Consider the following 432,217-nt stretch of genomic DNA (forward strand, 5'->3'; position numbering starts at 1 on the left):
TGTATTACTACTTCCAGACCAAGGAAAACCTCTACGGCAAAGTACTGCTGGGTTTTGTCGAACCGCTGCTGGAAGCCTCAGCGGCGCTGCGTGAAAGCGATGATCCGCTGACGGGGCTGCGCGCCTACATTGCCGCGCGGATTCGGATTGCCCGCGAGCATCCGGCGATTGCCAAGGTGTTCAGCGGCGAATTGCTGCTGGGCGGTCGACAGTTGCCCGACGAGTGCCGAGATCTGTTGCAGGCCGAAGCGCGGCGCAATGTTGAATGCCTGCGCAGCTGGATCGAGCGCGGTTTGTTGGCACCGGTGGATCCGGAACATTTGATGCTGTTCATTTGGTCGGCGACGCGCACGTACACCAACATCGGCTGGCAGATGGGCCGGATCACGGGGCGCGAAGTGCCGCAGGATGAGGACTATCAAACGGCGGCGCAGACGATCACGCGGATGGTGCTGGAGGGCGTGGTCGTAGCGCCGCGAGTCGGCGAGATTCGTGGGGTTTTGTTTGCGACTTGAGGGAGGGCTGCTGCGCAGATCAGGGCATGAAGTCTACGGGGAGTTCCAGATGATCTTTCATGCGCTCGTTCCAGTCGTGCAAGGCGTTGGGTAGACGTTTTTTCCATTTCGCAGCGTTGGTGTAATAGCGCAGACGCGAGTGGCCGGTACTGTCGTAGGTCATCAGCAGCACCCAGAAATGGCCAGCGGTTGACCGCATCACGACGCCGGTACCGCCGAGGCCGCGCATCCACATCTCCCAGACCTGACTGCCCGGCACATCAGCGGAAGGCTCAGCGGTCATCAGGGAGCCGGACTTTTCCACCAGTGTCTGATAATCACCTTTGAGCAAGGTGTGCAGTGCCTGGGTCTCTTCCGGTGTTTGCGCCAGGCCCAGGCTGAGCATGTCGTAATCCAGCATCAGCGGTTGCTGCGAGGCGACAAAACGACCGGTGTAGTAGACGCCCAATCCGGCACTGCAATAGCCGCCTGCGCCCACGAGCGAAATATCCAGCACACCGTTGATGGGAGTGAACGACAGGGTGCACTCGTCTTCCGAGTAAACGGCCTTACCGTCCTTGAGTGTGGCGATGCCATCCAGATCACCGGAGTTGGCGCCCTCAGCTGCCGTAATGTCGATGCTGATGTGCGTAGCATCGCGGCGCTGGGTTATCACCGTCGCCGAGGTTGAAGTCCCCGGCGGAACAAGCTGCCAGGTCGCGTCCCAACTGAAGGGCTGGGTGGCGTGTTCAAGTTCGGTCAGGCGCATCAGGTACTGGCGGCGCAAACAGGCCGTCTGCTCACCACAGGCGTTGCGATTTTTCAGCCACTGCCGCTGGTCCGTCTTGAGAGCTTGGGCATCGGGGACATTAGCCAATGTCGAATGCCACAGCTTGCCCAGCGTCTCGTCGAGCAGCGAAATCTGCGGGTCACCACAAATGGCTTTTTCAGTTTTGCTGTTGGCCGTGGCGCAATCGAAACTGCTGGCTTGGGTAACAGAGGCAAACGCAACGGACATCAGCACCAAGGCATGACGCAGGGAGATGGCGAACATCGAGAGATTCCATTCTTCGGACGGCGCGCAGTATGCCAGTGCTGCTGCCGGAAATCCCCACTGTAGGAGTGAGCCTGCTCGCGATAGCGTTCTGTCAGACGATGCTGCGCCAACTGACACACTGCTATCGCGAGCAGGCTCACTCCTACAGGTTTTGTGTGGGTTGTCAGAACGTGATGTCGGCTGCGGGTATGACGTCGATCCGCGCCACGGAGCCGGTCAGGTGCGCCAGATCCTTGTTGTGTTCGGCGATGATGTCTTCGGCGCTCATGTTGCCGTTGTCGACCGTGGAATGCGCGTCGGCCACAAGCACCACGTCATAACCCAGTTGATGGGCCTGACGCACGGTGGCGTTGATGCAGTAATCGGTTTGCAGACCACAGATGACCAGTTTTTCGAAATCTTCGCTCGGCAGCAGTTTGCGCAAGTCTGTCTGGTAGAACGAATCCGGCGTGGTCTTGCGTACGCGCAAGTCCTCAGGCGATGTCTCAAGCCCTTCGGCCAGTTGCCAGCCTTCGGCGCCAAGGGCCAACGGGCTGTCCTTTTCTTCATGCTGGATCAGCACCACTGGCACACCTGACTTGCGCGCCCGGGTGCTGAGACCGTTGATGGTGTCGATCACCCGGTGAATGTCATGGCACTGATATTCGCCCGAGCAGAGGGCGCGCTGGACGTCGATGATCAGTAATGCGGTGGTCATGATGAGCCTTCCTTGATCAGTCCTTGAGACAGGGGCGGACGTGAGCCCGCCCCCTTTTTACGCCCCTCAGTAACCCAGTGACAAGCCGGTGTTGCGGCGCGGATCATTGGCGCCGTAGAAACGGTTTTTGCCAACGGGCTTACCGCCCAGCGAAGGTGCCCCCACCAGAATCGCGGCGATGTGGTTGGCGTCCTGCGGGCCGGCGAACTTGTGGCCCCAGCTCTCGAGAATCTTGCGCGTATCGGGGCTGGCGGCGAAGTCCTCGAGGTTGGTTTCCTCCGGCATCCACTGCTGATGGAAGCGTGGCGCATCGACCGCTTCCTGAAGGCCCATGCCGTAGTCGATGACGTTGAGCATGGTCAGCAAAGTCGCCGTGATAATGCGGCTGCCACCCGGTGTGCCAACCACCATCACCACTTTGCCGTCCTTGGTGACGATGGTCGGGCTCATCGATGACAGCGGTGCCTTGCCCGGCGCTATCGCATTGGCTTCGCCCTGCACCAGACCGTACATGTTCGGCACGCCGACCTTGGAGGTGAAGTCGTCCATTTCATCGTTGAGGATTACCCCGGTCTTGCTCGCCATCACGCCCGCGCCGAACCAGTCGTTGAGGGTGTAAGTCACCGACACGGCATTGCCCCACTTGTCGACGATCGAATAGTGGGTGGTGTTGCTGCCTTCATGGGGCGCTACGCCGGGCTTGAGTTCAGCCGACACGCCGGCCTTGTTCGGTTGGATAGCGTCGCGCAGTTTGGTCGCGTAGTTCTTGTCCAGCAGGTGCTCGATCGGGTTTTTGACGAAATCCGGATCGCCGAGGTAGCTGTTGCGATCGACATAGGCGTGGCGCATCGCTTCAATCTGATAGTGCATACCCTGAGCCGAATGGAAGCCCAGATCCTTCATCGGATAGCCTTCGAGGATGTTCATGATCTGGCAGATCACCACGCCGCCGGAGCTTGGCGGTGGCGCCGAGACCACATGATAACCACGGTAGTCACACTCCACCGGCGCCAGTTCGCGGGTCTTGTATTTGTCGAGGTCGGCCTGGGTGATGATGCCTTTGTTGGCCTGACTGGAGGTCACGATGGCATCGGCGACCCAGCCTTTATAGAAGCCGTCGGCGCCTTTATCGGAAATGCTCCGCAGGGTTTTGCCGAGGTCCTTCTGCACCAGTTTCTGCCCGACCTGCATCGGCTCGCCGTTGTGCAGGAAGATCGCGCCGGAATCGCGCATGTCCTTCTTGAACACGTCGGTGGCGTACTCCAGCAACTCGACGTCACCCTGCTCCAGCGCAAAGCCGTCTTCCGCCAGTTTGATCGCCGGGGCAATCATCTCCTTGCGCGGCTTGGTCCCGTATTTGCTCAGCGCCAGTTCCATGCCAGAGACCGTGCCGGGCACACCCACCGCCAAATGGCCACGGGTGCTCAAGTCGGGAATGACGTTGCCTTCCTTGTCGAGGTACATGTTGGCCGTCGCCGCCAACGGGGCCTTTTCGCGGAAATCGAGGAAGGTCTTGCGCCCGTCCGCCAATTGAATGGTCATGAAGCCGCCACCGCCGAGGTTGCCTGCTGCGGGATACACCACCGCCAGCGCGTAACCCACGGCGACTGCCGCATCGACGGCATTACCGCCACTTTTCAGTACGTCGATACCCACATGGGTGGCCAGATGTTGCGCGGTGACCACCATGCCGTTTTCGGCGGCAACCGGTGCGACTGACGCCGCGTGAGCCATGAGACAGCTGAGTGCCAGTGAGGTCGCTATCAGCGATTTGGCCAAAGGTTCGTACTTCATGAGTCGATCTCTTTTTTTGTTTTCAGGGTCTGTGCAAAACAGAGCGGGGAACGCTTCAAGAGCACCAAGCAGTATGGTCGGCTTTGCGTATTGCGCCTCCCCGATCAGGCAGTATGCTGGGCACTGTTGCTGTCCTGATCCGGAGTCTGCCGTCATGCCCTATACGTTCATCACCCTGCCCTCGCCCGTCGGTGAGCTGAAGCTGGTCGCGAACGGCTCACGACTGGCGGCCATCCTCTGGGAAAACGACAAACCGAACCGCGTGCGCCTCGGACCGATGAGCGAGGCACGCGACAATCCGATCCTGATTCGAACGGCTCGACAACTTGAAGAATATTTTTCCGGGACGCGTGACTGTTTTGATCTGGAACTGGATTTCGCTGGCACCGACTTTCAGAAAAAGGTCTGGGCGGCGCTGCTGACCATTCCATTTGGCGAGACGCGGACCTACAGCCAGATTGCCGAACAGATCGGCAACCCCAGCGCCGTGCGGGCAGTGGGAGCCGCCAACGGACGCAACCCGATTTCCATCGTCGCGCCGTGTCATCGGGTGATCGGCGCCTCGGGGAAGCTGACCGGGTTTGCCGGTGGGCTGGAGGCGAAAGAGCGCTTGCTGACCCTTGAAGGTGGCGACTGGTTGCAGATTGGCAAAACCGGGGATTTGTTTTAGTCAGTTAATACGAATCAAGAGATCGCAGCCTTCGGCAGCTCCTACCTTGGAATGCGTTTTCCTGTAGGAGCTGCCGAAGGCTGCGATCTTTTGATTTATCAGTTAAACAAGTTATTCATCGCCGCATACTGCAACAGCATGATGGTCTTGGCGTCGCAGATCTCACCGCGCTGAAACGCTGCCAACGCTTCGTCGAAGCTCCACTCCAGCACTTCCAGTTCTTCGGTTTCTTCTTCCAGACCGCCACCGTCGCTGACCTTCGATGCAGCGTCGTATTCGGCAATGAAAAAATGCAGCTTCTCGGTCACCGAACCGGGACTCATGTAGGCCTCGAACACCTTCTTCACATCGTGCACGCGATAACCGGTTTCCTCCTCAGCTTCATCGCGAATCCGTTGCTCCGGCGCCGCGCCTTCGAGCAACCCGGCCGCCACCTCAATCAGCAAACCATCATGACCATTGACGAACACCGGTAAACGGAACTGCCGGGTCAGCACCACCGTGCGCTGCTCGCGGTTGAACAACAGAATCGCAGCGCCATTGCCGCGGTCGTAAACCTCACGGGTCTGACGCTGCCACTCGCCATTGTTGCGGTGATAGTCGAAGGTGATTTTCTTCAGCAGATACCAGTCATGGGACAACACCTGAGTGTCGACGATGTTGACCCGCTCGGCTGTGTTGGACATGACGCTTGATCCTGTTTCCTGAGTAAGCCGCCATGGTCGAATAATTGCGCGAACAAAAAAAGCCCGGCAGCGCTACCGGGCTTCTTTATTTGCAACTAACGAGCGATGAGCGATTGCATGTCATCGACATCCTGCCCAACGGGACGAACGCCCTGAATCAACGGCCCATAACGCCTGCTGAACTCCCAGCTGTACGGCACACGATCCTTGCTGGTGCCGTTGTCCCAGTTCACCGACCAGGTCATCAAACCTTTAATCGACAGCCCCTTGATCGCCAGACGCTTGAGGACATTCCCGACCACGGTTTTGTCGATCACATAACCGGTGGCCGCCGCATCGTTGTTGGCCGGCAGGCCGATGACGAACTTGTCCGCCGGGATCCGCGTGAAGCCGCGAGTGCCGGTCACCAGACTTTCGGTCAGGTAGTAAAGGAAATCCTCCTTCAGCGCATCGTTGTTCTGCGCAATCCAAGCACCCGCGCCATTGTTGGCTTCGGGCACCCAGACCCCGTCACCGCCCTGATTGTAGAACTGCGGGGCGATAAAGTCGTAGTAGCCTTCCAGTGCCTGCAGGTAGCTCACGTAGTTGCCGGTACTGGTCAGATACGGGAACTCCGGGGCCATGCTGATGATGAAGTGTTTGCCCTGGCCTGCGTAGTGATCCTTGACCCGTTTCAGCGCGGCCGGCAGGACGGTCTTGTTGGCAGCGAAATCAATCGCGCTCTGTTCAAGATCGATGTCCAGTCCATCGAAGCCATAGGTTTCCACCAGGCGGATGATTTCGTTGGCCAGCGGCTCTTCCTGACCGCTGCGCAATTCGATGTGCGCATCGGCACCGCCGAGGGAGATCAGCACGGCCCGACCCTGACTGTTGAGCACGCCGACCTGGCGGCGGAACTCGGCATCGGACACGTTGAACGGCTTGAAGGTCGGAATGCCGCTGCCCTTCATGAAGGCCACTGCAACGACGTTGTACTCCTTGGGCACTTCCTCCAGCGAGAGACTGGCAAAGCGGCCCTGGCGATAACCATCGCTCGCCCCCGCTGGCCAGTTGTGCCAGAAGCCCATGAGGATCTTTTTGCCGGCAATGCTCGGCATCAGCGAAGCGGCATCGCTCGCCGGGTTTTGCATTAAAGAAAAGTCGATATTTGACATGTTCTAATCCTTCAGAACGTGTGGGTTTGACGACGCAGCGCCGTTATTTGAAGTCGACGTCGAAGGCCTGATAGAAGGCGTTACCGGTGTTGGCAACGATCCACATCAGCACGATCACGTGATGGCCCCTCTTGTTGGCTGGCAGTTTCACCGCGTGATTGACCTTGGCCTTCAGCTCATTCGGATAGCTGTAATAAGGCACCTGAGTGTAGAAGTCCTCGAAAAACGGTTGCGCCTCCAGTTGCGCGCGGCTGATGCGTTGTTTCGGGTCCCAGCCATCCTTGGTGATCAGCCAGCGGTAGCCCCGGGTGGTGTGCGGCGCGGTGTATTCCCACTTGATTTCGAGGGTCTGCCCCGGCGTGACATTGAGCAGCGGCCAGGTAAACGGGCGAGCGAGTTTCTTGCTCATCTCTTCATTGGTGAAGTTCACGCAATCGCGGGCATCGTTCTTGCCGCCGCTGAGAATGTAGCCGTCGGCCGGTGGCGTGACACTGTCCGAGTCGCTCTGGTAAGGGGCCGGAAACGGCCCCGCTGCCAGTGCCGGGAAATTCTTCCCGCCTTCCATTTCGTTGACCTGCCAGGCGCCGAGCAATCCTTGCTCGATCGCCACCGCACCGCGGCTTGCAGGGGAGATGACACGACCGTGTCGCAGTTGGGTTTGTGCTTGTGGTTGATTCATGTTTTTCACTCCGTTGATTTAAGAACTCTCCTTTCCGAGGAGAGGCCTTCAAGCTAACGGAGACGAATTTTTTGTCCATCGGCGGTTTTGTCGCAGTCGACGGCCTCAAGACGTAAAAACACTGAAAATACTGGATGTATATACAGTCAATTACGATAACGCCCACCCGAGATGACGCCAAAAGATTACACGCCAATGCTGCAAAAACTGCCATTCAGTACTCACGGTAACTGTGCCTTGAACTCCTTTTCGTACTGCCCGGCAAGCTGTTCTTTCTGTTTCTCGTTGAGCAATTTTCCGGCCATCTGGAAGAACTTCTGCTCTTCTTCCTTTAAATGATGATGAACCTTGTCCGACAGCTTCTTCGCGGTTGCCAACCACGCCGGACTGGACATCTCGGTCTCGTCGAGTTCTTCCATCATCTCGTCCATTTCATGGTGTTCAGCGATGGCATGGCGACTCAGATCGACACCGTCATCAAGCTCCATCAGCGGAATGTAGAAATGGCGCTCTTCAGCAGTTTCATGAGCCTGGAGTTCTGCCTTGAGCTGTTTGTAAGCTTCGACCCGTTCCGGCGTATCGCCGCTGGTTTCGATCAGGGTTTTGGCGTAGCTACGCTGGCGGTCATGGCTTTCGCGAAGGGCTTCGAAAATATTCATGGGGGATCCTCATCAACCGCGTGCTGGAATGACGCTGTAAAGGCTAGACCCCGACGCGAGAGCGGCAGTTCCACCGGGTTGCGGCAGGGCTTGGAAGACAGGCGCCGGGCAGGATAGGCTGCGGGTTCAAACTACAAGGAAGTCACGTATGAATTTGCGCATCGAGCTGTCACAAAACCCGAGCGAAGAAGAACGCACAGCCATCCTCGCGCCGCTGCGTGCGCACAACGTTGCCAAAGCCGGACCGTCGACCTTCGAGCCGATCGCTCTGTTAGTGCGTGATGAACACGACGCGATCCTCGGAGGTTTGTATGCCCACACGTTCTATCGTTGGCTGTTCATTGAGTTATTGGCCGTGCCGGAACAGGGTCGCGGCAAAGGTATCGGCTCGCAGTTGATGCAGAGGGCGGAAGATCTGGCACGGGAAAAAGACTGCGTTGGCATCTGGCTCGACACCTTCTCCTTCCAGGCTCCGGAGTTTTACAAGAAGCTTGGATTCAGCGAATGCGGAGAGATTCTGGATTACCCCTTGGGGCATAAGCGGCATTTCTTCCAGAAGCGACTGATTGGTTGAATGTTGCGGCCCCTTCGCGAGCAGGCTCGCTCCCACATTGGAACGCATTGCAAAATGTGGGAGCGAGCCTGCTCCGGGCGGCGTTCCGACGAAGGTGGCAGCCGCTTCAGCGCATGATCAGAGGCAGGTCGCTAAAGCCGCCAACCGGCGCTTGGCGACAAAGTCATCCTTCTGCGCGTAGTAATTCAGCGTCGTGCCCGAAGCTTCAGTGATCACGTCGACAAACGACTCCGCCGAACGGGTATACACCGTCGTACCGCCCGATTTGCGCGGTTCCAGATACGCCGCCGCATCGACGCCGAATACCGCCTCGTCCTGCCAGCCGAACTGCACACACTGCGCCACGACTTTTTCGGCTTTGTCCGAAGTCAGTACTTTATAGGGGGTTTTGGTGCGAGCATCGTCCATCACCGAGCCCGCGCAACCGGCCAGCAGTGTCGCCGCCAGCGCTACCATCAGAATTCGCATTGCGTTCGCTCATTCAGAAAAAAGCGGACTGTATCACCGCAGCAGCAGAAATCGTTCTGCTTTACTGCATTTATAGCGCGACACGCGCAGGCCGCTGCGGCAACCTAAGGTCATCAGCCTCACAAGGAAAACACATGGCGCCTACCGACCAGCGACATGAACATGCCCTGAAAGTGTTTCTCGACGCGCGTCCCGAACTGCGCGAAACCCTCGACCACCTCAACCCGTTGCTGGCCCAGGCCAAAGGCGAAACGCAGGCGCAGTATCGTGAAGAACGACTGCATGAAGCGTTTGAGGCCGAGGCGGAAAGTCTCGGTCTGTTCGCCTGGGAGTTGACCTTGCAACTGACCGCTGATTCGCCTGAGGAGTATCAGGCGCAGCGTCTGGAAGTTCACCGTGAAGTCGCAGAAATGGCCGGTATGGATTGGCTGGAATATTGCGATCTGTATGGCATAGAACCGTAACCACCGCGAAAGGACACCGCCACTCATGCTGCCATCCGCCTCGACTCACCGCGCCAGCCCCGGCCATCTGCACACGCAGAAGTGGCGCGGGCGGGTGGGTCTGGCACTGGTGGCCAGCCTCTCGGTACTGGCCGGAATGACCGACGCCATCGGCTTTATGGCCAGCGGCGACTTCGTCTCGTTCATGAGCGGCAACACCACTCGACTCGCTGTGGCGATCAGTGATGGCGATGTCGGGCTGACCGCACGTCTGGTGATTCTCGTCGCAACTTTCGTTGTCGGTAATGCTTTGGGTGTTGTAGTTGCGCGCTTGGGTGGGCGCCGGGCGCTGCCGCTGCTGCTGTGTATCGCTACCCTGCTGTGCGCGGCGGCGGTCTGGCCATTCGACACGCAACTGCCGGCGCTGATGGCGGCAATTATTGCGATGGGCATGCTCAATGCGGCGGTCGAAGAGGTAAACGGCTTGCCGGTCGGGCTCACTTACGTGACTGGCGCATTGTCGCGATTCGGCCGTGGATTGGGTCGCTGGATGCTTGGCGAACGGCGCAGCGGCTGGCGGGTGCAACTGGTGCCATGGAGCGGGATGTTTATCGGCGCGATTCTGGGGGCGGTGCTGGAACATCATCTGGGGCTCAAAGCGATGTTCGTCAGCGGGTTGCTGGCCGCGATGATCGGGCTGCTCTCCCTGAAAATCCCGCGGCGCTGGCAGTTGGGTTACATGCCTCGCTAATCAACGCCTTCCCCGGTTTCCCTGTAGGAGCTGTCGAGTGAAACGAGGCTGCGATCTGTTGATCTTGTTTTTCAGAATCAAGATCAACAGATCGCAGCGTGCCGCAGCTCCTACAGAGATCGTGCTTCCCTGTAAGCGCTGCGATCCTTTGCGGTCTGCAATGCTTTATCATGGCCGCAGTTTTGCTGATCGAGTCCGTCATGAAGTTCGCCATTGCGCTGTTTTCCGCCGCCCATGCGCCCTCCTCGCGCCGCGCCCTGCTGTTTGCGCAGGCCGCGCTGGCCGGTGGGCATGAGATTGTCCGGCTGTTTTTCTATCAGGACGGCGTCTATAACGCTTCCGATGCGGTGGTCACCCCGCAGGACGAACTGGACCTGCCCAAACAATGGCGCACGTTCATCAGCGAGCAGAAGCTGGATGGCGTGGTGTGTATCGCCGCCGCCCTGCGCCGTGGCGTGTTGAACGCTGAAGAGGCCAATCGTTATCAACGTGAAGCGATTTCGGTCAGCGCGCCGTGGGAATTGTCCGGCCTCGGTCAGTTGCATGACGCAGTGCAAGATGCTGACCGCTTGATCTGCTTCGGAGGTGCGTGAGATGGCCAAGTCCCTGTTGATCATCAGCCGCCAATCGCCATGGTCAGGCCCCGGTGCCCGCGAAGCGCTGGACATCGTGCTGGCCGGCGGCGCCTTTGATCTACCGATCGGTTTGCTGTTTCTCGATGACGGCGTGCTGCAACTCAGCGCCGGGCAAAACGCCAAGGCCCTGCAGCAGAAAGACCTCAGCGCCAACCTGCAGGCGCTGCCGATGTTTGGTGTAGAAGAGCTGTTCTATTGCGCTGAGAGCGCCATCACTCGCGGTCTCGACAACTTGTCGCTGGACGAAGCACAGCCGCTGGCCGCCGAGCAAATCACCGCCCTTATTGACCGTTACGACCAGGTGATCACCCTCTGATGTCGACTTTGCATGTGTTGTCTCATTCCCCTTTTGGCGACGATCGTCTGACCAGTTGCCTGCGCCTGATCGGCAGTACTGATGCTCTGTTGCTGTCCGGCGACGCGGTCTATGCGTTGCAAGCGGGCACTGCGCCGTTTAGCGCACTGCAAAGCCGCCAGATCAAATTGTTCGTTCTGGCCGAGGATGCACAGGCGCGCGCCATCGAAGTGCCGGACTGGGCCGAAGCCATCGATTACCCGGCCTTCGTCGAGCTGTCGATCCACCACGACAAGGTCAACAGCTGGTTATGAAGGCCATGACCGTCGGCGCCCGCGCCATCGAAATGGACAAGGACGGCTTCCTCGTCGACCTGAGTGACTGGTCGGCTGATGTCGCCAGTGCGCTCGCCGCCGCCGAAGACATCGAGTTGACGCCCGAGCACTGGGAAGTCCTCGAACTGCTGCGCAGCTTCTACGAAGAATTCCAGCTGTCCCCGGCCACCCGGCCGCTGATCAAGTACACCGCGTTGAAACTCGGCCCGGACAAAGGCAACAGCCTGCACCTGAACCGACTGTTCAAAGGCACCCCTGCCAAACTCGCCGCGAAACTGGCGGGCCTGCCCAAACCGACGAATTGCTTATGACCGACTTTCCAGCGCTGACTCTCGAAACGCCCACCGAGCATCCCTTCGCCCAGTTCGTGCGCATCCTCGGCAAAGGCAAACGTGGCGCTCGCGACCTGACGCGCGAAGAAGCCCGGGAAGCCATGGGCATGGTGCTCGACGACAAGGTTGAGGACACCCAGCTCGGCGCGTTCCTGATGTTGCTACGACACAAGGAAGAAAGCGCCGAGGAAATGGCCGGCTTCACCGAAGCCTTGCGCGCACGTTTGCAGGCACCCACGTTGAACGTCGATCTGGACTGGCCGACTTACGCCGGCAAGAAGCGCCATCTGCCGTGGTATCTGCTGGCGGCGAAGTGTCTGGCACAGAACGGTGTGCGCATCTTTATGCACGGCGGCGGCGCTCATACCGCCGGGCGTCTGTACAGCGAGCAGCTGCTCGGTGAGTTGAACATCCCGTTGTGCCGCACCTGGCAGCAGGTCGGCACAGCACTGGACAACGGCGGACTGGCATTCATGCCGCTGGTGGACTGGGCGCCGCAGTTGCAGAACATGATCGACCTGCGCAACACCTTGGGCCTGCGTTCGCCGATTCATTCCCTGGCGCGGATTCTCAATCCGCTGGGCGCACGCTGCGGCCTGCAAAGCATCTTCCACCCCGGCTATCAGGCGGTGCATCGCGATGCCAGCGGTCTGCTCGGCGACACGGCGATAGTGGTCAAGGGCGATGGCGGCGAAATCGAAATCAACCCGGATGCCGACAGCCACCTCTACGGCACCACCGGCGGCGAAAGGTGGGACGAGGAATGGCCACAATTGTCGGCGCAACGCCACGTCAAACCGGCGACCCTGGACGTTGAACATCTGAAAGCCGTGTGGCGTGGTGAGGTGGTCGACAGTTACCCGCAAATGGCCCTGATTGCGACCATGGCCCTGGCCTTGCGCGGCCTCGGCCAACCCCGCGAACAAGCCTTCGCCACCGCCGAGCAATACTGGACTGCGCGGAACAAATCGATTTAACCGATCATTCGCGCCCGATCTTTGCGCTTTTTGTTCGAACTCATCGGAATAGACTCGGCTCCAACGAATATTGGTTTACGGAGTCTTGATCATGGGTTTACTCGTCGATGGCCGCTGGCAGGACAAGTGGTACGAAAGCAGCAAGGACGGCGCGTTTCAGCGCGAACAGGCCAAACGCCGTAACTGGGTCACCGCCGATGGCCAGCCCGGCCCGAGCGGCGAAGGCGGTTTTGCCGCTGAAGCCGGGCGCTACCACCTCTACGTTTCGCTAGCCTGTCCGTGGGCGCACCGCACGCTGATCCTGCGCAAGCTCAAAGGTCTGGAAAGTCTGATCGACGTTTCGGTGGTCAGTTGGCTGATGCTGGAAAACGGCTGGACCTTCGACACGGCGCTCGGCTCAACCGGCGACAAGCTCGACGGCTTCGACTTCATGCACCAGCGCTATACCGCCGACACGGCCGATTACACCGGCCGCGTTACTGTGCCGGTGCTGTGGGACAAAAAACTGAAGCGCATCGTCAGCAATGAATCAGCGGAAATCATCCGCATGTTCAACAGCGCGTTCGATAATCTGACCGGCAACGATCTGGATTTCTACCCGGCGCCCTTACGCGCTGAAATCGACGCGTTGAACGATCGAATCTATCCGGCCGTGAACAACGGCGTGTACCGCGCTGGTTTCGCTACGTCGCAACAGGCTTACGAAGAAGCGTTCGATGAGGTGTTTGCCGAGCTGGATCATCTGGAGCGGGTGCTGGGCGCCAATCGCTACTTGTCGGGTGAGTACCTGACCGAAGCCGATATCCGCTTGTTCACTACAATGATTCGGTTTGACGCGGTGTATCACGGGCACTTCAAGTGCAACCTGCGGCGAATTGCCGATTACCCGAATCTGTCGAACTGGCTTCGTGAGGTGTATCAGTTGCCGGGGATTGCCGAGACGGTGGATTTCCAGCACATCAAGAATCACTACTACGGCAGTCACAAGACGATCAATCCGACGGGGGTTGTGCCGAAGGGGCCGGAGCAGGATTTCACAGCGGCCCATGATCGGGCGCGGTTGAGCGGCAAAGGGGTTTGGCGCCGGGGCTGAGATCTGCATCGTTTTTGAAGACCTCTTCGCGAGCAGGCTCGCTCCCACAGGGGATTTGTGCACGACACAGATCCAATGTGGGAGCGAGCCTGCTCGCGAATGGGGCGACTCGGTTTTCAGACTTGCGCCTGAGCCCCTTCGAACCAAGCCAGCTTCTCGCGCAGTTGCACCACTTCACCAACGATCACCAGTGTCGGCGCATGCACTTCATGCTCCGCCACCAATCGTGGCAGATCGGCCAGCGTGCCGGTAAAGACCCGCTGATTGACCGTCGTACCCTGCTGAATCAACGCCGCCGGGGTATCCGCTGAACGACCATGTTTGATCAGTTGTTCGCAAATGACCGGCAAGCCGACCAGACCCATATAGAACACCAGCGTCTGCGCCGGGGCGACAAGGTCGGCCCATGGCAGATCGGTGGAACCGTCCTTCAAATGCCCGGTGACAAAACGCACCGACTGCGCGTAATCACGATGGGTCAACGGAATCCCGGCATACGCCGCACAACCGCTGGCCGCTGTGATACCTGGCACGACCTGAAAGGGAATGCCATGAGCGGCCAGCTCTTCGATTTCTTCGCCGCCACGGCCGAAGATGAACGGATCGCCGCCCTTCAACCGCACCACGCGCTTGCCGGCCTTGGCCAGATCGACCAGTTGCTGGTTGATCTGATCCTGCGGCACGGCGTGATCAGACCGACGCTTGCCAACGTAGACCCGCTCGGCATCACGACGACACAGCTCAAGAATCGCAGGTGCAACCAAACGGTCGTAGAGCACCACGTCGGCTTGCTGCATCAAGCGCAAAGCCTTGAAGGTCAGCAGATCCGGATCGCCCGGACCGGCGCCAACCAGATACACCTCGCCAGTCGTGACCATGGCTTCGCCATCGATCTTGGCTTGCAGCAGACGCTCGGCCTCGGCGCCCTGTCCGGCCAGTTGGCGATCGGCAATCGGCCCCTGAAACACGTCTTCCCAGAAACCACGACGCTGCTGCACATCCGGAAACAGGCTTTTCACCTGATTGCGGAAACGCGCGGCGAGTCCGGCCAACTGACCGTAAGTCGACGGAATCCAGGTTTCGATCTTGGCGCGAATCAACCGCGCCAGCACCGGCGCATCGCCGCCGCTGGACACGGCAATGATCAGCGGCGAGCGATCGACGATCGCCGGGAAGATCACGCTGCACAAGGCAGGCGCATCGACCACGTTGACCGGCACGCAGCGCTTGTGAGCATCGGTGGAAACTTGTGCGTTCAGCGTCTCATCGTCGGTGGCGGCAATGATCAGCCCGCAACCGTCCAGATCCGCCTCAACGTAACCGCGCAACAGGCATTCACCGCCAGAGGCAGTAACCAGTTCACGCAGTTGCGTTTCGATTTCAGGTGCGACCACCCGCAGTAGCGCACCGGCATCGGCCAGCAGGCGGGATTTGCGCAAGGCAATTTCCCCCCCACCGACGACCAACACACGACTGCCGCGCAGGTTGTGAAACAGCGGCAGATATTTCATTTAGCCGATGACCTCAAGGCCACCCATGTACGGCTTCAGCACGTCCGGCACACGGATCGAACCGTCGGCCTGCTGGTAGTTTTCCAGCACGGCCACCAGAGTACGGCCAACCGCCAGACCGGAACCGTTCAAGGTGTGCACCAACTCAGGCTTGCCGGTTTCCGGGTTGCGGAAACGCGCTTGCATACGACGGGCCTGGAAGTCGCCGCAGTTCGAGCACGACGAGATTTCGCGGTACTTGTCCTGGCTCGGGATCCACACTTCGAGGTCATAAGTCTTGACTGCGCTGAAGCCCATGTCGCCGGTGCACAGCGCCAGCGTGCGGTAAGGCAGGCCGAGCAGTTGCAGGACTTTTTCGGCGTTGGCGGTCAGGCCTTCCAGCGCTTCCATCGAGCTCGACGGCTCAACGATCTGCACCATTTCAACCTTGTCGAACTGGTGCTGACGAATCATGCCGCGAGTGTCACGACCCGATGCGCCGGCTTCACTGCGGAAGCACGGAGTATGGGCAACGAACTTGATCGGCAGCAGTTTCGAGTCGACGATTTCGCCGGCAACGATGTTGGTCAGCGACACTTCGGCAGTCGGGATCAAGTACAGATCGGCTTCGCCTTCGCGAGCGATCTTGAACAGGTCTTCTTCGAACTTCGGCAGTTGACCGGTGCCTTGCAGCGCCGGGGCCTGAACCAGATAAGGCGTGTAGGCCTCTTCGTAGCCGTGCTCGTTGACGTGCAGGTTGATCATGAACTGTGCCAGTGCGCGATGCAGACGGGCGATCGGGCCACGCAACAGGGCGAAACGCGCGCCGGACAGTTTGGCGGCGGTTTCAAAGTCCAGCCAGCCGAACTTCTCGCCCAGCGCCACGTGGTCTTTCACTTCGAAATCGAATGCAGTCGGCGTGCCCCAACGGCGCACTTCGACGTTGTCGTCTTCGTCTTTGCCGACCGGCACGGATTCGTGTGGCAGGTTCGGGATGCCGAGCAGGATCGAATCCAGTTCGGTCTGGATTGCGTCCAGTTCGACTTTACCGGCGCTCAGTTCGCCCGCCATGCGCTCGACGTCCGCCATCAACGGCGCGATGTCTTCGCCGCGCTGCTTGGCCTGACCGATGGATTTGGAACGCGCGTTACGCTCAGCCTGCAGTGCTTCGGTGCGGGTCTGGACGGTCTTGCGCTGTTCTTCCAGCGCTTCGATGCGCGCGGTATCCAGGGCAAAGCCACGGGAAGCCAGGCGGTCCGCTACGTCCTGAAGGTTGCTACGTAACAGTTTGGAATCGAGCATGTCGGTTTCTCGTTATCAAAGTTTGGTCAAAGACAGGCCAGCCCACGTCGCGAGCAGCCCGCCGAATACGCTGAGTGCCGCATAGCCCAGGGCCAGCGGCACTTGCCCGCTTTCCAGCAGGCGCACCGTATCCAGTGAAAAGGATGAAAAAGTCGTCAGCCCCCCGAGGAAGCCGACCATCAACCCGGCACGCACCTCGATCGGCACCTCCGGGCGTATCAAAAACAGGCCGTACAACACGCCAATCAACAGACAGCCCACGATATTAACGGCCAGCGTCGCGGTATAGAAGTGCCGCGGCCAATTGGCGTTGACCCAATTACCGGTGGCGAAGCGCAACAACGTGCCGGCGACACCGCCGACGGAGACCGCAACAATCAATGGAAGCACTATTTTCTCCGCTGCCGAGGGCTTAAACGGTCGAGTTGGGCGAGGTGGTTGAGCTTCTCGCCGATCTTCAATTCCAGGCCGCGCGGCACCGGTTGGTAGAACGGAATCGGTTCGAGCTCTTCCGGGAAATAGTCTTCGCCGGCGGCGTAAGCGTCCGGCTCATCATGGGCGTAGCGGTATTCGTCACCGTAGCCCAATTGTTTCATCAGTTTGGTCGGTGCGTTGCGCAAGTGCAGCGGCACTTCCAGCGAGCCGTTTTCAGCAGCGGCACGCAGAGCGGTTTTGAAGCCCATGTACACCGCATTGCTTTTCGGCGCGCAGGCAAGATAAGTAATGGCCTGGGCCACGGCCAACTCGCCTTCCGGACTGCCGAGGCGTTCCTGCACCTCCCACGCCGCGAGGCACAGGCTGAGGGCGCGCGGGTCGGCGTTGCCGATGTCTTCACTGGCCATGCGCACCACACGGCGGGCCAGGTACAGCGGATCGCAACCACCGTCGATCATCCGCGCAAACCAATACAGCGCGCCGTCGGGGTTGGAGCCGCGTACCGACTTGTGCAGCGCCGAGATCTGGTCGTAGAACGCTTCGCCACCCTTGTCGAAACGTCGACGAGTATCGCCGAGCAGGCTTTGCAGCAGCTCGGTGCCGATTTCGCTGTTGTCTTCAGCAAGATCCGAGGCGTTTTCCAGCAGATTGAGCAGACGTCGGCCATCGCCATCGGCGGCGGACAGCAGCATTTGGAAGCCTTCGTCGTTAAGCGTCAGGTTGCGCTTGCCCAGCCCACGCTCTTCAGTGAGTGCGCGATGCACCAGTTTGCGCAGCGCCGCTTCGTCGAGGCTTTTCAGCACGTAGACGCGGGCCCGCGACAACAGAGCGTTGTTGAGCTCGAACGAAGGGTTTTCGGTGGTGGCGCCGATGAAGATCAGCGTGCCGTCTTCAACGTACGGCAGGAACGCGTCCTGCTGGGATTTGTTGAAACGGTGCACTTCATCGACGAACAGAATCGTGCGCTTGCCGTACTGGCCGGCCTGCTGCTTGGCGATTTCAACGGCCTGACGGATCTCCTTGACCCCGGCGAGCACCGCCGAGACCGTTTCGAAGTGCGCATCGGAGACTTCCGCGAGCAATCGTGCAAGGGTGGTTTTACCCACGCCCGGCGGGCCCCAGAAGATCATCGAATGCAGGGCACCCTGCTCCAGCGCCTCACGCAGAGGCTTGCCGCGAGCGAGCACGTGCTCCTGACCGACGTACTCATCCAGATTGGTCGCACGCAAACGCGCGGCCAGTGGCTGGGCAATCGGTGCACTGCGAAACAGATCCTTCACGTAGCGTTGAAACCTCTATTTGAATCGGTTGCCGATCATGCTTTTGATTTTGTAGGAGTGAGCCTGCTCGCGATTCGATTTGTCAGTCACAACTGCATCGTCTGACCCACCGCTATCGCGAGCAGGCTCACTCCTACAAGGTTTCGTGTTTATTCCTGGATCACGTCAGCACCCTTGGGGATGTCGAACTTGAACTTGGACGGCGACACCGGCTCGTTGGCCTTGACCCCGGTAAACAGGATGTTGGTGCGCTGGCCGACGCTGTCGATCAGTTGCATATCGTTAAGCAGACCGTTGCGGAACGACAGACGCAGGTTGTCGAACAGGGTGTCCTTGGTTTTCGGCTTGAGGGTGAAGTCGATCACGCCGCCCGCCTCTTTCGCGCTGATGTCGAAGCTCTGGCTGATCTTTGACACATCACCGGACAGCAGCAGCGCCGGGGTCTGGGTCAGACGCTCGTCGAGTTTCTTGATGGTCGCCTGTTCCAGATCCGGGTCCCACAGGGTGACTTTCTTGCCGTCGGAGACCATGGTCTGCTCGGCCGGCGCATTGGTGTGCCAGTAAAACAGGCCCGGACGCTGCAGGGTCATGTTGCCGGTGGTTTCCTGCAACTGCGTGCCGCTGCCGTCGAGGGTCAGCTGCGAGAAGTTTGCGCTCAGGGTCTTGGATGTTTCCAGCAATTGGGTCAGACGCGCCACGTCCTTGTCATCGGCGTGGGCCGTGAGAGTGGTCAGCGCCAGTACTGGCAGCAGCATGCGGATAAGACGCATGGGAGTCCTCTTGAATACTCGTTGGGAGAGCGGCGGCACATCATTGTCCCGCCTCTTGCGTTTGCAATCAGTCGCGTACCGGGCCCGGGGCCAGGACTTCACGAGAACCGTTGGTGTTCATCGAGGTGACGACCCCGGCCATTTCCATGGCTTCGATCATCCGTGCGGCACGGTTGTAGCCGATCTTCAGCTTGCGCTGTACAGCTGAAATCGAGGCACGACGGCTTTCCAGCACGAACTGTACAGCTTCGTCGTACAGCGCGTCGGCTTCCGGATCATCGCCATCGCCGCCACCGCTGCTGCCTTCAAAACCGCTGCCGGCTTCTTCGACACCATTGAGAATGTCGTCGTTGTATTCCGGTGCGCCGCGCAGTTTCCACGCTTCGACCACCCGGTGTACTTCATCGTCGGATACGAATGCACCGTGAACCCGAATCGGCAGGCTGGTGCCCGGCGGCATGTAGAGCATGTCACCGTGGCCGAGCAGTTGTTCAGCACCACCCTGATCGATGATGGTGCGGGAGTCGATCTTGCTCGACACCTGGAACGCCATACGCGTCGGAATGTTGGCCTTGATCAGACCGGTGATCACGTCCACCGAAGGCCGCTGGGTCGCGAGGATCAAGTGAATACCGGCAGCACGGGCCTTCTGGGCGATACGGGCGATCAGTTCTTCAACCTTCTTGCCGACAATCATCATCATGTCAGCGAATTCGTCGACCACTACAACGATGGTCGGCAGCTTTTGCAGCAATGGTGCTTCGTCGTGAATGCTTTCACGCTTGTACAGCGGATCGCTCAACGGCTCGCCGGCGTCCTGGGCCTCCTTGACCTTGGCGTTGAAGCCGGACAGGTTACGCACGCCCATCTTCGCCATCAGCTTGTAACGGCGCTCCATCTCGGCAACGCTCCAGCGCAGGGCGTTGGCAGCGTCCTTCATGTCGGTCACAACCGGGCACAGCAAATGCGGAATGCCTTCGTAGATCGACAGTTCCAGCATTTTCGGGTCGATCATGATCAGCTTGGCGTCTTCCGGGCCGGACTTGAACAGGATCGACAGGATCATCGCGTTCACACCCACCGACTTACCGGAACCGGTCGTACCGGCCACCAGCAAGTGCGGCATCTTCGCCAGGTCAGTGATTACCGGTTTACCACCGATATCGTGACCGAGTGCCAGGGTGACCGGCGATTTGAAGTTGTCGTACTCAGGCGTCGACAGCACTTCGGAGAAGCGCACGATCTGCCGGTCTTCGTTGGGAATCTCGATACCGACGGTGGTCTTGCCCGGAATCACCTCGACCACACGTACGCTGGTCACGGCCAGCGAACGCGCAAGGTCTTTCGCCAGGTTGGCGATGCGGCTGACTTTGACGCCGGCGGCAGGCTGGATTTCGTAACGGGTAATCACCGGGCCAGGATGGATCGAATCCACCGTGACTTCGACGCCGAACTCCTTGAGCTTGATCTCGAGCAAATGGCCGACTGCCGCCAGGGATTCCGGTGAGTAATTGAGTTGTTTCTTTTCCGCAGGATCGAGAATCGAGATCGGCGGCAACGTGCCTTCCACGGCGCTGTCGACGAATAACGGCACCTGTTTCTCTTTCTGCACGCGTTTGCTTGGCTCAGGCGCTTTGGCTGGAGCTGGCGCAATGACCGGCGGAACTTGTTTCTCGCGATCGGACATGTGCTTGCTCAGGGCTTGCTCACGTTCGATCAGGCGTTCTTTGACTTTGGCCTGCTCACGCTTGTCGGTGACCGTCGGCGCGACCACGTCATGCACGCGATCATCGACTTCACGCAGTTGCGCAACCAGTTGTTTGCGTTCGGTACGTGCCGACCACCAGCGATTGAGCGCGCCCTGGAACAGCTCGAACAGGTCGAGAGTGATCTTGCCGGTGATGTCCATCACCTTGAACCACGACAGGTCAGTGAACACCGTCAGGCCGAACAGGAACAACGCAATGAACAGCAGCGTGCTGCCCTGAATGTTCAGCGCGTTTTTCGCCAGATTGCCGAGGCTTTCGCCCAACGCGCCACCGGCCCCCGCTGGCAGACCCGACGCTGCATGGAAATGCAGATGTGCCAGCGCCGCGCCGGACAGCACCAGAAACACCAAACCGATCAGGCGCCAGGAAAACAGCCAGCCGCTCCACTGCCACGGCTCGTGGCGCTGGCGAAAGATCTGGTAGGCCTTGATCGCCAGCAGCAACGGGAAGATATAAGCGAAATAACCCAGCACCATGAACAGAATGTCAGCGCTGTAGGAGCCCGCCGGGCCGCCGAAATTCTGTACATCGTCGATCTTGCTGTTGTGGCTCCAGCCCGGATCGTCCTTGCCGTAGGTCAGCAAAGCCATCATCAGGAACAGGCACAAGGCGCCAATGGCGATCAATGCACCTTCCTTGAGCCGGTAGTGCAATTGTTGGCGCCAGAGCGGAACGACTGTTTTTGGTGCTTCGGTGGATTTCTTCAAAACGCTTCTTTTCCTGCGCCCGAGGCGCGTCCATCTATTGAATGACGATAAAAAACTGCCCAATCCAGGCAGGTAAAAAAGTGAACGAGCGCAACTGAGACTACTTTTAACACTGTGCTGCCGGTTTTATAAACACAGCCATGAATACAGCGCACCGCGAATATTCTGTAACAGCCCGGCATTGTACGGGTTTGTGCGTCCGATGCCATGCTTCAAACCCCAGGATCAAGCATAGTCAAGCACACAAGACCTGTGAGCCAATTTGAGCATGCATTACCTTTTGTGACAAAGGCTTATGAGGGGTATTTGATGAACGTAGCGAAGCATTCACGCCTGATCATCCTCGGCTCCGGCCCGGCCGGTTACAGCGCTGCCGTGTATGCCGCCCGCGCCAACCTCAAACCCGTGGTGATTACCGGCCTGCAGGCCGGTGGCCAGCTCACCACCACCGTCGAGGTCGACAACTGGCCCGGCGACGTCGAAGGCCTCACTGGCCCGGTGTTGATGGAGCGCATGCAGAAGCACGCCGAACGCTTTGCCACAGAGATCGTTTACGACCACATCCACACCGCCAAGTTGCAGCAGCGCCCGTTCGAGCTTGTCGGTGACAGCGGCACTTACACCTGCGATGCGCTGATCATCGCCACCGGCGCCTCGGCGCAATACCTGGGGCTGCCTTCGGAAGAAGCCTTCGCCGGCAAAGGGGTTTCTGCCTGCGCGACCTGTGACGGCTTTTTCTATCGCAATCAGGTGGTCGCCGTGGTCGGCGGCGGCAATACGGCGGTTGAGGAAGCACTGTACCTGTCGAACATCGCCAAGGAGGTGCACCTGATCCATCGCCGCGACAAACTGCGTTCGGAGAAAATCCTCCAGGACAAACTGTTCGAGAAAGCCGCCAACGGCAACGTGCGCCTGCACTGGAATCAGAATCTCGACGAAGTGCTGGGCGATGCCAGCGGCGTCACCGGTGCGCGACTGCGCGACAGCCACACCGGCGAAACCCGCGAACTGGCACTGGCCGGCGTCTTCATCGCCATTGGCCACAAACCCAACACCGACCTGTTTCAAGGCCAGTTGTCGATGCGCGACGGCTATTTGCAGGTCAAGGGCGGCAGTGACGGCGACGCGACCTCCACCGGGATTCCCGGGGTGTTTGCCGCCGGCGACGTGGCCGACCACGTTTATCGTCAGGCGGTGACGTCGGCAGGCGCCGGCTGCATGGCCGCGCTCGATGCCGAGAAGTATCTGGACGACATTCCTGTCATTTAACGGCACACTTTATTGCGGGCCGAACAGCCCGCACCACCCTCCCCTTCTGCAAGCCTGGATGCCATGCTGACTTGGTTACAACGTAATTCACTGACTTTTCCACCGCTGGAAAAGGCCATGCGCGACCCCAACGGATTGCTCGCCGCTGGTGGCGATCTGTCGGCCGACCGGCTGATTCAAGCGTATCGCCATGGCTGCTTTCCGTGGTTTTCCGAGGGCCAGCCAATTCTCTGGTGGTCGCCGGATCCGCGCACGGTGTTGTTTCCCGACGAACTGCATGTTTCGCGCAGCCTCGGCAAATTACTGCGCCAGGAACGCTATCAAGTGACCTTCGATCAGGACTTCGTTGCGGTAATCCGCGCCTGCGCCGCACCACGGGATTATGCCGACGGCACCTGGATCACCGAGGCGATGCAGGACGCCTATGTCGAACTGCATCGTCGCGGCTTCGCCCATTCGGTGGAGGTCTGGGACCAGGGAGAGCTGGTCGGCGGCCTGTATGGCCTGGCGATGGGCCAACTGTTTTTCGGCGAATCGATGTTCAGCCGCGCCGACAACGCCTCCAAATTCGGCTTTGCCACCCTGGTGCGCCATCTGCAAGACTCGGGATTCGTGCTGATCGATTGCCAGATGCCGACCGATCATCTGCACAGCCTCGGCGCCCGGGCGATTCCTCGTCAGCAATTCGCCGACTTTCTGGCAAATCACCTGGATCAACCCAATCGTGCCACCTGGGTTTGCTGAGCGACTTTTGCGCGCGTGGCTTACACTTAATTCACCAGCTTATCCCGAGGGTTGATCATGACCGAGTTGGCGCGTTTGAAGTTCTATGCCACTCAGCCTCACTCTTGCAGTTATCTGCCCGAGGAGCAGGCCACGACCCTGTTTCTCGATCCGAGTCAGCCCATGGATGTGCATGTCTACGCAGACCTGTCGGAAATGGGCTTTCGTCGCAGCGGCGATCATCTGTACCGCCCGCATTGCCAGAACTGCAATGCGTGCGTGCCTGCGCGCATCCCGGTAGCGCAGTTCACACCCAATCGCCAGCAGAAGCGGATCTTCAAACGCAATACGGATTTGCAGGTGCGCCCGGCCAAACCGCAATTCAGTGAAGAATATTTCGATCTGTACCAGCGCTACATCGAACAACGCCACGCTGACGGCGACATGTACCCGCCAAGCCGTGATCAATTCTCGACTTTTCTGGTACGTGATCTGCCCTTCTCGCGCTTTTACGAGTTCCGACTCGACGGACGGTTGCTCGCCGTGGCGGTGACCGATTTACTGCCGAACGGTTTGTCGGCGGTATACACCTTCTACGAACCCGACGAAGAGCGCCGTAGTCTTGGCCGATTTGCCATTCTCTGGCAAATCGCCGAGGCACAGCGCCTCGGGCTTGAGGCGGTGTACCTCGGGTACTGGATCAAGAACTGCAAAAAGATGAACTACAAGACGCAATACCGACCCATCGAATTGCTGATTAATCAGCGCTGGGTCATCCTCAACTAAACCCAAGCCGTAAACCCCTTGGCGTAAACACCATTTTTCGGGCACAATGCACGCCGCTTTTGCCTGGCGCAGTTGCACCGGGCCATTCATTGGATACCGAGGGCTTTACTGCATGTCGAAAGAAGACAGCTTCGAAATGGAAGGCACTGTCGTCGACACCCTGCCCAACACCATGTTTCGTGTGGAGTTGGAAAATGGGCACGTCGTAACCGCGCATATTTCCGGCAAGATGCGCAAGAACTACATTCGTATTCTTACCGGTGACAAAGTGCGCGTCGAGCTGACGCCCTATGACTTGAGCAAAGGGCGCATTACTTACCGCGCCCGTTAATCAAGTCAATACAGAACGCCCGGTTTATGCCGGGCGTTTTTGTGTCTGCGCTTTGTTGGTTTTGTGTGTATATCCGTTTCTGCGGGTGTTGCCGCTGGCGGTTTCGCTCTTACAGCGACTCACTTTTCCAGACGCCGAAAAGTAAGCAAAAGGCTTTGCCCCTGGCGTACGGCACTTCGCTTAGGCTCAGTGTTCCCTCGCTACGGTGTCCATCCGGGGGCATCGCCTACGGTTTGCTTCGCTGCACCTCCTCTCGATGTATGCGGCTTCGCCGCACGGCGCTACGCGCCTACCCCCGGATGAACACCTACGCTCGGCCTGCCGATGGGGCAAAAGATCAAAAGCCAAAGCAAGATCAAGTGCCAGATCAAGAGCCCCTCACCCTAGCCCTCTCCCGGAGGGAGAGGGGACTGACGGTGGTGTTTGGGAGAGCTACGCCGACGTGCGATACCGAGTTGAACTCAGACTTTGAAAAGCTCACAAATCAGCTCCCTCTCCCTCGGGAGAGGGCTGGGGTGAGGGGAAGCACCACCACAAATCCAAAGCCGACCACGCCCCGCTCTTCACCACTCAATAGGCCGAGTGTCAGCTCGCCTGCTCTTGATCTTGATCCACGGGCGACGTCGGAAGGCTGAGTGGAGGGATTGATCCGGGCGTGGGAGCGCAGCGACCGTTTGGCGCAGCCAAACACAGCGAGAGGAGGTGCAGCGAAGCAAACCGTAGGCGCTGCGCCCGGATCGATCCCGGAGCGAAGGAACCCCGAGCCCCAGCGAGCGGGCCGCACGCAGGAGCAAGCGTTTTTTGCTTACTTTTTTTGGCGCTTGAAAAAACGTGAGTCGCCGTAAGGGCGAAACCGTAATAAGCCATCACCGCAGCAACGGATATTCACCCAAAAACCCCAAACGACAAATAACAAAAAGGCGCCCGAAGGCGCCCTCTTGATCCAAGGCCGTCAGGCCATTTCTGCGGTAGTCTCGAAGTCAAACGTCAACTCACCATCCTTGATGTCGATGTGAACCACACCGCCATGCTCGGCCAGCTCGCCAAACAGAATCTCCTCCGCCAACGGACGCTTGATCTTGTCCTGGATCAGACGCGCCATCGGACGTGCCCCCATCGCCGAGTCATAACCACCCGCCGCCAGCCAACTACGCGCCGCATCAGTGACCTCAAGCAGCACACGCTTGTCTTCCAGCTGCGCCTGAAGCTCCGTAAGGAACTTGTCCACCACACTTTTGATAACCTCATGACTGAGGCGACCAAACTGGATAATGGTGTCCAGACGGTTACGGAACTCCGGCGTGAAGCTCTTCTTGATCACTTCCATCGCATCAGACGAGTGATCCTGATGGGTGAAACCGATCGAAGCGCGAGCAGCCGTCTCGGCACCAGCGTTGGTGGTCATGATCACGATCACGTTGCGGAAGTCCGCCTTGCGCCCGTTGTTGTCGGTCAGCGTGCCGTGATCCATCACCTGCAGCAGCAGGTTGAAGACTTCCGGATGCGCCTTCTCGATTTCATCGAGGAGCAATACGCAGTGCGGCTGCTTGGTGATCGCTTCGGTCAACAGACCGCCCTGATCAAAGCCGACATACCCCGGAGGCGCACCGATCAGACGCGATACGGTGTGACGCTCCATGTATTCGGACATGTCGAAGCGAACCAGCTCAATCCCCAACGCCTTGGCCAGTTGCCGCGCAGCCTCGGTTTTACCAACACCGGTCGGGCCTGCGAACAGGAACGAACCGACGGGCTTGTCAGGCGACTTCAGGCCGGCACGCGATAGTTTGATCGCAGTCGACAGCGAATCGATGGCCGCGTCCTGACCAAACACCGTGAGTTTCAGGTCACGCTCCAGGTTACGCAGCAGCTCCTTGTCGGAACTGGTGACGTGCTTAGGCGGAATCCGCGCGATTTTCGCGACGATGTCTTCAACCTGTGGCACTTCGATGCGCTTCACACGTTTTTCTACCGGTTGCAGACGCTGGTAGGCGCCCGCCTCGTCGATCACGTCGATGGCCTTGTCCGGCATATGCCGATCATTGATGTAGCGCGAAGCCAGTTCAGCAGCGGCGCGCAACGACTCATCGCTGTATTCGATGTTGTGGTGCTGCTCGAAACGCCCTTTCAGGCCGCGCAGAATACCGATGGTGTCTTCCACCGACGGTTCGACAACATCAACCTTCTGGAATCGACGTGCCAAGGCACGATCTTTCTCGAAGATGCCGCGGAATTCCTGGAACGTGGTCGAGCCGATGCAGCGAATGTCGCCAGACGACAGCAGCGGTTTGAGCAGGTTCGAGGCATCCATTACGCCACCGGACGCAGCGCCGGCACCGATGATGGTGTGGATCTCGTCAATGAACAGGATCGCCTGCGGACGTTTTTTCAGTTCATTGAGCAGCGCCTTGAAGCGCTTCTCGAAATCACCGCGATACTTGGTGCCCGCGAGCAGAGCACCGAGGTCGAGGGAGTAAACAACGCTGTTGGCCAACAGATCCGGAACCTGGTTGTCGACAATGCGCTTGGCCAGGCCTTCGGCAATCGCGGTTTTACCCACGCCTGCTTCACCGACCAGCAGCGGATTGTTTTTGCGCCGACGCGCGAGAATCTGCGCGACACGCTCGACTTCCGACTCACGGCCGACCAGCGGATCTATTCGACCCTGACGCGCGAGTTCGTTGAGGTTGCTGGCATAAGCATCCAGAGGATTGCCTGAAGAAGAAGACTCACCGCCCTCGTCGTCCTGCATATCTTGTTCACCTTCAGAGTGATCGCCATGCCCCGGCACTTTGGAAATGCCGTGCGCGATGTAATTGACGACATCGATGCGCGCAACGCTCTGCTGTTTCAGCAGGAACACCGCCTGACTCTCTTGCTCACTGAAGATGGCAACCAGCACGTTGGCGCCGGTTACTTCGCGCTTGCCCGAGCTCTGTACGTGGAAAACAGCACGTTGCAGTACACGCTGGAAGCCCAGGGTTGGCTGGGTTTCGCGATCTTCGTCATGAACGGGGATCAATGGCGTGGTGGAGTCGATGAACTCCTGCAGGTCATGCTTGAGTTTGTCGAGGTTTGCGCCGCAGGCACGCAAAACGGTGGCGGCAGCCTCATTGTCCAATAGGGCCAGCAAAAGGTGTTCGACGGTCATGAATTCATGACGTTTCGAACGAGCCTCCTTGAAGGCTAGATTGAGGGTGACTTCGAGCTCGCGGTTTAACATAGCTTCACCTCATACCCAAGTGGTCGGCGATTAACCGTCCTTCTCGATTTCACAGAGTAGCGGATGCTGGCTTTCCCTGGCGTACTGGTTGACCTGCATGGCCTTTGTCTCGGCGATGTCGCGGGTAAACACTCCACATACTGCCCGTCCTTCTGTGTGGACGGCCAGCATGACCTTGGTCGCCAGCTCGCGATTCAGGTTAAAAAACACCTCGAGCACTTCGACGACGAAATCCATCGGTGTGTAGTCATCGTTGAACAAAACCACCTTGTACATCGGCGGCGCCTGTAACGCAGGCTTTGCTTCCTGAACAGCAACGCCTGCCGAATCGTCGTCGTGCTCCTCTGGAAGATCCTTTTGGAGAAGCGGGCGATCCTGATTGAATGTTAGTCGAATCTGGCTGATTGCATGCATGGAAAGAAAGGTTCGTCAGTTGTGCAAATACAGTGGTGGGGGCGGTTGTCCACGTTTTCAACTCCGACTGCCCGGTCACCTTGACTATCGGGAAAACGGTGTTACAACCAATAGAGCCCACAGTGGGTAAAAAAGATCCGCGGAGTCAATCCTTTTAACGGATTAGATTGCGGATGAATTGGATGATACTCCAGCGATGGAGTCTGTTGCAGAGGGATTTGAGCATGGCTGTCGGCAAGGTGAAATGGTTCAACAATGCCAAGGGATTCGGCTTTATCAATACCGATGCCCGCGAAGGCCGCGATGAGGATGGCAAAGATATTGATTTCTTTGCGCACTACTCCGCCATTGAGATGGACGGGTATAAAACCCTCAAGGCCGGACAGGCCGTCAGCTTCGACATCGTTCAAGGCCCCAAAGGCCTGCACGCCGTGAAGATCAAAGATGCGACGACTGCCAGCGAGCCGGTCGTGCATACGCCCCATACCGAAAGGGTGTCGAGCTGACGTTACCGGCCACTCAGCCATGAAAAAACCGCCCGAAGGCGGTTTTTTTGTACCCGTACTGCTTACATATGCGAAATCAGCGCATCGCCGAAGCCAGAAGACGAAACCAGCTTGGCCCCCTCCATCAGACGCTCGAAGTCATAGGTCACGGTCTTGGCCGAAATAGCGCCGTTGGTACCCTTGATGATCAGATCCGCGGCTTCAGTCCAGCCCATGTGGCGCAGCATCATCTCGGCCGAGAGAATCAGCGAACCCGGGTTGACCTGATCCTTGCCGGCATACTTCGGCGCAGTACCGTGAGTCGCTTCAAACATCGCCACGGTGTCGGACAGGTTGGCGCCCGGAGCAATACCGATGCCACCCACTTCCGCCGCCAAAGCGTCGGAGAGGTAGTCGCCGTTCAGGTTGAGGGTCGCGATCACATCGTATTCGGCCGGGCGCAGCAGGATCTGCTGAAGCATGGCGTCAGCGATGGCGTCTTTGACCACAACATTCTTGCCGGTTTTCGGGTTTTTGAACTGCATCCACGGGCCGCCGTCGAGCAGGGTCGCGCCGAATTCTTCAGCCGCCACTTCGTAGGCCCACTCTTTGAAGGCACCTTCGGTGAACTTCATGATGTTGCCTTTGTGCACGATGGTCAGCGAATCGCGATCGTTATCGACTACATATTGCAGAGCCTTGCGCGCCAGGCGCTTGGTGCCTTCCAGCGAAACCGGCTTGACGCCGATGCCGCAGTTTTCGTCGAAACGGATCTTGGTGACGCCCATTTCTTCTTTAAGGAATTTGATGACTTTGGTGGCTTCCGGCGAACCGGCCTTCCACTCAATGCCCGCATAGATGTCTTCGGAGTTCTCGCGGAAAATGGTCATGTCGACATCGCCAGGCTTTTTCACCGGGCTTGGCACGCCTTCGAACCAGCGCACCGGGCGCAGGCAGACGTACAGGTCGAGTTGCTGACGCAGGGCCACATTCAGCGAGCGGATGCCACCACCGACCGGGGTGGTCAGCGGGCCTTTGATGGAAACCACGTAATCCTTGACTGCATCGAGGGTTTCCTGAGGCAGCCAGGTGTCCTGATCGTAAACCTGAGTGGCTTTTTCCCCGGCGTAGACTTCCATCCAGGAAATCTTGCGCTTACCGCCGTATGCCTTTTGAACTGCAGCATCGACAACCTTGATCATCACCGGACTGATGTCGACACCAATGCCGTCACCTTCGATGAAGGGGATGATCGGGTTATCAGGAACATTGAGAGAATGGTCTGCATTGACGGTGATTTTGTCGCCGACGGCTGGAACCTGAATCTTCTTGTAACCCATGCTGAACTCCATTGTTTGGATTGAACATCTGGCTTGGTTCGAGCGTAACCCAGTTAAATCAACACGCAAACCCTCTGTTCGTGGCGCGGCTACATCTCGTTTCGTACAAGCCTGAAAGCAAAGGGAAAAGCGCCAAACTCAAGCATTCGCGACGACTCTACGCCCGACCCCGCCCTGCGACCTTTAGACCAATGGACGAGAATCGTTGCATATGAACCATCGGCAGATTGCCAGCTACCTATGTATAATGCCGCCCGCTGACCACAGGGTCACGACGGCTGGCCTCTCTAGCACGAGACTTTCCGCCTGATTGGTCGGGTTGTTACCGCAGCCTGACTGCTTGACGCTCTACTGATGCACCCAACATCACCGCGAAGAATCTCGACATTCGGTTCATGGATGACTTTGAACGAACGCGCTTACCCGGCGCCCCTCGAGTTTCTGCGCACGCTTTAGCAAAGAAGAGAGAGTTAATCCGAATATGCCCACCCGCTCGAAGATCATCTATACCTTCACCGACGAAGCTCCAGCCCTCGCCACCTATTCCCTGCTGCCGATCATCGAGGCGTACACCGCTTCGGCCGATATCGCCGTGGAAACCCGCGATATCTCTCTTGCAGCGCGCATTCTGGCCAGCTTCCCCGAGCAACTGGGCGACAAAGCCGTAGCCGACCACCTCGCCGAACTGGGCGACCTGGCCGTTACGCCTGAAGCCAACATCATCAAGCTGCCGAACATCAGCGCTTCGGTGCCACAGCTGCAAGCCGCGATCAAAGAGCTGCAAGCTCAGGGTTACAACCTGCCGGACTACCCGGAAACCGTGACCAGCGACGCTGACAAAGACGCCAAGGCGCGTTACGACAAGGTCAAGGGCAGCGCCGTGAACCCGGTTCTGCGTGAAGGCAACTCCGATCGCCGCGCACCGCTGTCGGTGAAGAACTACGCTCGCAAGCACCCGCACAAAATGGGCGCCTGGGCCAAAGACTCCAAGTCCCACGTCGCTCACATGAGCACCGGCGATTTCTACGGCAGCGAAAAAGCTGCCCTGATCGACGCCGCTGACGCCGTGAAGATCGAGCTGATCGCCAAGGACGGTACCGCGACCGTCCTGAAAGAAAAAACCACCGTTCAGGCCGGCGAGATCCTCGACTGCGCCGTGATGAGCAAAAACGCCCTGCGCGCGTTCATCGCTGCTGAAATCGAAAGCGCCAAGGCGCAAGGCGTGCTGCTCTCGGTGCACCTGAAAGCGACCATGATGAAGGTCTCCGACCCGATCATGTTCGGCCAGATCGTTGCCGAGTTCTATAAAGACGCCCTGACCAAGCACGCTGACGTGCTGGCCGAAATCGGCTTCAACCTGAACAACGGCATCGGCGATCTGTACGCGCGCATCAAGGCCCTGCCGGCTGAGCAGCAAGCTCAGATCGAAGCTGACATGGCCGCGGTCTACGCTGCTCGCCCATCGCTGGCGATGGTCAACTCCGACAAAGGCATCACCAACCTGCACGTGCCGAGCGACGTGATCGTCGACGCCTCGATGCCAGCGATGATCCGTGACTCCGGCAAAATGTGGGGCACCGACGGTCAGCTGCACGACACCAAGGCGGTCATCCCGGATCGTTGCTACGCGACCATCTACCAGGCTGTGATCGAAGATTGCAAAGCCAATGGCGCTTTCGACCCGACCACCATGGGCAGCGTGCCAAACGTTGGCCTGATGGCAAAGAAAGCCGAAGAGTACGGCTCGCACGACAAAACCTTCCAGATCAAGGCTGACGGCGTTGTTCGCGTCACCGACAGCAAGGGCAACCTGCTGATGGAACAGGCTGTTGAAGCCGGCGACATCTTCCGCATGTGCCAGACCAAAGACGCGCCGATCCAGGACTGGGTCAAACTGGCCGTCAACCGCGCTCGCGCCAGCAGCACCCCAGCGATCTTCTGGCTGGACCCGATGCGCGCTCACGATGGCGTAGTGATCGAGAAGGTTCAGGCTTACCTGAAGGATCACGACACGGCCGGTCTGGACATCCAGATCATGGCACCGGTCGACGCGATGAAGTACACCCTGCAGCGCACCCGCGAAGGCAAGGACACCATTTCGGTGACCGGCAACGTACTGCGCGACTACCTGACCGACCTGTTCCCGATCATGGAACTGGGCACCAGCGCGAAGATGCTGTCGATCGTGCCGCTGATGAACGGCGGTGGCCTGTTCGAAACCGGCGCCGGCGGTTCGGCTCCGAAGCACGTGCAGCAACTGGTTGAAGAGAACTTCCTGCGCTGGGATTCGCTGGGCGAGTTCCTCGCACTGGCAGCGTCCCTTGAGCATCTGGGTGTGAACTACAACAACCCGAAAGCACTGGTACTGTCGAAAACCCTGGATCAGGCCACTGGCCAGTTCCTCGACAACAACAAGTCGCCATCGCGCAAAGTCGGCAACATCGACAACCGCGGCAGCCACTTCTACTTGGCGATGTACTGGGCTCAGGCTCTGGCCGCCCAGACTGAAGACGCTGCACTGCAAGCGCAATTCGCCACTCTGGCAAAAACCCTGACCGAGAACGAAGCAACCATCGTTGCCGAGCTCAACGCCGTTCAGGGCAAGCCAGTCGACATCGGCGGTTACTACCACGCCAATGCCGAGCTGATCAGCAAGGCCATGCGCCCAAGCGCAACCCTCAACGCGGCGATTGCTGCGCTGGTTTAAGGTTGTAATGGGAACATCACAAACCCCGGCCTTGTGCCGGGGTTTGTGTTTCCAGGGTTCACACATTCCCCTGTGGGAGCGAGCCTGCTCGCGAAAGCGGTTTATCATTCAGCATCTGCATTGACTGACACACCGCTTTCGCGAGCAGGCTCGCTCCCACAGGGGGATTGGGTTTCAATTCTATATTTGAGGACATCCTATGGATTGGCTCCCCCACATCACAGTCGCCACCATCGTCGAGGACAACGGTCGCTTCCTGATGGTCGAAGAACACAAGGCCGGGCGTAATGTGCTCAACCAGCCCGCCGGCCATCTCGACCCGGACGAAACCCTGATCGACGCCGCCGTGCGCGAAACCCTCGAAGAAACCGGTTGGGACGTCGAACCCACCGGCGTCATCGGCATTTACCTGTACACCGCGCCGAGCAACGGCGTGACTTACCAGCGCGTGTGCTTCAGCGCCAAAGCCGTCAAACACCACCCGGATTATCAACTCGACGACGGCATCGTCGGCGCCAAGTGGCTGACCCGCGACGAATTAATCGCCCAACGCGACAACTGGCGCAGTGAGCTGATCATCCGTTGCATCGACGATTATCTGGCCGGCCATCACTTCAGCCTCGAACTGATCCGCCCTTCTCTTTAGCCTTGAGGCCGCGAGCCTGCTAGAATCGCGTCCTTTTTCAAGACACTCATTGAATCCCTATGCGTGATCCAGCCCCTTCTGACACATCCAAGAAGCGCGTCATTGTCGGCATGTCCGGCGGCGTGGACTCTTCCGTTTCCGCTCTCCTGCTGATCGAGCAGGGTTACGAGGTGGAAGGCCTGTTCATGAAGAACTGGGAAGAAGACGACGGAACGGAATACTGCACCGCCATGGACGACCTGGCGGATGCTCAGGCTGTCTGCGACAAGATTGGCATCAAGCTGCACACCGCCAACTTCGCCGCCGAGTACTGGGACAACGTGTTCGAGCACTTTTTGGCCGAGTACAAGGCCGGACGCACGCCGAACCCGGACATCCTCTGCAACCGCGAGATCAAGTTCAAGGCGTTCCTCGACTACGCCATGATGCTCGGCGCCGACCTGATCGCCACCGGCCACTACGTGCGCCGCCGTGACATCGATGGCCGCACCGAACTGCTCAAAGGCCTCGATCCGAACAAGGATCAGAGCTACTTCCTGCACGCCGTCGGCGGTGAACAGATCGCCAAGACCCTGTTCCCGGTCGGCGAACTGGAAAAGCCGGAAGTGCGCGCAATTGCCGAGAAATACGAGCTGGCGACCGCCAAGAAGAAGGATTCCACCGGGATCTGCTTTATCGGCGAGCGTCGCTTCAGCGATTTCCTCAAGCAATACCTGCCCGCGCAACCGGGCGAGATCAAGACCACCGAAGGCGAAGTCATCGGCCGTCATCACGGTTTGATGTACCACACCATCGGTCAGCGCCAGGGCCTCGGTATCGGCGGTTTGAAAGACGCCGGCGACGAGCCTTGGTACGTGCTGCGCAAGGATCTCGACACCAACGAGCTGATCGTCGGCCAGGGCAACAACCATCCGTGGCTGTTCTCCGGCGCCCTGCTCGCTTCGGAAATCTATTGGGTCAACCCGATCGACCTGAGCCAACCGCTGCGCCTGACCGCCAAAGTGCGTTATCGCCAGAGCGATCAGGCCTGCACCCTGGAAAAAACCGCCAGCGGTTACCGCGCCGTGTTCGACGAACCGCAACGCGCGGTCACGCCGGGCCAATCGGTGGTTTTCTATGACGGTGAAATCTGCCTCGGTGGCGGCGTGATCGAAGTCGCCGAGCCGTGGAGCGACCAGGCATGAACCCGACTCAGGAACAACTGACGGCGCTGGGCGGTGTGTTTCTCGCCGCCGTGCTGGTCGACCGGATCGCCAAGACCGGCCAGACCAGCGAAGCTGGCCTTAGTTGCATGCTCGGCAGCCTGCTGGTGCGCGACCCGAAGGACACGCTGGACGTGTACGGTGGCGATGACCTCAATCTGCGCGAAGGCTATCGAGCGCTGATCGGTGCACTGGAACGCGACCCGAGCACGTTGCAACGCGAGCCACTGCGCTACGCCCTGTCGATGCTCGGCCTGGAGCGTCAACTGGCCAAGCGCAACGACATGCTCGACATCATCGGCAAGCGTTTGCCGCAGATCCAGTCGCAGGTCGAGCATTTCGGCCCGGCCCACGAAAACGTGGTCGCGGCTTGCGGCGCGCTGTATCAGGACACCCTGAGCACCCTGCGCCAACGCATTCAGGTGCACGGCGACATGCGCAACCTGCAGCAACCGAGCAACGCCTCGAAGATCCGCGCCCTGCTGCTTGCCGGCATCCGTTCAGCGCGCCTGTGGCGGCAGCTCGGCGGCCATCGCTGGCAGTTGGTGATCAGCCGGCGCAAGCTGCTCAAAGAGCTGTATCCGTTGATGCGCAGCGAGTAATTCGCCCTGCAATAAAAGCTTTGTAGTCTGTAACGCGTAATACGCCGGTCAGTTGGCAACGGACCGGCGGATTTTTTCATGTATGATACGCGCCCCATTTCGTTGCCCGACTGTCCGAGAACACCCCATGCAGCTTTCTTCGCTCACTGCGGTTTCCCCTGTTGACGGCCGCTACGCCGGCAAAACCCAGGCCCTGCGCCCGATTTTCAGCGAGTACGGTCTGATCCGTGCCCGTGTTCTGGTTGAAGTGCGCTGGCTCCAGCGCCTGGCCGCCCACGCGGGCATCCCTGAAGTGCCAGCCTTCTCCGCCGAGGCCAACGCCGTTCTCAATGAACTGGCTGAAAACTTCTCGCTGGAGCACGCCGAGCGCGTCAAAGAGATCGAGCGCACCACCAACCACGACGTCAAAGCGATCGAATACCTGCTCAAAGAGCAGGCGGCCAAGCTGCCGGAGCTGGCCAAGGTCAGCGAGTTCATCCACTTTGCCTGCACCAGCGAAGACATCAACAACCTGTCCCACGCCCTGATGCTGCGCGAAGGCCGTGATGACGTGATGCTGCCGCTGATGCGCCAGACTGCCAACGCCATCCGCGAACTGGCCATCCGTTTCGCTGACGTGCCAATGCTGTCGCGTACCCACGGTCAACCAGCTTCGCCAACCACTCTGGGTAAAGAGCTGGCGAACGTGGTTTACCGTCTCGAGCGTCAGATCGCTCAAGTCGCTGCCGTGCCGCTGCTGGGCAAGATCAACGGCGCTGTCGGCAACTACAACGCGCACCTGTCGGCCTACCCGCAGATCGACTGGGAAGCCAACGCCCGCGCCTTCATCGAAGACGAACTGGGCCTGGGCTTCAACCCGTACACCACGCAGATCGAACCGCACGACTACATCGCCGAGCTGTTCGACGCAATTGCGCGCTTCAATACCATCCTGATCGACTTCGACCGTGACATCTGGGGCTACATCTCCCTGGGTTATTTCAAGCAGCGCACCATCGCTGGCGAAATCGGTTCGTCGACCATGCCGCACAAGGTCAACCCGATCGACTTCGAAAACTCCGAAGGCAACCTGGGCATCGCCAACGCATTGTTCCAGCACCTGGCGAGCAAACTGCCGATTTCCCGCTGGCAGCGCGACCTGACCGACTCCACCGTACTGCGCAACCTCGGTGTCGGCTTCGCCCACAGCGTGATCGCCTACGAAGCCAGCCTCAAAGGCATCAGCAAACTGGAGCTCAACGAGCAGAAGATTGCCGCTGACCTCGACGCTTGCTGGGAAGTATTGGCTGAGCCGATCCAGACCGTGATGCGCCGCTACAACATCGAAAACCCGTACGAGAAGCTGAAAGAACTGACGCGCGGCAAGGGCATCAGCCCTGAAGCGTTGCAGACTTTCATCGACGGCCTGGACATGCCAGCGCAAGCGAAAGCCGAGCTCAAGCAACTGACTCCGGCCAACTACATCGGCAACGCTGTAGCGCAAGCCAAACGCATCTGATCGACCGCTTGATCCGTTTGAGACGCCCGGCCGCGCCGGGCGTTTTTATTCCCGTCTGAAAAGTGCTTTTTTTCAATAGGTTACATATGAATCCCGATATTCCTCTTCAACTTCTGGGCGGCATCACGGCACGCGAGTTCCTGCGTGACTACTGGCAGAAAAAGCCATTGCTGATCCGCCAGGCGATTCCTGATTTCGAAAGCCCGATCGACGCCGACGAACTGGCCGGCCTGGCCCTGGAAGAAGAAGTCGAATCGCGCCTGGTGATCGAGCACGGCGAGCGCCCTTGGGAACTGCGTCGCGGCCCGTTCGCTGAAGACGAGTTCAGCAAATTGCCGGAAAAAGAGTGGACCCTGCTGGTTCAGGCCGTCGACCAATTCGTGCCGGAAGTCAGCGAGCTGCTGGAAAACTTCCGCTTCCTGCCGAGCTGGCGCGTTGACGACGTGATGATCAGCTTCGCCGCCCCGGGTGGCAGCGTTGGTCCGCACTTCGACAACTACGACGTGTTCCTGCTGCAAGGCCACGGCAAGCGCAACTGGAAAATCGGCCAGATGTGCGATTCCGAGAGCCCACTGCTGCAACACGCGGATCTGCGCATCCTCGCCGAATTCCACGAGACCGAAGAGTGGGTGCTGGAACCGGGCGACATGCTCTACCTGCCGCCGCGTCTGGCTCATTGCGGTGTCGCGGTCGACAACTGCATGACCTACTCGGTCGGTTTCCGCGCACCAAGCGCTTCCGAAGTGCTGACTCACTTCACCGACTTCCTCAGCCAGTTCCTGACTGACGAAGAGCGCTACACCGACGCCGACGCACAGCCTGCAGCCGACCCGCATCAGATTCAGCACGATGCACTGGATCGCCTGAAAGCCCTGCTCGCCGAGCACATGAGCGACGAACGCCTGCTGCTGACCTGGTTCGGCCAGTACATGACCGAGCCACGCTATCCGGAACTGGTGGCCGGCCCGGAAGAAATCGAAGAAGAAGACTTCCTCGCCGCCCTGCAGGATGGCGCCATTCTGATCCGCAACCCGAGTGCGCGCCTGGCCTGGTCGGAAGTCGATGACGACCTGCTGCTGTTCGCCAGCGGCCAGAGCCGTTACCTGCCGGGCAAGCTGCGCGAACTTTTGAAGCTGATCTGCGCCGCTGACGCCCTGCACACTGACAACCTCGGTGAGTGGCTGAACGACGAAGACGCTTGCGGCCTGCTGTGCCAGTTGGTCAAGCAAGGGAGCCTGGGGTTCGCCGATGAATAAGATTCGCGTACGTGTCGCAGACTGGCAGAAGGACATCGCCGAGATCCGGCGCATTCGTGAAACGGTGTTCATCGCCGAACAATCGGTGCCACCTGAGCTGGAATGGGACGCGGATGACGCGACCGCCGTACATTTTCTGGCGTTTGAAGGCGACTTTCCGATTGGCACTGCGCGGTTGTTGCCTGATGGGCACATTGGCCGGGTTTCGGTGCTGAAAGACTGGCGCGGCATGAAAGTCGGTGATGCGCTGATGCAAGCGGTCATTGCTGAAGCTGAAGAACGCGGATTGAAGCAGCAAATGCTCAGCGCGCAGGTTCAGGCCACCGCGTTCTATGAGCGTTTGGGCTTCAGCCTGGTCAGCGAGGAATTCCTCGAAGCCGGGATTCCGCATGTCGACATGGTTCGCCATTCGGCCTGAGACCCGCCCTGATCGTTCCCACGCTCTGCGTGGGAATGCCTCTCGGGACGCTCCGCGTCCCTTGCGGCATGTGACGCAGAGCGTCACTGGCTGCATTCCCACGCAGAGCGTGGGAACGATCACGCCCCGACATCAACCGATGCCGGGGCGTTTTGCTGTCTACGATTCAACTTGCCCCACCCCAGGCCGACAAACTGGCAATATCAAGCCTTTCGAAAGCGGAGATAACGGACATGTCCCTACGCACCCTGCTCACCACCCTGCTGCTCGGTTGCAGTTTTTCGGTGATGGCAGCCACAGAAATCGTGCCTCTCAATTACCGCACCAGCACCGACATGCTGCCGATGGCGCAAGACTTCCTCGGCAAGGACGGTCAGGTCAGCGCCTACGGCAACCAGCTGATCATCAAGGCCGAGCCGGACAAGATTCAGGAACTCAAGGCGCTGATCACCCAACTGGACACTGCGCCCAAGCGCTTGCTGATCACCGTCGACACCAATGAAAACGATGGCCGTGGCGACGAAGGCTATTCGGTCAACGGCGCTCAGCCGAATCAGACCCGTATCATCAGCCGCAGCACCACCAGCCGCGAAGGCGGCGTGCAGCAGGTTCAGGCCACCGATGGCATGCCGGCGCTGATTCAAGTCGGCCAAAGCGTGCCGCTCACCAATGTTCAGAGCGATTCCTACGGCGGTTACAACAGCCAGACGCAATACCGCAACGTCACCCAGGGTTTCTATGTCACCGCCAGCGTCACCGGCGACATCGTTCACCTGGCGATCAGTACCAACCGTGACCGCATGAGCCAGGAACGTCCCGATGTAGTGAACGTGCAAAGCACCGACACAACTGTCAGCGGGCGCCTCGGTGAATGGATCACCCTAGCCGGCGTCAATCGCCAGACTCAGGCCGACAAACAAGGCCTGACCCGCAGCTACTCGACTCAAGGCCGGGATGACATGACCTTGCGGGTGAAAGTCGACGCTCTGGACTAAAGCACCAAAAACTGACTGATTAGTCGTATTAGACGAAAGATGTAGTGCTTGAAAAAAAGCACTACAAAACGTTTGACGGGGTAAAAAAGCGAAGGCATGATGGCCTCGCTCCCGCTAATCAGAGGCCCTGGCAAGGGCCTTCGAAGCGATGTTCGCACCTACCCCGCGAACCGCTTCGTGTCTGTACCGCCCACAAGGTGTGTTTGACGAGGTTGCCGACTGGAACGAAGTTGTCCCGAGGGACGGAAGCGTAATTAGGTAACCCGGCTTCACACTGTAGACCGTATAAAGGCCCACGACGCCCGAATGCGCCCGCAGTCCGCCACTACCTGCTCACTTCCCCTCGAGCCCATCGTTCATCCCGTCGCCTACCCCGCCGAATCCGTCTTGACCACCTAAGCTTCTGGTCAGCGAGCGCAGGAATTTTCCACCGCAGAACAACTTTTCATAAAAGACGCGACGAGGTTTATCTCCATGGCACTGACACGCGAACAGCAAATTGCAGCCCTCGAAAAAGACTGGGCTGAAAACCCGCGCTGGAAAGGCGTGACACGCACTTACTCCGCTGCTGACGTCGTCCGTCTGCGTGGCTCGGTTCAACCTGAGCACACCTTTGCAAAAATGGGCGCCGACAAGCTGTGGAACCTGGTCACCCAGGGTGCCAAGCCGTCCTTCCGTCCTGAGAAAGATTTCGTCAACTGCATGGGCGCCCTGACCGGCGGCCAGGCTGTTCAGCAGGTCAAAGCCGGTATCCAGGCGATCTACCTGTCGGGCTGGCAAGTGGCTGCGGACAACAACTCCGCAGAATCCATGTACCCGGACCAGTCGCTGTACCCGGTGGACTCGGTGCCAACCGTGGTCAAGCGCATCAACAACTCGTTCCGTCGTGCTGACCAGATCCAGTGGAAAGCCGGCAAGAACCCGGGCGACGACGGCTACATCGACTACTTCGCGCCGATCGTGGCTGACGCTGAAGCCGGTTTCGGCGGCGTACTGAACGCCTATGAGCTGATGAAGAGCATGATCGAAGCAGGCGCCGCCGGCGTTCACTTCGAAGACCAACTGGCTTCCGTGAAAAAATGCGGTCACATGGGCGGCAAAGTACTGGTTCCTACTCAGGAAGCCGTACAGAAGCTGACCGCTGCGCGTCTGGCGGCTGACGTTGCCGGTACCCCGACCATCATTCTGGCCCGTACCGATGCTAACGCTGCTGACCTGCTGACCTCCGATTGCGACCCGTACGACCAGCCGTTCGTGACTGGCGAGCGCACTCAGGAAGGTTTCTACAAGGTTCGCGCCGGCCTCGATCAAGCCATCGCCCGTGGTCTGGCTTACGCGCCATACGCCGACCTGATCTGGTGCGAAACCGCCAAGCCGGATCTGGACGAGGCTCGTCGCTTCGCCGAAGCGATCAAAAAGGAATACCCGGACCAACTGCTGTCGTACAACTGCTCGCCTTCCTTCAACTGGAAGAAAAACCTGGACGACGCGACCATCGCCAAGTTCCAGCGCGAACTGTCCGCCATGGGTTACAAGCACCAGTTCATCACCCTGGCCGGCATTCACAACATGTGGCACAGCATGTTCAACCTGGCGCACGACTACGCCCGCAACGACATGACTGCCTACGTGAAGCTGCAGGAGCAGGAATTCGCTGACGCCGCCAAGGGTTACACCTTCGTGGCTCACCAGCAGGAAGTCGGCACCGGCTACTTCGACGACATGACCACTGTGATTCAAGGTGGCTCGTCGTCGGTCACCGCACTGACCGGTTCGACTGAAGAAGAACAGTTCCACTGATTCGGCTTCGCTGAGCAACCGGCCTTTGCGGATCGTATAGAAAGCTAACCGCAGAGCCGCAAAACTGACGCCCCGACTGGTTCGGGGCGTTTTTTTGCTCGAGATAATCTCCCAGACACCATCAATCCCCTGTGGGAGCGAGCCTGCTCGCGAATGCGTTGTGCCAGCTTGCACATGCGGCGACTGACCCACCGCATTCGCGAGCAGGCTCGCTCCCACAGGTTTTCTCTTCAGCCCGCGAGACAAAACATTGATCCAGCGCGGTACATCCGTCAGAAAAATCCGCTAAAACGGGCGCCGTCGCTACTTGCAGTAACGTGCAAGTAAGACAACTTCCCAACTGACATCCCGTTAAACAGTTACAAAACACCCTCAAACGATATTAATTATCATTTAGCCACAACTATGTTCGTTACATTCCCTACAAAACATTATTTGCATAAACCCGCCTAATGCCCGCACCGCATGGGCTGCAGGGCATTGGAGATGCGCTATGTCCTTATTCCAATAAATAATTTCGCTATAGGAATTTTACTTGCAGGGTGTTTAGCCATAAAATCAGCGCGATTGATTGCTGCGACATATCGTCACTGCCTATTTCTTTATCAAGCTCAGAGACCTTTGCTCTCTGTTAAGGATTACCAGCATGCCCGAAGCGACAGGACTCATGGCCCACAACTGGGGCTTTGCCATTTTCCTTCTGGGTGTCGTCGGCCTGTGTGCCTTCATGCTTGGCGTCTCCAGCCTCCTTGGGTCAAAAGCCTGGGGTCGCAGCAAAAACGAACCGTTCGAGTCCGGCATGCTACCTACCGGTGGCGCCCGCTTGCGGCTCTCAGCCAAATTCTATCTGGTCGCGATGCTCTTCGTGATCTTCGATATCGAAGCCCTATTTCTCTTTGCATGGTCTGTGTCCGTCCGCGAAAGCGGCTGGACCGGATTCGTCGAAGCTCTCGTTTTCATAGCAATTCTGTTGGCAGGTCTTGTCTACCTGTTCCGAGTGGGCGCCCTTGACTGGGCTCCGGAAGCTCGTCGCAAGCGGCAGGCGAAGCTGAAACAATGAGGCTTTGGCAATGCAATACAATCTCACCAGGATCGACCCCGATGCTCCTAACGAGCAATATCCGATTGGCGAACGGGAAACCGTTTCCGATCCGTTAGAAGATCAAGTCCACAAAAACATTTTCATGGGCAAGCTGGAAGACGTGCTGAGTGGCGCGGTCAACTGGGGACGTAAGAACTCCCTGTGGCCGTACAACTTCGGCCTGTCGTGCTGCTACGTGGAAATGACCACCGCCTTCACGGCGCCCCACGACATCGCGCGCTTTGGCGCCGAAGTTATCCGGGCATCGCCGCGTCAGGCCGACTTCATGGTTATCGCCGGGACCTGCTTCATCAAGATGGCGCCGATCATCCAGCGTCTCTACGAGCAGATGCTCGAACCGAAGTGGGTTATCTCCATGGGTTCTTGCGCTAACTCCGGTGGCATGTACGACATCTACTCTGTGGTTCAAGGGGTGGACAAGTTCCTGCCCGTGGACGTCTACGTACCTGGCTGCCCTCCCCGTCCGGAAGCATTTCTGCAAGGCTTGATGCTGTTGCAGGAATCGATCGGCAAGGAGCGTCGTCCGCTTTCCTGGGTCGTTGGCGATCAAGGCGTTTATCGCGCCGACATGCCTTCGCAAAAGGAAGAGCGCCGCGAACAGCGAATCGCAGTCACCAACCTGCGCAGCCCTGACGAAGTCTGATCCAGATCTGTTCTGACAAAGAAACGAGAAGCTGGCTTCATTCTTTACGTTGACCGAAAGCGAAAAAATAACCATGACTACAGGCAGTGCTCTGTACATCCCGCCTTATAAGGCAGACGACCAGGATGTGGTCGTTGAATTGAACAACCGTTTTGGCGCCGAAGCGTTCACCGCTCAGTCGACCCGTACCGGCATGCCGGTACTCTGGGTCGCGCGCGCCAGGCTCGTTGAAGTCCTGACTTTCCTGCGCAACCTGCCCAAGCCGTACGTCATGCTCTATGACCTGCACGGCGTGGACGAGCGTCTGCGCACCAAGCGCCAAGGGCTGCCGAGCGACGCCGAGTTCACCGTGTTCTATCACCTCATGTCGCTGGAGCGTAATAGTGACGTGATGATCAAGGTCGCCTTGTCCGAGAGCGACCTCAGCTTGCCGACCGTCACCAGCATCTGGCCGAACGCCAACTGGTACGAGCGTGAAGTCTGGGACATGTTCGGTATCGACTTCAAAGGTCACCCGCACCTGTCGCGCATCATGATGCCGCCGACCTGGGAAGGTCACCCGCTGCGCAAGGACTTCCCGGCGCGCGCCACCGAATTCGATCCGTTCAGCCTGAACCTGGCCAAGCAACAACTTGAGGAAGAAGCCGCGCGTTTCCGTCCTGAAGACTGGGGCATGAAGCGTTCCGGCCCGAACGAGGACTACATGTTCCTCAACCTCGGCCCGAACCACCCTTCGGCGCACGGTGCGTTCCGCATCATTCTGCAACTGGACGGCGAAGAAATCGTCGACTGCGTGCCGGACATCGGTTACCACCACCGTGGTGCCGAGAAGATGGCCGAGCGTCAGTCGTGGCACAGTTTCATCCCGTACACCGACCGTATCGACTACCTCGGCGGCGTGATGAACAACCTGCCGTACGTGCTCTCGGTCGAGAAGCTGGCCGGCATCAAGGTGCCTGAGAAGGTCGACGTCATCCGCATCATGATGGCCGAGTTCTTCCGGATCACCAGCCACCTGCTGTTCCTCGGGACTTACATCCAGGACGTCGGCGCCATGACTCCGGTGTTCTTCACTTTCACCGACCGCCAGAAGGCGTACACGGTGATTGAAGCCATCACCGGTTTCCGTCTGCACCCGGCCTGGTATCGCATCGGTGGTGTCGCCCACGACCTGCCACGCGGCTGGGAAAAACTGGTGAAAGACTTCGTTGAATGGCTGCCAAAACGCCTCGACGAATACACCAAGGCTGCCCTGCAGAACAGCATCCTCAAGGGTCGTACCATCGGCGTCGCCCAGTACAACACCAAAGAAGCCCTAGAATGGGGTGTCACCGGTGCTGGCCTGCGTTCGACCGGTTGCGATTTCGACCTGCGTAAAGCGCGTCCGTACTCCGGCTACGAGAACTTCGAGTTCGAAGTGCCGCTGGCCGCCAATGGCGATGCCTATGATCGCTGCATGGTTCGCGTCGAAGAAATGCGCCAGAGCATCAAGATCATCGACCAGTGCATGCGCAACATGCCGGAAGGCCCGTACAAGGCGGATCACCCGCTGACCACGCCGCCGCCGAAAGAGCGCACGCTGCAGCACATCGAAACCTTGATCACGCACTTCCTGCAAGTTTCGTGGGGCCCGGTGATGCCGGCCAACGAATCCTTCCAGATGATCGAAGCGACCAAGGGCATCAACAGTTATTACCTGACGAGCGACGGCGGCACCATGAGCTACCGTACCCGGATCCGCACTCCAAGCTTCCCGCATCTGCAACAGATCCCTTCGGTGATCAAAGGCAGCATGGTCGCGGACATGATTGCGTACCTGGGTAGTATCGATTTCGTTATGGCCGACGTGGACCGCTAAGCATGAACAGCACGCTTATCCAGACAGACCGTTTCACCCTCAGTGAAACCGAGCGCTCGGCCATCGAGCACGAGCTGCATCACTACGAAGATCCGCGCGCGGCGTCGATCGAAGCCCTGAAGATCGTTCAGAAGGAACGCGGCTGGGTGCCGGATGGCGCCTTGTACGCGATCGGCGAGATCCTCGGCATCCCGGCCAGCGACGTTGAAGGTGTGGCGACGTTCTATAGCCAGATTTTCCGTCAGCCGGTTGGCCGTCACATCATTCGCGTCTGCGACAGCATGGTCTGCTACATCGGCGGCCACGAGTCGGTGGTCAGCGAAATCCAGAACAATCTGGGCATCGGCCTGGGTCAGACCACCACCGACGGTCGTTTCACCCTGCTGCCGGTCTGCTGCCTCGGCAACTGCGACAAGGCACCGGCGCTGATGATCGACGACGACACCTTTGGTGATGTGCAGCCTGCTGGCGTCGCCAAACTGCTCGAGGGCTACGTATGACCCTGACATCTTTCGGTCCTGCCAACCGCATTCAGCGTTCGGCCGAGACTCACCCGCTGACCTGGCGTCTGCGTGACGACGGCGAAGCCGTGTGGCTCGACGAGTACCAGGCCAAGAACGGTTACGCCGCTGCGCGCAAAGCCTTCGCCGATATGGATCAGGACGCTATCGTCCAGACCGTGAAAGACGCAGGCTTGAAAGGGCGCGGCGGTGCAGGCTTCCCCACTGGCGTGAAGTGGGGCCTGATGCCCAAAGACGAATCCATCAACATCCGCTACCTGCTGTGCAACGCGGATGAAATGGAGCCGAACACCTGGAAAGACCGCATGCTGATGGAGCAACTGCCCCATCTGCTGATCGAAGGCATGCTGATCAGTGCTCGCGCGCTGAAAACCTACCGTGGCTACATCTTCCTGCGCGGCGAATACACCACCGCCGCCAAGCACCTCAACCGTGCCGTGGAAGAAGCCAAGGCAGCGGGCCTGCTGGGCAAGAACATTCTGGGCAGCGGCTTCGATTTCGAGCTGTTCGTCCACACAGGCGCCGGGCGTTACATCTGCGGTGAAGAAACCGCGCTGATCAACTCCCTCGAAGGCCGCCGCGCCAACCCGCGCTCCAAGCCGCCCTTCCCTGCCGCCGTCGGCGTGTGGGGCAAGCCGACTTGCGTGAACAACGTGGAAACCCTGTGCAACGTGCCGGCGATCATTGCCGACGGCGTGGACTGGTACAAATCGTTGGCCCGCGAAGGCAGCGAAGACATGGGCACCAAGCTCATGGGCTTCTCCGGCAAAGTGAAAAACCCGGGCCTGTGGGAACTGCCATTCGGCGTCACCGGTCGCGAGTTGTTCGAAGACTACGCCGGCGGTATGCGCGACGGCTTCAAGCTCAAGGCCTGGCAGCCAGGCGGCGCCGGTACCGGTTTCCTTCTGCCAGAACACCTCGACGCGCAAATGTATGCCGGCGGCATCGCCAAAGTGGGCACCCGTATGGGTACCGGCCTGGCCATGGCGGTGGATGACAGCGTCAACATGGTCTCCTTGCTGCGCAACATGGAGCAGTTCTTCGCTCGCGAGTCGTGCGGTTTCTGCACCCCGTGCCGCGATGGTTTGCCATGGAGCGTCAAGCTCTTGATGGCCATCGAACAAGGTCGCGGTCAGCCAGGCGACATCGAGACCCTGCTGGGTCTGGTCAACTTCCTCGGCCCGGGCAAGACCTTCTGTGCTCACGCACCGGGTGCCGTGGAACCGTTGGGCAGTGCCATCAAATACTTCCGTCCAGAGTTCGAAGCCGGTATCGCGCCAGTCAGCGCCGCCGTCCCGCCTCTGGCAAGGCCGATCGTAATCGGCGCGTAAACGCTTAACAGGTGAAGGGCCTGGGCCCTTCTCCTCCTGCGATGACGCCTTTCGAGGCTGGTTTGATTCGCACGGATAACAAGATTCCATTAGCCACGCCCGCTGACACCGGGCCAACGAAGACCTTTGAACCATGGCCACTATCCACGTAGACGGCAAAGCGCTCGAAGTCGACGGGGCAGACAACCTGTTACAGGCATGTCTGTCGCTGGGCCTCGACATCCCTTATTTCTGCTGGCACCCCGCGCTTGGTAGCGTCGGGGCTTGCCGCCAGTGCGCGGTCAAGCAGTACACCGACGAGAACGACACCCGTGGTCGCATCGTCATGTCCTGCATGACCCCGGCCACCGACAACACCTGGATCTCCATCGAAGATGAAGAATCCAAGGCGTTCCGCGCCAGTGTTGTTGAATGGCTGATGACCAACCACCCGCACGACTGCCCTGTGTGCGAAGAAGGCGGTCACTGCCACCTGCAAGACATGACCGTGATGACCGGCCACAACGAGCGCCGTTATCGCTTCACCAAACGCACCCACCAGAACCAGCAACTGGGCCCGTTCATTTCCCACGAAATGAACCGCTGCATCGCTTGCTACCGCTGCGTGCGTTTCTACAAGGATTACGCTGGCGGCACCGATCTCGGTGTGTTCGGCGCCCACGACAACGTGTACTTCGGTCGCGTTGAAGACGGCGTGCTCGAAAGCGAGTTCTCCGGCAACCTCACCGAGGTCTGCCCGACCGGTGTGTTCACCGACAAGACTCACTCCGAGCGCTACAACCGCAAGTGGGACATGCAATTCGCGCCGAGCATCTGCCATGGCTGCTCGAGCGGTTGCAACATCTCCCCGGGCGAGCGTTACGGCGAACTGCGTCGCATCGAAAACCGTTTCAACGGTTCGGTGAACCAGTACTTCCTGTGCGACCGTGGCCGTTTCGGTTATGGCTACGTCAACCGCACCGACCGTCCACGTCAGCCGCTGCTGGCCGACGGCACCAAGCTCGGTCTGGATGCTGCACTGGATAAAGCGGCTGATCTGCTGCGCGGTCGCAACATCGTTGGTATCGGTTCGCCGCGTGCCAGCCTTGAAAGCAACTACGCGTTGCGTGAACTGGTGGGCGCCGAGCACTTCTACTCGGGTATCGAAGCGTCCGAACTGGAGCGCATCCGTCTGGTCCTGCAAGTGCTGAAAGACAGCCCGCTGCCAGTGCCGAACATGCGCGACATCGAAGACCACGACGCGATCTTCGTCCTCGGCGAAGACCTGACCCAGACCGCCGCCCGTGTGGCGCTGTCGCTGCGTCAATCGGTCAAAGGCAAGGCTGAAGACATGGCCGAAGCCATGCGTGTTCAGCCTTGGCTCGACGCCGCCGTGAAGAATATCGGTCAGCACGCGCTGAACCCGCTGTTCATCGCCAGCCTGGCGGAAACCAAGCTCGACGACATCGCTGAAGAATGCGTACACGCCGCTCCTGACGACCTGGCGCGCATCGGCTTCGCCGTGGCTCACGCGCTGGACGCCAGCGCCCCGGCCGTTGAAGGTCTGGACGCCGAAGCACTGCAACTGGCTCAGCGCATCGCTGACGCCCTGCTCACTGCAAAACGTCCGCTGATCATCGCCGGTACTTCGCTGGGCTCCAAAGCCTTGATCGAAGCCGCCGCGAACATCGCCAAGGCACTGAAGCTGCGCGAGAAAAACGGTTCGATCAGCCTGATCGTGCCGGAAGCCAACAGCCTCGGTCTGGCCATGCTCGGTGGCGAGTCGGTGGATGCTGCGCTGCAAGCTGTCATCGACGGTAAAGCCGACGCGATCGTTGTGCTGGAAAACGATCTGTACACCCGCACTGCCAAAGAAAAAGTCGATGCCGCACTGAACGCTGCGCAAGTAGTGATCGTTGCTGACCATCAGAAAACCGCTACCAGCGACCGCGCGCACCTGGTTCTGCCAGCCGCGAGCTTCGCTGAAGGCGACGGTACTTTGGTCAGCCAGGAAGGTCGCGCCCAGCGCTTCTTCCAGGTTTTCGACCCGCAATACATGGACGCGAGCATTCTGGTTCACGAAGGCTGGCGCTGGCTGCACGCCCTGCGCGCGACCCTGCTGAACCAGCCGATCGACTGGACGCAACTCGACCACGTCACCGCTGCCGTTGCTTCGAGCACCGAGCAACTGGCGCGCATCGTCGACGCTGCACCGTCCGCCGCGTTCCGCATCAAGGGTCTGAAACTGGCGCGTGAGCCGCTGCGTTATTCCGGTCGCACCGCAATGCGCGCCGACATCAGCGTTCACGAACCGCGCACCCCGCAAGACAAAGACACCGCGTTCGCCTTCTCCATGGAAGGTTACTCGGGCTCTGCCGAACCGCGTCAGCAGGTTCCATTCGCATGGTCGCCGGGCTGGAACTCGCCACAAGCGTGGAACAAGTTCCAGGACGAAGTCGGCGGTCACATCCGTGCTGGCGACCCGGGCACCCGCCTGATCGAAAGCACTGGCGACTCGCTGAACTGGTTCGCTGCCGCACCGCGCGCATTCAACCCGGCGCCGGGTACCTGGCAAGCCGTGCCGTTCTTCCACCTGTTCGGCAGCGAAGAGAACTCTTCGAAAGCCGCACCGGTTCAAGAGCGCATTCCGGCTCCATACGTGGCTCTGGCCAAGTCGGAAGCGGATCGTCTGGGCGTCAACGACGGTGCCCTGCTGAGCCTGAACGTGGCCGGTCAGACCCTGCGTCTGCCGCTGCGCATCAATGAAGAACTGGGCGCCGGTCTGGTGGCATTGCCTGCGGGCATCGCCGGCATTCCACCGGCATTCGCCGGCGTATCCGTCGACGGTCTGCAGGAGGCAGCGCAATGACCTGGTTCACCCCTGAAGTGATCGATGTGATCCTCTCGGTCGTCAAAGCCATCGTGATTCTGCTGGCCGTTGTGGTTGCAGGCGCGTTGCTCAGCTTTGTCGAACGTCGCCTGCTGGGCTGGTGGCAGGACCGTTACGGTCCGAACCGCGTTGGCCCGTTCGGCATGTTCCAGATCGCCGCCGACATGCTGAAGATGTTCTTCAAGGAAGACTGGACTCCGCCGTTTGCCGACAAGGTGATCTTCACTTTGGCACCGGTGGTGGCGATGTCGGCCCTGCTGATCGCCTTCGTGATCATCCCGATCACCCCGACCTGGGGCGTCGCGGATCTGAACATCGGCCTGCTGTTCTTCTTCGCCATGGCCGGTCTGTCGGTCTACGCGGTGCTGTTCGCCGGCTGGTCGAGTAACAACAAGTTCGCCCTGCTCGGCAGCTTGCGTGCGTCGGCGCAGACCGTGTCCTACGAAGTGTTCATGGGCCTGGCCCTGATGGGCATCGTGGTTCAGGTCGGCTCGTTCAACATGCGCGACATCGTCGAGTACCAGGCGCAGAACCTGTGGTTCATCATTCCGCAGTTCTTCGGCTTCTGTACCTTCTTCATCGCTGGCGTCGCCGTGACTCACCGTCACCCGTTCGACCAGCCGGAAGCGGAACAGGAACTGGCCGACGGTTACCACATTGAATACGCCGGTATGAAATGGGGCATGTTCTTCGTCGGTGAATACATCGGCATCATCCTGATCTCGGCGCTGCTGGTCACCCTGTTCTTCGGTGGCTGGCACGGTCCGTTCGGCATCTTGCCGCAACTGGCGTTCGTCTGGTTCGCACTGAAGACCGCGTTCTTCATCATGCTGTTCATCCTGCTGCGCGCTTCCATTCCGCGTCCGCGTTATGACCAGGTGATGGATTTCAGCTGGAAATTCTGCCTGCCACTGACCCTGATCAATTTGCTGGTGACCGCTGCGGTCGTGTTGTGGAACACGCGTGCAGTCGCGGTTCAGTGAGGATTTGACCCATGTTCAAATATATTGGCGACATCGTTAAGGGTACTGGTACCCAGTTGCGCAGCCTGGTCATGGTCTTCGGCCATGGCTTTCGCAAGCGCGACACCCTGCAATACCCGGAAGAAGCGGTCTACCTGCCACCACGCTACCGTGGTCGCATCGTCCTGACCCGTGACCCCGATGGCGAAGAGCGCTGCGTAGCCTGCAACCTCTGCGCCGTGGCTTGCCCGGTGGGTTGCATCTCGCTGCAGAAAGCTGAAACCGAAGACGGTCGCTGGTACCCGGACTTCTTCCGTATCAACTTCTCGCGCTGCATTTTCTGCGGTCTCTGCGAGGAAGCCTGTCCGACCACCGCAATCCAGCTGACACCGGATTTCGAGATGGCCGAGTTCAAACGTCAGGACCTGGTGTACGAGAAAGAAGATCTGTTGATCTCCGGCCCCGGCAAAAACCCTGATTACAACTTCTATCGTGTTGCAGGTATGGCAATCGCTGGCAAGCCGAAAGGCTCCGCGCAGAACGAAGCCGAACCGATCAACGTGAAGAGCTTGCTGCCTTAAGGAAGAACGATGGAATTCGCTTTCTATTTCGCATCGGGTATCGCTGTTGTGTCCACGCTTCGCGTAGTCACCAACACCAACCCTGTGCACGCCCTGCTCTACCTGATCATCTCGTTGATCGCCGTGGCCATGACCTTCTTCGCACTCGGCGCACCGTTCGCCGGCGTGCTGGAAGTGATCGCTTACGCCGGCGCCATCATGGTGCTGTTCGTGTTCGTGGTGATGATGCTCAACCTCGGCCCGGCCTCGGTTCAGCAAGAACGCGTCTGGCTCAAGCCCGGTATCTGGGCCGGTCCGGTGATTCTCGCCGCGCTGCTGCTGGCCGAACTGCTGTATGTGCTGTTCGCTCACCAGAGCGGCCAGGCCATCGGCCACACCACCGTAGACGCGAAAGCCGTGGGCATCAGCCTGTTCGGCCCGTACCTGCTGGTGGTCGAACTCGCCTCGATGCTGCTGCTCGCCGCAGCCGTCACGGCGTTCCATTTGGGCCGTAACGAGGCGAAGGAGTAAGACATGCCTGCTATCCCTCTCGAACATGGTCTGGCGGTTGCCGGCATCCTGTTCTGCCTTGGTCTGGTCGGCCTGATGGTCCGCCGCAACATTTTGTTCGTGTTGATGAGTCTGGAAGTGATGATGAACGCCTCTGCATTGGCGTTCATTGTTGCAGGCGCCCGTTGGGGCCAGCCGGATGGACAGATCATGTTCATCCTGGTGATCAGCCTTGCAGCCGCCGAGGCCAGTATTGGTCTGGCGATCCTGCTGCAACTGTATCGCCGCTTCCACACGCTCGATATCGACGCTGCCAGTGAGATGCGCGGATGAATCTTATCTTTCTGACTTTCGTATTCCCTCTGATCGGTTTCCTGCTCCTGTCGTTCTCACGTGGACGCTGGTCGGAAAACCTCTCGGCGCTGATCGGCGTGGGTTCCATTGGCTTGTCGGCGATTGTCGCCGCCTACGTCATCTGGCAATTCAACGTCGCACCACCCGAAGGCGGTCACTACACGCTGGTACTGTGGAAGTGGATGGCGGTCGAAGGCTTCAAGCCTGACTTCGCCCTCTACGTCGACGGCCTGTCGATCACCATGCTCGGCGTGGTGGTGGGCGTGGGTTTCCTGATCCACCTGTTCGCGTCCTGGTACATGCGCGGCGAAGCGGGTTACTCGCGCTTCTTCTCGTACACCAACCTGTTTATCGCCAGCATGCTGTTCCTGGTGCTCGGCGATAACCTGTTGTTCCTGTACTTCGGCTGGGAAGGTGTGGGCTTGTGCTCGTACCTGTTGATCGGTTTCTACTACAGCAACCGCAACAACGGTAACGCCGCACTCAAGGCCTTCATCGTGACCCGGATCGGCGACGTGTTCATGGCCATCGGCCTGTTCATCCTGTTCCAGCAAGTGGGCACGTTGAACATCCAGGAACTGCTGGTGCTGGCACCGCAGAAATTCCAGGTCGGCGACTTCTGGATCACCCTGGCGACTCTGATGCTGCTGGGTGGTGCGGTCGGTAAATCGGCACAACTGCCGCTGCAAACCTGGCTCGCGGATGCGATGGCTGGCCCGACTCCGGTGTCGGCACTGATCCACGCCGCGACGATGGTTACTGCCGGTGTCTACCTGATCGCCCGTACCCACGGTCTGTTCACCCTGGCGCCGGAAATCCTCCACCTGGTCGGCATCGTTGGTGGTGTGACCCTGGTACTGGCCGGTTTCGCCGCACTGGTACAAACCGACATCAAACGTATCCTCGCCTACTCGACCATGAGCCAGATCGGCTACATGTTCCTGGCGCTGGGCGTTGGTGCATGGGATGGCGCGATTTTCCACCTGATGACCCACGCCTTCTTCAAGGCCCTGCTGTTCCTTGCTTCCGGTGCGGTGATTGTTGCCTGCCACCACGAGCAGAACATCTTCAAGATGGGCGGTCTGTGGAAAAAACTGCCACTGGCCTATGCCAGCTTCATCGTTGGTGGTGCTGCCCTCGCCGCTCTGCCACTGGTCACCGCCGGCTTCTACTCCAAGGACGAAATCCTTTGGGAAGCGTTCGCCAGCGGCAACCACGGTCTGCTCTACGCAGGTCTGGTCGGCGCGTTCATGACGTCGCTGTACACCTTCCGCCTGATCTTCATCACGTTCCACGGTGAAGCCAAGACTGAAGCCCACGCCGGTCACGGCATCGCTCACTGGCTGCCATTGTCGGTGCTGATCGTATTGTCCACCGCCATCGGCGCGATGATCGTTCCGCCACTGCACGGCGTACTGCCAGAAAGCGTTGGCCATGCTGGCGGCGAAGCCAAGCACAGTCTGGAAATCGCGTCGGGCGCCATCGCCCTGGCCGGTATCCTGCTGGCAGCGCTGCTGTTCCTCGGCAAGCGTCGTTTCGTCACGGCGATCGCCAACAGCGGCATCGGCCGTTTCCTTTCGGCCTGGTGGTTCGCTGCCTGGGGCTTCGACTGGATCTACGACAAACTGTTCGTCAAGCCTTACCTTGCGATCAGCCACGTACTGCGCAAAGACCCGCTCGACCAGACCATCGGTCTGATCCCGCGTATGGCCAAGGGGGGTCACACCGCCCTGAGCCGCACCGAGACCGGTCAACTGCGTTGGTACGCTGCTTCGATGGCTGCTGGTGCCGTGCTGGTGATCGGCGCCATCGTGCTGGTAGCGGTCTGATATGAACCTTGCGAATTTGCGAAAGGAAACGAGCCCGTCATGATTCTGCCTTGGCTAATCCTGATCCCCTTCATCGGCGGCCTGCTGTGCTGGATGGGTGAGCGCTTCGGCGCTACCCTCCCGCGCTGGATTGCGCTGTTGACCATGACCCTGGAACTCGCCCTCGGCCTCTGGCTGTGGGCCCACGGTGACTATTCATTTGCGCCGGCGCCTGGCGCCGATCCGACCTGGGCGCTTGAGTTCAAGCATGTCTGGATCCAGCGCTTCGGCATCAACGTGCACCTGGCCCTCGACGGTCTGTCGCTGTTGATGATCCTGCTGACCGGTCTGCTGGGTATCCTCTCGGTACTCTGCTCGTGGAAAGAGATTCAACGTCACGTTGGCTTCTTCCACCTGAACCTGATGTGGATCCTGGGCGGCGTTGTCGGCGTGTTCCTCGCCCTCGACCTGTTCATGTTCTTCTTCTTCTGGGAAATGATGCTGGTGCCGATGTACTTCCTCATCGCGCTCTGGGGTCACAGTTCTTCGGACGGCAAGAAAACCCGGATCTACGCGGCAACCAAGTTCTTCATCTTCACTCAGGCTTCCGGCCTGATCATGCTGGTGGCGATCCTCGGTCTGGTGCTGGTCAACTTCAACAACACTGGCGTGATTACTTTCAACTACGCCGACCTGTTGAAAACCAAGATGTCGATGACCACCGAGTACATCCTGATGCTCGGCTTCTTCATCGCCTTCGCGGTCAAGCTGCCGGTCGTACCGTTCCACTCGTGGTTGCCTGATGCCCACGCCCAGGCGCCGACCGCCGGTTCCGTCGACCTCGCCGGTATCTTGCTGAAAACCGCTGCCTACGGTCTGCTGCGTTTCGCTCTGCCGCTGTTCCCGAATGCTTCGGCCGAGTTTGCGCCGATCGCCATGACCCTCGGTCTGATCGGGATCTTCTACGGCGCGTTCCTCGCTTTCGCACAAACCGACATCAAGCGTCTGATTGCCTTCTCGTCCGTTTCCCACATGGGTTTCGTGTTGATCGGCATCTATTCCGGCAGCCAACTGGCGCTGCAAGGTGCAGTGATCCAGATGTTGGCGCACGGTGTGTCGGCGGCGGCACTGTTTATCCTCAGCGGTCAGTTGTACGAGCGTCTGCACACTCGTGACATGCGTGAGATGGGCGGTCTGTGGTCGCGTATCGCTTACCTGCCGGCGATCAGCCTGTTCTTTGCAGCCGCGTCCTTGGGTCTGCCGGGTACCGGTAACTTTGTCGGTGAGTTCCTGATCCTGATCGGCTCCTTCGCAAGCTGGCCGTGGATCACTGCGATTGCCACCTCCGGTCTGGTGTTCGGTTCGGTCTACTCGCTGATCATGATCCACCGTGCCTACTTCGGTCCGTCGAAATCGGATTCGATCCTGCACGGTATGGACGCTCGCGAACTGATCATGGTGCTGGGCCTTGCGGTGCTGCTGGTTTACCTCGGCGTCTACCCGCAACCGTTCCTCGACACGTCTGCCGCCACGATGCATGGCGTGCAGCAGTGGCTCGGCACCGCCTTCACTCAACTCGCTTCGGCCCGGTAAGAGCGCTATGGAATTCACGATTCAACACTTTATTGCGCTTGCGCCACTGTTGATCACCAGCCTCACCATTATCGTGGTGATGCTGGCAATCGCCTGGCGCCGCAACCACTCGCAGACCTTCCTGATCTCGGTCGCCGGTCTGAACCTGGCCTTGCTGTCGATCCTCCCAGCCCTGAAAGTCGCGCCTCTGGCCGTGACTCCACTGCTGCAAATCGACACGTTCGCTTGCCTGTACATGGCGCTGATCCTGGTCGCCACCCTCGCCTGCGTCACCCTCGCCCACGCCTATCTGGGTGATGGCGGCTCGGGCTACCCGGGCAACCGTGAAGAACTCTACCTGCTGATCCTGATGGCCGCCGCCGGTGGTCTGGTTCTGGTCAGCGCGCAGCACCTGGCCGGTTTGTTCATCGGTCTGGAACTGCTCTCGGTACCGGTCTACGGTCTGGTGGCTTACGCCTTCTTCAACAAGCGTTCGCTGGAAGCCGGCATCAAGTACATGGTGCTGTCGGCCGCCGGTTCCGCGTTCCTGTTGTTCGGTATGGCGCTGCTCTACGCCGACTCGGGTTCGCTGAGCTTCGTCGGTATCGGTCAGGCACTGGCTGCAACCGGCCTGCCTAGCTCTCTGGCACAACTGGGCCTGGGCATGATGCTGATCGGTCTGGCGTTCAAGCTGTCGCTGGTACCGTTCCACCTGTGGACGCCGGACGTTTACGAAGGTGCTCCGGCACCGGTGGCGGCGTTCCTTGCGACCGCTTCGAAGGTTGCGGTGTTTGCGGTGATGGTGCGTCTGTTCCAGATCTCCCCTGCTGCGAGCAGTGGCGTGCTGAGCGACGTGCTGACCGTCATCGCCATCGCCTCGATCCTGTTCGGCAACCTGCTGGCCCTGACCCAGAGCAACCTCAAGCGTCTGCTCGGTTACTCGTCCATCGCGCACTTCGGCTACCTGCTGATCGCCCTGGTGGCAAGCAAGGGTCTGGCGGTGGAAGCCATCGGCGTGTACCTGGTCACCTACGTGATCACCAGCCTTGGCGCCTTCGGCGTGATCACTCTGATGTCCTCGCCGTACAACGGCCGTGACGCGGATGCCCTGTACGAATACCGCGGCCTGTTCTGGCGTCGTCCGTACCTGACCGCCGTGCTGACCGTGATGATGCTGTCGCTGGCGGGTATCCCGCTGACTGCGGGCTTCATCGGCAAGTTCTACATCATCGCTACCGGTGTCGAATCGCACCAATGGTGGCTGGTCGGCTCGCTGGTGCTGGGTAGCGCCATCGGCGTCTTCTACTACCTGCGCGTAATGGTCACCCTGTACCTGATCGAGCCAAACCTGCGTCGCCACGACGCCCAGCTGCACTGGGAACAGAAGGCAGGCGGCGTAATGCTGCTGGCCATCGCCCTGGTCGCGTTCTTCCTGGGTGTGTACCCGCAGCCATTGCTGACACTGGTTCAGCAGGCGGGTCTGGCGGGCTGATAGTTCGGCTGGCTAGAAATGAAAACGGCACCTTCGGGTGCCGTTTTTGTTTTTGCGGGATTTAACGTCTCGAGCGCTTGCGCTGGCCTCATCGCAGGCGCGCCCGCCTCCCCAGGTTTGTGCGTCGCTCACAAACTCCGGGCACACGCAAAAACCATTGTGGGAGCGAGCCTGCTCGCGATGGCGTAGGCACTTTCAACATCTTGATTGGCTGACACTCCGCTTTCGCGAGCAGGCTCGCTCCCACAGATTTGTGTGGCGCTCACTCAATCCATATAACCACATGACGAAATTGTAATTCCCTCATCACCTTGGCGTTATCCGCAGCTTGCAACGATGTCACCCGGCGACCAATGCCGGCGGGCCCTGCCCCGTCGAACAATAAAACCCACGCCGAAGCACGTTCCCGTTCTGCCGAACCCAAGGAGTGTTTGATGCTTAACCCTACAAAAATATCCATGGCCGCTTTAGCGGTGGTGGTCGGCGCCGGGCCGTCCACGGTGTTTGCTGAAGACAAGCCTGAAGGCTTTGTCGAAGGCAGCAGCCTGACAGTGCTCAACCGCAACTTCTACTTCAATCGTGATCATCGCAACGGCCAGTCCAGCCCAACCGGCAACGGTTACTCCGAGGCTTGGGCGCATGCCGTGATCAGCAAGTTCGAATCCGGTTTCACCCAAGGCACCGTCGGGGTCGGTGTCGATGCGTTTGCGATGATCGGGCTGAAACTCGATACCGGTGACGGCCGCAACGGTGGGCGCAGTTCGTTTGATGTGTTGCCGGTCAACAGCGACGGCGAGGCGCGGGACGAATACACCAAGGTCGGCGGCGCTGCGAAAATCAGGGCGTTCGATACGGTGGTCAAGGTCGGTGATGTGTTCCCGGCCAACCCGGTGGTCGCGGCGGGCGACTCGCGCTTGTTGCCGGAAAGCTTTCGCGGGGTGACGGCGACCAACACCAGCATCGAAGGTCTGTCGGTGCAGGGTGGCCGGTTGCACGCGATGAGCCAACCGGTGTCCAGCGACATGCGCGAGAACTTCGCGACGTTCTACGCAGGCCCGGTCAACTCGCCGTGGATCGCTTATGGGGGCGGCGATTACGTGCTGAACAAAAATCTCAGTTTCAGCCTGTATTCCAGCCGTCTCAAGGATGCGTGGAATCAGTACTACGCAGGCACCGCCTGGACCTATCCGCTGTCCGAAGACCTGTCGCTGTTCGGTGGTTTGAACTATTACAAAGCCGTCGATGAGGGCAAACAACTGCTCGGCGAGTTCGACAACAACATCTGGAGCGGCCGCGTTGGCGTCAAGCTTGGTGCCCACTCCGTCGCCCTCTCCCACCAGCGCAACAACGGTAATGACGACTTCGATTACCTGCGCCAGTCCGACTCGATCTTCCTCGACAACTCCATCCAGTACAGCGACTTCAACTCGCCGAAAGAACGTTCGTGGATGGTGCGTTATGACCTCGACATGAGCACTTATGGCGTGCCGGGTTTGTCGTTCATGACCCGTTACGCGCGCGGCACCGACGCCGATTATTCCAACGCCAACGCCGTGTACATGCGCCGCGATGCCGAGGGTAATCCGCTGACCGATCAGAAGCGCTGGGAGCGCGATGTGGAAGTCAAATACGTGGTGCAGAGCGGTTCGATGAAAGACCTCTCGCTGCGCCTGCGCCAGGCCACCACCCGCGCCACGGCGTTCGAGTCGGACCTGGAGGAAGTGCGAGTGATTGTCGAGTACCCACTGACCATTCTCTGACTGCATGGTCGATGCAAATTCACCTTTAGAAGCTCCTTGCTCCTTTGGTAAGAGGTGAATCTTTTGGCGTCCTTCGGGGCGCTTTTTTTTGCTCTGCACAAAGCCATCGTTGGCTTGACCGCAGCGCCGGCCACCTGCCATCTTCACCTGCGCTGAACAACAAGAATAACGAGGGACCGATGAGTAGCCGCAAGAACCTGGAAATCGAGTACCTGCGAGGCGCGGCCGTCGGCCTGACCTTTTTCAGCCATGTCACCATGATGCTGCCGTTCCATACCGACACGCTGCTGAGGATGTTCTCGATTTTCATGCCGTGGACCGGGGTGGACCTGTTCTTCTGCATTTCCGGTTTCGTGGTGAGCAAGGCTTATCTGGACTACTTCGACAAGCACCGCGCGCAGGGTCAGTTTGGTCTGGCCGCCGCGTGTTTCTGGTTGCGGCGCGCCTACCGTCTCTTGCCCACAGCCTGGCTGTGGATGCTCATACCGCTGTGCTTCTCTCTCGTTTTCAACCAGTCGAACGCCTTCGGTTCATGGTTCGACAACCTGCGCAGCTTCACCGCTGTTGCGACCTTCAGCGCAAACCTGGCACATGGTTACGGCTCACTATTGGCTTCCAGCCCGCACTACTGGAGTCTGGCGCTTGAGGAGCAGTTCTACTTCGTCTTGCCGTTTTTTCTGTTGTTTATCACGGCGCCGCGCTGGCGGGTCATTGCCCTGTTCGCGCTGATTGCCTTGCAGTTCGGTCTGGACCGTAACCCGTTCGGTACCCCGGCCAGCACCATGCTCACCAACTTCCGCCTCGACGCCATGCTCTGGGGAATTCTCCTGTGCCTGTTCACACGTAGCCGCCTCTATCAGCAGATAGAACCGCTCGGATTGGCTCAGGGGCCATTCAAGCCGCTGCTGTGCACGCTGTTTCTGCTCTACATGCTCGGCGCCGTGGCCATACAACTGATTGCTCTGCCGATTGCCGTGGGCATGGTCGCGATCATCGCGGTCGTGATTGTCTGGCTGGCGAGTTATCAGAAAGGCTACATCTATTGCCCGCTGTTCATGCGCGGTTTCATGCAGTGGCTCGGCTCGCGGTCGTATGGCCTGTACGTGATCCACGTGTTTACCAATCACCTGAGCACCGAAATCTGGACGCGCGTAGCCGCCAGTCAGGGCGTGCCGCTGGATGGGCGTTTTACCCTTGAGCTGATCGTCACGTCGGTGGTTGTGCTGGTGATCTTGAGTGAACTCAATTACCGCTTTATCGAAACGCCGCTGCGTCTGCGCGGCGCAGAGATTGCCCGACGCAAACTGAACCATAAGGCCGCGTCAGTGCCGGCCGTTGCGGTTGATGCAAATTCACCTTTAGAAGCGCCTTGCTCCTTTGGTAAGAGATGAATCTATTGGCGTCCTTCGGGCGCCTTTTTTTGCTCGGCGTTGTGCAGTGGTTATGTTTTCCAGGTTCAGGCCCGGCCCTCACCCTAGCCCTCTCCCAGAGGTAGAGGGGACTGACCGAGTTGGTTGTCGAAGATACATCGACCCGAAAAACCTAGGCGTACTCTGATTTTGAAGGGCTTGAAGATCTGCTCCCTTTCCCCCTCGCCCCCCTCGGGGGAGAGGGCTGGGGTGAGGGGGCAGGATTTTGAGGTCAACGCAAAAACAACGGCTAAAAACTGGCCATTGATAACTACGCGTTTGGATCTACGTTATCCAGTGCTTTGTTAACCGCCAGTTCGCCGAGCATGACGACCTGCGCGATACCCAGCAGGGTCTTGCGATGGGTGCCTTCCAGCATCGCCGCGAAGTCACCGAGCATCACTGTGGCAGAAGACAGCGATTCGCTGGCGTTGGCCAGTAATGATTCGGTATCGGCTTTGGGATTGACCAGGAACATCTGGTTGGGGATGTACGGTGCGGACATGATGGCGGCTGAGGGTTTGAGGTAGTAATCGAGGGCGCGGTCTGCGGCTTCGTGGAGTTTTCTAGTCTCAACGGAGGCGTAGGGGGATGTTGAGTTGGCGTCGGGGATGGCGTCTGCTTCGGGGGGATTGGGTGTTGGCTTTTTCATGATATTTCTCCTTCATAACGTTGAAGCTGATCCATTCGGTTCCACGCGAAGGGGTGGCAGCTGTACGCAGGTTGGAACCCGGGGAACGGAGAAACCCGGCAGACTCGAAGTCTCCCGCGCACAGCCGCCATAACAGACTGCACACCATGAAGGTGAGCAAGCATACGTCATGAAAGACGCTTTGGCGCTGACACGTTCTCCGGGGTTCCAATCCCGATCGCTGAATTGGCAGCGACCCGTACAGGCTAGAGAGCTGACGTCCGACGGACAACCTGAAAACATTGTGGGAAGGTTCCGCACTTCCCACACAACCTTTAAACATCACGAATTGAAATACGAATCGTGATACTGCAGCTCCTACAGGGGACCGCGATTAGACGTTACAGATTCAGCTGCCGCCGTTCCGACACACGCCCATCACGTTGTACTTGATGGTGTTGAGCTGACCTTTGGAATCCTCGTAGGTCATCGCGGTGGGCACGACATTGCACGCAGCTTGTGGCTTCACCACGCTCACCACTTTGACCACGTCCAGCTTCATGCCATACGCGTAATCCTTCACCACCGGCGGCGCTTTGCCCTGGTTGGCGGCGTACTGTTCCATGGCTTTGCTGTTGGCGCTGAGCGCGCGTTCAAAGGTCCGGTCACCGCCACCTTCAGCCAGCACATTCACAGACATCGCCATGACAGCGGCGAATGCGATCAACTTGAGTACTTTCATATCCATTTCCTTCCCGTCCGGGCTTGAAAAAAAGCCCGGCATCGATGCGCGATAACGGGCTTGTTCAGATGCAGCAGGCTTACAGATCGCGGGTCTTGTCATCTTTCTTGTCGTTGACGACCACCGGGTTGCCGGCGGCTTTTTCCTTGGCGACGAAGAGCTCCATGGAACGGTCGTTGTTGGTCATCATCCGCTCGAATGTGCGGTCGCCACCGCCTTCGGCCAAGGCCACGGAAGAGATCGCCAACGCCACAACAAAAGTACCCATCTGTACGATTTTCATCTTTGATTCCTCGTTTAAGTAACTGACGGGATCAAGGTAACAATCCGAACCTATCGTCACGGTGGCGGGGAAATTACATATCCGTTATCTCCCGGACACACTTCTGAGGTCGAACACAAAACCTGTAGGAGTGAGCCTGCTCGCGATAGCGGTGGGTCAGTCAATGTAGATCTGACTGATAGACCGCTATCGCGAGCAGGCTCACTCCTACAGAGGGGATTACCTATTTAGCTGGAACCGCGTCTTCATCCCGGCGATGGGCGAGTTGGTAGAGCGCCGGCAAGATCAGCAGCGTGAGGATCGTCGAGGACAGAATCCCGCCGATCACCACGGTCGCCAGTGGCCGCTGCACCTCCGCGCCTGTACCGGTCGCAAGCGCCATGGGAATGAAACCCAGAGACGCCACCAACGCGGTCATCAACACCGGCCGCAGACGCGTCAGAGCGCCTTCGTTAATCGCATCGGACAGCGACCGCCCCTCCTCACGCAAATTACGAATAAACGCAATCATCACCAAGCCGTTCAACACCGCCACCCCGGACAACGCGATAAACCCGACACCAGCGGAAATCGACAGCGGAATATCGCGCAGCCACAGCGCCATGACCCCACCGGTCAACGCAAACGGAATCCCGGTAAACACCAGCAAGCCATCCTTGAGATTGTTGAACATCATGAACAACAAGCCGAACACCAGCAGCAGCGCCACCGGCACCACGATCTGCAAGCGCTTGGCCGCCGATTGCAGTTGCTCGAACTGGCCGCCCCAACTGGTCCAGTAACCGGCCGGAACCTGCACGTCACGTTCGATCACTTCGCCGGCCTCGCTGACGAACGAGCCGATATCACGCCCGCGCACGTTGGCGCTGACGATCACCAGACGCTTGCCGTTCTCGCGGCTGACCTGATTCGGCCCGAGCACCAGATCCAGACTGGCGACTTCTTGCAGCGCAATGAAACCGATCTGATTCGCCGAACCATTCACCGCAGGCACCGGAATCAGCAACGCCGACAGCCCATCGATGTCCTTGCGCATGGCATCGGACAAACGCACAACCATGTCGAAACGCCGATCGCCCTCATACAACGTCCCGGCCTGCCGCCCGCCCACCGCGACCGCGATGGTGTCCTGCACATCACCGACGTTCAGCCCATAACGCGCCGCTTTGTCGCGATCAATGTTGATGGTCAGAACCGGCAACCCGGTAGTCTGCTCAACCTTGACCTCGGATGCGCCTTTGACCTTCTGCATCGCCGCAGCAATCTTCGCCGCCGTGGCATTGAGCACGTCCATGTCATCACCGAACACCTTCACCGCGACATCACTGCGCACCCCGGAGATCAGTTCGTTGAAGCGCAGTTGAATCGGCTGCGACAGTTCATAGTTGCTGCCCGGCAACGTCGCGGCGGCGGCTTGCAGTTCCGCCATCAGGGTTTCGCGGGACTTGCCCGGGTCTGGCCACTGATCTTTCGGTTTGAGCATCACGTAACTGTCGGAGATATTCGGCGGCATCGGATCGGACGCGATTTCAGCGGTGCCGGTACGGGCAAAGACGCGCTCGACTTCCGGCACCTTCGCCAGAATCAATGTCTCCAGGCGCTGCTGCATGTCCACCGATTGCGTCAGGCTGGTGCCCGGCACGCGCAGCGCCTGCAAGGCAAAATCGCCTTCGCTGAGGCTCGGCACAAATTCGCTGCCCATGCGGCTGGTGAGCACACCGCTGAGCACAATCACACCCAAAGCAGCGCCCACCGCGACAGTACGATGACTCATCACCCAGGCCAGCGCCGGCGCATAAACGCGACGTGCGCCGCGCATCACCGCGCCCTCTTCTTCCTTGACCTTGCCGGTTACGAACAACGCAATCGCCGCCGGCACAAAGGTCACGGAAAGCAACATCGCGCCAAGCAAAGCGATGACCACCGTGAACGCCATCGGGTGGAACATTTTCCCTTCGACGCCGCTGAGCGCGAAAATCGGCAGATAGACGACCATGATGATCAACTGCCCAAAAATCAGCGGTCGCCGCGCTTCCTTCGCCGCCGCGAACACCTCCTTGAAACGCTCGGCACGGGTCAACAAACGCCCGTGATGCTGCTGCGCATGAGCCAAGCGACGCAGGGTGTTTTCGACGATGACCACCGCGCCGTCGACGATGATGCCGAAGTCCAGCGCACCGAGGCTCATAAGGTTGGCGCTGACCTTGTTGCTGAACATCCCGGTGAAAGTGAACAGCATCGACAGCGGAATCACCATCGCGGTAATCAGTGCCGCGCGAATGTTGCCGAGGAACAGGAACAGAATCGCGATGACCAGAATCGCGCCTTCGATGAGGTTCTTTTTCACCGTGGCGATGGCTTTGTCGACCAGGTGCGTGCGGTCGTACACCGGCACGGCGATCACGCCTTGGGGCAAAGACTTGTTGATCTGTTCCAGCTTGCTGGCCACCGCTTGCGAGACGGTGCGGCTGTTCTCGCCGATCAGCATGAACACGGTGCCGAGCACCACTTCACGACCGTTTTCCGTGGCCGCACCGCTGCGCAACTCGCGACCGATTTCCACGGTGGCGACGTTTTTCACCCGAATCGGCGTGCCATCGACATTGGCCATGACGATGTTGGCGATGTCCTCGGTGCTCGCCACCTGGCCCGGCGCTCGGATCAGCAATTGCTCGCCGCTGCGCTCGATGTAACCGGCGCCGACGTTGGCGTTGTTACGCTCGAGCGCGGTGACCAGATCGGTCAGCGTCAGCTTGTACGCGGCCAGCCGTTTCGGGTCCGGCGCGATCTGATATTCCTTGGCGAAACCGCCGATGGTGTTGATCTCGGCGACACCCGGCACGTTGCGTAATTGCGGCTTGATGATCCAGTCCTGAATCACCCGCAGATCGGTCGGCGTGTAGGCTGTGCCGTCGTCCTTCAGCGCGCCTTCCTTGGCTTCCACGGTCCATAAAAAGATCTCGCCGAGGCCGGTGGAAATCGGCCCCATCAGCGCTTCCGCGCCCTCGGGCAATTGCTCCTTGGCGATCTGCAGACGCTCGTTGACCAATTGGCGGGCGAAGAACAGGTCGGTGCCGTCCTTGAAAATCACCGTGACCTGCGACAGGCCGGAGCGCGACAGCGAACGTGTCTGTTCAAGTGCCGGCAAACCGGCCATCGCGGTTTCAATCGGAAAGGTGATGCGCTGCTCGGTTTCCAGTGGCGAGAACCCGGCGGCGCCGGTGTTGATCTGCACCTGGACGTTGGTGATGTCGGGCACGGCGTCGATCGGCAGCTTTTGATAACTGGCGATGCCGAGGCCGGCCATGAGCAGAACGGCGAGCAGCACGATGATGCGCTGCTCGATGGCAAACTGGATCAGGCGTTCGAACATGGGAGTCTTCCAGATCAGTGGCTGTGCTCGGCTGAGGCTTTGCCCAGCTCCGACTTGAGGACGAAGCTGCCAGCGCTGGCGACTTGCGCGCCCGTTTCCAGGCCTTGGGTGATTTCCACGTGGCCGGCGGCGCGACTGCCCAGCTCAACCGCGCGGGCTTCGAAGCCATCGTCGGTACGCACGAAAACCGTGGGTTTGTCCTCGACGGTCTGGATCGCGGATTCCGGCACGGCGACTCTCGCTTCGCGGCTGTCGGTAGCCACCAGCGCGGTGACGAACAGACCGGGGCGCCATGCGCCTTGCGGGTTTTCCAGCGTCACGCGTACGGTTGCGGTGCGCGTCTGTTCGCCGAGCAAGCTGCCAACGTAAGCCACGCTACCGGTGACTTCCGCGTTCAATTCCGGGGCGCTGACGGTGACCGCTTTGCCTACTTGAACCTTGTTCAGATCCTTCGGTGAAACGCCGAACGTGACCCACACTCGCGACAGATCCGAGAGCGTGAATGCCGCGGTGGTTTCATCGACCACCTCGCCCGGCGTCAGGTGTTTTTCCACCACCACGCCGTCGAACGGTGCGCGCAATTCGTAGCGATTGCCGCCGGTGGCGACCACGCTGCCGCTGAGTACGCTGATCTTTTGCCGCGCATTGCTCACGGCAATTTCAGCCTCCTGCAGTGCCTGGCGCGCCTGGAGGAAATCCTGCTCGGCGGAGATTTTGTCCTGCCAGAGTTTTTTCTCGCGTTCATAAGTGGTGCGCGCCAACGTCAGGCGACGCTGCGCAGCAGCCTGCTCGCTGCGTTGATCAGAGATCTGCTGACTGGCGATCACCGCCAGCAACTGGCCCTTTTTCACCGTTTGCCCGAGGTTGACCGCTACCGCCTCGACCACGCCCGGCACGCGCGGCACGACGTGGGCGGTGCGGTCTTCGTCGAAGCGCACTTCGCCGGGGAATGGCAGGCCGCGGCTGATGTTTTGCGGCTTTGCTTCGGCCAGTTGAATGCCGGCGGCAGTGATTTGCTCGGCACTCAATTCGATGTGCCCTTCTTCGCCATGTTCGCCGTCCGCGGCTGCGCCTTCTTCAGCGTGATCGGCATGTTCGGCAGCCTCATCGGCGTGGGCATCGATGCTTGCATTGCCCGGCCACATCGAACCGATACCAATGCCCAGTGCCAATGTCGCCACCGCGACCACCATCAGTTTTTTATCCATGGAAACTCCTCTGCGCCGTGCCTGCGCGCAGTTGTCTGAAAAGTGAAATTCAAGGGCGGACGCTGAGGTCGCCGAAGATCCGTTCGATGCGTACGCGGGCGTCGGTCGCTTCGCTGACGGCCTGGATGTACTGGCTGCGGGCGCTGATCAACGTGCGTTGCGCATCGAGCACATCAAGGAAGCCGAACTTGCCCATTTCGAACCCGCGCGTGGCGCTGTCGACCGCACTTTGCGCGGCGGGCAGGATGGTCTGGTTGAACGCGGTGACTTCGCCGTTGGCGGTCTGCCATTGCTCGAGGCTGGTCTGGACTTCGGTGCGCAAACGCAGCTCGGTGGCGTTGCGCAGATCCCGCGCCTGATCGGTTCGGCGAGCGGCGGCGAGCACGTTGCCCTGATTGCGGTTGAACAACGGAATCGGCATCGACAGCCCGACCACGTTGACCCGCTCGCGCTCGGTTTCGCTGTACTGGCTGCCGATGCTCACGGTGAGATCAGGAATGCGCTGGGACTTTTCCAGGCCCAATGACGCTTCGCGCTGATCGATCTGCAACTTGGCCAGACGCAGCTCGGCGGTCTCGTTCAGACGCTCGAGCAATCTTGTCGGTGGAGGAACGGCCGGCATGCTTTGCGTGGGTGCCTGCACCTTGGTCGATGTCGGCAACGGTGTGCCCATGACTTGCGCCAACTGCTGATATGCATTGGCCTGATCGCGTTCGGCGCGGCTCAGCTCCAGGCGCACTTCCGAGAGCTGCACTTGCGCCCGCGTGCCTTCGACCGGCGACGATTTACCCGCCTCGATCCGTCCTTGCGCCACCCGCAAACCGTGCTCGGCCAATTGCAGCGACTGCCGGGATAGCTGCAAGCGTTGCTGCGCAGTCTGCGCGCTGTTGAACGCCTGAATCACATCGGCACGCAAGGCATTGCGCTTGCGCGCAAGCTCGATGCCGGCAGCGTCCTGCGCACGGCTGGCGACGTCAATGCGCGCGCCGCGTTTGCCGCCCAGTTCGATCGGCTGACTGAGCATTACCGTGGTCGTGCGCGAATCGCGGCGAGTGTCTTCGGCTTCCCACGATACTTCGGGGTTGGGGATCAGACCGGCCTGTTGGCGGTCGCCCTCGGCGATGCCGATTTCCCATTGCGCAGCGGCCAGCTCCGGGTTGCCGGCGAAGGCACTTTGCAGGGCTTGATCGAGGGTCAGGGTCGAGGCACTGGCCAGGCTCGCACTGGCCAACAAGAGCATGCCGCTGACGGCTTTTTGCAGGCGTGATCGCGCCGTCCGTTCAATTAAACCGGGCACTGGAAGACTTCCTTTATTGAAGAATCTTTGATGCCGCCACGGTAGGGTTTTGAACTTATCGACAAGGTGACTGAAACATTACAAATCCGTTATCCACGGTTTGCAGAAGTTGTTTTGCTCTAGGATGCGAAATGCAAAGGGCATTGCCGTAATACATCGAAACAAATACACCGTAGTTATCCGCTGAACAGCACTTGCCGGAATCAAAGCCACGCAGGTTTTGGCTTTTCTGCTGCAACAGACTGTCGCGAGTGGCCGATTTAACGCCATCACGCGTTGACTCTGTAGCCACTTCAGCCTTTACCGTGCACGCCTGCGCAGTGAGAAATCCCTGTAGGACATTACTTGCACGACAGACAACGCCATCCGGAAGCCCCTACAAAAACAATAACTTTCCCGGCCACCTTAATTAAATATCCATTAAATAAAAGTGGTGAAAGATCATGCGAATCCTTGTCGTCGAGGACGAGCTTAAAGCTGCCGAATACTTGCATCAGGGTTTGACCGAAAGTGGTTATGTCGTTGACCACGCCGCCACCGGCGCCGATGGTTTGCACCTGGCGCAACAGCAGGCCTATGACCTGATCATTCTCGACGTGAACCTGCCGGAACTCGACGGCTGGGGTGTGCTGGAACAGTTGCGTCGCACCCATTCGACGCGGGTGATGATGCTCACCGCGCGCGGGCGTCTGGCCGACAAGATTCGTGGCCTTGATCTGGGCGCCGATGATTATCTGGTCAAGCCGTTCGAGTTTCCCGAACTGCTGGCGCGGGTGCGCACATTGATGCGCCGTAGCGAAAACATCCCGGTGCCGCAGGTGTTGAAAGTGGCCGATCTGGAACTCGATCCGGGCCGCCATCGCGCGTTTCGCGGGCAACAGCGTATCGACCTGACCACCAAGGAATTCGCCCTGCTGCACCTGCTGATGCGCCAGTCCGGCGAAGTGCTGACGCGCACACAAATTATCTCGCTGGTGTGGGACATGAATTTCGACTGCGACACTAATGTGGTCGAGGTGTCGATCCGCCGTTTGCGGGCGAAGATCGACGACCCGTTCGACAGCAAACTGATTCACACCCTGCGCGGTGTCGGCTATGTGCTGGAGGCGCGGGAATGAAGCCCGCCAGCCTGTCGATGCGCCTCGGTTTGACGGTGAGTATTCTCGGCGCGCTGCTGGTGGTGTTTCTGGCGATCCTCGCCTACTTCGCTCTGACCCATGAACTGAATGCGCTATCTCGAGACAGCCTGGAAAAGAAGATGGCGCAGGTGGAGCACAGCCTGTCGCTGTACATCGATGCCAATGAAATCAGCGGTAAACCGCACATCCTGCTCGATCAGGTCATGGGCCATGACAACCTGACTTTGACGATTTATGACCGTTTGAACCTGCGCTCGCCGCTGCTCAAATCGGGTAGCGGTCTGACTGATCCACGGGTTGAATTGAAAGCAGTGCGCGCGACCACTGATCAACTGGCGTATTCCGACAGCCTGGATGCTGAAGGCGCGAAATTCCTCACCGCTTCGAAGCTGATTCGTCTCAAGGACGGCAGCAGCGTGCCGGTGCTGCTGTCGATGGACAACGCCCACGATCAGGCTTTGCTCAGCGCCTACCTGCGCTCGACGCTGATTGCCTTGCCGTTGCTGCTGGTATTCATCGGCCTGACGGCCTGGGGCGCGGTGCAGCGTGGGTTGGCACCGCTGCGCGAATTTCGCAAAGTGGCGGCGATGGTCTCGACCCAGGACCTGGAACATCGGCTATCGGTGGTGAACATGCCGCAGGAACTGAGCGAACTGGCGCAAGGCATCAACTTCATGCTGCATCGGCTGGATGCCGGGGTGCAGCAGTTGTCGCAGTTTTCCGATGATCTGGCGCATGAACTGCGCACACCGATCAACAATCTGATGGGCAAGGCGCAGGTCACGCTGTCGCGCGAGCGCTCGGTGGAGGAATACAAGGATGTGCTGGTGTCGTGCACCGAGGAGCTGGAGCGCGTGGCGCGGATTGTCTCGGACATGTTGTTTCTCGCGCAGGTGAGTCATCCGTCAGCGCTGGCGCCGTTTGAAGCGGTGGCGCTGGAGGTTGAAGTGGCGAAGGTCGCGGAGATGTTTTCGTTGTCGGCGCAGGACAAGGATATTCATTTGAATGTGCTTGGCAGTGCCTCGGTGCTGGGCGACCGGTTGATGATTCAGCGAGCGATTTCCAATCTGCTGTCCAACGCGTTGCGTCATTGCCCGAACGGGAAAACCGTGACGTTGCTGATTGAGCAGAGCGCAGCGCAGGCATCCCTGCTGGTCAGCAACCCCGGCGCCGGGATTGAGGCGCAGCATCTGCCGTATCTGTTCGACCGCTTCTACCGCGTCGACAGCAGCCGCTCCAGGTCGCAGGGCAGCACCGGGTTGGGCTTGGCAATCGTACGCTCGATCATGAGCCTGCATCAGGGTGTGGCGGAGGTAAAGAGCTTGCCGGGTGCGATGACCGTGTTCCGGCTGGGCTTCCCCACCCCCGAATCATCCGTGTAGGAGCTGCCGCAGGCTGCGATCTTTTGCTCTTGTTTTTAAATCAAGATCAAAAGATCGCAGCCTACGGCAGCTCCTACATAGATTTTCGGACATCGTGTCGGTCGATATTTTTGTACGATTTTTTACCGATTTGCTCCCGTCCCCACACAAACGCCGAAAGCTCTCGCCGCAACCTCCGTTTTGTCCTACAGCCAGTTTTGAGTAGATAGCTCTATGGTGGAGGCCTTGGCAGATGGAATACCGACGAGAGGCTAAAAATGAACAGGGATATCGTTTGCGAATGGGCTGAGGAAGTCTATGGTTTGGCAGCGTTGAAATATTCTGGCTATATTTGTCCAGAATACAGGGGTGAGCTGATGATCATCGTTCCGCTGGCTGAAGCCAAAAACAATTTATCCAAACTCGTCGATGATGCCGCTGCTGGCCAAGTCATCACGATTGCCAAGCATGGGCGGGCGATGGCTCGCCTCGTTCCCGTAGGAAAACCCAGCGCTCAGCGTATTGGCGCAATGAAAGGCAAACTGGTGTTGCCCGACGATTTCGACTCACCATTGCCCGATGACATGCTTGATACATTTGAGGGCACTCAAGCATGAGGCTTCTGCTCGACACGCATATTTTGCTCTGGACGCTCAGTGATGACGCCAGATTGTCCGGCAAAGCCAGAAAATTGATTGAGAACGCCGCCGAAATCTACATCAGCGCCGCCACTTTCTGGGAAATGGCAATCAAGGTCGGGCTCGGCAAGCTGAATGTTGATCTGGAAGAAGTCCGCCAATATTGTCTCGACAGTGGCTTTATCGAACTGCCAGTGACTGCAGAGCACGCCATCGCCGTGAAGGATCTTGAGCACCATCATCGCGATCCGTTTGACCGCATTATCATCGCCACAGCAATGACCGAGCCGATGAAGTTGCTCACGGCTGATGCTTTGGTTGCTCGTTACACAGATCTGGCTGTTCTGGTGTGATCAAGACACATCCAGTACCGGTACACATCAATGCTGGCGGCGGGTCAGTCGATATCTTTTTCGTCTGACACACCGCTATCGCGAGCAGGCTCACTCCTACAGGTTTTTGTGTCGTTCACAAGCGATGCGTACGCCTCAATCCCCTGTAGGAGTGAGCCTGCTCGCGATTGCGGTAGATCAGACGCCAAAAAAAACGGCACCTTGCGGTGCCGTTCGCCTTTCACATTTCAGCTGTTACTTACGCGCATCCGCCCATGATTTCAGCAGTTCGTTGTAGCTCACGGTCTCGCCCTTCGGTTTCTCGTTAGCCAGTTTCGGTTTCGGTGCGCCCGGTTGATCGAACCAGTACTGCGCGTCGCGCTCCGGATTCATCTTCGGTGCGCAAACGGCCTGGGCTTTGGAGCGTTCGAGGCGCGTCATGATCGCGTCCTGATCCTTGGCCAAACCATCCAGCGCCTGTTGCGGGGTCTTCTCGCCGCTCGCTGCTTCGGCGATGTGGCTCCACCACAGTTGCGCCAGACGCGGGTAGTCCGGCACGTTGGTCCCGGTCGGGGTCCATTGCACGCGGGCCGGGCTGCGGTAGAACTCGACCAGACCACCGAGTTTCGGCGCCAGATCGGTCATCGCCTGCGAGTTGATGTCCGACTCGCGAATCGGCGTCAGGCCGACGATGGTTTTCTTCAGCGACACGGTTTTCGAGGTCACAAACTGCGCGTACAGCCAAGCCGCGAGTTTCTGCTTTTCAGGCGTGGATTTCATGAACGTCCACGAACCCACGTCCTGATAACCGAGCTTCATGCCCTCCTCCCAATACGGCCCGCGCGGCGACGGCGCCATGCGCCATTTCGGCGTGCCGTCGGCGTTGACCACCGGCAGGCCCGGTTTGGTCATGTCGGCGGTGAACGCGGTGTACCAGAAGATCTGCTGAGCAATGTTGCCCTGCGACGGCACCGGCCCGGACTCGGAGAAGGTCATGCCCGCCGCTTCCGGTGGCGCGTACTTCTTCAACCAGTCGACATACTTGGTGGTGGCGAACACCGCCGCCGGGCCATTGGTGTCGCCGCCGCGAGTCACACTCGAGCCGACCGGGTGGCAGTCCTCGACGCGAATCCCCCACTCGTCCACCGGCAAACCATTCGGGATGCCCTTGTCACCACCACCAGCCATGGAGAACCAGGCATCGGTGAAGCGCCAGCCCAGCGACGGGTCTTTCTTGCCGTAATCCATGTGCCCGTAAACGCGTTTGCCGTCGATTTCCTTGACGTCTTCGCTGAAGAATTTGGCGATGTCTTCATAGGCTGACCAGTTCACCGGCACGCCCAATTCGTAGCCGTACTTTTCCTTGAACTTGGCTTTCAGATCGGCGCGCTCGAACCAGTCGGCGCGGAACCAGTAGAGGTTGGCGAATTGCTGGTCGGGCAATTGATAGATCTTGCCGTCCGGAGCGGTGGTGAATGAGATGCCGATGAAGTCCTTGATATCGAGCGTCGGCGAAGTGAAGTTCTTGCCTTCGTTGGCCATCAGGTCGGTGATCGATTCGGTCTTGCCGTAGCGAAAGTGCGTACCGATCAGGTCCGAGTCGTTGACCCAGCCGTCATAGATGTTCTTGTCGGACTGCATCACCGTCTGCATTTTCTCGACCACGTCGCCTTCTTGCAGCAGGTCGTGGGTGAGTTTGATCCCGGTGATTTCGCTGAAGGCCTTGGCCAGCACTTTCGACTCGTATTCGTGGGTGGTCAGGGTCTCGGAAACGACCTTGATGTCCATGCCGCGAAACGGCTCGGCGGCCTTGATGAACCACTTCAGTTCTTCGAGTTGCTGCTCGGCCGTCAGGGTCGACGGTTTGAATTCACTGCCGATCCATTTTTTCGCCGCGTCCTCGTAGGCATCGGCCCAGGCGGATGCGCTCAAACCGCTGAGTGCCAGCATGGCTGCCAATGAAATGCTATGTCGCAGCTTATTGTTTTTGTCGAACATAGAGACCTCCTGTTTAAGTTGTGGAGCCGCGTTGCCGAACGACTCGACTAGCCCCAACGCATCACAGCCAACAGCCACACCAGGGACAACGCGGACGCCACCCAGATGCTCCAGTCGGTGGCGCCGATCACCAGCAAATGCAGGTAGGCGCTGCCGAGAAGACCGATAAACAAACGATCACCACGGGTGGTGGCAATCGGCAGAAAACCTCGCCGCAGGATGCTCGGCGAACGCAATTCCCACGTGGTCATGCCGACCAGAATCAGGCCGATGACGATGAAGAATGCGGCTGTCGGGGTGGTCCAACTCATCCATTCCATCATCAGCTCCTCAGACCCGACCGAGGGCAAAGCCCTTGGCCACGTGGTTGCGAACAAACCAGATCACCAGCATGCCCGGCAGAATGGTCAACACCCCCGCCGCCGCCAGCACGCCCCAATCGATACCCGACGCCGACACCGTGCGCGTCATCACGGCGGCGATCGGCTTGGCGTTCACCGAGGTCAACGTGCGCGCGAGCAGCAGCTCGACCCAGGAAAACATGAAGCAGAAAAACGCCGTGACGCCGATGCCCGAGCCAATCAGCGGGATGAAAATCTTCACGAAGAACTTGGGGAAACTGTAGCCGTCGATGTAGGCGGTTTCGTCGATTTCTTTCGGCACGCCGGACATGAAGCCTTCGAGAATCCACACAGCCAATGGCACGTTAAACAGGCAATGCGCCAACGCCACGGCGATGTGCGTGTCGAACAGGCCAATCGACGAATACAACTGGAAGAACGGCAGCAGAAACACCGCCGGCGGCGCCATGCGATTGGTCAGCAGCCAGAAGAACAAGTGCTTGTCGCCGAGAAAACGATAGCGGGAAAACGCATAGGCCGCCGGCAGCGCCACGCTCAGCGAGATCACCGTGTTCAAACTCACGTAATACAGCGAGTTCAGATAACCGGTGTACCAGCTCGGATCGGTGAAGATCACCTTGTAGTTCGCCAGCGTGAACGCCTGTGGGAAAAGCGTCAGGCCGCCGAGGATTTCGGTGTTGCTCTTGAAGGACATGTTCAGCAGCCAGTAGATCGGCACCAGCAGGAACAGGATGTACACCAGCAACGGAATAAGCTTTCTCTTGCTCATGGCCGGGCCTCAGCGGTTGGCGTCGGAGTGCGTCATGGCGGTGTAGAACAGCCAGGACACCAACAGGATGATCAGAAAGTACACCAGCGAAAACGCCGCTGCCGGACCGAGGTCGAATTGCCCTACGGCCATCTGGGTCAACGTCTGACTCAGGAAGGTCGTGGCGTTACCCGGCCCGCCGCCGGTGAGCACGAACGGCTCGGTGTAGATCATGAAACTGTCCATGAAGCGCAGCATCACCGCGATCAGCAGCACGCTCTTCAGCTTGGGCAACTGAATGTGCCTGAACACCGCCCAGGCCGAGGCGCGATCGATGCGCGCGGCCTGGTAATACACGTCGGGAATTGCGCGCAATCCGGAGAAACACAGCAGCGCCACCAATGAAGTCCAGTGCCAGACGTCCATCACCAGCACCGTCACCCAGGCGTCCATGGTGTTGGCCGCGTAGTTGTAACTGATGCCCATGGCGTTGAGGCTCGACCCCAGCAAACCAATGTCCGCGCGGCCGAAAATCTGCCAGATCGTACCGACCACGTTCCACGGAATCAGCAGCGGAATCGCCAGAATGATCAGCACCACCGACGACCAACGGCCCTTGGTCGGCATGGTCAGCGCAACGGCAATGCCCAGCGGAATTTCGATCAGCAACACACACGCCGAATAGATGAACTGACGCAGCAGCGAGTCGTGCAAACGCGGATCGAGCAGCACTTGTTTGTACCAGTCGGCGCCGACGAAGTAGCGGCTGGACTGGTCGAAGATGTCCTGCACCGAATAGTTGACCACGGTCATCATCGGGATCACCGCACTGAATGCCACCAGCAGGAACACCGGCAACACCAGCCACCAGGCCTTGTTGTTCTGCACCTTGTTCATGGCTGCACCTCGTCGTCGGCTTCAAGCAGAAACTCATCGGCATACACCATCAGCCACTGCGCCGGAAAACTGATATACGCCGTGCCTTCTGGCACCGGTTTGTCTTCGGCCAGCCGCACTTTCAGCGGTGCGCCGTCGAGGTCGAGGGTCATGATTTTGTAGGTGCCGAGGTCTTCGACGTGTACGACCCTGGCCTGCATTGCGTCATCAAACGGCTCATCCCAGACGTGAATAAACTCCGGACGGATGCCGACCTTCAGATTTTTCCACTGGCCGTGTTCGATATGGCGCTGCATGGCGTCGGACAACGGCAGGTGCGTCGAGGCGAAACCGACGCCACCGGGCTGTGGCTGCACGTCGATCAGGTTCATCCCGGGGCTGCCGATGAAATAGCCGACAAAGGTGTGGCTCGGCCGCTCGAACAATTCCCGTGGCGTGCCGAACTGGACGATCTGGCCGCCGTACATCACCGCGATCTTGTCGGCGAAGGTCGAGGCCTCGAGTTGATCGTGGGTGACGTAGACCATGGTGATGTTGAACTGCTCGTGGATCTGCTTGAGCTTGCGCCGCAGTTTCCACTTCAGGTGCGGGTCGATCACCGTCAGCGGCTCGTCGAAGAGGATTGCGGAAACGTCGTCACGCACTAGGCCACGGCCCATCGAGACTTTCTGTTTTTCGTCGGCGGTGAGGTTGCGCGCCTTTTTGCTCAGCAGGTTTTGCAGGTCGAGCACTTCGGCAATTTCCTGCACCTTGCTGTGCACTTTCGCCTCGGCCATGCCCTGATTGCGCAGGGGGAAAGCCAGGTTGTCGAACACGGTCATGGTGTCGTAGACCACCGGAAACTGGAAAACCTGAGCGATGTTGCGCTTCTCCGGCGTCAGGTCGTTGACCGCTTTGCCGTCGAACAACACATGGCCCTGCGAAGGGCTGAGCAGACCGGAAATGATGTTGAGCAGGGTTGATTTGCCGCAACCCGACGGCCCGAGCAAGGCATAGGCGCCGCCCTGCTCCCAGACATGATCCATCTCGCGGATCGCGTAATCCTCGGCGCCGCTCGGGGTTTTGCTGTAGCTGTGGGCGAGGTGCTGCAAACGGATTTCGGCCATCAGGCAACCCTCGCGACACGCCGGCCTGGTGCTTGCACCAGACGGCCCTGCGCATCGAAAACGAACAGTTTGTGGGTCGGGATGTAAATGCGGATCGGCGCATCGACGTCGTATTCGTGAACGCCGGGCAAGTGCAGCACCAGCAGGAAATGCTCGTTGCGCACGTGGAGGAAGGTTTCCGAACCGCTGATTTCGGCGACTTCGACGGTGACTGCCAGTTCGAGGTCATCATCGTTGCTTGGCACCAGCGAGATGTGGCTGGGGCGTACGCCGAAACGGAATTCGCCCTCGCCCACCGGGCGCAGATCGACGTTCAACGGGAAGTGCACAAAGTTGGCGAAGCTGACTTCATTGCCGGCGATGCGTCCGGGCATCAGGTTGATCGGCGGTTCGGAGAACAATTCGGCGGCGAGCACGGTTTGCGGCTGGTGATACACCGAAGTCGACGGGCCGCTCTGAATCACCCGGCCTTCGTGAAGAATCGTCGTGGTGCCGCCGAGTGCCAGCGCTTCGTTGGGTTCGGTGGTGGCGTAGATGGCGATGGTGTGGCGCGCCTTGAACAGCTCGCGCATTTCCTGGCGCAGCTCTTCGCGCAGTTTGTAATCGAGGTTGACCAGCGGTTCATCGAACAGGATCAGCTCAGCATCCTTGACCAGTGCGCGGGCCATGGCGGTGCGTTGCTGCTGGCCGCCGGACAGTTCCAGCGGATAGCGCTGCAGAAACTTCTCGATGCGCAGCATCTTTGCGGTTTCCTGCACTTTGCTGTGGATGATCTCTTTCGAGACACCGGCCTGACGCAGCGGCGAGGCGATGTTCTCGAACACGGTCATGGTCGGGTAGTTGATGAACTGCTGATAGACCATCGATACGTTGCGCAGACGCACCGGGCGTTGGGTGACGTCGACGCCGTTCATCAGGATGCGGCCGCTGTCAGGTTTGTCCAGACCGGCCATTAAACGCATGAGGCTGGTTTTGCCGGACAGGGTGCGGCCGAGCAAAACGTTGAACGAACCGGGTTCGAATTTCAGACACGCATCGTCGATCCAGGTCTGGCCCTCGACGGTACGGCTGACGTGCTCCAGGGTGAGTGACATGGCTCGGCCTTTTTATTATTGGAGTCAAGCGACCTGTGCACGGGAGCGAGTTCCGTGCCAGAAATGGCAAGTGGTTGATTTGTCGTGAAAATCGTTGAAAGCGTGGGCAACGGGCGTTCATTGCTGAACACATTTGAACAGTTGGGCGATTGACAATGAACAATAGTGAACAACACTCTATAAGCGCTTTTTGCCCGATCTTGAATGCGATAGAGATCCCCTGTGGGAGCGAGCCTGCTCGCGAAAGCGGTGTATCAGTCGATGCAATTCTGTCTGATAGACCGCTTTCGCGAGCAGGCTCGCTCCCACATGGGGATCTGTGTTTTGTTCACGATTCGGGTTCATAACAACAATAAAAATCGCTGCATCAGAGGCCCACTGCCATGGCCGCACCTGCCCCGCCGCTGTCCCACGACGCGATCGTCCAGACTTCCTGGCAACGTTGCCGTGCGTTCGGTCTTGACCACCAAAGCACGCCGGCCTTCGATCAACTGCCCGCCGCCGGCATTGCGCAGTTGCTCGACAGCCATCACTCGCTGGTGCAGACCACTCACCAGGAAGTCCTGCCTTATTACGAAAACATCCTCAGCAATTCCAACTGCCTGATCATGCTCGCCGATAATCAGGGCCAGGTGCTGACCTCGTGGGGTACGCAGCGCTTTATCGAGCCGAATCTGGCCCGGGGTTTTCAGGCTGGTGCAAGTTGGGTCGAGCGCACCAGCGGCACCAATGCGATCGGCACCGCACTGGCGTGTGAACAAGCGGTGCATATCGAACACGATGAACACTTTCTGAAAGCCAACCGCTTCATGACCGGTTCCGCCGCGCCGATTTTCGACGCCGAGCGCAAAGTCATCGCGGTGCTTGATGTGTCCAGCGACAGCTACCTGCCGCCCTCGCACACGCTGGGCATGGTCAAGATGATGAGCCAGACCGTGGAGAACCGGCTGATTCTCAACCTGTTCCATGGCCAGCATTTTCAACTGACCTTCAACACCGGGTTGAACAACCTCGACAGTCAGTGGGCGGGGTTGTTGATCTTTGATGAGAGCGGTCAAGTGCTGTCGGCCAATCGTCGGGCCGACAATCTGCTCGGCGTACGTTTGTCGCGGGTCAGCGTTGAGAGCCTGTTCAAAGTGTCGTTATTGGAGTTGATCAATCAGCCGGACGGCTTGCCGTTTGCCTTGCAGACCTCCGGGCGTAACCGTTTTCAATGTTTGTTGAAGCGGCCGAAACAGGCGTCGATTCAGCCGCGCGTTTTTGCTGCTGAACCCAAGACCGCCGCGCCCACCGCCATCAGCCTCAACACCCTGCACTTCGGCGACAGCCGCGTGGAAAAAGCCGTGCGTCAGGCTGAGCGTTTGCTGGAGAAAGACATTCCGTTGCTGATCCATGGCGAAACCGGGGTCGGCAAAGAGGTCTTCGTCAAAGCCCTGCACCAGGCCAGTTCACGCAGCAAACAGGCGTTCATTGCCGTCAACTGCGCGGCGATCCCCGCCGAACTGGTCGAGTCGGAATTGTTCGGATACGAGAAAGGCGCGTTCACTGGTGCCAATCAGAAAGGCAGTATCGGGCTGATTCGCAAGGCTGATAAAGGCACGCTTTTTCTTGATGAAATCGGCGACATGCCGCTGCCGACTCAGGCGCGGTTGCTGCGGGTATTGCAGGAGCGCTGTGTGCAGCCGGTGGGCAGCAGCGAGTTGTTTGCGGTGGATCTGCGGATTATCTCGGCGACTAACCGCTCGCTGCGTGAACAAGTGCAACTGGGGCGGTTTCGTGAGGATTTGTATTACCGCATTGGTGGCTTGACCCTGGAACTGCCGCCGCTGCGGGAGCGCAGTGATAAAGAGGCGTTGTTTAAACGACTGTGGGAGCAGCATCGTGAGCCGACGCAGTGGGCGGGGTTGAGTCAGGAGGTGTTGGAGCTGTTCAGTCGTCATCCGTGGCCGGGGAATTTGCGTCAGGTCAGTAGCGTGATGCAGGTGGCGCTGGCGATGGCTGAGGAGCAACCGGTCAGGCCTGAACATTTGCCGGATGATTTTTTTGTGGATCTGGAGATGGAGCCGGTTGAGAGCGCGGCGCCGTTGGGGCTGGATCTGAATGATGTTGAAGCGTTGAACCGGGAGCTGAAGGCTTCCGGGGGCAATATTTCGCACTTGGCCCGACGCTTGGGTGTTAGCCGCAATACGCTCTACAAGCGGTTGCGGCAGATTGAAGGTTGAGTGAACCCCATGCCCCTCACCCCAGCCCGCTCCCCCAGGAGAGGGAGCCGACCGAGGTGTCTGGCGTTGTACATCGACCTGAAAAAACCAGTCGATTATGGATTCAAAGCATCCCGTTCAGGTCGCTGTATCTCGTGAACATCCCCCAATCAGTCCCCTCTCCTGGGGGAGAGGGCTAGGGTGAGGGCGAAAATTCCGGCTCAACATGCGCAACCGAAGCCGCCTCCAATGTGCGCAACCCGACCAGCACAACCACCACCATCATGATCCCTGCACCAATGGCCACGCCGAACCCTGCCCGCGCGCCCCAGGCATCAATGACCAGCCCCGCCAGCATGCCGCCCAGCGCGACGCCGATGCTGATGCCCGTGGTCATCCACGTCAGCCCTTCGGTGATCCGCGACGGCGGGATGATGATTGTCCCCAGCTTCATTACGATGACCATCGTTGGCGCAAACGAGATCCCGGCGATGAACAGCGTCGCTGACAGGACATACACGTCGGCTGCAAAAATCGGCAACACCCCGGTCAACGCCGTGACCAGGATCCCGATCAGGAACTGTTTTTCTATCGCCAGCGAAACCCTCATTGCACCGAACGTCAAACCCGCCACCAGTGAACCGAACGCATAGGCGGCGAGGATAAAGGTTGCCGACGCTGGCCAGCCCTGCGCATTGGCGAACGCGACGACGGCGACATCGATTGCTCCGCCAATGACACCCATCGCCAACAGCGCCAGCACAATGGTGCGTACACCGGGAATCAGCAGGGTTGAGCCGCCATGACTGGCGTGGCCCACGACAACTTTAGGTTCAGTCTGGCGTTGCAGGAGGAACGCCGTTACCCCGACGGCCAGCAATCCGACCGCGACCAGTGGCCCGGCTTCAGCGAAAAAACTCACGCTCAAACCGATCGCCAGCGGCGGACCAACGATGTAGGCCATTTCGGTGAGGACCGTGTCCAGCGAAAACGCCGTGTGCAGTTGCGGCTTGCCCCGGAACAACTGCGTCCATCGCGCGCGAATCATCGACGGCATGCTCGGCATCGTTCCCGCCAGTGCCGCCAGCACAAACAGCAATGCGGCTGGAGCGCGCAAGTAGACGGCGATGATCAGCGCCAGCAACATGACAATGCTGAACGCTGTGACGACGGGCAGCACGCGGCTCTGGCCATGTTGATCGACCAGTTTTGAGATGTGCGGGCCGAGCAGCGCATTGGCCAGGGTGAACGTCCCGGCGACGGCGCCGGCCAGCCAGTACACACCGGTTTGCTGGACCAGCATGGTGATGATGCCGATGCCGATCATTGCCTGCGGCAAGCGGGCGATAGAACTCGCGAGCACTAGCCCGGTGGCACCGGGGGTCGTTAGCAGTTCGCGGTAGTGATTGGCCATGGTGTTTCCCTTACATGATCGTCACCGCTCAGCATCCGGCTGAACGCGTTGCCGACATCAAGACCTACGCGAACGCCAAAAGCAACCCTCACCCCAGCCCTCTCCCAGGGGGAGAGGGAGCTGACCGAGGTGTCTGACGTGATGCATCGACCTGAAAGAACCAGTCGATTATGGATTCGGTGCAGCACCTTCAAGTCGGCGTATTACTTGAATATCCCCCAATCAGTCCCCTCTCCCTCTGGGAGAGGGCTAGGGTGAGGGGCTTTTCTCGCGGCCAAACAAAAACCCGCACAAGGCGGGTTTTGTTGATCGTTCCCACGCTCCGCGTGGGAATGCAGCCCGGGACGCTCTGCGTCCCTGCAAAACCGAACGCGGAGCGTCCGAGGAGGCGTTCCCACGCAGAGCGTGGGAACGATCATCACGCCGAGCAGGTTCGGTCAGTCAGCCAAACGCCAGGTAGTCCCACCCTTACCGTCTTCCAACACAACGCCCATCGCCGTCAGCTGATCACGGATACGATCGGACTCAGCCCAATCCTTACCCGCACGTGCCGCCAGACGCGCCGCAATCAGCGCATCAACCTCTGCCGCATCGACACGCCCTTCAGCGCCCGCCTGCAGGAAGTCATCCGCCTCCAACTGCAACACACCCAACACACTCGCCAGCTCTTTCAGACGCGCCGCCAGACCCGCCGCCGCATCAAGATCGCTCTCACGCAGGCGGTTGATCTCACGCACCATCTCAAACAGCACCGCGCACGCTTCCGGGGTACCGAAGTCGTCGTTCATCACGGTAGTGAAGCGTTCAACAAACGCTTCGCCGCCCGCCGGTGCCACGGTCGGCAGGCCTTTGAGAGCGTGGTAGAAACGCTCGAGTGCGCCTTTGGCGTCCTTGAGGTTGTCTTCCGAGTAGTTGATCGCGCTGCGGTAGTGGCTCGACACCAGCAGGTAACGCACGACTTCCGGGTGGTACTTTTCCAGCACGTCGCGAATGGTGAAGAAGTTGTTCAAGGACTTGGACATCTTCTCGCCATTGATGCGAATCATGCCGCAATGCATCCACGCGTTGGCGTAGGTCTTGCCGGTGGCCGCTTCGCTCTGGGCGATTTCGTTTTCGTGGTGCGGGAACTCGAGGTCGCTGCCGCCGCCATGAATGTCGAAGGTCTCGCCGAGGCAGCAGGTGGACATCACCGAGCATTCGATGTGCCAGCCCGGACGCCCGGCGCCCCATGGCGATTCCCAGCTTGGCTCGCCCGGTTTGGCGGCTTTCCACAGCACGAAGTCCAGCGGGTCCTGTTTCGACTCGTCGACTTCGATGCGCGCGCCGATGCGCAGGTCTTCGATTTTCTTGCGCGACAGCTTGCCGTAGCCCATGAATTTAGCGACGCGGTAGTACACGTCGCCATTGCCCGGGGCGTAGGCGTAACCCTTGTCGATCAAGGTCTGGATCATCGCGTGCATGCCCGGAATGTGATCCGTGGCGCGCGGTTCCATGTCCGGCTTCTTGATGTTCAGGCACGCTTCGTCTTCGTGCATCGCGGCGATCATGCGCTCGGTCAACGCTTCGAACGATTCACCGTTCTCGTTGGCGCGGTTGATGATCTTGTCGTCGATGTCGGTGATGTTGCGCACGTAGGTCAGGTCGTAACCGCTGAACCGCAACCAGCGGGTCACCAGGTCGAACGCGACCATGCTGCGGCCGTGGCCGAGGTGGCAGTAGTCGTACACGGTCATCCCGCAGACGTACATGCGCACCTTGTTGCCATCCAGCGGCTTGAAGACTTCTTTGCTCTTGGTGAGCGTGTTGTAGATCGTTAGCACGTTAAATCCCTTGAATCACTGGCCCCACGAATCACGCAGGGTCACGGTACGGTTGAATACCGGCTGACCTGGTTTCGAGTCCTTCAAATCGGCAACGAAGTAGCCTTCGCGCTCGAACTGGAAACGGTCTTCCGGCTGTGCATTGCCAAGCGATGGCTCAGCACGACAACCGGTGAGTACCTGCAGCGAATCAGGGTTGATGTTGTCGAGGAAACTCGCGCTGTCTTCGGCCTTCTCTGGGTTGGCCGAACGGAACAGACGATCGTACAGACGCACTTCGCACTCGACGCTGGCCGCGGCCGGCACCCAGTGGATCACGCCTTTTACCTTGCGGCCTTCCGGGTTCTTGCCGAGGGTTTCCGGGTCGTACGAGCAACGCAGTTCAACGATGTTGCCATCGGCGTCCTTGATCGCTTCGTCGGCACGGATCACGTAGCTGCCGCGCAGACGCACTTCACCGGCCGGCTCCAGGCGCTTGTAACCCTTCGGCGGCTCTTCCATGAAGTCGTCACGGTCGATGTAGATTTCCCGAGCGAATGGCAGCGCGCGTACGCCCATGTCTTCTTTCGGGTGGCGCGGCAGTTCGAGGTTCTCGACCTGGCCTTCCGGGTAGTTGGTGATGACCACTTTCAGCGGACGCAGTACGCACATGGCGCGCGGTGCGGTCTGGTCGAGGTCGTCACGGATGCTGAATTCGAGCATGCCGAAGTCGACCACGCCGTCGGAACGGTTGGTGCCGATCATTTCGCAGAAATTGCGGATCGATTTCGGCGTGTAGCCACGGCGGCGGAAGCCCGACAGCGTGGACATGCGCGGATCGTCCCAGCCGTTGACGTGCTTTTCATCGACCAGTTGCTTGAGCTTGCGCTTGCTGGTGATGGTGTAGTTGAGGTTCAGACGGCTGAACTCGTACTGACGCGGGTGCGCCGGCACTGGCAACGCGTCGAGGAACCACTCATACAGCGGACGATGGCTTTCGAACTCAAGGGTGCAGATCGAGTGGGTGATGCCTTCGATGGCGTCCGACTGACCGTGGGTGAAGTCGTAGTTCGGGTAGATGCACCACTTGTCGCCGGTCTGATGGTGATGGGCGTGACGGATGCGATACATGATCGGGTCGCGCAGGTTCATGTTCGGCGAGGCCATGTCGATCTTCGCGCGCAGCACACGGGCGCCGTCCGCGAACTCACCGGCACGCATGCGGGCGAACCAGTCGAGGTTCTCTTCAACCGAACGGTCGCGGAACGGGCTGTTCTTGCCCGGCTCGGTCAGGCTGCCACGGTATTCCTTGGCCTGCTCCGGGGTCAGGTCGTCGACGTAGGCTTTGCCGGCCTTGATCAGCTCGACGGCCCAGTCGTGCAACTGGTCGAAATACTGCGAGGCGTAGCGCACTTCGCCGGACCACTCGAAGCCCAACCATTTGACGTCGCTTTCGATCGCGTCGATGTATTCCTGGTCTTCCTTGGCCGGGTTGGTGTCGTCGAAACGCAAGTGCGTGACGCCGCCGAACTCCTGGGCCAGGCCGAAGTTCACGCAGATCGACTTGGCGTGGCCGATGTGCAGGTAGCCGTTGGGCTCAGGCGGGAAACGGGTAACGATCTGGGTGTGCTTGCCCGAGTCCAGGTCTGCCTGGATGATCGGCCGCAGGAAATTGACCGGCACGGCAGGGCCGGACTTGGCATTCGAGGTAGGGTCGACAGTGGGCTTGCTCATAGGATCCTTGACTTACATGTGCGCGGCCGCAGAGGGGGCCAGACAAAACAAAGCCGCTATCATAGCCGATGCTGTCAAGGGGCTGACAGAGCACGGCCTATAAAGGAGCGCATTTAATCGCAGTGATTTGGAAAAACAGCCTCGAAATTCGCGCCTGTCACGCTAAACTGCGCACCTTGGCCCACGGGCTGAACCGGTAACGGGCGCAAATGTCCCATTGCCCACGAATTCCTTATAAAACGCTTCATTGAAAAAGAGCACCGATCATGACTCAAGTTAAATTGACCACCAATCATGGCGACATCGTCATCGAACTGAACGCTGAAAAGGCGCCGATCACCGTCGCCAACTTCATCGAATACGTCAACGCCGGTCACTACGAAAACACCGTTTTCCACCGCGTCATCGGTAACTTCATGATCCAGGGCGGCGGTTTCGAGCCAGGCATGAAAGAAAAGAAAGACAAGCGTCCAAGCATCCAGAACGAAGCTGACAACGGTCTTTCCAACGAGAAATACACCGTTGCCATGGCCCGCACCATGGAGCCGCATTCGGCATCCGCGCAATTCTTCATCAACGTTGCCGACAACACCTTCCTCAACCACAGCGGCAAGAACGTGCAGGGCTGGGGCTACGCGGTATTCGGTAAAGTGACCGCCGGCACCGACGTTGTCGACAAGATCAAAGGTGTTTCGACCACTTCCAAGGCCGGCCACCAGGACGTACCAGCAGACGACGTGATCATCGAGAAAGCCGAGATCATCGAAGCGTGATATTGCTGATTTCAGACTTGCATCTGGAAGAGGAGCGCCCGGACATTACCCGGGCGTTTCTGGATTTGCTCGCCGGACGCGCCCGCTCGGCGAGTGCGTTGTACATTCTCGGCGACTTCTTCGAAGCGTGGATTGGCGACGACGCCATGACGCCCTTCCAGCGTTCCATCTGCCAGGCCCTGCGCGAACTCAGCGACAGCGGCACGGCGATTTTTCTGATGCACGGCAATCGCGACTTCATGCTCGGCAAGGCCTTCTGCAAGCAGGCCGGCTGTACGTTGTTGAAGGACCCGAGTGTCGTGCAGTTCTATGGCGAGCCGGTGCTGTTGATGCACGGCGACAGCCTCTGCACCCGCGACGTCGGCTATATGAAGCTGCGTCGTTACCTGCGTAATCCGATCACGCTGTTTGTCCTGCGCAATCTGCCTTTGAGCAGCCGCCATAAACTGGCGCGCAAACTGCGCAGCGAAAGCAAGGCACAAACGCGGATGAAGGCCAATGACATTGTCGATGTCACGCCGGAGGAGATTCCGCGGATCATGCAGGAATATGGGGTGAAAACCCTGATTCACGGGCACACTCATCGCCCGGCGATCCATAAGCTGCAGCTCGGTGAGCAAGCGGCGAAGCGCATTGTGCTCGGGGATTGGGATCGGCAGGGTTGGGCGTTGCAGGTGGATGAGAGCGGGTATGCCTTGGCGCCGTTCGACTTCGCCCCGCCACTGGCTTTGCCGCACGGCTGAAGATCGCTACCCCCTCACCCCAGCCCTCTCCCCCAGGGGGGCGAGGGGGAAAGGGAGCCGATCTGTATGCTTTTCAAAACCTGAGTTCGACTGAAGTCAGACAGTCCCCACTCCCCAACGGGGCTAAGGGGAAAGGGAGCTGACCGCATGCAGTTCAAAACCTGAGTTCAACTCGGTATCGCAAGTCGGTGTACCTCGAACAATCAACTCGGTCAGTCCCCTCTCCCTCTGGGAGAGGGTTAGGGTGAGGGGCTCTTGACCTAGTGCCCTGAAGCCGCTGGCCCTGCCTTGGCAGCAAACGGCGGCTTCGCCAGCCACACAATCAGAATCAACCCCATAAACCCCCAACCCAGCAACGTGAAGTAATCCACGGTGGAAAGCATGTACGCCTGGCTGGTGAGAATCTGATCCATCTGCGCATACGCCGACTGGCTCGCCCCACCCAAAGAATGCAAGGTCTCGCGAGTCGCCGGCTCGAAGGTACTGATGCTTTCGCTCATATACGCATGATGCTGATCCGCCCGACGAATCCAGATCCACGTGGTCAGCGATGCAGCAAAACTACCGCCCAGCGTCCGCAGGAAAGTCGCCAGACCCGCGCCGTCGGCAATCTGGCTAGGCGGCAAGTCCGACATCAGAATGCTCAAGGTCGGCATAAAGAACAGCGCCACACCAATGCCCATGAACAACTGCACCAGCGCAATGTGCTGGAAATCCACTTCATTGGTGAATCCAGCTCGCATAAAGCAGCTCAAGCCAATCGCCAGAAACGCCAGCCCGGCCAGTAAACGCAGGTCGAACTTGTTCGCGTACTTGCCGACAAACGGCGACAGCAGCACTGGCAGAATGCCGATCGGCGCGACGGCCAGACCGGCCCAGGTCGCGGTGTAGCCCATTTGCGTCTGCAACCACTGCGGCAGGATCAGGTTGATGCCGAAGAACCCGGCGTAACCCAGCACCAACACCAACGTGCCGATGCGGAAGTTACGGTGCGCAAACAATCGCAGGTTGACCACCGGATGCTGGTCGGTCATTTCCCAGATGACAAACACCGCCAGCGCGATCACCGAAATCGCCGCGCCGATGATGATGAAGTTCGACTCGAACCAATCCAGATCATTGCCCTTGTCGAGGATCACCTGCAACGCGCCGACACCAATGATCAGCGTGATCAGTCCGACGTAATCCATCGGCTGACGGCTGGTTTCCACCGGACGTTTGGCCAGTTGCGAACGCACCACCATCACCGCAAAGATGCCGATCGGCACGTTGATGAAGAAGATCCACGGCCAGCTGTAGCTGTCAGTAATCCAGCCACCAAGAATCGGCCCGGCAATCGGCGCGACCACCGTGACCATCGCCAGTAACGCCAGGGCCATGCCGCGCCTGGCGGGCGGATAGACCGCGATCAGCAGTGTTTGCGTCATCGGATACAACGGCCCGGCCACCAGACCTTGCAGGACGCGGAAGCCGATCAGTTCCGGCATCGACGTCGAGATACCGCAGAGAAACGAGGCCAGCACGAACAGAATCGTGGCCCAGAGAAACAGCTTCACCTCGCCGAACCGACGGCTAAGCCAACCGGTCAGTGGCAGCGCAATCGCGTTGCTCACGGCGAACGAAGTGATCACCCAGGTGCCCTGCTCCGAACTCACCCCGAGGTTGCCGGAAATCGTCGGCAGCGCCACGTTGGCAATGGTCGTGTCGAGCACTTGCATGAACGTCGCCAGCGACAGGCCGATGGTGCTGAGCAACAGGCTGGGCGGCGTGAAAGAGGCGTTATTGCTCATTGTGAATCCTATGAAACCTGATTAGCGCCGGGCCCTTTGTGGGAGCGAGCCTGCTCGCGAAGGCGGCCTTTCAGACAAATAAATGCTGAATGACACACCGCTTTCGCGAGCAGGCTCGCTCCCACAGGGTGAGGGATCAGCGTTGTGCGGTTTTGCTGACCGCAGCGCTGTTGTCGTGGATCAGCTGCGCAATCATCGCGTCGGCTTCGGCCAGTTGACGGTCGTAGACGTTGGTGCTGAACGAGGCTTTTTGCGGCGGCTGCTGCGCCAGCACCGGACCGCTCTGGTCGTGCAGGTTCACTTCAACATTGGTCGACAGACCGACGCGCAGCGGGTGCTTGGCCAGTTCTTCGGCGTTGATGTGAATCCGCACCGGTACACGCTGCACAATCTTGATCCAGTTACCGGTAGCGTTCTGCGCAGGCAGCAGAGCAAACGCGCTGCCGGTACCGGCGCCGAGGCTGTCGACGGTGCCGCTGTACTTCACATCGCTGCCGTAGATATCGGATTCGATGTCGACCGGCTGACCGATGCGCATGTCACGCAACTGGGTTTCCTTGAAGTTGGCGTCGATCCACAGCTGATCCAGCGGAATCACTGCCATCAACGCCGTGCCCGGCTGCACGCGCTGACCGAGCTGCACGGTGCGTTTGGCCACGTAACCGGTGACCGGCGCGATCAAGGTGCTGCGGGCATTGGTCAGGTAAGCCTGACGCAGGTCGGCGGCGGCGGACATCACATCCGGATGCGACGACACCACGGTGTCATCGACCAGCGCGCTGGTGGTTTTCAACTGCTGTTTGGCGTTGGCCAGGGCGTTTTGCGCCGAGGTCAGGTCGTCGCGAGCGTGGGACAGTTCTTCCTGGGAAATCGCCCCGCCCTGCGCCAGGTTTTTCCGGCGGTTGTAGTTGTCCTGGGCTTTCTGCACTTCGGCCTGTTGCGCGTTGACCTGGGCTTTCATGCCATCAACATTGCTGTACAAGCCGCGCACCTGACGCACAGTGCGCGCCAGTTTCGCCTGCGCACTTTGCAGGCCGACTTCAGCGTCGTTCGGGTCGAAGTTGATCAGCACCTGACCTTCGTGAACCAGATCGCCATCGTCCGCACCGATGCTGACCACGGTGCCGGTCACCAGTGGGGTGATTTCCACGACGTTACCGTTGACGTAGGCGTCGTCGGTGCTTTCGTTAAAGCGCCCGATGAATTCGTGATACGCCCAGACGCCGGCGCAGGCGAGTGCAACCACAACGGCCAGCACCAGCAGCATGACTTTGCGCTTGCGCGGGTTGCCGGTGTCCGGGGTGTTGCCTTGAGCTTGGGTGTTTTCGGCAGTGGCCATGACAATTACCTTGAATTAGTTGTGCGGCGTGGCTGGGCTGGCGTTGGCTGCGGTCAGGGTTTGCCCCTGGAAGCCGCCGCCCAGCGCTTGCATCAGTTGAATCGACAGGTCGATCTGCTCGGCATTGAGGGTGGCCAATTGACGCTGGGCCTGCAGCAATTGCTGCTCGATGCTGAGCACGTCCAGGTAGTTGCCGATGCCGGAACCGTAACGCTGGACGACGGTGTTGTAAGAATCCTGAGCGATGTCGGTGGCGTGTTGCTGCGCACCGATCTGCCGGCCGATGTCACGCAACTGGTTGATCGTGTCGCTGACATCGCCCAGTGCTTTCACCAGACTTTTGTTGTACTGCGCCACCGCCAGGTCGTAATCGGCGTCGCGCGCATCGAGGTTGGCGCGCAGGCGTCCACCGTCGAAGATCGGCACCGAAATGGTCGGGGCAATGTTGAAGAAGCGACTGGCCGAACCGAACATCGCGTCACCCAACAAGGACTCGGCGCCGGCCGAGGCCGACAGGTTCAAGTTGGGATAGAAGCGGGTTTTCGCCGAATCGATGTCCTTGCTCGCCGCTTCGACTCGCCAACGGGCGGCAACCAGATCCGGGCGCCGACCGAGCAGTTCCGCCGGCAATACCGACGGCACGGCGACAGCGCTGGCTTGCAGGACTTTCGGTCGGGCGATTTCGTTGCCGCGATCCGGGCCTTTGCCGAGCAGCACGGCCAAAGCGATCTTGGCGCTGTTCAGGCGTTTTTCCGCATCGATCAGGCTGGCTTCGGAACTGGCTTCCAGACTTTGCGTTTGCTGGAACTGGTACTGGCTGTCGATCCCGGAGCTCAGGCGACGCTGGCTCAGGTCGAGCATTTGCTTGGTGCGTTTGAGGTCTTCGTTCGCCAGGTCATAAACGATGTGCGCCTGACCGAGATCGCTGTAAGCGCGAGCGACGTCGGCGGCGAGGGTCAACTGTGCAGCCTGACGGTCGACTTCAGCGGCGCGGGCCTGACCGAGTGCGGCTTCCCAGGCATCACGCTGGCCGCCCCAGAGGTCGAAGTTGTAATCGAACCCGGCGCTGACATTGCGCACGGTGGCGTAGGCATCGCCCTGCCCCAGCGGATCCTGATCCTTGGCCAGGCGCGAACGGCTGATGCCGGCGCTGGCGTCGAGGGTCGGATAGCGCTCGGCGTCGGCGGCATACGCGGCGGCGCTGGCCTGATGCGCGCGAGCTTCGGCGATCTGCATGTCCGGGCTGTCGTGCAGGGCTTCGCGGATCAAGCCGTCGAGTTGCGGATCGCCGAGGCTGGTCCACCAATCGCTTTTCGGCCACGCGGCTGGCGACAGGGTCACGCCGTTGAGGGATTGGCTGGCGTTGAGGCTTTTCGCATCAAGGCTTTTGCCTTGAGTGTCGAGGCCACTGTAGTTGGCGCAACCGGCGAGGATCATCGCCGACAGCACCAGAGTCAGGCTGCTGCGCAAGGTTTTACCGCTCATTGTGTTCACCTAAGCGCTGGATGGTGATCGGGTCACCGGCTGCCAGCAGGATTTTCTTGAGGATGTATTCCAGGGTTTTCAACTCGTCCGGGGTGACGGCGCCGGCGAGTTCATTCATCGCGTCGGCGCCGATGTGCGGCAGGCGATCGGCCAGTTGCTGGCCTTGTTCGGTCAGCTTGAGCTGCACCTGACGGCGATCGCCTTCGCTGCGCTGGCGAGCCAGAAAGCCTTTCTGCTCCAGACGATCGAGCATGCGCGTCATCGAACCGCTGTCGAGCGACAGATGCCGGCACAGCTCGGCCGGGGTATCGACGCCGAACTGGGCCATGATGATCAACACCTTGAACTGCGCGGCGGTGATGCCGTGGGGCTCCATGTGGGTGTCGATGATCCGGTCCTTGAGCAGCGCGGCACGGCCAAGCAACAGGCCGAGATGGCAATGTTTGAATTCGTCCGGGGTGAAATGCTTCATTTGCTCACCTAATAACTGCCTAGGCAGTGAATGTATGTCGAGATGTTACTGCCTAGGCAGCGAATGTCAACGCAATAGTTAGGAGGCTTGGTAGTTAGTTGACCAGTGGAGTGGGTTTTTGTGTTGCATGGGCGACCGCATTCTAGGAATCGCCTGATGTCCAGGCTCGAGTGCCGTGGCTAACGTACGCCGCTCATCGGCCGACACGTAAAGCCCTACTAATGAAGCGTTTCAAACTCCACCGCCCGCTCCTGCTCTCTATCGCAGTCACTCTGTTTGCCTGCGCTTCGAACGCGATGGCCGGCAGTTGTGTGGTAGTCGACTCAAAACTCGACACGCTCAACTTCGGCGCCAGCCTGGCCAGTTCAACCCTGACCATTCCTGCCGACACACCCAATGGCACCGTGGTTTATCAGGACACCGTGCAGTCGACCGCTCACATCTGGAGCTGCTCAAAGACGTCCATGTTCGGCATTCTGATGAATCCGAAGTTAGGCACCGCCAGCGGTACGGAAACTCTTTTTCCGTTAGGCAAAAGCGGGCTTTCCTACCGGGTCTGGTTTGCCGCGCTAGACCGCTACCAATCAGCGCCGCAGGCCATCGCGCCCAACACCAGCTATGGCTTCGGTGCAAACTCGGTGCGCCTGGAAATCGTCAAGACCGGCGAGCTGGCGTCGAAAGTCAACATCGATGCGGGGTATCTGGGCAGCCTGCAGGACGATGATCTGATCCTGAAAAAACTCAACCTGATGAACCCCATCGTACTGAACGCCGCCTCCTGCGAGACACCTTCCGTCCCGGTGGCCATGGGCGACGATTATCAACTTCATGAATTTCGCGAAGCCGGCGCCAAGCCGCGCACGGTGCGCTTCGATATCGCCCTGAACCAATGCCAGACCGGCATCAAGAAAGTCACCTATTCGCTCAAGGCCAACACGCCAGTGATCGACGCGACCAAGGGCATCGTCGCACTGAATGCCGGGTCCACCGCCAAAGGCATCGGCCTGCAAGTGATGAATGAAGCGGGCCAGCCGATCGCTTTCGACACGACCTACCCGTTCGATGCTTTCAACACCACCGGGCTCAACTTCAAGATCCCGTTGTCAGCCGCTTATTACCGCCTGGGCAATGAAGAACTCAGCGCGGGCAGCGCCAATACCGAAGTGACTTTCATCGTCAATTACTTGTGAAGTCTTTAAGAATCGTCTGATTTTCGCCGCCCCCGGCCACCCCTACTGTGCCGGCATGCGATTGAAGAATTACCTCCACCAGATCAGCCCGGTCCTGTCCACGCCCCATGCTGCGCGACGTTTGTTGCGCATTTTTGCGTGGGTGTTGCTGGTGGGCATCCTCGGTGGCGTGTACAGCTTTCTGCTGTTCACCTTCAACAATGAGATCTCCCAGCGGCGCAGCTACATGAGCAGCGCCATTGCCGAGGCGCATACGTTTTTCACTACGCGCGAGGCGCTGCTGGAAAGCCTGAGTTTGTCGGCGACTCGGCAGACTGCGTTAAGCGCGCCGCTGTCCGAAGAGGAAATTCGACTGTTGCTCGGACAACCCCCGGGCAAGCAATGGAGCATCTGGCTGACCCAGCGCATGCGCGACTACCTGCAGGCGCGCAAACTGAACCTGCTCTACGTCAGCAGCGGCGCCAAGGTGCAGGTCTGGCGTCTGTACAACACGACGCCCATGGCCGGCGATTTTCCGCGTGCGATGCTTGATCGCCTGGAAACCCTCAAGCGTGACAACACCAGCGCCCTCAAAGAAATCTGGCTGACCCACAATTCGCAAGGGCACTCGCAGCTGTACATTTTTATTCGTCTGGATGATCGCGACCTCGATTCCGGCTGGCTCGGTCTGGAAATGGACGACCGCGAAGTCTCCAGCGCATTGAGCGACCATAGCGCCGGCGAGTTCACCATGTTCAACTCGCAAGGCATGCCACTCTTCAGCAACAGCCACAAGCCGCCGCCCGGGCAGGATCTGCCGCTGTTGCGCCAACAGGATTTCTTCGGCTTCGTCGGAGACGGCTGGCTGCCCGAGCAATTGGTGTTGCGCAAACAGCTGAAATCGTCGGACTGGCAGTTGACCTATTCCATCGACTTGCTCGCAGTGTTGTGGGCGTTGTGGCCACAGATGCTTGGCGCGCTGGCCTTCTGCGTGGCCAGTATCAGCTTGGTCTGGCTGCTGATCCGGCGTCTGGAACATCGCTTCATCATGCCGACCCTGCAACGCATTCAAGCGTTGGTCGAAAGTGAGCTGTTCAGCCGCGACGTGATCCAGACCGCGCCAGTGGCGCTCTGCGTATTACGCCGCAGCGATGCTCAAGTGGTGCTGGAAAATACCCTCGCGCAGCAATGGCTGGGCGCCTGCAGCGAACAACTCGGCCCCGGCTGGATCCGGGCTGCATTCGCGGAAAACGCGCCATGCCTGACCGACTACTTCGAGACCGCCGACGGTCGCCACCTGTACCTGAGCTGCGCGCCGACCCGCTACAAGGGCGAAGACGTGTTGCTTTGCGCCTTCAGCGACATCAGCGCACGCCGACAGATCGAAGCGGCGCTGGAGCAGGCGCGCCAGTCGGCCGATGCCGCCAACGAAGCGAAAACCCTGTTTCTGGCGACCATGAGCCACGAAATCCGCACGCCGCTGTATGGCGTGCTCGGCACTCTGGAGTTGCTCGCTCGGACCCGGCTCGACGCTCAGCAGAAAGGTTACTTGCGAGCGATCGAAGGATCGTCGGCGACCCTGCTGCAATTGATCTGCGACGTGCTCGATGTGTCGAAAATCGAGGCCGGGCAATTGGCGCTGGAACTGAGTGATTTTTCCGTCGTGGCGCTCGCCCAAGAAGCCGTTCAAGGATACGCGGCGGCGGCACAGAGCAAAGGCTTGCAGCTGTACGCCTGCTTTGACCCGCAATTGCCCGACAGCTTGATCGGCGATGTCAGTCGCTTACGGCAGATCCTCAATAATCTGTTGAGTAACGCGGTCAAATTCACCGATTCCGGGCGCGTGGTGTTGCGGGTCAAAGTGCTGACCCGCGAAGGCGAACGCGTTTGCGTGCAATGGCAGGTCTCGGACACCGGGCGCGGGATTGCCCACGCGGATCAGGCCTTCATCTTCGAACCGTTCTACCAGACCCAAGGCAACAGCCATGAGGTTGCCGGTACCGGGCTGGGCCTGCCGATTTGCCTGCGCCTGACCCATCTGATGGATGGCACCCTGCGCATGGTCAGCGAGCCGGGGCTGGGCAGCAGTTTTTCCCTGACCTTGCCGCTGGAGCAGCGCTCGGGTAATGCGCAGCCTGAGGGCAAGGCGAAGCTCGCGGCCGATACCGTTTACGTGGTGTCGCCAGTGCGCGAGCTGGCCGAAAGCCTCGCTGGCTGGTTGCGCCGCTGGGGCGCTCTGCCGCATATCGGCGCACCGGCCAGCCACGACGGTGCCGACGATGGCGTGTTGCTTGAGTTGTGGCCTGCGCCGATGGAACAGCGCCGAGAACTGCGCTGGGCAGGGCCACGTATTCTGGCGAGCGGCGATGGCGCGTGGGAGTCGCTGAGCAAAGGCGACGGCTGGCTCGTCAACCTGAACGATCTGGCCGCGATCCGCCAGGCGGTGTGCCAAGCGCAGGGCGGTCCCGTCATCGAGCATCAACACCCCGCTCAAACCCAGGTGCTGGCGGCGTTACACCTGCACATCCTCGTCGCCGAAGACAATGCGATCAACCAACTGATCCTGCGTGACCAATTGCAGGAACTGGGCTGCACGGTGACGTTGGCCAGCGATGGCGAAGAAGCCTTGTCACTCTGGCAGGACGACAGCTTCGATGTCGTCCTGACTGACGTGAACATGCCACATCTCAACGGCTACGAACTGGCCAAGGCCCTGCGACACCTGGGCTGCACCACGCCGATCATCGGCGCCACCGCCAACGCCCTGCGCGGTGAAGAGGCGTTGTGCCTGGCCGCCGGCATGAATCACTGCCTGATCAAACCTTTCACGTTGCGAGCCTTGTCGACCGCACTGGCTCCCTACCAACGAGTCGCCGATGAAGTCCTCTAGCCTACTGATTGTCGAAGATCACCCATTTCAGCATCTGTACTTGCAGAACCTGTTCAATGCGCTGGGCGTGTTCGATCTGGAATTTGCCCGGGACGGCGAAGAAGCCCTGCACCGCCTGCAAAATCGCGAATTCGATCTGGTGCTTACCGATCTGTTGATGCCGGGCATGGACGGCGTGCAGTTCATTCAGGGCCTCGCGATGCAGAAATCGCGCCCGGCACTGGCGATCATGAGCGCCGCCTCGCGGCGCATGCTGATGGGTGCGAGCCTGGTGGCGAGCAATCTGCAGGTGAAGGTCATCGGGCTGATTTCCAAACCGGTCAACAGCGCGGCATTGCACTGCCTGATCGAGCAGTTGCAGGCGTTGCGTCAGGACGCGCCTGTTGCCGCGCATACCGGTATTGATCGGCAGAGCATTTTGCGCGCGCTGGACAACGGTGAGCTGCAAGCCTGGTTTCAACCCAAGAAGGCGCTGGACAATGGCCGCATCGTCGCCGCCGAAGCACTGGTGCGCTGGGTGCACCCCGAACATGGCATGTTGTTACCGGGGTTATTTCTGCCGGTGCTGATCGCCCACGACCTTGAAGAACATCTGCTCTGGCGCATGCTGGAACAGGCGATTGCCGCCCAGGCAATATGGCGCCAGCAAGGCTATGACATTCCGGTGTCGATCAATCTGCCCACGCACTTGCTCAACAGCCACGACCTGCCCGATCGCATCCTCGCCTTTGTCCTGCAACACAACGGTCTGCCGGCGCGGATCTGTTTCGAGCTGATGGAATGCTCGGTGCCCGACGACATCAGCAATTTCTACGCCGGAGCCTGTCGCTTGCGGATCAAGGGTTTCGGCTTGTCTCAGGATGATTTCGGCAAAGGCTACAGCGCCTACATGAACCTGGTGTCGGCGCCGTTTACCGAGCTGAAAATCGACCGTGCACTGGTCCAGGGTTGCAACAGCAACGCCGAACTGGCGCAAGCGCTGACCAGCATCGTCACCCTGGGTCGGCAACTGGGCCTGACGGTGGTGGCCGAAGGCGTGGAAACCGCGCAAGAACTTGCTCTGTTGCGTAAGATCGACTGCACTCAGGTTCAGGGTTTCCTGATTTCCCACGCAGTGTCTTCGGAGCAGTTCCAGCAGTTGCTCAGCCACGACGGCCCGGCGAATGTCTGGTGACCGGCACAATGCAGTGGACAATCACCACTTGCCATCGAGGCCATCCATGTTCACTCGCGTAATCACTTTCTTTGACCGGGCGTGTTGATGCCGCATCCCAATGCCTTGCTGGAAAAACTCGCCAGCAGTTCACTGCGCCTGAACAAGGGCTTGCTGATCCTCGGCGCGCTGGTTTTGCTGTTGCTGGGCATCAGCTATCTCGGCGTGCAGCGCATGGTCGAAGAACAGCGCGATACCATGCAGTTCCACTTCGCCCGGCTGATGGAAAACATTCGCGAGCAGGAAGCGTTTCTCGGCGATATCTCACGGGCCAGCGACAAGGGCGAGTACTTCCCGGAAACCGTGGCGCCGCCGGTGGTGCAAAAGCGTTTGCCCGAAGAAGGGCCGAACATTTATGAAGGCCGTGGGCTGCCGTTCTCGCTGCCATTCAGCGTCAAGATCGATCCCGAGCGAATCGCTCCCAGCCAACACCCCAAGGTGTTTGCCCTCGGCAGCTATCTGGCAGCGTATTACAGCGCCTTCTGGGCGGCCTCGCATTACCAGTCGCCGCAGGTGATCCTGCTCAACGGCCCGGACAATTTCGATATCGCCGTGCCCGCCGCCGGTCGTCTGCGAGGTGCGGGGCCAACGCAAATCAGCACCTTCGTCGAGATCATGACCCAGAAGAATCTGCAACGGCGCGCGCAGACTTCAGCGCAAGTGCAGTGGGCGCCCTACCCGTTCGCTGCGGACGACAACGTGACGCCGAGCCTGCTCGCTTATGTACGGATCAACCTGAGCAAACCGACGCTGACCATTGAAGGGGCGAATTCCTGGGTAGTGCTCGGCTCGCTGCTGAAGCTCTCGCAAGTCAACAATATCGAGCGTTTGATGAAATGGTCGATCTACGATGACTTCACCCTGATCACGCCCAGCGGCACAGTGTTGATCGGCGAACTCAAGCCTGATCGGGTGCTCAATGAAGGCGCAAACCTGACCCGCGACGGTCTGGTGTTCAAGCTGAGCAGCCCCGGTGAACGGCACTGGACGGCGATCTATGTGATCAGCGTGCAGAGTTTTCTCGATTACGCATTATGGCCATTGCTGTGTCTGCTGGGCTTGGTGCTGGTAGTGCTCGGCAGTGGCCGAGCGCTGAATCGCTGGTACGCGCAACGGGTGATTTTGCCCGCACAAAGTGCCCACGCAAGCATCGCCGAAAGTGAAGCGTTCAGCCGTGCGGTCATCGATACCGCACCGACCGGCCTGTGCGTGATCAGCCGTCGTGATCATCAGGTCTTGCTGGAAAACCAGCGCGCCCAGCAATGGCACGACACCCAGGAATTGATCAGCCTGCTCGAACAACAAGGCGCGACCGGCCATGGCCACGCGGAGCTTGAGATCGACGGCCGGCATTTGCACGTGGCCTTCATCGCCACCCGTTATCAGGGCCAGGACGCGTGGCTGTGTGCGCTGCACGATGTCACCCGCCATGTCGAAGATGCAGCGGCACTGGAAGTCGCCCGTCAGGCGGCCGATTCGGCCAATCAGGCAAAAAGCCGTTTTCTGGCAACCATGAGCCATGAAATCCGCACGCCGCTGTATGGCGTGCTCGGCACCCTGGAACTGCTTGGCCTGACCGATCTCGCGCCGCGTCAGCAGGCCTATCTGGAAACCATTCAGCGCTCGTCCGCCAGCCTGTTCAAACTGATCAGCGACGTGCTGGATGTGTCGAAAATCGAGGCCGGGCAGATGAACCTTGAGCTTCAGCCGTTCTGCCCGCTGGAGCTGACCGAAGACGTGGTGCGCAGCTACGGCGCGTTTGCCCGAGGCAAAGGTCTGCAACTGTACGCCTGCATTGATGCGGCATTGCCGGATCAACTGCTCGGTGATGCGCAACGCATTCGCCAGATCCTCAACAACCTGCTGAGCAACGCGATCAAGTTCACCGATAACGGGCGCGTTGTGGTGCGCGTTGTGGTGCTGCAAAGCACTGGCGGCCGCGCCGAGGTGCAGTGGCAGGTCAGCGATTCCGGCGTGGGTATTTCCCAGGCACAGCAAGAGCAATTGTTCGACCCTTTCTATCAAGTCAATGAAGCCGATAGTCATGCCGGTGCGGGTCTCGGTCTGGCCATTTGCAAATGGCTGTGCGAGTTGATGCATGGCGAGTTGAATGTGGTCAGCGAACCGGGCCTGGGCAGTCGCTTCAACCTGCAACTGGCGCTGGATTGCGCGCCGGGCAGGCTCGCCGATTGCCCGGCCTTCGAGGCCGGCAGCGCCGCCGTTTACGTGCGCGCACCGGTCGCCGAACTGGCGCAGCATCTGCTCGGCTGGCTGCACCGCTTTGGTCTGGATTGCCGTCTGGTGACGCACGAGTTGCCGTCGTCTTCCGCGCTGCTGGTGGATCTTGCGCCGCTGACCCACGCCACGGTTTTCGATGGCCAGCGAATCGTCGCAATACCGGGCGGCCCCAACCCGGCACAGATCAGCGGCAGCGGCTGGCAGGTCGATGCCGACGATGTGCGCGCGATTGGCTGGGCGATCGCGCTGGCAAGGCACGACGCCCATCAGCGGCGCGTACCCGAGCAGCAGGAAAATACCCGAGCACTGAACCTGCGCGTGCTGGTGGCCGAGGATAATGTGATCAACGCAGCGGTCATCCAGGAACAACTGGAGGCACTAGGCTGCTCGGTGGTTGTCACTACCAACGGCGAACAGGCGCTGGAGCGATGGGCGCCGGGGCGCTTCGATATGCTGCTGACCGACGTCAACATGCCGATCATGAACGGCTATGAGCTGACCACAGCCTTGCGCGAACAGGATGCAACGCTGCCGATCATCGGTGTTACCGCCAACGCCTTGCGCGAAGAAGGCGAACGCTGCGCCGCTGTGGGTATGAACGCATGGTTGGTCAAACCGCTGAACCTGGCGACGCTGCGCGCGCAACTGCAAAGCCACTGCCAGATTCCGATCGCGCAGGTCGCTGACATCCCGCCAGCGCTATCGCCGAAGATGCGCGAGCTGTTTGTCTCGACACTGCACAAGGATATTCAGACCACCCTCAGCGCGCTGGATGCCGCCGACGCCAACAGCGTCGCGCAGCAACTGCACAGCATGGCCGGTGCGTTGGGTGCGGTGCAGGTCGAGGCGCTGGCCCAAGCTTTCGTTGCACTGGAATGCCGCCTGACCGGCATGTCGGTGACTCCCGCGCTGGCCGTAGAGGTTCGTCAACAACTGGCGCGCCTGACTGACCTGCTCGACGCCCTTGAATAATTTCACTCTGGATAAAGCACTCATGGAAACCTTCAACGTTGTCATCGCCGATGATCATCCCATCGTCCTGCTGGGGGTGCGGGAACTGGTCGAGCGCGACCGGCGCTTCAGCGTAGTCGGCGAGGCCGTGTGTTCCGATGGTTTGATCAAGCTGCTGAGGTCACAACCGGTGGATCTGCTGATCACCGACTTCAACATGCCCGGTGACTCGCCCTACGGTGATGGCCTGAAACTGGTGGAGTACGTGACCCGACACTTTCCCGCAGTGCGGGTGCTGGTGCTGACCATGATTTCCAACCCGTTGATCCTGACCCGCCTGCAAGAACTCGGCGTACTTGCAGTCATTCAGAAAAGCCAGTTGCACGTTGAAATAGAAGTGGCGCTCAAAGCCATCGCCAAGGGCAAGCGCATAAGCGGCCATCGAACGACGCCGACTTCGGTGCTGGACGATGGCGCCGATCTCGATGAACGTTTCTCCCGTCTATCGCCCAAGGAACATGAAATCCTGCGCTTGTTTGTTCAGGGGCAAGGCGTCAATGAAATCGCCCGAGGTCTGAATCGAAGTGCAAAGACAATCAGCACGCAGAAGATTTCGGCCATGCGCAAACTGGATGTCAGCAGTGATCAGGAGCTGCTGACTTACTGCATCGAACGCAACTTGTTCAATTGACAGACTGTTGCCCCTCGCAACTTGCTGGTTTCTAGGGATTGTCTGATGTTGCAGCGCCCAACCGGGTTTTATCGTGTTGTCTTTACCCCACCAATGGAAAAGCAACATGAAAAAGCTGTCTCGCACGCTTCTCGCCCTGTCGATCTTCGCTGCCGCTAATGTCCTGGCGGCCGATCCGGTTGTGCCTACCAAGGCTGGCAGCGGCACCATCAACTTCACCGGCACCATCAACAACGATGCCTGCTCGGTCGAAGGCGCCGGCAAGGACAAGACCATTTCGGTGAACATGGGCGAAGTGTCGATCAAGGACATGGGCACCGCCACCGCGCCAAAAGGCAACGGCACGCTGAGCGTCGAGAACTTCGACATGAAGATCAACTGCAACGCTGGCACCAAAGTGGCAATGATCTTCGAACCAACCAAGGGCGCAGGCTCGGGTATCGAAACCGGCACCAAGGTCTTGAAACTGATCGACGGCCTGGGCTCGGCAAAAGGTATCGGTATCGCCTTGCTTGATGCCAACGGTGCAGTAATCGACCTGACTTCGCCGACTACCGCGCGCATCGAAAACACCCTGCAGGACAGCAACACCACGCTGAAATTCTCGGCCGCCTACGTGACCACCGTCGATCCGAAACTGGCCGTTGCCGGCCGTGGCGACGCGACCCTGCCGTTCACCCTGCAATACGAATAAATCGCGCGATTCATCGAGCACTGTGCGGGGCCGAACGGTCCCGCACTTTCTTTCACTCTGCGCGGTAATTCTTCATGTTTTTACGTCCTTCCCTGTCCCTTTGCGTCGGCCTTCTGGGCCTGCTCGCCGTCAATCAGGCCATGGCTGGCATTTCCCTGAGCAGCACTCGACTGATATTCGACGGCAAGCACAAAGAAGCCGGCATCACCGTGCGCAACAGCGGTGCAGACGTGTTGATTCAGTCCTGGGTCGATACCGACAGCGACGAAGCCTCTGTGCCCTTTGCCGTCACTCCACCGCTGGTGCGCGTCAGCGACGGAGAACAACAGATTCTGCGGGTCATCTACGAAGGCACCGGTATGCCCAAAGACCGCGAGTCGGTGGTGTGGTTGAACGTGCAGGAGATCCCGCAGTCGGCGAAAACCGCGAACACCCTGCAACTGGCGGTGCGCCAACGGATCAAGGTGTTCTTCCGCCCTGGCGGCCTGAACAACAACGCTTATCAGGCCCCGACCGAGCTGACCTGGCGACTGACCGAGCGCGCCGGCAAGAGCGTACTGGTGGTGAGTAATCCCGGGGTTTATCACGTCTCGATTGCCGACATCACTGTGCAATCCGGCGCCACACGCGAGCATCCGTTCGACTCGATGATGATCGCCCCTGGCGAAGAAAAAGAGTTTGTTCTCAAACAACTTCACACGGCAGGTTCCCCGCGCCTGTTGTTCAGCAGCATCAACGACTACGGCGCCAGAGACCGTTATGTCGCGCAACTTTCCGGCAGCGCCGCAGTAAGCGCCAGCCTGGATAAAGAATCGCCATGACTCGCGTGCTGCTTTAACAGCCGCACTTTCACTGTATTTCTCTTCGCTCCGTTAGTTCGTATCGGAGGTGATATAGGGTTCCTGCATGTTTTTATTCAAGCGCGATGGCCTGGCACCGTTTTCGGTTGCTCTGGTCTTCAGCACAACCTGTCTGGCTGACGCCGAAGAGCAATTCAATACCTCGTTTCTGCAAGGCGCGACGTCTGCCATCGACCTGCAATCGCTGCTCGCCGGCAGCCGCGTGCTCCCCGGCACTTACCGGGTCGATCTGTATGGCAACGATATGCTGGTGGGCCGCCGCGATATCGCCTTTCGGCGTCTCCCCGACAGTCACAAGGTCCAAGCCTGTCTGACTCTGGACATGCTCAAGCAACTGGGCGTGGATATTGGCAAGCTGCAAGCCAGCGGCAAACTCGACGTCGCCGATGCGGATGCCTGCCTCGACCTGCCCGCGCTGATCGATCATGCCACCGTGCGCTATGACGTGCCGCGCCTGCGTTTGCTGGTCAGCGTGCCGCAAAGTGCCATGGAGCGTGGCCGCCGTGGTTATGTCGATCCGGCGCTTTGGGACGAAGGCGTACCCGCAGCGTTCATCAATTATCAGGTGAGCAGCAACCGCAACAGCACCGATGCCCAGACCACGATTGCCAATAACGTCGGCCTGCGCAACGGCATAAACCTTGGCGGCTGGCGCCTGCGTAACGAGTCGAACTTCAACAGCAGCACCGGCCAGCCAAGTACGTTCAAGAGCAACCGCAGCTACCTGCAACATGACGTCACCGCGCTGAAGGGCCAGTTCAGTGCCGGGGATATTTTCTCCGACGCCGACCTGTTCGACAGCGTGCGTTATCGCGGCCTGAAACTGGCCTCCGACGACGGCATGCGCGCCGACAGTGAGCGCGGCTATGCGCCGGTGATTCGCGGCATTGCGCAATCCAGCGCCACGGTAGAGATTCGCCAGAACAATTACATTCTGTACACCGCCAACGTACCGCCCGGGCCGTTCGAGATCAGCGACATTTACCCCAGCGGCTCCAACGGCGATCTGGAAATCACCGTAATCGAAGCCGATGGCCGGCGCCGGGTCACGGTGCAGGCTTTTTCAAGCCTGCCGATCATGGTGCGCGAAGGCCAGTTGAAGTACAGCGTTTCGGCGGGCCGCTACAACAGCAACAGCGATGACCAGCAAACGCCGGAATTTATCAGCAGCACCGTGGCTTATGGCGTCAGCAGTAACCTGTCGGCGATTGTCGGCACTCAGGCCACCGAGGATTTTCAGGCACTGTCGATCGGCGCCGGTCGCAACACTGCCATCGGGGCGATCTCGCTCGATCTGACCCACTCCAGCAGTCGCACCTTCGGCCAGACGCTCAAGGGCAACAGCCTGCGCGCGTTGTACGCCAAGACCTTTACCGGTACTGACACCAACTTCACCCTCGCCGCTTATCGCTATTCGACCGAGGGCTATCGCACCTTGAGCGAACACGTCGAAGAGCTAAGCCGTGAGGGTGAGCAGCGTAGCGGCAACTCGAAAACCCGCACCGACCTCACTGTCAACCAGAGCCTGGGGCGCAATCAGCAGTTCGGCAGCATCTACCTCAACGCCAGTGATCAGCGCTATTGGGGCCGCGGCGGTTCGCAGAGCCTGTCGGCCGGTTACAGCAATTATTGGGCTGACGTCAGCTACAACCTCAGCGCGACTTACACCAAGGATGTCGGCAACTACGGCCCGGCGAACAACGACACTTTGTTCAATCTCTCAGTGTCGTTTCCGCTGGGCTCAAAGCCCCGCGCGCCGCGAGCGTTCGTTTCGGCCAGCACGCAGAAAGATGACAGCAGCACCCAGGTCGGCATCAACGGTTACCTGTCCGAAGACAGCGACACCTATTACTCAGTGCAGGGAGGCAACAGTCGCACCGGCGGCAGTACGGGGTCGGCCAACCTCAGCACGCGAACCCCAGTGATGGACATCAGCGCCGGCTACAGTCAGGGCCGTGGCTACAACTCGCAGAGTCTCAACGTGGCCGGATCGATTGTCGGCCACGCGGGCGGGATCAACCTGGGGCAGACCGTCGGTGAGACTTTTGCGCTGGCGCAGGTCGACGGTGTCAAAGACGTGAAGATTGCCAGTTTCTCGGGCGCGAAAACCGCCGGTAATGGATTCGCTGTGGTGTCCAATGCGCAGCCGTATCGGGTCAACTGGATCAGCCTCGACACCCGCGACCTGGGCGGCGACTTTGAAATTGAAAACGCCACCCAGCAAGTGGTACCGCGCCGTGGTGCCGTGGTGCTAGCGCGCTACGCGAGCAAAACCGGACGCCGGGTGCAGTTTTCTCTGTTCGACGCGCACCACCAGCCGATTCCCTTCGGCGCGTCGCTTGAAGATGGCGCGGGTAAGCAACTGGCAATCTCCGACCCGAGCGGCAAGGCACTGGCGCTGGTGGAAAACGACACCGGGACGCTCACGATCAATTGGCAAGGCCAGCGTTGTGAAGCACCGTACGCGTTACCTGAACGTGACAAGGCGTTGAATTACGAGCGCGCATCCTTGGTATGTCGCCCGGATCAAAACTAGCAGCGAGATTGCTCGCGAAGAGCTGTCAGCCGCACCCTCTCTGTTGGCTGGAAAGCCGCCTTCGCGAGCAGGCTCGCTCCCACATTTGATCTGCGGCAGGCACACATTCATGTCAGCCGGAGATCCCTGTGGGAGCGAGCCTGCTCGCGAAGGCCGCGCCTCGGTTCAAATAACCAGTTACGGTCTAGAAATCGCGCTTGTAGAAGATATCCAGCGAACTCGCGACGCCACTGGCCGCCTCGACATAGACCTTCTTGCTCAGCTTGTAGCGCAGCGCGATGGTGCTGGCCGGTTCAAACACGCCAACGCCATAACGCAAACTGAGCTTCTCGGTAATATTGCCGCTGGCCACAACACTGGTGGCATCGCCGCTGCCTGCCGTGTCGAGCTGGAAGTCCTGAATCCCCAGATCCTTGGCCAGACTGCTGGTGACCCCGGAACTGCCCATCAAGCCCAGACCCAACGCTGCTTGCGCGAGCATGTTGTTGTCTTCGCCATTGGTGCTCAGCGGTCGACCGAGGACCAGATAGGACAACGCCTGTTCCTGACTCATCGCCGGTTCCGAGAAGATCTGCGTGGTCGGCTGCTCGGCGCTGCCGCTCAGGCGAATACCGGCGATCACGTCGTCGGTCTGGCGAATCGCTTCGATGTCCAGATACGGCTGATCGAGGGGGCCGGCGAACAACAGACGCGCACGGCGCACTTGCAGGCGCTGGCCGTAGGCACTGTAGCGGCCGTCGTTGAGCCACAGTTCGCCACGGGTGTCCATGTTGTCGCCGATGTGCACATGGCCTTTCACGTTGGCGGTCAGGCCGAAACCGGCGAAAGCCAGTTTGTCTTCGCCGACCACCATGTCGATGTCCATTTTCATCGCCATCGGCGGTTTGCCCTCTTCGGTCTGCGCGCCGACGATGATAGTGTCATCGGAGACTTTCACCGTTGATGGCGGCAATTCGCGCACGGTGATTTCGCCTTTGGGCACCTGCACTTTGCCAGCGATTTTCAGCTCGTCGCCGGCCATGGAAATCTTCAGGTCCGGCGCCACTTCGAGCTTGGCATAGGGCTCGACGGTGACCGGCAATTGCGTGCCCTTCAACGCCAGATCGACCACCAGCGCCTGCCCCCAGGCGACGTTGCCGTTGAGGCTGCCCTGCCCGTTCTTGCCACTTTTCCAGCCGCCGTCGAGGCGTACCGATTCGCCGGCAATCAGCGCGGTGAGTTGCAGGTTCTGCAGTTCCATCGGCAACTCGGCGCCGGACACTTCACCGTCGCTGAGTTGCACGGTGCCGTTGACCAGCGGCGCGAGCAATCCACCGGAAATCGTGCCGCTGCCATTCAGGCGCCCGGTGAGTTTTTCAACCATCGGCACAAACGGCCGCGCCACCGACAGATCCAGCCCGCTGAGGCGGAACGAGCCGCTCAACGGCTTGTTTTTCGGCAGTGGATTGAGCTGCGCCTGCACCATCAGTTCGCCGAGTTTGCCGCCGACGAAATTCAGTTCGGTGTCGACGCGCTTGGGCGTGAGTTTGCTGGTGAGTTTCAGCGTCTGGTAGGGGAAATCCAGCCACTGATCCTTTTCCTTCATGCGCAAGGTGCCGCCGCTGGCGTCCACACTGACCACACCATTGGGGCCGCTGGCCGGCAGATCCAGTTGCAGATCGGCGTTGAGCTTGCCCTTCCAGGCAAAGTCTTTCGGCAGCCATTGCGCCAGACTTTCGATCGGAAATTGCTTGAGGTGGTAGCGCAGTTTCGGCTCCGGCATCAGCCGTTGATCTTCACCGCACAGGCTGGCATTGCCGGACATCCAGCAATGCGCGCCAAAGTTGATTTTGCCGTCAGCCAGACGTTCGAGCTTGGCCGGGCTTTGCAGTTTCCAGTCCTGACCACCGGCCTGAATATCGCCGCTGGCCAAGCGTCCGCGCCAGTTGCCTTTGTCGAGATTGCCGTCCAGACCGAGGGCCAGTTTCAGCTTCGGCCCAATCAGGTCGAGGTTGAGTTTCTGGCTCTTGATGTCGCCCTGAGCGCTGGCGGTCAACACGCCCAGGTTGGTGTCACCGGCCTGAATGCCAGCGCCTTTCAGATCGATCTTCGCCCGTTGCGCGCTGTCGAGTGTGGCGTCGAGGTTGAGGCTTTGCAGGCGATTGTCCTGAAACGCCAATTGCGAACCTTGCAGGCCGAGTTTGCCCTGAGGCGCTTGCAGCGTACCGGCCACATTGACCTGACCGGTGACCTGCCCGCGCAGTTGCGGCCAGAGCTGGGCCAGACGCGACAGCTTGATGTCGATCTGCCCGGTGAGTTTCTGTTGCAGGCTGCCCTTGCCGCTGATGCTGTTGTCGCCGAGGCGGATTTGCAGGGCGTTGAGATTCCACTGCTCGCCAGCGCCGTCAGCCTTGGCCTGGAGGATTGCCGGTTGCCCGCGCAGTTTGCCTTTCAAGTCGAGGTCGGCGGTGAGGCTCAGGCGCTCGTTCTTCATTTCGCCTTGGCTTTTCAGCGGTCCAGCTAACGTGCCCGGCAACTCGGCGACCCAGTACGCCGGGTTCAGTGCCGACAGCTCCATCGCCGTGTCCCAGGCGATGCCATCGGCGAACTGCACATTGACGTGACCTTCCGCCTTGCCCTGCCCGGCTTCCATTTTCAATTGCGGCAAAGCGATCTGTTTAAGGCTGCCGCTGAACGGACTGCTCAGGGTAAACGCACCCGCCGGGCCATCCATTGCGGCGGCGAAGTTGCCGAGGTATTGGCCGTCGGTGTAGGAGACTTCGCCAGTAAACGTACGCAAGGCGACTTGTGGCTCGTCGATTTCGTTATAGAGCCGATGCCACGGGAAATCCTGCCAGTTGATATTGGCTTGCGCGGTGAGGCCTTTGCTCCAATCGACACTGCCAGTGAGTTTCAGGCTTTGCTTGTCGTTGGCTGTTAGATCAAGGCCGGCGATCTGCGCGCCGCTGGCGTCGACTTTACCTTTGAGCAACAGCGCTACCGGGCCTTTGTCGGCGGGCAGCGTGGCGTTGCCGTTGAGCTGGTAGCCGTTTTTCAGGTCGCCTTCGCCGGTCAACACCAGTTGATTGAGTTGCAGGGTGTCCGGTAAATCAGCGCTCGGTTTGAACGCCTCGGAGGTGATGCGCACTTTCGCCGGCAGGTTTTCCGCCAGCGGTTGCAGTTCGCCGCTCAACTGGCCGTCAAGGTAACCCCGGCTGTCGGCGTGCAGGTTGAGGGTTTTCAACAGGTCGCCGTCGATCTTCAACGCCAGTGTCCACGGCCCCGTTCCCGGCGATGGCAACGTCAGGTCACCGGCAATGTTCAGCGGCCAGTTGCCGGTCGGCGTGAGTGTGCCAGACAGGTTCAGGCTGAGGTCGTCGCGCTGCAATTTCACGCTGTCGATCTGCATGCCCTGAGCGGTCCAGTGCGCCGCCAGTTGCAAGCCCTTGAGTTGTTCGCTGCCGTTGAACAGCAGACTGCCAACCTGCACGTCGCCCAGTTCGATGGCCACCGGCAATTGCAGATCCGGCAGTTTGATCGGGCCGCTCTCGGTGGTTTCTTCGCTCGGCGGGAATTGCAAAATGACCTGATCAGCCTTGAGCTGTTCGATGCACAAGGTCATGCGTGTCAGGCACAGCGGTGACCAGGCGAAGATTGCCTTGTTCAGCTCGACGCGACTGCTGTCCTGCTGCCACAGCAGATGATCGGCACTCCATTGCCCGCCGAGACGGCCCTGAAAATTTTCCACCGTCAGCCCCGGCACAAGGCCCAGTACCCAACGGCTGCCAGCCGCCGTGCCGAGTACGGCGGTGACGCTCAATACAATCAACAACACCAGCGCCAGCAGCGTCAGCGCCGTAATTTTCAAACCACGCTTCACAGCTCAGGCCCCATGGAAAAGTGCAGCCGGATGCCGCCATCGTCGTCGAGTGCGTGGGCCAGGTCGAGGCGGATCGGCCCCACCGGCGAGACCCAGCGCACACCAATGCCGACCCCGGTCTTGAGGTTCGGCAGTTCGAGTTTATTGAAGGAGTTGCCCTGGTCGACGAAGGTCGCCACGCGCCATTTTTCGGCGATCGAGTATTGATACTCGACGCTGCCAGCGACCATGTAACGGCCGCCGATTCGGTCGCCATCGGAGTTTTTCGGCGACAGACTCTGATAGTCGTAACCGCGCACGCTCTGATCGCCACCGGCAAAGAAGCGCAGCGACGGCGGCACCGAGTTGTAGCCGTTGGTGGCGCTACCGCCGACCTGCACGCGACCGAGGAAGCGGTGTTTGTCGAACACCGTGGTCAGGCCTTTGACCAGCGCGGTGCCATATAAAAGGTTGTTGTCGGAGCCGAGGCCTTCCTTCGCCACTTTGCTTTCGAAGCTCAGGCGATAGCCGTTGTGCGGGTCGATGCGGTTGTCGCTTTTCAGGTACGAGTAACTGATGCCGGGCATCAGCAAGGTACTCAGGCCGGAGTCATCGCCGAGTTCATATTCTTCACGCTGCCATTTCAGCGAGATCACCCGCTGCCAGCCGCTCGGTAATTTGCTGTGCCATTCCGGGCCGAAGGTCAGCAGCTTGCTGAGCGTGTCGGAACCGTCGATGTCTTCGAACTGATAACCGCCGGCCCAACGCAGTTTGTCGGTCAGTGGTGGGTCGAGCGGGATGTCGTAGAACAGCCCGACGTTTTGTCGGGGCGCCGAGAGTTCGGCTTCCCAGCCATAGCTGTCGCCTTGCGGGTTGACCCAGTGGCGGGTCCAGTTGGCTTTGATGCGCGGGCCGACGTCGGTCGAATAACCGAGGCCCAGACCCATGGTGCGCGGCTTGCGCGTGTCGAGTTTGACGTCCACCGGGATCACGTCGTTCTTCGCGGTGGTCGGTGCGGCATCGACGCGTATGCCTTCGAAATAACCGCTCGATTGCAGATCGCGATTGAGCTCGGCGATCAGCTCGGAGTCATACGGTTCGCCTTCCTTGAACGGCACCATGCGTTGCAGCAGGTCTTCGTCGAACGGCGTGTCGCCTTCGAATTTGACTCTGCCCAGCGCATAACGCGGGCCGCTTTCGTAGATCAGTTCGACGTCGGCGACACCGGCGCGCGGGTCGACCAGGAGTTTCTGACTGGTGAAATGGCCACTGAAGAAACCGAAGCGCGAGGCCTGATTCTGAATAAGTCTTTTGGCGTCTTCGTAACGCCCATGATTGAGCACCGCGCCGGACTTGAGCACGTCACTTTTCGGTACACGAAAGGATTTGAGGGAGGCAGCCGGGCCGTCGACACGAATGGTGACGTTGCGCAGGCGAATCGGCTCGCCGGGATCGATGTTCAGCACCAGACGCGGTTTTTTGCCGCCCTTGACGTCACTTTCGATCTGCGGCTGGTAGTAGCCCAACGCCTGAGCCGCTTTGCGCGCCTGCTCTTCGGCACCGCGACTGAAGCGCTGCAGGGCTTCTTCGTCACGATCGCCGAGGCTGCCGATATAGCCTTCTATATTGGCCTTGAGTTCATCGTTGGACGGTTTGATCCGCACATCCAATTCACTTTGCGCCAGCGCCGCGCAGCTGGTTAACAGCAGGAGCACGCCACTGGTAAATCTTCCTGGAAACTTCATAGGCGCGGATGCTATCACGGGCTTGGGAGCGTGATAGAACAGGAAATTTCCCAAGAAGTTCGATTGTCATGCTGTTGCAGTTTGTAACACCTGCGGATTGGCGTGGAAAAACACATGTTCGCGCACCGGCCCGACGGCAACCTCGCCGATCTCCTCGTAACCCTGCCGTTTATAGAATTCCAGATAGCGTGGGTTGCCGGTGTCGAGCACCACGCCTTGCGAGGTTTCGTCGACGGCGCACCAGTTGTGTACGGCTGTGAGCAATTGCTCGCCGAAATGCTTGCCCTGAAACTGAGGATGAATGCCCAGCAGCGGCAGCATGTGTACCGAATCACTGGGCACACACGCGGCGACGGCGTCGTGGTAATCGAGATAGCGGCGGGTGCAGCGGAAACCGGTGCTGAGCACCATGCGCAAACGCCACGCCCAACTTTCGGTGATGCCCAAACGGCGTTGTGGCGGCGCGATCAGGGCGATGCCGATCAGGCGATCGTTGACCAGCAGGCCGATGGCCGGCAGATCCTGCAGAAAGTGTTGCTTGACCAGTTCGCGCACCGTCGCCCGCACACGTTGCTCGTAACCGGGGCGTTCGGCTTCAAACAGGTAGCCGAAGGTCGGCTCGTGGCGATATGCCTGATAAAGCAGCGAGCGGGCTTCGCGGGAATAGCCGCGGTCGAGCATATGAATGTCGGCGATGGCGGTCTGGGTTTCAGGCATGACGGTAATTCTCCCCGGGGCGCGTTCAAATGGCGGCGCTCTTGGTGGTACGAACCTTTTGCGGGTGGCGTGGTTCCCCACAGGTATAGACCAAGTCGGGATCTTCATCGATTTTGCTGGCCTCTTCGCGAGCAGGCTCGCTCCCACATTTTGGAATGCGTTCCCCCTGTAGGAGTGAGCCTGCTCGCGATGGCGCCATTGCTGACAACACAAATCCCACAGACAAAATTGATTTCTCCCACCCCACACTGGCCCCCATCCCACATGTCAGCTAGCATCGCCCTTTTGCCAGGACTGCCGACCATGAAGATCGTTTCCTTCAACATCAACGGACTGCGCGCCCGTCCGCATCAGCTGGCAGCGCTGATCGAAAAACACCAGCCGGACGTCATCGGCCTGCAGGAAACCAAAGTCCACGACGACCAGTTCCCGCTCGAAGAAGTCCGCGCCCTCGGTTACCACGTGTATTTCCACGGCCAGAAAGGTCACTACGGCGTAGCGATGCTTTCGCGTCAGGAACCGATTGCGATCCACAAAGGTTTCGCCACCGATGAAGAAGACGCCCAGCGCCGCTTTATCTGGGGCACGTTCGCCGACGCCAATGGCGTGCCGGTGACGATCATGAACGGCTACTTCCCACAGGGCGAAAGCCGCGACCACCCAACCAAATTCCCCGCCAAGCAGCGTTTCTACAGCGATCTGCAAGCGCTGCTGGAAAGCCAGTTCCACAATGAACAGCCCGTAGTGGTGATGGGCGATGTGAATATTTCCCCGGAAGACTGCGACATCGGCATCGGCCCGGACAACATGAAGCGCTGGTTGAAAACCGGTAAATGCAGCTTCCTGCCGGAAGAGCGCGAGTGGATGGCACGCCTGAAGAACTGGGGCCTGACCGACAGCTATCGCCACTTGAACCCGGACGTGACCGACATGTTCAGCTGGTTCGACTACCGCAGCCGTGGTTTTGAAGATGAACCGAAGCGCGGGCTGCGCATCGATGTGATTCTGGCGTCGCATGGTTTGTTGCCGCGGGTGAAGGCTGCGGGTGTCGACTATGAATTGCGCGGGATGGAAAAACCGTCCGATCATGCGCCGATCTGGCTTGAACTGGCCTGATCTTCGAATCGCCTGAAATCCCCCCTGTGGGAGCGAGCCTGCTCGCGAAAGCGGTGTATCAGAAACATTCTTGTAACTGACACACCGCTTTCGCGAGAAGGCTCGCTCCCACATTTAGATCGCTGTCATCTCCAAGTAACTTTTCTGACTTAATCTCCCCGGCAATCCCCTTGGCTTGATTCGGTGCCGGCATGACCCTGCGTGTTCTGTGCGTTTTTCTCTTGAGTGCGTGGCTGTCGGTTTCTGCCACCGCCCTGCCCCTCCCTGAAAACGGCCCGGCGCTGCGCATTCAAGGCTCCAACACCATCGGCGCCGAACTCGGCCCGGCACTGGTCGAAGGCCTGTTGCAAGAACAGGGTCTGCTGAAAATCCACCGCGAAACCCCGGACACCGCCAACGAACTGCGCATCGTCGGCCAGACCGCTCAAGGCAAACGCGTGGTCGTCGAAGTCGCCGCCCACGGTTCCAGCACCGGTTTCACTGCGTTGAAAAACGCCAGCGCCGATCTGGCCGCGTCTTCCCGCGAGATCAAGGACAGCGAGCTGCAGACCTTGCAATCACTGGGCGATCTGAAAAGTCCTGCCGCCGAACAAGTCATCGCTATCGATGGCCTGGCGATCATCCTTCATCCCGATAATCCCCTCCAGCAACTGGACACCGAGCAACTGGCGCGGATCTTCAGTGGCGAAGTGAAAACCTGGGAAGACCTCGGCGGGCGTGGCGGTGCGATTCATTTATATGCACGCGATGATCAGTCCGGCACGTTCGACACGTTTAAGGAGTTGGTCCTCAGTCGTCGTGGGAAAAGTCTGAGCAGCAACGCGAAAAGGTTTGAGTCCAGCGAGCAATTGTCCGACGCAGTCAGTACGGATCCTCAGGGCATCGGCTTCATCGGTTTGCCTTACGTGCGTCAGGCCAAAGCGGTGGCCATTGCCGATGGTGCGTCGCAATCGATGTTGCCGCTGAACAGCCTGATTGCCACAGAAGACTATCCGCTGTCGCGGCGTTTGTTCTTCTATCTGCCACCCGACAGCAAGAATCCATGGGCGCAGGCCTTGGTGACGTTTGCGCAAAGTCGTCAGGGCCAGGCAATTGTCGCCGCCAATGGGTTCATCAGTCAGACCGTGCACGCCATGAGCGTCGCGCCGAATGCGCTGATGCCCGAGGGTTATCAATCCCTCAGCCGCCACGCCCAGCGTCTGACGGTGAACTTCCGTTTTGAAGAAGGCAGCGCGAACCTCGACAACAAGGCGCGTCAGGATCTGGCGCGAGTGTTCGACTATATAAAGCGCCACGACAAGACCGAGCGCGCGGTGACATTGGTTGGGTTTGGTGATGCCAAGGATGACCCGGCGCGGGCGGATCTGCTGTCGAAGCTGCGGGCGATGGCGGTGCGGCGTGAGTTGGTGAAGAACGGCGTGGTGTTGCGCGAGGTTCGCGGCTTTGGTGCGTTGATGCCGGTGGCGGCGAACAATGCGGATGAGGGCAGGATCAAGAATCGGCGGGTTGAGGTTTGGGTGTATTAGCCCTACCCGATCGTTCCCACGCTCTGCGTGGTAACGCCGCCATGGACGCTCCGCGTCCACTGTGACGCAGAGCGTCACGGGATGCATTCCCACGCAGAGCGTGGGAACGATCAGGTGGATCAGCGTTCGCTACGCAGCATCTCCTTCGGCACATACTTGCCGATCTCGAACTTGCCGATCGCCGCGCGGTGCACTTCGTCCGGGCCGTCGGCCAGGCGCAAAGTACGTTGCATGGCGTACATGTAGGCCAGCGGGAAATCGTTCGACACACCGGCCCCACCATGCATCTGGATCGCCCGGTCGATCACCCGCAATGCGACGTTCGGTGCGACGACTTTGATCTGCGCAATTTCGCTCTTCGCCACTTTATTGCCGACGGTGTCCATCATGTACGCGGCTTTCAACGTCAGCAGGCGCGCCATGTCGATCTCCATCCGCGAGTCGGCAATCTTGTCGATGTTACCGCCCAGACGCGCCAGCGGTTTACCGAAGGCAGTGCGGCTCACCGCGCGTTTGCACATCAATTCCAATGCACGCTCGGCCATGCCGATCGAGCGCATGCAGTGGTGAATCCGGCCTGGGCCAAGACGACCCTGAGCGATTTCGAAACCGCGGCCTTCACCGAGCAGAACGTTTTCGTACGGCACGCGCACATTGTCGAAGAGCACCTCGGCGTGGCCGTGTGGCGCGTCGTCGTAACCGAATACCGGCAACGGACGGACGATCTTCACGCCGGGAGTGTCGACCGGCACGAGGATCATCGAGTGCTGGGCATGGCGTGGTGCATCGGGGTTGCTCAGGCCCATGAAGATCAGGATCTTGCAGCGCGGATCGCAGGCGCCGGAGGTCCACCATTTTTTGCCGTTGATCACCCACTCGTCGCCATCACGCACGGCGCGGGCCGCCATGTTGGTAGCGTCGGAGGAAGCCACATCCGGTTCGGTCATGGCGAACGCCGAGCGGATCTCGCCTCGTAGCAACGGTTCGAGCCAGCGTTGTTTCTGTTCTTCGTTGGCGTAGCGCACCAGCACTTCCATGTTGCCGGTGTCTGGCGCCGAGCAGTTGAACGGCTCCGGCCCGAGCAGCGAGCGGCCCATGATTTCCGCCAGTGGCGCGTATTCGAGGTTGGTCAGACCGGCACCGAGCTCCGATTCCGGCAAAAACAGATTCCACAGGCCTTCGGCCTTGGCCTTGGCTTTGAGCTCTTCCATGATCGCCGTCGGCTGCCAGCGATCGCCTTCGGAGACCTGGCGCTCGAACACGGCCTCGGCCGGGTAAACGTAAGTGTCCATGAACGCGGTCACGCGCTCACGCAGTTCTTGCACCTTGGGCGAATAAGCGAAATCCATGATCAATTACCTTCTTGGGCAGAGGTTGTTTAAGTCATGCAATCGATGCTAGAACAGCGCTGATAATTTACCTAGCCTATTCTCGGCGTGTATAAACATTCATCACCGATATATGATCCAGTGATCGCCAGCCCTTAAAAACAAGAGAAGCCGCGTTATGAATCTGAGCAAGGTCGACCTCAACCTTTTCATCGTCTTCGACGCGATCTACACCGAAGCCAACCTGACCCGCGCCGGGCAGATTGTCGGCATCACTCAGCCGGCGGTATCCAACGCATTGGCACGGTTGCGCGAGACCTTTAACGATCCGCTGTTCGTGCGCACCGCGCAGGGCATGGTGCCGACGCCGATGGCGCAGAACATCATCGGCCCGGTGCGCAACGCCCTGTCGCTGCTGCGCGTGTCGGTTCAGGAAAGCCGCATTTTCAACCCGGCACAAGCAGTCAAGACTTACCGCATCAGCATGACCGACCTCACCGAGGCGGTGATTCTGCCGCCGCTGTTCCAGCGCCTGCGCCGCCTGGCGCCGACGGTGATCATCGAAAGTTTTCTGTCCAAACGCCGGGAAACCACCAAGGAACTGGCCGCCGGGCGTCTGGATTTTGCCGTCGATGCGCCGCTTAACACCGACCCGCAGGTGCGCCACGTCAAGCTGATGGAAGACCGTTACGTCTGCGCGATGCGCAAGGGTCATCCGATGGCGGGCAAAGAAAAGCTATCGCTGGATGACTATCTGTCGCTGACGCATATCCACATTTCCAGCCGCCGCAGTGGTTTGGGTTATGTTGATCTGGCGCTGGGCAAAATGGGCATTCAGCGCAAGATCGCCCTGCGTTCGCAGCATTATTTGATGGCCTCGCAAGTGATGCAGCAGACCGACATGGTCATGACCGTGCCGGAGCGCTTTGCCCGTCGGCATGAACTGCAGGCGTTTAATCTGCCGGTCAATGATGTGCCGCCGGTGGAGACGCATCTGTATTGGCATGAGAGTACTGACCAGGACCCGGCGAATCGCTGGATGCGTGAGCAGATGATCGAGTTGTGCCAGCAGGTGACGGCGCAGGAGAAGAAGCTCGATAAGGTGTAAGACTTCTTACCGCGTCTTCGTTCTTCGCGAGCAGGCTCGCTCCCACATTCGACCGCGTTTCTCCAGCTGAAATGCGATTCAATGTGGGAGCGAGCCTGCTCGCGAAGGGGCCATCAAATACAACAAAAATCATCCCGCTTGACGTAAACGTCAACCTGCCATTAGCTTAGCGCCAAGACCTTTTTCCGAGCGCTTCCATGAGCAGCCAGACTTACAGCATCTCCGACCTCGCCCGCGAGCTGGACATCACCACCCGGGCGATCCGCTTTTATGAAGAGCAAGGCCTGCTCAGTCCTGAGCGCCGAGGCCAGGAACGCATCTATTCGCCGCGCGACAAAGTCAGCCTGAAGCTGATCCTGCGCGGCAAGCGCATCGGTTTTTCGCTGGCCGAATGCCGCGAACTGATCGAGCTTTACGACCCCTCCAGCGGTAACACCAAACAGCTCAACAGCATGCTGGCGAAAATCACTGAGCGCCGCGAGCAGCTGGAGCAGCAGTTGCTGGACATTGAGCAGATGAAGCTCGAGCTGGATACCGCCGAGGAGCGCTGCGTACAGGCGCTGGAGCAGACGCTCAAGAGCCAGCAGGCCATTTAGCCAACAACACAAATCCCCTTGTAGGAGTGAGCCTGCTCGCGATAGCGGTGTGTCAGTCGAAATAAATGCTGACTGACACTGCGCTATCGCGAGCAGGCTCACTCCTACAGGGGTTCTCCACGAATTCAAAAGAGCAGGTCAACCGCCATGTCCCTCCCCTCCCAAGTACGCCTGATCGAAGTCGGCCCGCGCGATGGCCTGCAGAACGAAGCCCAACCGATCAGCGTCGCCGACAAGGTGCAACTGGTCGATGCTCTCAGCGCCGCCGGCCTCGGCTATATAGAAGTCGGCAGTTTCGTTTCGCCCAAATGGGTACCGCAGATGGCCGGTTCTGCCGAGGTGTTCGCGCAGATCCAGCGCAAACCCGGCGTGACCTACGGTGCACTGGCGCCGAACCTGCGCGGCTTCGAAGACGCCATAGCTGCCGGGGTCAAGGAAGTCGCGGTGTTCGCCGCGGCCTCCGAAGCCTTCTCGCAACGCAACATCAACTGCTCGATCAGCGAAAGCCTGGCGCGGTTTGCGCCGATCATGGAAGCCGCGCAGCAGCACGGCGTTACCGTGCGCGGTTACGTGTCCTGCGTGCTCGGTTGCCCATATGAAGGCACGGTCGCGCCGGAACAAGTGGCGATGGTCGCGCGCGAGTTGTATGCGATGGGCTGCTATGAGGTTTCGCTGGGCGACACCATAGGCACTGGCACCGCTGGCGCAACTCGCCGCTTGTTCGAAGTGGTTTCAGCGCAAGTGCCACGAGAAAAACTGGCCGGGCATTTCCACGACACCTACGGTCAGGCCATGGCCAACATCTACGCCAGCCTGCTCGAAGGCATTTCGGTATTCGACAGCTCTATCGCGGGACTCGGCGGCTGCCCGTACGCCAAAGGCGCGAGCGGTAACGTTGCCACCGAAGACGTGGTGTACCTGCTCAATGGCTTGGGTATCAAGACCGGAATCGACCTGGACGCCTTGATTGCCGCGGGTCAGCAGATCAGCGCGGTGCTCGGCCGCCCGAGCGGTTCGCGCGTGGCCAAGGCTCGTAGCGCACAGTGAAGGGGAAAGGTGTTACCGCTGAGTCTGGAATGTGGGGCTCAAGCGAGTAACACGGAAACAAATTGTCTGGTTTCGCTGGAGTGAAAATTTGCTGAAATTCTCAAATCATTGATTTATAAGGATTTTTAAAAGTTGGCACGGCTTCTGCTATCTCTATGGCATAACAAGAATAAAAAGCAGCAAACCAATAAAAACAAGACGTACCGACTCTGACATAACAAAAACAACACGGCAGAGACGCAGCTAACAGATTTTTTTGGAGAAGGTGTGCTTTTCAGGGTGCTCTCAGGAGTGACCCGCAACCGGGCAGAGAACAATAAAACTACCTTCAGGTAGCTCCCGAATCGGTTGGATCGTTTAACGAGAAAGCAGATCAGCGCTCAAAAAAATACGTTTGCTCTTGACCCCGGATGGGGGTCGCCAAAAACAGCGGTAAAGGGCCACGGTTGCCAAAAACAACAACAGACCGACCCTCAATAATAAAAAAGAGCACGCGACGACAAAATTAAAGGGGAGCTTCGGCTCCCCTTTGTGCTTTCTGTGATTTGTGTTTTCACTGCGTATCCCCTGTGGGAGCGAGCCTGCTCGCGAAAGCGTTGTATCAGACACATCTGCCCTGAATGACACACTGCATTCGCGAGCAGGCTCGCTCCCACATTGAATCCTCGTCAGGCGTGCTTTTCGCGTAGCTCTTCGATGCTTATTTCCCGCATGCGGAATTTCTGAATCTTGCCCGTGACCGTCATCGGAAACTCTTCAACGAACTTGAAGTGCCGTGGCGTCTTGAAGTGCGCGATGCGCTCCTTGCACCAGGTTTGCAGTTCAAGTTCGGAAGCGTTGTGGCCGGGGTGGAACTTGATCCAGGCAACAATCTCCTCGCCGTAACGCGAGCACGGAATGCCGATCACCTGCACGTCCGCCACTGCCGGATGGGTGAAGAAAAACTCTTCCAGCTCACGCGGATAAACGTTCTCGCCACCGCGGATGATCATGTCTTTGTTACGCCCGGCGATGTTGACGTAACCCTCCTCGTTCATGCTCGCCAGGTCGCCGGTGTGCATCCAGCCCGCCTCATCGATGGCTTCGGCGGTGGCCTGCGGATTGTTCCAGTAGCCGAGCATCACGCTGTAACCACGGGTGCAGAGTTCGCCGATGGTGCCGCGCGACACGAGGTTGCCGACCTCGTCGATGATCTTGCTTTCCAGTTGTGGCTGGGTGCGGCCAACGGTGGTCACGCGCAATTCCAGTTCATCGTTCGGCCCGGTTTGCAGCGACACCGGGCTGGTTTCGGTCATGCCATACGCAATCTGCACTTCGCTCATGTGCATCTCGCTGATGACCCGGCGCATCACTTCGATCGGGCAGGTCGCGCCGGCCATGATCCCGGTGCGCAGGCTCGACAGATCGAATTCGCCGCGTTGCGGCTGGTCGAGCATGGCGATGAACATGGTCGGTACGCCGTAGAGGCCGGTGGCCTTTTCTTCGGCGACGGTTTGCAGGGTCAGCAATGGATCGAAGGCATCGTTGGGGTAAATCATCGTGCTGCCGTGGGTGATGCAGCCGAGGTTGCCCATGACCATGCCGAAGCAGTGATACAGCGGCACCGGGATCACCAGGCGATCGCGCGGAGTCAGGCCGATGCTTTCGCCGACCATGTAACCGTTGTTGAGGATGTTGTAGTGACTGAGGGTCGCGCCCTTGGGGAAACCGGTGGTGCCGGAGGTGTACTGAATGTTGACCGCTTGATCGAAGTGCAGGCTGTCACTGCGTTCTTGTCGTTGTTCTTCAGAGACACTGGTTGCCATGTCGGACAATTGCGACCACGGCAGGAAACCTGACGGTGGCTGCGCGTCGAGGCTGATCACCCCGCGCAACTCTGGCAACCGCTCGCTGCGCAATTGGCCGATGGATTGTTCGGCCAGTTCCGGCACCAGGCCTTGCAACATGCCGTGGTAGTTCGAGGACTTGAATGCCCCGGCGCAGACCAGCCATTGGCAGCCGGATTGCTTGAGCACGTATTCGAGTTCGGAACTGCGATAGGCCGGGTTGATGTTGACCAGGATCACGCCGATTTTCGCCGTAGCGAATTGGCTGATGCACCATTGCGCGCAATTCGGTGCCCAGATACCGAGGCGGTCACCGGCCTGCAAACCCAAAGCGAGCAACGCTCTGGCATGCAGGTCTACCGCATCGGCCAGTTGCCGCCATGAGTAGCGCAACTGCTGATGGCGCACCACCAGCGCTTCACCGTCCGGGTATTGCGCAACAGTCTGATCGAACTTTTGCCCGATGGTCATCGCCAGCAAGGCTTTGTCCTGAGAACCACGGGTGTAGCTGCGCTGCGGGTTTGCACTGGGTTGATCCATGACGACCCCTATTGTCTTTATTTATGGGTTGCCGACGATCACTTGTAGGAGTGAGCCTGCTCGCGATCTCGATCCATCAGTCAACATTTACGTCGACTGACACAACGCGATCGCGAGCAGGCTCACTCCTACAAAAACCAATCAGCTTTCAATCTTGAACTGCCCCTACTCTCGCTCAAGTTGACGTTAACGTAAAGGGTGATTGACAGCCATCCGTCACAGGCTTACGTTAACGTAAAGGTGAGAGCCGAGTGACCGCCCTCCCCACCCTACAAAAAAGCCAAAAGGTGACCCATGAGCTATCCATCCCTGAACTTCGCCCTCGGTGAAACCATCGACATGCTGCGCGATCAGGTTCAGTCCTTTGTCGCCAAGGAGATCGCCCCGCGCGCGGCGCAGATCGACAGCGACAACCTGTTCCCCGCCGACATGTGGCGCAAGTTCGGTGACATGGGCCTGCTCGGTATCACTGTGCCGGAAGAGTACGGCGGCGCTGGGCTGGGTTACCTGGCACACGTGGTGGCGATGGAGGAAATCAGCCGCGGTTCGGCCTCTGTAGCGCTGTCCTACGGTGCGCACTCCAACCTCTGCGTCAACCAGATCAACCGCAACGGCAACCATGAACAAAAAACCAAATACCTGCCGAAACTGATCAGCGGCGAACACGTCGGCGCGCTGGCGATGAGCGAGCCAAACGCCGGCTCCGACGTGGTCTCGATGAAACTGCGCGCCGACAAACGCGGCGACCGCTTCGTCCTCAACGGCAGCAAAACCTGGATCACCAACGGCCCTGACGCCAACACTTACGTGATCTACGCCAAGACCGACCTGGAAAAAGGCCCGCACGGCATCACCGCCTTCATCGTCGAGCGCGACTGGGAAGGCTTCAGCCGCAGCAACAAATTCGACAAGCTCGGCATGCGCGGCTCCAACACCTGCGAACTGTTCTTCGATGACGTCGAAGTGCCGGAAGAAAACATCCTCGGCGTCCTCAACGGCGGCGTGAAAGTGCTGATGAGCGGCCTCGATTATGAGCGCGTGGTTCTCTCAGGCGGCCCGACAGGGATCATGCAGTCGTGCATGGATCTGATCGTGCCGTACATCCACGACCGCAAACAGTTCGGCCAGAGCATCGGCGAATTCCAGCTGATCCAGGGCAAAGTCGCCGACATGTACACCCAACTCAACGCCAGCCGCGCCTACCTCTATGCAGTCGCCCAGGCCTGCGAGCGCGGCGAAACCACCCGTAAGGACGCCGCCGGCGTGATCCTCTACACCGCCGAACGCGCCACACAAATGGCCCTCGACGCGATCCAGATTCTCGGCGGTAACGGTTACATCAACGAATTCCCGGCGGGTCGTCTGCTGCGCGACGCCAAGCTGTACGAAATCGGCGCCGGCACCAGTGAGATCCGGCGCATGCTGATCGGTCGCGAACTGTTCAACGAAACCCGCTAAACGGAGCTGGCCATGGCTACCCTGCACACTCAGCTCAATCCTCGTTCGGCGGAATTCGCCGCCAACAGCGCGGCGATGCTCAAACAGGTCGACGCGCTGCACACCCTGCTCGCCCAAGTGGCGCAAGGCGGCGGCGCGAAAGCTCAGGAGCGCCACACCTCGCGCGGCAAATTGCTGCCGCGGGAGCGCATCAACCGCTTGCTTGATCCGGGTTCGCCGTTTCTGGAAATCAGTCAATTGGCCGCCCACGCGGTTTACGGCGAAGACGTACCCGCCGCTGGTGTGATCGCCGGGATCGGTCGTGTCGAAGGCGTCGAGTGCATGATCGTCGCCAACGACGCAACGGTTAAGGGCGGTTCGTACTACCCGCTGACCGTGAAAAAACACCTGCGCGCGCAGACCATCGCGCAGCAGAATCGCCTGCCGTGCATCTATCTGGTGGACTCCGGTGGCGCCAACCTGCCGCGTCAGGACGAAGTGTTCCCGGACCGCGAGCACTTCGGGCGGATCTTCTTCAACCAGGCCAACATGAGCGCGATGGGCATTCCGCAAATCGCTGTGGTCATGGGCTCCTGCACTGCTGGCGGCGCCTATGTGCCGGCGATGGCTGACGAAGCGATCATGGTGCGCAATCAGGCGACGATTTTCCTCGCCGGGCCGCCGCTGGTGAAGGCCGCGACCGGTGAAGTGGTCAGCGCCGAAGACTTGGGCGGTGCCGATGTGCACTGCAAGATTTCCGGGGTCGCCGACCATTACGCCGAGAGCGACGAACATGCCCTCGCTCTCGCCCGCCGCAGTGTTGCCAATCTCAACTGGCGCAAGCTCGGCGAAGTGCAACAGCGCGCACCGATTGCGCCGCTGTACGCTGGCGACGAGTTATACGGTGTGGTTTCGGCTGATGCCAAGCAACCGTTCGACGTGCGCGAAGTGATTGCGCGACTGGTCGACGGTTCGGTGTTCGATGAATTCAAAGCGCTGTTCGGCACCACGCTGGTCTGCGGTTTCGCGCATCTGCACGGTTACCCGATCGCGATTCTGGCCAACAACGGCATCCTCTTCGCCGAAGCCGCGCAGAAAGGCGCGCACTTCATCGAACTGGCTTGCCAGCGCGGCATTCCGCTGCTGTTTTTGCAGAACATCACCGGTTTCATGGTCGGCCAGAAATACGAGGCCGGCGGCATCGCCAAGCACGGCGCAAAACTGGTAACCGCCGTTGCTTGCGCAAAAGTGCCGAAATTCACCGTGATCATCGGCGGCAGCTTTGGCGCCGGCAACTACGGCATGTGCGGGCGCGCCTATGATCCACGCTTCCTGTGGATGTGGCCGAACGCGCGGATCGGCGTGATGGGTGCCGAACAGGCCGCTGGCGTGTTGGTGCAGGTCAAGCGCGAACAGGCTGAGCGCAGCGGTCAGGCGTTCAGTGCCGAGCAGGAAGCCGAGATCAAGCAACCGATTCTCGACCAGTACGAAGAGCAGGGTCACCCCTACTATTCCAGCGCACGGCTGTGGGACGACGGCGTCATCGACCCGGCGCAGACCCGCGATGTGCTGGCCCTGGCCTTGTCCGCGTCGTTGAACGCGCCAATCGAACCGAGCCGCTTCGGCGTGTTCCGGATGTGATCGGGAGAATCTCATGAGCGACTTCAATACCCTCGAACTGCAAACCGACCCACGGGGTTTCGCGACGCTGTGGCTTAACCGCGCCGAAAAGAACAACGCGTTCAACGCCGAAATGATCCGCGAGTTGATCCTTGCCCTCGACAAAGTCGCCAGCGACGCCAGCCTGCGTTTCTTGCTGGTGCGTGGCCGTGGCAAGCATTTCAGCGCCGGCGCCGATCTGGCGTGGATGCAGCAATCGGCCGAGCTCGATTACCACACCAACCTCGACGACGCCCGCGAACTCGCGGAGCTGATGTACAACCTCGCCAAGCTGAAAATTCCCACAGTCGCCGTGGTCCAAGGCGCGGCGTTCGGTGGTGCACTGGGGTTGATCAGTTGCTGCGACATGGCGATTGGCGCCGATGATGCGCAATTCTGCCTGTCGGAAGTGCGCATTGGTCTGGCCCCTGCGGTAATCAGCCCGTTCGTGGTGCAGGCCATCGGCGAACGTGCTGCGCGGCGCTATGCGCTGACCGCCGAACGTTTCGGCGGCCAACGCGCTCGGGAAATCGGCTTGTTGTCCGACAGCTATCCAGCCGCTGAACTGGAACAACAAGTCGAACAGTGGATCAACAACCTGCTGCTCAACAGCCCCGCCGCGATGCGTGCCAGCAAGGATTTGCTGCGTGAAGTCGGCAACGGCGCGCTGACCCCGGCACTGCGCCGTTATACCGAAAACGCCATCGCCCGTATCCGCGTCAGTCCCGAAGGCCAGGAAGGTCTGCGCGCTTTTCTGCAAAAACGTCCGCCGAGCTGGCAAGCCGCAACCACCACCAAGGAGCCGCGTTGATGAGCGCACCTGTTCTCACCACCCTGCTGGTGGCCAACCGTGGCGAAATTGCCTGTCGCGTAATGCGCACCGCCAAAGCGCTGGGCCTGACCACGGTCGCCGTGCACAGCGCCACCGACCGTGAAGCGCGGCACAGCCGTGAAGCCGACATTCGCGTCGATCTCGGTGGCAGCAAAGCCGCCGACAGTTATCTGCAAATCGACAAACTGATCGCGGCGGCCAAGGCCAGCGGCGCGCAGGCGATTCATCCGGGTTACGGGTTTCTCTCGGAAAACGCCGGTTTCGCCCGAGCTATCGAAGCGGCCGGTTTGATTTTCCTCGGCCCGCCCGCTTCGGCCATCGATGCCATGGGCAGCAAATCCGCCGCCAAAGCGCTGATGGAAACCGCTGGCGTGCCACTGGTGCCGGGTTATCACGGTGAAGCGCAGGATCTCGAGACCTTCCGCGATGCTTGCGAGCGTATCGGTTATCCGGTGCTGCTCAAGGCCACGGCCGGCGGTGGCGGCAAAGGCATGAAAGTGGTCGAGGACGTCAGCCAACTCGCCGAAGCCCTCGCCTCGGCACAGCGTGAAGCGCAGTCATCGTTTGGCGATTCGCGGATGCTGGTGGAAAAATATCTGCTCAAGCCGCGTCACGTGGAAATCCAGGTGTTCGCCGATCAACATGGCAACTGCCTGTACCTCAACGAGCGTGATTGCTCGATTCAACGGCGCCATCAGAAAGTCGTCGAAGAAGCTCCGGCCCCGGGCTTGTCCCCGGAACTGCGTCGGGCGATGGGCGAGGCGGCTGTGCGCTCGGCGCAGGCGATCGGATATGTCGGCGCCGGTACTGTGGAATTTTTGCTGGATGCGCGCGGTGAGTTCTTCTTTATGGAGATGAATACGCGCCTGCAAGTAGAGCATCCAGTGACCGAGGCCATCACCGGTCTGGACCTGGTCGCGTGGCAGATCCGCGTAGCCCGTGGTGAAGCGCTGCCGATCACCCAAGCGCAGGTGCCGTTGAACGGTCATGCGATTGAAGTGCGCTTGTACGCTGAAGACCCTGCGAATGACTTCCTGCCGGCGACCGGGCGTCTGGCGTTGTATCGCGAATCAGCTGAAGGGCCTGGGCGCCGGGTCGATAGCGGAGTTGAAGAAGGCGATGAAATTTCGCCGTTCTACGACCCGATGCTCGGCAAACTGATTGCCTGGGGCGAGGATCGTGAGCAGGCGCGCCTGCGTCTGTTGAGCATGCTCGACGAATTCGCGATTGGCGGATTGAAGACCAACATCAACTTTTTGCGGCGGATCATCGCCCATCCCGCGTTTGCGGCGGCGGAGCTGGATACCGGGTTTATTCCGCGCTATCAGGAGCAATTGCTGCCTGCCCCCGGCACGTTGAGCGATGAATTCTGGAAAGCGGCGGCTCAAGCGGTGGCGCAAAGCCTGCCCCAGCTTGTGCGTCAGGATGACCCTGCTTCGCCGTGGTCATTCAATAGTGGTTTACGTGCAGGTCTGCCACTGGAAATCACCCTGCATTTGAGTTGCGAGGGCCAGGATCGCGCCTTGACGCTGAATGCCGCTGATCACGCCAGACTGTCGGGTGAAACACTCATCGTCGAGCACGACGGAGTCCGTCGTACGTTGCGCGCCATTCGCCAGGGCGATGCGCTCTATCTGCAATGGGAAGGCGAGTTGCGGCGCATCGAGACGTACGACCCGATCAGTGCCGTCGAAGCCAGCCACAGCCATCAGGGCGGACTGACCGCGCCAATGAACGGCAGCATTGTCCGTGTGCTGGTCGAGGCTGGGCAATCGGTAGAGGCCGGTGCGCAACTGGTGGTGCTGGAAGCGATGAAGATGGAACACAGCATCCGTGCGCCGCATGCCGGGGTGATCAAAGCGCTGTATTGCCAGGAAGGTGAAATGGTCGGCGAAGGCAGCGCTTTGGTTGAACTGGAAGCAGTGTGAATATGAGGATCGATCCTACGCCTGGCGAGGATCGATCTGACTAGTAACGCGCCGTTGCCTGAACCACAACGCCGATGATTCGACACTCATCGGTCAGCAGGGCTTTCGGCCACGTCGGATTGAGCGGCACCAGGTAACGCTGGCCGCCCTCTTCGTCGAGCTTGCGAAAAATCGCTTCAGGGCTGTCGGGCCATTGTGCGATTACCAGTTTGCCGGGCACCGCCTCGGCCGCCGGATCAACCAGAATCAGCATGCCTTCGGCAATGCTCTGGCCACTGGGGGCGGTCATTGAATCCCCCGTCACCGTCAACCAGAACGCCGGACCACGCGCGTGGTAATCCGTCAGTTCGAAGCGCTGTTTGCCTGAAGGCTTGGCATAGGACGTGGCGTCGCTCTCGCGCACCTCGCACGTCGTCTGCCAATCGCTGACCGGGTAACGGAAATACGGGTTGTACTTCTGCGCCAGCGGCATGTCGTCGTCAGGTGTTATTTGCGGTTCCCGGATCACCAGCACCACTTCCAGAAAATCCATGCCCAGCGCTTGCAGCACGCGATTCATTTGCGTGATGCCGGGTTCGCGACGCTTGTTCAGCCAATGGCCGATCCCGCCCTGGGACATGCCGACGCGCTCTCCGAGCTCTGTTTGAGTGATTTTGAGTTCACTCATCTTGGCCTTGACCAACTCAATCCATTTATCCATGTGCAGCACCTTACGTCGACGCCTTCGGCCAGCAAAACACATATTGTAGTATTTAAATTCTGGTCACAACTACACAGAGTACTATTCTGAAGGCACGGATTTTCAATCGACCAAGGAGTGCCTCTTCATCATGAATATCAGCAGCAAAGACTTGCCCGATCTGCAAATGGACACCACCTTCACCTCGCCTCAGGGCAATGCAGCGGCGCAGCGAGCGTTGGACTATTACTTGAAACCAGCTGTGTCAGAACCCGAGGTCGACGAACGTTTTTTCGATGTCAGGCGCCATCTGAGCGGCGAAGAAGCCCTGGTGCACGCCTCGGATCTGTTGCGCTGTGCCGCAGCCACGGCGTTCAAGGCAGCCGAAAACCTGCAAGGCGCGAGTCGCGATCTGGCGTTTTCAGTGGTGCACATGGTGGATATGGCGCGGGCAATGGTCGACCATTCGCTCGATGGCGATGAAGCTTGAGCAACGGGACACCGGACGGACAGGAAAGAATTTTCCAATCGCGCAGATAAAAACATTTGACTTGCAAATGATAATGATTATTATTGCATGCAGCTGGTCGCGAGATCAGTCGATGGACCAGAGACCTTAGGTCGGTCTTCTGGACTATCTCCTCATCAGGCTAATCACGGTTTTTGACCCGGCTTTTTGCCGGGTCTTTTTTTTGCCCGTTTTTCGGGCTTGTGGCTTCAGGCTAATGAAGTCTTTAGGTGTTGCGAATTCGATGGCGCGGATAATATCAAAAGAATATCGCTTGGCAAGCCGAGCCCGGCCACATTGGGGCAAACTAATGACAATTAGCACTTGAGAATCAATCGCACAGTCTCTAAGCTGCATCCGCGTCATGGAGGACGCCCCCCGCCACACCCCGCAATTCCCCTCGGTTTCAGACCTGCCTGCGTGTAAAGTAACGGCCATAAAAATCATATTCAGGAATCGATTATGACCGTGGCCAAATCCTCGTTCGACATCAGTGCCAACTTCGACAGCGGCAACATCCAAGTCATCGACATCAGCAATCCGCTCAATCCGGTTCTGGCCATTCGCCCGGATACCCGCAGCGCCCATTTTCAGTGGTTCCACTTCAAGGCCAGCGGCCTGCATGTTCATCAGGAACACTGGTTTCGCCTGGTCAACGCCAGCCAGTCCTCCTATAACAAAGCCTGGACCGGCTATCAGGCAGTCGCCTCCTACGACCACGTCAACTGGTTCCGCATTCCAACCAGTTTTGAAGGTGACAGCCTGCGTTTTTGCCTTGAGGCGGAGCAAACCCATGCATGGTTTGCGTATTTCGAACCCTACAGCCGTGGCCGTCACGACTGGCTGATCGACCAGGCCCTGAGCAAGGCCGGCACCGAACTGCTGGCCACCGGCAAGAGCGTCGAAGGTCGCGATATTCAACTGCTGCGCAAAGGCACCGGCGCCGAAGGCCAGCGCAAAATCTGGATCATTGCTCAACAGCATCCGGGTGAGCACATGGCCGAGTGGTTCATGGAAGGCGTCATCGAACGCCTGGAAAGACACGACGATCCCGTGCTGAACAAACTGCTGGCCAGCGCTGATTTGTACCTGGTGCCGAACATGAATCCGGACGGTGCCTTCCACGGTCACCTGCGCACCAATGCGATGGGCCAGGACTTGAACCGCGCTTGGCAGAACGCCAGTCAGGACGTCAGCCCCGAGGTACTTTTCGTACAGCAGCAAATGGAAAAGTATGGCGTCGATCTGTTCCTCGACGTACATGGCGACGAAGAAATTCCCCACGTATTCACTGCCGGTTGCGAAGGCAATCCGGGCTTCACGCCGCGCATCGAGAAGCTCGAAGAACACTTCCGCAGCCACCTGAAACACACCACCAAAGACTTCCAGACCAAGTACGGCTACACCCGCGACGAACCGGGCCAGGCCAACATGACCCTGGCGTGCAACAGCGTCGGACAGAAATACGACTGCCTGTCACTGACCCTGGAAATGCCGTTCAAGGATCACGACGACCATCCCGACAAGGTAACCGGCTGGTCGGGCAAACGCTCCAAACAGTTGGGCAAAGACGTGCTGACCACCATCGCCGACATGGTTGATACCTTGCGCTGATCCCCTCCTCCGTCCCTCAAAAGATCGCAGCTTGTCTGCGATCTTTTGCTTTCTGCCATTCGTACTTTCGCGCAAACAGGTTGCAAAATAAAACCTGAATCAATACCGTGACCAAGGTTTTATTTTGAAACCTAAAAGGATGCGGGATATGAAACCTCTCAACAGCAGCGCCGTTTTGCTTTTCTCTGTGGCCTGCGGTCTGGCCGTGGGCAACGTGTATTACGCCCAGCCATTGCTGGACGCCATGGCTGAAGCGTTTGCGATGTCGCCGGCGACTATCGGCATCGTCATCACCCTGACGCAAATCGGTTACGGCATCGGCCTGGTGTTACTGGTGCCCCTCGGCGATCTGCTCAATCGACGCCGATTGATCGTCACTCAAACCCTGCTGTCGGCAGCGGCGTTGTTGATGATCGCGCTGGCGCCCAGCAGTGTTTGGCTGCTGCTCGGCATGACGTTGACGGGGCTGCTCGCCGTGGTGACGCAGGTGCTGGTGGCTTACGCCGCCACACTGGCGATCCCTACACAACGCGGGCGCGTGGTCGGTGTGGTCACCAGCGGTATCGTCGTCGGCATCTTGCTGGCACGCACGGTCGCCGGCGGCATGGCCGATCTGGCCGGCTGGCGTGCAATCTACTTTCTGTCGGCAGGGCTGACCCTGTTGATGGCGTTGCTGCTGTTTCGCGTTCTGCCCAAGCATGAATCCCCGCAGCCCGCGACTAGCTACATCGCACTGATCGCTTCGGTATTCAGCCTGTTCAAAGAAGAACCGGTACTGCGCCAACGCGCGATCCTCGCCCTGCTGACCTTCGCCAGCGCAATGGTGCTGTGGACGCCGATGGTGTTGCCACTGGCTGCGCCGCCACTGTCCTTGTCGCACAGTGAAATCGGACTGTTCGGGCTGGCCGGTGCCGCCGGTGCGCTGGCCGCCGCACGGGCCGGACACTTGGCGGATCGCGGCCTCGGCCAATGGGTCAGCGGACTTTCGCTGTTACTGATGCTCGCCTCCTGGCTGCCGATCGCCCTCACCCAATCCTCGTTGTGGGCATTACTGCTGGGTGTGATCACCCTCGATTTGGCTCTGCAAGCCGTGCATGTCACCAGCCAAAGCATGATTTACGCTGTGCGCCCCGAAGCGCAAAGCCGCCTCACTGCCGGTTACATGTTGCTCTACTCGATCGGCAGCGCGCTCGGTTCCATCGGCTCGACCGCGATGTACGCGTGGGCCGGCTGGATCGGCGTGTGCCTGCTCGGCGCCGGCATCAACGCCGTGGCGCTGGCTTACTGGTGGTTGACCCTGAAAAGCGGCGCACCGGCACGATGCGCCACTCCGACGAGTTAACTGCGATCGCGACCACGCAACATGCTGTCGAGCACTTCGTCACGGCGCACCCAGCCATGGAACAACGCCGCCGCCAGATGCAGCAGCACCGTCAGGAACAGCAAATAGGCCAGATAGCCATGAGCCTTGCGCAAAAACGCGAACAACTGCGCATCGGCCGGGACGATCGATGGCAACTGCAACGTTGTGCTGAGCATGACCGGCTCACCCGAGGCGCTGATCATCGCCCAGCCCAGCAACGGCAACACCAGCATCAACGCGTACAACAACAGATGTGAAGCCTTGGCCGCCAGCACTTGCCAGCCTGGCAGATCCGCGGGCAACGGTGGCTGGCGCGTGGTGAGCCGCACCAGCAAACGCACAATCACCAACGCCAGAATCGCGATGCCCAGCGGTTTGTGCAGATGGATCAGCCATTCATGCCGCTCGGAAACCGAGGTGACCATACCCGCACCGATAAACAGCATGGCAATGATCATCAGCGCCATCAGCCAATGCAGCAGTCGCGCCAACAGGGCGAAATGCGTCGGTTGAGTTCTCATGGACGAGCCTCCTGTTTAGCGGCGGGCAACTGACTGACTTCGCTGGTGCGACGCAGGTAGGAATTGGCGTAACCGGCGGAACGGGCCGCGAGCAACGGGTCGTCGGAACCTTGAATCCCGGCCGGCAACACCAGCGGGTCGTAGTTGATATCACGGCATTCGCCGCTCAGTTGTGGCTGGGTCTTTTCCAGCACCAGCGTGCCGGCATTCAACACCTTTCGTCCTTCGGGCCAGGTCTTGCTGGCATCGCTCACCGGATCCTCAGGATTGGCCAGGGTGATGTTCAACTGAAAGCGCAGCGGCGCTGAGGCCAAACGTTGCACCAGATCCTTCTCGAGAAAATCGCCCCCCTCAGGCGCAGTGGCGCCCGCAGCGTCCCGTGCCAACGGTGTCATGCTCCAGCGTACGGCCTGCTTTTTACCGCTGGCGTCGACCAGATAAAACGCGTTGACGCTGTTGTAAGTTTCGGTGGCATAACTGGCCGACGGCTTGGCGGTTTTCACCCAAGTCAGAAACGGCACGGCTTCCGGGTGCGAGGCAAAGAATGCCGGGACCTTGCTCGGATCAGGTTTACCCGTGGCTGGATCCGGCGACTGTGCCTGCTGCAATTGATAAAACGCCTCAGGCGTACCGACCGGGAACACCGGCATGCTGTTCATCCCGGTGCGCCACTGCTGCCCGTTGGCCTGGGTGAACCGCAGCGCCAGACTGCGAATCGGCACGCTGCTGTCCGGTGCGTACGGATTGCCCGCCGGCAGCGCGAATCGCCCAACCACCGGAGTCTGCGGCTCGTTGAACACTTGCGCAGTGGAAAACACCCGCGCCTCGCCACTGCTCTCGAAATGCCCGATCACGCACACGCCTTTGGCATGGTTACGGCGAAACCCGGGGTGTACGCCGTTGTTCTTCTCCAGCACATCGACCAGCGCTTTTGGCGTCAGGCGTTGTGGGTCGAAGTTACCGTGAACGTAGGCAAACGCCCCGGCCACTGCAGCGACTACCACGGCAATGCCGCCCAGACGCAGAACCAGGCTCGCCGCACTCAGTGGCGGGCGCTGTGGGTCGCCGGGCGGTGCAGAATCGGGTGATGAACGATCAACCATGAAAGACTCCAGGGCCATCGGCCACAAGTAGGAAGAATCAGCAAGACGCACCTCGTGTGGATTTATTCCCCGCCTCGGTATTTATTTTTCCGAACGTGGAATAACCTCCAACGACGGACGTCTCCCTAGTCCACAGCGTAGTGACTAGCAGAATTTCATGAGCGAATTCGACGAACAGTTGAGAGAAATCATTCCCAGATTGCGCCGCTTTGCCGTGTCACTGACACGCAACAGCAGCAGCGCCGACGATCTGGTGCAGGCGTGCCTTGAGCGGGCGCTGTCGAGTTGGGGCGACAAACGCGCTGAAGGTGACTTGCGTGCCTGGCTGTTTGCGATCCTCTATCGGCAGTTTCTCGATGCCCATCGCCGCTCGCGACGCTACGCGCGGATGCTCGAGTTCTTTACCGGTCGCGACGATGCCGAACCCTCGGCGGAGCGCACAGTCATCGCCCAATCGACCCTGCAAGCCTTCGACCGTCTACCCACCGAACAGCGCGCCCTGCTGCTGATGGTCTCGGTGGAAGGCCTTTCCTATAAAGAGGTCGCCGAGATTCTCGACGCCCCGATCGGCACCGTGATGTCGCGCCTGTCCCGCGCCCGCCAGGCATTACGCCAGCTCAGCGACGGCGAAATCAGCAGCCCTTCTTTGCGGATACTCAAATGATCAGCCTGCCTCCCAACGAGCGTGACTTGCACGCCTATGTCGACCACCAGCTCAGCGACGCCGACCGGCGCGTGCTGGAGACCTGGCTGGCCAACCATCCGGACGAAGCGGCGCAGGTTCGCGCCTGGCAACAGGATGCCCAACAATTGCGCGCGGCACTCAGCGGTGCGTTGCAGCAACCGGCCAATCCGGCCCTTGACCCTGCCATGATCCGTCAGCGCCGCCAGCGTCAGTCACGGCGTCATCTGGCCAGCGCCGCGGTGTTGCTGATCGCAGTGAGCATCGGAGGCTTCAGTGGCTGGCAGGCTCGCGAAATGACTCTCGTGCGCCCATCCATGTTACCGATGACCGACGCCTTGCAAGCCTATCGCTTGATCGCCCAGCAAGGGATGCTGCCGGCCGATTACAAGGTCGACAATGACGGCGACATGCAACGCTGGCTCGATCGTTATTTCAACCGGGCCAGTCGTTTACCGGACCTGAAGGCGGCCGGGTTCGAACCGGTCAGCGGACGCTTGCTCAGCACTGACGAAGGCCCGGCGGCGATGGTCATGTATGAGGATGGTAGCGGGCATAAGGTGAGTTTCTACGTGCGCCCGCCGGGACCGAAGAACACCTTTTTGCCCCGTGGCAGCCGCAGTGACGGAGACTTGCAGGCGCAGTACTGGTCGGGCGACGGGTACAACTATGCGATGGTCAGCCCGGTTGATACGCCGGCGGCGCAACAGCTCAAGCAATCACTGCAATTCTGAATCCAGTGAGGACTCCAATGTGGGAGCGAGCCTGCTCGCGAATGCGGTGGATCAGCAACACTGTTGTCGACTGACATCCCCATTCGCGAGCAGGCTCGCTCCCACAAGGGTTCAGCGTCAGGCTCAGAAACCTACGTCGAGCACCACATTGTCCAGATAGGTTCCCGCCGGCGGTGTGGTCTGGTCGGTGTAGATCTTCGCGTTGTAGTTGAAGATCTGGCTGCCCGTGCCCAACCCGTTACCCGGATTGACCTCGGCATCGGTACTCGCCCGCCGCGCCGCGCCGACACTGCCCCAGCGCGTAGTGCCGGCGCTTTTGAAAATGTCATAGGCCAGATAATTGCTCCCGGAAATCATCCGTCGCCGGCCGCCGACACTCACCGCGTTCTGCCCGTCGCTCAATCCCACTGTATAAGCACTGCCCTTGGTGCAGGCCAGATTGATGGTCTGTCCGGTCACCGGCGTGAACGCGCTGACCACCGGCGCGCTGCCGAACGCGATGTTCGGCGCAGTAATCGTGCAGTCATTGGACACCGTCAGATTCACCGTCAGCGAAGTCGTGCCGTTGGCGATATCGCGCCCGAGACAGATAGCGCCAATGCCGATCCCAGAGCAGTAATTCCAGTTCCAGAAAATGCTCAGCGTCTCGGTATACACTCCGGCGGCAACGTTGCTGCCAATGGTTGTACCGAGGTAGAGCGGCACCGTTTTCGGCGTCGTACCATTGAGCAGGCCCAGGGCATCGATGATGCCGTTGCGCGCAAAGTCATAGGCCGTGCCGCGCGTCAGCGGGTAGCTAGTGCTGTTGTTGGCGTAGATCGTGTAGCTGATGACATCGCCGGTCGGCCCGACCAGCCCCCCTTGAGTCGAAGACACAGTGCCCCAGAAGTGGTCGTTACTGGTCAGCAGGGACAGTAGCGAACCGGTGCAACTCAAACCCGCATTCAGTGTGGAACTGGGCTGCGAAGTCGTGCGCACGGCAATCGAACTGAGCGTACCGAACGCCGCCGGTGTGGTGCTGACCACCGAGCACGCGGCCTGTACCGCCCCCGGCAGCATCAGCGCCAGCATCAATAGCCATCGCCTGAACATCATTGACACACCAACGGCCCGAGCAATGGCACCTGATCCTGCTTCAGGTCGACGCTGAACTGTGCCCGACAGGTCTTGCCGTCGCCCAGCGTGACCAGCAGCGAATTCTGCGCCTGCAGGTTTTCCAGATAAACCAGACCATCCCAACCGACCACCGTCCGCGTGCCGCTCTGCTCATGCAGCACGCCCGCGCCCAGCGGCAGCTCGCGCTGCTGCGCATCGACCAGCACGATGCTCGCGGCGATCACCCGGCTCAGCGGAAACTCCAGCAGATAACCGCTGCCTCGGCGCACGGCAATGCGCTGTTCGACGTTGGGGCTGCGCACGTTGGCCGGCAGATTCAGTGGATCGATTTCATACTTGCCGCGGTAATACGCGCTGCTCCACGGCACCAGCAAATGACCGTTCTTGTCGGTCTGACCGACCTGCTGGTTTTCGTAGCGCACCGGAATGTCGGCGAAACCCTCGGTGCTGACCACCACAAACGCATCGTCGATGCGGTTGGCGGCGAACACCTGGCGATCCATCCACACCAGCGAACCACTGGCGTCGGCCCAACGGGTTTCGGCGTCGGAAGTGCCATAGACCCCGGCCTGTAATTGCACCGACTGCAGGCGCCAGGTCACGTCAGCCTGACGATAATCGGCACCATCACTCTTGGCGTAACCCAGATTGAAACCTACGCCACCCTCAGTCGGCACCGCACGACTGTAGTTGACCCGCTGCTGGCTCTGCCCGGTTTTACTGCGCTCGGTGCTGATCGCCAGACTGCCGCGCAGATCGAACGGGACCACCAGTTGCGCCTGCACAGCCCAGTTGCTGTCGCCGATCTCGCGGTTGGCCGAGAGGTAGAAACTGCTGTTGCGCCACAGCGGTTTGCTCCAGCTCAGGTTGAGCAGACGCGTGCGTGAATCGTCCGCCGCACGCACATCGAAATAGCCGGCGCCGAGGCTGCCCCAGCGGTCGAGATTGAGGCTCAAGGTCGCCTGTTCGCTGCGCCGGCTCAGGCTGATATAAGGGCTGTCGACCACGGTCAGGTCGGCGTATTGATCATGCCGTTGCAGGCGCTGATAAGAAAAACTGAAACGCTGGTTGCTGTACTGATAGCCCAAACTGATTTGCTGACCGCCCTCACCGTCGAAACGGCTCTGGCTCAACGCACTGTTAAGCACGCCAAAATTGCCCAGTTGCAGGTTGCCACCGAGGCCACCGAGGGTCAGCGAGTCGGCTGCTTCGGCATGGCTTTCCAGAGTAAAACTGTCGCTGACGCCATAACGCAGGCTGCCGGACGTGACACCCGGGCCATAGTTGAAATCCTTCAAGCCGTAGTCGCGGCGCAACGTACCGGCGGCCACGGAAAAATCGCTCAAGCCCTTTTGCAGCAAGGTGCTGGTGACATAGAACGGCACCGTGGTCGACACCTGCCGGCCCAATGCATCGGTGGTCACCACCACCGCTTCGCCCGCGCCGTTGATGAACGGAATGTTGGTCAGCGTGTAGGGCCCAGGCTGTAAATCTGCGCTGCTGGACTTGTAGCCATTGATGAACAGATCCACCGAGGACGGCACTGCTGCTTCACCGGCAAATTGCGGCAGCGGATAGGTCACCAGATCCGGGCGCACCGCAAAATCCCGAGAGAACTGCACGCCGCCCAAACGCACCGAACTGCTCCACGGCAACGCACCGCTGATCACGTCACCGGCCTCGTAGGTGAGCATTCGCTCGTCATCGGAGTAACGCCAGGTGGTGTCGTAACGCAGGTAGCCATTGTTCAGCGTGTTGAGTGAATCACCGGACAAGGTGCGCCGGTATTGCCCGGTATTGGACAACGTGCCCCAACTGTCGAACAGCCGCACTTCGTTCCACGCCGCCAGATAAGTGCCGGCATCGTCGGTGTCGTTGAGGTACAAGTCATAGTTGAACAGCGCGCCGAAACTGCTCAATGCCGGAGTGCGCGGGTAAGCCTGGCGATTACCGATGAACTGTTCCGGCAGCCAGTCCGGCGGCACGTCCAGCAGCAGGCGCTGACCGACACTGTCATAGTCGCTGTGCAGCCCCGACAGGCTGTCGAGATCGACCTCGACGGCGAGGTTGTCGGGCAGTTTCATGCCGGTTTCGCGCAACGCCGTCGCCGGTACAAACAAGCGCCCGTCGCGCTGCTGCACCGCCACGACGCGTCCGGTATTCATCTGGTTGACCACCAGTTCCAGAAACAACTGTGCATCACTCACGGCCTCCATGCCGCTGGGCGGCGGCGGCAGATCGCCGGCCCCGGATGGTTGAACGAACATCAGGCAACACGCGCCGGTGATGAACCACAACGGACGCTGAATACGGCGAGCCAATCCCGGGCTCATACACGTTTTACGTCCGTCAATGGACTGAATCCTCCTGATACCGCTTTAGCCGCCGCCAGATGTTGGCGCGACGACTCACTCACTTGGCCGGCGTAATGCTCTGCACCTGCGCCGCACCATTGACCCGCACCTGCAACGCCGACTCATTCGACAGCGCCGCCGGTGCCGGCCAGCGCATCACTGCGCCCGGCAGCACGTAGCCCAACAGCCCTTCGGCCAACGGTTTGCTCTGCCCGGCCTGTTTGATGGCCACGTCGGTCAGTCGCGCATGCACCGCGCCCTGATTGCGCACCTCGACATAAGGCTTGCCGTCCACGGCCACCGTGCGCCAGCTCAACTGCGGCAGGCCCACGCCTTTGGGATCTCGTGCGCGAGTGCTGTCTTCTTTGCTCCACAGCCCGGCGCCATAGGCAAACAGCGGCACCGAGTAACGCATCTGGAAACGGATCGCCGCAGCGGTTTTGCCACCGTCAGCGCTCGCTGGTTGTGCGGAAGGAATTTCATCGATGATGATCCGGTAGGCCAGTTCCTGCCCCGGCGGCACCTCTTTGGTCCGGGTCAGACGCACCAATTGTTTCTGCCCCGGTTCGATCTTCGCCACTGGCGGGCTGCCGATCACGTCGCGCTGATTCTGGTACTGCTCCGCGAAACCGCTCTGGCTCCAGCCGAATACGCGGATCTGCAGATTGGCGGTTTCGCTGCCGCGGTTTTCCAGCCACAGCGCACTGGCCTGTTGATCGGCCTCCAGCACCGGATCGATCGGCCAGATCAGCACCGAACTTGCAGCGTTTACAGAATTCATCCCCAGCATGAGCAAGGCCGCTATCGCGCAAACCCTGAGCGAACGCCCTGACGTGTAACACTGCATAAACCTGCTCCTTGTCGGCAATCCTGACTTCGCCTCACCACGACAGTTGCACCTGCAACACATCGCTGTACGTCCCCCCAGGCTGATTGCCCGGCAACTGCACCTGACCGTAGATTGGCAGGCTGATATTGTTCGCATCGCTGTAAGCCACCGCCACACTCTGGCCAATGCCCAGGCTCTGGCTGTAGGCCGCATCGCGAAACAGCGCATACGCCACCCGCGCACTGCCGCTGTTGACCTGCATGTGCCGGCCGCTGTTGTTGTACTGGCCGCCATCGACGCTCATGTTCAAGGTCACGCCCGGCGTACATTGCAATTGCACGCCCCCCGTCAGCGCGACCTGCACCGTGCCGGTGGCCAACGCTGAACGTGAACCGAAATTCAGCCCGCCGTAGTTCGACACCCCGCCCACCACCAGACATCCCGCGGTGACCGTGGCGCTGACCTGAAAGCTCTGGCTGGTCGCGGCGGTCAGCGGCAGCGGCGCACTCCCCGCACAGAGCAGGAGCAGCGCGGCACAGCCATGACGACGCATGGCATCAGAACGTCAGTTCAACAGCGACGGTGTCGGTGTAAGTCCCCGCTGGCAAACCGGCCTTGCCCACCGCCTGACCGTAGATGTTCACCGTCTGTGCAACGCCGGTGCTGGCGGCGAGGTTGATCGTCCCGTCAATCGCCAGCAGTTGCGAGTGCCCGGCGTCGGTGTACAAGTCGTACGGCACGTAGTTGGCTACCCCGTCATACAACGCTCGTGTGCCCCCCGGCGACATGCCGTCATGGGAACCCGCGCGCACCTTGACCGTCGGCGTGGTGCCACTGGAACAGAGAATCGACAGCGCCCCGCCACCGCCGCCCAGCACTTGCCCGGTGGCGGTGGTGAACAGGCTGTTGGCGGTGCCGAAGTTCAACGCACCGAAGTTCAGCCCGGTGGAACCGCCGGCACCGTTAACCTGACAACTGCTGATCAGAATCAGACTGGAGGTGATCTGGCCGGTGACCGTGGTGGCGGCGTTGACACTGGAAACCAGCGCCAGGCCGAACAGTGACAAACCTATCCTTGATGCAAACGTACGCATGGTGTCCGTCCTCTACGGGGTTACCAGTCGAGCGTCACCGTCAGGGTGTCGGTATAGACCCCTGCCGGCACCGCGCGGGTATTCGCCACCACCGAGCCAAATACCGGAATGGGTATCTGCGCAGCGCTGGTGACAGCGAAATTGTGTTGCTGGCCGATGCTGTAGCTCCGGGCGCCGGAGGGATCGACGAACAGCTGATAGGGAATGGTCTGGCGGCCGTTGCTCAGGCGCCGGGTGTTGCCGTCACCGTGGGTGCCGCCATCGATGGTGACGGTGAAACCGGTGACCGACGGATTGCAGGCGACGTTGAGCTTGCCGCTGCTGTCGCCATCGAGGCTGGCCTTGATCGGCGCGTTCCAGGTGGGCCCCTGCAGGCCGAAATCGAGGGTACCAAGGTTGCTGACCGGGCTGGCGGGACTGCTGTTGTTGGTGACTTCGCAACCGGCAATCAGGATCAGCCGCGCATTGATCTGCCCGCTCATCGCCGCTTGCGCGTCGTCGGCGAGCAATACCAGCGTCCCTGCTACGACCACCATCCAAAGCTTGCCTGTCATTGCGTCCGTCCCTGCTCCTTGATGGTGACTCATCCACCGCGCTCGTCATCGAACGCCTTCCTTGCACGCCCGCGTCCACCGGGTGCCTGTTGAAACCGTGATCACCAGGTGACCGTCACCTTGACCAGATCCGAGTAACGGCTGATCTGTGGCACTTCGGCCAGCGGCTCGATCCGCGCGTACAACGGTAATTCCACGGTGCCGCTGTCCGGCACCCGCCCGCTGACCGGTACATTCACCACCAGCGGCACCCGCCTGGCCGCGTCCTGATACAAGCGGTACGGAATCGGCTTGCTGCCCGTCGAACCAGCCATGTAGCGGACTTCACCGACCCCGCCATGCAAACCACCGTCGACGCGCATCTGGTACGGCGTGTCCGGGTTGCACTCCAGCCGTGGCAGGCGCTGATTGGTCAACGCCGCGCCCAATGGCCCGGCCGGGTCGTCAAGGCGCGAGGTGCTGCCGAAGTCGAGCACACCCAGTTGCTCGATGCCGGCGCCACGCTGCTGGCCGATCAACTGGCAGCCACGCTGCACGTCAACGCGCACTTCGACCTGAAGATCCGCCGCATAGACGGGCGCAACGAGCACACCCAGCAATCCCATGACCACCTGTACTTTCACTGCGCCGTTCCTTGTCAGCGATCGCTTGCGACGTCGTTTCTGTGATTGAGGTTAGCAACGGTCGACGATTCCGCCAGTCGATTGGATCCATGGATCGCCCGGGATATGTTTCGAAAGGTTGGCAAGTGGTCGGGCCAACTCGCTAAAAATAGCTGTACGCACCAGACAAAATCGTCCAATAACCGCCCACTCTCTATTCGTCGCGGTGGCTGGCGAACTCGGCGTCTGGTTACACTACGTCGCCGCGCTTCCGGGAGCCGGTTCTACGAATACGGAGACGCCCACAGTGCCTGCCCAACCGCCGAAACGATCGCGACTGACCCAGCGCTGGCCGGCGTTGCGCCGCTGGTTCGGCAAGGGTTTACCAGCCAGCGCCGGGCATGACGCCAGTGCCCAGTCGATCCGCGATTACTTCCGGCACAAAGCCAGCGCTCAGGGCTACACCCTCAGCCACAGCCAGCAGCACGTCATCGATTGCATGGCGCAACAGGCCAGTCTGCTGTTTGGCGCCAGTAGCCGAACCGCGCCGAGCCTGTATCTGTTCGGTGCCGTCGGACGTGGCAAGAGCTGGCTGCTCGACGGTTTTTTTCATGCCTTGCCGATCACCCAGAAACGACGCCTGCATTTCCATCAGTTCTTCGCGCAATTGCATCAAGGCATGTTCAGCCATCGCGCGCAGGACGATGCCCTCGAAGTGACCCTCGACGAACTGCTGCAGGATTGTCGGGTGCTGTGTTTTGACGAGTTTCATGTGCATGACATCGGCGATGCCATGCTCATCACCCGGCTGTTCAAGGCATTGTTCAAACGGCGGATTCTGCTGCTGGTGACCTCCAACTATGCGCCCGAGGGCCTGCTACCCAATCCGCTCTATCACGCCCGTTTCAAACCGGTGATCGAGCTGATCAACGCGCACATGCAAGTGATGGAAGTCGGCGGCCCGCATGATTACCGCAGTCACACACGCCACTCTGCGCAGCAGATATTCACTCAGGGGCATTACGTGTGGCCGGCCACGCCAGCGCAACGCACCGCTCTGGAGCTGCCGCCGGCTGATACGCCAGCCATTCAGTTATCCGTCGGCACCCGGCAGTTTCAGGCTCGATTGTGTGAAGAGCGGCGTGTTGGTTTTACCTTCAACGATCTGTGTGAACAGCCAACGGCGGTCATGGATTATCTGGAGCTTTGCCGACGTTTCGACCGCTGGATCATTGATGATCTTCCGGAACTGGGAGAATGCTCGATCGCTGCGCAACAACGCTTCATCAACCTGATCGACGTGCTGTACGACCAGGACAAACACCTGACGCTGCTCGGTCGACTGCCGTTGCGTGAAAGCCTCGACGGCCATGCCATTGACCTGGCGCGCACACGCAGCCGGTTGGGGCAATTGCAAGAAATACACGATAACGACTGACCACACCGGCCCTGTGGGAGCAAACTCTCTCCCACAGGGTTTGTGGCGTTTTCAACATGCAACTCAGGCCCAGAACCTGCTTTGCCGTTATCATGTCGCCCATCCTCAGCGCCCCAGCGTCGCTCCACTGATCAATAGCGAACACCAACATGCACACCCTTGCTCAATTACGCGCCGGCGAGTTGTCGGGCATCACGCGACTGGACCTGTCTTGTGGCCTGACCGAATTCCCGCGCGAGATTTTCGACCTGGCCGACACGCTGGAAATCCTCAACCTCAGCGGCAACGCTCTGAGCAGTCTGCCGGATGACTTGCACCGTCTGACGCGCCTGCGCGTGCTGTTCTGTTCCGACAACCCGTTCACTGAACTGCCGGCCTGCCTCGGCCAATGCGCGGCGTTGACGATGATCGGTTTCAGGGCCAATCGCATCGTCAACGTACCCGGTGCTGCCTTGCCGCCACAGCTGCGCTGGCTGATCCTGACCGACAACTGCATCGAACACCTGCCGAACGAACTGGGTGAACGTCCTGCCCTGCAGAAACTCATGCTGTCCGGCAACCGTCTGCAAACGCTGCCATCCTCCCTGAGCAACAGCCATAGGCTGGAGCTGCTGCGCATTTCCGCCAACCGCCTGACCGAACTGCCGCAGTGGCTGCTCGCGCTGCCGAGCCTGAGCTGGCTGGCATACGCCGGTAACCCGCTGGAAACCGAGGCGGACGCCGCCGCGCTGCAGGCGACGGCGCAAATCCCCTGGTCGGCGCTACGTCTGGAGCAACGCTTGGGTGAAGGCGCCTCGGGGGTGATTTCCCGGGCGAGCTGGCAGCGCGACGATGGCTCAGTGACGCCGGTCGCGGTGAAACTGTACAAGGGTGAAATGACCAGCGACGGCTCGCCGCTGCACGAAATGAATGCCTGCATCACCGCAGGTCTTCATCCCAATCTGATCCGCATCGAAGGGCGCATCAGTGACCATCCCCAGGGCCAGCAGGGATTGGTGATGCAACTGATCGATCCGTCGTTCAGCAACCTCGCCGATCTGCCAAGCCTGGCATCCTGCTCGCGAGATGTGTATGCCGATGATTGCCGATTCGGCGCCGATGTTGCGCTGAACATTGCCAAAGGCATCGCTTCGGCAGCCGATCACTTGCACCAGCAAGGCATCACCCATGGCGACCTCTACGGGCACAACATTCTGCTGAACGAGCGCGGCGATTGCCTGCTTGGGGATTTTGGCGGGGCGTCGTTCCATGCAGTCGCCGACACAGTAGAAACGCGCGCGTTGCAACGCATCGAAGTGCGTGCGTTCGGGATTTTGCTCGGTGAATTGCTGGCGCGCATCGACTCGGGGTTGAGTGATGAGCGGCGTCGGGCTCTTGAGGAACTGGAGCGACGTTGCTGTCAGGCGGATGTGCTGGCGCGGCCGGGGTTTGCTGAGGTCATGAAGCAACTTGAAGATCTGTGACCGCTGCGCGGTCAATCGCTGGCAGGCTAGCTCCCACACTGGATCTGTGGCGTTCACAGATCCCCTGTGGGAGCTAGCCTCCTAGCGATGAGGCCATCACTGAAGAAACAGATCAGCCCGCCAGGCCGACAAACATGTCCTGCACGTCATCATGGTTGTCGAGGCCTTCGAGGAACGCTTCAACTTCAGCCATCTGCTCATCGCTCAAACCGCTGACCGGGTTCTTCGGCTGGTAACCCAGCTTGGCCGACAGCACGGTGAAACCTTGCTCTGGCAGCGCCTTCTGCACCGAATCCAGATCGGTAGGATCGGTCAGAAACAGCGTCGCGCCGTCTTCGCCCGGCTCGAAATCCTGAGCACCGGCTTCGATGGCGGCCATTTCCGGATCGGCGTCCGGGGTGTCCGGCGAAGCTTCGATCATGCCGACGTGGTTGAAGTCCCAGGCCACGGAGCCGGAAGCCCCCAGTTGGCCTTTACGGAACGCTACGCGGATTTCGGCGACGGTACGGTTGATGTTGTCGGTCACGCACTCGACGATCAGCGGCACCTGGTGCGGGGCGAACCCTTCGTAGGTGACGCGATGGTATTGCACGGTTTCACCCAGCAGACCGGCGCCTTTCTTGATCGCGCGATCCAGGGTTTCTTTTGGCATCGAGGCTTTCTTGGCCTGTTCGACCACCAGACGCAGGTGTGCGTTGGTGGTGGTATCGGCACCGTTGCGGGCAGCGATGGTGATTTCCTTCACCAGTTTGCCGAAGATCTTGCCCTTGGCGTTAGCTGCCGCTTCTTTGTGTTTAACCTTCCACTGTGCGCCCATTACTCACTCTCTTGATCTGTGGCGCCGAGACATCTATTGGCCGACGCGTGGCGCCAAGTTTATACGGCCTAAAGTCGGCAATCGACCAAAAAAATGCAATGCAGAATCGACATATTCACTAGAGCTTGTAGGGGGATTCTGAAAAACGGCTTTGACATGACCATTCAGCCCTGTGGTTTCGTACCCTCTCAGGCCCGTATTGCCTGACAGAGCCTGTTCGAATGCTCAATGACAAGGAAAGTCCTTTTACCCTGACCCTGACCGATAGCGGCCTGAGCCTGCCGGTGCTGCGTTTTCAAGGCGAAGAAGCGCTCAACCAGCCTTACCGTTTCGACATCGAACTGATCGGCCTCGCGCCCGCCATGGCGCCGGGTACATTCCTGCACCAACCGGCCTTTTTGCGTCTGGACGATCATCATGGGGTTCACGGCATGATCGACAGCGCCAGTTGCGAACATCGCGGCACGCACCGGATCGGCTATCGACTGACCTTGGTGCCACGTCTGCAAAGGCTCGCCCAACCGGGCAAGCGGCGGGTGTTTGTGCAACTGAGCGTACCGCAGATTCTCCAGCAATTGCTCACGGAAAATGCCCTGCCCATTAATGGTTACCGGATTGAAATGACCGTCGGTCAATACCCGGCCCGGCCGTTTTGCATCCAGTACGAAGAAAGCGATCTGGCGCTGCTGGACAGGCTTTGTGAAGAAGAAGGCATTCACTATCACTTCGAACACCGGGTCGACGGTCACGTTGTCGTGTTTGCCGATGACAGCCTGAGCCTGCCGCAAATGCCGGCGCTGCTGCCGTTCAAAGTGTGCGAGCAAACACCGTCACCCTGCGTCAGTGCGCTGTTTCAGCACCATCACGCCGCGCCCATCGCCACGCTGCATACCGTGCGCAATCGAGGGCAGCAGACAAGCCGTGACGATGCCGCCAACCACGGCACGGCGACCGCCCTGCCGCCAATACCCTCCCTCGAACAACGTCACCACGAACAACGCAGCCGTCGACATCTGGAGAGGCAACGCGGTCAGCATCGGACGATCAACGGCCGCAGTGACCGGGTCGGTTTGCTCAGTGGGCACCTGCTACAAGTGTCGGCGCATCCGGTCAGCCACTTCAATGAACAATGGCGGCTCACCGCCCTGCGCCATCACGGGCAGCATCCGTCGATTCTTGACCCTGGCCCAAACGTCCATCGTTACCACAACGACTTCAGCGCCCAGCCCTGGTCATCCGACTTTCGCCCGGCGCTCAGACAACCCCGGCCCAGCGTCGCCGGCTATCACCTGGCCCGGGTGCTCGGGCCTGCCGGGCAACCGGCGCAACTCGATGACCAGGGCCGAGTCGCCGTGCGCCTGTGGCCGTCGGATACCGAGCACACGCTTGATCACCACGCGATCTGGCTGCCCATTGCCATGACCCGGACCCATCGCCGAATCGCACAGGACGAATTGCCCTGCACCGGCAGCGAAGTGTGGGTGAGTTTCCTCGACAGCGATCCAGACCGACCGATTCTGTGCCTGGGCAACTCACGCAACCCTACGCCTCGCGAGCCACCGCCCGCGCGCGACAACAGCTTATTGCTGGACTGGCTGTTCAATAGCGACGCCCGCTGATCCAGCCAGCGGCAGCTCCTGCATCAGTCAGCAGTGCTTCAGGCTTTGTCAGCCTTGCCCGCCGCCGCGGCGAATTTCGCCAGACGCACATCCAGGTGCCGAGGTCGCCGCCCATGATCCTCGGCGCGCTCCTTGCGGCGGATGGCGTTGCGCACCATCAACGAGCCGAGGTAGCGGATCGGCTCCGGCGGGAAATACCCCAGCGGCCCGTTGACCAGCGGCGAGCGCGTCCACGGGTTGTCGAGACCTTGCACCAGGGCGGCAAGAATCTGCCCGCCCATGTGGCACGGGCCGACGCCGCTGCCCGAATAACCGAAACCGTAAAACACATTGCCCGCGCTGCTCATCTGGCCGAAGAACGGTAATCCGGTGACTGAGCGATCCGACGGGCCATTCCAGGTGGCATCGACTTTCACATCGGCAAAGGCCGGGAAGAAGTCCGCCAGGCTGCTTTTGAGCAGGCCGGCGTACGGCGACGGCTGATCGAACACCGGCAGCATGCGCCCACCAAACGCGAAGGTATTGCCGCCCTTGCCGAGCATGATCCGACCGTCCGGGGTGTTGTGGTAGTAGTGCACGAAAATCCGCGAATCGAGCACCGTCACGCCGCTGGTCAGGCCGATTTCCTGCAACAGATCCGGGCGCGGCTCGGTGATCAGCATGTCGCTGGAAACGATTGCCACGCTGCGTTCGAACTGCGGGAAGGCACGGGCCATCCACGCATTCATCGCCAGCACTACTCGATCGGCAACGATGCTGCCGTTCGGCGTCTGCAGGCGCGCAGGACGGCCCTCCTCCAGCCCGGTCATCGCGGTGCTTTCGTGAATCTTCACGCCCAATTGCAGCGCCACCCGACGCAAGCCGCGCACCAGTTTGCCGGGTTGCACACTGGCCGCTGCCGGCGAAAACCAGCCCTCCAGATGCTTGCCTGAACCGGCCATGCGCTGCACATCGGCGAGCGGACGCTGGGTGAACGAGTTGATGCCATTGCGTTCCAGTGCGGCGATGACGGCGTCGGTCGAGCCGACCTGCGCGCGATTGGTCGCGGTGTACAGCGTGCCATCGAGCCGGTAATCGGCATCGACGCCATACTGCTCACAGAACTCGCCGATCGCGTGAATGCTGCGTTCCGATTCCTTGACCAGACGCACCGCCTCCTCAACACCAAACAAGCGCTCAAGGGTGAAATATTTCGCCGACCATGACAGCGCACAACCGCCATTACGCCCACTGGCGCCGGCGCCGCAGATGTCCGCTTCGATCAACAACACATCGAGTTCGGGGTTCTGCTGCTTGAGCATGATTGCCGTCCACAACCCGGTATAGCCGCCGCCGACAATGCACACATCGGTGCGGACCTCGCCCTGCAACGGCGGGCAGGGTTCAGACGTATCGGCCTGCAAGGCCTGCTCCAGCCAAAACGGTCTCATGGGGTTTCTCCAGTCAGTTGGCCACGGCACAGCTTGCCGCGAGCGTCGCAGCAAGCCGCGAGGCACAGGGTTTCAGGAACGCAGGGGTTTGATCGTCAGCGGGCAATTGGGGATTGAGGCACGCGGTTCCATCACGCCGACCGGGCGGCTGTTCCAGTGCGGAATCAGCACCAGCGCCGAGAACAGCGCACAACCGGCGAAGACGATGAACACTGTCACCGAGTCGAAGTAACCCGGCAGCAAACCACCGAGTACCGCACCCACCGATCCACAGCCGTTGACGAAACCGGCAGCGGTGGCCCCAGCCTTGGCCTTGCCGAAGTCGATCGCAGCAGCGCCGCTGATCATCGAATCCGGGCCGTACAGGGTCAGGCCCATGACAAACAACAATGCGACCACCAGCAACACACTGCCGGTCTGCAACGCAGCCATGAACAGCGCCAACGTCACGGTCAGCGCCAGCAGGCTCAACACACAGGCCGGCATACGGCGGGCGCCGAACAGTTTGTCCGAGGCCAGCCCGATCAGGATCGGCCCGAGCAACCCGGCCAGTTCGAACGAAGTGGGAATGATCGCCGCGCCGACCTTGCCGACACTGGGCATCTGTTCAAAGACAATCACCGGGCCCCACAACAGAATCGCGTAACGCGCCGGTTTCAACATGAAATACGCTAGGCCCAGTACCAGCACCGTGCGGTTTCGCAGGATTTCCTTCAACGGCTCCCAGACACTGAGCTTGCTATTGGCTTCAGTTTCTTCCGCCGTCAGTTCCGGTTCCGGCTCGACTGCCGACAAACCGACGTCTTCCGGCTTGTTGCGCTGAAAGATAAAGAACAACACCGCCACCACGGCGACCACCACCGCACTGGAAATGAACGCCGCGTGCCAGGTGCCCATCAAGGTGTACGCCCACCAGCCGGCGAACGGCGACGCCACCAGACCACCAAAGGCGTAGCAGGAACTCCATAACCCGAGCACTCGCCCGCGTTGTTGGGAGGGGAAAAAACTACCGAGGTTTTTGCACAATCCCGACCATCCGGTGGACTGCGCCAAGCCCTGAATCAACATACAGGTAGCGAAGATCGGCAACGTGGCGTAACTGCCCATCACCAGCGCCGCTGCGGCGGAAATCAGCAAACCACCGAGCACCACGACCCGCGGGCCAAAGCGGTCGGCGAGCATGCCCCAGGTGAACTGGCCGAGGGCATAAGCCGCCAGATAAATGGCATCGAGGTTGGCCATGGCCATCTTGTCGAGCATGAAGGTCGGGTCTTCGGCGATGCCCAGTTTGGCCACCGAAAACGCTTTGCGGGTGAAATAGAAAGCGGCGTACGCCAGCCAGGTAATCGCGAAAATCTGCACGCGCCAACGCGCAATGGTGCCGATGTGCTTGTTCATGGTGGTTCTGACCTCAGGGTGTGAGTGTGCCGGCAGAATCGTTAAGAAAAACGCCTGTGTTTTTATTGTTGAGCACTGCGATATCACCCCGTCCCTACGGCGATATCGGTCAGATGAGTCCTGCTGTTGCACGCACAGGCTCATGGCCACCGTGCTGCCCGAGCGGGCAGTCAGCGATGGCGTGAGCCGATCAAAGCAATTACTGTTTAATAAATAAAATCGATTTATCGTATTTCACACATAAGCTCAGCTTGTTACTGACTTAACGATCAGGTGACTTCATGTCGGTGTCCCACGCCCAACTCAAAGCCTTCCACGCCGTGGCCGTGCATGGAAGCTTCACCAAAGCCGCCGAGCGCCTTTTTCTCACGCAACCGGCGATATCCGACCAAGTGCGCAAACTCGAAGAGCGTTTCGGCGTTTTGCTGTTCCACCGCAATAAACGTTCCGTGCGCCTGACTGATCTGGGCGAGCGCCTGCTGGCGATCACCCAGCGCCTGTTCGTAATTGAAGCCGAAGCGCAGGAGTTGCTGCAGGAATCTCAGGCCTTGCAGACCGGCAGCCTGATTCTGGCGGTGGATGCGCCGGTGCACGTGCTGCCGCAGATCGCGCGGTTCTGTGAGCGTTATCCGGGGATCAGCGTGAAGATCGAGACCGGCAATACCGACGAATCGCTGTTTCGCCTGTTCAACTATCAGGCCGATCTGGCGTTGCTCGGGCGCGATGTCAGCGATGAGCGCTTGCTGTGCGTGCCGCTGCGCAATGATCCGATGGTGGCGTTCGTTTCGCGCAATCACCCGTGGGCCGAGCGTGAATCGATCTGCCTGCAAGATCTGGATGACACGCCGCTGGTGCTGCGTGAACACGGTTCGGTGACGCGGCAGACGCTGGAAGAGGAAATGGCCCGGGCCGGGTTTCGCATTCGCCCGGCGATTCAGGTCGAAGGACGGGAAGCGGCGCGCGAGGCGGTGGTGGTCGGGATTGGTGTCGGCGTGGTTTCGGCAGCAGAGTTTGGCGCGGATTCGCGGGTGTGTGCGTTGCCGATTATCGACTGCACGCGACGGCTGACGGAAACGCTGGTGTGTTTGCGTGAGCAGAGCAATCGACGGGTGGTGTCGACCTTCCTCGATATGGTTCGCGACAGTCTCGTGTGAACCATGATGGCCCCTTCGCGATCAGGCTCGCTCCCACATTTGGAATGCATATCCCTGTGGGAGCGAGCCTGCTCGCGAAGGGAGCACCACGGTTTATCAGGTTGGCGCGAGGCCAAAGAACGCCTGAATCAGGCGCAATTCCCGTCGCCGTTCCATGCAGCCGATCATGTGCCGATTCACCAGCCCAGCCCCGACAATCGGAATCGCCACCACCCGCGGGTCATGACTAACCTCAACCGATGACACCACGCCAACGCCCAACTCAGCCGCGACGGCTTCGGTCACCGCCTCACGGCTATCGAGCTCCAGCAACACCCGTGGATGGATCGACGCCTGCGCGCACGCCTGATCAAACGTACGCCGGGTGATCGAACTCGGCTCGCGCAGCACCATGATCACCTGATCCAGTTCCTTGAGCTTCACTTCACCGACCCGCATCGCCCATGGGTGCCCCGCCGGCACCAGCGCGCAAATCCGCGATTCGCTCAACGCTTGCAAATGCAGGCCTTTGCGCGGTTCGACTTCGGTCAACACCGCCACATCGGCGTGTTCCGACAACAACGCCGCGAGGGTTTCCTGGGCATTGCCCAAGCGCAGATTCACCGTGATCCCCGGATACCGCGCGCGCAGGCTGGCGAGCATCGGCATGACCATGTGCGGCCCGTCCGCCGCCACTTCCAGCCGTCCGGTCAACAGCTGCCGGTTGGCCTCGAGCATCGTCTGCGCCTCTTCCGCGAGGCCAAACATCGCGCGGGTGATCGCCGCGAGTTTGGTGCCTTCCTCGGTCAGTTCCACCCGTCGCGCGGTGCGCCGCAGCAGGGTGATCTGATAGTGCTCTTCCAGCGCCTTGATGTGCCCGGTGACCGCCGGCTGACTGATAAACAAGCGCGCGGCGGCCCGGGTGAAACTGCCTTCACGGGCCACGGCGTCGAACGCGCGAAGCTGGAACAGGTTCATGAATAACTCTCGCTGATGGCTGGCATAACAACAAACAATTTGATTGATGCAACGGCGAATTGCAACGTATGCCCCGTAGCTTCATCCCACAGCGCAATCCGAGGACACACGAATGAGTATCGCCGAACCCATCCTGCTCACTCCCGGCCCGTTGACCACTTCGGCCCGCACCCGCCAGGCGATGATGGTCGACTGGGGGTCATGGGATGACCGTTTCAATCAACTGACCGCCAGCCTTTGCGAACAATTGCTGGCGATCCTCAACGGCGCCGCCACTCACCACTGCGTGCCATTGCAGGGCAGCGGCACCTTCGCCGTTGAAGCGGCGATCGGCACCTTGGTGCCACGTGACGGCAAAGTGCTGGTGCTGATCAACGGCGCCTACGGCAAGCGTCTGGCGAAGATCTGCGAAGTACTCGGCCGCTCGTTCAGCACCTTCGAAACCGCTGAAGACGAACCGACCACCGCCGCCGACGTCGACCGTCTGCTGCGCGCCGACAGCGACATCACTCACGTCGCGCTGATCCATTGCGAAACCAGCACCGGGATCCTCAATCCGCTGCCGGAGATTGCCCAGGTCGTCGCGCAACACGGTAAACGCCTGATCATCGATGCCATGAGCTCCTTCGGCGCACTGCCGGTGGATGCGCAACAAGTGCCGTTCGACGCACTGATCGCCGCGTCCGGTAAATGCCTGGAAGGCGTACCGGGGATGGGTTTTGTCTTCGCACGTAAAGAGGCGCTGGCCGCTGCCGCTGGCAATTCGCATTCGCTGGCGATGGACCTGTACGACCAGCACGCCTACATGATGAAAACCGGCCAATGGCGCTTCACCCCGCCGACCCACGTGGTCGCGGCGCTGCACGAAGCGCTGCTGCAATACAACGAAGAAGGTGGCTTGCCGGCGCGGCATGCGCGTTACGCGGCCAACTGTCAGGCGTTGATGGAAGAGATGGGCAAACTCGGTTTGCGCAGTTTCCTGCCGGCGGCGATTCAGGCGCCGATCATTGCCACGTTCCATGCGCCGCAAGATCCGCGTTATCAGTTCAAGGATTTCTACGAGCGGGTCAAGGCCAAGGGTTACATCCTCTATCCGGGCAAACTGACCCAGGTCGAAACCTTCCGCGTCGGTTGCATCGGCCATGTCAGCCCGGACGAAATGCGCCAGGCCGTCGCGGCGGTCGGCGAAGTGCTGCGCGAGATGGAAGTCCTCGAAATCTGAATCACCACGATCCCTGTGGGAGCGAGCCTGCTCGCGAAAGCGGTCGCACATACAACATAGATGTCGACTGACACCACGCCTTCGCGAGCAGGCTCGCTCCCACATTTTTGAATTGCATTGCCATTACAGGAATTTGATTGCCATGAACTACGAAAACCCAAACAAGCTGCAAGCCGCGATCCTCGACTGGGCCGGCACCGTGGTCGATTTCGGCTCGTTCGCGCCAACGCAAATCTTCGTCGAAGCCTTCGCCGAGTTCGACGTGCAGGTCTCCATCGAAGAAGCCCGTGGCCCGATGGGCATGGGCAAGTGGGATCACATCCGCACGCTCTGCGATCAGCCGCAAGTGGCCGAGCGTTATCGCAAGGCGTTCGGCCGCACGCCGACCGATGACGACGTCACCGCGATCTACAACCGCTTCATGCCGCTGCAGATCGAAAAGATCGCCGAGCATTCGGCGCTGATTCCCGGCGCGCTGGAAACCATCGCCAACCTGCGCCAGCAAGGCATCAAGATCGGCTCCTGCTCCGGCTACCCGAAGCAAGTGATGGACAAGGTCGTCGAACTGGCCGCCAGCAACGGCTACGTCGCTGACCACGTGGTTGCCACTGACGAAGTACCGAACGGCCGCCCGTGGCCGGCTCAGGCGCTGGCCAACGTGATCGCGCTGGGCATCGACGATGTCGCGGCGTGCGTGAAGATCGACGACACCGTGCCGGGCATCCTTGAAGGCCGCCGCGCCGGGATGTGGACGGTTGCGCTGATTTGCTCGGGCAATGCGCTGGGTCTGGATTACGCCGGTTTCCGTGCTTTGGGCAGCGATGAGCTGGCCAGCGAACGCAAGCGTATTCACGCGCTGTTCGAAGGCTCGCGCCCGCACTACATGATCGACACCATCACCGATTTGCCAGAAGTGATTGCTGACATCAACAAGCGCCTGGCCAACGGCGAGATGCCGCAAAACGCTTGAGGCAGAAAACGAAAACACCGCTGATGCATGACAATCAGCGGTGTTTTTTTTGCGCTGTATAAACCCAGGACAACGCTCGGCAATTAATTACTCCGAAACAAGATTGCCCTCTGCATCGTACGCCAGGCCATCGGGATGTTTAATACTTCCATCCGGCAACTGTTCAGTTCCATCTTCCCAAACAATACGTCCATCCGGATATTCAACGGTATTATCCGGCCAAATGATTCGCCCGTCCGGATACTCTACCCGGCCATCTTCATATTGAATGATGCCATCGGGACGCTTGATTGAAGTTCTATCGGCGTCAATCACACTACCGTCAGGCAGTGTGGTCGAACTATCGACATTGACTGTCGCACCGAGTGTCTGGATTAGCGCTATCAATGCCACCGGATCGACGTTGACGTTAATGGTCGGCCATGGCATTGGCGGGCGCTTGGCCTCGGTCGGCGTGGCAGGACTGGTCGGACGCACTGGCTTGGTCGGTGCCACCGGTTTGGTCGGTGCCACTGGCTTGGTCGGCGCAACTGGCTTGGTCGGTACCACCGGTTTGGTCGGCGCTACCGGTTTGGTCGGCGCTACCGGTTTGGTCGGCGCTACCGGTTTGGTCGGCGCAACTGGCTTGGTCGGTGGCACCGGTTTAGTCGGTGCTACCGGTTTGGTCGGCACAACCGGCCTGGTTGGAACTACTGGCTTTGGCACTGTAGTAGAAGGGCGAGGTTTCGAAATCGGTTTTTTCATATTAATACTCAACTTTAAAAATATATTTTTAATCTTTAACAACCCAATAAAGATCCGACCTGACAATAACCACTTAAAACAAACCACTCAAACCAAAAGTAAACACAAGATATAAACAACACAACGTCACACCTGCCAAAACCACATACAAAACTTAACTTCAAGTAACAAGCAAATCAAAACCGGGCATTGAATACTTTTCTTTCTTGTAAAAAACATCACGAGCTCCGGGCAAAAACATCCTGGCAGGTTTACAGTGAAATAAGTGCCGTGACGACGGCCTGATTGCACTCTGATCCCGAGGAATTTCTTATGCCGTGGACAAGCTCAGAATCGCGTTACAGCACCGTATCGGTCCTGTTGCACTGGCTGATGCTGGTGTTGTTGGTGCTGGTGTACGCCAGCATGGAGTTACGCGGCCTGTTCCCCAAAGGCAGCGGCGGGCGCACGCTGATCCGCGAAGTGCACTACATGCTTGGCCTGACCGTGTTCGTGCTGGTGTGGTTTCGCCTGCTCGCACGTAGCATTGGCCCGGCGCCGAAAATCTTTCCCGCGTCGGCGCAATGGCAAACCGTGCTGGCGCGGCTGATGCACTGGGCGTTGTACCTGTTCATGATCAGCATGCCGATTCTCGGCTGGCTGATTACCAGCGCCGAAGGGCATCAGGTGATGTTCTATGGTTTTGATCTGCCGCTGCTGGTCGCGGAGAACAAGGATTTCGCCAAACAGGTCGAGTACTGGCATGTGCTCATTGCCACGATTGGCTACTGGCTGATCGGGCTACATGCCCTGGCGGGGATCTATCACCATTATGTGGTGCGCGATAACACCCTGCTGCGGATGATGCCCAAGCGCGGTTGAATTTCAGGGGTTGCCGATAAAACCGCGCCGCCCCTGCAAACCACCGGTATGAATGAAGATCAGCCGCGTGCCAGCTGCGAATCTGCCCGCCTCGACTTGCTGCTTGAGCGCCAGCAATGCCTTGCCGGTGTACAGCGGCTCCAGAGGAACGCCGCTGGCCTGCTCGGTTTGTTCGATGAACTCAAGCAACGCCGGATCAACCCTGGCGAAACCGCCACAGCTGGCGTCGATCAGTTCATAGCTCCCGTTGCCCTGCCCTGCGGCTTGCAGGATCGACTCGACTTGCGGCGCCACGCCGTGATCGTCCGGCACAGCCAGCGCACCATAGACCGGGTGCGCCCCTGCTTCGGCGAGCACCAATCCCGCCAATGTTGTGCCGGTGCCGCAGGCCAGCCACCAAGCGTGATAATCACTCCAGCCCAGTGTGTGCAATTGCGCCTGCGCCTGCTGTTTGATGGCCGCACAACCAAGCGCCCCCGTTAAGCCGCCACCGCCCTCGGGCACGGCATACAACTGCGGATACTGCGCGTGCCAAGGCGCCCAGAATCCCGGTTCATTGCGCGCGCGATAGCCGCCGTAACCCAACCAATGCAGTTGCATGCCGAAGGCTTGCAGATCCTGCACGGTCGGCGTTTCCTGCGCATGCCCGCGCAGCAGCCCCACGGTTTGGAAGCCCAGCCGTTTCCCCGCCGCCGCCAACGCGTGCAGATGATTGGAGTGAGCACCACCGAGACTGATGATGCCTTCGGCACCCGCACGATCCGCGGCTTTGAGGTGCTCGACGAGTTTGAACCATTTGTTGCCGCTGATCAGCGGGTCGATCTGGTCGAGGCGCAGGATGGCGACTTCAATGCCGGCAGCGTTCAGCCAGTCCAGATGAAAGTGTTCGAGGGGGGCTTGGGGTAGCCAATCGGAGGGAGGCAAAAGCATAGGCGGCGATTCGATCTGGACAGAGCCGGCATTCTAGTCGCTCACAAGCCGCCATCGCGAGCAGGCTCACTCCTACATTTGAAATGCGTTCCCTGTAGGAGTGAGCCTGCTCGCGATGGCCATTGGCACGCTAGACCTGCTAAATCAGAGCTCCGCGGCCAGGCGCGAACCCTGGTTGATCGCACGCTTGGCATCCAGCTCCGCCGCAACATCGGCACCACCGATCAGGTGCACGTTCTGCCCCGCTTCAACCAAGCCATCGTGCAGTTCGCGCAACGGATCCTGCCCCGCGCAAATCACAATGTTGTCCACCGCCAGCACTTGCGGCTCGCCGGTTTCGCCAATACGAATGTGCAGGCCTTGGTCATCAATGCTCAGGTATTCGACGCTGTTGAGCATCTGCACCTGCTTGTTCTTCAGACCGGTACGGTGAATCCAGCCGGTGGTTTTGCCCAAGCCATCGCCGACCTTGGTTTTCTTGCGCTGCAACAGGAACACTTCGCGGGCCGGCGCATGCGGTGCGGCTTTGATCCCGGCCACGCCACCACGAGCCTCCAGTTGCGTATCGATGCCCCACTCTTTCCAGAACGCGGCACGATCCTGACTGGTCGCTACGCCTTCGTGAACAAGGAACTCCGAGACGTCGAAACCGATGCCGCCGGCGCCGATCACCGCCACGCGTTTGCCAACCGGTTTGCGCTCGAGGATCACGTCCAGATAGCTCAGCACCTTGGCATTGTCGACACCCGGAATCGCCGGCAGACGCGGCGCAATGCCGGTGGCGAGGATGATTTCGTCGTAACCGCCTTCAACCAGTTTCGCCACATCGACGCGGGTGTTCAGGCATACCTCAACATGCGTGGTCTGCAACTTGCGTTTGAAGTAACGCAAGGTTTCGAAGAACTCTTCCTTGCCCGGCACGCGTTTGGCGATGTTGAACTGGCCGCCGATTTCGCTGGCCGAATCGAACAAGGTCACCTGATGACCACGCTCGGCCGCCACGGTTGCGGCAGACAGACCCGCAGGGCCAGCGCCCACCACGGCAATCTTCTTGATCTGTTGCACCGGCAAGTAGTTGAGTTCGGTTTCGTGGCAGGCACGCGGGTTGACCAGGCAACTCGTGAGCTTGCCGCCAAAGGTGTGGTCGAGGCACGCCTGGTTGCAACCGATGCAAGTGTTGATCTCGTCTGCGCGACCTTCAGCAGCCTTGTTGACGAAATCCGGATCGGCGAGGAACGGCCGCGCCATCGAAACCATGTCGGCATCGCCTTCGGCGAGAATCTGCTCGGCGATTTCCGGGGTGTTGATGCGGTTGGTGGTGATCAACGGGATCTTCACCGAGCCACGCAACTTGGCCGTGACCTTGCTGAACGCCGCGCGCGGCACTTTGGTGGCGATGGTCGGAATCCGCGCTTCGTGCCAGCCGATACCGGTGTTGATGATGGTCGCGCCGGCCTGCTCGATGGCCTTGGCCAGGGTGACGATCTCGTCCCAGGTGCTGCCGCCCTCGACCAGATCGAGCATCGACAGACGGAAAATGATGATGAAGTTCGGGCCAACGGCTTCGCGTACTCGGCGAACGATTTCCACCGGCAGGCGCATGCGGTTTTCGTAACTGCCACCCCAACGGTCGGTGCGGTGGTTGGTGTGCGCGGCGAGGAACTGGTTAATGAAATAACCTTCCGAACCCATGATTTCGACGCCGTCATATTCGGCGGTTTGCGCCAGCACCGAACAGGTGACGAAATCGCTGATCTGCTTCTCGATGCCTTCCTCGTCCAGCTCTTTCGGTTTGAACGGGTTGATCGGCGCCTGAATCGCACTCGGTGCGACCTGCTTCGGGCTGTAGGCATAACGGCCAGCGTGGAGAATCTGCATGCAAATCTTGCCGCCCGCCTCATGCACCGCGCGGGTGACGATGCGGTGCTTGAGCGCTTCTTCCTCGGTGGTCAGTTTGGCCGCGCCGGAGTAAACCCCGCCCTCGTCGTTCGGGCCAATGCCGCCGGTGACCATCAGGCCGACACCGCCGCGCGCACGTTCAGCGAAGTACGCCGCCATGCGCTCGAAACCACCCGGTTTCTCTTCCAGGCCGGTGTGCATCGAGCCCATCAGGGTGCGGTTGCGCAGCGTGGTGAATCCCAGGTCCAGCGGGGCCAACAGGTGCGGGTAATGAGCGGCGGTCATCGGTAACTCCACAACGAGCGATCACGGAAAAAGTTGCGGGCGCTCTGCGGCCCCCGTCAGTCATGTGCCACAGACTAAGAGTCGCATCGCTGTCACTCAATGACCGTAACTGACAACTTATTGATCCAAATGCGCAGCGCCCCTTGGCAACCGGAGCCATGGGCCCTACCCTAGTCGCCACACCCTGTACCCGGTTGTTGTTGGTTTTCATGCGCAAACTTTTGTACCTGACGTTTTCCATGGCCCTGGTGGCTGTCCTTACTACCTACGCCATGTGGGCGGCGGACCGGCCGGCGGGGCATTACCTGTCGGACCTGCGCATAAAAGTGGCGGTTGATCAGGGCACGCCCGGCGACCGTGGCAATCTGCTGGGCATCCAGCCCGAACTGTTTCCCACTGACTATCAAAGCCCCGAACGCTTGCACCGCAAACTCGCGGCGTATTTGCAGCAAGCCCAAGACCAAGGCCTGCTGAACGATAAAACCGTGGTGGTGTTGCCAGAGAACGTCGGCACCTGGTTGCTGCTCAGCGGCGAGAAAGACGAGCTGTATCAGGCGCCGTCCCTCGCCGAGGCGATGAACTGGCTGGCGGCGAGCAATCCGTTGTTGTTCGCCCGCGCCTGGCTCAGCGCCAACGGCAGCGACCGCCTCAACGACGCGTACCTGCGCATGAAATCCAAAGCGATGGCCAAGGATTACCAAGCCCTGTTCGGCGGCCTGGCCAAGGAGTTTCACGTGACACTGGTGGCCGGTTCGATCGTGCTGCCGGAACCGAGCATCCGTGACGGCCGGCTGAAACCCGGCAGCGGCGCCTTGTTCAACAGCAGCGTGGTGTTCGGCCGCGACGGCGTGCCGCTTGGCCAGCCACAGCGGCAGATGCACCCGGTGTTCGATCAGCGTGAAGTGATCGAAGGCGCAGGCAAACACCAGATCAACGTGGTCGACACCCCGGCCGGACGCCTCGGCGTGCTGATTGGCAGCGACAGTTGGTATCCCGACAACTACCGCACACTCGACGAGCAAGGCGCGCAATTGGTCGCGGTGCCGGCGCAAGTATTCGGCCAGGGTGCGTGGAATCAACCCTGGCGCGGCTACAAAGGTTCAAGTACACCGGGATCGGTCAGTCTCAAGCCCGGTGAAGTCACCGAAGGACAGGCCTGGCATCGTCTGACGCTGACCGCACAACCGCCGAGCAGTCGGGCGATTGCCGGCATCAGCGTGTTCCTGCGCGGGCAGTTCTGGGACAAAGCCAGTGCCGGTCAGAGTTTCCTCAGCAGCAACGGCCAGCAGTTCGCCGATGGCGAGGCCCGTGGCGCGCGTTTGTTGAACATCTGGTTGTAAGCCATGAAGCTCCTGCCGATGCGCCTCGGGGATCTGTCGGTGGGCTTCGTGCACAGCCTTGCCGACGCGGTGCGCAGTCATGCCGCCGACCCGCAGCCGCTGCTGGAACAATATGGCCTCGACGCCGCGCGACTGGCCGAGGCCGGGGCGCGCTTGTCGATTCCGCGTTACATGCGCCTGGGCCACGCGGCGATTCAGTTAACCGGTGACCCGGCGCTGGGCTTGCGCATGGGTCAGCTCAGTCGCCTGAGCCAGGCCGGGCTGGCCGGCGTCACCGCTGCACAAGCGCCAACCGTGCGTGAAGCCGCGCGCTGTCTGATCCGCTTCGAGGCGCTGTACGGTTCCAACTACCGTGGTCAGTCCAGTTTTCACGAAGATGCCAATGGCGCGTGGCTGCGTTTCTATTCGATCAGCCCGTACAACGCCTATAACCGTTTTGTCGTGGATTCGATCATCGCCGGATGGCTGCACCAGCTCTCCAGTGTCAGCCGCGAACCGCTGCGCGCTGAACGCATCGACATCGAATTCGAAGCGCCGGATTATCGCGAGGCTTACAGCGTACTGGGGGATTGCCCGATCCAGTTCGGTGCCGAGCGCAATCAACTGCGCCTGAACCTCAACAGCCTCGCACTGCGAAACCCCGAGCATTGCCCGAGTACCTGGCGGCATCTGCTGCAGTTGTGTGAGCGGGAACTGGAGCAATTGACCCGAACCCGCAGCCTGCGCGAACGCATCACGCAATTGCTCGGGCCGTTGCTCAATGGTGGCCGGGAACCCGACCTGGAAGAAGTGGCGGCACGTCTGAAGCTGCCGACCTGGACGTTGCGGCGCAAACTGGCCGAGGAAGGCACACAGTTTCGCGCGATCCTCAACGACACGCGCCGGGATCTGGCGATGACGTATATCCGCGACACTGAACTGGCCTTCGGCGAAATCGCCTACTTGCTGGGTTTTGCTTCAGCCGAAGCGTTCCAGCGAGCCTTCAAACGCTGGAGCGGCCAGACGCCCGGCGAATTCCGCCGCAGCCATCGCAAAACGGCTTAAAAGCAGCTACAAGCTTCAAGCTGCAAGTCAAAGCTCGGTGGCGTCTTCAGCGGGTTCCAGAGGATCCAGTTCAAAGGCCTGGTATTCGAGCAGCTCTTCTTGATATTCATCCATCGTGTAATCCCCCTGCTGCTCTCTTGAATGGGCCTGGGCAAATGCCCAGTGCCTCGAGCTTAACGTGCTCGTGTGAAGGAAAAGTGAAACCCGGCCTTCATGAATAAAACGTAGCAGACGGTCAGGAATTTATCGCGGGACTTTTGTCCGGGGAATGTAACGAAATTTAAGGCGACCCAAAAACCACTGTGGGAGCGAGCCTGCTCGCGAAGGCGTCGGACCCTTCAGCACACAGGTGACTGAAAGTCCGTCTTCGCGAGCAGGCTCGCTCCCACGGGGATTTAGGTTCAGGCTGGTTATTGGCCGGACGCAGGCATCGCCGGAATCGGCTCGGATGGCGGCGGGATGTCCGGGTTGGCCGGTGGCGTGATGGTTTCGGTGGCCGGTGCCGGCTCAGCGCTTGGTGCCGGAGTGATCGGCGCCGCCTCTGCGGGTGGTGCGACCGGTTCCGACGTCACTGGAGCGACCTCAGCAGGCGCCGGAGCCGGCTCGGCAGCAGGTGCAGGCGTTGCGGCGGGCGCAGGTGCTGGCGTCGGTGTTGGCGCCAGCGCTGCCGGAGCAGCCTTCACCTCAGGGACACCCAGATCAGCCTTCGGCTTCTCTTCGATATGCGCCGCTTTCTTCGCATCCGCCGGCAGGAACAATTCCACCAACGTGAAGAAGCGCTCATAGAACTTCTGCGACGTCACCGTCTCGCTGGCAACCTTGACCATCGAATCGTCGGACGAGCCGATCGGCATCGACACCGAGCCCAGCACACCCACGCCGAGACTGGCCGAGTTGTTGGTCTTCTTCAGTGCGTAACGATCCTGCAAGGCGTTGGCGAACATCGTCGCATGGTGCCCGGCGCTGCCGTCATCGGCGCAGACCACGTTGAAGCTGATCTCCATGTGGGTGTCGCCGGTTTGCTGAAAACTCTTGTGGCCGCTGACCAGTTTCGGGTCGCTGCTGGTAATGATGTAGCCTTGGCTGAGCAACGCACGACGGGCCGCTTCGCAACTGACCGAGTCGGTCACCGGGTAATTGCGCGAAAACGTACCGGAGTCATCGAAGTTCTCATGCTCATACATCGGCTTGTCTTTCGAACAGCCGGCTACAGCGGTCAACAACAGCGCCAACCCGACTACACGCATGGGAGTGGAAATCAACATTGAACATCCTGAGAGAAAACAGTCCGGGGCGTATTGTGCAACAGATCGCTGCCGCGCTGCGCATGGATTAGTGTCTTAAAGCAGTTACAACTCTATCGACCCTCGGTTGCGGGAAAAAGTCGCAACGCCAGATGATCGATAAACACGCGCAACTTCGCCGTGGCGTGGCGACTCGATGGCCATAGCACCCAGAACTGCCCGGTGTGCTCCAGATGCGCGTCGAGCACCCGATGCAAGCGGCCTTGCGCCTCGGCCTCACGCGTCATGAAATCAGGCAGACAGGCAATGCCCATGCCGGCCAGCGCCGCATGACTCACCGCTTCGATCGACGTGCTGACCAAGCGGGTCGGCAACGTCGGCTCAACGGCGCCCTCCTCGCGGATCAATGGCCAGGTTTCCAGTTTGCCGGTGGCATGAAACGTATGCCGAAGGCACGCGTGAGCCGCCAGATCGGCGGGCGTCTGCGGCACACCGCGTTGCGCCAGATACGCCGGGCTGGCCACCAGCACCATGTGAAACTCGCCCAACGGTCGCGCCATCAGTCGTGAATCCCGCGGCTTGCCGGTGCGGATCACGGCGTCGAAACCTTCTTCAACCACATCGACCATGCGATCGGTCAAATCCAGATCCAGCTCGATCTGCGGGTACAAGGCCAGAAACTCAGTCATGACCGGCATCACCAAACCATGCACCTGCGGCAGGCTGATGCGCAATTTGCCGTGGGGTTTGGCAGCGGCATCGCACAGTTCGAACTCCGCCGCCTCGACTTCCGCGAGGATCTTGCGACAGCGTTCGAGAAAAAGCGCCCCTTCACTGGTCAGCGTGACACTGCGCGTGGTGCGCTGAAACAAACGCACGCCCAGTCGCGCTTCCAGCCGCGCAATGCTTTTGCCCACCGCCGACGATGACACCCCTTGCAGCCGGCCGGCCTCAGTGAAACTGCGCGTCTCGGCGACCTGAACAAACACCGAAATACTGCCCAGGCTATCCATACCACCCTCCCATTGCTGACATCCGTGTCCGATATGTTCGGAACCTTAACCCGTTTTTCGCCGATGTGCAGCGCCCTACCCTGTGCTCCTCGTCAACACTGCACAAGGATGCCGGCTCATGAACGATGCCCAACTCGGTTGCCCCGCACTTGAACAACCCGCAGATCGCCGTGAGCGATTACCCCTCGCCGCGCTCCTCGCACTGGCCACCGCCGGATTCATTACGGTCATGACCGAAGCCATGCCCGCCGGCCTGTTACCACAGATGAGCAGCGGACTGAATGTTTCCCAGGCGCTGATCGGGCAATTGGTCACGCTGTACGCGATCGGCTCGATCCTGGCAGCGATACCGCTGACGATCGCCACCCGCGGCTGGCGAAGAAAACCTCTACTGCTGGCCGCCATCGCAGGCTTTGCCATCGCTAACAGCATCACAACCCTGTCGGAATGGTACTGGCTGACGCTGATTGCACGGCTTATTGCCGGCGTATTTGCCGGATTGCTGTGGGCGCTGCTGGCGGGTTACGCGAGCCGCATGGTCGCCCCGCACTTGCAAGGCCGCGCCATAACGGTAGCGATGCTCGGCGCGCCACTGGCGCTGTCGCTGGGAATACCCGCAGGCACCCTGCTCGGCACCTTGGTCGGCTGGCGCCTGAGCTTCGCTATCATGAGCGGACTGACCGTTGTGCTGGTGATCTGGGTGCACTGGCAAGTACCGGACTTCGCCGGCGAACGCGCGGGAAGCCGCCTGCCACTGCGTCAGGTATTTACCCTGCCCGGCGTGCGACCCGTCCTGTTTGTCACGCTCACCTACGTCGTTGCGCACAACCTGCTGTACACCTACATCGCCCCCTTCCTGCAACCGTCCGGGCTGGACGCCAATGTCGACCGCGTATTGCTGGTATTCGGCCTCGCCTCGGTGCTGAGCCTATGGATCGTCGGCAGCCTGATTGACCGCTGGCTGCGCGAACTGGTGTTGACCAGTGCCGGGTTGTTCATGCTGTCCGCGATAGCGCTGGGCCTGTGGCGCGAATCGCCGAGCGCGGTGTACATCGCCACTGCTGTTTGGGGACTGGCGTTTGGGGCAATGCCATCGCTGCTGCAAACCGCCTCGGCGAAAACCGCAAAGGAGGCTGCCGATACGGCGCAATCGATGTTGGTTACGCTGTGGAATGTCGGGATTGCGGGGGGTGGTTTGGTCGGAGGCTTGTTGCTGGGGAACCTTGGGGTGGGGGCATTCCCGTGGATTGTTGCAGGATTGCTGGTACTGACCCTGTCAGTAGCGATCAAAGCTCGGAGCCACGGTTTTCCAACAGCCGAATGAGACCGAATGAGTTGTTGGATTGAGGCCAGACAGGTGAAAACCGGTCGATTGACAGGCAGCCATCGCGAGCAGGCTCGCTCCCACAATTGGATTGAGTACATTTGACAGAAGATTGGCCGGCTGGAAGGCCGTCTTCGCGAGCAGGCTCGCTCCCACAATTGGATTGAGTACAGCAGACAGAAAATTGGCCGGCTGTCAGGCCGCCATCGCGAGCAGGCTTGCTCCCACAATTGGATTGAGTACAGCAGACAGAAGATTGGCCGGCTGTCAGGCCGCCTTCGCGAGCAGGCTCACTCCTACAATGGGATTGAGTACATCTGACAGAAGATTGGCCGGCTGTCAGGCCGTCTTCGCGAGCAGGCTCGCTCCCACAATTGGATTGAGTACAGCAGACAGAAGATTGGCCGGCTGGAAGGCCGTCTTCGCGAGCAAGCTCGCTCCCACAATTGGATTGAGTACAGCAGACAGAAGATTGGCCGGCTGTCAGGCCGCCATCGCGAGCAGGCTCGCTCCCACAGGTTTAATTCGTGTGCGGCCCACGCGGCAAAGCCGCCCCACTCAACAGGATGAGCGTTAGCTCGGCTGCAGCTCTTGATCTTGATCTGAAGGCCCGTCGGCAGGCTGAGTGGAGGGATTGATCCGGGGTGGGAGCGCAGCGACCGTTCGACGAAGTCGAACACATCGAGAGGAGGTGCAGCGAAGCAAACCGTAGGCGATGCCCCCGGATCGATCCCGGAGCGAAGGAACCCCGAGCCCCAGCGAGCGGGCCGAACGTCAGGGCACAGACCTTTGGTTACTTTGGGGCGTTTGCCAAAGTGACCCGCCGTAAGGGCGGAACCGCCAGCGGCAACACCCACAGCAACGGATATCCCCCCAAAACCCCAAGAACATGGTCGGCCCAAAGGCCGCCACTACGCAACGCCCAAAAAAAAGCCCCGACCTACACAGGCCGGGGCTTCCACATTACAACTCAATCAACCATCAAAACCGCTTGATCTCAGCCTGAGCTTCCAACTGCTTGCGATACGCCGCAAAGTCCTGCTGCCCCTCACGCGAAGCAAGGAAGCGACGGTACTGAACCTTCTCTTCATCCGTCGGCGCAGCCGCTTCGTTAACGCCGTTCAGACGCACGATCATCAAACTACCGTCCGGCAGGGTCACGCTGGTGAACGTCGGCTTGTCCTTGGCAGCCGGCTTCGGCATACGGAACAACGCTTGCAGCACCGCCGGATCAACACCTTCCTGACCACGAGTGGCCGCTTCGGTAGCTTTCCAGCTCTGCCCGTCAACCGCCTTGTCCAGAGGAGCCTTGCCGTCACGCAGATCAGCAATCAGCTTCTCGGCCTTGGTCTTGGCGGCAGCACTGGCATGCTCTTTGGTCAACTGAGTGCGGATCGCCGCATTCACGCTTTCCAATGGCAGTTGCGCAGGCTTCAGGTGCTCCTTGGAACGCAGCACGATCACGGTTTCCGGATCCAGCTCGATGGCGGTGCTGTTGGCACCTTCGTCGATCACTTCGGTGCTGAATGCCGCGGTGACCACAGCACGGTTGGCTGCAACACCTTCGCCACCTTCACGGCCGAACGGCTTGGAGGTGTGCACGGTCAGCTTCAGATCCGCCGCTGGCTGAGCCAGGTCAGACGCTTCAAACGCCGAGTCTTCCAGTTGCTTGGTCGCCTCGACAAAACGCTGCTCGACCTGCGCGGCTTTCAGCTCGCGGGTCAGCTTGTCTTTCAGGCTGGCCAGGGTTGGCACTTCCGGCGCTTCCACACCCAACAGCTTGATCAGGTGGTAACCGAAGTCGGTACGAATCGGCTCGGACACCTGGTCTTTCGACAGCGAGTACAGGGCTTTTTCGAACGCTGGATCATAAACGCCAGGACCTGCGTAACCGAGGTCACCGCCATTGTTGGCCGAACCCGGATCCTGCGAGAACTCTTTAGCCAGCGCTTCGAACTTCTCGCCCTTGGCCAGACGCGCCTGGACGTCGTCAATCTTCGCCTTGGCCTGAGCTTCAGTGGTCTTGTCGTTCACTTCGATCAGAATGTGCGCGGCACGACGCTGTTCCGACAGGTTGGCAATCTCTTTCTGATACGCCGCCTGCAGGTCTTCGTCCTTGACCGCGACCTGATCGAAGAACGAAGACTTCTTCAGTTCCACGTAATCGATGATCACTTGATCCGGAGTCATGAACTCCTTGGCGTGCTCGTCGTAGTAGGCCTTGACCTCGTCGTCGGTCAGCTTGACCGCAGCCGGGTCAGCCTTGACGTTCAGGGTGGCGAAATCGCGGGTCTGTTTTTCCAGACGGGCAAATGCCAGCACTTCGGCGTCGGTGACGAAACCGCTGCCCGCCACACCGGCGCGCAGTTGGCCGATCAGCATTTCCTGAGCCAGCATCTGGCGGAATTGCATACGGCTGTAACCCAGTTGACGGATTACCTGGTCGAAACGCTCGGAGCTGAACTTGCCGTCCACCTGAAACTCAGGGGTCTGCAGGATCACTTGATCCAGTGCGCCTTCGGAGAACGCGAACTTCGCCTGTTCGGCACCTTGCAGCAGCAACTTGCGATCGATCAGACCTTTGAGGGCCGATTCGCGCAGCATTTTTTCGTCGAGCAAAGAAGCATCGAAGTCTTTGCCCAGCTGTTGCATCAACTGACGGCGTTGCATATCAACGGCCTGGCTCAGCTCGTTTTGGCTGATTTCTTCACCGTTGACCTTGGCCGCCTCATTCTTGTGAGTCGTGGCCTGGAAAATGGCGTCGAAACCGGTCAGAGCCATCAGTGCAACGATGACCCCGATAATGGTCTTGGCAATCCAGCCTTGTGAATTGTCCCTGATATTCTGCAGCATGCGTCCCCCAGAAACGGTTGAACTTCAAAATTAGGCAACCGTGGAGCGTGGGTAGAATCCGGATAGAAGAAAGGCGCATCCGAGGATGCGCCTTCTCGTAACTGGCGGAGCGGACAGGGCTCGAACCCTCGATCCCGGCGTTACAGGCCACTGTTTCAGCGACCTGCTCTACCGCTCCGCTGCCAAGTCAGGCATGACCCCGACCCGGATGGGTAAAAACCTGAAAACTTAGTTAACAGCTTCTTTCAGTGCTTTACCGGCTTTGAAACCTGGCTTCTTGGCAGCCGGGATTTCCAGAGTCTTGCCGGTCTGAGGGTTACGACCGGTACGAGCCGGACGGTCCGTCACGGAGAAAGTACCGAAACCAACCAGAACAACGGAGTCGCCAGCCTTGAGAGCGCCAGTGACGGATTCGATTACAGCGTCCAGCGCACGGCCAGCAGCAGCTTTCGGGATATCAGCGGATGCAGCGATAGCATCAATCAGTTCCGACTTGTTCACTCTAAGTCCCCTTATATCTATTTTGAGATGATTCTAAGTTTTTTGGTGAAAGCAAAAACGAGTGCTGAATGGCCTACAGACACTTAAGAGCCGCTTTATAACAAGGGCTCTAAAAAACTGTCAAGGAAGCCCCCCAGGCAAAAGCATATTAATGCGTGCTAATTCTTTCCTTAGAGTCAGACTCACGTTTTTCGTCCTTGGCAACTATCTCCGGAGCCACATCCGGCAAGGGCTCCGGCGCGTATTGCAGCGCAATTTGCAGGACCTCGTCAATCCATTTAACCGGTTTAATCTGCAGATCCTGCTTGATATTGTCAGGAATCTCCTTCAGATCACGCACGTTCTCTTCCGGAATAATCACGATCTTGATTCCGCCGCGGTGAGCCGCCAGCAGTTTTTCCTTCAGACCACCAATCGCCAGCACTTGACCACGCAGCGTAATCTCGCCCGTCATGGCGACATCAGCGCGCACCGGAATGCCGGTCAATGCCGACACCAGCGCCGTGCACATGCCTACACCGGCGCTAGGGCCGTCTTTCGGCGTCGCCCCTTCCGGCATGTGGATGTGCGTGTCGCGCTTCTCGTGGAAGTCCAGAGGAATGCCCAGGCTCTTGGCGCGGCTGCGCACCACGGTGAGCGCGGCAGTGATCGATTCGACCATCACGTCGCCCAGCGAACCGGTCTTGATCAACTGACCTTTACCCGGCACAACAGCGGCTTCGATAGTCAGCAATTCGCCGCCCACCTGAGTCCAGGCAAGGCCGGTCACCTGACCGATCTGATCCTGTTGCTCGGCCAGACCGTAACGGAATTTGCGCACACCGAGGAAATGTTCCAGCAGGTCAGCTGTCACTTTCACCGAGAAGCGTTTTTCCATCGCGTGCTCTTTGACCGCTTTGCGGCAGACCTTGGCGATCTGACGCTCGAGGCCACGCACACCCGCTTCACGGGTGTAATAACGGATGATGTCGCGGATCGCTTCTGCATCGAATTCCAGCTCGCCTTTCTTCAGACCATTGGCAGCGATCTGTTTTGGCGAGAGGTATTTGACGGCAATGTTGATCTTCTCGTCTTCGGTGTAGCCCGGCAGACGGATAACTTCCATGCGGTCGAGCAGCGCCGGCGGGATGTTCATCGAGTTGGAGGTGCACAGGAACATCACATCGGAGAGGTCGTAATCGACTTCCAGATAGTGGTCGTTGAAGTTGTGGTTTTGCTCTGGATCGAGCACTTCCAGCAACGCCGACGCCGGATCGCCACGCATGTCGCTGCCCATTTTGTCGATTTCATCGAGCAGGAACAGCGGGTTGCGCACACCCACCTTTGTCATCTTTTGAATCAATCTTCCCGGCATCGAACCGATGTAAGTCCGGCGGTGACCACGAATTTCCGCTTCATCACGCACGCCACCGAGGGCCATGCGCACGAATTTACGGTTGGTCGCGTGGGCGATCGACTCGGCCAGCGAGGTTTTACCCACGCCTGGAGGACCGACCAGGCACAACACCGGACCTCGGATTTTCTTCACGCGTTTTTGCACGGCGAGGTATTCAAGGATACGTTCCTTGACCTCTTCGAGACCGTAGTGATCGGCATCGAGAATGTCTTCTGCACGCGCCAGGTCCAGGCGTACCTTGCTCTGAGCCTTCCACGGCACCTGCACCAGCCAGTCGATGTACGAGCGCACCACGGTGGCCTCAGCGGACATCGGCGACATTTGCTTGAGCTTGTTCAGCTCGGCAGTGGCTTTGGCCAACGCGTCTTTCGGCAGACCGGCAGCGTCGATACGCTTTTTCAGGTCTTCGATTTCGTTGTGGCCTTCGTCGCTGTCACCGAGTTCTTTCTGAATGGCCTTCATCTGCTCATTCAGGTAGTACTCGCGCTGACTGCGCTCCATTTGCTTTTTGACGCGGCCACGAATGCGTTTTTCGACTTGCAGCAGATCGATCTCGGCATCCAGCAGCGCCAGAACGTGCTCGACCCGGGCCGACAAATCGATGATTTCGAGGATTTCCTGCTTCTGCTCGATTTTCAGCGCCATGTGCGCGGCCATGGTGTCGACCAGACGACCCGGCTCATCAATGCTGTTGAGCGACGACAGGACTTCAGCCGGGACTTTCTTGCCCAACTGTACATATTGTTCGAACTGCGACAGCAGTGTGCGCACGAACACTTCGGATTCGCGCTCGGCGGCGTCGACTTCTTCGATCAACGAGACTTCGGCACGGCAGTGGCCGTCAATTTCGCTGAACCGCTCGACAGTGCCGCGCTGCTCACCCTCAACCAGCACCTTGACGGTGCCGTCAGGCAGCTTGAGCAGTTGCAGAACGGTAGCGATGGTACCTACGCGATAGAGAGCGTCTTCACCGGGATCGTCGTCCGCCGGGTTTCTCTGGGCCAGCAACAGGATCTGCTTGTCGCCCGTCATCGCAGCCTCGAGGGCTTCGATGGATTTCTCGCGCCCCACGAACAGCGGGATAACCATGTGCGGATAAACCACGACATCACGCAATGGCAGGAGAGGCAATTCGATGGTTGTCTTCATGATTTCGCCTCTACGGCGGCCATATGGCCGTAATCAGATGGAATTGAGCTTGAAACCAAGATGGGGGCTGCCTTGAAAAAAAACAAGCGCAAAGCGGATGTAAAAAACGACATAAAAAAAAAGAGGCCCGAAGGCCCCTTCTTTATTCCAGCAGACTGGACGCTTACGCGTCCGGCGCTGCCTTGGCCGTCGGCTCACTGTTTTCGTAGATATACAGTGGCTTGGACTTGCCTTCGATCACGCTTTCATCGATCACGACTTTGCTCACCTCGGACTGCGAGGGGATTTCATACATCGTATCGAGCAGTACACCTTCGAGAATCGAACGCAGGCCACGGGCACCGGTTTTACGCTCCAGGGCACGCTTGGCGACCGATTTCAGCGCGTCTGTGCGGAACTCCAGATCCACGCCTTCCATCTCGAACAGCTTGGCATACTGTTTGGTCAAAGCATTTTTCGGCTCGGTGAGGATCTGCATCAACGCAGCCTCGTCGAGTTCGTCCAGCGTGGCGAGGACCGGCAGACGACCGACGAATTCCGGGATCAGACCGAACTTGACCAGATCGTCAGGCTCGACTTCACGCAGGGATTCACCGACTTTCTTGCCTTCTTCCTTGCTGCGCACTTCTGCGTTGAAGCCGATGCCGCCCTTGGTGGAACGGTTTTGAATAACCTTTTCCAGACCGGAGAACGCACCACCACAGATGAACAGGATGTTACGGGTGTCGACCTGCAGGAATTCCTGCTGCGGATGCTTGCGGCCACCTTGCGGCGGTACGGAAGCGACCGTGCCTTCGATCAACTTGAGCAAGGCCTGCTGCACGCCTTCACCGGAAACGTCCCGGGTGATCGACGGGTTGTCGGACTTGCGGGAAATCTTGTCGATTTCATCGATGTAGACAATACCCATCTGGGCCTTTTCTACGTCGTAATCGCACTTCTGCAGCAGCTTCTGAATGATGTTCTCGACATCTTCACCTACATAACCCGCCTCGGTGAGGGTGGTTGCGTCGGCGATGGTGAACGGAACGTTCAGCAAGCGGGCCAGTGTTTCGGCCAGCAGGGTTTTACCGGAGCCTGTCGGGCCGATCAGCAGGATGTTGCTCTTGCCGAGTTCGACGTCGTCAGCCTTTTTGTCACGCTGGTTCAGGCGCTTGTAGTGGTTGTACACCGCTACGGCCAAAACCTTTTTCGCACGCTCCTGACCAATGACGTACTGGTCAAGGATGCCGCTGATTTCTTTAGGCGAAGGCAATTTATGCGCGCTGCTTTCGGCCTGGGCTTCCTGCACCTCCTCACGGATGATGTCATTGCACAGGTCGACGCACTCGTCGCAGATAAAGACCGAGGGGCCGGCAATCAATTTGCGCACTTCATGCTGGCTTTTGCCACAGAAGGAGCAATAGAGCAGCTTGCCGTTGTCCTCGCCGTTGCGGGTGTCAGTCATTCGTTCGATCCAAATCCGATAGGCTTGCAACACAAGATGAAGGCTATTGCGGGCTTTTTCAAGCCCGCCGCTGATCAGACAAGCCGACCAAGCCTATTTTGAGCTGCTTATTTTAAGCTGGGCGCTGGTTGATCACTTCGTCGATCAGGCCATATTCCTTCGCAGCTTCTGCACTCATGAAGTTGTCGCGATTGGTATCGCGCTCGATTTCTTCCAGAGTACGCCCGCTGTGCTTGGCCATCAGCGTGTTCAGACGCTCGCGAATGAAGAGGATTTCCTTGGCGTGGATTTCGATGTCCGACGCCTGGCCCTGGAAACCGCCCAGTGGCTGGTGAATCATCACGCGCGAGTTCGGCAGGCAGAAACGCTTGCCCGGGGCACCTGCAGTCAGCAGGAACGCGCCCATGCTGCAAGCCTGACCGATGCAGGTGGTCGATACGTTCGGCTTGATGAACTGCATGGTGTCGTAGATCGACATGCCCGCTGTCACCGAACCGCCCGGAGAGTTGATGTAGAGATGGATGTCCTTGTCCGGGTTTTCCGCTTCAAGGAACAGCAGTTGCGCGCAGATCAGGTTGGCCATGTAGTCCTCTACCGGACCAACCAGAAAGATCACTCGCTCCTTGAGCAGGCGCGAATAGATGTCATAGGCGCGTTCGCCACGAGCAGATTGCTCGACAACCATCGGGACCAGGCCGCCGGCGGCCTGGATATCAGAGTTCTGCTGAATATAAGAATTACGGAACATGCTCTGCAGTCGCTCCCAAATAGTTATGTCTTGAATACGCATAAGCCAGCTCGAGAGCTGGCTTATGGTGTGTACTTCTTAACGCGGAATCAATCAGTCGGCTTTTGGAGCTTCTACCGGCTTGACTGCTTCTTCGTAAGAGACCGCTTTGTCGGTCACACTAGCTTTCTGCAGAACAGTATCCACAACTTGTTCTTCCAGCACAACCGAACGCACTTCGTTCAGTTGCTGCTCGTTCTTGTAGTACCACGACACAACCTGCTCAGGCTCCTGGTAAGCCGAAGCCATTTCCTGAATCATTTCGCGAACGCGAGCTTCGTCAGGCTTCAGGTCGAACTGCTTGACCACTTCAGCAACGATCAGACCCAGCACGACGCGGCGCTTGGCTTGCTCTTCGAACAGCTCGGCCGGCAGCTGATCAGGCTTGATGTTGCCGCCGAACTGCTGAACAGCCTGCACGCGCAGACGGTCAACTTCGTTGGACAGCAGAGCCTTAGGCACTTCGATCGGGTTGGTGGCCAGCAGACCGTCCATTACCTGATTCTTGACCTTGGATTTGATCGCCTGACGCAGTTCACGCTCCATGTTCTTGCGAACTTCGGTGCGGAAACCGTCGATGCCGCTTTCCTTGATGCCGAATTGAGCGAAGAACTCTTCGTTCAGCTCTGGCAGCTTAGGCTCGGACACAGTGTTGACGGTCACGGTGAACTCGGCGGTTTTGCCAGCCAGGTCCAGGTTCTGATAGTCCTCAGGGAAGGTCAGGTTCAGAACGCGCTCTTCGCCGGCTTTGGCGCCAACCAGGCCTTCTTCGAAGCCCGGGATCATGCGGCCGGAACCCAGTACCAGCTGAGTGCCTTTGGCGGAGCCGCCAGCGAAGACTTCGCCGTCAACCTTGCCCACGAAATCGATGTTCAGCTGGTCTTCGTTCTGGGCAGCGCGATCGGCCACTTCAAAACGAGTGTTCTGCTTGCGCAGGATGTCGAGCATTTTGTCCAGGTCAGCGTCAGCCACGTCAGCGCTCAGGCGCTCAACGGTGATGCCTTCGAAACCGGCAACGGTGAACTCAGGGAACACTTCGAATACAGCAACGTATTCCAGATCCTTGCCAGCTTCGAGCGACTTAGGCTCGATCGATGGCGAACCAGCAGGGTTCAGCTTCTGCTCAACCACAGCTTCGTAGAAGGAGGACTGGATCACGTCGCCTACAGCTTCCTGGCGAGCATCAGCACCGAAACGGCGCTTGATTTCGCTCATTGGCACTTTGCCTGGACGGAAGCCAGCAATCTTGGCCTTTTGGGCAGTCTGCTGCAGACGCTTGTTGACCTGAGTCTCGATGCGCTCAGCCGGCACGGTGACGCTCATGCGGCGCTCGAGAGCAGTAGTATTTTCAACAGAAACTTGCATGGATATTCCTCGTTGCACAGACGTTAGCCGGCCGTTTCCGACCCCAGAATCAAGGGCATGCATTCTAGTGGGTCAAACTCAAGAAGTCACCCTACTGAAAACGGGTAAAAAAACAGCAGGCATTTTATCGGGACCGCCACACTAGTGCAGCGCGCCCCACAGGCGAATACAACCAATCTCGCCAGGGCTCTGCGCCAACCGCTTCTATATATAGAAGAGACTGCCAATCACTCCCTGACGGCCGTTCTTGCAAGCAAGCCCGGCGAGCAGCGCTGCATCATCGAGCAACATAAATACGACGAAGCGCCCTGCCCTTGCGCCTGGAAACCGACAATCGCCGGTTTTCAGAACCGCTAAAACAAAAAAGGCGCCAGACTGTTAAATCTGGCGCCTTTCGAAATATGGGGTGGACGATGGGGATCGAACCCACGACAACGGGAGTCACAATCCCGTGCTCTACCAACTGAGCTACGCCCACCATATTGCGTAACAAAAAAGCCAAACAACTTCTTTGTTGAAACCTCACCAGCCCGAAGACATGAATGAAGCTTTAATTGGTGCGGATGAAGAGACTCGAACTCTTACGCCTCGCGGCGCTGGAACCTAAATCCAGTGTGTCTACCAATTCCACCACATCCGCAGGTGAAGCTTTAAAGCAAAGGCGCCAGACTGTTACATCTGGCGCCTTTCGAAATATGGGGTGGACGATGGGGATCGAACCCACGACAACGGGAGTCACAATCCCGTGCTCTACCAACTGAGCTACGCCCACCATATCGCGTTACTTGTGCCAAAGCTGCCTAATGGCGCACCCGGCAGGACTCGAACCTGCGACCATCCGCTTAGAAGGCGGATGCTCTATCCAGCTGAGCTACGGGCGCCTTATTAATCTGTACTCTTAAAGGACTACAAACTAAGTGCTTTCCAGTGTCGCAGAACCTTGATTCCGCTTCACCTTCTTAACCAGTGCTAGGCTGTGCCCGACAAGTGCGACGAATAGTATAGAGCGCTCCGAAGGTCGTCAAATCCTTTTTGAAAAAAATTCATTTAATTAAAGGAGTTAGAGGAATTTGCTGACCAAGCGCCTTTGCCCTCACCGCTCGACATGCGAGAATGCGTTCTCATTTTTTCCCCTCTCGATGGTTAATCACGCGCAATGACTGCACAACTAATCGACGGCAAATCGATCGCCGCCAGCCTGCGCCAGCAGATCGCCCAACGAGTTGCCGAGCGTCGCCAGCAAGGCCTGCGCACTCCCGGCCTCGCGGTGATCCTGGTCGGCAGCGATCCTGCCTCTCAGGTTTATGTCTCGCACAAGCGTAAAGACTGTGAAGAGGTTGGCTTCCTCTCTCAAGCCTACGACCTGCCCTCCGACACCACGCAAGACGCTCTGACCGATCTGATCGATCGCCTCAATGACGACCCTGCAATCGACGGCATCCTGCTTCAGTTGCCGCTGCCCGAGCACCTGGACGCCTCCAAACTGCTGGAGCGTATCCGCCCGGACAAAGACGTCGACGGCTTCCATCCTTATAACGTCGGCCGCTTGGCCCAGCGCATTCCGCTGCTGCGTCCATGCACACCTAAAGGCATCATGACGCTGCTGGAAAGCACCGGTGCTGATCTTTATGGCATGGACGCAGTGGTTGTCGGCGCTTCCAACATCGTCGGCCGCCCGATGGCGATGGAATTGCTGCTGGCCGGCTGCACCGTGACCGTGACTCACCGCTTCACCAAGGATCTGGCCGGCCACGTCGGTCGTGCCGATCTGGTGGTAGTGGCCGCCGGCAAGCCGGGCCTGGTCAAAGGCGAGTGGATCAAGGAAGGCGCGATCGTGATCGACGTCGGCATCAACCGTCAGGACGACGGCAAACTGGTCGGTGACGTTGTTTACGAAACCGCCCTGCCCCGCGCTGGCTGGATCACTCCGGTGCCGGGCGGCGTCGGTCCGATGACCCGTGCCTGCCTGCTGGAAAACACCCTTTATGCGGCGGAAACCCTGCACGCCTGATCGGTACTTTCAGCAATAAGAAAAACCCGCCTTGCGCGGGTTTTTTCATGCCTGAGAAAAAACTGTAACCGTTCGCCGGAAACCCCTCTTTTTACAGGCCTTTTCACGAGATTTTCAGGTCACTCAAACAACCATCGACAGATCTTCAGCCATACTCCTAGAATGCGACGCTTTGAAGAAATAACCCGTTACAAACTAACGGAATATCCAACCTTTGTGAGTTCGCCCGCGTGAAAATTCGTCTCTCGATTCTGAGCCTGTTTTTTGCAGTTTCAGGCACTTTCATCACGCCAACGATCAACGCTGCGGAAACCACCGCTGCCCCACGTGACGCTTCGACCCTGAAGATCGCCTCCGGCAGCGCACTGCTCATGGATATGCAGACCAATAAAGTCATCTACTCCAGCAACCCTGACGTGATCGTGCCGATCGCCTCTGTCAGCAAGTTGATGACCGGACTGGTTGTGGTTGAAGCCCGGCAGAACATGGACGAATGGATCAATGTCGATATCAGCAACACACCGGAAATGAGGGGTGTATTCTCCCGAGTCAAACTCAAGAGTGAACTGCCGCGTCGCGAGATGTTGCTGATCGCCTTGATGTCTTCGGAGAACCGCGCGGCTGCCAGCCTTGCGCACCACTATCCGGGCGGTTACGCCGCCTTTATCGCGGCGATGAATGCCAAGGCCAAGGCACTGGGCATGACCAGTACGCACTTCGTCGAGCCGACAGGCCTGTCGGAGCGTAACGTTTCCACCGCCCGCGACCTGAGCAAGCTGCTGGTGGCCGCGCATAAGTACCCGCTACTCAGCGAACTCAGCACTACCAAGGAAAAGACCGTGTCGTTCCGCAAACCCAATTACACCCTGGGTTTCCGCAATACCGATCACTTGGTCAATAAAGCCGACTGGGACATCAAGATCACCAAAACCGGCTTCACCAACCCCGCCGGTCATTGCCTGGTGCTGGTGACGAAAATGGGCAATCGCCCGGTCGCGTTGGTAATTCTCGACGCGTTCGGCAAGTACACCCACTTTGCCGATGCCAGCCGCATCCGCAGCTGGGTGGAAACCGGCCGAAGCGCCAACGTTCCTGCGGTGGCTCAACAATACAAGGCCGAGAAGAACCTCAAGTCGCGCCAGAGCGGCGTGGTTGAAGCCTCCAAGTAACCCGCCACCCAAGAAAAAGCCCCGAATCATCGGGGCTTTTTTTCACCTGTAAATCAGTCATTGGGCAGCGGCATCTTGTCGTCATCGGGAATGCCATCGCCTGCACTCGGATCCCGTGCAGGCTCGGGTGTCAGCACATTAGGCCGAGCCATCGGGTCACGCATCGGGCTGTCCGGGTCCAGCACCGGATCAATCTCTGGCTCCGGCGTCGTAGGTACGCTGTCCGGTTTTTGGTCATCGAAGCTTGAATCGGTACTCATACGCACCTCACATCAAGGTTTCAGATTGGCTAACGGGTCATAAGGTTTGGCCGGTTTCTTGTCGTCCTCACCAGGCTTCACGTCTTTCGGCGCTTTGGCTGGGCCCACCGGGTCGACTTGCGGATCGTCAACATCCGGCGAATCCGGGTCAAAGCCCAGATCATGACCCGAAGAATGTTCGGTCGAATGCGGCCCTTTCGGGGATGGGGAATCTGCCATGTTCGCCTCCTGATTCACCCGCAAACAACGGGCTCTATAGATAGGAGGCGTGCCGGGCGCCGTGGTGCCCGGCAGATGACGAACGGGAACTCAGTGCGCCGTCAGGGCCTTGCGCGCCTGCGCGGCTTCATTTTCCTGACCAGCCTGAGCCAGCTCGTCGGCCGCTTTGAGCCAGCGCTGACGGTCGACGGCGGCCGGGATCTGCGACGGTTTTTGAATCAGGATCGCCCAGCCACCGGACTTTTCCAGCGCCGACTCAAAGGAGCTGAAACTCATCAGCTCGCGGCGGTTCATGCCAGCGCGCAGCAGGACCTTCTGTTTATTGCGATCGTAGCCGGACAGGATCGCGTAACGCGGCTCGGCCCAGAATGCCGAGCCCTCGCTGAAGCGCACCATCACCGGATAACCCGCCGCCACTTGCGTCAACAGCGCAGGAAGATTGCTGTCCAGGGGATAAACCACCATGCCGTAGTCGCGGGCAAGGTTCTGGATATTCTGCTGCAGTTTGTCTTCGGCGCCCGGCAGGTGCAGTGGTTTTTCCAGCAAGCCCGGGGTGATCACGATGCCTTGCTGCGACAGGAGACTGGCCAGCACTTGCGGCCCGCTCTGATTGGCTTCGCCGCGATAGAACGTACCGCTCAGTTCAACTCGCTCCGGCAGACGCTTGACCTCGGGCGCCACACTGCCTGCACATCCGGCCAACACCGCCGCGCAACCGGCCACCAGCAGCGCCGCACGAATTCGAGAAAATACCTGCACCATCGTCACTCTCTGTTCAGACGCCGGTCATCGTGTTCCGGCAACGCCTGCGATCATAGGGCCGCGCCAGGCTGCGGTATAGCCTTAAGCGGCAGACACTTCGATTGCATAGAGCAAACTGATTGGTCACCACCGACCTTTGGTCAATAGCCTGAAACACCCCATTGTCTAGACTGTCATTGAAACAGAGCGAATTGAAAAAAGTGTGCGCCCGATGCAGGGCGAAGAGGAGGCACTGATGAGCCTGACCATGACTATTGTGATGTTGATTGCCGGCTGGCTGGCCGTGGCTGCCGCCATGTTGTGGGGGGTGCTACGGATTTCGCGGCGCCATCATCACCATCCGGTTCAGCCTGCTGCGGCTGAGAAAGCCGAGGAACACCGCGTGAGGCATGCTACTGCGCACTGAGGTTCAACATCAAAAGCGAAAAGCCCCTCACCCTAGCCCTCTCCCCGAGGGAGAGGGGACTGACCGAGTCGCTATTGAGAAGTACATCGACCTGAGATATCGAGCCGAACTCAGGTTTAAAAACCACGCAGATCGGCTCCCTCTCCCTCGGGAGAGGGCTGGGGTGAGGGGCTGGTTCTATTCGACACGGCAAATCTCGAATCAAAAAAAACCGCCTGATCCCTAAGAGTTCAGGCGGTTTTTGTACTTTCAGCAGTTACACCTGCTCAGCCAACTTCTTCTGCCTAGCCCTGCGAGACATCATGTTCAGCACTTCAATCGAAGCCGAGAATGCCATCGCTGCATACACATAACCTTTCGGTACATGGGCGCCAAAGCCTTCGGCGATCAGGGTCATACCGATCATGATCAGGAAGCCCAGAGCCAGCATCACCACCGTCGGGTTGTCGTTGATGAACTTGGCCAGCGGTTCAGCGGCAAACAGCATCACCAGCACCGACACCACCACCGCGATGATCATGATCGGCAAGTGTTCGGTCATGCCGACCGCAGTAATGATGCTGTCGATCGAGAACACCATGTCTAGCATCAGGATCTGGCCAATAGCGGCAGCGAACCCCAGGGTAACCGTCGAGGTCGCCGACTTCGGATCTTCCGGTGCCGGGTCCATGCTGTGATGGATCTCGGTCGTGGCTTTCCAGACCAGGAACAAACCACCGGCGATCAGGATCATGTCTTTCCAGGAGAAGGCCTGGCCAAGAATCTCGATCACCGGCGCGGTCAACTGCACGATGAAGGCGATGGTGCTCAACAACGCCAGACGCAGGATCAACGCCATGCCGATACCGATGCGGCGCGCCTTCTGCTGGTACTGCTTGGGCAATTTGTTGGTCAGGATCGAGATAAAGATCAGGTTATCGATGCCGAGCACGATTTCCATCACCACCAATGTGGCCAAAGCAACCCAAGCGGTGGGGCTGGCGGCGAGCTGTAACAGATATTCCATGGGTCAGTCCTGACTCTGTGTAAGACGAATTAGATGGTCTTGGAGGAAGATTCGGAGTTTTCCGCGTCTTTTTCCGGTGTTTCTTTCTTCTCGATCAACCCGCCGGTGGCATCACTCAGGGCTTGTTCGGCGGCCTTGTGCGTGTCGTCGATCGCTTGCTTGGCGCTTTCGGCGGCTTTGCCCATCAATTGCTGGGCGCTTTTCTCGGCCTGGTCACAACCGGCCAGAAGCAGTAAAGACGTAAACATCAATGCTGGGATTGTGTATTTCATAAAGTTTCCTTCGAATGAACAGACAGGCTCACAGACCGGCCGTCGATGGCTGGGCATTCTAGGGAGACAAACACTTCAGGAAAATTCGTATTTTTAGCGGCTATACTTCGATTTTCACGAACTGTAGACCGTCATGCTCAACTACCGACAACTGCATTACTTCTGGGTCGTGGCCAAGACCGGCAGCATCGTGCGCGCCTGCGAGCAACTGAACCTGACACCACAGACCATCAGCGGGCAGATTTCCCTGCTCGAACAGACTTATGGCATCGAGTTATTCAGACGCGTAGGCCGGCAACTGGAGTTGACCGAAGCCGGGCGACAAGCCCTGCCCTACGCCGAGCAGATGTTCCAGCTCGGCGGCGAACTGGAACTGATGCTGCGCGCCCAGCCCAACGAACAGCAGATTCTGTTCCGCGTTGGCGTGGCAGATGTGGTGCCGAAATCCATCGTCTACCGCCTGATTGCGCCGACCATGGAGCTGAACGAGCCGCTGCGCATCACCTGCCGCGAAGACAAACTCGAACGCTTGCTGGCCGATCTGGCCATTCAGCGTCTGGACCTGGTGATTTCCGACAGCCCGATGCCCTCGCACCTCGATATCAAGGGCTACAGCCAGAAGCTCGGCGAGTGCGGGATCAGTTTCTTCGCCACCCCGGAACTGGCAGCCAGATACGGTCAGGACTTTCCGCGCAGCCTGCATGGCGCGCCGCTGTTGATTCCCGGACCGGAAACCGTGGTGCGCAGCCGCTTGCAGCGCTGGTTTGCCGAGCAGCAGATCCAGCCGCAAATCGTCGGCGAGTTTGATGACAGTGCCTTGATGCAGGCGTTCGGCCAATCCGGCAGCGGGATTTTTATCGGCCCGAGCGTGATTGCCGATGAAGTGAAGCGCCAGTACGGCGTCGAGCTGATTGGCCAGACCGACGCGGTGACCGAGTCGTTCTATGCCATTTCGGTGGAGCGCAAGGTCAAGCACCCCGGCATCGTTGCGATTACCGAAGGTGCCCGACGCGAGCTGTTTACTGCGTTATGAGGCCTCGGCGCACATTTCGCGCGGCTTGAGCGTCATCAACACCATGGCGAGGAACACCGACAGCAGAATGAAGCCGGCGGCGGCAAAGCCGAGGAAGCCCAGACCCGCACTGTCGATGACCCGGCCACCGACAATGGCGCCCAGACCGATCCCCAGATTGGCCCCGGCGATGTTCAGCGAAGCAGCAAAGGCCGGCGCTTCCGGCGCGGCTTTCATCAGGCGCACATGGCTGACCAGGAACAACGCGGCCTGGGTGATACCCCAGATCCCCATCGCCACCGCCAGCCCCAGCGGCGAATGAATGTTCGGCACCAGCGAGACCATGCCGGCAATCATGAACGCACAGAACAACACCGATGCCCCCAACGGATGGCGGTCGACCGCACGACCACCCAGCGAGTTGCCGATCAACCCGACCGCGCCGAAGGCCATCAGGCACCAACCGACCACGGTGCCGTTGAAGCCGGCGAGGCGCTCAAGAATGTCGGCCAGATACGTGTAAGCAGTAAACATGCCGCTGAACACCAGAATCGACAGCAGGATATGGCCGATCATCAACGGGCTGCGCAGGATCTTGAACTGCGAGCGGAAGCTGACCTGATGCTGGTGCAGGCTGGTTTTCGGCAAGTAGACAAACAGCAACAAAGCCTTGGCAAAGGCGATCACCGCCAGAATGCCGAAGGCACTGCGCCAGCCGAAGGCGTCAGAAATCAGCGTGCCGACCGGGATGCCGAACACCGTGGCACAGACAATGCCGAAACCGATTTTGGCGATCGCACGACCGGCGAAATCCGGGCCGACGATGTCCACTGCCGTCTCACTGGCCAAGGCCCAAAACACCGGCAGACCGAGCGCCGGAATCAATCGGGCAATCGCCATTACCCAGATATTCGGTGCCAGTGCGGCCACGGTATTGGCCAGGCCAAACATGATCAGGATGCTGATAAACAGTTTGCGCCGCTCGAAGCGGGCGAAATATGCGGTCAGGAAAGGCCCGAACATCGCCACGGTAAAAGCGAACAGCGTCACCAGCAGCCCGGCCTGCGGGATGGTGACTGCGAGGTCTCGGGCAATCGCCGGCAACAGGCCGACGATGACGAATTCCGTGGTCAGCACCGTGAACCCGGCGGCGGACAACAGAAGAATGGGCAACAGCATGCGCAACTCCAGCAAAACGACGACACCAGCGTTGACCCGGAGGCCCGCTGGCAGAGTTTGAAAATAAGGATGCGCAATCTTAACAGAGTGTGTCCGGGCTGACTTGCACAAACCTGTCGACTTTGTTGCCTGATCCGGTGGCAGATCGTCACAGGCCTGAAGGATAAGGCCCACGCTGTGATAAAGTCCGCGCCCTGAAAAACGTACAGCTTATTCAACGACCGGTTTATTGGCGTTGATCTCGCGTCAGCCCTTTCGGTGCGTGACGGTGGTCTGCCCCCGATGTCCACCGCCCTCACGCCACCTTGCACCCTATAAAAAATCAGAGATGCCGTTATGACTGCTTCGTCCCCTTCTCTATTGCAGCGCCTGAAGAACCTGAGCCTGGTCGCCCAGATCCTGATCGGCCTGATTGCCGGTATCGCTCTGGCGATGTTCGCCCCGCAAGTGGCAAAAGACACCGCGTTCATCGGAAAAGTGTTCGTGTCGGCGTTGAAAGCCGTCGCGCCGATTCTGGTGTTCGTGCTGGTAATGGCCTCTATTGCCAACCACAAGCACGGCCAGGAAACCCACATCCGCCCGATTCTGTTCCTCTATCTACTGGGTACCTTCGCCGCAGCAGTGGTCGCTGTCATCGCCAGCATGGCATTCCCGTCGCACCTGGTGCTGTCCACCGAGAACGTTGCGGTCACTGCGCCCGGCGGCATTGGTGAAGTGTTGCAAAGTCTGTTGCTGAGCGTGGTCGACAATCCGGTGAAGGCGCTGATCGAAGCCAACTTCATCGGCATTCTGGCCTGGGCGATCGGCATGGGCGTCGCGATTCGCCATGCCGGCGACACCACTCGCGAAGTGCTGGGCGATCTGTCCAACGGCGTGACCTTGATCGTGCGTGTGGTGATTCGCTTTGCACCGCTGGGCATTTTCGGTCTGGTCGCTTCGACACTGGCCACCTCCGGTTTCGGCGCTCTGATCGGTTATGCGCACCTGCTGGCCGTGCTGCTCGGTTGCATGCTGTTCGTGGCGCTGGTGATGAACCCGCTGATCGTGTTCTGGAAGCTGCGTCGCAACCCGTACCCGCTGACCCTCAAATGCCTGCGTGAAAGTGGCATCACCGCGTTCTTCACCCGCAGCTCGGCGGCGAACATTCCGGTGAATCTGGAATTGAGCAAGCGCCTTGGCCTGCATGAAGACACCTACTCGGTGTCGATTCCGCTGGGCGCGACCATCAACATGGCCGGCGCGGCGATCACGATTACCGTACTGACCCTGGCGGCCGTGCATACATTGGGTATTGCCGTGGATATTCCTACGGCGATTTTGCTCAGCGTTGTCGCCGCCATTTGCGCCTGTGGCGCGTCGGGTGTGGCGGGTGGATCGCTGTTGCTGATTCCGTTGGCGTGCAGCTTGTTCGGGATTCCGAGCGAGATTGCCATGCAGGTGGTGGCGGTCGGTTTCATTATTGGCGTGTTGCAGGATTCGGCAGAGACCGCGCTGAACTCGTCGACTGATGTGCTGTTTACCGCTGCGGCTTGCCTGGGTGAAGAAGCGAAAGCCCAACGCACGGCTTGATATTCGCTGTAATCAAAAGCCCGCCATGGTGTGAACCTTGGCGGGCTTTTTTGTGACTGAGATCTTTTCCCCCTCACCCCAACCCTCTCCCCCAAGGGGGCGAGGGGGAAAGGGGGCAGACCGAGTGCTGTTCAAAACCTGAGTTCGACTTGATATTTCAGGTCGGCGTATCCCGAACAAACAACGCGATCAGTCCCCTCTCCCTCCGGGAGAGGGTTAGGGTGAGGGGCTCTTGAAAAATCAGAACGCGCCCATGTAATCACGCTTGCCCACTTCAACACCGTTATGACGCAGCAACGCATAAGTGGTGGTGACGTGGAAGAAGAACTGCGGCAAGCCATAAGTCAGCAAGTACGACTGGCCACTGAAGCGCTTCTCTTTCGGCGTGCCCGGACGAGTAACGATTTCGATGCCTTCCTTGCCGTCGATCTGCTCTGGCTTGATCTCACCGATGTAGGCCAGCACCTTGGCGATCAAGGCTTGCAGCTCGGCGAAGGTGGTTTCGGTATCGTCGTACTTCGGCACTTCGACTTCAGCCAGACGTGAGGAAACGCCCTTGGCGAAGTCGACAGCGATCTGCACCTGGCGGGTCAGCGGGAACATGTCCGGGTACAGACGTGCCTGCAGGAAGGCGTTCGGGTCGATGTTTTTCTCGGTGGCGTGGGCTTCAGCCTTTTTCAGTACATCGCTCAGGGCGTTGAGCATCTGTTGAAAAACCGGGACGGATGCGGCGTACAGGGAAATGGTCATGGCAGTCTCGAGTAGTGGCTGGGTGGAACAAGGAGGCGATTATAGCCATGCTTGATGACCACACGGCTTGCCTTTTGTTTGGCAAGGATTAGGCTAGGCGCCTTCGACTGCAAAGGGAACGCGCGATGACCACTGAACCAGAATCCACCTTCGACGAGCCACGGCTCAATGCCACGGAAATCCGCATCCTCGGCTCGTTGATCGAGAAACAGGCAACCAGTCCGGAAACCTATCCGCTGACCCTTAATGCGCTGGTCACGGCGTGCAATCAGAAAACCAGCCGCGAACCGGTGATGAACCTGACTCAGGGTCAGGTCGGGCAGAGCTTGCGCGCACTGGAAGGTCGCGGTTTCGCCAAACTGGTGATGGGCAGTCGCGCCGACCGCTGGGAGCACAAGGTCGACAAGGCACTGGAACTGGTGCCGGCGCAGGTGATTCTCAGCGGTTTGATGTTTTTGCGTGGCCCGCAGACCGTCAATGAGCTGCTGACCCGCAGTGGCCGCATGCATGAATTTGAAGACACCGAGCAAGTGGTGCATCAGCTTGAGCGCTTGATTGCGCGCGGGTTGGCCGTGTTGATTCCGCGCCAGGCCGGGCAACGTGAAGATCGTTACACCCATGCGCTGGGTGATCCGGCGGATATCGAGGCGATCATGGCGGCACGGCAGAATCCGTCGGATCGCGGTGCGAGCAGTGGTGTTTCGGTTGAGCGTATTGAAGAACTGGAAGCGCGGATCGCAGCGCTGGAAGAGCGCCTGGCCCGCCTCGAATAACCACCACCGTTTTATTGTGGGAGCGAGCCTGCTCGCGAAGAGGTTCTGTCAGCTACATCATTTTTGAATGACACACCGCATTCGCGAGCAGGCTCGCTCCCACAGGGGATCTACAGCGAGCACACAATCTGTGTATGACAAAAATTCAACTGTGGGAGCGAGCCTGCTCGCGAAGAGGCCCGCCCAGCCACCACAACCCATCAGCTCCGGGCAAACTCCACCGCCGCCGCAAACTGAGCTTCATTCGGGCGCACGCCGGTGTACAGGACAAACTGCTCCAGCGCCTGAATCGCTATCACCTCAAGCCCGGTAATCACCTTTTTGCCTTCGGCCCGAGCACGCACGATCAGCGGCGTCTCCGACGGAATCGCGACCACATCAAATACCGTCTCAGCCGCAGCAATAACTTGAGGCTCGAACGCCAACTGCCCCGCCTCCGGCCCGCCATCCATGCCCACTGGCGTCACATTGATCAGCATCTGTGGACGCTCCTCGCCCAGTTCCGCCTGCCAGCGATAACCCAGCGAATCCGCCAATGCACGCCCGGCACGCTCGTTGCGGGCGACAATCAAACCGTTTTTGTAACCGCCATCGCGCAAGGCGCTGGCCACCGCTTTGGCCATCCCGCCGCTGCCACGCAGGGCGAAGGTCGAATCCTTGGGCACCGCGTGGGTTTCCAGCAACTGGGCGACGGCAATGTAATCGGTGTTGTAAGCCTTCAGATGGCCGTCGGTATTGACGATGGTATTGATCGACTGGATCGCTGCCGCCGACGCATCCAGCTCATCGACCAGCGCAATGCACGCTTCCTTGAACGGCATCGACACGCCGCAACCGCGAATGCCCAAAGCGCGAATGCCGCCCACGGCACCCGTCAAATCCTGACTGCTGAACGCCTTGTAATAGAAATTCAGGCCCAACTGCTCATACAAATGGTTATGAAAACGCAGACCGAAATTGCCTGGGCGCCCTGACAGGGACATGCACAGCTGAGTGTCTTTGTTCGGGTTCATCTGCATGAAACTTCTCCTTCAAACGCACTTTCGGATAGACGGGATTAGCCAGCCCATCGGGTTCTGAACGATCATTGAGGCCTGTTTTAAAGGTGTCTTTTGGCCCTTGCCTGGCCCGGTAAAGAAGCCGGTACAGACCTTACACAAAATTTACCCAGCGGCTGTGCTGATTTTCAGAATTTCGCTGTCTTAGAAGTATCCCCGCGACAACTGTGGGCCTGGTGCAGGCCCTGCCGCCGGGTCGAAGAACCGAGGACTTATCATGATTCGTAAACTCCCCATTCTGGCCTTGTTGATTGGCGCACTCGCTGTCACAGGTCAGGCAGAAGCCGGTGGTGGCCACGGCTGGCAAGGCCCTGCGGTGTTTGGCGCGATCGTCGGCTCGGCCATCATCGGCTCGGCACTGATCAACCAGGATCGGCCGGTGTATGTGCAACAACAGCCGGTTTATGTTCAGCCGCAACCGGTCTACGTGCAGCAGCCGCCACCACCGGTCTACTACCAGCCGGCACCGGTGTATGTGCAGCAACCGGTGTACATTCAACAGGCCCCCGTCTACTACGGTCCGCCTCGCGGTTATTACGGTCGGCCACATGGCTACTACGGCGGTCCGCGCTGGTAACCGAAACACAAGGCCCCGCTTTTATAGCGGGGCTTTTTTATGACCGTTGGTCGGCGAGCGTCTGAAAAAATCTCGCCAAGGTCGCTGTGAGGACAGTTTCACCGGCTAAAGTCGGCATGATTGAATGACCGCTATGTAGATTTCCACAAAACGGTCACTTTTTTGTCATGACGGAGCTGCAATCTGAATCCGTCCGTAAACAACAGGTTGATAACAACAAGGACGACTGTATGCCAACACAAAACCCGCACCGCATCGTCGGCCTGTGCACCTCCAGCAAGGTGTACAGCGCGCTGACAGAACTCAAGCACCTGGAAGGCCATCGCTGCGCGAAATTTCTCTCGCTGCTGGCGGAAAACCTGGTGCACAAGGGTTTGCTCAATGAGCGCGAAGTCATGCACATGCTTGATCAAGTGGTCGACTGAGCCAGCCCTCAACGGCGTCAATGACCACTATCGAAAGCGTTGATTGTCCGTAGAACCGGCGAATCTCTAAGGTAGCTCCATTGATAGATGGAGGTACTCGTCATGGCTCAGGTTCAAATCATGTCCGTTATCGGCAGCGCCGTTCCCGCTTCGCTCAGGGCCTCGGGCTTGCTCGCCTGCTGGTATCTGATGCGCGACGGCGAAGCGATCAGCGGCCCGCTCACTTCGCTGCCCGCCGCGCAGGCACTGTCACAAAAAATCGTCAGCGAGCTGTTCCACGCTTAAGGCAGTTGCACCTTGGGCTTGGTCTCGGCGAACAACGCCCAGCTCGACATGAACAACGCCGCGATCAGCGGCCCAATCACAAAACCGTTGAGGCCGAACACTGCCAGACCGCCAAGGGTCGAGATCAGAATCAGGTAATCGGGCATTTTGGTGTCCTTGCCGACCAGAATCGGTCGCAGCACGTTGTCCACCAGACCGATCACGAAAACCCCGAACAAGCCCAGCACCACGCCCTGCCAGATCATCCCGCTGAGCAGGAAATACACCGCCACCGGCGCCCAGACAATCCCCGCGCCGACTGCTGGCAGCAACGACAAAAACCCCATCAACACCGCCCACAGCAATGCGCTGGGGATGTCGAGAAACCAGAAAATCGCTCCGCCCAGCGCGCCTTGAGTCACCGCGACTACGAGATTGCCCTTCACCGTCGCCCGTACCACGCGGTTGAACTTCAACTGCAAGCGCCGCTTGTGGCCTTCCTCCAGTGGCACGGCGGTCCGCACCTTGCGCGCCAGTTCGGCGCCGTCACGCAGAAAGAAAAACAGCAGATACAGCATGATGAAAAAACTCACCACGAACTCGAACGTACCCTGACCAAAACTGAACGCTTGAGTGGCCAGGACCTGACTGCCCTGCATCGCCGATTTGACGATTTTCTCGCGCAGGCCATTGAGTTCGCCCATGCCGAAACGGTCGAGCAAGTGCTGAAAGTATGGCGGCAAGCTGTGCTTGAACTGCGCCAGATACGCGGCAATGTCCAGCTCACCGCTTTCGATATTCTTGTAAACCGTCGCCCCCTCCTGCACCAGCAACACGCTGACGATGATCACCGGCAAAATCGCGATGACCAGACAGATGCTCAATGTGCACAGCGATGTCAGGTTACGTTGCCAGCCGAATTTCGCCTGCAATTTGCGTTGCATCGGCGCAAACAGAATGCCGAGGATGACCGCCCAGAACACCGCACCGTAGAACGGCAACAGAATCCAGATGAAGGCCACCGTGACCAGCACCAGCAGCACGGTCAGGGATTTGAATTGAAGGCTTTTTTCGTTCATGTCCGGTCCATGTCAGTCAGGCGTCATGCACGCCCCGCTCCTTAGTCAGCCGCGGCGCGCACGAGTGCCATCTTTATTCATGGAGCATAGATCCAGATCAACAAACCCTCACCGCATCTGACTTACCCTGCCGCGCTTTTGCGACCGACACCGCCATGACCCCGATCCTCGCCACTCCCGAACTGCTCGCCCCCGCCGGCACCCTGAAAAACATGCGTTACGCCTTCGCCTACGGCGCCGATGCGGTCTATGCCGGCCAGCCGCGCTACAGCCTGCGGGTGCGCAACAACGAGTTCGACCACGCCAACCTGGCGCTGGGTATCCGCGAAGCGCAGGCGCAGGGCAAGCGCTTCTACGTGGTGGTCAACATCGCGCCGCACAATGCCAAGCTGAAGACTTTCCTCAAGGATCTGGCTCCGGTGATCGAGATAGCGCCGGATGCACTGATCATGTCCGACCCGGGGCTGATCATGCTGGTGCGCCAGCATTTCCCGCAGATGCCGATTCACCTGTCGGTGCAGGCCAACACGGTGAATTGGGCGAGCGTCGAGTTCTGGCAGCAACAGGGCTTGAGCCGGATCATTCTGTCGCGGGAATTGTCGCTGGAGGAAATCGGCGAAATCCGCGAACAGGTGCCGGGCATGGAGCTGGAAGTATTCGTCCACGGCGCACTGTGCATGGCCTATTCCGGGCGCTGCCTGCTCTCCGGCTACATGAACAAGCGCGATGCCAATCAGGGCACCTGCACCAACGCCTGTCGCTGGAAATACTCGGCGCAAGAGGCCACGGAAAACCAGCTCGGCGACATCGTCCAGACCTTCCAGCCCGAGCCGACCCTGGGCCTCGGCGCGCCCACCGATCAGGTGTTCCTGCTGCAGGAAGCCAACCGCCCCGACGAGTTGATGCCGGCGTTCGAGGACGAGCACGGCACTTACATCATGAACGCCAAGGACCTGCGCGCGGTGCAGCATGTCGAGCGTCTGACGCGCATGGGCGTGCATTCTCTGAAGATCGAGGGCCGGACCAAATCGCACTTCTATTGCGCGCGCACTACCCAGGTTTATCGCCGGGCGATTGATGACGCGGTGGCCGGGCGCGAATTTGATCGCAGCCTGATGACCGATCTGGAGTCACTGGCGCAACGTGGCTACACCGAAGGTTTTCTGCGCCGGCATGTGCATGACGAGTACCAGAATTATCAGCACGGCAGTTCGGTGTCGGAGCGTCAGCAGTTTGTGGGTGAGTTGACCGGCGAGCGGCGTGAGGGGCTGGCCGAGGTCAAGGTGAAGAATCGTTTTGGTCTTGGTGATCATCTGGAGTTGATGACGCCCACGGGTAATTTTCATTTTGATTTGCATGAGTTGCAGAGTGTTAAGGGAGAGGCGATCGACTTGGCACCGGGGGATGGGCACACGGTTTATGTGCCGATTCCGGAGGGGGTGGATTTGCGGTTTGGGTTGTTGATGCGGGATATCGGTAGTGTTTGAAAAGCCCCTCACCCTAGCCCTCTCCCAGAGGGAGAGGGGACTGATTGGGGGATATTTGAGAGGTTCACCGACCTGAAAATTCGTCGGTGAATCCACAATCGACTCTTCTGATCAAGAAAATCAGACTTGGCCGAATCCATAATCGACTCGATTGTTCAGGTCGGCGTTTAACCCGAGACACCTCGGTCGGCCCCCTCTCCCTCCGGGAGAGGGCTGGGGTGAGGGAAAGCTTTTCCTACGCAACAAACTCCTCCCGCAACATCGCCACAAACGCCTCCCGCGCCGGATGCACCCCGGCGTTTTCATGCCAGTAGAACAAGTTGTCGACGGCCGTCAGTTCAGCGAACTCATACCCCACACACCCAGCTCCTTTCGCGTACTGCTCAAACACGCCTTTGGGCACCAACGCCACCCCCGCCCCGGCACTCACACAACCGACAATCGCCCCATAACTGGCGAGACTGACGATCGGCAGCGACAACCCCTGACGCAACAGCCAATGCTCCAGCGCCGCCCGATACGGGCAACCTTGCGGCCACATGAACACGGTTTTGTCCTGCAGATCATCAATGCCGCGCACCGGCCCGAACGAGGTAGATGCGATCAACAACAACTCTTCGCGATACATCGGCGTGCGCTTGAGCTGCGAACGCTCGACATCCACCGCAACAATCGCCCCATCGAGGCGATGGCTGACAGTGTCGTCGAGCAACTGCGCCCAAGTGCCCGTGGTGAGTTCCAGCGCCACCTGCGGATAGCGCTGGTGAAACTTTGCCAGCAAGCGCGGCAAGCGCCCGGTCGCCGAAGATTCGATCGCGCCAATGCGCAACGGCCCGGACGGTTCGGACGAAGGATCAACCGCGCGTTTGGCCTCGGCGGTCAGTGCCAGAATCTTTTCGGCATAGGCGAGAAACGTCTGCCCTGCCGGGCTGATGCGCAACCCGCGGCCCTCACGCAGAAACAGCGCAACACCCAACTCTGCCTCCAGCGCCTTGATCCGCGCGGTGATGTTCGACGGCACACAGCAGAGCTTTTCTGCCGCCCGCGCGATGCTGCCGAGCTCGGCCACGGTCTTGAACATACGGATTTGCGCCAGCTCCATATCCATCACTCTGAGTGAACATTACGCACAGTATAAGTCAGTTGTGGCGAATGATTGGCGACCCGGATACTCGGCGCATCGACAGCAACGAGCGCCTGATCATGCCGCACCCTTCCCCGTTGAAAATCCTCTTGGCGACGGCCTTCGTCGTTGCTTGCTGGGCGTATTCGCCGACCGGCATTCACATCGGACTGCAAGCCTACGAGCCCGGGCATCTGGCGTTGCTGCGGTTTCTGTTGGCGTCGTTGTTCATGGCATTGATCGCCGCGTTCAAGGGCATTTGCCTGCCGCATTGGCGCGATGTGCCGCTCTTGTTTGCCTTGGGTTTTTTCGCCGTCAGCCTGCACCACGTCGCACTGAACATCGGCCAGCAAAGCGTCAGTGCCGGGGCTTCCAGCGTGCTGGCGCAATCGAGCCCGTTGTTCAGCACCTTGCTGGCGCGGTTTGTGTTCAAGGATCAGGTCAGCGCCTGGCGCTGGAGTTGTGTGTTGCTCGGGTTTGTCGGCGTGGTGATCGTGGTCAGCGGCGATAAGGGCTTGGGCAATATCGATGCGCACGCACTGTTGATCCTGTTGGCGGCGGTTTCATGGAGTGTTTACTTCGCCCTGCAAAAACACCATGCGCGGCGTTACGACGGTTTCAGTCTGGCGTGTTACGCGGTGTGGTCGGGGACGTTGATGCTGCTGATTTATCTGCCGGGGCTGGGTCAAGCTGTGCTGAATGCGCCGTTGCGGGTGCAGTGGGCGGTGTTGGCCTTGGGCGTTTTTCCCAGTGCACTGGCCTATCTGGCGTGGGGCTTTGTGCTCAAGCATGTGGATTTGAGCCGGGCGACGATGACGTTGTATTTGATACCGCCGACAGCGATGGGGATTGCTTCGTTTGGTTTGGGCGAGCGGCCGACGTTGCTGGTGCTGGCGGGGTCGGTGGTGGTGTTGATCAGTGTGTTGGCGTTGAATCTGGAGCGGCAGATTGGTCTGGTCAGGACAGCCCGGATCTGATCTGAAATCTGTTTTGAAGCGTATGCCGTCTTCGCGAGCAGGTCGAGTCGTCGCACCGTCGCTCCCACAGGGAAATGCGTTCCAATGTGGGAGCGAGCCTGCTCGCGAAGGGGCCAGCACAGACAACGCATTAATCAAATGCCAATCACCGATCAGCGCCGATCATCCGACAACGGCGTCGGCTCATCCGCGGGCGGCACATCCTCATCATCAGCCGGCGGATCCTGCCAATCCTCCGGCCGATCAGCATCGCTCAACGGATCACGCCCCGGGTTCATCCCCGGCGGTGCATCATGATCAGCCAGGGTCGGTTCATCGGTACCAGGCATCGGCCGGGTTGGATCGGTCGGCAGCACACCGCCCTGAAACAGCAAATCGTTAGCCATGACGCACCTCACTCAGGAGGTCCGGAATACCCGGGCCGTACAACTTGGAATCAGCCCTGTGTACGGCGTGCTATCGAACAGACCAACGGCGTTCAACCCTGCGCGGAAAAGCGGTCGCGGCTGTTGGTCAGGTGCAGCCACATGGCCGCCCGCGCGGCATCCGCATCCTGACGCTTGATCGCGTTCAAGATCGCCTCGTGCTCCAGATGAGCCAGTTGCCCGAGCTTGCTCAGATCCGCCGCACCACGTTCAGCAGCATTGAGCCGGTTACGCGGAATCATCGCACTGCCCAGGTGCTGCATGATTTCACTGAAGCAGACGTTGCCGGTGGCCTCGGCGATGAGCAGATGAAAACGTCGATCGGCTTCGACGCAACTGTCGTTGTTGTCCAGTAACCGCTGGTAGTCATCCAGCGCCTGACGCATTTGCAGCAATTGCTGCTCGCTCCGCCGCTGTGCCGCCAGTGCCGCTGCCTGGGTTTCCAGGCCCAGGCGCAGTTCAAGAATGCTGCGCACCCCGAGCGCTGTGTCGACATTCAGGCGCAAGCCCTGCTCAGGCGCGCGCTCGATGACGAACGTACCGATGCCGTGGCGCGTCTCCACCAGTCCCGAAGCCTGCAACTTGGAAATCGCCTCGCGCACCACGGTGCGGCTGACGCCGTGTTCCTGAACGATGGAATTCTCCGACGGCAGCTTGTCGCCGGGCGACAACTGGCCGAGCAGGATGCTCTGGGTGAGCTTCTCGACCAGGTCATGGGCGAGGTTGTGCGCACGTTTGCGAGCAGGAGCGTCGAGGTCTTCTTGCATGGTCGGTTCCGGTGATCGGGGCTTGCGGATCGTAGCACTGTGCGAGAGCGGACGAGATTGATTCTAGCACCACAACTTGTATGACAACATTCAAATTAGAGCACGATAGCTTCATACCTTTCTGGCGATCTGAACCGGTATACCGTAAAAACAAATCACGCATCGCCAGCCACAAACCCTAGCAAATACTGGATAAGAATACGAAAAAGCATAAAAACACGACCTCTCAGAGAAAATTAATCACTCCTCCCCACTTGTAGGACAAAAATTCTAAGTTGTATGATGTCTAGCAACAACGCAGCACCTGCCCTACCCCGCATAAAAATAATCAGTGGGAGAAAACCAAGTGAAAACCTCCGTCTCCGGGATGAACGAGGGCGTCGATTCGACACTCGCGTCCGCCATCTCGAAAGTGAAACGCCACGTCCTGCCGCTTTTCGTGATCATGTTCATCGTCAATTACATTGACCGGGTGAACATCGGTTTCGTCCGCACTCACATGGAACATGACCTCGGTATTGGTGCCGCCGCTTATGGCTTCGGCGCCGGGCTGTTCTTCATCGGTTACGCGCTGTTCGAAGTCCCGTCCAACATGCTCCTGCAGAAAGTCGGCGCACGCATCTGGCTGACCCGCATCATGTTTACCTGGGGACTGTTCGCCGCCGGCATGGCGTTCATCCAGAACGAAACCCACTTCTACGTGTTGCGCTTTTTGCTCGGCGTGGCCGAGGCCGGGTTCTTTCCCGGGGTGATCTACTACTTCACCCGTTGGCTGCCCGGCGCCGAACGCGGCAAGGCGATTGCGATCTTCCTCAGCGGCTCCGCCGTGGCTTCGTTGATCTCCGGACCGTTGTCCGGCCTGCTCCTGCAAATCAACGGGCTGGGCATGCACGGCTGGCAATGGATGTACTTCATTGAAGGGATGTTCTCGGTGTGCCTTTGCGTATTTGTCTGGTTCTGGCTCGACGCCAAACCTCACGACGCGAAATGGCTGAGCCGCGCCGAACAGGACGCACTGGTCAACGCCATCGACGCGGAACAGAAGGCCCGCGAAGCCGCGACACCGATCCGGCCATCGATGGGCAAATTGCTCAAGGATCGCCAGATCATCCTGTTCTGTCTGATCTACTTCTTCATTCAATTGACGATCTACGCGGCAACCTTCTGGCTGCCGAGCATCATCAAGAAAATGGGCGAGATGAGCGACTTCCAGGTCGGCCTGTTCAACTCGATTCCGTGGTTGCTGTCGATCATCGGCATGTACGCCTTCGCTTCGTTCTCGGCCAAGTGGAAACACCAGCAGGCGTGGGTCGCCACCGCCCTGTTGATCGCTGCTGCGGGGATGTTCATGTCCACCACCGGCGGGCCGATCTTCGCTTTCGTTGCGATCTGTTTTGCCGCGCTGGGCTTCAAGTCCGCTTCGTCACTGTTCTGGCCGATCCCGCAGGCGTATCTGGATGCCCGCATCGCGGCGGCGGTGATCGCGCTGATCAACTCGGTGGGCAACCTTGGCGGCTTCGTCGCGCCGACCACTTTCGGCCTGCTCGAAGAACACACCGGCTCGATTCAGGGCGGCCTCTATGGCCTGGCCGCGACCTCGATCATTGCCGCGATCATTGTCTTCTTCGCACGCACCACCCCGAAACCTGCTGCTGACATAGCCGTGGCCGATGCCGCGCCAAAGCACGCCTGACGTCCATTTTTAAAGATTGCGTATCAAAAGGATAAGAACATGACCGCACACGACACCGCCAAAGCCCCGATCATCACCGACATGCAAGTCATCCCGGTGGCCGGCCACGATGGCATGCTGCTCAATCTGAGCGGCGCCCACGGGCCGTTTTTCACCCGCAACATCGTCATCCTCAAGGACAACGCCGGCCACACCGGCGTCGGCGAGGTGCCCGGTGGCGAGCGCATTCGCCAGACCCTCGAAGATGCACGCAGTCTGGTAGTCGGCAGCCCGATCGGCACCTGGCAGAAGATTCTCAATCAAGTGCGCCAGACCTTCGCCGACCGCGATGCCGGCGGTCGTGGACTGCAGACGTTTGACCTGCGCATCACCATCCACGCAGTGACTGGCCTCGAAGCCGCGCTGCTCGATCTGCTCGGTCAGCATCTCGATGTACCGGTGGCGGCGCTGCTCGGCGAAGGTCAGCAACGCGATGAAGTAAAGATGCTCGGTTATCTGTTCTACGTTGGTGATCAGCGCGAAACCGATCTCGCCTATCGCAGCGAACCGGATGCCGACAATGATTGGTTCCGCGTGCGTCACGAGAAGGCCATGACCGCCGAAGCCGTGGTTCGCCTCGCCGAAGCGGCCCATGCGAAATACGGTTTCAAGGACTTCAAGCTCAAGGGCGGCGTGCTCAGCGGCGATGCGGAAATCGAAGCCGTCACAGCGTTGGCCGAACGCTTTCCCGACGCGCGCATCACCCTCGATCCGAACGGTGCGTGGTCACTGAAAGAAGCCATTCGCTTGTGCCGCGATCAGCATCAGGTGCTCGCCTATGCCGAAGACCCGTGCGGTGCGGAAAACGGTTATTCCGGCCGCGAAGTGATGGCCGAATTCCGTCGTGCCACCGGACTGAAAACCGCCACCAACATGATCGCCACTGACTGGCGCGAGATGGGCCATGCGATCCAGTTGCAGTCGGTGGACATTCCACTGGCCGACCCGCACTTCTGGACCATGCAGGGTTCGGTGCGCGTGGCGCAGATGTGCCATGAGTGGGGCCTGACCTGGGGTTCGCACTCCAACAACCACTTCGACATCTCGCTGGCGATGTTCACCCATGTCGCCGCTGCTGCGCCGGGCGAGATCACCGCGATCGACACCCATTGGATCTGGCAGGATGGCCAGCGTTTGACCAAGGCCCCGCTGCAAATTGTCGATGGTCTGGTGCAGGTGCCGAAGAAGCCGGGGCTTGGCGTGGAACTGGACATGGACCAGGTGGCCAAGGCTCATGAACTGTATAAAGGCATGGGCCTCGGCGCGCGGGATGACAGCGTGGCGATGCAGTTTCTGATTCCGGGGTGGAAGTTCGATAACAAGCGGCCGTGTCTGGTGCGCTGAACCTGATCTCCAATCCACCACGGTCCCTGTAGGAGTGAGCCTGCTCGCGATAGCGGTGTGTCAATTGATGTAAATGTTGACTGACACACCGCTATCGCGAGCAGGCTCACTCCTACAAGGGTTTTGCATTAACCAGAGATTTGCAGCAGCCAGGTTTTGAACGCTGTCATCGCCGCTGTTTCAGGGCGCGACTGCAACCGCGTCAACCAGTAACTCCCCGTCGTAATCTCGATCGCAAACGGCTGACAAATCGCCTCCGCCGCCAGTTGCCGGGCGAACATCAGCGGCGGCGCCAATGCCACCCCACCGCCCTGCAAAGCCGCCTCCATCATCGCCAGCGACGAGTCGAAAACGATGCTTTGCGGCGGTGCCGCTTGAGTCGCCAACCCGGCAGCCTGAAACCACTCCGGCCATTCATCCGTACGATAGGAACGCAGCAGCGTCTGCTGCAGCAAGTCCCCCGGCGAATGCAATTGCCGAGCAATTTCCGGCACGCACAACACCGACAGCGGTGCCTCAAGCAACCGCGTCGCTTCGATACCATGCCACGCCCCGGCGCCAAAGCGGATCGCGTAATCCAGCCCTTCTGCCGCCACATCCACGCGATTGTTGTTCGTCGACAGCCGCAAATCTATGAGCGGATGTTTCGCGCGGAAGTCCGCCAGCCGCGGCAACAGCCAACCCACGGCAAACGTACCGACCGCGCCGACGGTCAGCATTTCGCGGTACTGTCCACCGGCGAGGCGTTCGAGAATCTGCGCGATGTGATCGAACGAGGTGCTCAACACCGGTAGCAAGGTTTCGCCTTCACTGGTCAGCATTAGCCCACGGGGCAGGCGTTTGAACAGCGTGACGTTGAGTTGCGCTTCCAGGCTTTTGACCTGGTGGCTGACCGCAGCCTGGGTGACGCACAGTTCCACGGCAGCGCGGGTGAAGCTCAAATGACGCGCGGACGCTTCAAAGGCGCGCAGTGCGTTGAGCGGCAATTGCGGTCGAATCATGCCCAGTCCCAAATTTTTCTAATGGCTCGTGCGAGTTTTCGTCGTTTGTCGGTTGGCACCGCGCTGACTAAATTGGCGGCGCTGATCAGTCGCCCAACACAGAAATCGCCCGCAGTGTAGCGGGATAACGCTAGCAACACTCATGGAGAGTGGTTCATTCATGTCATCCATTCAATCGAGCAAACTCATTTCCTGCGCCGCATTCAGCCTGTTTTTCGGTGCCTCGTCCTGCATGGCCGCCGCGCCAACCGACGCGCAGTTACAGGCGCTGGTCAACGACGCTGTGACGCCAGTAATGCAACAACAGAACATTCCCGGCCTGACCGTAGCGCTGACCATTAATGGCCAACCGCATTACTTTAACTACGGGGTTGCCGCGAAAGACACCGGACAGACAGTCAGCGAAAACACCTTGTTCGAAATCGGCTCGGTGAGCAAAACCTTCACCGCCGCCCTCGCCGGTTACGCCCAAGCGACTGGCAAACTGGACCTGTCGACCAAGGCCAGTCAGCTCTGGCCTGAATTGAAAGGCAGCGCCTTCGACAACATCAGTGTGCTGCAACTGGGCACCTACAGTGCCGGCGGTTTGCCGCTGCAATTCCCGGACAACGCGGATTCGTCTGACAAGATGCTCGGCTATTTCCAGCAGTGGAAACCGGTGTATCCGGTAGGCAGCCATCGCCAGTACTCCAACCCGAGTCTGGGCCTGTTCGGTTATCTGGCCGCAAAAAGCCTCGGCCAGCCGTTTGATCAGGCGATGACGCAAACCTTGCTGCCGAAACTCGGTTTGCAGCACACCTACCTCAGTGTGCCTGCCGCGCAAATGGGCCTTTATGCGCAGGGTTATGACAAGAACGACAAACCGGTGCGCGTCACCCCCGGTGCGCTGGACTCGCAGGCCTACGGCGTGAAAACCAGTGCCGTGGACATGCTGCGTTACGTTCAGGCCAACCTGAAACCTGAAACGCTGGAAGCCTCCCTGCAAAAAACCATCGCCAACACCCACACCGGTTACTACACGGTCGGCGATATGACTCAGGGTTTGGGTTGGGAAATGTACCGCTACCCGATCAGCCTTGATCGCTTGCTGGCGGGCAACTCGACGGAAATGGCCATGCATGCGCACAAGGTGCAGTGGCTGAATCCGCCGCAACCTCAACCGCATGACGTGCTGATCAACAAGACCGGCTCGACGGGTGGCTTCGGGACTTACGTAGCGTTTGTGCCGAGCAAGGACGTGGGCATCGTGATCATGGCCAACAAGAACTTCCCGATTCCAGAGCGGGTGAAAATCGCCCACAAAATCCTCAGCGCTGTCGCTGACTGAAAATCAAAAGATCGCAGCCTGCGGCAGCTCCTACAAGATCGGGTTTTCACTCGGTCAATGTAGGAGCTGCCGCAGGCTGCGATCTTTTGTCTTTAAAGCTGCGCCTGCAACTTCCAGCCGATGACATCCATCAAGTCGCAACTGTCACGCAACGGGATCGCCATCACCCGGGCGAAATCCTGCAGCAGCAAGGCGTCGTGCCCTTTGCCCTCACCCAGCGCCAGAGTCTCCATCAATTGCGTGACACAGCGCAAACGGTAAGCCGCCGTGCCATGCAGCACATCCACCGGTGCTTCGCGGTCGATCAGCAGGCAGGGGATGGTGCAGTCGATGCCGGTTATGGGTATGTATCGAGCCATGTTTGAACCTCCCTGTTCAATGTTGCGTCGCCGCCGGTGGATCGAGATTGTCCAGCGCACGGTTGACCAGCAACTCGCCGAGGATTGCCAACTGCTGAATCGACAAGGCGAGACTGCGCGGTGAACCCTGCAGTTCAGTGGCCAGGTCAGTGGTCAGGACGTTGAGTGAGGCGAGGGTTTCGCAAGCGTGGCAGAGCAGCGTGGGCGTATCGATATCGGGGAAGATGGTGAAGACGTGGCTGATGGGATCGGGGTGATGCGGGTTGCGTAAGCGGGGGTTGTGGGCGTCGAAGGATCCTGAATCCATGGGGGACTCTGGAGGGTTTGGAGTATGTTTTTTCATTAGTAAAGACCTCTAAACATGGAAGAAAAAACTGCCAAACTCACTTCCACGAGAGGGTGGCAGCTTTGCGCAGGGGTGGAAGTCCGGGGAGGTCGAGAGACCCGGTGCACTCGAGAGTGCTCCTGCGCATAGCTGCCATAAGCAAACAATGTTGGCATAAAAACCGCCAACATGTGTTCACAGGCGCACATGCGCTCACGACCAACACCGGACTTCCACACCCGACCACTGTGTTTTGCAGCGGCCAAAGAAGACTATCCCTCCTCTCCCAACCCCACCAGTTCACCACTGCCGCCGCGACTTGCAGGAAAAATCCGCGGGGGTTGAAGGGGATTTGTGTCAGACGTTTCGGCCGGCACATGCTGCAACGACTTTGGGTGACCGAATGAATTCGTTGTATCTACACTGCATCGAATCAATCTTTGGACGAGGATGGCGTCGGGCAAAGAAACAGTCATCCGAAGGGCACAATGATGGAAATCAAAAGTTTGAAGCTTACGGATGTCGGACACTTTGGAGACATGGATATTCAGTTTGCCCCTACCCCGACACACCGCTCGAACATCACGGTGCTGGCGGGAAACAACGGCAGCGGAAAAACCACCATTCTTAAATCCCTGAATATTTGTCTGAGCTGGCTGATAGCAAAAATTCGCTCCAATAGAGGCAATGGCAAATACCTTGTCGATGAAGACATTCGCAACGGCGCCTCAGGAGCCGTCCTTTCGATTGGCATCACAGACGTTTCGCACCCGCGCGCAACTGACAGTGATGCGGGTTCCGAAAGCGAATTGTTCGTATGGGGCGCTGCCCGAAGTCGCCAAGAAGGTGCAGTCTCGGGCCGTGGATATTTAAACGAAGTCAGACTGCTTGCAGACCACTACCGCACTCAACTCACCGCCGACGATAGCGCCTCGCTCCCGCTGATCGCTTATTACCCAGCCGAACGTTGCGTTCTCGACATCCCGCTTGAAATCACCAGCAAACAAGCCTCTGATCAACTCGACGGCTATGACACCAGCTTCAACGGTGGCGCCGACTTTCGCGGTTTTTTCGAATGGTTTCGTGAACGTGAGGACAGCGAAAACGAGGACGGGATTTCCGATACCGCACTGGCCGAAGTCGCGGAAAAATTCGGTACTGACAGCGACGTTTATAAAACGCTCGCCAACTTGAAAGCCTCCTCCCGCGACCGCCAGTTGACTGCCGTGCGTTCGGCCATCGCCGTGTTCATGCCGGATTTCTCCAACCTGCGTGTGCAACGCAAACCACATCTGCATATGGCAGTCGACAAACATGGCGCGACATTCAATGTCACTCAGCTCTCGCTTGGCGAAAAGTCGATGATTGCGTTGGTGGGTGACATGGCCAGGCGTCTGGCGATGATGAACCCGTCGATGGACAACCCACTGCACGGCGACGGCATTGTTCTGATCGACGAGGTGGAATTGCGCATGGATCCGCAATGGCCGCTCGGTCTGATTGCACAATTAAGTGCGACCTTTCCCAATTGCCAGTTCGTGCTGACCACGCATTCTCCATTGGTCATAGGTGATACCAAAGGTGTGCTGGTTTACCTGCTTGATGAGGGCGATAGCCGTGGGTAGACAAGTTGCGGTGAGGGCGTCGGTGTCCGCAAATATGCGGGTAACGGAATAAACATTGTAGGAGTGAGCCTGCTCGCGATAGCGGTGTATCAGTCAACGCTGATGGTGACTGATACACCGCTATCGCGAGCAGGCTCACTCCTACAGGGGACGCGTTTTATTCAGTGACTGCGCGATCAGTCATCCGGCATTTCCGGTGGCTTGCTCGGTTTCGCAGGCTTGGTCGGCTTGGCATTCTTGGCACCTTTCGCCGGTTCCGGCGTAGCAGCAACCGGCGCCTGAGCCGCGGCGGCCGCTTCCTTCTCGGCCATTGGCATGGCGTCGATGGTGTCGAAGATTTTCTTCAGGTCCAGCGCTTTCGCCTCATCCCCCGAAGCCGAGAGTTTGGTCTCGCCGTCCTTGCCCACCAGGAACACTTTCGGATACGCCCCGGCACCCAGCTTCAGCGAACGCAACAGCGCCATGGTGTCTTGCTGGCCCATGTCCTTGCCGTCGAGCTGGCCGGCCATGTTGAGGATGGTGTAGACCTTGATGTTGCGGTCGGCGACGCCCTTTTTGTTGGCGGGATCCTCCAACGACTTCTTGAGGGCTACCCAGACGGGGTCGACGGTGCTTTGTGCGATCACGATCAGCGGTCGGGCGCGGCCCATATCCCCGGCGATGGGCGAATCGTTGTCAGCGGCGAACAAGGGGCCGGCAATCGCCAGCAAGAGTGTCAGGGTCAATGACCTGATGAGCATGCGCATCTCCTTTTGATATCCACGCTCTAATGATTGCGCATCGTGGCGATTGTTCCGGGACAACCCGGCAAATATCTTCCGCCTAGTCAGAAGCTTAGGACAGGCGCGACATTGCGCAACATATCCGAGGTGATCGCAACGCGGATTTGATTACCTTTTATGACCGCATTAGGGTGGTGGTTCTGCCCATGAAATGGAGTTCACCCGCATGCACATCGATTACCTGTGCGATCACCCCGAATTGATCGAAGAACTGGCCACGCTCAACTTCGAGGAGTGGGGCGAGTTTCGTCCCGGGCAAACCGTCGAGGACCGTATCGAACACATGCGCGAATCCTGCGGCAAAGGTGCAGTGCCGAGTGTCGTGGTAGCGCTGGAGGGTTCGCGACTGCTGGGCGGCGCGCTGCTGATCGAAAGTGATCTGAAGCTGCGCCCGAATCTGACGCCATGGCTGGCCGGGGTTTATGTGAAGGCTGAAGAACGCGGTCGCGGGATCGCTTCGCAACTGGTCAATCGCGTGGTTGCAGAAGCGGCGGCGCTGGGTGTGCCTGAGTTGTATCTGTACACCGACACATCGCAGTCGCTGTATGCACGGCTGGGTTGGGAAGTGGTTGAAGAACTGGTCTACGACGATTTGCCGGTGACAGTGATGAAATACGTCATTCAGCGCTAACCCGTGGTGAGGCGGCGCGCCGCAAGCTGTGCCGCCTCAGTCCAGCGCTGAATCGAGTGCCGAAAGCAATTGCGAAGGGTCGACAGGATGTCCCCCGAGTTTGAGTTCACCGCTGTCGAGTTCAACGCTCAACCTCACCGACGCCCGATCGCCCGGGTACTTGCGCAGCACCAACTCGATGTCATTGGCCGTCTCATCAGCGGTACCGAGCAAATCCCACAGGCTCTCGCTCAGATCCAGCAGCACTTTTTGCTGCTGCAGATCGACTACCCGTGGCGCATACAGCCAATGGCTCATGCGCATTTCACGCGGTTCGACGGTGATAGCGAGATGGCCATCGCAATGGACAGTGGTTTCAGACATGGCCGGATCAGAACGCCAGTTTGTAACCGATCAGCACCAGCATCGTCGCCAGGCACGGGCGCAGCACTTCATCAGAGATGCGTCCGGTCAGGTGGCTGCCGAGCCAGATGCCTGGCAGCGAGCCAACCAGCAAGAAGCCCAGCACACCCCAATCCATATTGCCCATGCTCGCGTGGCCCAGGCCTGCGACCAGAGTCAGCGGCACGGCGTGAGCGATTTCAGTGCCGACCAGGCGACGGGTCGGCAGCAACGGATAGAGGATGAACAGCGCAACTGTGCCAAGGGCGCCTGCACCGATCGAGGTCAGGGCAACCATGGTGCCGAGAACCAGACCGGTGATCACGGTCATCACGTTCAGGCGCGAACCGCTCGGGTTATAGTTGCCGCCGGCGCGTTTGTGGGCAAACTCAAGCAAGCGTTTCTTGAAGAAGATCGCCAGTGCCGTGGCGAACAGGACGAAGCCCAGCGCCTGTTTGATGATGGCGTTCATCGCGTCCGGCGCAGTGTGCAGGGTGCTGAGGAACCACAGGGTCATGGCCACCGCCGGCACGCTGCCGAGGGTCAGCCAGCCAGTGATGGCCCAGTCGATGTTCTTGTTTTTGCGATGAACGAGGACACCACTGGATTTGGTAATGGCGGCGTACAGCAGGTCTGTGCCCACCGCCGTTGCCGGGTTGATGCCGAACCACAACAGGATCGGCGTCATCAACGAACCACCGCCGACACCGGTCATGCCGACAATAAAACCCACCACCAGCCCGGCAATCACCAGGCCGAAATTCACCAATTCCATTAACACGTCCAGAAAAACGACAGGAAAAATCTGGCCCGCAGCATAGCGATTTTTCTTATAACCACATATATCGATGCGGTCTATCGTTATGCCATATCGAACTCAATACCCTTTCCCCCATGTGGGAGCGAGCCTGCTCGCGAATGCGGTGGGTCATCCGACATATTTATCGACTGACACAACGTCTTCGCGAGCAGGCTCGCTCCCACAGGTGTTATGGGGTGGCTGATGGATCAGTGCACCCGCCGTCCCGGTTTGAAGCTGTGGTTTTTGTTGATCCACACCGTGGCCAGCGCGATCAGCGACAGAATCAGCAGCGCCCACGGAAACGACATCGCCCCTGCCCGATCCAGCAGCAAGCCGCCGAACAAGCCGCCACCGGCGATCGCCACGTTCCACGAAGTGGTGAGCATCGCCTGCACCACGTCGACGTGATCACCGGCCGAGTCCGCCGCCGAGGTCAGCAGCAACGTGGCCGAGCCGCCAAACGACAATCCCCACACCGCCATGCAGGCGTAAATGACCAGCGGTGACGGCGCCGCCAATGCCAGTACCAGCGCCGTCAGCGCAAACACCGCGAGGCTGATCAGCGTCAGCCAGCGCAGCCAGCGATCCACCAGCATGCCAATAATCCAGATCCCCACCAGCGAGCACAGGCCAAACACCAGCAACACCAGATCGACCCGGTCAGCCAGCCCGGCCTGCATCAGAAATGGCGCGATGTAGGTATAGAGAATGTTGTGCCCGAGCATCCACGTCAGCACCACGAACAGCACCGGCCGCACGCCGGGCAGACGCAGCGATTCGAGCAACGGCAGACGCTCCTCGCTGGTTTGCCCCGGACGATCCGGCACCGCAATGACAATCCACGCCGCCAACACCAGCGCCAGTGCCGACATGATCCCGAACGACGCGCGCCAGCCGATCAGATTGCCCAGCCACGTCCCCGCCGGCGTGCCCAACGACAACGCCACAGGCGTGCCGAGCATGGCAATCGCCAGCGCCCGCCCCTGTTGATGCACCGGCACGATGCCGCGCGCATAACCGGCCATGATCCCCCACGACAATCCCGCCGCCATCCCGGCGAGAAAGCGCGAAGCCAGGGTCAGGCCGTAATGGCTGGAGAAGGTGGTGACAGTGTTGAACAGCAGAAACCCGCCGACCGTCATCAATAAAACCCGGCGCCGAGGCCAGCCCCGCGTGGCGACGGTCAGCGGAATCGCCGCGACAATCGAACCCAACGCGTAGAGCGTTACCAGTTGCCCGGCAAGCACTTCACTGACGTTGAGCCCGGCGCCGATTTGCGGCAGCAGCCCGGCGGGCAGGGTTTCGGTGAGGATGGCGATGAAGCCGGTCATGGCGAACGCCAGCAACGCGGCATAGGGCAGTTTGTCCGCACGGGCGGTGCGGTCGACGCGGCTGAAATCGGCGCTGGCGGGGTCGGTCATGACGGGTGCGGCTCCATTTTGATCAATAGCGGTGACGGATTGTATACAAAAACAACCTTCACTATTCGATCAATGTGGGAGCGAGCCTGCTCGCGAATGCGCTAGTTCAGTCAACACTTCAGCGCCTGAAGGACCGCATTCGCGAGCAGGCTCGCTCCCACATTGGATCTCTGCACACCACAAACCCTTGTGGAAGCTGCATAGATCGTCATCACCGCCCCACCAAACTCACTGCACCGGCAAGAAATTCAGGAACAGCAAACTCTGCGCGTAGTTAAGGCCGATCCGCCGGTAACGCTCGTCAAGCATCTGCGTGAGCAGATCCAGGCGCGCAACGATCTTGCTGAACTCGGTGGCAAAGCTCAGATTGGTGCCCTCCTCCGAGATCTCATTGGAAAACAGCAGCGGCTGACCTTCCTTGTTCTGTCGCTGGGACAAAATCCACGTGGCTTTTTCGATATTGCGTGCAGCGTTGTGAACGAATGTCGGGTTGATCGCGTCCGTCATGTAGAACTCGGTGCGATTGCCGTGGGCGGTGACCAGCATGCTGCCGATCGCATAGATGAAAGCGCCGACGCGGTCACCGAGAAACTCAGGGCTCATCGCATAGCTCAGCGCTGCCAGATCCTTGCGCCCGCCCAGCACCGGCAGCGGTTGTTGCTGCTCAATGGCCTGGCGCACCTGTTTCACGGCCGCATGGATATTGAGAAAGCCTGACTTGCGCAGCTCGTCCGGGTTGCGCAAGTACAGCTTGCTCTGCAAGCGATAGAGGCTGCTGAGGTTGTCGCGCATCGCCAGTGTGGCCATGCGGTCGACGCTGGTCTGCAAGAACTCCTGCGGCTTCCCCTCACGCATCTGGTTGAAGAAACCGTTGCCGTCCTGGTGACTGCAACCGCTGAACAGCAGCGACGACAGACAGGCCAGCAACAGGCACGGGCGGCGGAAAAAAGCAGCGATCGGGGCAAAAACTCTCGGCATGAAATCTCGAACAGGCACATTCCTGTGCGGCGGGAGTCACCGCATCCTGGCCATGGATAGAGCCGCCGATTGCGAAAAAGTGCAGTGCGCCGAATGCCCGGTCGTCCTTCGACCAACCCCGACCTGCAATTTAGTCTGTCTTTATTGTTGAAATAAACGACTAATCAGCTATAAATTTTCACTTGCTGAGCATTTAGTATGACTACTTTGTTTTTTCGGTGATTAACATACCGATAGAACGCCGCTTTCAAAAACAACAACAAAAAGGAAGGTCAACCATGCTTCAATCCCGTCACCTGCTCTCCGGCCTCGGACTGTCCCTGATGATCGCCACCCTTTCCGCCAACGCGGCCGGCCTCAGCGCCGAACACAAAGCCTTCGGCAAGACCAATGACGGCACGCCCGTCGAGCAATACATCCTGCGCAACAGCCACGGCATGCAGGCCACCGTCATCACCTACGGCGCGACCCTGCAATCGCTGAAAGTGGCGGACAAGCACGGCAAGTTCGACGACGTCGTGCTCGGCTTCGATGATGTACAGGGTTACCAGAAAGGCACCGCCTACTTCGGCGCGACCATCGGCCGCTTCGGCAATCGCCTCGCCGAAGGTGCGTTCGAACTCGACGGCAAGCGCTATCAAGTGCCGCAAAACGACAAGACCAACGCGCTGCACGGCGGCACGCTGGGCTTCGACAAGAAAGTCTGGAGGGCCCAGGAAACCAAGGACAAGGACTCAGTCGGCGTGACCCTGACCTATCTGTCGGCGGACGGCGAAATGGGCTTCCCCGGCAACCTCACCACCGAAGTGACCTATCGCCTCACCGACAACAACGAACTGCGCATCGACTACAAGGCCAGCACCGACAAACCGACCGTGCTCAACCTGACCAACCACAGCTACTTCAACCTCGCCGGCGCCGGCAATGGCGACATCCTCAAACAGGTCGCCACCCTGCACGCCAGCCATTACACCCCGGTCACCGCCAAGCTGATCCCGACCGGCGAACTGGCACCCGTGGCCGGCACACCGATGGATTTCAGCAAGCCAACCGCGATCGGCACGCACATCAAGGCTGATCATCCGCAGTTGAAATTTGCCGAGCCGAAACAGGGTGGGTTTGATTTCAACTGGGCGCTGGATACCAGGGGTGACATCGGTAAAGTTGCCACCGAGGTGAGCGATCCGCAATCCGGTCGCGTGCTGCAGTTGTTCACCACGGAACCGGGTGTGCAGTTCTATACCAGCAACTTCCTCGACGGTACGGTCAAGGGCAAGGGTGGCAAGGTGTATCCGCACTGGGGCGCGTTTACCCTGGAGACTCAGCATTATCCGGATTCACCGAATCAGCCGGACTTCCCGAGCACTCGGCTTGATCCGGGGCAGACTTACAGCCACAGCGTGGTGTTGAAGTTCTCCGCCAAGTAAAAACGAAGATCAAAAGATCGCAGCGTGCCGCAGCTCCTACAGTTAAGCGTTTTCCTGTAGGAGCTGCGGCACGCTGCGATCTTTTTGCTTTTTGAACCCCTGAGCTATCCTGCTGCCCACTAAAAGGTATCGACACATTCAGCAAGGAGGTTTGCATGCGTACCCTCGAACTGGCCGGCGTGCAGGTGCCGGTGATTGGCCAAGGCACCTGGCGCATGGGCGAAGACCGCTCGGCGCACAAGCGTGAAGTGGCAGCACTGCGCAGCGGTATCGAGCTGGGTATGAGCTTGATCGACACGGCGGAAATGTACGCCGAGGGCGGTGCCGAATCAGTCGTTGGCGAAGCCATTGCCGGCCTGCGCGATCAGGTGTTTCTGGTGAGCAAGGTCTACCCGCACAACGCCAGCCGCAAGGGCATCCCGCAAGCTTGCGAGCGCAGCCTGCGGCGGCTCGACACCGACTACATCGACCTCTATCTGTTGCATTGGCGCGGCCAGTATCCGCTGGAAGAAACCGTCGAAGCCTTCGAACGCCTGCGCGAAGACGGCAAGATCGGCCGTTGGGGCGTGTCGAATTTCGATGTCGATGATCTCGAAGAACTCTCCAGTTCGGTCTGCGCGACCAATCAGGTGCTCTACAACCTCGAAGAGCGCGGCATCGAATTCGATTTGCTGCCGTGGTGCCAACATCAACGCATGCCGCTGATGGCTTACTGCCCGATCGGCCAGGGCGGTGCCATGCTCGCTGAGCCGGTGTTGAAAGACATTGCCGCTCGTCACGGCGTAACCCCCGCACAGGTTTCGCTGGCGTGGATTCTGCGTCAGGATGGGGTGATTGCGATTCCCAAGGCTGTGCGGCCGGAACACGTGCAACTCAATGCACAAGCCGCGCAACTGCAACTGGAGGCCGGGGATCTGGCGGCGCTGGACCAGGTGTTTCAAGCGCCACAACGCAAGCAGCGGCTGGCCATGGTCTGAGCCAGCGGCTGGCGAGGGCTTCGCGATGAGAAGCACTGATCAGTACGACCCGTTCAACCTGCAACGTTTTGTCCAGGCCCAGGATTCGGTATTCGAGCGCGTGCAACGCGAACTCGATGAGGGCCGCAAGCGCAGCCACTGGATGTGGTTTGTCTTTCCGCAGTTCGCCGGTCTGGGCGGCAGTGAAATGTCCCGGCGCTTCGCCATCGGTTCGGCCGAGGAGGTCCGGGCTTATCTGGCTCATGAACTGCTCGGCGCACGCCTGCGGACTTGCACGCAGTTAGTGCTGAAGGTGCAACAGCGTTCGATTGCGGAGATTTTCGGCCATCCCGATGACCTGAAATTTCATTCCTCGATGACGCTGTTCGCCCAGTTTGCCGCTGAAGACAGCGTGTTCAATCAGGCGCTGGAACGCTACTTCCACGGCATTCTCGACGAATGGACGCTGCAACTGCTCGACTCAAAACAGGCCCAGTTGCCCCCCGATCAGGGTTGAGAAATCGTCGTCGACAAACGGCAGAATCGCGTCCGCCACCGGTTGCAGTTGCCGGGTGATGTAGTGGTCGTAGTCGATCGCGGCGCGGCGCACTTCCAGCGGTTCGGGACCTGCCAGGGTGATGACGTAGCTGATCCAGCCGCCATTCTGGTACTGCCGCGGGCGCCCGTGCTGGGCGTTGTAGTCATCGGCCAGCCGCGCCGCGCGCACGTGGGGCGGCACGTTGCGCTCGTAATCGTCGAGAGTGCGGCGCAGGCGCTTGCGGTAGACCAGTCGATCGTCGAATTCGCCAGCGAGGGTTTTACGCACATAGTCGCGCACGTAATCCTGATAGGGCTTGCGCTGGAAGATCCGCTCGTAGAGTTCCTGCTGAAATTGCCGGGCCAGCAGCGACCAGTCGGTGCGCACGGTCTCCAGGCCTTTGTAGACCATTTCATCGCTGCCGTCGGCGCGGGTGACGAGGCCGGCGTAGCGCTTCTTGCTGCCCTCCTCCGCACCGCGAATGGTCGGCATCAGAAAGCGTTTGTAGTGAATTTCGAATTGCAGTTCGAGGGCGCTTTCCAGTCCGTATTCATCACGCACATGCGCGCGCCACCAGTCGTTGACGTGCTTGACCAGCGCATGACCGATGCTCGCCGCCTCTTCCTGTCCGTGCGGGCGACGCAGCCAGACGAAGGTCGAGTCGGTGTCGCCGTAGATCACCGCGTGGCCCTGCTCTTCGATCAGCTTGCGCGTGCGCAGCATGATTTCGTGGCCGCGCAGGGTGATCGATGAGGCCAGCCGCGTATCGAAGAAGCGGCAACCACTGGAACCGAGTACGCCGTAGAAGGCGTTCATGATGATTTTCAGTGCCTGCGACAGCGGTGCGTTGTGCTCGCGCTTGGCGGTCTCGCGGCCCTCGGCAACGCGCGAGACAATCGACGGCAGGCAGTGACGGGTGCGCGAGAAACGCGCACCACGAAAACCCGGCACCGAATCGGTATCGTCCGGGTGCTGCAAACCTTCGATCAACCCGACCGGGTCGATCAGAAAGGTACGAATAATCGACGGGTAGAGACTCTTGTAATCGAGCACCAGCACCGATTCGTAAAGCCCCGGTTGCGAGTCCATAACGAAACCGCCGGGGCTGGCCTGCGGCGGATTGGTGCCGAGGTTCGGCGCGACAAAACCCTGTCGGTGCATCAACGGCATGTACAAATGGGTGAACGCGGCGACCGAGCCGCCGCTTCTGTCCGCCGGCAGTCCGGTGACACTGGCGCGCTCGAGCAGGAAGGTCAGCAGCTCGGTCTTGGCAAAGATCCGCGTGACCAGTTCGCAGTCCTTGAGGTTGTACTTGGCCAGCGCCGGTTTGTCCTCGGCGAACATGCGGTTGATTTCGTCCATGCGCTGGTACGGGTTGTCGATGGACTTGCCTTCACCGAGCAGGGTCTGCGCGACGTTTTCCAGACTGAACGAGGGGAAACTCCAGGTCGCCGAGCGTAGGGACTCGATACCATCGATGATCAGCCGCCCCGCTGCCGAGGCGAAGTAGTGATTGCGGCTGCCGTGTTCGCGCCATTGCATCTCTTCGCCGCCCCGACCGATCTTCAGCGGCACGCCAAGGCGTCGCGCGTGTTCGTGGAGAATGCGTAGATCGAACTGCACGACGTTCCAGCCGATGATTGCGTCTGGGTCGTGGCGGGCGAACCAGTCATTGAGCTTCTTCAGGATGACCGTGCGCGAGTCGCAGTACTCGAGGTCGAAGTCGACGATGCTGTCATCGCCGTTCGGCGCGCCAAGCATGTACACCTGACGTTCGCCGCAACCTTCGAGGGCGATCGAATACAACTCGCCGGTTTCGGTGGTTTCGATGTCGAGCGAGACCAGCCGTAGCGTCGGTCGGTAATCGAGGTCAGGTTTGAGCTGGGCGTTGAGCAATACGCCGTCGGCATCGGGCGTACCGCTGAACCGCACCGGCGCGGTGATAAAGCGCTCCATCAGATAGCGCTCCGGCGGGCGAACGTCGGCTTCGAAGACGTCGACACTGTTGCGGTTGAGCGCGGTTTCCAGGCGCATCAACTGGACGTGTTGCTGGCAATACAGACCAAGCACCGGGCGATGTTCGAAATCCTGCAGGGCCAGCGGGCGCAGTTCTACATTCTTTTCATCGTGCAGCAGGCGTTCGGCCGCTGCGCGCTGCTCGGCGGGGATAAACGCCACCGACGGCTGATGCGGCAGGCGCACACGGCGCGGCCCGGCGTCGGTCGCCAGCCAGAACTCGACTTCGGTGCCGGCCGGGGTATCGCGCCAATGCCGGGTCAGGACGAAGCCCTGCGGTAAATCCACCACTGCAACCTCAGGAATTGAATCAGAGAGGCATTCTACGCGGCATTGCCTGGGATGACTCTGGCGATAAATAGCCACCCGCCACGGAAAAACCCGGCAAATGACGTTTTTTGCGTGTTATCTGCCGCTTTGCCACCTTGCCCTGCGCGCTTGCGTCTACGATGCTTGGATAACAACGACAACACCTGAGTAACCGCCATGAAGACCGTCGCCCAACTGCTCAAGCTCAAAGATCAGAAAAATCAGGAAGTGCACCAGATCAAGCCTGATCACATGGTGCTCGAAGCGCTGATGAAGATGGCCGAGAAAAACGTCGGCGCCTTGCTGGTGGTCGAAGACGAAAAAGTGGTCGGCATCATCAGCGAACGGGACTACGCGCGCAAACTGGTGCTGCATGGCCGCTCATCCGTAGGCACGCCGGTGCGCGACATCATGGTGGCGAACGTGATCACCGTGGACACCCATCAAACCGTCGATACTTGCCTGGGCATCATGTCGGACAAACGCCTGCGCCACTTGCCGGTGGTCGAGAACGGCAAGCTGATCGGCTTGCTGTCGATCGGTGACCTGGTCAAGGAAGCGATTGCCGAACAGGCAGAGCTGATCAAGCAGCTGGAGCAGTACATTCGCGGGGAATAAAGCCCGTCCTCCTCATGATCGTTCCCACGCGCAGCAAAGGAATGCCTCCTGTGACGCTCTGCGTCACGCTTTGGGACGCAGAGCGTCCCGGGCTGCGTTACCACGCAGAGCGTGGGAACGATCACCTCTGTCAGGACGGCCAATGCCGGGCAAAGACCGGTGCCAGCACCGGGTGCCGGTCAATCCGCTGCAACCACGCATAAAACCCCGGTCGCGTCTGACGCAAATGCTCGCGGCTGCCCGCCCAGCGCGTCACCACTGCCGCCAGCACATCCAGTGCCCCCGGCGTTTCGTCATCCAGATACAGCTCGGCAGAAAACTGGTCGGCAAACACCTCCCAACTCCAATGCAATCGCTCACGCGCTCCGGTCACCAGATTCTGCCGCGAGGCTTCGTCAGGCATCAGCAGCCAGCGCTCCGGATAATCGATGACGCCGATCGCCGCATAACAGTTGCTGACGATGTAGACCAGACCGCGAATCGCCTGATCACGGTCATCCGCCTTGGTCGGCAGCAGGCCGGACTTGGGAAACGTCAGGCCCAGATGAATCAGGATCGCCGCGCTCTCGGTGATGGCGCTGCCATCGGGCAGTTGCAAGGTCGGTATCTGTTTGAGTGGATTGAGCTGGGCCAACGCCTCGGCGGCTTCGGTGCTGGCCTCGATATCAATGAAACGGTAAGCGATCTGGCACAGCTCCAGCGCCGCTTCGATGGCGGCTGCGCCCGAATTTCTGTGCCCATAGAGCTGGTACATATCCAATCCCCCCGAAAAGACCATTGCCACAGGGTAGATGGCTGTAGCGTGGATGTAGAAAAATTCTGCCTGTGTATCGGTTTTGGCACGGTTTTCCCATGCACTCGCGACTTGCGAATTCAAACCTCGCAAAACAGCGCTGGCGGTGCTCATCCCGCACCAAGAGCAATCATCGAACGCTATCCGCGTTCTTGTAAGGTGCGATACCGAACCAAAAGTTCGCGTATCCGAGCTGGCAACAAGGAGTTCACCGCGTGAATCTTCAAACGCTCTGCCGTACGCCCCTCTCTTTGCTTCTTCGTGCACAACGCCGAGTTCATCTGAACAGTCCCGGCGGCCAACGCACTTACTTTATTACCTGACGCAGCCACCAAGCACTGTATTCGGCGATGACGTATTCGCCGACAGCAGCGTGCTATTTATTTTTTAAATATGACTCGAAAGATTATTGCCCAGCCTCTGTATTAAACGATCAAAAAGAGGATTGTCGAACAATAACTTCCAATGACTTTACAAATGCACCAAAACCGCTCCAGCGACTTCAACTATCAAGCATTGCAGACATTGATTCCATTTAAACAAGAACAAGGAACATGCCCCGTGACCCGCTAAAACATTGACCCGCACCAAATCGGTCCGCCGCGCACCAGCAAGTGCCCAGGCCGCAAGCCACGCAGCCGCTCTATCCCGCCAATCAGCCGGATACCGCGTACAGCCTGACTCGCCTCTGAAAAAGCTCCGTTAACCGGAGTAACGGGAATCCGTGTGCCAGAGAAAAACCACGGCGATGGCAAAACTTATATAAATGCGACATGGGTAACACTGATGAAATAACCGCTCTACATTTCGGCAATATCTGGCACAGCCGTTGCAAAACAGAATTCGAGTAATCAATTGCAGGAGCTGCCGAAGGCTCGGGCCGCGATCGGACGATCTTTTGATCTTGATCTTTAAAGGCAGAATCAAAAGATCGCAGCCTTCGGCAGCTCCTACATAGAACAACACCAGGGAATGGCTAATGAATGTAGAAAGTCGATGGCGCTAAGCCCGTAAGTTTGCACAAGCCTTGTTAACCGGATAGTTCAACTAACTATCGGCTTCTGCTCACCTTGAAGAAAGTTGCACCCACCCACTCGAACATCCCCCGGATGTTCGGACGGCACCTTATTGCCCTTCATCCACCCGAGGGAGCTTTAATGAACGATGCGGTAAAGCACAGAACCCTGCCGGGGCCGTTGCGGGAAGCTCCAGTTCCGCCGCCACCGGGCAGGCTGGCGTTTAAAGCCAACACGTCGCAACCCGGCGGTCTGAATAAACAGCAGATGGTGTTGCTGGTGGCTGTGTCGGCGCTGATACATGGCGGCGCCTGGTGGTTTCTCCAGCAATCCAAAACAGAGCCACTGCCAACGCCGCCGCAGATTCCGGAAATGACCGTCGAGCTGACCAGCCCGACGCCACCGGCACCACCCACCCCGGAACCGCCGCCGCCTCCTCCGCCACCACCGCCGGAACCTGAACAACCGGTGGAAGACGAGGACGCGGTCAAGCCACCGCCAAAACCGGTGGAGAAGCCCAAGCCGATCGAAAAACCGAAACCGGTCGAGAAGCCGAAACCGGTGAAAAAGGTCGAGCCGCCGAAAGCTCCACCGGCCCCGGCCGCACCCGCTGCACCCGCTGCCCCGGCCACCCCGAGCGCACCGCCGGCACCTGCCGCTGCACCGGGTCCGGTCAAGGAATCGGCGGCGATTTCCGGCCTCGCCAGTCTCGGCAACCCGCCACCGGAATACCCGTCGCTGGCGCTGCGGCGCAACTGGGAAGGCAGCGTGGTGCTGCGCATTCAAGTGCTGGCCAACGGTCGCGCAGGATCAGTGACGGTGACCAAATCCAGCGGTAAACCGCAACTGGATGACGCGGCTGTTGCCGCCGTGAAGAACTGGAAATTCATTCCGGCCAAACGCGGTGACACGCCGATCGACGGCTTTGCCACCCAGACCATCGATTTCAAATTGCCGCAATAACCGAATGCTCAATCAACGCACAACCGAATAACGCAAGCGAGGTATCACCATGAACGATTTGTCTTCGATGATTGTCCCCGGCGTGCTCTGGGGTCTGGTGCTGTTTTCCGTGGTCAGCTGGGCGATCCTGCTGGTCAAGTCGGCGCAGTACCTGCGGCAGAAAGCGCAGAACAAACAGTTCACCAAAGCCTTCTGGGGCGCGCCGGATCTGCTCACTGCCGCCGAACACGCCAGCCAGTATCCGGGCTCGCTGGCGCGCATCGCCAGCAGCGGTTTCGAAGCGCTGCTGGTGGAGGATTCGCCGCGCACCACGCAGCAACTGGCGCACACCATCAACCGTTCGGATCGCCTGGAACGCAACCTGCGCCAGCAGATCCAGAAGGAACGCCGCTCGCTGGAAAACGGCCAGGCGATCCTCGCCAGTATCGGCAGCACCGCGCCGTTCATTGGTTTGTTCGGCACCGTGTGGGGCATCATGGAAGCGCTGAAAAGCATCGGCGAAACCGGCTCCGCCAGCCTTGAAGCAGTGGCCGGGCCGATCGGTCACGCGCTCATCGCCACCGGTGTCGGTATCGCCGTCGCCGTACCGGCGGTGCTGATTTACAACTTCTTTCTGCGCCGACTGAAACTGGCCTCGGCGGACATGGATGACTTCGCCCACGACTTCGACGCCCTCGCCTCGCGCAGCGCGTTTTCCATCAGCCGTCAGGCCATCGCCAGCAAAACCACTGCCGCCGTGCGGGAGGCCAGCTGATGTCTTTTTCTACCCAAGACAGCGATGAAGTGCTCAGCGAAATGAACGTCACGCCACTGGTCGACGTGATGCTCGTGCTGCTGGTGGTGTTCATCGTCACCGCGCCGCTGATGACCAACGCGATCAAAGTCAACCTGCCGAAAACCGATGCCGTCGCCCCCGCCGAAAAGAAAGACCCGGTGGTGGTCAGCGTCGATCAGGACGGCAAGTTCTATCTGGCCAAGACCGAGCTGGCGCCGGAATCGCTGGAAGCCAGCCTCAAAGAGGTCAAGGCCAAGGACGCCGAAGTCCGCGTGCAGCTGCAGGCCGACTCCGCCGTCAATTACGGCCAGGTGGCCAAGGCCATGGCGTCTATCGAACGCTCGGGTATTACCAAAATATCGGTGATGACCACCCACTGAGTGCGGTGGCGGGCGCGCCTTGAGAGACGCGTCCGCTACCGCTCGCTGAATCCTGTCGCAATCGGCCGACCGAAAAAACGCCACGCGTCTTCGGAGGGGATCGGCTTGCTTGAAGAAAGTGGTTTTCCGCACGCGGTATCACCGATAGCGGAGCAATGAGGGGCTCACAAGGCCAATTCGATAACGTCTAAAAAGTCGGAAATAACCATGCTGATGAACACTCCACGCTTCACGCTCAAACCCTTGGTGGCAACGATTTCTCGCCACCGTTTTGTTCCGTTGTATCTGGTGGCCATGGGGATGGGCGCCGGGACTGCGCAGGCGGCCGAGAACGACAACACCAGCGTCCCGGCGGCTGCGGCGGTGGTGGCGCCGACCACGCAACTGCAACGGGTCGAAGTGACGGGCTCGGCGATTCGCCGGGTCGATGCGGAAACGGCGGTGCCGATCACCATTCTCAAGGCCGAAGAACTGCGCAAACAGGGCGTGACCACCACCGCCGAACTGGTGCAGCGCATCACCGGCAGCCAGTCGATCAACAACAGCGCAGGCTCCGTGGGCGCAGCCACTGGCGGCGCCTCGTTCGCCGATATGCGCGGCATCGGCGCGAACAAGACGCTGGTGCTGCTCAACGGTCGACGCCTGGCCAACAACGCCTTGTCCGGCACCAACTCGGCCGGCGGCGCGGTGGATCTGAACATGATCCCGTTTGCCGCCATCGAGCGCGTCGAAGTGCTGCGTGACGGCGCCTCGGCCCTGTACGGCACCGACGCCATCGGCGGCGTGATCAACTTCATCACCAAGAAATCCCTGACCGACGGCCAGTTGACCCTCGGCGGCGAAACCCCGACCCACAGCGGTGGCGGCGCGACCAAAGACATGAGCGCCAGCTGGGGCTACGGCGACCTGGAGGAAGACCGCTTCAACGTGCTCGGCGTGTTCAATTACAACAAGCAGCAGAACCTCGACGCCAACGACCGCTCTTTTGCAACTGACTACGCGCCCGGTCGCGGTCTCGATCAGACCTCGGGCACCGCGTTCCCCGGCAACTACAGCCAGAACGGCAACGCGACCAACCCGTTGGCCAACAGCAATTGCAACGGCCCCAACCTCATAGCCCGCGACGGCTTGTGCCGCTTCAGCACCCGTGAATTTATCGATCTGGTGCCGCAGACCGAGAAGACCTCGTTCTTCGGCAAGACCACCGGCAAGCTTGGCGACGATCACAACGTCAACCTCGAATACTTCTGGTCGCGCAACAACAACGCGACGGCGGTCGGCCCTGCCCCGTTGACCGGTCTGAGCCTCGACGGTTCGTCGCCCTACTACCCCGGCAATGGCATCACCCCGGCGCCCACCGATTTCGCCCTCGACCCGACCCAACCGGTCGATGTGAACTGGCGCGAAACCGCTGCCGGCCCGCGTGAATCGAAAGACCAGAACACCAGCCAGCGCTTCCTGCTCAGTTTCGATGGTCTGGTTGGCGGCTGGGATTACAACGTCGGCGCCTCGTACAACCAGAACAAAATCGTCTCCAGCGTCACCAGTGGCTATGTCAGCGATCAGGCGATGATCGCCGGTCTGGCCAGCGGTCTGCTCAACCCGTTCGGCCCACAATCTGCCGCCGGTCAGCAATACATCGATAACGCGGCGTATCACGGCGCCTATTCCACTGCTGTGGGCCGTGTAGCCGGTTTCGATGGTCGTATCAGTCGTGAAATCGGCGACTGGTTCGGCGCCGGCCCGTCCGGTCTGGCCTTGGGCGGCGAGTACCGCAAAGAGAAATTCCACCAGGACTTCGAGTCGTTCGCTGGCGACATCCAGAGCCTCGGCATCGACCCGGCCGGCAGCGTCGAGGGCGACCGCAGCGTCAAAGCTGCGTATGCGGAAATCAACGTGCCGGTGCTCGACAGCCTCGAACTGTCCGCCGCCGTGCGTCACGACAAATACAGCGACTTCGGCAGCACCACCAACCCGAAATATTCGTTCCGTTACCAGCCGTTGAAAGAGCTTGTGGTGCGTGGCGCTTACAGTGAAGGCTTCCGTGCGCCGTCGCTGTACGAGCTGTATTCACCGCGCAGCATCACCTTCACCCAGGGCTACTACAACGACCCGGTGCTGTGTACCGGCGGTGTGGTGCAACCGGGTGGCAACGGCGGCCGCGATTGCGGTCAGCAGTTCCTCAACCAGATTGGCGGCAACGAAGATCTGGCCCCGGAGAAGGCGCGCAACGTGACCCTCGGCTTCGTCTATCAGCCGATCAACAACCTCTCGGTAGGTCTGGATTTCTGGTGGATTCACATCTCCAACCAGATCCAGCCGTTCCCGGAATCCACCGTGTTTGATCAGGCCGGCTCCTACCCGGATCGCTTCGTGCGCAACGCCGACGGCACGCTCAACTACATCGTCACTGGCAACGCCAACCTCGGCATCGTCGAAACCAACGGTGTCGATGTGTCGCTGGATTATCGCTTCCCGAACACGCCGTACGGCCAGTTCGGTCTGGGCCTGCAAGGCACCTATGTTGACGAGTACGACTTCCAGAGCACCATCAAAGGCCCGTTCACTGACAAGGTCGGCGACTTTCAGGGTGACGGCGTGATCGCGCGCTGGAAACACAACCTCACCGGCAGCTGGACCTTCGGCGCGGCGCGGGCGGCGCTGACCAACCGCTTCACCACGGGTTACAACGACTACGACCGCGACACCCACGCGCGCGTGGCGTCGTATTCGGTGTGGGATCTGTCGGCCGGCTACACCTTCAACAAGGTGCTGGATGTCGATGCCGGGATGAAGAACGTGTTCGACCGCAACCCGCCGTTCTCCAACCAGGCCTACAACTTCCAGAGCGGCTATGACCCGCGCTACACCGACCCGCTGGGCCGCACGTTGTTTGCGCGCATGACGTACCACTTCTAACCGGAAACAGAACACATCGCCCTGTGGGAGCGAGCCTGCTCGCGAAAGCGGTGGATCAGCAAGAGAGATGTCGGCTGACTAGACGCCTTCGCGAGCAGGCTCGCTCCCACATTGGGTCCGTGGACTTTCAGGGATTTTCAGGAGTGACTTCATGAGTTTTTTGCGCAATATGGCTGGCCTGCTGCTCGGCAGTGCGCTGCTGTGCACCGGCACCTTGGCGCTGGCCGCTGGCAGTTATGCGCTGACGGTGTACGGCGAGGCGCCGAAGTATCCGGCGAACTTCCAGCACTTTGATTTCGTCGAGCCCAAGGCGCCCAAGGGTGGTTCACTCAGTCGCGCGTCGATGGAGATCGGCCAGTACAACTACATCAGCCCGTATGCCGATCAGGGCATTTCCGTGGTGCAGGTCAATGACTGGGTGTATTCGCCGCTGGCGTTCCGTTCACTCGACGAGCCGTACACCGTTTACGCACTGGTCGCGCAGCAGATCGAGCGCGACCCCGAAGGCTTGTGGGTGCGTTTCACCCTCAATCCAAAAGCACGTTTCGCCGACGGCACGCCGATCACTGCCGAAGACGTGCGCTACACCTTCAACCTGCTGATGACCAAGGGCAGCCTGAGTTATCGCCAGCAATACGCCGACGTCCAGGACGTGTTGATCGAAGGCCCGCGGCAGGTGCGTTTTACCTTCAAGAACAACCTCAACCGCACCTTGGCGCTGGACCTGGCGACGATGCGCATCGTCCCCGAGCATTGGTGGAAAACCCGCGACTTCGCCAATGGCGGCGGTTTCGAGCCACCGCTGGGCAGCGGTCCGTACCGGGTGAGCAAGGTCGACGCCGGGCGCAGCATCAGTTTTCAACGCGATCCGGACTGGTGGGGCAAAGACCTGCCGGTCAGTCGCGGCATGTACAACTTCGACACACTCACGGTGAACTTCTACGGCGACACCGACGTCGCCCGGCAACTGCTGCAGGCCGGCGCATTCGACTACAACCGCGAGTTCTCCTCGTCCGGTTACGTGGTCGGCTACGACAGCCCGGCACTGCGTGACGGTCGCTTGCAGCAGTCGATCCTCGCCCCGGACAAACCCACTGCCGCTCAGGGCTTCGTGTTCAACCTGCAGAACCCGTTCTTCAAGGATCGCCGGGTGCGTCAGGCGATCAGCCTGCTGTGGGATTTCGAGTGGACCAACAAACAGATGATGCGCGGCTTCTACGTGCGCCAGAACAGCTTCTGGCCAAAGAGCGAAATGGCCGCCACCGCCCTGCCCGACGCTGAAGAATTGAAGATCCTCGAACCGCTGCGAGGGCAGGTTCCCGACGAGGTTTTCACCACGGTGTATGAGGCACCGAAAACCGATGGCAGTGGCTACATCCGCGACAAACAATTGCAAGCGCTGAAGCTGCTCGCCGAAGCCGGCTGGACGCCGCAACACAATCGTCTGGTCAACGCTGCTGGCGAACCGCTGGAGTTCACCTTTCTCGACGGTCAGGGCGGCTTCGACCGCATGTTGCTGCCGTTCAAACGCACCCTCGCGCAGATCGGCATCACGCTGAATTTGCGGCGCATCGATTCGGCGCAATACATCAACCGCCTCAACGCCCGCGACTACGACATGATCGTCGTCGCTTTCCCGCGCAGCGGCGATCCGATCGTCTCTCCCGGCCGCGAGTTGTACAGCCTGTACGCCTCGCAAAGCGCCACGCAAGTCGGCAGTTCCAACTCAATGGTGCTGGCCAATCCGGCGGTCGATCAACTGATTGACGGACTGGTCCAGGCCAACAGCCGCGAAGCCATGGTGCATTACGCCCGCGCCCTCGACCGGGTGCTGCAATGGGGTTACTACATGATTCCCAACTACTACTCCAAAGGCACGCCGACGGTGTATCAGAACCGCTTCGGCATGCCGCCCGTGCAACCGGCCTACGACGAAGGCCTCAACACCTGGTGGGAGGTATCGGCCAAGGCGTTGACCACCCAGCAGATGCACAGCCAGCTCGCGGGGGGCCAGTGACATGCTGCGTTATCTGAGTCGACGTTTGCTGCTGATCATCCCGACGCTGTTGTGCATTCTGGTGGTGAATTTTCTCATCGTGCAGGCCGCGCCGGGTGGGCCGGTGGAGCAAGCCATCGCTCGTTTGCAAGGTTTCGGCGGTCACAGCATGGGCGGCGGTGGCGAGGTTGCTGCGGTTGGCGGCGCGGGTCGCAGCAGCCGTGGCCTCGACCCGGCGCTGATCGAGGAGATCAAACACCACTACGGCTTCGACAAGCCGATGCACGAACGCCTGTGGCTGATGCTGAAAAACTACGCGCAGCTGGATCTGGGCAGCAGTTTCTTTCGCGGCGCCAAGGTCACTGATCTGATCGTGCAGAAATTGCCGGTATCACTGTCGCTGGGTTTGTGGGCGACGTTGATCACTTACCTGATTTCCATTCCGCTGGGCATCCGCAAAGCGATCAGGAACGGCAGCGCGTTTGATGTCTGGAGCAGCACGGCGATCATCATCGGCTATGCGATGCCGGCGTTCCTGTTCGCGATTCTGCTGATCGTGGTGTTCGCCGGTGGCAGCTACGTCAACTGGTTCCCGGTGCAGGGGCTGGTCTCGGACAACTTCGACAGCCTGAGCACGCTGGGCAAGGTCGGCGACTACCTCTGGCACCTGGTGCTGCCGGTGACGGCGCTGGTGATCGGCGGTTTCGCCACATTGACGATCCTGACAAAGAACAGCTTCCTCAACGAGATCAGCCGCCAGTACGTGATCACCGCGCGGGCCAAGGGGCTGACTGAGAGGCGCGTGCTCTACGGCCACGTGTTTCGCAACGCCATGCTGTTAGTGGTGGCCGGTGTGCCGTCGGCACTGATCGAGGTGTTTTTCGCCGGTTCCTTGCTGATCGAAACCATCTTCAACCTCGACGGCCTCGGGCGCATGAGTTACGAGGCAGCACTGTCGCGGGATTACCCGGTGGTGTTCGGTGCGTTGTTCCTGTTCACCCTGTTCGGCCTGTTGATCAAGCTGATCGGCGACCTTTGCTACACCCTGCTCGACCCGCGCATCGACTTCTCGGCGAGGACTGCCTGATGTTCACTCTTTCTCCCCTTGGTCAACGTCGCGTTGCGCAGTTCAAGGCCAATCGGCGCGGGCGCTGGTCGCTGTGGCTGTTTATCGGTCTGTGCCTGATTTGTCTGGGCGGTGAGTTGATCGCCAACGACAAGCCGTTGGTGATCCGTTACCACGACGCCTTTTACTTCCCGATCCTCAGCGATTACCTGGAAACCGATTTCGGTGGCGAGCTGCCGTTTCAGCCGGATTACGCCAGCAGCTATGTTCACAAGCTGATTGAGGATCAGGGCGGCTGGATGTTGTTTCCGCCGATCCCGTTCAGCTATGACACGGTCAATTACGACCTCAGCGAACCGGCGCCGAGTCCGCCGTCATCGAGCAATTGGCTGGGCACCGATGATCAGGCGCGCGATGTGTTGGCGCGGGTGATTTTCGGCACACGGATTTCGATTCTGTTTGCGCTGATTCTCACGGGTATCAGTGCGTTGATCGGCATCGTTGCCGGGGCGTTGCAGGGTTATTACGGCGGTTGGGTCGACTTGCTCGGGCAACGGGTGCTGGAGATCTGGTCGGGGTTGCCGGTGCTGTACCTGCTGATCATTTTGTCCGGGTTTGTCTCGCCGAGTTTCTGGTGGCTGCTGGGGATCATGGCGCTGTTTTCCTGGCTGGCGCTGGTCGATGTGGTGCGCGCCGAGTTTCTGCGTGGACGCAATCTGGAATACGTCAAAGCCGCGCGAGCGCTGGGCCTGACCGACAACGAGCTGATGTGCCGGCACATCCTGCCCAACGCGATGACCTCCACCCTCACCTACCTGCCGTTCATTCTGACTGGCGCGATTGCGACGCTGACTGCGCTGGATTTTCTTGGCTTCGGCATGCCGGCCGGTACTGCTTCGCTGGGCGAATTGATCGGTCAGGCCAAGCGCAATCTGCAAGCGCCGTGGCTGGGGCTGACGGCGTTTTTTGCCCTGGCGCTGATTTTGTCGTTGTTGGTTTTCATCGGTGAAGCTTGCCGTGATGCATTTGATCCCCGGAGCTGACATGAACGACAACCTGATTGAAATTCGCGATCTGCGTGTCGCATTCGCCGGACAGGAAGTGGTGCACGGATTGAACCTGGATATTCGCCGTGGCGAATGCCTGGCACTGGTCGGAGAGTCCGGCTCGGGCAAGTCGGTGACCGCGCATTCGATTCTGCGTTTGTTGCCGGGCAAGAACGTCAGCAGCAGCGGCGCGATCCGCTATAACGGCGTGGATTTATTGCACGCCAGCGAGCAGCAGATGCGCGGCTTGCGCGGCAACCGCATTGCGATGATTTTTCAGGAACCGATGACTTCGCTCAATCCGTTGCACACGGTGGAAAAGCAGGTCAGCGAAGTGCTGGAGATTCACAAAGGTTTGAAGGGGCGCGCGGCACGTGAGCGGACGTTGGAGCTGCTGGAGCTGGTGGGCATCCGCCAGCCGTTGCAGCGCTTGAAAGCCTATCCACATCAACTCTCCGGCGGTCAGCGGCAACGGGTGATGATTGCCATGGCGCTGGCCAACGAGCCGGAACTGTTGATCGCCGATGAGCCGACCACGGCGCTGGATGTCACGGTGCAGCAGAAGATTCTTGAGCTGCTGATCGAGTTGCAGCAACGCCTTGGCATGTCGCTGTTGCTGATCAGCCATGACCTCAATCTGGTGCGGCGCATTGCGCAACGGGTGTGCGTGATGCGCCATGGCGAGATCGTCGAGCAGGCCGATTGCGAAACGTTGTTTGGTGCGCCGCAGCATCCTTACAGTCGCTTGTTGATCGAGGCGGAACCCAGCGGCGCTCCGGTGCCCAGTGAGTACGAGCACAACTTGCTTGAAGTCGATGATTTGAAGGTGTGGTTTCCACTGCCCAAGGCGTTGTTCAGCCGCCAGCAGGATTACATCAAAGCGGTGGACGGCGTGAGTTTCACCCTGCAACGGGGCAAGACCTTGGGCATTGTTGGCGAGTCGGGTTCAGGCAAGTCGACGCTGGGTCAGGCGATCCTGCGACTGGTCGAATCGGAGGGCAATATACGATTCGGCAACAAGCAATTGAGCCTGCTCAATCAGCGCTTGATGCGACCGTTGCGCCGGCAGATACAGGTGGTGTTCCAGGACCCGTTCGGCAGCCTCAGCCCACGGATGTCGGTGCAGCAGATCATTGCCGAGGGGTTGCTGACCCATGGCATCGGCACTGAAGCCGAGCGTGAGGCGGCGGTGATTCGCGTATTGGAGGAAGTCGGCCTCGACCCACAGAGCCGCCATCGCTATCCCCACGAATTTTCCGGTGGCCAGCGCCAGCGCATTTCCATCGCCCGTGCGCTGGTGCTGGAACCGGCGCTGATTCTGCTCGATGAGCCGACCTCGGCGCTGGATCGCACGGTGCAGAAGCAGGTGGTGGAGTTGTTGCGGCAATTGCAGATCAGGCATGGACTGACCTATTTGTTCATCAGCCATGATCTGGCGGTGGTGCATGCGTTGGCGCATGACTTGATGGTGATCAAGGATGGCAAGGTGGTTGAGCAGGGTTCGTCGCGCGAGATTTTCGCCGCGCCGCAACATCCCTACACCCAGGAACTCCTGAACGCCTCCGGCCTCAAGCCCGACACAAAACCCTGTAGGAGTGAGCCTGCTCGCGAAAGCGGTATCCCAGTGACATGAGTGCTGCCTGACACACCGCCATCGCGAGCAGGCTCACTCCTACAGGGATGGTGGTGAGTCATTGAAATTTATTTTCCGGGCACTGCATCCAAACGCCTCCGTCACGGGTAGTCCTTGTAACAGCCCTCTTCGGCTGTCAGCGGTCTACCCTTTTCGGAGATAACACTGATGAACATCACCCAGCTGATTGGCCTCACCGGTTTGCTCGCCCTGTCCTCGACAACCTTCGCCCAAGGCAGTTACCCCGACGCGATCAAAGTCCCGGACGGCCACAAGATCGCGATGGAAACCACCGGGGTCGGCGAGATCACCTACGAATGCCGTGACAAAGCCAATACCCCCGGACAGACCGAGTGGACGTTTGTCGGCCCGAAAGCGGTGCTCAATGATCGCAGTGGCAAGCAGGTTGGAACCTACTTTGGCCCGCCCGCCACCTGGCAAGCCAAGGACGGTTCGAAAGTCACCGGCACGCAATTGGCCGTGGCGCCATCAAGCCCGGGCAACCTGCCCTATCAACTGGTCAAGGCCAATCCCGCAGAAGGCAAAGGCGCGATGAGTGGCGTGAGTTACATCCAGCGTGTCGCACTCAAGGGCGGCGTGGCGCCGGGCAGCGAATGCACAGCGGCGAACAAGGGCAAGCAGGAAGTGGTGAAATATCAGGCCGATTACATTTTCTGGGCGGCGAACTGATCTCCGGACTTACCGAGATCCAAAGTGGGAGCGAGCCTGCTCGCGAAGGCGGTGGGTCAGAGAAGGATGTATCGGCTGACACGCCGCCTTCGCGAGCAGGCTCGCTCCCACAGGGTGGAACTGGATTGTGTGGATGTTTGCGGAATGTAAGCTAGATTGCACGACATGCCTTTAGCCGAATCCACATTCGATTACGAAGCCCGCCTCGCAGCCTGTGCCCGAGGCGAGCGCGCGGCCCTGCGCGATTTGTATGTGCAGGAAGGCTCGCGTCTGCTCGGCGTGGCCAAACGGCTGGTGCGCGATACGGCGCTGGCGGAGGACATCGTTCATGAGGCGTTCATCAAGATCTGGAACGGCGCGGCGGGTTTCGACCCGGCGCGCGGTTCGGCGCGTGGCTGGATGTTCAGTGTGACCCGGCATCTGGCGCTGAATCTGCTGCGAGATCAGGGTCGTGAAACGTCGCTCGGGGTTGAGCACGAAACAGTCGGGGATGCTGACGACTTCGATGCCCATGCGCATTCGGCACGCATTCATCGTTGCCTCGAACAACTCGAGCCACAACGCCGCCACTGCATCCTGCATGCCTATGTCGACGGCTACAGCCACGCGCAGATTGCCGCGCGTTTAGACACGCCGCTGGGCACGGTCAAAGCGTGGATCAAACGCAGCCTCAACGCATTGCGGGAGTGCATGGGATGACCAGCGAATCAGCGCAAGACCGCGATGAATTGGCCGGCGAATATGTGCTCGGCACGCTTTCTTTTGAACAGCGGATCGAGGTGCAACGACGCTTGCCGAATGATCCTGAATTGCGTGCAGCGGTGGATGCCTGGGAACGGCGTCTGCTGGAGCTGACCGAGCTGGCGCCCGTGCAACAACCCTCGGCGCTGTTGTGGCCACGGATCGAACGCAGCCTTGAACGATTCGCGCCAAAAACGTCATCGACCTCATGGTGGAATCTGCTGCCACTCTGGCGCGGGTTGAGTGCGGCCGGACTGGCCGCCACATTGACTTTGGGCTCGGTCCTGCTGACTCAGACCACGCCGAGACCGAGTTATCTAGTGGTGTTGGTGGCGCCGCAAGACAAAGCCCCGGGCTGGGTGATTCAGGCGAGCAATTCGCACGAGATTCAGCTGATTCCGCTCGGTGTGGTCGAAGTGCCAGCCGACAAGGCGCTGGAATTCTGGACCAAGGCTGACGGCTGGCAGGGGCCGGTGTCGCTGGGGCTGGTCAAGCCAGGCGAAGCTTTATCGGTGCCGCTGGACAAGCTGCCGCCGCTGCAACCCAATCAGCTGTTCGAGCTGACACTTGAGGGCGCCAATGGCTCGCCGATCGGCAAACCGACCGGGCCGATTCAGGCGATCGGGCGCGCGGTGAAGGTGCTGTAAGGCTCTGCTCTGCGGCTCCTGGCTACCATCATCGGCATCGATGTTCACCATCACGGCAATGAAGTTCTCATAAAAAATCCCGGGCGTAACATCTGTTCCATACCAACCAACAACACCCCGGAGCACACAATCATGAAACGCCAGACTCTTCTCGGTATCGCTTTCTCGGTCTTCGCTATCAACGCTTTCGCCGCTACCCCGGCCCACACCCTGATCGCCGAAGGCGGCTCGGACAAACTGATCGAAAGCCGTGTGGCTGAAGGTGGCTCGGATCGTCTGATCGAACGTCGCGTTGCCGAAGGTGGTTCGGATCGTCTGATCGAACGTCGCGTTGCCGAAGGCGGCTCGGATCGTCTGATCGAACGTCGCGTTGCCGAAGGCGGCTCGGATCGTCTGATCGAACGTCGCGTTGCCGAAGGTGGTTCGGATCGTCTGATCGAACGTCGCGTTGCCGAAGGTGGTTCGGATCGTCTGATCGAACGTCGCGTTGCTGAAGGTGGTTCGGATCGTCTGATCGAACGTCGCGTTGCCGAAGGTGGTTCGGATCGTCTGATCGAACGTCGCGTTGCCGAAGGTGGTTCGGATCGTCTGATCGAACGTCGCGTTGCCTGATGATTGGCTGTAAGCGCAACACCTCAGAAAAACCCGGCTGCCCTGGCCGGGTTTTTTATGTCTGTGTGTTTTATCTCGCCTTGGCCATGCAGCGCTTGTAGCGCTCGTCCACGCGCTTGGCGAACCAGGCTGTGGTGAGTTTTCGGGTGATCTTCGGGCTCTGCAGCACGATTCCCGGCAACACCGCACGCGGCAGCTTTTTCCCCTCCGCTTGCTCCGCCAGTTCAAACACCCGTTGATAGAGTCTGGTCTCTTCGAATTCCAGGGTTTTGCCCTTCTCCAGTTGATCGCGAATGGTCGGGTTGCGCATGCCCAATGACTTGCCGAGGGTGCGCACCGCCAGTTCCGTGCCGCCGGGCATGATCGAGTCGTAGCGGATCAGGTCGCCATCGAGTGCCAGCGGGATACCAGAAGCACGGCTGACCGCATTCTGGAAAGCGGCATTACGGCTGGCGTACCAGCCGGCATTGAAATCAGCAAACCGATACAGCGGCTCGCGATAGCTCACCGGATAACCGAGCAAATGCGCGATGCCGAAGTACATGCCACCACGGCGGCTGAACACTTCGCGGCGAATCGTACCGTCTACCGGGTATGGATAGTCTTTGGCGTGCTGTTCGGCAAATTCGATGCTGACCTGCATCGGCCCGCCCGTGTGCACCGGGTTGAAGCCGCCGAACAGTGTGCGGCCCATCGGAACACGACCGATGAAGTCGTCGAAGATCGCGCTGAGTTCTTTTTCACTGCGCGCCGCATTCAGGCGCTCGCTGTAGGTCTTGCCGTTGGTTGAGCGCACTTGTAGAGCACCGCTGACCAACAGGCTGGGGATGTGCACTTTCGCGGCGCGGCGGTCAATTTCGTCTCGAGCGATTTTGCCCAGGCCGGGCACCGTGGGGTCGGCCTGGAAGGTGGATTCCTGCTCGGCCACGGCCAGCACCGAGCAGAGGTTTTGCGTGGTCGGGCTGATGTTCTGCGCGGCAAATGCGGCGTAGATGTCGGTGGCCCAGCCTTGCCGATCGGCCGTCTTGGCCGGCATCAGCCGCACGATCTCAGCCTTCACTTCGGCAGGCGCCCGCGGCACCGGTTCCTGACTGCGCTGCCCCGCGCAACCGGCGAGCGCCAGCAGTGCGGCGAGCGTGATCGGTAATTGAAAGTTATGCATGGAACTTCATCCAGTCTGTTAAGCCCGAACCACGATACACAATCCGTGTAGGAGCTGCCGAAGGCTCGGGCCGCGATCGGACGATCTTTTGACTTTGATTTTAAAAACAAGATCAAAAGATCGCAGCCTGCGGCAGCTCCTACACAGGAATGCGGGTTTTGAAGGGGTGATGACAAACTGATTGCAAACCGTTACTGAGAAAATCTATCATTTGCACCTGGAGTCGCATTTGCGCAAGGAGTTCCCGCGCCGCCCTTATTTTTCTCACCGGCCGTGCGCCTCCAGGTATCTACATGCCCGCTCCAGCTCGACTCGCCGTCCCGTTTCGCCCGACGCTTCTCGCCCTGCTGTGCTCCCTGACTGTCACCGCTCACGCCGCCGAAGGCGATAACAAGGCGCTGGTGCTGGACGACGTCAACGTCAATGCCCAGGCCCCGACGCCCAACGCCCTGCCCCCGGTTTACGCGGGTGGCCAAGTAGCCCGCGGTGGGCAACTCGGCGTGCTCGGCAATCAGGACATGATGGACGTGCCGTTCAGCGCCGCCTCCTACACTGAGCAATTGATTCAGGACCAGCAGGCCGAAAACGTCGCCGACGTGCTGCTCAACGATTCGTCGGTGCGTCAGGCCTCGGGTTTCTCCAACCAGGCGCAAGTCTTCATGATCCGTGGCCTGCCGCTGAACGGCGATGACATTTCCTATAACGGCCTGTACGGCGTGCTGCCACGGCAGATCATTTCCACCGACGCCCTGGAGCGCGTGGAAGTGTTCAAAGGCCCCAATGCCTTTATCAACGGCGTGACCCCGACCGGTTCCGGCATCGGCGGTGGCGTCAACCTGCAACCGAAACGCGCCGGCGACGTGCCGCTGCGGCGTTACACCACCGATATCAACAGCGAAGGCCGTATCGGTCATCACTTCGACATCGGCCAGCGTTTCGGTGAAGACAACCGCTTTGGCGCCCGGATCAACCTGTCTCAGCGCGAAGGCGACACCGGTATCGATCACGAGAACCAGCGCTCGAAACTGTTCGCCATCGGCCTCGACTATCGCGGCGATGCCCTGCGCATTTCCGGCGACTTCGCCTATCAGAAAGAGCGCGTCAACGGTGGCCGCAGCTCGGTCAACCTCGGCACTGCCACGCATATTCCGGACGCGCCGTCAGCCGACACCAACTACGCGCCGAAGTGGGGCTACACCGACATCGAAGACACCTTCGGCATGCTCCGCGCCGAGTACGACCTGAACGACAACTGGACCGCTTATGCGGCCGGCGGCGCCAAGCACACCCGCGAAGTCGGGCGCTACAACTCGACCACTTTGGTTGGCAACAGCGGTGCGTCGTTTACCACGGGTTCGTTCGTCCCCCACGATGAAGACAACACCAGCGTGATGGCCGGACTCAACGGCAAATTCAACACCGGCCCGGTCAGCCATAAGCTCAATTTCGGTTTGACCGGCATCTGGGCCGAACAGCGCAGCGCCTACGATTTCGACCTGACCCAGTACGCCAACAACATCTATCACCCGGTGCAAACGCCGTCGCCGGTCGGCAACTTTGCCGGCGGCGACTTGAATGATCCGGGGATCGTCGGCAAGACCTTCAACCGCAGCATCGCGATTTCCGACACCCTCGGTTTCTTCGATGATCGCCTGCTGGTCACCGCCGGCCTGCGCCGTCAGCAACTGGTGGTCCAAGGTTACAGCTACGCCAGTTATGGCAGCGGCCCGCGCTCCTCGAGCTACGACGAGTCGATCACTACGCCGGTGTACGGCGTGGTGTTCAAGCCATGGGAACATGTGTCGTTCTACGCCAACCACATCGAAGGCCTGGCACAGGGTCCGACCTCGCCGACCAGCTCCGGTGGTTTCCGTGTGACCAACGGCAACGAGGTTTACGCACCGGCCCGCTCCAAGCAAACCGAGGCCGGGGTGAAAGTCGACATGGGCACTTACGGCGCGAGCCTGGGTGTCTATCGCATCGAACAGCCAAGCGATGGTTACTGCGAAATCGACAGCGCCACCACCTGCACCTACGTACGTGAAGGCGAGCAGGTCAACAAAGGCGTAGAAATGAACGTGTTCGGCGAGCCGATCCAGGGCCTGCGCCTGATCAGCGGCCTTACCCTGATGGACACCGAACTGAAGAACACCCTCAACGGCGCCAACGACGGCAATCGTGCGATCGGTGTGCCGACCTTCCAGTTCAACGCTGGCGCGGATTGGGACGTGCCGGGTCTGCAAGGTGTAGCGCTGAATGCGCGGATGCTGCGCACTGGTGGTCAATACGCGGATGCGGCGAACAACCTCAGCCTGCCGACCTGGAACCGCTTCGATGCCGGTGCGCGTTATGCGTTCAAGGTGTCGGAGAAGGACGTGACCGTGCGTCTGGGCGTGGAGAATCTGGCGAACAAGAAGTACTGGGAATCGGCTCAGGGTGGGTATCTGACTCAGGGTGAGCCGCGGGTTGCCAAGTTGTCCGGCACCATTGATTTTTAAAGCTGAAAAGCCCCTCACCCTAGCCCTCTCCCAGAGGGAGAGGGGACTGACCGTGGTGTTCTTGCAAGTTACACCGACCTGAAATATCGAGTCGAACTCAGGTCTTAAAAAACACACAAATCGGCTCCCTCTCCCTCGGGAGAGGGCTGGGGTGAGGGGCCCGGATCTACGCCACGCAAAAGCCCCCCAGCCGAACACCCGAAAAAGGCCCCACAGCCTCACCGCTGCGGGGCCTTTTCCGTCTGGCCGATCAACTGGCCACCCTCTCCTTCTGATCCATACTTGCTGCACAGCAAAAGGAGGACAGGCCCATGAACCGCAGCGACGTTCTGATCATCGGCGCCGGCCCGACCGGACTGGCACTGGCCCTGTGGCTGAGCAAACTCGGCGTGCGCGTGCGCATCATCGATAAAACCTCCGCGCCCGGCACCACTTCGCGAGCGCTGGCGGTGCAGGCACGCACCCTCGAGTTGTACCGCCAACTGGACCTCGCCGACACCGTGGTGCGCAACGGTCATCGGGTGGCCGCGGCGAATTTCTGGGTCAACGGCAAACCGGTCGCGCAATTACCGCTGAACCGCATCGGCGAAGGCCTGACACCCTACGCGTTCGTCGAAATCTTCCCTCAGGATCAGCACGAACGGCTGCTGATCGAGCGCCTCGAAGACTACGGCGTCACTGTTGAGCGCGATACGACACTGGAAAGTTTCGAGGAAACCGGCGACGGCCTCACCGCGCATTTGCGCCTGCCCGATGGCGAGCAGGAAATCTGCCAGGCCTGTTATCTGGCCGGCTGTGACGGCGCCCGCTCAATCGTGCGCAAAACCCTCGACAGCGGTTTCCCCGGCGGCACTTATCAGCAGATTTTCTACGTGGCCGACGTCAAGGCCAGCGGCCCGGCGATGAACGGCGAGTTGCACCTGGATCTGGATGAGGCGGACTTTCTCGCCGTGTTTCCTCTCGCCGGCGAAGGCCGCGCAAGGCTGATCGGCACCGTGCGTGACGAACGTGCGGATCGCGCCGAAACCCTGGAATTTTCCGATGTCAGCAGCCGCGCCATCGAACATCTCAAGGTGCACATCGAAGACGTGCACTGGTTCTCGACCTACCGCGTGCATCACCGCGTGGCCGAGCATTTTCGCAGTGGCCGCGCGTTTCTGCTCGGCGACGCGGCGCATGTGCACAGCCCCGCCGGCGGTCAGGGCATGAACACCGGCATTGGCGATGCGATCAATCTGGCGTGGAAACTCGCCGCCGTGCTCAGCGGCGCAGCCGAACCACGCCTGCTCGACAGCTACGAAACCGAACGCATTGCCTTCGCTCGTCGACTGGTGTCGACCACCGACAAGGTCTTCAGTTTCGTCACCGCCGAAGGGCGTATGGCTGATCTGCTGCGCATGCGTGTGGCACCGTTTCTGATCCCGAAAATGGCCTCGTTCGAGGCCAGTCGCGAGTTCCTTTTTCGCACCGTTTCGCAGGTCACCCTCAACTATCGCGGCATGCCGTTGAGCCAGGGCGCGGCCGGCCACGTCCACGGCGGCGACCGCTTGCCGTGGGCGCATGATGGTGAGGGAGACAATTACGAACCGCTCAGACAGCCATGCTGGCAGGTGCATGTGTACGGTGACACCAGCGACGAAATGATCGCCTGGTGCCAGGAACATCATTTGCCGCTGCATGTGTTCGACTGGCGCCCGGCGTTTGAAACGGCAGGATTGGGGCGTAATGGCTTTTATCTGCTGCGCCCGGATACGTATGTGGCGATTGCCGAGAACAGCGCGGATCCGAAGGTGATTGAACGCTACTTCCGCGATCACGGCATCCGGACCTACTTCAACTGCCCCTGACCCACCACAAATCAAATGTGGGAGCGAGCCTGCTCGCGAAAGCGTCGTGTCAGTCAACACTAATGTCAGCTGACAAACCGCTTTCGCGAGCAGGCTCGCTCCCACAGGGGTAACGCGTTGGTCGTCAGATCCCGGCCAATGCCAGATCCATCGCAAAGTAAGTGAAGATCAAATCAGCACCCGCACGCTTGATCGCGCCCAGGCTTTCACGCACCACGCGATCCTCATCGATGGCCCCTGCCTGTGCGCCGAACTTGATCATCGCGTACTCACCGCTGACCTGATACGCCGCCAGCGGCAGGTTCGAGGCTTCGCGGATGTCGCGGATGATGTCGAGGTACGCACCGGCCGGTTTGACCATCAGCGCATCGGCGCCTTCCTGCTCGTCGAGCAGCGATTCGCGCAGGGCTTCGCGGCGGTTCATCGGGTTCATCTGATAGCTTTTGCGATCGCCTTTCAGCGCGCTGCCACCGGCCTCGCGGAACGGGCCGTACAGAGCGGAAGCGAATTTGGTCGAATAGGCCATGATCGGAATCTGAGTAAATCCGGCCGCATCCAGCGCCTGCCGAATCGCCCGCACCTGACCGTCCATCGCCGCCGACGGCGCGATCACATCAGCACCGGCACGCGCCGCCGCCACGGCTTGCTTGCCGAGGTTGATCAGGGTCTGGTCGTTGTCGACTTCATGGTTGTGCATCACGCCGCAGTGGCCGTGATCGGTGTATTCGCAGAAGCACGTGTCGGACATCACGATCATCTCCGGCACTGCGTCTTTGGCAATGCGCGACATGCGCGAAACCAGGCCTTCTTCGCGCCAGGTGTCACTGCCGTTGCTGTCCAGATGGTGGGACACGCCGAAGGTCATCACCGACTTGATGCCAGCACGGGCATAACGCTCGATTTCGCTGGCCAGTTTGCGCTCGGGAATGCGCATCACACCGGGCATGCTTTTGATCGGGACGAAGTCGTCGATTTCTTCCTCGACGAAAATCGGCAGCACCAGATCATTCAGACTGAACTCGGTTTCCTGGAACAGGCTGCGCAGGCTCGCATTGCGGCGCAGACGGCGGGGACGTGCTTCGGGGAACTGACTGGACATGGGGCCTTTCCTGAAAACGGCAGATGAGACGAAAGTCGTAGGGGGCGAAGCTTATGCCTTGCGGGGGCTGGCGTACAAACCTGGATCAATCAAGAGTGCATTACCGGGGGTGTAATAATCCCTCGGACTTTGCACATTCCCTTGTAGGAGTGAGCCTGCTCGCGATAGCGATGTGTCATTCGACATCAATGTTGACTGACACATCGCTATCGCGAGCAGGCTCACTCCTACATGGGGTTTGTGTTTAGTCAGGAAGGAATGGTCAGGCCTCGAACCACGGCCGGACGCGCGAGGAAACGCTCAAGCACACGGGTGACATTCGGGAAGTTGCTGATGCCAACCAGATCACCCGCCTCATAGAAGCCAATCAAATTACGCACCCACGGGAACGTGGCGATATCGGCAATGGTGTAGCGCTCACCCATGATCCAGTCACGGCCTTCCAGCCGACCGTCGAGCACTTTGAGCAGACGTTTGCTTTCGTCGACATAACGATCACGCGGACGTTTGTCTTCGTAGTCCTTGCCGGCGAACTTGTTGAAGAAACCGAGCTGGCCGAACATCGGGCCGATGCCGCCCATCTGGAACATCAGCCACTGAATCGTTTCGTAGCGCAGCACGCCTTCCTGCGCCAGCAACTGACCGCTTTTGTCGGCCAGATAAATCAGGATCGCCCCCGACTCGAACAGCGGCAGTGGCTGGTCCCCGGGGCCGTGCGGATCGAGGATCGCCGGGATCTTGTTGTTCGGGTTCAGCGAGAGAAACTCAGCGGACAACTGATCCCGGTTATCGAAAGCAACCTTGTGCGGCTCGTACGGCAGGCCGATTTCTTCGAGCATGATCGAGACTTTCACGCCGTTGGGCGTCGGCAAGGAATAGAGCTGAATCCAGTCTGGGTACTGCGCCGGCCATTTCTGGGTGATCGGGAACGCGGACAGATCGGTCATGGGAAGCATCCAGTCACAAATTAAAGGCTGATCATAATGTAGGCGCCGCGCAGGCCGCGATCTTTTGATCTTGAGCCTTTGCAGCCTGCAAAAAATCGCAGCCTGCGCCAGCGCCTCCATGAACCGTAACATCCTGTCGTTAACCTGCCACCAGGCCGCTGAACATAGCCGTTAGAGTGCTGCGCACTCTGACGATCGAACCAAACGGCCCTCAGGGGACTCTGAGCTATGCCTTTATTGCAAAGGAAGCCGTTCACGACAGGGAAAACACCCGGTGCTGGGAGCCCGTGGTGTAAAGGTTTGTCAGCCTTAATTGAATCAGCTGAAGAACTTTCTATTTCATGACGAACCTTATGCGTTTCGCCAAACGCTTCAAACATCGCGCGTATGTGGCCCTGCCTTCCCTGCTGGCTGTCAGTGCGCTGTTCCTGTCGCTTGAGTCCAGCGAAAGCCGTGCGCAACCGGTGGACGGCACCCAGACGCTGGTGTTCCTGCGCCACGCAGAGAAACCCGAGGGCGGTCTTGGTCAGCTCAACTGTCAGGGCCTGAACCGCGCCATCGACCTGTCGACCCTGCTGCCGGAAAAATTCGGCAAGGCCGATTACGTGTTTGCCGCCAATCCGACGCGCAATGTCGAGGAAGGTGAGCTGGACAACTCCTACAGCTACATCCGCCCACTGATGACCATCAGCCCCGCCGCAATCAAGCTCGGCCTGCCGGTGAACATCGAGTTTTCGGCCAACGACACCAGCGATCTGGCCCGCGAACTGCTGGAAGACAAGTATCACAACTCGACGATCTACACCGCCTGGTCGCACGGCTATCTGCCAGAGTTGATCAACAAGGTGGCGGGCAAAGCGGTCGGCGAGAAGCAGAACATCACCGAGGACTGGGCGGGCAACGACTTTGACTCGCTGTATGTACTGACCCTGACCTGGCACAACGGCAAGGCCAGTCTGCAAAGCCACAGCTACAAGCAGGGGCTGGATAACGGCAAAGATACCTGTCCGACCTGAGTTTTGTGTGGCCTGGCCCGGCCCTTTCGCGAGCAGGCTCGCTCCCACAGGGGATTTGTATTTCACGCAGATCCAATGTGGGAGCGAGCCTGCTCGCGAAGGGGCCCGCCGCTACAACCTCAAAGCGTCTGATTCACCCGCTCACGCAAATACTCAAGCACCGCCTCACGCTCCCCGGCAAACTCGATCCGCCCGCCCTTCTTCTCACGCTGAAACACATACATCGGGTCGTAATAGTCGCGCAGCAATACACCGATCCACTCACGGAAGAGCTCGACCGAACCGTTGCGCGCCTGTTCGGACAGCGCCGCTTCCATCTGCAAATACATGCGTTGATAGCGCTCGCCACCCAGTCGTCGCTGAATATTGTTCAGGCTGGAAATCAATCGCTCCGCATACAAAGCAAAACCGAGCTCGCCATGCACAGCGACGAACTCTGCATGCAGGTCGATTACATAATCCTGCAGGATCCGCTCGACCCGATTGTCGAGGCTGTCTTCTAGCCAGACCAGAGGCGCCGCTTGCATGCCCCGATAAAGTGACAATGGCAAAGCACAGCTACCGACCACCCGACTCTCGTCTTCCAGGACAAATTGCCTGATCCCGCCGGCACGTTTTTTCAGCACATCAACGGCCAAGCGATTTTCGAAATCGATGTTCGTCGGTTGCCCGGTGGCGCGCTTGCCAAAACTCGAGCCTCGGTGATTGGCATGGCCTTCCAGATCGAGACTATTGCTCAGCTGCACCAGCGCCTCAGTCTTGCCCGTGCCAGTCATACCACCGAGCAAGACCAAGTCGCATTCGGCCACAGCCTGATCGACCGTCTCCAGAAGGAACGTGCGCATTGCCTTGTAGCCACCGCCGACACGCGGGTAATCGATGCCACCCTCATCCTTGATCCATTGCTGGACGATCTGCGAACGCAGGCCGCCGCGAAAACAATACAGATAACCATCGGGATTGTTACGGGCAAACTCGACCCAGCCTTGAATGCGTTGCTCCCGTATCTCGGCGGACACCAGCCGCTCACCCAAGGCTATCGCGGCTTGCTGCCCATGCTGTTTGTAACAGGTGCCAACCTGTTCGCGTTCACGGTCGTTCATCAGCGGCAGATTGACTACCCCGGGGAACGCACCGTGGGAGAACTCGATCGGCGCGCGGGCATCCATCAGCGGCCGGTCGTTGAGGAAAATGTCTCGGTAGTCAGTGCAGTCGCGGAGCATCAAATCACCTCGACTGCGTTCGTCTGTCGCTCAACCAGTTCGCCGATTGGCGCAAGGTTCAGGCCCAGTTCGGCGGCGATAGCAAGGAATTCTTCATTGCCTTCAGGCGTCACGGCGATTAGCAGACCACCACTGGTTTGCGGGTCGCAGAGCACGCGTTTATGCAGCTCCTGCACACGGCCGACCTTGCTCGCGTAGCTGTCGAAATTGCGCAGCGTACCGCCGGGCACGCAGCCCTGATCGAGGTAATACTCGACGCTGTCCAGACGCGGCACCCGGTCATAGGCGATGCGTGCGGTGAGCTTGCTGCCGTCCGCCATTTCCACCAGATGCCCGAGCAGGCCAAAACCGGTGACGTCGGTCATTGCCGTGACACCGGCGAGTTTGCCGAAGCGGCTGCCGGGTTTGTTCAGGGTGCACATCCAGTCGCGGGCTACGCCGACATCGGCGGCACGCAATTTGCCCTTCTTCTCGGCGGTGGTGAGGATGCCGATGCCCAACGGTTTGGTCAGGTACAACAGGCAACCGGCGGTGGCGGTGTCGTTGCGCTTCATGTGGCGCTTTTCCACCAGTCCGGTGACGGCGAGGCCGAAGATCGGCTCCGGCGCATCGATCGAGTGCCCGCCCGCCAGCGCAATGCCCGCCGCGTCGCAAACGGCACGGCCGCCGCGAATCACTTCACGCGCCACTTCCGGCGCCAGCACATTGACTGGCCAGCCGAGAATCGCGATGGCCATCAGCGGATCACCGCCCATTGCATAGATGTCGCTGATCGCGTTGGTCGCGGCAATGCGGCCGAAATCGAACGGGTCATCGACGATCGGCATGAAAAAGTCCGTGGTCGACACCACGCCGCGCTCGGCATCGATCTCGTACACCGCCGCGTCATCGCGCGAGGCATTGCCGACCCACAGTTTCGGATCAAGGTTCTGGGCACCGCTGCCGGCCAGAATCACTTCCAGCACCTGCGGGGAAATCTTGCAGCCGCAACCGGCGCCGTGGCTGTATTGGGTCAGACGAATCGGCTCGCTCATGGGGAAGTCTCAGGCTGTTGATGGGGCCGATTCTAGCAGAGGTCCAAATCAGCTCGGCGGTGTCAATCCCTCTTAAGATAACTGAAGGCATATTGACATCACCCTTCAACCAGGGAGAATCGCGCAACGCTTCATTCAAAGTCAGGGACTACTATGAAACAACGCGCCTCCAAACCAACCGAAACTGGCTCCTTTATCGATTCTTGGCGACGCGAACCCGAGCCCTTTTGTCCAGAAAGTTTCAACACGACATTTATTTTCTCCTCTATCACCGGCGCGGTCGGCCGCGCATTCGATGCGACCCGCGAGACCGTTGCAGAAGCCGCTGACATCGTTGGAGACAAAGTCGGCGATCTGTATGGCGCCACCGTCGAAACGATTTCCGATGCCGCCGATGCGGTGACTGACGTCGTGACTGAAGCAGCCGAAAAGGTTGGCGATGCCGTATCCGATGCCTACAACTCCACTGTCGAAACCGCCTCCAACGCCGCCGACGTTGTGGCAGACGTTTACACCGCGGCCGTTGAATCCGTTGTGGACGCTGCTGACAAAGTGGGCGATGTCCTGAGTGATGCTTACGATTTCACCCGCGAAACCATCACCAGCGGTTACGACAGTTCCCGGGACTATGTAGCCGACTTCGGAACCTCGATGGCAACCTATTGGAATGCCAAAAAAGAACTGGAAGAGCGCAAGGAAAAAAATGCTGAAACTCGCGGCGAGAACCGCGAAAAGGCGAAGAGTGAGGTCAGGGAAAGGCGCTTCTGCGAGGCGCTCGCAAAAGCCAAGGCATGCATTGACAGCCATGAAGCCTATTTCCGCATGCTGATTGCCATGCAAGCCGTTGCACAGGCGAGCGCCGCGTGCAATGGCGGCGCCAGTGAAGAGGATAAGCAGCAAATCAATGAGTTCCTGCTGGGCATGGGTAGCGACTTCCTGCCCGCCAAAGTTCAAGCAGCGATGAATCTGCTCGCTAGCAATCCTCCGACGCTCAAGGAGGCTTTCATCCGAGCGCGAAAAACCGGAATTGAGGCGCAAGCGTTGTTCGATGAAATCATCGATTTCGTCACGACGCTGAACGGTGAAATGAGTGAGCCGCAGAAAGCGTTTCGCTCGGGATGGGCGCAGTTGTCTGCCGCTGCTTGAAAGGAGAACTGCCATGACGGATCGAATCGAACGTTTCAAAGCCCGGCAACGCCAGCAAGCAACGGTTGCCAGTGCGACCCGCCTCGTCGGGTTGCCCGAGGCTGACCTTGCTCGACAATTGCTTGAGGAGCCCCTGAGCCCTCTGCTGTTGGAGGGCGATTTTCTTGCCGCTGATTTTTCGGTGGAGCTTGACGTCACGGATGATGAAGCCCAGGAAGCGCTCAAAGGCTACTCGCAAGCGTTCAATCAGGAACGTTTCGAGCAACTCATCGGGGACAGTAGACGCGAGGTGTTGCAGGCTATTGCGGTACCTTTCGGGTTGGGTCGAGTGCTCGCGGTTTACGATAAAAAAGGCGGCAACGTCGACACCATCAATAACGCGAGGAATGAGGTGTACGCCAGCGATGCTGCTGCCAGGAAGTACACCGACTTGCCTGCTTATGATTCGGACAAATTTCACAAGGACAAGGCTTACACCGACAAAAACGCCAAAGACACGCTGGCTCAGCAATCGGGCACCCTCAAGGACGCCTACACAAACGAGACCTTCGGCCAGAACAAGAAGCAGGATCCGCGCAACCTCGACCACACCATTTCAGCCAATGAAATTTATACCGATCCGGGACGAGTGCTGGCCGATCTCGATGCACCGAAACTGGCAAATGTCGACTCCAATCTGAATCCGACGAAGAAAGCGCTTAACCAGTCAAAAGGTAAATTGAGTGCCACCGAACTTGTTGAAAAGCTGCAGACGCAGTCGGTCAGTCGTCGGGAGGAAATGCAGCGGCTGTCGGAGAAAACCGAACTGACGCCTAAAGAAGAAAATCGCCTCAATCTGCTCAAACAGCATGAAGCCATCGCGCAGAACCCTGATCTGCTGCTGGCGAAGGACAAGGCAGCACGTGCCGAGTATGAAAAGAAACTCAACGACGCCTATTACAAAAGCGACAAGTTCAAAGCGGACCTTGCCAGGACCAGCCTCAAGGAAGGCGGCAAAATGGCGTTTCAGCAAGCCTTCGGCGTCATGCTGATCGAGTTTTTCAGCGCAACGTTCGACGAACTGATGGACCTGTACCGCCATGGCCGAAGCCACGAATCGTTGGTCCCGGAGCTACGCGCGCGCCTCGGGCGCGTTGCCAAACGAGTCGGCAATCAATGGCAAACAGCGCTGGCTGCCGGTGGCGCAGGCTTCGTGGCCGGCGTACTGGCCAACCTGGTCACCACCCTGATCAACGTCTTTGTCACCACGGGCAAACGTGCTGTGCGCATGTTCCGTGAAGGATTCCTGTCGTTGCTCAAGGCACTGAAGACACTGTTGCTGCCTCCTGAGGGACTCACCCTGCGTCAGGCAGCACACGAGGCGATCAAGATCACTTGCGCCGGAGGTGTGATCATTGCCGGTGTCGCACTTGAAGAAGTCATCGAAAAACAAATGCTGCTGATTCCCGGGCTCGGCACTGTGGGGGCGATTTTGTCTGCGGTCATCGTCGGCGCACTGACAGGGCTGGCCAGCACTTTTGTTGTTTACCTGGTGGACAGGCTTGATCCTCTAGGCGTGAACCGCGACCGCGAAATCATCGAGGTGGGTGAAAGGCTTGACCGGAGTCTGGCGCAGGCGATGGAAGAAAATGACCGGTTGCTGCTTGAGTTGGAAAGCAGTCTGGCGACTTGATCCAAGACGTAGCTAACGCCTTCTTTTAAAGAGTGGTGAAGTACACCATCCACCACAAGGTAGTTGTAACCATCCAACCACCTTATAAATATATCCAGGGATATACGTGTCCGACCTAATTGAGAATCTCGCAAAAGCCGGTTCGTTTTCAGTCAAGCTCATCATCGCACTTGGAATTTTCATTACATGGGGATATTGCGCTTTTCTTATCAACTTCTTCCCTACCGGACTTAATCTTGCCGACAGTCTTGTCTTTATCTTTATTGCTTTAGGATTTGGCTTCTTGTATTCCTACTGGCTAGGAGCAAGCTTTCTGGCTTTTAATTTTGCCTATTCAGCAATAAAAGAAAAAAACGGATTCGAAAAAATATTCGCTGCAATCTTCAGCTTCATATTTTTTGCCGCACTGGGACTCGTTGCCTATCTTCTCGCTGACTGGACGGCACTCGCAGCATCCGCTGCAAGCGGCTTTATGCTGCACATTTCTATCAATTTGTGGAAATCCGACTTACCAGGTGAAGACGCGGCTACCAAGCGAAAAAGAACATGGCAAAGAGTGCTTGTGTTTTTCCTGGCGTTCATCATACCTGCAGCATTGGTGCCTCCTCTTCTGGGAAAATTCATTGATGGCACTTTTGGCTTCATTGGTGTGCAGCAAAAAAATGTTTCCCTCGTGCTAAGTGAAGACAATCAGAAAATTGTAAGCGATGTAGCAAAAGAGCTTAATCTTTCAGTGTATGGCTGTACGAAAGACGGCAACCAAACCAACATTGTTCATCATTTCAATGTTCTTTGGCATGGATTGGGAGAACGCAGCTTGGTCCAGTTGCTTACCTACAATAAGGAAAGCCAAAAATGGGATAAAAAAGTTGCAAAAATCGAGCTTGATCGCAGCGGCGTGAAGGTATTGACGCAAGAAAACAAGAACGACAGTTTCAATACCTGCGTGACACTCAATACCGATACTCTTTTTGACATTTATGTAGACAAAATCAGCGACGATGGAAAAGCCCGGCTGGGTGAATTCGCTACGGATACAAGAAACAAGCTTGAAACCGATCATCTGAGAATACTGTCGGCCACCATTACTGGTCACACCGACAGGCTACCAGTGCTAAAGGAAAACGATTCCAATGTCGCTCTCTCCCTGCGTCGCGCTAACAGCGTGTATATGGAAATCAAAGATCTGTTTAACGCAGACAAAAATGTTCACGTGAAAATGTTGGGTCAAGGTTCTTTGCAACCCAAGTCAGAATGTCCGCGAAATATAAGTATTCCCGAACAGAAGGAATGTCTGGCAGTGGACCGTCGCGTTGAAATCGAACTGAAAGTGCAAATGAAAGAAAAAGATCCAGTGCCCGCCGAGAATGACGCATTGAGCAAGGCTAAGGCGGCTGACCACTCGGATACGAAGACGCAAGCGTGCACTGACGAAAAAATTTCTGCCGACGCGTCTCCTGCCGCTGCCAAGCAGAACCCCACGAACTGCGGACCGGCACCCGTCACGCCATAGCAAACCATGCGATGTTTTGAACCCCAAAAAAAACCGCCCTTACGGGCGGCTAAAAGTGCTTCGACCCTAAATCAGAAGCCAAGGCTGAAGCTGATGGTCATCGCATGGTCGTTGCTGTCGTTCGACAGTTGTCCGGAATAGCCGACCCCGAGTTTGCCGGTCGGGCTGATCTGGAAGTCGACTCCCGCTTCAACGATGGCGCTGTCCTTGGCGATCGGCACACCTTGGGTGCTGAACGAGGCGCCGCCGTCGATGAAGGTCAGATCAGCATCAGGCTTGGTGTCGCCGAAGGCATGGCGCCAGCCGATGGCCGCGCGCGGGGTGAACTGCCCGCCGTTGGCCAGGGTGATGACTTTGCCGGCGCGCACACCGAGGGTCGAGAAGGTGATGTCTTGATCAGCATCGGCTTCCAGGCGCCCTGCTCCGCCTTTCTCCTTGGCCTTGTCGGTGTCGTAGTTGACGTAGGCGAGCCCTGCGAACGGCTCGAGGGCAATGCCGCCGGCTTCAATGGTGTAACCGACTTCACCGAACACCTGCGCGCTGCGTGCGTCGTAGTTGGCTTTCAAGCGATCGTTGTAGCTGCCGACGCTGACGTTGCGTTTGGTCTCGATGTCGTGCCAGCTGTAAGCCGCGCCGAGGCGCACCGCCAGGGCATCGAACTGCGAGTTGAGGTACGCCGCCAGGTGGTAGCTTTCGACGGTGGCATCCGAGCGACGGTCATGGGCATCGAGGTCGCTGCGGGTGTAACCGGCGGCCATGCCCACGCGCCACTGGTCATCGAGTTGCTTGTCGGTGCCGAGCATGAAGCCGCTGAGGTTGCGGTCGAGCTTCGCCGCGTTGCTGTCGCCATCCGACTCGCCCCATGCGCCGAGTGCCCGCGCCCAGCCGACCATCTCGCCGTGGCAACCGTTGCTGCTCAGTTGATTGCCACTTGGCGCCAGGGCGCGGCGTGGATCATCCGCCGCGCTGCATGACGGTTGACGCATGCGATCGTTGACCGCGTCACGCACATAGCGCGAATCCTCAAGGATGGCGCTGGCGGTGCTGGCGTGGATCTCACCGGACAGACTGTCGAAGGCGTTACGCGCACCGGCGACACTGAGGTTGACGATCTCGTTCTGCAACGTCGCGCCGGCCGGGCCGTTGTTCGACAGCGCGGTGGCGGTTCTGAACTGGTTGTCAGTGGCGGCGACATCGGCAAAGGAATTGCCGTTGCGGCTGACCACCAGGTTCACTGCGTTGGCGTCATACACCAGTGCGGTATTGAGGAACGCGTATTGCGGCAGATCCGCAGCGCTGAAGGTGCCATTCACGCCACCGCCCGCGGTGATCAGCGAGTACGTGGTGTTGCCGGTGAACGGTGCCAGCGAGTTCACTTGCAAGGCGCCGCCCAGATTTGCCGTGCCGCCGATTGCCAGTGGCGTCGCGGTTGGCGAACTGACCGTCAGCGCCAGCACACCGTCGCTAGCGTTGGTCAGGTTACCGGCCACGCTCAGGGTGCCCGCTTCGGAGCCCGAGGCGACAACGCCATGGTTGACCACCGAGCCGACACTGCCGTTGCCGCTCAGACCGGCGCCGTTGGCCACGGTGACTTGCCCACCCAACGAAGCGCGCGCCGCAAGGCTGCCGACTTGCAACACACCTTGATCGACCGCGACCGTGCCGCTGAACGGATTATCACCGGTCAACAGCAAGGTGCCGGTACCGCGTTTAAGCATCGCGCCAAGTCCGCGCAGCGATCCATTGAACTGACCATTGAAGTTCTGCAAGAAGAGCAGCGATGCGTTGTTGAGGATATTGCCCTGCAGGCTGGTGGTGTTACCGACCAGCGTACCGCCGCTGACCGTGGTGCCACCGCTGTAGGTATTGGCGCCACTGAGCACCAGCGTGCCGGAGTCGAGTTTCTCGATCCCGCCAGTGCCCACCAGCGGCGCGGAGATTTCCGCACTCGCGCCGGCGTTGACCCGCACCGGTGCTAGGCTGCCGTCCGTACCGTTGACCGGGGTCAGCGTACCGCCAGCCCCCGGGACCAGGCTGTAGCCGCCGGCGAGGAATTGCAGGCCGGTGAAGTTCTGATTGCCCTGCACGGTCACCGTACCTGCCTGACCGCCGAACACCGCGAACTGCCCATTTGAAGCCAGGGCCTGAGTACCGCTCGGATCGGTCCAGTTGGTGTCCGGTCCCCACACACCGCTGCCGCCACCGATGCTGCCGTCTGGATTGGTGGTGCCACCGTTCCAGAACTGCACCTCACCCGGGGTGCCTTGCACCAGCAGGTTGATCTGATTGGCAATCGCAGTTTGCAGGGTCAGATTGGCCGCCGACACCGGCAGGCTGCCATACACCAGACCGTTGTCGGTCAGACTGCCGCCGTAGCTGAACAGTTGATAAACCCCGGTGCCGAAGCCGCCGGCGTTGCTGATGTTCAGCGTACCGTCGAGGGTCAGATTGCCGGCGACATTGACCACGGTGGTCGAACTGGCCGCCGAGCCGAGGCTGAAGTCCAGATTGGTCCCCGAGGACAGTGCCAGCGAACCGACCGACAACGGCGTCGCGGTGCCGCCACCGGCCAGCGTCGCACCGTCGGCCAGTTGCACAGCGCCACCGAGCTGACCGCCACCGCCGATGCTCGCGCCGCTGGCGACACTGACGTTGGCGCTGTTGAGCACACCATTGACGATCAGGTTGCCGGCCTGCACCGACGTGTTGCCGGTAAAGCTGTTGTTGCCAGCCAGCAGCAACTCACCCGTACCGGTTTTGTTCAGCGTGCCGGTACCGGTGAGGTTACCGGTGTAGCTGCCGTCGGCGTTTTGTTCGAAGGTCAGCGTTGCGTTGTTGACGATCGCACCTTGCAGGCTGCTGGTGTCACCGCGCGTAGTGCCGGCATTCAACGTGGTACCGCCGCTGTAGGTGTTGGCGCCGCTGAGCACGAGATCGCCGGCACCGTTTTTCACCAGACTGCCGGTGCCGGTCAGAGCACCGATCAGCGAGGTGTTCTGATTGCCGGCCAGGGTCAGTTGCGCGCCAAGGTTGACGGCGTTGGCCAGTTGCAGCGCCGAGGTGCTGTCGAGCGTGCCGTCACCGGTCACGTTAAGTGCACCGCTGCTGATCGCACTGTTGTTGCCAAGAACCAGCGTGCCGCCAGCGAGCTGAGTGCCGCCGCTGTAAGTGTTGCTGCCGTTGAGGGTCAGGCTCGATGCGCCGGCCTTGATCAGGCTGCCGCTGCCGCTGACCACGCCGTCGAGGGTCAAGGCATTGGAGCCGGCAACGGTCAAACCACCGTTGACGACCACGTCGTTGCTCAGACTGACGGCCGCGTTGCTGTCCAGCGCTGTGCCGTCGGCAGCAGTCAACACGCCAGTGCCGAGCGCCGCGTTGTTGCCGACCACAATCTTGCCGCCATTGAGCGCCGTGCCGCCGGTGTAGCCGTTGGCCGCGTTGAGCACCAGCGTACCGCTGTCGTATTTGCCCAGCGTGCCGCTGCCGTTGAGCGCAACACCGATGGTTGCCGTGGCGTTCGGGTCAACCCGCACCGTGGCATTGCCCAGCGAACCGTTGACCAGATTCAGCGAGCCCGCCGTGCCATTCACCAAGCTGTAGCCGTCAGTGACGAACTGCATGCCAGTGATGGTTTGTGCGCCGTTGACAGTGACCGTGCCGGCCGCGCCCTGGAACACCGCGAAGCTGTTGGTCCAGGCTTGGTTGGTGGTGCCGTTGACGTCGGTCCAGTTGGTGGTGCCGGTGCCCCAGGTGCCACTGCCGCCCTCCACCGAACCGTTGGCCACCAGTTGATTGCCGTCCCAGAACTGCACGGTGACGCCCGGTGCAGTCACCAGCAGGTTGATCTGATTGGCCAGTGCGGTTTGCAGTTGCAGATCGCCCGGGCTGACGCTACCCGGCAACGTGCCGAAGAGCATGCCGTTGTCGGTCAGGCCGCCGGTGTAGTCGATCAGGCGATAGACGCCGCTGCCAAAACCACCGATGTCGCTGACATTGAGGGTGCCGTCGAGGGTCAGGTTGCCGCCGACATTGACCAGCGCATTGCCGCCACCGGACACCGGTGTGCCGAGGCCGACGTCGAAGTTGGAATTGCCGTTGAACAGCAGCGAACTGACGCTCAGCGTACTGCCGGTGACGCCTGCCAGATGACCGCCATCGGCCACCGTCACGGCACCGGTCAACGTGCCGCTGCCACCGAGATTGCCGCCGCTGTTGACCAGCACGTTGCCACTGGCCAGTGAGCCGTTGACCTGCAAGGTGCCGGCGTTGACGTTGGTGTCACCGGTCAGGTCGCTGATGCCGCTGAGGGTCAGGGTGCCGCTGCCGAGTTTGCTCAGGCTGCCGTCGCCGCTGAGGATGCCGGCGAAGGTGCTGCTGACATTGTTGCCGCCGAGGCTCAGCGTATTGCCCGTGCCGATCAGCGCCGTGCCGCTGCCGGTGAGGCTGGCGAGGCTGCCCGATACACCGAGATTCAACGCCGCGCCGCCCGCGAGATTGACCGTGGCGTTGTTGCCCAGCGCCGCGCCACTCAGTGTGGTCAGGCTGCCGGACGCCACATCGAAGGTGCCGCTGAACGTGTTGCTGCCGCTCAACGTCACGTCGGACAGACCGTTCTTGGTCAACGTGCCGGCGCCGGCAATCACGCCACCGAGGGTCAGGTTGTTGTTACCGGCCAGGGCCAGATTCGCGTTGACGTTGAGGTTGTTGGCCAGCACCAGTGGCGCGGAGTTGTCGAGGGTCGAAGCGCCGGCCACCGTCAGCGCGCCGCTGCCCAGAGCGCCGCCAGTGCCAAGGGTCAGCGTACCGGCATTCAGTGTGGTGCCGCCGGAGTAAGTATTGATGCCATTGAGCGTCAGGTTCGACGCGCCGTCCTTGATCAGCCCGCCCGCGCCGCTGACGACACCTGCGAGGGTCAGGTTGTTGCTGCCGGTGTTGCTCAGATTGGCGTTGAGCACGACGTTGTTGCCCAGGCTCAGCGCGCTGTTGCTGTCCAGCGCCGAGGCGCCCGCCACGGTCAGGTTGCCCAGGCCCAGCGCCGAGTTGCTGCCGGCGGTCAGGGTGCCGGCGTTGAGGGTGGTGCCGCCGAGGAAGTTGTTGTTGCCGCTGAGGGTCAGGTTGGCTGCGCCGTTTTTGCTCAGGCTGCCGGCGCCGTTGACCGTACCGGCCAGGGTCATATCCGCCGTGCCGCCGATGCCGAGATTGCCGGCCAGGTTGACCGCGTTGTTTACCGAAACCGCAGTGCTCGCATCCAGCGTGGTGCCGCCCGCCGCGTTCAACGTGCCGGAGCCGAGTGCCGAGTTCGACGCCAGAATCAGTCCGCCGGCGTTCAAGGCAACCGGGCCAAGAAAGGCATTGTTACCGCCGAGGGTCAGGTTGGCCGTGCCGGTTTTGATCAGACCACCGGTGCCGCCAATCACGCCGTTGAGGGTCAGTGCATTGCTGCCGACCACGGTGAGGTTGCCGTTCAGCGTCGCGGCGTTGGCCAGTGTCACCGCTGCATTGCTGTCCAGTTGCGTGCCGGCATTCGCCGTCAACGTACCGGTGCCGAGCGCGGTGTTGCTGCCGACGATAATCTTGCCGCCGTCCAGTTGCGTGCCGCCGGTATAGGTGTTGGCACCACCGAGCACCAGCGTGCCGGCGTCGAGTTTATTGAGGATGCCGCTGCCATCGATATTGGCATTGATGGTCGCCGTCACGCCCGGATCGACGCGCAACGAAGTGGTGCCGCCAGTGCCGTTGACCGCTGTGAGTTGCCCCGCTGCACCGTTGACCAGGTTGTAACCGTCGGTGAGGAATTGCATGCCGGTGAACGCTTGCGTGCCGCTCACCGTTACCGTGCCGGCGGTGCCTTGGAACACCGCGAAATCACCGGCCCACGGCTGATTGACCAAACCATTGGCATCGGTCCAGTTGGTGCCGACCGCATTCCACGTACCGCTGCCGCCATCGACCACACCGTTGGCAATGGTCTGGCTGCCGTCCCAGTAACGGATGTTGCTGTTCGGCGCGGAGACTTGAATGTTGATCTGATTGGCCACGCCGGTTTGCACCAGCAGATCGCCGAGACCATAACCGACCGGCACGCTGGCCACGTCCAGACCGAGGTTGGTCAGGGCGCCGGTGTAGTTGAACAGGCGATACACGCCGACGCCGAAACCGCCGGCATCGCTGACATTAAGATTGCCGTCGAGGGTGAGGTTGCCACCGACATTCATCAGCGACGCGGTCGACGGTGTGCCCAGTGCCACATCAACGTTGCTGCCGGCGCCAAGCGTCAGAGCACTCGCCGACAAGGTGTTGCCCGACGACAACGCCAGATGCCCACCGCTGTTGATGTTGACCGCGCCGAGCGCCGAGCCGGTACCGGTCAGCGTGCCACCGGTATTGACGTTGACTTGCGCACTGCCCAGCGAACCACTGAGGTTCACGATACCGCCATCGATCGCGGTGTTGCCGGTGATGCCGTTGATCCCGGTGAGGTTCAAGGTGCCGGTGCCGACTTTGACCAGGCCGCCGCTGCCGCTGAGATCACCATCAAACGTACTGGTGACGTTGCCGCTGCCGACGGTCAGGGTATTGCTGCCGGTCAGTTGCACACTACCGCTGCCGGTCAGCGCGCCGAGGCTGGCATCGCTGCCCAGATTCAGCCCGGCGCCGGCGCTGATGTTGACCCCGGAAGTGCTGCCCAGCGCATTGCTGTTGAGCGTGGTGACGCTACCGGACACGATATTCAGCGCACCGGTAAAGGTGTTGCTGCCAGCGAGGGTCAGATCCGACAGACCATTTTTGGTCAGGCTGCCAGCGCCGTCGATGATGCCGTTCAAACTCAAATCGTTGTTGCCGGCAACGGTCAGGCCAGCGTTGAGCGTGATCGCATTACCGATGCCGAACGAGGCGCTGTTATCCAGAGTCGCCGCACCGCCGACGATCAATGCGCCGCTGCCCAGACCGTTGGCATTGCCAAGGGTCAGCGTGCCGGCGTTGAGCGTGGTGCCGCCGCTGAAAGTGTTGTTGCCGTTGAGGGTCAGGTTGGCCGCGCCGTCCTTGATCAACTGGCCGGTGCCGCTGGTGACGCCGCCGAGGGCGAGATTCTGCGTGCCACCCACGGTCAGCGCGGCATTCAATGCGACCGCGTTGTTGAGGCTGACCAGCGGCGAGTTGCTGTCCAGTGTCGCGGCGCCAGCGACGGTCAATGCACCGGAACCCAGCGCCGAACTGTTGCCGACGGTCAGGGTGCCGGCGTTCAGCGTGGTGCCGCCGAGGTAATTGTTGGCGGCGTTGAGAATCAGATTGGCCGCGCCGTCCTTCACCAGACTACCGGCGCCGCTGACCAGACCGGTCAGGGTCATATTCGCCGTGCCACCGATGTTCAAGGCGCCGGCAAGTGCCACGGCATTGTTCAGGCTGACCGCCGTGTTGGCGTCCAGCGTGGTGTTGGCCGCCGCGTTCAACGTACCGGAACCCAGCGCGGTGTTGCTGCCGACGGTCAGTTTGCCGGTGTTCAACGCGGTGTTGCCAAAATAAGTGTTGGCGCCATTGAGGGTCAGGTCGGCAGCGCCGTTCTTGGTCAGTCCACCGATACCGGCGACCACGCCGCCGAGGGTCAGCGCATTGGTCCCGCCCACAGTCAAGGTGCCGGCGAGGTTGACGTTATTGGCCAGGGTGGCGGCGGTGCTGGCATCGAGAGTGGTGCCGTTCGAGGCGTTGAGTGTGCCGGTGCCGAGGGCGGTGCTGGAACCGACAATCAGTGAACCGGCATTCAGCGCCGTGGTGCCGGTGTAGGTGTTGTTGCCGTTGAGGGTCAGGCTCGATGCGCCGGTCTTGATCAAACCGTTGCCGCCACTGATCACCCCACCGAGGGTCAGCGCATTGGCGCCGCCAGCGGTGAGGTTGGCGTTGAGAATCACGTTGTTGTTCAGGGTCACGGCCGAACTGCTGTTGAGCGTGCCCGCACCTTCCACCGACAAGGCGCCGGTGCCCAGTGCCGCGCCGTTGCCGACCGTCAGGCTGCCGGCATTCAGCGTGGTGCCGCCGCTGTAGGTGTTAGTGCCGTTGAGCGTGAGATTGGCCGCGCCGTTTTTCACCAGTTGGCTGGCGCCGCTGATCACCCCGCCGAGGGTCAGCGCGTTGCTGCCGCCAATGCCCAGGCTGTTGTTGAGAATGACCGCGTTATTCAGCGTCACCGCCGCATTGCTGTCGAGGCTGGCGACGCCGCCAACGGTGATGTTGCCGCTGCCGAGCGCCGCGTTGGCGCCCGCGGTGATCGTACCGGCGTTCAACGCGACGGCACCGAGGAAGGTGTTGGTGCCGTTGAGAATCAGGTTGGCCGCGCCGTTTTTGGTCAGCCCGCCGCTGCCGCTGACAATCCCGCCGAGGGTCAGGTTAGCGCTGCCACCGACGTTGAGGTTGCCGCCGAGTGAGACCGCGTTGGTCAGCGCCACCGCCGTGCTGGCATCCAGCGTAGTGCCTGCCGCCGTGGTCAAGGCGCCAGTGCCTAGCGCGGTGTTGGAGCCGACAGTCAGCGTGCCGGCATTCAGCGCAGTACCGCCAGAGAAGGTGTTGTTGCCACTGAGGCTGAGGTTCGCGGTGCCGTTTTTGATCAGATTGCCGGCGCCGCTGACGACGCCACTCAGGCCCAATGCCTGCGTGCCGCCAAGGGTCAGATCGCCTGCCAGCGCGACGGCGTTGGCGAGGGTCACCGCCGTGGTCGCATCCAGTGTGGTGCCAGCCGCCGCATTCAGCGCGCCGGTCCCCAGCGCGGTGTTGCTGCCAACGAACAGGCTGCCGGCATTGAGCAGCGTGTTGCCGCTGTTGGTGTTGTTGCCGGTCAACGTCAGGCTGGCACTGCCGGATTTGGTAATCGCGCCGGTGCCGGACAACACGCCACCGAGGGTCAGGGCATTGCTGCCGAGCACGTTGAGCGCGCCGGTCATCGCGATGTTGTTGGCCAGAGTGACGTTGGCGGTGCTGTCGAGACTGGTGCCGGCGGCGGTGTTCAGTGCACCGCTGCCCAGCGAGTTGTTGTTGGTCACCAGCAGACTGCCGGCGCTGAGGGTGGTGGTGCCGGTGAAACCGCTGTTGGCGCCGCTGACGGTCAGGCTGCCAGTACCGGTTTTGGTCAGGCCGCTGCTGCCGCTGATCAAACCGCCGAGGGTCAGTGCGCCAGTGCCGCCAGCGGTCAAGCTGCCGCCGAGGCTGATGGCGTTGGCCAGGCTGATGGTGCCCGGTGCGCTCAGGGTCGTTGCGCCGGTGACGTTGAGGGTGCCAGTGCTGAACGCCTGATTGTTGCCCAACTGCACGGTGCCGCCATTGAGCGTGGTATTGCCCAGATAGGTGTTGGCGGCGCTGAGATTAAGCTGGCCGGTACCGGCCTTGGTGAAACCGCCGCTGCCGGAAATCACCCCACTCAGGGTGGTCGCGTTGCTGCCTTGCACGGTGACGCCGCCGGCGCCGAGGGAGATCAGATTGCTGATGTTCAACCCGGCATTGCTGGCCTGCAGAGTCCCGCCGTTGGAGGTGATTACGCCGCTGCCGAAGGTGGCGTTGTTGTTGAAATTCGCGATACCGCCGTTGAGCGTGGTCGCGCCGCTGACCAATGGCCCCTGCAAGGTCCAGGTGCCGCTGTTGAGGGTCAGGTTGTTGAAGTTGATGTAGGTGGCGCTCGATGCCGTGCCAGTCCCGGTGATACCGCCGCCGACGCCAGCCGGGTTTTGCAGGATCAGGCTGTTGGTGCCGCCCGCACCGCCATCCACCGTACCGGTCGGGGCGAAGGTCAAGTTGATGCCGATTAAACCGCCGAGGCCGACGCTGATCTGTACACCGTCACCGACGTTGACGCTGGAGCCGGTCACCGCAGTGAAGGTGTTGGTGCTCGCCGCGCCCATCGACACACCGCCGGTAATCGCACCGGCGTTGGTGAAGGTGTTGCCCGCCGCCGAGGTTTCGAACGCGATCCGGCCGTTGATCACACCGGTGCTGCTGTTGGTCATGTTGACCTGCGAGCCACCGTAAACGCCGATCACCGGGGTATCCGCCAACGTGATGCCGCCGATCGAGAGTCCGGTCGAGGTGATGGTGCCGTTGTTGGTGATGCTGGTGGTGCCGGTTGCCGCGTTGTTAACCGAAAGGGCCAAGCCGTCGATGCTGGTCAGGTTGAGCCCGAGCAGCATGCCCGTACCACGGATGATTCCGCTGGCGTTGTTGAGCACACTGACCGTGCTTGTTGCGCCAGTGCCGATGAATGCACCGCCACTCAATACCGAAACCAGACCCAGCAGCGCCGGGTCAATCGTCCCGGAGTTGTTCAGCGAGATATTCACCCCGGTCAGGTCCATCACGTGGCCGCCGAGGGTCGCGTTCATCTGCGCCCCGCTGTTGACGTTGACCGTCAGGCCACTGGTGGCACTGGAGAAGTTGTTGAGAAACAGCGGCAGACTCGGCACGCCGGTACAGGTCACCGTCGAACCCGCCGTGGAGCACGTGGCCAGCGCAGGTGCGCTGACCCCGCCGAACAGCAGCCCGGCGACGCTCAAGTGCACAGCAAGGGAAAGAGGGGAAAAGCGCGAAACGAGGGCGACACCAAACCTTGCTTCCACGGGCTACTCCTTGTCGTGGCCAATTTCTTCCTTGAGGGCGCGCAGAACCGTGCTTATTCCACACGCGAATCAAGACTGCGACGGTCATCACAAAACCGCGTTATTGGGGACAACGCTAGTAGACGCCCGGCAATGGGGCACGGATTAAATGGTGTTAATACTTTAATACTAGAGGGGTCTGGAATCGGTGTTTCAGCCAGCCAGCACTGGTCTTGAGGGCGATACAAAACCTGTGGGAGCGAGCCTGCTCGCGAAAGCGGTGGGTCAGCTGAGAGCTACTTTTCTGATATTCAGCCTTCGCGAGCAGGCTCGCTCCCACAGGGGGCTTGGGGTGCGCAAAACCGTACCTGACCGCCCCATCAGCAAATGCTGCGAAACCTTCGAAATTTCAGAGCATTGAGAAAACTGGTACGCCTTGTGCAAACGTTTGCGTAACGTCAATACCAACGTTTTCGTAACAAAACCGTACAAGCCCACGGAACACGGGCCTCGATCCGCAAAAAAAGGACTTTGAATGCCCATCGCATGCCCTTTTCGCGCACCGTTTGCGCGCACGCTTGCTGTTTCCCTGCTACTGACTGGCGTTACCGGACTTCTCAGCCACAGCGCTGTGGCGCAACCGGCAGCCAAAGAAGAATCCGCCCAGGGCGAAGCCCTCAGCCCCGAAGCCAGTCCGCCGAAAAAAGGTGCCTATCTGTCGGACTGGTATAACCAGGACCTGATGCTGATTGGCAGCAAGGACATCAGCTTCGGCCCGCAACCGGCCGACGATATCTATCTGGAATACGAGTACTTCGGCCGCAAAGGTCCATTCGAACTGTACGGCTATGTCGACATTCCGAAGATCTTCAACATCGGCAACAGCCACGACAAAGGTGTGTGGGATCACGGCTCACCAGTGTTCATGGAGCACGAACCGCGTATCTCCATTGATTACCTCGCCGGCCGCAGCCTGGCCATCGGTCCGTTCAAGGAATGGTACGTCGCGTTCGACTGGATCTACGACCACGGCAGCCGCAAGGAGAACCGCGCCAACACCCTCTACAGCGGTTTCGGCACCGACATCGACACCCACTCGCGGGTCAATCTGTCGGCCAACCTTTACGGTCGCTATCAGTGGGAAAACTACGGTGCCAGCAACGAATATTCGTGGGACGGCTACCGCGCGCAGCTCAAGTACATCGTGCCGATCGACAAATTCAGCAACGGCGCTTCGCTGACCTACATCGGTTTCACCAACTTCGATTTCGGCTCGGACATCCATAAAGACAACCCGGCACGCACGGCCAATGCGACGGTGGCGACCAACGTCCTGCTCTACTCGTTCACCCACTTGCGCTTCACCCTGGTTGGCCGTTATTTCCACAACGGCGGCAACTGGGAGGACGGCAGCGAGCTGAATTTTGGCGATGGCAATTTCCGTGCGCGTTCAAACGGCTGGGGTTACTACGCCGGCGTCGGTTATCAATTCTGAATCAAGGAGTTTTTCATGCAAGCAATGATGCGTTTGACCTTGGCCGGCGCGGCCCTACTCTCCTCCACCGCATGGGCGGCCGAGGCACCGATTCAACCGAAAGTCATGCTGATCACCATGTTCGCCCCCGAGGCACAAAACTGGATTGATCGCCTGGAATTGAAGCAGGAAATCCGCGTGCCGGGCCTGTCCGCCGAGTACCCGAGCATCCGCTGCAACACGCAGCAGGTGTGCCTGCTGACCACTGGCATGGGCCAGACCAACGCGGCCGCCTCGACATTAGCGTTGGCCTTGTCGCCGAAATTCGACCTGCGCAAAAGTTACTTCCTGATCGCTGGCATTGCCGGGATCAGCCCGAAACACGGAACCATCGGCACCGCTGCATGGGCGCACTATCTGGTGGAATTCGGCACGCAATGGGAGATCGATTCGCGCGATGCGCCATCGAGCTGGCCGACCGGGTATCTGGGCATCAACACCAAGGGTCCGAACGAAAAACCGCCGCTGGACTACAAGACCGAAGTCTTCGAACTCAACCCGAAATTGCAGGCCAAGGCCTTCGCCCTGAGCCACAAGGTCGAGCTGAGCGAAAGCAAAGAGTCCGCCGCGTGGCGTCTGAAATACCCGGCGGCCCCGGCCAACCAGCCGCCGGTGGTGACGCGCTGCGACACACTGGCGGGCAACACCTGGTTTTCCGGCACGCGCCTGAGCGAACGGGCCGAGGTCTGGACCAAACTGCTGACCGACAACAAGGGCGAATACTGCACGACGCAGCAGGAAGACAACTCGACCTATGAGGCCCTGCTGCGTGCCAGTCGTGAAGGTCTGGTCGATGTGCAACGCCTCGCCGTGGTGCGTGCCGGCTCCGACTTTGACCGCCCGGAGCCGGGTGGCAGTGAAGTGGACAACCTGCTCAAGTACGCCGATCAGGGCGGTTTTGTGCCGGCGCTGGAGAACCTCTATCGCGCGGGTAATCCGCTGGTGCAGGACATCCTGAAAAACTGGTCGGCGTGGGAAAACGGCGTACCGCAATCCTGAGCTACACACAGTAAAAATGTGGGAGCGAGCCTGCTCGCGAAGAGGTTGTGTCAGTCGATCAAGATGTTGGCTGACAGACCGCTTTCGCGAGCAGGCTCGCTCCCACAGGTTTTTTTGGGGTATGTCAGGGGATAAGGATGACCTTGTCGCCACTGCCTTGATTGACGTCGGCGTAGCGCGCCAGGCCATCAGCCAACGGCGCCTCGACCAACCCTTGCGGCAACGGCAACAACCCTTCATCAAAGAACCGCCCGAACTGCTCCAGCATCGCCGCACAGGCTTCTACGCCATACAGCAGCGAATTGATCCCGACCACCGAACCGCCCTTGCGATACAGCGCCAGTGCCGGCAGCTGCACATGCCCATCGACCGGAGCGGCGATGATCGCGATCCGTCCGAAGGTGGCCAATGCCGCCACCGACGCCGGCAACCAGAAACCGGTGGTGTCGAAGATCACATCGGCGCCGCCGCGATACACCGCATTGACTTGCGCACCGAGGTCTTCCGGCTTATCCAGCTGAATCGTCTGATAACCCTGTGCCTGCAAATCCGCGATCTGCTCCGGGCGCCGCGCCGCCGCCAGCAACTGCGCGCCACGCACTTTTGCCAGCGCCAATGCCGCCGTGGCCACCGCACCGCCGCCGATCACCAGCAAACGTGTTTCAGCCGTTACCAGACTGCGTTCCAGCGCATCCCACGCCGTGGTGTACGGCACGCCGAGGCTGGCAGCCTGGGTGAAGCTCAGGTGCGAAGGTTTGTGCGCCACGCCATTGGCCGGCAGTTTGACGAACTCTGCGTGGGAGCCATCGGCAAAAAAGCCCAGTTCACGCCCGGTGCCCCAGACTTCCCGACCGATCAACGCCTGCGGGCCTTCGACGACGACACCGGCGAAATCCCGACCGGGAATCCGTGGCAGCGTGGTGTAGGGAAAACGCCCGAGCACGTTCTTTACGTCGCTGGGATTCAGGCCGGCAGCCTTGATCTGCACGAGTACTTCGTTCGCGCCAGGAACGGGGGTCGGCACCTCGACGCAGCGCAAGGAAGACAGGTCGCCGGTTTTATCGAATTGCAAAGCTTTCATGGACACATCCACCGAAGGAGAAAAAGGGAATTCAGGACAACCAGCCCGCGACCAGTTGCCGGCCCATCGGCCACAGCTGCTCACCGGCCAACATGCCGAGTAAACCGACCAACGCGATGGCCGGTGGCGCCGGAGAACGAAAATCCAGCGCGCCGTACAACAGGCCGACGCCCAGACCAATGGCCAGCGAAATCAGGTAGTTCATGGGGGGTAACTCCGCCCGTTGAAAGGAATGGGCAAAGTTTAGGGAACCGGCCGGGATGGCATCGGCCAAGGACTTCTGAATTTCGGACAAGTATCGGATGCACACCACAGAACCCTGTGGGAGCGAGCTTGCTCGCGAAAGCGGTGTGTCAGTGAAGAATGAGTCAGCTGATCCACCGCATTCGCGAGCAGGCTCGCTCCCACATTGGATCTGCGCTGGTTTGATTAATCCTGTTCCACTATGAATTGCGAGGGGGCGACACCCAATTCGCGGCGGAACATGTCGCTGAAGCTACTGGGTGAATAGCCGAGCTCCCGGGCAATGACACTCACCGCCACACCCTGAATCAACTCCGCCACCGCTGTCGCCAGTTGCACCTGCCGCCGCCATTCGGCGAAACCCATGCCGAGGCTGTCCTTGAACAACCGCGCCAGGGTGCGCACGCTGGCACCGGCATTTTGCGCATGCTGCTCGAACGGGATCTCCAGCGACGGCGCCGCCATCACCGCCTGGCACAGGTTAATCAAACGTCGGTCGGAATCATCCGGCATCGGGATCTTCAACTGCGAACGCCTTGCGCGTTTCAGCTCCAGTAACGCCAACCCGACCAACGCCTCGTAATACGCCGGATCACCGCTATCACCCTGCTCCACCAGCCCGACAATCAACTCACGCAGCAACCCACCGACTTCAATCACCTGCACCGTCGTGTCCAGTGTCGCCGCCAACGCCGGGCGCAGGTAGATATTGCGCATCTGCAGATCCGACACCACCCGAATCCCGTGCGGCACGCCGGGCGGCAACCACACCGCCCGCTGTGGCGGCACCACCAACGCTTCGTGCGGCGTCTCGACCCACATCACCCCGCTCATCGCATACAGCAACTGGCCCCAGACATGCTCATGCGGCTCGATAAACAAGCCACGCGGATAGGTACGCGCCACACGTTGCACGGGCACATCGGTATCACTGAGATCGGGCGGTGCGGCAAGGGCCATGGCGAGCATTCATTGGGGTTGGCGGGAACGCCATGGTAACCAGTGCGCCACGGCGTCGCCAACGATAGAGACCGTCGGACAATCCGAATGAATTTTCCCGGTGCGCCGCGATCCCTCTATTACCACAGGGAGGAATACGGGCTTTATGAACAACGCAAAACTCTATGTCATCGAATACACCCTTCACGGCACGCCCAAGTCGTTCATTATCCGCTCGGACAAGATGGACAACGCTGAGGCGTGGCACTGGGCGAGCTGCGACGCCGGCGTCGGTCGCATCCCGCGTTTTGGCCGTGAAAAAGTACAGAAAACCAGCAAACCGATGGCGGAAAAATTCGGCGTCGAAAACGTGGTCTGGCGAACCACCAGCTAAGCTCTGCCCAGCGATCGGCATCATTCGGGGGAATGCACCATGACCAACATCATCAGCCCGGCGCATCTGGACTACGGCCTCGATACGCTGTTCGGGCGTATTACCAAAAGCGTGGATTGCCGCGTCGGGCTGGAGGCGGTCGAAGGTGACCCGTTTCGCTTTGCCTTGCGAGTGCCGGCGCCGCTGCCTGAAGATCTGGACCAGGCGAAAACCGTCGTGGTCAGGGTTGAAGGGCGACGGCTGCAAGGCACCGTGAGGCATACAGAGCGGCTGGATGATGAAAGTATGAAACTGGAAGTGGAGCCTGATTAGGCTCCACTTTTTTATGCGTCGTTCGTCATCCGTGGGCGCATTTACAGCCCTTGGTTGAACATTCTTCGCCACTCTTGTGGTGGTGAGCACAGGCCTCACAGCAATAGTGTTTGCCGTGAACTGCGTAGGAATGATCGCCTTCCTTGATGGTGCATTTGCACTTGGGACAATCGCATTTTCTATCGGGCATGGGACAGACTCCTTGGGTGGGGGTTGTCTGGGGCTTGAAGGGCAAGCCGTGATAACCAGTGTAGAAGCTGCCGGAGATTTGGGGGGTGGGGGCATATCCGTTGCTGCGGGTGCTGCCGCTGGCGGTTTCGCTCTTACAGCGACTCACTTTTCCAGACGCCGAAAAGTAAGCAAAAGGCTTTGCCCCGGCGTACGGCACTTCGCTGAGGCTCAGTGTTCCCTCGCTACGGTGTCCATCCGGGGGCATCGCCTACGGTTTGCTTCGCTGCACCTCCTCTCGATGTATGCGGCTTCGCCGCACGGCGCTACGCGCCTACCCCCCGGATGAACACCTACGCTCGGCCTGCCGATGGGGCAAAAGATCAAAAGCCAAAACCAGATCAAGAGCCCCTCACCCTAGCCCTCTCCCGGAGGGAGAGGGGACTGACCGAGGTGTTTGGGAGAGTTACGCCGACGTGCGATACCGAGTCGAACTCAGACTTTGAAAAGCCCAAAAATCGGCTCCCTCTCCCTCGGGAGAGGGCTGGGGTGAGGGGCAAATCCACCACAAATCCAAAGCCGACCACGCCCCGCTCTTCACCACTCAATAGGCCGAGTGTCAGCTCGCCTGCTCTTGATCTTGATCTGTAAGGCGACGTCGGAAGGCTGAGTGGAGGGATTGATCCGGGCGTGGGAGCGCAGCGACCGTTTGGCGCAGCCAAACACAGCGAGAGGAGGTGCAGCGAAGCAAACCGTAGGCGCTGCGCCCGGATCGATCCCGCAGCGAAGGAACCCCGAGCCCCAGCGAGCGGGCCGCACGCAGGAGCAAGCGTTTTTTTGCTTACTTTTTTTAGGCGTTTGTAAAAAAAGTGAGTCGCCGTAAGGGCGAAACCCTAAGCAGCCGTTACCGCAGCAACGGATATGCACTCAACCCAGATCAACCCAGGTCACCCAGCCTGACGCGAACTCCTATACATAAACACCAAAGCCACCCCCAAACACACCATCGCCAAAATCCGCGAACCAGACAGCTCAATCGCCGGATTCCCCAACCAGCCAAAATTATCAATCAACATCCCCATCCCCAACTGCCCGACAATCACCGCCACCGTCGCCACAGCCGTCCCCACCACCGGCACCGCGCCCACCATCACCATCATGTAGACCACGCCAAACAACGCCCCGGTCAACTGCCACTTCGGCACATCCAACAGACTCACCGCATGCGCCGGCTCAAAAAACAGAATCAACAACCCCGTCGAAACAGCACCAACGACGAATGTCAGCAAACTACTGCGCAACACCCCGACGCTCTCGCCCAGACGCCCATTGATCGCCGCCTGCACACTCAACACCGCACCCGCCAACACCACCACCGCCAACAAAATAATCAGACTCATCACTCACCCCCGCGCAATCAAAACCAAAGCCACCACAATCAACCCCAACGCTAGCCACCGCTCGGCATTGACCTTCTTGCGAGTCGCCCCGAACCAACCGAAATGGTCGATCAACACACTCTTGCCAACCTGCCCGGACAAGATCGCAATCATCGTCATCGCAATGCCGATATGCGGTGTTGCCAGGGTCAGCACCACCACATACATCGGCCCCAGAAACCCGCCGATCAACTGCCAGCGCGGCAGATCAGTCAGGGCCGGGCCTTTTTGCGGGCCAGCGAACAACAGCAGCAAAAACAGAATCGCCGAGCCAACCCCGAAGATGCTCAATGTCGCCCACAGATGCCCGACCTGCACACCCAACGGCCCGAGCAACCCCGCCTCCACCGATAACCCCATGCCCGCCAGAATCACCAGCGGCAGTAACAACAGGCGCAGCCCCGCCTTCTTCACCGGCGCCGCAACGGCGACCTCATCCAACGTCTGCATAAACAACCTTCCACTCAAGTAAACGATGGCGCGGATTATCGGCTGGCGAAGCTGTGCGATAAATGGGAGCATCCGGACAACACTTTTGCGCAACTCGCACAGCAGGACGAACGATGCACGGGCTAAACGAACTCGGATTCAAGGCACTCAGGCTGTTTGTCGCGGTACTCGACCACGGCAGTTTTTCCGAAGTCGCCCGTCGCGAAGGCGTGGCGCCCTCGTCGATTTCCCGGCAGATCCAGTTGATGGAGCAAGCGCTGAACCAGCAACTGCTCTACCGCCACACCCGCGCCGTCACGCCGACCGAAGCCGGGCGCATGCTCGGCCATCATGCGCGGCTGGTGCTGGTGCAACTGGAAGAAGCCGAACAGGCGTTGCAGGAACAGCAAAGCGAACCCACCGGTCTGGTGCGCATCAATGCCCCAGTGGTGTTCGGCCAGCGGCATCTGACGCCATGGCTGGGCAAGTTGTGTGCGCGTTATCCGAAGCTGCAACTGGATATCCAGCAGACCGACCACTACGTCGATCCATTGCAGGAAGGCGCCGACCTGCTGTTCCGCATCGGCCCGTTGCACGACTCGAGCATGCAGGCGCGGATTCTCGCGCCGCATCGCTTTCAGGTCGCGGCCAGCCCGGCGTATCTCAAGCGCCACGGTACGCCGCAAAAACCCGAAGATCTGGCGCAACATCAATGCCTGGCTTACAAAGGCGCGACCGGCCAGCAACGCTGGTTTTTCCGCCGTGATGGCGAAGACTGGACGCCGTACTCGGTGAAAGGCCCGATCACCGGCAACCACGCCGACACCCTCACCCAAGCTGCTGAACAGGGTTTGGGGCTGGTGATGTTTCCGTCGTGGCTGATTGGTGAAGCGGTGCGCGACGGCACGCTGGTGCCGGTGTTGGGGGAATATCAGGTGTCGAACAGTCTGGAGCCGCAGCAGATTGCGGTGTTGTGGCCGGGGAGCCGGAGGTTGTCGGTGAAGGTGCGGACGGTGATTGATTTCTTTGTCGAATGCTTTGGTGAAGTGCCCTATTGGGATCGACCTTGAGGGGCTGAAGATCAAGAGCCCCTCACCCTAGCCCTCTCCCGGAGGGAGAGGGAACTGATTGGGGGATGCTGTGGAACTACGCCGAGCTGAAACAGCTTTACCGAATCCATAATCGACTGAATCTTTCAGGTCGATGTATGACGCAACACACCTCGGTCAGTCCCCTCTCCCTCTGGGAGAGGGTTAGGGTGAGGGGCTTTTCAAGCTGTCAGATCCGGAACTGACCCACGAGTTTACCAAGGCGCTGCCCCAACTCCGCCAGACTGCGCGAAGTCTGCGCACCCAACTGCGTTTCATCGGCCACGCTGTCCACCGCCACCGCAATCTGATGCACGCTGCGGTTGATCTCTTCGGCCACCGCCGTTTGCTCTTCCGCCGCACTGGCAATCTGCGCGTTCATCGAGTTGATCGTCGCAATCAACGATGCCATCGCATCCAGCGACGCCCCGGCCTGATTGGCCTGTTGCGAAGTACCGTCACCCGCCTCGCTGGAACGGCGCATCGCCTCGACCGCCGACTGCGTGCCCGCCTGCAAGCGATCGATCATCCCCTGAATTTCCTGGGTGCTGATCTGCGTGCGGCTGGCCAATGCCCGCACCTCATCCGCCACCACGGCAAAGCCGCGCCCGGCTTCACCGGCGCGCGCCGCTTCAATCGCGGCGTTCAGCGCCAGCAGGTTGGTCTGTTCGGCGATCGAACGAATCACCCCGAGCACACCAACAATCGAGGTCACGTCCTGCTGCAAGCTATCGAGCGACACGCCGCTGCTGCGAATGTCATCGACCAAGGCATGAATCTGTTTGATGCTGCCAGCCACCACACGCTTGGCGCTCTGGCCTTCTTCGTCAGTCTGCTGGGCGGCGACAGCGGCGTTCTGTGCGCTCTTTGCCACTTCTTGTGCGGCGGCAGACATCTCGTTAATTGCCGTGGCGACCTGATCGGTCTCATGGCGCTGACGCTCCATCGCCTGATCGGAACGCTGGGCCTGATCGGACACTTGCGTCACCAGCCCGGTCAGTTGCGTGGTCATCTCGGTGATCTGTCGCACCAGGCCATGGATCTTGTCGACGAAGCGATTGAACGAGCCGGCCAGTTCGCCGAGTTCATCCTGGCTGGTGATATTCAGTCGACGGGTCAGATCGCCCTCGCCTGCCGCGATGTCATCGAGGTTGGCTTTCATCAGGGTCAACGGACGCAAAATGGTATTGGCCAGCAGCATTCCCGCCGCCGCGATCACCAACAGCACCACCACGGCCACGCCGACGATGCTCAGCACCACGCCTTGCATGCGTTCCTGCACTTGGGCTTCGACCTGTGCGACTTGCGCTTCAATGCCGTCGAGGTTGACCGACGTACCGACCGCCATGTCCCATTTCGCCAGATATTCGGTGTAGCCGAGTTTCGGCACCAGCACCTTGGCATTGCCAGGCAGTGGCGAGCTGTACTGCAGATAGTGCGTGCCGTCCTTCGCCACTTTCACCAGACCGAGATTGACGTAGACGCCGTTCGGGTCGCGGTTGTCCTTGAAGCTTTTGCCCACGCCTTCGGGGTCATTTGCCTTGAACAGGCGCACGGTCTCGGAGTCGTAGCCGAAGAAGTAGCCGTCCTTGCCGTAGCGAATACCCGAAAGCAACTTGATCGCCTGCGCCCGCGCCTCGTTGTCACCCGGCGCGGCCGCGTCGTACAGCGGTTTGATCGTGGTCATGGCCACGGCGACGTAACTTTGCAGGGTGGCTTTGGCATCGCCGAGCAGGCGCTCGCGGGTCTGTTCGACCTCTTTGTGCGCTTGTTCCTGGAGGATGAACAGCGTGGTCAGGCTGATGACCAGCGCAAAGAGCAACACCGGGAGAACGGCGAGGGACAGGACTTTAGCCTTGAGGCTCAGGCGCATTTTTGGGGCTCACTCTTTTGGTTTTATTGGCGTGGTTAAAGGCTTTAACGGCACGCCAGATCAAAAGTTGAGCTTCGATATGAGGATCGTTCCCACGCTCTGCGTGGGAATGCAGCCCCGGACGCTCCGCGTCCAACAACGTGACGCAGAGCGTCACAAGAGGCATTCCCACGCAGAGCGTGGGAACGATCACCGGCGGGGTTCAGAGGACCATCGCGGCCACCCAGCCGAACGCCAGCAGCGGCAGGTTGTAGTGCAGGAACGTCGGCACCACGGTGTCCCAGATGTGGTGATGCTGGCCGTCGATGTTCAGACCGGAGGTCGGACCGAGAGTCGAATCCGAGGCTGGCGAACCGGCATCGCCCAGCGCGCCGGCGGTACCAACGATGCACACAATAGCGATCGGGCTGAAGCCCAGTTGCACGCACAGCGGCACGAAAATCACCGCCAGAATCGGTACGGTCGAGAAGGATGAGCCAATGCCCATGGTCACCAGCAACCCCACCAGCAACATCATCAAGGCACCGATGCCCTTGCTGTGATCGATCCACGCCGCCGACGTTTGCACCAGCGTCTGCACTTCGCCGGTAGCCTTGATCACTTCGCCGAAACCGGAAGACGCGATCATGATGAAGCCGATCATCGCCATCATCTTCATGCCTTCGGTGAACAGATCGTCGGTCTCACGCCACTTGACGATGCCGGACGCCGAGAAGATCAGGAAGCCAGCCAGCGCCCCGATAATCATCGAGTCCAGCAACAACTGAATAATGAACGCGGCGGCAATCGCCACACCGGCAATCATCAGGCTGAGCGGGTTGTACTGCACCGCGACCTGTTCAACCTGCTCGATCTTCGCCAGGTCGTAAACGCGTTTTTTGCGATAACTGATAAACGCAATGCCCAGGCCCACCAACATGCCCAGCGCCGGAATGCCCATGGCGTGGGTGACATTGATGCCGCTGATGTCTACGCCGCTGCGCGCAACATTCGCCAACAAAATCTCATTGAGAAAAATGTTACCGAAACCTACCGGGAGGAACATGTACGGGGTGATCAGACCGAAGGTCATGACGCAGGCGATCAGGCGGCGGTCGAGTTGTAACTTGGTCAATACATAGAGAAGTGGCGGCACCAGCAGCGGAATGAACGCGATGTGGATCGGCAGGATGTTCTGCGAAGCGATCGCCACGACCCACAGCAAGCCGATCAGCAGCCATTTGACGCTGCCACCGCCGGTCGCATGCTGGCGATCAACCATCGCCAGCGCCTTGTCAGCCAGAGCGTGGGCCAGGCCCGACTTGGCAATCGCCACGGCGAAAGCGCCGAGCAACGCGTAGGACAACGCCACCGTCGCCCCGCCGCCCAGGCCGCTGTTGAACGCCTTGAGCGTGGCATCGATGCCCAGACCACCGGTCAGGCCGCCGACCAGCGCGCCAACGATCAAGGCGATCACTACGTGCACGCGGGACAGGCTGAGAATCAGCATGACGCCGACTGCCGCTATGACTGCATTCATTTCACTTCCTCGAAAAACACTGCGGTGGAAAACCGACCGCCAGACAGAATGAGTCCGCCAGCGTTTGATTGGCGGATTTGCAAAGAGGGTCTTATTAGAAGGGCGCGCACTGTGCCGCAGCGAACTTCCCTTGTCAAAGCCGACACCGCCTCCAGTGATCGTTCCCACGCTCTGCGTGGTAACGCCTCAATCGACGCTCTGCGTCCGCTTTGGGACGCGGAGCGTCTCGGGCTGCATTCCTTTGCTGCGCGTGGGAACGATCAAGAACAGGGTTTCCAGCCCCCGGATGCGGCAATTGGTCATATTGTGTTTCAAGGATAAAGAATGCCGAAACGCGGCCGTTACAGTGCAAAGTCTCAGATATTTATCGAATAAGGACGTCTCCATGTCGCTCAGACAACTTTCCATCCAATGGAAAATCACCCTGCTCGCCGGCCTCTGCCTGGCCGGTATCGTGACCCTGTTGGTCGGTCTTTCGCTGTATCGCATGGAGCACAGTTCTGCACTGGTGAAAGCTTCGAGCATGGAAATGCTCACCGAGTCGGCGCAAGCGCGCATCGAGTCGCAAGGCGAAGTGCAGGCTGCCGGCATCCGCCAGCAGTTCATGGACGCCTATCAGTACGGCCACGGTTTCTCGCGCCAGGTTTTGTTCCTGCGCGAGCAGGCCGAGAAGCGTTTTCTCGATGCTTTCGATCTGCGTGAAGACATGACCCGTCAGGTCAAATCGGCGTTGCAAGCCAACCCGGAGCTGCTCGGCCTGTCGCTGGTGTTCGAAGCCAACGCACTGGACGGCAAGGATGAACTGTTCGCAGGTCAGGCTGAACTGGGCAGCAACGACAAGGGCCGCTTCGCCCTGTACTGGTCGCAACCGACCCCAGGCAAAGTCACCTCGATGGCCCTGCCGGAAAGCGACATGGCCGACACCAGCACCGGCCCCAGCGGTCAGGCGGCCAACGCCTGGTTCACCTGCCCACGCGCCACGCTCAAGCCGTGCGTGATCGAACCGTACTTCTATGTGATCGACGGGCAGAAGGTGCTGATGACCAGCATCGTCTTCCCGCTGATGGTCAACGGTAAAGTCATCGCCTCGCTGTCGGTCGACATCAACCTCAACAGCCTGCAAGCGATCAGTCAAGGCGCGAGCAAGAAGCTCTATGACGGCCAGACCGCCGTGAGCATTATCAGCCCCGCCGGCCTGCTCGCCGGTTACAGCCCGGATGCCGGCAAACTCAGCCAGCGTCTGGATGCCGTGGACACGATCAGCGGCGCCGAACTGCTGAGCAAACTCGCGTCCACTTCCAGCGTGAGCAGCCTGCACAGCAAAGGTCAGTTGAAAGTGCTGTCGCCGTTCCCGCCGATTCCCGGCGGCCCGGCGTGGGGCGTCTTGCTCGATGTGCCAGAGAAAGTGCTGGTCAGCCGTGCCGAAGCGCTCAAGCAACAACTGGATGCCAGCAACACTTCCGGCACGCTGATCGAATTGAGCCTGGGCGTATTGGCCGCGTTGATCGGCCTGCTACTGGTGTGGCTGATGGCACGCAGCGTGACCAAGCCGATCCTCGGCGTGGCGCACATGCTCGAAGACATCGCCAGCGGCGAAGGTGATCTGACCCGTCGCTTGGCCTACGACAAAAAGGACGAACTCGGTCAGCTGGCCGGCTGGTTCAACAAGTTCCTCGACAAGTTGCAGCCGATCATCGCCGAAGTGAAACGCTCGGTGCAGGACGCGCGCAACACCGCCGACCAATCCTCGGCCATTGCCACCCAGACCAGCGCCGGTATGGAACAGCAATACCGTCAGGTCGATCAGGTCGCCACCGCCTCCCACGAAATGAGCGCCACCGCGCAAGACGTCGCCCGCAGCGCCGCACAGGCTGCCGAAGCGGCCAAGGATGCTGATCGCGCTACCCGTCAGGGCCTGACCGTGATCGACCGCACTACTGCCAGCATCGACACCCTCGCCGCCGACATGAGCGCGGCGATGGTGCAAGTCGAAGGTCTGGCGGCCAACAGCGAGAAAATCGGCGCCGTGCTGGAAACCATCCGCGCCATTGCTGAACAAACCAATTTGCTGGCGCTCAACGCCGCGATCGAAGCGGCCCGTGCCGGTGAGGCCGGCCGTGGTTTTGCCGTGGTCGCTGATGAGGTACGCAACCTCGCCCGCCGCACACAGGAATCGGTGGAAGAGACCCGTCAGGTCATCGAGCAGTTGCAGAGCGGTACGCAGGATGTGGTCGGGTCGATGGGCAACAGCCATCGTCAGGCTCAGGGCAGTGTCGAACAGGTTGGCCAAGCGGTGACCGCGCTGCGCCAGATCGGCGATGCGGTGACGGTGATCAGCGACATGAACCTGCAGATTGCCAGCGCCGCTGAGGAGCAGAGTGCGGTGGCCGAGGAGATCAACAACAACGTGGCGACGATTCGCGATGTCACCGAGTCGCTGTCCGGGCAGGCGAATGAGTCGGCGCGGGTGAGTCAGTCGCTCAATAGCCTGGCGAATCAGCAGCAGAGTTTGATGGATCAGTTTCGGGTGTGATTCGAAGGTTGTGGGGTGTCAGTTGGATTCCCCCCTCACCCCAGCCCTCTCCCCCCAAGGGGGGCGAGGGGGAAAGGGAGCCGATCTCCATGTCATTCAAAACCTGAGTTCGACTCCATATTTCAGATCACGAGGATGCTTTCAAATTCTGAGTTCGGCTCGGTATTTCAGATCACGAGGATGCTTTCAAACCCTGAGCTCGACTCGGTATCTCACGTCGGCGTACCTCTCCCAAACAACGCGGTCAGTCCCCTCTCCCTCCGGGAGAGGGCTAGGGTGAGGGGCTTCTAAAAGGCTCACCGCCGAGGCAACTCGATCACCACCTTCAACCCGCCCCACTCACTCTCGCCCAACACCAGCAACCCGCCCCAAGTGTCGACGATGTCGCGCACAATCCCCAATCCCAAGCCATGCCCGTGGGTCTGTTCATCCAGCCGCGTGCCACGACTGAATACCTGAGCGCGCTGTTCTTCGGGAATCCCCGGGCCGTCATCTTCCACGCTCAAGGCAAAGCCATCCGTACGTTCGATCACACTCAGACGCACCTCGGCATCCGCCCATTTGCAGGCGTTGTCCAAAAGATTGCCGAGCAATTCGAGCAAATCCTCTCGATCCCACGGCAACTGCAACCCCGCCGGCGCGACATAACTCAACGCCAGATGCTCGCCGTGAATCATGTTCAACGTAGCGAGCAACCCCGGCAGTTCCGCGTCGCAATCAAACAGCGCGCCCGGCAACGCATCCCCGGACAGCCGCGCACGGTTCAACTCTCGATTGAGCCGTTGCTGCACCTGCTCCAACTGTTCCTTAAGCACCTTGCGCAACTCAGGATGAGCATCGAGTTTTTCACTGGACGCCAGGCTCAACAACACCGCCAGCGGCGTTTTCAAGGCGTGCCCGAGATTGCCCAAGGCATTGCGCGAGCGCTTGAGGCTGTCTTCGGTGTGCGCCAGCAAATGGTTGATCTGCGCCACCAGCGGTTCCAGCTCCACCGGCACCTGATCATCGAGTTGCGAACGCTGGCCTTGCTGCAATTGCGCGATCTGTTCGCGAGCCCTTTCCAGCGGTTTCAACGCGCGGCGCACGGTCAAGCGCTGCAAGAACAGAATCAACAGCAACGCCGCCAGCCCAAGGCCGAGGCCGATCTGACGCATGCGCTGAAAGCTCTCGCGCACCGGCGTGTAATCCTGCGCGACGCTGATCGAAATCGACTGGCCCAAGCGTCGATAATCCGAGCGCAGCACCAGCAACTGCTGACCGTCCGGGCCCAGTTGCAGATTGCTGTGCAGCCCGGGATGGTCGAGCAACGGCAGATCCTGATCCCACAACGAACGCGAGCGCCAATGGCTGTCGGCAAAATCGATACGGAAATAATGCCCGGAAAACGGTCGCTGATAGGCCGGCGACAGATGCCGCTCATCCAGTTGCAAGCCTTGCGGTCCGCGCACCAATGCCACCAGCAGACTTTCGCTGTCGTTGCGCAGACCCGCTTCGAGATAGCGCTGCAAACCCACTTCGAACAACCACAGACTGGTTTGCGCCAGCACCACGCCGACGATCACCATCACACTGATCAACCCCAGGCTCAAGCGGCGCTGGATCGACCTCACGAAGCTTGCCCGCCGAACAGGTAACCCTGGCCGCGACGGGTTTCGATCACGCTTTTGCCGAGCTTGCGGCGCAGGTGATTGACGTGCACTTCGAGGACGTTGGAGTCACGTTCGGTTTCACCGTCGTAGAGGTGTTCGGCGAGGTGGCTTTTGGAGAGGATCTGTTCCGGGTGCAGCATGAAATAGCGCAGCAGGCGGAATTCCGCAGCGGTCAGTTGAATGTCGGCGCCATCGCGCACCACGCACTGACGGCCTTCATCCAGATGCAGCCCCGCAGCCTGCAAGGTCGGTTGATTGGACTGGCCCTTGGAGCGGCGCAACAGCGATTGAATGCGCAACTGCAACTCTTCGGGGTGAAACGGTTTGGTCAGGTAATCATCGGCACCGGCCTTCAGGCCTTCGATGCGCTCGGCCCAGGAATCGCGCGCTGTGAGAATCAGCACCGGAATCGCCAGGCCGCCGGCACGCCACTGCGCCAGCACCTCAAGCCCCGGCACACCGGGCAGGCCGAGGTCGAGAATGATCAGGTCATACGGCTCGCTGCTGCCCTGATACAACGCATCACGACCGTCCGCCAGCCAATCCACCGCGTAACCCTGGCGTTGCAGGCCGACGAGCAGTTCGTCGGCCAGCGGTACGTGGTCTTCCACCAATAGCAAACGCATCGATCAATCTTCCTTGTCTTTCACAAGTTCGCCGGTATCGGCCTTCAAGTGCAGCTCACGGGCGACACCTTCGACGGTCAGCAGCTCGACTTCATAAATGTAGACGTCGTGTTTTTCTTCCAGCTCGACTTCCAGCAGTTTTGCGCCGGGATAGCGATCCATCGCCTGCTGCAGCACTTGCTCCAGCGGCAGGATCACGCCCTGCTTGCGCAGATTCAAGGCTTCATCCGGACCGAGGTCGCGGGCCATGGCCGTCGAGCAAAACAGCACCAGCGCCAACACCGAGCGGCGGGTGGTGCGAACATTAACCTTCATTACGTATCCTGATGATCCTTGAGAACCTGCCCAGTCACCGCGTCTAATTCCAGATCCCACTCCAGCCCCTGCGGATCACGCATTTCGATCTGGTAGATGTACTTGCCGTACTGCTCTTCCAGCTCGGTGTCGGTGATCGTCGAACCCGGATGTTTGGCCAGCGCGGCGGCGTTGAGCTTCTCGAAGGAGACGATAGTACCAGCGTCGCGCAGACGCAGGGCTTCGTCAGGACCGAGATCGCGGGCGTGGGCGAGGCTGGCAGTGAAGCCGATGATCGAAGCAATGGACAGGGCAGTCAGGGTTTTCATGGGGTCTCCGTATTTTTATGTGTTGCTTACGGTGGGCACCTTAGCGGGATGAACTTAACTGAAACTGAATTGCCATCATTGCTCCAGCTCAACACATGCCCCCGTGTAGGAGCTGCCGCAGGCTGCGATCTTTTGATCTTGTCTTTTAAAAACAAAATCAAAAGATCGCAGCCTGCGGCAGCTCCTACAGGATTTTGCAACATGTGCTTATAATTGTTCGCTTGCTAACGATCGAGACCGGTATGACCGCCATCCACATCAAATTCCCCGCCCTCACCCTCAAGGCCGGCCCGCGCGCCATGGCGCGTATTCGTGCGCAAGGCCTGAACGCTGCCGACGTCGGCACCCTGCCCGGTGCTGCCGGTGGGCCGAAGGCGTTGGGGATTCAGGGGCTGGATCTGGCGTTGTTCGGCGAATGGCTGCCGAGCGCACCGCGTGAGCGCTCGCTGATCGGCGCCTCGGTCGGTTCCTGGCGCTTCGCCAGCGCGTGTCTGCCGGACGCCGCCGAAGGCATCCGGCGCCTCGGTCAGTTGTACGCCGAGCAGAACTTCAACAAAGGCGTGACCATGGCCGAGATCAGTCAGAGCTCGCAGCGCATGCTCAACGACCTGCTCGACGGCCACGACGCGAGCATCCTCGACAACGCGCATTACCGCTTGAACATCATGGTGGTGAAAAGTCAGGGACGTCTGGCCGATGACCATCGCGGGCGCCTCGGTCTGGCACTGGGCTCGGTGATTGCCGACAACCTGCGCGGTCGCGCGCGGCTGTCGCGGCACTTCGAACGGCTGATCATCCACGACCCGCGCCTCGCCCCGCCGGTCAATGCGCTGAACGATTTCCCGTCGCGCTTCGTCGCGCTGAATGCCGGTAATCTGCGCCAAGCGCTGCTGGCTTCGGGTTCGATCCCGATGGTCATGGAAGGCGTGCGCGACTTGCCGGGTGCTGGCGCCGGCACTTTCCGCGATGGCGGTCTGCTCGATTATCACCTCGACCTGCCGTACAGCGGCGACGGCATCGTGCTCTATCCGCACTTCACCGATCGGGTGATTCCGGGCTGGTTCGACAAGACCCTGCCATGGCGCAAGGCCTCAGTGGAACGCTTGCAGGACGTGCTGTTGCTCGCGCCATCCAAGGAATATCTGGCGCGCCTGCCCTACGGCAAACTGCCCGACCGGAATGACTTCAAACGCTTCATGGGCGATGCGCCGGGCCGGCAGAAATACTGGCACGCGGCGATGGACGAGAGCCGTCGCCTTGGCGATGAATTCCTTGAACTGACTGCCAATGGTCGCCTCGCCGAGCGCTTGCTGACCCTTTAGTCAGCACGGCCAAACACAAGCTGGTAAACTCGCCGCCTGCCCGAATCGCTGCGGCGAACGCCATCTGAACAGAGCCAAAAATACCGTGGAAATCTTCAAAGAGTTTACCTTCGAATCCGCCCACCGCCTGCCGCACGTCCCGGACGGCCACAAGTGCGGGCGTCTGCACGGTCACTCGTTCAAAGTGGCGCTTCACCTCAGCGGCGACCTCGATCCGCACACCGGCTGGATCCGTGATTTCTCCGAAATCAAAGCGATCTTCAAGCCGCTGTACGAGCGTCTCGATCACAACTACCTGAACGACATTCCCGGTCTGGAAAACCCGACCAGCGAAGTACTCGCCAAATTCATCTGGAATGAAATGAAGCCGTTGCTGCCGGAACTGAGCGCGATCCGTATTCACGAGACCTGCACCAGCGGTTGCATCTATCGCGGTGAGTAATCCGATCCAGAAATCACTGCATAACCCTGTGGGAGCGAGCTTGCTCGCGAATGCGGTTTGCCAGTGAAATAAATATTGACTGACACAATGCCTTCGCGAGCAAGCTCGCTCCCACAGGGATAAGCGGCGTGTCAGTGAATGAATAAACAGCCTTCACGGCTGTTTTTTTACGCCTATGCTTTTTGGCTCCCACCCGCCAAGAGGACAGGCCCATGACGGACTGGCTGCTGGATCAGGTCTTTGACTTCAACGGGCACCATATTCGTTACGCCGTGCGCGGCGATGGCCCGCCGCTGGTGTTCGTGCATGGCACGCCGTTTTCGTCATACGTGTGGCATCGGATCGCGCCGCACTTTTTCGCCACGCATCGCGTGCATTACTTCGACCTGCTGGGTTATGGACGCTCCGAACAACCCGACGCCGACGTCTCTCTCGGTGTGCAGAACCAACTGTTGGCCCAACTGCTCGATCACTGGAATCTGCAACGCCCGGACGTGGTGGCCCACGACTTCGGCGGCGCCACCGTGCTGCGCGCGCATCTGCTCAACGGCAAGGATTACCGCAGCCTGACCCTGATCGACCCGGTGGCGCTGACGCCGTGGGGTTCGCCATTCGTGCAGCATGTGCGTCAGCATGAAGCGGCCTTCAGCGGCCTGCCCGACTACATCCAGCGCGCCATCGTGCCGACCTATATTCGCGGGGCGATTCACCGCGATATCCCCGACGACGAACTCGCACCCTACGTGCAGCCATGGCTCGGCGATCCCGGGCAAGCGGCGTTCTATCGGCAGATTGCGCAGATGGACGAGCGCTATACCCGTGAGGCCGAAAGTTTGTACCCGACGATCCGCTGTCCGGTACAGATTCTCTGGGGCGAAGAGGATCAGTGGATTCCCATCGAACGTGGCCGAGCGTTACATCAAATGATCCCGGGATCACAATTCCACCCGATTGCCAACGCCGGCCACCTCGTCCAGGAAGACGCCCCCGAAGCCATCGTCGCTGCCCTGCTGCGATTTCTCTCACCTTGATCGTTCCCACGCTCTGCGTGGGAATGCCTCAACGGACGCTCCGCGTTCGGCTTTGGAGTGGGACGCGGAGCGTCCCGGGCTGCATTCCCACGCAGAGCGTGGGAACGATCTACCAGAACGCCTTCGCGAGCAGGCTCGCTCCCACATTGGGCTTGGGTGTATTCAGGTGCACCGCTTTCGCGCCAATCCGCGCGACTCGTCTATACATAACCCGCGCCACCCGGCATTTGGCACGACCGCTGCAACCCTCCCCCGCGTCTCCTCTATTCCAGCAAGGACCGCCCCATGACGCAGAACGATCCCGGCAACGATTACCCCCTCAGCGAAGTCCCCATGCATGCGCGCAAAGGCCTGGCCTCCACGGCGATGGTGTTACTAGGCTTCACGTTTTTCACCGCGACCATGTTTGCCGGCGGCAAGCTCGGTGTGGCGTTCAGCTTCGGCGAGATGATGGCGGTGATCATCGTCGGCAATCTGTTGCTGGGTCTGTATGCGGCGGGCCTGGGTTACATCGCTTTCAAGAGCGGCCTCAACTCGGTGTTGATGGGGCGTTTCTGCTTCGGCGAAGTCGGCAGCAAGCTCAGCGACCTGATCCTCGGTTTCACCCAGATCGGCTGGTACGCCTGGGGCACCGCGACTGCAGCGGTGGTGCTCGGCAAATACTTCGATCTCGACGAAGGCACGGTGCTCGGGCTGATGGTGTTGTTCGGTCTGGTGTTCTGCGCCACGGCCTATGTCGGCTATCGCGGACTGGAGATTCTGTCGTACATCGCTGTGCCGGCGATGATGTTGCTGCTGATGCTGTCGATGTGGGTGGCAACGGTAAAAGTCGGCGGCTTCGAAGGTTTGCTCAGCGTGGTGCCGAGCGGTTCGCTGGACTGGTCGACCGCAATCACCCTGGTGTTCGGCACCTTCGTCAGCGGCGCCACGCAGGCGACCAACTGGACACGTTTCTCGCGTTCGGCGCGGGTCGCGGTGCTGGCCAGCCTGATCGGATTTTTCATCGGCAACGGTCTGATGGTGTTGATCGGCGCGTACGGCGCCATCGTCTATCAGCAACCGGACGTGGTTGAAGTGCTGCTGTTGCAAGGATTCGCCATGGCGGCGATGGCCATGCTGTTGCTGAACATCTGGAGCACTCAGGACAACACCATCTACAACTTCGCCGTCGCTGGTTGCAACCTGCTGCGCACCGGCCGACGCAAAACCGTGACCCTCGCCGGTGCGGTGATCGGCACTCTGCTCGCGCTGCTGGGCATGTACGACATGCTGGTGCCCTATCTGATTCTGCTCGGCACGGTGATTCCACCGATTGGCGGGGTGATCATGGCGGACTTTTTCTACCGCTGGCGCGGGCACTATCCGCGTCTGGCCGACGCACGGTTGCCGGCGTTCAACTGGCCGGGGCTCGGGGCCTATGCGGTCGGCACTGTCGCCGCGTTCAGCTCGCCGTGGGTCGCGCCGCTGGTAGGGATCGCCGCTGCCGCGCTAACGTATGTCATCGTCACCGGCGTGCTCGGCGCTCGCAGCGCGAGCGCGCCACTACAAGACTTATAAAAAAGGATTCGCCTGATGCACATCATCAACGCCCGTTTGCGCAACCAGGAAGGTTTGCACGAATTGCACCTTGAAGACGGCCTGATCCGCAGCATCGCCCGGCAGACCGAAGCGCCCACCCTCGGCCCGGATGACCTCGACGCCGGCGGCAACCTGGTGGTGCCGCCCTTCGTCGAACCGCACATTCACCTCGACGCCACCCTCACCGCCGGCGAGCCGCGCTGGAACATGAGCGGCACGCTGTTCGAAGGCATCGAATGCTGGGGCGAGCGCAAGGTCACCATCACCGAAGAAGACACCAAGACCCGCGCCAAGAAAACCATTCAGACGCTGGCAGCGCACGGCATTCAGCACGTGCGCACCCACGTCGATGTCACCGACCCGCAACTCACCGCACTCAAAGCCATGCTTGAGGTGCGCGAGGAAAGCCGTCACCTGATCGATCTGCAAATCGTCGCGTTCCCGCAAGAAGGCATCGAGTCGTTCCGCAACGGCCGCGAGTTGATGGAGGAAGCGATCCGCATGGGCGCGGACGTCGTCGGCGGGATTCCGCATTTCGAGTACACCCGCGATCAGGGTGTCAGTTCGGTGAAGTTTCTGATGGACCTGGCCGAGCGCACCGGTTGCCTGGTCGACGTGCATTGCGACGAGACCGACGACCCGCATTCGCGCTTCCTCGAAGTGCTCGCCGAAGAGGCGCGCAGCCGCGACATGGGCGCTCTCGTCACCGCCAGCCACACCACGGCTATGGGCTCCTACGACAACGCCTACTGCGCGAAACTGTTTCGTCTGCTCGGCCATTCCGGGATCAGTTTTGTCTCCTGCCCGACCGAAAGCATTCACTTGCAAGGGCGCTTCGACAACTTCCCGAAACGCCGGGGCGTGACCCGCGTGAATGAATTGCTCGAAGCCGGGATGAACGTGTGTTTCGGTCAGGATTCCATTGTCGATCCGTGGTATCCGCTGGGCAACGGCAACATCCTCCGCGTGCTCGAAGCCGGACTGCACATCTGCCACATGCTCGGTTACCGTAACCTGCAAAGTGCACTGGATCTGGTCACGGATAACAGCGCCAAAGCCATGCACCTGGGTGAGCGATATGGCCTGGAACAGGGGCGTCCGGCGAATCTGTTGATTCTGTCGGCGGACAGCGATTACGAGGTGATCCGCAGTCAGGGCTTGCCGTTGTATTCGATTCGCGGCGGCAAGGTGTTGATGAAGCGGCAGATGCCGGTGGTGGAATTCAGTGGTGAGCTGAGCTGAGAGGCGCCCCGTAAATCCAATGTGGGAGCGAGCCTGCTCGCGAAGAGGTTGGCAGATCCGGCATCACCGCCTCAGACATAGCGCTTTCGCGAGCAGGCTCGCTCCCACTGGGTTCGGTGTTTGAACATGATATTTGTATTCAACACAAAACCCTGTGGGAGCCGGGCTTGCCAGCGATGGCGTGTTTGAATTCAGCCCATCAACCGCGCCGTACCGAACAATCTGACCCTCAGCAATTCACCGTCTGCTGCTTCGAGCAAAATCGGCGCCGTACCGCCGGGCATGACCACCTGCACTTCTCCGGCCACAACCCAACCCACCCGCCACGCCGCCGATGCCACGGCACTGGCGCTGGTGCCGGATGAGGCCGTCGGCCCTTCGCCACGCTCGAACACCCGGGCGAGGACCCTCTGCGGTGACTCCAGCACGGCCCATTGCAGATTGACGCCTGCCGGGCATGGATCACCGGCACCGACGGGTGTGGCGTAGGCAATTTGGGTCAGGCCTTCGTTCAGTGGCGATTCACGCATCTGTTCATTGCTTGGCAACGCCGCTGCATCACCGAGCAGCGTGACGCAATGCGGATTGCCAATGCGTACGAATTGGCTGTGCGCCCAGTCGGGATCAAGTTGTGCCAAGGGGTGGACGTGGCTCACGTCTCGAGTGTTGAACTCAATGCCCTGAACCGTCTGCGCAGCGACGGCATCCGGCCCGAAACCGGGTTGGCCGAGATCGAGCCAGAAGCCTTGAACGCCTTCGACAACAGCCGGTTTTACTGAGGTTTCCACCGCGTTGCCCCTGTCATGATGCACGCGTAACAAGGCGCCCTCCTCCGGCATCAATCCTTGCTCGGTCAGTGCCTGCGAGAAAATCGTCAGGCCATTGCCACTGCGCTCGGCGAGCGTGCCGTCGGTGTTGACGATCAATACGTCGAACGGCGCGGACGTCTGGAACGGGCCGATCAGCAGGCCATCGCTGCGGTGGGATTTGCTGTTCGCCGGACGTTGGCCTTCGGGCCAGTCGCAGCAGAGTTTGATTGCCGCTGCGCTCCAGGACTGACGCGACGAGGCGCATTCGGTGGCGCTGGCGGGCAAGGCAATGCCCTCTGAGCGCAGCGCTTGCGGAGAAACCACGCCATAAATATTGCCGCGTGCATCGTAGAATTGCGTCATCCGTGTTTGCCCCTGTCACCGAAGAAGGCCACTGTAAAACGCAATCCCTTGTGGGAGCGAGCCTCCTCGCGAATGCAGTGTGTCAGTCGATATATTTTTCAGCTGACACTCCGCCTTCGCGAGCAGGCTCGCTCCCACAGGGGGATGTGCATGACCGCTTATTGGTGAGTCTCTGTTCCCACAGGTTAGGATGTCGTCTGCACATCCCCGAACACCCGCGATCGAACCTCATCGCTGAATCACTGTCCTTCGGGGGACGCGAAGTTTTTTGCCAAGGATCGATATGACCAGCCTCAACCCTCAAGACACCTTCGTCCCCGGACGCCTGCAACAGATGTCCACGCGCATCGCCTTTTTCATCGCCGGACTCGGCATCGCCGCGTGGGCGCCCTTGGTGCCGTACGCCAAGGCCCGCGCCGGACTCGATGAAGGCACGTTGGGGTTGCTGCTGTTGTGCCTCGGCGTCGGTTCGATTCTGGCGATGCCGCTGGCGGGGATTCTGGCCACGCGCTTCGGCTGCCGGCGCGTCGCCACCGGTGGCACCTTGTTGATCTGCGCGGCGCTGCCGTTACTGGCGACGGTGTCGTCGATACCGGCGTTGATCGCCACACTGTTCATGTTCGGCGCCGGCCTGGGCACGGTGGATTCGACGGTGAACCTGCAAGCAGTGATCGTCGAACGCGCCAGCGGCAAGAACATGATGTCGGGTTTCCACGGTTTGTTCAGTCTGGGCGGGATTGTCGGCGCGGCGGGTGTCAGTGCCTTGCTCGGCCTGGGTTTGACGCCTCTGACCGCCATGCTGGTAGTGGTCGTCGTGCTGATCGCGGCATTGTTCAAGTGCGTGCCGCACATGTTGCCTTACGGCAGTGAAAGCTCCGGCCCGGCGTTCGCCATCCCTCACGGGATCGTGCTGTTTATCGGCGGGATGTGCTTCATCGTGTTCCTGACCGAAGGCGCGGCGCTGGACTGGAGCGCAGTGTTTCTGGCGCAGGAACGCGGGATCGACACGGCGTATGCGGGGTTGGGTTATGCAGCGTTTGCACTGACCATGACGGCTGGGCGTTTGATGGGTGACCGGATTGTGCGGATCGTCGGTGCAACGCGGATTATTCTGTTTGGTGGTCTGTTGGCAGCGGCCGGTTTGTTTCTGGCGACATTTGCGCCGAGCTGGGAAGCGGCGCTGTTCGGTTATGCGCTGGTCGGTGCGGGTTGTTCGAACATCGTGCCGGTGCTGTACACGGCGGTGGGCAAGCAGACGGTGATGCCGGAGAGCATCGCCGTACCGGCCATTACCACGCTGGGTTATGCAGGGATTCTGGCAGGGCCGGCGGTGATCGGCTTTGTGGCGCATGCCAGCAGTCTGAGTTTTGCCTTTGGCTTGATGGCGGTGTTGTTGGTGGCGGTGGCCATTGGCGGCAAAGTCCTTAAAGTCTAAAAGCTTCGCGAGCAGGCTCGCTCCCACAGGATTTCAGTGATCCATGTGGGAGCGAGCCTGCTCGCGAAGAAGGCGCCGCGGTTTATCAAAAACCGACGCTAGCCTGCACAAAGAACGTACGCGGCGCGCCCACATACATCCCCGAGTTGTTGTCGCTGGAGCGGGTGAAGTACTGCTTGTCGAAGACGTTTTTCACCCCGGCGCCCAGCTTCAGGTTCGACACCTGCGGCCCGAAGTCATAACCCCCACGCACGTTCCAGGTCACGTAACCCGGAATGTCGCCGTACTGCCCGTCCGCCGTGCCTTCGGTGATGTAGTTGCCGTTGAAACTGCCATCGGCATTCACACCGGTACCCGGCGAGCGCTGTTTCGACTGGGCGAAACCGTCGAGGTTGTAGGTCCAGCGGTTGATGTCGTAACGCAAACCGACGGTCGCCACCTGCCGCGAATAGAACGGCAGATCACGCCCCTTGAAGCCCGGAATCTCGCCCTCATAAGTCGCACGGGTGTAAGTGAAACCAGCATTGGCGGTCAAGCCATCGAGGCGTGGATCCAGTGCCGCCATGTCGTAGTGCACCGACGCTTCGATGCCTTGGTGCTTGGTCGCGCCAAGGTTGGTCCAACCCACGTCGTTGCTGATGTATTGCAGTTCGTCGTCGAAGTCGATGTAGAACAGCGTCACTTCCCCGCCCCACACATCGTCGTTGTAGCGTGTGCCGATCTCGTAGGTCTTGGCCTTTTCCGGCTCCAGACCATTGGCGGTCTGATCACCCGAACCACCTTGGCCGAGCTGGAAATACTGCAGGCTGCCAAACGAGGTTTCGTAGTTGGCGAACAGTTTCCACGCGTCCGACAGGTGATACATCACGCTCAGCGCCGGCAGCGGTTCGTTGCTTTCGATGCTGCGGTTTTTCGCCTGCACCGGTTTGCCGGCCGTGTCGAGCACCGCGCGGTCATGCCAGTCGGTGCTGATATGTTCAAAGCGAATGCCAGGGGTGATGGTCCAGTTGCCGACGTCGATTTTGTTGTCGAGGTAGACCGAGTTGGCCTCGGTGCCGCCCGTGCGGTCCTGGAACACATGGCCGTCGGAGGTCGGCGTGAGCACCGGCTGATTGTTGACCAGCGCCACACGGCTCGACGATTCGTGCATCGCCTCTTTCAAGTAACGGTAACCGACGCTGACTTCCTGGGTGGTCGGGCCGACATCGAATACCCGCGACACCCGTGGCTCGATGCCCAGCGTGTAATACGAACGCGGGTAAGAGCTGAGGGTTTTCTGATCGCGGGCGGCGATGGTGCTGCCACGGAAACTGTCGGTGTAATAGGTGAGGATTTCCGCCTGGGTGCGTTCGTCGATCTGACGGATCCATTTGAACGACACGTCTTTGCGCCGACCGGTGAACTGGTCGTAGTCACGCACCGAGTCATACGGTTTGTCGTCGTACTGCTTTTGCGTCAGACCGCCGGGCATGTCCGCCGTGGCGTCGTAGTAGTGAAAGTTGAGACTGAAATCGTCCTGATCGGTCGGTGCCCAGTGAGTCTTGAGCAGCACGTCGTCGATGTCGTTGCCATTGTTGCGCTCGCGGTAGCCGTTACCGTTGACGCCGGAATACAGCAACGCCACGCCCATGCCGTTGTCGGCGGTGCCGCCGAGGAACGCGGTGTCGATGTGTTTCCAGCCACCGTACTGAGTGGTTTCCAGGGTAGTGCCGATTTCACCGGTGGCTTTTTCCGGAATTGCGCGGGTGACGAAGTTGATCACGCCGCCAACGTTCTGCGGCCCGTAACGCACAGAGCCAGCGCCACGGACCACGTCAATGCTGTCGAGGTTGCCCGAGGAAATCGGTGCCATCGACAGTTGCGGCTGGCCGTACGGGGCAAACGCTGCCGGCACCCCATCGATCAACACCGTGGAGCGCGGCGACAGACGTGAAGTCAGGCCGCGCACGCCGACGTTGAGGGAAATATCGCTGCCGCCAGTGCCGTTGGAATCCTGCACCTGCACGCCCGGCACACGCTTGAGCACGTCGCTGACGTTCATCGCGCCCTGCTCGACCATCGCTTCGCGGCGGATCACCGTGCGCGCACCTGGGTGGTTCTGTACCACCGCGGCGTTGGCGTCGCCGAGCCAGTCGCCGACCACCTTGATGTCGGTCACGCCCAGTTCGAGCGGGCCATTGTTGGCGGCGGAAGTTGCCGCTGGCGACAGGGTCACCGAACCTTCGTTGATCTGGTAATCCAGACCGCTGCCCTGCAGCAATTGGCGCAACGCCTGCTCCGGCGAGATATCACCGTCGACTGCCGGCGCCTGTTTGCCGGCGACCAGGTCCGGGCTGAAAAACACTTGCAGCGACGTCTGCTGGCCCAGTTCGCTGAGGGCCTGGCCCAATGGCTGCGCACGGATATGAATGGCTTCACCGGCGAACGCCAGTGGCATGGCTGCGTTGACCGCCAGCGCAAGGGCCAGCGGCAGCCAAGGGGATTTTTTGTTGTTGGCAGGGGTGTTTTTCACGTCGTACGTAGTCCTGTGGATCGCAAGAGTGTGCGGCTGTTAATGCAAACCAGTTGCAGTTGACAGGAAGACGATGAACTCGAAAAAAACCTGAATTTTATTTTGCGATTATTTCCTGACTGCCATCCGCAAGGGTGCGAACGGCCACCGGGAGGATGCTCGGCAAGGCTTTGAGCAAGGCGTCGGTGTTGTCGGATTTGAACACGCTGGTCAGGCGCAGACTGGCCACGGCCGGGTTGGCGACGGTCAACGGTTTGTCGCGATAACGCGACACTTCGGCTGCGACTTCACTGAGGCGGGCATTATTGAAGACCAGTTTGCCGCTGCGCCACGCCGTCAGTTGCGTCGGGTTGACTGCATAGGCTGCGGCGACTTTGCCTTGCGCATCGACGTGAGTGCCGAGGCCCGCTGTCAGGTTGATGAACTGATCATCCGCTGCATCACGCCCCTGTACTTTCACCGTGCCCTGCTCCACCGCCACGCGGGTTTGCGTGACGTCGCGGCGCACATCGAAACGCGTGCCGGTGACCGTGACTTTGCCATTGCCGGTCTCAACCACGAACGGTCGCGAGATGTCGTGTTCAACGCTGAACATCGCTTCGCCTTCGGTCAGCTCGATGACGCGACGATCCTGTTCATAGCGCACCTGCAAGCGGCTGCGGCTGTTCAGATCGATCACCGAACCGTCCGGCAGTGCCACATGTTTACGTTCGCCCAGCGCCGTGGCGAACTCGGCGCTGTAGCCACCCGGATGATTCAAACCACTGAACAGTCCCAGGCCGAGCGCGACCGCCAGCACACTCGCGGCCACGGCATAACGCAACAACGGACGGCGTTCGCGGCGGGTTGGCGGTGTTTCAACGAGGGCTTTGAGGCGCGGCGCCGGGAGCAGATCGGCGGCCGACCACAAGCCCTGGAGCAACTGGAATTCGTCACGGTGCTGCGAATGTTCATTCAGCCAGGCGTCGAAGCGCTGTTGCTCGTCGGCATCAATGACCGGCTCCTGCAAACGCACAAACCAGCGAGCCGCGTCATCGCGCACCGTTGTTTGCCCGCACGCGCAATCACGAGTATCCATCATGGAATGTCCTGTCTGGCCGGGAATATAAAGACACACAGCCCCCTGTAGGAGCTGCCGAAGGCTGCGATCTTTTTGCCATGACGCACATTCACGATTGCAATCCGTCCAGTCGATCACGCAGATGCCGCAGGGTGCGGATCATATACTTTTCGACCATGTTCTTGGACAGCCCGAGGCGTTCGGCGATTTCCGCCTGGGTCAGGCCTTCGATCTTCTGCCAGACGAAGATCTTGCGGCAGTTGACCGGCAGCTCGGCGAGCGCTCGTTCAATAGAGTCGGCCAACTGGATCGCATGCATGTAATGCTCCGGGTCGCCGGACGACGACTCACTGTGATCAAGGGCCTGCGACTCCATGGCGCCGCGCCGATCCTCACGCCGATAACCGTCGACCGCAATATTGCGCGCGGTCTGGTGCAAATACGCCCGTGGCTGCTGCACCGCCGCCGAATCGGACTCAAGGACCCGCACAAAGGTGTCGTGCGCCAGATCCTCGGCCTGCGCGCGATTGCGCAGACGGCGAGTCCAGGTGCCGATCAACTCTTCGTAATGCTCGAAAAAGCCGGGTCTGCGGGGACGCATGGGGGTTTGGGCGGCGTGCTGAGAAAAGGGCGTGAATAGTAATGCTTCGTATTAAGGCAAGGCAATGCATTCCTTGCCGTACCGACGATGTAGTGTTTCAAGAAAAATTACAAAAATGGCAAATAAATGATCCATACAGATTCGCTAAATAATTGTTTTTTCTATCGAAATCCTATTACCGAAATGCAAAAAAACATGCGAAAGCATGCTCCTGCGGCGTGCTGGAAAGGGGATTCAACATAACCGATGACCTAAAAAACGAACCATCTAACCTGAACGGCTACTTGGATGAGTAACGAATAGGTGTGTGCACTGCGCATTTCCCTATCGATAAACACTTAATAAAAATCTGCCGGAATGTCAGGCCGCTCAACCGTCGCTTGTTTGTAGGCATGTAATCCAGGTTGTTTGCTGACCAACTCCAGTTCCCGCATCAGGCCTCGCACCTTGAACCGCCCCATTTGCTCGCCGTCTTCTTGCATCATCGACACGATGCTGCGGCTACCGGCGGCGCTTCGACTTTGCGTAAACAGTTCGTTAACCCGGCTGCGCAACCGAAGCCGCTCAACGTCGGGATTTCGCCTGAGGCGGTGGGCGTAGTCACACGAACGAGTGACATCAAAGACTGCGCAACGCGGACTCGAGCACTCCAAGCGAACGGCTTGCTTCGGTATGGCTATAGCCTTGATCGAGCACGAGGCCTGCGGCCTCGCGTTTGAATTCAACGGAAAAGGAACGACGTTGTTTGGTCATCAGACACCTCTATCTGGCGAGCATTCTCGCCTGAATGGGTGTCCGGTTTCATTAGACCACTGCATTGCCAACTCGGAATGAGACAGTTAGTCGCATACCGAGGCAATGGGGCCAAAGATGAAATCAGATGATCAACTGATCACTGCGCCTTTCGGGCCGCTTGCAATCAGCGCAGCACCACAAGCGGTTTTCATACCGTCTAGAGCGATGGGCGTGCCATCAACGGTGTAGGTGCTGCTGCCTTCAGCAATAGGGAAAACACCCTTGCAAAGTGGGCAACTCACCTTGTGACCGACCCCGGCAATCGGCTTGCCGTTGAGGTCGGTCCGGGAGAACGCTTCGAGGACCTTTCCACCGTGAGTGGTGGAGTCGCCCAAGCGAATAGCGTCTTTCATGTTGTCACTCCTTTGACTTGTCAGATGGCTCAAGCCATCAGCACGGTCGACGAGCTGGCGACTCGTATTCAGCAGTCCCTCGTCAGACCCTGCGCACTAGCTCGAGCTCGTCCCAATCCGGCTCAAGATTACGCTCTGTCAGGAAGTCGGAGACGTCCAGAAATGTTTCGCCGAGAGGCTCCGCCTCAACTGTTTTCCACAGTGAATCGCACTCGGTACAGACGAGGACTTCTTCGCCTGTTTTTTTCACTTTAACGATGGCCAGATCGCCGTACTCGCCACAAGTTGGACATTGCATATCAGTTCCTATTTCACTGGAAAAGCAGTGATGACTTTGTTGGTGTTGTGCTTTGTAACGATCCTGACTTTCGTCTCGCCCTGAGTTCCGACTACCCGTCCCATGTTCGCGTGGTATACATCGTTTTTACCAGACGGCGTCGCAGCTCCCCGCTTACCCCACGCCTCGTCGACAATCGCCAGCGATTCGCCGGTCTTACACTTGAATACCGAGTGTTTAGGTTTGGTTGTATCGACCTTCTCATGGGCCAATACGTGTTTTTTACGATGTCCGTCTACAGAACCTGATTCATAGACCAACCCTCCCGGACTGGTCCATGGACCTTTCTTCTTCGCCAGCCCCAGCGGATCGACCCATTCAATCGGGTTGGGGGCGTATTGGTAAAGATTCAGTCCACCATTGAAACCGATCGGATCCTTGCTGAGGAAACGGCCAACCGCGGGGTCATAGTATCGGTATCGGTTGTAGTGCAGGCCCGTCTCGTGATCGTGGTATTGCCCTTGAAAACGAAACGGATTGGTCAGCCCATGCTGCTGCGCCGAAACCGAACGCTGCTCCTGTATCTCGCCCCAAGCCTTGTACTGGCCACTCCAGGCGATTTCGCCATTCTGGTCGGTGAGTTCCAATGGCGTACCCAGATGGTCGCATTGATACCAGGCGAGTCCATCGATCGGCAGCACATTGGGGCTGTAAGCCCAAAGCGGGTCGTCGTCGACGTTGTATTCGCCTCGGTTTTCAGGCAATCCACTGAGAACAATCGCGGCATTGCGATGAGCCTGGACCACCGGGACATGACTACCGGGCTCATAAACATAATGCACCGTGCACCCAAGGTTGCCGTCAATCTGACCGGGACTGCTTTCCCAGGCAAGATTGTCACCGTCCCAGCCGTACAGGGTAAAACCACATCCAATCTCACGCTGTATGCGAGCGTGTTCGTTACGGTTCCACTGAGAACCCGCTTCCGGACGGGCCTGATGATGCGCCTGCGAATGCTTTTGAATGCGGCGCCCCAAGGCGTCGTATGCAAACTCCACCGATAGGCGCGCATCTTCGAAATGCACCAGGCGGTCGAACAGATCCCAACGCATCCGACAGCGACTGCCATTTTTCCAGCGCTGGATCTGATTACCACGCCCGTCGTACTCGTAGTGAGTACCCGCGTACTCGCGCAACAAATTATCGAGCCGTCGGCTTCGCAAGGGTGCCTGATCCAGCGGACGACGCACCTCTGCATGTTTTTCATCAAGAAGATTGCTGGCGGGATCGAAGGAAAATGTTTCGATCCCGTAACGGGTCGTCGCGCTGAGCAATCGTCCTACGGGATCATAGGCATACTCGCGCTCTCCACGACGGGTGTCACTGGTTTGGGTCAACTGGCCTGCGGCATCGTATTGGTAATCACGCTTGAACAGCGTTGATTTATCGCCACTACGTGACAGCAACTGCTCCTGCAGGCCCCCCATTGCGTCCCATTTCTGAGCTTGCAGCAAATGATTACCCTGATGCCGAGCGACTTCGCGATGCAGGTCGTCCCGCTCGTAGCCGATCAGATCATGCTCGTCGAGACGCAGTCCTGCCAGATGACCACTGCCGTAGGTCAACCAGCTGACACGATGACCATCGGGGCGAATCGTGGCAACACGCTGATTAAGTGCGTCGTACTCATGCCTCCAGACGGCAACCAGCGGTTTTTCCAGACGCAGGTAATACTGGTGCTCTTGAAGCACGTTGCCCGCCGGATCATGAAACCACTGCAACCGGCTATCGGCGTTGCCGGCCATGATCAGGCTGCCATTTGCGTCATAGGCAAAAGTTTCGCTCTGTGACTGACCGCCCGATGTGGCGCAGCGTTCTATCAGGCGCCCCATTGGGTCGAAGCTCACAGCAATGACACGATCATCGTTCAGAACACTGGACAATCGCCCTGTTTCAGAATCGTACTGATAGCGAGTGCCGTGTCCATCAAAGCCGGTCTCCTCCAGCAAGCGCCCAAACGGGTCATAGTGGAAATGTGCACGTCGCTCGTTCTCGTTTTCCAGTACAACCAACCGACCGAGTTTGTCCCAGCGGTAACGCAGTGTCTGTTCAGCGGCATCGACTCGCTCGGCGATCAGACCCGCAGCCGTATAGCTCCAGGTTGTGCAGCGATCCAGGCCATCGGTATGCGCCAGTAGACGCCCCTCGGCGTCGCGCTCAAAACGCTCCTGCGTTTTGTCCGGGTTCTTGATCAATACCAGTTGGCCCAAGCTGTACTGGTACTCAGTGCAGTGTCCGGCGGCATCGGTAAAACAACTCACCTGTCCAAGCGAGTTGTATTCCCAGGTACTGGTCTTGCCCGAGCAGTCAACATGTTCCAATAACTGACCAGCATCGTTGTAATCCAGGGTTTGTTCGTTGCCGTTGGCATCCTTGATTGCCGTGGGCAAACCCGCCGCGTTATAGGCGTACTCGGTTTTATTACCGAGCGGATCGATGGCTTCCACCAGATTGCCGTGATCATCGTAAGCGCGTTGCCACTGACCACCCTCTGCATCACTGATTTTGATCAGTTGATCCTGATCGTCGTAGGCAAAGTGCACCACGCTGTTGTCAGCACGAATATGCTCAAGAACGTTGCTGCGCTCGTCATAACTGTAACGATCAGTCGTTCCATCAGCATGAACATGGCGTATCAGGTTTTTCGCCTCATCGCGGAAAAACCACTCAGAACGTTCATCCGGATGTCGAATACGGTACGTGTATCCGAGGATGTCGTAGTAATGCCACGTCTCATTGCCGTAAGCATCCGTGACATAGGTCAGGCGAATGTTCTCATCCCACTCCAGCCGGGTATCGAAGCTGCCATCGTCGGCCCATTCACGTACAGCCTTGGCATCCGCACCCTGGCCCTGCCACTCAATGTTCATGCCGCGGTCAGTACGGTCGGTGTAACGGGTGATCAAGTGCGACTGGTATTGATATCTCCAGGCTGCACCATTTTCGTCTTGAGCCTGGACCAGATCGCCAGAAACATCATATTGGTAAGCGCAGAGCTGACGCTGGGGTTCGCCTTCACGAATTTCCCAGAGCCCCATCAATCGACCATGTTCATCAATCAGAGTCCCTAGATGGGTTTTAACGTCAGCAATATCGTCCTGGTAGGTGATGAGGTCGGACAAGACCGGTCGCTCACCATGGCGATGCTCATAATGCAGCATGATCCCCGCACCGTTACGCAACACCACTTGAATCAGTACAAAGTACTTGCCTCGGCGCAAGTAGGTCTCATGGCGCTCGAACCCACGAGACAGAAGCAACCGATCATCACTGACTCGCGTCAACGTCATGTTTTCAATGGCGTTGTAGTGCAGCCCCGCAATCTTCGGTAATGGAAAGACGTGGGTGCGACCGTCAGCGTCATGGAACATCAACCCATCATCACGGCAGTCAAAACGGGTTGTCAGCGCCGTGATCCACCGAGAGCCCAACTCACTGTGATCGTAGGCATCGAGCCGCGAGCAATAGGTACGTGTCCACTCAATCGCAAATGCACCAGGCAGGCTGAAGTCAGTATGACTGACCGACTCCGAGCCAAGCGCGAAGCTGATGCTGCGCTCAGTGCTGGCAATAACTCCGTTCTTGCATTCCTCACAGTGATTGGTCGCGGGAGCTTGCTGACTTGTGACTTCCAGACGCCCCTCAGCCGCCAGATGTTGAGCCTTGGACGTTGCATCAGGCTTGACACTGGTACCCTGACCGTGCCCTTTACGCTTGCGCCACGTCACAACAGAACCTGCGAGCATCTGCAGCAGCCAGCCGATGGAGTGCTGCACGCCCGGATCGCCGAGCTTCTTCATTTGGACTTTCAGATCCACACCCAAAGTGCGAAGCATGGACGTGTTGCTCAGCACCAAAGCCTTGGCACTCTCCGGCAGCAGGTTTTTCGCCGCGCTGTTGGCAACACCTTTGCCGGCTGCTTTGTACGCGCTGAAAGCGGCGCCAAAGATATTACTGATGGCTGCCTTCGGATCGTGCAGTAATTGCCCGCCGGCGGCACTCATCTTGACGCTCGCCGCATGCATATCGCCTTTCGCGTCGAGTTTGCCGTTGACCACCGTCTCCAGCCCTTTGGCGATCTCGTTTACCGCTTTTTGGCCGAGCTCGCCGGCGTCGTCCAGAATGCTGGCAAGCTTGGGCTTTGCCTGTTCGACAAAGTCATCGATCGTACCGACGATGGTGGCATTCAAGTGTCCGATCAGGACTTCAATCAGCGAATCACCCAACAACATTTTCGCACTGTTGCGCAGTTCTTGACGCACCAGGGACAACGTCGGACGCAAGGTCATCCGCGCGGAGGCCATCGTCGGTGGAGCCGGCAATACGCCGATCAGATTGATGCCAAGACTGACCCAGTCCAATATCTGACGTTGCTTGCTTTTGGCTAGGGTGACAACGTCCCCGAGCGCATCAACCAATGCCATGATATTGCCGACTACCGGGAGCGCCCCAGCGACGTTCTTGACCCGTTCGAGCGTGACTACACCTCCACTGATCGATTGCAGCCAGGCGTCGAACCTGGCGGCACCGCGCCCGACATCCTTGATGTCGATGGCGTTCAGTGGAACGATGGCAACCTGAGGTTCACGTTTTACAGCAGCTACTTCATTAGTCATGACAGCATCTCACCCGCCAACAGGCCCGGGGTTTTCAAGGAAGGTTTAGGCAGACTCGGTGCAGGCAGGCTCGGCAAGTTGCCCGCCTTGCTCGCCGCCCCAAGAACCCCCGACGCACTTGGCATTGCCGCACTCGCCAGCTTCGGCAACCCGGCCACCCCGCCCTGCACCACGCCTTTCACTTGCTGCGCCGTTTGCATCGCACCTTGCGCGGTCTGCATCGCACTCATCCCTGTTTGCGCCATGTCCTTGCCCTTCTCCAACATGTCCCAACTCTTGCTCGGCAACACCTGCGCGACCATCGCCTGCACCTGACTCGGCACGTCTTCGGCCCCCGGCGGATTCAACGGCCATTCAGGCTTGCCGATGTAGCTGCCATCGCTCCAGGTGTCTGCTGGATCCTTGCCGAACAGCACGCGCGCCGGCCCCGGTGCAGCGCCGGCGACGCTGGCGAAACCTTTGCCATCAAGCTTGCCTTTGATGCTTTTGCCCAGGGCATCGATGACTTCGTAATCGCCCTCCTTGATGCCTTGGCGCCCGGCGTATTGGTTGAACAATTCCAGATTGCCCTTGCCCGGTTTCGGCGGTTCCGGGAATACCCCGGCGAGACTTTTCGCGCCGGTGTAGGCGAAGTTCGCCGCGTGTGCGGTGTACGGGCCGCTGGTGGCGTGGGTGATGCCGCCGGCGTTGTAGGTCGTGGCGCTGCCGCCGCCCTGGATCACCAGTTCGGTTTTCGCGGTGATGGTGATGCGATCGGCGTTGGCGGTGATGTTGAGTTTGGCCAGCAGGTTGATGCTGTCCTTCAGCGCACGCACATCGATGTCGCCGGACGCCGCGACCAGACGCCAGCCCATGCTCTGCACGAACAGGCGCATGCCACGACTGGCGCTGGCCAGCAGGCGTTTGCCGATCGACAGGCTGGTGTGGCCGGTGCTGCTCAGCGCCAGGTGTTCGCCGGTGGCAATGTGGCTGGAGCGTGGCGTGGTCAGGGCGATGCCGGCCGGGCTGGCGAGGACCAGATGCGGCTCGGTGAATTCCGGGAATTCGTTGGCGGTAAGGTTCGCCGGTCCGCTGCCGAGTACGCCTTGATGCTGGGCGTGCAGTGCTTTGGCGACGTCGTCCTGATCGCCAGCCTCTTGGGCCTGTAACTCTTTGGCCTGAACGGCAAAACCGTCTTGCTGATCGCTGGCCGTCGCTAGGCGCTCGGCGGTTTCCGGCAAGTCCTTGTGGTGTTTGGATTCGTTCGGCCGCGGCTCGGTGGTGATGAGCAGACCGGCACCGGCACGCACGGCACCGTGGCGGTCGGTTCTTAGCTCAAAACCTTCACCGCGCGGCTGACCGCCGCTCGGGCGCGGATGGGTCAGGTAACCAAGGTTGATCGCACTCGCGCCGTGATCACTGCGCAGCGCGATGCTGATCTCGCTGGTGGTGTCGTCAATGCGCAGTTCGTTGGCGCGACTACCCTTGTATTCCTTGCTCTTGACCGTGGCCAGGGTCTTGAAATCCGGCAGTTTGTACGGCGGCAGATTGGCGCCGTGGTACAGGCAACCGGTGATCAGCGGCTGGTCGGGATCGCCTTCGAGGAAGGTGATCAACACCTCCATGCCGACCCGTGGAATGTTGATCGAACCGAAGGTTTCCGCCGCCCAACTCGACGCGACGCGCATCCAGCAACTGGTCATGTCGTCGTGTTTGCCTTCGCGGTCCCAGAAGAACTGCACTTTCACCCGGCCGTACTGGTCGCAGTAGATCTCTTCGCCTTCCGGGCCGCAGACCACGGCACTTTGGGTGCCGAGTACTTTCGGTTTCGGGTGATCGAGCGGCGGACGGTACGGCACGTCCCACGGGATGGCGCTGAAGCGGTTGCGGTAGCCCTGGTGGAAATCGTCCTTGAGGTCGGTGGTGTCGCTGGTCACCGACTCCTCCAGCACTTGCGGTTGCTTGCCTTCGTGGCAGATTTCGGTGAGCAGCCACAAGTCATTCCACGTCGGGTTGGCGTGCTCGGTCAAGGCGAGGAAATGCCCGCTGACCAGAATCGGCTGATCGCTGTTGCCCTCGGCCAGACGATAGTCGCTGCGATGGCGTTCCAGCGCGCGATTGGCCAGATGCTTGCCGCGCTCGCGGTCAACGAAACGGCCCGGGTAATCGTAGTCTTCGAGGTCCGGTTGCGCGCTGCTTTTGGCGTCGCTTTCCAGCTCGATCTTCGGTTTGACGAAGTCGTAATCACGCCGCGTGGTGCGGCTGGTGCGGGTGGCCAGACGCAGGCCGAAACGCTTGACCACCGGTTTGTCGGCGACCAGTCCGGAGTCCTGCTGATAGGCCACTGGCGCGAGTTTCGGGAACACCGTCTGGTCATCGCCGAAGGTCAGTTTGTGCCCGCTCGACGTGTGCTGGAAGTGGTAGTGAATCCCCTCCTCCTCGCACAAGCGCTGGATGAAATCCAGGTCCGACTCGTCGTACTGCACGCAGTAAATGCGCTCGGGATAAATCGCGCTGAGCTGGAAGTGGTAATCGCTGGCAAGGATGCCGTGTTCTTCCAGCACCTGGCTGATGATCTGCTGCACCGTCATCTGCTGGAAGATGCGCTGGTTGACCCGATGCGCGAGGTAGGCCAGTTGCGGGCGCAGGGAAATCTTGTAGCGCGTCAGGCGTTTGCCCGCCTCGCCCTGGGCGATGCTGTAGACCAGCCCGTGGATGCCCGTGCCGGTTGGCGACAGCTGAAGAAACGCCAGTTTGTGCAGCACGCTTTCGAGGTTGATCGAGGCCTTTTCGCTGACCAGTTCCAGCTCGAATTCGAACGGCGTGTTGAGTGCCTCGCGACCGGTGAACGACAGCACTTGAAAGTCGCTATCGCCGCCATCGACGGTCAGGTTGAAATGAGGCTGGTTGGCCGGTGAGAACATCCCTTGTTCCTCGCGCAGTGCTGCGACGGTCGCCAGCGCTTAAAGGAGCTGGCAACGTAAATTCTTTAAGTAATGAAGGTGCCTCGACCGGCATAACCGGTCGAGGCGGTACAACCATCAGCCGTGATTAAACGACTGGAGCACGCCAGTCATCGGAACCCGAAGTACCGGATACTTCGTGGGTCCAGGTGATTTTGCGGTAGGTGAACTGCACTTCTTCCAGGTGGGTGAAGTGCGAGTTGCCTGGATCCTGGCAGTTGTGCATTTTGTTGTTGATGGCGACGATGATCGCGTCTTCCAGTTTGGTGGTGTAGTAGTGCTCTTGGGTGCCTTGAGCAGAAGTACGGAACCACTGGATAACGATTTCGCTCATGCGCTCGCCGGAGGTCAGCGCCGCTTGCAGCAGAGGCGAAGCCTTGTCGTAGACCTTGGTGATCACCACTGGCTTGTGCACGCGCTGACCGGTTGGCTGACCGGATTGTGGATCACGCGGGATGATCACGTCGTGGGTGAAAGCCTGAACCATAACCTGGTCTTCGTGGCCTTCCTGGTAGGTGTTGCCTACGGAGTCAGCGGTGAATGCGCCTGCAGTGATCAGGCCTTGTTTTTCGCCGGTAACCGACATGTACGCTGGTGTTGCCATGGGAGGTGCTCCTTGCTGGATCAGCGGATGAGTCATAGGTGAAATCACCTAGGAGGCGGCTATTTGCCACCAAATTACATGCCAACTTTTTTCGGGCCTTATAAACCGGGGCTTGCGAGAAATTTCCTCGCGAAAGCCGGGTTAAATCCGCGGAAATAATCGAAGAGTGCGCAAGAAGTTGCGCAGTGGTGTGCAAGAAGTTGCGCACTTTGCTGCAGACCGCGACCTGATTGGGCTGCAGCGATTTATCGAGCCAAATATGCGGAACAAGTGCGCAAGAAGTTGCGCACTTTCAAAAAAGCTCCCCCAACACATCAACGGCTGAAATTTTGATGGACGCAATCCGCATGGGGCTGACGAAAACAAATCAGGATTTGCGCCGTGATCTGAAAAGCGTTGCACTAGCACTCGAAGACGCAGCTCAAGACATGTTCAAAATGGCCAAGCAGTACGGTGAGGCCGAGTTGCTTGCAGCCATGCAGAAAATTGAGGCGTTGCATGTCGAAGCGGATCGAATGTCTCAATACGCAGACGAAGTGAAGGCCGGCAAGATTTTGCGTAGACCGTCAGAGTAATGCCCGGCAGAAACCTGCAGAGATACACATCTTTCTCAGAGAGCAAGTATCGATCACTCGCATCGAATATCCCTGTCTAGTCCTGAAACAGGTGTAAACCTTATTCAGGACGGGACACCCTCAACAAAAAAGGCCCTCTCGGGCCCTTTTGCACTCAACCCAAAATCACTTCTTCAGCCAGGACTCAACAGTCGCGGAGCCATGCTCTGCTTTCCAATCCTTCAGCGCTTTATGATTGCCGCCTTTAGTTTCGACGACTTCGCGGGTGTGAGGATTCTTGTAAACCTTAACGGCGCGAGCCTTTCAAACCAATAAAAGCCTCATTGCCAAAGAGGCAAGAGGCTTTCGCATGGATTTGCGAACGGGCGAAAACAATCGGAATCGCTACACCTGGTCGCCCCCATCACCGCAAGCACTCAGCAGGCCAACCGGCACTGGTGCGGTGTTTTCCTCGCCACCCTCCATTCCTCGGCAACCAAAGGTCGGATAAGCAATGCATGCCCTCTCATTTCAGGCGGCCTGGTCGTGGAAATCCCGAGCGCTGTTTGCTGCCTGTCGCTGACGCGCAACCATCAACGCGACAAAGCTCACCAGTGCCGCCGCCAGCAGGTAGTACGCCGCCATCATCGGGTCACCGGTGTGGCGATACAGCAAGGTCACCAACGTCGGGGTAAAACTGCCGAACAGCACCACCGAACTGGCGTAGGCCACGCTGATCCCGGTCGAGCGCACGGCCACCGGGAACAACTCCGCCAATGCCGCCGATGCCGGTCCGGCGTACAGCACCATTAACATCGCGAGGCCCGCCTGCAACAGCATCAATCCGCTGTCCTGCGGATTCTGCTTGAGCGCCAGGAATGCCGGATACGCCAACAACAACACCCCCAGCGCCCCGAGCAGCATGACGTTGTACCGCCCCCAACGATCCGACAACCAGCCGCCCAATGGGCTGAGCAAGGTAATGAAACCGACCAGGGTAATGCCGTAATAAGCCTTGCCGGCATCAAGATTGAGCATGGCCTGGGCGTAAGCCGGCATAAAGTTGATCAACTGGGTGCAAACCGTCCACAGGGCAACGAATGCGATGCCCAACACAAGGCTGCGCCAATGCTGGAGGATTTCTTTCGCGGGGACTTCGATCCCCTGTCGGGCGTGAGCCTGGAATGCGCTGCTTTCATCAATGGTGCGACGCACGTATACGCCGACGAAGTAGATCAGCACCCCCAGGACAAACGGCACACGCCATCCCCAACTGCCCAGTTGCTCAGGCGTCAAAACGGTCGCCAGGATGCTCGCAAACAGGCCACACAATAAAAACGAGCCTGCTTGTGCCACCTGCTGGATCGAGGTGAAAAAGCCTCGCCGCGAGGCCGGTGCCGATTCGCACAGGTAGGCCAGCGCGCTGCCAATTTCGCCACCCGCCGCCAACCCTTGAACAATCCGCGCCGCCACCAGCAGTACCGTGGCGCCATAGCCCAGCACGCTGTAGCCAGGACAAAAAGCAATCAGCACAGTGCCGACAGCCATCATGTTCATGGTCAGGATCAACGCTTTCTTGCGTCCGTGGCGATCGGCGTAGCGGCCGATGAGAAACGCACCAAGCGGTCGCGCCACAAAACCCACCGCCAGGGTGACGAAGGTCGCCAGCAGCGACATCAGTTGATCCTGGGCGGGAAAAAAAGTCTTGGCGATGTGCAGGGAAAAGATCGCGAACAAGGTGAAATCGAACCATTCCAGGGTCGTGCCTATTCCTACAGCCAGCAGTATCCTGCGCTGCTGCCGCGGCGAATCCGTATGCTTCATGGCGATGCTCTTCCAGACGTAGACGCGCAGGCCCGCGCGCACGGAATGCTTGGGTGCGGATGAGCACCAGACCCGTTCAGGCCTGGTGCACGGTCACTCCCGCAGGCTTACTGGACGCTGAACAGGCGCGAAGTGCGCTCCCATTCGCGTACGGTCTGATAGTCAGCATGGAGCACATTGCTGTCGGCATGGCTCATGAAGACGATGCCGGGGCTGGAGAACAAGTCGACCGTCTTGACCACGGCGTCCCCTTCTTTTGGCGCACGCTGCAGCCAGGCTTTGCTCTTGAGGGTCTTGAGCAACTCATCGTAGGAGGAACGAGTGACAACACCTTCCTGGCTGGAGATGAACTGCACCTGCCACAGCGGGTAATGGTGACCCTGCTGCGCATCGACGATGGAGTCGATGGCCGACTCCCCTTCCCTGACCAGCTTGCCCACCAGATCCAGCTGACTGGCGCCGACCGCGTAGTTGGCCGCCGGACGATTGAGCCCCCCCGACAGACGCGAGGCACATTCGATCAAGGTCGGGCCTGCCTCGGTCACGATCAACTCGGTGTGGTTGGCACCGTAGCGGATACCCAAGGCATTCAGTACGCCGTGAACGTACTCGACGATCTCCTTCATTTCGGGCGACGTCGGGTCGAACAGCACGGCACGGTCATAGATCCAGCCACCGTCCGGTGCCGGCAGCTTGTCGGCGCGCCAGATCTCGGTGATCACATGCTTGCCATGGCCGCTGACGCCATTGATGAAATACTCCGGCCCTACCAGCAAGCGCTGCGCCAGCACCGCATCATTGCGCTCGCCCAATTGGTTGACGGTGCCGAAGAGCTTGTCGAAGCTGTCGACGAGTTCACCTTGATCGGCGCAGAAGGTCACCGAGTCGGTCCCGGCACTGGCCTGAGGCTTGATGACCACCGGCCAGCTGCCACTGGCGGCCCACTGACTCAGCCCATCGCGGTCACGGGCCAGATAGTGATCCATGCTGCGCAGGCCAACGGCCTTGAGGCGCTCGTGCATGGTGTATTTGTCGCGGCGCGCCAGGCTGGTGGACGGATCGTTGCCCGGCAGTTGCAAGGCCGCGGCGAGCAGGTCAGCGACAATCACCCCGCTCTCGGTGCCCGGCAACACGGCGCTCGGGTGCAAAGCGTTGATTTCATCGGCGAGGCGCTGGATATCACCGTGGTACTCGAAGTGCGCTATGTATTCGTCCTTGTGGTAGGTGCGCAGGTAGTACTCCGGCGGATTGGGTGAACTGCTCACGTGAATGCACTTCCAGCCAGACTCGGCCATCAGCGCCGGCAATTGTGAGCCTGATGAATAACCATCGACTACAACGAGGATTTTTTCCTTGGCTTGTGTCATTTGCTGTCTCCCTTGAATTTCATCCATGTGCCAAACACCGTAACCAGAGCGATCACGGAACAGCCCAAAGCAGAGGTCATCGACCACTGGATTCGGGCATCAAATACTTGAAAGACGTAAGTGAGCAACGGCGCCCACGCCAGCAACGCCGCCACGGTAAAGGGTTCCGAAAGAAGGATGCCGCGCTGCAGCAGCCACAACGGAATGATGACCCCGAGCAGCGTCGCAATGGCCAGGCCACCCAATTGCGTACTTGAGGCAAACGCGAAGCCGGGACCGCTCCAGGCAAGCACCGCCGCGACGATGATCAGCAAGTAGAACCGATGCGCCATGATCCGTGTGGCAGTCCAACTGCGCTCGCCCAATTGTTTGGTCGCGATGGTGTTCAGCGCTTGGGATGCACCGCCGGCCGCGGCGGCGGCGAGGCCGATAACCGTGTCGCTGAAGTTGATCGGGCGAATCCCCGCCAGCCCCACCAGGGACGCCCACGCCAGCAACGCTGTGCCGGAAAGAATGCCCGCCGCGACCGCGTAGGTGTAAAGCGGCAACTGACGCCGCCGAACGATGCGCTCCAGCAGAATCGTGCTCACCGGCCCAAGCCCGCCCATGATGGCGCTGACGATGGCGGGTTCGATGTAGCGCAGGGCATAGAAGTAGCCGATCCAGTTCAGGGCGCTGGTGAAGTTCAGGACGGTCAGCGGGCCGGCAGCATCGGCACCGATTGCCAGGCCTTTGGTACCGGAACTCAGCAATAACCGCGACAGAAAGAAGCCGCTGGTGATTACAAAACTCCAGAACAGAAAGGTGAACGGATGCAGTTGCTGCAGCAGGTTGCCCGAGAACACCGCGTTGGCGTTGGCCAGAATCAGAAAGGCCGCCACATACAGAATGCCGGCCCGCACCACACCACGGCTGACAGGCGTAGCCATGCCACTAAGGCTGACTTCAGGCTTGTTCATTGACGGTCTTCTCCATGAATACACTCAGCGGGTCTTCCCGGTAATCAGCGAACGGGCCGCGATCGCGAAAACCTGCGCGGCGGTAGAGCGAAATAGCCTCCGGCTGGCTGACCCCGGTCTCCAGCAACAAGGTACGGGCACCATTGCGATGGGCGAGCTGTTCAAGCCGCTTGAGCAACCGCGCACCCACGCCACGTCGACGGGCATTGTCGGCGACAAACATGCGCTTGAGTTCTGCCTGCCCTTCGCCGATCGCCACCACCGCTCCGCAACCCAGCACTTCGCCGCTATCCAACTCGCGGGCGACCACGAAGCTCACCCCCGGAGCCTTGAGCTGTGCGACGTCGAGCATGTGCACGCTTTCATCCGGGTACAGGGAACGTGCGTAATCTTCCGAGCGTTGAAGCAGCTCGGCGGTCTGCAATTCCTCGGGGTCACCCTCGTCGATGCTGTAGCCAGACTGCCCGGTGGCCGACGGCGATGCGTAATCCTCCAGCACCATGGCAGCGCCTTTTTCGCCAATCATCAGGGATGCGGCGTTGGTATTGCCCGACACCATCGTCGGCATGATCGACGCGTCGATCACCCGCAAACCGTCGAGTCCGCGCACGCGTAGCCGATGATCGACCACGGCCAGCTCATCGTTGCCCATGCGGCAGGTACCCACGGGGTGATAAGAGGTGTCGCCCTGAGTACGGGCATACGCCAGCAATTCTTCATCGCTGGCGACCTGGGTGCCGGGGGACAACTCGTGATCACAGTAGGGCTGCAGGGCCGCTTGGGCAGCAATGTCACGGATAATGCGCATGCCCGCAATCATCCGCCGGCGATCATCCTCATGTTCAAGGAAACGCGACTCGATGACCGGTGCCTCGCCAGGGTCACTGGAGCAAATGTGAATACTGCCGGTGGATTCGGGCCGTAACGGATACAGGCCCACGGTCATGCCGGGCAAGGTGTCCAGACGACGACTGGAACCAGGGCCGTAACTGGCCGGGGCGAAATGAAACTGCAAGTCTGGCCGTGGCTCTTCCTCGCGTGATTTGACGAAGCCATGGCCCAGAGCAATCGGCAAACTGAGTACGCCGCGACGGCGAAAGACGTAGTTGAGCGTTTCCCTGAACAACGCGAAACCACGGGTGCGTTCGTTAAAGGTGATTTTCTGGCGAATGCGCCACTTCAGTCGGGACGCGAAGTGATCGCGAAAGTTCTCACCCACGCCCGGCAGCGCATGTCGCAGCGGCACGCCGGCCTTCGCCAGTACCGCTGGCGCACCAATGCCGGACAACTCGAGCAACTGAGGCGACTGGATGACCCCGGCACTGAGGATCACCTCACGCCGGGCCGTGGCCGATTGCAACGTGCCTTTGAGGTACTCCACACCCACACAGCGCTTGCCTTCCAGACGCAGTTTTTGCACCGCGGCCTCGGCAATCACCGTCAGGTTTGCCCGCTTGCGCGCCGGCAACAGGTAGCGGCCATAAGCCGAGGAACGACGGCCCTGATCATGGTTGACCTGGTAGTAGCCAAAGCCCTCCTGATCGCCGCTGTTGTAGTCGCGATTGCGTCGATACCCGGCTTCGCCGGCTGCCGCCAGAAAGGCATCGCACAACTCGTCATATTCGCGTGGCAATGCCACATGAATCGGCCCGTCCTGGCCACGACTCTCGCCGCTGACGTCCACGCTCGACTCCAGGCGTTTGAAGTACGGCAACACTTCGTCCCAGGTCCAGCCCGGGTTGCCTTGACTGGCCCACTCGTCATAGTCCTCGCGCTGACCCCGGACAAAGATCATCCCGTTGATCAGGTTCGATCCGCCCAACAGGCGCCCCCGTGGAATCTGCAGACGGCGTCCGCCCAGCGTCGGGTCCGGGCGGGTCTCGAAGCACCAGTCATATTTCGGATTACCCATCAGCAGCACTTCACCGACGGGGATCGACAACAATGGACTGCGGCGTTCGGCCCCCGCCTCCAGCAGCAGTACCTTGATCGCCGGGTCTTCACTCAAGCGTGCAGCCAATACGCAGCCAGCCGCGCCGGCGCCGACGATGATGTAGTCATACTCGCTCATGCCCGTCGGTTCCTGTCCTGATTGTCGGCGGTGCGCGCACCGATGGTGGTGCGATGCAGCAGGCGACGATATTTGTCGTCATACACCGTGGCCTTGTGCATGGCGCTGCGGTTGTCCCAAAGAATGATGTCGCCCGGGGTCCAGCGATGCCGATAGGTGAATCGCGGCTGCACCGAGAACTCCTGCAGGAACGTCACCAGTGGCGCACTTTCCTCCAGCGGCAAACCTTCAATCCGCCACGGCACGTTGCCGCCGGCATACAGCGCCTTGCGCCCACTGACTTCATGGCGACGCACCAGCGGTTGCGGCACGTCGATCCACTCAGCCAGTTCCTGAGGAGATGGCGCAGGCCGGTCGGGGTAGTTGTAGGGCCGTGACTGAGTCCGGCTGATGACCACCTTGAGGTGTTCGATACGATCCTTGACCGCTTCCGGCAATGCTTCATAAGCGGCAAACATATTGGCGAACCACGTGTCGCCGCCTTCCGGCGGGATTTCCAGCGCATGCAGCATCGATCCGGCTGGCGGCACGTCCAGATAATGGCCATCGGTGTGCCAGACCCGACCGCTGACCGGCGAGCCGATCAGTTTTCCATCCTTGGTAATGTTCGACAGGATGAGGATTTCCGGCTGGGTCTGTTCGCTGAACTGCGAGCGGGTATAGCTGACCAGCTCACCAAAATTGCGGCTGAACGCCAGTTGCTGATCAGGACTCATCGACTGGCCACGAAACAGCAGGATGGTGCTGCTGATCCAGGCGTTGTAAAGCGCTTCGATCGTGTCGTCACTGAGCCTGGCATTGACGTCGATGCCACGGACTTCGGTGCCGATAAACTCAGTAACGGGGACTAACTCAAGCATGCTGCCTCCTTGGTCTTCTTGGGATCAGACTTCCGTGCTGACCGTGTCTTACACCGCGATATCGTTGTCGACGATCCAGCGATTCATCTCCACCAGCTGGATCAGCAGATGCGCGGGACTGGCGCCGCCGGGCAGCATCGAAGCATTGAGCTGGTTCGCGGCGATCTGCTCGATCAGTGCGCTGAGACGCGGGGTATCGAACATCCAGGCAATCGGCGATTTGGGATCAGTCGCAATCCAGCGCGCTTCGCTGATGAGTGCCCGGTCATATTCAGAGTCCTGAATGTGCGGGTACGCGCTTTTCTTCCGATTCAAGGTAGTCGGCGGCAGGATGTCGTGCATGGCAGCCTTGAGCAAACCTTTCACGCCGCCACGGGATTTCATTTCCCACGGCACGTTCCATACGTACTGGATCAGTTCCGGATCGCAGAATGGCACGCGCACTTCCAGGCCTTGCGACATGCTCATGCGTTCCTTGCGATCCAGGATCACCGACAACGGGCCGGACATGCCGAGGAACAGCACCTCGCGCATGCGCGCCGCGTCGCCGCTTTCGCCAGGCAGGCGTGGCACCTGACTCAGCCAATAGTCGTAACGGGCACGTTCGTCCTCTGCCACGCGCTGTGCACTGATCAGGCTCGGCGACAGATAGTGGGCCAGCTTCGGGCCATCGCCCAGCCACGGGAACTGAGGACGGGCCAGCAGCTCGGGTTTGAAATAATAAGGGTAGCCGCCGAAGATCTCGTCGGCAGCCTCGCCAGTCAGCGCCACGGAGCAATTGCCGCGCATGCGTTCGAACAGCAGGTACATCGAGGCATCGAACTGGCCCCAGCCAGGCAGGCCGCGGGCCTTGCGCGTAGCCGGAATGACGCCGAGCAGATCCTGCATGGTTGCACTGAGTGTCGTGTGACGGGTACCCATGTATTCGGCGGCCAGCGCGGCGAAGGGTGCATCGATGTCAGGCCGCAGTTCGGTGGAGGTGAAGGCATCCTCGTCACTGTCGAACTTCAGGCAGAAGGTATCGAGTGCTGCGCCGCGGCCCTGGCTTGCCAGTTGCTTCATGACCAGCGCGGCCACCGACGTGGAATCGATACCGCCGGACAACATCGCCGCGCAAGGCACTTCATGCACGTACTGGCGCGCCACGACGCCTTCAAGCAGTTCGCGGACGCGGTCCTTGGTCTGCTCGAAATCATCGGTATGCGCGGCGCTTTCCAGTTTCCAGTAACGATGCAATTCATGCCCACGTTCGTCAAAGGTCAGCACACTGGCGGGAGGCAACTCGTGCAAGCCTTGCAACGGGGTTTCGCCAGGCAGCGCCATGCGCGGCTGAAGCACGATGGCCAGCGCGCTCGTGTCCAGCCGGGCGGTAAAGTGGGGATGGGCTTTGATGGCGGTAGGTACGCTGCCAAAAATGACGCCGCCGTCACGCAGGGTGTAGTAAAGCGGTTGCAAGCCGAGGCGGTCTCGCGCCAGCAATAATCGGCGCTTCTGGCCGTCCCAGATCGCGATGGCAAACATGCCTTCGAGGCGTTCAACGAACCCGACACCCCACTGGGCATAGGCACGGCGAATGATTTCAGCGTAGGACCAGCGATCAGGTGCCGGACCCAGGCCAGCGAGTTGCTGCTGCAACTGCGCAGCGTTGTACAACTGTCCGGTGTACATGATAGCCACGGTGGCACCATGGATCTCGCCAATCCACGGTTGCTCGTCCCAGTCATAACGCGAAGTGACTGTACGGCAATGTCCCAGTGCAACCTCAGGCCCCAGCCATACCGCATGCCCGTCCGGTCCACGCCCGGACATCGCAACGATCATTGCCGAGACAATTTCGGCGACTTTCGAACGAGGAATGTTTGCTTGCTGCCCAACACCGTGACGCAGGTCGACCCAACCGGCCATGCCGCTCATATAACACTCCTTGTCGAATTACCTACGGGCAACGCCTTTATTGGCGAAACCTGTTCCATGTAGATCAATGTGCCGCCTGGACTGACTAAAGCAATTTCATGCTTCGTTTTTAATATCTCTGTTCAGCCGGGGCACAAGCTACTTCAAGCAATACATCCCTGACAAGTGCCTTGTTAATCACAAATAACCTAATTGAAGGTGCTTATTACCTAATGTAATTTGCGCAAACTCAAAGCAACTCGCAGGTGCACCAGAACGGCGCAAAACAGCCACACCACCTAGATTGACGCACTAAAAAAGCGCACAACTAAGCACCCTTGTTATTTCGCTCCTTATCATCCGGACGCGCGTAACACAGCCTGTCCCGAGGGCTCAAAACAAATCAATAAAAATATTATTCAGTAACCAACTACATAAAATCTATAGAGTTTTTAGTTTCGCCATCGCCGTTCTTTCGGCTCTTTGAGTTTTTTTTAGTTCTCCCTACTTGTCGTAAAAAAAAATTCGCTGTTATGCTCCACGGCAAGCAGCGTGGTGCCCTGTGTGCCACACCTTCACATGGAATGTGATTCAAGGAATGTATATGGATATTCATCTGCCGGTCATCTACCCGTCTTTATTGCTGCGCCGTCCAGTTGCCATTGCACCTGGACGTTAGTGCCAGCACGGCTATCGATCAGCCAGTCATTCCAGGCCAAGCCTAACTAATCAACGCACTTGGCGCGCTGTTACCGACATGCGCCGCGACTATTAGTCATGCCCGCCCGGAACATCGTCCAGTTACTGAGTCCGTGCTTACTTGCGCCTGTTTGCAGGCTGAGTGGGCGCTGCCGTACATCAATAAGTAGAGGGAGTAATGAGCGTGAATCGGTTCGACTATTCAGGCAATCTTGCCAAGGCCACCTCCTACCGCGGTTATCGCAGCCCTTTCTGGCCGCCGGCGAGCAACTACAACCTGACCCTGCTTGATCTTGCGCCGACGAACCCTCGTCAAGACCCTGCCTGGCAAGAACGACTGGACGCGCTGAAGGCCGCCATCGATGAGCAATGGCGCAGCGCCAAGCTTGATGGCGTGGCAGAACGCACACGTTTCAGCAACCCCGGCGCCGTGGCGCAAGCCCTGCGCGCGCTGGAAAACGACCTCGAGCGAGCTCATGATCGCCAAGCTGTACAGCTCAGGGCCAAGGCCATCGAATACGGCTACAGCGACGAGATACTCAAGACCCTGGCCGGCCTGCAAGAAGAGGTTTCCCTGGTCGCCGGGCAGATCGCTACCTGGTACGGCAAGCAACCGGGAGGACTGCCGACAGCCTTTGGCTGCCGACGCAATCCGGCGCGACAACAGGACGTGGAACTGGCCATGAGCCTGGTGGATCAGATCCCCGCCTATCTCAAGCAGTTGCACACCAACCTGCGCCTGGGGGAGTTGCCGGCCTTCGCCGCCACTGATGTTTTTTTCATGGCCGGTGAAGGCAATCTGCACCCCAAGCATGTCGCCTACTTCCTGCCCGAAGATGAAGGCGTCAAACGTTCGCCGTTCAAGAAAACCTACTACTTCGCCAATACCCACGCGGCCATGGTCGAGCATTTGGCGGCGCCGCTGGCCCGGCAGTTCCTGTCAACCGGCAAACACTATGACCCGACTGGCGAACACCTGCGACGCATTCCTGCGTTGGGCGTGCTCAGCCATGAGCTGGGCCATTTCGTCCATCGCCCAGCCACCCAATACGGCCCGTTGAACACCCTTGACCGGTGGGCATCGGTGGTGCTGCAAGAGGTGGCAGCGGATGTCTATGGCATCCTCATTCTTGCCCAGGTATGGGCGCCTGCCCTGCAGATTCCGCCCGAGCAGGTGCTCGAGTACTACCTGGGCGAATGTCTGCGCTACCTCAACCGCGGACTTGGCCTTTTTCCCGATTGCGACGGCATGTACCTGCAGCTGTCGTACTTCGTCCAGCTCGGTGCCCTGACCCTGCGCCAGGACGACCCGCAACATCCACAACTGGTGGTCGATCACGGCGCCCTGCTGGCCGGTTTGCGTTCGCTGGCCAGAGTGCTGGCGGATGCCCTGCTCGGCGGCGACCCTGATGCCGCCGTTGCCTTTTACCAGTGCTACGGACCCGCACGGCCCCAGCCGTTGCAGACACTGGTTGCTGCGCTGGCCAACGCGCCGGCGCAGTCCATCGAATACGTGCAAGAGCCTGTGCGTGTACCCACGGACTGCGACGCAACTCGCGCGCAAGCCCGACTCTAGACAAGGAGAGACAGAGATGACGAAGCCGATGCAGGACCTCCAACAGGTGACAGATTACTACGGCACCGCCCGCAAGTTTGGCGACAGCAACGCCACCATCTATGAGATATGGGAACAGGGTGGGGCCTTCAACGACTCGATTACGCCTTCTACCTACAGCCCGGAATATCGCTCGCACCTGGGTCTCAAGCTGAAATCGCTCACCCAGGAAGGTGCAACGATTTTCTCCATTGGCTGCGGCAACGGATTTGTCGAGGGCGATCTGGTGGAGGCCAGACGTCAGGTCAGAGCCATCGACTTCAATGACGAAGCCGTGATCCTGAGTCGCAAAAAAGGCGTCGATGCGCACAAGGTTGACTTCTTCAAGCTGGAGCCCGGCTCCCTCGCCGGGGTCAAGTCGGTTTACGCCGATGGCTTGCTGGGCCACCTCTTCCATCCCGAACTGGAACTCAAGCCGACCTTCGACAAGCTCAAGGAACTGAACCTGGACTCCGGCACGGTTCTGGTGTTCTCCAATGACTCGCCACGCGATCCCGAGGCGCTGTTTGCGGCCCACGATAAGGTCGATGGGTTCTGGTTCATTTCCAGGGACTATCTGCGTGATGCGCTGATCGAGGCCGGCTTCGAGATCCAGGAGTCGTACTACTTTCCCTACACGCGTCCGATCAGTGGCCTGCGCAATCGCACCATGTGCGTCGCTCTGGTGCCCTGAACCCGTCCACCCCCTGCGCCGCGAGGAGAAACCTGCTGTGCCAATATCCGAAAGCTTTGCCCGACGTTTGCTCCCCCTGCTTGATGAGTTGACGACACGTTACCCGACGCCCTTTCATCTCTACGATGAGCGCGCCATCGTCCAGACTCATCGACGCGTCGCGCAGGCTTTCGCCGACAGCGCGTTTCGTCAGTACTTCGCGGTCAAGGCGCTGCCCACTCCGGCGATTCTGGCCCTGTTGCTCAAAGAGGGCAGCGGGCTGGATTGCTCCTCGCCGGTCGAGCTGATGCTGGCCGAGCGACTGGGTGCGCGGGGCGACGACATTGTCTTCACCTCCAACAATACGGCGCTCGGCGAGTACCAGATGGCGCTGGACGCCGGAGCCCTGATTACCTTCGATGACCGCAGCATGCTCGACCGAGTGAAGACCTTGCCCGAAATTGTAGGGTTTCGCGTCTCACCTCATGGGGTCATCGCCCGCTCGTCACAGATGGGCAATGCGCAACAATCGAAATTCGGCGTGCCCGATGCCGATCTGGTGCAAAGCTATCGCCAGGCCTACGACCTCGGTGCCCGACGTTTCGGGATCCACGGCATGATGTGCGCCAATGAGCTGTCACTGGCGGCTGCAGTGCAGGCCGGTGTGCAAGTCATCGAAGTGGCTGCGCGTGTAGCGCGCGAAGCCGACATCGAATTCGAGTACATCAATATAGGCGGAGGCCTGGGGATTCCTTACCGCACCGATGACCAGGCACTGGATCTGGACGCCTACGCCGCCGCGCTGAAACAGGCGCTCAAGCAAGCCTTCCCGCGCAACACGCCGAAACTTCTGATGGAGTTGGGCCGTTTCATTACCGGCCCGCATGGGGTGTTGGTGTCGCGGGTGATCAACCGCTGCAGCAAAGGCCGGGAAATCGTCGGTCTCGACGCCTCGATGTCCGCGCTGATGCGTCCCGGACTGTACGGCGCCTACCACCACCTGACATTGCCTTTCGCCGGCCAACGCCCCGAAGGCGTGTTCGATGTGGTGGGCGCGCTATGCGAAAACTTCGACAAGTTCGCCATCGATCGCCCTTTGCCGACGCCGGCCATCGGCGACCTGGCGCTGATTCATGACACGGGCGCCCACGGCCATGCCATGGGTTTTACCTACAACGGCCGGCTGCGCCCGGCAGAACTGATGTTGACTGACAACGGCGATGTCGTGGAAATCCGTCGTGCGGAAACCTTCGACGACCATACCGGCCCGGTTCAATGGCAACCCGTCGACGTCTTCAACCCTCACAAGGATCGTTAAATGAGTAACCGTGCATTGATTGAAGAAGCCTTTGAACGGCGTTCGCAACTGACGTCTGCCGAGCTGCTGGCGCTGGTGCCAGTCATCGAAGACGGCCTCGCCAGACTGGAAAGTGGTGAACTGCGCGCAGCGCGCCTGGAAGAAGGCCAGTGGGTCGCCGATACGTTCGTCAAGAAACTCATCCTGCTGTCGTTCCTCACCCGCGAAAATCATGTGGGCGAAACCGCTCCATGGCGGCCGAAAAGCTACGACAAACTGCCCCTCAAATTCGAGCACTGGGATGATGCCGCGTTCCGCGATGCACGTATCCGCGTAGTGCCAGGCGCGGTGGTCCGGGCGGGCGCATACATTGCTCCAGGTGCGGTGCTGATGCCCTGCTTCATCAACATCGGCGCCTATGTCGGCGAAGGCACCATGATCGATACCTGGTCGACCGTCGGATCCTGCGCTCAGGTCGGCGCACGTTGCCATATCTCCGGTGGCGTGGGTCTGGGCGGCGTGCTCGAACCGATCGGCAACAACCCCGTGGTCATCGAGGACAACGTGTTCATCGGTGCCCGCAGCGAGGTCGCCGAGGGGGTGATCGTGCGCAACGGTGCGGTGATCGGCATGGGCGTCTATCTTGGTGCCTCGACCCCGATCATCGATCGCGAAACCGGCGACGTGCGCTTTGGCGAAGTCCCGGCCAATGCAGTGGTGATCGCCGGCAACCGCGCCGACCCGAAATTGCCGGGCGTATCCCTGGCCTGTGCGGTGATCGTGAAATATGTCGATGAGCGCACTCGATCAAAAACCTCACTCAACGATCTGGTCAGAGAGCTCAGCCGATGACCCCCGCAGGCAATGCCTTCGCCAGACTGCAAAGCCTGCTGGATGACCTGCCGCCCGCGACCGGGCAGCCGGTCATCGCCCTGCACCTGGGCGAAACCCGGCTTGGCGACCCGACGCCACTGCTGGCACCACTGTGCGAACTCGAGCAGTGGACGCGCTATCCGCCTCTGCCTGGCACTCCCCAATTGCGCGAAGCCTACAGTGGCTGGCTACGGCGTCGCTTCGGCGCTGGCACCTGTCTCGATGAAGAGCGTATCGCCATCGAGCCTACGCCCGGCACCAAACAGGCCGTCGCGACCTGCATCGCCCTCGCCGTGACACGCGCACGGGCACGTGGCGTCAAAGCACCGGTGGTGGTCCTGCCCAATCCGTTTTACCCGACCTATGTCGCCGCCACCGATGCCGCCGGTGCGCAAGCGCTGTTTTATGACGTGAACGACGCTGACCTGTTGGCCAGCCTCGCCTGCCAACTGGATCAGGCCGGTGACAGCATCGCGGCGCTGGTGCTGTGCAACCCCGGCAATCCGCTTGGCAACATACTGCCTGCAAGCACATTGATCAGCCTCAGCCACATGGCCTTCCACGCCCAGGCGACGTTATTGGTCGACGAGTGCTACACCGATCTCGTCCCGCACTCACCCCCCCCCGGCTATCTCAGCCTGGTGGAAGCCGATGCAGTTGCGCCGTGCCCGTTCGTGGTTTTACACAGCCTGTCGAAGCGCTCGGCGGCGCCGGGTTTGCGCAGTGGTTTCATTGCCGGCGATCCGTCCAGCGTCGCCGCTTATGCCGGCTTCAATCGCAGTTGCGGGGTCTCGCTGGCCTGGCCGGCGTGCAGCGCCAGCGCAGCGCTTTGGCACGACGAAAAGCATGTGCAGCGTCAGCAACAGGCACTGCAATGCAATTGGGACCTGGCCGATGAGTACCTCGCCGCAGTGCCCGATTACCGGCGCGCCGATGCCGGTTTTTTCTTGTGGCTGGCGGTCGGCGATGGTGAAGGGATCGCGCGCCGACTCTGGAGCGAACAGGGTTTGCGCGTGATGCCCGGTCGCTACCTGTGTCATGAAGACGCCGAGGGCAGCAACCCCGGCAAAGCGTTCGTGCGCATTGCACTGGTTCATCAGGAACCGGTCATGCGCCAGGCCCTGCTGCGCCTCAGGGCCGGGCTTGCAGGTCGTTAACGTTCGACGGGCTGCAGGCGTTGGCGGGCCAGCGCGACCCAATAGGCAACGCCCAGTGGCATGATCTCGTCGTTGAAGTCATAACGCGGGTTGTGCAACGAGCAGCCGCCTTCAGCGGAGCCATTGCCAATCCAGATGTAAGCGCCGGGTTTGCGCTCGAGCATGAAGGCGAAGTCTTCTCCGGTCATGCTCGGTGCGACCCCGGTACCCACGTTTTCGCGGCCCGCCACAGCACTGGCGGCAGCCACGCAATGGTCCGCGTGCTCGGCACTGTTGATCAGCGGCGGCGAGCCAAACTCGAAAAACTTCAGCGACGCTCGAACCCCCATCCCGGCGGCCAACTGCTCGACCATCTCGGCCATTCGGCGCGATGCGATCTCGCCGGCCTCGGGGCGGAAGTAACGCATGGTGCCGCCCAGCCGTGCAGTGTCGGGCACAATGTTGTGGGTATCGCCGGAGTGGAACTGAGTGACACTGAGAACCAGCGCATCGGCAGGGTCGATATTGCGCGAGACGATGCTCTGTAACGCGGTCACCAAATGGGCCGCGGCCAGCAACGGATCGGCGCCCTGGTGAGGCATTGCCGCATGACAACCACAACCGCTGACAACCATTTCGAACGGCCTCGCCCCCGCCATCGCCGCACCGTGATGAACCACGAATCGACCGGTCGCAAGACCGGGCCAGTTGTGCAGACCGTAGACGCACTCAGCGCGAAATTTCTCGAACAGGCCCGCCGTCATCATCGCCTTCGCACCCGTGCCGATTTCCTCGGCCGGCTGAAACACCAGATGAACCTTGCCGGCGAAACTGCGATCTGCCGCCAGTCGGCTGGCAGCGCCCAACAGCATGGCGCTATGGCCGTCGTGGCCACAGGCATGCATCCAGCCGTCGTGGACTGAGCGATGGGCGAAGGTGTTTTCTTCCTGGATGGGCAGCGCATCCATGTCGGCGCGCAGGGCTATCTCGATACCTGCTTGCTCGCCTTCGATGGTGGCGACAACCCCCGTACCGCCGATGCCGATATGCGGTTGCAAATCAAAGCTGCGCAATACTTCTGCGATGAAGGCGCTGGTCTTGCGCTCGGCAAAACCCGCTTCCGGATGTTGATGCAGCCAGCGACGCCAACCGATCATTTGTTCCTGCAGTGCGAAATCCGTTTCCGATGCCATCCTGACGTTCCTGTCCCTGGAGCTGCTCTGAGTCGCCACACTATTCTGTGTCATTGAACTTCGCAACTGGCACGGATGCACGTCATGAACACTGCCGCAGGGTGAGCTCACCACGCTTATGTGGGCGTCGGGCTTACCCGGTCCTGCAGGGTTTGGTGGTGGATGCCGATTCGCCTGCAACCACCACCCCTCGGGTTTAGCCTCGGTCGTCAATCCCCGCTTGCAGTGACTGGCCGTCCAGATGCCCGCTCAGCGTGACGGGGCCGACCTTCAGGTTGCCGTTTTCAAGGGACACCTTCGGTGCGTTTTCTTCCTTCTTCTGTGGCAGGTCCAACCCGGCCTTCACACTGTAATCGAGGTTGCTCAGGTCAGTGCTGACGACCTTCGAGCCCCCCAGATCAACGTTGCCTTGCGTTGCCGAAATGCGTGCACCGGTCAGTTGCGTGGCACCACCGACCGTAAGGTTCACGCCTTGGCTGGCGCTGATTCCGGACGCCTGCGCCACGCTGCCCTTGTGCGCATATTCGCCCTGTGCTGTCAGCGTTGGCTTGTAGTCGGTGCCGGCGAGTTTTTCCTTGTCGCTCGGCGGATTTTTCTTCGCGGTCAGGCCCAGATCGACATCGACCTTGGCGTGGTTGCTCGAGTCCTGACGGCTTTCGACGGTCAGATCACCCGCGACCTTGCCGCTGACATCTTTAGCGTCGATCCGCGCCCCCGCCAGCTGTGCATCACCGGCACTGTTCAACACCACGCTGTCAGCCTTGATCTGGCTGTTCTGCTGGGTGCTGCCTTGCAGGTAATCCACGCCCACCTTGGCCCCGGCGTTGAAACCGTGATCGCTGCTGGCCTTCTCCTCAGCGGCGGTCGGGGTTTTGCTGCTCAGGTTGCCGCCGGCATTCAGTGCGACATTCCAGTTATTGCGGTTGTCGGTGGACTGCGCCGACTCCTGCACATAACCGCCCTTCTGCGCGTCGATGCTGACGTTCGGTGCGCTGACTTGCGTGCCTTGCAGGTGAATCGAATCACCGCTCAGCGCGATGCCGTTCTGGCTGTTGAGCTGGCCACCGCTGAGGGTTTTCGACTCCTCGTTGAGCCGACCGATATTGAAATTGCCGCTCAGATTACCGCCCTGATCGCGGCTCTTCCCGCTGCTGGTTTTACTGCCGCCGCCCTTCAAGCCGCCGCCGAGATTATTACCGGTGGCGGTGTGAGTGTCGGTGGCTGCTTGCAGATCGAGCTTGCCGTCGGCGTGCAAACCGATGCCGCCAGCGCTGTCGATTTTCGTGCCTTGCTGCACCTGATTGCCGCCGCTGCGCAACTGCAGAGGACCGTTGCCTGAGATGTTGGCAACGTGGGCCTGCGTATCAGTGGTCTGCTTGCCGGTGTGATCGAGCTGGGCCCCGGCGCCGAGGTCGACATTGGTGCCATCGGTGCCCGGCAAGGTGCCGACCGTCAGCGAGCCACTGCCACGAAGGCTGCTGTCGTTGCTGTTCTGCCGGTCATTGGCCTGATTCAGCGCCAGATCCCCCCCGGTGTTGATGCTCACACCGCCCTGCCCGCCGTCGAAACGACTGCCGGCGAACTGCGCATCGCCGCCGACCTTGATGTTCACGCCCTGGCTGCCGGCATAAGCGCCGACCACGGCGGTGGAACTGTCCTTGCTCGACGCACTGCTGCCACCCGCGCCGCTGCCAGCGACGTTCACGTCTTCGCCGGTCTTGGTGTAGACGCGCACGTCGACCTTGGCGTCCACCGCGTTAGCGCTGTTGCTGTGAGTGTTGCTGGCGGCATCGGCAAGCAGTTTGTCTGCACTGATGTTCACTTGGCCGGCGCTGGCGTTGTATCGGGTGCCTTGGTCGTGCAGCGTGCCGGTGGTTTTCACATCAACAGTGCCGCCGTCAAACCGGCTGACCACAGCATTGCTGCTTTGCTCGGTTTTGCTGGCGCTGCCGTGACCCACCGCAACGTCGATACCGACGTTCGGCTGACCGAGATTGGCCAGCGAGTCCTTGTCCGGCACCTTGCCGTTGAGCACGTCCTTGACTGCGCCCGCGATCGGCCGGGCGATGTCCTTGTACTCGACGTTGGCGCCGATATCCGCCGACCAGTTGCTGTCGTTGTGCGTGCTGCTTTCGCTGTTGCTGGCCACGCGATTATCGATCTCGTTGGCGGCGACGTTCAGACCGTTGCCAGCCTTGAGTTGCGCGCCTTCGGTGGCGAGTTTGTCGGCATTGATCGTCAGGCTGCCGCTGCTCTGTACGCTGCTGGTTTGCGCGGTGGTTTTGCTGGTCGAATCCTGCGCCGTGCTGTGGGCGAAATCGACGCCACTGCCGGCACGGTCGAGGCCGCCGGTGTAGTAGAAACCACCGCCGGTGCTGGAGGTGTCGGTGGAGGTTTTGTGGCTGCCTGCTTCGGCCAGCAACGAGACGTTTTTGCCGCTCAACGTCGTGTCACCAGCGGTGGATTTCACTTCCGCGCCTTTGAGCGTGACGTCACCGCCCGCCTTCACCTGCACACTGCCGCCGCTGAGGCTGGAGCCTTGCTGGGTGACGTCGTTGCGGGTCACGGTTTGCTGTTTGTCTTCGTAGTGAATCCCGGCGCGATACTGCTCTGGCGTCTGCTCTTTCGCATAAGCATCGAAGCCACGGATTTGCGTGGTGTCAGTGCTGTCGTGAGTGTTCTGCGCGGAGGACACGTTGACGTCGCCCGCTGCATCGGCGGTCAACGCACCATCAGCCTTGACGGTCGAGCCCGCCACAGCAATGTCCTTGGCGCTCTTGAGCTTGAGGTTGCTGTCCGACACCAGTTCGCTGCGCACAGTGCTGCTGTCTTTGCTGTTCTGCCGCGACTCGTCTTTGGTGATGCCGAAGAACTTGCTGTCCTTGTCGTGGTTGTTACTGTGCGAGGTGTCCTGCACGCCGTCGATCACCAGCGAACCCTTGTCGCTGATCACGCTGGCGTCGGTGCCGCCACGTACCTGACTGCCGCTGATGCGCACATCGTCAGCCTTGACGATCAATTTGCCACTGGCGTTGACCTTGCTGCCCTGATGCTGGGTTTTGCCCTTGTCGGCATCGCCGGTCTTGCCGAAGAAACCACCGCCAACCAGATCACCGGAGTAACGGTTGTCGCTGCTGCGATTGGTAAGAGTTGCCGTGGTGATTTCCACCTGTTTGCCGGCCAGTTGCACGTCGCCGGCGCTGGTCAACTCGGCGCCTTCGGAGCGCAAAAGTGCGGCGGTTTGCAGGGCGATGTTACCGGCCTTCAACTGGCTGGTGATGTTGCGCTGTTCCTCGCTGCTGCTGTTCCAGTCGGCTTTCCACAGGTGCTTGCGGTGGTTGCCTTGATCGGTCTGCGTGTGGCTTTCAGTGGCGGCGGTAAGGCGCAGATCGCCGCCGCTGTGCACGTCGAGATTTTTCGCGGCTTCGATCTTGGCGGCTGTCAAATCGGTGTCTTTGCCGGACGACAGTTTGGCGTCGCGGCTGGCGATAATCTGGCTGCCATGCTGACGCGATTCACTGTCGGTCTGGGTGCGATCGTAGGTTTCCCAGGTGATGCCGATGGTGCTGTTGTTCCAGTTTTCACGCTTTTCCTGAAGCTTGCGGCTTTCGACCGTCGACAGGGTCAGGTTGCGTTTCGCGTCAACGGCGACGTCGCGAGCGCTGACATCGGTAGCCGCCAACGTCAGATCCTTGCCGCTGTGCAAAGCGACATCGCCCTGGCTGCTGCGAATACCGGCGCGGGTCACGTCGAGGCTGTTGGCCACGGCCTCACCGCTGACACTCAAGTCACCGGCGGAACGAATCTGCACGCCGTCACGCCCGGCCACTTGCACCGCGCCAACCCGTACGCCGGCACCTTCGGCGGTGCTGACAATATTGATGCGCCCGGCCTGCATCGCGCCGAACAGGCTAGCGTCGATGCGTTGATCGCCGGTGTTGCCCGCCGGATCAACAGTTTTCACCTGGCCGCTGGCGTAATCGACCTGATTGCGCCCGACCGTGAGATTCAATTGATCGCGTGCAGTGATCGCGCCCTGGCTGTCGATACGCGGCGCGATCAGGTTGATCGAGCCCTCGCCGTTACGCAGGCCGCCGCTCTGAATCTGCAACTGACCGCTGGCGTCGCGGCTGTTCAGGCTTTGCAGTTTGCCGTCATTCAATTCCGGGCGACCGACCACCAGATTGGCGTTCGGCGTGTTGATGAAACTGCCGCCATTGACCGAGATGCCGTTAGGGTTGGCCAGCACGTAATCGGCGGGCCGGCCGAAGATTTCCTGCGCGCCATTGATGGCTGACGGGTTGCGGCTGATCACTTCGTTGAGGATCACGCTCGCCGCCTGGCCTTGCAGTTGCGGGTTGGCTGCCAGTTGCCCGGCCAGTTGCGATTGCCCGGCCTGCAAGGCGTTGTTCAGCACCAGGCCCTGACGGTCGACGTTGTAGTCGAGGAACTGGTTGTGCGACAGGCCCGAACCGTTGGGCGCGACGATGTTGACGATGGGCACACCGCCCTGGGTCTGCAATTGCGCGGTGCCGCCGGGTCCCGGTGCGACCACGACACCGCCGGCGATCGCGCTCGGCAGGTGCACGGCGAAGAACAGGCTGGCAATCGCCCAGCGCAATTTGCCCCGAGGGGAAAGATGAAATGCAAAGGTGTGTGCTGGCATAAAAACGTCTCCATGTGAGTACGGCATCACGTCGCGCGTTTAGTCTTGGCCGTGGCTGACGCGCTCAGATCCGACGGCTGTTTGTTCACTGCGTTGCTCAGATTTGCAGGCCCACGCGCATCAGCCAGGTTTCAGGCTCGTGCTGCAGACCATTCGGGGTGTTGAGGGCGCGCTGGTAATCGACGTCCACTTGCAAATTCTTCCAGCCCAGATTCAGGCCGACACTGGCACCACTCAGGCGCTGGCCCTGAGCACCGTGATCAGCCTTGATCCAGCCGTGGTCGAGGCCCACGCGCGGGGTGATCTGCAGCGGCCATTCACTGCGTAGGGGCAAGCGCAAGGTGTTGCGCCAGATCGCGCCGCTGGCGCCGGAGGCACTGCTGACCCGGTAGCCGCGCACCGCCGAATCGTCGGTGCCGAGCAGTTGTTCGATGGCCGGCAGCGGATCCGGGCTGTACTGCACATTGAGCTGGCTCTGCCACTGCCAGGCCTGCGCGCCGAACTGACCGTTGCGCCATTGGCTGAGGCCGGCGCGGTACTTGCGGAACTGCGCCTTGGGCAGATTGTTGATCTGATGCTGCGAGTCGTCGTCGGCGCCAAACCAGCGCAGACCCTGGGCGTAATTGACGTCGAGGTTCCATACCGCGCGGTCGAGCCAGAACAGATTGAGTCCGGCTTCGGCCACGGTCAGGGTCGGGCTTTGAATGCCGAGGCGAACATCTTGCAGATAGCTGTCGACATCCTTGTGCGCCAGTTGCAGGTTGGCGCTGAGCTGACGGCTCTGATCGCGCCACAACACGCGGTCGGCACGCAGGCTGACCTGATCGGTAATGCCGGTGCTGTGAAAGGTCACGCTCGGCAATTTGAACGGCGCGCGATATTCGGCGTGGCTGGCGAACACGCTGTAGGTCCAGTAGCCGTAGGGGATCGCGTAATACAGGCTGGCATTGCGGCTGTAGCGGTCGCCCTGATTGAGCGTGTCGCTGGCGCTGAGGCTCAGCAGGTCGTTGAGTTGCAGCGGGCTGTCGAGGCTCAGGCTGATCGTGTCGCGATCACGTCCGGTGCTGGCGCTGCCGAGGTTGTCGATCCCGGCATTCAGGGCCCAGCGTGACGGCGCAGCGCTGCGCGAGCGCAGGATGATTCGCGAGGCGCCGGGCTGGCTGCCGGGGGCGATATCAGCGGTGAGATCGATCGAACGCAGGCGATTCAACTGATCGAGGCCCTGCTCCAGATCGCGCAGGTTCAGCGGCTCGCCGAGCATTCCCGGGAACGCGCCGCCCAACGAAACCGGCAGACTTTGATCGGCCAGTTCGATGGACTCGATGTAACCTTCGTCAACGCGGATATCCAGCGACTGCCCGGCGGCCGGAGCGCTGAGCAGATACGGGCGGCTGGCGATGTAGCCCTTGTCGACGTAGATCGCGGTGATGGTCGCCAACAGATGATTGATCTGGCCGACGCCCATGCACGGTGCCAGCAGCGGTTTGATCCGGGCGTTGAGCTTGTCGCTGTCGATCAGCGTGACGCCGCCAATGCGCGTACCACTCAATGGCCAGCAACGTTCATCGGGGGTGACGGTTTGCGGGATGGCCGGAGTGATCGGCGTCGGACCGAATGCACCGCGCTCCAATTGCCGTTTTCTTTGCTCAAGTTGCAGTTGTTGCAGATCGCGCTGTTGCTGTTGTTGCTGGCGCAACACTTCCTGACCCGGCGCGGCAGGTTCGGCCGCTTCAATCGAGGAGGCACACACACTCAACACAAAGGCCGACAGCAGCGGGCAAAGCGCGGAACGACGGCGAAAAACAGCGCGAAACGGAAACGGCACGCAACATCCTTGCGATCATCAAATGGCGTAATGCCATGTCATCAATAACCGTGATAGTCGGAGCCCTCCTACACAAATGCAAGACGCTTCCTACAGCGCTTACATTTCTTAAACAATTGCTTTGCCTGGCTTTATTGTCAGCAGCAAGGCCACGGCGCTGCACGCTATCAGGGTTTCCCCGAGGGCCTGAGAGCCTTCGACGAGCGTCAGTCCGCCCTGACGGGGGTCAGGCGAACCTTGATTTCTGCCGTTGATAGATGCCTGGTGCCCCACGCTCCAAAACCCGAGCCCAGCACGAGCCGTCCTCGTTCAATCAAGCAACTGACGATCGGCGCCAGAAATCATTTGCGACTAAATATTACCTACGTCATATTACCGCCGTAATAACGCCCCGTTGACTCAGGTAATCCGCCATGACCAGCATGCCCACCCTCGAACCTGTTGTGGTGAAGACCAAGCCGCCGCTGCTTAAACGCCTGTTGCTTCCCGGTGCTGGTTTGCTCGCGCTGATCTTCGCCGGTGTGTACGCCGTGCATTGGTGGGGCGCCGGGCGTTTTCTCGAAGAGACCGACGATGCTTATATTGGTGGCGATGTCACGGTAATCGGGCCGAAAGTCGCTGGTTACATCGACGAAGTGCTGGTCAGCGACAACCAGCACGTGAAGGCCGGCGACGTGCTGATCCGCCTCGACGCTCGCGACTATCGCGCCAATCTGGCCAAGGCGGAAGGCGCCGTCGCTGCCGAAGAAGCGTTGCTGGCCAACCTCGACGCCACCGAACAACTGCAGCAAGCGGTGATCGGTCAGGCTCGCGCCGGCATCGATGCCGCCGGAGCGGAAACCGCGCGCTCGCGGGATGACAATGCGCGCTACAAGCGCTTGGTCACCACCAATGCCGTGTCGGTAGAAAGCGCGCAACGCGCCGACGCCACCTTCAAAACCGCACAAGCCCTGAGCGCCCGCGCCCAGGCCGAACTGCTCGCCGCGCAACGCCAACTGGCGGTGATCGACACCCAGAAACAACAGGCCCGCGCCGCCCTCCAGCAAGCCCGCGCCGAACGTGATCTGGCGCAGTTGAACCTCGGCTACACCGAACTGCGCGCGCCGGTCGATGGTGTGGTCGGCAATCGCCGCGCACGGGTCGGCGCCTATGCCCAGGCCGGTTCACAACAACTGTCAGTGGTGCCGGCCAGCGGTTTGTGGGTCGATGCCAACTTCAAGGAAGACCAACTGGCGCGGATGAAACCCGGGCAACGTGTGAGCATCCGCGCCGACGTCCTTTCCGGTCAGGAATTCCACGGCCGCCTCGACAGCCTTGCGCCAGCCACCGGGTCGCAGTTCAGCGTGCTGCCTCCGGAAAACGCCACCGGCAACTTCACCAAAATCGTCCAGCGCGTACCAGTACGGATCCTCCTCGACCCGGCCGACGGCGTGCTCGGTCACTTGCGTCCGGGGCTGTCGGTGACGGCGGAAGTCGACACCCGCGCGCAACCGGAAACCACTGCCGTAGCTGTCGCACCATGAGCACCACCCTCGCCGCCCCAGCGCAGCCGTTCAACGCCGCCGATATGGCGACCGCGACCAAAGTGTTCGCCTTCGCGACCATGTGCATCGGCATGTTCATCGCGCTGCTGGATATCCAGATCGTCTCGGCGTCGCTGCGTGATATCGGCGGTGGACTGTCCGCCGGCACCGACGAAACCGCGTGGGTGCAGACCAGTTACCTGATCGCCGAAATCATCGTGATTCCGTTGTCGGGCTGGCTGTCACGGGTGTTCTCGACACGTTGGTTGTTCTGCGCTTCGGCGGTCGGTTTCACCCTCGCCAGCCTGCTCTGCGGCGTGGCCTGGAACATCCAGAGCATGATCGCCTTTCGGGCGCTGCAAGGTTTTCTCGGTGGTTCGATGATCCCGCTGGTGTTCACCACGGCGTTCTTTTTCTTCACCGGCAAACAACGGGTAATCGCCGCCGCGACCATCGGCGCGGTCGCGTCATTGGCACCGACATTGGGGCCGGTAATCGGCGGCTGGATCACCGATATTTCCTCGTGGCACTGGCTGTTCTACATCAACCTGGTGCCAGGAATTTTCGTCGCCGTGGCGGTGCCGATGCTGGTGAAAATCGACCAGCCGGAATTGTCTCTGCTCAAGGGCGCGGACTATCTGAGCATGGTGTTTCTCGCGCTGTTTCTCGGCTGCCTGGAATACACCCTCGAAGAAGGCCCGCGCTGGAACTGGTTCAGCGACCAGACCATTCTGACCACCGCGTGGATCAGTGGCCTCGCCGGATTGGCGTTCATTGGCCGCACCTTGCACGTGGCCAATCCGATCGTCGATCTGCGCGCTTTGAAGGATCGCAATTTCGCCCTCGGCTGCTTCTTCTCGTTCGTCACCGGCATCGGCGTGTTTGCAACGATCTACCTGACGCCGCTGTTCCTCGGCCGCGTGCGCGGCTACAGCGCGCTGGACATTGGTCTGGCGGTTTTCTCCACCGGCGTGTTCCAGATCATGGCGATTCCGCTGTATGCCTTTCTGGCCAATCGCATGGACCTGCGCTGGATCATGATGATCGGTCTGGGTTTGTTCGCGGTGTCGATGTGGGAGTTCAGCCCGATCACCCACGACTGGGGTGCCGGCGAGTTGATGCTGCCGCAAGCGTTGCGCGGGATTGCCCAGCAACTGGCGGTGCCGCCAGCGGTGACGCTGACCTTGGGCGGATTGGCACCGGCACGTCTCAAGCATGCTTCCGGCCTGTTCAACCTGATGCGTAATCTGGGCGGTGCGATTGGTATTGCGGCCTGCGCGACCATTCTCAATGACCGCACCAATCTGCACTTCACGCGGCTGGCCGAGCATCTGAACAGCCGCAATGAAGCGATGAATCAGTGGCTGGCGCAGGTCGGCGGCAACCTGGCGAATCTGGGCCAGAGCGGCGACGTCGGCGTCACTGCCAGCCTGCGCCAGTTGTGGCTGCTGACCTACCGCGAGGCGCAGACGCAGACCTACGGCGACACCTTTTTGATGATCGGGGCGTGCTTCGTCATCGCCACGGCGATGGTGCCCTTGATGCGCAAGGTGCAACCACCGGCGGCGCCGAGTGCGGATGGGCATTGATCACTATTTTCTGGCCATACCCATTTCCCTTGTGGGAGCGAGCCTGCTCGCGAAGGCGTCGTGTCAGTCACCATGGTTGTTATCGGACACTCCGCTTTCGCGAGCAGGCTCGCTCCCACAGGGGTTAAGCGTTGAGGCTTAAGCCTGTGGGGTTTTGCGGAAACCTACGGCCAGACGGTTCCAGCTGTTGATGGTGTTGATCGCCACGGTCAGGTCGACCATTTCTTTCGGCGTGAACTGCGCCGCAACCACGTCGTAATCTTCGTCCGGGGCGTGGGTCAGGCTCAGTTGGGTCAGCGATTCAGTCCACAGCAGCGCGGCGCGTTCGCGGTCGTTGAAGAACGGCGCTTCACGCCAAGCGGTGACCGCGAACAAGCGACGCGGGGTTTCACCGCCCTTGATCGCATCGGTGGTGTGCATGTCGATGCAGAAGGCGCAGCCATTGATTTGCGAGGCGCGCAGCTTGACCAGTTCGATCAGGTTTTTTTCCAGCGGCAGCTTGGACACCGCGGTTTCCAGCGCGATCATCGCTTTCAGTGCGTCTGGGGAGGCGGTGTAGAAATCGGTACGAGGTTGCATGGTGGCTCCGGGCAGCAAGTGAAGGTGTGGCTACGTTAGTCCTCGCACCCGGTTCGGCAAATAGCCAATATTCCAGAAGATCAGGAGGCCACTCGGTTTCCCGGCTGACCGCTCGTCAGCCACTGGGCACCAAGGGTTCTGTGCGTCAGACCAATATCAGGTACAGACCCTTTGTGGAGACGGATCATGATCACGCGCAAACTCACCTCGTTACTGCTCGCCGGCCTGTTGGCCACGGCATCGGCCGCCAGCTTCGCTGCCAATGATGGCGCTGACGCCACCGGCACCAAATCCGGTGGCCCGACCAGCACCACCACGCCGCCAGACAACACCCCGGGCGCGCCTTCGGGTGGTAGCGGTTCTTCGGGTATGGGATCCGGGACCGGCACCAATGGTGGGGCAAGTGGTTCCGGCTCGGGGGCCGGCGGCGGCACCGGTTCGGCGGGTGGCGGGACTGGCGGTGCGGGCGGTGGCACCGGCGGCTGAACGAACAAGAGCCATCCCAAATAAGCACGCTATCCAATGTAGGAGTGAGCCTGCTCGCGATGGCGGTTTGTCAGTTATGCAACTGTGTGCTGACACACCGACATCGCGAGCAGGCTCACTCCTACAGGGTACAACGTGTAGTTCAGCGATCCGAGCGCATCAACTCGGCCAGGCCACTATCCAGCGACAACACCGCCGCGCGATTGCGCCCGGCATTTTTCGCCTGATACAGCGCCGCATCGGCACGCTGGATAAACACTTCCAGGCTGTCATTGCCGCTCGGAATAAACGAATAGCAACCCAGACTCACCGTCAGATACCCGGTCGGCGAGCCGCTGTGGATGATGTGTTTGTCGATCACGCTGCGGCGAATCTGCCCGGCGATCGCCAGCGCTCCATTGATATCGGTGTCCGGTAACAGCACCGCAAACTCCTCGCCTCCATAACGCACCGCCAGATCAGCCTTGCGCTGGCAGCACGTCTGCAGCACCTGTGCGACCTGAGTCAGAGAATGATCCCCGGCGACATGACCATAAGCATCGTTGTAACGCTTGAAGAAATCGATATCGAGCATGATCAGGCTGACCGGGCTGACCTGCCGCGCGCCGCGAGCGAATTCGATCTCCAGCGAACGCTCGAACAAGCGGCGATTGGCCAATCCGGTCAGGCTGTCGTGGGTCGCGATCTGCTCCAGCGTGCGTTGGGCCTTGCGCAAGTTTTTCTCGATGCGTTCGCCGTCGCGCACTTGATGAATGAACACCCAGCCAAACAGGCCGATGCCGAGAATCACCAAGGCGACGATCACACTCGACTGGAATGCGCGGGCGTACCAACCCTCGAGAATCGTATCGCGCGAGGTCGCCGCCGACACCACCAACGGATACGCCGAAAGGCGTCGATAACCGTACAGACGCACCACGCCATCGACCACCGAATCGATCATCGCCGTGCCGGCAGCGGCCTCGGGCAGCAACGTGCGATAAATCCGCCCTTGCGCCAGCGACGTGCCGATCAGCTTTTCATCAAACGGTCGGCGGGCGAGCAAGGTGCCGTCGCTCAGGCCAAGGAACATGATGCCTTGGTCATCGAGGCTGAAGCTTTCGAAAAAGCGGTCGAAGTACGACATCTTGATCCCGGCCAGCAGCACGCCCTGGAAATTGCCCGCATGATCATTGATGCGTTTCGAAATCGGGATGATCCACTCACCGTTCTCGCGACTGCGAATCGCCGGTCCGATGTGCGCCAGCGTCGAGACGTTCTGCTGGTGAAACTTGAAGTACTCGCGGTCCGCCACGCCATTGCCACGGGGCAGATCGGCAAACGAAGTAATCACCCACTGACCCTGCGTGTCGAAGAGAAAAATACCGTGCAACTGATCGAGTTGCTGCACGCGCCGGGCAAAGGTTCTCTGCAAGCGTGGCTTCTGCGCCGCGCCGTAACCGTCGTCCTGAATCCAGTCGACCAGGCTGGTCATCACCAGATCGGCGGCGAGGAACGTGTCCTCGGCCTGCTGCGCCATGGCCCGGGTCAGATTGCTTGAGGCTATTTTCGCCACTGCCAGATCCTGCCTTCGCGACTGCTCCAGTTGCAGATACAGCAAACCGGACAGGCACAACCCCACCGCAACGATAAACAGCACCGCCGCTTTGCGCAGCGGCAGGCGTTTAAGAGTGCCTCCGGGGGCCTGATGCGGGTCGTGAATGGGGATAGGCAAAAGCAAGTCCTGGGCAGGTACGACAAGGGCGCCAGCGGGTAAACCCTTATGTTTGTGAGCGTAGCCCACCGGGATGTACGGGGCAAACGCCCTGGTCCCGCCCAGTTATATCGGCGCGCAGCGAGATAGGATGATCGCTGTTCGTCGATTTATTTTCGATTGCCTCTTTAGGGTTAGTCAGTTGTGAAGGGCCAGGCGCCGTATCGCACTGTGCAGATGCGCCCGCGCACTTTGCGCATCGCCCTCGCGCATCTGCTCACAGGCCCGTTGCGCAATGGCATGAGGCACAGGCTTCAGTTCCCGTTGCGTGGCCATCGCCAGCAGTTGCACCTGGGCGGCGCGCTCCAGGTAATAGAGGTCATCCCAGGCTTCGGCGATGGTCGGGGCGGCGACGATCACGCCGTGGTTTTTCAGGAACAGAATGTCGGCGTCGCCCATGACTTTGGCAATCCGGTCACCTTCGGATTCGTCCAGCGCCAGGCCGTTGTAATCCTCGTCCACCGCCGTGCGCCCATAGAACTTCAGCGCGGTCTGCCCCAACCACAACAGCGGCGGACCTTGCAGCAGACACAACGCCGTGGCGTGGGGCATGTGCGTGTGAAACGCGACTTTCACCCGGGGCAGTTGCTTATGCAGACGCGCGTGAATGTAGAACGCCGTGGCTTCCGGCTGGCCTTCGCCCGCCACCACGTTGCCCTCGAAGTCACAGACCAGCAGGTTCTGCGCGGTGATTTCGGCAAAGGCATAACCGTAGGGATTGACCAGAAACAGATCATCATGCCCCGGCACCATCGCCGAAAAGTGATTGCAGATGCCCTCCTCCAACCCATGTAGCGCGGCCAGTTGAAAGCACGCCGCCAGTTCGCTGCGCGCGGTGATGATTGCCTCTGTGTCGAGGTTCAACGCGGCCGGACGTAAGGCCCGAGCACTGGCAGTCAGGGTGTGAGCCATGACGATTCTCCGTGATTACCAACCGAGGGATTTGAACAGCGGCAGCACTTGATCGAGGCTGTTGAGGATCGCGTCGGGGCGATAGTCCGGCAGCAACTGGCGACCGGTGCCGCGATCGATCCATACACAACGAAAACCCATGTTCCGCGCCGCCGTGTGGTCAAGCATGGGACTGGCACAGATGTGCACGACTTCATCGCGGCTGACGCCCAATTGTTCATGAGCGTAGTCGAACAGCCGTGGCGCCGGTTTGTAGGCTCCGGCCTGCTGTGCGGTGATCACCCGATCGATATAGCCGCCGAGTTGCGCGACGTTGCCGGCAATGATCTCGTCGTCGGTGTTGGAGACGATGCACAGTTTGAAACCCATGGTTTTCAATTCACGCAGGGTCTTGATCACCTCGGCAAACGGCGGCATTTTCGGGATCGCGGCGGCCAGACGCTGGCTGTCTTCGGGCAGGCTGGGCAGGCCCAACTCTTCCAGGGCCAATTGCAGGCCGAGGGTGCTGAGTTCGCGGAATGATCGGTGCGGCGGCGTTTGTTCGAGGCGATGTTCATGGCGATCATAGACTTCGATCAGCTGCCCGACGTCGACCTGATGCTCGCCCTTCTCGCTGAGAATTTCGCCGACAACGGCTTTGAGGCCTTCGTCCCATTGAATCAACGTGCCGTAACAATCGAAGGTCAGCCACTGCGGGCGCGGGGTGTGGATGAGTGTCATTGGTCGAATCCTCCGTAGTGAGGACTTCAGCTTATGAGTGCCCGGTGATAGTGTGAAATTAAATAAATAGCCAATCGTCAGTTGAAAAACCACTATCGAGAGCACCGCCATGCTGGACCTGGAATTGCTGAAAACCTTTGTCTGCGTGGTCGACGAAGGCAGCTTCACCCGCGCCGCCGAGCGCGTACACCGGACCCAGTCGACGGTCAGCCAGCAGGTGCGCAAACTCGAAGAGTTGGTCGGCCACGCCCTGCTGCTGCGCGACCGTACCGGACTGAATGTCGCCGTCACCGAGCACGGCGAACTGCTGATCCACTACGCCCGCCGTTTGCTCGCGCTGTCTGCCGAAGCCACTGAAGCCTTGACCAGCGACCTCGATCTGGAAATCCTGCGTATCGGCATGCCGGAAGACTTCGACGCGCGGCGCATGGCGCTGATCCTTGCAGGCTTCACCCGCAGCCATCCGCAAGCGCGGCTGGAAACCCTCAGCGGCATGAGCCTCGATCTGCGCCAGCGTCTGGATGCCGGCGACATCGACATCGCCCTGATCAAACGCGAACCCGATAGCGGCCCGGCGTGGGCGACCTGGCCGGAGCGGCTGGTGTGGGTCAAAGGTGCGGAGTTTGATTCGTCCACTGGCGTGTTGCCGTTGGCGTTGTTTCCGCAAGGCTGCCTGTATCGGCAGCGCGCCATTCGTTTACTCGATGTTGCCCAGCGCCCCTGGCGGGTGGCGTTTGGCAGCCACAGCCTGACCGGGATTCAAGCAGCGGTGGCCTCAGGGTTGGGAGTGTCGGTGCTGCCGGTGTCGGCGGTGTTGCCTGAGCATCAGGTGTGTACGGATTTGCCGGAACTGGCGCCGACGGAATTGGCGTTGGTCAGTCGTGATGGGGTTTTGAGCGGGTTGCAGCGTGGGTTGGTGGAGTTTTTGCGTGGGGAGTTGGGGGTGGATGCCGCTGGATTTTCCTGATAGCTCAGGCTTGTCGAAAACCCTGTGGCGAGAGAGCTTGCTCCCTCGCCACAGAGTCAGTGTGGTCCTTTCGACCTCGAGTCAGATCAACGCGACGGCGGCACCCGGATATCCCCCGCGCGGCACTGGGTTTTCACACCCTTGCCACAGGCGCCGAACTGCAGATCCTTGCCCATGCACACGCGTACTTCCGACAACTCCGGGCCACTGCAAATGACAGCGATGCCATCCGCCGGAATGCCCGGGTTGGCCTTGCGGAACAGGTCGGCGATTTCCTGGGCTTCGAAGTAATAGGAACTGCTGAACGGTTGCAGTTCATCGGGGATTTTCACCGCCGCCACGGCTTTGTCCGCTTCATCCAGATAGCCCATTGCGCCGAGGCCGCTGCAGGTGCCGTGCTTGGACCATTCGTGGTCGAGCAGTTTTTTGGTCGGGAACAGCGTCAGGCCCTGGCTGGTTTGCGCCGCGTTCAACGTGGTCAGCGGCGGGCAGGATTCCGGCCAGCCGCCCTTGGCGTATTGCGGCCACAAACCGTGAAGCACGAAGCCGTAGCCCTTGCCCGTGCACTGCGAGTCATCTTTGTGGGTCAGACAAAAGGTCGGCGACCAGGACAACGCCAGCAGGTAGTAATCGAATACCCCCGCCACCGATTCCGCCTGGGCTTTGCTCGACTGTGATTGCCGCGCCGAACTCAACCCGATGCTACCGGCCGTCAGCGCAATCACTGCCAAAATTGTAAACAGCTTTTTCATCTACCCGCTCCTTGGGACGCCTGCGTCCGTGGTTTTCGATCCTGACCAGACTTGGCCAGCGCTGATTTCGCCATGCTTGTGTTGCAAGCGCATGACGCAAGGCAACGCCGCACACCGTTGTAAGGTCTACGATTAACAGGCAGACATCAAACCAAGGGATCCGAAATGAGTAAAGCAGACGAACTCGCCGCCAAACTCAAGCAAACCCGGCACACCCATGCCGATGCCGCGCTGGAGATCGATTGCTGGCCAGCTCAGGTGTACGATTTGTACCACCGCATTGAGGCCTGGTTACAGCCAGTCACCGAAGTCGGCCTGAAGATTCGCCGCAATCCGACCCACGTTTGCGAAACCTCACCCGATGGTGAGCCTCACGATTACGCCATCGACCAACTGGTGATCGAAGCCAATGATCGAAGCCTGACATTTGATCCCATCGCACGGTTTACCGAGGATGGCGCCGGCCGGGTGCAGATCACCCTGGAAGACAGGAACACCTATCTGCTGCGCACCGTCGATGAACACCATGAGAGCCACTGGTGGTTGCAAACCGTCGAAACCGGTCAGGAGCTGGATGCGATTGCGCTGACCGAGAACAACTTGTTGCAGGTAGTGCAGGAAGGGCTTGGCCTCTAGGGTCAACAACCCCGGCAGAATTTCTTTTAACCCTCTCAGAGTTGTACTGATGACACGATTGATTCAAAACCAGCAACAACTCGCTCAATGGGCGCGCGAAGTCAAAGGTTCACTGGATATTGCCGTAGCCTTTTGGGGCGAAGGCGCCATTTCGGAACTGGGTCTTGATCAACGCCAGGGGGACGTCCGTATTCTGCTTGATCTGTCCGCGGGGGCAACCAACCCCGCAGTGGTAAGACATCTGCTCCAACTGCATCCAGAGAAAGTTCGCAGCCTCCCCCGACTCCATGCCAAGGCTTATATTGGCGAAAACGAATTGATCGCAGGGAGCGCCAATGCGTCAGCCAATGGCTTGGGCATTGAGGGTCAGGCAGCCAAGCACTGGATTGAACTCGGCATCCTCACAGACGATACAGTGGCGTTACAGGACGCCAAGCGCTGGTTCAGTGAACGCTGGTCTGAGGCGCGGACCATCGATGTCGGCAATGACTACTTCAAACGTGTCGAAGCGGCTTGGGCAGCTCGGCAAAAATTCCGGCAGGTGCAAGACACCCAGTCTGACTCGCTGATCGCGGCGGCAATTAAAAACCCTGAAGCTTTCGGCTCAGAACGCTGGTTTGTCACTGTCGACATTCACGATATGTCCACCAAAGGCAAAAAGGCTCTGGCGCAAAAGTCGAAGGAACTGGGGCAACCAGCATTTGGCTGGGAGAGCTGGAGCGATATCCCGCAGAATGCACACTTCATCAGCTTCCATCACGATGGGGAGCAGTTCTGTTTTGCTGAAGAGGACGGTGCCAATGAACCCGTCTTTTACTCGGCTGCCGGGCAACCCGAGTTCATGCAGTATGTGAGCGCCAGTCATATTCCAGGTTTCAAAAACAACCTGGGAGCGCTGCACGAATGGCTACCGCTGTTACACAAAGCCAAAGCGAGCACTTCCAACTGGAAGTCCGAGGGTGGAATGTGCATGGATCTCGGGACGTTTGCCGCGTTAAACCTGTCAAAACTGTAATCCCCGCCTCAGCCAACTGAAAGCCGGCGCTGGTTAGCCTCCCCGTCATGAGTCAAACGGGGATTTCCAGCGCATGCCTTCCAACCCATCACGACGCACCTTCGTCAAAGGCCTCGCCGCCGGCAGCCTGCTCGGTGGCCTCGGCCTGTGGCGCACGCCGGTCTGGGCGCTGAATGCGCCCGGTCAATCGCATGAACTGAGCGGCAGCGACTTCGAGTTGTTCATCGGCGAAACCCCGGTCAACTTCACCGGCAGCCCACGCACGGCGATGACCATCAACGGCAGCCTGCCCGGCCCGTTGCTGCGCTGGCGTGAAGGCGACACCGTGACGCTGCGGGTGCGCAACCGGCTCAGCGCCAGCACCTCGATTCACTGGCACGGCATTCTGCTGCCGGCGAACATGGACGGCGTACCCGGCCTGAGTTTTCACGGCATCGAACCGTGTGGCGTGTACGTCTATCAATTCAAGGTGCGGCAGAACGGCACCTACTGGTATCACAGCCATTCCGGGTTGCAGGAACAGGCCGGCGTCTACGGCCCGCTGGTGATCGACGCCAGGGAACCGGAGCCGTTCCAGTACGACCGCGAGTTCGTGGTGATGCTCAGCGACTGGAGCGACGAAGCCCCGGCCAGCCTGATGAAGACCCTGAAAAAGCAGTCCGACTACTACAACTTCGACAAACGCACCGTCGGCGATTTCATCGATGACGTCAGCGAAAAAGGCTGGGCCGCCACCGTTGCCGATCGCAAGATGTGGGCAGAAATGAACATGAATCCAACCGACATCGCCGACGTCAGTGGCGCCACCTACACCTTTCTCATGAATGGCCGCGCGCCGGACGACAACTGGACCGGCCTGTTTCGTCCCGGTGAAAAACTGCGTCTGCGCCTGATCAACGGCTCGGCGATGACCTACTTCGATGTGCGTATTCCGGGGTTGAAAATTACCGTAGTCGCGGCGGATGGCTTGCACGTCAAACCGGTCAGCGTCGATGAACTGCGCATCGCCGTGGCCGAGACTTACGACGTCATCGTCGAGCCGGACGCCGAGGCGTACACCCTGTTTGCCCAGGCCATGGATCGTACCGGTTATGCCCGTGGCACCCTCGCCACTCGCGCCGGGTTATCTGCGCCCGTACCGGGTCTGGACCCGCGCCCCTTGGTGACGATGGACGACACGGGCATGGGCGGCATGGATCACGGTTCAATGGGCATGAGCGATATGGCGGGCATGGATCACTCGGCGATGGGCCCGATGCAATCCCATCCCGACAGCGAAAAAGACAACCCGCTGGTAGACATGCAAGCCATGACCACCGCACCCAAACTCAACGACCCCGGCCTCGGTCTGCGCAACAACGGCCGTCGCGTGCTCACCTACGCCGACCTGCGCAGCACTTTCGAAGACCCGGATGGCCGCGACCCGAGCCGCACCGTCGAACTGCATCTGACCGGGCACATGGAGAAGTTCGCCTGGTCGTTCAACGGCATCAAATTCTCCGACGCCGAGCCTTTGCGCCTGAAGTACGGCGAGCGCATTCGCCTGGTGCTGGTCAACGACACGATGATGACCCACCCCATTCATCTGCACGGCATGTGGAGCGATCTGGAAGACGAAAACGGCGATTTCCAGGTGCGCAAACACACCATCGACATGCCGCCCGGCACGCGCCGCAGTTATCGCGTGACCGCCGACGCACTCGGCCGCTGGGCCTATCACTGTCACCTGCTGTACCACATGGAAACGGGCATGTTCCGTGAAGTGCGGGTGGAAGAATGAAGGGGCCGCTGATGACTCGACTCACCGTATTTTCCTTGCTGCTGGTCGGCAGTTCGGCGATGGCCGCCGGCGACATGCCGGGCATGGATCACAGCCAGATGTCCGGCATGGATCATTCCGCGATGCAAAGTATGGACGACGGCATGATGCAGCCCGCCGCCCCGACCGAAAGTCGCACGCCGATCCCGCCACTGACCGACGCCGACCGCGCCGCCGTGTTCACCAGCCCCGGCGGCCATCAAGTCCACGACAGCGCGATCAACACGTACTTCCTCGCCGACAAACTCGAATGGCAGGACACCGACGACGGCAGCGCGCTGGCTTGGGATCTGTCGGGCTGGATCGGTGGCGACATCGATCGCCTGTGGCTGCGCTCCGAAGGTGAACGCAGCAACGGCAAGACTGAAGACGCCGAGCTACAGGCGCTGTGGGGCCATGCGATTTCGCCGTGGTGGGACGTGGTCAGCGGCGTGCGTCAGGACTTCAAACCCGGCGCGCCGCAGACTTGGGCCGCGTTCGGCCTGCAGGGCATGGCGCTGTACAACTTCGAAGCCGAGGCCACTGCGTTTGTCGGTGAAGGTGGCCAGAGCGCGCTGCGGTTCGAGGGTGATTACGACATTCTGCTGACCAACCGCCTGATCCTACAGTCCACCGCTGAACTCAACGTCTACGGCAAAAACGATGCGCAACGGGGTATCGGTTCCGGGCTTTCCAACAGCGAAGTCGGCTTGCGCTTGCGCTATGAAATCCGCCGCGAATTTGCGCCGTACATCGGCGTGACGTGGAACCGCACCTACGACAACACCGCCGATTACGCCCGCGAAGAAGGTGAGGATCGCAGCGAAGCGAGGCTCGTGCTCGGCGTGCGGATGTGGTTCTGAATTCCCTTAGAGAACAATAAAGAGGTCTTGCATGCGCAGCGGGATGACACCCGGGAAAGCCTTTCACTACACTGGGCTACCCTTCCTTCTCGGAAACCCGATCTCAATGACAATTCTAAAAAGCACAATGATCTTCTGCGGTGCACTCACATTGGCCACTGCCGTTCAGGCTCAGGAATCCCCTTCGCACCTCGACAGCATCCAGCAACAAGGCCAGTTGCGCGTGTGCACCACCGGCGACTACAAGCCCTACACCTTCAAACGCCCCGACGGCGATTTCGAAGGCATCGACATCGCCATGGCCCGCTCGCTGGCCGACAGCCTCGGCGTCAAAGTGCAATGGGTGCAAACCACCTGGAAAACCCTGATGCCGGACATGCAGGCCGGCAAATGCGACATCGGCATGGGCGGCATTTCGGTGACCCTCGAAAGGCAGAAAAAAGCCTACTTCAGCAACACCCTCGACACCGACGGCAAGATTCCGCTGGTGCGCTGCGCCGATGTCAGCAAATACCAGACGGTCGAACAGATCAACCAGCCCAACGTACGCCTGGTCGAACCTGCCGGCGGCACCAATGAAGCCTTCGTCCACGCCTTCCTGCCCAAGGCGCAACTGGCCCTGCACGACAACGTGACGATCTTCCAGCAACTGCTCGACAATAAAGCCGACGTGATGATCACCGACGCCTCGGAAGCGCTGTATCAGCAGAAACTCAAACCGGGCTTGTGCGCGGTGAATCCGCATCAGTACATGCAATATGGCGAGAAGGCCTATCTGCTGCCGCGCGATGACATCAGTTGGAAACTGTATGTTGATCAGTGGCTGCATCTGAGCAAAGTCACCGGCAAGTATCAGCAAACCCTGAGCGAATGGATCGCCGTACCTGCCGCGCAGTAATCCTTAATCGTCATGCAGCATGCCGGAGCTGTACTGATTGAGACTGCTGCCGATACTGTTGCCACCGAACCTCAACGTATTGGCGTTGCGCCCCTCCGGCGACTGACAGTCGCTGGAGAAACAACGGGTGGTGGTCAAGCCACCCGCGCCGGAACAAGCGCTCAACACCGATACTGCAGCAGCAATCAACAGCACTTTGACGACATTCAGGCGCATGGCACGATTCCCCTCGGGATGAACAGCGACGATCTTGTCTCAGCAGACTAGGCCTGCTTCGCACGCGGCAAGATGAAACTTTGCTGATCGACAGCAGCGGTTCAGCATTGCCCGCCCGTTCAATCCTTTCCCGGTTTAGGAATCGCAATACGGCTCCCGGTCTTGATCTCGCGCAACGCCAGGCTGGACTGAATAGAAGCAATCCCCACCTGACGCCTCAGCACCTGCTCGATGAAGTCGCTGTAGCTATCAAGATCCTCGGCCAGCACCTGCAACACATAATCGGCATCGCCGGTGATCTTGTGGCAGGCCACCACCTGCGGCAATTGCGCAATCACCGCCTCGAAGGCGTCCGGCGCGTGGTCGGCGTGGGTGGAAAAACGAATGTGCACGAACGCCATGATATCCAGCCCGAGCATCCGACGATCAAGATTGGCCTGATAGCCCTTGATCACCCCGGCCTCCTCCATGCGCTTGCGCCGCCGCCAGCACGGCGTAAGGCTCAGCGACAGCCGCTCGCTGAGTTCAGCGTTGGAAATACTGGCGTCTTCCTGCAACAACTCGAGAATCGCCAGGTCGGTCTCGTCGAGGCTGATGCGTTTGGATATTTTTTTCTGCATGCCGCCATTCCTGAGTAAAAACGCCCGAATAATCCACTGAATCACGAACACAAAGCAAAGAAAGCGCAGCCCAGCCGGAACAGAATATTTGCACTGGCTAACAATAACGGATGCGCAGAATGTTTACAGTTTTCAGTGATTCCCACCGTTTGCACCACGGCACCGAATTGAAAGACGGCGTGCTCAAACCCTCATTCGAGCAACCAAGTCGGGCCGATACCGTGCACAACCGGGTCAAACAGGTCGGCCTCGGGCAGATCGTCGAACCGCGCGCGTTTGACCGCTCGTGCTACGTCAACGCACACAGCGAGCGCTACGTCAGTTTTCTCGAAACTGCCTGGGGCGAATGGTGCGCAACCGGTCGCACTCACGACGCCTTGCCGCTGGTCTGGCCGGTGCGCGATCTGGCCAACGAAGAGGTGCCGACGTTCATCGACGGCAAGCTCGGCTTCTATGCCATGGATGCCGGCTCACCGATCACCGCGACGACCTGGCAAGCGGTGAAGACCAGCGCCGACATCGCCCTCACCGGCCTGGCCCTGCTCGATGAAGGCCACGACAGCGCCTTCGCCCTGTGCCGCCCGCCCGGCCATCACGCCGCGCGGGAATACATGGGCGGTTATTGCTACCTCAACAACGCCGCCATTGCCGCGCAACAAGCCATCACCCAAGGCGCCAAACGCGTCGCGGTGCTGGATGTCGACTTCCATCACGGCAACGGCACGCAGAACATTTTTTACCAGCGCAGCGACGTCATGTTCGTCTCGCTGCACGGTGAACCCGCGGTGTCCTATCCGTACTTCTCGGGTTACAGCCACGAAGTCGGCGCGGGTGTCGGCGAGGGTTACAACCTCAACTATCCACTGCCGAAAAACACCACCTGGGAGAGCTATCGCAACGCCCTGCTCCACGCCTGCAAAAAACTCCAGCAATTCGCGCCTGAAGTGCTGGTGATTTCCCTCGGTGTCGACACGTTCAAGGACGACCCCATCAGCCACTTCCTGCTGGAAAGCGAGGACTTCATTGGCATCGGTGAACTGATCGCCAGCGTCGGCTGCCCGACCCTGTTCGTCATGGAGGGCGGCTACATGGTCGATGAGATCGGCATCAATGCGGTCAACGTGCTGCACGGTTTCGAGAGCAAACGCAGCTGAGCCAGCCCGCGCTCTACAACCTTTCAATGACTGGATCGGAGAACAAGAACATGACGCTTTTTATTGATGTCGATGATGCTGCACGCCTGTTCACCCAGGTCGGTATCCGCCGCGCCATTCGCGAAATGGCCGGCTACATCGAAGCGGACTACGCACGCTGGGCGCAATTTGATAAATCGCCGCGCACGGCCAATCACTCGGCAGACGGCGTGATCGAGTTGATGCCCACCGACGATGGCCAGCAGTACTCATTCAAATACGTGAATGGCCACCCGAACAACGGCCAGCAGAATTTGCTGACGGTCATGGCCTTCGGTCTGCTGGCCGATGTGCAGAGTGGCTATCCGACGCTGCTCAGCGAACTGACCTTGACCACCGCCGTGCGCACCGCAGCCACCTCCGCGCTGGTGGCGCAATCGCTGGCTCGCCCGGATTCGACCTCGATGGCCCTGATCGGCAACGGTGCGCAAAGTGAATTTCAGGCGCTGGCCTTTCATGAAATGTTGGGCATCAACGAAATCCGCATTTTCGATATTGATCGCGACGCTTCGCTCAAGTTGAAACACAACCTCGCCGCGTTCCCGGACATCGAAGTGATTCTGGCCAGCTCGGTGAAGGACGCGGTCAAGGGCGCGGACATCGTCACCACGGTCACCGCCGACAAAGCCTACGCAACCATTCTGACGCCGGAGATGATCGAGCCCGGCATGCACATCAACGCGGTCGGGGGTGACTGCCCGGGTAAAACCGAACTGCACGCCGACATCCTGCGCAACGCCCGGGTCATCGTCGAGTTCGAGCCGCAAACGCGCATTGAAGGCGACATTCAGCAACTGGCAGCCGACTCCCCGGTGATCGAGTTTTTCCGCATTGTGCAGGGCGAAGTCACCGGACGCGAAAACGATGCGCAGGTGACGGTGTTCGATTCGGTGGGCTTTGCTCTGGAAGATTTTTCCTCACTGCGCTATCTGAAAGACCTGGCCCATGCGCAGCAAATCGGCCAACGCATCCACCTGGTGCCGACGCCGGCCAACATCAAAAACCTCTTCCAATTGCTGGATCCGCAACCGGCCAAAGCCTCGCGTCTGCGCACCGTCAGTTGATCGCAATCGCCGCCCCCACCACAGGGGGCGATTCACCTTGTGCTTAGCCGCTGCACCTCTAACAAGAACGCTCGACACCTACTTTCTGCCAAAACTCAAAAACATAAAATCAAGAGGTTTTGCAATGAAATCGACCCCTTCCGGGCTGCCTGAACAGCCCGCGCTGCAGCGCACGCTCAGCAATCGTCACATCCAGTTAATGGCCATGGGCGGTGCCATCGGTACCGGCCTGTTCATGGGCTCCGGGAAGATCATCGCCCTCTCCGGAACGTCGATCATCCTCATCTACATGATCATCGGCCTGTTCGTGTTTTTCGTCATGCGCGCCATGGGCGAAATGCTCCTGTCCAACCTCAACTTCAAAACCTTCGCCGACTTCGCCGGCGCCTACCTCGGCCCGCGCGCGGCATTCTTCCTCGGCTGGTCGTACTGGCTGAGCTGGAGCGTCGCGGTGATCGGCGACGCCGTCGTCGTTGGCGGATTCTTCCAGTACTGGTTCCCCGACGTACCGGCGTGGATACCCGCCGTCGGCATGCTCGCGACGCTGTTCGCCCTCAACGTGCTGACCGTCAGGCTTTTCGGTGAGGTGGAATTCTGGTTCGCGATCATCAAGATCATTGCCGTCGTGACCCTGATCGGCGTCAGCACCGTGCTGATCGCCAGCTCGTTCGTCTCGCCCAGCGGCGTCACCGCGTCCCTGAGTCACCTGGTGGACAAACAGGCGGCGTTCCCTAACGGCTTGTTCGGCTTCTTCGCCGGATTTCAAATGGCGATCTTCTCCTTCGCCGGCACCGAACTGATCGGCACCGCCGCCGCTGAAACCCGCTCGCCAGAGAAGACCCTGCCCAAAGCGATCAACTCGATTCCGCTGCGGATCATCCTGTTCTACGTACTCGCGCTGACCTGCATTATTGCCGTGACCTCGTGGCAACAGGTCTCCCCGGTCAAGAGCCCGTTTGTCGAACTGTTCCTCGTCGCCGGATTTCCCGCAGCAGCCGGCATCGTCAACTTCGTGGTCCTGACCTCGGCCGCCTCCTCGGCCAACAGCGGCGTGTTTTCATCGAGCCGCATGCTGTTCGGGCTGGCCAACCAGGACAACGCGCCCGGCCTATTCCGCCGACTGTCGAGCAACAGCGTGCCGCTGCTGAGTCTGGCGTTCACCACGCTGTTGATGCTGGTCGGCGTGCTGGTGCTGTTCATCGTGCCGGAAGTCATGACCGCGTTCACCATCGTCTCCACCGTGTCGGCGATTCTGGTGATCTTCACCTGGTCGACCATCCTCGCGTCTTACATTGCCTACCGGAAAAAACGTCCGGATCTGCATGCGAAGTCGGCTTACAAGATGCCCGGCGGTGTGCCGATGGCTTGGTTCTCGTTGGCGTTTTTGGGGTTTGTGCTGGGGTTGCTGGCGTTGCGGCCTGACACGCGGATTGCGTTGATGGTCATGCCGGGGTGGTTTGTCTGGTTGGCGATTGCTTACCAGCTGACGCGGATGAGGAAGCCGAAATCTGCGGTTGAGTCGGCGAGTCAGTTTGGTTAGATCTGCAAGCGAAAGCCGTCACCTGGAAGTGACGGCTTTTTTGTTATCAGTGAACGAGCATTTCACCTGCCCCTGGCGGGACAGGCTTTACGCCTTTACCTCAACGTTATCCAACGCCTGATTCACCGCCAACTCCCCCAGCATCACCACCTGCGCGATGCCCAAAGCGGTTTTGCGGTGCGAGGGCTCGAGTGCTGCGGCGAAGTTGTTGAGCATTTCCGAGGCGGAACTCAGCGTTTCGCTAGCATTGGCCAGTAGGGATTCTGAATCGTACTTGGGGTTAGCGAGGTACATGCGCTCGGGCTCGTTGACGCTGGCCATGATGTGGCCGGCGGGAAGGAGATAGTGATCGAGCGCGCGCTCGGCGGCTTCGTGGAGTTTTTTGGGGTTGAGGGAATCGTAGGGGGATGCGGGATCGGTTTCTGGTGGGTTGGGCGTTACTTTGAACATAGATGGAACCTCTAGCGCGATTACTAAAAGAAGCCATCACCCACGCTACCAAACGATGGGTGGCGGCCATACGCGGGTTGGTAGACCGGTCGCACTAGAACCCGGCGCCCACGAATGGGCCCCACGCATGACCACCATGAAATCCGAGTCCTGGGAAAGGGACTGAATTTGGTGATGCGATGCATCTAGACACGAAGCGGGCTACCAAACCCGATCACTGGTTTTCAGTGACCAGAGGACGATAGAACCTGCGGTCTAGACGCACAAGCCGGGGGATTCTGTCTTAGGTGTAGGGGGAGGCGCAAGGGAGTGTAGGCTTAGGACTGCAGGAACAGGCTTCATTTAAACAAACACGTTTTTTCCGTTTGAAATGGCTCTACGAGCACGCTGATCGACTTAAATGTTGTCACCAGTGCATAGAGCACAGTGGTCTTTACCCTGCACTTTCCGTAGCTCCGATGATGGATTGGACCCAAATTTTCGTGTACCCCAATCCTGCTTGACCAGCACGCGATACCGTCTCACCTTTGTAGCAATTTCAAGCAGCGCCCATTTTATGACGCAAGCGCGTCGCTTATGCGAGGGGACGGAGTGCAAGATCAGGCTTGGACTAGGTGTAACGACTACTCATCTGCTTGAGCTTCAACCTGCCAAAATGCAGCCTGCTATGCTCGTGTTCTCTCAAAGGAGTTAACACATGCCAATATACATACGGGAGCAAATCCGACAATTGAGGCAATCGCCGCGAACCGCATTGGAACAGGTGAGCAAGGTGATCAAAGAAACCATTCACTTGCAGCGTCAAGCGGGAGATTTCAGCGATGAAGACGCAGCACAATTGCTGGCCGATCTTAATAACGAAAAGGCGCGTATTTTGATGGGCGGCGTAAGGCCAGATAGTGTTCTCTCACACGTCTGCGACGATACAGGGCGTGTGGTATCCAGTCGTATCGTGCACGCGAACGGTCGTGTCCAGACCCGAGGGAGGGACGCGGATGGTAATTTGACCGGTTGGGCTGAGGAGAATCCACCCCCTGAGCCCTCCCCCCACTCCCCTTGAATGCCATAGCAAATCGGCCCCTAGGTCCAACGACAAGGAAGCTTTTCGACCAGCACGCACGCGTTCATCATACTGGTGTATCGTGGTCAGTGATTCCAACCTGGCTCCCTCGTCACTCTCAACCATCCGGATAAACGTCCTAACAGGGATTTTTGAATGTTTACTAGCCACCTGACACCAGAACAAGTCTTCACGCCTCGGCTGGCAGAGGTGAACAAAGAGATGTATGTATCTCGTCCTCATCTCGAAAAGGCGCTGAAAACAGCTCTGCGTGGCCATCTACATCTTATTATCCACGGTGAAAGCGGAACTGGTAAATCTTGGCTTTACAAGCAGACGTTTCAGAATAGCGGCGTTAGCTTCATGGTAGCCAACCTTGCTAATGCTTCTCGTCTAGGAAGTATCTCAGCAGAGCTAAAGAACTTGGTGGACAGGGAAGAAGGCACTGAAAAAACAGCATATACAGAAGCTAAATCCGCGGGTGTAAGTGCAGGAATAGCCAAAGCAGACCTAGTTCATACCGGTCAATATCAAATCGGTAAAATGGAACCATTTGAGGGCTGTTTGAAACACTTGCACGAATTATCAAAGGGACACCCTTCTATATTGGTATTTGACAATTTAGAAGCCGCATTCACCGAACCCTTGTTAAAAGAATTGGCAGACTTATTAATACTCTGTGACGACGAACGATATTCTAAATACAAAGTCAAAATTTTGATCGTTGGCGTACCCAGCGGCGTCAAAGAGTACTTCTACAAAACACCACACCACGCAACTGTAGCAAACCGTCTGGTTGAGCTACCAGAAATTACTCGACTAGAAAAATCAGAGTGCGATGCCTTAGTTAACAGAGGATTTTCGGACAAACTGAAATATGCGATCGACGACCTCCCTGCCTTGCTCAAACATGTAGGGTGGATTACGGATCGAGCACCTCAGGTTGTTCACGAGTATTGTTTAGAGCTTGCTTTTTTATGCGAGGATTCTCAGCGAATCACTATTACTGACATCAGCCAAGCAGATGACGACTGGCTGAAAAAATCTCAGTATTACGCTTACTCGGTCGTTGAGTCTCATATGAACGAAAGGGATACAAAAGCCGGGCGCCGCAACCAAACCATCTATGCATTATCACTTTGCGAAGGTGAGCAGTTTAAAGCCACCGAAGTTGAAGAACTCGTCCGACAGGAGTTTCCTGAGTCTACAGTAGGAACGATACTTAACCTACCTCAGATGTTGTCACAGCTTTCCAAAGGCGAAAGGCCCCTAGTCCGGCGCTCTCCAAAAGGGGATGCCTTTGCCTTTATGGATCCGAGGTATCGCATGGTTCTTAGAGCCATGCTCAAAAAGAACGAAGAAAGGGTGGAGAAACGCCCTATATCGCGTTAAAGCCTTTTGCTCGCTGTTTCAAAGGGGGGGTATTAGATAGTTGCCCCCGATTCGAATCCTGTCGCAACATTATTTGCAAGCCACCTTCCACAAATGATCGAGGTTGGTCGTGAAGCTCTGACTCATGATCTCGCGCCGCATCGTCCAATCAGGATTTACTGGAACAACAGCCGAACGAACCGTTCCCCGCCCCCACCTTTCGTTGATTTGATCAATTACCGCCATCAAGTTCGAAAAAAGGGCGAAAAAAGGGGACGGATTTATTTATATCCCATCCCCTTAGAGTACTAATGCACACCTCCCCCGGGTTGACTTCCGGAGCCCTGCCCAACCTCAATCCTGATAAACTCCCCACCTCCCAGCCCCACCCAATCCAGAACCGCCAATGTCCCCTATTCCCGCTACACCCGCCCCACTCTCCCGCCGCTTCTCCGTCGCCCCAATGATGGATTGGACCGACCGTCACTGCCGTTTCTTCCTACGCCTCCTGTCGAAGAACGCCCTGCTCTACACCGAAATGGTCACCACCGGCGCACTCCTCAACGGCGATCACGAACGCTTCCTCCGTCACAACGAAGCCGAGCACCCTCTCGCGCTGCAGTTAGGCGGTAGCGTTCCGTTGGACTTGGCCGCCTGCGCCCGCATGGCCCAGGAACACGGCTACGACGAGGTGAACCTGAACGTCGGCTGCCCAAGCGATCGTGTGCAGAACAACATGATCGGCGCGTGCCTGATGGGGCACCCGCAGTTAGTGGCGGATTGCGTGAAGGCGATGCAAGACGCAGTGACAATCCCGGTGACGGTAAAGCACCGCATCGGCATCAACGGTCGGGATAGTTATGCGGAGTTATGCGATTTCGTCAGCACTGTCCGTGATGCCGGGTGCACCAGTTTTACCGTGCATGCGCGGATTGCGATTCTGGAGGGGTTGTCGCCGAAGGAGAATCGCGACATTCCGCCGTTGCGCTATGACGTGGCCGCGCAGCTGAAAGCAGATTTTCCGGAGTTGGAGATTGTGCTGAATGGCGGGATCAAGACGATGGAGGCTTGCCATGAGCATTTGCAGACGTTTGACGGTGTGATGTTGGGGCGTGAGGCTTATCACAATCCGTATTTGCTGGCGGAGGTGGATCAGCAGTTGTTCGGCAGTTCGGCGCCGGTGATCAGTCGGGCTGAGGCGTTGGCGCAGTTGCGTCCTTATATAGCCGAGCATTTGCAGGCCGGTGGGGCGATGCATCACATCACGCGACATGTGCTGGGTTTGGGCACGGGGTTCCCGGGGGCGCGGAAATTCCGTCAGTTGTTGTCGGTGGATATTCACAAGGCCAAGGATCCGCTGGCGTTGCTGGATCAGGCGGCTGAGTTGCTTGAAGGTCGTTGATTGATGGTTTGAGTGTGCGGGCGACGCATGAGCGTTGCCCGCTGTTTTGTTGTACTGACAGGATGTCTTTCGTTTATGCCCGCGTTTAGTTTTTCTGCTTTCAAGCGTTACGCCTTTCCTGCCTTGTTCAGCTTCACCTCTGACGTTTATGCGCACTGCGACGGCTTTTGTATGGGCCGGACCGAAACGCCGTGGGAGGTGACGCAGTTCTCTGGCCTGTCGATCATGGTGCTGTTGCTGACGCCCTTCTCTGCCACCAATAACACCACGGAAAGCTTTAAACGCGTTTACTCCGCCGAGGAGCAAGAGGACGCGCGACTCTACCTCGCCAGCGACGGCATGCTGCAGGCCGCGTATTTCACCTCGGCCTTGCAGCGCTATCGCCTGGAGTCTCCGGATTCGGCGCTAAACGATCTCGCCGTTGCGGCGTTGATCAGCGCTCAGTGATCAGGCGGCCGCTGCTGCGGTCCAGTTGACCCAGCCAAACAGCCACGTTGCCAGAATCAACAAACCAAACGCAATCCGATACCAGGCGAATGCGGCGTAGCTGTGGTTGGCAATAAACTTCAGCAAGCCACGTACGGCGATCATCGCGAATATGAAGGCAGTGACGAAGCCGAGGGCGAAGACTGGCAGGTCGTTGGGCTGGAACAGGTCGCGGTATTTGTAGCCGGAGTACACGGCGGCGCCGACCATGGTGGGCATGGCGAGGAAGAATGAGAACTCTGTGGCGGCCTTCCGCGACAGGCCGAAGAGCAGACCGCCGATGATGGTCGAGCCGGAGCGTGAGGTGCCTGGAATCATCGCCAGGCATTGTACGAAACCGACTTTCAGTGCGTGGGACCAGCGCATGTCGTCGACGTGTTCGACGCTGATCACATGGCTGCGCTGTTCGGCCCACAACATGATGATGCCGCCGACGACCAATGCCACGGCGACGGTGATCGGGTTGAACAGGTATTCGTGGATCGCATCGGCGAACAATACGCCCAAGACCACGGCAGGTAGAAAAGCGATCAGCAAGTTGAGGGTGAAACGTTGGGCATTACGTTCAGTGGGCAGGCCTTTGATGATGTCGAAGATCTTCGGTCGAAACTCCCAGACGACGGCAAGGATGGCACCCAGTTGAATAATGATGTTGAAGGCCATGGCGCGTTCGCCGCCGAATTCCAGCAAGTCGGCGACGATGATCTGGTGGCCGGTACTCGAGATCGGCAGGAACTCGGTCAGGCCTTCTACCGCACCTAATATCAACACCTGGAAAAGGGTCCAGAAATCCATTAATCCTCCGTCAGAGCGCTCTTTGGGCGAGCGACCGGGTAATAACACTCAGGGGTTGAGTATCTGCAGTGAGACCATTGACATACATAAACGCAAAAGTTCATCAGCCATAAAGATTACGTCTTATTAAAAGACACACTCAAGCCATGTTAGTAATCGTCGGCTGACGAACTACGCAGAAAATATTTAGGCCTTTTTGCAGAAAAAAGTTGCTCGGACAATAAAGTGTGATCAATATCACATTATGCAGAGATGGCCAGACAGTGGCAGATGGACATAGACAAAGCCATCGCAATAAGCTCAAAATAGTGGCACCATTGCATATCGCCACCATCTAAGCAGTAGTTCACCCCTCCGAGAAAATCAACTAAAAGCTTGAAAAGCTTAATTATTGTTAGAAAACTCGCGAGACACGTCTAAAATCCGCGCAAATGTTACCAATTGTCAGTCACAGATGAGAACCGGTGCTTTAACATCCCGATGTCAGCACTTAATTCGAGTCAATGCATGATGCTCTCAGGGAACTTAGCGACTAGAAGTCCGCGCCCGACAAACGACGAACCTGGTGTTCTTACTCTGGGTCGTACCCGTGGCGTGGCTGAACATTTCAAAGCACTAGTCGCCCAGCATGTACGCACCGATATGGCGCTTGAAGCCAATTCGTACACTAGTTCATATCAGTTGAATGAACAGTCTGGTTCGTATCGAGCCATCTTCCTGGTTATCGACAGCCCACAGGCCCTCGAAGACAATCTTGCACTGGTCGAGAATCTGCGTAGCGACAACTTGAAACCGATCATTTGTGCGGTCATCACCGGTCGTGGCGCCTTCAACAAGATCAAATATTATCTGGCTGGCGCGGATGTTTGTATCAAGCTCAATACCCTTTCCGACGATAGCGCCGAGTTGCTGGGCGAGTTCTTCAACAGTGAAGAATGGCAACGCGATATCAACCTGACGCTTGATCCGACGCGCATCTGCCTGATGGACACCCACCGGAAACTCGACATCTCGTTTGCCGAAATGAAGATCCTCGAAGCCTTCGCGCAAACCAGCAATCACATTCTGAGCCATGATGAAATCGCCAGCATCATGGGCCTCAACAGCAATTTCTACGACCCTCGAGCACTGGAAAAATCGATCAGTCGCTTGCGTGGAAAAATCAAGGAGATGTATGGTACAAACGCGATTCAGAGTATTCGCGGCTATGGCTATCGCCTGCTGCGGGGTCTGATATCGACTGCCTGACTCTCGGGCAGCCATCCCATTTGCATACGTACGAAGGATCGTCTGATGCAACCATATAGCTCCAGTTCTGCTTCACGCCTGTTTGAAATCAAGCAATTGAATGAGCGCGACAACACGACCCATAACAATAAAACTCCATAACATAGCAGCAGTTCGAGTGGAATTTATCGAGGGCCATTCTTGGGCCCAGACCCTGCCTATCGATTACTTCCGAGGAAGTCATTGCTCGCCTGCCGATTTTTCTTTTAGCCAATTTTGGTATGTATTTAGGAGAGAGACATGGAAACTAGTACAACCCTCCCAAGGAAATATTTTGTTGTCGTGACTCACAGTACAACGTCGCAACGCGAACTGGAGAGCATGCTGTCCAGTGAACGTTTCAATTCGTTTGAAGGGGTTGATTCGCCCTCTTCCGCTCCAATGGTGATGGAGTTCACATATCCAGGCATTAGTCGGAAAAATGTCGCGCGCAGTATCGAACACGATACTCAGCGAATATTGGCCACGCTTGAGTCCGAGTGGCTGGCAGCGCAATCGGCCAATCCTTTTCAGAATGTCCCGGCCATTACCGGTGAAACCCGCAACATGCCTCCTGCCGTTGAAGGTGATATGCCTGGCAATGAAACCTGGCATCTTGACCCTGACCAGGGTGCATTGATGAAAGAAGGTGTCGAGATCAGTCTGACGGGCCTGGAAACAGCACTGGTCAGGAAAATGCTCAGCCATGAAGAGCGTGTTGTCAGCCGTGACGAGCTGATTCTCAGCATCGGTCGCGAGCCCGAACAATATCGCGGCCTGGAAATGTGCCTGAGTCGTTTGCAAGATAAATTCAAAAGCGCCAGTCAAGGTGAGCGACTGTTTCGTGCCGTCAGAAACCGCGGTTATTGCCTGATTCAGGAAATCGTCGCATAACCACGAAAACCTCCACGAACAGAACAAACAGATAAAAGTGCGATTACAAAAACAACAAGAGCACTCTGTTTGGCTTCATCTTCCTCCCTGAAATCAAAAACTCCCTGCCTCCACCCCTCCAACAGTAACAAATACAACATCATTAATTCACCCCCTCCTCTGCGACCTTTTCTAACAGTCTTATATTTAATTATTAAAAAGTTGGCACTGTGCCATCTTGTTAGAACTCGTCAGACACCATTCCCGACAATAACTTAGTCTATTGACTGACGACAGTTCGGCATATCGATGTTGTTACCTCAGGGCACTCACTACAACAAAAACAATAAGTCTGGATAACAACTCGGCTTTCAACTGTTGAAACCTGAATGGACGTCTTTTGGGGATACCGTATGGATCTTTCTCTAAGTATCAATCGAAGCACAGGCCTCAAGGGACTGACCTTTTGGGGCCAATGGGCGCTGGCACAAGGCTTTGTGGTGACACTGTTGTTCATACTCGCCGAGCAGCACACCGGGACGGTCGCGTTCTACTACCGGATGTGTGCAACGCTGGCAGTACTGGCGTCGGTGCCGGCTTATACGTTTAGCGGTGTGTATCGCAAGCGTGACAATTACCTGACCGGTCTCGGTCGGCTGTTCATGGGTTGGTCGATGACCATGGCAGCGCTGGCGTGCATCGCCTTTGTCTGCCAGGCCGATGAGCTGTTTTCGCGGCAGGTGATTCTGAGCTGGGCGGTGTATGGCTTCCTCGGTCAGGCGTTTCTGTACGCTCCGCTGCATGCGTTTTCCAAGTACTACCAACGGTCGCGTAAAAGCGAGCACAAGACGCTGATCGTCGGCACCGGCGAACTGGCGTTGGGTCTGGCGAAGAAGCTCAGCCAACTGGAAAATCTGCCGTTGGTAGGTTTGGTCAGCAATGGTGATGTGTCTGCGCTGGGTTCGGATGCACCGCGTGTAGTTGGCGATCAGGAACAGTTGCTGGAGCTGATCGAGGCGCATGACATTCGTCGTTTGTACATCACCCTGCCGTTGTGTGAAGCCGCGAAAATCGAAGCGATTTATGGCGATTTGCTCGGTGCCAACGTCGACGTGGTGTGGGTGCCGGACTTGAACAGTCTGACCCTGCTCAATCACTCGGTGAAGGTGGTGGACGGTCTGCCGGCGATCTACCTCAACGAGAGCCCGCTGACCAGCCGCCCTACTGCTGCTTTGAGCAAGAGTCTGGTCGAGAAAACCGTGGCGTTCCTGGCGATCATCGCGCTGAGCCCGATCCTGCTGATCATTGCGTTGGCGGTGAAGATCAACTCGCCCGGCCCGGTGTTTTTCAAACAGGATCGTCATGGCTGGAATGGCAAGGTGATCAAGGTCTGGAAATTCCGCTCGATGCGTGTTCACGATGACCGTGATGTGAAGCAGGCCAGCCGCAATGACTCGCGCATTACCGCAGTCGGTCGCTTTATCCGCCGTACTTCGCTGGACGAATTGCCGCAACTGTTCAACGTGTTGCAGGGGCATATGGCTCTGGTCGGCCCACGCCCGCACGCCGTCGCGCACAACAACTACTACTCGGGGAAAATCCTCGCGTACATGGCGCGTCACCGGATTAAACCGGGGATCACCGGGCTGGCCCAGATCAGCGGCTGCCGTGGTGAGACGGACACCATCGACAAGATGCAGAAACGTGTGGAGATTGACCTGCAGTACATCAACAGCTGGTCGTTGTGGCTGGATCTGAAGATCCTGGTGAAGACGCCGTTTACGTTGTTGTCGAAGGATATTTACTGAGGTTCAGCGCTGCATACCGCAAGGGGACGAAAGTCCCCTTTTTCGTGCCTGGGATTTGGAGCGAGAGTGGATTGTGGAGGGATGCAAAGAACTTGTGGGAGTGAGCTTGCTCGCGAAAGCGGTGGGTCAGGCAACGATGATGCTGACTGTGCTGACGCCTTCGCGAGCAAGCTCGCTCCCACAGGGATTCGGGAATGGTTCGGGATTTGTGGCGTGACAGATAGCTAATGTGGGAGCGAGCCTGCTCGCGAAAGCGGTGGGTCAGGCAACATTGATGCTGGATGTGCTGACGCCTTCGCGAGCAGGCTCGCTCCCACAGGGATTTGGGATGGCATCGGGATTTTTGGCGTGACAGATAACCAATGTAGGCCTTCGCCTGCTCGCGATGGCGGTGGGTCAGGCAACGGGGATGTCGACTGTACGGACGCTATCGCGAGCAGGCTCGCTCCCACAGGGATTTATGGTTGGCTCGGGATTTGTGGTGTGACATATAACCAATGTGGGAGCGAGCCTGCTCGCGAAAGCGGTGGGTCAGGCAACATTGATGCTGGATGTGCTGACGCCTTCGCGAGCAGGCTCGTTCCCACAGGGATTTGTGGATGGCTCGGGATTTGTGGCGTGATGAAAATCCAATGTAGGCCTTCGCCTGCTCGCGATGGCGGTGGGTCAGGCAACGGGGATGTCGACTGTACGGACGCTATCGCGAGCAGGCTCACTCCCACAGGGATTTGTGGTTGGCTCGGGATTTGTGGCGTGATGAATATCCAGTATGGGAGCGAGCTTGCTCGCGAAAGCGTTGGGTCAGGCAACAGTGATGTCGACTGGTCGGACGCTTTCGCGAGCAGGCGAAGGCCTACAGGTTCCAGGGTGTTCGGGAGATCCGCGGTTACTCAGTAATCTTCTCGAAATTCCGATAAAACATATCCCCTTCCCGGCTATCGGTCATTGAGTGCAGTTGGTAGCTGCGGCTCAGTCGCGCACCACCGTCACGGGTCAGTGGGGCCCAGACCAGGTTGGCGCGGCGCATGGTCGACATGCTCATCATTTCGTCGAACGGGATCGACAGGTAGATGCCTTTGTCGAAACTACCTTCGCCGTACTCCGCACTGCCCGCCGTGGTGATCGTCGCCCACGCACCAAATCGCACACCATTGAAAAACTCGCGCGAGATGTCCAGCGTGCCGCCCCAGTCTCCGGCCAGATAACGCCCGACGCTCACCGCAGCCAATGTATCGAACGGCAAATCGGTATACGCCGTGACATGCCCGGTCACCACCGAGTAATCACGCAGGGCAAAACCCTGATCAAAATCGCGCTGACGCACCCAGTTCAGATCCGCGCCCACCGACCAGCGCTCACCGGTCGGGCGGAACAACACTTCGCCGCCGACACCGGCAAACATCGATTCCAGATAACCGCCATAGACCATGCCGTACCAGTCTTTATCCAACTGCTCGGCATGGCTGACCTGGAACAACGGCATGGTGGTGTTAGACGTGGTCAGGTACTGACGCAAATCCGTGCGCACACGCGGCAAACCGCTCGGCGCGTCGTAGGTGAATTTGTCGAAGTTGTTGGCCAGGTTGGCGCTGAGCAAACCGCTCCACCAGGTGTTGCGGTTGAAGCGATATTCGGCGTCGGCATCGGCGCTCAATTGATAGAGCAAGCCATCCGGGCCACCGACGTTCTGCTTGAAGCCCAGCCCCACGCCATAGCTGAAATGCTGCGGTGCTTCGGTGTAGAGGGTCTTCTCGTTGTGCGGCATCGCCGGGTTGATCTCGGTGGTGCGGTGCAGCGATTCAAGTGGCTCTTCGTTGTTGATCACCTCGCGGAAGGTCTGACGCGGCACGCTGGTTTCTTCCAGCGGCAAGTCGTAGCGCTTGTTGACCACGGTGAACCAGTCGATGTCGTCGTTGACGCTGTTGTCGAGAATCCGGCTCGCCCGCCCCACAGCTTTGGACGAATGGAAGTAACGCTGCTGCTCGCCATAGACGATCAGCTCGGAATCACGCTGCGTGATGCGCTCGACCTTGTAGCCGGCATTCTGCTGCAAACGCTGCGAGACGTTGGCCCAGTTGACCTGATCCATCGCCGTGGCCGGTGGCTTCGCCGGCAGCGGTTCCGGGGTCGGGTCGTAGGTCTTGGCCGGCGCTTTGCGGCTGACGAAATTGGTGTGAAAGGTCACGCCGAACATCGCCGTATTACCGCGTTCCCACGCCGCGCTGACATCGACCGAATCGGTGACTTTGAACACCGCGCCAAGGTTGATCGGCGAGTCCTGCTTGATCTCGTTGTCCTTCGGCTCGTGCTTGTAGTCGTTGCCTTCGAATTCGAGTTTCAGGCTGAGGCGATCCCACGGCGTCTGATAGCTCACGCCACCGAAGAACGACGGCCGCCCACGAAAGTACGAACCCGAGTTGACGTCACCGGTGCCTTCCAGGGCCGGACGGGTATCGAAGCGATCGCTGACGTAGCCCAACGGGTTGTCGATATCGCCGCGATTACCGAGGTAACCCCAGGCAATCCCGGCGCTGAAATCGAAGTTGTCGTAGCGCTTGTTGGCGACGAAAAATTCACTGGAGAACAAACCGGTACCACCGATATCTCGGAAGCCCAGCGCCACGTCGGGCAACCAGTGACTTTCCTGCCACAGCCGGACTTTGACGTCGACCGCCTTGTCCTTATAGCTTTGACTGCCGCTGAGGGCCTCCGAGCCGTATGGCCGGTTGGTGATCGCGGTGTAGCGAAACGAGCCTTCGAGCCAGTCCAGCGGCTGCAACGACACGCTGTAGCGACTGTACGGATCGGTGCGGTTGGCGTTGACGCTCAACTCGCCGGCCGGGGCCATGCGCGCGGTTGGCGTCTGCAACAGACCGGTGCCACCGAAGTCATTCTGGGTAATGCGCGGCTCGGCATGCGCCAGACCGCAGGGCAATAACAACACAGCTGCAAAACGTAACTTCAACGAACCACCTCGGCCAGCTGCGTGGCAATAAATTCGGCCAACTGCTGATTCAGTTCAGGAAGAGGCGGATCAAGATCATCATTTTTCAACGGCACCAGAATCTTGCTGCCGGCCACGGGAAAGTGCCCGCTCTCGCGATTCCAGTGGGCGATGCCGACACGTTGCGAAGCGCCGTTGGGCTGGATCAGCCACAGATAATCGGCTTCGGCATCGCTCAGAATCGAACAGCCTTGCAGATACTCACGGGCCTCCTGCAACGGCTGATACGGCAAGTGGCAAGGCTCGGCGACGGCACCGAGCACTTGCACTTCGTCGACACGTTTCGGGTAGATCAGACGATCGCCGTCATCGAGGCGAATGTTGCGCGCGAAGCCAACCTCCAACGCGACCGGATCGAGGTCGGCGATCTGCCGTCCAGTCACCGGCATCTGCCGCACTTGTTCGGCAATGCGCTGCGCCAGTGCCGCCCGACTCGGCCGGTCGAACAGCATCGACATGCGTTGCAGCACATCCAGATCAAACAGCACACCGACCTTGAGCCGTGTCTGCTGCTCAATCAGCGACTGCCGCAGCAAGCCGCCCGCCAGCCAATAGCCTTCGGCATTCGGCACCGCTTCGCTGATCACATCGAGCAAGCGTCCGCCCGGTGGCAACGGGACTGGCCCGGGATTGGCGACATCACCCGACACCGTGACGGCCGCCTGACTCACACTCGCGACCAGCAACAAACTCGCCGACAACATTTTCAGGCGCATCACGGCAGGTGCCTGCGATCAGGGGTCAGTTGCACAACCTTGACGCGCAACTGCGACGTCAGTTGCTGCTCGCTCTGCAAGATGAAACCGTCACGCGGGTCGACCCAGTAACGATTGGTCGCGCTCAGGCCAATGGCCGGGGCGTCAATGTGTTCATCGACACGCAGCACGGTGTATTCCTTGTCGAGAATCGTCAGGGTCTGTTCCGAGCGACGGGAGAAACGGCTGTTGACGATCACCCCGACTTCCTGACCCTTGTAAAGGTCGATCCAGCGCCGCGTGGTAAAACCGTCCGCGACGTGGTGCAGGCCTTGCTTGAACGGCGAGTCATCGGCCAGCCGCGTGCCATCGAGATCGCCTTCCAGGCCCAGACCAATGGTGCGCACGGCGAGGCCATTGCGCAGCAACAGCACTTGTTTGCCCGAGGCGACCCAGAACTGCAGGTCCTCACGCTCGCGCACCAGCGCCAGCACCCCGGAGCCGGACGGCGTGGTCAGTTTCATTTGCGGGTAATTGACCCCGGCGACTTCAGCCGCCGACACGTCGACTTCATCCGGGCCGACGACCGCCGCTTTAAGGTTGTTCAACGAAGCGCTCATCAACGGGTTACAGCCGCACAGCAACGAGGCCGCCATCAGGCAGACGCCAACTTTCAAAATATTCAAAGTCGGCGGCCTTATTTGCTGTTGTTACTGTATTCGCTCCAGTTCTTCGCAGCGGAAGCGCCAGTGCCGACAATCGATGCCGACGGCACCAATTGACTGATCAAGCGATTCCAGCGAGTCACGTTGGCAGGCCCGACGTACACCACGTCCTGAGGACGCACTTCGAAGTGCGACGCGAGCGCCATGGCAGTCGGCGACTCGGCTTCCAGCTGGTAGATCTTCGCCGGTTCGACATCGAGGTTTTCTACGCCGCGAATGACGTACACCGCGTTGCCGTTGGAGGTGGTCTGGCTCAAGCCACCGACCGAACCGAGCACATCGGTGAGGTTCATCGTCGCGGTCTTGAAACTCAGCGCACGCGGCTGGTTGACCTCGCCCATCACGTAGATGCGCTTGTTGTCGTTGTACGGCAGGTACAGCTGATCGCCGCCCTTGAGGAAGACGTTCTGCAACTCGGAATCCTGCTGATTGAGCGAGTCGAGATTGAGCGGATAGGTGCGGCCATTACGCGTCAGCAGCAGCCCGGACAAATCGGCGTTGTTGGTATCGATACCGGCCGAGCCGAGGGCTTCGACCACGCTCAGCGGATTGGTGGAAATCGCTTGCGGGCCGGCCTTGGCCACCGCTCCGGTGACCACGACTTTCTGGCTGGCGAAACGCAACACCGCGACATCGACTTGCGGTTCGGCAATGAACGCCGACAAGCGTTGCTCGATGTCCGAGCGCAGTTGCTGGATGGTCCGGCCGGCAGCCTGGACTTCCTTGATGAACGGGTAATAGAGCGTGCCATCGGAACGCACCAGACGGCCGTTGGCATCGATCTGTTGTTGCGCGCCGGAGGGGGCCGTCAGCTCAGGGTGATCCCACACGGTGATGTACAGAACATCGTTGTTGCCGATGCGGTATTCGGCCGGGGTTGCCAACAGCTCCGGCGGCAGCGACTCACGCTTTTGCGTGGAGCGATTCATGGCGATCAGCTTGGGCGTGATCGGAATCAGCTCGACCCGGCTGCTTTCGCTGGCACCCTGACGGGTGATGCTGCTGGTGCTGAGGTATTGACCGGGGGAAAACATGCAACCTTGCAAAGCGAGACTTGCCAACATTAAAAGATAAACACTACGAGTCATAATGGCACTACGCTATTCAAGGGCGAATCCAAAAACAAAGTCACCCGACTTGCGTCGGGCGACCCTGTACTGCACTAACAGAACTTCCTGTTAGTTATGCGTGCCGGTTGTACCGGTGGTACCCGTCGTACCGGTGGTACCGCCGTTGGCACTGCCACCGCTGTTAGACGCCGCTACAGCACTGGCAACCATTGCAGTACTGGCTGCGGGCGCTTGAGAAGCCGCCACGTTGCCACCTACATTGGTTACCGCTGTCAGCGGTGCTTCAGCGGCGGCAGCCCAGTTGCTCAACATCGTCAACAGGGCAACTGCCATCACTTTTTTCATATCAACTCCTTTCTAACATTCGACCTGTTAAAAAACCGGCCTGAGTTAGCGGTGGTGAGTTCAAGTCCGCAAAAAGCGCGAACAAGATCCGTTGTTCTTTCACAGTCTTACCCAACTGATAAAAGTCGAACGGCAGGTTTATATCTACGGACTTGCAAAAGGCATTGCCAGTGTAATTTCCCGACGTTATCTAACAAGCTGACTGAAAATAACATTGGGCTAAATGGCCATCATCGCAAGTAGCCGTTGGGATGGTTCGATTGCCAGCGCCAAGTGTCGGTGACCATGTCCTGCAAGTTGCGCGTGGCTTTCCAGCCAAGTTCCTTCGCAGCCTTGGAAGCATCGGCCCAACTCTCGGCGATATCCCCGGAACGGCGCGGCATCATCCGGTACGGCACCGGTTGCCCGCAGGCCTGTTCGAAAGCGTGAAGCACTTGCAGCACGCTGTAGCCATCGCCGGTGCCGAGGTTCCAGGTGTGAATGCCGGTACGCCCGGAGATCGACTGCAACGCCTTCAAGTGCCCGTCCGCCAGATCGACGACGTGGATGTAATCGCGCACGCCGGTGCCGTCCACAGTCGGGTAATCATTGCCGAAGATCGACAGCTCTTGCAGGCTGCCGACCGCCACCTGACTGATGTAAGGCACCAGATTATTCGGAATGCCGTTGGGGTCTTCGCCCATATGGCCGCTGGCGTGGGCGCCGATCGGGTTGAAGTAGCGCAGCAAGGCGATGCTCCAGCGCGGCTCGGCCTGGCTGAGGTCACGCAACACGTTTTCGACGATCAGCTTGGACTGGCCGTAGGGATTGGTCGGATTACCAGTGGGAAAATCCTCGCGGATCGGCATCTGCTCAGGCTCGCCATACACCGTGGCTGACGAGCTGAACACCAGGCGGAACACCCCCGCCGCCGCCATTGCCTGGCACAACGTAATGCTGCCGCTGACGTTGGTCTCGTAGTACTCAAGTGGTTTGCGTACGCTCTCGCCGACCGCTTTCAGGCCGGCAAAATGCAACACTGCCTCGATGTTGTGCTCGCGGAAAATCCGGTCGAGCAGTGCGCGGTCGCAGACATCGCCGCGGATCATCCAGGCACTCTTGCCGCAGATGGTTTCAACGGCGTGCAATGCGGCTTCACTGCTGTTGCAAAGATTATCCAGCACGACAACTTCATAACCTGCTTCAAGCAATGCAAGTGTGGTATGCGAGCCGATATAGCCGGCACCACCCGTTACCAGAATCTTCATAGCGCGGTCCGTCTTTGGATAAGTGACAAGTTAGCGTGTCAAGCCTTATTGAATAGATATGTGTCACAATCCACACAAACGAGGCGACAACAACCGAAAACAAAACTAGTTCAATGACTGGCAATAAATATTTTTGCAGGTCAGACTGTATTGTCCGCTACTTATTAGCACTCCCCGCGCACTCATCACTATCAACAGATACCGACTAAAAATAACTATCAAGCAACTAACCGACATCTCATAACATTGTCGTGTTTTACCGTCACTGGCATTTGCCATTAATAACCTGACTCGGGTATTAAAGTAAGCCTTCAATCCCACATTGAAACTTGCACGCCCTGTATTAGTGCGCGCATCCGTCGCCTGTGTTCCATGACTGTCCAGGATACTTTTATGATTCGTAAATGTTTGTTCCCCGCTGCCGGCTATGGCACGCGTTTCTTGCCGGCCACCAAAGCCATGCCGAAAGAGATGCTGCCGATCGTCAACAAGCCGTTGATCGAATACGCCGTTGAAGAAGCGCGGGACGCCGGTCTGCAACACATGGCCATCGTCACCGGTCGCGGCAAGCGTGCGCTGGAAGACCATTTCGACATCAGCTACGAACTCGAACACCAGATCCGTGGCACCGAGAAAGAGAAATTCCTCGCCGGAACCCGTGAACTGATCGACACCTGCACCTTCTCCTACACCCGTCAGGTGGAAATGAAGGGCCTGGGTCACGCGATTCTCAGTGGCCGTCCACTGATCGGCGACGAGCCGTTCGCCGTGGTGCTGGCCGATGACCTATGCCTGAACCTGGAAGGTGACGGCGTACTCACCCAGATGATTGAGCTGTACAAGAAATTCCGCTGCTCGATCGTTGCCATCCAGGAAGTCCCGGCCGACCAGACCCACAAGTACGGTGTGATCGCCGGCGAACTGATGTCCGAAGGCATCTATCGGGTCAACAACATGGTGGAAAAACCGGCCCCGCAAGACGCGCCGTCGAACCTGGCAATCATCGGCCGCTACATCCTCACCCCGGATATTTTCGACCTGATCGCCGACACCCAACCGGGCAAGGGTGGCGAGGTCCAGATCACTGACGCGTTGATGAAACAAGCGCAGAACGGTTGCGTGCTGGCCTACAAATTCAAAGGCCTGCGTTTTGACTGCGGTGACGCCGAGGGCTATTTGCAGGCGACCAATTTCTGCTACGAAAACGTCTATCTCAAGGGCCGCTGAGACGGCTCCCTTCCCCCAACGAGGCCACCATGAACATTGCACAACATTCCGTAGAGATTGAACGCGAGGTGGGTAACCTCGGGGTGATGAGCTGGTTGTCCCGCCATCAGCCGTTGCCCAGCGCCAACGAAACCTGGCTGGGCACGATTCTGCTGGTGGAGCGGATTGGCGTGTTTCCGGCGTCCGGTGATATCCGCCGACCGCTGCGTGATCCCTATCCACTGCTCGCGCATTTGAAAAAGCTCTATGGCGAGCAGGCGTTGGAAATGGATGATCGCGATGGTCTGAAAGTGATCTTCAGCGACTGGCGTTTTCGCGTGCGGATTTGCTGCAATGACCCGGCGATCATCATCAACGTTGAGACTCGGTGCGATACGCGGCTGATGCCGCAGAAGATTGCGGAATTGCTCGAGCAGGTCGACGCCTTCGAATAACTCCCCTCACCTGATCGTTCCCACGCTCTGCGTGGGAACGCATCCAGTGACGCTCTGCGTCACCCAGCGAAGGGACGCGGAGCGTCCCGGGCGGCATTCCCACGCGGAGCGTGGGAACGATCACCGCTCTGGGGTTTGCGTGTTATTTAGGGGAGGCGTCGCAACGATCCTTGGCGCCGGTGATCCAGCCATAGAAGTAGTCAGCAATCACCTTCCCGCCCGTGGCCGGTACCGGATGAATCTTGTCCGGGCCGATCATCGCAGCGGCGTAGCGTTTGACGTCCGGCCCGAACGCGCACTGCAGATTGGCATACCCCAGACGCTGCTCAAGCGCCCACGGTTCAAGCACCTGCGCGTACGCCGACATCGGATACGCACTGGAGCGCGTGGTGTCCTGACGCATGATCAGGTTGATGCTCGCCTGCGGCTGAATCTCACGCAGCATGCCCACCAGCCCCTGAACGTTCTGCAGATACTGCGCGGGCTTCACGCCGAAGCCCTGATCATTGCCACCGAGCATGATCAGGTAAACATCCGCGGGGATCTTCGACACGGCAGCTTTCCACTGCACCTGCCACTGCGGATCCTGGTGATAGAAATCCGCAGAAGCCGCACCCGATGCCGCGAGCTTCGAGACCCGCACGCCATTCTGATCGTTGCTCATCCACAGGCCGAACAACGTCGGCGCGCCCTTCACCACTTCCAGTTTGAAGGACCAGTCTTTCGCTGCCGAGAGGCCTGTCAGCGGTACTTCCTGCACGCCCGAACCTTCAAGCTTCAGGGGTTGCCAGTCTTGCGCGGGAGACCAGCGATAGCGGATCTCGCTGGATTCGCCGTTGCCCAGATAAAGCAGTTTCGCCTGAGTGACAGCGGTATCGATGCGCGGCGTCGGACTCGCATCCACTTGCAACCATGCGCCGGGCCGGCCTGTTACCGTGCGACTGTCCGGACTCGCCTGGCCCAGGTCTGAAACCTTCCAGTCGCCGCCAAAGTACTTGTCACTGCTGCGGGTGTATTTGAAATGCGTGCCGCCCAGCGCCGCGCCGTGGTTGAAACCGACATAACCCGGCCCGGCAAAACCCACTTCCCCGGCCACGCGCTGCACCAGTTTGTTCAGGTAAAAATCCTGCCCGGCGCTGTAGCTGTCGCCGATCACCGAGACCGACAAAACCTTGCCAGACTTGCCTTCACGCCACTGCGCAAAACGCTCGCGGGCATCGCCCACCTGAACCACCGACGCCGCGACGGGTTGAGCGTCATCTACTGCCAACATGCAAAATTTCCTTCAGTCTGAAATGGCCCACTGAATGCTTGGGTGTACAGAGATCAACTGTAGGAGTGAGCCTGCTCGCGATAGCGGTCTGTCAGTCAGCATTTCATTACCTGACCCACCGCTATCGCGAGCAGGCTCACTCCTACAGGGATTGTGTTCGACAAAGATCCGCTGCTCGCGAAGCTCTTAGCTGCTGTGGGTTTGCACCACCGGAGTGACAGGCACCAACGGTTTCTTCTTCGCCGCCCGCTCCCCAAGGAACAACACCGAAGTGAAATTGAACCGGCTGAAAACCATCGACAACACCACCGGCCCAAGCAAGCCACAACTCAAGCCACCGAGTACCAGCAGGCTTTCATCCTTCACTCCCAACCGTCCCAGCACAAACCGCGACGTCGCCGCGAACAGCACATGGAACAGGAAGATCGCATACGAATAACCACCGAGCCACGTCAGCGCCTTCGAGCGCACATCACTCGACAGCAAGGCGATGCAAGACACGCAACCCACGGTCAACCCGATCAGACTGCGACGATCAACAATCAGCTCGCGATCAATCGCCGCGACATACAACAGCGTCAGCGAAATCAGCACAAACACCAGCGGCCCGATCACTTTGAAGCGTTGTTTCAGTACGTCGACATTCTCCTGGCCAATCATCCCCGCGACAAAAAACGGCAACAGATAAATCGCCCCGTTGATCCCGAACGCATCGAACTTGAACGGCGGCAACAAAAACAGCAGCGCCGCAAACGCAAACAGCCCATACAGCCGCGTCGACGAACGCAGCATCCCGCGCCACTCCAGCAGCCCGACGAACATGAAAATGATGAACACCGCCTGCAGGAACCAGAAGTGGTTGATCGGCACCCAGAACGACAACAACGCGTCGATCACACCGACATCCTTGTTCACCCCCGGCCCGACAGCCTGCAACACCGAGAACGGTACACCCACGCAAAACAGCGGCACGATCAAGCGGCGCACCTTGCCGCTGAAGAACGCGGAAAAGTCGTTGCCACGAATTTTGTAGATCGAATAGATGTACCCGGAAATGAAGGTGAACAGCGGCATGCGCACGTACACCATCGAGTCGGCGATGACCCGGAACGGCGAGCCGATATCGATCTTCAACCCGCCGCCCAACGGCCCGATGACGTGATAGAGCACCAGCAACAGGCACGCCAGGCCACGCAGGGTTTCAATCTCCAGGGACTTTTTCTTGCTCGACATAAAGCACCTGCCTCAATTCAGAATTCTTGATTCAACCTGCACCGGTTTGTTCGCCCGCAGCATCAAGCCCAGGCCGACAAACAACACCGGCACCACCATCGAGAAGTGTCGGGCGAAGGAGCCGAAGTCCGGCTCGAACAACCCTTGCACCAGCAGAAACGCCAGCGGAATGGCGATCAGTTCCTTGGGTTTGGTCTGGATCGGCGCGCCCTTGTAATCGGTCGAGGTGATGACTTTGAACAGCAGCAAGGCGGTCATGATCATCAACGCGACGAAGATCACCTGACCCGGGCCGGACAGCAGAATCAGCTCCACCGGGAATGACAGCCGGAAGAAGATGATCATCGAGTCCAGCGCCTGCGAAACGAAGTCGCTGCCGCTGAGCCACGACACGATCAAGGATTTCGAGCCCTCCTCGCCCGCCGTGCGCAGTTCGTTGTTACTGGCGCGAATCGACGACACCGGGAAGCCCAGTGCGAGCTGAATCGACATCGCCACCGCCAGGTAAAACAGAAACAGCATCAGAAAGAACGTCGTGCGCGACACATACTTTTTCATCACGCAGACGCCGACCCACGACAGCGAAAACAGAATCCAGTAAGGCCGGATCAGCACACCGTAGATCACCGCGGAAAGGAAAAAACCACCGCGATATTTACGCGTCAGCGAGCTGAGCAAAATGCTCAACACCGCCACCGACACAATGATTTCCTTGGTCAGATTCTCCAGGAAGAACGAGCGCACAATCCCCCACAGACACAGCGTGCCGAAGATCGCCAACGGCATGCGCCGAAACACCACCACCGGAATCGCCGTGAGGAAAAAGTTGCAGAACATGCCGTAGGCCCAAGCATTGGTCAGGTTGATCCCGGTGGGCCGCAGCAGGAACGCCGAACACTCGTAGGACGAGCGATCGGGCGAGAACGGGTTCCAGAAGTTGCAGTTGTCGGCACGGGCGTAGGACGACCACAAGGTCATCGCATCCGGGCCTGGATCACGCGGAATCAGCAGCGGCATGGCCACCGACAGAAACAGCCCGGTGAAAAGGATCAGGAACGAGACATACGAATCGAGTCTCTTGCCACGAAACTCGATGCACGGCAGTTTCAGGCCCATGAAAACGCAGCCTTTTTCGCAGCGGTTGCGCGAGTCAGCACGGCAATCACCACGAGCTGCACGATGATCGCGAAGACGTTGCCCCACGCCGCGCCGTAGATCGAATAGTGCTTGATCAACAGATAGCTGACCGGCACCGAAACCAACAAGCAAATGGCAGCGCTGGCCAATGACACCCGGCTGTTTTTCGAAGCAATCAGACCACCCCAGACGATGTCGCCAATCGCGCGCAAGGCGAAGGAAAAGATCAGCACTCCGAGGATCGCATTGTCCGGACGCGGCACGCTGGTGGCGACGTAATCGAGCACCACGTTGAAAAACACATAGATCGCCACCGCCACCGCCGCCGACACCAGCAGCGAGCGCATCACCCACTTGTTGATGAACAGTTGCTTGACCGTGAACGCCTGTTGCTCAGCCTGAAAACGCTTGGCCAGCACCGGAATCCCGACCACCGCCACCACCGCATAGGACAACGCCTGCAAAGTGTTTGCCGCCGACCATGCGTACACGTATTTACCGAGGCTGGCGTAGGGTTCCAGGTCGATGATCAGAAAGCGCTCGGCGTACTGACTCAGCGCGATCAGCCCGGTGCCGAGGTAGAACGGCAAGCCGGCCTTCCATACGGTGCCCGTGGCCAGCGTCCCGGCAACCCGGCCCTTGTGCACGTTCACCACGATCAGATAACCGGCGATGATCACCAGCACGTTGGCAGCGACCCACAGCCACAGCACGCTGGCGATTCCCGAGACCCAATCGAGCATCATCCCGCCCACCGCCAACAGCGCCCACAGGCCGGTCTTGATGAAGAACAGCAATGCGCCCGCCGTGGCTTTCTGCGCAGAAAACACGAAAGAGTTGATCTCGAACGACAGGTGCTCAGTGAGCAAAACCAGCGTCACGCAAAGGATCAGCGCGGCCGGCGCTTCAACTGTCTGGAACAGTGAATAAATCAGCACCGTCGCTACCGACAACAACAACCCCACCGCCAGATACAGCAGCAGGACTTTATCGACCACCCGGCGCGAACTGCCGCCGACGCTGATCAAGCGATTGATCTCGGAACTGAAACCGACGCTGTAGAACTTCGACGCAATCAGCGATGCCGCGACCACCACGCCGTAAAAGCCCAGTGCCTCATAACCGAGGTAATGGGTGATCGCCAAAACCAGCAAAAACTTCGCGCCCAACGCTCCGCCGCGAAGCAGCAGCCGAAATATCATCGAACGACACCTTTGATGATCTCGTCCATGGCCACGGTTTTCGCTTCGATTTCTCGGCAGGTATCGGTCAGGCGCTTGCCGAAATTCGCCAGCGCATTCGGCGCATAAACCGTGTCGATGATGGTGTCGACATTGATGTCGCCGCCGTTGATCACCCAGTCCTCGACCCCCATGTCCTGATAGGCGCCGAAGCCTTTGCGTTCATAGCTGATGTGGTACGCCGGCACGCCGGAAAGCAGCGACTCGATGGCGCCGTGCAAGCGTACGGAAATCACCAGGTCCGGTTGGTATTTGGCAATCGTCGCCTTCAGCGACAACAGATCTTCAGTGATACCCAGCTCGCGATAAAAAGCGCCGTCATCGTTGCCACGCACCGCGCTCTGTACGGCGCAGACCACTTTGCTTTTGTTCTTCAAACGCTGCAGCAGCACTTTCAGATTGGCCACGTAAGCGACTTTCTTTTCCTTGCTCCACTCCGGCGGCTTGCGCAGTACCACGCACACGGTGGCTGGCGAAGACGCGCAGCGGGTGAATTTTGCCTGCTGGAGGATTTTGCTCGCCAACGACTGCACCGCCAGATCCGGCGCGCGGTAGACGTTTGCACAAGCATCGAAAATCGCCGAGGAGCGATTGTCACGCACGAATACCGCATCGGCGCTAGCGTAGTGCTCGACGATCTTGCTGCTCTCGCCGTGGAACGGGCCGATGCTTTGCGGCAGGTACACCGACGGCACTTTGCTGAGGATCGCGGTTTCCAGTTGCTTGGCGTGGCCGAGTTTCAGCTTGATGTGTTCGAAGGCACTTTTCGAGCGCATGTAACCGCCGCCGACGCCGACGATCAGATCGGTTTTCTTCAGCAGATCCGCCAGCCCGGCGTAGGACTGATTGAGGAACACCGCTTGTTTGACCCGGCCCAAACCCTTGGCCGCCATCACCGGCGCGTCGAAACGCGGGTGCGGCAAGTAGCTGAAAGATTCCGGGTCGGAGGCCACGACGCTGATCGCGGTGTCTTCGCCAAAGTTGCGCTGCACCAGCGCGATGGCCAGATCGACGAGCAAGCCGTCACCGGAGTTGGACGCACTGTAGCCATGCAAAATCGTTACGTTCATATGCTTGAGTTCTACTTAAAAAGTGGGAGCGCGATACAGGTCGTAGGTCTGGCGAATCATCAACGCGGCACTGAAGCGCTCGCGGACAATGCTGCGTCCTTGGTTGCCGAGGTCGAGCAAACGCGGCTTCTGGATAATCGTCAGCACATCGGCCAGCGCTTGGTGATCACCGGACGGAAAGACGTAGCCAGACACTTCGTTGGTGACCAGTTCGGGCAGTGACGTGCAATTGCTGGCGATCACCGGCAAGCCCATGGCCATGCCTTCCAGCGGCACCATGGCGAAACCTTCCCAGCGACTCGGCACGATCAGCGCATCGGATTGTTGATACAGCGCCTGCACTTCGCTCGGGGTGACCCACGGCAGGTACTCGACGCCATCCATCGGCGGGCACTCGACCGCGTCCTCATTGACGGCACTGCCAACCACGGTCAGTTTCATGTCGCTGCGCTGCACCTTGGCGTAAGCCTTGAGCAGCACATCGAAGCCCTTTTGATAATCCAGGCGACCAACGAACAGCAGATGAATCGGCTCGTTGCCAATCGCTTTCTGCGCGTCTTCCTTGCGATGAATGCCGTTGTAGATCAGCGTCATGCGCTTGCGCTCGATGCCGAAGCGCGCGGCTTTGTCGAGTTCGTACTGGCTGACGCAAATGATCACGTCGGTGACTTTCTGCAGCACCCGCTCGATCCACGCATAGACTTTCTGCTTGGTCGGCGAGCTTTCCATCAGGAACGAAAACGCGTGCGGGCAGTAGACGATTTTCGGCTTGCGCCACGGTCGCAGCAGCACACACACGCACCGGCCGATCACCCCGGAAAAGGTGCTGTGCAAATGCACCACGTCGGGTTTTTCCTTGAGCATCACCTGGGTAAGGCGCCAGGCAAAACGCAGCAGCGACGGCACGTTGCGCCCGGTGCGCGGGAAGGTGCGGATCTGCTGCGCACCGATGCCGTGCAACTCTTTGGCCTGATCATCCGGGACCAGATACACCAGCTCGTAGTTCGCCGCATCACCTTCCGGCGAAGCCGAAATCGTCCGGATCACCGTCGCGACGCCACCTTTGATCGTCTCTGCCACGTGCAGTATTTTCTTCACAAATCACCCACTTCAAACAGGAAAAAACAGTCGCTGACAGTCAGGATTTGTCGGACGCGTATTCGTAGTTGTAATAGCCGTAGCCGCCGTTGCCGTAATAACTGGCGGCACGCTTCTCGACGCCGTTGAACACCGCGCCTTTGAGCTCGATGCCGTTCTGCGCGAAGCGGCGAATGGTCAGTTCGATCTCCTTGGCCGGGTTCACCCCGAAGCGCGTGACGATCAGGCTGATCCCGGCTTCACGGCCGACAATCGCGGCATCGGTCACCGCCAGCAGCGGCGGCGTATCGATGATCACCAGGTCGTAGCGCTCACTCAGTTCGGCGAGCAAATCGCGGAAGTTGGCGTGCATCAGCAGCTCGGAGGGATTGGGCGGTACCTGGCCGCGACTGATGAAGTGCAGGTTGTCGACTTCAATTTTGTTGATCGCCTGATCGATGCTGCAGCGCTTGACCAGCAGGTCGGACAAACCGTTGGTGATCGGCGTGTTGAGGGTTTTGTGCAGGTGACCTTTGCGCATGTCGGCATCGATCAGCACCACGCGCTGGCCGCTCAGGGCCATGACGGCGGCAAGGTTGGACGAGACGAAGGTTTTGCCGACCTGCGGGCTCGGCCCGGAAATCATGATGCGGTTGTTGGTCGAATCGAGCCCGGCGAAGTGCAGGCAGGTGCGCAGGCTGCGGATCGATTCGATCGACAGATCCGTCGGATTACGCAGGGCCAACAGGTACGCCGGTTTGTCGACACCGTCGCGGGCGCGGCCTTTTTTGTTGTCTTCTTCATCCTGCAAGGCGCTGTACGGAATCGACGCGTACACCGGCAAGCCAAGTTGCTCGATGGCTTCCGGGCCTTCCAGACCGCGGCTCAGGGATTTGCGCAGCAGCACCAGCGCCACGCCGACAAAGGCGCCTAGGAACGTAGCAATCAGCACAATCAAGGCTTTTTTCGGTTTGACCGGGCTGGTCAGATCGACATCTGCTGCATCGACCAAACGCACGTTACCGACGGCACCGGCGCGGACGATGTCCAGTTCCTGGGATTTGTTCAGCAACTGCGTGTAGATCTGCGAAGCGACTTCGACATCGCGGGTCAGGTTGAGCAATTCCTGCTGTGTCGCGGGCAGATCGCCGACTTTGCCTTCCAGCGATTTCTGTTGCTGGGTCAGCTCGCCGATCTGGCTCATCAACGCGCGATAGGCCGGATGCTGTTTGGTGAATTTGCGGTCCATCTCCGCTTGCTGCATTTTCAGCTCGGAAATCCGCGTTTCCAGCGCCACCGACTGACCGAGCACCGACTGGGTTTCCAGCGAGATGTTCACGGTCTTGCCGTGGGTCTGATAGGCGTTCAACGCATCGCTGGCCTTGGCCAGATCACGCTTGACCTGCGGCAACTGGCTTTGCAGGAAAGCCAGACTTTGCGCCGCTTCCGCCGAGGTGCGGCGCACGTTCTGATCGACATAAAGCGCGGCGATCTTGTTGAGAATCTTCACCGCTTCAGCGGCGTCGCTGCTGGCCAGCGCCAGTTTGATAATCCCCGATTCCTTGCCCTGCTCGGAGATATCCAGTGCGTCCTGATAACCCTGAATCGTCACGATCCGTGGGTTGCGCACCACTTCGAAACGCGTGCCGGGATTGGCCAACAACTGGGTGATCTGCCCTTCTACACCGTCCTGCGCGAACGCTTCGCCGGCGACGCCTTCCACCAGCAGGTTGTCGTTGTCATCGAGTAACTGGAAGTGCTTCTGTTCGCCGGCAATCAGGGTGAGTTTCTTGCCCAGCAGTTCTTTGGGCAGATTGAGCCGGGCAAACTCCAGGCGCTCGCCGCCCCACGCATAGCTGTTCAGGCCGAAACGCGGCGCAGCAACGCTGGTTTCGGTCTCGCCGCGATAACGCCGGGCGAGAAAGCCGCCAATCATCGGGAAGGTGTTGGGGGTGACATCGATGTCCAGGCGCAGGTCGTCGACGGTTTTGCCGATCACCGCGCGCGATTTGATGATGCCGATTTCGGTCACCGACGGCGATTGCCCACCGAGCATGCTGTTGAGGTCGGAGAAACCGAGCATGTCGTTCTTTTTCGGCTCGACCTGCACCAGCGCATTCGCCAGGTACACGGGCGTGGCCAATACCGCGTAGGCCACACCGGTGACCATGAAGGCCCCGGTCAGTGCGCCGATCAACCATTTCTGGTCGATCAAACTGCCGAATATACCGAGCAGATCAATACTGTCTTGATCATTGTCGCGGGTGCCGATTACGGACGGTAACTGCATAAGTCTGTTCTTACCATTCATTGATCTGAAGAATATTCATCAACGCGCGAGGCGTTGTGCCCATGAGCTGACAGCATCTTCAATCAATGCATGGGCATGAATAAAAGCGGCCTTGCCTTGACGATACGGATCTTGTATTTCGCGCTCGCTCTGCCATTTACCGAGCAGAAATACTTTGCCTCGGGCATGAGAGGCAATTTTCAGCACCTGATTTACATGCTGTTTTTCCATCACCAGAATCAAATCCGATTCATTGACAATGTCGGCTGTGAGTTGCCGTGCCTGGAATGTTTCGGCACTGTGTCCGTGATCTTCGAGGACCTGCCGGGCCGAAGCCTCGACACCTTCGCCGACCCGGGCAGCAAGCCCTGCGGACGCCACGGTGATGGGCGAGGAGCCCAGCGCATTGCGCAATAACAGTTCTGCCGTCGGACTCCGGCATATATTGCCAACGCAAACAACAAGGATCTTTCTGAACAAGGTTTTACTTTCCTGTGTAATGTCAAACGGCCAACATCCCGAGAGCATTTGAATGAACCCTCAAGATCTTCCTGCACTCAGAAATAGATTCGCCCTGTTAGTACTGGAGCATTAAGTACCACAGCGTCTAAAAGTCCCCCAACCACAATTAGCGGACTAAAAATAACTGTGATTTTCGGCTGTTTGATTTCCGACAAAAAATAACATTCACGCACTAAGTGCCATCATCTTGTTCGAAAACCGGGTAACGAGATCAATATTCGTAGTTGTCACTTCTCTTCGGGAGAGCAGACATGAAATCAGCACATCTCAAACGACTCGGCGCGCTGGCGCTGATGGCAATGGGTGCAACAACCCCGCTGCACGCCAGCGAAACGTTTCCAAACCTTCCGGCGAAGAACATCGGCGTTCAGGTGAAGATCCAGAACTTCACGGCTGCCGACGCCGCGCAGATCAAATCGGCCGGCTTCGGTTTTGTCCGCTTCGGCGTGTGGAGCGACAGCCTGACGGCCAAGGCTTATCAGCAACAAGTCAGCGATGCTTTTGCGGCGGCCAGGTCCGCCGGGCTGCCGGTTCTGCTGACGGTTCGCGCGATCAAACCCTTGCCCGCCGGGTCTACTGCAGATCTGGCCACGGCCGGTGAAGGCTTTGCCAAAGCGGTGACCGGATTGCAACAGTCGTACAGCGCGCAACTGGTCGCGATCGAACTATGGAATGAACCCGATCTGGAAACCTATTGGCCGACGGGCAAGTTCGACACCACGTTTGTGCCGTTCATGAGCGCGGTGTGCAAGTCGCTGCAAGGACAGCCGCCATCGACGCCGGTGATCGGCTACGGTTTCGCCCGGCCACCCAGCGCAGGCTCGGCTTCCACCGTGGCGCTGAACCGCATTGTCAGTGAATACCCGAAATGCTTGAGCGCCGTGTCCTATCACCCGTATGGCATGACGGCCGCCCAGATCAGCAACGCGCAGGCGTTTATTCAGCAGAACTTCCATCTGCCGGGCGTCATCAGTGAATGGGGCATCTCGGCACTCGCGTCCAACGGCGGTGCCGAAGGTCAGGCGAGCAAGATCAACGCGTTTATCGGCGATGTTAAAAAACTCAACATCCCGCTGACCTCCATCTACGAATGGAAGAACAGCGAGACGGGCAGCAATGAACGCGAGAAGAACTTCGGCCTGCTGACGTCCGACGGGCAACCGAAACCGGCGCGCATGTCGGTCGAAGCGTTGTTGAACGTCCAGTAGCGCAGATACAACCGGCCTGTTCGCAGGTCGGTTGCTTTGAACCTGTTGGCTGTTTTGGCATCGTATTCATCGATAGCCCGCCCCACCTTTCAAACAATCGTTTTCAGGTTGTTGCCGCAGGGGCCATCGATACACGTACACGCCCTTGAGTGACCGTCAGCGCTCGGGTAATGTCATCAGACCCATAGGATAGAGCACGCCCATGACTTCCAAGCTGGAACAACTCAAACAATTCACCACCGTTGTTGCCGATACCGGCGACTTCGAAGCGATCTCCCGAGTCAAACCGGTCGACGCCACCACCAACCCTTCCCTGCTGCTCAAAGCGGCGGCCATTCCGGCGTACGCCGAGCTGCTGAACGCTTGCGTCAGCGACTGCAAGGGCGATGTCGGCCTGGCCAGCGACCGATTCGGCGTTGCAGTGGGTCAGGAAATTCTCAAAGTGATTCCGGGCCGCATCTCCACCGAAGTGGATGCGCGCCTGTCGTTCGACAAGGATGCCGTGCTGAAGCGCGCGCATCGCCTGATCGAACTGTACGACAAGGCCGGCATTGGCCGTGATCGCGTACTGATCAAGATCGCCTCGACCTGGGAAGGCATCCGCGCCGCCGAAGTGCTGGAGAAGGAAGGCATCCAGACCAACCTGACCCTGCTGTTCTCCTTCGCTCAGGCCGCCGCTTGCGCCGACGCTGGCGTGTTCCTGATTTCGCCATTCGTGGGCCGCATCTACGACTGGTACAAGAAGGCCAACGGCAACGACTACACCGGCGCCGATGATCCGGGCGTGCAGTCGGTCACCCGCATCTACAACTACTACAAGGCCAATGACTACAAGACCGTGGTCATGGGCGCGAGCTTCCGCAATCTCAACCAGATCGAGCAACTGGCCGGCTGTGACCGCCTGACCATCAGCCCGGACCTGATCGACAAGCTGGCGGCCGACACCGGCAAGCTGGAGCGCAAACTCGCCCCGGGCAACGCCGGTGAAGCCCGTCTGAGCCTCAACGAAGCGCAATTCCGCTGGTTGTCCAACGAAGACGCGATGGCCACCGAGAAACTGGCTGAGGGCATCCGTCAGTTTGCTCGCGACCAGGAGAAGCTTGAGGCGCTGTTGCAGGCCAAGCTGTGATTTGAGTTAGGGAAATGCGAAAAGGGCGAATCCTGGTGGATTCGCCCTTTTTTATGGCTGCTGGATAATTTCAGTGTTCTTGCGACCGCTTTCGCGAGCAGTCTCGCTCCCACAGTGGGATTTGTGATCGACGCCGCGTCAGTGTGGGAGCGAGCCTGCTCGCGAAGAGGCCCGTCCGGCCGGCATCACTCAATGCCGCTCGAGGGCATTCACCAGATCATGGAACGCTTCACGATTGGAATCGTTGAGGCCCATGAGGATCTTGTGCGCTTCGAGCACTTTGATCCGCACCACTTCTTCCGACTGGTCCTGATCCGGTAGATCGTCCAGGCACTCCGGGCACGGCACCGGGTGGTTGACGATGTTGAACACCTGCTCGAACCCCATCGATTGCAGCAGACGGGTGATGTCTTCGTGGGTGGTGACGACGGTCGGCAGCAGGCCGACCTTCTGCCGCGACAGGATCGACAGTTTGGCCAACAGGCCCAACGTCGTGCTGTCGATGCTGCGGGTTTCGGTCAAATCGATCACGATCGCGTTGAAATTCAGCGCGGTGAAGATTTTCTCAATAGTCGCATCCAACGCCGAACACAGGGTCAGGCGAACTTCACCGACGAACTTCAGGACAAAGGTGCCGTCCTGCTCGGCGAACTGGATTCTACCGGTACTCATTAAAGATTCCTGCTCAACACCAACAGGGCGATATCATCCGGCATCTCCCCTAGCGTGGCCAATCCAAACACTTGCCGCAGACCATCCAGGCTGCCGCCCGCCGACTTCACCCGTTGAGGCAAAGCGGCTTCTTTTTCTTTGAGCGTAGGTTCTGGCAAAAGATCCAGAATGCCATCGGACATCAGCGTCAGGCTGAACGTCGGCGGCAGCTCAAGCACGTGGTCTTCGTAGGTGGCTTCATTGAAGAGGCCCACCGGCAGACCACGCCCTTCGAGATAACGAACACTGTCAGGCGTGTACAACACAGGCAACGGCAGATGGCCGCCGATGCTATAGGTCAACAAACCGGTCTCCTCGTCGATGACTCCACCGACCATTGTGACGTGTTTACCCAGCTTACAACTGATCAGCCCCCGGTTGATATGACCAAGAACTTCCGAAGGCTTGAATTCCGGCAATGTGCCGTTGCGCTTGGATTCGAACAGCAAGCGCGTGGTCATGAACTTCAGCAGCACGGTGACAAAGGCTGAAGAGGCGCCATGACCGGAGACATCCGCCAGGTAAAACGCGACCCGGCGCTCGTCGACACGGAAATAGTCGACAAAATCACCCGACAGATACAGCGACGGGATGATCTGGTGGGCAAACTTGAACTCGTCGATGCTCCACGGGCTTTCCGGCAGCATGTTCATCTGTACCTGGCGACCAGCGTTCTGGTCTTCCTGGAGCAGGTTCAGGCTGGCCTCGAGCTCGCGGTTGGCCTTTTCCAGCTTCTCGCGGTAGCGCTGGTTTTCCAGCAGCAGGCGCGCACGATCCAGGGCCCGGCGCACAGAGTGCTCGAGCACAGCCAGATCTTCGAGAGGCTTGATCAGGTAATCCGCTGCGCCCAGGCGCAGGGCTTCGACCGCGTCGTTCATCACGCCGGCACCCGACACCACGATTACCGGCGTCTGCGGTGACCGCTCGGTGACCTGACGGATCAGTTCGAGACCGCCCATCTGCGGCATGCGCAGATCGCAGATGACCAGGTCGGGCGTGTCTTGCTCGAATACCTGAAGACCCTGTTGGCCGTTGCTGGCCTGCAGGACGCTGAAACCACTGTCTTCCAAATAGGCCGCGAGGCTCGCGCGCACTACTTCGTCATCATCGATTATCAGCAGCGTGGCACTGGTTTTTGGCATGTGGGCAAACGGCGCCAGAATTAGGTTGGCGTAGTTGGCGGGGCATCGGGCCCTGCGCAGACTACTGGATTCGCTTTCTAGCCTCTCTGCTGCACCGCTTTCGAGCATTGGCTGCAAACGCGGTTACACCAGAGGTGCCCTTCTAAGGCGCAGACGGTACTCCCATCCGCAGAGCGTTTCAAGCATGCGCCGATGGTCGCTTGACGACTTTACTTGTCAAATCACCGAGAGTTATAAGAACAGCTCAAACCGTAACCCAATGGAAGGACGAACCTATGAGTCAAACCAGTCGGGACTACAGCGAAAAGCGCGATTTCATCCGCATGCGGGTCGATGCCGATGTCGTGTTGATTCATGAAGGGGATGAGGTTTCAGGGGTGTGCATCGACCTCTCCAGCAGCGGCATGCAGGTCGCAGCGCCGCGCCAGTTCGCGGTCGGCGACCGTTTGAGCGTGCGCATCGATTCCGAACACGCGGCGCTCAGTGGGCTTGAAGCCGAGACCGAAGTGGTCTGGATCAAGCCACAAGATGGCGGCGGCCAGAAGCTCGGCCTGACTATTCTGGAAATGAAATAGCTACACACAAAAAAGGCGACCCTGGGGTCGCCTTTGTTTTTACCGGTCGAGATTAAAAATCGTCTTCGACCTGGCCATCCTTCACTTTGAACTCGCGGTTCTGCAAGTAAGCATTGCGGATGAAGGTGTACTTGTCGCCGCTGATCAGCTTCTCGCTCGACAGCAGGCTGGCGCGGGTGTCGACGATGTTCAGACCGAAGATCGAGTTACGCGTAGGTACGTGGTCGATGTAGCGGTACATGCCGGTGTAGCTGTCGACGTATTTTGACGGTGCGTCACGCAAAGTGCTCGGCCCCATCAGCGGCAGCATCACGTACGGACCGCTACCAACGCCCCAGTAACCGAGCGTCTGGCCAAAATCTTCATCGCTGCGGTTCAGGCCCATTTTGGTGCCGACATCAAAGAAGCCGAGCAGACCAAACGTGGTGTTGAAGATCAGACGTGCAGTGTCGACGCCAGCGGCAGCCGGTTTGGCTTGCAGGATGTTGTTGGCAAGGTTGGTGACATCACCGACGTTGCGGAACATGTTGTGGATGCCGTCTTCGAGGAACTGCGGCGTGACAAACTCATAGCCTTGGGCCAATGGCTTCAGCGCGTAAGTGTCAACGAAGTCGTTGAACTGGAAAATCGGGCGGTTAACGCTTTCCCAAGGGTCTTCTTCCGTTGCCGCCTGAGTGGCGAACGGCGCCAGCAACAGGCCGGCACATACACTTAGCTGAGCGAGCGGATAGCTCCAGCGCATAGAAAAACTCCTTGGATATGTACTGTCGCGGGCATCGGGGCCCGGGCATTAAGGCCGCTAGTATAAGCGCAAAAGCCCGTTTGGGCAGTCGGCCAATTGTGCAAAGTTGTAGGACCCCTCCCACGCCGCGGTTCACATAGCCGTCACGCAACTGTCACCTTGAATGACTAGCCTTGTCGCTATTTCAGGGACGCTGCCATGACACACGCCGAAACCTTGCCCGTCGCCGCGTCCAGCCTGACCGCCGTACTGTTTGGACTCAGCGGTTGTCTGGTGGATTTCGGTGCTCGCGCTCGTCTGAATACCGTCGCCCGTCCCGAATATGCCGAGGCCACGCCGGGCGCGCTCGACAGTCTGCACAGTTTGCAGCGCCAGCAGATTCCCTGTGCCTGGCTGGATGAACTGCCCCCTGCCCTCGCCCAATCGTTGTCGGCCTCACTGCCGGCGTCAATCAAACCCGCGCAACATTCGGCAACACTCAATCCGTGGCCTGCGCCGAATGCCTGCTGGCAAGCCTTGATGGACCTGAACGTCGGTTGTCTGGACGGCTGCGTGCTGGTCAGTGGCGAACCGCGCCTGCTGCAGGCCGGCCTGAACGCCGGGCTGTGGACCATCGGCCTCGCCTCCTGCGGCTCGCTGTGCGGCCTGGCACCGGGCGAATGGCAAGCGCTGAGCCAGAGAGAACGCGAACAACTGCGTGGCAAGGCGACGATGCAGCTATTCGGCCTCGGCGTGCATTCGGTCATCGATCACTTGGGCGAACTCGACACCTGCCTGGCGGACATCAGCCTGCGCCGGCTCAAAGGCGAAAAGCCCTGATCGGGATCATGCAGGTTTGCCGGGAGTGGATTAATCTAAAGGTCAGCCATAGACCTTTGGCGCGCGGCTGCGGTCAATGCCAGTGCCTATTGATAAAAGGAAAACACCATGCCCGCCCAAGAACTGCAAAAACAGCTCGATACCCTGCGCGAGCAGCTGGAGCAGAATCCGCCGCTGTCGGAAGTCGAACGTGAAGACCTGCGTGTGCTGATGGCGCAAATTGAATCCGAAATTCAACTGGAAAATGCCACTCAAGACGCCAGCATCGCCGATGGCGTGAATCTGGCGGTTGAACGCTTCGAAGTCGAACACCCAGCGATTGCCGGCACCCTGCGCAATATCGTCAACGCGCTGGGCAGCATGGGGATCTGATTGCCCGCCACACAAAAAAAGCCCTGCCATCGTTGGCAGGGCTTTTTCATGTCTACGATTTGCAATGCAGTCCCCTGTGGGAGCGAGCCTGCTCGCGAAGGCGTCGTGTCAATCGACATCATCCTTGAATGACACACCGCATTCGCGAGCAGGCTCGCTCCCACATTGGACATCGCACATTCTGGATCTTTATTGGCGCACCAGGCGGTGATTCGGCAGCTGTACGCTTTCGGTGCTGCGATACGGGTTGATATCCAGACCACCGCGACGCACGTAACGGGCAAATACCGTCAGCTTTTCTGGCTTCAGCAGTCGTTGCAGATCAAGGAAAATCCGCTCCACACACTGCTCATGGAAGTCAGAGTGCTGGCGGAAGCTGACGATATATTCCAGCAGACTGGCATGATCCAGCGCCGAGCCGCGATATTCCACCACCACGCTGCCCCAGTCCGGCTGACTGGTCACCGGGCAATTGGATTTGAGCAGGTGGCTATAGACCGTCTCTTCGACAACCCGCGATTCATCGCAACGCAACAGCTCCGGGCGCGGATGCTCATAGTTGCTGACGCTGATATCCAGATCATCGATGCACACGCCCGGCAGCGCCACGACGCCCTCCGCTTCAACATCCTTCAGGCTGCGAACCCGCACGCCCACCGGTTTGCCGGCGGCGGCCGACAAATCCTTGACCAGTGTTGCTTCCAATGCAGCAACGTCGGCAAACGCGGTCTGGTTCAGCGAGTTCAAATACAACTTGAACGACTTCGATTCGATGATGTTCGGCGAGTCCGCCGGAATGCTGAATTCGCCAATCGCCACCACCGGTTTGCCCGACGGCAACAGCCACGACAGCTCGAAGCAGTTCCAGAAATCCACACCTTTATACGGCAGGGTTTCGGCGGTCAGACCCAGCTCGGCCCATTTCGCGGTGCGCGGAATCGGGAACAGCAGGGACGGCGTGTACGTGGCGATGTATTCGCTGGATTTGCCCAGCGGCGAGTGTTCGGCTGCGGGATGCATGGCGGAAACCTGACTGAATAATCAGCGGATTCTACCAGCCTTTGCCCGCGCCTTTGAGTGCTTACTGACTGACAGTCAGTTTGCCGACCATGCCCGCCTGATAATGCCCGGGAATATTGCAGGCGAATTCCAGGCTGGTGGCCTTGCTGAAGGTCCAGGTCAGCTCGGCGGTTTTACCTGGCTCGACCAGCACGCTGTTGGGGTCGTCGTGCTTCATGCCATGGCCCATCGCTGCGTGATCTATGCCGGCCATATCGTGGGACATTTCCTTCATGCCGGTAGGCGTAAGCATGCCGCTTTGCTGCATCTGCAACATTTCCTGCTGGTGTTTGGCGTGCATCGACGCGTCGCCGAGGTTGAATTCGTGCAACAACTGGCCTTTATTCACCAGCACAAAACGAACGGTCTCACCGGCCTTGATCTGAATCGCCTTGGGATCGAAGGACATATCGCCCATCACTACTTCAATGCTGCGCGAGGCTTTGGCGGCCGATGCTGGCTGGCCGAAATCATAGGTGTGCGCGGGAGCTGCAAACGCCGTCGAACTCATTGCCAACAAACAGATGGCCAGGGATTGGCGTAAAAACATGGTCGTTCTCCAACAAGATAAGATTCAGCTTATGGGAAACTTTAGCCGGCCTGCGCTGGCATCTACCTGACAGGGAGATTACAACTTTGTCAGGTTGGCGTTTGTCGCCAGCGCTCACGGTATAAAGCTTTCGTGACTACAACACCCCCGAACCCACCCGAGTCGCCCATGAAACTGTTGATCGTCGAAGACCAAGCGAAAACCGGCCAATACCTGCGCCAGGGCCTGACCGAGGCCGGGTTCAATACGGAACTGGTGGCCGACGGCAACAGCGGTCAGCAACTGGCTTTGAGCGGTGATTACGCGCTGCTGATCCTCGACGTGATGCTGCCGGGTCGCAGCGGCTGGCAGATTCTGCAAGCGGTGCGCAGCGCCGGGCTGGATACGCCGGTACTTTTTCTCACGGCCAAAGACGCCGTGGAAGACAGGGTTCATGGCCTCGAACTCGGCGCCGACGACTATCTGGTCAAACCCTTCGCCTTCTCGGAACTGCTGGCGCGGGTGCGCAGCCTGTTGCGTCGCGGCAGCGCTACAACCCAGGAAACCAGTCTGCAACTGGCCGACCTGCGTCTGGATCTGATCCGCCGCCGGGTCGAGCGCAGTGGCCAGCGCATCGACCTGACCGCCAAAGAATTCGCGTTATTGGAGATGCTCCTGCGCCGTCAGGGTGAGGTGCTGCCGAAATCGCTGATCGCCTCACAGGTCTGGGACATGAATTTCGACAGCGACACCAACGTCATCGAAGTGGCGATCCGCCGTTTGCGTCTGAAAATCGACGACGAGTTTCCCAACAAATTGATCCACACCGTGCGCGGCATGGGTTACGTGCTCGAAGAGCGTGGCGCCTGATGCGTCGTTTGTCCCTGAGTTCGCGCCTGGCCTTGTTGTTTGCCGCTTGCACCGCTGTGGTTTCGCTGTTCGCCGGGCTGTTGTTCAACCGCGCCAGCGAGGCGCACTTTATCGAACTCGACCAGCAACAACTGGACGGTAAGCTGATTGGCCTGCGCCGCGCCTTGCAGGATGTTCAACCCGCTCAACGTGAGGCGCGGCTGGCGGATGAGCTGAGCCGTCAGGCCGATCTGTCGTTGCGCATTACCGGCACTGACGGCCAGCGCTGGTATGACAGTTCGACGCAAATCCCCAAGGATTTGCCGCAACAATCCGGCCTGTCGACCATAAGCCATGACGGCACCGATTACCGCGTGCTCAACGCCCCGCTCTACCCGGAAAAAGCCGATTCCCCGCAACTGACAATGCTGCTGGACATCACCCATCACCAGCACTTCCTGCAACGCATGCAGCATCTGATCTGGCTGACGGTCGGGCTGTCAGCGCTGGCCACCGCTTTGCTCGGTGCCTGGGCTGCACGCAGCGGGTTGCGTCCGTTGCGGCGCATGAGCGCGGTTGCTCGTGGGATTTCCGCACAATCGCTCAACGCCCGACTGCCGGAAGCGCAAATGCCACCCGAGCTTGCAGAAATGGCCCACAGCTTCAACGCCATGCTCGCACGCCTCGACGACTCGTTTCAGCGGCTCTCGGCGTTTTCCGCCGACATCGCCCATGAACTGCGCACCCCACTGTCGAACCTGCTGACCCACACTCAGGTCACCCTCACCCGCCCACGGCCGATCGAGGATTACCGCGAAGCGCTGCACAGCAACCTCGAAGAACTGCAATGGATGGCACAACTGGTCAACGACATGTTGTACCTGGCCAAGGCTGACCACGGTTTGCTGATGCCCAAGCGCGAGCCGCTGGAACTGGCGGACGAGACCGATGTGTTGCTGGAGTTTTTTGCGCCGCTGGCGGAGGACGCCGGGGTCAGGCTGAGTCGAGGAGGCAACGCGCGGATCGAGGGTGATCGCAGCATGTTGCGCCGGGCCTTGTCGAATTTGCTGGATAACGCGCTGCGGTTTACCCCGGTCGAGGGCTACGTGAGCTTGCGGATCGTTGATCAACCGAACGCGGTACGCATTTCAGTCGAAAACAGTGGCGAAGGGATTTCTGCGGAGTTGTTGCCACGCCTGTTTGATCGATTTTATCGGGCCGATCCGGCGCGCCAGGAAGGCAGCAGTGAGCATGCAGGGTTGGGGCTGGCGATTACTCAATCCATCGTCCGCGCCCATGGTGGGCAGATTCATTGCGAATCAGAGGCGGGATGGACGCGGTTTGTGATTGAGTTGCCTCGAACCTGATCGTTCCCACGCTCTGCGTGGGAATGCAGCCCGGGACGCTCCGCGTCCCTTCCAGAGCCGAACGCGGAGCGTCCGTTGAGGCGTTCCCACGCAGAGCGTGGGAACGAGCATGGAGTCGTTTACGAATATCTCAGGGCGTGAGCCGGTTCGATCTTCGCCGCTCGCCACGCCGGATACACCGTCGCCAGGAAGCTCAGAATAAAGCCCGCCGAGCAGATCAACAGCACATCCCCTCCCTGCAATTCCGACGGCAGATTGCTGACGAAGTACACGTCAGAACTGAAGATATGCTGCCCACTGACTCGCTCGATCCAACCCACGATCTGACTGACATTCAACGCCGCAATCACGCCCAACACGCCGCCAATGATCGTACCGACAATGCCGATCACCGTGCCCTGCACCATGAAGATCGCCATGATCTGCCGTGGCGTGGCGCCGATGGTGCGCAGGATCGCGATGTCCGCGCCCTTGTCGTTCACCACCATGATCAGGGTTGCGATGATGTTGAACGCCGCCACCGCGACGATCATCAGCAACAGCAGGCCGATCATGGTTTTTTCCATCTTCATTGCGCTGAACAGGCTGCCCTGGGTGTGGGTCCAGTCGTCAGCCTTGAAATCGGCGCCCAACCCGGCAGCGATGTCCGAGGAGACTTTCGGTGCGGCGTACAGATCTTTCACCGCCAGACGCACGCTCTGCACCTGATTCGGTTCCCAATGCTGCATGGTCGCGGCATCGGCGACGTGGATCAGGCCCATCGAGCCGTCCAGTTCAGCACCAACCTTGAACACGCCCACCACGTTCAGCCGCTGCATGCGCGGGGTGATGCCACCCGGCGCAGTGCTGACTTCCGGGACGATCAAAGTGATCTTGTCGCCGACATTGAGGCGGAAACGTCGTGCGGTGATTTCACCAATCACCACGCCGAACTCGCCGGGTTTCAAGGCATCCAGACGCCCCTGCACAATGTGCTGGGCAACAATCGACACCTTGCCTTCCTGCGCAGGATCGACGCCACTGATCTGGATCGGCTGCATCAGGCCCTTATAGGAGAGCATGCCTTCCATTTCGGTGAACGGCACGGCGGCAGTCACTTCGGGGTTTTTCATTGCAGCGGCGGCGACGGGCTGCCAGTCATCGATCGGCTTGACGCCAACGATGGTCGCGTGCGGCACCATGCCGAGGATGCGCGAGCTCATTTCGCGCTGGAAGCCGTTCATCACTGACAACACCACGATCATCGCCAGCACGCCGAGGGCGAGGCCGATCATCGAGGTCATCGAAATGAACGAAACGAAGCGATTGCGGCGCTTGGCGCGGGTATAGCGCGTGCCGATAAAGATCGATAACGGTCTGAACATTCGCTGGGGCACCGTATAAAAATAAAAGACCCGACGCCTTTACAGACGCCGGGTTTCAGCCAATCAGATAGGCGAGAGGCAACCTTCTTGCAGGTGCAATACGCGATCCATCTGGCGGGCCAGGTTCATGTCGTGAGTCACCACCAGGAACGCCGTGCGCATGGAGGTGCTGAGTTCCAGCATCAAATCCTGAATGCCTTGCGCGGTGTGCGAGTCGAGGTTGCCGGTCGGCTCGTCGAGCATCACCAGACCCGGCTTGTTCACCAAGGCGCGGGCGATGGCCACACGTTGACGCTCGCCACCGGACAGTTCCGCCGGTTTGTGCTCCAGACGATGGCCGAGGCCGACGCGTTCCAGCAAAGCCGTGGCGCGCTGACGGGCTTCCGGGATCGGCGTCTTGCCGATCAACAGCGGCATGCAGACGTTTTCCAGCGCAGTGAATTCCGGCAGCAAGTGGTGGAACTGGTAAACGAAACCGAGCGCACGGTTACGCAGCAGGCCACGCTTCTTCTCGCTCAGTGCCGACAGCTCTTCACCGTCGAGCCAGACGCTGCCCTTGGTCGGCGTATCGAGACCGCCCAACAGGTTGAGCAACGTACTTTTGCCCGAACCCGAGGTGCCGACGATCGCCACGCGCTCGCCCGGGTGCAACTCCAGTTGCAGGCCGGCCAGTACTTCTACCGATTCCGGGCCTTCCTCGTAGGATTTACCCAGGTTGCGGCAGCTCAAGATTGCTTGTTCACTCATGCCCGACTCACTCATAACGTAGCGCCTCCGCCGGCTGGGTGCGCGCGGCACGCCAGGCGGGATACAGGGTGGCGAGGAAACTCAGAACCAACGCCGCGGCGCAGACCATGACCACGTCCTGGCTCTGCACCTGCGACGGAAGATAATCAATGAAATACACGTCAGCATTAAGGAATTTGTGGCCGATCAGGCCTTCCAGTGCCGAGATCGCTGCGCTGACATTAAGCGCAGCGAAAATGCCGACCACCGCGCCAATCGCTGTGCCGACCACACCGATCACCGTGCCTTGCACCATGAACGTGCGCATGATCGTGCCCGGCGTCGCGCCCAACGTACGCAGAATGGCGATGTCGCCCTTCTTGTCGTTCACCACCATCACCAGCGTGGAAATGATGTTGAACGCTGCGACGGCGACGATCAGCAGCAACAGCAGGCCGATCATGGCTTTTTCCATGCGGATTGCCTGATACAGATTGCCGTGGGTGCGGGTCCAGTCGCGGGCGTAGTAATGGTCTTCGCCAAGCTGCTGGGCAATGTTCCATGCCACACGCGGTGCCTGGAACAGGTCGTCGAACTTCAGGCGAATGCCCTGCACCTGATCAGGCTTCCAGCGGTGCATCTTCGCCAGATCCTGCAGGTTGGTGACGCCCAGATAACCGTCGAGCTCACCGGCACCGACATGGAAAATGCCGACCACGGTGAAGCGCTTCATGCGCGGGAACATCCCGGCCGGGGTCACGCTGACCTCCGGCGCGACGAAGGTGACCTTGTCACCGATGCCCACGCCAAGCTTGCTCGCGGCCTTGTCGCCGATGACGATGCCGAAGCTGCCCGGTGTCAAATCGTCGAGTTTGCCCTGCTTCATGAAGTTGTCGATGATCGACACGTTGCGCTCGAGCGCAGGGTCGATGGCATTGAGCAACACCTTGGACACCTGACCGTTATTGGTCAGCAGGCCCTGCATCTGGGTAAACGGCGCAACCGCCGTCACCTGCGGGTTCTGCTTGACCTTGTTGGCCAGACTTTGCCAATCGTTGATCGGCTCAGTGGATTCAATGGTCGCGTGGGGCACCATGCCCAGCACACGGGTGCGCATCTCATGATCGAAGCCATTCATCACCGAGAGCACGACGATCATCACGACCACGCCAAGGGCGAGCCCGATCATCGAAGTCAGGGAAATGAATGACACAAAATGATTGCGACGCTTTGCACGGGTATAACGCGTGCCGATAAATACGAAGAGAGGTCTGAACATGTCGGGGCTTGTTCGGAGGGAAAAGGAACGTCCTTGTGGCGGGGGTCGATAACCAGCTTTACACTCAGACCACCGCCGCTACCATGGGTTCGCCATGTCGACATTAGATGAAGAAGATCGCCGCGAATACTACCGTATCGAGGACACGATCGCACTGGAAATTCGGCCCCTGTCCGCTCCCGAAGCCGCAGGCCAGGAAGTGTTGCAGGATGCTTCCCCACTGTTCAACCTGCTCAGCGAACTGCACCTGAGCGAATTCGAGTCGCAGCACCTGTTGCGCCAGATCAGCGAGCGCGACCGGGCCATCGCCGCGTTCCTGAAATCGCAGAACAAGCGCATCGACCTGCTCAGTCAGGTGGTCGCCCTGACCGTGCTCGGCCATATCGGCGAGCCGCAACCGGTGATCATCTCCGAAGGCGGGATCGACTTTCAGTATCCGACGCCGATTGCCACCGGTGCACACCTGTCGGTGAAACTGGTGCTGATGCCGCAAGCGCTGGGCCTGTTGCTGCGCGCCCGTGTCACCCATTGCGACCGCAAGGGCGAGGGGTACGACGTTGGCACCGAGTTCGAACACTTGACCGACGCCCAGCGCCAGTTGCTCGCCCGCTATATCTTGCAGAAGCAGGCCCAGGAACGACGTCTGGCCCGCGAACAGAACGAATCTGGCATTTAACTTAAGGAAGCACCGTGACCCTCATCTACGGCCACCGCGGCGCCAAGGGCGAAGCACCGGAAAACACCCTGAGCAGTTTTCAGGAATGTCTCAAGCACGGCGTGCGCCGCTGCGAACTGGATCTGCACCTGTCCAAGGACGGCGAGTTGATGGTCATTCACGATCCGACCCTCAAACGCACCACGGAACGGCGCGGCAAGGTTGTCGAGCACACCGCCGCCGAACTGGTGACCTACGACGCGCGCAAGGGCGGCCCCGGCTGGATCAAGCCGTGCCCGATTCCGACGCTGGAAGAGTTGTTCGAGAAATGTGATTTCGATCACTGGCAGCTGGAAGTCAAAAGCGCTTCGCGTACTCGCGCGGCAACCACCGTGCTGGCGATTCGTGAAATGGCTCAGCGCCATGGCCTGCTCGACAAGGTGACGATCACCTCGAGTTCGCGGGAAGTGCTGAAAGCGGCGCTGGACCTCGTGCCGGATGTGTCACGGGGACTGGTCGCCGAATACGCCTGGCTCGACCCGTTGAAGGTCGCGGCCAGCTATGGCTGTGAGATTCTCGCGTTGAACTGGACGCTGTGTACGCCGGAACGCCTGCAGAAGGCGCAGCGTCAAGGGCTGCACGTGTCGGTGTGGACCGTCAACGAGCCTGCGCTGATGCGCAGACTCGCCGACTTCGGCGTTGACAGCCTGATTACAGACTTTCCCGGTTTGGCCACTGCCACCCTCGAGAATTGCTGAAATCGGTCTCCCCGGCCGGCTCAGGCCACCGGCCGGAGCCCGTCAAAAAAGCCGGTTGAGACCGTCGTACGCCGCTACCCGATAGGCTTCAGCCATGGTCGGGTAGTTGAACGTCGTGTTGACGAAGTACTTCAGCGTGTTCAGTTCGCCCGGCTGGTTCATGATCGCCTGACCGATGTGGACGATCTCCGACGCCTGATAACCGAAGCAGTGAACGCCCAGCACTTCCAGGGTTTCACGGTGGAACAGGATCTTCAGCATGCCTTGCGGCTCGCCGGCGATCTGCGCCCGCGCCATGCTCTTGAAGAACGCCTTGCCGACTTCGTACGGCACTTTGGCCTGGGTCAGTTCCTGCTCGTTCTTGCCGATCGAGCTGATCTCCGGAATGGTGTAGATGCCAGTCGGCACGTCATTCACGAAACGCCAGCTACCGTTATCAACGATGCTGCCAGCGGCCGAACGGCCCTGGTCGTGGGCGGCACTGGCCAGGCTCGGCCAGCCGATCACGTCACCGGCACCGTAGATGTTCGGTACGCAGGTACGGTAGGCCTCGTCGACTTCAATCTGGCCACGGCTGTTGACCTTGACGCCGATGTTTTCCAGACCGAGCTGATCGGTGTTGCCGGTACGGCCGTTGCACCAGAGCAAGGCGTCGGCCTTGATCTTCTTGCCAGACTTCAGGTGCAGGATCACGCCGTTATCGACGCCTTCAACACGATCGTAATCTTCGTTGTGACGCACGGTGATGTTGTTGTTGCTGAAGTGGTAGCTCAACGCCTGGGAGATTTCCGAGTCGAGGAAGCTCAGCAACTGACCACGGTTATCGACCAGCTCGACCAGCACACCCAGACCGCTGAAGATCGATGCGTATTCGCAACCGATCACGCCGGCGCCGTAAACGATCAGTTTGCGCGGGGTGTGGTTGAGGCTGAGGATAGTGTCGCTATCGTAGATACGCGGGTGGTGGAAATCGATGTCCGCCGGGCGATAAGGACGCGAACCGGTGGCGATGATGATGTGCTTGGCCACCAGTTTTTCGACCACACCATTGGCGCAGACCACTTCGATGGTTTGCTCGTCGGCAAAGCTGCCGGTGCCGAAGAACACGTCGACGCGGTTACGGGCGTAGTAGCCGGTGCGCGAAGCGACTTGTTTGGAAATAACCTTTTCGGCGCTTTTCAACACGTCCGGGAAGGAGAACCAGCGCGGCTCGCCGATCGCCCGGAACATAGGATTAGTGTTGAACTGCATGATCTGCCGCACCGAGTGACGCAGTGCCTTGGACGGGATGGTGCCGAGGTGGGTGCAGTTGCCGCCGACCTGGCGACGGCTGTCGACCATCGCGACCTTGCGCCCTGCTTTGGCGGCGTTCATTGCCGCGCCTTCTCCCGCCGGGCCGGAACCCAGCACCACCACGTCGTAGTTGTAGACAGCCATGCGTACTCCTCAGAACAGGCCGCGGTGCCAGCAGCACCTGCGGCTAAATCACGCCGAACGGCGGCGCGAAGGAACAATTGGGGGTCAATCAAGAACCCGGACACAGTCTATAGAAGCGTCAACGCCGCGCACATTAACCCTTGGTCGCGTCGTAGGCTACTTTTGCCTGCACTACAACGCCAGCTTTCGTATTGTTCTCAGTCAGTTTTCTTGCCACTGAGGCGTTCGAAAGCCGTGTTGGTACGGACGACAAAACCTGTATCGGCACGAATCACAAAGAATGCACCAATGTCATGTTTTTCGGCATAGTCCCAAGCCCTTTCCGGGCCGAGAATCAGCAACAGCGTCGATAGTCCATCGGCCATCAAGGCTGAAGGATGAATCACCGTGACTGACGCCAGATCGTGTAGGACGGGTGCGCCAGTCCGCGCATCGAAGGTGTGGGAATAACGCCGGCCGCCCTGCAGGAAATAGTTACGGTAGTCGCCGGAGGTGGAAACGCCGTAGCCGTCAACATTGATGATGCGCTCGGCGACCTGCTGATCGTCGCGGGGCTCTTCCAGAGCGATGCGCCACGATGAGCCGTCAAGCTTGCGACCCTTTGCCTTTAACTCACCCGTGGCTTCAGCGAGGTAATCGTGGATGCCCAGCGCGTCGAGCCTGGCCGCGATGGTGTCGACGGCATAACCGGCGGCGATGCTGTTGAAGTCGACTTCGACGGCGGCGTCCTTGCACAACTGATCGCCATTGATGTGCAAGTGCTGATGACCGACGCGCGCCATCACCTCGGCCAGTGCGTCGGCACCTGGGACTTTCCCTTCGCGCCCCTGCGGGCCGAATCCCCACAGATTCATCAACGGCTCGACAGTGAGGTCGTAGGAGCCTTCGCTTTGCACTGACAGTTGTTCGCCAACGCGGACCAACTCAAGGACCGATGCAGGCATTTTCTGACAGCTGTTCGCGGGCAAAGCGTTGAAACGCTCGATGTCCGAATCATTGCGATAGGTGGACAACTGCCGATCGACTTCGCCGAGGACGCCCTCCACTTCACTGCGAACCTGCTTCACCCCAGGCATGCCAGCGTGACGCACGTACTTGATTGAATACGTGCTGCCCATGGTCGGCCCACCGAAATTCTCCATGGAATCGCCATTGCCGCAGCCCACCAAAAGACCTGCCAACACCACAAGCCAAAGCCATCGTCCAGTGAACAATTATTCATCTCCCTGCAAAACCGCGACGGCCATTATGAATTAAAGGATCTGCAACATCTTTATACAAAATCCAATAGTGAGTACCTGAACATGTCCTCCACCACGGGCAAAGGCAAAGCGATCTTTCGCGTTGTCAGCGGCAACTTCCTCGAAATGTTCGACTTCATGGTCTATGGCTTTTACGCCACGGCCATCGCCAAAACCTTCTTCCCGACTGACAGCGCCTTCGCTTCTCTGATGCTGGCGCTGGCGACCTTTGGCGCTGGCTTCCTGATGCGTCCGCTGGGAGCGATTTTCCTCGGCGCCTACATTGACCGCCATGGTCGTCGCCAAGGACTGATCATCACCCTCGCGCTGATGGCTGCCGGTACAGTGCTGATTGCCTGCGTGCCGGGCTACGCCACCCTCGGCGTCGCCGCACCGCTGCTCGTACTGTTTGGCCGTTTGCTGCAAGGCTTCTCGGCCGGCGTGGAGCTGGGTGGCGTGTCGGTGTATCTGGCTGAGATTGCCACACCGGGCCGCAAGGGCTTCTTCGTCAGTTGGCAGTCTGCGAGTCAGCAAGCGGCGGTGGTCTTCGCCGGATTGCTCGGCGTCGGCCTCAACCATTGGCTGAGCCCGGAACAAATGGGCGATTGGGGCTGGCGCGTGCCGTTCCTGATCGGCTGCATGATTGTGCCGGTGATCTTCGTCATTCGCCGTTCACTGGAGGAAACGCCGGAGTTCCAAGCCAGGAAACATCGCCCTACTCTGCGGGAAATTGTCCGCTCGATCGGTCAGAACTTTGGCATCGTCATCGCCGGCATGGCGCTGGTAGTGATGACCACGGTGTCTTTCTACCTGATCACCGCGTACACCCCGACCTTCGGCAAGGCCGAGCTGCACCTGTCGGACTTCGATGCGTTACTGGTGACGGTGTGTATTGGTTTGTCGAACTTCTTCTGGCTGCCGGTGATGGGTGCAGTGTCTGACAAGATCGGACGTAAACCCCTACTGCTGGCGGCGACGATTCTGGCGATCCTCACTGCTTATCCGGCGCTGTCGTGGCTGGTGGCGAACCCGAGCTTCAGCCATTTGCTGATCGTCGAGTTGTGGCTGTCGTTCCTGTACGGCTCATACAACGGCGCGATGGTGGTGGCGCTGACCGAGATCATGCCGGTGGAAGTGCGTACGACCGGGTTCTCGCTGGCTTACAGCCTGGCAACAGCGACGTTCGGCGGGTTTACCCCGGCGGCGTGCACGTATCTGATTCATGTGCTGGATAACAAGGCTGCGCCGGGGATCTGGCTCAGTGGCGCGGCGGTGTTGGGGCTGATTGCGACGCTGGTGCTGTTCCACGGTAACAAGCATGAGCTGCGCACCGCTCAAGCAGCCGTGCCCGGCGGCGCCCGATAAATCGCCTTCGCGAGCAAGCTCGCTCCCACAGGGGATTTTCTAAGCGACACAGATCCAGTGTGGGAGCGAGCCTGCTCGCGAAGGGGCCGGTACTGACAACACAGCTCTAAAAGGCACACAAACAAAAACGCCCCGACCTAGGTCGGGGCGTTTTCATGTGCAGCTATCGCTTAGCGCGGGAACGCTGGCGGGTTTACACCGGCCATGTCTTCCATCACGCGAATAACCTGGCAGCTGTAACCGAACTCGTTGTCGTACCAGACGTACAGAACAACGCGGTTGTCCTGAACGATGGTCGCTTCAGCGTCGACCACACCGGCGTGGCGCGAGCCGACGAAGTCGGTCGAAACCACTTCCTGCGAATTGACGAAGTCGATTTGCTTGTGCAGATCGGAGTGCAGCGCCATGTAGCGCAGGTACTCGTTCATCTCTTCACGGGTGGCGGCTTTCTCAAGGTTGAGGTTGAGAATGGCCATCGACACGTTCGGCGTTGGAACACGGATCGCGTTACCGGTCAGCTTGCCGGCCAGCTCAGGCAGGGCCTTGGCAGCAGCGGTGGCAGCACCGGTCTCGGTGATTACCATGTTCAGCGCGGCGCTACGACCACGGCGATCGCCCTTGTGGAAGTTGTCGATCAGGTTCTGGTCGTTGGTGTACGAGTGAACGGTTTCGACGTGACCGTTGATGATGCCGAACTTGTCATTCACAGCCTTCAGCACCGGCACGATGGCGTTGGTGGTGCAGGAAGCGGCGGACACGATCTTGTCGTCAGCGGTGATTTCACCGTGGTTGATGCCGTGCACGATGTTCTTCAGCTTGCCTTTGCCAGGCGCGGTTAGAACAACGCGGTCGATACCCGGGCACTGCAAGTGCTGACCCAGGCCATCGGCGTCACGCCATACACCGGTGTTGTCCACCAGCAGCGCGTCTTTGATGCCGTACTGGGTGTAATCCACTTCAGTCGGGTTCTTCGCGTAGATGACCTGGATCAGGTTACCGTTGGCGGTGATGGTGTTGTTTTCTTCGTCGATGGTAATGGTGCCGTTGAACGAACCGTGTACCGAATCGCGACGCAGCAGGCTGGCGCGTTTGGTCAGGTCGTTTTCGGCGCCTTTGCGCACGACGATGGCACGCAGACGCAGGCCGTCGCCACCACCTGTTTTTTCGATCAGGATGCGCGCCAGCAGACGGCCGATACGACCGAAGCCGTACAGCACAACGTCAGTGCCTTTACGTGCGGAAGCGTTTTGCTGGCCAACCACGTCAGCCATTTCTTCACGAACGAATTGCTCGGCGCTGCGGCCATTGCCTTCGTTGCGGAATTTGAACGCCAACTTGCCCAGATCCACCGAAGCCGCGCCGAGCTTGAGCTCGCTCATGGCTTTGAGCAGTGGGAATGTTTCGTGGACGGAGAGTTCGCTGTCGTCGGAAGAACGGTGGCGCGCAAAGCGGTGAGCTTTGAGAATCGCGATGACAGACTGGTTGATCAGGCTGCGGCCATAGATCGAGCTCACCACGTTGTTATTGCGGTAGAGCTGACCGATAAGCGGAATCATCGCTTCTGCGAGTGCTTCACGGTCGATCCATTCACCAAGACACTGGTCGGGCTTCTGAGTCACGGTAACCTTCCACATGTAGGGGCAGAAAAAAGGGGCTACATTATGCCGCTGACAACCTCCTGTAGCAATGCGCGCTTGTCGCGAAATCGGTAACAAAATTCCGTTCAAAAAAATTACGCCCCTCTCAAGCCCAGTAAAACCGGGGCTTTCAGCGCAGTCAATTTTTCGACGACTGTTAGACGATGTCTGTAACCCTCCGTAACACCAGCCACTTTCGGCACTACATAACCACAAAAAAACGCCTGCTTTTTATGGTTACCACTACATTTCGTCCAAACAGCGAAGATAGACGTAGTCTGCAACTGACAGGCGGCACCCGACGCCGCTACAATTACCGACTTTGTCGCAAAGCCTGGAGCTCAACCTTCCGTGCCCGTTCTGCGTCTACCGCTACTCCCTGCCGAGGCAGGTAAACAGCATTGGGGCAATTTGCCCGGTGCTGCCCTCAGCCTGGCGATTGCCGAGGCTGCCAGCGCTGCCAAGCGCTTCACCCTGCTACTGACCGCCGACAGCCAGAGCGCTGAACGACTGGAACAGGAGCTGAGTTTCTTCGCCCCGGATTTGCCCGTGCTGCATTTCCCTGACTGGGAAACCCTGCCGTACGACCTGTTCTCGCCGCACCAGGACATCATTTCCCAGCGCATCGCCAGCCTATATAGGCTGCCGGAGTTGGCCCACGGCGTGCTGGTGGTGCCGATTACCACGGCATTGCATCGCTTGGCGCCGACCAAGTTCCTGCTCGGCAGCAGTCTGGTACTGGATGTCGGCCAGAAGCTCGACGTTGAACAGATGCGTGCGCGCCTCGAAGCCAGTGGCTATCGCTACGTCGACACGGTCTATGAGCACGGCGAGTTCACCGTACGCGGCGCGCTGATCGACCTGTTCCCGATGGGCAGCAAACTGCCTTATCGCATCGACTTGTTCGACGATGAGATCGAAACCCTGCGCACCTTCGATCCGGAAAACCAGCGTTCCATCGACAAGGTCGAATCGGTCAAGCTGCTGCCGGCCCGCGAGTTTCCACTGCAAAAAGACGCGGTGACCCGCTTCAAGGCGCGCTTCCGCGAGCGTTTCGACGTCGACTTCCGTCGCTGCCCGATCTTTCAGGATCTGAGCAGCGGGATTACCCCGGCCGGCATCGAGTACTACCTGCCGCTGTTCTTCGACGAAACCTCGACGCTGTTCGATTATCTGCCGCAAGACACCCAAGTGTTCTCGTTGCCGGGCATCGAGCAAGCAGCGGAGAATTTCTGGAACGACGTGCGCAATCGTTACGAAGAACGTCGCGTCGATCCTTCGCGTCCATTATTGCCACCGGCGGAATTGTTCCTGCCGGTGGAAGATTGCTTCGCTCGCTTGAAGAGCTGGCCACGTGTGGTCGCCAGCCAGCAAGACGTGGAAACCGGCGTCGGTCGTGAGCGCTTTCCTGCACAAGCACTGCCGAATCTGGCGATTGAAGCCAAAGCCACGCAACCGCTGGCCGCGCTGTCGGCATTTCTCGATGAATTCCCCGGCCGCGTGCTGTTCACCGCCGAATCCGCTGGCCGTCGCGAAGTGCTGCTGGAGTTGCTCGAACGTCTGAAGCTGCGGCCGAAAACCGTCGACAGCTGGCCGGACTTCGTCGCGAGCAAGGATCGTCTGGCGATCACCATTGCCCCGCTCGACGAAGGCCTGCTGCTGGATGACCCGGCGCTGGCACTGGTCGCGGAAAGCCCGCTGTTCGGCCAACGCGTGATGCAACGTCGTCGTCGCGAGAAACGCAGCGACGTCAGCAATGACGCAGTGATCAAGAACCTCACCGAGCTGCGCGAAGGCGCGCCGGTGGTGCACATCGACCACGGTGTCGGCCGTTATCTGGGCCTGACCATTCTGGAAATCGACAATCAGGCAGCCGAATTCCTCACCCTCGAATACGCCGAGAACGCCAAGCTTTACGTACCGGTGGCCAACCTGCATCTGATCGCACGCTACACCGGCAGCGACGACGCCCTGGCCCCGCTGCACCGACTCGGCTCGGAAACCTGGCAGAAAGCCAAACGCAAAGCCGCCGAACAGGTACGCGATGTTGCCGCTGAATTGCTCGACATCTACGCCCGTCGTGCCGCTCGCGAAGGCTACGCGTTCGCCGACCCGAAAGCCGATTACGCGACGTTCAGCGCCGGTTTCCCGTTCGAAGAAACCCCGGATCAGCAATCGACCATCGAAGCCGTGCGCGAAGACATGCTCGCGCCGAAACCGATGGATCGACTGGTCTGTGGCGACGTCGGCTTCGGCAAGACCGAAGTGGCCATGCGTGCAGCGTTCATCGCCGTACACGGCGGTCGTCAAGTGGCGATTCTGGTACCGACCACCCTGCTCGCCCAGCAGCACTACAACAGCTTCCGTGATCGCTTCGCCGACTGGCCGGTGACTGTGGAAGTGATGAGCCGCTTCAAGTCGGCCAAGGAAGTGAATGCGGCGATCGCCGATCTCGCGGAAGGCAAGATCGACATCGTCATCGGCACGCACAAGCTGCTGTCCGACGATGTAAAAATCAAAAACCTCGGGCTGGTGATCATCGACGAAGAACACCGCTTCGGTGTCCGCCAGAAAGAACAGCTCAAGGCCCTGCGCAGTGAAGTCGACATTCTGACCCTGACCGCCACGCCGATTCCGCGCACGTTGAACATGGCGGTGTCGGGCATGCGCGACCTGTCGATCATCGCCACGCCGCCGGCGCGACGCCTGTCGGTGCGCACCTTCGTCATGGAGCAGAACAAGAGCACGGTCAAAGAGGCCCTGCTCCGCGAACTGCTGCGTGGCGGCCAGGTTTACTACCTGCATAACGATGTGAAAACCATCGAGAAATGCGCTGCCGATCTCGCCGAACTGGTGCCGGAAGCGCGTATCGGCATCGGCCACGGGCAGATGCGCGAGCGCGAACTCGAACAGGTGATGAGCGACTTCTATCACAAGCGCTTCAACGTGCTGATCGCCTCGACCATCATCGAGACCGGCATCGACGTGCCGAGCGCCAACACCATCATCATCGAGCGCGCCGACAAGTTCGGCCTGGCGCAACTGCACCAGTTGCGTGGTCGCGTTGGCCGCAGTCACCACCAGGCTTACGCTTACCTGCTGACGCCGCCGCGCCAGCAAATCACTTCGGACGCGGAAAAGCGTCTGGAAGCGATTGCCAATACGCAGGATCTCGGCGCCGGTTTCGTGCTCGCGACCAACGACCTGGAAATCCGTGGTGCCGGCGAATTGCTCGGCGATGGCCAGAGCGGGCAGATTCAAGCCGTCGGTTTCACGCTGTATATGGAAATGCTTGAGCGCGCGGTGAAATCGATCCGCAAGGGCGAGCAACCGAACCTCGATCAACCGCTGGGCGGAGGCCCGGAAGTCAACCTGCGGGTACCGGCGCTGATTCCGGAAGACTATCTGCCGGACGTTCACGCGCGCCTGATTCTGTACAAGCGCATTGCCTCGGCCACCGACGAGGAAGGCCTGAAGGATCTGCAAGTCGAGATGATCGACCGTTTCGGTCTGCTGCCGGAACCGACGAAAAATCTGGTGCGCATCACTGCATTGAAGTTGCAGGCCGAGCAGTTGGGCATCAAGAAGGTCGATGGCGGCCCGCAAGGTGGACGTATCGAGTTCGAAGCGCAGACGCCGGTCGATCCGATGACGCTGATCAAGCTGATCCAGAGCCAGCCAAAACGCTACAAATTCGAAGGTGCGACGATGTTCAAGTTCCAGGTACCGATGGAACGTCCGGAAGAGCGCTTTAATACTGTAGAGGCGCTGTTTGAGCGCCTCCTCCCGAAATCTGTTTGAAGGACGCCCAATGCGCCTGTTTCGTTCGCTGACTTTGCTGCTGACCCTGGTAGCGCCTACGGCGTTTGCCGATGACCTGTATCAGGTCGAGATGATTCTGGTTCGCCAGAACGCCGTGCCGGCGATCGTCAGCCGTGCCGCGCCGGAAGACTGGGCCGCTGGCGCCCAGCGCCTGGCCGATGACAGCCAGCGCACACCTGCGCTGAATGACGTCGTCACCAAGCTCACCGCCAGCGGCGACTACACAGTCTTGATGCACAAGGCCTGGCAGCAAACCCTCGGTGAGACGCCAGCCAAAGTCGCCGTCAGCGACGGCCAGGAGCAATTCGGTCAGTTCCCGATCGAGGGCACGCTGGAGATGAAGCTCGGGCGCTTCACCGATGTGAACGCCGACTTCTGGGTCAATCAGATCGACGCCAATGGCCTGGTCACCGCCAGTGAACGCCTGAAACAGGACAGCCACACCAAGAACGGCCAACTCAACTATCTCGACAATGGCCATCTGGCCCTGCTGATCAAGATCACTTCCCTGACCGCGCCTGCGCCACGGGAAGCGCCTGAAGCGATTCCGGACTGATCGAAGTCCTTATGAACCCGCCGCTGAGTAAACCGTTGGCGCCCTCATGGGTCAGCCGATTCAAGGAACAGAGCCTGGAGCGTGGCCGCCGCTACGCCCTGGAAAACCGGGTACGTATCGCCCAGGTCGGCGATGCAACGATTACCGCCAGTTGCGAAGGCTCTGGCGGTAACGTTTACCGTCAGACCATTCATTTGCGCGAGTCAGCCAAAGGCACTTTGTTGCTGGTGGACGCTGGCTGCACCTGCCCGGTGCGCACCAACTGCAAACACTGCGCCGCTGTTTTGCTGAAAGTCCAGGAAACCCTCGACTACCCCGCCGCCGCCAAAGACGCCGAGCTGCTGGAGAAACTCCAGGCCGTGCTGGAAAACCGTGGCCCGAAAGCACCGCCGCAAGTGCTGGTCGACAATGTGCAGCCGATGCCGCGCCTGTGGCTGGCCAGCGTCGAGTTCAGCGCTTTCGAACCTCGCAACGGCAAGATGCAGCGCTACATCCAGCATCGTGCGGCGCTGTCGTTCAGCTATCTCGACGAATACGTCAGCGGGCAGAAGAACAGCGACATCCTGATTCGTCAGGAAACCCAGACGCTGCGGATAAAACGTCACCCGGAAGTCGAACAGTCCTACCGCGAACAGTTAAGAATCCTCGGCTTTCGCATCGCCACGCGACAGAGCAAAGCGCTGCCGGAAAGTGCCGGCGAGCTCTACGAGATGGTCAATGACAGCGCCTGGCTGACTTTCACCCTCAACGAACTGCCGAAGCTGCGCAGCCAAGGTTGGGAGCTGCAGATCGATGAGGAATTCGGCTTCGATCTGACCGCCGTGGATGACTGGTATGCCACGGTCGAACAGGTGCCGGATCGCGACTGGTTTGATCTGGAGCTGGGGATCATCGTCAACGGTGAGCGCCTCAGTCTGCTGCCGATTCTGCTCAACCTGATGCGCTCACACGCGGAAATCCTCAACCCGGAACGCCTTGCTCGCCGTCGCGATGACGAACTGATTCTGGTCAACGTCCCGCAACGCAACATTGAGCACGGGCCACTGCAGGTGGCGTTGCCACTGGGTCGGCTGAAGCCGGTATTGATGACGCTCGGCGAGTTCTATTTGCAGGAGCCGGGCGAAACCACCCTGCGCCTGAGCAAGGCCGACGCCACGCGCCTCAATTCGCTGGAAGGCCTGCCGCTGCTGTGGGAGGGCGGTGAGCAGATCCGCACGTTCGCTCAACGCCTGCGCGACATTCGTGATTTCAGCGTTGAAGCGCCGCAAGGCTTGAACGCGACGCTGCGCCCCTATCAGCTCGAAGGCTTGAGCTGGATGCAGTCGCTGCGGCAACTGGAAGTCGGCGGGATTCTCGCGGATGACATGGGGCTGGGTAAAACCCTACAGACCTTGGCGCATATTCTCAGCGAGAAAAACGCCGGACGCCTGGATCGGCCGTGCATGGTGGTGATGCCGACCAGCCTGATCCCCAACTGGCTGGATGAGGCGGCGCACTTCACGCCGCAATTGAAGGTGGTCGCGCTGTACGGCGCCACTCGCAAAAAGCATTTCGACAATCTGGCCGACTTCGACCTCATCCTCACGACCTACGCGCTGCTGCCCAAAGACGTCGAACGTCTGGCCAGGCAGCCGTTGCATGTGTTGGTGCTGGATGAGGCGCAGTACATCAAGAACCCGAACAGCAAAGCCGCTCAGGCGGCGCGCGAGCTGAATGCGCGCCAGCGCCTGTGCCTCAGCGGTACACCGCTGGAAAACCACTTGGGCGAGCTGTGGTCACTGTTTCACTTCCTGCTGCCGGGCTGGCTCGGCGACGTGAAAAGCTTCAATGCCGATTACCGCGTGCCGATTGAAAAGCGCGGCAGCGAAGTCAGACTTCAGCACTTGAACGGTAGGATAAAACCGTTTCTGCTGCGCCGGACCAAGGAACAGGTGGCTACCGAGTTGCCGCCGAAAACCGAGATCATCCATTGGGTCGATCTCAACGAAGCGCAGCGCGATGTGTACGAAACCATGCGTTTGGCGATGGACAAGAAAGTCCGCGACGAGATCACCCGCAAAGGCGTGGCGCGCAGTCAGATCATCATTCTTGAGGCGCTGCTCAAGCTGCGTCAGGTTTGCTGCGATCTGCGCCTGGTCAACGACGCCACCCTGCCCGCTCGCGGCAGCACCTCGGGCAAGCTCGACAGCCTGATGGAAATGCTTGAGGAGTTGTTCGAGGAAGGACGCAGGATTCTGCTGTTCTCGCAATTCACGTCGATGCTGTCGTTGATTGAGGAAGAGCTGAAAAAACGTAACGTGTCCTACGCGCTACTGACCGGCCAGACCCGTGATCGACGCACGCCGGTGAAGGAATTCCAGAGCGGCAAGCGTCAGATCTTTCTCATCAGCCTGAAGGCTGGTGGCGTCGGCTTGAACCTGACTGAGGCGGATACGGTGATTCACTACGATCCGTGGTGGAACCCGGCGACGGAAAATCAGGCAACCGATCGCGCGTACCGGATCGGCCAGGAAAAGCCGGTGTTTGTCTACAAGATGATTGCCCGGGGCACGGTGGAAGAGAAGATTCAGCACCTGCAAAAGGAAAAATCCGACTTGGCGGCAGGCGTGCTGGATGGGCGCAAGGCCGGAGACTGGAAGTTGCAGAGTGATGATATCGAAGCGCTGTTTGCGCCGTTACCGGACAAGCTCGACAAGCGTTGAGATATTTGTCGCCTGTTAAATAGCTTTCGCGAGCAGGCTCGCTCCCACAGTTGGAATGCATTTCCCATGTGGGAGCGAGCCTGCTCGCGAATAGGGCGCCTCGGTCTAACGGTTAAAACCCAAGCTCAATCCTTGGAAACCGGCAACGGTGCAAACAGCGCCTCAATGTCACTCTGCTCCAGCTTCCAGCCACCCGTCGTCCCGCCTTCAAGCACCGCCCCGGCCAGCGCGGCTTTCTCCTGCTGCAACGCCTGTATCTTTTCCTCTACGGTGCCGCGAGCGATCAGCTTGTAAACAAACACCGGATTGTTTTGCCCGATTCGATACGCACGATCGGTTGCCTGATTCTCCACCGCCGGGTTCCACCAAGGGTCGAAGTGGATCACTGTGTCCGCAGCGGTCAGGTTCAAACCGGTACCCCCGGCCTTCAGACTGATCAGAAACAACGGCACCTTGCCGCCCTGGAAATCCTTCACCGGCGTGCGTCGATCCGTGGTGTCACCGGTCAGCAGCGAATAGGCAATGTCACGTTGCCGCAATTCTTCCTCGATCAAGGCGAGCATTGAGGTGAACTGCGAGAACAGCAGAATCCTGCGACCTTCGCCGAGCAGCTCTTCGAGCATCTCCATCAAGCTCACCAGCTTGCCACTGCCGGAGCGCAGCGCCTTCGCCGTCAGCGGCATGTTGATCAGGCGCAAGTCGCAACAGACCTGACGCAGCTTGAGCAAGGCATCGAGAATGATGATCTGACTGCGCGCCACGCCACTGCGGGCTATTTCGTCGCGGACTTTTTTGTCCATCGCCACGCGAACGGTTTCATAGACATCACGCTGGCCGTCGCTGAGATCCACCCAATGGACAATTTCGGTTTTCGGTGGCAGCTCGGTAGCCACCTGATCCTTCTTGCGCCGCAGCAAAAAGGGTTTTATCCGCGCCGTCAGGTGCTGCATGCGCTGAACATTGCCGTGCTTCTCGATTGGCGTGCGGTAATCGCGATTGAAGGATTTGCTGTCGCCGAGCCAACCGGGCATGAGGAAATGAAACTGCGACCAAAGCTCGCCCAGGTGGTTTTCCAATGGCGTGCCGCTCAGGCACAAGCGCTGGCGGGCCTGCAGGTCACGGGCCGCTTGCGCCGCTTTACTGATCGGGTTTTTGATGTTCTGCGCTTCGTCGAGAATCAGCACGCTCCACGTCTGCGGCTGCAAGGTCTCCAAATCCCTTGGCAGCAACGCGTAAGTGGTCAGCACCAGATCGTACTCAGCCAGATTGGCGAAATCCTTTTGCCGCCCCGTGCCGTGCAGCGCCAATACTTTCAACTGAGGGGTGAAACGCTCGGCCTCGTCGAGCCAGTTGGGAATCAGGCTGGTCGGCATCACCGCCAGAGCCGGGCAATCGAGGCGACCGGCGTGTTTTTCCGTGAGCAGATGCGCCAGGGTTTGCAGCGTTTTGCCCAGCCCCATGTCATCGCCCAGAATGCCGCCGACCTCAAGCTCGCGCAGGGTCTGCATCCAGTTCAGCCCTTCGAGCTGATACGGGCGCAGTTGCGCGTTAAGGCCGGCCGGCGCAACGACGTGGGAGTGACTGGAATTCTGCAGGCGCTTGGCAAAGGTGCGCAGCCGCTCGCCACCTTGCCAATCCAGCGGTACGCCATCGAGCATACTCAAGCGCGCGGCATCCGGGACACTCAAGCGCAGTGCATCGCTCTGATGACCGCCCAGGTACAACTCGCCCAGCGTGGCCATCAGCGGTTTGACCCGACTCAGCGGCAGCGCCACCTTGGCGCCTGAAGGGTCGCCAAAACCGCTGGGTTTCAGTTCGATCAGGAGTTTTTCGTCATCGCTGCGTTGTGCCAGATTGACCGGGTCAAGCAAGCGCGGCTGGGTGCGCAACAAGTGCAGAAGGATTGGTAGCAAACTATATCGCTGGCCATTGACGACGATACCCAACTGCAAGTCAAACCACTGATGCCCAGCCTCTTCTTCGACCTCGGCGTACCAATGCTCAACCGGTTGCACATTGAAATGAAAGCCGGGACTCATCTCCACTTCCCAGTTCGAGGCGCGCAACGTGGCAAGCCCTTCGTGCATAAACCCGAGCCAGGCGGAATCATCCGGCAACGTGAACATCTCGCCGGGACGATCCAGCGAGCTCTTGCGCGTGGCTTTTTTGAAACCGAGCTTTTGCAGGATCTGGCGCAGTTTCTTTTCCACCGCAGGCTGGCGTTGAATGCGCTGGGTTGCGGTACCGTTGAGGATCATTACTTCCGGGTTGCGATCCACCGTCGGCTGGCCGTTGTAGGTAAACACCAGAGCGGCGCGGTGCTCAAGAATGTACTCCCAGCGCGAGCGCTCCCGACCGCTGACGAGGGTGAGTTGCGGCTGCGGAAGTACGTCGTCGATGACTCGTTCGGTCAGTTGGTGTGGCGGCGGGATTCTCGTCGCGGCGCTCATGCGATGGCTGAACTGCATGGCCTGACGCGCCGGAATGTCCGGCGCCAGAGTCAAATGGCTGGCCAGTTTTTCTTCCAGCTCATTGAACAGAGGGCCAATCTGCCGCTGTTCACGATCCAGGTAATAAAGCGGCTCCAGCGCCAGCACAGTTTCATGCGCAGCCTCGGCACTGCTCCACTGCGCGCGGAAACCGCCGTCGGCCTGCTCGGCCCAGGCGAACTGACCGATGCGCTTCGCGCCCGGCACCAACGGTCGCAGATCCTCGAAATCGAGGAACAGCCGCGAGGTGCGCAGGAGCATTTCCAGCAGTTCGGCGCCGCTGCTGCCTTCCAGCGGATAGCCGCTGTAATAGGCGTGGTGAGAGTGCATGGCAACCAGCAGCCTGGCAACGCGCAGATCCAGCTCGGACAGGTAGCCGGGCTGACGCATGAGCATTTCCGCTAGCGAATACATCGGTTTGACTTCGCGTAACTCGCCGCTCTTGAGCTGGGAAACCTTGAAAATATCGAGCAGCCACTTGCCGCTCACAGGCGTTGGCTTGAGCTTGTAAAACAGGCGCGTGCCTGCGGTTTGCGCGCCTTCTTCAGCAGGTTTGGCCGGCACGGGAATGGTCGAAAGCCAATGTTCCAGCGCCCGACCCAACGGGATCTGTGCGTCACTTTCAGACGCATCATCAGCACTGCCCTGCAGGTGATAGAGCACCGCAGCGCAATGCTTGCAGTCGATTACGACAGGACAGCTGCACAGGCAACGCAAGTTGACGGAACCCAGCCGATCTTCGGACAGGTAAATGCTTTGTTCATACGCCTGATTTTCCGAACCGACGCAGAACGCCTCGATCTTTTTGTCATTGATCTCAATGATCTCTACCCGATCATCGGCGGCATAAGCGCGAGCCTTGGCCAGCGCCTTGCTACTGAATGCCTGAGTCCAGGCCAACGACTTGAGCTGTTCGATGAAAATGCTCATGGGCAGCCCTTAGCCGGCCAACACCCGCGCCAATGCCGACTTCACCTTGCCCATGCCGTCATGCAAGGCCTGCTCGATCTCGGCCATGGTGATCACTTCGGTGGTCTTGCCCGCTGCCGGGTTCACCACCAGTGCCAGACAGGCATAATCCAGATCCAGCTCGCGGGCCAGTGCCGCTTCCGGCATACCGGTCATGCCGACGATGTCACAGCCATCACGCTCAAGACGCACGATCTCGGCGACCGTTTCCAGACGCGGGCCCTGGGTGCAGGCATACACGCCCTGATCGCTGTACTCGCAACCTTCGGCGGCCACAGCGGCGATCAATTGCTGACGCAGCGGTTCGCTGTAGGGAAAGCTGAAGTCGATGTGGGTGACGTGCTCCAGATCATCGGCGAAAAAGGTGTGCTCGCGCCCGCTGGTGTAGTCGACGATCTGGTGCGGCACGCAGAAGTGCCCGGTGCCCATGGCCGGGTGAATTCCGCCCACCGCGTTAACGGCAATGATCGCTTCGGCACCGGCCTGCTTCAACGCCCACAGGTTGGCGCGGTAGTTGACCTTGTGCGGCGGAAAACGATGCGGGTGGCCATGACGGGCGAGGAACAGCACTTCCTTGCCGGCGTATTCGCCAATTTGCACGTCGGCCGATGGCGCGCCGTAGGGCGTGTCCACCGCCAGCGATTGGCGAATGGTCAAGCCTTCGAGTTGGGTCAGGCCGGTGCCACCGATGATTGCGTAAACCGTCATAGCAAAATCCTTAATCGATCAATTGAGCGTCTTTGAGCGCGCCGATGGCGGTGAGCCAGCGCGGATCCTGCCGGTAATCAGTACTGGCGAATGCCTGGCCGCGCATGCGCGCGATGCGCGCGGACGGCTTGACCTTCATGCGTTGTGCGGCGCTCAGGGCCAGTTCGGCAGCGGCGCGGTCGTTGCACACCAGGCCCATGTCGCAACCGGCAGTCAAAGCGGCTTCGATGCGGCTGGCGGCATCGCCAACCACGTGGGCGCCGGCCATCGACAGATCGTCGCTGAAGATCACGCCGTCGAATTGCAATTCGCCGCGCAGGATGTCCTGTAACCAGCGGCGAGAGAAGCCGGCTGGCTGCGAATCGACCTGCGGATAGATGACGTGCGCCGGCATGATCGCGGCCAATTGTTTGCTGAGTTTGGCGAAGGGTACGAGATCGTTGGCGCGGATCTCGTCGAGGCTGCGCTCGTCGTTTGGAATCGCGACATGAGAGTCTGCTTCAGCCCAGCCGTGGCCAGGGAAATGCTTGCCAGTGGCGGCCATCCCGGCGCTGTTCATGCCGCGAATGAATGCACCGGCGAGCACCGCAGCGCGCTCGGGATCACCTTCGAACGAACGAGTGCCAACCACGGCACTGCGCTGGTAATCCAGATCAAGCACCGGGGCGAAGCTCAGGTCGAGCCCGACCGCCAGCACTTCGGTGGCCATGATCCAGCCGCATTGCTCGGCGAGGTATTCAGCATTCGGGTTGTCGGCGATGGCGCGCATGGCCGGCAGACGCACGAAGCCCTGACGCAGACGCTGCACGCGACCACCCTCTTGATCCACCGCCAGCAGCAGATCCGGGCGAATCGCGCGAATCGACGCACTGAGCTCACGCACCTGGCGCGGATGCTCGATGTTGCGCGCGAAAATGATCAGGCCGCCCACTTCGGGCTGACGCAACAATTGGCGATCTTCAGCCGTCAGCCAGGTACCGGCGACGTCCACCATCAACGAGCCTTGCAGGCCAGCAGTCATAGAGATTCCTTGAAAACGAAAAACCCGACCCGCAGGAAATCGCTACCGTGAGCCATGCTCGGCAGGTCGGCAATTTCTATGAGGATCGGGTTCAGAACGTGAGTCGGCATGGGCGGCTAGCTTAGCGGATACAAGCTGCCACGCCCACCCGTGCGCGGTTAAACCTTGGCGGCGACCGGCGTTGATTTGCTGCGCGGACGCAGTTGTGCAGTAGCCATCGCCGCGTCGGTGACACCGGTCTCGGCACGCATGCCGGCAGCGAGGAACGGCACCATCAGGCGCATCACTTGCTCGATGGAGGTGTTGACGCCGAAATCCGTCTCGGCGATCGCCCGCAAAGCCTTGATCCCGGACATGCTGAACGCGGCAGCACCGAGCATGAAGTGCACGCGCCAGAACAGCTCGATCGGCGGAATGCGTGGTGCGGCTTCGTTGACCAGCAACATGTAGCGACGGAAAACCTTGCCGTACATGTCTTCCAGATAACGACGCAAGTGGCCCTGGCTCTGGCTGAACGCGAGGCCGAGCAAACGCATGAAGATCGACAGGTCGTTGCCGCTGCGTGGCTGAACCACGAGAGCCTGTTCGACAAGGATTTCCAGCAGCTCTTCTAGGGTTGGCTTGTTTTCAGGCTTGGCCTGACGCCGCTCCAGCTCTTTGTCGAGGCTGATGCAGAACGGGCCGAGGAAGCGCGAAAAAACCGCCTGGATCAGGGCTTTCTTCGAACCGAAATGATAGTTCACTGCTGCCAGGTTGACGCCAGCCTTGCTGGTGATCAAACGCAATGAGGTTTCAGCGAAACCTTTCTCCGCGAACAACTGCTCGGCAGCATCAAGAATGCGTTCAACGGTTTCCGACTGGGCCATGGCTACTCCGCCTGACAAACACTTGTTTGAAACATACGTTTCAGCCTGTGCCTTGTCAAGCCTGCCGGTTCGTTTTGGGAATGGTCGGTCAGCTATTTAACCACACAAGACCGATGCATTAATAAGCAAGGCTGCCGACCGTCTGGCGGCCGACAAAAAAACGGGCATTGCCAAGGGCGCTTCACTGTATATAATCCCAGTCACTGTATAAAAAGACAGAGCGATCAATATGCTAAAGCTGACGCCACGCCAAGCCGAGATTCTGGCCTTTATCAAACGTTGCCTCGAAGACAACGGTTATCCGCCAACCCGTGCGGAAATCGCTCAGGAACTAGGCTTCAAGTCGCCGAACGCGGCTGAAGAACATCTCAAGGCACTGGCCCGCAAAGGTGCCATCGAGATGACCCCTGGCGCTTCTCGCGGTATTCGCATTCCCGGCTTCGAAGCCAAGGCCGACGACTCCACCCTGCCGATCATTGGCCGGGTCGCTGCCGGCGCGCCAATCCTCGCCCAGCAGCACATCGAAGAATCCTGCAACATCAATCCGGCCTTCTTCCATCCGCGCGCCGACTATCTATTGCGCGTGCATGGCATGAGCATGAAGGACATCGGCATTTTCGACGGTGACCTCCTTGCCGTGCACACCACCCGCGAGGCGCGTAATGGCCAGGTCGTCGTCGCCCGCATCGGCGATGAAGTGACGGTCAAACGCTTCAAGCGTGAAGGCAGCAAGGTCTGGCTGATTGCCGAAAACCCTGAGTTCGCCCCTATCGAAGTCGACCTGAAAGATCAGGAACTGGTGATCGAAGGTTTGAGTGTCGGCGTAATCCGCCGCTAAAGGAGGCTTTATGCAGTTCCCACACACCCCTCAGCAAACACAACTGCCTTTATTCGAAGCGTTTCTGGCGCAACCGATGGCGCCGATCCTGAAAGAGGTCGTCGAGCGCCCATGGAATGCCGAACCCGAAGTATTCAGTGAGCTGTCACTGCGGGGTGCTGCCGGGAACTGCCTGAACCTGCTAGCCCCGATCCTTCGCGAACTCAGTGAAGATCAGGACGCGCGCTGGCTGACGCTGATAGCGCCTCCTGCAAGCCTGACCCAGACATGGCTGCGGGATGCCGGCCTGAACCGCGAACGCATTCTGCTGCTGCAACCACGGGGCGCTCAAAGCGCTCAGCAACTGGCATGCGAAGCCCTGAAGCTGGGTCGCAGTCACACCGTAGTCACTTGGCTCAACCCGCTGAACGCAAATTCACGGCAACAACTGATCAACGCCGCACGCACGGGCGATGCTCAGAGCCTGAATATTCGCTTGGGTTGATTGGTGCTTATACGCGCTGTGTGAAGCGCAGGGCTTCTCCAGGGACAGAGAAGCCGATCTGAAGCGGTAACGTCAAAAAGTAAAAAGACGGGGATCAATGAAGAACCCGCGGCCCCTCTTCCTTATCAAACTCGCCTTCGACCATGCGACCGGCCATTTGCACGCCGACGCTTAACATCGCCTTGGCGATCTCCACATGCTGACCTTGCAGGAACGCCTTGGCATCCTCGGAGAAATCCAGCGTCACCAGAGAACCCTCGTCCTCGGCCCTGCGCAGCTCGATTCGGCCGTCGGGTAACTCGACAATTTCTAGAAAGGACGTTGGCATAAAGGTCTGTTCTCCACGAAAGGCAGGGATTATATAGACATCATTCAGGCTTCGCTCGGGATCTTGACCAGCAGCATGTTTCAGATTGCCACCGTGTCAATCGCCCTCAGCACTCGTTCAAGCCTTCGCGGAAACGTATCGCCAGACCTTTCAAGTTCTGCCGCCAGCTCTCCAGCTCCTCTCGACTCAACTCTTCTGGCGCTTCTTCTTCGTCCAGATTAATCGCCCGAATCAACGGTTGCGTCACATCACCCTTCGGCTTGTGCGGCACTCGTGGCGGTTGAAACAGCGCCGAATGCGCTGCCAGCAGTTTTGCCAACCAGGTTTCAGAATTGCCCGCCAACTCAACCATTTCCGCCAGTTCGGGAATTGCGATCGACTCCAGCACTTCACGCGTCAGCAGCACCTCGGCCCGCGGCGCATTGGCCTGCGGCAGACGATAGAAACCCGCGATCTCATGACAAAGCCCCAGCAAGGCGCCGTACAGGTGAAATAGCGCCGATTCACGCCCAGCCTGAATCAACGCCAGAGAATTCATCGCCCGCCCCTCTTCAGCGCGAGCCAAGGCTTCGAGCGACAGGCCGGCGAAATAGATCTTCTGGTTGGTGCGGGTATAGAGTTCGTGAGCCATGACGGCGCTCTCCACAACGAAATAATTGCTTCACACAGGCCGGACAGTGTCGTGGATCAGCCGATCCCACCGCAAGCACAAAACAAAAAGGCCGCATGAAAACCCAAGGGTTCTCATGCGGCCTTTCAGTGTCGGACTAACGCTTACTCAGCTTTGGCCTTCGTACGCTTGTCTTCAACCGTCCACTTGCCACCGTCGAAGTACGCCTTCCAACCCGTAGGCTTGCCGTCGACTTCGGTCTGCACGTATTGCTCCTTGGTCTTGCGGCTGTAGCGGATGACCGCTGGCAGACCATCAGGATCCTTCTTAGGCGCGTCGCAGAGGAAGTGGTACTTCGGATCGATTTCGTCCTTGTGCGGCACAATCTCGATCACCAGCGGAGCACGGGTTTCACGGTTTTTCGGGAACTGGCTGGCGGCCAGGAACAGACCAGAGGCCCCGTCACGGAGGATGTATGTGTCGTTGACCTTTTCGCATTTCAGCTCAGGCATCTTCACCGGATCCATCTTCGGCGGCGCTGCATCACCGCTTTTCAGCAGTTTGCGGGTGTTCTTGCATTCAGGGTTGGTGCAACCGAAGAACTTGCCGAAACGGCCAGTCTTGAGCTGCATCTCGCTGCCACACTTGTCGCATTCCAGGCTCGGACCTTCGTAGCCCTTGATGCGATAGCTGCCCTCTTCGATTTCGTAGCCAGCACAATCCGGGTTGTTACCGCAGATGTGCAGCTTGCGCTTCTCGTCGAGCAGATAAGCGTCCATCGCCGTGCTGCAGATCGGGCAACGATGCTTGCCGCGCAGAACCAGAGACTCCGACTCACCCTCATCGTCCGCAGCGATCTCGTCGCCCGGCACCAGGTTGACGGTGGCTTTGCAGCGTTCTTTCGGCGGCAGGCTGTAGCCTGAGCAACCGAGGAACACGCCGGTCGACGCAGTCCGAATCTGCATCGGACGTCCACAGGTCGTGCACGGAATGTCGGTCATGACCGGCTGATTGGCGCGCATGCCGCTTTCAGGGTTTTCGGCTACTTCGAGTTTCTTTTTGAAATCGCCGTAGAACTCGTCCAGCACGCTTTTCCAGTCGCGCTCACCCTGTGCCACGTCATCGAGGTTCTCTTCCATGCCGGCAGTGAAGCCGTAGTCCATGAGGTTGGAGAAGCTTTCCGACAGACGCTCGGTAACGATGTCGCCCATCTTTTCCGAGTAGAAACGACGGTTGTGCAGAGTCACGTAGCCGCGATCCTGAATGGTCGAAATGATCGCAGCGTAAGTCGAAGGACGACCGATGCCACGTTTTTCCATTTCTTTAACCAGGCTGGCTTCCGAGTAACGCGCCGGCGGCTTGGTGAAGTGCTGCGATGGATCAAGCTTGATCAGCTTCATCACGTCGCCCTGCGCCATATCAGGCAGAACGTCGTCGTCGCCTGGCTTGGCAATTTGCGGCATAACGCGGGTGTAACCGTCGAACTTGAGGATACGGCCCTTGGCGCGCAGCTCGAAGTCGCCAGCGCCGACGCTGACAGTGGTCGACAGGTATTGCGCCGGCAGCATCTGGCAAGCGAGGAACTGACGCCAGATCAACTCGTAGAGGCGCTCAGCGTCACGCTCCATGCCTGCGAGCTTGCTCGGCGTGGTGTTGGCGTCGGAAGGACGGATCGCTTCGTGAGCCTCTTGAGCGCCTTCTTTGCTGCTGTAGACGTTTGGTGTTTCCGGCAGGTACTTCTTGCCGAACTCGTCTTCGATGTAAGTACGCGCCATCGCCACGGCATCGGCCGAGAGGTTGGTCGAGTCGGTACGCATATAGGTGATGTAGCCGGCTTCGTACAGACGCTGGGCCATCATCATGGTTTTCTTCACACCGAAGCCCAGGCGGTTACTCGCAGCCTGTTGCAGGGTCGACGTGATGAAAGGCGCCGAAGGCTTGCTGCTGGTCGGTTTGTCTTCGCGTTTGACGATGCTGTAGCTGGAAGACTTGAGCTTCTCCAGCGCAGCCATGGCCTGGGCTTCGTTGAGCGGCTTGAAGGCTTCGCCTTTCTCGCGAGCTACTTCGAAACGCACGGTCGAGCCTTTGGCGGTGCCGAGGTCGGCATGCACTTCCCAATACTCTTCCGGGTTGAACGCACGAATTTCGCGCTCACGCTCAACCACCAGCTTCACGGCTACCGATTGCACACGACCGGCAGACAGACCACGAGCGATCTTCGCCCACAGCAGCGGCGAGACCATGTAACCCACAACGCGGTCAAGGAAACGACGCGCCTGCTGTGCGTTGACACGATCGATGTCCAGCTCGCCCGGCTCCGAGAAGGCTTCCTGAATCGCCTTCTTGGTGATTTCGTTGAACACCACGCGCTTGTAGCGGCTGTCGTCACCACCGATGGCTTCGCGCAGGTGCCAGGCAATGGCTTCCCCCTCGCGATCCAAGTCGGTTGCGAGATAGATGGTGTCAGCATCTTTGGCGAGCCGGCGCAGCTCTTCGATGACCTTCTCTTTACCCGGAAGGATCTCGTACTTGGCTTTCCAGCCATGATCGGGATCGACACCCATACGCGAGACCAGCTGCTTACGCGCTTTCTCTTTCGGCGAGAGCACCGGACCTTCGCCCGCAGCAGCCTTGCCGCGCTTGGCGGCTGGCTCTTTGCTGGCGCTAGCCGAACCGCTGGTGGGCAGGTCTCGGATATGGCCGATACTCGACTTCACCACGTATTGGTTACCCAGATACTTGTTGATGGTCTTGGCCTTAGCCGGGGATTCCACAATGACCAGCGATTTGCCCATGGATCAGAAAATTCCTGAATTCTAGAAGTGAAAGGCGGTTGGCGCCTGACGCGGCACCGCTATATATAGTTGATACAAGGTGAGGTCAAGCACAGGGTTCTGTGCGCACTCGCCTTATGCCTTGGAAAAAAGGCTCGGTTCGGCTTGCACCAAAGCAAAGCGTGGCACCTGCTCGCCGTCAACCTCGACTGACTCGAGAAACATGCTCAGAGGGCGCACCCAAAAGCCGTAATCGCCATACAGGGCTTGGTAAAAGACCACTTCTTCTTCGGTCTCGGAATGCCGCGCAATACTGAATACGCGGTACTGCGGACCTTTGTAATGTTGGTAGAGCCCAGGTTGTATCGGCATGTGTTGGCCCTCACTCAAATTTTTTCAAAATAAAAACAAAATAAATCCACAAAAACAAAAACCGGGGCACTTGGCCCCGGCTTCCATCAACGAGACGCTTAGACGCGTTCGAAGACGGTGGAGATGCCTTGGCCGAGACCAATGCACATAGTAGCCACCCCGAAGGTGCCGCTATTCTGCTTCATCACGTTCAGCAAGGTGCCGGAAATACGGGCACCGGAGCAACCGAACGGGTGACCCAGGGCGATCGCGCCGCCGTGCAGGTTAACCTTCTCGTTCATCTTGTCGAGCACTTTCAGATCTTTCAGCACTGGCAGAGCCTGTGCGGCGAAAGCTTCGTTGAGCTCGAAGAAGTCGATATCGTTGATGCCAAGGCCCGCACGCTTCAGGGCTTTTTGTGTCGCCGGAACTGGACCATAGCCCATGATTGCCGGATCCACACCCGCCACTGCCATCGAACGGATCACCGCCATTGGCTGGATACCCAGATCCTGTGCACGTTGCGCCGACATCACGATCATGCACGAAGCACCATCGGTGATCTGCGACGAAGTACCGGCAGTCACGGTGCCGCCCTTTGGATTGAAGGCAGGCTTGAGGGCCGCCAGACTTTCCAGGGTGGTTTCCGGACGAATGGTTTCGTCGTAGTCGAACAGTTTCAGGAAACCGTTCTCGTCGTAGCCCTGCATCGGGATGATTTCATCTTTGAACTTGCCTTCCACGGTTGCCTTGTGGGCCAACTGGTGGGAACGCACGCCGAAAGCGTCCTGTTGTTCGCGAGTGATGCCGTGCATTTTGCCAAGCATTTCAGCGGTCAGACCCATCATGCCCGAGGCTTTTGCCGCGTACAGCGACATGTGCGGGTTCGGATCGACACCGTGCATCATGCTCACGTGGCCCATATGCTCGACGCCGCCAACCACGAACACGTCACCGTTGCCGGTCATGATCGCTTGTGCAGCGGTGTGCAACGCGCTCATCGACGAGCCACACAGACGGCTGACGGTCTGGCCGGCCGAAGTGTGCGGAATCTGGGTCATCAGCGACGCCATGCGCGCGATGTTCCAGCCCTGCTCCAGGGTCTGGTTGACGCAGCCCCAGATCACGTCCTCGACTTCAGCAGGATCGACCTTGGCGTTGCGTTCCAGCAATTTGCTGATCAGGTGCGCCGACATGTCTTCGGCGCGGGTGTTGCGGTGCATGCCGCCCTTGGAGCGGCCCATCGGAGTACGACCGAAGTCGACAATCACGACGTCTCTAGGATTCAAGCTCATAAGTTCACTCTCACTCTAGTTGGGGGCGCTTAACCGAAGAAGCTCTGGCCGTTTTTGGCCATTTCGCGCAGCTTCGCGGTTGGGTGGTACAGCGCGCCCAAATCAGCGTACTGGTCAGCCAGGGCAACGAACTCGGCAACACCGATCGAGTCGATGTAGCGCAGCGCACCGCCACGGAATGGAGGGAAACCGATACCGTAGACCAGACCCATGTCGGCTTCGGCGGCAGTTTCAACGATGCCGTCTTCCAGGCAACGCACGGTTTCCAGGCACAGCGGGATCATCATCCAGTTGATGATGTCTTCGTCAGTGACTTCGCGCTGCTCGTAAACGATCGGCTTGAGCACTTCCAGCACCGATGGATCGGCAACTTTCTTCTGCTTGCCTTTCTTGTCGGCCTCGTAGGCGTAGAAGCCCTTGCCGTTCTTCTGGCCCAGGCGCTTGGCTTCGTACAGCACGTCGATGGCCGAACGACGGTCATCCTTCATGCGATCCGGGAAACCTTCAGCCATCACGTCGCGACCGTGGTGACCGGTGTCGATGCCGACCACGTCCATCAGGTACGCCGGGCCCATCGGCCAGCCGAATTTTTCCATGACCTTGTCGATACGGACGAAGTCCACACCGGCGCTTACCAGCTTGGCGAAACCGCCGAAGTACGGGAACAGTACGCGGTTAACGAGGAAGCCCGGGCAGTCATTGACGACGATCGGGTTCTTGCCCATTTTCTTGGCGTAGGCAACGGTGGTGGCAACCGCCAGCTCACTCGACTTCTCGCCACGGATCACTTCTACCAGCGGCATCATGTGCACCGGGTTGAAGAAGTGCATGCCGACGAAGTTTTCCGGACGCTTGAGGGCCTTGGCCAGCAGGCTGATGGAAATGGTCGAGGTGTTGGACGCGAGGATGGTGTCCTCTTTGACCTGAGCTTCGACTTCAGCCAGTACGGCTTGCTTGACCTTCGGGTTTTCGACCACAGCTTCGACAACCAGATCGACGTGACCGAAGTCGCCGTAGGACAGGGTCGGACGAATGGCGTTGAGCACTTCAGCCATTTTCGCAGCCGTCATGCGACCTTTATCAACGCGGCCAACCAGCAGTTTGGCGGCTTCGGCCAGACCCTGCTCGATACCGTGCTCGTTGATGTCCTTCATCAGGATCGGCGTACCTTTGGAGGCCGACTGATAAGCGATACCACCACCCATGATGCCGGCGCCGAGTACAGCGGCCTGCTTCACATCTTTGGCGATTTCGTCGTAGGCCTTGGCCTTTTTCTTCAGCTCCTGATCGTTCAGGAACAGACCGATCAAGCTCTGCGCGGCAGAGGTCTTGGCCAGCTTGACGAAACCGGCTGCTTCGACTTCCAGCGCCTTGTCACGACCGAAGTTCGCGGCTTTCTGGATCGTCTTGATCGCTTCAACCGGCGCCGGGTAGTTCGGGCCAGCCTGACCGGCGACGAAACCTTTGGCGGTTTCGAATGCCATCATTTGTTCAATCGCGTTCAGCTTGAGTTTTTCAAGTTTGGGTTGACGCTTGGCCTTGAAGTCGAACTCGCCGGAGATGGCGCGTTTGATCAGCTCAAGAGCCGCTTCCTGCAGCTTCTCCGGAGCAACCACGGCGTCGACGGCGCTGACTTTCAGGGCGTCTTCAGGGCGGTTTTCCTTACCGGAGGCAATCCATTCGATGGCGTTGTCGACACCAATCAGGCGCGGCAGACGCACGGTGCCGCCGAAGCCTGGGTAGATGCCCAGTTTGACTTCCGGCAGACCGATCTTGGCCTTGGTGGACATGACGCGATAGTCAGCCGCCAGGCACATTTCCAGACCGCCGCCCAGGGCGATGCCGTTGATGGCCACTACGGTTGGGACGTTGAGGTCTTCGAAATCGCTGAAGATCTTGTTGGCTTCGAGATTGCCAGCAACCAGCTCGGCATCCGGCAGCTTGAAGTTGTCGACAAATTCGGTGATGTCGGCGCCGACGATGAACACGTCCTTGCCACTGCTGACGATCACGCCCTTGATCGAAGCATCTGCCTTGATGGTGTCTACGGCCTGACGCAGTTCGTTCAGGGTTAGACGGTTGAACTTGTTGACGGACTCACCCTTGAGGTCGAATTTCAATTCGACGATGCCACTTTCAAGAGCTTTAACCGTGATGGCTTTACCTTCGTAAATCATCAACTGATCTCCACGATATGGAAGCTGAACAGTACACGTTGGACGCAGGCGAATGGCTCGGCAGGACGCTTTTTCGTCGATGCTGACGCCAATCCACCCGGCACACCCGCCAACGCGATAGTCGGGATTCTGTAGGAGCAGTCTGTAAGACAAACGCTCAATTCATACGCCCGTTTGATTTGGGTACGTCACCTTCACGGAATTTCCGACAATTGTCAATCGCCCAAAATACGGGTTGAAATGCGACTTTGCGGTCAGTTCTGTAAGACGAAGACCCGCAACACGCGTCTGCATGTAAAGCCATTCATAGAATCAATAGTTAGAAAAGTCGCCCTAATTCGCCGCAGCCCCTGTTTAAAGGGCTACGCTGGGTGGACGACAGGAAAATGCGCTGACTGAACCTGCATCAGAAAAGATTTCCGGCCTGCCTGGCCAACCCCGCCCGATGAATCATGTCGGGCTTTTTATTGCGCGTCTGCCGGACCTTCCCCACCGTTGCAGTGGGAAAAGTCCGCGCGTCACGCCAGCGCTTTCAGAGTGGCATCGATATCCAGCAAAACCGTCGCTTCACCCTTCTCACCCCAATACAGAGCGATCATCTGCTTGTCCGCCTCGATTTTGAAAACATTGCCCGGCAACTTTTCGAAATGATTGAGCAGCGCCCGATCTTCACAGACTTCCTGCCACTGATTAACCCAGATACCCGGCGATTTCTGCCAGTAAGTCCAGCAGACAGGCTGCTTGCTGCGACGTGGCCGATGATACTGCGCACACGGATTCGGCGGCTCTTGCGCCAGCCAGTGCGGCCATTCCTGAGGCGCCAGCTGCATGGCCAGACCGATGCGTCGTGCCTCCATACGCAAAGCGATGCGACCGCTTTGCGCGCGCGATGGGCGCAACCACGCCAGCGGACTTAAAACCACCAGCAGGATTGACACCACCAACCAGACCGTCATATCTCTATTCCCAATTCTCGGTGAGCGCATTGTGTCACTTTGGAACCAATGCGCTTGAAACCAGCCATACTTAACAATATTGAAACCTCACGAGGAGCACCTCATGCCCTACCACCACATCCTGGTCGCCGTAGATCTGACCGAAGAGTGCGACCCTGTGATTCACCGCGCCCGCGAGCTGTCGGTGAGCAATAACGCCAAGCTGTCGCTGGTGCATATTGTCGAACCGATGGCCATGGCATTCGGCGGCGACGTGCCGATGGATCTGTCACAACTGCAACAACAGCAGTTCGATCAGGCCAAGGAGCGCCTGGAGCGTCTGAAAGCCAAATACTCAGAGCTTGAGGGCGCCAACTGCCACCTGACCTATGGCCAGCCACGCCAGGAAATCCATCATTTCGCCAAAGAACAAACGTGCGATCTGATCGTGGTCGGCAGCCATGGCCGTCACGGTCTGGCGCTATTGCTGGGCTCGACCGCCAATGACGTGCTGCACGGCGCGCCATGCGATGTATTAGCGGTACACCTGGTCAAACGCTGAAGCACTGATCATTGTGGGAGCGAGCCGGCTCGCGAGGCGCCGGCACATTCAGCATTAATGCCGCCTGACACACCACATTCGCGAGCAGGCTCGCTCCCACATTGGGTCTCCACCCGCATATGAAAAGCCCGGCGTTCATCACTGAACGCCGGGCTTTTTCACATCCGGATCAATCAGGCATCCAGCTCGGCCCAACGTTCCATCAACGCATCCAGCTCAGCCTGCAACTGCTCCAGCGAAGCAATCACCTTGGCCGTTTCTGCCGCAGGGCGCTGATAGAAGCCAGCTTCAGCCATTTCGGCTTCCACGGCAGCAATCTGCTGTTCCTTGGCGTCGATATCGCCCGGCAGCGCTTCCAGCTCGCGTTGCAGCTTGTAGCTCAGTTTTTTCTTGGCAGCCGGGGCAGCGGCGGCAGGCGCAGCAGCCACAGCCGGTTCAGCGGTGACCACAGCCGAATTCAGGTCAGCCTTGCCGGATTTGCTTTCGGTCACGCCCAGCAGACGCGGCGAACCGCCCTGACGGATCCAGTCCTGATAACCGCCGACGTATTCACGCACCTTGCCTTCACCTTCGAAGACCAGCGTGCTGGTGACCACGTTGTCGAGAAATGCCCGGTCGTGGCTGACCATCAGCACCGTGCCGTTGAAAGTCAGCAGCACTTCTTCGAGCAGCTCGAGAGTCTCCACGTCGAGGTCGTTGGTCGGTTCGTCGAGCACCAGCAGGTTCGCCGGTTTGCTGAACAGCTTGGCCAGCAACAGACGCGCACGCTCACCACCCGACAGCGCCTTGACCGGCGTGCGGGCACGCTGCGGGCTGAACAGGAAGTCGCCGAGGTAGCTCAGCACGTGACGGCTCTGGCCGTCGATATCGATGAAGTCGCGACCTTCGGCAACGTTGTCGATCACGGTCTTTTCCAGATCCAGTTGATGGCGCAACTGGTCGAAGTACGCCACGTCGATCCGCGTACCCTCTTCCACTTTGCCGCTGGTCGGTTGCAGACCGCTGAGCATCAGTTTGAGCAGGGTGGTCTTGCCGGTACCGTTGGCGCCGAGCAGACCGATACGGTCGCCGCGCGTCAGCACCATCGAGAAATCCTTGATCAGGAACGGGCCGCCCGGGTGAGCGAAACTCACGTTCTCGAGGACCATCACCTGCTTGCCGGACTTGTCGGCAGTGTCCAACTGAATGTTGGCCTTGCCGGTGCGCTCACGACGCTCGCTACGCTCGACGCGCAACGCTTTCAGGGCACGGACGCGACCCTCATTACGGGTGCGGCGCGCCTTGATACCCTGACGGATCCAGACTTCTTCCTGGGCCAGTTTCTTGTCGAACAGCGCGTTGGCGGTTTCTTCGGCGGCCAGCGCGGCTTCTTTGTGCACGAGGAAACTGGCGTAGTCGCCGTTCCAGTCGATCAGGCCGCCGCGATCCAGTTCAAGGATGCGCGTGGCAAGGTTTTGCAGGAAGGAACGGTCGTGCGTGATGAACAGCACGGCGCCCTGGAAATCTTTCAGCGCTTCTTCGAGCCAGGCAATCGCACCGATGTCCAGGTGGTTGGTCGGTTCGTCGAGCAGCAGCAGATCCGGCTCGGACACCAGCGCCTGCGCCAGCAGCACGCGACGACGCCAGCCGCCGGACAACTGGGCGAGGGTCTTGTCGGCCGGCAGTTGCAGGCGGCTCAAGGTGCTTTCGACCAGAGTCTGCAAGCGCCAGCCATCACGGGCTTCGAGGTCTTGCTGAACGTGCATCAGCTTGTTCAGGTCGTCTTCAGTGACGCAGTTCTGCGCAAGGTGATGGTACTCGGCGAGCAACGCGCCCACGCCATCAAGGCCCTCAGCGACCACGTCGAACACCGTCCGATCGTCGGCCACTGGCAATTCTTGCGGCAATTCGCCGATTTTCAGACCGGGGGCACGCCACACCGAGCCTTCATCGGGCTTCTGGTCGCCCTTGACCAGTTTCATCATGCTGGACTTGCCAGTGCCGTTGCGGCCGATGATGCACACCCGCTCACCACGGGCGATCTGCCAGGACACCTTGTCCAACAACGGCATAGCGCCGAACGCAAGGGACACATCGCTGAATTTGAGCAGGGTCATGAGCTTCTCCAAAAACCGGGCGCGCATTCTACCTGAGTTAGGGCTTCAGCAGGCCGGCAATTTGTCTGTCGAAGCACTCTGCACAACATTTGTTGCGAACTTGTGCTGCGAGGCCCGCAAAGCTTTCGCCGCTTGCTGGCAAAAGGCTAAGCTACAGACAATTCAGTGCTGATTCGTGTCGGCACTTGTCATGATTTCTCTGCCCGGATGTCTCATGCGCAGTCGCCTTTTCAGTGTTTTGTCCTGTTTGCTACTTACCGCCACTGCCGCTCAATCCGCCCAGGCGGTGGACCTGTCCACCCAACGCCAGTATTACGATGAAGCCAAGCGCGCGCTGGCCAAGGGCGATACCGGCCCGTACTTCCGCTACAGTCAGGCGCTGGCCGATTATCCGCTGGAACCGTATCTGGCCTACGACGAACTGACCGCGCGCCTGAAAACCGCGAGCAACGCCGAGATCGAGAAGTTTCTCGCCGAGCACGGTGACTTGCCCCAGGCCAACTGGATGAAGCTGCGCTGGTTGCGCTGGCTCGCCGACCGTGGCGACTGGGCGACTTTCGTCAAATACTACGACCCGAAACTCAACTTCACTGAACTGGACTGCCTGAATGCGCAGTACCAGATCACCCATGACAAAAAAGCCGAAGGTTACGCCAACGCGGACAAACTCTGGCTGACCGGCAAATCACAACCCGCCGCGTGCGACGCGCTGTTCGGCATCTGGGCGGCCGATGGCCAGCTCACCGAGCAGAAACGCTGGGAGCGCACCAAGCTCGCCGCTCAGACGCGCAACTATCCACTGGCCAACAGTCTGGTCAACGGCCTGACCACCCTCGCCCCGCGCGGCCGTTTACTGGTGGATGTGGCGCAAAAGCCGGAACTGCTCAATCAGCCTTCGCGCTTCACCCCGGCCGACGAGCCGATGTCCGATGTGGTCAGCCTTGGCCTGCGCCGCCTCGCTCGTCAGGATCCGGACAAGGCCATGGCCCTGCTCGACGGTTATGCCAGCAGCATGCATTTCTCCCGCGATGAAAAAGTCGCGATCGCCCGAGAAATCGGCCTGACTCTCGCCCGTCGTTTCGACAGCCGCGCGCTGGATGTGATGACCAAGTACGACCCGGAACTACGCGACAACACTGTCTCGGAATGGCGTTTGCGCCTGCTCTTGCGTCTGGCCCGTTGGGATGACGCCTATCAGTTGACCCGCCGTCTGCCGCAGGATCTGGCCACCACCAACCGCTGGCGCTACTGGCAGGCGCGCAGTCTGGAACTGGCCCAGCCGCAAAACCCGGAAGCACAGACGCTGTACAAAGGCCTCGCCCGGGAACGTGACTTCTACGGCTTCCTCGCCGCCGACCGCTCGCAATCGCCCTACTCGCTGAACAACAAGCCGCTGGTCCTCAGCCAGGCGCTGATCAACAAGGTGCGCAACACCCCAGGCGTGCGCCGCGCGCTGGAGTTCCATGCTCGCGGGCAGATCGTCGACGGTCGCCGCGAGTGGTATCACGTCAGCCGCCATTTCAATCGCGATGAAATGGTTGCCCAGGCGAAACTCGCTTACGACCTGAAATGGTATTTCCCGGCGATTCGCACCATCAGTCAGGCGCAGTACTGGGACGATCTGGATATCCGCTTCCCGATGGCCCACCGCGAAACCCTCGTGCGTGAAGCCAAGGTACGTGGTCTGCATTCGAGCTGGGTGTTTGCCATCACCCGTCAGGAAAGCGCTTTCATGGACGACGCGCGCTCCGGCGTTGGCGCCAGCGGCCTGATGCAGTTGATGCCCGGCACCGCCAAGGAAACCGCGCGCAAGTTCAGCATCCCGCTGGCCTCGCCGCAGCAAGTGCTCGATCCAGACAAGAACATTCAACTCGGCGCCGCTTACCTGAGTCAGGTGCACAGCCAGTTCAACGGCAACCGCGTCCTCGCTTCCGCCGCCTACAACGCCGGCCCCGGCCGTGTGCGCCAATGGCTGCGCGGTGCTGATCACCTGAGCTTTGACGTCTGGGTGGAAAGCATTCCTTTCGATGAGACCCGTCAGTACGTGCAGAACGTGTTGTCGTACTCGGTGATCTACGGCCAGAAGCTCAACTCGCCACAGCCGCTGGTGGATTGGCATGAGCGGTATTTTGACGATCAGTAATCCAGCGCTTAAGGCCGGATAACGAAAAATGCCCGTATCTCGCGATACGGGCATTTTTTATTGAGCTGTCGGCTGCCAAATTAACACTTCAACTTTTTAACCATCATTTTGCCAAGTTGAGTAAGCCGATATTTCTGGGTTGGACTCTTGGGTGATTGAGGATCGGTCATTTCGATCATTCCAGCGGTTAAGGCCGGCTTGAGATAGTTGGATCTGAACGTAGCCTTGTGGACCAGGCTCATCTCTGCCATCAGATCACTGATCCTCAGAGAACGGGGCCCCAGCGTTAACAATAATCTTGCTACTAGGTCGGTTACTGAGTCGGTTACTAGGTCGCTTGCTGACTCATTAGCGATGGCTTCACGCAACGAAACATTTAGCGCATGTAGCATGTACTCGACAAAAGGCGTTGACTCTCCCTGCCGATCAGAAGCAGACAAGGCAGAGTAATAGGCATCCTGCTCCTCTCGAATAACCGCTTCGACCGGCAAATACGCCAGGACCGGGCGCCATTGGCTCAATATCAATGTTTGCCACAGCCGTCCCATTCGCCCGTTTCCATCAGCAAACGGATGGATGAACTCAAACTCATAATGGAATACGCAACTGATGATCAGCGGATGCCATTCAGAGCGCACAAGCCATGCCAGCAAGTCATCCATCAGCGGTGATATGCGGCTCGGAGGCGGCGCCATATGAACCAGTTGTTCTCCGCGATAAATTCCCACACCCGCTCGACGAAAGTGCCCGCACTCGTCAATTAGCCCATGCATCAACAACTCATGCGCTTGAAGCAGGTTAGCCCTGTTGTCAGGCTGCCAGTGCGGCATGGTTTCATACGCTGCAAATGCATTGCGCACTTCTTGAATTTCCTTGGGCAAACCTAAAACCCGTTGCCCGGCGAGCACTGCGGTTACCTGCTCGACGCTCAATGTATTGTTTTCGATTGCCAAAGAGGCCTGAATCGTACGGATACGATTGCCTCGGCGCAGATGAGGCGTCTGCCGACTGTCGCCCCCAGCCGAAAGCTGACCGATTTGCTCGCTGATTTCGGCGATCAACGCAATCATTCGTGTGGTTAGGGTCAACGGCGGTTGGTAACGGCTCATGTCCTCATCCAGGCATTCCAAACAGGCCGCCATAATGCCCGATACGAGCAGTGTCCATCAGACTTGATCAACCGTTACTTTTCCATCATTGAACTGCAACGCCGCCAACCGCGCATACATCGGATTGCTGGCAATCAGTTCCTGATGAGTACCTATGGCCACAAGCTTGCCCTGATCCATCACCGCAATCCGGTCAGCGTTTTTCACCGTGGCCAGTCGATGCGCGATCACCAGCGTGGTGCGGTTCTGCATCAGGCTCGGCAGCGCTTCCTGAATCAAGTGTTCGCTTTGCGCATCGAGGGCGCTGGTGGCTTCGTCCAGCAGCAGGATCGGTGCGTCGACCAGCAATGCCCTTGCGATCGCCAGACGCTGACGCTGGCCACCGGAAAGACCAAGGCCACCATCGCCGAGATGGGTCTGGTAACCGTTGGGCATTTTCTCGATGAAGTCGTGGGCGTGAGCAATTTTTGCCGCTTCCTTGACTTGCTCCAGCGTCGCCCCCGGGTTGCCGTAACGAATGTTTTCTTCAACGCTACCGAAAAACAGCGCCGGCGACTGTGAGACCAAGGCGAAGTGACGACGCAGATCCAGTGGGTCGAGACTGGTCAGCGGCACACCATCAATCAGGATCCGCCCTTCCACGGGGTCATAAAAGCGCAATAGCAAATCGTACACCGTGGACTTGCCGGCGCCGGATGGCCCCACCAGCGCCAGTGTCTCGCCAGCCCGGATGGTCAGGTTCAAGCCGTTGACGGCATAGCTTTCAGGCCGCGACGGATAGGAAAAACGCACTTCCTGTAATTGCAATTCGCCCCGCACGCGCTGCGGCAGGGTCACCAGCCCGGTAGTGGGCGGCTGAATGATATTTTCCGAACCCAACAGCTCAGCGATTCGTTCGGCGGCACCGGCTGCGCGTTGCAGTTCACCGATCACCTCGCTCAAGGTGCCGATGGCACTGCCGACGATCAGGCTGTAGAAAACAAACGCCGCCAGTTCGCCTCCAGTGATGCGACCGGCGATCACGTCCATGCCGCCCACCCACAACATCACCGCCACCGCGCCGAGCACCAGCACAATCACCATGGTGATCATCCAAGAGCGCTGAAAGATGCGTTTGCGCGCCGTGTCGAACGCGTCCTCGACCGTCGTCGCAAAACGCCGCTCGTCCTGCACCTGATGGTTGTAGGCCTGCACGGTTTTGATCTGGCCGAGGGTTTCCGACACATAGCTGCCGATATCGGCGACCCGGTCCTGGCTCAGCCGCGACAGATTGCGTACGCGTCGACCGAAAATCAGGATCGGCGCGACCACGAACGGCAAGGCAATTACCACGATGCTGGTGAGTTTCGCGTTGGTCACGAACAACAGAATGACACCACCAATAACCATCAGCAGGTTGCGCAGGAACATCGACAGCGACGAGCCGATTACCGATTGCAGGAGTGTCGTGTCGGCCGTCAGCCGCGACTGAATCTCCGAACTGCGGTTGTTCTCATAGAAGCCGGGGTGCAAATAGACCAGATGATTGAAGACCTCACGCCGAATGTCGGCGACGCAGCGCTCACCGATCCACGACACCCAATAGAAGCGGGCGAACGTGCCGACCGCCAGACCCAGCACCATCAGCATGAAGATGCCGATGCTCTGGTTGAGCTGGTGCGGCGACTGAGTCATGAAGCCGCGGTCGACCAACAGTTTGATCCCCTGCCCCATCGACAACGTAACGGCAGCGGTGACGATCAATGCCAGGAGCGCAGCGATGACTTGCCAGCGGTAAGGGGCCAGAAATCGACTGGTCAGACGCAGGGCGCGCCGGTGCCTGGAAGAAAGCTTCGGGGTCATTCAGGTACACATCCGTGTTGATGAAAGGGCTAGCGTAAACCTTCTTGCGGCGGAACTCTGTAAATCACAATGAGTCAGGTTAAATATGCCCCCAAAGACTAGGCCATAGTTACTATTGGTCTAAAGTCCCGGTTGAGACGAGCGGTCGTTTCTGTTTGAGTGGAGATGCCCCCACTGACAGACCGCAGGGAGTTGTCACAGCCCGGTCACGTGGCGGTTTTACCCTAGGCGCACAACCTGATGAGGAGACAGGCCATGTCCTTGCAACACAGCAGCGAAGACAAAATTGAAGTGATCCGCACCAAGCCCGGCCAATCTCTGGGTTGCTCGATACTGGACAAGGATGGGCGTGAAGTACCGATCACTGAAGAAATGATCCAGCAAGCGTGCAGCGAACTGGAAAAGCGATTGGTCAAGCCTGCCGAACAAGAGTGATATAGCCACCGTCTTCATGACCCGGCCCCTTTGGCCGGGTTTTTTCTGTCTGCAGATCAGGTATTTGTGGCGCGGCCTTCGCGAGCAAGCTCGCTCCCACATGGACCTCTGAAGATCTCCTGTGGGAGCGAGCCTGCTCGCGAAAGAGCCGACCCGGTTTCTAGACGGCCACCGCCCCCAGCGCCGCCACGATCTTCGCCAAAGCCGGCGACTCCCCTTCAACCCGCACCTTCAGTCCTTCAATCTCGCGTCGCACCGGATACTGCTTGCGCAACACATCGAACGCCGCTCGCTGCTCGCCGACATTGCCTACGAGGCTGCGGCGAAAATCCGCATCATCGCGGCGCGGGTCGTACACCCCACGGCATAACATCGCCAGCGCCCAGGCCGGATCGCTGTCAGCATGCAGGGTCACTTCAGACAACCACGGTGCCGGCAAAAGATCACTGAGTTGAATAACTGCCGGTTGGCCGCTGAATTCGCAATACGCCTGATAAATCTGCGCCGTTCCGCGCTGTTTACCGTCGAGGCTGTAACCGGCAATGTGCGGCGTGGCCAATACGCAGAGCTCGGCCAGCGCCGCGTCAACCTCAGGCTCGGCTTCCCAGACATCGAGAACGGCTTGCAGGTCTTCACGGTCCAGCAGCACGTTGCGCAGAGCAACGTTATCCACCACCGGCCCCCGCGCCGCGTTGATCAGCCACGCACCCGGCTTGAGCTGCTGCAAACGCTGCTGATCAAACAGATGCCAGGTCGCGCCGGCACCGCTGCGGGTCAACGGCGTGTGCAGACTGATCACGTCGCACTGCTCGATGATCTGCTCGAGGCTTACGTAATCTCCGCCCTCGGCAGCCTGACGTGGCGGATCGCAGACTTTGACGTTCCAGCCCAGACCTTTCAAAACCCTGATCAGCCGTCCACCGACTTCACCGGCCCCCACAACACCGTAGGTGCGTTGAGTGAGATCGACACCTTCGATTTCGGCAAGCGTCATCAGACTGCCCAGCACGTAATCGACCACGCCCCGGGCATTACAGCCGGGCGCACTCGACCAGGTGACGCCAGCCTCATTGAAGTACTCGAGATCCAAATGATCAGTGCCAATGGTGCAGGTGCCGACAAAGCGCACCTTGCTGCCCTCCAGCAACGCGCGGTTGACGTTGGTCACCGAGCGCACAAGCAATACGTCGGCCTGCTCGACCGTCGCACGGTCGATGGAACGGCCCGGTACTCGGCGGATCTCGCCGAAACCGGCAAAAAAGGCATCGAGCAGCGGGATATTTTCGTCGGCAACAATCAGCATGGCGGGCTCCTTTGGCGGATCGGCAGTTTAGGTGCAGATCGGTCGCCGGGCCAGCAGGGTTTGCGCTTACAAATCCGCAACAGAGGATTTTTCCTGACCAAGGCGTCAGCGGCGTAGAATGCGGCGCCTTGCGCATCAACACCTGTGGACGCTTTGCCCGTGAATTCTGTAACTGATCAACCTGTCGCCGTCTCCCTCACCCGCCCCGCGCGTATTCGCCTGGAGTTCAAGAACCTGCTCGCCCTGGCGTTGCCGATCATCATCGCGCAACTGGCGACCACGGCCATGGGCTTCGTCGACGCCGTCATGGCCGGGCGCGTCGGGCCAAAGGATCTGGCGGCCGTTGCCTTGGGCAACTCGATCTGGGTGCCGGTATTCCTGTTGATGACCGGCACGCTGCTGGCAACTACGCCGAAAGTCGCCCAGCGTTTTGGCGCTGGCACTCACAGCGAAATCGGCCCGCTCGTCCGTCAGGCATTGTGGCTGGCACTGGTGGTCGGGCTGATTGCGACGGCGATGCTGGTCGCCGCCGAGCCGGTGCTGCACCTGATGAAGGTTGATCCCGAGCTGATCGGCCCGTGCATGCAATACCTGCATGGCATCGCCAGCGGCCTGCCGGCGGTGGCGTTCTATCACGTGCTGCGCTGCACCAGTGACGGCATCGGTCGCACGCGTCCGGCAATGGTATTGGGCCTGTGCGGTCTGGCACTGAACATTCCGCTGAACTACGTCTTCATCTATGGCCACTTCGGTGTGCCGGCGATGGGCGGCGTCGGCTGCGGTTGGGCCACGGCCATCGTGATGTGGGTGATGGCGCTGGGTCTGGCCGGTTATGAGCGCTGGGCGCCGGCCTATCGTTCGAGCGAAATTTTCAGCCGCTTCGACTGGCCGCAATGGGCGGTGATCAAGCGACTGCTGGCGATCGGCCTACCGATCGGCATCGCGGTGTTTGCCGAGTCGAGCATTTTTGCCGTGATCGCCCTGCTGATCGGCAGCCTCGGCGCCACTGTAGTGGCCGGGCACCAGATTGCGCTCAACGTCAGCTCGCTGGTGTTCATGATTCCGTACTCGCTGGGCATGGCCGTTACCGTGCGCGTCGGTCAGGCGCTGGGCCGCGAAGAACCACGCGAGGCACGGTTTGCCGCGGGCGTCGGCATGGGCACCGCGCTGGCTTACGCCTGCCTGTCCGCAAGCATGATGCTGTTGTTGCGCGAGCCGATTGCGGCGATCTACACCGCTGACCCGACAGTGATTCACATCGCGGCGATGCTGATCGTGTATTCGGCGCTGTTCCAGTTTTCCGATGCGATTCAGGTGACCGCCGCCGGCGCACTGCGTGGCTATCAGGACACTCGGGTGACGATGATCCTGACCCTTTTCGCCTATTGGGGCATTGGTTTGCCGGTGGGCTATGCCCTCGGTCTGACTGACTGGCTCGGCGAACCACGCGGCCCGAGCGGTTTGTGGCAGGGTCTGATCGTTGGCTTGAGCTGTGCGGCGTTGATGCTGTCGATTCGCCTGACGCGCAGTGCGCGCAAACGTATTCGGATCAGTCGTTCGGCGGGCTAAACCCTGACGCAGGACAAAAAATGTGGGAGCCAGCCTGCTGGCGAATGCGGTGTGTCAGTCGCCATTAATAGTGACTGAGATACCGCTTTCGCGAGCAGGCTCGCTCCCACATTTGGTTTTGCGTTCGCCTGGGATTCAGGCGTTCTTTTTGCGAATCCAGTACAGGTAGGTACCGGCCTCTTCGTGCTGGCTCACCAGTTCATGGTCGAGAAACACGCAGAATTTGGGGATATCGCGTTTGGTCGACGGGTCGGTAGCGATCACCTTGAGCAGGCCGCCGGGCACCAGGTCACGGATGTGCTGGTGCAACATCATCACCGGCTCCGGGCAATTGAGACCGGTGGCATCGAGGGTGCCGTCGACCGGGGTATCGATCATTTCACTCATGGTTCACTCCTGAAACTGGCCGGCATTGTCGCCCATTGCCGGGTGTTCGGTCATCTGTGGCGTTACACCACACTCCCCTGTGGGAGCGAGCCTGCTCGCGAAGGCGTCGTATCAGCCAACATCATTGCTGGATCGGATTGCGCTTTCGCGAGCAGGCTCGCTCCCACAGGGTTTTGTGTTGTGTCAGCGCGATTTGGGCTTCTTGGTGTCATGCCGGCGCAGGTGGCAGGTCACTTCCTCACGATCGTGATACAGCTGTTTGCAGCCGATATCGACCTTGATCCCGCGCGCCTTGAAACCATCGGCGATACGTTCGAGCAAACGCTTCACCTCGGCGTAACGCTGCTTCATCGGCAGTTTCAGATTGACCACTGCTTCGCGGCAATGCCCCTCGCCGATCCACTCTTCGAGCATCGCGGCGTTACGCGCCGGTTTCTCGACGATGTCGCAGACCATCCAGTCCACCGGCTGTTTGGGCTTGAACGTAAAACCATCAGCCATCAAGTGCTGCACCAGACCGGTGTCCATCAGGCTTTCGGCCATCGGGCCGTTGTCGATGGCGGTCACCAGCATGCCGCGATTGACCAGTTGCCAGGTCCAGCCGCCCGGTGCGGCGCCGAGGTCAACGCCGGTCATGTCGCTGTGCAGGCGATCTTCCCACTGATCACGCGGAATGAAGTGGTGCCACGCCTCTTCCAGCTTCAGCGTCGAACGGCTCGGCGCTTCACGCGGGAACTTCAGGCGCGGAATGCCCATCGGCCACATCGCCGAGTTACCAGCGTCCGCCATTCCCAGAAACACTTCACGACCACTTTTGAAGGTCAGCAACAGACGCGGCTTGCTGGCGTCTTCCACCAGTTTGCCGGCGCCGGTCAGCGCCTTGCGCAACGGGCCTTCGAATTTCTTGCAGAAGTTCGACAGTTCCTTGCCGTCGTTGGTGTCGACGACTTCCAGCCACAGGCTGCCGCACACCGGAAAATCGGCCATGTGCGCGAGGATCACGCTGATGCGATCGTTTTCCGGCAGATCGATAAATACGCCGCGCGCCCACTGACGCGGGAAGATCAGTTCGGCAAAGCGCTGCCCGCGCATCAGGCGCTCGGCGCCGTCTTCTTCGGTGCAGACAAACTCGGCGCACGCAGTGGCGGCTTTGGCCTTGGCGTAGCCGGCCACATTGAGTTGCGCAGCGAGGTCGGAAATTTCCGAACAGACTTCGCCTTCGAAGCCGGGCCGGCAATGCATGAATAGGGTGTTCATTCTTACTCCTGGGCAGCGGGCGATCATTCGGCCGCTGCGCGATGCTCAAGCCTTGCGTTGAAGCAAAGCCTGTCACGAAAACCGGCGCATGATAGCCGATGTCGGAACCTTGGACTTGCCCATAGAGTCCAGTTATTAGCCAGCTACCTAAAACAGGGCTAGGTTTAAAGCTCTATTCGTCCCCCGATCCGTAGCCGTGCGGATTCAAAGGAGTGATTGTAATGCCGTCCCTCGATAGCCTGAAAACGCTCAAAACCCTGCAAATCGACGACAAGACCTACCACTATTTCAGTTTGCCGGATGCCGCCAAGAGCCTGGGCGATCTCGACAAGCTGCCAATGTCGCTGAAAGTCCTGCTGGAAAACCTGCTGCGCTGGGAAGATGAAAAAACTGTCACCGGCGCCGATCTCAAGGCGCTTGCCGCGTGGCTCAAGGAGCGCCGCTCCGACCGCGAAATCCAGTACCGCCCGGCCCGGGTATTGATGCAAGACTTTACCGGCGTGCCCGCCGTGGTCGACCTTGCCGCCATGCGTGCGGCGATGGCCAAGGCCGGCGGCGATCCGCAGCGAATCAACCCGCTGTCGCCGGTGGATCTGGTGATCGACCACTCGGTAATGGTCGACAAGTTCGCCACCGCCAGCGCATTCGAGCAGAACGTCGACATCGAAATGCAGCGCAACGGCGAACGTTATGCCTTTCTGCGTTGGGGCCAGAGCGCCTTCGACAACTTTAGCGTGGTGCCGCCGGGCACCGGTATCTGCCACCAGGTCAACCTCGAATACCTCGGCCGCACCGTGTGGACCAAGGATGAGGACGGCCGCACTTATGCGTTCCCCGACACCCTGGTCGGTACCGATTCGCACACAACGATGATCAACGGCCTCGGCGTACTCGGCTGGGGCGTCGGCGGGATCGAAGCCGAAGCGGCGATGCTCGGGCAACCGGTGTCGATGCTGATTCCGGAGGTGATCGGTTTCAAACTGACCGGCAAGCTCAAGGAAGGCATCACCGCCACCGACCTGGTGCTGACTGTCACGCAAATGCTGCGCAAGAAAGGCGTGGTCGGCAAATTCGTCGAGTTCTACGGTGACGGCCTCGCTGATCTGCCGCTCGCCGACCGCGCGACCATCGCCAACATGGCTCCGGAATATGGCGCGACGTGCGGCTTCTTCCCGGTTGACGACGTGACTTTGGAATATCTGCGCCTGTCCGGGCGGCCGCCGCAAGTGGTCAAACTGGTCGAGGCCTACACCAAGGCTCAGGGCTTGTGGCGTCTGCCCGGTCAGGAACCGGTCTTCACCGACAGCCTGGCGCTGGACATGGGCAGCGTCGAAGCGAGTCTGGCCGGACCGAAACGTCCACAGGATCGCGTCTCGCTGCCGAATGTACCGCAAGCCTTCAGCGACTTCATCGACCTGCAATTCAAACCCACCAGTAAAGAAGAAGGACGCCTGGAAAGTGAGGGCGGTGGCGGTGTCGCGGTGGGCAATGCCGATCTGGTCGGCGAAACCGAGTACGAATACGAAGGCCACACCTATCGCCTGAAAAACGGTGCGGTGGTTATCGCTGCGATCACTTCGTGCACCAACACCTCTAACCCGAGCGTAATGATGGCCGCCGGGTTGCTGGCGAAGAAAGCCGTGGAGAAAGGCCTGACACGTAAACCGTGGGTGAAGAGCTCGCTGGCGCCCGGTTCAAAAGTGGTTACCGACTACTACAAGGCAGCGGGATTGACGCAATACCTCGACCAGCTCGGGTTTTCCCTGGTCGGCTATGGCTGCACCACCTGCATCGGCAACTCCGGGCCGCTGCCCGAGCCGATCGAGAAAGCCATCCAGAAAGCCGACCTGACCGTGGCGTCGGTGCTGTCCGGCAACCGCAACTTCGAAGGCCGCGTGCATCCACTGGTGAAAACCAACTGGCTGGCCTCGCCACCGCTGGTCGTCGCCTATGCTCTGGCCGGCAGCGTGCGCAGCGATATCAGCAGCGAACCGCTGGGCGAGGACAAACAAGGTAATCCGGTATACCTGCGCGATATCTGGCCATCGAGCAAAGAGATCGCCGATGCGGTCAGTCAGGTCAACACGGCGATGTTCCACAAGGAATACGCCGAGGTGTTTGCCGGTGATGAACAATGGCAGGCCATTGAGGTGCCGCAAGCGGCGACGTATGTGTGGCAGGATGATTCGACTTACATTCAACATCCGCCGTTTTTCGATGATATTTCCGGCCCGCTGCCGGAAATCAAGGACGTCAAAGGTGCGCGGGTATTGGCCCTGCTCGGTGATTCAGTCACAACCGACCACATCTCCCCTGCCGGTAACATCAAGGCTGACAGCCCGGCCGGGCGTTATCTGCGCGAAAAAGGCGTCGAGCCAAGGGACTTCAACTCCTACGGCTCAAGGCGTGGCAATCATGAAGTGATGATGCGCGGCACCTTCGCCAATATCCGCATTCGTAACGAAATGCTTGGCGGCGAAGAAGGTGGCAACACGATCTATATTCCCACCGGCGAGAAACTGGCGATCTACGATGCGGCGATGAAGTATCAGGCTTCGGGCACGCCATTGGTGGTGATTGCCGGGCAAGAATACGGCACCGGTTCCAGTCGCGACTGGGCGGCCAAAGGCACCAATTTACTGGGCGTGAAAGCGGTGATCGCTGAAAGCTTCGAGCGGATTCACCGTTCCAACCTGGTGGGCATGGGCGTGTTGCCGCTGCAATTCAAGCTTGATCAGAACCGCAAGAGTCTCAACCTGACGGGCAAGGAAACCTTTGAAATTCAGGGTTTGACCGGCGTCGAGCTGACACCGCGGATGAACCTGCCCCTGGTAATCACCCGTGAGGACGGGCGTCAGGAGAAAATCGAGGTGTTGTGCCGCATCGATACGTTGAACGAGGTTGAGTACTTCAAGTCGGGCGGGATTTTGCATTACGTCCTGCGCCAGTTGATCGCCTCGTAACGCACATACCAATGTAGGAGCTGCCGCAGGCTGCGATCTTTTGATCTTGCTGTTAAAAGCCAAAGTCAAAAGATCGCAGCCTGTGGCAGCTCCTACATACAGGCGAAAAAAAACCCGCCGAAGCGGGTTTTTCCCAAGACCATTATCGACTCCCTGTCGGCAGCGATCCTTGCAAATGGTCGATCATCCGTGATCCTGAAACACTCCCTGTGTCTCAGTTGATGTGTGTAGATTACGCAGTGGATCCAATCGGCAATAGTCGTAAAAGCTACCAGTGCATGTAAGACATTCGCCATAGCAACCCTTCCGAAAACCCTTAGCCCTGTCAGGCATCGAGCATCGAAGCCGCAATCTGCGCGACTTTCAGCTGCCCTGAGGCTTGTTCCAGCGCGTCATCCTCCAGAAACCACGCAGCGGACAAACCGGCAAACGCCAGCACCCATTGCAGCAGCCTCCGCCGATCCAGTCCGGCAGCCTCGATAATCACAGCCAGCTGCCGACGAAAGCGTTGGGAATCGGTGGCCGTCGGCAAGTCCGGGTTGCAAATCAGGTTGGCGTAGTCAAAACCGCGCTCGCCCCTGACCCGTTTCGGATCAATTGCCAGCCAGCCGCGCGACTCAAAATCCAGCACATTGTCGTGATGCATGTCGCCGTGCAGCACTACGACATCCTGTGGATCGGCGAGCAGGGCTTCGGCGGTTTGCAGGCTCAGGGTATAGAGGCCGCCATGTCGGGCCGCTGCGATGCGCAGCGACGCAAACCATGGCCCCAACTCCAACAGCGGCGGTGGCTGTGTCGGACGTGGCGCATGCAATCGCGACAGCGCCGAACAGAGAATCCGGCTTGCCTCGTCGTCTTCGCCATTCAGCGCCATGTGCATCAGCGAGCGTCGGCCCATGGCACGCTCCATCAACAGGCCATCCTCGTGGTGCGCCAACACTTGCGCAGCGCCGTCACCCTCCCACCAGGTCATCAATCGATTGCCGTGTTTCTCATCGACATCCAGCGCCACCTTGAGCATGGCCGGCTTGTCGTTCAGGCGTACCGGCAGCAGTCGGCTGCCAAGCGTGATGATCGGTGCGCCGTCCGTCACTAATGACCAGCGTTGCAGCCACGGCTGGAAAAGATCAGCCGCCATCACGCTCCCTGGCTTTGGCGCTCTCGGCAAGAAACTGTTCGAGTCGGCTCAACTGTTCTTCCCAGCCACGGCTGTCCATGTAATACGCCTCTTTCTGGCGAATGTCGGGAATGTGCGCGAAGCCTGATTCAGACACCTTGAGCAACGTTCCCTCCTCGAAATCCTGCAGCTCGAACCTGACCAGCGTGGTTGGCTCCTGGGAATAGTCGATTTTCGGGTTCACCGCATACGGATGCCAGCGAAACGAAAACAACTGCTGCGGCTCGACCCGCTCGATCAGCACATTCCACAACACATGTTCATAACCCGGATACGTGACCTGCCCCTGCGTCCATTCACCGGCAATAAACCGCCGGCCCTCCAGCGCCACACCAAACCACTGGCCAAACGCCTCGGCATCGACCAATGCACGCCAGACATGCGAACGCGGCGCCTTGAGCGTGATCTTGCGTTCGAAACTATTGGGTACTGGTTTCATACGTCACCTCCTGTTCTGAACACTAGGCCTGTATGACCACATGTCCAATGTGAAGTTGTATCAGAGCGGTGCAGTCATTCATCAGCAAGGAAACATCAAGCTGCAGTTTTCTGACCGGTGCAGTGATGGATCCAGCCCCCCTTCGCCCAACGAAACTGTTACCTTTTCCAGCGAATTTGAATCAACAAGGACGAATCATGCCGCCATCCCTCGCCGAACGTTACCGCGGTGCCCTGCTTGGTCTGGCATGCGGCGACGCTGTCGGTACTACGGTTGAGTTCAAACCACGGGGATCATTCCAACCGTTGACCGATATGGTCGGCGGTGGCCCGTTCCACCTCAAGCCAGGGCAGTGGACCGATGACACCTCGATGGCGCTGTGTCTGGCGGAAAGCTTGCTGAACAAAAATGGATTCAATGCCGCTGATCAGATGGGCCGCTACCTCAACTGGTGGCAATGGGGCTATCTCAGCTCGACCGGTGAGTGTTTCGATATCGGCATGACCGTCAGTCAGGCGCTGGCGCAATATCAACAAACCGCTGATCCCTTCTCCGGCTCGACCGACCCGTACAGCGCCGGTAACGGCTCGCTGATGCGTCTGGTGCCGGTGGTGCTGTTCTACTTTCCCGACGCCCGGAAAATCCAGAGCTTCGCCGCCGACAGTTCGCGAACCACCCACGCAGCACCTGAAGCCATCGAATGCTGCCAATTGCTGGCCGGGTTGATCGCCTGCGCGCTTGAAGGCGCGAGCAAAGCAGAACTGCGTCAGCTGCCACGTGCCAGCTTCTCGCAACCCAAGGTTGCTTCCATTGGGCGTGGCGATTTCCTCGGTCTGTCCGAGGCAGACATCAAAGGTAGTGGCTACAGCGTGCAGTCGCTGGAAGCGGCGTTGTGGTGCTTTCACCACACGGACAGCTTCGAAGCGGCCATTTTGCGCGCGGCCAACCTGGGCGATGACGCCGATACCACCGCCGCGATCACCGGCCAATTGGCCGGCGCCTATTACGGCGTGCGGGGGATTCCTGAACACTGGCTGGAAAAGCTGCACGACGTTGAAGAGATTGCGGCGACCGCCGACCGTTTGCTCGCGGCTTCCCGAATGCGCGCGCCTGAATAAGCGCGACGCAGCCGCTACACTGCTCGGCACTTACTTTGATACAGCGAGATTTGACTATGTCCCCACGCCTGCTTCTGGCCCTGACACCCTTCCTGTTCACTCCCCTCGCCCACGCTGCCGTCGACTGCGCCAATGCCAGCGACCAGGCGACAATGAATCAGTGTGCCGGGCAGGACTTCAAAGCGGCGGACAAGGAGTTGAACGCGGTTTATCAGCAGATCACCGGACGTTTGAAGGACAACCCGGATGGCAAGAAGCTGTTGGTCAGTGCGCAACGGGCGTGGCTGGGGTTTCGGGATGCCGAGTGCAAGTTTTCATCGTCCGGGGTAACGGGCGGGAGCGTTTATCCGTGGGTTTACAGCAGTTGCCTGACCGGCGTGACCAAGGTCCGGGTTGAGGCGCTGAAACAGTATTTGAAGTGTGAAGAAGGTGACATGAGCTGCCCGGTGCCCGGGGCCTGATTTTTTCCGCGGTTTTGAGGGATCTTTCGCGAGCAGGCTCGCTCCCACATTGGAACGCATTTCAAATGTGGGTCAACGCCCGTGCAATGCGTTGCGCGTGATCATGTTCTGCTCAGGCCGATACGACTCGGCCCTGTGCACACTCGCGCACACGACAGGAGCACCACTGCGCAAACTTTCCTCAAGCACATGCCGCAGCCGCAACAATCCCTCACGTTGCATCGCCAGGTTGGCCTCGATCTGGCGTATCTCATCCATACGGATATCGATTTGCTCGATGGTCAGCGATTTCGAACAACTGCCATCCTGCAAGAACAGACCGCGAATGGTCTCGAGAGAAAAACCAAGCCGTTGCGCGTCGCGCACCAGTATCAATCGTGCAACAGCTGCCTCGGCGTAGTGGCGATATCCATTGGCGTCACGGGTAGAAGGCTCCAGTAACCCTTGTTCCTCGTAATAGCGAATGGCCGAAGCGGCAACACCGGTGCGCTTGGAAACTTCTCCAATCTTCATAAAAACTGCTTGACCTTCAAGTTGGCTTTAATCGTTAGCATAAGCCCAGGCTCAGCACGACAGCCAGTCGTTATTGACCCACCTGAACATCTTTCACCTTTACGGAATTTGATGATGAGCACACTGACAGACCTGCTGAAATGGCGCTACGCAACGAAAAAGTACGACCCTTCCCGGACGGTGTCCGATGAAAAAATCGAGCGCATTCTGGAAGCGGTGCGGTTAACGCCGACATCAAGTGGACTGCAGCCCTTTGAATTGCTCGTAGTGACTAACGCAGAGATTCGCGAAAAGATCAAAGCCGTCAGCTGGAATCAGCAGCAGGTTACCGACTGCTCTCATTTGCTGGTGTTCGCCGCGTGGGACGACATCACTGCGGAGCGAGTCAACATGATGTTTGACCTGACCAATGAAGTACGCGGGACGGTTAACGAAGGATGGGAAAATTACCGTCAGATGCTCTTGGGTATTGTCGCTGGACGTGGCAAGGAAGCCAATTATCAGGCGGCTGCGCGACAGGCTTACATCGGTTTGGGCTCAGCTTTGATCGCCGCAGCGTTTGAAGAAGTCGATGCCACACCGATGGAAGGTTTCGACCCGGCAGCCATCGATGAGATCCTCGGGTTCTCGGCTCGCAACTTGCGCAGTGTGGTGATTCTGCCGTTGGGGCATAGAGCCACTGAGGGAGACTGGTTGGTCAACCTGAAAAAGGTGCGCCGCTCGCGGGAAAACTTTGTTACCGAGATCAAGTAACCCCGGTAAGAGCGGGCGACTGAAGCATGCCTCTAGCGTGTGTGCCCGCTCTAATCAATCCCTGAACCCCTCATCGATACCAGCGGCCACCGAGTGGATCGTTTCCCTCCTCTGCGCTCGACTTGTTTTGAATTCGAGAGCAAATCGACATTGAAATCCCCCCAGGTCGATGAAACAGAGGTTCACTCTGTGGCCCCCGCACTCGATTCCACCTGTGCTCTTAACAAAAAAAGAACAATTTATTATTGCCATTCGATAATTTAACATCGAGAATTAGTCATTCCCAATGGCACCGCAAGGATTTTTCATGAGTACTCGTAACAACGGATTGGCACTGCAGCGCATGCATTGGGTCGGATTACTGGCAGCGATTCTTGTCTGGGTTTTAGGGGTGACCGAGGTCGGTGGCAACGCATCGATCTGGTTCTTCAAAACGGATGAAATGCTCGCGGCTCTGCTTTACGCCTTTGCTGAAAACTCACCGCAATTGCTTGACCCGTTTGTCGAAGGCGAACTACTTGCGCCCGACACATGGCTCTCACCACTGGTCACCGCGCTGCTCATCTCTTTGGATTTCCTGCCCGTTCTGCTCTCGACTTACGTGCTCTGGCTGACAGGCCTGTTTTTCCTGCGCTTGTCCCGCGGTGAAACCTGGACCGAGCGCAATATCAGGGTTCTTTGGCGAGTGGGGATTCTGTGCATCATTTCTCCTGCAACCTACCCGCTGGTAGAGACCTTGCAAGGTTTGACGCTGTCCATCGATCTGCCCCCTGGGGAGCGCATTTTTCAGTTCTCGATTGGCCTGTCTTCCTCGTCGGCCTACGAGATCATCAAAGGGGTTTTGCTCTGTTTGTTTTCAATTATCATGCGTGACGCAAAAGTACTCAGCGATGAGCAAAGTCAATACATATAGAACAAGACAATGACCATTATCGTCCGCCTTGACGTTGTCATGGCCACGCAAAAAATTCGCTCGAAAGAGTTAGCTGCGCTGCTGGGCATTACCGAGGCCAACCTGTCGTTACTCAAAAATGGCAAGGTCAAGGGCGTGAAGATGGCCACCCTGGACAAACTCTGCGCCGCACTCGATTGCCAGCCTGGCGATCTCCTGGAATACCAGAAAGACTGAGCCTTGCGCATAAACGCGAGTTAATTACCGCCAGTCCCCACCGTTTACCTTTTATTCAATCCTTGGTTGTAAGGCGACTTTGTCATGACCCGGTTTTTACTTTGCGCGCTGTTGTTGCTGACAGCGTTGATCAGCGGCTGCGCGACACAACTGGACGTAGCGTTAAATGCGACACCTGACCCGGACTATCAATTTGATCGAAAGGCAACTGTGCTTGTGACATCAGCAGGCGGTAGCGATGAAAACTCTCTGAATGCCCGCTACTATCTTCGCGACATGGTTAACGCGCTGAAAGACCGGGGCTACCGGGAGGTCTACACCGACGCCAGCCTGCCAAAGAACCATGCGCCGATAAACATGACGGTCAGCCTCGATATTGGCAGTCGACAGGTGACTTATCGTTATACCGCCACCGAGTATGGGCACGTGCCGACCAGCACCTCTACCGTGTGCAAGAACAGCAAGAAAAAGGACGACCGACTGACCTGCACCAGTACACCCAACACGACCTACGGCCCGATAGGTACCTCGGAGCGAACCGGTTACACCACGCTCAGTACATTCAATGCCACGGCCCGGGATGAAGCCAGCAAACGCACGGTCTACCTGCTTCGGGCCTCGTCCTATAACGATGACTGCCAGTCCGCCAAGGTCGAAGCGTTTCTGGTGGAGCAAGGTTTGCAGAACCTGAGCTTTGAGGAGCGCGTACAGCGTAACTACAGCGTCACGATGCCCGAGGGTTACAGCTGCAAATAGGCTTTGCAGGACAACTCACAGCCTCGGCTCAAGCAGCATGAGCCGAGGCTGTGAACCGTTAAACGTGCGGGTCACCCGGCGCCTTGGTCGGCGCCGCATATTGCGGCTTGAGATGGCCGTCCTGATCAAGCAGCCAGGCGTCCATGATCTGCCGCACCACGGGACCGGCGACACGACCACCGGCCTCACCGTTTTCGATCATCACCGAAATCGCGATTTTCGGATGCTCGGCCGGGGCGAAACCGACAAACAAGGCGTTATCGCGGTGCCGTTCGAGGGTTTTCTCACGGTTGTAGCGTTCGCCCTGCTTGATCGCCACCACTTGCGCCGTACCACTCTTGCCAGCGATGCGATATTGCGCACCGGCCGCTGCCGCGCGGGCGATGCCTCGGGCATCGTGCATCACCATCTGCATGCCGTGGTTGACCTGCTCCCAGTCACGCGGATCCTTGAGCAGAATGTTCGGCATCGGATGCTCGTCAACCGGAGCGACACCGTCGACGGTCTTGGCCAGGTGTGGACGATTCCATACGCCTTTGTTGGCGATCAACGCCGTGGCTTGAGCCAGTTGCAACGGCGTGACCTGCATATAGCCCTGACCAATGCCGAGGATGACCGTTTCGCCCGGGAACCAGGCCTGGCGGCGCGTTGCGCGCTTCCACGCTTGCGATGGCATCAGACCGGGCGACTCTTCAAACATGTCCAGCGAGACTTTCTCGCCGAGGCCGAACATGGCCATGTAATCGTGCAGGCGATCGATACCGAGCTTATGGGCCAGATCGTAGAAGTAGGTGTCGTTGGAACGCATGATCGCCGCGTCCATATCCACCCAGCCGTCACCGCTGTGGTTCCAGTTGCGGTACTTGTGATCGAAGTCCGGGAGTTGGTAATAACCGGGGTCGAAAACGCGGGTCTGCGGCGTCACGACACCGGCGTCGAGGCCGGCAATTGCCACTTCTGGCTTGATCGTCGAACCTGGCGCGTAGAGCCCGCGCAGTACGCGGTTGAACAGCGGACGGTCGATCGAGTCTCGCAGTGCCGAATATTCTTTGGAGCTGATGCCAGTGACGAACAGATTCGGATCAAAACTCGGATTGCTGACCATGGCCAACACTTCACCGGTCGAAGGATCGAGCGCGACCACTGAACCACGACGATCACCCAGAGCGGCTTCGGCCGCCTCTTGCAGCTTGATGTCGAGGCTCAGGACGATGTTCTGGCCGGGGACCGGGTCGGTGTGTTTCAAAACACGGAGTACGCGACCTTGAGCGTTGGTTTCCACTTCTTCGTAACCGACGTGGCCGTGTAACTGCGCTTCGTAGAAACGCTCGATACCGGTTTTACCGATGGATTGGGTACCACGGTACTCGACCGAGTCGAGGCTCTTGGATTCTTTCTCGTTGATCCGGCCGACGTAGCCGATCGAGTGGGCGAAATGTGCGCCGAGTGGGTAATGGCGGACGAACTGCGGCTCGACATCGAGGCCCGGGAGACGGAACTCGTTGACGGCCAGTACGGCGATTTGCTCTTCCGTCAGTTCATAGAACAGCGTCACCGGCGTGAATGGGTGGCGGGACTGCTTCATGGCCTTGTCGAAGACGGTGCGATCTTCTGCTGGCAGGTGCAGAAGGTTGATGACTTCGTCCAGTTCTTGATTGACGTCGGTGGCGCGTTCGCGGGTGATGGTCAGGTTGAAACTGGGGCGGTTATCGGCGAGCAGCACGCCATTGCGGTCGTAGATCAAGCCGCGTGTCGGCGGGATCGGCAAGACGTGGACGCGGTTGTTTTCGGAGATGGTCGAGTGGTAGTCGAACTCCACCACTTGCAGGATGTACAGGCGCACGACCAGGGCGCAGCTGACGGCGAAGACGAACATGGCGCAGGCGATCAACCGTTTGTTGACCAGACGCGTCTCTTTTTCGTGATCCTTGATCGGGATGGGTTCAGGCATTTCTACAGCAACTCTTTGACATAAATGAGTGCCTATCCGTGGGCATGACATCAGTCCGTTAAAAAACGAGCTGCACCATACCAAAAACTGCCCGGTCACTTCAGAAGGAATTTCCCCAATGGCGATTTCTTGCGACGGTTGGGACAGCGTTGTCCCGCGAACATTTTCCTGCGGGCAAAACAAAACCCCAACTGCTTTCGCAATTGGGGTTTCGGAATTTAATCTTGACGATGACCTACTCTCACATGGGGAAACCCCACACTACCATCGGCGATGCATCGTTTCACTGCTGAGTTCGGGATGGGATCAGGTGGTTCCAACGCTCTATGGTCGTCAAGAAATTCGGGTACTGAGTCGTGACCTTGTGGCCTCGCTTCAGCAAATTGGGTATGTGACAGCTTTCGGTGTTTGTGCTGCTTTTTTAAGTGCAGTCGAACTTTCGGTTCGTTTCGTCTTCACACACCGCAATCTGGCCTTTCGACGCAAATTGCTTGGGTGTTATATGGTCAAGCCTCACGGGCAATTAGTATTGGTTAGCTCAACGCCTCACAGCGCTTACACACCCAACCTATCAACGTCGTAGTCTTCGACGGCCCTTCAGGGAACTCAAGGTTCCAGTGAGATCTCATCTTGAGGCAAGTTTCCCGCTTAGATGCTTTCAGCGGTTATCTTTCCCGAACATAGCTACCCGGCAATGCCACTGGCGTGACAACCGGAACACCAGAGGTTCGTCCACTCCGGTCCTCTCGTACTAGGAGCAGCCCCTCTCAAATCTCAAACGTCCACGGCAGATAGGGACCGAACTGTCTCACGACGTTCTAAACCCAGCTCGCGTACCACTTTAAATGGCGAACAGCCATACCCTTGGGACCGGCTTCAGCCCCAGGATGTGATGAGCCGACATCGAGGTGCCAAACACCGCCGTCGATATGAACTCTTGGGCGGTATCAGCCTGTTATCCCCGGAGTACCTTTTATCCGTTGAGCGATGGCCCTTCCATACAGAACCACCGGATCACTAAGACCTACTTTCGTACCTGCTCGACGTGTCTGTCTCGCAGTCAAGCGCGCTTTTGCCTTTATACTCTACGACCGATTTCCGACCGGTCTGAGCGCACCTTCGTACTCCTCCGTTACTCTTTAGGAGGAGACCGCCCCAGTCAAACTACCCACCATACACTGTCCTCGATCCGGATAACGGACCTGAGTTAGAACCTCAAAGTTGCCAGGGTGGTATTTCAAGGATGGCTCCACGCGAACTGGCGTCCACGCTTCAAAGCCTCCCACCTATCCTACACAAGCAAATTCAAAGTCCAGTGCAAAGCTATAGTAAAGGTTCACGGGGTCTTTCCGTCTAGCCGCGGATACACTGCATCTTCACAGCGATTTCAATTTCACTGAGTCTCGGGTGGAGACAGCGCCGCCATCGTTACGCCATTCGTGCAGGTCGGAACTTACCCGACAAGGAATTTCGCTACCTTAGGACCGTTATAGTTACGGCCGCCGTTTACCGGGGCTTCGATCAAGAGCTTCGCGTTAGCTAACCCCATCAATTAACCTTCCGGCACCGGGCAGGCGTCACACCCTATACGTCCACTTTCGTGTTTGCAGAGTGCTGTGTTTTTAATAAACAGTCGCAGCGGCCTGGTATCTTCGACCGGCATGAGCTTACGGAGCAAGTCCTTCACCCTCACCGGCGCACCTTCTCCCGAAGTTACGGTGCCATTTTGCCTAGTTCCTTCACCCGAGTTCTCTCAAGCGCCTTGGTATTCTCTACCCAACCACCTGTGTCGGTTTGGGGTACGGTTCCTGGTTACCTGAAGCTTAGAAGCTTTTCTTGGAAGCATGGCATCAACCACTTCGTGTTCTAAAAGAACACTCGTCATCAGCTCTCGGCCTTAGAATCCCGGATTTACCTAAGATTCCAGCCTACCACCTTAAACTTGGACAACCAACGCCAAGCTGGCCTAGCCTTCTCCGTCCCTCCATCGCAATAACCAGAAGTACAGGAATATTAACCTGTTTTCCATCGACTACGCTTTTCAGCCTCGCCTTAGGGACCGACTAACCCTGCGTCGATTAACGTTGCGCAGGAAACCTTGGTCTTTCGGCGTGGGTGTTTTTCACACCCATTGTCGTTACTCATGTCAGCATTCGCACTTCTGATACCTCCAGCAAGCTTCTCAACTCACCTTCACAGGCTTACAGAACGCTCCTCTACCGCATCACCCGAAGGTGATACCCGTAGCTTCGGTGTATGGTTTGAGCCCCGTTACATCTTCCGCGCAGGCCGACTCGACTAGTGAGCTATTACGCTTTCTTTAAAGGGTGGCTGCTTCTAAGCCAACCTCCTAGCTGTCTAAGCCTTCCCACATCGTTTCCCACTTAACCATAACTTTGGGACCTTAGCTGACGGTCTGGGTTGTTTCCCTTTTCACGACGGACGTTAGCACCCGCCGTGTGTCTCCCATGCTCGGCACTTGTAGGTATTCGGAGTTTGCATCGGTTTGGTAAGTCGGGATGACCCCCTAGCCGAAACAGTGCTCTACCCCCTACAGTGATACATGAGGCGCTACCTAAATAGCTTTCGAGGAGAACCAGCTATCTCCGAGCTTGATTAGCCTTTCACTCCGATCCACAGGTCATCCGCTAACTTTTCAACGGTAGTCGGTTCGGTCCTCCAGTTAGTGTTACCCAACCTTCAACCTGCCCATGGATAGATCGCCCGGTTTCGGGTCTATTCCCAGCGACTAGACGCCCTATTAAGACTCGCTTTCGCTACGCCTCCCCTATTCGGTTAAGCTCGCCACTGAAAATAAGTCGCTGACCCATTATACAAAAGGTACGCAGTCACAGAACAAAGTCTGCTCCCACTGCTTGTACGCATACGGTTTCAGGATCTATTTCACTCCCCTCTCCGGGGTTCTTTTCGCCTTTCCCTCACGGTACTAGTTCACTATCGGTCAGTCAGTAGTATTTAGCCTTGGAGGATGGTCCCCCCATATTCAGACAAAGTTTCTCGTGCTCCGTCCTACTCGATTTCATGACCAAGAGATTTTCGCGTACAGGGCTATCACCCACTATGGCCGCACTTTCCAGAGCGTTCCGCTAATCTCAAAGCCACTTAAGGGCTAGTCCCCGTTCGCTCGCCACTACTAAGGGAATCTCGGTTGATTT

General features: G+C 59.3%; 361 protein-coding genes, 4 tRNA genes, 2 rRNA genes and 5 pseudogenes (2 of these 372 cut by a window edge). 183 read left to right on the plus strand and 189 right to left on the minus strand.

The features are described from left to right. Nucleotides 1-515, plus strand: the 3' portion of a protein-coding gene (locus tag QOM10_RS18405; RefSeq protein ID WP_127928888.1) for a TetR/AcrR family transcriptional regulator. 130 nt of this gene lie to the left of the window's left edge; only the last 515 of its 645 coding nucleotides appear in the window; its start codon lies off the left edge, out of view; the stop codon is at nt 513-515. A gap of 19 nt (nt 516-534) precedes the next feature. Here the strand turns inward: QOM10_RS18405 and QOM10_RS18410 are convergent, their stop codons facing one another. The 3 genes from QOM10_RS18410 to ggt form a co-directional block, all read right to left on the minus strand. Further along, nucleotides 535-1,548, minus strand: coding sequence for a hypothetical protein (locus QOM10_RS18410; protein WP_316916715.1), 1,014 nt, complete (start codon nt 1,546-1,548; stop codon nt 535-537). Nucleotides 1,549-1,714: 166 nt separating this feature from the next. Next, the gene (locus tag QOM10_RS18415) at nt 1,715-2,248 is read right to left on the minus strand and encodes a cysteine hydrolase family protein (RefSeq protein WP_150775039.1); all 534 of its coding nucleotides are present in this window, start codon (nt 2,246-2,248) and stop codon (nt 1,715-1,717) included. Between the two features lie 66 nt (nt 2,249-2,314). Continuing rightward, the gene (gene ggt / locus QOM10_RS18420) at nt 2,315-4,042 is read right to left on the minus strand and encodes a gamma-glutamyltransferase (RefSeq protein WP_316916716.1); all 1,728 of its coding nucleotides are present in this window, start codon (nt 4,040-4,042) and stop codon (nt 2,315-2,317) included. A gap of 154 nt (nt 4,043-4,196) precedes the next feature. Here ggt and QOM10_RS18425 point away from each other — a divergent pair, with 154 nt between their 5' ends. After that, nucleotides 4,197-4,712, plus strand: a complete 516-nt coding sequence (locus QOM10_RS18425) for a methylated-DNA--[protein]-cysteine S-methyltransferase (RefSeq protein WP_316916717.1) — start codon at nt 4,197-4,199, stop codon at nt 4,710-4,712. A gap of 98 nt (nt 4,713-4,810) precedes the next feature. Here QOM10_RS18425 and QOM10_RS18430 read toward each other — a convergent pair whose 3' ends face one another. The 4 genes from QOM10_RS18430 to QOM10_RS18445 all read right to left on the minus strand — a co-directional run bounded on the left by QOM10_RS18430 (nt 4,811) and on the right by QOM10_RS18445 (nt 7,890). Beyond that, nucleotides 4,811-5,398 carry an NUDIX domain-containing protein gene (locus QOM10_RS18430; RefSeq protein ID WP_160040946.1) on the minus strand — a complete coding sequence of 196 codons (588 nt, stop codon included), beginning with the start codon at nt 5,396-5,398 and terminating at the stop codon, nt 4,811-4,813. 95 nt (nt 5,399-5,493) lie between these two features. Continuing rightward, nucleotides 5,494-6,552: a chitinase gene (locus QOM10_RS18435; protein WP_316916718.1), complete on the minus strand. Its 1,059-nt coding sequence runs from the start codon at nt 6,550-6,552 to the stop codon at nt 5,494-5,496. A 43-nt stretch (nt 6,553-6,595) separates the two neighbouring features. Continuing rightward, complete coding sequence (locus QOM10_RS18440; protein ID WP_127928902.1) at nt 6,596-7,231, minus strand: lytic polysaccharide monooxygenase auxiliary activity family 9 protein; 636 nt, start codon at nt 7,229-7,231, stop codon at nt 6,596-6,598. 221 nt (nt 7,232-7,452) lie between these two features. Then, nucleotides 7,453-7,890, minus strand: coding sequence for a hemerythrin domain-containing protein (locus tag QOM10_RS18445; RefSeq protein WP_127928904.1), 438 nt, complete (start codon nt 7,888-7,890; stop codon nt 7,453-7,455). A 148-nt stretch (nt 7,891-8,038) separates the two neighbouring features. On the opposite strand from QOM10_RS18445, the gene QOM10_RS18450 reads away from it, so the two are divergent. Continuing rightward, complete coding sequence (locus QOM10_RS18450; protein WP_127928906.1) at nt 8,039-8,464, plus strand: GNAT family N-acetyltransferase; 426 nt, start codon at nt 8,039-8,041, stop codon at nt 8,462-8,464. A 117-nt stretch (nt 8,465-8,581) separates the two neighbouring features. Here QOM10_RS18450 and QOM10_RS18455 read toward each other — a convergent pair whose 3' ends face one another. Then, on the minus strand, nt 8,582-8,932 hold the full coding sequence (locus QOM10_RS18455; RefSeq protein WP_127928908.1) for a hypothetical protein: 351 nt from the start codon (nt 8,930-8,932) through the stop codon (nt 8,582-8,584). 134 nt (nt 8,933-9,066) lie between these two features. On the opposite strand from QOM10_RS18455, the gene QOM10_RS18460 reads away from it, so the two are divergent. The 8 genes from QOM10_RS18460 to QOM10_RS18495 all read left to right on the plus strand — a co-directional run bounded on the left by QOM10_RS18460 (nt 9,067) and on the right by QOM10_RS18495 (nt 13,793). Beyond that, a complete protein-coding gene (locus QOM10_RS18460; RefSeq protein ID WP_016987055.1) occupies nt 9,067-9,396 on the plus strand; it encodes a DUF6388 family protein in 330 nt (109 codons plus the stop codon). A gap of 25 nt (nt 9,397-9,421) precedes the next feature. Then, nucleotides 9,422-10,126 carry a YoaK family protein gene (locus QOM10_RS18465; RefSeq protein ID WP_316916719.1) on the plus strand — a complete coding sequence of 235 codons (705 nt, stop codon included), beginning with the start codon at nt 9,422-9,424 and terminating at the stop codon, nt 10,124-10,126. Nucleotides 10,127-10,326: 200 nt separating this feature from the next. Beyond that, nucleotides 10,327-10,719, plus strand: coding sequence for a sulfurtransferase complex subunit TusD (gene tusD / locus QOM10_RS18470; RefSeq protein ID WP_316916720.1), 393 nt, complete (start codon nt 10,327-10,329; stop codon nt 10,717-10,719). Between the two features lies 1 nt (nt 10,720). Next, entirely contained in the window at nt 10,721-11,077 is a 357-nt protein-coding gene (gene tusC / locus QOM10_RS18475) for a sulfurtransferase complex subunit TusC (RefSeq protein ID WP_127928914.1), read from the plus strand. Further along, on the plus strand, nt 11,077-11,370 hold the full coding sequence (gene tusB / locus QOM10_RS18480) for a sulfurtransferase complex subunit TusB (RefSeq protein ID WP_127928916.1): 294 nt from the start codon (nt 11,077-11,079) through the stop codon (nt 11,368-11,370). Before tusC ends, tusB begins: the two co-directional genes overlap by 1 nt. Beyond that, nucleotides 11,367-11,702, plus strand: coding sequence for a TusE/DsrC/DsvC family sulfur relay protein (locus tag QOM10_RS18485; RefSeq protein WP_316916721.1), 336 nt, complete (start codon nt 11,367-11,369; stop codon nt 11,700-11,702). Before tusB ends, QOM10_RS18485 begins: the two co-directional genes overlap by 4 nt. Continuing rightward, a complete protein-coding gene (locus QOM10_RS18490) occupies nt 11,699-12,700 on the plus strand; it encodes a glycosyl transferase family protein (RefSeq protein WP_316916722.1) in 1,002 nt (333 codons plus the stop codon). The genes QOM10_RS18485 and QOM10_RS18490 overlap by 4 nt, the downstream gene beginning before the upstream one ends. 91 nt (nt 12,701-12,791) lie before the next feature. Continuing rightward, complete coding sequence (locus tag QOM10_RS18495) at nt 12,792-13,793, plus strand: glutathione S-transferase family protein (protein WP_127928923.1); 1,002 nt, start codon at nt 12,792-12,794, stop codon at nt 13,791-13,793. 116 nt (nt 13,794-13,909) lie between these two features. On the opposite strand, the gene cysG is transcribed toward QOM10_RS18495, so the two are convergent. The 6 genes from cysG to QOM10_RS18525 all read right to left on the minus strand — a co-directional run bounded on the left by cysG (nt 13,910) and on the right by QOM10_RS18525 (nt 21,546). Then, nucleotides 13,910-15,304 carry a siroheme synthase CysG gene (gene cysG / locus QOM10_RS18500; protein WP_127928925.1) on the minus strand — a complete coding sequence of 465 codons (1,395 nt, stop codon included), beginning with the start codon at nt 15,302-15,304 and terminating at the stop codon, nt 13,910-13,912. Next, the gene (gene serS, locus QOM10_RS18505) at nt 15,305-16,585 is read right to left on the minus strand and encodes a serine--tRNA ligase (RefSeq protein WP_160040960.1); all 1,281 of its coding nucleotides are present in this window, start codon (nt 16,583-16,585) and stop codon (nt 15,305-15,307) included. A 15-nt stretch (nt 16,586-16,600) separates the two neighbouring features. After that, a complete protein-coding gene (gene crcB / locus QOM10_RS18510; protein ID WP_064390665.1) occupies nt 16,601-16,975 on the minus strand; it encodes a fluoride efflux transporter CrcB in 375 nt (124 codons plus the stop codon). Then, on the minus strand, nt 16,975-18,300 hold the full coding sequence (locus tag QOM10_RS18515) for a replication-associated recombination protein A (RefSeq protein ID WP_316916723.1): 1,326 nt from the start codon (nt 18,298-18,300) through the stop codon (nt 16,975-16,977). Before QOM10_RS18515 ends, crcB begins: the two co-directional genes overlap by 1 nt. A 149-nt stretch (nt 18,301-18,449) precedes the next feature. Next, nucleotides 18,450-19,070, minus strand: coding sequence for an outer membrane lipoprotein chaperone LolA (gene lolA / locus QOM10_RS18520; RefSeq protein ID WP_127928929.1), 621 nt, complete (start codon nt 19,068-19,070; stop codon nt 18,450-18,452). 67 nt (nt 19,071-19,137) lie between these two features. Next, entirely contained in the window at nt 19,138-21,546 is a 2,409-nt protein-coding gene (locus tag QOM10_RS18525) for a DNA translocase FtsK (RefSeq protein WP_034155142.1), read from the minus strand. A gap of 309 nt (nt 21,547-21,855) precedes the next feature. On the opposite strand from QOM10_RS18525, the gene trxB reads away from it, so the two are divergent. The 4 genes from trxB (at nt 21,856) to infA (ending at nt 24,655) form a co-directional block, all read left to right on the plus strand. Then, nucleotides 21,856-22,815, plus strand: a complete 960-nt coding sequence (gene trxB, locus QOM10_RS18530) for a thioredoxin-disulfide reductase (protein ID WP_127928931.1) — start codon at nt 21,856-21,858, stop codon at nt 22,813-22,815. Between the two features lie 63 nt (nt 22,816-22,878). After that, nucleotides 22,879-23,559 (plus strand): leucyl/phenylalanyl-tRNA--protein transferase, encoded by a 681-nt coding sequence (aat, locus tag QOM10_RS18535; RefSeq protein ID WP_127928933.1) that lies wholly within the window; start codon nt 22,879-22,881, stop codon nt 23,557-23,559. A gap of 57 nt (nt 23,560-23,616) precedes the next feature. Continuing rightward, nucleotides 23,617-24,324 carry an arginyltransferase gene (locus tag QOM10_RS18540; protein WP_110719379.1) on the plus strand — a complete coding sequence of 236 codons (708 nt, stop codon included), beginning with the start codon at nt 23,617-23,619 and terminating at the stop codon, nt 24,322-24,324. A gap of 112 nt (nt 24,325-24,436) precedes the next feature. Beyond that, complete coding sequence (infA, locus tag QOM10_RS18545; RefSeq protein ID WP_002553999.1) at nt 24,437-24,655, plus strand: translation initiation factor IF-1; 219 nt, start codon at nt 24,437-24,439, stop codon at nt 24,653-24,655. 952 nt (nt 24,656-25,607) lie between these two features. Here the strand turns inward: infA and clpA are convergent. After that, nucleotides 25,608-27,878: an ATP-dependent Clp protease ATP-binding subunit ClpA gene (clpA, locus tag QOM10_RS18550; RefSeq protein WP_016987404.1), complete on the minus strand. Its 2,271-nt coding sequence runs from the start codon at nt 27,876-27,878 to the stop codon at nt 25,608-25,610. Between the two features lie 30 nt (nt 27,879-27,908). Beyond that, nucleotides 27,909-28,292, minus strand: coding sequence for an ATP-dependent Clp protease adapter ClpS (gene clpS, locus QOM10_RS18555; protein ID WP_016987405.1), 384 nt, complete (start codon nt 28,290-28,292; stop codon nt 27,909-27,911). A 224-nt stretch (nt 28,293-28,516) separates the two neighbouring features. On the opposite strand from clpS, the gene QOM10_RS18560 reads away from it, so the two are divergent. Beyond that, nucleotides 28,517-28,798, plus strand: coding sequence for a cold shock domain-containing protein (locus QOM10_RS18560; RefSeq protein ID WP_316916724.1), 282 nt, complete (start codon nt 28,517-28,519; stop codon nt 28,796-28,798). A 62-nt stretch (nt 28,799-28,860) separates the two neighbouring features. Here the strand turns inward: QOM10_RS18560 and icd are convergent, their stop codons facing one another. Further along, the gene (gene icd / locus QOM10_RS18565; protein ID WP_008087051.1) at nt 28,861-30,117 is read right to left on the minus strand and encodes an NADP-dependent isocitrate dehydrogenase; all 1,257 of its coding nucleotides are present in this window, start codon (nt 30,115-30,117) and stop codon (nt 28,861-28,863) included. A 481-nt stretch (nt 30,118-30,598) separates the two neighbouring features. Here icd and QOM10_RS18570 point away from each other — a divergent pair, with 481 nt between their 5' ends. The 24 genes from QOM10_RS18570 (at nt 30,599) to QOM10_RS18685 (ending at nt 59,974) form a co-directional block, all read left to right on the plus strand. Continuing rightward, nucleotides 30,599-32,824, plus strand: a complete 2,226-nt coding sequence (locus QOM10_RS18570; RefSeq protein WP_077573618.1) for an NADP-dependent isocitrate dehydrogenase — start codon at nt 30,599-30,601, stop codon at nt 32,822-32,824. 199 nt (nt 32,825-33,023) lie between these two features. Further along, entirely contained in the window at nt 33,024-33,470 is a 447-nt protein-coding gene (locus QOM10_RS18575) for an NUDIX hydrolase (RefSeq protein ID WP_122606190.1), read from the plus strand. A gap of 59 nt (nt 33,471-33,529) precedes the next feature. Beyond that, nucleotides 33,530-34,654: a tRNA 2-thiouridine(34) synthase MnmA gene (gene mnmA / locus QOM10_RS18580; RefSeq protein WP_316916725.1), complete on the plus strand. Its 1,125-nt coding sequence runs from the start codon at nt 33,530-33,532 to the stop codon at nt 34,652-34,654. Then, nucleotides 34,651-35,274, plus strand: a complete 624-nt coding sequence (hflD, locus tag QOM10_RS18585; protein ID WP_316916726.1) for a high frequency lysogenization protein HflD — start codon at nt 34,651-34,653, stop codon at nt 35,272-35,274. Before mnmA ends, hflD begins: the two co-directional genes overlap by 4 nt. Before the next feature lie 127 nt (nt 35,275-35,401). Beyond that, complete coding sequence (gene purB, locus QOM10_RS18590) at nt 35,402-36,772, plus strand: adenylosuccinate lyase (protein ID WP_016987412.1); 1,371 nt, start codon at nt 35,402-35,404, stop codon at nt 36,770-36,772. Between the two features lie 86 nt (nt 36,773-36,858). Next, nucleotides 36,859-38,028, plus strand: coding sequence for a cupin domain-containing protein (locus tag QOM10_RS18595; RefSeq protein ID WP_102899355.1), 1,170 nt, complete (start codon nt 36,859-36,861; stop codon nt 38,026-38,028). Next, complete coding sequence (locus tag QOM10_RS18600) at nt 38,021-38,446, plus strand: GNAT family N-acetyltransferase (protein WP_034155132.1); 426 nt, start codon at nt 38,021-38,023, stop codon at nt 38,444-38,446. The genes QOM10_RS18595 and QOM10_RS18600 overlap by 8 nt, the downstream gene beginning before the upstream one ends. Before the next feature lie 233 nt (nt 38,447-38,679). Then, nucleotides 38,680-39,441, plus strand: coding sequence for a secretin N-terminal domain-containing protein (locus tag QOM10_RS18605; protein WP_316916727.1), 762 nt, complete (start codon nt 38,680-38,682; stop codon nt 39,439-39,441). Nucleotides 39,442-39,915: 474 nt separating this feature from the next. Next, on the plus strand, nt 39,916-41,241 hold the full coding sequence (gene aceA, locus QOM10_RS18610) for an isocitrate lyase (RefSeq protein ID WP_007920195.1): 1,326 nt from the start codon (nt 39,916-39,918) through the stop codon (nt 41,239-41,241). 646 nt (nt 41,242-41,887) lie between these two features. After that, complete coding sequence (locus tag QOM10_RS18615; RefSeq protein ID WP_003223812.1) at nt 41,888-42,301, plus strand: NADH-quinone oxidoreductase subunit A; 414 nt, start codon at nt 41,888-41,890, stop codon at nt 42,299-42,301. A gap of 10 nt (nt 42,302-42,311) precedes the next feature. After that, complete coding sequence (locus tag QOM10_RS18620) at nt 42,312-42,986, plus strand: NuoB/complex I 20 kDa subunit family protein (protein ID WP_007920192.1); 675 nt, start codon at nt 42,312-42,314, stop codon at nt 42,984-42,986. A gap of 73 nt (nt 42,987-43,059) precedes the next feature. Continuing rightward, nucleotides 43,060-44,844, plus strand: coding sequence for an NADH-quinone oxidoreductase subunit C/D (gene nuoC / locus QOM10_RS18625; RefSeq protein ID WP_064117789.1), 1,785 nt, complete (start codon nt 43,060-43,062; stop codon nt 44,842-44,844). 2 nt (nt 44,845-44,846) lie between these two features. Continuing rightward, nucleotides 44,847-45,344, plus strand: coding sequence for an NADH-quinone oxidoreductase subunit NuoE (nuoE, locus tag QOM10_RS18630; RefSeq protein WP_007920186.1), 498 nt, complete (start codon nt 44,847-44,849; stop codon nt 45,342-45,344). After that, nucleotides 45,341-46,696, plus strand: coding sequence for an NADH-quinone oxidoreductase subunit NuoF (gene nuoF, locus QOM10_RS18635; RefSeq protein WP_007920184.1), 1,356 nt, complete (start codon nt 45,341-45,343; stop codon nt 46,694-46,696). Before nuoE ends, nuoF begins: the two co-directional genes overlap by 4 nt. Before the next feature lie 133 nt (nt 46,697-46,829). Continuing rightward, entirely contained in the window at nt 46,830-49,544 is a 2,715-nt protein-coding gene (gene nuoG, locus QOM10_RS18640; RefSeq protein ID WP_316916728.1) for an NADH-quinone oxidoreductase subunit NuoG, read from the plus strand. Further along, on the plus strand, nt 49,541-50,548 hold the full coding sequence (gene nuoH, locus QOM10_RS18645; protein ID WP_316916729.1) for an NADH-quinone oxidoreductase subunit NuoH: 1,008 nt from the start codon (nt 49,541-49,543) through the stop codon (nt 50,546-50,548). Before nuoG ends, nuoH begins: the two co-directional genes overlap by 4 nt. Nucleotides 50,549-50,559: 11 nt before the next feature. Continuing rightward, on the plus strand, nt 50,560-51,108 hold the full coding sequence (nuoI, locus tag QOM10_RS18650; RefSeq protein ID WP_007920177.1) for an NADH-quinone oxidoreductase subunit NuoI: 549 nt from the start codon (nt 50,560-50,562) through the stop codon (nt 51,106-51,108). A 9-nt stretch (nt 51,109-51,117) separates the two neighbouring features. Continuing rightward, complete coding sequence (gene nuoJ / locus QOM10_RS18655; RefSeq protein WP_007920176.1) at nt 51,118-51,618, plus strand: NADH-quinone oxidoreductase subunit J; 501 nt, start codon at nt 51,118-51,120, stop codon at nt 51,616-51,618. Nucleotides 51,619-51,621: 3 nt separating this feature from the next. Continuing rightward, nucleotides 51,622-51,930 (plus strand): NADH-quinone oxidoreductase subunit NuoK, encoded by a 309-nt coding sequence (gene nuoK, locus QOM10_RS18660; RefSeq protein ID WP_003223790.1) that lies wholly within the window; start codon nt 51,622-51,624, stop codon nt 51,928-51,930. Beyond that, nucleotides 51,927-53,780: an NADH-quinone oxidoreductase subunit L gene (gene nuoL, locus QOM10_RS18665; RefSeq protein WP_038362640.1), complete on the plus strand. Its 1,854-nt coding sequence runs from the start codon at nt 51,927-51,929 to the stop codon at nt 53,778-53,780. Before nuoK ends, nuoL begins: the two co-directional genes overlap by 4 nt. A gap of 39 nt (nt 53,781-53,819) precedes the next feature. Continuing rightward, a complete protein-coding gene (gene nuoM / locus QOM10_RS18670) occupies nt 53,820-55,352 on the plus strand; it encodes an NADH-quinone oxidoreductase subunit M (RefSeq protein ID WP_016986254.1) in 1,533 nt (510 codons plus the stop codon). Nucleotides 55,353-55,359: 7 nt separating this feature from the next. Beyond that, a complete protein-coding gene (nuoN, locus tag QOM10_RS18675; RefSeq protein WP_007920173.1) occupies nt 55,360-56,823 on the plus strand; it encodes an NADH-quinone oxidoreductase subunit NuoN in 1,464 nt (487 codons plus the stop codon). Nucleotides 56,824-57,257: 434 nt separating this feature from the next. Next, nucleotides 57,258-58,583 (plus strand): OprD family porin, encoded by a 1,326-nt coding sequence (locus QOM10_RS18680; protein WP_316916730.1) that lies wholly within the window; start codon nt 57,258-57,260, stop codon nt 58,581-58,583. Nucleotides 58,584-58,762: 179 nt separating this feature from the next. Beyond that, complete coding sequence (locus QOM10_RS18685) at nt 58,763-59,974, plus strand: acyltransferase (protein ID WP_316916731.1); 1,212 nt, start codon at nt 58,763-58,765, stop codon at nt 59,972-59,974. A gap of 289 nt (nt 59,975-60,263) precedes the next feature. On the opposite strand, the gene QOM10_RS18690 is transcribed toward QOM10_RS18685, so the two are convergent. The 6 genes from QOM10_RS18690 to QOM10_RS18715 all read right to left on the minus strand — a co-directional run bounded on the left by QOM10_RS18690 (nt 60,264) and on the right by QOM10_RS18715 (nt 67,526). Next, a complete protein-coding gene (locus QOM10_RS18690; protein ID WP_316916732.1) occupies nt 60,264-60,644 on the minus strand; it encodes a DUF6124 family protein in 381 nt (126 codons plus the stop codon). A gap of 388 nt (nt 60,645-61,032) precedes the next feature. Next, the gene (locus tag QOM10_RS18695; RefSeq protein WP_127928953.1) at nt 61,033-61,365 is read right to left on the minus strand and encodes a DUF2790 domain-containing protein; all 333 of its coding nucleotides are present in this window, start codon (nt 61,363-61,365) and stop codon (nt 61,033-61,035) included. A 79-nt stretch (nt 61,366-61,444) separates the two neighbouring features. Next, complete coding sequence (locus tag QOM10_RS18700) at nt 61,445-61,648, minus strand: co-regulatory protein PtrA N-terminal domain-containing protein (protein ID WP_127928954.1); 204 nt, start codon at nt 61,646-61,648, stop codon at nt 61,445-61,447. Between the two features lie 223 nt (nt 61,649-61,871). Next, nucleotides 61,872-65,021 (minus strand): CusA/CzcA family heavy metal efflux RND transporter, encoded by a 3,150-nt coding sequence (locus QOM10_RS18705; protein ID WP_316916733.1) that lies wholly within the window; start codon nt 65,019-65,021, stop codon nt 61,872-61,874. Nucleotides 65,022-65,035: 14 nt separating this feature from the next. Then, a complete protein-coding gene (locus tag QOM10_RS18710; protein WP_316916734.1) occupies nt 65,036-66,229 on the minus strand; it encodes an efflux RND transporter periplasmic adaptor subunit in 1,194 nt (397 codons plus the stop codon). Between the two features lie 49 nt (nt 66,230-66,278). Next, nucleotides 66,279-67,526 carry a TolC family protein gene (locus tag QOM10_RS18715; protein ID WP_316916735.1) on the minus strand — a complete coding sequence of 416 codons (1,248 nt, stop codon included), beginning with the start codon at nt 67,524-67,526 and terminating at the stop codon, nt 66,279-66,281. A gap of 443 nt (nt 67,527-67,969) precedes the next feature. Here QOM10_RS18715 and QOM10_RS18720 point away from each other — a divergent pair, with 443 nt between their 5' ends. From QOM10_RS18720 to QOM10_RS18735, 4 genes are all read left to right on the plus strand, one after another. Next, nucleotides 67,970-68,644: a heavy metal response regulator transcription factor gene (locus tag QOM10_RS18720; RefSeq protein WP_095048087.1), complete on the plus strand. Its 675-nt coding sequence runs from the start codon at nt 67,970-67,972 to the stop codon at nt 68,642-68,644. Then, nucleotides 68,641-70,047 (plus strand): heavy metal sensor histidine kinase, encoded by a 1,407-nt coding sequence (locus tag QOM10_RS18725; RefSeq protein WP_223025478.1) that lies wholly within the window; start codon nt 68,641-68,643, stop codon nt 70,045-70,047. Before QOM10_RS18720 ends, QOM10_RS18725 begins: the two co-directional genes overlap by 4 nt. Nucleotides 70,048-70,304: 257 nt before the next feature. Continuing rightward, complete coding sequence (locus tag QOM10_RS18730; RefSeq protein WP_224790125.1) at nt 70,305-70,643, plus strand: type II toxin-antitoxin system Phd/YefM family antitoxin; 339 nt, start codon at nt 70,305-70,307, stop codon at nt 70,641-70,643. After that, nucleotides 70,640-71,017, plus strand: coding sequence for a type II toxin-antitoxin system VapC family toxin (locus QOM10_RS18735; RefSeq protein WP_102901289.1), 378 nt, complete (start codon nt 70,640-70,642; stop codon nt 71,015-71,017). Before QOM10_RS18730 ends, QOM10_RS18735 begins: the two co-directional genes overlap by 4 nt. A 234-nt stretch (nt 71,018-71,251) precedes the next feature. Here QOM10_RS18735 and QOM10_RS18740 read toward each other — a convergent pair whose 3' ends face one another. The 6 genes from QOM10_RS18740 to QOM10_RS18765 are packed head-to-tail and all read right to left on the minus strand — an operon-like array spanning nt 71,252 to nt 77,201. Next, entirely contained in the window at nt 71,252-72,994 is a 1,743-nt protein-coding gene (locus QOM10_RS18740; RefSeq protein ID WP_064389298.1) for an ABC transporter substrate-binding protein, read from the minus strand. Nucleotides 72,995-73,041: 47 nt separating this feature from the next. Continuing rightward, nucleotides 73,042-73,314 (minus strand): DUF2160 domain-containing protein, encoded by a 273-nt coding sequence (locus QOM10_RS18745; RefSeq protein ID WP_007912485.1) that lies wholly within the window; start codon nt 73,312-73,314, stop codon nt 73,042-73,044. Nucleotides 73,315-73,324: 10 nt separating this feature from the next. Continuing rightward, entirely contained in the window at nt 73,325-74,125 is an 801-nt protein-coding gene (locus QOM10_RS18750) for a carbohydrate ABC transporter permease (protein ID WP_090284391.1), read from the minus strand. A gap of 9 nt (nt 74,126-74,134) precedes the next feature. After that, entirely contained in the window at nt 74,135-75,001 is an 867-nt protein-coding gene (locus QOM10_RS18755; protein WP_007912484.1) for a carbohydrate ABC transporter permease, read from the minus strand. Beyond that, the gene (locus QOM10_RS18760; RefSeq protein WP_127928960.1) at nt 74,998-76,107 is read right to left on the minus strand and encodes an ABC transporter ATP-binding protein; all 1,110 of its coding nucleotides are present in this window, start codon (nt 76,105-76,107) and stop codon (nt 74,998-75,000) included. The genes QOM10_RS18755 and QOM10_RS18760 overlap by 4 nt, the downstream gene beginning before the upstream one ends. Next, nucleotides 76,107-77,201 (minus strand): ABC transporter ATP-binding protein, encoded by a 1,095-nt coding sequence (locus QOM10_RS18765; protein ID WP_007912480.1) that lies wholly within the window; start codon nt 77,199-77,201, stop codon nt 76,107-76,109. Before QOM10_RS18765 ends, QOM10_RS18760 begins: the two co-directional genes overlap by 1 nt. A 383-nt stretch (nt 77,202-77,584) precedes the next feature. Between QOM10_RS18765 and QOM10_RS18770 the strand changes: the two genes are divergently transcribed. Further along, complete coding sequence (locus tag QOM10_RS18770) at nt 77,585-79,423, plus strand: sigma-54-dependent Fis family transcriptional regulator (RefSeq protein WP_316916736.1); 1,839 nt, start codon at nt 77,585-77,587, stop codon at nt 79,421-79,423. Between the two features lie 175 nt (nt 79,424-79,598). On the opposite strand, the gene QOM10_RS18775 is transcribed toward QOM10_RS18770, so the two are convergent. The 3 genes from QOM10_RS18775 to QOM10_RS18785 all read right to left on the minus strand — a co-directional run bounded on the left by QOM10_RS18775 (nt 79,599) and on the right by QOM10_RS18785 (nt 84,349). Then, nucleotides 79,599-80,816, minus strand: coding sequence for an MFS transporter (locus QOM10_RS18775; RefSeq protein ID WP_316916737.1), 1,218 nt, complete (start codon nt 80,814-80,816; stop codon nt 79,599-79,601). A 437-nt stretch (nt 80,817-81,253) separates the two neighbouring features. Continuing rightward, on the minus strand, nt 81,254-82,636 hold the full coding sequence (gene cysS / locus QOM10_RS18780) for a cysteine--tRNA ligase (RefSeq protein WP_316916738.1): 1,383 nt from the start codon (nt 82,634-82,636) through the stop codon (nt 81,254-81,256). Nucleotides 82,637-82,651: 15 nt separating this feature from the next. Then, complete coding sequence (locus QOM10_RS18785) at nt 82,652-84,349, minus strand: glutamine--tRNA ligase/YqeY domain fusion protein (RefSeq protein ID WP_122600546.1); 1,698 nt, start codon at nt 84,347-84,349, stop codon at nt 82,652-82,654. A 266-nt stretch (nt 84,350-84,615) separates the two neighbouring features. Between QOM10_RS18785 and QOM10_RS18790 the strand changes: the two genes are divergently transcribed. Further along, nucleotides 84,616-85,122, plus strand: coding sequence for a peptidylprolyl isomerase (locus QOM10_RS18790; RefSeq protein ID WP_095118204.1), 507 nt, complete (start codon nt 84,616-84,618; stop codon nt 85,120-85,122). Then, on the plus strand, nt 85,119-85,865 hold the full coding sequence (gene lpxH / locus QOM10_RS18795; RefSeq protein WP_150774799.1) for a UDP-2,3-diacylglucosamine diphosphatase: 747 nt from the start codon (nt 85,119-85,121) through the stop codon (nt 85,863-85,865). The genes QOM10_RS18790 and lpxH overlap by 4 nt, the downstream gene beginning before the upstream one ends. A gap of 260 nt (nt 85,866-86,125) precedes the next feature. Here the strand turns inward: lpxH and QOM10_RS18800 are convergent, their stop codons facing one another. From QOM10_RS18800 to QOM10_RS18815, 4 genes are all read right to left on the minus strand, one after another. Beyond that, nucleotides 86,126-87,655, minus strand: a complete 1,530-nt coding sequence (locus tag QOM10_RS18800) for a DHA2 family efflux MFS transporter permease subunit (protein ID WP_127928968.1) — start codon at nt 87,653-87,655, stop codon at nt 86,126-86,128. Between the two features lie 136 nt (nt 87,656-87,791). Beyond that, nucleotides 87,792-88,994 (minus strand): efflux RND transporter periplasmic adaptor subunit, encoded by a 1,203-nt coding sequence (locus QOM10_RS18805; protein ID WP_008082123.1) that lies wholly within the window; start codon nt 88,992-88,994, stop codon nt 87,792-87,794. 15 nt (nt 88,995-89,009) lie between these two features. Beyond that, nucleotides 89,010-90,479 carry an efflux transporter outer membrane subunit gene (locus tag QOM10_RS18810; protein WP_316916739.1) on the minus strand — a complete coding sequence of 490 codons (1,470 nt, stop codon included), beginning with the start codon at nt 90,477-90,479 and terminating at the stop codon, nt 89,010-89,012. Beyond that, complete coding sequence (locus QOM10_RS18815; protein WP_077573642.1) at nt 90,469-90,951, minus strand: MarR family winged helix-turn-helix transcriptional regulator; 483 nt, start codon at nt 90,949-90,951, stop codon at nt 90,469-90,471. Before QOM10_RS18815 ends, QOM10_RS18810 begins: the two co-directional genes overlap by 11 nt. A 221-nt stretch (nt 90,952-91,172) precedes the next feature. Between QOM10_RS18815 and QOM10_RS18820 the strand changes: the two genes are divergently transcribed. From QOM10_RS18820 to QOM10_RS18855, 8 genes are all read left to right on the plus strand, one after another. After that, nucleotides 91,173-92,141, plus strand: coding sequence for a fimbrial protein (locus QOM10_RS18820; protein ID WP_150774795.1), 969 nt, complete (start codon nt 91,173-91,175; stop codon nt 92,139-92,141). Between the two features lie 55 nt (nt 92,142-92,196). Further along, nucleotides 92,197-95,010: an ATP-binding protein gene (locus tag QOM10_RS18825; protein WP_116030160.1), complete on the plus strand. Its 2,814-nt coding sequence runs from the start codon at nt 92,197-92,199 to the stop codon at nt 95,008-95,010. After that, on the plus strand, nt 94,997-96,184 hold the full coding sequence (locus QOM10_RS18830) for an EAL domain-containing protein (RefSeq protein WP_116030161.1): 1,188 nt from the start codon (nt 94,997-94,999) through the stop codon (nt 96,182-96,184). Before QOM10_RS18825 ends, QOM10_RS18830 begins: the two co-directional genes overlap by 14 nt. 87 nt (nt 96,185-96,271) lie before the next feature. Beyond that, entirely contained in the window at nt 96,272-99,433 is a 3,162-nt protein-coding gene (locus tag QOM10_RS18835; RefSeq protein WP_160040989.1) for a hybrid sensor histidine kinase/response regulator, read from the plus strand. Nucleotides 99,434-99,455: 22 nt separating this feature from the next. Next, nucleotides 99,456-100,103 (plus strand): response regulator, encoded by a 648-nt coding sequence (locus QOM10_RS18840; RefSeq protein WP_122843759.1) that lies wholly within the window; start codon nt 99,456-99,458, stop codon nt 100,101-100,103. 106 nt (nt 100,104-100,209) lie between these two features. Continuing rightward, nucleotides 100,210-100,797: a fimbrial protein gene (locus QOM10_RS18845; RefSeq protein WP_116030164.1), complete on the plus strand. Its 588-nt coding sequence runs from the start codon at nt 100,210-100,212 to the stop codon at nt 100,795-100,797. A gap of 74 nt (nt 100,798-100,871) precedes the next feature. Further along, nucleotides 100,872-101,618, plus strand: coding sequence for a molecular chaperone (locus tag QOM10_RS18850; protein ID WP_116030165.1), 747 nt, complete (start codon nt 100,872-100,874; stop codon nt 101,616-101,618). Nucleotides 101,619-101,703: 85 nt separating this feature from the next. Beyond that, nucleotides 101,704-104,193: a fimbria/pilus outer membrane usher protein gene (locus QOM10_RS18855; protein WP_316916740.1), complete on the plus strand. Its 2,490-nt coding sequence runs from the start codon at nt 101,704-101,706 to the stop codon at nt 104,191-104,193. Between the two features lie 184 nt (nt 104,194-104,377). Here QOM10_RS18855 and QOM10_RS18860 read toward each other — a convergent pair whose 3' ends face one another. The 3 genes from QOM10_RS18860 to QOM10_RS18870 all read right to left on the minus strand — a co-directional run bounded on the left by QOM10_RS18860 (nt 104,378) and on the right by QOM10_RS18870 (nt 110,493). Continuing rightward, a complete protein-coding gene (locus QOM10_RS18860; RefSeq protein WP_316916741.1) occupies nt 104,378-108,052 on the minus strand; it encodes a translocation/assembly module TamB domain-containing protein in 3,675 nt (1,224 codons plus the stop codon). Next, nucleotides 108,049-109,776, minus strand: coding sequence for an autotransporter assembly complex family protein (locus QOM10_RS18865; RefSeq protein ID WP_316916743.1), 1,728 nt, complete (start codon nt 109,774-109,776; stop codon nt 108,049-108,051). Before QOM10_RS18865 ends, QOM10_RS18860 begins: the two co-directional genes overlap by 4 nt. A 66-nt stretch (nt 109,777-109,842) precedes the next feature. Further along, nucleotides 109,843-110,493: a GNAT family N-acetyltransferase gene (locus QOM10_RS18870; RefSeq protein WP_127928973.1), complete on the minus strand. Its 651-nt coding sequence runs from the start codon at nt 110,491-110,493 to the stop codon at nt 109,843-109,845. Between the two features lie 303 nt (nt 110,494-110,796). Between QOM10_RS18870 and xthA the strand changes: the two genes are divergently transcribed. Continuing rightward, entirely contained in the window at nt 110,797-111,609 is an 813-nt protein-coding gene (xthA, locus tag QOM10_RS18875; protein WP_008082104.1) for an exodeoxyribonuclease III, read from the plus strand. A gap of 191 nt (nt 111,610-111,800) precedes the next feature. Then, nucleotides 111,801-113,135: a substrate-binding domain-containing protein gene (locus QOM10_RS18880; RefSeq protein ID WP_127928974.1), complete on the plus strand. Its 1,335-nt coding sequence runs from the start codon at nt 111,801-111,803 to the stop codon at nt 113,133-113,135. 119 nt (nt 113,136-113,254) lie between these two features. Here the strand turns inward: QOM10_RS18880 and QOM10_RS18885 are convergent, their stop codons facing one another. Beyond that, nucleotides 113,255-114,484 (minus strand): acyl-CoA dehydrogenase, encoded by a 1,230-nt coding sequence (locus tag QOM10_RS18885; protein ID WP_316916744.1) that lies wholly within the window; start codon nt 114,482-114,484, stop codon nt 113,255-113,257. Nucleotides 114,485-114,641: 157 nt separating this feature from the next. Between QOM10_RS18885 and QOM10_RS18890 the strand changes: the two genes are divergently transcribed. From QOM10_RS18890 to QOM10_RS18900, 3 genes are all read left to right on the plus strand, one after another. Beyond that, on the plus strand, nt 114,642-115,571 hold the full coding sequence (locus tag QOM10_RS18890; RefSeq protein WP_016986544.1) for a LysR family transcriptional regulator: 930 nt from the start codon (nt 114,642-114,644) through the stop codon (nt 115,569-115,571). A gap of 197 nt (nt 115,572-115,768) precedes the next feature. Further along, nucleotides 115,769-116,167: a MerR family transcriptional regulator gene (locus tag QOM10_RS18895; RefSeq protein WP_007917234.1), complete on the plus strand. Its 399-nt coding sequence runs from the start codon at nt 115,769-115,771 to the stop codon at nt 116,165-116,167. A 147-nt stretch (nt 116,168-116,314) separates the two neighbouring features. Further along, nucleotides 116,315-117,214, plus strand: coding sequence for a hydroxymethylglutaryl-CoA lyase (locus tag QOM10_RS18900; protein WP_077573650.1), 900 nt, complete (start codon nt 116,315-116,317; stop codon nt 117,212-117,214). A gap of 668 nt (nt 117,215-117,882) precedes the next feature. Here the strand turns inward: QOM10_RS18900 and QOM10_RS18905 are convergent. Beyond that, nucleotides 117,883-119,580, minus strand: a complete 1,698-nt coding sequence (locus QOM10_RS18905; protein WP_316916745.1) for an AMP-binding protein — start codon at nt 119,578-119,580, stop codon at nt 117,883-117,885. A gap of 294 nt (nt 119,581-119,874) precedes the next feature. On the opposite strand from QOM10_RS18905, the gene QOM10_RS18910 reads away from it, so the two are divergent. The 4 genes from QOM10_RS18910 to QOM10_RS18925 are packed head-to-tail and all read left to right on the plus strand — an operon-like array spanning nt 119,875 to nt 125,436. Beyond that, the gene (locus QOM10_RS18910) at nt 119,875-121,038 is read left to right on the plus strand and encodes an isovaleryl-CoA dehydrogenase (protein WP_316916746.1); all 1,164 of its coding nucleotides are present in this window, start codon (nt 119,875-119,877) and stop codon (nt 121,036-121,038) included. 12 nt (nt 121,039-121,050) lie between these two features. Next, on the plus strand, nt 121,051-122,658 hold the full coding sequence (locus QOM10_RS18915) for a carboxyl transferase domain-containing protein (RefSeq protein WP_316916747.1): 1,608 nt from the start codon (nt 121,051-121,053) through the stop codon (nt 122,656-122,658). Nucleotides 122,659-122,671: 13 nt separating this feature from the next. Further along, on the plus strand, nt 122,672-123,487 hold the full coding sequence (locus QOM10_RS18920; RefSeq protein WP_127928979.1) for a gamma-carboxygeranoyl-CoA hydratase: 816 nt from the start codon (nt 122,672-122,674) through the stop codon (nt 123,485-123,487). Further along, nucleotides 123,487-125,436, plus strand: a complete 1,950-nt coding sequence (locus QOM10_RS18925; protein ID WP_150751117.1) for an acetyl/propionyl/methylcrotonyl-CoA carboxylase subunit alpha — start codon at nt 123,487-123,489, stop codon at nt 125,434-125,436. The genes QOM10_RS18920 and QOM10_RS18925 overlap by 1 nt, the downstream gene beginning before the upstream one ends. Nucleotides 125,437-125,476: 40 nt before the next feature. Here QOM10_RS18925 and QOM10_RS18930 read toward each other — a convergent pair whose 3' ends face one another. Beyond that, complete coding sequence (locus QOM10_RS18930) at nt 125,477-126,136, minus strand: LexA family protein (protein ID WP_224794656.1); 660 nt, start codon at nt 126,134-126,136, stop codon at nt 125,477-125,479. A 130-nt stretch (nt 126,137-126,266) separates the two neighbouring features. Between QOM10_RS18930 and QOM10_RS18935 the strand changes: the two genes are divergently transcribed. The 3 genes from QOM10_RS18935 (at nt 126,267) to QOM10_RS18945 (ending at nt 129,579) form a co-directional block, all read left to right on the plus strand. Beyond that, complete coding sequence (locus tag QOM10_RS18935; protein ID WP_093434137.1) at nt 126,267-126,605, plus strand: DUF6124 family protein; 339 nt, start codon at nt 126,267-126,269, stop codon at nt 126,603-126,605. Between the two features lie 480 nt (nt 126,606-127,085). After that, nucleotides 127,086-128,237, plus strand: a complete 1,152-nt coding sequence (locus QOM10_RS18940) for a M14-type cytosolic carboxypeptidase (protein ID WP_220556508.1) — start codon at nt 127,086-127,088, stop codon at nt 128,235-128,237. A 148-nt stretch (nt 128,238-128,385) separates the two neighbouring features. Then, nucleotides 128,386-129,579, plus strand: a complete 1,194-nt coding sequence (locus QOM10_RS18945; RefSeq protein ID WP_316916748.1) for an MFS transporter — start codon at nt 128,386-128,388, stop codon at nt 129,577-129,579. Here the strand turns inward: QOM10_RS18945 and QOM10_RS18950 are convergent. Next, nucleotides 129,576-130,121 carry a cytochrome b gene (locus QOM10_RS18950; protein ID WP_127928984.1) on the minus strand — a complete coding sequence of 182 codons (546 nt, stop codon included), beginning with the start codon at nt 130,119-130,121 and terminating at the stop codon, nt 129,576-129,578. The genes QOM10_RS18945 and QOM10_RS18950 overlap by 4 nt on opposite strands. Next, entirely contained in the window at nt 130,118-131,224 is a 1,107-nt protein-coding gene (locus QOM10_RS18955; RefSeq protein ID WP_127928985.1) for a catalase family peroxidase, read from the minus strand. The genes QOM10_RS18950 and QOM10_RS18955 overlap by 4 nt, the downstream gene beginning before the upstream one ends. 157 nt (nt 131,225-131,381) lie before the next feature. Between QOM10_RS18955 and QOM10_RS18960 the strand changes: the two genes are divergently transcribed. Both QOM10_RS18960 and QOM10_RS18965 read left to right on the plus strand, forming a co-directional pair. Beyond that, entirely contained in the window at nt 131,382-131,888 is a 507-nt protein-coding gene (locus QOM10_RS18960; RefSeq protein ID WP_127928986.1) for an RNA polymerase sigma factor, read from the plus strand. Beyond that, a complete protein-coding gene (locus QOM10_RS18965; protein WP_127928987.1) occupies nt 131,885-132,640 on the plus strand; it encodes an anti-sigma factor family protein in 756 nt (251 codons plus the stop codon). Before QOM10_RS18960 ends, QOM10_RS18965 begins: the two co-directional genes overlap by 4 nt. Before the next feature lie 123 nt (nt 132,641-132,763). Here the strand turns inward: QOM10_RS18965 and QOM10_RS18970 are convergent, their stop codons facing one another. The 7 genes from QOM10_RS18970 to QOM10_RS19000 form a co-directional block, all read right to left on the minus strand. Further along, on the minus strand, nt 132,764-133,735 hold the full coding sequence (locus QOM10_RS18970) for a spore coat protein U domain-containing protein (protein ID WP_110719340.1): 972 nt from the start codon (nt 133,733-133,735) through the stop codon (nt 132,764-132,766). Then, nucleotides 133,732-136,089: a fimbria/pilus outer membrane usher protein gene (locus tag QOM10_RS18975; RefSeq protein WP_316916749.1), complete on the minus strand. Its 2,358-nt coding sequence runs from the start codon at nt 136,087-136,089 to the stop codon at nt 133,732-133,734. Before QOM10_RS18975 ends, QOM10_RS18970 begins: the two co-directional genes overlap by 4 nt. A 79-nt stretch (nt 136,090-136,168) precedes the next feature. Beyond that, the gene (locus QOM10_RS18980) at nt 136,169-136,957 is read right to left on the minus strand and encodes a molecular chaperone (protein WP_410479170.1); all 789 of its coding nucleotides are present in this window, start codon (nt 136,955-136,957) and stop codon (nt 136,169-136,171) included. Between the two features lie 34 nt (nt 136,958-136,991). After that, nucleotides 136,992-137,492 (minus strand): spore coat U domain-containing protein, encoded by a 501-nt coding sequence (locus QOM10_RS18985; RefSeq protein ID WP_122607800.1) that lies wholly within the window; start codon nt 137,490-137,492, stop codon nt 136,992-136,994. 4 nt (nt 137,493-137,496) lie between these two features. Continuing rightward, nucleotides 137,497-138,033: a spore coat U domain-containing protein gene (locus QOM10_RS18990; protein ID WP_316916750.1), complete on the minus strand. Its 537-nt coding sequence runs from the start codon at nt 138,031-138,033 to the stop codon at nt 137,497-137,499. A 20-nt stretch (nt 138,034-138,053) separates the two neighbouring features. Then, nucleotides 138,054-138,587, minus strand: coding sequence for a spore coat U domain-containing protein (locus tag QOM10_RS18995; protein ID WP_150775908.1), 534 nt, complete (start codon nt 138,585-138,587; stop codon nt 138,054-138,056). A 101-nt stretch (nt 138,588-138,688) separates the two neighbouring features. Next, nucleotides 138,689-139,192, minus strand: coding sequence for a spore coat U domain-containing protein (locus QOM10_RS19000; protein WP_410479231.1), 504 nt, complete (start codon nt 139,190-139,192; stop codon nt 138,689-138,691). Between the two features lie 304 nt (nt 139,193-139,496). Here QOM10_RS19000 and zapE point away from each other — a divergent pair, with 304 nt between their 5' ends. Continuing rightward, nucleotides 139,497-140,627: a cell division protein ZapE gene (zapE, locus tag QOM10_RS19005; protein ID WP_316916752.1), complete on the plus strand. Its 1,131-nt coding sequence runs from the start codon at nt 139,497-139,499 to the stop codon at nt 140,625-140,627. Nucleotides 140,628-140,776: 149 nt separating this feature from the next. Further along, nucleotides 140,777-142,090 carry a leucine-rich repeat-containing protein kinase family protein gene (locus QOM10_RS19010; RefSeq protein ID WP_127928994.1) on the plus strand — a complete coding sequence of 438 codons (1,314 nt, stop codon included), beginning with the start codon at nt 140,777-140,779 and terminating at the stop codon, nt 142,088-142,090. 112 nt (nt 142,091-142,202) lie between these two features. On the opposite strand, the gene QOM10_RS19015 is transcribed toward QOM10_RS19010, so the two are convergent. Continuing rightward, nucleotides 142,203-142,907 (minus strand): YebC/PmpR family DNA-binding transcriptional regulator, encoded by a 705-nt coding sequence (locus QOM10_RS19015; RefSeq protein WP_099756686.1) that lies wholly within the window; start codon nt 142,905-142,907, stop codon nt 142,203-142,205. Nucleotides 142,908-143,128: 221 nt separating this feature from the next. Here QOM10_RS19015 and QOM10_RS19020 point away from each other — a divergent pair, with 221 nt between their 5' ends. Beyond that, entirely contained in the window at nt 143,129-144,526 is a 1,398-nt protein-coding gene (locus tag QOM10_RS19020) for a type VI secretion system Vgr family protein (protein WP_150751128.1), read from the plus strand. Nucleotides 144,527-144,564: 38 nt separating this feature from the next. On the opposite strand, the gene QOM10_RS19025 is transcribed toward QOM10_RS19020, so the two are convergent. Continuing rightward, a complete protein-coding gene (locus QOM10_RS19025) occupies nt 144,565-145,956 on the minus strand; it encodes an FAD-dependent oxidoreductase (protein WP_127928997.1) in 1,392 nt (463 codons plus the stop codon). A 72-nt stretch (nt 145,957-146,028) separates the two neighbouring features. Continuing rightward, nucleotides 146,029-147,354 (minus strand): MFS transporter, encoded by a 1,326-nt coding sequence (locus QOM10_RS19030; protein WP_316916753.1) that lies wholly within the window; start codon nt 147,352-147,354, stop codon nt 146,029-146,031. Nucleotides 147,355-147,635: 281 nt separating this feature from the next. Here QOM10_RS19030 and QOM10_RS19035 point away from each other — a divergent pair, with 281 nt between their 5' ends. After that, a complete protein-coding gene (locus QOM10_RS19035; RefSeq protein ID WP_150652273.1) occupies nt 147,636-148,508 on the plus strand; it encodes a LysR family transcriptional regulator in 873 nt (290 codons plus the stop codon). A 96-nt stretch (nt 148,509-148,604) separates the two neighbouring features. Here the strand turns inward: QOM10_RS19035 and QOM10_RS19040 are convergent, their stop codons facing one another. Continuing rightward, nucleotides 148,605-149,465, minus strand: coding sequence for a LysR substrate-binding domain-containing protein (locus tag QOM10_RS19040; protein WP_160041021.1), 861 nt, complete (start codon nt 149,463-149,465; stop codon nt 148,605-148,607). Nucleotides 149,466-149,577: 112 nt separating this feature from the next. Between QOM10_RS19040 and QOM10_RS19045 the strand changes: the two genes are divergently transcribed. Beyond that, nucleotides 149,578-150,687 (plus strand): 2-aminoethylphosphonate--pyruvate transaminase, encoded by a 1,110-nt coding sequence (locus tag QOM10_RS19045; protein WP_316916754.1) that lies wholly within the window; start codon nt 149,578-149,580, stop codon nt 150,685-150,687. A 142-nt stretch (nt 150,688-150,829) separates the two neighbouring features. Next, nucleotides 150,830-151,657, plus strand: coding sequence for a phosphonoacetaldehyde hydrolase (gene phnX, locus QOM10_RS19050; RefSeq protein ID WP_127929002.1), 828 nt, complete (start codon nt 150,830-150,832; stop codon nt 151,655-151,657). An 87-nt stretch (nt 151,658-151,744) separates the two neighbouring features. On the opposite strand, the gene QOM10_RS19055 is transcribed toward phnX, so the two are convergent. After that, nucleotides 151,745-152,329 carry a hypothetical protein gene (locus QOM10_RS19055; protein ID WP_316916755.1) on the minus strand — a complete coding sequence of 195 codons (585 nt, stop codon included), beginning with the start codon at nt 152,327-152,329 and terminating at the stop codon, nt 151,745-151,747. A gap of 384 nt (nt 152,330-152,713) precedes the next feature. On the opposite strand from QOM10_RS19055, the gene QOM10_RS19060 reads away from it, so the two are divergent. Then, nucleotides 152,714-153,262, plus strand: coding sequence for a cytochrome b (locus tag QOM10_RS19060; protein WP_316916756.1), 549 nt, complete (start codon nt 152,714-152,716; stop codon nt 153,260-153,262). Nucleotides 153,263-153,265: 3 nt separating this feature from the next. On the opposite strand, the gene QOM10_RS19065 is transcribed toward QOM10_RS19060, so the two are convergent. Together QOM10_RS19065 and QOM10_RS19070 are read right to left on the minus strand one after the other, a co-directional pair. Continuing rightward, on the minus strand, nt 153,266-154,192 hold the full coding sequence (locus QOM10_RS19065) for a 1-aminocyclopropane-1-carboxylate deaminase/D-cysteine desulfhydrase (protein ID WP_316916757.1): 927 nt from the start codon (nt 154,190-154,192) through the stop codon (nt 153,266-153,268). A gap of 144 nt (nt 154,193-154,336) precedes the next feature. Continuing rightward, nucleotides 154,337-156,376: an NADPH-dependent 2,4-dienoyl-CoA reductase gene (locus tag QOM10_RS19070; RefSeq protein ID WP_127929004.1), complete on the minus strand. Its 2,040-nt coding sequence runs from the start codon at nt 156,374-156,376 to the stop codon at nt 154,337-154,339. A gap of 209 nt (nt 156,377-156,585) precedes the next feature. On the opposite strand from QOM10_RS19070, the gene QOM10_RS19075 reads away from it, so the two are divergent. Beyond that, nucleotides 156,586-157,716, plus strand: coding sequence for a carbon-nitrogen hydrolase family protein (locus tag QOM10_RS19075; RefSeq protein WP_150775900.1), 1,131 nt, complete (start codon nt 156,586-156,588; stop codon nt 157,714-157,716). A 3-nt stretch (nt 157,717-157,719) separates the two neighbouring features. Next, on the plus strand, nt 157,720-158,760 hold the full coding sequence (locus QOM10_RS19080) for an AraC family transcriptional regulator (protein ID WP_127929006.1): 1,041 nt from the start codon (nt 157,720-157,722) through the stop codon (nt 158,758-158,760). A gap of 410 nt (nt 158,761-159,170) precedes the next feature. Here the strand turns inward: QOM10_RS19080 and QOM10_RS19085 are convergent, their stop codons facing one another. Further along, nucleotides 159,171-160,025, minus strand: a complete 855-nt coding sequence (locus tag QOM10_RS19085) for a DUF2242 domain-containing protein (RefSeq protein WP_316916758.1) — start codon at nt 160,023-160,025, stop codon at nt 159,171-159,173. A 92-nt stretch (nt 160,026-160,117) separates the two neighbouring features. Continuing rightward, on the minus strand, nt 160,118-161,017 hold the full coding sequence (locus QOM10_RS19090; protein ID WP_127929008.1) for a LysR family transcriptional regulator: 900 nt from the start codon (nt 161,015-161,017) through the stop codon (nt 160,118-160,120). A 118-nt stretch (nt 161,018-161,135) separates the two neighbouring features. Between QOM10_RS19090 and QOM10_RS19095 the strand changes: the two genes are divergently transcribed. Beyond that, entirely contained in the window at nt 161,136-162,341 is a 1,206-nt protein-coding gene (locus QOM10_RS19095; protein ID WP_160041033.1) for an MFS transporter, read from the plus strand. Between the two features lie 981 nt (nt 162,342-163,322). Here the strand turns inward: QOM10_RS19095 and QOM10_RS19100 are convergent. From QOM10_RS19100 to QOM10_RS19145, 10 genes are all read right to left on the minus strand, one after another. Further along, on the minus strand, nt 163,323-165,194 hold the full coding sequence (locus QOM10_RS19100; protein WP_127929011.1) for a SurA N-terminal domain-containing protein: 1,872 nt from the start codon (nt 165,192-165,194) through the stop codon (nt 163,323-163,325). Between the two features lie 228 nt (nt 165,195-165,422). Beyond that, entirely contained in the window at nt 165,423-165,695 is a 273-nt protein-coding gene (locus QOM10_RS19105) for an HU family DNA-binding protein (protein ID WP_003183171.1), read from the minus strand. Between the two features lie 148 nt (nt 165,696-165,843). Continuing rightward, nucleotides 165,844-168,240, minus strand: coding sequence for an endopeptidase La (gene lon / locus QOM10_RS19110; RefSeq protein ID WP_127929012.1), 2,397 nt, complete (start codon nt 168,238-168,240; stop codon nt 165,844-165,846). A gap of 163 nt (nt 168,241-168,403) precedes the next feature. After that, entirely contained in the window at nt 168,404-169,687 is a 1,284-nt protein-coding gene (gene clpX, locus QOM10_RS19115; protein ID WP_003223632.1) for an ATP-dependent Clp protease ATP-binding subunit ClpX, read from the minus strand. 112 nt (nt 169,688-169,799) lie between these two features. Beyond that, a complete protein-coding gene (clpP, locus tag QOM10_RS19120; RefSeq protein ID WP_007951559.1) occupies nt 169,800-170,435 on the minus strand; it encodes an ATP-dependent Clp endopeptidase proteolytic subunit ClpP in 636 nt (211 codons plus the stop codon). Nucleotides 170,436-170,528: 93 nt separating this feature from the next. Beyond that, on the minus strand, nt 170,529-171,839 hold the full coding sequence (gene tig / locus QOM10_RS19125; protein WP_127929013.1) for a trigger factor: 1,311 nt from the start codon (nt 171,837-171,839) through the stop codon (nt 170,529-170,531). Nucleotides 171,840-172,241: 402 nt separating this feature from the next. Continuing rightward, nucleotides 172,242-172,317: transfer RNA gene (locus QOM10_RS19130), tRNA-His, on the minus strand. A gap of 77 nt (nt 172,318-172,394) precedes the next feature. Continuing rightward, nucleotides 172,395-172,479: transfer RNA gene (locus QOM10_RS19135), tRNA-Leu, on the minus strand. Nucleotides 172,480-172,535: 56 nt separating this feature from the next. Then, nucleotides 172,536-172,611, minus strand: a tRNA-His gene (locus tag QOM10_RS19140). Nucleotides 172,612-172,643: 32 nt separating this feature from the next. Continuing rightward, nucleotides 172,644-172,720, minus strand: a tRNA-Arg gene (locus QOM10_RS19145). Nucleotides 172,721-172,995: 275 nt separating this feature from the next. On the opposite strand from QOM10_RS19145, the gene folD reads away from it, so the two are divergent. Continuing rightward, entirely contained in the window at nt 172,996-173,850 is an 855-nt protein-coding gene (folD, locus tag QOM10_RS19150; RefSeq protein WP_038362797.1) for a bifunctional methylenetetrahydrofolate dehydrogenase/methenyltetrahydrofolate cyclohydrolase FolD, read from the plus strand. Between the two features lie 230 nt (nt 173,851-174,080). Next, entirely contained in the window at nt 174,081-175,019 is a 939-nt protein-coding gene (gene pbpG / locus QOM10_RS19155) for a D-alanyl-D-alanine endopeptidase (RefSeq protein WP_127929014.1), read from the plus strand. Between the two features lie 53 nt (nt 175,020-175,072). On the opposite strand, the gene QOM10_RS19160 is transcribed toward pbpG, so the two are convergent. From QOM10_RS19160 to QOM10_RS19170, 3 genes are all read right to left on the minus strand, one after another. Continuing rightward, on the minus strand, nt 175,073-175,279 hold the full coding sequence (locus tag QOM10_RS19160; RefSeq protein ID WP_127929015.1) for a hypothetical protein: 207 nt from the start codon (nt 175,277-175,279) through the stop codon (nt 175,073-175,075). Nucleotides 175,280-175,291: 12 nt separating this feature from the next. Further along, nucleotides 175,292-175,498: a DUF6021 family protein gene (locus QOM10_RS19165; RefSeq protein WP_127929016.1), complete on the minus strand. Its 207-nt coding sequence runs from the start codon at nt 175,496-175,498 to the stop codon at nt 175,292-175,294. Nucleotides 175,499-175,588: 90 nt separating this feature from the next. Next, nucleotides 175,589-176,260, minus strand: coding sequence for a peptidase C39 family protein (locus QOM10_RS19170; RefSeq protein WP_316916759.1), 672 nt, complete (start codon nt 176,258-176,260; stop codon nt 175,589-175,591). 235 nt (nt 176,261-176,495) lie between these two features. Here QOM10_RS19170 and QOM10_RS19175 point away from each other — a divergent pair, with 235 nt between their 5' ends. Then, on the plus strand, nt 176,496-176,666 hold the full coding sequence (locus QOM10_RS19175) for a hypothetical protein (RefSeq protein WP_191629857.1): 171 nt from the start codon (nt 176,496-176,498) through the stop codon (nt 176,664-176,666). A 256-nt stretch (nt 176,667-176,922) separates the two neighbouring features. Here QOM10_RS19175 and QOM10_RS19180 read toward each other — a convergent pair whose 3' ends face one another. Further along, nucleotides 176,923-177,672: a TerC family protein gene (locus QOM10_RS19180; protein ID WP_150751142.1), complete on the minus strand. Its 750-nt coding sequence runs from the start codon at nt 177,670-177,672 to the stop codon at nt 176,923-176,925. 29 nt (nt 177,673-177,701) lie between these two features. After that, the gene (locus QOM10_RS19185; protein ID WP_034154673.1) at nt 177,702-177,944 is read right to left on the minus strand and encodes a hypothetical protein; all 243 of its coding nucleotides are present in this window, start codon (nt 177,942-177,944) and stop codon (nt 177,702-177,704) included. A 133-nt stretch (nt 177,945-178,077) separates the two neighbouring features. Here QOM10_RS19185 and nhaR point away from each other — a divergent pair, with 133 nt between their 5' ends. Next, nucleotides 178,078-178,977 carry a transcriptional activator NhaR gene (nhaR, locus tag QOM10_RS19190; protein ID WP_127929019.1) on the plus strand — a complete coding sequence of 300 codons (900 nt, stop codon included), beginning with the start codon at nt 178,078-178,080 and terminating at the stop codon, nt 178,975-178,977. On the opposite strand, the gene QOM10_RS19195 is transcribed toward nhaR, so the two are convergent. Further along, entirely contained in the window at nt 178,972-180,135 is a 1,164-nt protein-coding gene (locus tag QOM10_RS19195; protein ID WP_127929020.1) for an MFS transporter, read from the minus strand. The genes nhaR and QOM10_RS19195 overlap by 6 nt on opposite strands. A 336-nt stretch (nt 180,136-180,471) precedes the next feature. Between QOM10_RS19195 and sstT the strand changes: the two genes are divergently transcribed. Then, on the plus strand, nt 180,472-181,704 hold the full coding sequence (gene sstT / locus QOM10_RS19200) for a serine/threonine transporter SstT (RefSeq protein ID WP_150776392.1): 1,233 nt from the start codon (nt 180,472-180,474) through the stop codon (nt 181,702-181,704). A 240-nt stretch (nt 181,705-181,944) separates the two neighbouring features. On the opposite strand, the gene QOM10_RS19205 is transcribed toward sstT, so the two are convergent. Then, entirely contained in the window at nt 181,945-182,454 is a 510-nt protein-coding gene (locus QOM10_RS19205) for a DUF1993 family protein (RefSeq protein ID WP_150652255.1), read from the minus strand. A 125-nt stretch (nt 182,455-182,579) separates the two neighbouring features. Here QOM10_RS19205 and QOM10_RS19210 point away from each other — a divergent pair, with 125 nt between their 5' ends. Next, on the plus strand, nt 182,580-183,227 hold the full coding sequence (locus QOM10_RS19210) for a YceH family protein (protein ID WP_110719311.1): 648 nt from the start codon (nt 182,580-182,582) through the stop codon (nt 183,225-183,227). Between the two features lie 200 nt (nt 183,228-183,427). On the opposite strand, the gene QOM10_RS19215 is transcribed toward QOM10_RS19210, so the two are convergent. Beyond that, nucleotides 183,428-184,246, minus strand: coding sequence for a shikimate 5-dehydrogenase (locus tag QOM10_RS19215; RefSeq protein ID WP_160041047.1), 819 nt, complete (start codon nt 184,244-184,246; stop codon nt 183,428-183,430). Nucleotides 184,247-184,502: 256 nt separating this feature from the next. On the opposite strand from QOM10_RS19215, the gene QOM10_RS19220 reads away from it, so the two are divergent. From QOM10_RS19220 to QOM10_RS19230, 3 genes are all read left to right on the plus strand, one after another. Further along, complete coding sequence (locus QOM10_RS19220; RefSeq protein ID WP_007917357.1) at nt 184,503-184,862, plus strand: hypothetical protein; 360 nt, start codon at nt 184,503-184,505, stop codon at nt 184,860-184,862. A gap of 230 nt (nt 184,863-185,092) precedes the next feature. After that, entirely contained in the window at nt 185,093-185,287 is a 195-nt protein-coding gene (locus QOM10_RS19225) for a hypothetical protein (protein WP_016984641.1), read from the plus strand. A 102-nt stretch (nt 185,288-185,389) separates the two neighbouring features. Beyond that, nucleotides 185,390-185,572: a hypothetical protein gene (locus QOM10_RS19230; RefSeq protein WP_316916760.1), complete on the plus strand. Its 183-nt coding sequence runs from the start codon at nt 185,390-185,392 to the stop codon at nt 185,570-185,572. On the opposite strand, the gene QOM10_RS19235 is transcribed toward QOM10_RS19230, so the two are convergent. Beyond that, a complete protein-coding gene (locus QOM10_RS19235; protein WP_064389213.1) occupies nt 185,569-186,630 on the minus strand; it encodes an AI-2E family transporter in 1,062 nt (353 codons plus the stop codon). The genes QOM10_RS19230 and QOM10_RS19235 overlap by 4 nt on opposite strands. A 155-nt stretch (nt 186,631-186,785) precedes the next feature. On the opposite strand from QOM10_RS19235, the gene yegQ reads away from it, so the two are divergent. Beyond that, entirely contained in the window at nt 186,786-188,117 is a 1,332-nt protein-coding gene (gene yegQ, locus QOM10_RS19240; RefSeq protein WP_316916761.1) for a tRNA 5-hydroxyuridine modification protein YegQ, read from the plus strand. A gap of 235 nt (nt 188,118-188,352) precedes the next feature. Here yegQ and QOM10_RS19245 read toward each other — a convergent pair whose 3' ends face one another. Beyond that, entirely contained in the window at nt 188,353-189,219 is an 867-nt protein-coding gene (locus tag QOM10_RS19245; RefSeq protein WP_127929026.1) for a LysR family transcriptional regulator, read from the minus strand. 101 nt (nt 189,220-189,320) lie between these two features. Here QOM10_RS19245 and QOM10_RS19250 point away from each other — a divergent pair, with 101 nt between their 5' ends. Next, nucleotides 189,321-190,217 carry a DMT family transporter gene (locus QOM10_RS19250; protein WP_316916762.1) on the plus strand — a complete coding sequence of 299 codons (897 nt, stop codon included), beginning with the start codon at nt 189,321-189,323 and terminating at the stop codon, nt 190,215-190,217. A 152-nt stretch (nt 190,218-190,369) separates the two neighbouring features. On the opposite strand, the gene QOM10_RS19255 is transcribed toward QOM10_RS19250, so the two are convergent. Together QOM10_RS19255 and QOM10_RS19260 are read right to left on the minus strand one after the other, a co-directional pair. Next, nucleotides 190,370-190,603: a hypothetical protein gene (locus QOM10_RS19255; protein ID WP_122597345.1), complete on the minus strand. Its 234-nt coding sequence runs from the start codon at nt 190,601-190,603 to the stop codon at nt 190,370-190,372. A gap of 92 nt (nt 190,604-190,695) precedes the next feature. Beyond that, nucleotides 190,696-191,409 carry a FadR/GntR family transcriptional regulator gene (locus QOM10_RS19260; protein ID WP_127929029.1) on the minus strand — a complete coding sequence of 238 codons (714 nt, stop codon included), beginning with the start codon at nt 191,407-191,409 and terminating at the stop codon, nt 190,696-190,698. A 346-nt stretch (nt 191,410-191,755) separates the two neighbouring features. Between QOM10_RS19260 and QOM10_RS19265 the strand changes: the two genes are divergently transcribed. Then, entirely contained in the window at nt 191,756-193,102 is a 1,347-nt protein-coding gene (locus QOM10_RS19265; protein ID WP_316916763.1) for an MFS transporter, read from the plus strand. A gap of 39 nt (nt 193,103-193,141) precedes the next feature. After that, nucleotides 193,142-194,485, plus strand: a complete 1,344-nt coding sequence (gene gudD / locus QOM10_RS19270; protein ID WP_102901669.1) for a glucarate dehydratase — start codon at nt 193,142-193,144, stop codon at nt 194,483-194,485. Between the two features lie 128 nt (nt 194,486-194,613). On the opposite strand, the gene QOM10_RS19275 is transcribed toward gudD, so the two are convergent. Continuing rightward, complete coding sequence (locus QOM10_RS19275; protein ID WP_095050837.1) at nt 194,614-195,486, minus strand: LysR family transcriptional regulator; 873 nt, start codon at nt 195,484-195,486, stop codon at nt 194,614-194,616. 160 nt (nt 195,487-195,646) lie between these two features. Here QOM10_RS19275 and ampC point away from each other — a divergent pair, with 160 nt between their 5' ends. Beyond that, a complete protein-coding gene (ampC, locus tag QOM10_RS19280) occupies nt 195,647-196,813 on the plus strand; it encodes a class C beta-lactamase (protein WP_316916764.1) in 1,167 nt (388 codons plus the stop codon). A gap of 92 nt (nt 196,814-196,905) precedes the next feature. On the opposite strand, the gene QOM10_RS19285 is transcribed toward ampC, so the two are convergent. Continuing rightward, nucleotides 196,906-197,172: a hypothetical protein gene (locus QOM10_RS19285; protein ID WP_137219493.1), complete on the minus strand. Its 267-nt coding sequence runs from the start codon at nt 197,170-197,172 to the stop codon at nt 196,906-196,908. A 16-nt stretch (nt 197,173-197,188) separates the two neighbouring features. Further along, on the minus strand, nt 197,189-197,479 hold the full coding sequence (locus QOM10_RS19290) for a DUF6124 family protein (RefSeq protein WP_410479171.1): 291 nt from the start codon (nt 197,477-197,479) through the stop codon (nt 197,189-197,191). A 506-nt stretch (nt 197,480-197,985) separates the two neighbouring features. Between QOM10_RS19290 and QOM10_RS19295 the strand changes: the two genes are divergently transcribed. Next, nucleotides 197,986-199,122, plus strand: coding sequence for an AAA family ATPase (locus QOM10_RS19295; protein WP_316916766.1), 1,137 nt, complete (start codon nt 197,986-197,988; stop codon nt 199,120-199,122). Nucleotides 199,123-199,298: 176 nt separating this feature from the next. Here the strand turns inward: QOM10_RS19295 and QOM10_RS19300 are convergent, their stop codons facing one another. After that, on the minus strand, nt 199,299-199,862 hold the full coding sequence (locus QOM10_RS19300; RefSeq protein ID WP_316916767.1) for a DUF4174 domain-containing protein: 564 nt from the start codon (nt 199,860-199,862) through the stop codon (nt 199,299-199,301). Nucleotides 199,863-200,070: 208 nt separating this feature from the next. Here QOM10_RS19300 and QOM10_RS19305 point away from each other — a divergent pair, with 208 nt between their 5' ends. Further along, complete coding sequence (locus tag QOM10_RS19305) at nt 200,071-200,535, plus strand: GNAT family N-acetyltransferase (RefSeq protein ID WP_127929035.1); 465 nt, start codon at nt 200,071-200,073, stop codon at nt 200,533-200,535. Nucleotides 200,536-200,571: 36 nt separating this feature from the next. Here the strand turns inward: QOM10_RS19305 and QOM10_RS19310 are convergent, their stop codons facing one another. The 4 genes from QOM10_RS19310 to QOM10_RS19325 all read right to left on the minus strand — a co-directional run bounded on the left by QOM10_RS19310 (nt 200,572) and on the right by QOM10_RS19325 (nt 204,117). Then, entirely contained in the window at nt 200,572-200,898 is a 327-nt protein-coding gene (locus QOM10_RS19310; protein ID WP_127929036.1) for a hypothetical protein, read from the minus strand. A 7-nt stretch (nt 200,899-200,905) separates the two neighbouring features. Beyond that, a complete protein-coding gene (locus tag QOM10_RS19315) occupies nt 200,906-201,691 on the minus strand; it encodes a sulfite exporter TauE/SafE family protein (RefSeq protein WP_127929037.1) in 786 nt (261 codons plus the stop codon). Nucleotides 201,692-201,924: 233 nt separating this feature from the next. Next, on the minus strand, nt 201,925-203,139 hold the full coding sequence (locus QOM10_RS19320) for an MFS transporter (RefSeq protein WP_127929038.1): 1,215 nt from the start codon (nt 203,137-203,139) through the stop codon (nt 201,925-201,927). Between the two features lie 228 nt (nt 203,140-203,367). Beyond that, nucleotides 203,368-204,117 carry a hypothetical protein gene (locus QOM10_RS19325; RefSeq protein WP_127929039.1) on the minus strand — a complete coding sequence of 250 codons (750 nt, stop codon included), beginning with the start codon at nt 204,115-204,117 and terminating at the stop codon, nt 203,368-203,370. 278 nt (nt 204,118-204,395) lie between these two features. On the opposite strand from QOM10_RS19325, the gene QOM10_RS19330 reads away from it, so the two are divergent. The 3 genes from QOM10_RS19330 (at nt 204,396) to QOM10_RS19340 (ending at nt 207,017) form a co-directional block, all read left to right on the plus strand. Continuing rightward, entirely contained in the window at nt 204,396-205,544 is a 1,149-nt protein-coding gene (locus QOM10_RS19330) for an aldose epimerase family protein (RefSeq protein WP_127929040.1), read from the plus strand. A gap of 155 nt (nt 205,545-205,699) precedes the next feature. Beyond that, nucleotides 205,700-206,521 (plus strand): aldo/keto reductase, encoded by an 822-nt coding sequence (locus QOM10_RS19335; RefSeq protein ID WP_127929041.1) that lies wholly within the window; start codon nt 205,700-205,702, stop codon nt 206,519-206,521. Nucleotides 206,522-206,546: 25 nt separating this feature from the next. Then, entirely contained in the window at nt 206,547-207,017 is a 471-nt protein-coding gene (locus QOM10_RS19340; RefSeq protein ID WP_127929042.1) for a DUF1810 domain-containing protein, read from the plus strand. On the opposite strand, the gene QOM10_RS19345 is transcribed toward QOM10_RS19340, so the two are convergent. Next, on the minus strand, nt 206,982-209,342 hold the full coding sequence (locus QOM10_RS19345; protein ID WP_316916768.1) for a DNA polymerase II: 2,361 nt from the start codon (nt 209,340-209,342) through the stop codon (nt 206,982-206,984). The two genes, QOM10_RS19340 and QOM10_RS19345, sit on opposite strands and share 36 nt — an antisense overlap. A 198-nt stretch (nt 209,343-209,540) precedes the next feature. Here QOM10_RS19345 and QOM10_RS19350 point away from each other — a divergent pair, with 198 nt between their 5' ends. Beyond that, nucleotides 209,541-209,981: a CBS domain-containing protein gene (locus QOM10_RS19350; protein ID WP_007918278.1), complete on the plus strand. Its 441-nt coding sequence runs from the start codon at nt 209,541-209,543 to the stop codon at nt 209,979-209,981. Nucleotides 209,982-210,111: 130 nt separating this feature from the next. Here QOM10_RS19350 and QOM10_RS19355 read toward each other — a convergent pair whose 3' ends face one another. Next, nucleotides 210,112-210,735, minus strand: a complete 624-nt coding sequence (locus QOM10_RS19355; RefSeq protein WP_150751162.1) for a glutathione S-transferase — start codon at nt 210,733-210,735, stop codon at nt 210,112-210,114. Nucleotides 210,736-211,931: 1,196 nt separating this feature from the next. Here QOM10_RS19355 and QOM10_RS19360 point away from each other — a divergent pair. The 12 genes from QOM10_RS19360 to QOM10_RS19415 all read left to right on the plus strand — a co-directional run bounded on the left by QOM10_RS19360 (nt 211,932) and on the right by QOM10_RS19415 (nt 225,258). Beyond that, entirely contained in the window at nt 211,932-212,753 is an 822-nt protein-coding gene (locus QOM10_RS19360; protein ID WP_316916769.1) for an energy transducer TonB, read from the plus strand. A gap of 67 nt (nt 212,754-212,820) precedes the next feature. Further along, nucleotides 212,821-213,507, plus strand: coding sequence for a MotA/TolQ/ExbB proton channel family protein (locus QOM10_RS19365; protein WP_371857975.1), 687 nt, complete (start codon nt 212,821-212,823; stop codon nt 213,505-213,507). Continuing rightward, the gene (locus tag QOM10_RS19370; protein WP_007918272.1) at nt 213,507-213,908 is read left to right on the plus strand and encodes an ExbD/TolR family protein; all 402 of its coding nucleotides are present in this window, start codon (nt 213,507-213,509) and stop codon (nt 213,906-213,908) included. The genes QOM10_RS19365 and QOM10_RS19370 overlap by 1 nt, the downstream gene beginning before the upstream one ends. Nucleotides 213,909-214,115: 207 nt before the next feature. Then, nucleotides 214,116-216,827 carry a TonB-dependent receptor gene (locus QOM10_RS19375; RefSeq protein ID WP_316916770.1) on the plus strand — a complete coding sequence of 904 codons (2,712 nt, stop codon included), beginning with the start codon at nt 214,116-214,118 and terminating at the stop codon, nt 216,825-216,827. A gap of 151 nt (nt 216,828-216,978) precedes the next feature. Beyond that, entirely contained in the window at nt 216,979-218,844 is a 1,866-nt protein-coding gene (locus tag QOM10_RS19380) for an extracellular solute-binding protein (RefSeq protein ID WP_316916771.1), read from the plus strand. Nucleotide 218,845: 1 nt separating this feature from the next. Continuing rightward, nucleotides 218,846-219,910, plus strand: a complete 1,065-nt coding sequence (locus QOM10_RS19385; RefSeq protein WP_316916772.1) for a microcin C ABC transporter permease YejB — start codon at nt 218,846-218,848, stop codon at nt 219,908-219,910. Continuing rightward, nucleotides 219,910-220,932, plus strand: coding sequence for an ABC transporter permease (locus QOM10_RS19390; protein WP_077573741.1), 1,023 nt, complete (start codon nt 219,910-219,912; stop codon nt 220,930-220,932). The genes QOM10_RS19385 and QOM10_RS19390 overlap by 1 nt, the downstream gene beginning before the upstream one ends. A gap of 1 nt (nt 220,933) precedes the next feature. Then, nucleotides 220,934-222,568, plus strand: a complete 1,635-nt coding sequence (locus tag QOM10_RS19395; protein WP_127929048.1) for an ABC transporter ATP-binding protein — start codon at nt 220,934-220,936, stop codon at nt 222,566-222,568. A 168-nt stretch (nt 222,569-222,736) separates the two neighbouring features. Continuing rightward, nucleotides 222,737-223,258, plus strand: coding sequence for a DUF3455 domain-containing protein (locus QOM10_RS19400; protein WP_116030600.1), 522 nt, complete (start codon nt 222,737-222,739; stop codon nt 223,256-223,258). A 165-nt stretch (nt 223,259-223,423) separates the two neighbouring features. Next, nucleotides 223,424-223,957 carry a sigma-70 family RNA polymerase sigma factor gene (locus QOM10_RS19405; protein ID WP_316916773.1) on the plus strand — a complete coding sequence of 178 codons (534 nt, stop codon included), beginning with the start codon at nt 223,424-223,426 and terminating at the stop codon, nt 223,955-223,957. Continuing rightward, entirely contained in the window at nt 223,954-224,646 is a 693-nt protein-coding gene (locus QOM10_RS19410; RefSeq protein WP_316916774.1) for an anti-sigma factor domain-containing protein, read from the plus strand. Before QOM10_RS19405 ends, QOM10_RS19410 begins: the two co-directional genes overlap by 4 nt. Before the next feature lie 132 nt (nt 224,647-224,778). Beyond that, complete coding sequence (locus QOM10_RS19415; RefSeq protein ID WP_316916775.1) at nt 224,779-225,258, plus strand: phage infection protein; 480 nt, start codon at nt 224,779-224,781, stop codon at nt 225,256-225,258. Nucleotides 225,259-225,328: 70 nt separating this feature from the next. Here the strand turns inward: QOM10_RS19415 and QOM10_RS19420 are convergent, their stop codons facing one another. After that, a complete protein-coding gene (locus QOM10_RS19420; RefSeq protein WP_316916776.1) occupies nt 225,329-226,420 on the minus strand; it encodes a DUF1615 domain-containing protein in 1,092 nt (363 codons plus the stop codon). A gap of 293 nt (nt 226,421-226,713) precedes the next feature. Between QOM10_RS19420 and QOM10_RS19425 the strand changes: the two genes are divergently transcribed. Both QOM10_RS19425 and QOM10_RS19430 read left to right on the plus strand, forming a co-directional pair. After that, a complete protein-coding gene (locus tag QOM10_RS19425; protein WP_316916777.1) occupies nt 226,714-228,918 on the plus strand; it encodes a TonB-dependent siderophore receptor in 2,205 nt (734 codons plus the stop codon). A gap of 311 nt (nt 228,919-229,229) precedes the next feature. Then, complete coding sequence (locus tag QOM10_RS19430; RefSeq protein ID WP_316916778.1) at nt 229,230-230,765, plus strand: FAD-dependent oxidoreductase; 1,536 nt, start codon at nt 229,230-229,232, stop codon at nt 230,763-230,765. Between the two features lie 124 nt (nt 230,766-230,889). Here QOM10_RS19430 and hemB read toward each other — a convergent pair whose 3' ends face one another. After that, nucleotides 230,890-231,864, minus strand: coding sequence for a porphobilinogen synthase (gene hemB, locus QOM10_RS19435; protein ID WP_047300672.1), 975 nt, complete (start codon nt 231,862-231,864; stop codon nt 230,890-230,892). Between the two features lie 248 nt (nt 231,865-232,112). After that, nucleotides 232,113-232,811 (minus strand): glutathione binding-like protein, encoded by a 699-nt coding sequence (locus QOM10_RS19440; RefSeq protein ID WP_316916779.1) that lies wholly within the window; start codon nt 232,809-232,811, stop codon nt 232,113-232,115. Nucleotides 232,812-233,152: 341 nt separating this feature from the next. Here QOM10_RS19440 and QOM10_RS19445 point away from each other — a divergent pair, with 341 nt between their 5' ends. Next, the gene (locus tag QOM10_RS19445; protein WP_150651608.1) at nt 233,153-233,827 is read left to right on the plus strand and encodes a histidine phosphatase family protein; all 675 of its coding nucleotides are present in this window, start codon (nt 233,153-233,155) and stop codon (nt 233,825-233,827) included. Between the two features lie 119 nt (nt 233,828-233,946). Here QOM10_RS19445 and mnmH read toward each other — a convergent pair whose 3' ends face one another. Together mnmH and selD are read right to left on the minus strand one after the other, a co-directional pair. Continuing rightward, nucleotides 233,947-235,050 carry a tRNA 2-selenouridine(34) synthase MnmH gene (gene mnmH, locus QOM10_RS19450; protein ID WP_316916780.1) on the minus strand — a complete coding sequence of 368 codons (1,104 nt, stop codon included), beginning with the start codon at nt 235,048-235,050 and terminating at the stop codon, nt 233,947-233,949. Further along, nucleotides 235,050-236,084, minus strand: a complete 1,035-nt coding sequence (gene selD, locus QOM10_RS19455) for a selenide, water dikinase SelD (RefSeq protein WP_127929058.1) — start codon at nt 236,082-236,084, stop codon at nt 235,050-235,052. Before selD ends, mnmH begins: the two co-directional genes overlap by 1 nt. A 153-nt stretch (nt 236,085-236,237) precedes the next feature. Between selD and QOM10_RS19460 the strand changes: the two genes are divergently transcribed. From QOM10_RS19460 to QOM10_RS19470, 3 genes are all read left to right on the plus strand, one after another. Further along, on the plus strand, nt 236,238-237,230 hold the full coding sequence (locus QOM10_RS19460; RefSeq protein ID WP_316916781.1) for a hypothetical protein: 993 nt from the start codon (nt 236,238-236,240) through the stop codon (nt 237,228-237,230). After that, nucleotides 237,175-238,902: a hypothetical protein gene (locus tag QOM10_RS19465; RefSeq protein ID WP_316916782.1), complete on the plus strand. Its 1,728-nt coding sequence runs from the start codon at nt 237,175-237,177 to the stop codon at nt 238,900-238,902. The genes QOM10_RS19460 and QOM10_RS19465 overlap by 56 nt, the downstream gene beginning before the upstream one ends. Nucleotides 238,903-239,008: 106 nt before the next feature. Then, the gene (locus QOM10_RS19470) at nt 239,009-240,415 is read left to right on the plus strand and encodes a hypothetical protein (RefSeq protein ID WP_316916783.1); all 1,407 of its coding nucleotides are present in this window, start codon (nt 239,009-239,011) and stop codon (nt 240,413-240,415) included. Between the two features lie 71 nt (nt 240,416-240,486). Here QOM10_RS19470 and QOM10_RS19475 read toward each other — a convergent pair whose 3' ends face one another. After that, nucleotides 240,487-251,010: an autotransporter-associated beta strand repeat-containing protein gene (locus QOM10_RS19475; RefSeq protein WP_316916784.1), complete on the minus strand. Its 10,524-nt coding sequence runs from the start codon at nt 251,008-251,010 to the stop codon at nt 240,487-240,489. 514 nt (nt 251,011-251,524) lie between these two features. On the opposite strand from QOM10_RS19475, the gene QOM10_RS19480 reads away from it, so the two are divergent. Next, a complete protein-coding gene (locus tag QOM10_RS19480) occupies nt 251,525-252,484 on the plus strand; it encodes a nucleoside-specific channel-forming protein Tsx (protein ID WP_150751176.1) in 960 nt (319 codons plus the stop codon). A gap of 15 nt (nt 252,485-252,499) precedes the next feature. Beyond that, nucleotides 252,500-253,522: a purine-nucleoside phosphorylase gene (locus QOM10_RS19485; protein WP_127929064.1), complete on the plus strand. Its 1,023-nt coding sequence runs from the start codon at nt 252,500-252,502 to the stop codon at nt 253,520-253,522. A gap of 124 nt (nt 253,523-253,646) precedes the next feature. Here QOM10_RS19485 and QOM10_RS19490 read toward each other — a convergent pair whose 3' ends face one another. The 3 genes from QOM10_RS19490 to QOM10_RS19500 form a co-directional block, all read right to left on the minus strand. Then, nucleotides 253,647-254,603 (minus strand): zinc-binding alcohol dehydrogenase family protein, encoded by a 957-nt coding sequence (locus QOM10_RS19490; protein WP_316916785.1) that lies wholly within the window; start codon nt 254,601-254,603, stop codon nt 253,647-253,649. Nucleotides 254,604-254,634: 31 nt separating this feature from the next. Next, nucleotides 254,635-254,808, minus strand: a complete 174-nt coding sequence (locus QOM10_RS19495) for a DUF1427 family protein (RefSeq protein ID WP_007969534.1) — start codon at nt 254,806-254,808, stop codon at nt 254,635-254,637. Between the two features lie 224 nt (nt 254,809-255,032). Then, a complete protein-coding gene (locus QOM10_RS19500; RefSeq protein ID WP_316916786.1) occupies nt 255,033-255,815 on the minus strand; it encodes a helix-turn-helix transcriptional regulator in 783 nt (260 codons plus the stop codon). Between the two features lie 136 nt (nt 255,816-255,951). Here QOM10_RS19500 and QOM10_RS19505 point away from each other — a divergent pair, with 136 nt between their 5' ends. Together QOM10_RS19505 and QOM10_RS19510 are read left to right on the plus strand one after the other, a co-directional pair. Continuing rightward, the gene (locus QOM10_RS19505) at nt 255,952-256,179 is read left to right on the plus strand and encodes a DUF6555 family protein (protein WP_127929067.1); all 228 of its coding nucleotides are present in this window, start codon (nt 255,952-255,954) and stop codon (nt 256,177-256,179) included. A gap of 39 nt (nt 256,180-256,218) precedes the next feature. Next, a complete protein-coding gene (locus QOM10_RS19510) occupies nt 256,219-256,491 on the plus strand; it encodes a hypothetical protein (RefSeq protein WP_127929068.1) in 273 nt (90 codons plus the stop codon). Between the two features lie 25 nt (nt 256,492-256,516). Here the strand turns inward: QOM10_RS19510 and QOM10_RS19515 are convergent, their stop codons facing one another. From QOM10_RS19515 to QOM10_RS19525, 3 genes are all read right to left on the minus strand, one after another. After that, nucleotides 256,517-256,681: a metallothionein gene (locus QOM10_RS19515; protein ID WP_316916787.1), complete on the minus strand. Its 165-nt coding sequence runs from the start codon at nt 256,679-256,681 to the stop codon at nt 256,517-256,519. Between the two features lie 925 nt (nt 256,682-257,606). Beyond that, nucleotides 257,607-258,059, minus strand: a complete 453-nt coding sequence (locus tag QOM10_RS19520; protein WP_077573754.1) for a DMT family transporter — start codon at nt 258,057-258,059, stop codon at nt 257,607-257,609. Nucleotides 258,060-258,062: 3 nt separating this feature from the next. Further along, a complete protein-coding gene (locus tag QOM10_RS19525; RefSeq protein WP_150651597.1) occupies nt 258,063-258,548 on the minus strand; it encodes a DMT family transporter in 486 nt (161 codons plus the stop codon). A gap of 113 nt (nt 258,549-258,661) precedes the next feature. Between QOM10_RS19525 and QOM10_RS19530 the strand changes: the two genes are divergently transcribed. Then, complete coding sequence (locus QOM10_RS19530) at nt 258,662-259,597, plus strand: LysR family transcriptional regulator (RefSeq protein WP_127929071.1); 936 nt, start codon at nt 258,662-258,664, stop codon at nt 259,595-259,597. Nucleotides 259,598-259,805: 208 nt separating this feature from the next. Here the strand turns inward: QOM10_RS19530 and QOM10_RS31335 are convergent, their stop codons facing one another. The 3 genes and pseudogenes from QOM10_RS31335 to QOM10_RS19540 all read right to left on the minus strand — a co-directional run bounded on the left by QOM10_RS31335 (nt 259,806) and on the right by QOM10_RS19540 (nt 263,007). Continuing rightward, nucleotides 259,806-260,627, minus strand: a complete 822-nt coding sequence (locus QOM10_RS31335) for a methyl-accepting chemotaxis protein (protein WP_410479232.1) — start codon at nt 260,625-260,627, stop codon at nt 259,806-259,808. An 84-nt stretch (nt 260,628-260,711) separates the two neighbouring features. Next, a pseudogene (locus QOM10_RS31340) lies at nt 260,712-261,488 on the minus strand (cache domain-containing protein); the annotation flags it as partial. Between the two features lie 202 nt (nt 261,489-261,690). Further along, a complete protein-coding gene (locus QOM10_RS19540) occupies nt 261,691-263,007 on the minus strand; it encodes a Na+/H+ antiporter family protein (RefSeq protein WP_095121127.1) in 1,317 nt (438 codons plus the stop codon). A gap of 1,528 nt (nt 263,008-264,535) precedes the next feature. Here QOM10_RS19540 and QOM10_RS31345 point away from each other — a divergent pair. Next, nucleotides 264,536-264,682: pseudogene (locus QOM10_RS31345) on the plus strand (HAMP domain-containing protein); the annotation flags it as partial. Between the two features lie 102 nt (nt 264,683-264,784). Further along, nucleotides 264,785-265,540 (plus strand): methyl-accepting chemotaxis protein, encoded by a 756-nt coding sequence (locus QOM10_RS31350; RefSeq protein ID WP_371044236.1) that lies wholly within the window; start codon nt 264,785-264,787, stop codon nt 265,538-265,540. 296 nt (nt 265,541-265,836) lie between these two features. Here the strand turns inward: QOM10_RS31350 and QOM10_RS19550 are convergent, their stop codons facing one another. Genes QOM10_RS19550 through QOM10_RS19565 form a run of 4 tightly spaced genes read right to left on the minus strand, consistent with a single transcriptional unit; the run spans nt 265,837 to nt 268,438 of the window. Further along, on the minus strand, nt 265,837-267,150 hold the full coding sequence (locus tag QOM10_RS19550; protein WP_127929075.1) for a sensor histidine kinase: 1,314 nt from the start codon (nt 267,148-267,150) through the stop codon (nt 265,837-265,839). Further along, the gene (locus tag QOM10_RS19555) at nt 267,147-267,815 is read right to left on the minus strand and encodes a response regulator transcription factor (protein ID WP_316916789.1); all 669 of its coding nucleotides are present in this window, start codon (nt 267,813-267,815) and stop codon (nt 267,147-267,149) included. Before QOM10_RS19555 ends, QOM10_RS19550 begins: the two co-directional genes overlap by 4 nt. A 3-nt stretch (nt 267,816-267,818) precedes the next feature. Continuing rightward, complete coding sequence (locus tag QOM10_RS19560) at nt 267,819-268,130, minus strand: PepSY domain-containing protein (protein ID WP_316916790.1); 312 nt, start codon at nt 268,128-268,130, stop codon at nt 267,819-267,821. Then, entirely contained in the window at nt 268,130-268,438 is a 309-nt protein-coding gene (locus QOM10_RS19565) for a PepSY domain-containing protein (RefSeq protein WP_316916791.1), read from the minus strand. The genes QOM10_RS19560 and QOM10_RS19565 overlap by 1 nt, the downstream gene beginning before the upstream one ends. Before the next feature lie 242 nt (nt 268,439-268,680). On the opposite strand from QOM10_RS19565, the gene QOM10_RS19570 reads away from it, so the two are divergent. The 5 genes from QOM10_RS19570 (at nt 268,681) to codA (ending at nt 274,053) form a co-directional block, all read left to right on the plus strand. After that, the gene (locus tag QOM10_RS19570; RefSeq protein ID WP_316916792.1) at nt 268,681-269,760 is read left to right on the plus strand and encodes a patatin-like phospholipase family protein; all 1,080 of its coding nucleotides are present in this window, start codon (nt 268,681-268,683) and stop codon (nt 269,758-269,760) included. An 85-nt stretch (nt 269,761-269,845) separates the two neighbouring features. Continuing rightward, entirely contained in the window at nt 269,846-270,202 is a 357-nt protein-coding gene (gene queD, locus QOM10_RS19575) for a 6-carboxytetrahydropterin synthase QueD (RefSeq protein WP_007915588.1), read from the plus strand. Nucleotides 270,203-270,414: 212 nt separating this feature from the next. Continuing rightward, nucleotides 270,415-271,233 (plus strand): alpha/beta hydrolase, encoded by an 819-nt coding sequence (locus tag QOM10_RS19580; RefSeq protein ID WP_316916793.1) that lies wholly within the window; start codon nt 270,415-270,417, stop codon nt 271,231-271,233. A 285-nt stretch (nt 271,234-271,518) separates the two neighbouring features. Continuing rightward, nucleotides 271,519-272,790: a cytosine permease gene (gene codB / locus QOM10_RS19585; RefSeq protein WP_316916794.1), complete on the plus strand. Its 1,272-nt coding sequence runs from the start codon at nt 271,519-271,521 to the stop codon at nt 272,788-272,790. Nucleotides 272,791-272,805: 15 nt separating this feature from the next. Next, nucleotides 272,806-274,053 (plus strand): cytosine deaminase, encoded by a 1,248-nt coding sequence (gene codA / locus QOM10_RS19590; RefSeq protein ID WP_316916795.1) that lies wholly within the window; start codon nt 272,806-272,808, stop codon nt 274,051-274,053. A gap of 191 nt (nt 274,054-274,244) precedes the next feature. On the opposite strand, the gene QOM10_RS19595 is transcribed toward codA, so the two are convergent. After that, nucleotides 274,245-275,225, minus strand: a complete 981-nt coding sequence (locus tag QOM10_RS19595) for a diaminopimelate epimerase (protein ID WP_316916796.1) — start codon at nt 275,223-275,225, stop codon at nt 274,245-274,247. Nucleotides 275,226-275,508: 283 nt separating this feature from the next. Here QOM10_RS19595 and QOM10_RS19600 point away from each other — a divergent pair, with 283 nt between their 5' ends. Then, nucleotides 275,509-276,660: an MFS transporter gene (locus QOM10_RS19600; protein WP_316916797.1), complete on the plus strand. Its 1,152-nt coding sequence runs from the start codon at nt 275,509-275,511 to the stop codon at nt 276,658-276,660. A gap of 85 nt (nt 276,661-276,745) precedes the next feature. On the opposite strand, the gene QOM10_RS19605 is transcribed toward QOM10_RS19600, so the two are convergent. The 9 genes and pseudogenes from QOM10_RS19605 to QOM10_RS19645 form a co-directional block, all read right to left on the minus strand. Continuing rightward, nucleotides 276,746-279,172, minus strand: a complete 2,427-nt coding sequence (locus QOM10_RS19605) for a TonB-dependent siderophore receptor (protein ID WP_160041127.1) — start codon at nt 279,170-279,172, stop codon at nt 276,746-276,748. Between the two features lie 97 nt (nt 279,173-279,269). After that, nucleotides 279,270-280,253, minus strand: a complete 984-nt coding sequence (locus QOM10_RS19610; protein ID WP_316916798.1) for a FecR family protein — start codon at nt 280,251-280,253, stop codon at nt 279,270-279,272. A gap of 88 nt (nt 280,254-280,341) precedes the next feature. Then, nucleotides 280,342-280,833, minus strand: a complete 492-nt coding sequence (locus tag QOM10_RS19615; RefSeq protein ID WP_127929085.1) for a sigma-70 family RNA polymerase sigma factor — start codon at nt 280,831-280,833, stop codon at nt 280,342-280,344. A 353-nt stretch (nt 280,834-281,186) separates the two neighbouring features. Further along, nucleotides 281,187-281,586: pseudogene (locus QOM10_RS19620) on the minus strand (IS3 family transposase); the annotation flags it as partial. A gap of 131 nt (nt 281,587-281,717) precedes the next feature. Then, on the minus strand, nt 281,718-281,981 hold the full coding sequence (locus tag QOM10_RS19625) for a PAAR domain-containing protein (RefSeq protein WP_102900435.1): 264 nt from the start codon (nt 281,979-281,981) through the stop codon (nt 281,718-281,720). A gap of 82 nt (nt 281,982-282,063) precedes the next feature. Then, nucleotides 282,064-282,279 carry a hypothetical protein gene (locus QOM10_RS19630; RefSeq protein ID WP_150776455.1) on the minus strand — a complete coding sequence of 72 codons (216 nt, stop codon included), beginning with the start codon at nt 282,277-282,279 and terminating at the stop codon, nt 282,064-282,066. Nucleotides 282,280-282,287: 8 nt separating this feature from the next. Next, nucleotides 282,288-286,934, minus strand: a complete 4,647-nt coding sequence (locus QOM10_RS19635) for an RHS repeat-associated core domain-containing protein (protein ID WP_150776456.1) — start codon at nt 286,932-286,934, stop codon at nt 282,288-282,290. Beyond that, nucleotides 286,931-289,837 carry a type VI secretion system tip protein VgrG gene (locus tag QOM10_RS19640; protein WP_160041131.1) on the minus strand — a complete coding sequence of 969 codons (2,907 nt, stop codon included), beginning with the start codon at nt 289,835-289,837 and terminating at the stop codon, nt 286,931-286,933. The genes QOM10_RS19635 and QOM10_RS19640 overlap by 4 nt, the downstream gene beginning before the upstream one ends. A 127-nt stretch (nt 289,838-289,964) precedes the next feature. Further along, nucleotides 289,965-290,480 carry an Hcp family type VI secretion system effector gene (locus tag QOM10_RS19645; RefSeq protein ID WP_123593248.1) on the minus strand — a complete coding sequence of 172 codons (516 nt, stop codon included), beginning with the start codon at nt 290,478-290,480 and terminating at the stop codon, nt 289,965-289,967. Nucleotides 290,481-290,812: 332 nt separating this feature from the next. Between QOM10_RS19645 and QOM10_RS19650 the strand changes: the two genes are divergently transcribed. Further along, nucleotides 290,813-291,055: a hypothetical protein gene (locus QOM10_RS19650; RefSeq protein ID WP_224794690.1), complete on the plus strand. Its 243-nt coding sequence runs from the start codon at nt 290,813-290,815 to the stop codon at nt 291,053-291,055. 165 nt (nt 291,056-291,220) lie between these two features. Here QOM10_RS19650 and QOM10_RS19655 read toward each other — a convergent pair. The 7 genes and pseudogenes from QOM10_RS19655 to asnB all read right to left on the minus strand — a co-directional run. Further along, nucleotides 291,221-291,358, minus strand: a pseudogene (locus QOM10_RS19655) (histone-like nucleoid-structuring protein, MvaT/MvaU family); the annotation flags it as partial. Nucleotides 291,359-291,565: 207 nt separating this feature from the next. Continuing rightward, a complete protein-coding gene (locus QOM10_RS19660) occupies nt 291,566-292,858 on the minus strand; it encodes an MFS transporter (protein WP_127929086.1) in 1,293 nt (430 codons plus the stop codon). Nucleotides 292,859-292,965: 107 nt separating this feature from the next. Beyond that, on the minus strand, nt 292,966-294,225 hold the full coding sequence (locus QOM10_RS19665; protein ID WP_127929087.1) for an ATP-grasp domain-containing protein: 1,260 nt from the start codon (nt 294,223-294,225) through the stop codon (nt 292,966-292,968). Beyond that, nucleotides 294,222-295,184, minus strand: coding sequence for a DMT family transporter (locus QOM10_RS19670; protein WP_127929088.1), 963 nt, complete (start codon nt 295,182-295,184; stop codon nt 294,222-294,224). The genes QOM10_RS19665 and QOM10_RS19670 overlap by 4 nt, the downstream gene beginning before the upstream one ends. Beyond that, on the minus strand, nt 295,171-297,255 hold the full coding sequence (locus tag QOM10_RS19675) for a GNAT family N-acetyltransferase (protein WP_316916799.1): 2,085 nt from the start codon (nt 297,253-297,255) through the stop codon (nt 295,171-295,173). The genes QOM10_RS19670 and QOM10_RS19675 overlap by 14 nt, the downstream gene beginning before the upstream one ends. Continuing rightward, nucleotides 297,252-298,115: a TauD/TfdA dioxygenase family protein gene (locus QOM10_RS19680; RefSeq protein WP_127929090.1), complete on the minus strand. Its 864-nt coding sequence runs from the start codon at nt 298,113-298,115 to the stop codon at nt 297,252-297,254. The genes QOM10_RS19675 and QOM10_RS19680 overlap by 4 nt, the downstream gene beginning before the upstream one ends. A gap of 48 nt (nt 298,116-298,163) precedes the next feature. Continuing rightward, on the minus strand, nt 298,164-300,029 hold the full coding sequence (gene asnB, locus QOM10_RS19685; protein WP_127929091.1) for an asparagine synthase (glutamine-hydrolyzing): 1,866 nt from the start codon (nt 300,027-300,029) through the stop codon (nt 298,164-298,166). 862 nt (nt 300,030-300,891) lie between these two features. On the opposite strand from asnB, the gene QOM10_RS19690 reads away from it, so the two are divergent. The 5 genes from QOM10_RS19690 to QOM10_RS19710 are packed head-to-tail and all read left to right on the plus strand — an operon-like array spanning nt 300,892 to nt 306,301. Further along, complete coding sequence (locus QOM10_RS19690; protein ID WP_316916800.1) at nt 300,892-302,283, plus strand: hypothetical protein; 1,392 nt, start codon at nt 300,892-300,894, stop codon at nt 302,281-302,283. 16 nt (nt 302,284-302,299) lie between these two features. Further along, nucleotides 302,300-302,995 carry an oxin biosynthesis protein gene (locus tag QOM10_RS19695; RefSeq protein ID WP_127929093.1) on the plus strand — a complete coding sequence of 232 codons (696 nt, stop codon included), beginning with the start codon at nt 302,300-302,302 and terminating at the stop codon, nt 302,993-302,995. Between the two features lie 37 nt (nt 302,996-303,032). Continuing rightward, the gene (locus tag QOM10_RS19700; protein ID WP_127929094.1) at nt 303,033-304,292 is read left to right on the plus strand and encodes a diaminopimelate decarboxylase; all 1,260 of its coding nucleotides are present in this window, start codon (nt 303,033-303,035) and stop codon (nt 304,290-304,292) included. After that, complete coding sequence (locus QOM10_RS19705; RefSeq protein ID WP_150776348.1) at nt 304,293-305,123, plus strand: 2,3,4,5-tetrahydropyridine-2,6-dicarboxylate N-succinyltransferase; 831 nt, start codon at nt 304,293-304,295, stop codon at nt 305,121-305,123. Then, nucleotides 305,120-306,301 carry an aminotransferase class I/II-fold pyridoxal phosphate-dependent enzyme gene (locus QOM10_RS19710; RefSeq protein WP_316916801.1) on the plus strand — a complete coding sequence of 394 codons (1,182 nt, stop codon included), beginning with the start codon at nt 305,120-305,122 and terminating at the stop codon, nt 306,299-306,301. The genes QOM10_RS19705 and QOM10_RS19710 overlap by 4 nt, the downstream gene beginning before the upstream one ends. Here QOM10_RS19710 and QOM10_RS19715 read toward each other — a convergent pair. The 3 genes from QOM10_RS19715 to QOM10_RS19725 form a co-directional block, all read right to left on the minus strand. After that, nucleotides 306,298-307,473, minus strand: coding sequence for a M20 aminoacylase family protein (locus QOM10_RS19715; RefSeq protein ID WP_316916802.1), 1,176 nt, complete (start codon nt 307,471-307,473; stop codon nt 306,298-306,300). The genes QOM10_RS19710 and QOM10_RS19715 overlap by 4 nt on opposite strands. Before the next feature lie 196 nt (nt 307,474-307,669). Beyond that, on the minus strand, nt 307,670-312,139 hold the full coding sequence (locus tag QOM10_RS19720) for a hemagglutinin repeat-containing protein (protein WP_316916803.1): 4,470 nt from the start codon (nt 312,137-312,139) through the stop codon (nt 307,670-307,672). Between the two features lie 97 nt (nt 312,140-312,236). Further along, entirely contained in the window at nt 312,237-313,964 is a 1,728-nt protein-coding gene (locus tag QOM10_RS19725) for a ShlB/FhaC/HecB family hemolysin secretion/activation protein (protein WP_316916804.1), read from the minus strand. Nucleotides 313,965-314,377: 413 nt separating this feature from the next. On the opposite strand from QOM10_RS19725, the gene QOM10_RS19730 reads away from it, so the two are divergent. Together QOM10_RS19730 and QOM10_RS19735 are read left to right on the plus strand one after the other, a co-directional pair. Continuing rightward, nucleotides 314,378-315,487, plus strand: coding sequence for an HlyD family secretion protein (locus QOM10_RS19730; RefSeq protein WP_127929100.1), 1,110 nt, complete (start codon nt 314,378-314,380; stop codon nt 315,485-315,487). After that, complete coding sequence (locus QOM10_RS19735; protein WP_316916805.1) at nt 315,484-317,076, plus strand: DHA2 family efflux MFS transporter permease subunit; 1,593 nt, start codon at nt 315,484-315,486, stop codon at nt 317,074-317,076. Before QOM10_RS19730 ends, QOM10_RS19735 begins: the two co-directional genes overlap by 4 nt. Before the next feature lie 138 nt (nt 317,077-317,214). Here the strand turns inward: QOM10_RS19735 and QOM10_RS19740 are convergent, their stop codons facing one another. Further along, nucleotides 317,215-317,655, minus strand: a complete 441-nt coding sequence (locus QOM10_RS19740; protein WP_316916806.1) for a carboxymuconolactone decarboxylase family protein — start codon at nt 317,653-317,655, stop codon at nt 317,215-317,217. A 186-nt stretch (nt 317,656-317,841) separates the two neighbouring features. Between QOM10_RS19740 and QOM10_RS19745 the strand changes: the two genes are divergently transcribed. Further along, entirely contained in the window at nt 317,842-318,141 is a 300-nt protein-coding gene (locus QOM10_RS19745; RefSeq protein ID WP_077573787.1) for a hypothetical protein, read from the plus strand. Nucleotides 318,142-318,283: 142 nt separating this feature from the next. Here the strand turns inward: QOM10_RS19745 and QOM10_RS19750 are convergent, their stop codons facing one another. From QOM10_RS19750 to QOM10_RS19760, 3 genes are all read right to left on the minus strand, one after another. Beyond that, nucleotides 318,284-319,855, minus strand: coding sequence for a diguanylate cyclase (locus tag QOM10_RS19750; protein WP_316916807.1), 1,572 nt, complete (start codon nt 319,853-319,855; stop codon nt 318,284-318,286). 177 nt (nt 319,856-320,032) lie between these two features. Beyond that, nucleotides 320,033-320,806: an aldolase gene (locus tag QOM10_RS19755; RefSeq protein ID WP_316916808.1), complete on the minus strand. Its 774-nt coding sequence runs from the start codon at nt 320,804-320,806 to the stop codon at nt 320,033-320,035. Nucleotides 320,807-320,821: 15 nt separating this feature from the next. Then, nucleotides 320,822-321,526 carry a haloacid dehalogenase type II gene (locus QOM10_RS19760; RefSeq protein ID WP_316916809.1) on the minus strand — a complete coding sequence of 235 codons (705 nt, stop codon included), beginning with the start codon at nt 321,524-321,526 and terminating at the stop codon, nt 320,822-320,824. Between the two features lie 109 nt (nt 321,527-321,635). On the opposite strand from QOM10_RS19760, the gene QOM10_RS19765 reads away from it, so the two are divergent. After that, nucleotides 321,636-322,493 carry a LysR substrate-binding domain-containing protein gene (locus QOM10_RS19765; protein WP_316916810.1) on the plus strand — a complete coding sequence of 286 codons (858 nt, stop codon included), beginning with the start codon at nt 321,636-321,638 and terminating at the stop codon, nt 322,491-322,493. Between the two features lie 86 nt (nt 322,494-322,579). Here the strand turns inward: QOM10_RS19765 and QOM10_RS19770 are convergent, their stop codons facing one another. Beyond that, the gene (locus QOM10_RS19770; protein ID WP_123595092.1) at nt 322,580-323,245 is read right to left on the minus strand and encodes a ribonuclease T2; all 666 of its coding nucleotides are present in this window, start codon (nt 323,243-323,245) and stop codon (nt 322,580-322,582) included. A 165-nt stretch (nt 323,246-323,410) separates the two neighbouring features. Between QOM10_RS19770 and QOM10_RS19775 the strand changes: the two genes are divergently transcribed. From QOM10_RS19775 to QOM10_RS19795, 5 genes are all read left to right on the plus strand, one after another. Continuing rightward, nucleotides 323,411-323,881 carry a hypothetical protein gene (locus QOM10_RS19775; protein ID WP_095121097.1) on the plus strand — a complete coding sequence of 157 codons (471 nt, stop codon included), beginning with the start codon at nt 323,411-323,413 and terminating at the stop codon, nt 323,879-323,881. 49 nt (nt 323,882-323,930) lie between these two features. Next, nucleotides 323,931-324,896, plus strand: a complete 966-nt coding sequence (locus tag QOM10_RS19780; RefSeq protein WP_316916811.1) for a phospholipase D family protein — start codon at nt 323,931-323,933, stop codon at nt 324,894-324,896. A gap of 73 nt (nt 324,897-324,969) precedes the next feature. Then, complete coding sequence (locus QOM10_RS19785) at nt 324,970-326,676, plus strand: copper resistance system multicopper oxidase (RefSeq protein ID WP_316916812.1); 1,707 nt, start codon at nt 324,970-324,972, stop codon at nt 326,674-326,676. A gap of 11 nt (nt 326,677-326,687) precedes the next feature. Then, the gene (locus QOM10_RS19790) at nt 326,688-327,557 is read left to right on the plus strand and encodes a copper resistance protein B (protein WP_316916813.1); all 870 of its coding nucleotides are present in this window, start codon (nt 326,688-326,690) and stop codon (nt 327,555-327,557) included. 106 nt (nt 327,558-327,663) lie between these two features. After that, nucleotides 327,664-328,455 (plus strand): transporter substrate-binding domain-containing protein, encoded by a 792-nt coding sequence (locus QOM10_RS19795; protein ID WP_316916814.1) that lies wholly within the window; start codon nt 327,664-327,666, stop codon nt 328,453-328,455. 3 nt (nt 328,456-328,458) lie between these two features. Here QOM10_RS19795 and QOM10_RS19800 read toward each other — a convergent pair whose 3' ends face one another. Further along, complete coding sequence (locus QOM10_RS19800; protein ID WP_316916815.1) at nt 328,459-328,671, minus strand: hypothetical protein; 213 nt, start codon at nt 328,669-328,671, stop codon at nt 328,459-328,461. A 119-nt stretch (nt 328,672-328,790) separates the two neighbouring features. Further along, on the minus strand, nt 328,791-329,291 hold the full coding sequence (locus tag QOM10_RS19805) for an Lrp/AsnC family transcriptional regulator (protein WP_316916816.1): 501 nt from the start codon (nt 329,289-329,291) through the stop codon (nt 328,791-328,793). Between the two features lie 119 nt (nt 329,292-329,410). Here QOM10_RS19805 and QOM10_RS19810 point away from each other — a divergent pair, with 119 nt between their 5' ends. The 3 genes from QOM10_RS19810 to QOM10_RS19820 all read left to right on the plus strand — a co-directional run bounded on the left by QOM10_RS19810 (nt 329,411) and on the right by QOM10_RS19820 (nt 333,088). Further along, nucleotides 329,411-330,445 (plus strand): histone deacetylase family protein, encoded by a 1,035-nt coding sequence (locus QOM10_RS19810; RefSeq protein WP_160041163.1) that lies wholly within the window; start codon nt 329,411-329,413, stop codon nt 330,443-330,445. A 50-nt stretch (nt 330,446-330,495) separates the two neighbouring features. Beyond that, nucleotides 330,496-331,548 carry an ornithine cyclodeaminase gene (locus QOM10_RS19815; RefSeq protein WP_316916817.1) on the plus strand — a complete coding sequence of 351 codons (1,053 nt, stop codon included), beginning with the start codon at nt 330,496-330,498 and terminating at the stop codon, nt 331,546-331,548. A 124-nt stretch (nt 331,549-331,672) separates the two neighbouring features. Beyond that, on the plus strand, nt 331,673-333,088 hold the full coding sequence (locus tag QOM10_RS19820; RefSeq protein ID WP_316916818.1) for an amino acid permease: 1,416 nt from the start codon (nt 331,673-331,675) through the stop codon (nt 333,086-333,088). An 87-nt stretch (nt 333,089-333,175) separates the two neighbouring features. Here the strand turns inward: QOM10_RS19820 and QOM10_RS19825 are convergent, their stop codons facing one another. After that, nucleotides 333,176-333,538, minus strand: a complete 363-nt coding sequence (locus tag QOM10_RS19825; RefSeq protein WP_316916819.1) for a DUF6124 family protein — start codon at nt 333,536-333,538, stop codon at nt 333,176-333,178. Nucleotides 333,539-334,754: 1,216 nt separating this feature from the next. Here QOM10_RS19825 and QOM10_RS19830 point away from each other — a divergent pair. Further along, nucleotides 334,755-335,990 carry an ATP-binding protein gene (locus QOM10_RS19830; protein ID WP_316916820.1) on the plus strand — a complete coding sequence of 412 codons (1,236 nt, stop codon included), beginning with the start codon at nt 334,755-334,757 and terminating at the stop codon, nt 335,988-335,990. Between the two features lie 69 nt (nt 335,991-336,059). Here QOM10_RS19830 and QOM10_RS19835 read toward each other — a convergent pair whose 3' ends face one another. Beyond that, nucleotides 336,060-336,215, minus strand: coding sequence for a DUF4113 domain-containing protein (locus QOM10_RS19835; protein WP_410479172.1), 156 nt, complete (start codon nt 336,213-336,215; stop codon nt 336,060-336,062). 160 nt (nt 336,216-336,375) lie between these two features. On the opposite strand from QOM10_RS19835, the gene dusA reads away from it, so the two are divergent. Both dusA and QOM10_RS19845 read left to right on the plus strand, forming a co-directional pair. After that, complete coding sequence (dusA, locus tag QOM10_RS19840; protein WP_316916821.1) at nt 336,376-337,371, plus strand: tRNA dihydrouridine(20/20a) synthase DusA; 996 nt, start codon at nt 336,376-336,378, stop codon at nt 337,369-337,371. A 27-nt stretch (nt 337,372-337,398) separates the two neighbouring features. Next, complete coding sequence (locus QOM10_RS19845; protein ID WP_316916822.1) at nt 337,399-337,818, plus strand: DUF2388 domain-containing protein; 420 nt, start codon at nt 337,399-337,401, stop codon at nt 337,816-337,818. Here QOM10_RS19845 and QOM10_RS19850 read toward each other — a convergent pair whose 3' ends face one another. Continuing rightward, nucleotides 337,819-338,652: an undecaprenyl-diphosphate phosphatase gene (locus QOM10_RS19850; protein ID WP_099756770.1), complete on the minus strand. Its 834-nt coding sequence runs from the start codon at nt 338,650-338,652 to the stop codon at nt 337,819-337,821. 507 nt (nt 338,653-339,159) lie between these two features. Between QOM10_RS19850 and QOM10_RS19855 the strand changes: the two genes are divergently transcribed. From QOM10_RS19855 to QOM10_RS19865, 3 genes are all read left to right on the plus strand, one after another. After that, nucleotides 339,160-339,900, plus strand: a complete 741-nt coding sequence (locus QOM10_RS19855) for a winged helix-turn-helix domain-containing protein (protein ID WP_316916823.1) — start codon at nt 339,160-339,162, stop codon at nt 339,898-339,900. A 279-nt stretch (nt 339,901-340,179) separates the two neighbouring features. Next, nucleotides 340,180-340,812 carry a transcriptional regulator gene (locus tag QOM10_RS19860; RefSeq protein ID WP_150751270.1) on the plus strand — a complete coding sequence of 211 codons (633 nt, stop codon included), beginning with the start codon at nt 340,180-340,182 and terminating at the stop codon, nt 340,810-340,812. 392 nt (nt 340,813-341,204) lie between these two features. Then, the gene (locus tag QOM10_RS19865) at nt 341,205-342,599 is read left to right on the plus strand and encodes an undecaprenyl-phosphate glucose phosphotransferase (protein WP_007950006.1); all 1,395 of its coding nucleotides are present in this window, start codon (nt 341,205-341,207) and stop codon (nt 342,597-342,599) included. Between the two features lie 886 nt (nt 342,600-343,485). Here QOM10_RS19865 and QOM10_RS19875 read toward each other — a convergent pair. The 6 genes from QOM10_RS19875 to galE form a co-directional block, all read right to left on the minus strand. After that, nucleotides 343,486-345,564, minus strand: a complete 2,079-nt coding sequence (locus QOM10_RS19875) for a YjbH domain-containing protein (protein ID WP_316916824.1) — start codon at nt 345,562-345,564, stop codon at nt 343,486-343,488. Further along, a complete protein-coding gene (locus QOM10_RS19880; protein WP_160042564.1) occupies nt 345,561-346,319 on the minus strand; it encodes a capsule biosynthesis GfcC family protein in 759 nt (252 codons plus the stop codon). The genes QOM10_RS19875 and QOM10_RS19880 overlap by 4 nt, the downstream gene beginning before the upstream one ends. Further along, nucleotides 346,319-346,984: a YjbF family lipoprotein gene (locus QOM10_RS19885; RefSeq protein ID WP_150776625.1), complete on the minus strand. Its 666-nt coding sequence runs from the start codon at nt 346,982-346,984 to the stop codon at nt 346,319-346,321. Before QOM10_RS19885 ends, QOM10_RS19880 begins: the two co-directional genes overlap by 1 nt. Nucleotides 346,985-346,995: 11 nt before the next feature. Continuing rightward, a complete protein-coding gene (locus QOM10_RS19890; protein ID WP_127929129.1) occupies nt 346,996-348,057 on the minus strand; it encodes a polysaccharide biosynthesis/export family protein in 1,062 nt (353 codons plus the stop codon). Between the two features lie 144 nt (nt 348,058-348,201). After that, nucleotides 348,202-348,438 carry a hypothetical protein gene (locus QOM10_RS19895; protein ID WP_007910552.1) on the minus strand — a complete coding sequence of 79 codons (237 nt, stop codon included), beginning with the start codon at nt 348,436-348,438 and terminating at the stop codon, nt 348,202-348,204. A gap of 230 nt (nt 348,439-348,668) precedes the next feature. After that, on the minus strand, nt 348,669-349,685 hold the full coding sequence (gene galE / locus QOM10_RS19900; RefSeq protein ID WP_316916825.1) for a UDP-glucose 4-epimerase GalE: 1,017 nt from the start codon (nt 349,683-349,685) through the stop codon (nt 348,669-348,671). A gap of 393 nt (nt 349,686-350,078) precedes the next feature. Here galE and galU point away from each other — a divergent pair, with 393 nt between their 5' ends. Together galU and QOM10_RS19910 are read left to right on the plus strand one after the other, a co-directional pair. Beyond that, entirely contained in the window at nt 350,079-350,912 is an 834-nt protein-coding gene (galU, locus tag QOM10_RS19905; protein WP_316916826.1) for a UTP--glucose-1-phosphate uridylyltransferase GalU, read from the plus strand. A gap of 29 nt (nt 350,913-350,941) precedes the next feature. Then, entirely contained in the window at nt 350,942-351,346 is a 405-nt protein-coding gene (locus QOM10_RS19910; protein WP_102902263.1) for a mannose-1-phosphate guanylyltransferase, read from the plus strand. Nucleotides 351,347-351,488: 142 nt separating this feature from the next. Here the strand turns inward: QOM10_RS19910 and QOM10_RS19915 are convergent, their stop codons facing one another. The 8 genes from QOM10_RS19915 to QOM10_RS19950 all read right to left on the minus strand — a co-directional run bounded on the left by QOM10_RS19915 (nt 351,489) and on the right by QOM10_RS19950 (nt 361,147). Then, nucleotides 351,489-352,619: an SGNH/GDSL hydrolase family protein gene (locus QOM10_RS19915; protein WP_160041187.1), complete on the minus strand. Its 1,131-nt coding sequence runs from the start codon at nt 352,617-352,619 to the stop codon at nt 351,489-351,491. Nucleotides 352,620-352,805: 186 nt separating this feature from the next. Continuing rightward, nucleotides 352,806-353,852, minus strand: a complete 1,047-nt coding sequence (locus QOM10_RS19920; RefSeq protein WP_316916827.1) for an acyltransferase — start codon at nt 353,850-353,852, stop codon at nt 352,806-352,808. A 12-nt stretch (nt 353,853-353,864) separates the two neighbouring features. Then, nucleotides 353,865-354,968: a hypothetical protein gene (locus QOM10_RS19925; RefSeq protein WP_016986717.1), complete on the minus strand. Its 1,104-nt coding sequence runs from the start codon at nt 354,966-354,968 to the stop codon at nt 353,865-353,867. After that, the gene (locus QOM10_RS19930; protein WP_316916828.1) at nt 354,959-356,191 is read right to left on the minus strand and encodes a polysaccharide biosynthesis C-terminal domain-containing protein; all 1,233 of its coding nucleotides are present in this window, start codon (nt 356,189-356,191) and stop codon (nt 354,959-354,961) included. The genes QOM10_RS19925 and QOM10_RS19930 overlap by 10 nt, the downstream gene beginning before the upstream one ends. Continuing rightward, entirely contained in the window at nt 356,188-357,300 is a 1,113-nt protein-coding gene (locus tag QOM10_RS19935; RefSeq protein ID WP_316916829.1) for a polysaccharide pyruvyl transferase family protein, read from the minus strand. Before QOM10_RS19935 ends, QOM10_RS19930 begins: the two co-directional genes overlap by 4 nt. A 15-nt stretch (nt 357,301-357,315) precedes the next feature. Further along, the gene (locus QOM10_RS19940; RefSeq protein WP_316916830.1) at nt 357,316-358,398 is read right to left on the minus strand and encodes a glycosyltransferase; all 1,083 of its coding nucleotides are present in this window, start codon (nt 358,396-358,398) and stop codon (nt 357,316-357,318) included. 40 nt (nt 358,399-358,438) lie between these two features. Continuing rightward, entirely contained in the window at nt 358,439-360,667 is a 2,229-nt protein-coding gene (locus QOM10_RS19945) for a polysaccharide biosynthesis tyrosine autokinase (protein ID WP_160041193.1), read from the minus strand. A 39-nt stretch (nt 360,668-360,706) separates the two neighbouring features. Next, entirely contained in the window at nt 360,707-361,147 is a 441-nt protein-coding gene (locus QOM10_RS19950; RefSeq protein ID WP_127929137.1) for a low molecular weight protein-tyrosine-phosphatase, read from the minus strand. Between the two features lie 293 nt (nt 361,148-361,440). Here QOM10_RS19950 and QOM10_RS19955 point away from each other — a divergent pair, with 293 nt between their 5' ends. Both QOM10_RS19955 and tal read left to right on the plus strand, forming a co-directional pair. Next, nucleotides 361,441-362,397, plus strand: coding sequence for a cellulase family glycosylhydrolase (locus QOM10_RS19955; RefSeq protein ID WP_316916831.1), 957 nt, complete (start codon nt 361,441-361,443; stop codon nt 362,395-362,397). 202 nt (nt 362,398-362,599) lie between these two features. After that, nucleotides 362,600-363,526, plus strand: a complete 927-nt coding sequence (tal, locus tag QOM10_RS19960) for a transaldolase (RefSeq protein WP_038362268.1) — start codon at nt 362,600-362,602, stop codon at nt 363,524-363,526. 189 nt (nt 363,527-363,715) lie between these two features. Here tal and rssC read toward each other — a convergent pair whose 3' ends face one another. Together rssC and rssB are read right to left on the minus strand one after the other, a co-directional pair. Further along, complete coding sequence (rssC, locus tag QOM10_RS19965; RefSeq protein WP_003226553.1) at nt 363,716-364,198, minus strand: anti-sigma factor antagonist RssC; 483 nt, start codon at nt 364,196-364,198, stop codon at nt 363,716-363,718. Continuing rightward, nucleotides 364,198-365,379, minus strand: coding sequence for a two-component system response regulator RssB (rssB, locus tag QOM10_RS19970; RefSeq protein ID WP_016986724.1), 1,182 nt, complete (start codon nt 365,377-365,379; stop codon nt 364,198-364,200). The genes rssC and rssB overlap by 1 nt, the downstream gene beginning before the upstream one ends. A 275-nt stretch (nt 365,380-365,654) precedes the next feature. Here rssB and QOM10_RS19975 point away from each other — a divergent pair, with 275 nt between their 5' ends. Continuing rightward, nucleotides 365,655-365,954, plus strand: a complete 300-nt coding sequence (locus QOM10_RS19975) for a PilZ domain-containing protein (protein WP_127929139.1) — start codon at nt 365,655-365,657, stop codon at nt 365,952-365,954. Between the two features lie 52 nt (nt 365,955-366,006). Here QOM10_RS19975 and QOM10_RS19980 read toward each other — a convergent pair whose 3' ends face one another. Then, nucleotides 366,007-366,696: a VacJ family lipoprotein gene (locus QOM10_RS19980; RefSeq protein WP_038362262.1), complete on the minus strand. Its 690-nt coding sequence runs from the start codon at nt 366,694-366,696 to the stop codon at nt 366,007-366,009. 198 nt (nt 366,697-366,894) lie between these two features. On the opposite strand from QOM10_RS19980, the gene QOM10_RS19985 reads away from it, so the two are divergent. The 3 genes and pseudogenes from QOM10_RS19985 to QOM10_RS19995 all read left to right on the plus strand — a co-directional run. Next, nucleotides 366,895-367,515, plus strand: a complete 621-nt coding sequence (locus QOM10_RS19985) for an HAD family phosphatase (protein ID WP_150776370.1) — start codon at nt 366,895-366,897, stop codon at nt 367,513-367,515. A 108-nt stretch (nt 367,516-367,623) separates the two neighbouring features. Then, nucleotides 367,624-367,887, plus strand: coding sequence for a DUF4404 family protein (locus QOM10_RS19990; protein ID WP_077573823.1), 264 nt, complete (start codon nt 367,624-367,626; stop codon nt 367,885-367,887). 64 nt (nt 367,888-367,951) lie between these two features. Next, nucleotides 367,952-368,050, plus strand: a pseudogene (locus QOM10_RS19995) (metal ABC transporter ATP-binding protein); the annotation flags it as partial. Between the two features lie 26 nt (nt 368,051-368,076). Here QOM10_RS19995 and queF read toward each other — a convergent pair. Together queF and QOM10_RS20005 are read right to left on the minus strand one after the other, a co-directional pair. Then, on the minus strand, nt 368,077-368,907 hold the full coding sequence (gene queF, locus QOM10_RS20000; protein ID WP_160041197.1) for an NADPH-dependent 7-cyano-7-deazaguanine reductase QueF: 831 nt from the start codon (nt 368,905-368,907) through the stop codon (nt 368,077-368,079). A 61-nt stretch (nt 368,908-368,968) separates the two neighbouring features. Next, a complete protein-coding gene (locus QOM10_RS20005) occupies nt 368,969-369,496 on the minus strand; it encodes a cupredoxin family protein (RefSeq protein ID WP_316916832.1) in 528 nt (175 codons plus the stop codon). Between the two features lie 168 nt (nt 369,497-369,664). Between QOM10_RS20005 and QOM10_RS20010 the strand changes: the two genes are divergently transcribed. Together QOM10_RS20010 and QOM10_RS20015 are read left to right on the plus strand one after the other, a co-directional pair. Next, nucleotides 369,665-370,345 carry a heavy metal response regulator transcription factor gene (locus tag QOM10_RS20010; protein WP_064392816.1) on the plus strand — a complete coding sequence of 227 codons (681 nt, stop codon included), beginning with the start codon at nt 369,665-369,667 and terminating at the stop codon, nt 370,343-370,345. Further along, the gene (locus QOM10_RS20015; protein WP_316916833.1) at nt 370,345-371,691 is read left to right on the plus strand and encodes a heavy metal sensor histidine kinase; all 1,347 of its coding nucleotides are present in this window, start codon (nt 370,345-370,347) and stop codon (nt 371,689-371,691) included. Before QOM10_RS20010 ends, QOM10_RS20015 begins: the two co-directional genes overlap by 1 nt. A gap of 119 nt (nt 371,692-371,810) precedes the next feature. On the opposite strand, the gene QOM10_RS20020 is transcribed toward QOM10_RS20015, so the two are convergent. The 3 genes from QOM10_RS20020 to QOM10_RS20030 all read right to left on the minus strand — a co-directional run bounded on the left by QOM10_RS20020 (nt 371,811) and on the right by QOM10_RS20030 (nt 375,060). Continuing rightward, the gene (locus tag QOM10_RS20020; RefSeq protein WP_034156425.1) at nt 371,811-373,055 is read right to left on the minus strand and encodes a lipoprotein-releasing ABC transporter permease subunit; all 1,245 of its coding nucleotides are present in this window, start codon (nt 373,053-373,055) and stop codon (nt 371,811-371,813) included. A 63-nt stretch (nt 373,056-373,118) separates the two neighbouring features. Continuing rightward, nucleotides 373,119-373,817, minus strand: coding sequence for a lipoprotein-releasing ABC transporter ATP-binding protein LolD (gene lolD, locus QOM10_RS20025; RefSeq protein ID WP_410479173.1), 699 nt, complete (start codon nt 373,815-373,817; stop codon nt 373,119-373,121). After that, the gene (locus QOM10_RS20030) at nt 373,810-375,060 is read right to left on the minus strand and encodes a lipoprotein-releasing ABC transporter permease subunit (RefSeq protein ID WP_127929144.1); all 1,251 of its coding nucleotides are present in this window, start codon (nt 375,058-375,060) and stop codon (nt 373,810-373,812) included. The genes lolD and QOM10_RS20030 overlap by 8 nt, the downstream gene beginning before the upstream one ends. Nucleotides 375,061-375,154: 94 nt before the next feature. On the opposite strand from QOM10_RS20030, the gene QOM10_RS20035 reads away from it, so the two are divergent. Together QOM10_RS20035 and QOM10_RS20040 are read left to right on the plus strand one after the other, a co-directional pair. After that, nucleotides 375,155-375,736: a PilZ domain-containing protein gene (locus QOM10_RS20035; RefSeq protein ID WP_016986736.1), complete on the plus strand. Its 582-nt coding sequence runs from the start codon at nt 375,155-375,157 to the stop codon at nt 375,734-375,736. A gap of 14 nt (nt 375,737-375,750) precedes the next feature. Beyond that, nucleotides 375,751-376,473 carry a glycerophosphodiester phosphodiesterase gene (locus QOM10_RS20040; protein WP_095121056.1) on the plus strand — a complete coding sequence of 241 codons (723 nt, stop codon included), beginning with the start codon at nt 375,751-375,753 and terminating at the stop codon, nt 376,471-376,473. Nucleotides 376,474-376,515: 42 nt separating this feature from the next. On the opposite strand, the gene sthA is transcribed toward QOM10_RS20040, so the two are convergent. Both sthA and QOM10_RS20050 read right to left on the minus strand, forming a co-directional pair. After that, nucleotides 376,516-377,910, minus strand: coding sequence for a Si-specific NAD(P)(+) transhydrogenase (gene sthA / locus QOM10_RS20045; protein ID WP_127929145.1), 1,395 nt, complete (start codon nt 377,908-377,910; stop codon nt 376,516-376,518). A 197-nt stretch (nt 377,911-378,107) separates the two neighbouring features. Further along, a complete protein-coding gene (locus QOM10_RS20050) occupies nt 378,108-379,052 on the minus strand; it encodes an FAD:protein FMN transferase (RefSeq protein WP_224790131.1) in 945 nt (314 codons plus the stop codon). A 162-nt stretch (nt 379,053-379,214) separates the two neighbouring features. Here QOM10_RS20050 and QOM10_RS20055 point away from each other — a divergent pair, with 162 nt between their 5' ends. Beyond that, nucleotides 379,215-380,516: an MFS transporter gene (locus QOM10_RS20055; protein WP_316916835.1), complete on the plus strand. Its 1,302-nt coding sequence runs from the start codon at nt 379,215-379,217 to the stop codon at nt 380,514-380,516. A 170-nt stretch (nt 380,517-380,686) separates the two neighbouring features. On the opposite strand, the gene QOM10_RS20060 is transcribed toward QOM10_RS20055, so the two are convergent. Further along, on the minus strand, nt 380,687-382,150 hold the full coding sequence (locus tag QOM10_RS20060) for a glyceraldehyde-3-phosphate dehydrogenase (RefSeq protein ID WP_034156430.1): 1,464 nt from the start codon (nt 382,148-382,150) through the stop codon (nt 380,687-380,689). A gap of 354 nt (nt 382,151-382,504) precedes the next feature. Here QOM10_RS20060 and mfd point away from each other — a divergent pair, with 354 nt between their 5' ends. Genes mfd through QOM10_RS20075 form a run of 3 tightly spaced genes read left to right on the plus strand, consistent with a single transcriptional unit; the run spans nt 382,505 to nt 389,233 of the window. Continuing rightward, complete coding sequence (mfd, locus tag QOM10_RS20065; protein WP_316916836.1) at nt 382,505-385,954, plus strand: transcription-repair coupling factor; 3,450 nt, start codon at nt 382,505-382,507, stop codon at nt 385,952-385,954. 10 nt (nt 385,955-385,964) lie between these two features. Then, nucleotides 385,965-386,531 (plus strand): CsiV family protein, encoded by a 567-nt coding sequence (locus QOM10_RS20070; RefSeq protein ID WP_127929149.1) that lies wholly within the window; start codon nt 385,965-385,967, stop codon nt 386,529-386,531. 11 nt (nt 386,532-386,542) lie between these two features. Next, nucleotides 386,543-389,233 carry a DEAD/DEAH box helicase gene (locus QOM10_RS20075; protein ID WP_316916837.1) on the plus strand — a complete coding sequence of 897 codons (2,691 nt, stop codon included), beginning with the start codon at nt 386,543-386,545 and terminating at the stop codon, nt 389,231-389,233. 125 nt (nt 389,234-389,358) lie between these two features. On the opposite strand, the gene QOM10_RS20080 is transcribed toward QOM10_RS20075, so the two are convergent. The 4 genes from QOM10_RS20080 to QOM10_RS20095 form a co-directional block, all read right to left on the minus strand. Beyond that, entirely contained in the window at nt 389,359-392,652 is a 3,294-nt protein-coding gene (locus tag QOM10_RS20080) for a DEAD/DEAH box helicase (RefSeq protein ID WP_316916838.1), read from the minus strand. Between the two features lie 9 nt (nt 392,653-392,661). Further along, nucleotides 392,662-393,399, minus strand: a complete 738-nt coding sequence (locus tag QOM10_RS20085) for an S-methyl-5'-thioinosine phosphorylase (RefSeq protein WP_016986745.1) — start codon at nt 393,397-393,399, stop codon at nt 392,662-392,664. 10 nt (nt 393,400-393,409) lie between these two features. Then, complete coding sequence (gene nagZ, locus QOM10_RS20090; RefSeq protein WP_127929153.1) at nt 393,410-394,420, minus strand: beta-N-acetylhexosaminidase; 1,011 nt, start codon at nt 394,418-394,420, stop codon at nt 393,410-393,412. Between the two features lie 158 nt (nt 394,421-394,578). Then, nucleotides 394,579-395,286: a TetR/AcrR family transcriptional regulator gene (locus QOM10_RS20095; RefSeq protein ID WP_007910473.1), complete on the minus strand. Its 708-nt coding sequence runs from the start codon at nt 395,284-395,286 to the stop codon at nt 394,579-394,581. Between the two features lie 229 nt (nt 395,287-395,515). Between QOM10_RS20095 and lexA the strand changes: the two genes are divergently transcribed. Continuing rightward, nucleotides 395,516-396,124, plus strand: a complete 609-nt coding sequence (gene lexA, locus QOM10_RS20100; RefSeq protein WP_003226590.1) for a transcriptional repressor LexA — start codon at nt 395,516-395,518, stop codon at nt 396,122-396,124. A 10-nt stretch (nt 396,125-396,134) separates the two neighbouring features. After that, the gene (gene sulA / locus QOM10_RS20105; protein ID WP_150794810.1) at nt 396,135-396,608 is read left to right on the plus strand and encodes an SOS-induced cell division inhibitor SulA; all 474 of its coding nucleotides are present in this window, start codon (nt 396,135-396,137) and stop codon (nt 396,606-396,608) included. A gap of 94 nt (nt 396,609-396,702) precedes the next feature. Here the strand turns inward: sulA and QOM10_RS20110 are convergent, their stop codons facing one another. The 7 genes from QOM10_RS20110 to QOM10_RS20140 form a co-directional block, all read right to left on the minus strand. Next, nucleotides 396,703-396,936, minus strand: coding sequence for a hypothetical protein (locus tag QOM10_RS20110; protein ID WP_003226592.1), 234 nt, complete (start codon nt 396,934-396,936; stop codon nt 396,703-396,705). A 106-nt stretch (nt 396,937-397,042) separates the two neighbouring features. Further along, nucleotides 397,043-397,567, minus strand: a complete 525-nt coding sequence (locus QOM10_RS20115; protein ID WP_316916839.1) for a DUF6586 family protein — start codon at nt 397,565-397,567, stop codon at nt 397,043-397,045. Between the two features lie 143 nt (nt 397,568-397,710). Beyond that, the gene (gene topA / locus QOM10_RS20120) at nt 397,711-400,341 is read right to left on the minus strand and encodes a type I DNA topoisomerase (RefSeq protein ID WP_127929155.1); all 2,631 of its coding nucleotides are present in this window, start codon (nt 400,339-400,341) and stop codon (nt 397,711-397,713) included. Nucleotides 400,342-400,455: 114 nt separating this feature from the next. Next, entirely contained in the window at nt 400,456-400,692 is a 237-nt protein-coding gene (locus QOM10_RS20125) for a DUF1653 domain-containing protein (RefSeq protein WP_017337558.1), read from the minus strand. Nucleotides 400,693-400,790: 98 nt separating this feature from the next. Next, nucleotides 400,791-401,966 carry an acetyl-CoA C-acyltransferase FadA gene (gene fadA / locus QOM10_RS20130; RefSeq protein ID WP_007910465.1) on the minus strand — a complete coding sequence of 392 codons (1,176 nt, stop codon included), beginning with the start codon at nt 401,964-401,966 and terminating at the stop codon, nt 400,791-400,793. A gap of 29 nt (nt 401,967-401,995) precedes the next feature. After that, the gene (fadB, locus tag QOM10_RS20135; protein WP_122607489.1) at nt 401,996-404,143 is read right to left on the minus strand and encodes a fatty acid oxidation complex subunit alpha FadB; all 2,148 of its coding nucleotides are present in this window, start codon (nt 404,141-404,143) and stop codon (nt 401,996-401,998) included. A 518-nt stretch (nt 404,144-404,661) separates the two neighbouring features. Beyond that, entirely contained in the window at nt 404,662-405,099 is a 438-nt protein-coding gene (locus tag QOM10_RS20140) for a hypothetical protein (protein ID WP_127929156.1), read from the minus strand. 103 nt (nt 405,100-405,202) lie between these two features. Here QOM10_RS20140 and QOM10_RS20145 point away from each other — a divergent pair, with 103 nt between their 5' ends. Then, nucleotides 405,203-405,640, plus strand: a complete 438-nt coding sequence (locus tag QOM10_RS20145) for a universal stress protein (RefSeq protein ID WP_038369392.1) — start codon at nt 405,203-405,205, stop codon at nt 405,638-405,640. A gap of 173 nt (nt 405,641-405,813) precedes the next feature. Here the strand turns inward: QOM10_RS20145 and QOM10_RS20150 are convergent, their stop codons facing one another. Then, a complete protein-coding gene (locus QOM10_RS20150; protein WP_127929157.1) occupies nt 405,814-407,736 on the minus strand; it encodes an ATP-binding cassette domain-containing protein in 1,923 nt (640 codons plus the stop codon). A 214-nt stretch (nt 407,737-407,950) separates the two neighbouring features. Here QOM10_RS20150 and QOM10_RS20155 point away from each other — a divergent pair, with 214 nt between their 5' ends. Then, nucleotides 407,951-409,879: a transglycosylase SLT domain-containing protein gene (locus QOM10_RS20155; RefSeq protein WP_127929158.1), complete on the plus strand. Its 1,929-nt coding sequence runs from the start codon at nt 407,951-407,953 to the stop codon at nt 409,877-409,879. A gap of 80 nt (nt 409,880-409,959) precedes the next feature. Here QOM10_RS20155 and QOM10_RS20160 read toward each other — a convergent pair whose 3' ends face one another. Both QOM10_RS20160 and QOM10_RS20165 read right to left on the minus strand, forming a co-directional pair. Continuing rightward, complete coding sequence (locus QOM10_RS20160) at nt 409,960-410,988, minus strand: Fic family protein (RefSeq protein ID WP_316916840.1); 1,029 nt, start codon at nt 410,986-410,988, stop codon at nt 409,960-409,962. A 57-nt stretch (nt 410,989-411,045) separates the two neighbouring features. Beyond that, nucleotides 411,046-412,830 (minus strand): ABC transporter transmembrane domain-containing protein, encoded by a 1,785-nt coding sequence (locus QOM10_RS20165; protein WP_316916841.1) that lies wholly within the window; start codon nt 412,828-412,830, stop codon nt 411,046-411,048. A gap of 255 nt (nt 412,831-413,085) precedes the next feature. On the opposite strand from QOM10_RS20165, the gene QOM10_RS20170 reads away from it, so the two are divergent. Continuing rightward, nucleotides 413,086-413,265, plus strand: a complete 180-nt coding sequence (locus QOM10_RS20170) for a PA1571 family protein (RefSeq protein WP_038369402.1) — start codon at nt 413,086-413,088, stop codon at nt 413,263-413,265. 160 nt (nt 413,266-413,425) lie between these two features. Here the strand turns inward: QOM10_RS20170 and pdxB are convergent, their stop codons facing one another. After that, entirely contained in the window at nt 413,426-414,568 is a 1,143-nt protein-coding gene (gene pdxB / locus QOM10_RS20175; RefSeq protein ID WP_316916842.1) for a 4-phosphoerythronate dehydrogenase PdxB, read from the minus strand. A 159-nt stretch (nt 414,569-414,727) separates the two neighbouring features. Here pdxB and QOM10_RS20180 point away from each other — a divergent pair, with 159 nt between their 5' ends. Beyond that, entirely contained in the window at nt 414,728-416,137 is a 1,410-nt protein-coding gene (locus QOM10_RS20180) for an MATE family efflux transporter (RefSeq protein ID WP_127929161.1), read from the plus strand. A gap of 135 nt (nt 416,138-416,272) precedes the next feature. Here the strand turns inward: QOM10_RS20180 and tusA are convergent, their stop codons facing one another. Beyond that, nucleotides 416,273-416,524, minus strand: coding sequence for a sulfurtransferase TusA (gene tusA / locus QOM10_RS20185; RefSeq protein ID WP_077573847.1), 252 nt, complete (start codon nt 416,522-416,524; stop codon nt 416,273-416,275). A 183-nt stretch (nt 416,525-416,707) separates the two neighbouring features. Continuing rightward, on the minus strand, nt 416,708-417,781 hold the full coding sequence (gene rlmM / locus QOM10_RS20190; protein ID WP_316916843.1) for a 23S rRNA (cytidine(2498)-2'-O)-methyltransferase RlmM: 1,074 nt from the start codon (nt 417,779-417,781) through the stop codon (nt 416,708-416,710). Between the two features lie 221 nt (nt 417,782-418,002). On the opposite strand from rlmM, the gene acnA reads away from it, so the two are divergent. Then, complete coding sequence (gene acnA, locus QOM10_RS20195) at nt 418,003-420,744, plus strand: aconitate hydratase AcnA (protein WP_160041227.1); 2,742 nt, start codon at nt 418,003-418,005, stop codon at nt 420,742-420,744. Between the two features lie 325 nt (nt 420,745-421,069). Here the strand turns inward: acnA and QOM10_RS20200 are convergent, their stop codons facing one another. Then, complete coding sequence (locus QOM10_RS20200; protein ID WP_316916844.1) at nt 421,070-421,882, minus strand: aminoglycoside phosphotransferase family protein; 813 nt, start codon at nt 421,880-421,882, stop codon at nt 421,070-421,072. Beyond that, entirely contained in the window at nt 421,872-422,360 is a 489-nt protein-coding gene (locus QOM10_RS20205; RefSeq protein ID WP_127929166.1) for an SRPBCC family protein, read from the minus strand. Before QOM10_RS20205 ends, QOM10_RS20200 begins: the two co-directional genes overlap by 11 nt. Before the next feature lie 197 nt (nt 422,361-422,557). Here QOM10_RS20205 and QOM10_RS20210 point away from each other — a divergent pair, with 197 nt between their 5' ends. Continuing rightward, nucleotides 422,558-423,478: an ADP-ribosylglycohydrolase family protein gene (locus QOM10_RS20210; protein ID WP_316916845.1), complete on the plus strand. Its 921-nt coding sequence runs from the start codon at nt 422,558-422,560 to the stop codon at nt 423,476-423,478. Between the two features lie 56 nt (nt 423,479-423,534). Continuing rightward, nucleotides 423,535-423,939, plus strand: coding sequence for a lysozyme inhibitor LprI family protein (locus QOM10_RS20215; RefSeq protein WP_016983718.1), 405 nt, complete (start codon nt 423,535-423,537; stop codon nt 423,937-423,939). Nucleotides 423,940-424,011: 72 nt separating this feature from the next. On the opposite strand, the gene QOM10_RS20220 is transcribed toward QOM10_RS20215, so the two are convergent. Beyond that, the gene (locus QOM10_RS20220; protein WP_150776640.1) at nt 424,012-424,452 is read right to left on the minus strand and encodes a MerR family transcriptional regulator; all 441 of its coding nucleotides are present in this window, start codon (nt 424,450-424,452) and stop codon (nt 424,012-424,014) included. Between the two features lie 111 nt (nt 424,453-424,563). Between QOM10_RS20220 and QOM10_RS20225 the strand changes: the two genes are divergently transcribed. The 4 genes from QOM10_RS20225 (at nt 424,564) to QOM10_RS20240 (ending at nt 427,090) form a co-directional block, all read left to right on the plus strand. Beyond that, on the plus strand, nt 424,564-425,205 hold the full coding sequence (locus tag QOM10_RS20225; RefSeq protein WP_316916846.1) for an NAD(P)H-dependent oxidoreductase: 642 nt from the start codon (nt 424,564-424,566) through the stop codon (nt 425,203-425,205). Nucleotides 425,206-425,512: 307 nt separating this feature from the next. Next, entirely contained in the window at nt 425,513-426,118 is a 606-nt protein-coding gene (locus tag QOM10_RS20230) for a hypothetical protein (RefSeq protein WP_316916847.1), read from the plus strand. Between the two features lie 9 nt (nt 426,119-426,127). Further along, entirely contained in the window at nt 426,128-426,334 is a 207-nt protein-coding gene (locus tag QOM10_RS20235) for a helix-turn-helix domain-containing protein (protein WP_003226632.1), read from the plus strand. A gap of 84 nt (nt 426,335-426,418) precedes the next feature. After that, nucleotides 426,419-427,090: a hypothetical protein gene (locus QOM10_RS20240; protein ID WP_127929171.1), complete on the plus strand. Its 672-nt coding sequence runs from the start codon at nt 426,419-426,421 to the stop codon at nt 427,088-427,090. 58 nt (nt 427,091-427,148) lie between these two features. On the opposite strand, the gene mrdA is transcribed toward QOM10_RS20240, so the two are convergent. From mrdA to QOM10_RS20255, 3 genes are all read right to left on the minus strand, one after another. Next, nucleotides 427,149-429,041: a penicillin-binding protein 2 gene (gene mrdA / locus QOM10_RS20245; protein WP_116030939.1), complete on the minus strand. Its 1,893-nt coding sequence runs from the start codon at nt 429,039-429,041 to the stop codon at nt 427,149-427,151. A gap of 222 nt (nt 429,042-429,263) precedes the next feature. Next, nucleotides 429,264-429,379 (minus strand): 5S ribosomal RNA (gene rrf, locus QOM10_RS20250). Nucleotides 429,380-429,543: 164 nt separating this feature from the next. Further along, nucleotides 429,544-432,217, minus strand: a 23S ribosomal RNA gene (locus tag QOM10_RS20255) (it continues 220 nt past the right edge of the window).

It is taken from the genome of Pseudomonas sp. P108 (assembly GCF_032613195.1).
Lineage (GTDB): Bacteria > Pseudomonadota > Gammaproteobacteria > Pseudomonadales > Pseudomonadaceae > Aquipseudomonas.

Coding starts and splice junctions, on each gene's coding strand:
- QOM10_RS18410 (WP_316916715.1), bottom strand. CDS start 1,548: ATGTTCGCCATCTCCCTGCGTCATGCCTTGGTGCTGATGTCCGTTGCG.
- QOM10_RS18415 (WP_150775039.1), bottom strand. CDS start 2,248: ATGACCACCGCATTACTGATCATCGACGTCCAGCGCGCCCTCTGCTCG.
- ggt (WP_316916716.1), bottom strand. CDS start 4,042: ATGAAGTACGAACCTTTGGCCAAATCGCTGATAGCGACCTCACTGGCA.
- QOM10_RS18425 (WP_316916717.1), top strand. CDS start 4,197: ATGCCCTATACGTTCATCACCCTGCCCTCGCCCGTCGGTGAGCTGAAG.
- QOM10_RS18430 (WP_160040946.1), bottom strand. CDS start 5,398: ATGTCCAACACAGCCGAGCGGGTCAACATCGTCGACACTCAGGTGTTG.
- QOM10_RS18435 (WP_316916718.1), bottom strand. CDS start 6,552: ATGTCAAATATCGACTTTTCTTTAATGCAAAACCCGGCGAGCGATGCC.
- QOM10_RS18440 (WP_127928902.1), bottom strand. CDS start 7,231: ATGAATCAACCACAAGCACAAACCCAACTGCGACACGGTCGTGTCATC.
- QOM10_RS18445 (WP_127928904.1), bottom strand. CDS start 7,890: ATGAATATTTTCGAAGCCCTTCGCGAAAGCCATGACCGCCAGCGTAGC.
- QOM10_RS18450 (WP_127928906.1), top strand. CDS start 8,039: ATGAATTTGCGCATCGAGCTGTCACAAAACCCGAGCGAAGAAGAACGC.
- QOM10_RS18455 (WP_127928908.1), bottom strand. CDS start 8,932: ATGCGAATTCTGATGGTAGCGCTGGCGGCGACACTGCTGGCCGGTTGC.
- QOM10_RS18460 (WP_016987055.1), top strand. CDS start 9,067: ATGGCGCCTACCGACCAGCGACATGAACATGCCCTGAAAGTGTTTCTC.
- QOM10_RS18465 (WP_316916719.1), top strand. CDS start 9,422: ATGCTGCCATCCGCCTCGACTCACCGCGCCAGCCCCGGCCATCTGCAC.
- tusD (WP_316916720.1), top strand. CDS start 10,327: ATGAAGTTCGCCATTGCGCTGTTTTCCGCCGCCCATGCGCCCTCCTCG.
- tusC (WP_127928914.1), top strand. CDS start 10,721: ATGGCCAAGTCCCTGTTGATCATCAGCCGCCAATCGCCATGGTCAGGC.
- tusB (WP_127928916.1), top strand. CDS start 11,077: ATGTCGACTTTGCATGTGTTGTCTCATTCCCCTTTTGGCGACGATCGT.
- QOM10_RS18485 (WP_316916721.1), top strand. CDS start 11,367: ATGAAGGCCATGACCGTCGGCGCCCGCGCCATCGAAATGGACAAGGAC.
- QOM10_RS18490 (WP_316916722.1), top strand. CDS start 11,699: ATGACCGACTTTCCAGCGCTGACTCTCGAAACGCCCACCGAGCATCCC.
- QOM10_RS18495 (WP_127928923.1), top strand. CDS start 12,792: ATGGGTTTACTCGTCGATGGCCGCTGGCAGGACAAGTGGTACGAAAGC.
- cysG (WP_127928925.1), bottom strand. CDS start 15,304: ATGAAATATCTGCCGCTGTTTCACAACCTGCGCGGCAGTCGTGTGTTG.
- serS (WP_160040960.1), bottom strand. CDS start 16,585: ATGCTCGATTCCAAACTGTTACGTAGCAACCTTCAGGACGTAGCGGAC.
- lolA (WP_127928929.1), bottom strand. CDS start 19,070: ATGCGTCTTATCCGCATGCTGCTGCCAGTACTGGCGCTGACCACTCTC.
- trxB (WP_127928931.1), top strand. CDS start 21,856: ATGAACGTAGCGAAGCATTCACGCCTGATCATCCTCGGCTCCGGCCCG.
- aat (WP_127928933.1), top strand. CDS start 22,879: ATGCTGACTTGGTTACAACGTAATTCACTGACTTTTCCACCGCTGGAA.
- QOM10_RS18540 (WP_110719379.1), top strand. CDS start 23,617: ATGACCGAGTTGGCGCGTTTGAAGTTCTATGCCACTCAGCCTCACTCT.
- infA (WP_002553999.1), top strand. CDS start 24,437: ATGTCGAAAGAAGACAGCTTCGAAATGGAAGGCACTGTCGTCGACACC.
- clpA (WP_016987404.1), bottom strand. CDS start 27,878: ATGTTAAACCGCGAGCTCGAAGTCACCCTCAATCTAGCCTTCAAGGAG.
- clpS (WP_016987405.1), bottom strand. CDS start 28,292: ATGCATGCAATCAGCCAGATTCGACTAACATTCAATCAGGATCGCCCG.
- QOM10_RS18560 (WP_316916724.1), top strand. CDS start 28,517: ATGGCTGTCGGCAAGGTGAAATGGTTCAACAATGCCAAGGGATTCGGC.
- icd (WP_008087051.1), bottom strand. CDS start 30,117: ATGGGTTACAAGAAGATTCAGGTTCCAGCCGTCGGCGACAAAATCACC.
- QOM10_RS18570 (WP_077573618.1), top strand. CDS start 30,599: ATGCCCACCCGCTCGAAGATCATCTATACCTTCACCGACGAAGCTCCA.
- QOM10_RS18575 (WP_122606190.1), top strand. CDS start 33,024: ATGGATTGGCTCCCCCACATCACAGTCGCCACCATCGTCGAGGACAAC.
- mnmA (WP_316916725.1), top strand. CDS start 33,530: ATGCGTGATCCAGCCCCTTCTGACACATCCAAGAAGCGCGTCATTGTC.
- hflD (WP_316916726.1), top strand. CDS start 34,651: ATGAACCCGACTCAGGAACAACTGACGGCGCTGGGCGGTGTGTTTCTC.
- purB (WP_016987412.1), top strand. CDS start 35,402: ATGCAGCTTTCTTCGCTCACTGCGGTTTCCCCTGTTGACGGCCGCTAC.
- QOM10_RS18595 (WP_102899355.1), top strand. CDS start 36,859: ATGAATCCCGATATTCCTCTTCAACTTCTGGGCGGCATCACGGCACGC.
- QOM10_RS18600 (WP_034155132.1), top strand. CDS start 38,021: ATGAATAAGATTCGCGTACGTGTCGCAGACTGGCAGAAGGACATCGCC.
- QOM10_RS18605 (WP_316916727.1), top strand. CDS start 38,680: ATGTCCCTACGCACCCTGCTCACCACCCTGCTGCTCGGTTGCAGTTTT.
- aceA (WP_007920195.1), top strand. CDS start 39,916: ATGGCACTGACACGCGAACAGCAAATTGCAGCCCTCGAAAAAGACTGG.
- QOM10_RS18615 (WP_003223812.1), top strand. CDS start 41,888: ATGCCCGAAGCGACAGGACTCATGGCCCACAACTGGGGCTTTGCCATT.
- QOM10_RS18620 (WP_007920192.1), top strand. CDS start 42,312: ATGCAATACAATCTCACCAGGATCGACCCCGATGCTCCTAACGAGCAA.
- nuoC (WP_064117789.1), top strand. CDS start 43,060: ATGACTACAGGCAGTGCTCTGTACATCCCGCCTTATAAGGCAGACGAC.
- nuoE (WP_007920186.1), top strand. CDS start 44,847: ATGAACAGCACGCTTATCCAGACAGACCGTTTCACCCTCAGTGAAACC.
- nuoF (WP_007920184.1), top strand. CDS start 45,341: ATGACCCTGACATCTTTCGGTCCTGCCAACCGCATTCAGCGTTCGGCC.
- nuoG (WP_316916728.1), top strand. CDS start 46,830: ATGGCCACTATCCACGTAGACGGCAAAGCGCTCGAAGTCGACGGGGCA.
- nuoH (WP_316916729.1), top strand. CDS start 49,541: ATGACCTGGTTCACCCCTGAAGTGATCGATGTGATCCTCTCGGTCGTC.
- nuoI (WP_007920177.1), top strand. CDS start 50,560: ATGTTCAAATATATTGGCGACATCGTTAAGGGTACTGGTACCCAGTTG.
- nuoJ (WP_007920176.1), top strand. CDS start 51,118: ATGGAATTCGCTTTCTATTTCGCATCGGGTATCGCTGTTGTGTCCACG.
- nuoK (WP_003223790.1), top strand. CDS start 51,622: ATGCCTGCTATCCCTCTCGAACATGGTCTGGCGGTTGCCGGCATCCTG.
- nuoL (WP_038362640.1), top strand. CDS start 51,927: ATGAATCTTATCTTTCTGACTTTCGTATTCCCTCTGATCGGTTTCCTG.
- nuoM (WP_016986254.1), top strand. CDS start 53,820: ATGATTCTGCCTTGGCTAATCCTGATCCCCTTCATCGGCGGCCTGCTG.
- nuoN (WP_007920173.1), top strand. CDS start 55,360: ATGGAATTCACGATTCAACACTTTATTGCGCTTGCGCCACTGTTGATC.
- QOM10_RS18680 (WP_316916730.1), top strand. CDS start 57,258: ATGCTTAACCCTACAAAAATATCCATGGCCGCTTTAGCGGTGGTGGTC.
- QOM10_RS18685 (WP_316916731.1), top strand. CDS start 58,763: ATGAGTAGCCGCAAGAACCTGGAAATCGAGTACCTGCGAGGCGCGGCC.
- QOM10_RS18690 (WP_316916732.1), bottom strand. CDS start 60,644: ATGAAAAAGCCAACACCCAATCCCCCCGAAGCAGACGCCATCCCCGAC.
- QOM10_RS18695 (WP_127928953.1), bottom strand. CDS start 61,365: ATGAAAGTACTCAAGTTGATCGCATTCGCCGCTGTCATGGCGATGTCT.
- QOM10_RS18700 (WP_127928954.1), bottom strand. CDS start 61,648: ATGAAAATCGTACAGATGGGTACTTTTGTTGTGGCGTTGGCGATCTCT.
- QOM10_RS18705 (WP_316916733.1), bottom strand. CDS start 65,021: ATGTTCGAACGCCTGATCCAGTTTGCCATCGAGCAGCGCATCATCGTG.
- QOM10_RS18710 (WP_316916734.1), bottom strand. CDS start 66,229: ATGGATAAAAAACTGATGGTGGTCGCGGTGGCGACATTGGCACTGGGC.
- QOM10_RS18720 (WP_095048087.1), top strand. CDS start 67,970: ATGCGAATCCTTGTCGTCGAGGACGAGCTTAAAGCTGCCGAATACTTG.
- QOM10_RS18725 (WP_223025478.1), top strand. CDS start 68,641: ATGAAGCCCGCCAGCCTGTCGATGCGCCTCGGTTTGACGGTGAGTATT.
- QOM10_RS18730 (WP_224790125.1), top strand. CDS start 70,305: ATGAACAGGGATATCGTTTGCGAATGGGCTGAGGAAGTCTATGGTTTG.
- QOM10_RS18735 (WP_102901289.1), top strand. CDS start 70,640: ATGAGGCTTCTGCTCGACACGCATATTTTGCTCTGGACGCTCAGTGAT.
- QOM10_RS18740 (WP_064389298.1), bottom strand. CDS start 72,994: ATGTTCGACAAAAACAATAAGCTGCGACATAGCATTTCATTGGCAGCC.
- QOM10_RS18745 (WP_007912485.1), bottom strand. CDS start 73,314: ATGGAATGGATGAGTTGGACCACCCCGACAGCCGCATTCTTCATCGTC.
- QOM10_RS18750 (WP_090284391.1), bottom strand. CDS start 74,125: ATGAGCAAGAGAAAGCTTATTCCGTTGCTGGTGTACATCCTGTTCCTG.
- QOM10_RS18755 (WP_007912484.1), bottom strand. CDS start 75,001: ATGAACAAGGTGCAGAACAACAAGGCCTGGTGGCTGGTGTTGCCGGTG.
- QOM10_RS18760 (WP_127928960.1), bottom strand. CDS start 76,107: ATGGCCGAAATCCGTTTGCAGCACCTCGCCCACAGCTACAGCAAAACC.
- QOM10_RS18765 (WP_007912480.1), bottom strand. CDS start 77,201: ATGTCACTCACCCTGGAGCACGTCAGCCGTACCGTCGAGGGCCAGACC.
- QOM10_RS18770 (WP_316916736.1), top strand. CDS start 77,585: ATGGCCGCACCTGCCCCGCCGCTGTCCCACGACGCGATCGTCCAGACT.
- QOM10_RS18775 (WP_316916737.1), bottom strand. CDS start 80,816: ATGGCCAATCACTACCGCGAACTGCTAACGACCCCCGGTGCCACCGGG.
- QOM10_RS18785 (WP_122600546.1), bottom strand. CDS start 84,349: ATGAGCAAGCCCACTGTCGACCCTACCTCGAATGCCAAGTCCGGCCCT.
- QOM10_RS18790 (WP_095118204.1), top strand. CDS start 84,616: ATGACTCAAGTTAAATTGACCACCAATCATGGCGACATCGTCATCGAA.
- QOM10_RS18800 (WP_127928968.1), bottom strand. CDS start 87,655: ATGAGCAATAACGCCTCTTTCACGCCGCCCAGCCTGTTGCTCAGCACC.
- QOM10_RS18805 (WP_008082123.1), bottom strand. CDS start 88,994: ATGGCCACTGCCGAAAACACCCAAGCTCAAGGCAACACCCCGGACACC.
- QOM10_RS18810 (WP_316916739.1), bottom strand. CDS start 90,479: ATGAGCGGTAAAACCTTGCGCAGCAGCCTGACTCTGGTGCTGTCGGCG.
- QOM10_RS18815 (WP_077573642.1), bottom strand. CDS start 90,951: ATGAAGCATTTCACCCCGGACGAATTCAAACATTGCCATCTCGGCCTG.
- QOM10_RS18820 (WP_150774795.1), top strand. CDS start 91,173: ATGAAGCGTTTCAAACTCCACCGCCCGCTCCTGCTCTCTATCGCAGTC.
- QOM10_RS18825 (WP_116030160.1), top strand. CDS start 92,197: ATGCGATTGAAGAATTACCTCCACCAGATCAGCCCGGTCCTGTCCACG.
- QOM10_RS18830 (WP_116030161.1), top strand. CDS start 94,997: ATGAAGTCCTCTAGCCTACTGATTGTCGAAGATCACCCATTTCAGCAT.
- QOM10_RS18835 (WP_160040989.1), top strand. CDS start 96,272: ATGCCGCATCCCAATGCCTTGCTGGAAAAACTCGCCAGCAGTTCACTG.
- QOM10_RS18840 (WP_122843759.1), top strand. CDS start 99,456: ATGGAAACCTTCAACGTTGTCATCGCCGATGATCATCCCATCGTCCTG.
- QOM10_RS18845 (WP_116030164.1), top strand. CDS start 100,210: ATGAAAAAGCTGTCTCGCACGCTTCTCGCCCTGTCGATCTTCGCTGCC.
- QOM10_RS18850 (WP_116030165.1), top strand. CDS start 100,872: ATGTTTTTACGTCCTTCCCTGTCCCTTTGCGTCGGCCTTCTGGGCCTG.
- QOM10_RS18855 (WP_316916740.1), top strand. CDS start 101,704: ATGTTTTTATTCAAGCGCGATGGCCTGGCACCGTTTTCGGTTGCTCTG.
- QOM10_RS18865 (WP_316916743.1), bottom strand. CDS start 109,776: ATGAAGTTTCCAGGAAGATTTACCAGTGGCGTGCTCCTGCTGTTAACC.
- QOM10_RS18870 (WP_127928973.1), bottom strand. CDS start 110,493: ATGCCTGAAACCCAGACCGCCATCGCCGACATTCATATGCTCGACCGC.
- xthA (WP_008082104.1), top strand. CDS start 110,797: ATGAAGATCGTTTCCTTCAACATCAACGGACTGCGCGCCCGTCCGCAT.
- QOM10_RS18880 (WP_127928974.1), top strand. CDS start 111,801: ATGACCCTGCGTGTTCTGTGCGTTTTTCTCTTGAGTGCGTGGCTGTCG.
- QOM10_RS18885 (WP_316916744.1), bottom strand. CDS start 114,484: ATGGATTTCGCTTATTCGCCCAAGGTGCAAGAACTGCGTGAGCGCGTG.
- QOM10_RS18890 (WP_016986544.1), top strand. CDS start 114,642: ATGAATCTGAGCAAGGTCGACCTCAACCTTTTCATCGTCTTCGACGCG.
- QOM10_RS18895 (WP_007917234.1), top strand. CDS start 115,769: ATGAGCAGCCAGACTTACAGCATCTCCGACCTCGCCCGCGAGCTGGAC.
- QOM10_RS18900 (WP_077573650.1), top strand. CDS start 116,315: ATGTCCCTCCCCTCCCAAGTACGCCTGATCGAAGTCGGCCCGCGCGAT.
- QOM10_RS18905 (WP_316916745.1), bottom strand. CDS start 119,580: ATGGATCAACCCAGTGCAAACCCGCAGCGCAGCTACACCCGTGGTTCT.
- QOM10_RS18910 (WP_316916746.1), top strand. CDS start 119,875: ATGAGCTATCCATCCCTGAACTTCGCCCTCGGTGAAACCATCGACATG.
- QOM10_RS18915 (WP_316916747.1), top strand. CDS start 121,051: ATGGCTACCCTGCACACTCAGCTCAATCCTCGTTCGGCGGAATTCGCC.
- QOM10_RS18920 (WP_127928979.1), top strand. CDS start 122,672: ATGAGCGACTTCAATACCCTCGAACTGCAAACCGACCCACGGGGTTTC.
- QOM10_RS18925 (WP_150751117.1), top strand. CDS start 123,487: ATGAGCGCACCTGTTCTCACCACCCTGCTGGTGGCCAACCGTGGCGAA.
- QOM10_RS18930 (WP_224794656.1), bottom strand. CDS start 126,136: ATGGATAAATGGATTGAGTTGGTCAAGGCCAAGATGAGTGAACTCAAA.
- QOM10_RS18935 (WP_093434137.1), top strand. CDS start 126,267: ATGAATATCAGCAGCAAAGACTTGCCCGATCTGCAAATGGACACCACC.
- QOM10_RS18940 (WP_220556508.1), top strand. CDS start 127,086: ATGACCGTGGCCAAATCCTCGTTCGACATCAGTGCCAACTTCGACAGC.
- QOM10_RS18945 (WP_316916748.1), top strand. CDS start 128,386: ATGAAACCTCTCAACAGCAGCGCCGTTTTGCTTTTCTCTGTGGCCTGC.
- QOM10_RS18950 (WP_127928984.1), bottom strand. CDS start 130,121: ATGAGAACTCAACCGACGCATTTCGCCCTGTTGGCGCGACTGCTGCAT.
- QOM10_RS18955 (WP_127928985.1), bottom strand. CDS start 131,224: ATGGTTGATCGTTCATCACCCGATTCTGCACCGCCCGGCGACCCACAG.
- QOM10_RS18960 (WP_127928986.1), top strand. CDS start 131,382: ATGAGCGAATTCGACGAACAGTTGAGAGAAATCATTCCCAGATTGCGC.
- QOM10_RS18965 (WP_127928987.1), top strand. CDS start 131,885: ATGATCAGCCTGCCTCCCAACGAGCGTGACTTGCACGCCTATGTCGAC.
- QOM10_RS18970 (WP_110719340.1), bottom strand. CDS start 133,735: ATGATGTTCAGGCGATGGCTATTGATGCTGGCGCTGATGCTGCCGGGG.
- QOM10_RS18975 (WP_316916749.1), bottom strand. CDS start 136,089: ATGAGCCCGGGATTGGCTCGCCGTATTCAGCGTCCGTTGTGGTTCATC.
- QOM10_RS18980 (WP_410479170.1), bottom strand. CDS start 136,957: ATGCAGTGTTACACGTCAGGGCGTTCGCTCAGGGTTTGCGCGATAGCG.
- QOM10_RS18985 (WP_122607800.1), bottom strand. CDS start 137,492: ATGCGTCGTCATGGCTGTGCCGCGCTGCTCCTGCTCTGTGCGGGGAGT.
- QOM10_RS18990 (WP_316916750.1), bottom strand. CDS start 138,033: ATGCGTACGTTTGCATCAAGGATAGGTTTGTCACTGTTCGGCCTGGCG.
- QOM10_RS18995 (WP_150775908.1), bottom strand. CDS start 138,587: ATGACAGGCAAGCTTTGGATGGTGGTCGTAGCAGGGACGCTGGTATTG.
- QOM10_RS19000 (WP_410479231.1), bottom strand. CDS start 139,192: ATGGGATTGCTGGGTGTGCTCGTTGCGCCCGTCTATGCGGCGGATCTT.
- QOM10_RS19010 (WP_127928994.1), top strand. CDS start 140,777: ATGCACACCCTTGCTCAATTACGCGCCGGCGAGTTGTCGGGCATCACG.
- QOM10_RS19015 (WP_099756686.1), bottom strand. CDS start 142,907: ATGGGCGCACAGTGGAAGGTTAAACACAAAGAAGCGGCAGCTAACGCC.
- QOM10_RS19020 (WP_150751128.1), top strand. CDS start 143,129: ATGCTCAATGACAAGGAAAGTCCTTTTACCCTGACCCTGACCGATAGC.
- QOM10_RS19025 (WP_127928997.1), bottom strand. CDS start 145,956: ATGAGACCGTTTTGGCTGGAGCAGGCCTTGCAGGCCGATACGTCTGAA.
- QOM10_RS19030 (WP_316916753.1), bottom strand. CDS start 147,354: ATGAACAAGCACATCGGCACCATTGCGCGTTGGCGCGTGCAGATTTTC.
- QOM10_RS19035 (WP_150652273.1), top strand. CDS start 147,636: ATGTCGGTGTCCCACGCCCAACTCAAAGCCTTCCACGCCGTGGCCGTG.
- QOM10_RS19040 (WP_160041021.1), bottom strand. CDS start 149,465: ATGAACCTGTTCCAGCTTCGCGCGTTCGACGCCGTGGCCCGTGAAGGC.
- QOM10_RS19045 (WP_316916754.1), top strand. CDS start 149,578: ATGAGTATCGCCGAACCCATCCTGCTCACTCCCGGCCCGTTGACCACT.
- phnX (WP_127929002.1), top strand. CDS start 150,830: ATGAACTACGAAAACCCAAACAAGCTGCAAGCCGCGATCCTCGACTGG.
- QOM10_RS19060 (WP_316916756.1), top strand. CDS start 152,714: ATGCCGTGGACAAGCTCAGAATCGCGTTACAGCACCGTATCGGTCCTG.
- QOM10_RS19065 (WP_316916757.1), bottom strand. CDS start 154,192: ATGCTTTTGCCTCCCTCCGATTGGCTACCCCAAGCCCCCCTCGAACAC.
- QOM10_RS19070 (WP_127929004.1), bottom strand. CDS start 156,376: ATGACCGCCGCTCATTACCCGCACCTGTTGGCCCCGCTGGACCTGGGA.
- QOM10_RS19075 (WP_150775900.1), top strand. CDS start 156,586: ATGCGCAAACTTTTGTACCTGACGTTTTCCATGGCCCTGGTGGCTGTC.
- QOM10_RS19080 (WP_127929006.1), top strand. CDS start 157,720: ATGAAGCTCCTGCCGATGCGCCTCGGGGATCTGTCGGTGGGCTTCGTG.
- QOM10_RS19085 (WP_316916758.1), bottom strand. CDS start 160,025: ATGTTGATTTCCACTCCCATGCGTGTAGTCGGGTTGGCGCTGTTGTTG.
- QOM10_RS19090 (WP_127929008.1), bottom strand. CDS start 161,017: ATGGATAGCCTGGGCAGTATTTCGGTGTTTGTTCAGGTCGCCGAGACG.
- QOM10_RS19095 (WP_160041033.1), top strand. CDS start 161,136: ATGAACGATGCCCAACTCGGTTGCCCCGCACTTGAACAACCCGCAGAT.
- QOM10_RS19100 (WP_127929011.1), bottom strand. CDS start 165,194: ATGCTGCAGAATATCAGGGACAATTCACAAGGCTGGATTGCCAAGACC.
- lon (WP_127929012.1), bottom strand. CDS start 168,240: ATGAAGACAACCATCGAATTGCCTCTCCTGCCATTGCGTGATGTCGTG.
- clpX (WP_003223632.1), bottom strand. CDS start 169,687: ATGACTGACACCCGCAACGGCGAGGACAACGGCAAGCTGCTCTATTGC.
- clpP (WP_007951559.1), bottom strand. CDS start 170,435: ATGTTCCGTAATTCTTATATTCAGCAGAACTCTGATATCCAGGCCGCC.
- tig (WP_127929013.1), bottom strand. CDS start 171,839: ATGCAAGTTTCTGTTGAAAATACTACTGCTCTCGAGCGCCGCATGAGC.
- folD (WP_038362797.1), top strand. CDS start 172,996: ATGACTGCACAACTAATCGACGGCAAATCGATCGCCGCCAGCCTGCGC.
- QOM10_RS19160 (WP_127929015.1), bottom strand. CDS start 175,279: ATGAGTACCGATTCAAGCTTCGATGACCAAAAACCGGACAGCGTACCT.
- QOM10_RS19165 (WP_127929016.1), bottom strand. CDS start 175,498: ATGGCAGATTCCCCATCCCCGAAAGGGCCGCATTCGACCGAACATTCT.
- QOM10_RS19170 (WP_316916759.1), bottom strand. CDS start 176,260: ATGGTGCAGGTATTTTCTCGAATTCGTGCGGCGCTGCTGGTGGCCGGT.
- QOM10_RS19175 (WP_191629857.1), top strand. CDS start 176,496: ATGAGCCTGACCATGACTATTGTGATGTTGATTGCCGGCTGGCTGGCC.
- QOM10_RS19180 (WP_150751142.1), bottom strand. CDS start 177,672: ATGGAATATCTGTTACAGCTCGCCGCCAGCCCCACCGCTTGGGTTGCT.
- QOM10_RS19185 (WP_034154673.1), bottom strand. CDS start 177,944: ATGAAATACACAATCCCAGCATTGATGTTTACGTCTTTACTGCTTCTG.
- nhaR (WP_127929019.1), top strand. CDS start 178,078: ATGCTCAACTACCGACAACTGCATTACTTCTGGGTCGTGGCCAAGACC.
- QOM10_RS19195 (WP_127929020.1), bottom strand. CDS start 180,135: ATGCTGTTGCCCATTCTTCTGTTGTCCGCCGCCGGGTTCACGGTGCTG.
- sstT (WP_150776392.1), top strand. CDS start 180,472: ATGACTGCTTCGTCCCCTTCTCTATTGCAGCGCCTGAAGAACCTGAGC.
- QOM10_RS19205 (WP_150652255.1), bottom strand. CDS start 182,454: ATGACCATTTCCCTGTACGCCGCATCCGTCCCGGTTTTTCAACAGATG.
- QOM10_RS19210 (WP_110719311.1), top strand. CDS start 182,580: ATGACCACTGAACCAGAATCCACCTTCGACGAGCCACGGCTCAATGCC.
- QOM10_RS19215 (WP_160041047.1), bottom strand. CDS start 184,246: ATGCAGATGAACCCGAACAAAGACACTCAGCTGTGCATGTCCCTGTCA.
- QOM10_RS19220 (WP_007917357.1), top strand. CDS start 184,503: ATGATTCGTAAACTCCCCATTCTGGCCTTGTTGATTGGCGCACTCGCT.
- QOM10_RS19225 (WP_016984641.1), top strand. CDS start 185,093: ATGCCAACACAAAACCCGCACCGCATCGTCGGCCTGTGCACCTCCAGC.
- QOM10_RS19230 (WP_316916760.1), top strand. CDS start 185,390: ATGGCTCAGGTTCAAATCATGTCCGTTATCGGCAGCGCCGTTCCCGCT.
- QOM10_RS19235 (WP_064389213.1), bottom strand. CDS start 186,630: ATGAACGAAAAAAGCCTTCAATTCAAATCCCTGACCGTGCTGCTGGTG.
- yegQ (WP_316916761.1), top strand. CDS start 186,786: ATGACCCCGATCCTCGCCACTCCCGAACTGCTCGCCCCCGCCGGCACC.
- QOM10_RS19245 (WP_127929026.1), bottom strand. CDS start 189,219: ATGGAGCTGGCGCAAATCCGTATGTTCAAGACCGTGGCCGAGCTCGGC.
- QOM10_RS19250 (WP_316916762.1), top strand. CDS start 189,321: ATGCCGCACCCTTCCCCGTTGAAAATCCTCTTGGCGACGGCCTTCGTC.
- QOM10_RS19255 (WP_122597345.1), bottom strand. CDS start 190,603: ATGGCTAACGATTTGCTGTTTCAGGGCGGTGTGCTGCCGACCGATCCA.
- QOM10_RS19260 (WP_127929029.1), bottom strand. CDS start 191,409: ATGCAAGAAGACCTCGACGCTCCTGCTCGCAAACGTGCGCACAACCTC.
- gudD (WP_102901669.1), top strand. CDS start 193,142: ATGACCGCACACGACACCGCCAAAGCCCCGATCATCACCGACATGCAA.
- QOM10_RS19275 (WP_095050837.1), bottom strand. CDS start 195,486: ATGATTCGACCGCAATTGCCGCTCAACGCACTGCGCGCCTTTGAAGCG.
- ampC (WP_316916764.1), top strand. CDS start 195,647: ATGTCATCCATTCAATCGAGCAAACTCATTTCCTGCGCCGCATTCAGC.
- QOM10_RS19285 (WP_137219493.1), bottom strand. CDS start 197,172: ATGGCTCGATACATACCCATAACCGGCATCGACTGCACCATCCCCTGC.
- QOM10_RS19290 (WP_410479171.1), bottom strand. CDS start 197,479: ATGGATTCAGGATCCTTCGACGCCCACAACCCCCGCTTACGCAACCCG.
- QOM10_RS19295 (WP_316916766.1), top strand. CDS start 197,986: ATGATGGAAATCAAAAGTTTGAAGCTTACGGATGTCGGACACTTTGGA.
- QOM10_RS19300 (WP_316916767.1), bottom strand. CDS start 199,862: ATGCTCATCAGGTCATTGACCCTGACACTCTTGCTGGCGATTGCCGGC.
- QOM10_RS19305 (WP_127929035.1), top strand. CDS start 200,071: ATGCACATCGATTACCTGTGCGATCACCCCGAATTGATCGAAGAACTG.
- QOM10_RS19310 (WP_127929036.1), bottom strand. CDS start 200,898: ATGTCTGAAACCACTGTCCATTGCGATGGCCATCTCGCTATCACCGTC.
- QOM10_RS19315 (WP_127929037.1), bottom strand. CDS start 201,691: ATGGAATTGGTGAATTTCGGCCTGGTGATTGCCGGGCTGGTGGTGGGT.
- QOM10_RS19320 (WP_127929038.1), bottom strand. CDS start 203,139: ATGACCGACCCCGCCAGCGCCGATTTCAGCCGCGTCGACCGCACCGCC.
- QOM10_RS19325 (WP_127929039.1), bottom strand. CDS start 204,117: ATGCCGAGAGTTTTTGCCCCGATCGCTGCTTTTTTCCGCCGCCCGTGC.
- QOM10_RS19330 (WP_127929040.1), top strand. CDS start 204,396: ATGCTTCAATCCCGTCACCTGCTCTCCGGCCTCGGACTGTCCCTGATG.
- QOM10_RS19335 (WP_127929041.1), top strand. CDS start 205,700: ATGCGTACCCTCGAACTGGCCGGCGTGCAGGTGCCGGTGATTGGCCAA.
- QOM10_RS19340 (WP_127929042.1), top strand. CDS start 206,547: ATGAGAAGCACTGATCAGTACGACCCGTTCAACCTGCAACGTTTTGTC.
- QOM10_RS19350 (WP_007918278.1), top strand. CDS start 209,541: ATGAAGACCGTCGCCCAACTGCTCAAGCTCAAAGATCAGAAAAATCAG.
- QOM10_RS19355 (WP_150751162.1), bottom strand. CDS start 210,735: ATGTACCAGCTCTATGGGCACAGAAATTCGGGCGCAGCCGCCATCGAA.
- QOM10_RS19360 (WP_316916769.1), top strand. CDS start 211,932: ATGAACGATGCGGTAAAGCACAGAACCCTGCCGGGGCCGTTGCGGGAA.
- QOM10_RS19365 (WP_371857975.1), top strand. CDS start 212,821: ATGATTGTCCCCGGCGTGCTCTGGGGTCTGGTGCTGTTTTCCGTGGTC.
- QOM10_RS19370 (WP_007918272.1), top strand. CDS start 213,507: ATGTCTTTTTCTACCCAAGACAGCGATGAAGTGCTCAGCGAAATGAAC.
- QOM10_RS19375 (WP_316916770.1), top strand. CDS start 214,116: ATGCTGATGAACACTCCACGCTTCACGCTCAAACCCTTGGTGGCAACG.
- QOM10_RS19380 (WP_316916771.1), top strand. CDS start 216,979: ATGAGTTTTTTGCGCAATATGGCTGGCCTGCTGCTCGGCAGTGCGCTG.
- QOM10_RS19385 (WP_316916772.1), top strand. CDS start 218,846: ATGCTGCGTTATCTGAGTCGACGTTTGCTGCTGATCATCCCGACGCTG.
- QOM10_RS19390 (WP_077573741.1), top strand. CDS start 219,910: ATGTTCACTCTTTCTCCCCTTGGTCAACGTCGCGTTGCGCAGTTCAAG.
- QOM10_RS19395 (WP_127929048.1), top strand. CDS start 220,934: ATGAACGACAACCTGATTGAAATTCGCGATCTGCGTGTCGCATTCGCC.
- QOM10_RS19400 (WP_116030600.1), top strand. CDS start 222,737: ATGAACATCACCCAGCTGATTGGCCTCACCGGTTTGCTCGCCCTGTCC.
- QOM10_RS19405 (WP_316916773.1), top strand. CDS start 223,424: ATGCCTTTAGCCGAATCCACATTCGATTACGAAGCCCGCCTCGCAGCC.
- QOM10_RS19410 (WP_316916774.1), top strand. CDS start 223,954: ATGACCAGCGAATCAGCGCAAGACCGCGATGAATTGGCCGGCGAATAT.
- QOM10_RS19415 (WP_316916775.1), top strand. CDS start 224,779: ATGAAACGCCAGACTCTTCTCGGTATCGCTTTCTCGGTCTTCGCTATC.
- QOM10_RS19420 (WP_316916776.1), bottom strand. CDS start 226,420: ATGCATAACTTTCAATTACCGATCACGCTCGCCGCACTGCTGGCGCTC.
- QOM10_RS19425 (WP_316916777.1), top strand. CDS start 226,714: ATGCCCGCTCCAGCTCGACTCGCCGTCCCGTTTCGCCCGACGCTTCTC.
- QOM10_RS19430 (WP_316916778.1), top strand. CDS start 229,230: ATGAACCGCAGCGACGTTCTGATCATCGGCGCCGGCCCGACCGGACTG.
- hemB (WP_047300672.1), bottom strand. CDS start 231,864: ATGTCCAGTCAGTTCCCCGAAGCACGTCCCCGCCGTCTGCGCCGCAAT.
- QOM10_RS19440 (WP_316916779.1), bottom strand. CDS start 232,811: ATGACCGATCTGTCCGCGTTCCCGATCACCCAGAAATGGCCGGCGCAG.
- QOM10_RS19445 (WP_150651608.1), top strand. CDS start 233,153: ATGACGAACCTTATGCGTTTCGCCAAACGCTTCAAACATCGCGCGTAT.
- mnmH (WP_316916780.1), bottom strand. CDS start 235,050: ATGCTCCGCGACTGCACTGACTACCGAGACATTTTCCTCAACGACCGG.
- selD (WP_127929058.1), bottom strand. CDS start 236,084: ATGAGCGAGCCGATTCGTCTGACCCAATACAGCCACGGCGCCGGTTGC.
- QOM10_RS19460 (WP_316916781.1), top strand. CDS start 236,238: ATGAAACAACGCGCCTCCAAACCAACCGAAACTGGCTCCTTTATCGAT.
- QOM10_RS19480 (WP_150751176.1), top strand. CDS start 251,525: ATGCCCATCGCATGCCCTTTTCGCGCACCGTTTGCGCGCACGCTTGCT.
- QOM10_RS19485 (WP_127929064.1), top strand. CDS start 252,500: ATGCAAGCAATGATGCGTTTGACCTTGGCCGGCGCGGCCCTACTCTCC.
- QOM10_RS19490 (WP_316916785.1), bottom strand. CDS start 254,603: ATGAAAGCTTTGCAATTCGATAAAACCGGCGACCTGTCTTCCTTGCGC.
- QOM10_RS19495 (WP_007969534.1), bottom strand. CDS start 254,808: ATGAACTACCTGATTTCGCTGGCCATTGGTCTGGGCGTCGGCCTGTTG.
- QOM10_RS19500 (WP_316916786.1), bottom strand. CDS start 255,815: ATGCTCGCCATGGCCCTTGCCGCACCGCCCGATCTCAGTGATACCGAT.
- QOM10_RS19505 (WP_127929067.1), top strand. CDS start 255,952: ATGAACAACGCAAAACTCTATGTCATCGAATACACCCTTCACGGCACG.
- QOM10_RS19510 (WP_127929068.1), top strand. CDS start 256,219: ATGACCAACATCATCAGCCCGGCGCATCTGGACTACGGCCTCGATACG.
- QOM10_RS19515 (WP_316916787.1), bottom strand. CDS start 256,681: ATGCCCGATAGAAAATGCGATTGTCCCAAGTGCAAATGCACCATCAAG.
- QOM10_RS19520 (WP_077573754.1), bottom strand. CDS start 258,059: ATGAGTCTGATTATTTTGTTGGCGGTGGTGGTGTTGGCGGGTGCGGTG.
- QOM10_RS19525 (WP_150651597.1), bottom strand. CDS start 258,548: ATGCAGACGTTGGATGAGGTCGCCGTTGCGGCGCCGGTGAAGAAGGCG.
- QOM10_RS19530 (WP_127929071.1), top strand. CDS start 258,662: ATGCACGGGCTAAACGAACTCGGATTCAAGGCACTCAGGCTGTTTGTC.
- QOM10_RS31335 (WP_410479232.1), bottom strand. CDS start 260,627: ATGACCACGCAACTGACCGGGCTGGTGACGCAAGTGTCCGATCAGGCC.
- QOM10_RS19540 (WP_095121127.1), bottom strand. CDS start 263,007: ATGAATGCAGTCATAGCGGCAGTCGGCGTCATGCTGATTCTCAGCCTG.
- QOM10_RS31350 (WP_371044236.1), top strand. CDS start 264,785: ATGGAACAGCAATACCGTCAGGTCGATCAGGTCGCCACCGCCTCCCAC.
- QOM10_RS19555 (WP_316916789.1), bottom strand. CDS start 267,815: ATGCGTTTGCTATTGGTGGAAGACCACGTACCGCTGGCCGACGAACTG.
- QOM10_RS19560 (WP_316916790.1), bottom strand. CDS start 268,130: ATGAAGGTTAATGTTCGCACCACCCGCCGCTCGGTGTTGGCGCTGGTG.
- QOM10_RS19565 (WP_316916791.1), bottom strand. CDS start 268,438: ATGAAAACCCTGACTGCCCTGTCCATTGCTTCGATCATCGGCTTCACT.
- QOM10_RS19570 (WP_316916792.1), top strand. CDS start 268,681: ATGACCGCCATCCACATCAAATTCCCCGCCCTCACCCTCAAGGCCGGC.
- QOM10_RS19580 (WP_316916793.1), top strand. CDS start 270,415: ATGACGGACTGGCTGCTGGATCAGGTCTTTGACTTCAACGGGCACCAT.
- codB (WP_316916794.1), top strand. CDS start 271,519: ATGACGCAGAACGATCCCGGCAACGATTACCCCCTCAGCGAAGTCCCC.
- codA (WP_316916795.1), top strand. CDS start 272,806: ATGCACATCATCAACGCCCGTTTGCGCAACCAGGAAGGTTTGCACGAA.
- QOM10_RS19595 (WP_316916796.1), bottom strand. CDS start 275,225: ATGACGCAATTCTACGATGCACGCGGCAATATTTATGGCGTGGTTTCT.
- QOM10_RS19600 (WP_316916797.1), top strand. CDS start 275,509: ATGACCAGCCTCAACCCTCAAGACACCTTCGTCCCCGGACGCCTGCAA.
- QOM10_RS19610 (WP_316916798.1), bottom strand. CDS start 280,253: ATGATGGATACTCGTGATTGCGCGTGCGGGCAAACAACGGTGCGCGAT.
- QOM10_RS19615 (WP_127929085.1), bottom strand. CDS start 280,833: ATGCGTCCCCGCAGACCCGGCTTTTTCGAGCATTACGAAGAGTTGATC.
- QOM10_RS19625 (WP_102900435.1), bottom strand. CDS start 281,981: ATGAAAGACGCTATTCGCTTGGGCGACTCCACCACTCACGGTGGAAAG.
- QOM10_RS19630 (WP_150776455.1), bottom strand. CDS start 282,279: ATGCAATGTCCAACTTGTGGCGAGTACGGCGATCTGGCCATCGTTAAA.
- QOM10_RS19635 (WP_150776456.1), bottom strand. CDS start 286,934: ATGACTAATGAAGTAGCTGCTGTAAAACGTGAACCTCAGGTTGCCATC.
- QOM10_RS19640 (WP_160041131.1), bottom strand. CDS start 289,837: ATGTTCTCACCGGCCAACCAGCCTCATTTCAACCTGACCGTCGATGGC.
- QOM10_RS19645 (WP_123593248.1), bottom strand. CDS start 290,480: ATGGCAACACCAGCGTACATGTCGGTTACCGGCGAAAAACAAGGCCTG.
- QOM10_RS19650 (WP_224794690.1), top strand. CDS start 290,813: ATGGACGCAATCCGCATGGGGCTGACGAAAACAAATCAGGATTTGCGC.
- QOM10_RS19660 (WP_127929086.1), bottom strand. CDS start 292,858: ATGAAGCATACGGATTCGCCGCGGCAGCAGCGCAGGATACTGCTGGCT.
- QOM10_RS19665 (WP_127929087.1), bottom strand. CDS start 294,225: ATGACACAAGCCAAGGAAAAAATCCTCGTTGTAGTCGATGGTTATTCA.
- QOM10_RS19670 (WP_127929088.1), bottom strand. CDS start 295,184: ATGAACAAGCCTGAAGTCAGCCTTAGTGGCATGGCTACGCCTGTCAGC.
- QOM10_RS19675 (WP_316916799.1), bottom strand. CDS start 297,255: ATGAGCGAGTATGACTACATCATCGTCGGCGCCGGCGCGGCTGGCTGC.
- QOM10_RS19680 (WP_127929090.1), bottom strand. CDS start 298,115: ATGCTTGAGTTAGTCCCCGTTACTGAGTTTATCGGCACCGAAGTCCGT.
- asnB (WP_127929091.1), bottom strand. CDS start 300,029: ATGAGCGGCATGGCCGGTTGGGTCGACCTGCGTCACGGTGTTGGGCAG.
- QOM10_RS19695 (WP_127929093.1), top strand. CDS start 302,300: ATGACGAAGCCGATGCAGGACCTCCAACAGGTGACAGATTACTACGGC.
- QOM10_RS19705 (WP_150776348.1), top strand. CDS start 304,293: ATGAGTAACCGTGCATTGATTGAAGAAGCCTTTGAACGGCGTTCGCAA.
- QOM10_RS19710 (WP_316916801.1), top strand. CDS start 305,120: ATGACCCCCGCAGGCAATGCCTTCGCCAGACTGCAAAGCCTGCTGGAT.
- QOM10_RS19715 (WP_316916802.1), bottom strand. CDS start 307,473: ATGGCATCGGAAACGGATTTCGCACTGCAGGAACAAATGATCGGTTGG.
- QOM10_RS19720 (WP_316916803.1), bottom strand. CDS start 312,139: ATGCCAGCACACACCTTTGCATTTCATCTTTCCCCTCGGGGCAAATTG.
- QOM10_RS19730 (WP_127929100.1), top strand. CDS start 314,378: ATGACCAGCATGCCCACCCTCGAACCTGTTGTGGTGAAGACCAAGCCG.
- QOM10_RS19735 (WP_316916805.1), top strand. CDS start 315,484: ATGAGCACCACCCTCGCCGCCCCAGCGCAGCCGTTCAACGCCGCCGAT.
- QOM10_RS19740 (WP_316916806.1), bottom strand. CDS start 317,655: ATGCAACCTCGTACCGATTTCTACACCGCCTCCCCAGACGCACTGAAA.
- QOM10_RS19745 (WP_077573787.1), top strand. CDS start 317,842: ATGATCACGCGCAAACTCACCTCGTTACTGCTCGCCGGCCTGTTGGCC.
- QOM10_RS19755 (WP_316916808.1), bottom strand. CDS start 320,806: ATGGCTCACACCCTGACTGCCAGTGCTCGGGCCTTACGTCCGGCCGCG.
- QOM10_RS19760 (WP_316916809.1), bottom strand. CDS start 321,526: ATGACACTCATCCACACCCCGCGCCCGCAGTGGCTGACCTTCGATTGT.
- QOM10_RS19765 (WP_316916810.1), top strand. CDS start 321,636: ATGCTGGACCTGGAATTGCTGAAAACCTTTGTCTGCGTGGTCGACGAA.
- QOM10_RS19770 (WP_123595092.1), bottom strand. CDS start 323,245: ATGAAAAAGCTGTTTACAATTTTGGCAGTGATTGCGCTGACGGCCGGT.
- QOM10_RS19775 (WP_095121097.1), top strand. CDS start 323,411: ATGAGTAAAGCAGACGAACTCGCCGCCAAACTCAAGCAAACCCGGCAC.
- QOM10_RS19780 (WP_316916811.1), top strand. CDS start 323,931: ATGACACGATTGATTCAAAACCAGCAACAACTCGCTCAATGGGCGCGC.
- QOM10_RS19785 (WP_316916812.1), top strand. CDS start 324,970: ATGCCTTCCAACCCATCACGACGCACCTTCGTCAAAGGCCTCGCCGCC.
- QOM10_RS19790 (WP_316916813.1), top strand. CDS start 326,688: ATGACTCGACTCACCGTATTTTCCTTGCTGCTGGTCGGCAGTTCGGCG.
- QOM10_RS19795 (WP_316916814.1), top strand. CDS start 327,664: ATGACAATTCTAAAAAGCACAATGATCTTCTGCGGTGCACTCACATTG.
- QOM10_RS19800 (WP_316916815.1), bottom strand. CDS start 328,671: ATGCGCCTGAATGTCGTCAAAGTGCTGTTGATTGCTGCTGCAGTATCG.
- QOM10_RS19805 (WP_316916816.1), bottom strand. CDS start 329,291: ATGCAGAAAAAAATATCCAAACGCATCAGCCTCGACGAGACCGACCTG.
- QOM10_RS19810 (WP_160041163.1), top strand. CDS start 329,411: ATGTTTACAGTTTTCAGTGATTCCCACCGTTTGCACCACGGCACCGAA.
- QOM10_RS19815 (WP_316916817.1), top strand. CDS start 330,496: ATGACGCTTTTTATTGATGTCGATGATGCTGCACGCCTGTTCACCCAG.
- QOM10_RS19820 (WP_316916818.1), top strand. CDS start 331,673: ATGAAATCGACCCCTTCCGGGCTGCCTGAACAGCCCGCGCTGCAGCGC.
- QOM10_RS19825 (WP_316916819.1), bottom strand. CDS start 333,538: ATGTTCAAAGTAACGCCCAACCCACCAGAAACCGATCCCGCATCCCCC.
- QOM10_RS19830 (WP_316916820.1), top strand. CDS start 334,755: ATGTTTACTAGCCACCTGACACCAGAACAAGTCTTCACGCCTCGGCTG.
- QOM10_RS19835 (WP_410479172.1), bottom strand. CDS start 336,215: ATGGCGGTAATTGATCAAATCAACGAAAGGTGGGGGCGGGGAACGGTT.
- dusA (WP_316916821.1), top strand. CDS start 336,376: ATGTCCCCTATTCCCGCTACACCCGCCCCACTCTCCCGCCGCTTCTCC.
- QOM10_RS19845 (WP_316916822.1), top strand. CDS start 337,399: ATGAGCGTTGCCCGCTGTTTTGTTGTACTGACAGGATGTCTTTCGTTT.
- QOM10_RS19850 (WP_099756770.1), bottom strand. CDS start 338,652: ATGGATTTCTGGACCCTTTTCCAGGTGTTGATATTAGGTGCGGTAGAA.
- QOM10_RS19855 (WP_316916823.1), top strand. CDS start 339,160: ATGATGCTCTCAGGGAACTTAGCGACTAGAAGTCCGCGCCCGACAAAC.
- QOM10_RS19860 (WP_150751270.1), top strand. CDS start 340,180: ATGGAAACTAGTACAACCCTCCCAAGGAAATATTTTGTTGTCGTGACT.
- QOM10_RS19865 (WP_007950006.1), top strand. CDS start 341,205: ATGGATCTTTCTCTAAGTATCAATCGAAGCACAGGCCTCAAGGGACTG.
- QOM10_RS19880 (WP_160042564.1), bottom strand. CDS start 346,319: ATGCGCCTGAAAATGTTGTCGGCGAGTTTGTTGCTGGTCGCGAGTGTG.
- QOM10_RS19890 (WP_127929129.1), bottom strand. CDS start 348,057: ATGTTTTCCCCCGGTCAATACCTCAGCACCAGCAGCATCACCCGTCAG.
- QOM10_RS19895 (WP_007910552.1), bottom strand. CDS start 348,438: ATGAAAAAAGTGATGGCAGTTGCCCTGTTGACGATGTTGAGCAACTGG.
- galE (WP_316916825.1), bottom strand. CDS start 349,685: ATGAAGATTCTGGTAACGGGTGGTGCCGGCTATATCGGCTCGCATACC.
- galU (WP_316916826.1), top strand. CDS start 350,079: ATGATTCGTAAATGTTTGTTCCCCGCTGCCGGCTATGGCACGCGTTTC.
- QOM10_RS19910 (WP_102902263.1), top strand. CDS start 350,942: ATGAACATTGCACAACATTCCGTAGAGATTGAACGCGAGGTGGGTAAC.
- QOM10_RS19915 (WP_160041187.1), bottom strand. CDS start 352,619: ATGTTGGCAGTAGATGACGCTCAACCCGTCGCGGCGTCGGTGGTTCAG.
- QOM10_RS19920 (WP_316916827.1), bottom strand. CDS start 353,852: ATGTCGAGCAAGAAAAAGTCCCTGGAGATTGAAACCCTGCGTGGCCTG.
- QOM10_RS19925 (WP_016986717.1), bottom strand. CDS start 354,968: ATGGGCCTGAAACTGCCGTGCATCGAGTTTCGTGGCAAGAGACTCGAT.
- QOM10_RS19930 (WP_316916828.1), bottom strand. CDS start 356,191: ATGATATTTCGGCTGCTGCTTCGCGGCGGAGCGTTGGGCGCGAAGTTT.
- QOM10_RS19935 (WP_316916829.1), bottom strand. CDS start 357,300: ATGAACGTAACGATTTTGCATGGCTACAGTGCGTCCAACTCCGGTGAC.
- QOM10_RS19945 (WP_160041193.1), bottom strand. CDS start 360,667: ATGCAGTTACCGTCCGTAATCGGCACCCGCGACAATGATCAAGACAGT.
- QOM10_RS19955 (WP_316916831.1), top strand. CDS start 361,441: ATGAAATCAGCACATCTCAAACGACTCGGCGCGCTGGCGCTGATGGCA.
- tal (WP_038362268.1), top strand. CDS start 362,600: ATGACTTCCAAGCTGGAACAACTCAAACAATTCACCACCGTTGTTGCC.
- rssC (WP_003226553.1), bottom strand. CDS start 364,198: ATGAGTACCGGTAGAATCCAGTTCGCCGAGCAGGACGGCACCTTTGTC.
- rssB (WP_016986724.1), bottom strand. CDS start 365,379: ATGCCAAAAACCAGTGCCACGCTGCTGATAATCGATGATGACGAAGTA.
- QOM10_RS19975 (WP_127929139.1), top strand. CDS start 365,655: ATGAGTCAAACCAGTCGGGACTACAGCGAAAAGCGCGATTTCATCCGC.
- QOM10_RS19980 (WP_038362262.1), bottom strand. CDS start 366,696: ATGCGCTGGAGCTATCCGCTCGCTCAGCTAAGTGTATGTGCCGGCCTG.
- QOM10_RS19985 (WP_150776370.1), top strand. CDS start 366,895: ATGACACACGCCGAAACCTTGCCCGTCGCCGCGTCCAGCCTGACCGCC.
- QOM10_RS19990 (WP_077573823.1), top strand. CDS start 367,624: ATGCCCGCCCAAGAACTGCAAAAACAGCTCGATACCCTGCGCGAGCAG.
- queF (WP_160041197.1), bottom strand. CDS start 368,907: ATGCATCCCGCAGCCGAACACTCGCCGCTGGGCAAATCCAGCGAATAC.
- QOM10_RS20005 (WP_316916832.1), bottom strand. CDS start 369,496: ATGTTTTTACGCCAATCCCTGGCCATCTGTTTGTTGGCAATGAGTTCG.
- QOM10_RS20010 (WP_064392816.1), top strand. CDS start 369,665: ATGAAACTGTTGATCGTCGAAGACCAAGCGAAAACCGGCCAATACCTG.
- QOM10_RS20015 (WP_316916833.1), top strand. CDS start 370,345: ATGCGTCGTTTGTCCCTGAGTTCGCGCCTGGCCTTGTTGTTTGCCGCT.
- QOM10_RS20020 (WP_034156425.1), bottom strand. CDS start 373,055: ATGTTCAGACCGTTATCGATCTTTATCGGCACGCGCTATACCCGCGCC.
- lolD (WP_410479173.1), bottom strand. CDS start 373,817: ATGAGTGAGTCGGGCATGAGTGAACAAGCAATCTTGAGCTGCCGCAAC.
- QOM10_RS20030 (WP_127929144.1), bottom strand. CDS start 375,060: ATGTTCAGACCTCTCTTCGTATTTATCGGCACGCGTTATACCCGTGCA.
- QOM10_RS20035 (WP_016986736.1), top strand. CDS start 375,155: ATGTCGACATTAGATGAAGAAGATCGCCGCGAATACTACCGTATCGAG.
- sthA (WP_127929145.1), bottom strand. CDS start 377,910: ATGGCTGTCTACAACTACGACGTGGTGGTGCTGGGTTCCGGCCCGGCG.
- QOM10_RS20050 (WP_224790131.1), bottom strand. CDS start 379,052: ATGGAGAATTTCGGTGGGCCGACCATGGGCAGCACGTATTCAATCAAG.
- QOM10_RS20055 (WP_316916835.1), top strand. CDS start 379,215: ATGTCCTCCACCACGGGCAAAGGCAAAGCGATCTTTCGCGTTGTCAGC.
- QOM10_RS20060 (WP_034156430.1), bottom strand. CDS start 382,150: ATGTGGAAGGTTACCGTGACTCAGAAGCCCGACCAGTGTCTTGGTGAA.
- QOM10_RS20070 (WP_127929149.1), top strand. CDS start 385,965: ATGCGCCTGTTTCGTTCGCTGACTTTGCTGCTGACCCTGGTAGCGCCT.
- QOM10_RS20075 (WP_316916837.1), top strand. CDS start 386,543: ATGAACCCGCCGCTGAGTAAACCGTTGGCGCCCTCATGGGTCAGCCGA.
- QOM10_RS20080 (WP_316916838.1), bottom strand. CDS start 392,652: ATGAGCATTTTCATCGAACAGCTCAAGTCGTTGGCCTGGACTCAGGCA.
- QOM10_RS20085 (WP_016986745.1), bottom strand. CDS start 393,399: ATGACGGTTTACGCAATCATCGGTGGCACCGGCCTGACCCAACTCGAA.
- nagZ (WP_127929153.1), bottom strand. CDS start 394,420: ATGACTGCTGGCCTGCAAGGCTCGTTGATGGTGGACGTCGCCGGTACC.
- QOM10_RS20095 (WP_007910473.1), bottom strand. CDS start 395,286: ATGGCCCAGTCGGAAACCGTTGAACGCATTCTTGATGCTGCCGAGCAG.
- lexA (WP_003226590.1), top strand. CDS start 395,516: ATGCTAAAGCTGACGCCACGCCAAGCCGAGATTCTGGCCTTTATCAAA.
- sulA (WP_150794810.1), top strand. CDS start 396,135: ATGCAGTTCCCACACACCCCTCAGCAAACACAACTGCCTTTATTCGAA.
- QOM10_RS20110 (WP_003226592.1), bottom strand. CDS start 396,936: ATGCCAACGTCCTTTCTAGAAATTGTCGAGTTACCCGACGGCCGAATC.
- QOM10_RS20115 (WP_316916839.1), bottom strand. CDS start 397,567: ATGGCTCACGAACTCTATACCCGCACCAACCAGAAGATCTATTTCGCC.
- topA (WP_127929155.1), bottom strand. CDS start 400,341: ATGGGCAAATCGCTGGTCATTGTGGAATCCCCGGCTAAGGCCAAGACC.
- QOM10_RS20125 (WP_017337558.1), bottom strand. CDS start 400,692: ATGCCGATACAACCTGGGCTCTACCAACATTACAAAGGTCCGCAGTAC.
- fadA (WP_007910465.1), bottom strand. CDS start 401,966: ATGAGCTTGAATCCTAGAGACGTCGTGATTGTCGACTTCGGTCGTACT.
- fadB (WP_122607489.1), bottom strand. CDS start 404,143: ATGATTTACGAAGGTAAAGCCATCACGGTTAAAGCTCTTGAAAGTGGC.
- QOM10_RS20140 (WP_127929156.1), bottom strand. CDS start 405,099: ATGACGGTCTGGTTGGTGGTGTCAATCCTGCTGGTGGTTTTAAGTCCG.
- QOM10_RS20145 (WP_038369392.1), top strand. CDS start 405,203: ATGCCCTACCACCACATCCTGGTCGCCGTAGATCTGACCGAAGAGTGC.
- QOM10_RS20150 (WP_127929157.1), bottom strand. CDS start 407,736: ATGACCCTGCTCAAATTCAGCGATGTGTCCCTTGCGTTCGGCGCTATG.
- QOM10_RS20155 (WP_127929158.1), top strand. CDS start 407,951: ATGCGCAGTCGCCTTTTCAGTGTTTTGTCCTGTTTGCTACTTACCGCC.
- QOM10_RS20160 (WP_316916840.1), bottom strand. CDS start 410,988: ATGAGCCGTTACCAACCGCCGTTGACCCTAACCACACGAATGATTGCG.
- QOM10_RS20165 (WP_316916841.1), bottom strand. CDS start 412,830: ATGACCCCGAAGCTTTCTTCCAGGCACCGGCGCGCCCTGCGTCTGACC.
- QOM10_RS20170 (WP_038369402.1), top strand. CDS start 413,086: ATGTCCTTGCAACACAGCAGCGAAGACAAAATTGAAGTGATCCGCACC.
- pdxB (WP_316916842.1), bottom strand. CDS start 414,568: ATGCTGATTGTTGCCGACGAAAATATCCCGCTGCTCGATGCCTTTTTT.
- tusA (WP_077573847.1), bottom strand. CDS start 416,524: ATGAGTGAAATGATCGATACCCCGGTCGACGGCACCCTCGATGCCACC.
- rlmM (WP_316916843.1), bottom strand. CDS start 417,781: ATGAACACCCTATTCATGCATTGCCGGCCCGGCTTCGAAGGCGAAGTC.
- acnA (WP_160041227.1), top strand. CDS start 418,003: ATGCCGTCCCTCGATAGCCTGAAAACGCTCAAAACCCTGCAAATCGAC.
- QOM10_RS20200 (WP_316916844.1), bottom strand. CDS start 421,882: ATGGCGGCTGATCTTTTCCAGCCGTGGCTGCAACGCTGGTCATTAGTG.
- QOM10_RS20205 (WP_127929166.1), bottom strand. CDS start 422,360: ATGAAACCAGTACCCAATAGTTTCGAACGCAAGATCACGCTCAAGGCG.
- QOM10_RS20210 (WP_316916845.1), top strand. CDS start 422,558: ATGCCGCCATCCCTCGCCGAACGTTACCGCGGTGCCCTGCTTGGTCTG.
- QOM10_RS20215 (WP_016983718.1), top strand. CDS start 423,535: ATGTCCCCACGCCTGCTTCTGGCCCTGACACCCTTCCTGTTCACTCCC.
- QOM10_RS20220 (WP_150776640.1), bottom strand. CDS start 424,452: ATGAAGATTGGAGAAGTTTCCAAGCGCACCGGTGTTGCCGCTTCGGCC.
- QOM10_RS20225 (WP_316916846.1), top strand. CDS start 424,564: ATGATGAGCACACTGACAGACCTGCTGAAATGGCGCTACGCAACGAAA.
- QOM10_RS20230 (WP_316916847.1), top strand. CDS start 425,513: ATGAGTACTCGTAACAACGGATTGGCACTGCAGCGCATGCATTGGGTC.
- QOM10_RS20235 (WP_003226632.1), top strand. CDS start 426,128: ATGACCATTATCGTCCGCCTTGACGTTGTCATGGCCACGCAAAAAATT.
- QOM10_RS20240 (WP_127929171.1), top strand. CDS start 426,419: ATGACCCGGTTTTTACTTTGCGCGCTGTTGTTGCTGACAGCGTTGATC.
- mrdA (WP_116030939.1), bottom strand. CDS start 429,041: ATGCCTGAACCCATCCCGATCAAGGATCACGAAAAAGAGACGCGTCTG.